This window comes from Alteromonas sp. V450 (assembly GCF_001885075.1).
In the GTDB taxonomy this organism is placed as follows: Bacteria; Pseudomonadota; Gammaproteobacteria; order Enterobacterales; family Alteromonadaceae; genus Alteromonas.
On sequence record NZ_MODU01000004.1, the window covers coordinates 692,057 to 1,153,429 of the forward strand.

Consider the following 461,373-nt stretch of genomic DNA (forward strand, 5'->3'; position numbering starts at 1 on the left):
AAGTTTGTATACTTACGGTGTTCTCAGATACTTGGTAACCAGGTTTATGCAATATTATTAACCGGTAGGTCATAGCACTGTAGTGAGAGTGACTTCTTACTTATGCATTACGCAGACATCCAAATGAACAACGAAGACATCCAACAGTTTCTAAGGAAAACAAGACACCCACTACTTCGTCTAAGTGAAATGATGCGTTATGACGTTTGTGCTATTTAAGCTATGAGACAGTCTTTAAAAATCATTATTTTTGAAAAGTGACATATGTTAATTAAATGTTATATTTAATGTTCACTACTGCATTGGAGTTTAATTATGGGCGTCTTACGAAAGTTACTAATTTTTATAGGAATACTTATTGCGCTGTTAGTTGCTATTAGCTTTGTTTTACCGAAGGAATACAGTGTAGAGCGTTCAGTAGTAATTGAGGCAGCCCCCTCAGATGTTTATCCCTACATTGTAGATTTGAAAGAGTGGCAAAAATGGGGAGTGTGGTTTAAGCGAGACCCGAATATGAAGCTTGATTACTTCGGCCCTGACCGTGCAATAGGAATGCGGTCGGTATGGAGAAGTGAGACCGAAGGAAACGGCGAAATGGAAATTACCCAATTAGAACATAACAGCAAAGTCGTTTATCGTCTTTATTTTCCAGATTTCGATATGGGGTCGACAGGCGTTGTTTCTATTTCTCAAAGCCCGGAAGGCAGTAGGGTTGTATGGAAGGATGAAGGAGTGGTAGATAACAACCCTATTAATCGTTACTTTGTTTTGTTGATGGATTCAATGATTGGTCCCGATTTTGAGTTGGGCCTAGAAAATTTGAAGACAGTAGTAGAGAACCAAGACTAATAAATAGCATGCATAGATGATCTGTGAGAAAGGCCTTCATGTATAAGAAGAAAACAAATTTTCTACCGTATCGTGGATAACAAACAACGTCTCATCACCGGGCTTTCATTCAACAAGATTGCTGACCTCCTTATTTCGGCCAAGACAACCCTGACAGCGCTGATGCTAGCGGCAGGAGTACCAGCATGGATGATAAGTTGGCTTGTGCCAATTCGAGAATCCGGTGCGCTGCTTCCTCAGGCGCTGCTTAGCATTTACCTTAGCCAAAAGCCTTATCGACATAAAGTGTGGCGCATCGGCATGTTTGTTCAACTCTTCTCTATTACCGCCGTGCTTATTTCATTTTATTTTTCTTCTGGGATAACCACGGGGGTATTGGTACTTAGTTTTCTAGCAACACTAAGTTTAGGACGGTCAATTTGTTCACTAACCCTTAAGGACATTGCAGCGGATGTAGCCGCTAAGGGCGAGCGTGGGAAGTTATTAGGTAAGGCTGCTACCATATCCGGAGTTTGTACGCTGCTTATTGCACTGCCTTTAGTTAGTTTCGATGAAAAGCTGGATCAGCTAGCAATAACAATGATGCTGGCAATCAGTATTTTGTGTTTCGCTTTTACGTTAATTTGGATGTGGCCACTTAAAACAGAGGTAGAAATAGCAGAAAAAAGTGCGTTTAAATTACAAGCTGATAAAGATGTGATTAAGTTTATTCTCGTAAGAGGGCTTTTTGTTCATTCTGCACTAGTAGCCCCTTATTTTATGCTAGAAAAGCAGAGTGAAGCATCTGACCTTTTGCCTATATACATTGCCTCAGAAGCGCTCGCAGCACTTATATCGTCATACATATGGGGTAACATTTCAGACAAAAGTGCCAAGTTGACGCTACAGCTTGCCGGCTCTTTGGCATTTATTGCATGTGCTGGTTTGTTATTCATAGATTCTCCGAGTTTATGGATTTCTGCGGGACTGTTTTTTGTTCTTTCAGTTGCTCACACGGGTGTGAGATCAGGGAGAAAAACTTACAGTTTGGACGTGAAAAGTGGGCAAAAGAGGACGGAATTAGTTGGGTTTTCTAATACAGCGATTGGCTTTATCCTCTTAGCCTTTGGCGCAATTTATGCTTTATTAACACCCATGCTCCCATTTTCAGTTGTTTATGTAATGACAGCAATGCTGTTACTCGCAACGTTGTCGACTCTGTTTTTAACAAACGAAAAATAGACTTTATCTGAAGAGTAGTTTAGCAGCGCCCATGCCCATGATTCTCTTTCTGGCGGTAAGCTGTTTAAATTTATTGAGCGCTTGTGGGCTGCCTATCGCAACGCCAAATAGCGTTCCAAAGTGTTTTACAAGCGCTTGCCATTGATACTCTTTAAAACCGAACTTATTGACTTTTGAAGTAATGCCAGTGACCGCTAATGTGTGGCTATGCTCTGCCTTATTGCATACTGATATAGAGTTGACCAATAATTCACAATAATTGTTGAAACTAAAGCTTAATCTAAACTGCAGCTTTGTCTCCGTTTGCTCTGAAAATGGCACAAAGGCTACGGACTTTTCACCATTTGAATCAAGTTTTATTCTACGCCGAATGCTGGTGTATTGTGATGTGTTTAAACATTGTGCTATTCCGGCTCTTATTGGGTTTAAATCAACATAGGCCATGCATGCTATGACCGCTCGCTCATCCAAAAGTGCTTGAGAAAAGAAACGTCCCTCCCAAAAACGGCCTGTACAATCGTCTTCTTTGTTGGCTTTTCTCGCAATGAACTCATTAAGATCCCTCATAAACCAACTAATGCTAAAAAGCCGTTGACGGTATAATTCGGCTGTTTTTTCTACCATCTCTAATTCCGACTCGGAAAGCTTTTCATTTTGAAGAAATTTACGCGTAAGGGCAGAACCTTTATGTAATTTATGCCATTGACACAGTACCATTTTAGTAGACCAAGACTGGACCGTATTTTTATCAACGTACAAAACAAGGTGTATATGATTGCTCATCACCGCGTAGGCACAGACTTTTATGGAGAATACTTCTGCTAGAAAGTGAATACGTTTTTCTATCCAAGCTTTTCTATATTCATAATTTTGTCCTGTTTTTCTGTCGAAACCGCATAAAAAGCTTTTGCGCACACATCGTGTTACGCAATGGTAATAGGGGGTATTCTCAAGACAAATAAGGGATTTTCTGCTTTGTGCCATGACAAGGTTTAATTGATGAAACATAGCTTAAATTTAACACTTAAATAGATAAGTAAAACCTGAACAACGGACCGTTTTTAATAGCTTATCCTAGATAAAAGCAATGATTTTGCTTTTGACTCAACAGATGTTTGACACCCAATGCTTTGGTTTAGGTGCCAATCGCTATCTACTTTGTAATCTGACAATCTTCTATAACGGGTGGACTTGAAGCTATCTCATTAAATTAGAGGAGGGCAAATAGTATTAGTTATAAATTCCATGTTTAAAAAGGGCAGATACCCTTTGAAAGGTCTCTGCCGTTTAGTTGGTCTTGCTATGCGCAAAGCGCGTTTGCAACTTTTGATACTGGCGGTCGGCCAAGAAGCTTCGCTACAAACTTTGATGTATTTAGTAGCTTAGCCATATCAACACCCGTAGAGATCTCCATGCCGTTTAACATATACAGCACATCCTCGGTCGCGACGTTACCACTGGCACCCTTAGCGTATGGGCATCCACCTAAACCCGAGACGGAGGAATCAATCGTAGCGATGCCATATCCGAGAGCGGTGTATAAATTTACCAGTGCTTGTCCGTAAGTATCGTGAAAGTGAGCCGCAACTTTTTCACATGGTAGATACTTAAGTACTTCATCTAACAGCCTCTTTGTGTGTGAAGGAGTGCCAGTGCCAATCGTATCGCCAAGGGAGATTTCATAACACCCCATATCAAGCATTGCCTTTGATACTGAGGCAACAGACGTAGGCGCAATATTTCCTTCATAGGGGCAGCCCATCACACAAGAAACATAGCCTCGTACTTTTATGCCATTGGCGCGTGCTAGCTCAACAACGGGTTCGAACCGCTTAAGGCTATCTGAAACAGAGCAATTTATATTTTTTAGTGAAAAAGATTCCGAAGCAGCGCCAAAGACTGCTATTTCTTTGACACCCACTGATAGCGCAGATTCTAAACCTTTTAAGTTTGGGGTTAGCGCGGAATAAGTGACGTCTTTTGAACGGTTAAGTGTAGTAAAGACATCCATTGAATTTCCCATTTGAGGAACCCACTTGGGTGAGACAAAGCTTCCAGCTTCTATCCTTTTTAGCCCAGTTGCAGACAAACTTTCAATAAGTCGCACTTTGTCTTCCACGCTCAGTATCTGTTTCTCATTTTGAAGGCCGTCTCGCGGACCAACTTCAACGATCGAAACTTGTGACGGAAAAGCCATTAGTCCTCCTTGTTCCCAGCACTTTTGGGTTGATACGAGAGCAAGGTTGCACCGCCATCCACCAGTTCTCCTGGCTGATAGAAAAAGCTTTCTACGGCCCCATCTTGCGGAGCTGTTATTGTATGCTCCATTTTCATTGCTTCCATAACGAGTATAGGTTGCCCTTTCTCTACTGGGGCATTGGGCTCAACCAAAAGTGCAACTATTGTCCCATTCATTGGTGCTTCTAAGGCAGCATCACTGTCTGAATTTTGCTCTTCACCGAGTGAAGGAGGTACAACTGAAAATGAGATATGGGTGTCTTTGTTGAAGAGTGTATACTCACCGTTCACAGCGGAAAACACATGGGAAGTTCTGTGGCCATTTACGATAGTGCGAATTTGATTCTCGTTGACCACACCTTCTACAGTAAATTCATTTTGCCCTATTTGCATTTTAAAAATCTGTAAAAGCTCATCATTGCTGTAGGTAACCGTGACGGAAATAACCTCATTTTTTACCAAAAGATCAATCGTTTCTCGGTGGTGTGAATTACATCTCCATGGTCCTGATTTCTGCCAAGGGGCTGAAGAATTATCACTTTCTGACAGGTGACTTGGTCTTTTTAAAATGGTCAGTAGTGTCATGACAGGAAGAATAGATTGAGAGAACCTTTCGTTTTCACTCGTAAATAAAGAGTCACTATGCTTATCAATAAAGGTTGTTGTTAACTCCGCATTTTGGAAAGCATCATGACTAGCAACCCTTTTCAAGAAGCTAATATTTGTTGATAAACCCTCTATGTAGTAGTTATTCAATGCATGAATTAATCTTTTTAGCGCAATCTCTCTAGACTCGCCCCAAACAACCAGTTTGGCGATCATAGGATCGTAGTAGACACTAACTTCATCGCCTTCTCTTACACCCGTATCTACTCTCACTACTTCAGTTTGAACGGGCGGCCTGAGTAAGTTTAGTGTACCGGTGCAAGGCAAGAATTCGTTATCTGGATCTTCAGCATAAATTCGTGCTTCAAATGCATGGCCAGAAAGTACCAACTCTTGCTGTGTTTTAGGTAGTGCTTTACCTTCCGCGACGGTTAATTGCCACTGAACGAGATCTTCATTAGTGATCATTTCGGTAACAGGATGCTCAACCTGCAAACGCGTATTCATCTCCATGAAATAAAATGAGCCATCTTCATCGAGAAGAAATTCTACTGTCCCAGCGCCAACATAGTTAATCGCTTTAGCTGCCTTTATTGCAGCTTCCCCCATTTTCTCTCTAATTTCTTGAGACATATTGGGGGCAGGGGCTTCTTCGATTATCTTCTGGTGCCTTCTTTGCACCGAGCAGTCACGCTCGAAAAGGTAAACACCATTACCGAGTTCATCACAAAATACTTGGATTTCAACGTGACGGGGGCGAGTAAGGTATTTTTCAACGAGCATATGATCATCGCCAAAACTGGCCATTGATTCTCGTTTAGCTGCATTTAACGCTTGGGTGAATTCTGAGCCACTCCAAACTTGACGCATTCCTTTACCACCGCCACCTGCAGCTGCTTTCAATAAAACAGGGTAACCCATCTCATCCGCTGCCGCTTTTAAAGTTGATTCGTCTTGATTATCACCATGATAGCCAGGTACGAGTGGTACCCCAGCATCTTCCATAATTTTTTTGGCTGCAGACTTTGAGCCCATCGCCTCTATTGCTGATGCCGGTGGACCAACGAAAATAATATTGTTTTCAGCACAGAGTGTAGCGAACTTAGCATTTTCGGAAAGAAAACCATATCCAGGATGAATTGCGTCAACACCGAGCTCTTTTGATTTTTCAATAATTAGTTCGGCTTTCAAATAGCTCTCTTTAGATGGACTAGCACCTAGATAAATTGCCTCATCCGCCATATTCACGTGCATTGCATTTTTATCAGCATCAGAATATACCGCAACGGTCTTAATACCTAATGTTGTGGCTGTCTTGATAACGCGACAAGCTATCTCACCGCGATTAGCGATTAATAATTTATTTATCATTTTGAGCCTCCACCCAACATGCATTGCGTTTATTGAGAAAAGCGCTTAACCCTTCTTGCCCTTCTTGAGACGTTCGGATGGACGCAATCAATTTACTTGTTTGAGGAAGAAGGGCGTCGTTAATTTCCTGACTTGACACCCATTGCACGAGTGATTTGGCTTGAGCTGTTGCATTCGGGCCGTTTTTTATGATGTTCGATACAATATTATCAATGGTGCTATCTAATTCATCTTCAGACACCGCTTCACTAAGAAGCCCAAGTCTTCGGGCTCGTCGTGCAGAAAAAACTTCCGCTGTTTGGAAGTAACGTCGACAAGTGCGAGCGCCCATGGCTTCAATAACGTAGGGACTTATGGTGGCTGGAATTAAACCTATTTTTACTTCACTTAAGCAAAACTTGCTTAATTTGCTTCCAATCGCTATGTCACAACAAGCTACAAGCCCAACGGCTCCGCCAAATGCGGCGCCCTGAACCCTTGCGATTGTTGGCTTTGGAAGGGTGTAGAGTGTCTGCAGCATTGTTGCTAGAGCAAGAGCGTCCTTTTCGTTCTCATGCTCCGAGTAACTTGCCATTTTTTTCATCCAGTTTAAATCAGCACCAGCACTGAAACTTTTTCCTTCGGCACGCAAGATAACCGCTCGCACAGAGTCATCATGACCCGCGCGTTCGAAGAGAGCAGTAAGCTCTTGGATCATTTCGTCGTTAAACGCATTGTGTTTTTCCGCTCGATTCAATGTGATGACAGCGGCTCTTTTGTCATCAACGTGGTATGTCACAGCATTTTCCATTTCACGCATCTCCTACATTCTAAATATGCCAAACTGGGTGTCTTCAATAGGTTTATTGAAAGTTGCAGAAAGAGACAGCCCTAGAACAAGACGAGTATCAGCAGGATCGATTACCCCATCATCCCATAAGCGAGCAGATGCGTAATATGGATGTCCTTGTTTTTCATAAGTGTCGATAACAGGTTGTTTGAATGCTTGTTCTTCCTCTTCGCTCCAATGCTCACCAGAGCGCTCTTTTTGGTCGCGTTTAACTTGTGCCAAAACGCCAGCTGCCTGCTCCCCACCCATCACTGAGATACGTGCATTCGGCCACATGAAAAGGAAACGAGGATCATAAGCTCGGCCGCACATCCCATAGTTACCGGCACCAAAGCTTCCTCCTATCAATACGGTGAGTTTAGGGACATTTGCACATGCAACAGCGGTAACCATTTTGGCTCCGTGCTTTGCTATTCCACCATGCTCATACTGTTTTCCAACCATGAATCCCGTTATGTTTTGCAAGAAAACTAACGGAATTTTTCGCATTGCACATAGCTCAACGAAATGTGCACCTTTAAGAGCACTTTCGCCAAATAATATGCCGTTGTTTGCCACAATACCCACAGGAAACCCAAAAATTCTTGCAAAGCCGCATACTAGGGTTGTCCCGTACAATGGTTTAAATTCATCAAAATCTGAATCATCAACAACGCGGGCGATAATTTCTCGAACATCAAATGTTTGTTTGCTATCAGCAGGAACAACGCCGTATATTTCTTTCGGATCGTATTTAGGTGATTTGGCTGGCTTCACGTCTAGGGCAACCGTTTTTTTACGATTTAGCCGCGCGACGGCGCTTCTAGCGAGTGACAAGGCATGATGATCATTGTTCGCTAGGTGGTCAGCAACACCTGATATCCGAGTATGCACATCGCCGCCGCCAAGTTCTTCAGCAGTAACCACTTCTCCAGTTGCAGCTTTAACTAGAGGAGGGCCTCCCAAAAATATTGTTGCTTGCTCTTTAACTATTATACTTTCGTCAGCCATCGCGGGAACGTAAGCTCCGCCAGCAGTACATGACCCCATAACAACAGCAATTTGAGGGATATTCTTAGCTGACATGTTTGCCTGATTGAAGAAAATTCGACCAAAGTGTTCTCTGTCAGGAAAAACGTCATCTTGCCGAGGCAAGTTTGCGCCTCCAGAGTCTACCAGGTAGATGCAAGGCAGATTATTTTGCTCAGCTATTGTCTGTGCTCGTAAGTGTTTTTTGACTGTAAGGGGATAGTATGTACCACCTTTTACAGTCGCATCATTAGCCACAATCATGCACTCGGTACCAGACACCATGCCGATACCTGCAACAACGCCCGCGCAGGGCACATAATCGTCGTAGACTTCCCATGCCGCCAACTGACCGATTTCTAAAAACGGCGTGTTGTCGTCAATAAGTGCATTTATTCTATCTCTTGCGAGTAGCTTGCCCCGTGACAAGTGACGCTGAGCAGCCTGTGCTCCACCACCTTCTGAAATCTTCGCTATTTTTTCTTTTAAATCGTTCACCTGAGTTTGCATATGCTCACTGTTGGTTTTGAACGTGTCAGATTTAGTATTTATTTTTGAGCTAAGAACGGGCATAACCCCTCCTTGTTGATGAATTCAAGACACACATCTATTGCGTCTTTTACCTATCTAGACACCCAAGTTAAGGTTAATGGATGCGTGGGTGTCTTGATAAACGTTGTACTACTATTGAGTGGGTGTCTTGGTAAACGAGTTGCGGTAATAATTCCAAGACACCCAAACTGCGACTATCTAGATTCGTTGAATAATTCTCGCCCGATAAGCATTCTTCTGATTTCCGACGTTCCCGCACCAATTTCGTACAGCTTGGCATCTCGAAGTAAACGGCCAGTAGGATACTCATTGATGTAGCCATTGCCCCCAAGTAACTGTATAGCGTCTAATGCCATTTTTGTTGCTAACTCTGCCGAGTATAAAATAGCACCGGCGGCGTCTTTTCGCGTTGTTTCACCTCTATCACAAGATCTAGCGACAGCGTAAACATAAGCTCTCGCAGCATTCATCTGAGTATACATATCCGCAACTTTGCCCTGAACCAACTGGAACTGACCGATGGACTGGCCAAACTGTTGTCTATCGTGAATATAAGGAACAACGATATCCATGCATGCCTGCATAATACCGAGAGGCCCTCCCGATAGAACGAGACGTTCGTAGTCGAGGCCGCTCATTAACACCTTGACGCCTTCTCCCTCGTTGCCCAGCACATTTTCCGCTGGCACCTCACAGTCTTCGAACACTAGTTCACACGTGTTTGAAGAACGCATTCCTAGCTTGTCTAATTTTTGTGCTCGACTAAACCCAGGGAAGTCACGCTCTACTAAAAATGCAGTAATCCCTTTCGGCCCTGCATTGGGGTCTGTTTTGGCGTAAATAACAAAAGTATGGGCATCGGGGCCGTTGGTGATCCACATTTTGTTTCCGTTAAGGATATAGGTATCGCCTCGTCTCTCTGCTCGCAATTTCATACTTACAACATCAGAACCCGCATTTGGCTCACTCATTGCTAGTGCCCCAATATGCTCACCAGTGACAAGTTTAGGTAGGTACTTTTCTCGTTGAGCCTCATTACCATTTTTGTATATTTGGTTTACACACAAATTTGAATGTGCTCCATAACTCAATCCAATACCGCCAGATGCTCTGCTCACTTCTTCCATTGCAATAGTGTGAGCGAGATACCCCATATCGGAACCGCCATATTCCTCTGATACCGTGACACCCAATAGACCCATATCGCCGAGTTTTTTCCATAATTGGTTCGGAAACTGGTTTTCTTCGTCTGCTTTCGTTGCGATAGGCGCAATCTCGTTCTGTGCGAATTGATAAACTTGGTCTCTCAGCATTTCGATATCTTCGCCAAGTCCAAAATTTAAAGTAGGGTAAGAGGTGTTCATACAATTTTTCCTCGGTTTAATTCTGCCAATTCTTCTCTACACCGAGCTTCTACATCATCTAGCTCGGCCATTAACATTTGGATGTCTTCTAATTGCTGTTCCAGTACAGCGCGCTTTTGTTTACTCATGTTGAGCATTGTTTCTAGCTGTACTGCTGAATTTGGATTGCTGTCGTACATGTCGAAGAGCGTTTTAACCTCTGCAAGAGAGAAGCCCAGACGTTTACCGCGTAATATCAGTTTTAACCTTACGCGATCTTTATTAAGGTAAACTCTGTTCTGCCCGGTTCTCGTTGGCGACATAAGGCCTTGCTCCTCATAAAACCTTATAGAACGCGGCGTTATGTCAAATTCTCTCGCTAATTCGCCTATAGCGTAAGTTGGTTCCTTCTCGCACTTGTTCATTGCTTGTACCTTTTCAGCGCCGTATCTAACACCTCAGCTCTAGCATGGGTGTCTTTGTAATTTGGGTTATGTAATCATGATTTGTGGTGCTTAACATCGGCGGCACCAACGATTGCCGAATTATTGGCATAGTGCCTTTTGTTTCATGCCGTAGTGTTAAGTTGACACACACAAAATACAGGTTTACGTTAACGTTAATTACATTTTACGTTAAGGTAAAGTAACATTTTCCTAACGTCAATTTTTCAAAGTGGCAACGCGCTTTTGTATTTTTAATGGGTGTCTAGATTTGTATACATCTTTGACGATGCTGTGAGCGAACCAAATGAAATTAAATATCTAGGGGGTTTTATGAGTGGTAATTCAGTTGTTATTGTTTCGGCTAAACGCACACCAATGGGGGGATTCAATGGTAGTTTGTCTTCGTTGAAAGCAACACAGCTCGGTGAAGTAGCTATAAGTGCGGCATGTTCAGAGCTAGATGTCTCTCACGTTGATGAAGTCATCCTGGGTTGCGTGTTACCTGCAGGCCTGGGTCAGTCACCAGCTCGACAAGCGAGTTTGGGGGCAGGTTTGCCCCTGAGCGCAGGCGTTACCACAATAAACAAGGTGTGCGGATCGGGCTTAAAGTCAGTCATGATGGCTCACGATTTAATTAAAGCGGGTAGTGCAGAGGTTGTTGTAGCCGGTGGCATGGAAAGCATGAGCAATGCGCCCTATATGTTGCCTAAAGCTCGCACAGGATACCGCATGGGTCATGGTCAGGTCGTTGACCACATGATGCTTGATGGGTTAGAAAATGCTTACGATGGCAAGGCCATGGGATGTTTTGCTCAAGATACGGCAGATGCAGAAAATATTACTCGTGGGAAGATGGATGATTTCGCATTAAGTTCATTATCAAAAGCGCATGATGCGATAAATACAGGCACTTTTGCCGATGAGATTGTACCGGTAACGGTTACGTCACGTAAGGGTGATACTATTATCGATACAGATGAAGGCCCAGGCTCTGCTCGACCAGAAAAAATACCTACATTGCGACCTGCTTTCAAAAAAGATGGTACGGTTACAGCGGCGAACTCTAGCTCAATATCAGACGGTGCTGCGGCACTCGTTGTTATGAGTGAAGAAAAAGCAGCGGCTCTGGGAATGGCGCCCCTCGCGAAAATAGTAGCCCATTCAACGCATGCTATAGAGCCCGAAAATTTCACTGTTGCACCGGTAGGCGCGATGGAAAAAGTACTTGAAAAGGCGGGGTGGGTAAAAGAAGAAGTAGATCTTTTTGAGATCAATGAAGCATTTGCAATGGTCACGATGCTAGCCATCGCTAAACTTGGTTTAGATGAGACCAAAGTTAATGTGAAAGGAGGTGCATGCGCATTAGGCCATCCCATTGGTGCTTCAGGGGCTCGTATACTGGTCACACTTATTCATGCGCTTAAGCAACGTAATGGTAAAAAAGGAATTGCTTCTCTTTGTATCGGTGGAGGAGAAGGTGTTGCGGTGGCAATAGAGATGCTTTAGTTTGTTTCGTGTAAGCAATAATAAAATAAATGTAATTTAACCAGAAAGCGGTCCAATGCTGCGACCGCTTGTGTTTAAATAAAAAGAAAAGTCTTACATATGAATAAGAAAGTTATCACCCTCAGTTTTGCCTTAGTCCTAGGCGCTTGTTCAACAACGACAAAAAATATTGGCGGTAAGTCGAATCAACCTGGTCAAATAAAACCCGTACGGGAGTCTTCCGCAACAGCAGAATACGGGACTCGCGAAGAAAACGTGATCATGAGCAGCGTTGTGGGCCGAACCCAAATTCCCTATAGCGATTTGCAAGCGCTCCCTACATCAACGAAAAGTTCATCGTTTAGTTATGGTGACGATCCTCTGCAATTTGTTTCCGTTTGGAATGCGAAGAAAACAGCAGGTAACGAGAATAGGACTGATCAAGCTGTTATTTTTGTGCATGGCGGATGTTGGCTAAATGCATTTGACTTGACGCACGCCGAAGGCCTTTATCATGCACTTTCCGAACGAGGTGTGGGTGTCTATGCAATTGAGTACCGCCGTACGGGTGATGAAGGGGGCGGTTGGCCTGGAAGTGCTATGGATGTCTCGTTAGCAATCGACGCATCTCTTAAGCACATTGCAAAAGAAAAACGATACCAGCAGGTTTCAGTTATTGGTCATTCTGCCGGTGGACATTTAGCACTTTTGGCCGGCCAAACAGTAAATCCACCTAAGGGTGTCTCGCTAAATACCATCATAGGCCTTGCAGCTATAACTGACGTGAAGAAGTACGCGTTGGGTAGCAATAGTTGCCAAACCGCAACCCCCCACTTTATGGGAGGTGAGCCTAAGGAATTAGCCGATGAATACAAAAATGCCACCCCGCATGCAGCTGATATTGCGTTTTCAATACTGCTGATGCAAGGTACAAGCGATAGCATCGTCCCAGTCGAACATGCGTTTATGTCGGGGGCTACCACAATAACGGTTGAAAATGGTGGTCACTTTGACTGGTTACATCCCGATAGCACGTCTTTCAATGCTTTATTTGAGGTTTTAAGCAAAAATGATGAATAAGGTTTTTTCTGCAGAGCAGTTAGATAGTAAAGATCCAATCCGTCATAAGCGCGAATTGTTCTCACTACCAGAAAATACAGTCTATTTGGATGGTAATTCTTTGGGCCCCTTACCGAAGGCCGCTGAACTGCGAGCTAGAGAGGTCGTTAATGAGCAATGGGGACGTGACCTCATCACAAGTTGGAACAAGCATGAATGGATATCACTACCTTCAAAGGTAGGTGACCAGATAGGAGCGCTTGTTGGTGCGAAAAGTGGACAGGTAATCTGTTGTGATTCAATTTCAGTCAATCTTTTTAAAGTGTTAAGTGCAGCGCTTAAAATGCAACCTCATCGAAAAGTCATTGCAACGACGAAAGATAATTTTCCAACCGACTTATATATGGTCCAAGGGCTTATCGAACTGCTGGGCGATGATTATAGACTTGAATATATCGATGAACACAACATTGAAGCATCGCTTAACGATGAGATCGCTGTGTTAATGCTCACTCAGGTAAATTTTCGTTCTGGCAATAAGATAAACATGAAAGATGTTACGGCGTTGGCGCACAAACATGGCATATTAACACTGTGGGATTTAGCCCACAGCGCTGGCGCATTCCCTGTTGAATTAGACGATGCCCATGTAGATTTCGCCGTCGGTTGCACCTATAAATATCTCAACGGTGGGCCTGGTTCTCCAGCATTTATTTACGTCGCTGAGCGCCATCAACAACGCTACAAGCAACCCCTTGCAGGCTGGATGGGGCACGCTGCTCCGTTTGCATTCGAGCCTGATTACCAACCAGCTCAGTCCATCAAGCAAAACTTGTCAGGTACACCCGGCGTGATAGGTATGAGTATTTTAAGTGCTGCCCTAGAGGCTTTTGATGACGTTTCTTTAAAAGCACTTGATGAAAAATCGAAAAAACTACAGACATTTTTTATTTGTGAGGCTAAAAGAGCTGGTGTTTGGGATGCGTTTGATTTCGCAAGCCCTGTTATTGATAATCGCGGTAGTCAAATAGCGCTTAAGCATAAGGACGCTTATGCGATATGCCAAGCATGGATAGCTCAAGGTGTCATTGCAGATTTTCGAGCACCGGATATTTTGAGGATAGGTTTTGCACCACTATATCTTCGCTTTGTTGACATCGAATATGCAGTTGCTCAGCTATCCTTGATCATCGAGGAAAGGCAATATGAGGACCCGGCTTTCAAACAGAAGCATCATGTGACTTAATTAACAGTCTGCATTGATTGATAAATATTTACAGTTGGGTGTGGTACAGTGTATTTTCGCGCTTATAATGAGTGATATTCACGACGTTCGGTGGTTAGTTGTTTTTGGTTAAACGTTTTATCTTACTTCAGGTTTTCATGGGTTTCTTCGCGCAGTGTGTGATCGCGCAGTCAAATTTCGAAAGCACTAACTCGCATGCGAATAGAACTGTCACATATTGTATCGATCCTTCGTGGGAACCTTATGAAGCAATCCGCAATGGCCAACACGTAGGAATATCTGCACAGTATTTGAAGCTTATCAGTGAAAAAATTGGCGTTACTTTCCAATTAATTCCTACAGAGAGCTGGCAGCAAAGTCTAGAGTTTGTCCAGCTCGAAAAGTGCCAAGCCATTCCTATGATAAATCCTTCAGAATATCGCAAACAGTTTCTTGATTTCAGTTTGCCTTACTTCGAGGCACCAAATGTTTTAGTCGCTAAAACCGGTACGCCTATGCTTCAAGGTTATGCAGGGGTTGGGAACCGTTCAGTTGGCATTGTTCGCGGATACCGCCAAGTAGAGTATATTTCAAAATATTATCCAGGCCTTCGTTTAAAACTCATCCCGTCCGAAAGAGAGGGGCTTAAAATGCTGGCAAAAGGGGAGTTTGATGTAATGGTTGGTTCCCTGATGAGCGTCAATATGCATATCAATAATCTAAAGCTCAACGACTTGTCTATTGTCGGGTATGCAGAGCCTTTTGATTCACTGTCTTTTGGCGTTGTGAAATCCTCTAATTGGCTAGTTGAAGATATCAATCGAGCGATATCCCTTATCCCAGAGCAGAAAAAAGTCGATATTTATAAACAATGGCACAATGTCCAGATCAGGCAGAGTCGCAATTATGCTGTCATGTTTCTATGTATAGTAATCGTTATCTTGCTCTTATTATGGGCCGTATGGAGACAACGTTACTTAACATCTTATGCCCGTATAATAAAACAAAAAAACGAAGAGATAAGTTCACTGCAAGCCAACTTACTTGAAAAGAATAAAACCCTCTCATTTTTGTCTGCCCATGATACCGTGACTGGCCTTTACAATCGCAATCACATGATCCAAAGAGCAGAAGAGGAAATTTCGCGGTTTCAACGTTTTCATACCACAGCCTCAATGATTATTTTGGAATTGGTTTCTCGCGAGGCTGACGAAGAAAGAAGAGAGCAAGAACGTAAAGAAGACGGGCTTAAAGCGGTAGCAAAGAGTTGCTTGAATTCAGTTCGTGAAGTTGATGTTGTTTCTCGATTTAGTGAAGAGCAGTTTATTATTTTGTGTCCACAAACTGAAATTAACGACGCAAAATCACTTGCGCAGCGTATGCTTGATTGTATGAATGCGCACAGCACGTTGAATGATCAGTTTAAATTTGCAATGGGGATATCTGAACTAAAGGATTCAGAAGAGTTTTCAGAGTGGCTAGAGCGAACAACTAAAGCACTCTACCATTCGTCGCGGCTCGGCTACGGCACTTTTGTCGCGGCCGAATAGCGTATCTGAATTCACGTATGACTAATGTCGCTAAATGATAGGCTCGTACTGCCATTGGTGAAGTTCGTAACTAATTTTTGCACGGTCATATTCTCTGTCTGACCTCCAGTTACGGTTGTTAAGCTTTGCTGATACCCCAGGGTAAAGCCTTTTGTTTGCGATTAGTTTTATATCACTTTGGTAACTTTCTTTCGCCGATCTTACTTTATCAGCCTTATTTTCCAACCACTCTAACAAAGCCGATTCATTGTTGAACATTTCAAGCGCCTCTGCCACTTTGCCCTGTAGCTCTTTTGGCACTTTTTTGTTTTGAATGAGTGTTATTTTTTCTTTGTGCTTTAAGTTGTTTTCTTTTATTTGCTTAAGAAGCTCGTCTAGCGAATCTTTCCTTTCCAAAAGCAGGTTGAAGCCGGGGCTAAAATCGACTTTTAATGTACTTCCGGATACCGCGCCAAGTGTTCCAGCTTCAATTTTACCGTGACTGCTGATCTCACATGCAAATAAATTGCCCATGGGTCTATCGATTTGGCCCACAATCACATCACCACCACAGCGAACACGGCTATAAGCCAGCTGCCGGCCGATCGTGGTGTTTCCTTTACATTGAATGTCGACACCTTGTCCGTGTTGAATATGAATATTGCCAGCGGCGACTAGTTTACAATGAAACTCACCTTGTACGTCGTTCACTTTTCCCATTGCGCCTTCGGTAATGATTATATCACCACCTGATTCGATATAGGCTGACTCGACAAAACCGTTAATTGTGACATCGCCAGACGCTTTAATCTGCATTTTTTCGGTAACATCGCCATTTACCAAAACCGCACCTTCATAGGAAACGTGCCCTGTTCCAACGTTAACGCCGTTGCAAATAAAGGTATCGTCGATATTCATTATTTGGTCGCGATATTTCGGCATTCCCGATATTGAAGATACCAGTAAATTCGCATCACTATCAGAAATTACCGTGCCGCTGCCCATCCTAAACTCAAGCCATTCACCAGGTTTTGCTGGAACCTTATTACCTCTGACATCAAAGCCAGAGCGTCCTTGTGTAGGCTCTCGCCTTGTCAAAACTGGAGTGTTTACCTTTACGCAAATGACCTCACCGAGGTTTCGCATGTCCACGCGCTCTCCATTGCCTGACTGTGGTTTGAGAACGCGATCTAAGGCATTTTCAACAAGCGGAATAAACTTCGAGTTTTTACCGTTTTTCGCAGGAAGCCCTTTCGCTATTATTTCTTCAAGCACTGTGCCAGGCGCAGCTTGTCGCGCTGCACTAAGCATTGTTTGAATAACTTTTATGCTCAATCCACGAGAAATTCCGTTTTTGATTGCTAAAGATTTGACCGTAGCAAGTGAGGGAAGCTTCCCACCATATGGCGTGGTGAGAATAAGACTTGCCTGCATGGCGTCTTCACCAACGCGAAACTCTAATTCTGCATTCTTGCGCTCTCCAATGCGTTCCTGAATGATGGTTCCATCGTTTGTTTTAAAATAATGGTTCGCAGCATCGCACGCGGTTTTGAGCGACGCTTCTGAGATATACAGACCTTTAGTCTCTCCGGTCTCAAGTAGCTGTCTAATTTCTTTAACATCAACTTCGCTCGAAAAGTCTGCCGGCTCGAGCATTAAGTTAATGTAGGTCTGTGTTTTGTCGAAGCTAATTGTAACGCCATTCATGACTGTGTAATCCCTTTGCGTCTAATTTATTGTTATCGGCGCGATAGATAAAAAACTGAAGCTCTGCGCGAGAACTTAATCGCACAAAGATAAATCATTTTTAGTAATTTAAAATGAAGCTTACCTGTCGTCAAAGGTTTTCGGCATATTGATAAAGTGCTCGTAAGATTGCTTGTTTTTCTGGGTTATCTGCGTGTTCGTGTGCGAGTTGCTCGAGCCTAATCAAGTAGCTTTCTATGGTTATCGAACCGTTAAACGCTGGATCAGTCAAGCGAGCTTGACGGTGATGCTGCCACTGCACCATTTCATCTGCTGTTAGCGTATTGGGAAAGTTTCGCGCGCGGTATCTAAATAGCTGACGTTTCAGCCTTGAATGCTGTGTTTCGTTTGCTAATGTGACTAGATTCTCCGGCGAAGAAGAGATTACGCGTTCGCACCATCGCTTGTCTTCGTCATTCAGGAAACCGCCGCTGTAGAGTGCGTAATCGATATCAAGCTCAGCGTCATACTGTTCTTGCTCGTACACTTTTACTAGCTTATTCGCTAAATCTGGCATTTGTGCCAGTTTCCTGTAGTTATCAAGACATTTATCACGATTAAGATTTAAGCGTTTCGCATTATCTTCTGTCATTGCTTTTGCGGTGGTGATAAAGGGAGAACGGTTTACATGAATAAGTTTTAGGCCTGGGCGCTCTTCAGGTTTCTCATAGGTATCAGAGGGTGCATAAAGTGCTTGTTTGATTAACTCTGGAGGGTCGCTGAGTAAGGCTTCCACGTCGTGAGACAAATCAACAGCAATATATGCATTGCTATTGGTTGGGTGTTTAGCAATGGGCATTACCCAAGTGCAACACCCATTGGCAGCAGCAAGTTTTGAAGAGATATGCAGCAGCACTGACGGTTTGCTGATGTCAATTTGCTGCATGACGGTGTGTTTGTTGCGCAGAGAAAAAGCATATTCGAACAATCTTGGTTGTTTATCTTTTATTAATTTCGCCAGTGCAATAGTGGCGTACACATCACTTAGCGCATCGTGCGCATTGTCATGACCTATATTGTTTGCCGCGGCTAACGCTTCGAGTTTAAAGCTTGGTGCCCCATCTTCTCTACGCGGCCAATTAATTCCATCAGGCCTGAGTGCATAGCACGCTCTGGCTAAGTCAATAAGGTCCCAGCGACTATTTCCGTTACGCCATTCACGTGCATATGGGTCGTAAAAATTGCGGTAGAACAGGTAGCGCGATACTTCGTCATCAAAGCGGATACTGTTAAATCCCACGCTGCATGTGTTAGGTACTGACATTTCCTCGAATATACGTGCCGCAAAATCTGCTTCATTTGAGCCATCGCGAATGGTTTGTTGTGGCGTTATACCTGTTACTAAGCATGCTTCGGGATGAGGCAAGTAATCGTTGGCGATAGCACTCATTATATTAATGGGCTTACCGATGATATTAAGTTCTAAATCTGTTCTAACAGCGGCAAATTGACAAGGAAGGTCTTTTTGGGGACTTGTGCCAAATGTTTCGAAGTCGTACCAAAGAAATGTAGGTGAATGCATAACCACCGTATTATTCGTTAATTTTTAATTTATGGGCAGTTTACACCGCTTGACTGTTGATTACCAAACGCCGTTTTGTGGGCATTTTGAGAAGGTCATTATCAGCAAAGGGAATTAAATGGCGTTGACGACATTCACAATTTGGCTACAGTAAATAAAATCACAAAAAAGGGCAGAAATAATGACAGTCACCAACGTGCGCGAAACCGCTCCAAAGAATGAAGGCTCATCAATAACAAGCAAGTTAAAGCAGATAAAAATAGGCGTAGCCGTTGGAGCATTAACGCTTATTAACTGTCCGCTAGCGTCGGCCGACGCTACTTCAACGACTAATAAGCCATTAAAAACAAACGTAGCAATAGCTATTCACGGCGGGGCTGGCACCATTTTAAAGTCCTCTATGACGTTAGAAAAAGAGGCAGCTTATAAACGCGTTCTAGAAAATGCGGTAACTCATGGCTATTACCTTTTACAAAACGGTGAGAAGGGAGAAGTGGCCGTGGTCGAAACCATAAAAATTCTCGAAAGTTCTCCTTTATTCAATGCTGGCATTGGGGCCGTTTATACGTATGACGGTGAGCATGAACTAGATGCATCTATTATGCATGGCGGTACCAAAAATGCGGGTGCGGTAGCGGGAGTAAAAACCATTCGAAGTCCCATTGAAGCCGCACGCTTAGTTATGGACTCGTCGCCTCATGTATTACTGTCTGGCAAAGGTGCTGAAGAATACGCAGCGCAAAATGGACTTGAGCAAGTTGATAATAAAGTCTTTGATACTGAGTTTAGAAAAGACGCGCTAGATAAAGCAAAAGCCAGAATGGCGCAGGTACACACAGGCTATGGTACACAGCAAGGCAACGAGCGCTTTGGTACTGTCGGGGCGGTAGTGCTAGACAGTAACGGAAACATTGTTGCAGGTACCTCTACGGGAGGCATGACCGCTAAAAGGTATGGTCGAATTGGCGATTCACCAATAATTGGTGCAGGTACTTACGCGGACAACGAAAGTTGCGCGGTGTCTGCAACAGGGCACGGAGAGTACTTCATTCGATATCATGTGGCGTCAGATATATGTGCTCGAATGAAGTATCAAGAAATATCGTTAAAAAAAGCGGCTGACACAGTAGTTAACGATATATTGGTTAAGGCGGGTGGTGAAGGCGGAGTGGTCGCAATTGATGGTGAGGGCAATATTGCAATGCCTTTTAATTCAAAAGGGATGTATCGTGCCAGTATCGATATGAATGGAAAAATAACCATAGCGATATACCGGGATTAATTGTGCTTTGATATTAAATAATCTGGCTTAGTCAGTGTGTTGGGTCTAATCTTTAGGTGTGGGGGAAATCTTTCACACTTGATTATAAATAACTAAAAAGCTGCTACGTTCATCAGTATTGGTACCTTACAAGACATAAATGTACAAAGAGCATCGCGGCTGGAGAAAATATATGGAATCGTTGCAAGTCAGTGATTATATGAACACTCATCCGGTTAAGTTGAATGTTGATATGCCAGTAGCGCAAGCCGTTGAAGCGCTGTTAGCCAGCGGGCAGAGTGGGGGGCCGGTACTCGACAGCAAGGGAAAAGTTGTTGGTTTTTTATCTGAGCAAGACTGTATTGCCCAAATGATTGCGTCGAGCTACTATCGCGAGCAAATTTGTAGGGTAGGGGAAATCATGAAAACCCCTGTGGTTTCAGTTAAGCCTTACATGTCGGTGATAGAGCTGGCGCAATTGCTGCTGAAAGAAAAACCTCGGGTTTACCCTGTCGTAGACGATGATGGCGTGCTTTTAGGCTCAATTAACCGTACTGCTGTGTTGCGTGCTATTGACGTTCAATTAAATGATGGTTACCAGCGCGCGGGTTAAACGTCGTTTAGGCTAAACCCAATCAGTTAGTACTTTTAGACTTGGCATATTAGTGTTAAGCATCGCAAGTGCACTCTTTGGTGAAGATGCGGCGCTGGGCTAACAGAGCATAATACTAAAGCGCCGGTAGGCTTATTCTATATAAAAAGGAGGCTTTGCTTAGCGCCTCCTTTTTATTTGCTGCACGTATTACTCGTTATATGTTTTAGTGGCCTTATGGCTTGGCGTTCGCTAATTTTGTGATCGCATCTTTAAGTGACGTACCAGAAATTAGCTTGAAGTTTTGGGTTTCGCTTGGCATGACGTTTCTACCGTCTTGCACTACCCAAAGCCCTTCAGTGAACCTTCCTTCCAAGTTTGCGTTGGTGACTTCCAGTCCATCTGTTTCTGAAACCCCATCAATTTGTTTATCTTTGTCTGCTGCAATTTGAACAAGCCCCATCAGTTTCAATTCTTCAGGGTTTTCATTATGTATGTGATAGATAGCATAGCTGTTATTACCCTGACTAGATACGATTAAGTAAGTTTGCGAATCTACGTCAAACAAAGCCAGCCCTTCTATATCAGCTTGTACCGGCGCTTCTATCTCAGCGATGATATGAGGCTGGTTGCTGCTTTTAGTTATATCTAGGGCCCAAATCCCAGCACCTTCCTCACCTAAGTAGGCAGTTCTTGTTTTAGTATCCACAACACATCCTTCTGGCTGTGAGGGCAGTGAAAAGGATTGGGTTAAGTGCCCATCAATCGCTTTGTTGGAGGCAATAGACACGCGATAGCGTTCGAAGCGGCCACTGGTGTCGTTAGCAAATACATGTGCTACTCCATCTGACACAAACAAACACATGCCGTAAATATCATAGAGTGTGGTGCTTATGTGCCCAAGGTGGGTCATAGTACCAAGCTCATCTATTTCAAATACAGACAAGCTATTGTTTGTTCGGTTTGATGCTACTGCAATATCAATGAATGGCGCATCGCTTTGTTGTGCTTTAGCTTCTGCCACAGATACCTTGTATCCCACATCAACATTATTCACTCTGCCAACAGGAAGGCTTTGCACTAGCTTGCCGGCTAAGTCATAGCTATTCAATGCGCCTTTTTTGTCGGTGCCGATTACGCGACTTTGTGAAGGGACGCTTGAGTTTACCCAAATGGCAGGGTCGTCAGCGGCGTCACCATGATTTTCCACTGGGTCAGTTTCAACATCGGGCTTAACCTTCACGGAAAGGTCTGCATGTTGCGATGTTATGCTTTGTATATGCGTTTTCTCTAGGTAATTTTCGTTTCGCGAGGTGGCTTTGAGATTGGTGCCGCATTGTCGATTAAGTAAAGCTTCGCTTAGTTTTGAGGGAAGTTCGGCAGAAAACACGTCGCCTGATTCATCATCGTCAACAACAAGAGAAACATTTTGGCCATCTTCGCCTAAAGACAGGTGAACGAACTCAGGCTGAATAGAAGTAGACTTGTTGTTTGCTTTTAATTGGCGATCGTCTGAGTTACTTTCGTTGGCCGTATTCATTAGCGAGACAAATTGTGTAAGACATGGCGCTTTAAGCCATACTCCGCTGGCATCCGGGCTTACCCAGGCAGCGATATCCAAGCCATCTATCGTAGTTGAAGGTAGGGTGGCTACACCTTCAACAGCAACATCTTTTCCATGAAAAATGAGGTTTTTTGCTAGCTCACTTTCAATATTGGTATCTAATTGCCACACACCGGCAAATTCGTCAGCAAGGTATAGCGTGTCGGTGTTGGCATTTATGGCGCAACTTTTAATGCCTGGGCCTATCGCAAAATCTCTCAGCGATAAAAAGCGTCCGCTATGAATTTCATACTGATTCAGCGTGCCTGTAGCATCGATATTAATAATTTGCAGTTCGCCAGCGCTTGACGTTGAAGCACAAATGGCTTCAGAGCCTTTAGTTATCTTGGTTTGCGGTTGAGCAAATTCAAGAGATGCGGCGTTAATGCGATACACCTCTATGTGCTGGGTGTTGTTATTGAACACTACTAAAGACACCCATTGTTTTGAATTAGATTCCACAACTTCGGCACGTGCTAAGGTGTAATGTCCCGCAATGAAGTGTTTTTTCCCTTCAGAGTTGCTCAGTGAAATTCCCTTGTGTTCGCTATTATTTATGTTGATAGCGTGGGTGTCTGCGTAAGCGTTATTAACATGGGTGTCTACGTAAGCATCATGTTGATTGTCTATGCTAGTGTTGCTGGCATGGGTGTCTTTGTTAGTGTCTTTTTTGGGGTTATTGAGATGGTTGGCGTAGTTTTGATAGTGCAGCGTTAGGCTTAGGCCGTCCGTTAGCTTTGTTAGCGGTAAGGCGCTGTTTTGAATTTCTGCTTCTTGTGGCTGGCTTTCACTGTGCGCAAAAGTGGTATCTGCACTGTTATTTGAAGTAGTTGAGGCAGCGCAGCTAAATAACGAGAGAAGTACGCTTGAAAGTGCCGCTGCGGTAGCTTTGGTTTTAAAAACTACCTTGGTGTGACGCTGATGGGTCATTGTTGTTATTGTCCTGAAACTTACTTGAGTTAAACCCGCGCTCTACCTTTATATTAAAGCAGGGCTTACAGATTATTAAATGTAGGTCTAAGGGCCGAACTAACGCCGGCCTTCAAACCTTAAAAACTACGTTCGATATACCTGCCTAGTTGAGCTGCCATGTAAAGCCAAGCTCAAACGTGCGGCCGTATTCTTCATACTGCGCATTTTGGCTGCGAGTATCGAAATAGTTGTAGAAGGGTTCGTCACCTAAGTTGATGCCGTTAAAATACACCTGCATGCTGTCGTTGATGTAGTAGCGCGCCATGAAATCAACCTGTACATGATCATCTTCAAATCTGAGCATGTCACCATCAATTTCTTCGAAATTGTCGCTTTTATAGGTGGTGGCTAGACGCACACTGAAGTCATTTGCTTCGTACCCAATAGTGATGTTGCCAATGCGGTCTGACTGATTCGGTAATTGGGTTTCAAACTTTTCGCCATCCAAGAAAGTTGTCGCTTCAGAGTCGGTAAAAGTGGCGTTGGTAGACACAATAAAGCCATTGTTGAAGGCTTTCACCCAAGATAATTCTAAGCCGGTTAAATCGGCAGAGTCGCCGTTTATCGGCTGTATGACTTCTTCAAAGCCTTCCCAACCAGTAGTGCCTGCAACATCAGCGTAAACAACAAAATTGTCGATATTTTTGTAGAACAGCCCCGCTGAAATTACACCAATGTCACCCGGGTAGTACTCAATCGATAGATCAACGTTTTGTGCTTCATAAGGCTGAAGTTCAGGGTTGCCAACTTCTGCCGCTCGTTCAGTCACAAATACGCCATCATCTTCTTCTGTTTTACTCTCGATAATTTGAAATGCCGCTACATCTTCAAATTTTGGTCTTGAAATAGTGTGGGTGTAGGCAGCGCGAAGCTGAAGTTTGTCTGAAACGGTGTATCTGGCATTTACACTGGGTAACCAATGATCATAGTCACGTTCTGCTTCCCACGGCGTATTTACCACTTCTTCCACGTCGGTTTCTTCGTTTTCTACAAGCTCTACTCGCATACCCGATGTAGAAAAGTCAGTACGTTCATAGCGAACACCTGCAACCAGATGAAGTTTATCTATATCTACGCTGCCCATGATATATGCGGCAAAGATATCCTCTTCATTCACATAGGTCGCGCCGCGAGACTCCACCTCAGAATTTAGGCTGTCTAACTCAAAGCTGTCGCGGTTATCGTTGAAGTAATTACGCATTTTACTTCGATTAAGGCCTGGCCCAAAGTCACCAAGAGAGTAGTCTGGACTAGCAGCTCCAAATCGCGAAGCATCTAGGCCGTCGAAGTCGCCATCAAAAATAGCGATGCTGCTGTCGCGGTCTTTTTCTCGGCTTCGGTATTTCGAGCCAAATTTTAACTCACCGATGTAGCCCCCAAAATTAATGGGGCGAGCCGCGTCGAATTTAATGCTGGTTTCGGTATCTTTGGTGTAGTTATCTTCAAAGCTTATCTCATCGACCTCATAGGTTGATAAGTCCATGGCATCAGCGTTTTGCGATACGGTTGGACGCATAGTATTTAAATCAGCTTCAATACTGTCATTTTCGGTTTTAAACACGTAGTACAGTGCATCCGGTTCGTCTTCATCAGACTTTGCATAACCGAGCTGCCAGTTTGCTTTCCAGGTATCTAGTTGGTGTTCACCGCCTAACGCTACGGTAAAAATACTTTGGCTTTCAAAACGGTCTTTGCTTTCTCTTTCTATTTCTGAGTCTTCGCCATCGAACGTGAATATATTGCCTTGGCGGTACTCGTCGTCAGAAAACTCACTGTAAAGTGTGCGAAGAAAGTATTGGTTGTTGAAGTCAGGGCGAAAATCGATATTTAACGCACTACCTAAACGTTCGCGAGTGATCGTGTAGTGGCGTTGCTCAAGCTCATCGTCACCGTTACTTTCAACATTATCTGAGCCAAAGTCACGGTCAAAATAGGAAATAGCGCCAGCCACGCCCCATTCGGGTGAAAGCTTCTTAGTAAACGTACCAGAAAGTTTTGGGCTGGTTTCATCGCGTAAATCATTTTGACTGGCTTGTACGGTAACGCTCGCGGTATCTCGAGCCTTATCAAATGCACTCACGCTTTTTACCGCGACTGAACCACCAATGGCGTCTGCGTCCATATCGGGCGTTACCGATTTAGACACCTCTAAAGTCTGGATAAGTTCAGAAGGAATAACGTCAAGTGCTACTGAGCGAACACCCGATTCAGGCGAGGGAATATTTAAGCCATTAATGGTTACGTTATTTAAGTTGGGGTCGATACCGCGTATGCCGACGAAACGACCTTCACCCTGATCTCGCTCAATTGATAAGCCTGGTAAACGCTGTAACGATTCTGCAGCATTTTGGTCTGGAAACTGTCCAATGGCATCCGCAGATACAATAGACGAGATACGATCTGAAGTTCGTTGCTGATTTATGGCGCTTGCCTGACCGCTTCGTTGACCGCGTACTAAGATTTCATCAATGGTATCGCCGCTGCCAAACTCCACGGCTGCGCGCGCAATGCCGTTGTCTGTTACTTTTATCGTTTGCGTAACAGTTTCCTCACCAAGGTAAGAAATTTCTAGCGTGTAAGTACCCTCTGGAATAGAGGGAAACCGAAATGTACCGTCTGTACCTGCTTCGGTGACCAGCCCTAATTCAAGAAGTTTGATTTGGGCACCGGTATAGCTGCGCGCCTGTGCCACATCTTTTACTGAACCGATAATTACGCCATCAGCAGCTGAAACAGGTGAAGCCATGCTTAGGCCTAATGCCGCTACGCAGGCAAGTGTAAGAGAAGAGTACGCGGTTTTAATTTTCATTTATTTTCCAGTTAATTAAGCAGTAAAAAGGCGTTTTGAATAAGTGCTAAATAAGTGAATGAGTACCCTAAGAACACTGCATGACAGTTATATGACGATTTAACAGAACAAAAGGCTCGCTTTCGGCAATTGTCTTTTTTTTGCAAACGGTTGAGCTAATTTGACCCTAATTTAAGTGGTTGAATTTAATTGATTTAAATTTCATTTCTAGCGTTCTTTGAGTTCGTTGCCATCAAGATGTCACATTGCTGAGCCAAACTGACCCTCGACAGTTTCATCAGATTTGGTCAAGACTCTTGTTTTGGTTGAAGCGCTGGTGGTCGCCGGACTAACGGGTGATGCATCTAATACAAGAGAACTCAAAGAGAGCACTATGTTTACCTTTACAAATACAACACAATTTAGGCATCACAAGCTTTGGCTCGCATTTACATTTTGCGTAGTGGCATTGGCGATTTGTTTAGCCTTTATGTTTGGAAATGCGAAAGAAAGTGCGGTGATATCAGGCCTTGATATTGTGGGGGAGGGGAGCATTGCTTTTTTAACTCTGGCGTGGATGCTAGCAGCGCTTGCCAGCCGTCCTCCCGGCAAAGTAACCAGTCTTCTCACTGTCGGGCTCGGCTTCTTCTTATTCTCGGTCAGCTTAGATTTCTTAGATGAGTTTTTTCATTATCCAGACGCGGCTTATTGGATAAGTATGATCGAGTCTTACCCAGCAGCTGTGGGTATGGTAGTGATGACTGCGGCACTGTATCAGTGGCATTTAGAGCAGCGCGCATTGAATTTACAATTACGACGTAGAGAATGGGACTTTCGCGATCATGATGCCATCGATCCAATCACTCAACTTTACCGCGCAGAGTATTGGAAAGCACAAATTAATAAGCTACAGCAGTCGGGAAAGTCGGCGGTTATCGCTATTATCGATATTAACAACTTCTCTTTATTTAACCAAAAACATGGGTACACAGAAGGCGATAGGTATCTGCACGACATTGCGCAATTGGTGATCATGAATTTGCGTCAGCAAGATTTAGCATGCCGCTATGCCGGTGATAGGTTTGCTATATTGATGCCCGACGTCTCGCCTATTCAGGCTGACGTTATCCTCAACGATATCAAAGTGAGCATTCAGCACCTTGCGTTTAGACACAGCCAAAATGCAAACGCTATTTACACCACAGCACGCAGTACTCAAGTGACTTTGCTATCCAACCAACGCCTTGCAACAGTGCTCAACACCATGCTCTCAAAACTTGAACGGGCCCATGACAGCGCAGCGTAATTAAGCCAGTTTAGTGGCGAAAGTAATAGGTAAGGGTAACCGGTGAAGATAAATGAAGATGCCTGCAGCGAGTAACTCATGGATTTAACGTTACCACGACTCAACGCACTACGAGATTCTGCTGACGAAGAGAAAGCTGCAGGAGCTCAGCGTCGTTATTTAACAGGTCTATCTGGCATGGGTGTCTCTGTAAATGGGGATTCTGATGGGCTTGGCGTGGGTGTCTCTGGTAGTGATAACGTAGTGATGTCTAGCCAAGAGAAAGTGATCTTTGGGTATTGGTTGGTACAGGCGGTACTCAATGTGTCGCTGTCTCGTGGCGCTAATAAAAATAAGCTGTTGCGCGGTACAGGTATTTTTGAAGATGCGCTGAAACCCAATACACTCTTAAGCATAAATCAATATTCATCGCTGTTACTGAATGTTCAAAACCAAGCAAAAGGCGGCGATGTAAGTTTTTTGCTGGGAGGGGCTTTGGCGTCGCAGTGGCTATTTAGTCCACTTAGTGTGCTTAAATCATGTGAGGATGTTGAGCAGCTACTTTTACACCTTACTCAACGCCATACATTCAGGTGGTGTAGCTTACCGCTGTGCCAGTTTCAGCGTTTTGAAACCGCCGATCATATAATCTTAGTGCCTCAGTTCACCGGGGTAAGCAGCAAGCATCTTCAGTTCATCATTGAAGTGGCATTCGCAACCGTTGTCGCACTCATGAAAAGTATTGCAAATAAGCGATTGCGTTTGTCTTTTACTTTTACCGGGAGTCGACCAAAAAATATTGCTGATTACGAAACCCACCTTGGACTTAAGTTATCGTTTAATCGCCCTTTTAACAGTATTTGCATTGAAAAAGATGTATTACGCGAACCTTTGGAGAAGGCAGTTCAGCCGAATTGCTCTGCTGGTTTGCAGGTATTGTCGAAAGACTGTTTTAATGAAAGTACAACGCAAATAAAAGAAAGGGCTTCTGTTGAACTACATAATCGTTTGTCTTTGCCTGATTTTGTGAGGCGTTATGTTTATGTGTCCTCAAGCACACAGGCATCAAATATCGGGTTACCTGAATTGGCGTATGCTTTTGATATCAGTGTGGCTACGCTTAAGCGGAAATTAAAGGAATACGGTACTAGCTATCGCGCGCTGTGTGAAGAAGTACAGCGCAATCATGCACTTTTGCTTCTGTCGGTTCAAAAGGTCAGTAATGAGGCAGCGGCCAATTCAATGGGAATTAACGATTTACCTAACTTTAGACGTACGGTAAAAAGGCTTACCGGTAAAACTCCTAGCGAACTGAGAATTTAACGAGAATGACTAAAGTGTGCCTATGCACATTCCTGCGTAAAAGATCTATGCCACAAAGATATGCAATACGGCTGTAAAAAAGACCTATGCCACAAAGCTATGCGATAAAGCTATAAAAAAGAACTAGGCCACACCGCTATGCAATAAGGCTAAAAAACTAGGCTAAACACGCCTTCAACTGCCAAACGGCTGTCGTCTCATCTAATCAGAAATTCAAAATCTGAGTTAATGGCGGCGTTTTGCACAATGCAGGTGAGAGAGTCGTTAGAAAGTAAATCCCTTTTCAATGTCGCAAAAAACTTTTATCCTTTGCTGCTTTAGCTTTTTACGGTTCAAGACCGTCACAATATGGTTTCGTTGAAGCTTTTTTACGCATTCGCAACCGGCAGGTGGCTTTTCCGCGTAGCCTTTAAACTTTTGCAGTCACGCAATAAAACCCAAAAGAGAGTGTTCTGTGCACGAAAATAATGACATTGCACCAAATTCTATCGCACCCAACCCGCTAGGTTTAACGCCAATTTTGCTTTTTGTGATTCTTGTTGTCGTGACAGGCGTTACTACAAACGATATTACCGCAATGCCCATTTTGGTTGCGTTTTTTATCAGCGCTGGCTACGGCCTATGTTTAAACCCGAAAGGGAAAAAGGTCAGCTTCCCTGAAAAAGTACAAACGTTTTGTAAAGGCGGGGGCGATAAAAACATTATTCTCTTGGTGCTTATATTCCTGTTAGCCGGTGCATTCTATGCGGTAACTATTGATATTGGCGCACGAGATGCCACGGTTAATATGGCACTACAATTTGTGCCTTCCGCACTTATACTGCCAGGCCTGTTTTTGATTTGCTGTTTCATATCATTTTCAATGGGCACATCCATGGGCACCATTACCGCGCTCTCGCCCATAGGTGCAGGTCTTGCCGCAAGCTTAGGACTGCCGGTGGAAATGGCGCTAGGTATTGTTGTGGGGGGCGCAATGTTTGGTGATAACCTTTCGTTTGTTTCAGACACCACCATTGCTGCAACCCGTACCCAAGGCGTACAACTAAAAGACAAGTTCAAGGCAAACTTAATGGTTGCTGTGCCGGCGTGCATCGTCACCATGGCGTTGCTGCTTATGGTAGATGTTGATACTTCAGGTATTGTTGAAGGTGGCAGCTACGATTTTTGGCGCATAGTACCGTACTTGTGCATTATCGCTTTTGCGCTAACAGGGTTTAACGTCATTAGCGTACTTGCAGTGGGAATTGCCAGTGCCTGTGTAGTAGGCTTGCTACAAGGCAGCTTTACGCCACTTTCAATGATGCAGAGCATTCAAAAAGGGATGGGCTGGATGCAGGACTTAGCTATGATTGCCATAACCATAGGCGGTATTGTAGCGCTTATGCACGCTAACGGCGGTATAACCTGGTTAATAGAACGCTTGACCCGCAAAGTTACCTCAAAGAAAGGCGCTGAGTTTAGTATTGCTGGCTTGGTTAGCTTTTTGGACATTACAACGGCGAACAACACTATTGCGATAGTTACCGCAGGCCCAATTGCTAAAGACCTGAACGAAAAATACGGTGTTGACCCTCGTCGTACCGCATCACTTTTGGATATCTTTTCGTGCAGTTTCCAAGGTTTGGTCCCTTACGGTGCGCAGCTTTTAAGTGCCGCTGCCGTAGTGGGTATTTCACCTTTGGCCATTACGCCGTACTGCTGGTACCCCATGCTGATTTTTGTGTTTGGTGTGGCGGCCATTTGGTTCGGTTTTCCCCGTTTTAAAACGCCCCAAGACGATGAATTAACCCAAAGCGCTTAAATTCTCGTAACGCTTAACACACTGGCTTTTTAGGGCGGTATCTTCTAGGATCACCGCCCGAATTTTATTGATGATTAGAAACACGCTTTAGGATGTCACTTTGTCTTCACCACTTGCAATAAAACCTCTTTACAACAAACTAGATGATTGTTTGAGCGCAGATAAATTTCGCTTGAAACGCCGCATTACGCAGCTTGCACAAAAAGTGAATGATAAATCTGGTGTTGAAGGAAAAGGCGGGGAGAAAAAAGCTGCTAATCCCAAAGCTTCAAAACGTGACAGCGCGGTTAGCGAAGATAGTTTAAAAGCGCAGTTTGAAAAGCTCGAAGGCGACATCAATGCATCGATAGAAAAGCGTAATTGGCGTAAAGACAACCTACCCAAAGTTGAATACCCACCGCTGCCGGTTAGCGATAAAAAAGAAGATATCAAAGAAGCGATTGCGAATAACCAAGTGGTTATCGTGGCCGGTGAGACTGGGTCGGGTAAAACTACGCAGCTACCTAAGATATGCTTAGAGTTAGGTCGCGGTGTAAATGGCATGATAGCCCACACCCAGCCAAGACGGTTAGCGGCGCGAAGTGTAGCCACGCGTATAGCCGAAGAGCTAAACACGCCACTTGGCGAAAAGGTAGGTTTTAAAATTCGCTTTAGCGATCAGGTAAGCGAGCGAAGCTACGTAAAACTTATGACCGACGGTATGCTGTTAGCTGAAATGCAGCAAGACCGTTTCTTAAATCAGTACGATACTATCATCATCGATGAAGCCCACGAGCGAAGCCTTAATATCGACTTTTTGTTAGGCTATTTGCGTCAGCTTTTAGACAAACGCCCTGATTTAAAACTCATCATTACTTCTGCCACCATCGACCCAGAGAGATTCTCAAAGCATTTTAATAATGCGCCGATTATCGAAGTGAGCGGACGTACCTATCCGGTAGAAATTCGTTATCACGCGCCAGAAGACAATGATGACGATATTGATCAAAGCGACGCCATCGTAAATGCAGTCGACGAGCTAATGCGTGAAGCGCCAGGCGATATCTTAGTGTTCTTAAGCGGGGAGCGCGAGATACGCGACACCCAAGATGCCTTGAGCAAACAGCATTATCGCAACACTGAAATTGTTCCGCTGTATGCGAGGTTGTCGGCGGCAGAGCAAAACCGCATATTTCAGTCTCACAGCGGCAGACGCATTGTACTTGCCACCAACGTGGCAGAGACCTCGCTTACGGTCCCCGGTATTAAATACGTAATTGACCCGGGCTTTGCCCGCATTTCACGTTACAGCGCCAGAAGTAAGGTGCAGCGTTTACCTATTGAGCCCATTTCTCAAGCGTCAGCGAATCAGCGTGCAGGGCGATGCGGCCGTGTGTCTGATGGTATCTGTATTCGCCTTTATAGTGAGGAAGACTATTTAGGCCGCCCAGAATTTACCGACCCAGAGATCCTGCGAACCAACTTAGCGTCGGTTATTTTGCAAATGCTTGCTTTAGGGTTAGGCGACATCGCTGCGTTTCCATTTGTTCAGCCGCCTGATAACCGCAATATCAACGACGGATTCCGTTTACTTGAAGAAATTCAAGCTATTGCGAAAGGCAAAGATAACCGGAAAACCAAGCAAAGTGGCAAGATGCAGCTTACTCCGTTAGGTCGTCAAGTAGCACGTTTGCCTATCGACCCTCGCTATGCTCGTATGGTGATTGAAGCCGAGCGCACGAATGCGCTAAGCGAAGTCATGGTGATTGCAGCGGGGCTCTCAATTCAAGATCCGCGAGAGCGTCCACAGGAAAAACGCCAGCAAGCAGACGAGAAGCACAGCGAATACCACGATAAAGATTCTGACTTTATCAGTCTTTACAACTTGTGGATGGCGTTTAGAGAGCAGCAAAACGCACTCAGCCAAAACCAATTGCGCAAATGGTGTAAACAGAATTTCATCAACTACTTACGTATGCGCGAATGGCAAGATATTGTTAGCCAGCTCAAAAAATCTATTGCCGAGCTGGGTTTTGGCATTTCAAAACAAGAGGCCGACTATCAAGCTATTCACCAAGCCATCGCCAGCGGCTTGCTGTCGCACATGGGCTTTAAAGACAAAGAGCGCGAGTATATGGGCTCGCGTAATTCGCGCTTTCTTATTTTCCCGGGTTCGGGATTATCAAAATCCCAGCCCAAATGGGTAATGGCAGCCGAGCTTGTAGAAACCTCTAAGCTATTTGCTCGTATGGTGGCAAAAATAGACCCTGCATGGGTAGAGCCTTTGGCCGAGCACGTTGTGCAACGAAGCTATTCAGAGCCACACTGGTCTAAAAAGCGCGGCGCGGTGATTGCCTTTGAAAAGGTTACTTTGTTCGGGCTACCCATAGTGATGAAGCGTGCAAAGGTTTATAGCCTTATCGACCCGCCAATCTGCCACGAGCTATTTATCCGCGAAGCGTTAGTCGAGGGCAATACTAAGCTCAATTACAGCTTCTTACAGGAAAATCAGGCACTGCTGGAACAAGCTGATGAATTTGAGCAAAAGACTCGCCGTCGCGATTTGATTGTAGATGATGAAGAGCTTGTAAGCTTTTACGCCAAGCGTATTCCGGTTGAAGTCAATAACGATGCGGCGTTTAAGAAGTGGTTTAGACAGCATGGAAGCAACGACAGTTTAACGTTTAAAGAAGAAGACGTATATCGTCAGCAGCCTGGGCAGTCGGTAGCAAACGCGTTTCCCGATGTATGGCGCCAAGGCAATATTACGCTGCCGCTTCGCTATAACTTCGAACCTAACGCTGAAGACGATGGCGTAACTGTTGTCATCCCGCTGCCTGTGCTTAATCAAGTTGATAACGTAGGTTTTGATTGGCTGGTGCCGGGGCTAAGGCACGACCTCATTGTGGGTTTAATTAAAACCTTGCCTAAACGCTTGCGTCGTAACTTTGTGCCTGCGCCAAACTTTGCTGAAGCGTGCCTTGCTGATATCAGTGAAACGGATAAAAACAACCGTCCAGTGCCGCTGCTTGAAGCTGTAACCGATAAGTTACGCAAAATGACGGGCGTTATTATTGAAAGCGAAGAGTGGAATTTAGATCAGCTTGATAAGCATTTAAAAATGCACTTTGCGGTAGTTAATGACAACGGTGACGATATTGCCAAAGGTGACGACCTGCACGCGCTTAAACAGCAGTGTGCAGGGCAGGTGAAGCAAACCTTTGAGAAAGCCGCAACACCGGAATTAGAGCGAAATAACATCGAACAGTGGGATTTCGAAAGCTTGCCAGAAACCTTTGTGCAGAAAGTTGGTGGGTTTGAAGTTCAGGCGTTCCCAGCGCTGGTTCAAAAGGGCGATAAGGTAGATATTGCGCTAATTGAAGAAGCGGATAAAGCCCAAGTGCTGCACAAGCAAGGCGTGAATGTATTGATTAAAAACGCGATGCCGTCACCCCTTAATTACTTACAAAGCAAATTACCTAACAAAGCCAAACTGGGTTTGTATTTCAACCCATTTGGACAAGTGAAGGCGCTAATTGATGATTGTATTTTTGCGGGTATCGACGTCATTGTCAGTGATTACTGTAAAACCAATAACACCGACATTCGCAGCAAAGCCGATTTTGAGGCCTGTTTAGAGATTGCTCGTGCCAACATTAATGACAGGGTGTTAGAGATTGCCAAACAAGTAGAGCAGGGGCTTACCCTTGCCCATCAATGCCAAAAACAAATGAAAGGTAACGTGCCGCTGACGATGATAAACGCCCTAGGTGACTGTAAAGCCCACTTGGCATCGTTAGTTTTTCCTGGCTTTGTTTCTGAAATTGGCGAGAGTAGGTTAGATGATTGGAATCGTTATATTAAGGGCCTAGCCCGCCGTTTGGAAAAGCTCCCCATCGACCCTAACAAAGACAGAATGCATCAGGTAACGGTAGAAAAGTCGATTAAAGAATGGGAAAAAGCGTGTAGCAAGTACCCCAAAGGCAAAGTGCCTCAAGCTCTTAAAGACGTACGCTGGATGATAGAAGAACTGCGGGTTTCTTTGTTTGCGCAACAGCTTGGTACGGCTTATCCTATATCAGCTAAGCGGATCACCATGCACTTGTCAGAGTTCTAGATTTGCCTTGTTGTATTAAGCTAAAAATCAATGTAGGCAGCGACCTTATCGGTTAATTTCTGAGAACATAACTAGCTAGCGCTGGGTAAAAAGTAAACAGTTCGATTGACAATGTAACGTCATCGCCCTATAACAACAGAGTAGTCGTAAGCGTAACGCTAAAAATCGGGAGAAGTAGACATGTTGGGATACGACGATAAGCGAAATTTTTTCAGGATGATGGTAAATTCGCCGTGTCAGTTGCAAATTACTGACGATGAGTCGAGCCGCACCATGCAGGCAATGTGCAGAGATATCAGTGCTACAGGAATGTCTTTAGAGGTCGATGAACCATCGATAGAGGTGGGCACACAAGTAAGTGTTGCAATAGAATCGTCTAGCTCTCAAATCCCCTCTTTGGCAGCGTTGGCGACGGTTGTACGCTGCGAGCCTGAGTCGGAGACAAGCTGTATCATAGGCGTTGAAATTTCACAGATGAAGTAGCAACGAATCTGTTACTAGGGCGAAGCGACGCCTTCGCCTGTTCCTAACGTTTTGGCGTTGTTTATGTCAGTCTAAGTTTTGTCTTACACAGCAGCTAAATCTTGCTAGCGCTATCCTTAAGTAATGCCAACGATATGATGAACGTAATTTGTCTCTCCCTTTCATTCACTATTCCGAATAGGCCATTCAATTTTTTCTATTTTAACTATCGTCCTTAATTGATAATAATTCTCATTAATGCGAAAGCAAACTGATTTAATTTTTGAAAACAAAGAGCGACGATTATGAAAAAAACAATTACCTTTGCAGTTATGCACTTTTCGGTAGCGTTTACGGTTGCCTACTTACTTACAGGTAGTTTGGTCGTTGGTGGGGCGGTAGCGTTAGTCGAACCAGCTATCAATACCGTAGCATTTTATTTCCATGAGATGGTGTGGAAAAAAGTTGAAAGCAAAGAAAATGTCATAGATGCAGCGAGTGAAAGCTCGCAGCAGTTATCAGGTGATTTCTCGAATAATGATGTAACGTTTGCTTCTTAAGACGGACTTACGCTCTTAAGCCCCTTCTATAGTATCTCGTTAGTTCAGTAAACTTAATAAATGCGCCCTTTTTCTATCAAAAAGGGCGCTTGTTTGCGGCTAGTCGTCTGAGACCTCACAAACTAACCCTTTCAGGTAATAGCCTTCGGGGTAGCTGCCAATGATAGGGTGATCTGACGCTTGATTGAGCCTTGCGATAATTTTAATGGTGCGGCCTGCATCAAGTGCAGCGTCTGCCACAACTTTCTGGAATAAATCTGCCGGCATAAGGCCTGAGCAGCTAAATGTAAGCAGCAGTCCGCCAGATTTAACAGCATGTATGCCGTACATGTTGATATCTTTATAGCCGCGGGCAGCGCGGTTTAATGTTGCTTTGCTGTCGACAAACTTTGGCGGATCGAGTATTACCATATCAAATTGTTTGCCTTTTTCGTGATATTCGCGCAGCGCCTTAAAAACATCTTGGTTTACATAGTGCGCTTTATCTTCATCTAATCCGTTGATGGCCACGTGATGTTTGGCCAAATCAAGCGCAGGCTGAGATACATCAACGTTAGTCACGGATTTAGCACCGCCGGCAAGTGCATAGCAAGAAAACGTACCTGTGTAGCTAAAACAGTTGAGTACGTCGGCATCTTTCGCGTAGTGTGCAGCCGCGGCACGGCTGTCTCGCTGATCCAAATAAAAGCCGGTTTTATGACCGTTTTCTATATCGACAACAATATTAATGCCGTTTTCTTTCACGGTTACTTGCATGGGGGGCTCACCGTGAAGCACACCTGTTACCGGCTCTAAACCCTCTTTTTTGCGCACATCTACGTCGCTTCGCTCGTATATGTGCACGTCAGGCATGAGCTTAGTAATTGCCCACACTATCTTATCTCTGTGTTTTTCGCCGCCCGCGCTTAAAAGCTGAAGCACAGCAACGTTATCGTATAGGTCAATAGTGATGCCGGGAAGACCATCACTTTCAGACGCTATCCAGCGAAACGCATTTGTTTTGCTTGGGTCAAACAGGCGCTTACGCAGGGCTAACGCAGTTTCTAAACGGCGCAGGAAAAATCCGTTATCAATGCTTTCGTCTTTTTTAAACGTCCACATACGAACGCGAATTTTTGAATTTGGAGAGTAAGCGCCTCGACCTAACCATTCGCCTTCAGAGTCAAACACGTCTACCGTATCGCCAACCCGGGCGCGGCCCTTTAGCTCAGCCACGGCGCTTTCGAATACCCAAGGGTGTTTGCGGCGAAGTGATTTGTCTCTGGATGGCTGTAATATGACCTGTGCTGACATGGATGCTCTCTTACTAATTTAAGAAATGTGAAACTGAGTTAAGCGGGTTTACTCGCTTACAATAATGGCCGCGATTATACGCAATTTCATAAGTTCTGTGTTAATAAACCCAAAACTGTTTGATATAAAAGTACGTAGATCAATTACGATTGAAATTTAAGACTAGGATTGGATGTAAATTATGCGATATGTCGATTTTGAAAAAGGATGCAGCCCTAGCGAGCTCGTTATTAAGGAACGTGAAGGGCTGTCGTTAGCAGCGGGGAAAGTGAAAGTTGACGTTAAAGCATTTGGGGTAAATCGCGCAGATACGTTGCAGCGTCAAGGCAACTATCCACCTCCGCCAGGGGAAAGTGAAATCCTCGGATTAGAGGTCGCCGGCGTGGTATCAGAAGTTGCCAGTGATGTTAGTACCTTTAAAGAGGGAGATGAAGTATTTGGTTTGGTTGCAGGTGGCGGCTATGCCACTGAAGTCGTTGTTAATCCAGCGCATTTAATGCCCATCCCCAAAGGTATGCCTTTTTTTGAAGCCGCGGGTTTGGCCGAAGTATTTCTTACGGCATTTCAGTGTCTGCGCACAATCGCACATGTAAAGCCGGCTGAACGGGCGTTAATTCATGGCGGTGCAAGCGGTGTAGGGCTGGCTGCCACACAGCTTTGTCGCTACTGGGGTGTGCACAGCGCGGTAACAGCATCAAGCCAAAATAAGCTTAACCTTTGTGAAAGTAATGGGGCAGAGCACCTTATAAACTACAAGCAGCAAAAGTTTGATGATGTGCTTAAAAAAGTCTGGCCTGAAGGTGTTGATATGGTGCTTGATATGGTGGGTGGTGACTACTTAAACCGAAACCTCAAAATACTAAAACAGGATGGAAAGGTCGTCTATTTAGCGATGCTGGCGGGCCGATATGCAGACAACCTTGATATGGCAATGCTGTTAGGTAAAAGAGCGTCAATTATTGGCACAACCCTTAGGAATCGAAGTGACGCTTACAAAGCGGATTTGATCCGTGATTTTGCCAACGTGTGTTTGCCCGCTTTTGAAAATAAAGAGCTTATTGTAAATATTGATACCCATTATTCTATTGAAGATATCAGCGAGCCCCACGTGCGTTTGGAAAACAACGATACGCAGGGCAAGTTGGTTCTTTCTTGGTAAACAGCGTTTGTTAAAAAGCCTTTGGCAAACAGCGCTCGCTAAAAGTGCTTTGCATTAAGCTTATCTAACTGCCAACGAAGCCTTCATCGGGTTTCGTTGGATTGGCTTCTGCCGCATTGCGGGCCAGGTCGTCACAGCGCTCATTTTCAGGGTGCCCCGAATGGCCTTTTACCCAATGCCACTTTACCTGATGTTTTTTTACCGCTTCATCTAGCCGCTTCCACAAATCTGCGTTCTTGACGGGTTTTTTATCTGCCGTACGCCAACCGTTTTTGCGCCAGTTATGGATCCACTGATTAATACCATTTTTTACGTACTGGCTGTCGGTAGTTAATTCAACGTTGCACGATTCATTTAAGCTATTAAGCGCTTCGATAGGGGCTAATAATTCCATACGGTTATTAGTTGTGTGGGCAAAGCCGTCGCTCAACTCTTTTCTATGCTGCTTGTAAATCAGTACAGCTCCGTACCCGCCCGGTCCGGGGTTGCCCAAGCAGGAGCCGTCGGTGTATATATGAATGGTCTTTTGAGCCACAGCGTTTCCTTTGATTTAACTGGCTTAATTTATATCGTCTTTTCCCTTAGCGGATTGCGAAGGGGTTGATATACTATCAAAAAATGAACGTGCAATTATAGTAGAGGTTCCATGCGCCAAATTGTTCTCGATACTGAAACCACAGGTATTGACCCCAAAGAAGGCCACCGCATTATCGAAATAGGGTGTGTTGAAGTTGTTAACCGCCGTTTGACAGGGAATCACTTTCACGTATACATCAACCCTGGCCGTCATATTGAACAAGAAGCAATTGAAGTTCACGGTATTACCAATGAGTTTCTAGCCGATAAGCCTACATTTTCTCAAGTGGCTCAAGAGTTCGTGAGCTTTATTAAAGGGGCACAATTAGTTATTCATAACGCCCCCTTCGACGTTGGGTTTATGGATCACGAATTTGGCATGGAAACGTCTACCAAAGGCGTTATTACCAACCAAATTTGTGATGTACTAGATACGCTTACCCTTGCTCGACAAATGCATCCCGGTCAAAAAAACAACCTAGATGCGCTGTGTAAGCGCTATGGTATAGACAATAGCCATCGTACTCTCCACGGCGCTTTGCTGGATGCAGAAATTCTGGCAGATGTTTACCTGTTAATGACCGGTGGGCAGACCAAACTTAAACTCGCATCTAGTTCTGGCAGTGATGCCGATTCCACCGCGATACGAAGAGTTAAACGAAGCGCAAATAAATTAAAGGTTATTAAAGCTACCGCCGATGAGATAACACAGCACGAAGCACGCTTGGACATCGTTCAACAAGCTTCAGGGAATTGTCTGTGGCGGCCAGTGCCTGAAGAAACATAAAATGGCAGCTAATATGCTGCTGAAAATACTATGAAAGAAAAGCAGGAGCAGTGAAGCGTGAGAATGAGGCTTTATTGGGTTATTATTTTATTTACGCTATTTGTCAGAAGCGCAGTTGCGCAAACGCAGGAAGAGCGAGATGAAGTGCGAGAAAAGGCAACGAGCGCGTTGCAACAACCCAAGCCGTCAACGAGTCAAATTGACGAAGCTCCTCTAACCGATTTAGGCGATGAATATACAAATTCAATATCGCTGCTTCAAAACCGTTTTCGTGTAGATTACAACGTGTCTGAAGTGACAATGGTCTTCTTCAGAGAATATGGTTCTGCTCCAGTAGTACTTGTTCGACCTGATGGCTCTAAGCTGTTCCAAAGCACCGTTGATGAAGAGAAAGTAAAGTGGTTTGATGCCGACACGTTCGATATGATCACGATAAAGAATCCCGTGCCAGGGCCCTGGCAAGCGGTAGGGGAAGTGCTCCCAGGCAGCCGAGTAATGGTTTTATCGAATATTGAACTGAAAGCCGAAGCGCTTCCTGAACTTCTTTTTGCTGGCGAAATTCTTAAATCTACTGCGTATTTAACAAATAATGGCAAACCTATCGAAAATAGCCAATTTCGCGATGTGGTTGAGTTAGATATTGAGTTTGTAAGTAGTAACAACCCCAACTACGACAATTTTGGCGCAAACAAGCAAAATATCGCCACATTTGAAGATAATGGTCGTGGGATGGATGAGCGTCCTGGCGATGGCATATTTACAGGCCAGTTCAATTTAAAAATAACGCCGGGTGAATGGAAGCCTATCTTTCGCGTAAAAACACCTATGTACACGCGTGAGCAAACGGGTGAACTTATTGTTCTTCATGAAAACCCTGTGACAGTAGCTGTTGAACAACACGGAGGCGGAGAGGGATATCATAAAATCATTATCGATGTAGATAGAGAGTTAGTTGATATTGAATCTTTCTTAGTCGATGGCAAAGTCAAATTCCCCAATGCAGATATGCAAAATTTTTCGTTAACCGAAGGTGGCTCACAACCCAGAGAGCATTTAATAGTCGCTTATGAAGAGGGAATTTTTCGCGTTAAGGTAACTGCCTACGGCACCACGATAGACGGTCGAGACTTTATATTAGACGTACCTGAATTTAGCTTTGTCGCAAGTGACCCCGAAGAGCAAGAAATAGCAGAAATGACCGATGATAGCGCTAAGATTCTTGAAGAGGGTATTCAACCACAAGAAGAACGAGCTGGAGTCGATAGTCCTTTAACATTACCAAGCACACCCGAAGATGAGGGCATGGACAATGACACGCTTATTTTTTGGATTGCTGCGGTCAATGGCTCTATAGTTGTGATCGGTATTCTTTGTGGTGTGCTCATCGTTCTTTTGCGCAAGCGTAAGAATCCACCGCCCACCAGTGGCAATGATGCCTCGAGTGCGAATTCAGCGCCAGTCGAAAAGACGACTGACGCTGAACTTACCATGGAAAGTGATAAAAAGGGCATTCAGAAACTGCTAGCAATTTTTAAAAAGAAAAATAAGTCAAACGATACACAATGACGAGTGGCGCGTTTTAATGCGTCTTATATTCATACAAGTTGAAGTATATTTCGACATAGTGCTTATTTAACAGGCAAACAAACCGCAGATGACAATTTTATTAATAAAAAGCGTTGACTCCACATGGGGGAATACGTATTATCTGCGCCGCAGTCAGGGGACAGGGCAACAACAGCCAAGTCAACTCACTGATAACATTGAAGATGTGGAGCGGTAGTTCAGTTGGTTAGAATACCGGCCTGTCACGCCGGGGGTCGCGGGTTCGAGTCCCGTCCGCTCCGCCATTTAGTTATACAGTGCAATCTCGATTATGTGGAGCGGTAGTTCAGTTGGTTAGAATACCGGCCCTCTCAATGGTATAGTTAAATGTCTTCGGAGCGGTAGTTCAGTTGGTTAGAATACCGGCCTGTCACGCCGGGGGTCGCGGGTTCGAGTCCCGTCCGCTCCGCCATCGTCGAGTTCGCAAAAAAACATTATGTGGAGCGGTAGTTCAGTTGGTTAGAATACCGGCCTGTCACGCCGGGGGTCGCGGGTTCGAGTCCCGTCCGCTCCGCCACTAATGCCTATTCCTTATTTATTTCCTCGCTTGTCTCTTACAAAGTTTACATTACAAATCACTCAGAACTTTTTCAATTTACACGTAAAGTTAACGTGCTATTTTTAAAATCTATACTACATTTAAGCTGTTGATCCATTGTGTATTTATAGGTTTATGACTAGAAGCGAACAAAAACAATATTTTCTTGCCGATAATTTAAAAGCAATAGGCGTTTCATTGCTCAGTGTAGCTGCTATAACGGTAGTGCTTGCTACGATTATGTTCATTTTTGTGAAAGAGCAAGAGGAAAACCGTGCAACCGAAATATTAAACAATGTCAGAATTGTTTTTCGCGATGCTGAGATTACTTTAGATTACTTAAATACACTTCCATATGAAAAATGTACCATCGAAAACTTGTCAGAAATGCGAAAGACACTTTTTCGTTCAAGGTTTGTTAAAGAAATTGGCTTCTATGAAGACGGCGAACTGTTGTGTAGTACGTACTTAGGCTTTTTGGAAGAACCAGTTCAAGAAGCCACGCCAGACTTTTATACTCAACTGGGTGATGCATTTTGGATAAACACTCCGCTCCAACTTTTTGATAAACAAGCGACGGGCACGATTGTAAAACGCGGCAAGTACAACGCTGTGTTAGATATGGATGGTGTCATCGGCTACAGTTTTACTCAGGACTGGCAACTTTTCTACAATGGTGACACGTTTTATCACATGGCAGGGAACCCTGGATTAGTCGACGCGACTCTTAGTCAACAAGATATCCACGAACGAACGAGTTATTTTTCTCTCCAGTTTATTAAATGTGATGAACGCTATACCAACACGTGTCTTAAGGTGCGATCAGACAATGGAAGAGTGCTCGATATACATATGGGGAAATTGGTACTGTTTGTTTGCGTAATGCTAATGACTGCTGCATTAACCCACATGTTAACGTTTAATTATCTGCGCCGAAGGCGTTCGCTAGAATCTCGTGTGAGTAAAGGCCTCAAAGAACATAGGTTTTTCTGCTTGTACCAACCCTTTGTCGATTTGAATACCGGAAAGGTAATAGGTTGTGAGGTTCTCAGTCGTTTCGAAGACGAGTTTGGGCCCATATATCCCGATGAATTTATTCCCCAAGTCAAAGAGCAAGAAATGACGTGGGAATTCACTATTGACATGATTACTACAGCAATGAACGAGCTGAACAGTAATGATGATATTCCAGAAGGATTTAAGGTGTCTTTCAATCTGTTTCCTTTCGACTTTACTCGAGAAGGTTGCTTAGATTTAGACTTCGTTCTAGAGATGAACGTCAAAAACTTTAAGCTGGTGCTTGAAATTACTGAAGATGAGCAAATAGCCACGCATAGTGCTGTGAAGCATATTAAATCGCTTAAAAGCAAAGGGTTTTTATTTGCAATAGATGACTTTGGTGTGGGGTATTCTAATTTAAGCCAACTAAAAACGCTTAATTGTGATTATCTTAAAATAGACAGAAGCTTCGTTATGGATATGGAAGACAACAGCATCCGGTCTTCTCTGATCCCTCACATTGTGAGCATCGCGGACGGACTAAATGTTGACCTGATTGCAGAAGGCGTAGAAAACTCTGACCAATGCAGCGAACTAAAAAGCCTCACAATTGGCTACGGCCAAGGTTGGCTGTTTGGTAAACCTCAGTCAGCAGAATCACTTGGAAAATGTGTTTTAGATACAATGTAAGTGCTGAAAAGTAGTATTTACTATTTGGTGTTGGTAGTGTTTAACGCTACCATTTACCGTTTGATAAAACTGAGAAGATTTTCCGCATGCAGGATGTGCTAGTTTGCCGCAACATCACAAAAACCTACCAAGAAGGCAGCAATATTACTCAAGTGCTCAACAATGTTTCTTTAGCCGTAAAAGCGGGTGAGCATGTTGCTATATTAGGTAGTTCGGGCTCAGGTAAAAGTACGCTTCTACACATACTCGGTGGGCTTGATACGCCAAGCAGTGGAGAGGTTGAATTCAAAGGGCAATCTTTGATGAAGCTAAACACAAATGCTTTGGCAAAATTGCGCAATGATGAGATAGGGTTTATTTATCAGTTTCACCACTTACTCGGTGAGTTCTCTGCACTTGAAAATACTGCAATGCCCCTTCGTATTCGGGGACTTTCTGCTAGAAAAGCGGAGCAAAAAGCTCAGGCAATGCTCGCGCAAGTTGGATTGGAACACAGGATAAATCACTTGCCGTCTGAACTGTCTGGTGGGGAAAGACAGCGCGTTGCTATTGCAAGAGCATTAATTACTGAACCGGCTATAGTCCTTGCAGATGAACCTACCGGAAACCTCGATGACTCGACAGGCAAAAGCATCTACCAACTACTATCTGACTTGAGCGAAGAAATAGGTACCGCATTTGTTGTGGTTACGCACGATGTCGCATTGGCAAATAAAATGGATAGGGTATTGAAAATCAAGGATGGCGTGTTGTTAACGCGTACACAAGGCGCGGAAGAATAGATAATATGTTGGCATTACAACTGGCACAAAGATTCCGTAAAACTCGTTCTCAGCAGCGTTTTGTTTCTTTTATTTCTATGTCTTCTACTGTAGGCATTGGCTTAGGGTGCTTCGTTCTGATCACACTTCTTAGTGTAATGAACGGGTTTGAAAGGGAGTTAACCACTCGAATATTAACTGTTGTTCCACACGGCGAAATTTACAGTGTTGATAATAAAGGAATAGAAAATTTAGACGCACAACTGTATCGATTTCAGCAAGATAAACGCATAGCACAAGCTGTACCGTTTACAGGTTTGACGGGTATGCTTCAATTTAAGGGCGCACTAAAGGCTATTCAAATAACAGGCTTGCCAATTGACGATGTGAGTGGCGATTTTGTTGACAAAGTTGAGCCTGGCCAATGGACGCAGTTTGCTGCATCAGATAACGGTGTGATTGTTGGAAAAGGCATTGCTCTTGAAATGGGACTTTCTGTGGGCGACAGAGTGCAAATTCTGGTGCCTCAAACGACCAGCGACCTTACATTTAAAGCACCCAATACAATTAGTTTAGAAGTGTCTGGGGTATTGTCTATTGGCGGTGAGCTTGACAATCAACTTGGCATAATGCACCTGCAGAAAGCCTCACAGGCGTTAGAGCTCGCCACTAAGGCAAAAGGGATCCGTTTTAGTTTTCACGATCCGTTTGGCGCAGCAGAAGCGATGCGGGACATTGGGTACTCGTTTCCGCAAGCTGTTTACATGTCAGACTGGACAAGGACTCAAGGCCATCTTTACAACGATATTCAATTAGTTCGTACTGTAGTATATATCGCTCTTGTACTGGTAATATCAGTAGCTTGTTTTAATATTGTCTCTTCTTTGGTAATGGCGGTGAGAGATAAACAGGCGGCCATTGCCATATTAAAAACGATGGGAGCTACCGATAATACGATTAGGATGACATTTGTTTTTCAAGGCATAATTAATGGCCTTGTTGGTGTGGTTTCGGGGGTTGGCTTGGCTGTAATTATTGCGCCAAATCTTTCAGATATCGTAGGGTTTGTCGAGCAAGCGCTGAGTATTGAGATACTGTCAGGCGATATCTACTTTATTGATTTTCTTCCATCTGAATTACAGTGGCTTGATGTCATTGCAACGGTTTGCGTTGCTTTGTTTTTAAGCGTAACTGCTACCTTATACCCCGCGCACAAAGCAGCGAAGATTTCTCCTTCTGCTGCGCTGCATTAGTTTTTATTTGTCGTTTAGTGTTGTTTTGACGAAGAGGTTGCTTTGCAACCTCTTCGTAGCACTTTAGTCGTTCTTGTCGAAATGTTTGAAATCAACGTCTTCTTGTTTTTCACCCGCGTTAGGATCGTTATAAATATTCTCATCTAACGCGCCTTCGCTTTTTGCAACAACGCAAGATACCATGCAATCGCCGGTAATATTTACTGCCGTGCGCGTCATATCCAGCAATCGATCTACGCCTATTATTAATGCGATGCCTTCGACCGGTAAATTAACCTGCTGCAGTACCATAGCAAGCATAATCAGCCCAACGCCCGGTACGCCAGCTGTTCCAATTGAGGCTAGCGTGGCAGTTAACACTACCATCATGTAATCGCTCAAGCTTAAATCTACCGCATATACTTGTGCTATAAAGACGGTCGCCACGCCCTGCATAATGGCTGTGCCATCCATGTTAATGGTTGCGCCTAGAGGTAATGTAAAAGACGACACCGAGTTACCTACGCCGAGTTTATTTTTTGCTGTTTCCATGGTTACAGGTAACGTAGCACTACTACTTGATGTACTAAAAGCAAATAGCGCTGCATCACGCATTTTTCTGATCAAAATAAGTGGGTTGAGACCCGATAAGGCTTTAAGCAATACGGAATAGGTAACTAAACCATGCAAAATCAACACGCCAAATACCAAAAAGAAATATTTGGCGAGACTAAAGATGGTTTCACCGCCAATGGTTGAGAAAAGTTTAGCCATTAGAACGAATACACCATAAGGCGCCAAGTTCATGATTATCGTGACCAGCTTCATAATAACGGTATTAATATCCTCAAAGATTGAGGTAAGGCGTTTTCCTGCATCTCCGGTCATTGCCATGGCTACACCGAACAGCACCGCAAACACGATTATCTGTAGCATATTGCCTTGCGCCATAGAGTTTATAGGGTTACTTGGGAACATGTTGACGATAACATCAGACAGGCTAGGTGCTTCTTTTGCCTGATAAGTTGTCTCTGTTGTGAGGTTTAGCCCTTCCCCCGGCGATACAACTAAGGCTATACTCATTGCTAATGTTATTGCAATGGCTGTTGTAACAACATATAAACCAACGGATTTTGCGCCTAGTCGACCTAGTTTACTCGGGTCTGATAACGTGCTTGTTCCGCATATTAGCGAGACAAACACCAGAGGGACGACTAACATTTTTAAGCTGGCAACGAATATCTGACCTAGCGTTGAAAATATACCTTCAACAAGAATGTTATACGTTGATAGTTCGAAACCGAATACCGAGAACGTAAAATCTCCGTTATCATCGAATAAAAATTGGAGAAAGACACCCGTTAAAATACCGGCAGCCATGCCGAAAAAAATACGAGCGGTTAAACTATATTTATGTGCAGATGAAGACATGAAAGTTTCCTGTGCATTATTATATTTTTAATCACTGGTAGTGTGCCAGATTCAGTTGATTTTTAAACATAAAAAACGACGCAATTGTCAATAAAAGAGGTTCAGGAACGAATTATGTCGACATTAGCGAGAATGCTAAGCTTGATTAGCACAATAATTATACTAACGGCATGTGGCGGAGGCGGTTCGGTCTCTCGCAGCGATACAGGCGATGGAGGTAATGGCAGTAATGGTGGGGATGGTGGTAGTAACACAACCTATACCATTACTATGTCTATGCAGAACGCCAGTGGAGAGAATGACACTGAGTTAAGTGAAAACAACAACTTGTTTGCGGTAGCTCAAGTTAGAGACCAAAACGGCGACCCACTTTCAGACGCACTTCTTACGTTTACGCTCAGCAACGCAGAGCTAGCGCAATTCGCAAACGATACAGGTACCGCGCGTACTAATGAAGAGGGCATTGCCAGGATAGGGTTGCTTGCCAGCACCGCCTCGGGCGATGGTGAAATAACTGCCTCGCTAGGATCTGGTGAAACGGGCAGTACAACATTTTCTGCAACTGCAGTGGCCACATCAGGGCCTAACGCAATAGGGGTAGAACTGGTATTAGTGAACGCCAGTGGCGAAACAGATAACAGTCTCTCGAGTGAAAATACGCTACAAGCCGTTGCGACTGTTACAGATTCTCAAGGGCAGCCTCAAGCAGATCTTCTCTTAACATTCTCTTTAAGCAACGACGAATTGGCGACGTTTTCTAATGATACATCTACAGCGCTGACCAACGAGCAAGGTGTAGCCACAATAGGTATGTCAGTCGGTTCGCTTTCTGGTGATGGTTCGGTGACCGTTACACTCGAGTCTGGAGAATCTGACACTACGACGTTTAGCTCTACAGGTAGCGTAACGGTAAGTGAAGAGCCTGCTACATTGGAATTGTTTGCGAGCAGCATACAGTTAGCATCAAGCGGTAGCGACGAAATTGAATTGATCGCGCTGGTCAAAAACGACCAAAGCGTTTTGATGGAAGGTGTTGATGTAAGGTTCTTTGCACCAGCATCAGAAGGTGTTGAAATTCGATTAACACAGCCAGTTACTCAGGCGGATGGTACCGCAAGAGCAATTGTCTCGTCTCAAAATAATGCTGAGAATCGTTTTATTAAAGTAATGGCTCAAGTTGGTTCTTTGCCTACCGAGGAAGTCGAGATTGAGGTAAAGGGCACAGAAGTAACTGCTAACGGGCCTAGTTCTGTAATACTTAATAAAACGGCTAACTATATATTAAGAGTGGTTGACTCGGATGGAAACACCATTCCCAATCAAGAAATTACTATAACACCCAACACGGTAGGAACGTTCAGCCAAACGACGTTGACAACTGATGCAAATGGCCAAGTAGAAGTGGTTTATAACGCTATTGTTTCTGGTGAAGATCAGTTTGGCATCGAAGCGCTTGGTGCTTCTGATATTATTTCTATCGTTGTGCAAGAAGATAACTTTGAGTTTACTGAGGCACCTACAAGTGAAGTGTCTTTGAATGAAGCTACTACGCTTACGGGGCGCTGGTTAAAAGATAATAGCCCTGTTGCAAATAGGAAGGTGCTAGTTACTGCCTCGAGAGGGCAGGTAGATTACACCAATCCAGACCAGACGTTTGTGACCGATGCTGATGGGGTATTCACTTTTAGCTTGAGCTCTAACAATGCTGGTTTTTCAAGCGTCACGGCGTCTGGCTTAGACTCTGCGGGGGAGAATGTAGAAGTTGTATCAACAGTAGACATAGAATTCATTGCAGATGAGCCTTTCTATATTAATGCTGATGCCACACCTGACATTGTAGGTCCAGATGGTCAAAGTAGCCGGATTACTGCAATAGTGCGCGACGAAAACGATAATTTGGTTAAGAACCAAGTCGTATCATTTAATGTTGACGATCCTTCAACAGGTACCATTTCGCCTTCACAAGCGGTAACTGATAGCAACGGTGTTGCGAGTACCGTGTTCACGTCTGGCGCAGTATCTAGCAATGAATCAGTTGTTGTAACTGCTCAAGTGGTTGGCGTGTTACCCGAGGTACAGGACCAAGCAATATTGACAGTGTCAAACGCGCGGTTTGCAATTTCTTTAGGGACTGGAAACCAGATTGTAGAAGAAGATTCAAGCAGCTATCTCAAAGAATTTGCCGTGTTTGTTTCCGACAGTGCAGGTCAACCTGTTAGTGGAGTTGAGCTTACTGCCTCAGTGTCGCCAGTTAAGTTTAGTGAAGGGGGCGGCTTCGTTAAGGGCTTTAGGGTATGGAACGGAACTGTATGGACAAGTGCAACAGATCCCGAGAACCCTGAACTCAGTGGCGCTCGTTACTTTTGTTTGACTGAAGATGAAAACGACAACGGTATTTTGGACATCGCACCTGGAGCTTCAAAAACTGAAGACAAGAACAATGATGGGCTCTTAACGCCGGGCATTGTTGGAACTTTGAGTTTTGCCACTTCTCCAGTTTCTGACGAAAATGGGCGTGCGACGCTCGCGTTAAGATACCCACAAAATTACGGGGGCTGGCTAGAAGTTGTAATTACTGTTTACGGACAATCAACAGGAAGCGAAGCATTAACGAGAATGAAATATTTCTTGGAAGCTTCGGCAGAAGATTTGAGTGAGGAAACGGTAGTACCTCCTCGAAATCCTTTTGGTTCCACCCCCGACTGTTCGTCAACAGATTAATACAAAAAAAAGAGCCAGTTTGACTGGCTCTTTTTTTGTTTGGCTTCGCTGTTCAACTTAGCGGTTGAAAGGACATCAATCTTACATATCTTTGATGATATGCGATAACTTGCAAGTTAAAGCGTTCGTTCAATCAATTCTACAAGATTTTGTAAAGTACATTAAGGTCAACCGCATTTTCAGCACGCGCTTAGTTCTGCTGAAACGGATACACCGAGCCAATGTTAAGCAGTTGCGTAAGTTCATCAAGCGCGCTGCGTGATTCAATAAGCAACTGCGGATCGCGCAAGTCATCTTCACTTAATTCATCGCGATAGTGCTTATCGACCCACGCATTTAAGCGTGCGAACTGTGTTTCGTTAATTAACGTATTTTGGTTAACCGCAGCGAGCTCTTGGTCGTTCATCGCCACACGCAAGCGCAGGCAAGCGGGGCCACCACCATTGCGCATGCTTTGTTTAACGTCAAAATAATTAACCGACTTAATGGGCGTACCTAGCGTTACCAGCTTGTCTAAATAGCGCTTAACGGCTTCATTTTCCTCACACTCAGTTGGCGCAATGATGGTCATATCGCCGCTTGGAAGCGTTATAATTTGCGTGTTAAATAAGTAGGTTTTAACGGCGTCTTGAACTGATACTTCAGCAGTGGGTACCTCAATGAAATGAAGTGGCTCATTTTCAAATTTAGTCTGTAGTTCACTCAATCCGGCTTCTTTTTGATAAAACGCTTGCTCATGGAAGAACAACACGTTTTGATTGCCTACGGCTATTACGTCATTGTGGAATACACCTTGGTCAATAACGTCAGGGTTTTGTTGCATGTAAACCACGCGGTTATCCGCCAGTCCGTGTAAACGGGCTACTGCCTGACAGGCTTCAAGCGTTTGGCGAGCAGGGTATTTTTTGGGGGCCGGTTTTGTTGTGTCGAAAGCGTGTCGACCGTAAACAAATAACTCTACGCCAGGTTGGCCGTAGTTTGTGCAAAGGCGCGTGTGGTTAGCGGCACCCTCGTCTCCAAAATGCTCGTTGTCAGGCAGATGATTATGGTGTGCGAAATATTTATCGTCGGAAAAGGTGCCACGAAGAATATTTCCCGTTACTTTCGGCTCAAGAGAGCGATGAAACTTGTTGGTTAGGTTTGCTGGGGTAAAGTGCACACGCCCATCGGCTGTATCAGCGCTAGGAGAGACGGTGGCGGCATTTGCGGTCCACATGCTACTGGCAGAGCAACATGCTAAGAATATCTCGCGAGATTGCTTTGCAGCGCTTTCTAATACTCTTGCGTCCGAACCTGTAAAGCCGAGTCGTCTAAGTGTTGCTATGTCGGGGCGCTCCTGCGGAGCAAGTATTCCTTGCATCATACCCATGTCAGATAATGCTTTTGCTTTCGCTAAGCCTTGCTTAGCCGCTTGCTTCGGGCTACTTACAGCGTTGGCGTTATTAAGTGAAGCGACATTGCCGAATGACAAACCTGCGTAGTTGTGCGTAGGGCCAACTAAACCATCAAAATTTACTTCAAACTGCTTCATACTTTCCCCTTTTCTTGGTGTTTTTGCATTTGACCGCTACGCTATGGTGCGATGGATAAACGCAATTCATGCACTTTTTTGGCCTTATCTGAACAACAGGTTAGGCTGGAATGGCTGGCATTATACGGCTTTTAAAGGTGTTGCCAATGTCGCTGGTTATTATTTGAACGGTTTTTGCTCGTCTTTAAAGCGACTCGAGGAATAAGTATGAAGAAGATCTTGTTTTCCATTCACTTTGTCGATATATGTTAAAAAAGAGCGAGGAACCTTTATTTAGGGAGAGGTTGCTCCAAATTTCTGAAATTGACGTAAATAGTCATTAAAAATCAATAGGTTTAGTTCAAATATATGGCAAAATCACTGGTCATAGTCGAGTCACCAGCCAAAGCGAAAACGATAAATAAATATCTTGGTAAAGATTTTATTGTAAAAAGTTCGGTTGGCCACGTGCGAGATCTCCCAACGAAGGCGTTAGGCAAAGTTGAGCCTAAAAAACCGGCAAAAGAACTCAAAACGTTAAGCGAAGAAGAGAGACAAAATTACCTTCGCCGGCACGAGTATCTGAAGCTTGTCGATAGAATGGGTGTCGATCCGGAACAAGACTGGAAAGCGCATTATCAAGTGCTGCAGGGTAAAGAAAAGGTCGTTAACGAACTCAAAAAACTCGCAAAAGATGCTGACACTATCTATCTCGCAACCGATTTGGACCGAGAAGGAGAAGCTATCGCGTGGCACTTACAAGAACTGCTTGGTAAGAAAGGTAAGACTTATCAACGGGTTGTATTTAACGAGATTACCAAAAACGCGATTCAAGATGCATTCTCAGACCCGGGTGAACTGAACATCTCTCGCGTCAATGCACAGCAAGCTCGCCGTTTCCTCGACCGTGTTGTAGGGTTTATGGTTTCTCCACTTCTGTGGAAAAAAATCGCTAGAGGCCTTTCTGCTGGTCGTGTTCAATCGGTTGCAGTAAGGCTTGTTGTAGAGCGTGAGCGAGAAATTAAGGCGTTTGTGCCTGAGGAATTCTGGGACGTACACGCAGATTTAAGCAGTCAGCAACAAGCAGCACTTCGCATGTTGGTAGCGAAGTACCAAGGCAACGCGTTCAAGCCTAAAAATAAATCAGAAACAGATAAAGCACTTGCTGAGCTTGAAGGGGCTGACTATAAGGTAGAAAGTCGAGAATCTAAGCCTACGCAAAGTCGTCCCTCTGCACCATTTATTACCTCAACGCTACAACAAGCGGCAAGTACTCGACTGGGATTTGGTGTTAAGAAAACCATGATGATGGCACAGCGCCTTTATGAGGCGGGCTACATCACCTATATGCGTACTGATTCAACTAATTTAAGCCAAGAGGCGTTGGATAGTGCCCGTGCGTACATTTCAGATAATTTTGGTGACAAGTACCTGCCTGATTCGCCAAATCGCTACGGTAGTAAAGAAGGTGCGCAAGAGGCGCACGAAGCGATCCGCCCTTCAAATGTGAGCATAAGTGCTGCAAGTTTAGGCGACATGGAACGCGATGCACAGCGTCTTTATGAGCTTATTTGGCGCCAGTTTGTGGCCTGTCAAATGACGCCAGCTAAGTACGATGCGACTACCATCAAAGTTGCAGCAGGTGATTACGAGCTAACGGCGAAAGGTCGCGTACTTAAGTTCGACGGTTGGACGCGTGTTCAGCCGCAGCTTCGCAAGAAAGGTGAAGAAGAGCTTATGTTACCTGATGTGCAAAAAGGCGATGTGCTTGATTTGAAAGCGCTTGATCCTAAGCAGCACTTTACTAAGCCCGTAGCGCGTTTCAATGAAGCCTCTTTAGTAAAAGAGTTAGAAAAGCGCGGTATAGGTCGTCCATCGACATACGCCAGTATTATATCTACCATTCAAGATCGCGGTTATGTTCGCTTAGAGAATAAGCGTTTTTATGCCGAGAAGATGGGCGAGATTGTTAACGATCGTCTCATGGAAAACTTCGACGATTTAATGAGTTATGACTTTACCGCCAATATGGAGCAACATCTTGATGATATTGCTGAAGGCAATAAAGACTGGAAAGATGTACTTAATGATTTCTACAGTGGATTCTACGGTAAACTGCTGAACGCAGAAAAAGACCCAGAAGAAGGGGGAATGCGTTTAAACCAGGCGGTACCTGCTGGTATTGAGTGCGATAAATGCGGCCGTGAAATGAATGTGAGAACCGCCTCAACTGGCGTATTCTTGGGCTGCTCAGGCTACAATTTGCCACCTAAAGAGCGCTGCACGAACACCATGAATTTAACTCCAGGTGATGAAGTGGTGAAAGTGGACGATGAAGAAGAGCTGGAAACAGAAGCGCTTCGCTCTAAAAAACGTTGTCCTGAATGTGGCACGGCGATGGACAGCTATTTGGTTGACGAAACCCGTAAACTTCATGTGTGTGGTAACACACCCACATGCGATGGCACTTTAGTTGAAACGGGCACATTTAAGATAAAAGGGTATGACGGCCCTATTATTGAGTGTGACAAATGCGGCAGCGATATGGAGCTGAAAAATGGTCGATTTGGCAAATACTTCGGCTGCACCAACGAAGAATGTAAGAATACGCGTAAGCTACTTAGAAACGGCGAAGCTGCGCCGCCAAAAGAAGATCCGGTAGATTTACCTGAGCTGCCGTGTGAAAAATCAGACGCGCACTTTATGTTACGTGACGGCGCGTCGGGTATTTTCTTAGCAGCGCATAACTTTCCTAAGTCGCGAGAGACGCGTGCGCCGAAAGTGGAAGAACTTGCGCGCTTTAGAGACAGAATTTCGCCGAAATTCTACTATCTTGCTGATGCGCCGAAGACAGATCCAGATGGGAATCCTGCAATAGTTCGCTATAGCAGAAAAACTAAACAGCAATACGTAATGTCTGAAAATGACAATGGTAAGGCAACAGGCTGGTCTGCGTGGTACGACAATGGCAAGTGGCAAGAGCAAGCGGCTAAAAAGCCAGCGGCTAAAGCCAAGAAAAAATAAGGCCAGTGAATAATAGTCACGCCTGCTAACACAAGATGTATGCCCGAAAAATGTTCGGGCTTTCTTTGCCGGTTAGTGAATATAACTCGCCGATTGCACAATATAGAGATAGCGTCGTAAACAGTAGAAGAGAATAGTTATGGCCTCCTTACAAGACCAACTTCTGAAAGCCGGTTTGGCCGATAAAGCGTCAGCAAAACAAGCACGCGCTGACAAACGTAAAAAACAAAAACAGAAGAATAAACAAAAACAACCAATAATCGATGAAGCGACTATTGCTGCTCAAAAGGCCGCTGAAGAGAAAAAAGCCCGCTCCCGTGAGCTGAATCAGCTTCAACAGCAGGAGAAGGAAAAACGTTCAGTTGCAGCACAGGTTAAGCAACTTATAACGGTAAATAAGCAACCGCGTAGCGGAGACATGCTGTTGAACTTTACTCACGACAACGTGGTGAAGCGAATGTATGTGAGCGAAGAGATTCATAGACAGGTGACCAAAGGCCGCCTTGCCATTGTAATATTAGATGACGCTTACGAACTTGTACCAACGCCCGTTGCAGACAAAATTTCCCAGCGCGATGAGTCCTTTGTCATCTATCGAGCAGACCTTGATAAAAGCGGTACAGACGGCAAAGACGAAGCCGAAGATGATTGGTATGCCGATTATGAGATACCCGATGATCTTACTTGGTAAGCTAAGGCGTTACTGTCCACAAATATAAGTACTAGAAAAGAAAAGGCGCGAAAATTAGCACTGCTGATAATTAGATTGGCAGTGTTTTTGTGTGTGCAAAAAGGTGTTAAAGCGATGATGTAGACGATTTAATGTGCAGCCTCTGGTGAGACATCCTTAGAATATTTAATGATATCTTTCCCCCTCGCTATCAAAATAAAAATTTTTATCCTATACCTTTAATTACATTACATCACTCCATTTAGGGAAGACAGTGAAAAGCATACTACGCATTTTTTTTATCCCACTTCTATTGCCACTGTGCTTTTTCTGCGGCAAGTCACAGGCAGGGTTGTTTAGCATCGAGGTGAATAACTTAGGGGGGCTTACACCAAGTCAATCGCGTTTATTTGATGACGCGGTAGCTTATTGGCAAAGTTTTCTCACAGGCGTTCAGGCAAATTCAGACCACACGTTGACAATCTATGCGCTAGGGGCACAAATAGATGGTAAGGGAGGAGTATTAGGGCAGGCGGGGCCCATAGGTCGCACGGTTTATGAAAACAGCCTTTTCGCTTATTCAGTCACTGGGATAATGCGCTTTGATACTGAAGACTTGGTAAATCTAGAAAGGCAAAACACCCTGTTTGACGTCATTATTCATGAAATGGCGCATGTAATTGGTTTTGGTACACTGTGGGACCAAACACAACTTTTTCCGGGCAGTCAGTCGGTTTACAAAGCAGGAAGTGGCCGCTATACCGGGAGTTATGCGCTAAACACGTATCAAGAAGAATTTAATACTAATGCTTCGTTCATTCCAGTTGAACGCGATGGTGGCCCGGGCACTGAAGATAGCCACTGGGACGAGCAATGGCTTGGAGGGTCCTCTGAGTTAATGACTGGCTATTTAGAATCAAGGTCGACTTATCTAAGTAACACTACTATCGCATCTTTTGCTGATATTGGTTACGAAACTGTGATCACACATGCCGTAAATGAATCGCCGGTCGCGTTGCTCTTTATTTTCAGTCTAATGGTCATGAAGAGAAAGTATCGAAAGCGCAAAACGGCTGTTGAAAACAATGCGTGGCTGCTTCATGCAAAGTAACAGTGAGTTAAAGCGTTTATGTTAATTGGGTTGGTCTTGGCCGGCGGCCAAGCGAGAAGAATGGGTGAAGACAAAGCGTTAATGAAATATAAAGGTAATACGCTGATTAATCATACATCCGCGCTTCTTGAACAAGCAGGTTGCGAACAAATTTTCATTAGCCGAAATACGCCGGGCTTTATCAACGATGTAATAGAAAACGGTGGGCCACTTGCTGGCCTGCATGCTTTGATGCGGATGCTTCATCATAGGGCTGAAAAAGGCACAATAGTAGATGTCGTAGTTATGCCTGTTGATATGCCTCTGATGAGCCCCAAATTTTTACAGTCAATGGTCAATTATGGCAGAGAGCACAAACGACCATGTTATGTAGAAGAGCGCTTTCTGCCGTTCTATTTACCCGTCGAGAGCTCTCATTTCTCAGCATTAGAGCAATATCTTGTGGTAGAAAACCGAAGGCGGGTAGTTGGCTTTTTACAACGAATTGATGCACTTACTTATCAAGAAGCAACCGCCAGTAAAAATGACAGTGCGCAATGGCTTAATGTCAACACACCAGATGACTGGCCTAATGAAACGCAATAAAGACCTTTACACTATGAAAAAAGGTGGCGAACGAGAATGATACAGGAGGGTTGATGTGACTACCGATGCGCAAAAAGTGTTTTTGAATGACCCCGAACACCCTTTAGTGCACCGAAAGAGCGCGTTGGTAATTAATGATAACCCTGCCACTGAATCGTTTACATTGGCAGAAGAAGTTGCGCTTAGCATCAACTATAACGGCATAAACCATGCTGTCATGCTTGTAACTCCTAATGATATTGAAGATTTTATTTTAGGATTCAGCCTAAGCAACGATATTATTCAGCATTCTAGGCAGCTCTATGGGATTACTCTTGATTATAATGAGGACTATATCAATGCCGACGTAGAAATAGCCAATCAGGCTTTTTGGAATTTAAAAAAAAATAAGCGAACATTGGCGGGTACATCAGGTTGTGGCCTATGTGGCGCTCAAGCACTTGAACAGGTGTTGCCAAAACTGGAGCCCGTGAGAGCAGTGTCCTTGCCTGAGCCTGGTTGGTTTGAGGGCTTAAGAGATCTTATTTCACGAACGCAAGTTTTAGCTCAACGCAGTGGTGCCGTGCACGGAGCAGTTTATGTTGACTTAATGCGTAACATACTTGCGTGTCGAGAAGACATTGGAAGACACAATGCTTTTGATAAGCTTATTGGTGCTATCACCACCAAAAAACTCTTTCAGCCTGAAGGTATTGTTGTGCTTACAAGTCGCTGCAGTTTAGAGTTAGTACAAAAAGCGATAAGAGCTAAGTTTTCCATTTTAGTCACTTTATCTGCGCCCACAGCACTATCGGTTAAGTGGGCGAGTCGTCATGGTGTTACGCTAGTTCATGTGCCGAAGCGTGATGCTCCAAGGGCCTATACGCCAAATAGGTAATAAAAGTTTGGGGAACCTCCTCAATGGACCCGCGAGTCAAGTTCTAACTGTTACGCACTTCAATTCGACCGTCTGGTTTAGATTTCGAAAGCTTGATCGCAATAAATTTCGACGTTGGTGTGAATGTACCATCGCCGTAGCTTTCAAGCGGTACTAGCGGATTGGTTTCGGGGTAATACGCTGCTGCTTGGCCCGGCGGTATATCGTAAGCTACCAACATAAACTGTTTAACTTGGCGAGTTTTGCCGTCGTTCCACATTGATGTAATATCGACTTTATCGCCATCATTAAATCCCAGCTTCTTAATATCACGTTCATTAACAAAAAGAACGTCCCGCGCGCCAAACACGTTTCTGTAGCGGTCATCCATACCATAGATAGTTGTGTTGTACTGATCGTGAGAGCGCAATGTTTGTAAAATGAGGTCCGGCTCTTCACCTTTCGCAACGAGGTCAGCATTTAACAGTGAATCAGGCAGGGCGTTAGCAGCAAACTCGGCTTTGCGCGATGGTGTTAACCAGCGTCTCTCACCTGCTGCATTACCTAAATGAAAACCACCCGGTTGAGCGAGTTTGGTGTTAAAGTCTTTAAAACCGTCTATGGTGTCGGCAATGAGCTCACGAATATTGCCGTAATCGCTTATTAAGAAGTCCCAGTCTACCGGCGTGTTGCCTAACGTCGCCTTCGCGATACCAGCAATAATAGCGGGTTCAGAGCGAAGTTCGGGCGAGCTTGGCGGAAGTTGGCCATAAGAAATATGGACCATAGAAAACGTATCTTCAACGGTTACACCCTGCTGGCCGTTAGCCTGCATATCGATTTCAGTGCGCCCCAAGCAGGGTAAAATAAGTGCGTCTTTACCTGTGGTTAGGTGAGAACGATTTAATTTGGTGGCGATATGAACTGTTAAGTCGCATTGTGACAGCGCAGCATGAGTACGCGGCGTATCTGGCGTCGCTTGGGCGAAATTACCGCCTAGGCCGATGAAAACTTTAGATTCACCACTTTCCATAGCCTGAATAGCTTGAATGGTATTGTGACCTCTTTCTCGTGGAACGGCGAAGTTAAACTTGCTTTCTAGCGCGTCGAGCAAGGCTTTAGGCGGTACCTCGTTAATACCGACGGTTCTATCTCCCTGAACATTGCTGTGGCCCCGAACAGGAGAAAGCCCTGCACCTGGCTTACCCACGTTTCCTCGTAGTAGCTGAACGTTCACTATTTCCTGAACTGTAGCGACAGAGTGCTTGTGCTGTGTAATTCCCATTGCCCAACACATGATCACCCGTTCTCCACGTTTGTACATGGTAGCCGCGTGGCGTATTTCGTCTTTTGATAAGCCGCTCTGCGTTTCAATATGCTCCCAGCTCGTCGCTTCAACTTCAGTTAAATAGTCATCCATGCCGTTGGTATGTGCATTAATAAAGTCGTGGTCGAATACGGGTGGAGCATTGTTCGCTTTGGCTTCGTGTTCCCAGGTTAGCAGCCATTTAGCAATGCCGCGCATAACCGCCATGTCTCCGCCAAGTGCTGGTCTGAAGTAAGCGGTATTAGTTGGGGTTGAGCCATTAGTTAACATCTCAAGGGGGTGCTGCGGGTGTTGAAACTTTTCTAACCCGCGCTCTTTTAGCGGGTTAAAGCAAACTACCTGAGCGCCTCTTCTAACAGCGTCGCGCAGCGGCTCTAGCATGCGAGGGTGGTTAGTCCCGGGGTTTTGACCTATAACAAATATGGTATCTGCCTTTTCAAAGTCGTTAAACGTGACCGTACCTTTACCCACACCTATGGTTGGTTTCATCCCTTGGCCTGACGCTTCGTGACACATATTCGAACAGTCGGGAAAATTATTGGTGCCAAATGCGCGTACGAATAACTGGTATAAATAGGCGGCTTCGTTACTCGCCCGCCCAGAGGTATAAAATTCTGCTTGGTGAGGTGAAGGTAAACCATTTAGATGTTTAGCGATAAGTGCAAAGGCATCGTCCCATGATACGGGCTCGTAGTGATCAGTCTGAGCATTGAAGCGCATAGGGTGTGTGAGTCTACCTTGTGATTCTAACCAATAGTCAGTGTGCTTCTTGAGCGAACTTACTGAATGGTTAGAGAAAAACGCAGGGTCAACATAACGGCCCGTAGACTCCCAATTCACCGCTTTAGCACCATTTTCACAAAACTTCACTAATCCGCTTTCTGGCGACTCACCCCAAGCACACCCTGGGCAGTCAAACCCTTTGTCTTGGTTAGTTTTAAGCATGGCTCGCAAGTTTTTAAGCGGCTTTTCGCTTTGCAGCCAGCTTTGGGTTACGCTTTTTAAAGCGCCCCATCCACCAGCAGGTTTGTCGTAAGTTTTGATATTGCGCTTATCACTCATTTTTCGCCCCTGTGCCTGCGCGGTTGTTTATCATAGAAAAACAGTTACAACTGCCAAGTCATTGTCTCAATACACAATAACCATTCTTCTATTGGTGTTCCATTATTTACGCTAACTATTTGATAGGGTTCATTAATTAACCGTTTATTTCAAGCTGAGAGCCCGCTATCAGTAGGCGTTAAGCTTTTTATGCCGCGAGCGTCAACCGTCCAAGCAGCAGAAAGTTGAAGCGCATTTTGAGCAAATGGGTTGCGTTACGTTAATCCTATCGTTATCTTCGCTACGGTCCTAAAATGAGGATCTTGATAACAATGGCTTTAAAATTCGTTTAAACCAACAAAGGTCTTTCGAAGCGCTTATTCAATGCGCTTCTCACACGTTAATAACAAACATTCATCGAGGCAACATGGTTTCTTGGCAATCACTTACTTTTAACGAACTGACTAATCATCAACTCTTCGACTTACTCAAGCTGCGTGTCGATGTTTTTGTTGTTGAACAAAACTGTGCCTATCCTGAGCTTGATGAAAAAGACCGCCACCCGGAAACACGCCATTTAATGGGGTTTCAAGACAACAACTTAGTGGCGTGTGCACGATTACTTGGCGAAGGCGTAAGTTATCCATCGGTCAGTATCGGCCGAGTGGCTACCAGCGAAACCTTCAGAGGGAAGGGGGCTGGTAAAGCGCTTATGCGTGAAGCTCTTGATCATTGCGAGGCGCTATGGCCGGGCTGTGATATTGAAATTGGCGCGCAAGAATATTTAAAAGGCTTTTATGAAAGCTTTGGGTTTGAAGCCACGTCGACTATGTACTTGGAAGACGATATTCCCCACATCGATATGAAAAGAGCAGGTACGGCAAAAGCCTAGCTCGAAAAAACGGTTGGCATAACTTTGTACCAGTCCGCATAGATAATTACCCACTCAGCGAGCAATGAACTATGCGGATTGGCATTAGCTTTGGCTCAGGTGTTTTGCCTGAGTATTAAGCCAAGTTGCTTGTGCGTGCCAACCGATAAACTGTGCTTTTTAGTGGACCTTGAGACTACCTTGATGCCTTGTTAAACCCTAACGCTTATTTTGCATCCGGTAATTGAGATACCAGTTCATCTAGCCCACTTACTACCGTGTCAGGCGCTATTGCTAACGGATAAAGTACCTTACCTGGACGTGCAATAAATGCGGCTTGCCAGCCAGCTTGCTTAGCACCAGCAATATCCCAGCCATGTGCCGCCACTAGCATAGCGTCTTCTGCTGCTATCCCCATTTTTTCAATAGCCCACTCGTAAGTACGTGTATCGGGCTTGTACAGATTGATGTCTTCTACACTGAGTCGCTCGTCGAAGTAAGATAAAAGTTCAGCATTCTTAAATTGGGTATAAACGCCTTGATTAGACGAGTTGGTTAGGCTTACGAGTTTATAGCCTTTGTCTTTAAGTGCCTGCAAGCCATCGCGCACGTCAGGGTGGGGCGGAAGGCTTCGCAATGGCGTAACGATTGCCGTTTTGGCTTGCTCTTTGGTCAATTCGATACCTTCAATTTCAGCGACCATAAGCAGTGAGGCAACGCCAATTTCTCCAAAGGTATGGAAGCGACCTGTTGTTGAATCGACCAGTGAATGATGCAGCATGGTAGAAAACCACAGCGGCAATAAATCATCTCGACCACCCAAGGCTTCGCCTACCGAGCTCCGCATGGCCGTAAGGTCAAGTAAAGTCTCATTAACATCGAAAAAGATAACTTTTGGTGCTCTTAATTCGCTCGTAGACATTGCCATGTTGTTAGCCGACTGATCTGCTTCAGTAGTGTCTGTCTGAGCGAAGACAGGTGAAGACACTAGGCTGAGACCTACAGCTGTTGCGCAACATAGTTTTGAAAGTAATGAGAACGGTGAGCGAACCATAATTATCCTTAATAGAGTTTTGAACGAGTGTTCAAAATAGGCGGGGTAACCCATGAATGCAATAGCTAATGAGACGAAACGGCTATTTTCTGGTGGTCAACCGATAGCCGTTACCTCGCAGGGTTTCAATAAATATGGCATCACTGCTGTGAAGCTTTTGTCGCAGCCTACTGATATATACATCAACAACATTCGTTAGCGGGTCGCTATGGCTGCGCCATACTCGACTTAAAATCCGTTCCCGAGACAGCACTTTTTCAGCATTTTCGGCAAAATAATAGAGCATGTCGTATTCTAGTTTGGTGAGCGAAATCTCTTCCCCAGACAATGTTGCAATACGTGACTCATCATCGATGTTAAGTGGTCCGATAGTGAGGCCTAATTGGGTAACCGGTGTGCTTGTTACTCTTCGGCTTAAGGCCGTTATGCGTGCAAGCAGTTCGTCAAAGTCAAATGGCTTGCACAAATAGTCATCCGCGCCTTGTTTTAAACCATTCACACGTTCGCGTACTTCGTCCACCGCGGTTAGCAACAAAACCATAGGGGCATGGGGAAGCGATTTGATTGCGGGCAGCAGCTCTACGCTATCTTCATCACCAAACATGCGATCTAGCACAATAATAGCAGGTCCTTCGTGGCGAATGCGCGTGACTAAGTTGTGTAATGCCGACTCTTCGATACATTCGAAACCTTCAGCGCTTAAGCCTCGTGACAAAAACCGTAGTAAGGGAGCTTCGTCATCAGCAATAAGAATTTTCATTGTTGTTATAATCCTAACCGTTCGATGTTATGAAATATTGGTAATGATTTAACGGGGCCCTTGGTCATCTAAAACCGGCAGCGTCAACGTGAACTGCGAGCCTTTACCTAATGTGGAATGCGCACTTAATGTGCCGTGGTGGGCTTCTGCTATCGCTTTAGCAATAGACAGACCTAGTCCCATTCCATTACCTTTGCGTTTTAACCTAACGAAGCGTTCAAAAACGTGCTGCAAATCACTTGAAGAAATGCCTTCACCGCTATCAATAACCGATACTTTGATATTCGGGCCCTCGCTTTCAACGCGCAGCACGATGGGCGTATCCGGATAAGAATATTTGTGCGCGTTTTCTATAAGAATAGTCAGTACCTGTGCGATCCTGTCTTTGTCAATGAGTACTTGGACTTCATTATTGGCATGCCATTTAAGGTCTAAATCTCTTGGCTTTGTGAGCTTTTGCCATAACGCCATGTTTTGCGTAAGCAGGCTATGTAAGTCCGATTTAACCAAATCTACAGTAAATTCGTGCATCTCGGCACGTGCTAGCAGCAGCAAATCATCAACTAACTTACTTAAGTTCACGGCTTGCTCAAGTATGGTTTCTAGCGTTTCTTTATAAATCTCGTTGCTAGCTGCAGCTTGTCTTAGAGTAACCTGCGCTTCGCCGCGAATAATGGTTAACGGCGTGCGCAATTCGTGACTAACATCTGCCATAAACTGCCGTCGCTTTGCGTCTAGCTGAGTGAGTTTATTGTTGGCTTCTTTTAACGCCCGTGTTCGGCTTTCTACTTCAAACTCTAAGTGCTTGCGATGGGCATCAGCCTGATCTTCATGTTCCTGTAACCGCGCAATCATCGAGTTTAGGGCTTTTACCAAGTCGGTGAATTCGCTATCTAAAGTTTCAGGCAATCGATAGTGATAGTTACCTGATGCTATGGCATCGGTACCTGTGCGAATGACTGTAAGTGGCTGATACAATGCATTAAAAAGCCAATAGCAACCCAGCAGAATGAAAGGACAGGTGATAAGGCCTAAACTTATAGTAAACCATACAATACTGGTGTTAAGGGTTTCGATACTGGCATTAATGCGCGACACAACGCCGCTCTGGCGGTTTACAGCAGAGTTGATGGCTTCCCTGAACTGATTGTCGATAGTCACTTCTAACAATGTTTGAAGGCGCTGCTGTTGATTTAGCGGAGTACGGTCGTTGCTAAGGGCAATTGCTCTAAACTCTTTCACAATGCTTTGTATAAGCGCCTCTAGTTCGTCAGTATCTTCTACACTTCCTAATGTTGCCTCAAGCCCTAGTGCTTCGCGTTGGTCAAGTTCTAGCGACTTTATTCGGTTCAGCGAATTTTCGATTTGTTGTTGCTTATTGCGCACTTTCGCCTGGTTCGCATTCTTTCCAAAAATAAGCTCGTCAGTGAGCTGCTTAAAAAGCCGATAGGAAATGCTTGATAATTGTTGGTGCTCTGACAATAGCGACTGAGCGAGCTGAGCTTGGGCTAAGTTTGTGCGTGTTAAGTGGGCTGAAACGGCGGCGCTGGCCAATGCAATTAACAAGATAAATGTGGACAGAAACCCAAATAGGTAAAGTTTACGTTTGTACATTGGCAGCAGCGTTATGATTATTTGTCACTATATACGCTAAATGTAAATTAATGGTGCAGTTTCATGGCAATAAAATAGCAAGTCTCATCATATGGGCTACAAGCGACATGCCGGTTGAATCGGCGTAAGAATTGAACTTAAAACGGGCGCGGTAGAGAAGATAAAAGGGCGCGTTTATGAAAGTAAGAATATAGGGTTTGTTGACCTTTGGTTTACGACAAAAAGTCATCAGGCCCTAGTCATGATCAATATGAACACGTAAACGTTTAAGCCGTGCGTCTAGCACGGATAAAGCGATATCTGTTTGATACTGAAGTTCTTCATCTATTTTCCAGTGTGCGGGGCTCCAACCTGCTAAGAACCGATAAAAGTCAGCGCAGGCGAAGGGGTACAAATACTTCCATTCAGCAATGATTAGCGCAATATCATCACGCTTGAAATAAGCTGAATTATCATTGTTAGACAGTCGAGCGTGTAGCGCATCTTCGAGGGCTTGAAAGTAGGTGTTAAGCAAAGCATCACGATGCTTTATGTGGGTTTGGGTTGAAAGGGCGCTGCCCAAAAAATACGCCACGTCCTTTATGCCTGCGCCATAACCTACATACTGAAAGTCGACGGCTGCACAGTCAGAAAAATCGTCGGTAAAACAAAAGTTAGCCACTTTAGCATCGCCGTGCACTAAAGTGTGATAATGAGCGTTGCTTAACGTGTTAGCTATAGCGACAGCATGTTGTTTTAGTGCTCCATCCGACATGGCGTGGAACTCGTCATTACGTGTTGCCAAGTGCCAATAAGTGCCCTCAGACCATAACTGTATATTTCGGCTATCAAATTCATCTCTTACATTTAGAAAACGTGCGTGAAAGTTGGCTAGCCATTTTAGAACGATTTTGCATTGGGCAGCGGTAAGCGAAGATGCGGTGCGAGAGTAACCACTGTGCGCTAAGTCTTCCATAACAAGAAGGGAGGCTTCACCTTGTTGACTATGCCCTAGGTATCTCGCTGTGCGACAGGAGGCGTCAGTTTGCTTTTGGAGGTTGCTGTAAAAACAACTCTCTACTTTAAAAGATTGACACTTGCGGTCGTGGCTAGCCTCACCATTCCAACCTTTAGGGTGCGAAAGTTCGCTTGGCGGGGTAGCACATTTTACAACTACCTTAAGTGCTACTTTGTCGTCACCTTTTTGCACGCTAATTGGTTTTTTTGGAGCTTGGTTATGAAGGCTTCTCTGGAAAGGGCTATTTCTGTCGTAGCCCTTTGAAAAAGTATCATTTGAATAGTTTAAAATGGCACGAAAGCAAGCACCGTAGCCACTCCAAAGAGGCTGGATTAGTTGGGTATCTGATACCTGCGCGTTACACACTTGGCTTAACCAATCGATATATTGCTGGTTTACCGTGTCTGACATTCTATTCTCAACTTGGATTCATATTTAAAAGCACGTTAACAAACAAAAAAGCCGCTCGGAAGCGGCTTTTGCGTCAAGTTACTCGTTGCTGAAAACTATTCAGCCACGGCTGCCACGTCAACAACCTCATCTACTGATTGAGGAAGCGTAGTTGCTGCTGAAGCCCGAGAAGTAACGTGCGACATAGCCGCAGTTTTACCCGATACTGCGAGTACAGGTCGTGTTTCGTCGGCTTTAGCGGTAAGCGCAACATCAACGATTACGTCGTTTACTGATGCTGGTAATGCCATAGGATGCGATGCACCACGCTTACCTTTGCCACTTGCTGCTAGGCTGGTAGAAGGCGCTGCTTTTTCGTTTACCACTGGCGCTTCTGCTTCTTGTGCTGGTGCTTCAGGTTCGGCATCAACAGGTGCAACCGCCAAGTTTATTTCAACTTGCTCTGGCGATATTTCTGCTTCATCTTTAGCTTCTGGTGCCGAGGCTTCTTGCGCAGTATCAGCTTGCGTTGCTTTGCCTTCAACTGCAGGTTCGGCTTGTGCTGCTGATGCCTTTTCTTCGGCGCTGCTTTCTTGCACAGAAGTTTCTGTCGCTTTAGCCGATTCGGTTTCAGTCGTCGCAGTGTCGCCTGCTGACGTTACCTTTTCAGTTGAATCAACAGATTCTGCTGAAGTTGCTTCTTCCGCTGAAGATTTATCGTCCGCTGAAGATTTATCGTCCGCTGAAGCTTTATCGTCCGCTGAAGGCTCTTTGCCAGCTGAAGGCTCTGCATCAAACTGAAGCTCGTCTTGAACAGCTTCAACATCAAGCTTAGCTTTTTCTTGCTTATCTTGTTTAGAAACAGGTTGCTCGTCGGCTGGTGCTAGTTGTCCAGGCTCTTGCGCTTGTGTTTCTTCAACAACCGGTGCCTCTATTTTGGCTGCCGCTTCAACTTCAGTTTCCGCCTGCTGTGGTGACAGCTCACCAGGTTGTTTAGCTTGCGTTTCTGTATCGTCAACTTGCTGCGACTCTTTCTTACGACGTTGACCTGCTGCGCGAACATGGCGTGGAGAGCGGCGTGAACGGCCACGACCTTCACGTTTCTGACCTTGCTCTTCACTATTAGCGTCGGTATTTGCATCAGTATTTTCAACGGCATCACTAGTTACCGCAGATGAGTCATCTCCACCCTTAACAGCATCCGATACTGGCTTCGCTTCAACAGGTTTTTCAGCTGACTTTTTCTCTGCTTTCACTGTTGGTTTTTGCGCATCTTGCTTCGGCTCTGCCGTGTTTTCAACCGGAGTCTCTGCCTTCGGCGCTTTCTGCTTAGTGTCAGCCTTAGCTTTCTGCTGCACTGGCGTTTCTTTGGCTACTGGTGCGGCCTGCGCTTCGTTTTGTTCAGCTGTATTTACCGCGTTGTCATCTTTCTTCACACGAACGCTGCGGCGCTTGTCACGACGTTTTCTGCGCTCAGCAACTTCACGCTTCTTCTGAGCTTGGTTTTCTTGCTGCTCGCCATCTTGCTTCTCGTGCTTAGGCTTTTGTTGCTCATCGCGTGGTTGCTGTGCCTTACGAGACTTACGACCTTTGTTATTGCGCTTATCATCTTGATCTTGACGCTGATCTCGCTGCTGATCGCCGCGCGGTTTGCGATTATCATTCTGCTCACCATCGCGATTTTGGTCTTTACCTTGGTCTCTGTTTTGAGACTGGTTGCCACGACGATTATTCTTGTTGCGCGGCTTGCGGCGACGATCGTCGTTATTGCGGCTGCGGTTGTTTCTATTTTTGTTACCAGACTGTGGCTTTTTGTCTTTGTTGGTTTCTTCTTCGCTTTCGCTACCAAATAAATCACTAATCCACTTACCAAATCGGGCAAATAGCGAAGGTACATCGTCTGCTTTCTTCGCTGGCTCTTCTTTTGGCGCTACAACAGGCGCAGCCGTTGGTGCAACAAGGCCTTTAAGTGCTGGCTCTTCACGTTTAACCGGTGCAGAAGTCGTCGCCTCCGTCTCAGCTTCTACCGCAGGCATCAACTCTACGTCGTAACTTGCTTCTGAAACCACATCATCTGGGCGTCTACGCAATACTTGGTAATGAGGTGTATCTAGATTTGCGTTAGGAATAAGTAACAAGTCAACGCCGTGGCGTTTTTCTAGAAGCTGAATAGACTTACGCTTCTCGTTAAGTAAGTACGTCGCTACCGGAACAGGTAATTGGGCCTCAATTTGCCCTGTATTCTCTTTAATGCTCTCTTCTTCCAGAATACGAAGAATAGACAGCGCCAATGACTCAGTGCCGCGAATAGTTCCGTGACCAGAACAGCGAGGGCACACATGGTGTGCAGATTCACCCAGTGAAGGGCGTAAACGCTGACGGGACATTTCAAGAAGACCAAAGCGAGAAATACGACCTAGTTGAACTCGTGCTCTGTCGCTTCTTACCGCGTCTTTCATGCGGTTTTCAACTTCACGTTGGTGACGTACTGGCGTCATATCAATGAAGTCGATTACAACCAATCCGCCTAGGTCGCGAAGACGCAGTTGACGGGCAATCTCGTCTGCCGCTTCTAGGTTTGTGTTAAGCGCTGTTTCTTCAATATCACCACCCTTAGTTGCGCGGGCAGAGTTGATATCAATAGAGGTTAGTGCTTCTGTTGGGTCGATAACAATTGAACCGCCAGACGGTAAACGCACTTCGCGTTGGAACGCAGACTCAATTTGGCTTTCGATTTGGTAGTGGCTGAATAATGGTACTTCACCACGATAAAGTTTTACGCGGTTGGCAAAGTCAGGGCGCACCAGTTGGATGTGCTGTAACGCTTGTTCGTAGATACTGGTTTTATCGATAAGTATCTCACCAATATCGCGACGTAGGTAGTCGCGGATAGCGCGAACGATAACGTTACTTTCCTGGTGAATTAAGAAAGGAGCTTCTCGCTCTTCTGCTACCTCTGAAATCGCTTCCCAGTGTTTAAGCAAGACTTTTAAATCCCACTCTAACTCTTCGTAAGATTTACCTACACCAGCGGTGCGGACAATAAGGCCCATACCGTCAGGAAGATCTAACTTGCTTAGTGATTCTTTAAGCTCTGTACGTTCGTCACCTTCAATACGGCGAGAGATACCACCAGCGCGAGGGTTATTTGGCATAAGTACCAGATAGCTACCCGCAAGCGATAGGAAAGTGGTTAACGCAGCGCCTTTTTGGCCACGTTCTTCTTTGTCAATTTGAACAATAACTTCCTGGCCTTCTTTGATCACATCTTTGATGTTTGGGCGGCCTTCAAATTTGTAACCTTTAGGGAAGTAAGTGCGGGCAATTTCTTTAAGGGGTAGGAAACCGTGACGCTCTGCGCCGTAGTCAACGAAAGCAGCTTCTAAGCTTGGTTCAACGCGGGTAATTTTACCTTTGTAGATGTTCGCTTTTTTCTGTTCGTGCCCTGGGCTTTCAATATCTAAATCGTACAACCGTTGCCCATCAACAAGGGCAACGCGCAACTCTTCTTGCTGAGTTGCATTAATTAACATTCTTTTCATTGTATCTAACTCTGTTTTTAGTACAGCCGTTAAGACACAAAATTAAAGTGACATGTGCAAACCCTCACCGCGCAACCTCACGGCTGGACGGGGACTTTGTTGTATCGTCGCATTATCCCTGGTGGTTGGCCATGTTAGCGCCGTTTTTAGCGCTCAAATTCAATTGAATTCGCTTATGTCTTATTTTTAGACAAATTCTCAAGCAAATTACTATGGCCACACTGCTTTAAGGATGTCGGGAGCGACTAGCCCTTATTACTGTATTCTTTTTTACAAGCAATGTTATTTGCTTGCGTGTCATTTAATTCTGTTAGTTAACGGCAAACTTATTTTATGTTCGCAAGCAATGGCGGTTGCTTTATCACGGCAGTGTAGTCGTTGCCTCTCTAGCTTGGTTGGTCTGAAAATTAATTTTCATTGCGGATGCTACCAACGCGAACGCCATACTTTTTCGTTTTACAAGTTTGAGCAGCATTATCATTCATTGCAGATTGCCATCTCTTTCTTGATTGTTGTTTTTATAACGCTTGGTTTCACGTTTTTGAAAAGGGCTTTATTTTACCGCTTATCTTCAAAAACTAATTTGTGAATTACACCGTCCAAAAAACGTCATTAATTATCGCACCAAAACTGCAATTTTAGCAAGGAAAGCAAGTGAATAAATTGTGTATATCTTTACATGCAGGCAGACAATAGAGTTTGGATACATTAAGAAAAACTGCCTTTGCCCAAAATTGCAGCGATAAGCGCTTTTTTCAAATATTTATCACTTTCAATTAGCCCAGAGAAATACCAATGAGGTATACTCTGGGCATGAAAGAAGAAGCTCCCAAAAAAGTACGATTTGTAACGGTTGAAGCCGACTTGGCTGGTCAACGTATCGATAATTTTTTACGTACACAGTTGAAAGGCGTGCCGAAAAGCATGATTTATCGCATTTTACGCAAAGGTGAAGTGCGAGTGAATAAAGGTCGCGTTAAGCCTGAATACAAGTTACAAGCCGACGATTTAATCAGAATTCCACCGGTTCGCGTGTCGGAAGGCGCGCCTGCGCCATCACCTAAGCTCGATAAAATTGCATCACTAGAGTCGCATATCCTTTTCGAGGACGACCGTATACTTGTTATCAACAAGCCGTCGGGCATGGCCGTTCACGGAGGAAGCGGCTTAAGCTTTGGTTTAATTGAGGGCTTAAGAGCTTTGCGTCCCGAAGCCAAGTTCATGGAGCTGGTTCACCGATTAGATCGTGACACCTCAGGTTGTATTTTAATTGCGAAGAAGCGTTCTGCACTTCGCCATATGCACGAGCAACTTCGCACTGGCAAAATGGACAAGCGATACAATGCGCTGGTTGCAGGTGAATGGCCTAAAACTCGATTTAAAGTTAAAGCCCCGCTTCGTAAAAATGTACTGCAATCGGGTGAGCGCATGGTGAGTGTAAGTGATGATGGTAAACCGTCAGAAACACGCTATCGCATATTAGAAGAATACGCAGGGGCAACCTTGGTTGAAGCGTCGCCTATTACGGGTAGAACGCACCAAATTCGCGTTCACTGCTTGCATGCAGGTCACCCTATTGCTTGTGACCCAAAATATGGCGATGCGGATTTTGACGTGGCAATGCGCCAAAAAGGGCTGAATAGACTGTTCCTTCACGCTCGCAGTATTTCATTGCTGCACCCAGCGACTGAAGAGCGCGTCACATTTACCGCGCCTTTAGACGACACGCTCTCAAATACACTTAAAGCGCTGTAAAATATGCATTCAAAGAACCAAGCTGTGGAAACACAGCCTTTCATTTCGTTAGATGAAAAACTACCTAAGTACAAACTTGTAATCTTTGATTGGGACGGCACGCTCATGGATTCAGCGGCGAAAATTGTTAGCTGCATGCAGCTTGCCGCAAGGCAGTGTGATATGCCTGTTCCTTCCTACGACGAAGTAGGCCACATTATTGGTATAAGTTTAAAGCCTGCCATTAAACAGCTTTTTAATATTGAAGATGATGAGTTAGCGGAGCGTTTAGTCGCCGCCTATAAAGAGGCGTTTGTTACCCGTGATACAACGCCTTGCCCTTTGTTTGATGGCGTTGAGCAGTTACTTAGCAATTTGAAAGATGCGGGATGCACCTTAGCCGTTGCGACAGGTAAAGCGCGCCGCGGTCTTGATAGAGCGTGGGCACAAACAGGAACCGGACCTTTCTTTAGTGCGTCACGCACTGCCGACGAAGCAGAATCAAAGCCTTCGCCCGACATGCTGTTACAGTTACTTGATGAGCTGGGCTATGAAATAAAAGATGCCGTGATGATTGGCGACACAACTTACGATATGCAAATGGCAAAAACGATTGGTATGGATAGGATAGGGGTGTCATACGGCGTGCATGCACAGGTTCATTTAGAAGCATTGACACCTGTGGCGCTTGTTCACTCTATAAGCGAGCTAGAAACAGCGCTACTTAGTTAGCGCTGTTTCTAAAGAACTGCCCAAATAGTGCCGTTTTGACAAAATCAGTGGTTTACTGTGCAGCCATCGCTAATAAATCCACATCGAAGTGTGCGCCCAGTAATTCATTTAGCAGCATAATAGGAAGACCTATTAAACTGTTAGGGTCGCGGCTTTCTATTTTATCAAACAGTAATACGCCCAAACCTTCGCTTTTAAAACTGCCGGCGCAATCAAGTGGCTGCTCTTTATTTACATAGGCGCGAATGGCAGCTTTACTGTTATGCCGAAAGAAAACGCGTGTTTCATCTACCTGCGTTATCGTTTTATTGGCACTAGGTTGGTGAAGACAAAGTGCGGTATAAAATGACACTTGTTTACCTTGGCATGCCAATAGCTGATTTACTGCATTTTCGACCGTACCTGGTTTGCCAAGTAGCTGCGGGCCCGCATCGGTTTGTACCAAAGCCACTTGATCGCTACCAATAATAATGGTGTCGCTATTTACTTTTTTTAATTCAGCGGCAACCTTGTGCGCCTTTTGTTCGGCCAAACGTAAACTTAATGCCGTAGGGCTTTCGTTTGCAAAGGGCGTTTCGTCAATATCTGGTGCGTGGGTGTCTACCTGAATACCAATGTTGGCAAGTAACATTTTTCGGTATTGGGATGATGAGGCAAGAACAAGGGAGGCCACAATTACTCCTTTTATAAAATCAACGTGTTGCGTACTTTCAGTTAATAGCGCAATGTTACATTATCACAGCGTGCGACATACAGTGTTTTATTATAGGTTAAAACGCAATTTTGCTTTGACAGGAAGGGGTTGACCCTATATCATGCGCGCCCTATGCAGAAAGTGAAACTCCCTCATTCGGTTGAACCGACTAAAAGTGCCATGAAACGTTCCGATTACCGGGGCGTGATTGCGTCTAAAGATATGGAACGATTGAGTGAAGCAGTTGTCCGATGCAATGACTATGTGGACGCAGAAGTACAGTTCGAAAAAGACGCGCAGGGTCTTACTGTCTTTCACGGCCATCTAGCCACGCAGGTAACACTTATCTGTCAAAGGTGTAATGGTGAACTCGATTATCCCGTGGAAGCGGAATTCTGTTTTACTCCAGTGCAGGGAGAAGAACAGGAAAGTGATGACATCATTCCCGAGGCTTACGAACCGGTAGAGGTCAACGACCACGGAGAAGTTAATCTGCTTCAAATTTTTGAAGACGAGCTACTGTTATCTTTGCCTATTGTGCCCCTTCATGCAGAGTCGGAGTGCACAGTTAAGCAAGACGATATGTCGTTTGGAAAGATTGAACCGGAACAAGAGCGACAAAACCCTTTCGCGGTTTTGAAAGAACTTAAGCGAGACCAGGAGTAAGTTATGGCAGTACAACAAAATCGTAAAACGCGTTCTAAGCGCGGTATGCGTCGCTCACACGATGCATTGACAGGCGCGACTTTGTCTGTCGATTCAACGTCGGGCGAAACTCACCGTCGTCACCACGTGACCGCTGACGGTTATTACAAAGGCAAGAAAGTAATCGGCGCGTAATACGGCGACTACATTTTGTCTAAACTAACCATCGCGTTAGATATCATGGGGGGCGATCATGGTCCCCCTGTTATCCTTCCCGCAGCCGTAAAGGCAATTCAACTTCACCCAGACGTGCACTTCACGCTATGCGGTGATGAAGATACCATCAAAGCAGGTATACAGCCCCTTACCAACGCTGAACGCAACCGCGTTACTATTGTGCATTGCTCACAAGTGGTTGAGATGGGCGAAGCGCCAACGTCAGCGCTACGAAATAAAAAAGATTCTTCTATGCGTCGCGTTATTGAACTTGTCGAAAGTGGCGAGGCAAACGCGTGCGTAAGCGCAGGTAATACCGGTGCACTGCTTACCCTATCATTCTATTTGCTTAAAACCTTATCAGGTATTGATAGGCCCGCACTCATTAACATGATGCCTACGACAGGGCACCATAACGTATTTCTTTTGGATTTAGGCGCTAACGTAAATTGCACGCCTGAAATACTTTTCCAATATGGCGTGATGGGGTCAGTGCTTGCACAAGAAGTGGCAGGAATTGAGTCGCCACGCGTTGCTTTGTTAAACGTGGGCGAAGAAGAAATTAAAGGTAACGCGCAGGTAAAATCTGCCGACCAGCTTTTTAAAGACGCGCCAGGCATAAACTATATTGGTTACGTTGAAGGTGACGACATTTTCACCGATCATGCCGATGTGGTGGTAACAGACGGTTTTACCGGAAACGTGGCGCTTAAATCGAGCGAAGGGCTGGCTAAGCTAGTGATAAACGAAGTAAAGCGCCAGTCTCAGAAAAACTTTTATACCCGATTATTAGCAAAAATTGCCTTCCCATTACTGAAATCTATCTATAACAGCGTGAACCCCGACCAGTATAACGGTGCGAGTCTGATAGGATTGCGCGGCATTGTTATCAAGAGTCACGGAAATGCACAAAAAGACGCCTTTTATTACGCCATCGTGCAAGCAATGAAAGAAGCAAAAATGCATTTGCCTGAAAAGATAAAGACAAAGATAGAAACGGTATTGTTGGAGCAGCTTTGAGCAAATATTCACGCTTTATAGGAACAGGTAGCTATTATCCCAGCGACGTGCGTACAAACGCAGATTTAGAGCAAATGGTGGACACCAGTGACGAATGGATCACTGACCGTACCGGGATAAAAGAGCGACGCATTATTGGAGCAGATGAAACCGCTGCTACCATGGGGGCAGAAGCCAGTAAAAAAGCCATCGAAATGGCTGGCATTGACCCGAAATCTATCGACATGATTGTGTGCGCTACCACAAGTGGTCGCTATGCGCTTCCAAGCACAGCATGTGAAATTCAACGCATTCTTGATTTAGACGGTATTCCAGCATTTGACGTGGCTGCTGCATGCGCAGGCTATTGTTATGCGTTAAGCGTAGCTGACCAGTACATCAAATCGGGAATGGCTAAACGCATTCTTGTGATCGGAACCGACTGCTTAAGCCGTCTAATAGACCCAGAAGACAGAACTATGGTCATTCTGTTTGGTGATGCCGCAGGTGCGACCATCATTGAAGCCAGTGATGAACCTGGTATTTTATCTACACATATTCATGCCGCAGGTTCATACGGCGACTTGTTGTACGTAGGTAATCCAACCCGTGGTGATGAACAGTCAGTTCACGAAAACTGGGGAGTGATGCGCGGTAACGAAGTCTTTAAAGTAGCGGTAACCAAGCTTTCAGAAGTGGTTGAACAAACCCTTGCTGCGAACGGTATGCAAAAATCTGATCTTGACTGGTTAGTACCTCACCAAGCAAACTTTAGAATTATTAAAGCGACAGCTAAAAAGTTAAATATGTCTCTTGATCAAGTTGTGCTTACGTTAGAGCAGTATGGTAATACTTCTGCTGCTACCGTTCCCACAGCGCTTGATACCGCTATTAGAGACGGACGCATTCAACGCGGACAGCATTTATTACTAGAGGCATTCGGAGGCGGATTTGCATGGGCGTCAGCGCTTGTACGCTATTAGCCTTGCGATGATGTATGTTAACTTCGACGTATTCTCGTTTCTAGTAAACTAAAAATAATAAGGAATCGACATGACAAAGACAGCCTGTGTATTTCCAGGACAAGGTTCTCAAAGTGTGGGCATGCTAAAGGAACTTGCTGAGACTTCTCCTATTATCGAAGCAACGTTTAAAGAAGCCTCTGACGCACTTGGATACGACCTGTGGGATTTAGTCCAAAATGATGCAGACGGTAAACTTAACGAAACCCATATCACTCAGCCAGCGTTGCTTGCAGCGAGTGTTGCAATTTGGCGTGTTATTCGCGAGCAGGGCATAGACGTAGATTACCTAGCGGGTCACAGCCTTGGTGAATACTCAGCATTAGTATGTGGCGGCGCCATGGATTTTGCTGATGCTATCAAGCTTGTAGAAGCTCGTGGTAAATATATGCAAGAGGCTGTACCGGCTGGCGCGGGTGCTATGTATGCCATTATCGGGTTAGACGACGCGTCCATTGCTGATATATGCCAGCAAACTGCTATTGCTACGGGCGATGTGGTTGCGCCGGTAAACTTTAACTCTCCAGGCCAAGTGGTTATTGCAGGGGAAAAGAATGCAGCAGAGCAAGCCGCTAATGCATGTAAAGAAGCGGGCGCAAAACGTGCACTTCCTCTAGCGGTAAGCGTTCCTTCACACTGCGAATTAATGCGTCCTGCAGCAGATAAATTAGAAGACGCGTTATCGTCATTGAACGTTAATGAGCCTGCAATCAATATTGTGAATAATGTTGATGTCACTATTGAAACCCAAGGTGATGCAATCAAGAACGCGTTAGTAAGACAACTATATTGCCCTGTTCAATGGACGCGTACTGTTGAATATTTGGCGGCAGCGGGTGTTGAGCGCGTTATTGAAGTAGGTCCAGGTAAAGTACTTACCGGACTGAATAAACGTATTGATAAGAGCCTAGCGTCTCTTGCAGTTAATACACCTGATAGTGTTGAAGCATTAAAACAATAAGGAAACGCAATGAGTCAATTAGACGGTAAAGTTGCGCTTGTTACCGGCGCAAGCCGAGGTATAGGCAAGGCGATTGCCACGCAGCTTGCTCAGCAAGGTGCTACAGTTATCGGAACGGCAACCAGTGAAAATGGCGCGCAAGCGATCAGTGATTATCTTTCTGAATTCGGGGGCAAGGGTTTTGCGCTTAATGTCACCGACAAAGAAAGCGTAGATACAACATTAAAAGCAATTAACGACGCATTTGGTAGCATCGATATTTTGGTCAATAATGCCGGTATCACACGTGATAATCTGCTAATGCGCATGAAAGATGATGAATGGCAGGATATTATCGACACCAATTTAACCTCGATTTTCACGCTGTCTAAAGCGGTACTTCGCGGTATGATGAAGAAACGCTGTGGTCGCATTGTAAATATTGGTTCAGTGGTGGGCAGTGCGGGTAATGCCGGACAGGCAAACTATGCTGCGGCGAAAGCAGGGGTTATTGGTTTTTCTAAATCAATGGCACGTGAAGTGGCTTCTCGTGGTATTACCATTAACGTTGTAGCGCCAGGTTTTATCGATACTGATATGACCAAAGCGCTGACCGATGACCAAAAAGAAGCCATTTTCAAAGATATTCCGGCGAACCGTTTAGGTGCGCCTGATGAAATTGCAGCCACTGTTGCCTTTTTAGTGAGCGATGGTGCAGCCTATATTACAGGCGAAACTATCCACGTAAATGGTGGTATGTATATGGGGTAAATTCGCAAAAATTGCGAATTTTCCTTAGTTTGGGGTGGTATTTACCCGAACTTGGATGTAAAAATAGTATTTTACGAATTTCGAATGTCGCTGGTTTGACCAGAAAATTTGTTTAAACTGGTGCTTGCAAGGATGCACCTTGCAAAATAAACTAGCGGCACTTTTATTATCTAGTGACGTTTAAGGGAAACCTAGAATTATGAGTAACATTGAAGAACGCGTTAAGAAAATCATCGTTGAACAACTTGGCGTGAAAGAAGAAGAAGTAAAAGCAGAAGCTTCATTCGTTGACGATTTAGGCGCTGATTCACTTGACACTGTTGAGCTAGTGATGGCTTTGGAAGAAGAATTCGACACTGAAATTCCTGACGAAGAAGCAGAAAAAATTACTACTGTTCAGTCTGCAATTGACTACATCAACGCTAACAAAGACGCTTAAGTCTTAAGTAGCGACAAAGCGGCTCTTATTACAGAGCCGTTTTTGTATCTCCTACCTTAGTTCCAAAGCGAGGGCTTTTTGTGACAAAACGTCGCGTAGTGGTTACTGGTCTTGGAATGCTTTCACCATTAGGTCTCAATAGCGAAGACACATGGCGCAAATTGCTCGCGGGCGAAAGCGGCATCGGTGAAATCACCCATTTTGATTGTAGTGACTATTCAACCCGTTTTGCAGGTCAAATTAATGATTTTGATCCGCAGGAATACATTGAAAAGAAAGAAACCAAGAAAATGGACCGCTTTATCCAGTTGGGTATAGCAGCAGGCAAGCAAGCCTTGGCCGATTCTGGTTTAACGATTTCACAAGATAATGCGCATCGCGTAGGTGTGGCAATCGGTTCAGGTATTGGTGGCTTAGAGCAAATTGAACAAAACCACCTCAAACTTACCAATAGCGGTCCTAAGCGCGTTTCGCCGTTTTTTGTACCATCAACCATCACTAATATGATCTCCGGTTTTTTGTCAATCATAGAAGGACTGAAAGGCCCTAATCTAAATGTAGTGACGGCGTGTACAACTGGTGTTCACAATATTGGTATTGCAGCAAGAACAATTGCGTACGGCGATGCAGACGCCATGCTAGCCGGGGGCGCTGAAGCCTCTATTACTCCGTTGGGAATGGCAGGCTTTGGTGCTGCGAGAGCATTGTCAACGCGCAATGAAGACCCTAAAGCCGCAAGTCGTCCTTGGGATAAAGATCGTGACGGCTTTGTCATGGGTGAAGGCGCAGGCGTTGTTATGCTCGAAGAGTATGAAGCTGCAAAAGCACGAGGTGCGAATATTTATGCTGAACTTGTTGGGTTTGGTATGAGTGGCGATGCCTATCATATGACATCTCCACCCGAAGATGGTGAAGGTGCAGCCGCATCGATGCAAAATGCGATAAATGATGCGAATATAGACGCCAAAGACATTGGATATATAAACGCTCATGGCACATCAACGCCAGCAGGTGATGTAGCAGAAGTCGCGGCAGTCAAGCGCGTTTTTGACAATCACGCCTATAATTTGCTTGTTAGCTCTACCAAGTCAATGACTGGTCACTTACTGGGTGCTGCCGGTTCAGTTGAGGCAATTTTCACTGTTTTGGCACTGCGTGACAAAATGGCGCCGCCAACCGTTAACTTGGATGAGCCAGGTGAAGGCTGCGACTTAGATTTTGTTGCACACAAAGCAAAAGCATTTAGTGAAGACTATGCGCTGTGTAATTCATTTGGGTTTGGCGGTACGAACGGCTCATTGATCTTTAAGCGTATTTAATATTGCGTACTTAACGCGGTGCAAGTGAACTTCACGCAGAATTAAAAGGCAGCTTCGGCTGCCTTTTTTGTTTATACGGTTAATTGAAATAACAAAAATCAAAAATGCCTTGCCTACTTAATTATGGGTAGTGTTCTATGCGGATTAGTATAAATCAAGTGAGCTATACGTTGTCTGGCCACCGCAAGTTGGTATACTTCAACTACAAGAACAATATCGAACAAGAGTAGGCAGTGAGAATAATCCCTAGCACTACGCCTATTTCACCGAGTGACAGGGCGTTTAATTACGGAGACGGTGTGTTTACCACATTGTTGGTGAACGAACACATAGTACAATTATTGCCTTATCATATTTCTCGTTTAGTACACGATGCAGCGGCCATCAAACTGACTATTGATACCCACACGCTTGAGGCGGCTATTGCTGAACATGTTAACGCGATCAAACTTGCTTCTAGCGAGAACGCTTCATCTAAATATGTACTAAAAATCCATGTTTCTGGTGGTCAGGCGGGTAGAGGCTACGCACGCAGCGAAAACAGTGAAGCACTTATAAGATTTAGCCATCACCCTTATCCAAGTCATTACGATAGTTTGGCTAATCAAGGTGTTAGTGTGATTTGTGCTCAAACACGGTTGGCTATTCAGCCTTTACTTGCGGGCGTTAAGCATATGAACAGGCTAGAGCAAGTTTTAGTTAAGCACGAAGTAGATGAAGCAGGTGTTGACGACGCTATTGTTTGCGATACACAAGACAACATAATTGAAGCGAGTGCTGGAAATGTGTTTTTCCACTTCAATGAGCAATGGTATACCCCTTCTTTGAAAGGAAGCGGCGTTAATGGTGTTGTCAGGCAGTGTCTTATTGATTCTCTGTTAAATGACAATAATTCGCTTCATGTGGGGGACTATGACCTTTCTTATTTGAGAAGATCGAGTGCAGTGGTAATAACCAATGCGCTAGTGGGCGTTATGCCGGTGCAGCAGATACGGATGCCGGATTTTTCTTATGTCGAATTTGATGTACAAAGCGATGTAATTGTTGCGCTAAAAAAACGACTTGAAAATGTGCTTAAGCACTAGCAATGCGGAGGTATTAAAGCATGCGCATTATCTCGCTAAAAACGTTAACACACTTGCAGTAAAAAAATGGAACAGATAAAAATGCCGATAGGAGAAGTTCAAGCATGAAGCGGATAGTAACTATTCTATTATCTCTTGTTATGCTTGTCGCTGTTGGGGGAGCTTGTAGCGTAATGTACGTTTCAAGCAAGGTTACAAATGAATTAACAGTAGAAAGTGAGACCTTATTTACCATTGAAAACGGCAGCAATGCTTATCGCACTGTCAAACACTTACGTAACGTAGGTATGACTGATGTACCGCCGTTTGTCGCTAAGATCTGGCTTAAATTCTTTGCAGACAGTACGTCCGTAAAGTCTGGGACTTATATGCTGCGCCCTGGTCAGTCGCTGGCGGATGCTTTTACCCTTTTTACTGAGGGGAATGAGCATCTATTTGCAGTGAGTTTAGTTGAAGGACTAACCCTTGCTCAGTGGCTTGAGGTGCTTGAACAAAATAAAGATCTGGCGTTTGATTTAAATGAAGAGAAATTAAATCAGCTTACTCGAAATAATGGCGTTGACTGGTGCTGCGATAATGTTTCGCAGACCGAAGGCGTGTATCTGGCTGACACTTATTTCTTTACCAAAGGCACAGCAGCCAGTGAAATTTTAAAAAGAGCGCACCGTGCGTTAATTGAGTTTCTCGAAAATGATTGGGAACACCGAAATGCCGATTTACCATTAGCGACGCCTTATGACGCACTTATATTGGCCAGTATCATAGAAAAAGAAACGGCTGTGCCTGAAGAGCGTGACATGATTTCTGGCGTATTCGTCAATAGATTAAACAGAAATATGCGTCTTCAAACTGATCCTACCGTGATTTATGGTATTGGTCCCACATTTGACGGAAACATTACCCGTAAGCATCTGCGAACGGCTACACCTTACAATACCTATGTAATCAAGGGGCTTCCACCTACGCCCATCGCGATGGCAGGCAAGGCAGCCATTCACGCTGCGCTGCATCCACTTACAACGGATGCTCTATACTTTGTGGCGAAGGGCGATGGCAGCCACCAATTTTCTACTACGCTAGCTGAACATAATGCAGCTGTGCGAAAATACCAGTTAAAACGATAGCCGTATTGATGCAGACAATCGATACGTTATAGCTAAATAGAATAGAGTTTAGAAACTAATGCGCGGAAAGTTTATTGTAGTTGAAGGTCTTGAAGGGGCAGGAAAAAGCTCGGTTATAGGGCTTATTGTTCAAGCCTTAGAAGATGCGGGAAAACGCGTTGAGCAAACTCGTGAACCGGGCGGCACACCCATGGCAGAAGCCATTCGAGAATGTGTTAAGCACGATTGGGATGAAACCGTCAGTGAAGAAACAGAACTGCTTCTTATGTATGCAGCTCGGGTTCAGTTACTCACCAATAAAATCTTTCCATCTCTTGATAATGGTGCGTGGGTAGTAGGTGATAGACATGATTTATCATCTCAAGCCTATCAAGGTGGTGGTCGAGGCGTGAGTGAAAAAACAATGGCAGCCATCAGCGACATCGCTCTTAAAGGGTTTAAGCCAGACTTAACTATTTATCTTGATGTCGAGCCTGCCGTTGGACTGGAGCGAGCTCGTGGGCGCGGGGAGCTAGATCGCATTGAGCAAGCGGGGCTGGCCTTTTTTGAGCGTACCCGTGCTAAATACTTGTCTCTTGCGAAGCAAGATGAGTCCATTGTTGTGGTAAGTGCAATGCAGGCGATGGAAAAGGTTCATCAAGACGTGATTGCTATTATCAACGACTACGTAACGGCTTCAACTAGCGAACGCAATGGCAACACCCACAATAACAGCCAGCAGGAACAAGGCTAATGCACGTACTACCTTGGTTTGCTGCAACGTTCTCAACGCTAATCTCGCGATATATTGCAAAGAAATTACACCATGGCTTATTGCTTACAGGGCCAAAGGGAATTGGAAAATACCAACTCGCGCTAGCATTGAGCAACACGCTGTTGTGTAAGCAGCCAAGTATTGATGGCCCCTGTGAGCAGTGTCAAAGTTGCCACCTGAGGCAAGCCGGAAACCACCCTGACATTCATGTTTTAGAAAGTGAAAAGCAGCTAGGTGTGGATAAAATCCGTGAAGGTATTACCAAGCTTTCAGGTACTGCACAAATGGGAGGAAATAAAATATTGCTAATCCCTCGTGCTGACTGGATGACTGAAGCGGCTGCTAATGCACTGTTGAAAACCTTGGAAGAGCCCACAAATAATACCTTCCTGTTGCTGGTCACTGACAGTATCAATAAAATTATGCCAACCATCTTAAGTCGATGTGAGCGGCAGATACTTTCGCTACCATCAGTATCAGAGAGTTTGAACTACTTAAACGCGAAAGGCGTAGAAGATGCAAATGAAGCATTACTAGCTGCTTATGGCTATGCCCCCCTTCGTGTAGAAGAAGCACTTTCTGGTGAGGAAGACATTAGCTATCGCAATTTTAGTGATGGAATGCAGGCGCTCCTAGCAGGCGATGCAAATTTGCAAGCACAAACGCTTGCAAACAAGTGGCAGGACAATGCGTCTCAAATAGCATTGTGGTGCCAGCAAATGGCCCATGACAAGTATATAAAACGTCAACAGACTGTTGATTTTAAACGTTATAAAGCGTGTGTTGATGCAGTTAGAACGCTGCAGCATGCAGGCGTTAACAAATCGATGGTACTTTTTGGGTTACTAAAACAATTTCAACGTTAGTGGGCAATCGCGGGCTTGTTAAGGCCCTTTTGTCTGATAACAATTTCCAAAAACAGGTGTAGTTTGTTCGTAGATTCTCATTGTCATTTAGACCGACTTAAGCAAGGGCCAGAAGAGCTGGCTGAAACCTTAAATTTCGCAAGAACCCGGGGTGTTGAACACTTCTTATGTGTGTGCGTTTCTGTTGCTGATTACGACGGTATGCTGGCAGCCGTTAGTCAGTTTGATGACGTTTCAGTATCTTGTGGTGTTCACCCTTTGCATCAAGATGAAGCTTGCAGCTATGAGGAATTGTTAGAGAAAGCGCAGCGTGATGAAGTCGTAGCCATTGGCGAAACCGGGCTCGATTATTTTTACAGTCCAGAGAGTAAAGAGATTCAGCTAACGTCCTTTGTCGACCATATCAAAGTAGCTAACGAAACTAAAAAGCCATTAATTATTCATACACGGGATGCAAGGGAAGACACCATCAATTTGCTTCGCGAACATAAAGCTCCACACACCAAAGGTGTTTTGCATTGCTTCACTGAATCATTGGAAATGGCGCAGGCGGCAATAGAGATGGATTTTTATATTTCTATTTCTGGCATCGTAACCTTTAATTCAGCCGATGAATTGCGCGAGGTGGTTAAAGCGATCCCTTTAGACCGACTACTTATTGAAACCGACTCTCCGTGGCTTGCACCTGTTCCTCATCGCGGTAAACAAAACCAGCCTGGATACGTAGTAGAAGTAGCCGAGTTTATTGCAGCACTCAAAGGCGTTTCGGTATCTGACTTAGCGCGTATTACTACTGAAAACTTTTATACATTGTTCTCTAAAATAAAAGGCAAGGTGTCATAAGCGAGGAGAGATATATGGCTCAGTGGCGTCAGAATTTGGTAAAAAGTTTGCACCAATCTAAAAGTATGCCTGAAAGTCGCTATTTTCAGATGGCGACCATAGACGCTCAAGGCTTTCCGTGCAATCGCACGGTAGTATATCGAGGTATTACTGAACACAATCAAATAGAAGTGATATCGGACACGCGATCAGATAAATTTAATCACTTGTCGAATAATCCAATATCGCAAGTGTGCTGGTACTTTTCCAAAACTCGCGAGCAATACCGCTTTACTTGCCGTGCCAGTATAGTAACGCTGCGCGATGATCCTGATATGTTGAAAAGCCACTGGGCAAAACTATCGGACGCAGGTAAAAAACAATTTTTGTGGGGTAGGCCTGGAACGCCGCGGAACACAGGCGCCCCTTTAAACATTGAAGGAGACTTCAACTGCATTCCCGAGCACTTCTGTGTCATTTTACTTTCAGTTGAATTTGTGGACTATCTGTCGTTACGTGGTAACCCTCAATACAGAGAGCAACATCACAAGGATGCTGAAGGGAATTGGGTATGCCAATCAGTTATTCCATGACGATCACTGTGGTGTGTATTTGTAGCAATTAATAGTCTAGAAAAGAGAGGCGAAAGCGCCTCTCTTTTTTGGTTACTAGAAAATGTGCGCTATCGGAGTATCACCTTTAAATAGGTGCAGTATAACATTCGTGTCATCAACTCTGCTGGTGGCCTCTACTAAAGCAGTAGCCACATCCTCTCGTGGGATAACCGCTTTATTCTTATCAGTGGGTACTTCAGTTGAGACAAGGTGTGTGCCTGGCTCGTTCAACAAGCTTCCAGGGCGTAAAATAATGTAATGTAGACCACTATTCTTTAAATGCTCATCGGCCATGTGTTTCGCCACAAGGTATGGCTTTATCTCTGAATCGACAGCGTCTGGGTCTCCAGCGCCAATAGAGCTAACCATTATAAACGTGGTCACGTTTGATTCCTTAGCATAGTTGACAGCATTTCTTGCCGCCCAAAGATCGATAAGGAGTGTTTTCTCTGGGCCAGTACTTCCACCCGAGCCGGCAGTAAAAATGACGGTATCAACGTCATCGAAATGTTGGGAGAAGTCTTTTTCTAGGTCTTGTTCAACAACCGTAAAGTTGTCGTTCTTAATATCAGCGAGTTTATCTGGGCTTCTCACAGGGGCCTTGACCTTATGCCCCGCATCAAGCAGTTTTACAACTGCTTGTTTGCCAATTTGCCCGGTTGCGCCAATTACTAATACATTTGCCATATGTGGTCATCTCCTTGAATGTAAGTTTCACTATATGTATGAGGCTTTTCAGATAGCGATCAAAAACATCGACGAAACGCATGCAGCATCGCTGAACGACTAGATGAACGGCTATATGTACCGAAAGCACTCGACTACAGGTGCGAAGGTGTGGAGGGTATAAAGATAATTATTGAATTACCGCGTTTCTTCCTGACGCTTTTCCTTTATAAAGCTTTTTATCAACAGCATGAATGCATGCCTCAACGCTATGAAACCCGCGAATGTCTGCTACACCACAGGTTATAGTTGAATCGATAACGTGAGGTGGCGCAGAAAGGGGAGTATCCGCTATTTTTTTGCGCAATTTTTCGGCAACCCAATATGCCTCTTGATTGTTAAGTGACGGGAGAAGTACTAAAAACTCTTCGCCGCCCCACCGCGCGATTATGTCCCCCTCTCTCAAGTTGTCAGTGAGCAAACTAGCAATTTGAGTGAGTACGGCGTCGCCAACAAGGTGGCCAAATTCATCGTTAATACGCTTAAAGAAATCGATATCTACAATCAGCAAGGAAAAAATATGATTATGCCGTTTGTAGGCCTGCCATGCTTCCTGAGCTCGCTCAGTAAAATAGCGTCTGTTCTTTAAGCCAGTTAACGCGTCCTGCGTAGAAATTAGCGTTAGCTTTTCTACGACTGCCTCAAGGTCTTTTGTTTTTTCGTCTACTTTTAGCGCAAGCTCTACAGAACGGCTTTTTAATGATGCTATGCGCATCCACACAAAAAAGAAAGCAATGCTAAGAATGCAAAGTAAAAGTATGCCTCTCCACATAGGCTCGTCGTACCAGGGCGGAATAATAGTTATTTCAAGTTGTGCTTGTTCGCTACTCCATTCATTATCTTTATTTATTGCCTTAACAGTGAAGCGGTAATAGCCTGGATCTAAATTTGTATAGGTTGCTACGCGTTTTTTATGAGAGGAATACCGCCAGTTAGACTCAAAATCAGCAAGTTTGTAAGCGTAACGAATTTCATCGGCGTTAATGAAGTCAAGCGACGCAAATTCAATTGAAAAAGAAATATCATTTGGGCTCAACGTGATAGGTTTTGTCACGTCGACAAATCGCTGTGTCATAGAACCATTAGATTCGTCTTTACTAATAATCTCTACGGAAGTTATGCGAACGTTTGGTTGCCATGGCGACGAGAAAATATCTGCAGGCTGAAATTCTGTAATGCCTTGAGAACCGCCAAATAGAATAGTGTTTGATGGAGTTGTTGCTACTGCTCCAATATAGTACCCCATTGACGAAGCACCATGTTCTGTACCGAAATAAGAGAACTTTGACAAATCAGGTGAAAGATAAGCTATACCTTCAATCGTTGAAATCCAAAGGCTGTAATCTTCGTCCTCTACTATAGCGCCTATTGAAATATCACTTATCCTACTTTCAGGTTTTATTTGCGTGACTTTCAGTGTATTAAAATCTTCACCTTCGATTGAGAGGAAAAACAAGCCTTGTGATTGGGTACCTATCCAGAAGCCTCCGCGTCGTGACTCCGAAATCCACGTTACAACGGTTTGGTCATCAAACGCGTCGGTATAGTCACCAACGTCGATTAGATCCCCTGTTTTTTTATCAGCGAAAAACAGGCCAGTAACCGTACTAAGCCATGCTTTATTTCGACTGTTGAGTAATATGCGTGTTGTTAACGAAAGCGGCCACTGCCTTACTACGCGGTCTTCACTGGGCCTATAAATGAAAACGCCATCACTGTAGCCTCCGTACCAAATATCGCCTTCATCATCGACGCTAAGGGTATACCCGGACTTGCCTTCAAGCGCCACTATGTCGAGTTTTTGTTCTTTTTTATTTAGTTTTGCAAGGCCAGTGCGTGTTGAAACCCATACATCTTGCGTCAATTTGTCGTAAAAAACACTGAGCAGTCGCGCTTCGCCTTTTTCTTCGTCGTCAAAACCGCTGGTATTAAAAGGACCTTTAATCTTCTGACTTTCAGTGTCATAGAGCCAAAGTCCATTTTCAGCAGTTAACCATACTTCTGCTCCCCCCGTTGACGAGAGTGACGATATTATTCGGCCATCTTCGATATCTCGAGAATTGAAGTTGCTCGTCAAAGGGTTTCCGATTAAGAAACCATTGTCCTTTGTACCAACAACAATGAGATTTGAATCAGTCCTATACAACCTTGATATTCGTTCAGAAAGTTTATTTTTTTCGCTAAGAGAAACGTTGACCGTCGACTGCAAAGAAGACGAAATAGCATTCACCCCCTTTTCAGTGGCAACCCAAATTTCGCCAGTGGAATGAAGCAGAATGTCGTTTACATAGTTTGCGGTTAAACCATGTTTTTCGCTGATACACGCATTTTGTAGGCTAGTAGGGATTTTATTTGTTTCTATAAAGCATATGCCATAGTCTGTTGTGCCTAAGGTAAACTTTTTTTTGTTCATCGTCACGATGCGCGTTAAATTGGCGCCTTTAAAACCGACAAATTGCAATTTCTTTTTAATGGTGTCTAATTTATAGAGGCCAGATGTCGTAGACACATAGACAGTGTTACCTACGAGCGCTAAATCTGTAAGTGTACTGGTTGAACTTGGTAAGCTCGCGACATAGGAAATGCCGTCTATGCTCTCTGAATATTGATACAAGCCACGTTCGGCAACAAACCATAGCGTTCCGTCCGATGTTCTCTTTATTCGATTGATAGGGGTCGTGCTAAAGCTGTCCGAGGAAGGGAGTGAAAAGTGATCAAAGGTTTCAGTATCCACATTTATGCGGCTTAAGCCACTAAAGCCGCCTATCCAAATGTATTGACCGTCTTGACTTGATTCTACCTGAAGTGCAGTTAGCGTTGGTAAACCTGTCGATTTGTCTTCTTTCCACTTACCAAAATATTTGAAGGTATACCCGTCAAATCTATCCACGCCAGATTGAGAGGCTATCCAAAGAAACCCATGTTTGTCTTGGGCAAAATCTGCTACTGATAGATGTGAGATACCGCTATCAACATCGAATGCATGGAATGCGGGAGAGTGGTGAGTATAGGTCGATGGCACACCACTTTTCGCTATAAAAAAACTAGCGAATATAAAAGCACACGTTATTAAAAAGTGATGCATGGTTCTTATAATTTGGCCTTCAATAACTCAACGTTACGTGATTGATATAAAGATTCAATGGTACGAAAGTAGCAAAATATCAACAGCCTCACAAATAGGAGGCTGTTGGTTTTTTGGTGACTACGGTTTATACGTTAAATACTACCATCCGCATTGGCGATTTGCGTTTTGCTCATCCAGCCATACTTTGAGTGGCGCGAAATAATCAGCGATGGTGCTAGCATCCATTTCAGGTGAGCCTGTAAGTGTCTGAAGTGCATTTTGCCAAGGCTGACTCATACCCATTTCCAACATGTTATTCAGAGCCTTACCGGCTTCTTCACTGCCATAAATAGAGCAGCGATTCAGTGGGCCTTCGTCTCCAGCGATATCACATAATGCCTTGTGGAATTGGAATTGAAGGATATGCGCTAGGAAATAACGGGTGTAAGGAACGTTAGCTGGTACGTGATATTTCGCACCTGGGTCAAAGGCGTCGGCATCACGTTCTACAGGTGCCATCACGCCTTGATACTTCTCTCTTAATTCCCACCAAAGCTGGTTGTATTGTTCAGGTGTTACTTCACCTGACATTACTTTCCAGCGCCATTGGTCTACCATTAAGCCGAAAGGAATAAAAGCAATCTTATCAAGAGCAACCTGCATCAGCATGCCAATATCGTTCGAGGCATCTGGGATTTCGTCAATGAGATTTATTTGTTTGAGGTACTTAGGTGTAATGGAAAGGGCAATGGTATCGCCAATAGCTTCATGAAAACCGTCATTGGCTGAACCACGATAAAGAAGCGGCTGATTTTTGTACGCTCGCTGATAGTAGTTATGACCTAATTCATGGTGAATAACATTAAATTCTTCGCCCGTCTTTTGAATGCACATTTTAATTCGAAGATCGTCTTTATCGTCTAAATCCCAAGCCGAGGCATGACACTGAACGTCACGTCCTTCGGGCTTTTGAAACATAGAGCGTTCCCAAAAAGTATCGGGTAGTTCTTCGAAGCCAAGTGAAGAGAAAAATGACTCGGCCTGTTTAACCATAGCGATTTCGTCATAGCCTTGCGCAGCCAATGCGCCGGTAACATCAGGCACTTTCATTTCTTGTTGAGGCTTAACGATATCGTAGATGTTACCCCAGGTCTGGGCCCACATATTTCCTAATAAATGTGCAGGAATTGGCTTGTCTTGCGGTACTACATCTTCGCCGTAGTGCTCACCTAATTTTGCTCTTACATGACAGTGTAGCGACTCGTAAAAAGGTTCGACTTGTGTCCACAGACGATCTAGCTCCTTCGGAAAGTCGTCTGCAGGCATGTCGTATTTGCCACGCCATAAGGCGCTTACGTTTTCAAATCCAAGTTCTGCAGCACCTTCGTTGGCCAGTGATACTTGTTCAGCATAAAGTGGCGCCATAGGTTTTGATACTTCACGCCATCCTGTCCAATACTCTAACAGTTTATCGGCGTCGCGAAGGGTGGCCATTTCAGAACTCATTTCAACTAAGCTCTTACAGTTGCCGTCATCACTGCAGTATTCTCCCGAGCCGTACATGGCACTAAGCTCTGAGCCTATTTTGGCCAGACGCTCTGCCTTTTGGGCATCTGCAGGAGGTGGCATAGTTAAGCTGTTTTTAAGCAAGTCAAGCTGCCTGCGAGTATCAGCATCAACCTCTACATTATTAAATTTAGCAGCTTCTTTTGCTAACTTTGCAACCTTTGTTGAAAGCACCTCGTTGAAGTAGGCGCTGACTGCAGCAGTATCGAAGTTTATATTGGTGGCATAGCTCCACTCTGCGTGCGCCGCGGGAACCTGCATTTTTGCTATATCATCTTGGGCTTGCTGTAAGAACTGTTTTGCATCTTGTGCGGTAAGTTCTGGTTGAATTTCTGTCCGAGTAGTACTTTCACCACATCCCATAAGTGATAGGCTGACCACAGCGGCTATCAGAGTGCGTTTATGATTGAGCATACGTTGTCCTTTAATTATTTTGATTTTAACGTGAATCGACGTTCACATAGACATGCGATAGCATTGTGTAACGCTGCGTAGCGTTTGTAAAACAGATTTTGAAAACCGCCTGCTTGGCAAGTGTTTATCTAAAGGTAGAGTAATGCAAAATAATGACGCTGATGCGCTTGTAAACTTGCGTCCAGAAAACTTGTTTATTTACGGGAGCCTTGCTCCCGGATGCCCGAATCACCATATCGTTGATCATATCCAGGGGGAATGGCAGCCTGGTACTGTTGAGGGATACCTAGTCCCAAAAGGGTGGGGAGCAGCTATGGGGTTTCCAGGAATCGTTGTAACAGGCTCCACAAAGCCAAAAGAAAAGGTAAAAGGCATGATGCTGTCGTCTTCTCAACTTAGGGATAACTGGGCCATGCTGGATGATTTTGAAGGTGAACAATATGAACGCATCATTGTTCCTGTTAAGCTAGAAAGCGGTCACATTGTAGACGCCTATATTTATCAAATAAAACCATCGAAATAGTGAGGGAATTTATGTCAACGGACGAACCGGTTTATTGGGGGCTTAATCCTCGAAGCTATTGCACACTGATACACGTTTCTCAATTATCAAGCATTGTTATTCCTGGTCTGGGTATTATTTTACCGATTGTGCTTTGGATTGCGCATAAAGATCAAAACGAAGATATTGATCAGCACGGTAGAGTGACGGCAAATTGGTTACTGAGCTTACTCGTTTATTCAGTTATTTGTTTTATTCTTACCTTTATAATAATTGGCGCGTTTGGTTTTATCGTCATTGGTTTGTTGAATATTATTTTCGCAGTAGTTGCAGCAGTTAAGGCAAATAGGGGCGAGTTGTGGGCTTATCCACTGAGTTTTAAATTTTTTAAAGTGTAACGCACGTGTAGTCGTCAATATCGTGTATCTGCGTAATTTATCCCATCGCGGACACTGCGACCGCTATGGTAAATAGTATTGCAATATGTCTTGGTTTTAACAGCATACACACCTCATCAGATGTTGTTTACAGCTAAAGACTAGTGAGAAAAATGTAATGGCGCTATTCTCAAATAGTCTAAAAAGCCACTACTGTCGTTATTGTCACATTTCTTTAAGAGGTATTTGAACTGGTTGTTGAAAGGTCGAGCGTACTAGGATGTATTGTCTCTATTTCTTTGAATCAAAGTTCTTATTGGGCAAAACACTGTGAAGAAGAAATCGTTGGTGGGGATGCGTTTTGCTGGCGTTGGCTGAAGGAAGAGGGCGTTTTACTGTGTTTATGGCGAGTTGATTATTTACTCGATGCTTTTTCGTAACTGTAGTGTACTGCAAATCAGATACGAGAGTGACCGGAAGCGAAGTTTCCCCTGAAAAGCTTACAGTTGACCAAGCTACTGCACTAAGGAGTATTGCCACACCTTTTTGTTTTCTAAGCATAATCATGTTCGTTTACTTAATTGATTTAACAAAGTTATGTGTGAGTGCGCTGTGGAGGAAGGATGACGATAAAGGCGGTTGCACTCGCCTTGACCGTCGGTTTTGTTTGTTCCTGTTTAGTACACCTGAAACAAAGTAAGAACTAAACATTCTGTGTTATACTAGGGTATCTATATCCATACCTATCAACGGTGGATGCGAGGGTTTATCTTTCAGGTTTAACAACGGGTTACCAAGCTGTAACGCCGCCATCTACAGCAATCGTTTGCCCATTCATGTAGCTGTTTCCAGGTGATAGCATAAGCATCATAGTATTAACGATTTCTTGTGGTTCGCCTAATCGTTTCATAGGGCTGCCCAAGCCAAGCTGCTCTCTTGCTTCAGGAGTGTTGTAACCGTCAACGTTTAATATATTTGTTGGGCTATAGAATGGGCAAATAGCGTTAACGCGAACATTTTTACGACCGTATTCCACAGCAGCAGTTCGGGTTATACCTGACACAGCGTGCTTTGCAGCTGCATAAGCGCCACCTTTCGGCGCACCGCCTAACCCTGCTAATGAGCTTACATTTAAAATATGGCCTTGCTTTTGTGCCAGCATAACGGGTATCTGGTACTTCATTCCAAACATTACGCCTTTTACATTTACCGCAAATTGGGAGTCCATAATTTCCTCGGTCATCTGATGAATTGGCGCTGGGTTATGCGCTATACCCGCGTTATTTACCGCAATGTCTAGTTTGCCAAACGTTTCCGTTGCCTTTTCAACCAAAGACTTATTTAGTTCTTCGCTGGCAATATTACCCGCAATCACCACAACATCAGTGAGTGCTTTTACATCATTTTTCGTTTCTTCAAGGGCTGTTTCGTTGATGTCTGACAGAACGAGTTTTGCGCCTCGGCTGGCAAGGCCTAGCGATAATAGCCGGCCAAATCCACTCCCTGCACCCGTAATTAATACTACTTGGTCTGAAAAATCGAGTAGTGCGTCCATGATGGTCTCCTATTAGTGACTGATTAATGCGTTTTGAAACGTGACTAGTTCAGCTGTGTTTGATTTATAAATTGAATGAGTAAATTAGCAAGCAACTCCCCTTTATCTTCCTGAATAAAGTGACCTCCGTTCTCTACAAGTGTATGGGCCATACCATCACAACCAGGAACGAGCTTCTTAAATACGCTGTCGCCACCCTTAGTGACAGGATCGCTATCACCGAAAGCCGTTATAAAGGGTTTGTTGTACTGTTTTAGCTGTTCCCACGCTTGTCTATTTGCCTGTGCCTCAGCACTGTCTGGACTTGTAGGAACAAGAAGGGGGAACATACGTGCACCAGCTTTATAGCTTTCGTCTGGGAAGGGGGCGTCATAGGCTGCGAGAGTTGCTTCGTCTAGTTCAGTTGTCGTAGCATTTTGAATAATTGTCGATGTCGGAAAAACCGGTACGTCCTGGGAGAACCTACGCCATTTAATAAAAGCATCGCTTGGCGCATGGTCGCCAGTAGGCAGTCCTGTGTTCGACACCATTACACCCGAAAAACGCTCAGGCATATCGGCGACAAGTCGCAGGCCCAGTAGGCCTCCCCAGTCTTGACAAAATAGGGTAACAGGGCCTTTCGTAACCTGCGTAAACCAGTCTTTCATCCATATTACGTGGCGCGCGTAGGAATAGTCTTCTTTTCTAGTAGGCTTATCCGAGCGTCCAAAACCAATAAGGTCTGGTGCTAAAACATTGAATCCCGCCTCGGCCAATATGGGCATCATCTTGCGATATAAATAGGCCCATGTAGGTTCTCCATGCATTAAAAGTACGGTATGCCCATCTTCAGGACCACATTGATAATGCGCCATTGTTATTTCACTGCTAACTGTGTCAGTGATTTCAGTGAAGCAGGGTGCGTAGGGAAAATCAGTAATCTCCTTAAAAGCACTCTCCGGTGTTTTAATCACTTGCATGGCCAATCATCCTTATTGTAAATAAAATGTAATCAGTTTTGCTATCTAGTTTACAAAAACACCGGTTTTAAATTCTGTCAAATAATCCTTAGGTGAGAAGAAACACGGTCTGCGTTAGAAAATGAATTTACAAGGGGGCTAGCGCTAAATATTAAATATTATGATGTATGTCTATAACATCAATAAACTTGGATGATTGGCATCGCTGCAATAACATCGAGTTAACGTGATAAACAGGACATGGTTATGACAGAAATGGGAAATAAAGCCGTAGATTACGCAGTACAACAAGGCGTTGCCACACTAACAATGCAAAGCGCGCCAGTAAATGCGCTGTCACGCGCTATTAGAGTAGGGTTGATAGAAGGCATAGACAGCGCACTGAATGACGATAGCGTAAGTGCTATTGTTATTACGTCTTCACTTCCTATTTTTTCAGGCGGTGCTGACATAAGCGAGTTCTCTGGTGGCGATTTGTCTCCCATGCTGCCTGAGGTATTAGATAAGATTGAAAATGCGTCTAAGCCGGTTGTTGCTGTTCTCCCTGGACCAGCATTCGGCGGTGGCTTAGAAGTGGCGCTAGCGTGTCATCATCGCATCACCTTCGCCGACAACAAAGTCGGTTTACCTGAAGTCAATTTGGGTATTTTACCAGGCGCAGGCGGTACTCAACGCCTTCCTCGTTTAGCTGATGCTCAAACATCGCTGGAAATGATCGTAACAGGCAAGCCAACGTCGGTGGTTAAGCTTCCCGGTGTCTTCGACAAAATATCTGATAAGCCCGAGCACTTGCTTGAAGATACAAAAGCGTATTTGCAAGCATTAACACCAGATAAAGCAATAAAGCGTACTAGCGACATCACGTTGACGATGTCTGATCAAACACAAACGGTGTTTGATGCAGTAACAGCACAAACCAAGAAAGCGGCGCGTGGTTTCTTTGCGCCTCTAAAATGTATTGAAGCGGTGCGTGGTGCCTACACGCTTGCTTTTGAAGATGGCCTTAAAAATGAAGGCAAGCTTTTCATGGAATGCATGAATACGCCACAAGCGCGCGCACAACAGCATTTCTTCTTTGCTGAGCGCGCGGCAGGCCATGTAAGTGATTTTGATAAAAACACCCTAGAACGCAGTATTGAAAAAGTTGCCATTATTGGTGCCGGGACAATGGGCGGTGGTATCGCGATGAACTTTGCGAACGCCGGTATTCCAGTCACTATGCTAGAGCTTAAAGAAGAAGCGCTAGAGAAGGGGTTAGCGCTCATTAGAAAGAATTACGAAAACTCAGCGAAAAAAGGCAAGTTAACCCAAGAACAGGTTGAGAGCCGGATGGCCCTGCTTACTGGAACCACATCCTATGAAGATTTAGCGGATGTTGACCTTGTCATAGAAGCCGTGTTTGAAAAAATGGAAGTTAAGAAAACGGTATTCTCGACGCTAGATAAAGTGTGTAAGCCGGGTGCTATTTTGGCATCGAATACATCGACGCTGGATATTGACGAAATAGCGACGGCCACATCGCGCCCTGAAGATGTGATTGGACTTCACTTTTTCTCGCCGGCTAATGTTATGAGGCTGCTAGAAGTAGTTAAGGCCGAAAAGACTTCCGCAGAAGTCATTAAGACTTGTATGAAGATGGCTAAACGCATCAAGAAAGTGGCGGTATTAGTGGGCGTGTGCTTCGGGTTCGTGGGTAACCGCATGATTGAGCCCTACGGCCGTGAAGCTAACCGCTTGTTGCTTGAAGGAGCAACACCTGAGCAAGTTGATCGCGTTTTAACCGAGTTTGGCATGCCAATGGGGCCGTTCACTATGGGCGACATGGCTGGATTGGATATCGGTTACTATGTACGTCAATCTCGTCAAGAGCACATTGCTCACGACCCTGCTTACGGTGCTGTAGCAGACCGCTTGGTAGAGAAGGGACGCAACGGACTCAAAACCGGACGCGGTGCTTACAATTATGAACCCGGCAGTCGCGTACCTATTCCAGACCCCGAAGTACTAGAAATAGCAAAGCAAGAGGCGCAGCGCTTAGGCGTGGTTCAGCGTTCAGACATAAGCGATGAGGAAATCCTCGTTCGCGTGTTGTACTCCTTGATCAACGAAGGTGCTGCCATCTTAGAAGAGGGCATTGCAGCTAAATCTAGCGACATCGATGTGATTTACGTTTACGGCTATGGCTTCCCTGTATATCGCGGAGGCCCTATGCAATACGCTGACGAAGTAGGTCTTGGCACTATTTTAGACAAGTTAACTACCTATCGAGATCAATTAGGTGACTACGGAAAAATGTGGCTTGAACCCAGTGATTTACTGGTGAAATTAGCACAAAGCGGCGGTACTTTTAAAAGCTACAAGCCGGAGCAGTCGTAGATTGCGGTAGCGAGAAAAATAGACGAGCAGTACAAGCATAAGTGTTCGTCTATTTAAATCAGGATTTGGTAAAGCTAGGCGACGTCTAAAGGTAAGAAAAACTAGCTAACTCTGGCTGAACGTTCGGCCCAACTGAAAGGAATAAAAACATGCGTGACGCAGTTATTGTAAGTACAGCACGTACGCCAATCGGGCGCGCTTATAAAGGTGCGCTGAACAATTTACCCGCCCCTTCATTAGGTGGCCATGCTATTCAAAACGCAGTAGCACGCGCAGGGATCGACCCTGCCAGTGTTGATGATGTGATTATGGGCGCAGCGCTAACCCAAGGCAGTGGCGGCATGAATATTGGTCGTCTTGCAGGCTTAGCGGGTGGTTTGCCGGTCACCGTAGCGGGTATGACGCTTGACCGCCAATGCAGTTCTGGCATGTATGCCATTGCCACTGCAGCGAATTCAATTCGCACAGGCGATACCAACATTATGGTTGCGGGTGGTTTAGATTCTATTTCTCTAGTACAAAACAAAAATATGAATATGTTTCGTGCAGTAGACCCTGCACTGGTTGCTAAGCACAAAGATATTTATATGCCAATGCTTCAAACTGCCGAAGTTGTAGGTAAGCGCTATAACATTAGCCGTGACGTACAAGACGAATATGGTTATCAAAGTCAAATGCGCACGGCAGCGGCGCAAGAAGCGGGTAAGTTTGATGATGAAATTGTTCCTATCACAGCCACGCAAGCCTTATTTAATAAAGAAACAGGTGAAACCTCTGAGCGTGAAGTGACCTTGTCAAAAGACGAAGGGAATCGCCCAGAGACAACGCTAGAAGGGCTTAAAGCACTTAATCCAGTAATAGAAGGTGGTTGTATTACCGCAGGTAATGCAAGTCAGCTTTCTGATGGTGCAAGCGCGACAGTCATTATGGATGAGCAGTCGGCGGCGAAGGGCACTGCTCAGCCTCTAGGTATTTATCGCGGTATTGCAGTAGCAGGCTGCGAGCCGGATGAAATGGGAATTGGACCAGTGTTCGCTATTCCTAAGCTATTAAAGCAGCATGGATTAACCATGGACGATATCGGTCTATGGGAGCTTAATGAAGCGTTTGCAGTACAGGTACTGTATTGCCGCGATAAGTTAGGCATTCCAGACGAATTATTAAACGTAAACGGCGGTGCCATTTCTATTGGTCACCCATACGGCATGAGCGGTGCTCGCATGGTGGGTCACGCACTCATCGAAGGTAAACGACGCGGTGCGAAATATGTTGTTTGCACCATGTGTATCGGTGGCGGCATGGGCGCTGCTGGTCTATTTGAAGTAATATAGGTATTGGGTATGGAAGGTTATAAAGCTCCACAACGTGACGCCATGTTTGTAACACATGAGCTACTAAATTATCAAAATCATTATCAAAAGCTGGGTTTCGATGAAGCGTCTGAGGACCTTGTGTCTGCAATTTTTGCTGAAGCGGCCAAGTTTTCTGAAAATACGCTTGCACCTATAAACGCGTCTGGCGATGAAGAAGGGTGTAAGTGGGTTGACGGAGAAGTCACCACGCCAAAAGGGTTTAAAGAAGCTTATCAAACCTATGTTGAGGGTGGTTGGCCCAGTATGTCTCACCCAGAAGAGTTTGGTGGTCAAGCGCTACCGTATTCACTGTCTTCTATTATTGCAGAGTGGTTCTCTGGTGCTAACCATTCCTGGGCGATGTATCCGGGCCTGAGCCAGGGCTGTATGGAAACCCTTAAGGCGCACGGTACTGAACTTCAGCAAAAAATGTTTCTAGAGAAGCTGGTTAGCGGTGAGTGGACAGGCACAATGTGTCTAACTGAAGCGCACTGTGGTTCAGACCTTGGTATGTTGAAATGCCGCGCAGAACCGCAAGAAGATGGTACATACAGTTTAACGGGCACAAAGATTTTTATCTCTGCCGGTGAGCACGATATGTCTGAGAATATTGTACACATTGTGTTAGCTCGCTTGCCTGACGCACCGGAAGGTACCAAGGGTATTTCTTTGTTCGTTGTGCCTAAGTTCAACGTATCCGAAGATGGTGAAAAACAAGATAGAAATGCGGTAAGTTGCGGCAGTATAGAACATAAGATGGGTATCAAAGCCAGCGCAACTTGTGTTATCAACTTTGACGGTGCTAAAGGTTATTTGATAGGCCCACCTAACCGTGGTCTAAACTGTATGTTTACCTTTATGAACACCGCGCGTATTGGCACAGGCCTTGAAGGCTTAGCTGCGTCTGAGGCGGCTTTCCAAGGTGCGTTACGCTATGCAAAAGATCGTATCCAGTTCCGTTCGTTGACGGGGCGAAAGAACCCTGAAGGCCCAGCCGATCCCATCATTGTGCATCCTGATGTGCGCCGTATGCTGCTAACGCAAAAAGCCTTTGCGGAGGGCAACCGTGCGCTTGCTGCTTATTGTATGCAGTTAGTTGATGTTACGCTTTACGGAAGCGATGTGGCTGAAAAGCAAGTGGCGGATGCGAAACTTGCGTTTTTAACGCCTATTGTAAAAGCCTTTTTAACAGAGACTGCCCAAGAGTCTACTAGTTACGGTATGCAGGTATACGGCGGTCACGGCTTCATAAAAGAATGGGGCATGGAGCAGCTGGCTCGCGATACACGCATTTGTACCATGTATGAAGGAACGACGGGTATTCAAGCTGTTGACTTGTTGGGTCGTAAGGTCATGGGCTCTAATGGTGAGTTATTAAATGTATTTGTCCAAGAAGTGCGAGACTACTGCAACTCACTGCGTGACAACGCACAGTTCAGTGCTTGGACTAATGCGTTAAATTCACATCTTGATGAATGGCAGCAGATCACCATGGACATTGGTAAAGCCGCTGCGTCAAACCCTGACGAAATTGGCGCAGCGTCTGTCGATTACCTAATGTATTCCGGTTATGTCACCGTTGCTTACTTCTGGCTGAAAATGGCAGTGAAAGCACAAGAGCAGCTTGATGCAGGTAGCACTGAAACCGAGTTTTATAAGAGTAAGATTTTAACAACGGGCTTCTATTTTGACCGTTTGTTAACCCGCACTCGCTCACTGGTTTCTGCAATGCAGTCGGGCGCTGACAATTTAATGTCTATGCCAGAAAGCATGTTCGCAATTGAGTAACTAAGCAAAAACGATACATGTACGCCGAAATTCGGCGTACATAAGGCCGAGAAAATGATGTAGTCGAGTTAATGGTTTATAAAATCATTGGACACATTATTTACTCGGCTTTTTTGTTTACGGCGAGCAAGGGGGGATTTTGGTTAAGCGACCAACACCAGCGTTAATCGTTAGTGATGCGTAATACCTTTTGGGATAGATAATTACCCATTAGGTGAGGCATAAATTGTTTGTAATATCGGCCTGTTACCGCGTATATCTCTAGCCTCTCTGGACTGCTAATTTATTGTAAATAACTTTGGGAAAATCTACACAGTGATAGTTTCTAAATATGTCGAAGTAGAAGGTGCGTCCATTCACTATTTGTCTCGAGAAGAGGGTAGCGGTGAAAATCCTCTAATTATTATGCTGCACGGATTTCCAGAAAATGCGTATACATGGGAAGCGTTAATTGCATTACTTCCCTCGTCGCTTGACATCATTGCGCCAGATCTACCCGGTTACCACCTATCAAGTCCACTGCCAAACGAAAAAGATTATCAAGTTCCATCGCTTGTAAATCGACTTGCAACCTTTGTTAAAAATGTAAGAAATGGCAGGAAGGTCATATTGGTAGGACATGACTGGGGAGGTGCTATAGCATGGCCTCTAGCGGCGTTTTACCCAAAGTTAATAAGTAAACTCATCATTGTTAATGCTGCACATCCATCTTGTTTTACTTATGCAATAAAAGTGTCCTCTGCGCAAAGAGCGAAAAGTCAGTACATTTGCGAGCTTATTGGTGAAGGTGCTGAACTCACGCTTAAAAACACTGATTTCGCACTATTGAAAAATATGATCGGCAAAACATTTTTTGAGCAAGCGCCTCGCTATTCCAGTCAACTACTTAATGACTGGCGCAAACCTGAAATACTCGCCGCAATGCTTAACTACTATAGGCAAATGCCTCAGCAAGTGCCTGAAGAAAATGCGCCTGAAAGCACGTTGAATGACATTAGCGTACCGCAGATATTCATTCATTGCCCAACGCTATTATTGTGGGGAGAACAGGACGATGCGTTTGATTTATGCGTATTGGATAACATTGAGCACTATGTTCCATTGATAAAAAAGGCGCTCAATTCAAGCGCGACGCACTGGCTGCACAGGGAAAAGCCTGAGTGGGTACGAAAGAATGTTATTGATTTTATAAGTGCTTAAAAAAGGTGAGGCCCCAATAATGGGGCCTCCAGTGCGGCATCCTGCCGCTACCATGTTGAACTGCTTTATCACATGGCGTGACTAAATTGTGGTATTAAATTCTGCCGTTCAGTTCAGCTGAGATAGGTGAGCTTTGAAGACCTTGCTCAGCAATCCAAGCTTGTAAGGTTTTTCCGTCTGACTCTGGCTGAGCCAAATCCTTACTTGGCATTTTTTTCACAAGTAGCGTACCAACTTCAACAGCGTTGCTAGATAGCGCTGTGCGAATTAGGCTCTGGCCGTTACACGAGATGCCAGAGTAGTAATCACGAAGCTTTAATTTATAGTCCGACTGTACGCTACGCATTTTCTTGCGAAGTTCGCCTTTGTCATCTGCCTGAACGATAGTACAGATGTTTGCAAGTGCCTCGTTGATGTCATTTGCCTGCGCAACGTTAGAGAAAGCTAATGAAGACGCCGCAATAACTAGAGAAGTTTTAACAATTTTCAACATGGTTAAATTCCTTCGTTTTTAAGTTTAGAGTTTTTGTTTGTTCGTTGGGTTTAATTAAAACTAAATCTAAGTTATTGAAAAACATGCATAGAAATAACGAGGTATAACTTTTGATACGCATTTTCTATAAAAGTGACTAAAACGAGAGGGTTAGACAAAAGTATAGCATTTGAGAGTGTTATCTATAATGACTATTCGGTGTACCATAAAAGCTCTAACAAACTAAACATGTTGCTTAAGATAATGGATCGAAAGTCATGGATGCTTCTTCTTATTTAAAATTAAATGGGTTTGTTTTTAGCCGCGCCGAAAACTCAATTCAAAGAAACGGGCGTGTGGTTAAACTAACCAATAAAATTTCTGAAGTCCTCACATTACTGATTCATTGTGATGGCGAAGTCGTCACAAGAGAAACATTACTTGACGAAGTATGGCCAGGACGGTTTGGAGCAGACGAGTCTCTGTCTAGAGTTATTTCAGACCTGAGAAAAAAACTAGACACTTTGGAGCCAGGGTTAAGCGCAACTGTCGAAACCATTCCTAAACGCGGCTACAAATTTGACTCCTCAAAAATCAAAGCGCTGGAGATTGAAACCGTTAATACGGAATCGTCACCAGTAAAAACGAGTCTAAGGTCTAAGTCTTATTTCGCAGCCCTATTGCTCGTAGTATCGGCGCTTGTGTTTATCTTTTTCTCTAACACATGGCAGCCTAAACCGGAACTTGACGGCGTTGCAGTATTAACGTTTGATGACCTTTCTGATGAACCAGGGTTAAAAAATTTATCCATTGGTATCACTGAAGAAATACTACAGATACTAGCCAGTGAGACCGATATGCGCGTCATAGCGCGTAAATCGTCACACTATTTTTCGGAAAATTCGCTCCCTGTCACTGAGATAGCGAGGGAATTAAAAGTCCGGTTTCTAGTAGACGGGACTATTCAACGTCAAAACAATACCGTGAAAGTGTCTACAAGTATAATCGACGGCAAAAATGGAACTCAAATATCTAGTGCGAGCTTTTCATTCAATGGTGCTGAAATTTTCGATATACAGCGCGATGTCGCCCGAAGTATTGCAATGAGCACATCGTCTTTATCCATTGCTGCTCAACAACCTAATGTTCAAAACAATATCGATTACGATGCTCAGTTGGAGTTTTTGTCGTTGAAAGCCAGCTTGCTTAACTTAGCACCCGAAAATCTCGAATCGTTGCAAAAGGATGTTCAACAATTGGTGAATAGAAATCCAGAATTACAAGATGCGCAATTTTTACTGTCCAGCATTCTTAGTATACGCGCCAACTGGGTACAGATTGAAGAGGCGCAAGCGTTTGAGATGTCCTCGGCAATTTTGAACGGCAAAGACGAATCAAATGAGCTCAATGCATTATTTTGGTTTGCAAAGGCGATGATGATTAGCCCAAGAGCCACAACGCCTAGAAGCGGCGATGTAGAGCAAGCACTTAAGTATTTTGAAAAAGCCTACAGCTTAGAGCCTTACAACACACTGATTTTAGAATGGTACTTAGTAATGCTTCATAGAGTAGGGCGAGCGGATTACGCTAAACAAATTGCTGAAATACGGTTGGAAAATGACCCGTTTAACAGCACGTTACTCGATGGGTTAGCCATGTATCATTATGCTCATGGACAGTACGAGCAGTCTAGAAAGTACGCATTGCGTTTAAGCGCTGTTGACCAGTTAAGCCCAGAAGGGCCGAATCGATTGGCATATATTCACATTGTAAGAAATGAAATCGTTGACGCGGACATAAAAGCGCAAGAGTGCCTTTCGCGTAGTATAAAATTTATGAATTGTTGGGTACATAAAGCAGAAATTCATGAATATACTGGTGAACAGTATCTTCGCAATGAAGTCTATAACGTGATGAAGAAGCTGGCACCACCTGTAGCAAAAGCACTAAATTTACATCAGCTCAATCACAGTGATTCAGAAAACAAAATTGAGCACATTGAAGCGTATTTAAGCAGTGTTAACGAATATGATTTCAATGTTGGCTTCTTTCCTCAAGTGTACCTGTACTCACTAACACAAATACCTGATGGACAACATGCACGTTATGTTGATCTTGCTTTATCAAAGGTTTCAGGTGGCCAGGCACTTTTGTATCGAAAACTGCTTTACCCAAATGATGTTAGCAATGAAGTACCAATAGTCGATGAAATCACTCGAGCGTTAAAGAACGAGGAGCGGAGTCGTTACTACGACTATTATCTGGCTCAGCTTTATGCTCAGATGGGGCAATTCAATGATGCACTCAATATACTAGCGACGTTAATAGATAACCGCTCCGTTCCGGCAAGTTTTCAACGATTTTATGGCATCGAAAGTGATCCATTCTTTAAAGAGATGATGGATATACCAAAATTTAAAATGCTCTTAGAAAAACACGAAGAAAATAAATTAGCATTAAAGATGGCCATTTCAGAGAACAATAAAACGGCCAACGTTATTGAAAAGGCTATGGCACTTTAACGCGTATTTTTTTTGTTCTATGTTGGCTCATTTGTTTATCCGTTAGCCCCAAAAATTTGGCAGCGTTATTGTAGAAGATATCAGCTTTCTGCTTAAGGGTTAGTGCCTCACAGTCATTGATCGTCGCTATTGCATCGTCAATGATATCGGGCCATACCATCTGGTCGCTCCCATACAAGATACGGTCTCCAAAACCCGAGTCAGTCAGTGATAATATATAATTTATGACTTCTTTTTCTGGCAGGATCCAATTTACAACCGCAATATCAACATAGACATTGGGGTGCATGTATAACAGTGATTTTAAGTCTTCGATAAAGGGCCAGCCACCATGCATTATATATAGTTTTAATTTCGGGTATTTCACTAACAGGTTTTCTATTTGACCCGGCGATGCATTATATGCACGCATTGAGCCCAACATCTCTGGCAAATAGTGCAAGCCAAAGTTAGGGCCCCCAGGAAAAATATGTACTCCAATTGGCACACCGAGCTCTTCTGCAAGTTTGAAATAACGTTCAATTGAAGGGTGGTCTAATCTCTTACCCTCATAAAACGGCGCGAGTTCAGCGATAACATCTAAATAACCAAGCTCATGTTGCTTTTTTAGTATTGATGGCGGTTTTGTCGCGTTTGCTACTAAAATCGTGGTTGGCGCATCTTCCAACCATAATTCACCAGCAGTCACTACTGCTTTCACAATATTGTATTTATGAAATCGTTTCAGCACTTCTTGTTTAAGATGCACTGCGTTTTTCGCTGCACGGTAAGTTTTGCCTCGAAGCGTTGGGGGATGTTCAAGACCAAACAATGGACTTCCGTCTTTATACGCGTGAACATGTACATCAATGATAGGACCCGTATATTTTGACGCAGAATAAGCCGATAGAGAGAAAAAGGTGCATACTAGGGCAGTTATGAATATCGTGTTTGGCATAGTCATAAACTTTTATCCAAGTAGAAGCTCTATTGAAAAAATCATGCAAATAAATCCGAGGCGATTAAATTAATCGCCTCCAAAGTATTTTAGAAGCGGTATGCTATTGATGCTGACCATGTTGATAAGTCAACTGCTCCAGTATCACCTAAATCGCCATTAGAGTATTGAAAGTACTCAAGTCCAACTAAAAAGTTCTCAGAGAAATTCCAGTTTACTCCGGCACCATAAGAGAATTCATTACTGTAGTTTTCCCGTCCAAATTCAGGCCCATCGGGTAGAAATGCGGTTAAAACAATGTTTGTCGTTGTGCCCAGCATTACATAGGGGGAAAACGTCTGGTCTGCAAAAAATCTATAACCAATAGAAGTATTCGTTAAACCATCAAGTTCTATGTCTAGACCTCTTACAGTTTCTCCACCTCGTGGGGTAACTCGACTTTCCGATTTTGAAAAGCCCTTTCCATGACGCAATTCGACAAAAATACCGTTGTTGAAAACATAACGCATCTGAGCTAAAGCTAAATCGATATCTACCTCTGCTTCAATGTCTTCTATTGAACCACCCGGTGTACACGCACACTGATCATAATTTTTAGGTTTACTTGTGCCTAAAGTTAGTCCTATCTCTATATTTGCCAGTGCATTAAAAGAACAGAGCGCAGTGCAAGCGAATAGCGCTATAAATTTTTTGTTGAGTGAAGTTTTCATTTTAATCTCCATGAATAATATTTGCCTTAATGGCAATAAAATCATGGACGTATAGGACTAACAAAACCTTTCTTTTTTCTGAAGAAAGCCTGAGTTAAGGTTGATATTTTTTTGAAATACAAAGAAAAAGGCCCCGTAGCAGAGGGGCCTTTCAGTGCAGCATTCGCTGCTACCATGTTGAATCGATTCACATGGCAATGTGAAAGAGGTATTAAATTCTGTCGTTCAGCTCAGCTGAAATTGGTGAGCTTTGCAGGCCCTGCTCAGCAATCCACGCTTGTAATGTTTTACCGTCAGCTTCTGGTGCTTGTAGATCTTTACTTGGCATTTTCTTAACAAGCAATGTACCCACTTCAACAGCATTGTTTGAAAGTGCAGTTCTGATTAAGCTTTGACCGCCACAAGATATGCCAGAGTAGTAATCGCGAAGCTTCAGTTTGTAGTCTGACTGCACACTACGCATCTTTTTACGAAGCTCACCTTTGTCATCGGCCTGAACGATAGTACAGATGTTTGCCAGTGCTTCGTTTATATCATTAGCTTGTGCTACGTTAGAGAAAGTTAAGGTAGACGCCGCAATTACTAGAGAAGTTTTAACGATTTTCAACATGGTTAAATTCCTTCGGTTGTTGTTTTTCGACTTTGTTTATTCGTTGGAATGAATATAACCTGAAGCTAAATTGCTGAAAAACATGTCAAAAAATAACAGCGTATTCCAAAGTATACCTTTTGAAGGATGGGGTAGTTACAAGCTAGTTTGACCCGTACATTCTCTTGCGAAAAAATCTACAACCACAGTATCGGTAACTAGCTCTGTTGTTGAGTATAAAAAAGGGCGTCCGGTAAAGAGGCCTATTAAGCGCAGGGGGCATTACAACCTTACCGAACAACGAGTCAGGTATTGGACAATGCTTGGATAGCAGTAAAAGTTTATGTGCCTATTAAAATTCACAAAGCAGTTAAAAATTAGTCTCTAACTTGGCTGATCGTAAATTAAAGCAGTCGCCGTGCGCTCTGTGGTAATCAGACCGTTTATGAATTTTGAGCGAAGTGCGCCTCTTATTGCCTTAAACTTGTTATCACCAGCCGCCACGCCAATCGTCGGTTTTTCTGGCGCTGTGTCTAGCTTAAAGCTAGTCACTCTTTCATTGATACCACACTTTATTATTATGCCTTCTTCATTGAATACCCAACTGATAATTTCGCCACAAGCTCCAGAATCTGTGAGTGTAGTTAGTTGGTGGTCATCAATGAAACCGTCTTTAAAAAGGGGGGATGAGTCTCCCAAATTGCCAATGCCAACAAAGCTAATATCTGCGTTTTGTGCCAGCGCGTGAATACGAGAGATATGTTTCTGTTGTTGCCATATTTCACGTTCTGCTTTTGATGATGCAATGACAGGGATAGGCATTGGAAAGTGTTGTGCTTTTACGCGATCGGCGACGTGAACAGCCACATCATATCGCGTAGCCTCTCCATTGTTGGCTATATTGCCGACTAAAGACACTATCTTATGCTGAGGACAGTTAAGGATAGACAATTCATTGGCACATGCACGAAGCACTCGTCCTGTTCCAAAAGCAACCGTCTGCGGCGTATCAATTTTCAGTACGCGCTCTATAACAGTTGCACCTGCCTGACCGAGCCCTTGCGTAGAATTGGGATCGTCGTCAACGTTGGGGACTACTTCGCAAATCGACAACCCAAATTTCTCTTTTACACCCTGTGCTAACTCCATGCACCTAGCTATCGGGTGCTCCAAACGCACCTTTACCAAACCTTCAGACATTGATAATGCGACAAGACGTTGAGCACTTTGGCGTGATGTTTTAAGCGTTTGCGCAATTTCATCTTGGGTCTTTCCACCCACATAATACATCCACCCAGCTCGCGCAGCTTCATCTAGTCTGTTGAGTTCTTTTTGTGTTTTTTTACTCATTTGTCTTTCTCGTATCAAAAAGGCAAGAAATGTGAGGAATGAATTCATTCCATGAGTGAAGCGTGTTGCTCTCAGATGAAAATTCATTGCCGGTGCAGTTGTGTAAATGCGTGCCCCCTTTGTAATGAAAGTAAGGCATTTTAGCGGCTCTTGCGGCAGCCAAGCCTGGCTGAGAGTCTTCAATGACTATGCAGTGTTCAGGTTTAACATTTAGTGTTTTGGCTGCATACAAAAACAAATCGGGCGCTGGTTTTCCATTTTCAACCAAAGAACGTGTGAATATACGCCCATGAAAATAAGAAAGAAGTTCTGTGTTTTCAAGTGCTTTCATTGTTCTTTCTAATGAACTGCTGGTCGCTACGCAGTAAGGAATGTTTCGGGCTTTTAGTTTCGCCAATACATCGGTAATCCCCCGCGTTTTTTGTAAGGAATTTCCGAACTTTTCAAAAAGTAGCGCTTGAAAATCCTCTTTGATGGACGTTGTCAGTTCAAGGCAGAAGTCTCTATTCACAACCCACTCTACGTGTTCCATGCTTTTACCAAGAAAATGCTCAACAAAATATTGCTTTGATAACGATACATCGTAACGAACTAACACTTCTTGCCACGACTCCATAGACAGCACTTCACTGTCAATAAGCACACCATCACAATCAAAGATCACAAGCTTCGCGTAGGGTGTTTGCAAAAACAATTTCCTTTCAATAGTCGCTGATGCATAGGGGAGTATGCAAAAAAGAAGAAGTATATACCTTTACCTCAAGAGTTTTGTAACTTACGAGAAAATTAGTGCGAACATTTGCCTAAGTGTAAAGCAATTAGCATGTTGCTTTCTACCCTTAAGAAAATACAGTTAAGTGTGTTTACGTAAACTGCCACACCCTCAAATTATTAACAATCACATATATACGCATGTTCGGTAGGTTCAACACTATCGCACTCAGTAGCCAAATTCTTGGTAAAGAGCCCCAAGGTATAAGTGTTAAAATTATGACAAAACGACACCTTGTTTTGTTAAAAGGTGTTTACAACGTCATTCCCTTATGCAACCATTCCTTCAAATTGAGATATAGCCCAATGGTTGGGTATTTGCTCATTTTCTGTTTTTTACCAAGTAGTAACATCTACAACACGAGATTTGAAGATGAAGTCAACGTCGAGCGATATTGATATTTCACAAGTAAGCGATGAACAATTGCCCGTCGCTAAACATAAGTTAAAAGGCTGGAAACATTTCATGGGCTTATATGCCGGTGAGCATGTTGCCGCCACTGAGTTTGTGTTCGGTGCCACCTTTGTTGCACTTGGCGCATCCATGACCGACATTTTGCTGGGCTTACTCATCGGTAACTTACTCGCTGTTTTAAGCTGGACGTTGATCACCACGCCTATTGCAGTTGAGACTAGGTTAAGCCTGTATTCTTATCTTCAGAAAATAGCCGGCGATTCGATGACCAAGCTCTATAACTGGGCAAATGTGTTTATTTTTACCGTGATATCGGCCGCTATGATAACTGTATCGGCAACAGCCGTGCGTTTTGCGTTAAATATACCTGCACAGTTAAATTGGTATCCAACAAATCTAGCCTTTGTTGCCGTGGTACTTGCTGTGGGCGTCATTGTTGTCTTTGTCGCTATGTATGGGTTTAACGCCGTATCTGACTTCTCACGTATTTGTGCACCGTGGTTGTTCACCATGTTCATTTGCGGCCCGCTTATTCTTATGCCTGCGCTTGCTGAGTCTGTAATAGGGCAAACGTTTTTAACATCGTGGGATGACTTTATGCATATCGGTAGTACATCGGTATGGACGGGGTTAACCCAAAGCGGTGAACCAGGTATTGGTTTACTAGAAGTTATTGGCTTCTCGTGGGCAGCAAACACCATAACCCATTTTGGCCTTATTGATATGGCGTTGCTGCGCTTTGCTAAGCGCAAACGCTACGGCCTTTGCACATCTGCGGGCATGTTATTCGGTCACTACGTTGCATGGATTTCAGCGGGTATTATGGGCGCAGGAACAGCGGTTATTGTGCAAAAATCTATTGTTGAGTTAGACCCAGGTGATGTGGCTTTCCATGCATTAGGTTTGTCTGGGCTTGTCATCGTTATTGTAGCCGGTTGGACCACGGCAAATGCAAACCTTTATCGCGCTGGGCTTGCGGCACAAGCTATTTTTAAAGATAAATCACGCACTAAAACCACAGCGATTGTCGGTATGGTTACAGTTGCTATTGCATGCTTCCCATTCGTATTTACCAAATTATTGCCGCTGTTGACATACGCAGGGTTACTGGTTGTTCCCGTAGGTGCCATTGTGTTTGCTGAACACATGATTTTCCCTCGTATAGGGTTTACTCGATACTGGGCGCATTACCAAAGCCTTACTCACAGTACACCAGCGGTAGTCAGCTGGGGACTGGGGCTTGTGTTCGGTTTTGGTTTGAATGCCTTAGATGTTATGTCTTTCTATTATTTATTTATACCTACGTGGCTTTTCACCATTGCTGTGTATACAGCTATGGCCTCGAAATATGGTGCAAAGAAAACATATCCCGAGCAAGAAGCACAATTAAATGCTTTTAATGCCCGTGTTGAAACACATCAGCAGCGAGAAGCAGATTTAGCAAGCGATCACGTTGAAGATATCAGCGCCTTTTCTAAACTGTTGCGCTTAACTTCAGTGGCTAGCTTGGTTGTTTCTATAGCACTGGCATTTAAAACATTTTCTTTTAGTGACACGCTTACTGTGTATGAGTCGAACCGAGACTTATTCTTCAATATTGGGTTCGCGTGCACGGTTATCTATTTCGTTACTGCGTATTGGGCGATGCGTCGCCAAAAAGCGCTACAAAGCTAATAAGGTTCTTATGCTATCTCAAACGTCTATTTCATTGAATAGAGCGAACTTATCGTCGTTACCCAATGACGTTAAGCGTCCAGCTTATGATGTGGAGAATGTTCAAACGGGTATTGTCCACATTGGTGTGGGTGGTTTTCATCGTGCGCATGAAGCCATGTACGTAGACAGATTAATGGCAAAAACCGGCGATTTGACATGGGGTATTTGCGGTGTCGGCCTTCGCGAAAATGACCGTGCGATGAAAAAAGTGTTCGACGAACAAGATAACCTCTATACCTTGGTAGAAAAACACAATGACGGCGCTCGTAGTGCATCAGTGATTGGCGCAATGACAGGTTTTCTAATGGCGCCGGACGATCCGCAAGCAGTCATTGAAAAAATGGCTGACCCCGAAGTGCGCATTGTATCTTTGACTATTACCGAAGGTGGATACAACTTTGATGCGTCTACAGGAGAGTTCATTACCACGAACCCTGATGTAATTCACGATATTGAAAATCCTAAACAACCTAAGTTGGTTTTTGGTTATCTGGTTGCTGCGCTTAAAAAGCGTAAGGAAAGCAATATTAAGCCGTTTACTGTTATGTCGTGTGACAATATCCAACATAACGGTCATGTGCTTAAGAAGATGTTGCTTGCGTACATTGAGTTGTTCGATCAATCGTTTGCGGCCTGGGTAAATGAAAACGTAAGTTTTCCTAACTCGATGGTAGATAGAATAACGCCTGCAACAACCAGCGAAGATATCGTTACGTTAGAAGCTCACGGCGTCAAAGACCGCTGGCCAGTGGTATGTGAACCTTTCGACCAATGGGTTATTGAGGATGATTTCTGTAACACTAAGCCTTCTTTTGACGTCGTTGGCGCACAGTTCGTGAACGATGTGGCGCCTTACGAAAAGCTTAAGCTTCGCATGCTCAATGCGGGGCATTCTGTGTTGGGGCTAGTTGGTTCGGTTGCTGGCCTTAGTACTATTCATGAGAGTGTAGAAGCGGCGCAGCTAAAGCAGTTACTGTCTATTTTCATGGAAAAGGAGGTCATGCCGACGTTGGATAAAGTTGAAGGGATTGATGTATTTGACTATCGCGATACGTTACTTTCGCGATTTTCAAACCCTTTCATAAAGGACACGCTAGCACGTATTTGCCTTGAAAGCTCTGCCAAATTACCGGTATTTTTACTGCCGACAGTAAGAGATAACCTGGCTGCAGGGCGTGACGTAAGCATTAGTGCACTAGTGGTAGCATGTTGGGCATATTACTCTGAAAAACATGCTTCACAAGATGGAAAACCTCTAGAAATTAATGACATTCTCGCCGATAAGCTACACCAAACAGCAAAACAGAGAGACGTAAATGAGCTTAGCTTTCTCGAGTTAGAAGAGGTGTTTGGTGAACTCGCCAAGAACGATGTTTTCTCAGTTTATTACAAAAAATTGCTAAAGCGGCTTCACCAAAACGAGCCGGTCCTGTCAATGAGTGAGTCGCTTTCTAAGACCAAGCTAAATATGCAGAATGTGAACGTTTTTTAAAGGCCCAACACTGTGAAGCATCGAGTACTTCTTTTTTATGCCACGCACTTACATGCCATTGTAACGCATGATTGAAGTACACGATCATATAGCAGAGAAAGTGGAACTGCTCTGCAAAGTAGTGCAGCAACTACTTTGTATATGTAGAAAGCCGTTGCCAATTTAGAAGCGACGGCTTTCATCATGGTCCTGTACTGAAGTTTTCTTTGGTCGTCAGTAACGTTTGCATGCTCAATACACAGCAAAACCAGCGTTAAAACAAAACTAATGCGGTTTGAAGTTGCTGGCAACTTCCATAATTTGCTCTCGCATCCACATATGGGCGTAGTCGTGATCTGCACTTACATGCCAGTATAAAAAATATTCAACCGGAGGCAGTTCAAAAGGTACTTCGTAAATAGCAAGGTCATAGTGTTTGGCTAGGTGAAAAGGTAAACAGGTAATTAAATCTGTCTTTACTATGGTGCTAGGCACGGTAAGAAAATGTTGCCCTCTCATTACTTCTTTTCTCCGTTTACCCATCTTATCAAGAGCGACATCAATGGGGCCGGCGCCTGACTTACGCTGTGATACATTGACATGACCTAAACGAAGAAATGTGTCTAAATTTAAACCATTTTTAAGTGCAGGGTGGTTTTTTCTTGCCAACACGACAAACCTGTCTTGCGCGATTTTTTCTTTGCAAAGGTGAGGATCTGTAAACGTAGAAGCATCGGCAAAGAAGTCGAGAGACCCGGCGGCCATGGCTGAAACAACTTGGCTACGGGGGATCTCATAGTTAGTCAATGCAATATTAGGGGCCAAGTTTTGAAGCCTTGCTACAAGTCTCGGCATGATACTAGCCTCAAGGAGATCGCGGCTAGCGAAATTGAATGATTTTTCTGCAGTTAAAGGGTCGAAGGTATGGCTTTCTTGAACACTCTTTCGTAAAAGTGCTAATGCCTGACGCGCTGGCACGATAATATTTTGTGCCACAGGAGTAGGGGTCATACTGTGACCGGTGCGAACGAACAAGGGGTCGTTTAGCATTTCTCGTAATCTCGCCAGCGAGTTACTTACTGCTGGCTGAGTAATACATAAGACATCTGCGGCCTTCGTTAAACTCCCTGCCGTGTATATGGCGTCGAATACTGCGAAAAGGTTCAAATCAATTCTATTGAGATTCATAACTAATCCTTTAAGAGCGAGTGCCCTGAAAATGTTCAACAGATGAAGAGGCGCTAGTTTGTACCACAGTGGTTTTTGCGAAGACTATGGTGAAGAGCTACATAGCATCTACGATTAATTTACGTTAGTGTAACAAGAATATTTATAAATACCTATTATTAAAAGTTAATTGAAACATTCAAGTCAATAATAGTAGTTTTGTCGTCAATAAACGGAGATTGGACTGAAAAATGAAAACACTTTTAGATTTGTCAGTGGGAGAAACACTAGAGCAGACTGGCTGGCTAACCGTAACACAGGAAATTATTAATCAGTTTGCTGAAGCAACCGGTGACCACCAATGGATCCACTTAGATGCTGAAAGGTGCGAAAAAGAAAGCCCTTTTAGAACAACAATCGCACATGGGTTCCTTACTGCCAGTTTAATGCCTAAAGCATTTGCGGAAGTCATATCGCCGAGCGAGAATATTGCCTCAATGATCAATTACGGAATTGATAAACTACGCTTTTTGGAACCCGTGAAAAGCAATGATGCGGTCAAGTATCAATTCAAACTTGTAGATGTTAGTGATAAGCCGCAGGGTAAGCTGTTTAAGGTGGAAGCAAGCTGCATAGTTAAGTCAACGGGTAACCCGGCGCTTGTTGGAGGCTTTCTCATGTTGGCCGTGCTTAAATAGCCGTGAATGAAGGTAGAAAAGTGAGCGTGTGACACTGTCAAACGTGTCGTTGCCATCAGTTCGGTTGCTATTTCAATAATAATAGCCTGAAAACGCGTGTATCACGTTCAGGCTATTTGTTTCGCGTTAACATACTCTGTGCCTAGTTTGATGCTTCCTCAGCACCTTCTTCGACGGCCTCGCCGGCACTTTGAATATCTTTGCCCGCGCCTTCGATCGTTGCGCACCCACCTAAAATGCCGAAAGTTGTCGCAATGACTATAGCTAAAAGTCTCTGCTTTAACGATTTTAGTTTTAACATTTCCATTTGCTTCTCCTATTGATTTACTCTTCTGCAGAATTAGCAGAACCGTCTTTTGCGTTTACGTCAGATGTTTCATTTGACGAACTTGAATTTTTATTTCCATGTCTATCTTTACTGCGCGCCTCAAGCATTGAATTAAGTTTGTCACCGCCTTTGGCGTTGAAGTCCAACGTCCTGATGGGGAAGGGAATAAGAATGTCATTTTCATCTAGCACTTTCTTGACGGTGCTTATCGCGTCATGTCTAACTACCATGAAGCCAGGTTCGCCGGGATATCTTATCCAAAACCAAAGCAAGAGATTGATACTCGAATCACCAAACGATTCTGCGTACACCGCAGTCTCTTCTTTGCGGATAACGTAATCTTTTTTATTCATCGCCTCTGTTAATACGTCAGCCGCTTGCTCGATATCGTCTGCATAAGAAATACCTACAGGGATCTCGAGGCGGCGGTAGCCAAGCGATGAATAGTTGGTCAGTATATTTCGAAATAAAATCTTGTTGGGGATAACTTCAAGCTGTCCATAAAACGTCTCAACCAACGTATTGCGTAAGTTGATTTCTTTTACGTTTCCAAACACGCCTTCCGCTTCTATCACATCACCAATTTCAAATGGTTTTCGAATGCCCATCGCAACGCCAGCAATGAAGTTTTCTGTCATATCCTGAAAAGCAAAACCAATTGCTAGTCCAACAATACCTGCGCCAGCGAGAAGTGAGGTCACAGTGCCTTTTAAACCAACAAAATCAAGCGCGATAAAAATGCCGGCTAGAATGATCAATGATTTAATTATTGAGGTGAGTAACCCTGCTATCTGACGCGACTCGAATGTCCGGCGCATTACCTTGCCGAGTACATTGCCCGCTGCCTTCGCGATGACGCCAAACACAATCGCAATTAAAAACGCAACAACAATGTTAGGGAGCAAAGTGATTGCGCCTTCGATCCAACCTTCGAGTTTTTTACTCACAAGCTTGTATGCTTCGTCTATTTGCGGTAGCTCCATTAACAACTCACTTTAATCGTTTGCGTACTATGTGTGATTGATACGCAAAACCTATACCGGTAACGTGGATTTGAATAAGTTAATGTTTTTATTGCCTTTTGTGATATTGGTGTCTGATAGGCAGAAGAGATAAGAGAAAGATTTTCACGGTAACCGCAAATTATTCTCAAAACTTAATTGTTTGGGGAAAAAACAAAATTAGCGCGCCCTTTATACTTAAGTTTATGTGGTATGACCATCTGTAAAATTAATGTAAACATATTATTCACAATAAATTTACAAACATGAAGTTCGAGCATAATATCAATTGTGACGGTCAATGATTTTGGCCAGAAACAATAAAAAATACGAAATCGAACAGCCTGTTGCTAACGGAAAGTGTGAGATTTACGCCGATAGTGATAAGCCCAGATTTGGAACCACACTATGAATTTTAAAACGCGTAAGACCGCAGTCGCTGCTTTTGTTGGCGCTGCGCTATTTTGTTCTTCAACTTCTGGTTACGCTCAAAATGCAGAGAGCGATAATGAACAGGAGGCTAAAAAGGACGTCGAGCTCATCCTTGTTACCGGTAGTTTTGTACGTCGAAGCGAAAATTTTGACTCTCCTTCTCCTCTTGCTGTCGTCGACAGCGTGGCGATAGATGCAATAGGTGCTAAAAATATTGCTGATATAACGCAAACGCTAACCATAAATACTGGGGCTGAAAACAACCCAGATGCATTCACCCAAAACGCCACAGCAGGTACATCAAATATTAACTTGAGAGGCTTAGGCGTGGCCTCTACGTTAGTTCTGCTTAACAATAAAAGGCAAGTAGTTAATGCACAGCCTACGAACGAAGGTCTGAATTTTGTAGACACAAGCTCTTTGGTGCCTATGATAGCGATAGACCGAATGGAAGTCGTAAAAGACGGCGCTTCAGCATTATACGGCTCAGATGCGGTAGCTGGCGTTGTTAACTTTATTACAAAGCGAAATTACGATGGCGCTATGGTGAGTGTTGATTATCAAGACGGTGCCCATGGCGACAACAAAGAATACATATTGCAGGGCCTCTGGGGGGCGACGGGCGAAAAAGGCAACGTGATTGCTGCCATCAGCTACACCAATCGCTCTCCGCTTTTTATCAGCGACAGACGTTTAAGTAGACCGCAGGATGACACGAGTGCACTTGGCAATCCAGCTAGTTTTTTCATTGCACCAGGTGTGCCCGTAATAGACCCCTTTGGTTGTGAAGAGTTCGGTGGATACCCACAAGTACTTGCACCAAGCGGCACAGTACCGGGTTTAGATGTGGGGCTGTGTGGATTTGACTTCGGTCCTTACTACTCTTATGTTCCCGACGAAAGCCGTATTAACGCTTACACTCGAGCTGAATACGAATTTACAGACAGCATTACGTGGACGACAGAGATTGGCATGGCGAGAAACCGTGCTGAGCGGGGTGGAGCGCCGAGCTTTCCAATACTTACTGCCCCCGTTGTGCCAGACTATCATCCTCAAAATCCTTTTGGACGTTCTGTCGCATTTTTTGGAAGGGCTGAAGGCAACGGGCAGCCAGGTGATGCGGCCAATACCGAATCTGATACTTTCCGTTTCAGTACTAACCTTCAAGGCGTGACAGACTCAGGGTTTTGGGAGATAAGCTATACAAGGGCAGTTAACGATTTCGTATTTAGCGTACCGGATGTGCTGAATACTGAATTCCAACTTGCGTTGTTAGGCTTTGGGGGCTCTGATTGTAACCCTGTCACAGGCACGCCGGGTGTTGGTAGCTGTCAGTTTTTTAATCCATTTGCAACTTCCTACACTAGTGCACCGAACTCAGAGTATGTAATTAACTCATTTACTGGACGACAGGTTATCGACTCGAAAGCAGACCTAGAGGTATTTGAGGCGTTTACATCATTCGATACATTTGAAATGGGTGGTGGCTATGCCGCATTAGCGTTGGGTATTCAATATCGTGAAAACCAGCTTTCGCAAGACTACGATGAATTATCCAATCAAGACAGCTTTACATTCGTCATCGGTAACCCTGATTTGGATGGTAGCCAAGACGTGTGGGCTGCGTTTGGTGAACTTGCACTGCCAATAAATGATGAGCTAGATGTTCAACTTGCGCTGCGTTACGAAGATTACGGCGGTAGTATTGGTAGCACAGTAGATCCGAAGCTGGCTATATCATGGCGTGCATCTGAGGAGTTTTCGTTAAGGGGCTCTATCTCCACCTCGTTTAGAGCGCCAACGGTGTTCTTAGCACAAGGTGGTGCCACATCGCTTCAACAAGTAGTTGATCCTGTACAAGGTGCTCAAGCTTTTGTGGCGGTGAGAACTTCCGGTAATGAAGACCTTAAGCCAGAGGAATCGACTGCGTATAATCTCGGTTTTTCATACGAGCCATTCAGAGACTTATCGGTTGAGGTGGATTACTGGAACTTTGAATTTGAAGATCTTATTATTCAAGAAAATGCACAAGCGCTGCTGAATGCCGATCCCACAAACACCGACCGCATTGTACGTGCTGGTGACCCACTAAATGGGCCGGTACTTCAAATTAACAATACCTATGTTAATGCTAGTTCTCTTGAAACTTCTGGTGTTGATTTTGTAACAAGTTACAAAATGGAAACCGGGTTAGGTAACTTTACGCCGTCAATTCAGGCTACTTATATTACCAAATACGATTTGAGTGACCCACAAGCAGGAGCTATTGATGGCGCAGGGCGTCGCAACTTTAATAACATTGGTGTTTCCTCTCCAGAATTACGTATGAATATTGGTCTTGCCTGGCAACATGACGTGCATGCTGCGAATATTTTCTTGCGTTATATTTCATCATACGATGATGACCAAAACTGTGCAGACGGTTCATCAAATACTGCTGGCTGTGCCAACGGCTTCTATGAAATTGATAGCATAGTAACGGTGGATGCGCAGTACAATATCGATCTTGGCAGCGTATTTGATACAGACCAAAGTTACGTGTTAACGGTTGGCGGTATCAACCTATTTGACGAAGAGCCTCCTCAAGTGTTCACTAATAGTGGCTTCGACTCTAAAGTACATGATCCTAGAGGGCGGCAAATTTATGCAAGGCTAGCCGTAGAGTTTTAAGCCAAGGGTTGCAAAAAATTTCTAAGCCGGCGGCAATGCCGGCTTTTTTGTAAACAATTATCTCCACAAACAATCTAAGCAAACGTAAAACCACCTTCTCTTCTTCATTTCTTTGTATACAGTGTAAGAAATTGACGGCAATGCACAGATAGCTGAGGTGACCATGACAACTAAACTTACTGATCAAGAAATAAAACAACAACTCGACACGCTCAATCAAATAGTGTGTGACGATGTGCTGTGGGAGCGCGACGGAGATGCAATTATTAAAACATTCACTTTTAAGAGTTTTATTCGAGCTTTTGGATGGATGTCGCAAATTGCAATGTGGGCTGAGAAGCTCAAACATCATCCTGAGTGGTTTAATGTTTATAATCGTGTAGAAGTTCGATTAACAACGCATGATGTTGAAGGTTTGAGTGAATTAGACTTTTCATTGGCATCAAAAATGGAAAAATTTAAATAAATTAAGATAAACTGCTGACAATGACGCGTAAAAAACCGGCGAAATAGTATTAACATTGAGCACATTGTTTAAATTAACCGCGAACGATCAAAAAATTGAAATATTTCAATGTTAGGCACTTGTGTTAGCCAAGTCCCTATGTATAATACGCACCACATTGAGGCGAGGCGCTGAAGCAAATCACTGAAATGCAAATTTTCTGGCGCGGGATGGAGCAGTCTGGTAGCTCGTCGGGCTCATAACCCGAAGGTCGTAGGTTCAAATCCTGCTCCCGCAACCACAGAAAATAAACAGATTTTGAAGCGTTGTGTCACAGCGTTTAACGTACAAGCGCGGGATGGAGCAGTCTGGTAGCTCGTCGGGCTCATAACCCGAAGGTCGTAGGTTCAAATCCTGCTCCCGCAACCAATTTAAACCCAGCATTTGCTGGGTTTTTTATTTTTTAAATTCCTTATTCCTTTCAGTCTTCCACGTGTTGGCGTTTTCCGAGTGAATTTTTAGTCTCGCTCACTTTGGATTCGTGATGCCACTATACCTGCGGTAACACGCCACGATTACGAACATTTTTATTCTCGCTGAGAGGGTAATGATCTATGCGGTTTTGTATAACATCTTACCTCTGCAAAACTGATATTATGATTTATAAAGGTATACTCTTTTTTACAGTGTGCTAATTTATAAACATTAGAGGGTCATTCATTCACCCGCATCGATATATTCGCCCAAATAAATTAGAAAGGTAGTAGCCATAAAGATGATTAGCCGTTTTTTTAGCGTTGAGCAAAGCGCCAATCTACTCGAAGGTTCTTACCATTTTCCGCTCGTTGTGTTGTCGCTATTAATAGCGATTTTCGCGGCATTCATGGCGTTTAATGTTGCTGGCCAAGCTGCGGTAACAGAAGACAGGGTCCGTCGTAACACACTGTTAGCAACGGGAAGCGTTGCATTGGGCGGTGGCATCTGGTCGATGCACTTTTTAGGCATGACTGCGTTTGATTTGTGCCTGCCTGTTAATTATGACGTTACCATAACCGCGCTTTCATCTTTACCAGGCATCGCAGCGGCGTTGGTTGCTTTGCACCTTCTCACGAAGAATCGGATTTCTTTTTCTCAAATAATGTTTGGTGGTGTATTAGTCGGTGCTGGTATCGGAACAATGCATTATAGTGGTATGGCGGCTATGGAAATGGCACCTTTGCTGCGCTACGACCCCACAATGTTTGCTTTGTCTATTGTCGTAGCGGTGTTGTTAGCAATGATATCGCTTTGGATAAAATTTGGTATTGCGTCAGCAATCAAGTCAAAAAAGATGTTGGGAAAACACGTTGTGTTGGCCAGCGTTGTCATGGGGCTAGCCATTGCAGGTATGCATTATACAGGTATGGCTGCTGCGCGCTTTGTCGCTCCTCCAGGTATTGAAACGTCAGGGCAAAGTTCGGATATCGCGGTTTATCTCGCAATATCGACCGCTATTGTTACGTTGATATTGATCACCATGGTTCTTGGGATCAGTTTACTGTTTAAATATCGCGATGTAATGATGAGAGCCATTGAAAGTGAGCGTATCCAAAGTGCAATAACCGATACCGCTGTCGACGCAATTTTAACTGTAGACAGCAGCGGCATAATTAAGACAGCCAATCCGGCAGTAAAGCATATCTACGGGTATACACAGGCTGAAATTATCGGCATGAAGGCCACAGATTTAGTAACACCAGAGAGACGCCATTTATATGGTGACGACTTCTTTAATCAACGAGTCGTTCCTACTGAGCAAATAATCGGCACGGGCCGAGAAGTCGAAATTTTGCGAAAAGACGGAGAACGTATCCCCGCGCGTATTGGCGTCGGCTTCACAAAAATAGACGACAAACCCGTATTTGTTTCTTTTGCATCTGATTTGCGTAAAAGAAAAGAAATGGAAGACGCACTTAGAGAAAGCGAGGCTAAGTTTAGAAGTCTTATTTCTAATATTCCTGGAATGGCTTATCGGTGTTTGAATATGCCGGGCTGGCCTATGGTGTTCATCAGCGATGCAGTATTGGAAGTCACTGGATATTCACCTGAAGAATTTATCCTACCTAATCCCAAGAGGTCGTTTGTAGACCTCTACCATCCAGACGATGTTGAACGTCTGGTTCAAAGTAATAAAAAAAGCGACAGTTTTTCCTTTGAATATCGCATCATAACGAAAAATGGCGATGTAAAATGGGTAACAGAACACGGTGTATACGTTAAGGATGAACAAGGTAATACGCTTTATGTAGACGGTTTTATTTCTGACATTACTCACAGAAAAGAAATGGAAAATGAACTCAAAGCTGCGAAGGATAAAGCCGAGCAAGCCGCTGCCGCGCGAACAGCATTCCTCGCTAATATGAGTCATGAAATTAGAACGCCAATGAACGCGATTATTGGCTTCAGTGATCTTATGCTAGGCGAGTCTTTACGTGATGAACAGAAATCTCATCTAACTACTATTAACCGCTCAGCACGATCACTACTTCACCTCCTTAACGATATTCTCGATAGTGCCAAACTTGATAAAGGTAAGTTGGATCTCGAATACCGCGAATTTGTCATACGAGAAGAATTGGATTTGGTTATATCGACATTTTGGCTTGAAGCAAAGCGTAAGAAAGTTGACTTATTTCTAAATGTAGAGCGTTCGGTGGCAAACGTGTACATAGGCGTACCAGAAAGAATGCGACAAGTCCTTAATAACCTGATTGGAAACGCGGTGAAGTTTACCCACGAAGGTAAGGTGGCGGTTAACGTAAAAAGTGAAGGTAACGCGATTGTTTTTGAAGTTTCTGATACTGGTATTGGTATGACTGGCGACCAAGTAGACAAGGTCTTTGATCCGTTTTCTCAAGCTGATGCATCGATGAGTAGAAAGTATGGCGGCACCGGGCTTGGAACGACCATTTCAAAACAACTGGTTGAATTGATGGGTGGGGAAATTAGTGTTCGTAGTAAAAAAGGGCAAGGGACAACATTCAGTTTCACGTTGCCATTTGAAGAAACAGAACTAAAAGCGCAAAGCCATGAAGCCTCCCTGTCACAGATAACGCAATTAGAAAAAGCGCTCAACATTTTGGTTGTTGATGATGTCGAGCAGAATGTAGAACTTCTTACGCTTTTGTTAACGCGCTCAGGGCATAGTGTAGTAACTGCATCTGATGGCGTTGAGGCGCTAGAAAAAATGAATGAGCAGGTTTTTGATGTCGTATTGATGGACTTACAAATGCCAAAGCTGGACGGTATTGAAGCTTCAAAACAACGTCGCGAGTTTGAAAAGCAACATGGCCTACCTGCCTTGCCAATTATTGCGCTTACCGCGAGTGTGCTCATTCAGGATAGACACGCTGCGCAGCGGGCAGGCATGCAGGGGTTTGCTAACAAGCCCGTTGACTTCGGCATATTACTGGATGAGATAGCTCGAGTATTGCGGTTGAAAAATCGTAAAGTTAAAAACGAAACTCATTCGTCCACTGAACACCGTGAATGTCATTCACTTGGCATTGAAAGTTCAATTATAGATATACCTAAAGCAACGCAGTTATGGGGTGATGAAAAAACGGTATTTAAAGAAATTGATAAGTTCATTAGTACATGTAGAAATAAAGTAGACACGTTGATGCGCCTAGCGCTTGACGGTAATTATAAGGAAGTGGCAACAATTGCACACGGATTGAAAGGTACTGCGGGTAATCTTTGCCTTACCTCTTTCTTCTGCACTGTAAGGGAAATTGAAGCGAAGGCACATAAAGGTGTATTGAATATCGATGAGGTAAACAACCTTAGAGATGCAATAGAGCGAATAGAGAATAGTTTGAACAAAACACCGCTATATGCAGAACAATCCATAAATGAAAGTGTTGACAACGCACTACTGCATAAGCACCTTGTATCGTTAAGTGGCAGTGTTGAACGAAATATGGTCGATGAGGACGAGCTTGTATTTTTGCGTGAATTAAACAGCCCTGAATTTAGCGACCTTATATTGCAAATATTAGAATACATTGATGATTTTGAGTTTGAGCTTGCGAAGGAACAAATTGATGTATTACTCGAAGCCCTGATGCAAAATAGAGGCTAAACATGTTAGAACAAGAAAGTACGAAGGCTACATTATTACTCGTCGATGATGAGCCAGTTAACTTGAGAGTGTTAAAACAACTACTTGCTTCAGATTATCAACTGGTGTTTGCTAAGAATGGTGACGAGGCAATTAAATTAGCAACAACAAGTCGACCTAACCTGATTTTACTCGATGTTATGATGCCTGGGCTAACCGGCTTTGAAGTATGTAGGCTCTTAAAGGAAAAGGAGCAAACGAAGTCCATTCCAATTATTTTTGTTACAGCGTTAAGCGACGAAGTTGACGAGACCGAAGGATTTGATGCTGGTGCTGTCGACTATATCACCAAACCTATCTCACCAGCCGTTGTTAAAGCGCGAGTTAGAACTCACTTGAATTTAGTGCGTTCTGATGCATTGTTAGAAAGTCGATTGCAAGTTGTGCAGCGGTTGGGAAGAGCAGCTGAGTATAAAGACAACGAAACCGGCATGCATGTTATGAGAATGAGCCATTATGCTAAAGAATTGGCATTAGCTTATGGGTTATCAGAAGCGCAAGCGGAAATACTGTTACATGCTGCGCCAATGCATGATTTAGGCAAAATCGGTATTGCGGACAGTATAATGCTGAAACCCGGTAAACTCACAGACGAAGAATTCGCCACCATGAAGCAGCACCCAGAAATTGGTGCTGAAATTATCGGCGACTGTGGAGACTCTGTTTTGCTAAACGTGGCGAAGTCTGTGTCGCTGACGCATCACGAAAAGTGGGACGGTAGCGGGTATCCAAACGGATTAATGGGTGAGGAGATACCCATTGAGGGCAGAATTTGCGCTATTGCCGATGTGTTCGATGCGCTTACGAGTAAAAGGCCATACAAAGATGCGTGGAGCATACAAAGAGCGGTCGATTTTTTAAACGAGCAAAAAGGCAAACACTTTGACCCGGCACTCGTTGAATTAATGGTAAGCATCCTGCCTAAAATTCTTGAGATTAAGGCGAATTTTAGAGACGAAGACTAAGTCTATCCATTATTCGCTGTTGCTTAATGCGTCACCTGTCAGTATAATACACCCATCATTCAACGAGAGCGGGCTCCCTCAATACACAGGATAGTAACGCACTTGTTGATAGCAAGTTGTCACCTTTGAGGTGCTTTTACCCATAGGCTTGCAACTGCCTTCGCGGCAGGTATGGGTTCAGAATTTTAATAAAAGCCCCGCTAGTCCGGGGCTTTTTGTTGTATTAAAACCTGGAGTCAGCCTTGCTGAGCCGGGTGATGACAGGTGGGCTTTAGGCCCTTTTTTCGTTTTTGGAGGTTTGCATTGGCAAAACTTGAAGAGAAACTAACCGAAATGTTAGAGCCAGGTGTTGAAGCACTGGGTTTTGAGTTGGTTGGCATCGAGTTTGTACGAGCGGGGAAACATTCTATTCTTCGCGTTTTTATTGATCATGAAAACGGTATTACCGTAGATGATTGTGCAGATGTAAGTCATCAGGTTAGCGCAATTTTGGACGTTGAAGATCCAATTAGCACTGAATATAACTTGGAAGTGTCATCACCGGGTATGGACAGACCGCTTTTCAAAGAGAAGCATTATATCGAGTCTGTGGGTGAAGTGGTTCAAGTTCGTCTGTCTATGCCGATGGACGACAGACGTAATTTTAAAGGCAAAGTACTTGCGTGTGAAAACGGCATCGTGAGTATTGAAGTGGATGGCCAGCAGTTCCAGTTAGCTGTGGCGAATATCGAAAAAGGTAACGTTGTTCCCACGTTCGATTAACGGAACAGCTCTGCTTTCAACGACGAAAGCATAAGAGAGGCGAAAATGAATAAAGAAATTTTGTTAGTGGCGGAAGCCGTTTCAAATGAAAAACAAGTGCCTAGAGAGAAAATTTTTGAAGCGCTAGAGTATGCAATCGCTAGTGCAACCAAAAAGAAAAACGAAGGCGAGATTGAAGTTCGTGTAAGCATCGACAGAACGTCTGGTGACTTTGATACATTCCGTCGCTGGTTGGTTATTCCTGATGATCAAGAACAGGAAAACCCTTTTGCTGAAATTACGATTTCTGCGGCACAAATTGACGAACCTGAAATACAACTTGGCGATTATGTGGAAGAACAGATTGAATCTATAAAATTCGACCGCATAACTACGCAAACCGCTAAGCAAGTGATCGTACAAAAAGTACGTGAAGCTGAGCGTCAGCAAATGATTGCTGAGTACGAAGATAAAGTAGGTGAATTGGTTACTGGTACGGTTAAGAAAGTAAACCGTGACAACATCATCATCGACTTAGGTAACAACGCTGAAGGTGTTATCTACCGCGATGACATGCTTCCTCGCGAAACGTTCCGCCCGGGTGACCGTGTACGTGGTCTTCTTTACGTGATTCGTCCAGAAGCGCGTGGAGCACAGTTGTTTATCAGCCGTACGCACCCAGACATGCTAGTTGAACTGTTCCGCTTAGAAGTGCCAGAAATTGCGGAAGAGACACTAGAAATTAAATCTGCGGCGCGTGATCCGGGCTCTCGTGCAAAAATTGCGGTTAAAACTAACGACAAACGCTTAGATCCAGTAGGTGCGTGTGTTGGTATGCGTGGTTCACGTGTACAAGCCGTATCTGGTGAACTTGGCGGTGAACGTGTTGATATCGTGCTATGGGACGAAAACCCAGCGCAATTCGTTATCAATGCAATGGCTCCCGCCGAAGTGGCGTCAATCGTTGTTGATGAAGACAGCAACAGCATGGACGTAGCGGTTGAAGCAGACAACTTAGCACAAGCAATTGGCCGTAGTGGTCAAAACGTTCGCCTAGCTAGCCAGCTTACGGGCTGGGAACTTAACGTGATGACGGTAGACGACCTCAACAAGAAGCACGAAGAAGAAAACGCGAAGGTACTTGATCTATTTACTGCTGGTTTGGACATTGACGAGGAGTTCGCGTCTGTCCTAGTAGATGAAGGCTTTACAACGCTAGAAGAAGTGGCATACGTGCCAGCAAGTGAACTTCTAGCGGTTGAAGGGTTAGATGAAGAAATGGTTGAAGAGCTGCGCAATCGAGCGCGCGCTTTCCTAACCACGCGTGCACTGGCGAACGAAGAATCGCTTGAAGGTGCAGAGCCTACAGAAGCCTTATTAAATCTTGAAGGTATGAGTAAACACGTGGCCTATGTGTTGGCCAGCCGCGGCGTTACCGACCTTGAAGAATTAGCAGAACAAGGTACCGATGATATCAGCGATATCGATGAACTTGACGAAGAGAAAGCCGGCGCATTAATTATGGCGGCTCGTAACATCGTTTGGTTCAGTGAAGAAGAGTAAGGTCAACAGGGGGAAAATTACGTAATGGCAGATGTATCTATTGAAAAGCTCGCCAGCGACATTGGTACGACCGTTGACCGATTGGTTGGCCAGTTTAAAGACGCGGGTATCACTAAGAGTGCCGGCGATCAGGTAAACGAAGACGAGAAACAAAAACTATTGGATCATTTAAGTAAGCAACACGGCAGCGCTGCTGAACCGACGCGTATGACACTCAAGCGTAAGACAACAAGCACATTAAGTGTTGGTAAGTCTAAAGAAGTGAAAGTGGAAGTACGTAAAAAGCGCACATACGTTAAGCGTAGCGATGTTGAAGAACAGCAGCGTCAGGCGGAAGAAGAGGCAAAACGTCTTGAAGAAGAAGCACGTCTGAAGCGCGAAGCGGAAGAAAAAGCAGCGGCTGAAGCGAAAAAAGCGGCTGAAGAGAAAGCGCGTAAAGCTGAAGAAGCGAAGAAAGCTGCTGAAGAAGAGCGCGCACGTCGTGCTGAGCAAGCGAAGAAAGAAGCTGAAGCACGCAAGAAAGACGAACCAGAGCTAACTGAAGCTGAAAAAGCGGAAGCGGAAGCGGCTCGTCAGGAAGAAGAGCGTCTTCGTAAAGCGCAAGAAGAAGAGGCACAGAAGAAGCTTGAAGAAGAAGCAAAGAAAGCGGCTGATGAAGCGCGTAAACTTGCTGAAGAAAACGAGCGTCGCTGGAAGGAAGAAGAAGAGCGCAGGAAGAAAGAAGAAGCTGAAGAAGTTCACTTGCACTCTAATCGTTATGCTCAAGAAGCTGAAGACGAAGAAGACATGCAGGTTGAGCGTTCATCACGCCGTCGTCGTAAGTCGAAGAAAAACGCGGGTGAGCATCTTAAGCAAGGCTTTAACAAGCCAGCTGCACCTGTAGAGCGTGTTGTTAAGCTTGGCGCAACCATCACCGTTGGCGAATTAGCAAGCAAGCTTGCTATTAAGTCTAACGAAGTTATCAAAACGATGATGAAGATGGGCGAAATGGCCACTATTAACCAAGTACTAGACCAAGATACTGCAGTGCTAGTAGTTGAAGAAATGGGCCACAAATTTGAGCTTGTGAACGACAATGCACTAGAAGATGAGTTGTTGGCAGATGGCACTGGCGGTGAAAAAACCACACGTGCACCTGTTGTAACTATCATGGGTCACGTTGACCACGGTAAAACGTCATTGCTTGACTACATTCGTCGGGCGAAAGTTGCAGACGGTGAAGCCGGTGGTATTACCCAGCACATTGGTGCATATAAAGTAGAAACAGAAAATGGCGAAATCACGTTCCTAGATACACCTGGACACGCCGCATTTACCGCAATGCGTGCTCGTGGTGCTACAGCGACGGATATCGTTATTCTTGTTGTTGCTGCCGATGACGGCGTAATGCCTCAAACGAAAGAAGCGGTACAGCATGCTCGGGCTGCTGGCGTACCTCTTATCGTTGCAGTGAACAAAATGGATAAAGAAACCGCTGACCCCGATCGCGTTAAAACTGAGCTATCTCAACTAGAAGTTATCTCAGAAGAGTGGGGCGGTGAGCACCAGTTCTGTAACGTTTCTGCGAAAACAGGTATGGGCGTTGACGAACTGCTTGAAGCTATCGTTCTACAAGCTGAAGTTCTTGACCTTAAAGCAGTAGCTGAAGGTCCAGGTCGCGGTATAGTTATTGAATCTCGCCTTGATAAAGGTCGTGGCCCAGTAGCATCTGTATTGGTTCAAGAAGGCCAATTACGCGCTGGAGACATTCTACTTTGTGGTGAAGAGTACGGTCGTGTTCGTGCTATGCGCGATGAAAACGGTAAAGAGATGAAGCTTGCTGGCCCATCAACACCAGTCGAGGTATTAGGATTGTCTGGTGTTCCGGTAGCAGGTGAAGACGCAGCCGTTGTTAAAGACGAGCGTAAAGCGCGTGAAGTAGCAGCCAAGCGTCACCAGAAGAAACGTGAACTTAAACTTGCTCGTCAGCAAAAAGCGAAACTTGAAAACATGTTTGCGAACATGGAATCAGGTGACGTTAGCGAACTTAACATCGTACTTAAAGCTGACGTACAGGGTTCTGTAGAAGCGATTTCTGAATCATTGGTTAAGCTTTCTACGTCTGAAGTAAAAGTGAACATTGTAGGTAGTGGTGTAGGTGGTATCACTGAAACTGACGCAACCCTTGCGGCTGCATCAGGCGCTATCGTACTAGGCTTTAACGTTCGTGCCGATGCTACAGCGCGTCGCGTACTAGAAGCTGAAGAAATTGATTTACGTTACTACAGCGTTATCTATAACCTAATTGACGAAGTGAAAGCGGCCATGAGTGGTATGCTTGCACCAGAATTCAAGCAGGAAATCATTGGCCTTGCAGAAGTACGTGACGTATTTAAGTCACCGAAACTGGGCGCAATTGCGGGCTGTATGGTTACTGAAGGTAACGTTAAGCGTAGCAACCCAATCCGTGTACTTCGCGACAACGTAGTAATTTACGAAGGTGAACTTGAGTCACTACGTCGCTTTAAAGACGACGTTCAAGAAGTACGTAACGGTATGGAATGTGGTATCGGCGTTAAGAACTACAACGACGTGAAAGTAGGCGACCAAATCGAGGTCTTCGAAATCGTTGAGGTTAAGCGCGAAATTTAATTGCCTTAGTTAATTCGGCATGTGAGAAACGGGGGCCGAGTGCTCCCGTTTTTGTCTGTATTCAGCAAACAGACCTCGCGCATGTCCTGCGTTAAATAAGGAAAGGAGAGTATAATGGCCCGTGAATTTTCACGTACCGACAGAGTTGCTCAGCAAGTTCATAAAGAAGTGGCGAGCATTCTGCAAAATGAATACAAGCACCGCGTTGGCGACATGCCTTTGATTACGGTTTCTGACGTAGATGTATCGCGCGACTTAGCGCATGCAAAAATTTTTGTGACTATCTACAACAGCACCGAAGAAGAAGGTAAAGCGCAAGTTAAACAACTGGCAGAATACAAAAAGTTTATTCGTAGTATTCTAGCTAAACGTATTCGCATGCGCTCAGTTCCAGATCTTCACTTCTTTGAAGATAAGTCTATTGTTGAAGGTATGCGTATCTCTAATCTTGTGTCGCAGACCATCGCAAAAGATGAGTCAAAGCGCGATAAAGACGATCCACAAGAGCAGGAGTAAATGGCAAGACGTCGTAAAGGCCGTGAGATTAACGGCATAGTATTGCTTGATAAACCGCTTGGTGGGTCATCTAACCAACTGCTTCAAAAAGTGCGCTGGCTGTATAAAGCTGCGAAGGCTGGGCATACAGGCGCACTTGATCCCCTTGCCAGTGGCATGTTGCCCCTTTGCTTGGGGGAAGCTACGAAGTTTTCTCAGTTTCTTTTAGATGCTGAAAAGACTTACGAAGTTACCGCTCAACTAGGTGTTCGCACCACCACGTCTGACGCCGATGGCGACGTGGTTGAAGAAAAGCCTGTAGAAGTCAGCGAAGAACAAGTACGTGATGCGTGCTTGGCGTTTCTCGGTAAGAGTAAACAAATCCCGTCCATGTTTTCAGCGCTTAAACATCAAGGTAAGCCGCTTTATCACTATGCACGTCAAGGTATAGAGATTGAGCGTGAACCCCGTGATATTGAAGTGTATGAATTAGATGTACTGCGTATTGAACTGCCATTTGTAGAAATGCGCATTAAATGCAGCAAGGGCACTTACATTCGCTCTATCGTAGATGATTTAGGTCAGAACCTTGGCTGTGGCGCCTACGTGACTCGCTTACACCGTACGGAAGTAGCAGACTATCCTACGGATAAAATGGTCTCGCTGGACAAGTTAATTGAAATTCAGGCATCACTGGAAGACGGTGACTTTAAAGCGTTGGATGACTTATTGATTCCTATGGATACTGCCGTAAGTCGTTTACCATTTGTGACCATTAACGACGCTGAAAGAAACCGTTTTGATAACGGCCAATCTGTAAAAGGGATTTGTAGCGAAGCGCTACGTGAAGGCGTGTCTTACCGCGTTTACCATGGCGACGATACGAGTGGTATTTTCTTAGGCGTAGGGGAAGGGGTTCTTGACCCAAAAGACCAAGGTATCCCCAAACAAGAAGTGTTTGTTAACCCAAAACGTCGGGTTGTTTATCCATCGTAGCTGCGCCGGTAAATAAAGACGGTTTATGGCTTGCTATGTCTGTAAACGTCATTATAATACGGCCCTCATTCCGCTTTGCTGAATTAGTGATCGGCGAAGCATTAATATTAGGAGAATGATATGTCACTAACTAAAGCAGAAACCGCAAACATCATTGCTGAGTACGGCGTTAAAGAAGGCGATACTGGTTCACCAGAAGTTCAAGTTGCTTTGCTTACTCACAACATCAACAAGCTTCAAGGTCACTTTGCTGATCACAAGAAAGATCACCACTCACGTCGTGGTCTTCTACGTATGGTTAGCCAACGTCGTAAGCTTCTAGACTACCTTAAAGGCAAGAACGCTGAGCGTTACCTTGACCTTATCAAGCGTCTAGGTCTACGTCGATAAGACTAGGTTTCAAGAAAAGCGCCCATTGGGCGCTTTTTTTATGCAATCTAGAAATTACACAGTGTTGAGAATTAGCAAATACCATTTCGCATAGATCATTAGCCACTCAGCGAGAGCTGTGATTTGTAACTTTGTTTTCATACATCTTAGCATCAGCAACTACGAGTAAGCTGTCTAAATCTTTCCCATCTTTAGGGTAAACCGACGTGCCAATACTCGCTCCTACCTCTACTTTTAGTGAGCCTAAGTTAATAGGCGCGCTGAGCTCAAAATTAATTCTTGAACACATATGTGTTACATCAATTGCACCGGTAATCTCAGTGAGCATAACAATGAATTCGTCACCGCCAATACGTGCAACACAATCTATTTCGCGGACGGTGCTCTTAAGGCGCTTCGCTATTTCAATGAGCACATCGTCGCCTGTTTTATGCCCGTAACGATCATTAATAGGCTTAAACTTATCAAGGTCGATATAAATGCAGTATATGCTTGTTCCGCTTCTCTGGCTTCTTGCAATTTCATTGTCACTGAATTCATCTAATGCCACTCTATTAGCGAGGCCTGTTAATGCATCGGTTCGTGATAAACGTTCGGCTTCTTTTTCTGCAACAACTCTATCGGTGACATCCACATTTACACCAAACATTCTATGGCCAACTATTTTTCCGTCAGCTTTAATGTAGCGTGTCTCTCCATTTGACAAGTTCACGCGAAATTGCGTGTTGAATTTACTACCGGAATCAACCGCGTGTTGAAGTTCTTTTAGCACGTTTTGATAATCATCTGCATGCACAGAGGACGCCCATACTGAGTAGTCTGTTGGTTCTGGATTTTTAGGTACATCGTAAATTCGATGCATCCAATCGTCCCAGATTAGCGCATTGGTTTTTGTGTTCCATTCCCAAAAGCCTAGTTGTGCAGCGTCAGCAGCCATTGACATCCTTTGATTGATTTTTACAAGCTCTTCACGGGCGGTACGAAGTTCAGTCACGTCCTCTGATAGCCACAGCAAAAAGCTGACTTTGTCTGACTGGGGATGCTCAAAAATAGGGACTTTACGGGTAGTGATATACCGTGTTTCGCCTTCAATAGTAACAGGCTCTTCTTCTATTAAGGCAGGGACTCCGCTTTCAATCACTTGAGTATCTGACGCTGTAATGCGTGCAGCTTCTTGCTCGGTAAAAAGTTCAAAGTCTGATATTCCAATCAACGCTAATTTGTTCATGCCCAATGTGCGTTCAGCTGCCTGATTAACATGGCTGAATGTCAGGTCGGTCGCACGTTTAACCACAATAGACAAAGGGAGGTTATCGAAAACGGTTTGTGTGAATACCTCTTGTCGATTTAAGTCGGTTAGATCTTTTAGTGTACAAACAAAATCATTTTTGGATTGAGACAGTAAAGTGAAGGTGCACAGGACAGGAAACTGGCTTTTGTCTGATTTTACGCCGTATAGTTTCTCAGATACTGAGAGTTCGCCATCGAGTAACTTGGACACATTGCTTAACACGGCATTTGAATTTGTATGGTCACTTACTAATAATTGCTGAATGTCCCTATTAACCATTTCTTTTTTTTGTAAAGAAAAAAGCCTTGCTGCTGCGCTATTTGCAAACGTTACTGTGCCGTTACTATCGAAATTAATAAAGCCTTCTTGCACGCTACTTAACACCGCCGCTAAACGAGATGTAAGCAGCAATCTCGCTCTCACCTCAAGTAGAAGTAGTAGAAAAACACTTGACGCGAGTAAGACCAATAAAATGACGTTGATGAGTTCATTCGAAGAGGCGGCATCGTATATCCCATGCATGCTTGGACCTTCAAAAACTAGCATTGAAGACATGCCAATGTAATGCATCGAAGAAATTGCGAGCCCCATGACGGTTGACGCTATGAAAATACCAATATGACGTTGTTTTAATTTGGATTTCCTTTGCTTGTCACTTGCATATAAAGCCACATAGGAAAGCAAAATTGCGACGATGACTGATAATAGGAAAAGAGGCATGTCGTATGCCATTATGGCATTCATTCGCATGGCTGACATGCCGACATAGTGCATGCTGCCAATCCCAACCCCCATTAATGCACTTCGCAAAAATAGCGTGGTCTGGCTTAGCGTCTTGGATGAAACAACGATATAGCTTGCAAATACTGCTGGAATAATAGAAACCAACGTCGTTGCAATGTCATAGCCAATCGGAATTCCAATATTGTAGGCGAGCATGCCGACAAAATGCATGGCCCAAATTCCTATTCCAAAAAACAGTGAAGAGCATATTCGCCAAATCACCTGTTCCTTGCCGTTAGACGCGTTTTCAATTCTTGATATGGTTTGAAACGCGATATATGAAGAGCTAATAGCAATGAGAATAGACGCAGCGACCAGAATGGGGTCATACCATGATGGTATTAACGTATTTTGTGCAAGCTCGTTGGTTAGAAATTGAAAATTAAATTGGTCCAAGGTGAAAGTAATTAAATGTGTTGTGTATGAAAAGCTTAGACCAAATTTATCGAAGTTGTGTGGTATTTCTAACTTTTGTCTCTGTTGCCTTGCTGTGTATTTGTTCTATCAATATTCTTGATGGAGGTTTTTGTCGATGATTTAACTGACTGGTGTAACTTCTTAAGTTCGGCGTCCGTCAGATTGCGCCATTGCCCAGGCTTTAACCGGTCGAGCTCCAAATGCATTATTCTCGTTCGTTTAAGCTTTGTAACCTCATAGCCTAAAAACTCGCACATTCTTCTAATTTGTCGATTGAGTCCTTGTGTAAGAATAATTGTGAAAGTATTTCTGCCGGTTGCACGCGCTGTACATGGCTTAGTTACAGTACCCAATATAGGAACGCCTCTTTCCATGCGCTTTATGAAGCGGTCACTGATAGGTTGATTAACGGTGACTTCATATTCTTTATCATGCGCGTTTTCCGCGCGAAGAATTTTGTTTACTATATCGCCATCGCTAGTGAGAATGATTAGACCTTCAGACGGTTTATCTAAACGGCCAACGGGAAAAATTCTATTTTTGTGCTTTATAGCGTCAATAATATTTCCTTTGACATGGCGCTCTGTAGTACATGTGATCCCAATGGGCTTATTGTAAACAATGTATACGCGGTCTGATTTATCATTAGCCACAGCACCGATTATTTTTCCATCGACTTTTACACTATCATCAGGGCCAACTTTACTACCTAATTCTGGTTGTTGGTCGTTGATTGTTACACGATTTTGCTCAATAAGTTTGTCTGCTTCTCTACGTGAGCAGAGACCCGTGTCACTGATGTATTTGTTTAAACGTTTTAACGCCTGATCGCTCATTGAGCCATTGTTCCTTTATTTGTTTGAGTATTATTTTAACACGGCAAAAAGAAAGGGGCGATAAGCCCCTGACTGTCATGATAAGTATTGATTAGGAGTTTCGTCTAAGGATTGGTAGTTGAGCCCGTGTTACCGCTGGGACGGGACACCACTTTTGTTGCTATCTCTCGAATTTCGTTTTCTAAACTGGTAATTCTACCTGATAGTGTGGTGTTACGTTGCTCCAATACAGATAGCTTGTCTGACAAGTTTCGTACCGTCTGTTGCGCGCTATTTTTGTCTGTTGTCGCTTGTTCAAGCTGCACGTTTACCGCTAGCAGTTCATCGGCAAGAGATGTGAGTTGATTTTTCAGAGAGCCAATGCGCGCACTTTGAGACTCAATGTCCGCTTTTGACGCCGAGATATCCTTGCTAAGTGCGGTTTGCACATTACCAACACGATCACCTAAGTCGGCAATTTCTTTTTGATTACGACGCCATGCAGATGCCCATAGCTTGTCCATCTGCTCCCATAATTCGTTTGTTTTATTGGAAAGTTCAGTTACTTTTACCTGCAGTGCAACAGTTGACTCGCCAATCTCTTCCCCGGTGGCTGATAGTTTGTTTTCTAGTTGTACTATTCGCTTTTCGGCTTGTTCAGCAATGCTCTGTTGCTGTTGTAGTAAAGTAAACAGGTAGTAGCATCCGCCACAGGCAGCGAGTGCAACAATAGTGACTAGTGAAAGCCAAACACCATTTCCACTTGATTGGACTGATGGTTTACTTGAATTTGCCGAACCAGCGGAGGTTGCCGCGGTGTTTTTAACTGGTGCGGCCTGCCTTTTAGCTTGATAGTCTCGACGGTCTTCTTCATCTAGTCTTATTGTTGGAAACTCGTCGTTCTTCGAATTGTTTGACATAATTGTATCTATATCTCGTTGTAAGCCTTGATACGTAGCGTTTGCGTACAAGCTTTAGTCTTTTAGCGCAAGCATTCATCACCTTGTGGTGTGCATACTCATTTTACTTCATATTTTGTTATCGTTATTAAGTAGAAACTGCGTTGCAAGCGCTTCTCTTTTGTATCATGGTATCGCTAATTTAACGTAAATTCTACGGCTTGCATTAAATGAATTGAGTTCCCCCCATATCGAGGGGAACGGCAGGGTTACGACTGTTCACCAATCCATTCAACGCGATAGAGATCGCGTCGTCTGTCTAGGTAATTTCTTACTGACCCCTCATTTTGAAGCTTGGTGAGCTTATCTAGATCCAAATCCACAATAAGGGTCATCTCAGTATTTGGCGTGGTCTCCGACACAATAGCATCGTGTGGAAACGCAAAATCGCTTGGTGAAAATACGGCGGTTTGACCATATTGAATATCAACATTGTCAACTTTCGGTAAATTACCTACGCTTCCTGCAATTGCCACATAACACTCATTTTCGATAGCCCTTGCTTGCGCACAACGACGAACGCGTAAATACCCATTTTTTGTATCAGTCCAAAAAGGAACAAATAAAATTTGCATCTCTTGGTCCGATAATATTCTTGCAAGTTCAGGGAATTCAACGTCGTAGCAAATTAGCACGCCAATTTTACCAAAATCAGTATCAAAAGTTTTTAGGCTGTTCCCACCTTTCATTATCCAATCTTCTTTTTCATGAGGGGTGGGATGCAATTTGTATTGACTTTCAATCGTGCCATCACGCTTACAAATATAGCTAACATTATAGAGCTGATCTTCCTCAACAATAGGCATTGAACCTGCAATAATCGTTATGTTGTAAGAGACAGCAAGGTGTGAAACGGCGGTAAGAATTTCATCGGTGTATGTCGCTAGATGCCAAATAGCATCTATAGACGAATCTGAGGGACTCAAACCCATTAGCGGGGCGTTAAAAAACTCTGGGAATAATGCAACATCACATGAATAATCTGATAATGCGTCAACAAAATATTCTACTTGTTGAAGCAGTTCTTCTACATTATTAAAGTAGCGCATTTGCCACTGTATACAGCCAATTCGAGCGCTACTTTTTCTGCTTGCGATCAAAGATTGGGTGCCTGGCTCGAAATAAATATTATGCCACTGTAATAGCGTTGCATAGCCTTTTGAAGCTTCGTCTTCAGGTAAATAAGCAGACATGACCTGCTTAACTTCAAATCCATTGGAAAGCTGAAACGTAAGGATCGGATCGTAGATATCTTTTAATTTTACTTGTTCAATGTATTCGTAAGGAGACAATTCGTGGGCGTAGTTTTTGTAGTTCGGAATTCGGCCTCCAGCCATAATCGATTTTAGATTTAGATTGCGACACAATTCTTTACGCGCTTCATAGAGCCTTCGGCCGAGGCGCAACCCCCGATATTCTGGAGAAACAATTACTTCAACACCATACAATACGTCGCCGTTTGGATCGTGCGTTGTCAAATAGGCATCACCAGTAATTTCATCGTAGCTGTGTTTATCACCAAATTGATCGTAATCTACGATAACGGAAATTGCGAAAGCGACAACTTTTCCTTTGTCTTCAATACATATTTGTCCCTCTGGGAACGTGGTCACTTGCGCTTTATAATTTGAGTAGGGCCACGCACCACCAACGTTGACATACACTTCATCCATCAAGGTTTTCACGTCGCTGTAGTCGTCTAGACGTAAGTTCCTTAAATCAAGGTGGTGCTCTGTTTCTTCTATTTGTGTTTGATCTTGACTCATTAGCTATCCCTTTACGTAAACCACATGCTTTTGAAATTTACACGGCTTTAGTTGCGTTTTTAATATAGTTGAAAAATAACAAGCAAAAAATATGCGCGATATTTACGTTTGTTCAAAGCGATAAGATTTTTTTATTTTATCGACAAAAAATTAGCGTGTAGAAACGATGGTCCACCTGTTGAAAGGCAAACTCTTCAGGCGTATAACCGCGGCTTGAATTTTTAGGTAACATGACATGAATATAGAGCCACTAAACCGTTATAAGCCTTTATATGTTTTTGATGAGGAAGTATTTGAAAATGTCGTCAGCGACTTAGTAAGCGATGGCGTTTCCATTCAAAAAGGAGGTATGCCATCGTTTGTAACGCAAGCGTTAATCGAATGTCAGGGAGCGCTGTCTTCGAATCATTATTCGCATGCAGGTATTGGTAGAGCGGATAAGTTCCAGCACGCATCTAAGATAAGAGGAGATGAAATTTGCTGGATAACTGGTGAATCTGAGCAGGGTGCACTGTGGCTAGCTTGGTGTGAAGCGCTTAAAACGTATATCAATAAAACGCTGTTTATGGGGTTGTTTTCCTTTGAAAGCCATTTTGCATGTTATTCACCGGGTAAATATTACAAACGCCATGTAGATGCGTTTAGAGGTCAAGGTAATCGTGTACTGTCTTTAGTAACTTATCTAAACGAGAGTTGGCAACCGCAGGACGGTGGCGAATTGATACTCTATGCCAACGATAATGATATTAATGGTATTTCTGTGTTGCCGGAAAAGGGCACATTTGTCGTGTTTTTGAGTGAAAAGTTTCCGCATGAGGTGTTGCCGTCGACACGTGAGCGTCACTCGGTGGCAGGCTGGTTTAGAGTGAACGGTAGTGTTAACGATAATATCGACCCACCAAAATAAACTAATATCGTTCCTCATAAATAACAACGCTCTCAAAAACGCGAGTCTCAAAAGCCTGTACTCTTTGACGTGTCAACTTGGTGTAGACTCGTGTACCTGTAATAAAGCGCGGAGATGACGGCTATCTTTCGACTCGTAGGGAAGCTAATCATTTATGTGGACTGGTATAAACCTATGATTCTATGCTATGTATTATTTTGTATAGCGCGTGCTAATCTTTTTGCGCGAACTATTTCGATTTCAACACGCTCTAATCTGTGTCGGGCTTATTAAAACGTGAGCTGCTGCGTGCAATAATGCTGCTCACAAGCATCAAGGCGGTGGGGCAACCATTTGATTACCCATCGTCTTGTAGATAAAAAAGCGCAAACAGGGAAAGCAGCGAAAAAGAATATCCAATGCTCGAGAATATACCAGCGCCAACACCAAAAGATGATATTAGCGTTTTAGTCATAGACAACCAAGGGCTAGTCCACGAAGTCATTGGCTCTGCTTTGCACGAAATAGGGATCAGAGAGGTAACCAGCGCTTTCAACGCATTTCATGCAAAACGATTGTGTGACGCCAAAGAGTTTGATTTCGTATTGATAGCGTTTAACGTTAGCCAAGACAAAGACGGCTTTCATTTATTCGAAGAGCTTAAACACCTAGGGCATATCAAAGATACAACAACGGTAATTTTCCTCAGTGCTGAAACCTCACCAGAGTTGGTAAACTGTATTGTTGAACTTCAGCCTGACGATTTTTGGGTAAAACCACTTCAACGCACGCTGGTAGAATCGCGATTAACGTATTTAATTCAGGCACGCCAGAAGCTTCACAAAATGCGCTACTGTATGCAAAATGGTGACTTTGCCGCGGCAATGTATTTTGCTGAAAGACATCTAAAAAATAATGATTTACAGGAATACCACCCCAGAATAAAACGCGTAATAGGCGACTGTTTGTTTCAATTAAAAGACTTTGAAGCGGCTGAAATCTACTATCGTGACCTATTGCAGACTATGGACCACGCGTGGGTTCACTTGGGCTTAGTGAAAACACTTTTAAAGCGAGACGCCTTGCAAGACACGCTGGCCGCCGTTGAAAATTTATTAGTTCGCAGCGATACAAAATTTCTCACCCTTGACCTCTTGGCACAGTTTTATATTGAAAAAGAACAGTATAACGATGCTTATGAACAAATGAAGGAAGCTAGCCGCTTGGCACCTCGGAACATTGAGCGCAATAAAAGACTTTGGGCACTTGCGCGTTTAAACCATGACAACGTGGGCCAATTATCCGCGGTACAAAATATGGCGAAATTTGCTAAGAATTCAATTCACGAATCGCCTCAACTAACGCTCAATGTCATTCGTTCTATTCTCGACCTTGCAACTAATTTGCAAGGAGATGAAAGCGAAAAGTACGTTACAAAAGCGGAAGCTGAACTTAATGATTTTGTTCAGGTGAAAGGCGTACAAAACTTTTTTAGTGACCAAGTCGATATTTTGAGGGCTCGTTTGCTGTGCCTCAAACAAAGAAAGACTGAGGCCGCAGCGTTGATGGAGCGGCACGTTGTGTCTATTGATGGCCTATCAATAGAAGATAGCCTTGATAAAATGAAGGCATTTCATGAACTTGGTATGCGAGAACAGTGTGCGCGAGTCATCGACGACTTACAGAAACAAATCCAGGGCGATGCTTTCGCGTCTCAAGTTGTTAATGCCTATTTAAATCAAGAGTCTATAGAGCGTAAGGAAATCCATTTTACCGCTAAAGAATTGAAGCACATGGCCACCGTCAACTATCGAGAAAATCGACTGCTTCCTGCATTTAATAATTTGAAACAAGCGATGACACTATCGCCTCACGATAAGCAATTAGCCCTCAGCCTACTAAAAGTGAGCGCACAGCTAAAGTGTTTAAGCATGCTCTCTGAACAGCAAGTTGAGGTAGCACTTAGGGCTGTCGACATGTTAGCGGCGCATTCGTTATCGATAGCACAAGCGAAGAAGCGAGACCAGTATATAGAGGCAATTGGATTTAAAAACAGTAATTCAAACTACGATGGGATAATGAGAGAGGTCGTGTCAAAAAACTAGTGCTTTGTAAAAAGGCCCACGTTATGTGGGCCTACAAATTTATTATTTATTAGACGCTGGCCTATTATTTTTTAACAGTAGAAAAGCGACGGCGAAAGCCAACCATAGCTGCTAGAAGCGCTAAGATACCTCCCATCGCGCCACCAGAGCTTTTTTCTTCATCCTGTGGCTCTTCGACAACAACATCAGCTACAAGATTAAACGTTGCAATGAAAGGATCATGATCTGAACTACGATATGGACCAATATCGGTGAAAGCATAACCCTCTTCATCTGGATAATGCTGAAGCGCTTGATCGTATTGTAACTGATAGGCTTCTACCGAGTTGATATTCCAGTGTGTGCCGTCGACGGCGTCTGCCAGCATTGCGTCATTCGCAAGTACATGGTCTAAACTACCCACTTGCTCTGACCCGAAGAACCAATATGAATAGCCGTTTTCGTCAAATTCTTTTGCCAAGTTACGGTATCCGTAGTTTTCTGTAACTTCCACAGACTCACCATCATTCATACCGGTATTAACAGCCGTCATGATGGTATAGCCACGTGCTTCTGGCGTATAGTCAGTGAGCACAGCTACAGGATCTTCTGCACTGTATGCATTTAAATCACCAAGAATAATTTTGCGTTCTGGTAAATTTTCATCGTCAAGTGCGTTGCCAAGCGTAACTGCAGCAGAAACGCGTAGCGCATTACAGCTACCTTGCAGCGTAGTAATTTGAGACGGCGAATCTGCACGGTCCTCAGCACACTGTGAACCTTTAGATTTAAAATGGTTTACTGCAACCGCAAAGGTCTTTTCACTCTCAATGTGGCTAAAGCTTTGTACAAGGCTTGGTCGCATACGAGCGAGACGATCTTCGCTAATTTGTTGCTCGGGCATTGCGACAATTTGCGCGTCACCAACAGGTGTTACTACTGAAGGCTTAAATAATAGCCCAACCGTAATTGCATCTGTGCCTATTTCCGCGCCGTCTGCAGTAGAAATAAATGAGTATTGTTCTGACTCACCAAGCTCTGCATTTACAACGTCTACAAGTGCTTTAATCGCGCTATCGTCTCCAAATGCGTCATTCTCAATTTCCATCAGTCCAACAACGTCGGCGTTTAAATTAACAATGGCAGAAACAATGCGGCCTTGCTGAAGAGCGAACTCGTTTTCGCTTTCCGCACCACGGTTACCGTCGAAGTCAAAAGTAACGTTGCCGTTTGAATCTACATCACCGTTGAAATAATTCAGTACGTTAAACGTGGCAACTGACAGATTTCCTTCAGTAACAGTAGGTGTAGCCTCTCGTGTTGACGTGAGTTCAATCACATCAGTTGGATTAATACGGTAGGTACCAAAGCTAAAATTAAGTGGGCCAGCGGCAGATACGCTATCGCCAACGCGAATGGCATCAGCATAACTAAAAGTAGGGTAGAAGCTTACCGCCTCTGGAAAACGAGAGCCGCTGCTGTCCTCAATGGTAAGTAAGCTGGCTTCACTCTCAGCTACGGCTTCATTGAAAGCATCAGTGAGTGGTGCAGCTACATCAGTTGGTTGACGTTTAACGCTGTCGCTTACCACAATTTCACCGAAACGCCACAGGTTGTTCAAGCTCGTCACTGTAGCATCTGTTACGCTAACCACCATGCCCTCAAGTGTTTCTAAATCAACCTCATACGGCATCGCTAACGACACAGGCGTAATCGCTTCAGCAGTACCACAGTCTAGTGCTGCTACGTCGGCGTTCATCTCAATGGTTGTCATACCAAAGTTTTCTTTAATTTCGCCGTGAAGTCGAATGGTATTTCCAACGCTAATTTCAGTGCTACCATCCACAAAAATACCTTCTGAGGTCGTGTCACTATCGTCGTTATCGGCAACTTCTTCTTGAACGAAAAATCCGCCGTCTCGCACACCTGTAATCACAGCTTCAACTGTGTGACCATTTCCGACTTCTCCAGAAGCGCTTTCGCTACCTTGAATTGTACTGATTAAGGTGGCGCTTGCACCACATACGCCAAGCTCAACCACTGGTTCTTCTGGTGTGACTACAACTGAGCCATCGCTATCTGTTGAGAACGTTGCAATGGGGAAGGCGGTGGAAGCTTCACTATTAGAAGATGAGTTGTCTAGCGCATTCACACCACTGAATGTCCAGTTGTTGGCGTCAAAGTTTCCGCCGTTAGTCACCTCTCCGGTATTGCGGTACGCCCATCCGTCAAGGTATTCCCAAGCAGTGCCGGTTCCATCGGTATTGATATCACCAAAAGTGTCAATTACACCGCCATTGTTAAATAACTCGATAGCGTCATCGCCATTTATACCCATTGCTGATGAGGTGTAATCTGGTGCATTTCCAAAGAATGCAGTAAAGCCATCTATCTCTGACGCCACATAGATATAAGACCCGGCACTTGCTGAAACCGCAGGGAAAGTAAACTCTTCGCCGTCGGTGCCACCGCCATTGTTTGCTGTGCCAATACCGTATTCAGACAAATCTGAAATATCATTTATGACATAAAGTTCGACAGCTTTTGGCACGCCACCAGAAAGCGGGCCATCGATGACACCGCTGATCACAATATCATTCGCTTGCGCTGAGGTTGCCGATAGGGCAGTCAGTATACCCGCTGATAGTAAGTTTAATGATGTTTTCACGTCATTTTCCCTTTGTAGTATTCGTTATTTTTTTTAGTGCTTATTCATCACTGGCTGCGCAAGAAAGCCGTTTGTTGCGCGTTTAAGCACAGTGATGAATCAGATTTTGCTTGCAATCTTTCAATTGCAATGACTACCGTAAAGGGGTTTCGTAAAGATAGATATAACTTAACCTTATTCAAGCTGATTTTTAACTTATACCTTAAAAACAAAGGGTTAAGTGTTTTGGGTAAGTTTATTTATGCCTTTGGGTTGTAATAATTTAGCTTCACTACCGTTAAATAATGCTATTGAGGTTTTTAAAGTAAAAATTAATTCGTATATTTATTGAAAGGCGTTACTTCGTTTTTACATAGCTCAGTGAAAAGCGAGTGATCGTAGAGTACCTGTTCTACATGGTGCTTCGCCAAACTGATAAGTGATTCTTTATGCTGTGCAATTATTGGGTATGCTTTCTGTGCGAATCGAGTACTGCGTCTATCGCCACGACAGTGAGCCAATGCCAACGTGTATCCGCACAGTTGGGCAAAATAAGACAATCCACCGGCTATCGCTTTTTTGCCCATAACAATATCTGCTGGAGTAATTCCTACTCGCGCGTGATGTCTAGAGCGGACCAAGAAAAGCGAGTCATTAAAGCTAACCGAATCGAGAATAAGATCAGGTTTTCGCTGCATTCGTCGTTGACTTCGCGCGGTTAAATGGGCTGCATTCAGTGCATTCACTGGATTCATATCCGGGAAAAAGTACAGCGGGGCAGCACATCGCTGCTGTTTCACTTCTACAACATGACAGTAAGAAATATGTGTTGAAGAGTAGGGAACGGATGGGCCAACAAGAAAGTAATACCGTTCCATATTGACAGAACCTGTTCCTGACCGTACGCGGCGGACGATATCAATAATAGTATCATCCATATAGGGGGAAAATGCCGCATGAAGGAGTTTATAGTCGTCACGAGACAGTGCTTCAAACTTTGATGGTAGGGTTTTAAACGATATGGCATTGCTCGAAACAGCGATTGCTTTTGCTAGAGCACTTTTTGTTAAAAATTCTATTCCCCCCGCCGAGCGTCGTACTGCTTTGTCGTAAAGCTTCGATAGCTTACTATTTATGGCATCGGGTCGATTATCCATGGCCTCATAAATGGTTTTCGAATCGTTGGTAACGCGTTCACAGGTCGCGGTGTAAGCATCGATAAATGCCATTTGTGCACGTATCACTGCTTCGTCATCGACAACCTGCTTAGACATATTTATGTCGTCATCACAATAATTGCCAAGGACAACACCGTTACAGTGTTGTTGTGCTAATGACAATGAGGAGATGAAGCGCAATATATCCCACTGTGCCTTACCTACGCATGCATCGTCAAAATCATTTGGTGAAAATATAACGGTATCTCCGTGGGAACCTTCTTCGGTGAGAAAGCCGAAATTTGAGCAATGACAGTCGCCTACAATGCTGGTGAGTGGAATTTCGTCAAATGCGTTAGGGAACGCAATCGTTTGATTCGCGATGTCAGCATAATATAATTGAGCGCTGCCTCGGAAAAATACAAAAGGGCTAGTCGTCATCTTTCTATGCTTTTCAAGGTTCGCTGAGGGATAAATCTTGTCTACAAGCGCGATATTTTCTTTTATAAAAGTTTCTCTCATAGGCTGTCTCACTGTTTTGTCTTAATTCTCGTTCAATTCAATAACCTGATTAAGCGATTCATTTTTACTAATTAGTGTTTTTCGTCACCACACGTTATTCTTATCACCAGTTCGAAAAGACATGATTTAAACGAAAAGTGATTATCTTCACCAAAGTGTAAAACCATGTCGACACAATAAACGTAAAGTTTGTATCTGCATGTGTTTAACGTGCGGAAATAATTTAAACCAAATGGAGAATTAAACATGGCATTGATCAATACTGCTATCAAACCTTTTAAAGCAACTGCATTTAAAGATGGCGAATTCGTAGACGTAAGCAGCGAAGACATCAAAGGTAAATGGGCAGTTTTCGTATTTTACCCAGCTGACTTCACATTTGTTTGCCCAACTGAACTTGGCGACATCGCTGATAAGTACGAAGAGCTTCAGTCTCGTGGCGTAGAAGTATTCTCAGTATCTACTGACACACACTTCACTCACAAAGCATGGCACGATTCTTCTGACACGATCAACAAGATTAAGTTTGCAATGATTGGCGACCCTACTGGCGAAATCACTCGTAACTTTGATTGTATGCGTGAAAACATGGGTCTTGCTGACCGTGCTACATTCGTTGTAGACCCAGAAGGTATCATTCAGGCAATGGAAATCACTTCTGAAGGCATCGGTCGTGACGCAGACGATTTAGTACGTAAGATTAAAGCTGCACAATATGTTGCAAATAACCCAGGTGAAGTTTGCCCAGCTAAATGGAAAGAAGGCGAAGCAACACTTGCACCTTCTCTTGACCTAGTAGGCAAAATCTAAGCAGCACGCTTAGCGCTTAATACCCTTACGGCCAGTGCGTTCAGCATTGTCGAGTATTAAGCATATAGATTGTAGGGAGTGGGTCTCCACTCCCTGATATTAACTTCCAATTTCCGCTTATGTTGTTGACCTATTCAAAGGTTGGCGGGGATCGGCGTGTCGAAAATAAGGCAGAATAACCGTGTTAACTAAAGAAATTTTACAAGCATTGAAATCATATGCTGAGTCAATGCAAAAAGACGTAACCTTTGTCGTACAGACCGGTGAACATAGCAAGCGCGAAGAGCTTGTAACGTTTCTGTCCGACATTGCTTCAGTAAGCGAAAAATTAAAAGTAGAAGAGCGTGAAACAAACGGCGAACTGCGCAGTGCTATCAGCTTCCTATTAGAAGCTGACGGCGAAGATACGGGAATTCGCTTTTCTGGTATCCCTGGTGGCCACGAGTTTAACTCTCTTGTACTTGCCATGCTGCACGCAGCGGGCACTGAACTTAAGCTAGATGATAGTGTTAAGTCGATGGTGAAAGCCGTAAATGAACCACTTAATTTTGAAGTATTTATTAGCTTGAGCTGCCACAATTGCCCAGAAGTCGTCCAAGCGCTAAATCAATTTGCATTGATTAACCCTAATATCAAGACCGAAATGATTGACGGCGGGTTATACCAAAATCTAATTCAAGAGCGCGACATTCAAGGTGTGCCTAGTGTATATCTTAATGGCGAGCTATTTGCGAATGGTAAAGTTGATGCTTCAGTACTGATAAACAAGCTCATTGAACGTGACCCAAGCCTTAAAGAAGCAAACAAAGGCGATGCGTTGCCGCTTCAGGACGTTACTGTTATTGGCGGTGGCCCGGCGGGCGTTGCTTCTGCAATTTATAGCGCGCGTAAGGGCCTTAAGGTAGCCATTGTTGCCGAAACCTTTGGCGGCCAAGTTAAAGATACAATGGGCATTGAGAACTTAATCTCCGTACCTAAAACAACAGGCCCTGAGCTTGTAGGTAACCTAATGGAGCACGTGCGCGATTACGATATTACGCTTAAAGAGCACGTACGTGTTGATAGTATTGAGAAAGGCAACATCAAGACCATTACGCTGTCTTCTGGTGAACAGATCCGCACACGCACAGTTATTGTAGCGACGGGGGCGCGTTGGAGAGAACTTGGTGTTCCAGGGGAAAAAGAAAACATCGGTAATGGCGTAGCATACTGCCCACACTGCGACGGCCCGTTCTTTAAAGGTAAAGACGTAGCGGTAATTGGCGGCGGTAACTCAGGGATCGAAGCGGCACTTGACCTTGCAGGCATTGTGAAATCGGTGACAGTATTTGAATTTATGCCAGAACTTAAAGCAGATAAGGTACTTATTGACCAAGCTGAAAAGCGTGACAATATTACTATTATCAAGAATGCGGCAACACGCCAAATTACTGCTCAAAATGGCAAAGTTAACGCTATTGAATACCAAGACCGTTCAACTAACGAAGTACACACTCGTGAACTCGCTGGTGTATTCGTTCAAATTGGACTTGTGCCTAACAGCCAGTTCATGAAAGGCACGGTTGACATGACACAATATGGTGAAATTATCGTTGATACTAAGTGTCACACGTCTGAACCCGGCATTTTTGCTGCCGGTGACGTTACGACAGTTCCATATAAGCAAATAGTGATTTCAATGGGTGAGGGCGCGAAAGCTTCGCTTGCTGCATTTGAATACTTATTAAGTCATGAAGTTGTAGAGTCGGAACTGGACAATGAAGCGGCATAGCTATTAGTTTATCGTTTCAGATAACCTTAAAAAGCCGAACTAACCATGTTAGTTCGGCTTTTTTATTTCGGTATACACTGACTTTCACCAACAACGAACTTTATTACGGTTTCTTTCTTATTTTTTGATAATGTTAATGACACTGGTTATCATTTGCGTGTGTATTTGATATATTAGACAAAAGTACTAATAAAATTATCAGTTCTTTTTATTCTTGAAATAGACAAACTGACAAAATTAACCACAGAAAATACCTAACATGAATAAGAAAATGCTTAGTTTAGCGGTAACAGTTTCACTGTTCTCTTACGCACATGCGCAAGAAAATGAAAATGAAACTAGCGTATATGAACCTGATAAAAGTGTTGAAAAAATAGAGGTGCTCGGTACGCGATCACCTTTCGGCGCTACAAAATCCAACACGCCTATTGTTGAACTAGCGCGTACTATATCCATTGAAACGGCACTTGATCTAAAGCAAAAAGGCGTATTAAATCTTTCTCAATCTGCTACGTATATGGCGGGTGTAACGGGTGAGTCCTATGGATACGCCACTCGCGTCGATTCAATATCTTCGAGGGGACTGAGTATTCCGCGCTACCGTGACTCCATTCAAGAATTGTTTGGTAGCTATAATTCCACGCGTGCTGAAATCTACACTATGGAACAGGTTGAGTTACTCAAAGGACCAGCCTCTGTACTTTACGGACAAGGTTCCCCCGGCGGGATAATGAACTACGTGTCAAAAGCGCCGACATTGGGTAAAGGTAGTGAAGTTGTGTTGTCTTACGGAAACTTCGATCGCGCACAAGTAGGGTTGGATGTGAACGGTAGCCTATCGGAAGATGATAAATGGATGGGTCGGTTTGTTGGAATTTATCGCAATGCTGACTCTCAGGTTGACTACGTTAGCGATGACACGCAAGTACTAATGCCGTCACTTTCCTTTATGCCTTCAGACGATACCACGCTAACCCTTATCGGACTATTTCAAGATACTAATAGTGATACAGCTGCGCAGTTTATTCCCGTAGAGGGCACGTTATTGCCTTTGGCTGACGGCACTTATTTACCTGATCAGGATGTTTACGCGGGCGAACCAGATTTTAATAAATTTGATACTAAGTCGAACCAGATTACCTTACTTGGCGAGCACTTAATTGACGATACAACGTCACTTTCATTTACCGCTTTATGGCGGGATGGCGAAGCAGACTATCACCAAGCTTGGCCAACTTTTACAGGTAGTACTCGCTATCTGAATGCTTTTGTAGGAGCACCCGTGGCGCCCACCGATACTTTTGTTCCCAGAACATTCTATCAAGCAGACAATACCTTCAGCCAACACGCCTTTGATGTTCGCCTGAACAAGCGCTTTTCAACAGGCTCCTTAGAACACGAGCTATTGGCGGGTGTCCAATACCAAAATGTAAAAACGGACGCTAACTCTGCTTATTATGCCGGTGGTGGTGTCTTGCAAGGTGACTTTAGATACATTTTAGATTTGGCCAACCCTGTTTATACGGGCGCGCCAGAACAGTCGGTATTCGATGCAATCTATAATGACGCGCCCGAACAAACTGTTACAGACAAAGGTCTTTATATATCAGACCAGGTTTCGTACAAGAACTGGAGAATGACATTGGGCTTGCGTCACGATCGCGTAGACAACGATACTGGCGTGACAGAGCAAGATGACACGCAAACATCTTACTCAGCCGGAATTTTGTACCGATTTGATAACGGTATCTCACCTTACCTTAGTTACGCTGAGTCGTTTGAGACAGTAGTGGGTTTAGATAATAATAATAGACAGCTTAAGCCAGAAGAAGGCCGTCAATATGAGGCAGGAATTAAGTATGAACTATCGTCATTTCCTGGTTTTATCACGCTGGCCTATTACGATATTGAAGTGTCTAATCTTCCTAATCCAAATGGATTACCAGACGAAGCGGAGCAACAGCAAGGCGTTGCGTCTATAGAAGGTGTTGAGTTGGAGGGGCGGGTAAACTTTGGCCAGGTAGCAGTGCAATTTGCTGCGTCAGTTATGGATGCAGAAGACCCTAATGGTTTCTCGCTGTCAGCGCAGCCAGATAGCAATGCGTCAATGTGGGTAACTTACTCACCCCTTGAGCTGGAAGCGCTGACCGTAGGAACTGGTGTTCGCTACGTGGGAGAGTCTGTTTCTGAAAACGGTGTTATAAGATACGACACGCCTAGTTACACCCTTGGCGATTTGATGATGTCGTATGCACTCTCAAACAATTTGAATGTGCAGCTGAACGTAAGAAATGTGACCGATAAAAAGTACCTCACCTCATGCTTATTCAGAGGGGACTGTTTCCCTGGAGTACGCAGAACGGTAACCGCGTCGCTTACCTATTCGTTCTAAGGAGTTATCATGCTTTCAGTTGCAGCGGGTGGGATAACAATTGCAGCCCTAGGGATTATCTATAAAAGTTGGCGCGTTCAAGCGCCAGCTTTTCTCTACCTAGGTCTTGTCGTATGGCTGCTTTCAGCAGTGTGCTGGTCCTATGCCCAGGGGTGGGAGTTTGGCGTATTGTATGCGTTGTGTATTCCTTCCATATTGGTATGGCCATTCATTGCTTTTAACCAAACGCATTTACCACAGCCTCAAAATACACCTCAGCCAAGGCGCTTCGACTTCTCGCGAGGTACCGTGTTGAAGAACATTGCAAACTACATAGTGGTGCTTGTTGTCCTGTTAGTTGTCAGTGTGTTACTCACGCTTGGAATATGTGCACTACTCCCGTTCTCAATTGCTGGTCAATTAGCTACAGCAACCGTGATTTTACCAATACTGTGGGGGCTTATTGTTTATCACTATTTTGCCACAGCCCACAAAATTAAAGTAACTGCTGGTTACGCGGTTTTATCTGCGTTGTGTCTACCAGTTGTTATTTTCTTACCCATGTAGGTGAATATCGATGGATAAAGTTACAAAACAAAATGCATTAAATGCGCATACTTGGGTTGGTGTTTTTTTAAGTGTATTGCTTTTTTTAGTATGCCTTTCCGGCACCATTGCCGTTTTTCATTTAGAGTTCGAAAGGTGGGAGCAACCACACATTGAGGAAATGGAGAATGTAACGCCTGAAGCTATTGAAAAAGCCATGGCGACTTTTCTCGCTCAAAATACGCAAGAGTCTCATCACCTTTACGTGGTATTCCCTACTTCAGATATTCCACGGCTAGTTGTTGAAAACGACCATGCCGCTTACTTTGCTGACAGCGATGGAAATTTATTAGAAAAAGAACGCGTTTCTTTTACACAGATGCTGGTGGACCTGCATTTGTATTTAAATTTGCCGCATAGCTGGGGAATGATTTTAGTCAGCGCCCTTGGTGCCATTATCTGTACGTTGGTAATCACCGGAATTATCGCTCATAAGCGTATTGCCAAAGATGCATTTAAGCTTCGCAGGGGCGGAAATGGGCAGCAAGCACAAATTGATTTACACAATCGTTTTGGTCTGTGGGCCGCACCTTTTCATTTAGTTATAGGCATTACTGGTGCGTATTTCGGTATGGCGGGTATTATTTTGGTTGTGGTTGCTACGCTTAACTATGGCGGCGACCGAGATGCGGTAATTGACCAAATATTCACCCCTGATCCGGTATTGAACCCACAGCAGGGTGAGCCTGCTATTGGTAAAGCTTTTGCGCAAATGGAAACCTTAGCGCCTGAGAAGTCGCCAATTTTTTTAACGGTACACGAGGTGGGTAAGCCTGAACAGTTCATTGAAATTTACGCCAAAGCGCCAAATAGGATGATTTACGCAGAGGGATACCGTTTCGATACCGCAGGTAATTATATCGGAAACGCTGGTTACGAAGAGGGAGAGTGGGGAAAACAGTTGATATGGGCGATGTATCGGCTGCATTTTGGTGACTTTGCAGGCTTAACCAGCAAGTGGTTCTATTTTGTACTTGGGGTAATGCTCACCATGCTGTGTGTCTCTGGAATGGAGATTTGGCTATCTAAAAAAGCACATCCACCTTTAGCAAGCAGACTTTGGTACGCAGTAGTGTGGGGGAGTGTAAGCGCCTTGTCATTAACCGCTGTAGCCGATATGTTTTTTACCGGATCACTCATCGTTGTTTTTTGGTGCCTGATGTTGATTAATATTATTGTCACGGCCGCAGTACAGTCACTAACAAAGCCTGTTTGGTTGTTCATATCGGGTGTAAGCGTGGTTATATTGTTAGCGACATATGCCGCTGTGCATCAAGGCGCCACACTTAACGTTGCTTCTCTTCAGTTGAACATACCTATGGTGTTGTACGCTGTGTGGAGTTTACATCGCGGAAGTATTTTACTCCACCGCAGTAAGCGTGCCGGTGAAATGACTAAGAGAGAAACTCACAATGCGGTATGCGACGTTAAACCGACGTAAACTGTTAGGCGAAGAGAGTGTGGTGAACAAACTCTCTTCGCAAAAAATAAAAATTCAACTGACAAAATCTTAGTTACGTTTCTTTGTTTTCCATGTACCACCGTATTGATAGGTACAGTTAGAAGCTGCAATCGTTTGGCACGATTTACAGACTAAACGCCACTGGATCGTCTGTTGCGTCTTTACCCTAAAAAGCTGATGCGACGCGATACCACAGTCGTCGCACGGTTTAGGTGACCTGATCCTGCTTGATTTGCCCACCTTGTCATTCCCTTTTTTAACTAAACATGAGCGCACTTAATACGCGTACATTTTTCAATTTAAAGATGTTCTGCAAACCTTACCGCCAAGGACGAACCTATCGCCAACCCTCGACCCCAGCATTTCATTGCTAGATTGGGTGAGCATGTAACCTTAGCCCGTGCATCATCCCTGTGTTGTTGCTCATCTTTTTGGCACAGTCTAAACAAATCGATGACATTAGGTGGCACGTTATGAAGGGATGAAAGTCGTTGGCACTGATTTTCATAATGCTCGTCAACGAACTGCTCGACACAGTATACTGTGTAAAAAAAGCTGTTCTTCCCAAACATTCTTGGCAAAAAACCAGTTACAAAGCCCGCGGCTATCCAAAGAGGAAGCAGTATACTTCCTCTGAACTGAGGCATTTCATTTTCAAAAATAGCAAGGTGCTGTTTTTCGGTATGAAGATGCTCGCATATAAACGCATACGACTCGCTGTTTGATTTAGCAGGTCTAACCACGTTTAGAATAAACTCGGCAAACAACGCACCGCGATAAATGTACACAGCACCCGTTTCTCCGGCGTGGCTTGCCCGAATTTCTCTATCGACATCTTTTGATAAACATTCGCCTGCGCGATTAGAGTAATAAGACATACTACCTCCTGACGTTTATTGCTATAACGAGGTAGCGTTCAATAAGGATGAATGTTTACGAATTCGTAATTTAATCGCGAGTATTAATACAACATTGAGTAATGCTTAAAAGGTCACATTTTTTTCAAATCTTGCTACTGTAGTCTTTTCGTTCAATATCACGGAGCTAATGTGAAAATTGTATGGCTGGTTGTCTGCGGCGTTGTGACTTATCTTTCGTTTGCACCTGTGCCCATTACCCCAAGTTATTGGAGCGCGCCATCAAACAAAGGTTTAGTAGGTGACTTTGCTGAAAATAGCGCGCTGACAGCGCTTTCAACTATCAACATTGACGGGCAATTGGGACCCGAGGACTTTGCAATTGATGACAATGGCGTCATCGCCACTTCAAGTCATTCTGGTTATATACTGCGCAAAAAGCCGCAAGATAAGAATTTTAAGCGGTGGATAAATACGGGGGGCCGTCCTTTAGGTTTAGAGTACGACAAAAGTGGTAACTTACTCATTGCCGATGCGTTTCTGGGGTTATTGAAAGCAAATCCGAAAGGGGAAATTACCGTTTTAAGCAATAGTGTTGATGGAACGCCAATTGTATTCGCTGATGACGTTGATGTTGCCTCAAATGGAATAATTTACTTTACCGATGCTACTACGAAGTTTTCTGCAAAACAGTATGGTGGCACCCTTCAAGCAAGCATGCTAGAAATATTCGAACACCAAGGAAATGGAAGGCTCTTAGCATTTGATCCAAACACCAGTCATACTGAAATCCTTATAGATGGGTTGGTCTTTGCCAACGGTGTAGCTGTGTCCCACGATGAACGCTCAGTATTGGTAAACGAGACCGGTAATTATCGAATATTGCGCTATTATTTAAACGGAGATAAAAAGGGAAGCGTTGATGTATTTTTGGATAATTTACCCGGTTTTCCTGATAATATCAGCGCTACAGGCTCAAACGAATATTTCATTGGCCTAGCGTCCGAGCGATCAGCGCTCGTTGATGCACTTTCAGCTACACCAATGTTGAGAGCGATGATACAGCGGTTGCCCCAATTTTTTCGTCCCACTGCTAGCGCTTATGGCCACTTAATAAAAGTTAATGAAAGCGGCAAAATTACGCTTAATGCTCAAGATCCCCAAGGAAATTTTAGCTTTGTTACAGGTGCCATAGAAACCAATGATGGCATTTATGTTAGCAGTCTCACTGCCAATGCTGTGGGCTTTTTAAAAAAGAAAGAAGATGAAGCATTTTAATGGACATTGCGCTTCTAAAATGTAACTCACCTTAACATTTTGAAACATTTTAAAAATGTGTAATGTGGTTAGAGTAATATCAATGTGGCAATATCATCAAATAACAACCATATTAAGCGCTAGTAGTAAAAAAGGATACCCCAATGAAAAGCATGTATAAGTATTCATGTGTAGCCATGGCTGTCACACTGTCATTATTGACCGGCTGTGGAGGCGGTGGCGGCAGTTCTGTGACGCCTACACCTACTAATCCACCTGTTACGCCGACGCCTCCAAGCGGTGAAGGTTCATCGTGGGAACCAGGGGTATATGAACCTCAATCTGAATTTATCGCCAAGTGTGAGACACCACGCTCGGGTATCGATCCGTTCTCTGGTGAGGCTTATCCAGATACTCAAGGCACAGAAATGGACGAAAAACTGTGGCTACGCTCGTGGACCAACGATACATACCTTTGGTATGACGAAGTCGCAGACAACGATCCTGCGGACTTTTCGGTTCTAGCGTATTTCGATCAGCTAAAAACCAACGAGTTGACGCCTAGCGGAACGCCTAAAGATAATTTTCACTTTTCACAAAATACTGCGGATTACAATGAGCTTTCGCAATCAGGGGTTTCTTCGGGTTATGGGTTCGAGTGGGAGTTTATCTCGACTGCACCTCCAAGAGAGCTTCTTGTTAGATTCACTCAGCCTGATTCGCCAGCAGCGCTTGCAAACGTTACTCGTGGCGCAAAACTGCTGAGCGTAAATGGTGTTGATTTTGTGAACGACAACACCCAAGCGGGCGTCAATGCGATCAACGCGGGTTTGTTTCCAGACGAAGACGGCGAGACTAATGAGTTTAGCTTTGAACTTAACGACGGCACAACGTTGAATGCAAGCATTACATCGGGTGCAGTTAGCGTATCTCCTGTATTGAATGCAAGAGTATTGGATACAGCAAACGGTAAAACGGGTTATTTCCAATTCAACTCGTTCATTCGTACCGCTCAGGAAGGCTTGATCGACGCGTTTGACCTTTTTGTTGATGAAAATGTTACCGAGCTTGTGATCGACTTACGTTATAACGGTGGTGGTCTTCTAGCGATGGCTTCTCAGTTGTCGTATATGGTTGCGGGCCCCAATCAGACTAATGACGCAATTTTCGAAACCTCGCGTTTCAATGACAAAAACCCCAACACCAACCCAGTGACTGGCTCTTCGTTAAGACCAACACCTTTTTACCGTAATGTTATCGACTACAACGCGGGCGTGCTTACGAATGAATTGCTTCCTGAACTATCGTTGACACGTGTTTACGTTATCACCACAGATTCAACGTGTTCTGCAAGCGAAGCACTAATGAATGGATTGCGCGGTATAGATGTAGAAGTCGTGCAAATTGGTTCAACAACGTGCGGTAAGCCTTATGGCTTCTATCCTACTGATAACTGCGGTGAAACGTATTTTACTATTCAGTTCCAAGGCGTTAACAATAAGGGCTTCGGCGATTACGCGGATGGTTTTATGCCATCAGCTGCTCCTAATTTTGACTTCGAATTGCCAGGGTGTGAAGTGGCGGACGATTTCTCTGCAGCTTTAGGTGAACCTGAAGAAGGTATGCTATCTGCGGCGCTGCAGTATTCTGCAACAGGAAGCTGTCCTGAAGTAGCGGCAACAAGCGCTGAGGCGGCTGACGTAAATGCGCTGCGTTCTTCTCAAGACAGTTTAGTCGGTGGAAGCTTGCTTTCAATCGACAACCCTAACGAACGCAAAGATATGTTCATTTTGCACAATAAAATTAACCAGCCTGTGATTGAGGAACGCAAATAGTGCGCAACGTTGGCGTAGGTTTTTGTTTAATAACTTTGATCCTTGCGTTTTCGAGTGGTTGTGCTGTGAATAAATCAGCACAATTGCGCGAAGCGCTCGTTCAAGACTTATCTACTGAGCAAAAGAAGTTATTTGAAAACGCCATAAGCAACTGGTTTGGTGGTATTAAAATTACGCTGGCCGATAACGTGTTTATGACCTCTTCGACAGTGATGATCGAGCGAAAAGCGCATGTAGATAACCGCGGCTTGCTTATTGAAGGCAGGCACGACAACCCTGCTTTTGGCTTTACTCTATTAACTGATGATGAGCAATGCGTTTTACGCAATGACCAAAACGGTGAGCTTGCATCTATTAGCGGCGTCAAATGCACGGTAGCTGATATTTAAACTATCTGGCTTGCTTTTTTAAAAAATACCCAGTGATGGTCACTGGGTATTTTTATGTATACGTATACGAGAGTGCGTTGTTCTTATCTCCCTAATTTTTAGGGCGAACGAAATCTATACAAATCCTCACAATTCGTACTTCAATGTTTGACGACTTTGGTTGTAACTCATTTGCGTCGCCCCTTATTACCTGTTCCCCGATTAGCCACATTGTCTCTGTTCGCGCGTTTTTCTGATTGCGGGCCTTTACTGCTAGCGTTGTTGGTAGCTTTTGCGCCATTAGTGTTGCGTCGATGCTGACTTACATTGTTACCATCTCTACCTTTGCTGTTTTTACCCTGAAACGTAGGAGGAAGCCCGGTATGTTTAGTAAGTGCGCGTTCACCGCGTCGACCTTTTTGCGCTTTCTGGCGCTTTTCATTTGCCGTTTCCGGTGGAACAAGGTGCTGAGGACCGCGACCTATTAAGTCTTCACGTCCCATACGCTTGAGGGCCTCACGGATTTGTGCGAAGTTTTTAGGATCGTGATAACGCAGCATCGCCTTGTGTAATCGACGGTGGATTTCACCTTTCGCAGAAGGCACCTCTTCACTGTCTTTAGTGACTTTGCGAAGGGAATTGACCTCGGTGTGGTACATGGTGGTAGCCGTTGCCATTGGCGACGGATAAAAATTCTGTACCTGATCGAGCTTAAATTTGTTCTCTTTAAGCCAAATCGCAAGGCTTAGCATGTCTTCGTCGGAGGTACCCGGGTGCGATGCAATAAAGTAAGGAATTAGGTACTGCTTTTTACCCGCTTCTTGTGAGTATTTATCGAATAGTTCTTTAAAGCGGTAATAGCTTCCCATGCCCGGCTTCATCATTTTTGAAAGCGGGCCATCTTCGGTGTGCTCTGGCGCTATTTTCAAATAGCCGCCTACGTGATGAAGGGCTAACTCTTTTACGTATTCTGGATCTTCTACCGCTAGGTCGTACCGCACGCCTGAAGCAATTAAAATCTTTTTAATCCCAGGCAATTCGCGAGCACGGCGGTATAAGTCGATTGTTGGCTTATGGTCGGTATCCATGTGCGCACAAATGCTAGGGTACACGCAAGAAGGGCGACGACAGGTGGCTTCCGCTTTGGGGCTCTTACAACGCAGGCGATACATGTTCGCTGTTGGGCCGCCTAGGTCTGAAATTACGCCGGTAAAGCCCGGTACGGTATCGCGAATTTGCTCTATCTCGCGAATGATCGAGTCTTCGGAACGACTTTGAATAATTCGACCTTCGTGCTCGGTAATAGAGCAAAATGTGCAGCCACCATAGCACCCACGCATAATATTAATACTGAAGCGGATCATGTCGTAAGCAGGGATTTTTGCATCACCATACACAGGGTGAGGCACACGCTGATACGGTAAATCAAATACCGCGTCCATCTCTTCGGTTTCAAGCGGCATGGCCGGTGGGTTAATCCAAATGTGTCTGTCACCGTGGCGCTGCATGAGGGCTCGTGCACAACCTGGATTGGTTTCTTGGTGCAAAATACGCGACGTGTGCGCGTATAACACCTTATTATCTTTTACCGTTTCGTATGCAGGTAGCTTAACGTACACGTTTTCCCAAGGCTTACGCTTTTCTTTCTCTTTTTGCGCAGGCTGAATAACGATGGGTGCGGCTTCTGGCGCTTCACTGCTTTTGGTGTCTTTATCTTGCGAGTCACACTCAGGCTCCATTTGATAGGGGCTTGGAATGGCGTCTATTTTGCCTGGCCTGTCTAGTGAGGTGGAGTCAACACCTTGCCACTCTGGTAAAGCTTCTTTTACGATAATCGCAGTACCGCGAATGTCTCGCAAATCGGCAATATCTTCACCAGCCGCTAAGCGATGCGTTACTTCAACAAGGGGACGTTCGGCGTTACCGAAAAAAAGCATATCCGCTTTAGAGTCGAACAATACAGAGCGGCGTACTTTTTCGCTCCAATAGTCGTAGTGCGCAATACGACGCAAGCTAGCCTCTATGCCACCAACAATAACAGGTACGCCTTTGAACGCTTCACGGCAACGCTGTGAATATACGGTTACTGCGCGGTCAGGGCGCTTGCCGCCTACATTGCCTGGCGTGTAAGCGTCATCGTGGCGAAGCTTTTTGTCAGACGTGTAGCGGTTGATCATAGAGTCCATATTGCCGGCGGTTACGCCGAAATACAGGTTGGGTTTACCCAACTTCATGAAATCGTCTTTGCTGGTCCAGTCTGGCTGAGAAATAATGCCCACGCGAAAACCATGCGCTTCAAGCACGCGACCAATCACCGCCATGCCAAAACTAGGATGATCTACATACGCATCGCCCGTTACCAAAATAACGTCACAGCTGTCCCAGCCAAGGGCATCCATCTCTTCCTTTGACATGGGTAAAAACGGCGCAGTACCCAGGCAGTGTGGCCAATATTTAGGGTAAGAAAACAGACCGCGATCGGCCTTAATGGTGGCTTGCATAGTAATCACATCTAGATAAATCAGGGAATTGCTGAACTCAAAATAGGGGAGAGCTCAGATTAAGTGAATAATTATAGCAGTCTTAGCCAAGCTAAGGTATAGCACTGTCATTAAATAAAAGCGCTTTGTATACTGGAGGTAATAAAACGCGAACAGCGTGTGTTTGTTTATATGCGCTTTAATGAGCGTGCAAAGATTAAGAGAAAGAATAAAAACATGGCGTATTGGCTATTTAAAACAGAACCTGATGCATTTTCTATCGATGACTTAGCAAACCGTCCTGAGCAAACTGAACCGTGGGATGGTGTAAGAAATTACCAGGCGCGTAACTTTCTACGAGATGGCGTTAAACTGGGCGATAAAGTCTTTATCTATCATTCAAGCTGTAAGCAGGTGGGCATTGCGGGCGTTGCCGAAGTGGTAAAAGACGGCTATCCAGACATCACCCAGTTTAACCCTGAATCAAAGTACTTCGACCCTAAATCCAGTCAAGACAACCCTCGTTGGTATCGGGTTGACGTGAAATTTGTAGAGAAATTTTCAAGCGTTCTGCCGCTTTCAGTGATTAAAACGATGGACGGTATTACCGAACTGCCATTGGTCAAAAAAGGTGGAAGGTTGTCAATTATGCCTGTAGAAGAGGCTGAATGGCAGCAACTGTACGCTGCTGCCAAACAGTAAGTTACATGCTGATAAAGCCTAGTCGTCTTGTTAACTCGGTAAAAAACATCCGAGTTTACTGCGCGCTAAGTGTGCAACAGGTCAATTAGCTAGCTGTATCTAGCGGTGTTATTTAATGAACAGCCGCTACTTGCCAAAGGCAAATTTTGTATCGGCATCGCGCAATAAGAAAAGTGCAAAACACGCGCCCCACATAGGCCATGCAGCAAAAAACAGCAGGTGATTAAAGGCATCTAGATACTGCGGGAATGAAGACAGGGTAGACCCACCGTGAAGGATAAAAATAAGACCGTAGGTGTATTTCTTCGCAATTCCCGCTAAGAACGCTAAAACCAGCCCAAGCTGCAGTGCGCCCATAATGTAAACGGCCATTTCAGGCACGCCGCCGATACCATAGAACTTTTCAAAAATGGCCATGCCGTGTGCGGGGTTAACAAACTTATCGAGTGTCCATACGAACATAACGATAAAGATTGTTACGCGAAGAGAAAGTAGAGACCATTGCAGTCGGTTTTGAATATCGGTGTTGTTTTGCATAAATGCTCCAAAAGTATAATAGTGCAAGCATACTAGAACGATCGTTCAAAATAAAAATTTCAATTAATTTTGTGTTTTTAAAGATTTTTTTGAAAATTAAATGTACTGAAATTTTTTGTGGCACGTATCGGTCTTGTCGAATAAGAAATAAAAATACGGATTTGTTAATGAAAAAAGTAATCGGCCTCGCCGTTAGCACACTCTCACTTGCCATCAGTCAATCGCTCTATGCTCAGCAGGTAACAGATATTGAAGTCGTTGAAGTAACAGGAAACCAGCAAAGCGTAGATACGTTAAATCCTGGCGATAACACACTTAAAGGAATATTCGGTAGCGGTTTAAGTGCAGCTGAGACACCACGAGCGGTTACATCGCTGTCGGCACAAGCGATAGAGGCACTTAACATTAACGATTTACACGACATCGTAAAAGCGGCGCCTAACGCCTATGCCTCTAGCGGTTTTGGTACACCAAGCTTGCCTAGTATACGTGGCCAACTTGGTGAGCTTTTTCAAGATGGTATAAGACGTCAAGCGGGCAACAATGGCTTTGGTTTGCCTTTGTCATTTAATAGCGTTGAACAAATTGACGTGGTGAAAGGGCCATCCCCTGTGCTGTTTGGTAGTACACAGCGCAACGGTGGCTTTGTAAACCTTCAAACTAAGGTCGCGCCGACCACAGATAGTAAGGGGAAAGTCACCCTGCGCGCGGGGCGCTGGGATCAGTATTCTGCGCAAGTCGATTATGGTAAAGCTATAGAAGAGGGTAAAAGTGGTATCCGCTTTAGTGCAGAGTACTTAGACCATGGCAGTTTTTATGACTTTGCCGAGCGCGATAGCATTAACTTGTTTGTAGCGTATCGCTATGCGCCGAGCGAAGCACTGACGTGGGATATTAGTGCGGAGTATTATGATACAGACTATCCAGACAACGCAGGTATAAACCGCCCAACGCAAGACCTTATTGACAACGGTATTTATATTACTGGGCAAGGCACTCAGCCCAATGGCAGCAGAGTTCCTGGGGCCGGTGCCATCATTTCTCCTACTGGTGAAGTGGTTATTCCTCGCAACCGCGTATTCACTAATCCTGACGACATTAACGGCGCAGAAACCACGGTTATTCGAAGCAACATTGAATATAAGGTTGCTGACAACATTGCGCTTCGCAACATTTCTTACTACCAATACCTTGAACGGGAAGAAATTGCGCAAAATAGTTTTGTTGAGATCATTGATGGCGCTGACACGTTTGAAAACCGCACCGAGCTAGATTATCAGTGGAACGACAGCCAAACTACGACCGTAGGCGCAGCACTTCGTTATAACGACGTGCTGGGCTATAGTCAGTTTACCACTGAAGCCGATAATCCGATTGATTTGACCGGGCCTATCTCAAACCGCGTTATTCCCCTTACCGACGCCCAAAAAGCCCGATTAGTTGAGCTGCGTCCTGGCGTATATGTTTCACCAGGAGCACAATACGACCTAAATAGTGATGGTAATGGCGATTTTAATTTGTCAGACACCACCGACTCTACCGCATGGCAAACAGGCCTTGCGCTTCAGCAACGCTCTACGTGGACCGACAAATTTTCAACTATTGCTGGCGTTCGAGTTGATTACTATGACGTAGATGCCCGCGACCCTCTAGCACCTGTTGGAGTTGAGGCAGCGTCAGATTCGTACAGCGATACGTTAACCAGCTACCAGTTAAGTGCAGTGTACAAATTAACCGGTGAGGTGAACGTATACGCGGCGTTTTCAGAGAACGACGCGACATCGAACAGCATGGCGGGAGGCACGGTGTTAGGCGCTAATAATGAAATTAACCCGCTTAACTTCGCTACTGAAAATACGCTGTACGAAGTGGGTGTAAAATATGCGCCAAACAGCACCTGGTACGCAGAGGCCGCTGTGTTTGACCAAACCCGAAGCCTACGTAACCGTGACGGCAGTAACAGTGGTGTGAAAACACAAGGTTTCGAACTACAAATGTTCTATCAAACAGACGATGTTTGGATCAATGCCGCCTATAGCTACTTGGACGCGCGTTTTGATGATTCAGCGGCGTTTCAAGGTACGGCGCAGGTTATTGATGCGTTTGATAATAGCCGCCCTGATATTATTGAAGGTACAGGAGTAGGATCACCTTCATTTGCCGCGTTCCCTGCATCGAACAGTCGGGTTCAGGGTATTCCACCACAAATTGCTTCTATTAACGCGGGCTGGCAAATTACGGATGACTTACAAGTGGGTGCAAGTGCACTATATACCAAGTCATTCCCACTAGACTTCCTACAAACTGTGCACATTCGTGACCAATATACGGTTGACGTAAATGCAGATTATCAAGTGTCAGATGATCTTCGCTTACGTTTAGATATCATAAATGTGACCGATGAAGAAAATTGGCAGCCCCTGTTTGAAGGTGGATATTTCGGTGCGACGCTTGTTATGCCAAATGTACCACGTCATGCTCAAGTAACCATGCAATATGCGTTTTAAGCGCTAAGGATATTTATGTTTAAGAAAATTGCGCTTTTAGGGGTTATTGTTGCCGCCATATTCAGCTTTTTTTATTTTGATTTAAATAGCTATCTAACCCTTCAAGGTATGAAGGATTCACTTGACACGTTTCAAGCGCAGATTGCACAAAACCCGGTATTAAGTGTTGGTGTGTTCTTTGCCATTTATGTTGCCGTAACTGCACTTTCTCTGCCGGGAGCGGCTATTTTGACCTTGGCGGCAGGGGCTTTGTTCGGCTTAGTTCAGGGCTTAATTATAGTATCGTTTGCCTCGAGCGTGGGGGCGACGCTGGCGTTCTTAGTTTCTCGCTTTATTTTGCGCGACACCGTGCGACATAAGTTTAAAGAAAAGCTTAAAAAAATTGATGAGGGCGTGGAAAAGCAAGGTGCGTTTTACTTGTTTACTCTGCGTCTAGTGCCAGTATTTCCGTTTTTCCTAATCAACCTGTTAATGGGGCTGACATCACTGAAGACTTGGACATTTTACTGGGTAAGCCAGATAGGCATGCTTGCCGGCACTGCCGTATATGTAAATGCGGGTACGCAACTGGCGCAAATAGACAGTTTGTCTGGCATTGTCTCGCCTGGGCTTATCTTTTCATTTGTACTTTTAGGCATATTCCCTTGGATAGCAAAAGCGATTGTGGCGATAGTAAATCGCCGTCGCGTGTACAAGGGCTACAGCAAGCCAAAGAAGTTTGATCGCAACTTAGTGGTTATTGGGGCGGGTGCAGGTGGTTTGGTTACCAGCTATATTGCTGCTGCGGTGAAAGCAAAAGTCACGCTAGTAGAAGCCGGCGAAATGGGTGGCGACTGTCTTAACTACGGCTGCGTACCGAGCAAAGCAATCATAAAAACGGCAAAAGTGGCCAATCAAATGCGTCATGCTGATAACTATGGTTTAGAACCGGTAACACCTGCGATGTCGTTTAAAAGGGTGATGGCACGTGTGCACGAAGTGATTGCGGCAATCGCGCCTAATGACAGTGTAGAGCGTTACACAAGCTTGGGCGTTGATGTTGTAAAAGGCTATGCGAAAATCATCGACCCTTGGACGGTGGAAATCAAAAAGAACGATGGCGGCACCCAAACACTAACCACAAAAAATATTGTGGTTGCTACAGGTGCAGCACCATTTATTCCAGAATTACCAGGCATTGAGCAAAGCGGTTATGTCACCTCTGACACCTTGTGGTCTAAATTTGCTGACCTTGAAGACACGCCAAAGCGCTTAATCGTATTAGGTGGTGGGCCTATTGGCTGTGAGCTAGCACAGGCCTTTTCACGCCTTGGTAGCGAAGTTACGCAAGTTGAACGTGCGCCACGTTTAATGGGTAAGGAAGATGCGGATGTGGCGGCATATGCTGAGTCTGTGCTTAGAGAGAGTGGCGTAAACGTATTAACGTCTCATGACGCGCTTCGCTTTGAACAACAAGACGGTGAAAAAGTACTTGTTGTAGCGAAAGAGGGTGTTGAATCTACCATTGCCTACGACGAAGTCATTGTGGCTGTGGGACGAAAAGCTCGCCTTAATGGGTTTGGCCTTGAAGATTTGGGAATTCAGTTCGATAGAACCATAGAAACTGACGAATACTTGCAAACCCTGATGCCAAATATTTTTGCTGCTGGTGATGTAGTAGGTCCTTATCAGTTTACTCACGTTGCCTCACATCAGGCGTGGTACGCTGCGGTAAATGCTCTGTTCGGAACGTTTAAGAAATTTAAAGTAGAATATCGCGTTATTCCTTGGACAACGTTTATCGATCCGGAAGTAGCGAGGGTAGGGCTGAGTGAGCGAGACGCTGCCGAGCAAGACATTGACGTTGAAGTAACGCGATATGAGTTTGCAGAATTAGATCGTGCTGTTGCGGAAAGTGCCAGAAAAGGGTTTATTAAAGTACTTACGCCGCCAGGTAAAGACAAAATATTGGGCGTTACTATCGTCTCGGAACACGCAGGAGACTTACTGGCTGAGTTTGTTATTGCGATGAAACACGACCTAGGGTTAAACAAAATACTAGGTACTATTCACGCCTACCCAACCTGGGCTGAAGGCGCAAAATACGCAGCGGGTAATTGGAAACGGGCAAACGTGCCTGAAAAATTACTCAGCTACGTAGAGAAGTTCCATACATGGCGCAGAGGGTAATAGAGGTGAAAGCTACTTTAACGACTTTCATACTTAAAATTGCCCGTTTATCACGTGGCAGTGCGGTGGCACGTGGCATTGCAGTAGGCAGCTTGGTGCTGTTTGCTGCAACCGCAAGTGTTTATGCTAGCGCTGAAGTAGGCCTACATAGTACGTTCGATAACTTATTAAGTAAGTATGTAACGCCTATTTCTAACGGCGCAAGCACTCAAGTAAATTACGATGGTTTTAAAAAAGAGCGGACTAGGCTTAACGAGTATTTAGCGCAATTGGCTAAGGTTAAGCAAAGTACATTCGACTCATGGGGTAAAGATAAACAGCTCGCTTTTCTGATTAATGCTTACAACGCCTACACTATCGAGCTTATTTTAACTGAGTATCCAGCTATTGACTCTATCCGAGATTTAGGAAGTTTCTTTTCTTCGCCTTGGAAAAAAGAGATAGCCCCGCTGCTTGGTGAAACTCGCACGTTAGATGAAATTGAACACGAACTTATTCGCGGTACAAACCAAACCACAAAAACCTATAACGAGCCTCGCATTCATTTCGCGGTGAATTGTGCCAGCGTAGGTTGCCCCGCGCTTCGTGAAGAAGCTTACACAGGGGATAAGCTAGACGAACAGCTGGAGGCTCAAACTAAGCGATTTTTGGCTGACGCCTCTCGTAATAAAATGAGCGATAACACACTTCACTTATCAAAAATATTTGATTGGTACAGAGAAGACTTTGATCGTGAAAGTGGTTCGTGGCGAGGCACGTCAACGCTCAACGCGTTTATTTTGTTATACAAAGACGCAATGCAGTTAACCGAAGCGCAAGTTACCTCATTAGAAAAGAATACCGCTGATATTGAATACCTTGATTATGACTGGGCGCTAAATGCTGCACAGTAGCACTTACAGTACTATCCTGAATGCACCCCAAATGGATTCAGAATGTCACGCTGAGGGACAGTTAAGTACAAATAGCCCCTTTTTTACCACCATGCAGGTATTCTTTTTTAGCTGCATAGTCGTTTTGTCAGTATTTGTTGTAGCCAAGCCTGCGGTGGGCAAAACTAACGATGAAGCAGCCGGCGAAAAAACACCTCTTGTTCGATTTCATGCCTGGGGTGGTAGCGCGCAGGTCAACGGCTATCTTCAGTGGGTAGCCGAGCAAGTTAAGATTCGCTTTAACATAGAACTTCAACACGTGAAGCTTGCCGACACTAGCGATGCGGTTTCTCGAGTGCTTGCTGAAAAGGCGGCAGGTAATCACAAGAACGGCAGTGTTGACCTTATTTGGATAAACGGTGAAAACTTCGCGGCAATGAAAAAGCACGACCTGCTTAGTGCTTCGTGGGTAGATGAACTTGACAACTTTAGCCTAACTAATCCTGATGAAAACCCCGCGGTAACCAAAGACTTTGGTGAGCCTACACTAGGTATGGAGGCGCCTTGGGGGAAAGCGTCTATGGTTTTTTACTACCGTAGCGCACACTTTTATACGCTAGGGCTAATGGCGCCGAAAACCATTGAAGAGCTTCTACGGTTTAGTCAAAAATCCCCAGGTAGATTTACCTACCCAGTACCTAACGATTATTTAGGTATTAGTTTTATTAAGTATGCAGCGCTTGCACTTAATAAAGATAATCGAGGCCTTTTCTATCAGCCAGCGAATGATAAATCGCTCAATGCGGTTTTACCGAGTTTGTGGGCGTATCTTGATGCGCTGCATCCTACTATGTGGCAGCAGGGGAAACACATGTTACGGCAAGCCTCCCAACTGCAACGTTTGGTGGGAACGGGCGAGCTTTCAATGGCCTTCTCTTTTACCGCTTCAGAAATTCCGTCGGCGGTAACTCGCTTTGATTTACCCGAGGACGTACGTACATACTCAATGCAAGACGGCAGCTTGGCAAACGTCCACTTTGTAGGGCTTACTTATAATTCAAAGAACAAAGCGGCGGCCAAAACGGTGGTTAACTTCCTACTTTCACCGCAGGCACAAGCTAAAAAACAGGCGGTAGAGGTGTGGGGAGACGATACAGTGCTTGATCTTGAAAGCCTCTCAGCATCAGACCAAGCGCTTTTCGTAGAAGACAATATTCACCCGTCGGCGCTGGATAAGTCTCAACCCACCATATTGCTGGCTGAACCTCATTCAAGTTGGACTGATGCATTGCGAGAAGCTTGGTACGAACGCTACGGAGCACGCTATTAATGTTTGCTCAGTTTACTCGCGTTGCACGCTGGTGCTTAGTACTTTTACTGTGCGTTCCTGTTTTAGCTGGATTGGTTGGTGTGGCATTTCCTGCGTTAGGCTATTTTCCTGCCATTGGTGCCAACACCCTTTCACTCGACGTATTTAAAACGCTCTTTTCTCTTAAAGATATTTGGCAGATGGTGTGGCTTTCACTTTTTACTGGGGTGGGGTCCACATTGCTGGCGATAGCTGGCGCGTTTTTATTATTAGCGTCATTTTATCAATCGAATTGGCTTAACAAAATCCAAGGCTTATTGAGCCCGTTTCTTGTTTTTCCACACGCCGGCGCAGCCATTGCCTTGCTATTTGTATTCAGCCCGTCAGGCGTATTTGCTCGGATAGCTGCAGTTGGAACGAACGCTGCCATTCCTGGTGCTGGCGACGCTTTTTTCCCAAATGATCCTTGGGGGCTAAGTGTACTGCTGGCGTTAAGCTTAAAAGAACTGCCGTTTATTATTTTAATGGCGCTTAGCGTAATGTCCCAGCCGTTAGTCAAAAGTAAGCTTTCTGGTTATATCAAAGTTGGCACGGCGCTAGGCTATTCGCCTGTAGCAACCTTTTTTAAGCTTGTGATGCCCGTTGTCTTTGCACAAATCAAATTACCTATTTTAGCGGTGTTGGTTTTCGCCACCTCTAATGTGGAAATTCCACTTATATTAGGGGGGAATAATCCCAGCACGTTGGCCGTAGCGATTATGCATTGGTTTAATCATATCGATTTATCTATGCGCTTATTAGCGAGCAGTGCCGCTGTACTCCAGGTTGCAGTTAGTGGGGGGGCTTTACTTCTGTTGTTAGGCGCCGAGCGCGTAGTTATATATGTGGGAAGGAAAAGGCTTGCGAAAGGAAATAGGCGCTTTTTTGATAGTTTTGTGCATGGCGCAGCCCATGGTACTGTTGCGCTATACATTGCTTTGATAGGCGCTGTAATTTACTCGGTGCTCATGTACTCAATTGCCAAGCAGTGGGCGTATCCTGATCTTTTCCCAGAAGGTACAACGTTATTGCATTGGCGAACAGCGGTTGAAACTCTCGCGACACCACTTTCCAATAGTTTATTGCTGGGCATACTGGTAAGTACATCGGCAATAGCTCTGGTGTTATTTACTCTTGAGAGCGAACACCTTAAACCCGTAGGTAAAAATGCTGAAAGGGCGTTTTCTGTCTCGTTGTTTTTGCCGCTATTGGTCCCTGGTGTGGCTTTTTTATATGGCCTGGTTTGGTTCCAGCAACTCGTGCTGCAAGACGCTGTTTGGTTTCACACCTACATTGCTCATATGGTTTATGTGGTGCCCTACGTGTTTTTGTCTATGGCGGTAGCCTATCGCAAATTCGACATACGATACGCCATGGTTGCACAAAGTTTAGGAAAAACGCCCTGGCAAGTGTTCTACCATGTTAAGTTGCCATCTCTGTTTTCGGCCATTATGGTGGCTTGGGCGCTGGGGCTTGCCATTAGCTTCAGCCAGTACTTACCTACGTTACTGGCCTCGGGGGGCACTATTGCCACTATCACTACAGAAGCCGTTGCCTCAGTGTCGGGAAGCAGTACGCGCTTAACAGCGGTATTTGTTATTATCCAAGCGATTATGCCGTTGGTTGGCTTTTTGATGGCGTGGTATCTACCTGCCGCATTGGTAAAACCGAGTGACAAGGTGCGTAGTTTAAAGAAAAAGAGTAGAGCAGTATTACATGGCGCTTAGTTTAGAAAGTCTGGTGATTTCTCGTGCACAAAGCACGCTGTTAAAGGTGGACGCATGTGTAAAAAACGGTGAAATTTTAACGGTAATGGGGCCAAGTGGCGCCGGTAAGTCTACCTTGCTTCAGGCAATAAGCGGCCAACTTCATGGGCCGTTCAGTTTGAGCGGTGTAATTAAAGTTAACGGGGTTGTAGTAAACGATAAAGCAGCTCATTTGCGTAAAGTAGGCATTATGTTTCAAGACGCCTTGCTCTTTGAGCACATGACGGTAGCTGAAAACATTGCCTTCGCCATGCCTTCAGACAGTCACGCTAACCGAAAAGCTAAAATGGTGGCTATCGATGAAATGCTTAGCGCTGTCGACTTGAAGGGCATAGGGGAACGGGCAGTCACGTCATTGTCAGGCGGGCAGCAATCCCGTGTTTCTCTGCTAAGAACGCTTGCCTCTGAGCCTGACGTAGTATTATTAGACGAGCCATTTAGCAAGCTAGATTCTGCCCTTCGTGAGCAAATTCGAAGCTGGACATTCGCGCAGCTTAAAGCGCGAAACATTCCGGCAGTTCTTGTAACACACGACAACGAGGACGCCCTTGCAGCCGGCGGTCAAATCATAGAGCTATCATCATGCTAGACGCGAAAATTACCCCCTTTATTAAACCGCTATTAAAGCCTTTGATCACAACACTGGATGCAATAGGCATCAGCCCGAATCAAGTTACGGTGGCAGGCTTTATTATAGGTATTTTCGCTGTCCCCTTTATTATTCTTAACTGGTGGAATATGGCGCTAGGCTGCATCATATTAAATCGCATATTTGACGGCATAGACGGTGAACTGGCGCGCTATCAACAAAGTAGCAGCAGTGCGGGTGGTTTTTTGGATATTTGCTTAGACTTTCTTTTCTATGCATCTATCCCTCTAGCATTTGGTATTGCCAACCCTGAAGAGTGGGGTATACCAGCAATGGTACTGTTAGCTACCTTTATTGGCACCGGCAGCAGCTTTCTGGCGTTTGCTATTGCCGCAGAGAAGTTTCAAATAGACAGGCCTCAGTTCGCTAACAAAAGTTTTTACTATATGCAGGGGTTAACGGAAGGTACTGAAACCATTTTAGTGTTTTTGGCGTTCTGCATATGGCCGCAGTATTTTGCAATGTTAGCGTACGTGTTTGCAGCAGCCTGTGCGGTAACCGTGGTAACGCGCATAGCTGGGGGCTTTTCTACGCTTGATAAGGTAGAGCGCGACGCAGCATAGTTTACAGGCATTGCGCGTGTTACCGCGTATAATTGATAGAGACCGATTTTATAATACTTACAGTGGCTAGACTATTAACAGAAATAAGCAGAAAAAGGTGTGATACGTGATAAGGGTAATTTGCGGTGGATAATACCTCGTTCATTCGTTTAAGCGTGTTTCTTGGCATCTTTGTACTGATGGCCGTGCTTGAAGCATTGTTGCCAGCGCGTAAAGCCGTGCTTGATAGAAAAACACGTTGGGTAGGTAACTTGTCCATGGTGGTGATGGGGGCGTTAGTTTCGCGTATTTTGCTTCCGGCCACCTTGGTTGGCGTGTCTTCGTGGGCCCAGCAAAAAGGCATAGGTGTATTCAACGTTTTATTGGATGCCGTGCCGGCTGATGATTCAAGCTCTAGTCAACTTCTAAACAGTGGTGAGCCTCTCAATGCTTCTTCAACGTATCTTGTCCACATCGTCATAGTAACGGTAAGCGTTTTATTACTCGATATGCTTATATATTGGCAGCATCGGCTTTTTCACACGGTGCCTATGTTGTGGCGCTTTCATAAAATGCATCACGCCGACAGCCATGTCGATACCACTACTGGTCTTCGCTTTCATCCAGTTGAAATTGCTATGAGTTTGGGTATTAAAGTCGCGGCGATAGTGATACTGGGCGTGCCTGCTGTTGCTATTGTTATCTTTGAAGTGGCACTCAATGGCTTTGCCATTTTTAATCATGCCAATATTAGGCTGCCGCAAAAATGGGATGACAGAATTGGTCTTGTGTTAATTACCCAACGCTTACATCGCATTCACCATAGCCAGGCTAAAAGTGAATCGAATTCAAACTATGGGTTTAGCGTATCGTGGTGGGATAGGCTGTTTAATAGTTTTACGCCTCGCGCCGCGTTTAGCGATGAAACCTTACCCATTGGCCAAAAAGACGTGCCGGCCAAAAGAGAAAACGCGTCTATAAAAGCGCTGTTGCTACAACCATTTAGATCACAATAGCGCTTACGTCTTTTGGAAGGGGTGGCGGGGAGACAGCTGCTATTCGCTAACTGCATCCAAGCTGCGGTGCCAGACCACCTATCGTACTCTCAACGATAACCTCATTTTCGTCAGAAAGCACGGGCATGATATTCAGGCCTGTTCTTGCTTCAACCTCGTCAATAGTGACCTGTGTTGTGCAATAGTCATCACTGCGCGCAGCACTTTGCTGCATGATAAAAGCAGAGGCTTCTATTAGACCGTTTATTTCAGTAACAATAACTTTAAAGTAGCCGCTGGGAACGTTGTGCATTTCATCGGCGTCAGGAAGTGACGCGAAGAACCATTCATATAAGGGGCCTGATACTACATACACATCCCGGCCGGTTCTTACAAAACTGCGTACGGCGTTTTCTAATTTTACCCATGGGCCTTGGTTTAAATCAGAGTCTTGCGGCGTAATGTTTGAGAGGTAATTAAGCTCTCGCCAATCGGGTGAATTGCTGAATGAAGCAAGGGGGACTTGGTGACCTCTGTCGGTACCTATACCTCGCCACGCACCTTTATAATCATTGGGCTCGAGAGTACTTTCTTCACTGAGTTCAGGGTCGGCTTTCCAATTACGACTTCTAGACGGGCCATCGATAGTGTCAGGCGTAACGTGATACGCCACCCAATTAGCAAATTTCGTTTGTGGGTTATTATTTAGCGTATATAAAGAGCGGGTAATAGTTTGACCATTTAAACCGATAGGGCAACTGAAAACGCAGTTTTCTGCAACAGCACTAAAGGCAGAAAAAACGAAGGATACAGCAAGAGAAACAGCAACAAGTCTCTTCATGAATTTTTACTCTATTCGAACAAGATTATTTTCCTGTACTTAAGTACAGTTTTATAATTTCACGAATAGTACGCAAAAACTACGATAAAACAAGTGGTTGTAGCCTAAAGTAGGGGCTTGTTACCTCGGTTTCTCATGGCGGTTAATAATAGCTACATCATGGCAAGCGCCTTAAACACTAAATATCCAGTGCCCAACTGAAGCAGCATACCAATAATAAGAAAGACGCCGTCACGATTCGTTATACCAAGCGCGGTAATACATAACGCAAAAGCGGGTACTGCAACCGCAAAAGGCAACACTTCTAACGGGATCATACAAAGTGCAGCTATGGCACAATATGCAGCAATAAAATTTTTAGATGGGGAATGGGAAAGAAACGTTACCCTGGGCTTTAGCAGCTTTTCAGTTTTTTGTGCATAAGGTTTAGCTTTTTCAACGGCACTTTCTAGTTTCTGTGTGGACACTTCTTTATTTTTAATAAACGCGGGTAGCCACGGACTGGTTTTTCCTATTGCGACTTGTGTACATATAAAAAATAAGGTGATGCCACACAAAGTAGGCACGCCTGGGATGGCGCCTGTAGGAAGTAGTGCAATAAGAGCGGGGATCAGCAACAATGGACCAAAGCCCCTGTCTTCGAAGCGTTCTATGACCTCACCTAGTGACGTAGTGTCATCACTCTTGCTGTACATGTTATCCATTAATTCAACAATTGAATTTCCCATATTCGTCTACTCATTCCAATTTAACGGTAGCTATAACTATCATTACGCTTTTCCCTTAAATAAGTTTAATGAAATGCCGGTGCACGTCGTGGGATAAATAGAATTTTCACTAGTGAGAGATTAACTGCTACATTTACTGAATAGCAGTTCGTGAGATTTAAATTGAATACGACAGATATACTTTCCATTCTGAGACAAATGCCTTCGAGCATCTTATTCAAATGCCCAGAGTCCGCCAGCATTCATGTAAGTAAGGGCTTTGAACGGGATTTCGGGATACGACAATCTGATTCTGTTGATACACATTCTTTTATTTTTTTTGACCTCGAAACAAAGGAAATGATTTCCCCAAGTAATTCGCCATTTATGCGTGCAGAAAAGGGGCAGGCAGTAGCGCAGCACTACAGACTTCAAACAGGTTCTAGAACCATGAACTGCTTTGTTGAAAGTGGTGTGGTAACCACTCCTGTGGGGGAATGGGTTGTGTTACAGATTAAAACGAATTTTACGGCATTATTTAGCGAGAACAGTAAAAGTTCAGCGGTAAGCAAGCATATAGCGTTTAATCAGCTTCTCACTAATTTTTCATCAAAACTAATTACAGCCAGTGTTCATGAACTCGATGGCATTATCGACCGAGCTTTGGCTGCCTTAGGTAAGTTCTGTGATGTAGATAGATGCTACCTTTTTGAGTTTAGCGATAATGGTGAATATATGTCTAATACCCACGAATGGGTTGCGGCAGGTGTAACGCCTTTTATTGATGAACTTCAGAACATGCCAGTCAGTTCGCTACCCTTTTTCATTTCCCATATTTCTAATGGAATGTTTAAAGTTGATGATGTGACGACGCTTCCTGAAGAGGCTGCCGCGGAAAAACTTGTTTTCGAAGAAGAGAGAATTTTCTCTATTTTGTGTGTCCGTATTATGGTGGACGATACCATTTATGGTTTCATTGGTTGTGACATTATAGGCAGTCCATACTCATGGAACGCGTTTGATATTGAATATTTGCGTCGAATAGGCGAGATGCTTGGTAATACATTACAAAGTCTACACAACCGAAAAGCACTTCAAAAAGCGCAAACCGATCTGCTTGAAGCTAATAAGCAACTAGAACGTTTAGCGAATATTGATGGCTTAACAGGGATTGCGAACAGAAGGTTGTTTGACAATACGTTGCGGCGAGATGTGGAGCGATGTGAAGAACAAGGCTTGGCGCTAAGCTTACTGCTTATTGACGTGGATTTGTTCAAGCAGTTTAACGATGCTTATGGTCACGTGGCTGGCGATGCGGCATTACAAAAAATTGCCGATACATTAACTAATAGCTGCTTAGGTAGTGACGATCTAGTTGCCCGCTATGGCGGTGAAGAATTTGCCGTTATTTTACCTAATACTCGACTTGATGAACTCCACGCTATCGCTGCACGAATTATTCGTAACGTTAAGTTTCTAGATATCCCACATCGGGCGTCGGACTATGACGGTAAACTTACGGTAAGTATCGGTATGGCGTGTATGGAGCTGAATCCATCACGCCATGATGCTGCTCCGCAAAGCAAAGAGATCGCTTTGTCGCTGGTTCAACAGGCAGACAAAGCCCTTTATCAAGCCAAAGCGTCTGGAAGAAACTGCGCTAAGCTTTAGTCCGTATGAACGTTAAACTCTTACATTTTACCTCACACTTTTGTTTAGCGCAGTCCGGCTCCAAGACACTTACCATGTAAATAACGTTAGCGAAGTTGAACCTATCGTACTAGGGTTTGTTTTCTCCAACAGTCAGTACCATCTTGCCAATATGCTTTTTCTTCTCAAAGTCTTGTTGTGCCTGACAAATTTCAGCGAGAGGGTAGGTAGCAGATACAAGCGGTTTAATGCTTCCTTTTTCAATGTGCTTTACTAAGTTTTCAAACACCTCGCTTTCCAAAATAGTGCACCCTAACAGGGTTAAGTCTTTCAAATAGAGAGTACGTACATCTAGCGTTACTTTGGGCCCAGCGATTGCGCCAGAGGTAGCGTAGCGTCCAAACGGTTTAAGGACATCGAGGAGTTCAGGCCAGCGCGGGCCTGCTACAAGATCAATTATCACATCGAATGCTTCGGGTTCTGCTAGGCTTGCCCAGTCACCATCGCGCAGCACGGTTTCATCCGCGCCCAGCGCTTGAAGGGTTTCACGTTTTTCTTCACTCGTTACCGCTATTACGTGCGCGCCTCTCGCTTTCGCTAGCTGAACTGCCGCTGAGCCTACGCCACCCGATGCACCCGTAATGAATACCCGTTCACCTTCTTTTACATTCGCACGGTGTAGCAAGTTTTCGGCAGTTGAATAAGAGCAGGGAAATGACGCGAGTTCCTCATCTGTCATGGTTGAGTTTACGGCATGGGCATGGCGCGATGCGACCTTTGTGAATTGCGCAAAGCCTCCATCGCACTCGGAGCCAAAGTACCAAGGTGAATCGAGCTTTTGGCTGTTAACTTCAGTCAGGCATGGCTCTATGATCACGCGCTCGCCAATACGTTTTTGGCTAACGTTTTTACCTACAGCCACAATGTAACCACATACGTCAGCCCCTTGGACAAGAGGCAGGCCTAATGCGTTGCCACCCCATCCGGCATCTTCAGCATCGTTATTGCCCTTTGAATACCATCCTTTTCGCGTATTCAGATCGGTATTGTTAACACCCGCTGCTTTCACTTCGATAAGCACATCATTATCTGTAAGTGTAGGTAAAGGAATAGACTCGTTAAAGCTAAGTGCATCAAGGTCACCGTGTTTTGTTAACTGTACGCCATACATCACACTGGGGAGCGTTTTCATAAAGACCTCCTAAGCCGTAAATTAAAATAAGTAAAAAACGAAAAAAAATGTGGCAAAAAAGTTAGTCGAGCAACGTGTCTACAGCGGCTGTTGCCGCAGATAACGCATCTTCACCTAATACCGGCCATGCTGATGACATTCCTTCATGAAGTAAAAATGCAGTTTGAGCTAGGGCTTCGTCTTTGAGTTTCTGGTTTAGCCACAACAATACATCGTGTTTATGCTCATTAACCGCCGTTTCAATTTCTTGATTGCCAGGATAGCTCGCGAGTGCTTGCAGTGACATGCAGCCCCGCGGCGCATAGGTGTTGAGCCATAGTGATAAACGTTCAAATATGTGCTTGAGTGCCTCGTTACGTGAAGGCGGACAGCCAGTTTCTAGAAATGAAATGTAGCGACTATGCCTATAATTTAGTGCGCCAATAATCATATCTTCTTTTGATGGGAAATATTTATAGAGGGTTTTGAGTGTAGTCCCAATATAGTCTTTTAGCTTAGCGACATTAGGTTGTGCAAAACCATAAAGGGCAAATGCTTGCTCTAGTTTTGATGCCAATTCAGTTTGTTTTGGTGTCATCATCATGTAGCTCTCTTGAATTAATCTGTAGCGCTGCTTTATTGGCTACGTTGCCAAGGTTTGCAATATCTACCTTTTCCTAGCGCTCTTTTTGCATTACGCGAATTGAAAAGTAGAATGATTGTTCTACTTTATGGTAGAGCATATATTCTACTTGTCAAATATAGTGCTAGCACAAAGACGATATTTTGCATCTATGCGTCTTTTATTAATCACATCTCATTTTGTGATTAATTTTAATCACATTTTTAGTTGTGATTGTTTTTGAATAAAGTGATTAAGCATGTCATAGTGGTACAACACGTAAAAATTCTTAAGTTGAATACACAAGCTAAGGGCAGTGCAGGGCAACTATGAAAAAAAACAACGCGGTGAAAGACGACTCAACGTGCTTTGCTGCTGTGCTGACAGGCGATATCACACGTTCTCAAACTTATTCTGACGATGAGCTCAGAAGTATTCTTGCCGCACTAAAACAGCACTTAACGACATATGCCAAGCGATATGGTGGGCACTTTGATATTTATCGAGGTGACGCATTTCAGTTAGCCGTCGAACAACCGCAGTACAGCATGCACATTGCCCTTGGCCTTCGTTTAGCCCTTAAGGCACACACCGCAAATGTTGATGTAAGAATTAGCGTGGCGGTAGGTGAAGCACACTTTCGCCCAAAAGAGGTGAAAACTGGTACTGGAGAGGCTTTTGTTTTATCCGGCCGAGGCCTTGATGCTATCAAACCCTATCATCTTGCTTTTTTCAGCAGTGACAATAAGCTTGAAAGCAACCTACAGTTGCTTACACGTTTTGCTGACGCTCACATAAGTGCTTTAACGCAAACTCAGTCAGAAACCTTGCTTGCCTATCTAGAGGCCTCTGATAAGAATCATGAAAACATAGCAGCGATACTTAATAAAAATAGAAGTAACGTAAGTCGAATTCTTAACGCAAGTAACTATAAGCTAATAGCTGAATACCTCGCTTATATGACACAAGCGATCATGACTCGACAAGAAGGCACCGAGTAATTGGAATTACAACAAGACAATAGGGAAGCTAACGTGCAGTCAATAACAATAGTAAACCTTGCCGTAATCGCGAGAGCGCTTCATGATTGCTGAAGCATCAAATGTCGCTATAGCTTTACCTGAACTTGTGCATTTTGAGTTATTAATAGGCTTACTGCTTGTGCATTTGCTTGCCGACTTTTATCTTCAACCATACTCATGGGTAAAGCAGAGAAATGAGCGGCATGCACTGGCGCTACCTTTGTATTTTCATGCATTAATACACGGAGTGCTAGGCACGATCGCACTGGTGCTTTTATCCGCTAGCATTGATATGGTGGCCGTAGGTATTAGTGCAGTGATATTAGTGGTTTCCCACTTTATCATTGACGTGATCAAATCATATTGCGCCCAAAACATAACGGCCTTCGTTGTCGACCAAATAGCGCACATTGCCGTGGTGTTAGGTATATTTTTGTATGTTACGGACCAGTGGCGCGAAGCAGCAGGGCTACTACAGCACGTTGGTGTGCCGCATCTGGTGGTGGTTTTGGCTTATTTAGCAGTACTCAAGCCTAGCTCCATAGTTATTAAGCAACTGCTATCACCTTGGAGTGGTGAAGTATTAGCAAACAAACCAACCTCTTCACATCCCAACGATCCGCCCACAATAAGTACAGAAGCACAACAAACCTTGTCACTGGCAGGTCAACGAATTGGCTATTTAGAGCGCGTGCTCATGCTTACCTTTGTATTGCTAAATCAATTTTCTGCCATAGGCTTTCTAATTGCGGCTAAATCTATATTTCGCTTCGGCGACCTCACTAAAAACCAAGACAGAAAGCTAACTGAATATGTACTTTTAGGCACCTTCACCAGTGTGGCGATGACGTTTGCCATTGGCTTGGCATGCGCAGCGGCATTAGGGCAGTTACCCATAAAGTCTTAGCAAGGGCTTTTGAGAGTAGGTAGTGTCCAAAGGTAGCTTTACTCTACGTGCTGTATTGTTTAATGAATTGGCTTGGCGTAATGCCTTCGTGATTTTTGAAAACACGACTGAAGTGAGATTGATCATTGAATCCCAATGATAACGCGATGTCGCTCATGGACTGAGTATTCGCAAGTAAGTATTTTTTACTTTGCTCAACACGGTATTGGGTAATAAATTGGTAAGGTGTTTCCCCAACACTCTTTTTAAACTCTCTTAAAAAGTGGAACTTGCTGCAAAAAACAAGCTCGGCCAGCGCATCTACGCTAATGGTGCTGCCAATATTTTCTTTAATGTATTGCTCAATCTTATCTATCTGTGACTTGCCTATTTTGACACTCCTTGCTGAGGAATCTTGAAGGTCGCGGTAATTTGAATAATTTTGGATATAATGAGCAGAAAGTGCAGACAATAAGTTACTTAAATAGGATTTCCCATTACGACCCTTTGCTTGTGTCTCTAATAACAGAAGCTCAATTAGCCCCTTTATGGTCTCGTCTTCCACGTTATAGTTGTTCAGAAACTGCAGTTGTGTCAGCTCCACGCGTTTGTGTACCAAACACGCGTAAATACTGAGCTATAAAGCAAGAAGCCCCTTTTACTAGGGGCTTCAAGAGAATTGGTGGAGCTGGCGGGAGTTTCCGGATTATGACTCCCATAGCCTTGTTTTCATTGTTTTTCGTGGTATTTTCGTCTCACTGGTTCCCCGAAAAGGTTCCCCGACGATAATAATAAACAAAGGTGAGATCGCCTCGCAGAAATGAAACGACGCGGCGCGAATTACCCTCGAGTCACACTCCAGGAAGGACCCGCTTTACGGTCGCTACGTCGCTCTGTGCGGCTTTCTCAGTCGAGATAGTTTGTCATAAAGCGATTCCCTTCGGTCGTGCTTGTCGACTGCATGGTGAAGCGCTCTGTGACAGTTGGGGCATAGAGCTACTGCGTTGTCGACGGTGTCTGGCCCATTGTCTGCGAGACGCACAACATGATGTACTTCGAGATACGGTGAGCCGTCATCTTTTACGAACGGAGAGGCGCAGCCACAAGACTCGCACTCGTCGCCAGCTTCGTTCAGTACCCATGCGACAACCGATGGGTCTCGTTTGTAGGACGTGGAGGTAGTCTCGCTTTTAGACGGGGTCTTGTTGCCAGAAGGAGGCGAGGGGGGCTGCTTCTTACGGAGTGCCTCTACCTGCGTATTGAACGTCGCAACGTCGGTGGGAGCGCTCTTTTCGACTTCTGCCAGTAAGAGCTCAATCTCCCTGGTTACGTTCGCTCCGACGTTTCTCGCAGGTCGCAACCCTTTGATCCACTCTCGACCCTGCTGAGCCAATACGTGTGAGATGTTCTGCATTCTGAACTCGAAGGACTTCTCCGTCCTGTCGAAACGTTCCGCAAGACGTCGATAGACTTCCTTTTTCACGAACGGCTCACCAGCGGTCTGCTTGTCTCTCATTTCGACGTACGCCTCGACAGAGGCTTTCAGTTCTTCCTTTGTCCACTGATTACCGTTCGAAGAAATAATTCGAGCTGCCTCGTCGAACACCTGCTTTATTATCGGCTCCGAGCCTTCCGTGTTCCTCGCACGCATTGCAACGTGGGGGCACTTTAGAACAGTCACACGTTTTTCAACCATGCCGACCAACCTGTCGTATTGAGAGCATGCAGGTTTCCCGATGAGTACGACAACTTTCAGATTCGAGAGGAGTTGAAGAATTTCTTGAATCGAAGAAGCCCCATTGATGACTTCAGCTTTTGATAGGCTTGTAGACTGGTTATCCAGGAACCACGGAACGATATTCCATAGGAGAATGTCCTTGCGGTTGATACCCGCTTCATCCAGGAATCTGAACATAGACGATGCAGTCTGATCGGGGTTTTCCTGGGAAATGAAACCACTCTCAACCGCTGGACCAGGCGATGTTTGGAGAAACAAAGCTTGAGCCTGTGCGCCTCCGTCGAGAGGATCAAAATTAGGAAAGGTTACAGGACGGTTCGCATAGCTCGCCATTTGCTCCAAACAATCACGAAGAACGGCTACGTGCGGTTCTTTGAGAAGTGAGAGTCTCCGATGAACTTCGGACTTATCTTTCAGTGCGTATTTTTGAGTCATTTAAAGATCCTTTTTGTACCCATGATGTCAGTGCTCGGGTCATACTTCTACACTTTTGACGTTGTTGCTAAAAATCTAAGTCTTCGTCTAAGTCCTCTTGGCGCTTCTCTCTTCGTTTAACCGACACGGGAAGATCCAAACGTGTCTTTCGACTGACTCGTTTTAGTGCGGCGAGGAACACATCCTCGTCTTGTTCTACCAGCTTCTCGATCGACCTTGCCATCTGTTCAATTCGAGCTGCCTCGCTGCGGTCTTCGATTGGCTTTCTGTCGAGCACGAACCGATAGGAGGGAAACCCGAGATGGTCTGTGGGAATGGTCTCTAGTCCCGCTCTCGCATAGCCTTCTTTTGCCATCTTTTTGCACCATCGAGTGACTTTACCAATGATGTCGTTTTCATCGTCTGACCTCACTACCTCTGCCTCTTCGATGAGCTGTCGAGCGGCTTGGCGAACCTTCTGTGCGAGCCTTTCTCCGAGACCCTGTTTGACGAGTTCGCTGGTGGAAATACCATCATTCGAGAATATACAGGAGCGAAACGCAGCCCTGGTCGCATCGCTGGGCGAGACGCTTACCCCGTGTCGTGTATTGACCATATAAGCGAGACTGAGTGCCTCTTTGAACGAGTAGGGGCGAACTATCGCTGGGATCTTTGTTGGTGTCTTCTCGGCCACCTTTTGGTACACCTGAAGACGATTATGTCCGTCGAATACGAGCCACTCGTCGCCGTCTCTAAATACCTCGATAGGGTCGGTGTGCTCTCCTGCGGACACAATCTTGAAGAGACGCTTTCGAAGTGCGGCCAGGCTCTCTGCCTCGCCTCGTGAATCATCACCGTAGACGGTTTCAGAGCGAACTTGAAGGCGTGGATCTGTGTCGACCTCGTTTGGGTCTAGGTACATTATCTTTTCGTTCATCGTTACTACCTGTTGTGACGAAAAGGCGAACCCGTACGGTAGTTAATGAAGGAGGGGAGTCCTGACAAGGCTAAGACCTTTATTTGTCGAGCTTCCCGAGGCGTTAGTACTGCCGAACGAGGATCGCCAAAATGCCGGAAAATGACTTTTATGATTCGTTCTTGATGCGCTGAATCGTTTTACTGCTACAACCGAGCTTCTTGGCGATTTGAGCCATAGGGAGACCCTCTGCGAGCAAGGCTTTGACTTCTTCTCTGTCGACACGTTTCGCTCGTTTTTGGCTGTAGACGCCTCTCGCTTTTGCTTTCTCGATACCTTCACGTTGGCGTTCGTTAATCATCGCTTTCTCGAACTGTGCGACTGCACCGACCATAGACAGCATGAGATCCTGAAATTTGTCGACTATCGACCCGCTAAACGTGAGGTCTTCTTTGTGGAACTTCAGGGTCACGCCTTTCGACTTGAACTCTTCCACCAGCGTTAGAAGGTCTTGAAGATTACGAGCGAGACGGTCGATTGAATGGACGTGAACGGTATCGCCCTCGCGAACATAGTCGAGGAGGTCGGTTAGAGCAGGTCGGTCGGTCGACCCACCTGAACACTTGTCAGTAAAGGTCTTGTTGACTTCGACACCGTCAAGCTGGCGTTCGGTGTTCTGATCGGTGGTGCTAACACGGATGTACGCAATGTCAGTCATATTTCCCTCATGTGGACATTAAGATCTAGAGTCTCCGTATTATTCCGAAAATCGAACAAATGTCAACGTTAATGTCCACCAAAAAGACGGACATTCTGACTGGACGTTTAGGTGTACCTTGATGTCCATCATTTCCTCGACCAAGCAGTAATCGCCATAGTGAGAATATCTATAAGCAACTTAAAAGTCCCGCTCTTTGAGTGTTTGACAAGTCGCATCAAGACCTGGAAAGAGAGACGCCGCGTTAATACCCATTAGCGATAAGTCCGCGATGACGTCATTTCTTTGTTTCGCTTCAATGTCGATGATCTCCAGGTATTTTTCGCCAGTTTGTTTTTCGACATACTTCAAGTAGTGCTCTATCGACATCAGGTTTGTGAAGGTAACGAGTCCTTGTTGCGGCAGCACTCGAGTATTGGAGCTAGAGACAATGTCCAACAAATTAAACGAAGGACGAGGATCTATCAGTGCAGTACCCCCACTTAGACCAGAGTTCCGCCATTGTTGTCCATAAAAGATGAAAACTCGTACTTTACCATCATGGTCTTCATATTTATCCAGCGAATTGAAACCGAAAAATGCTGCAACGTATGGAGAACGGGTCCAATCCAAGAAAGGAGTGGGGTAGCCGTGATGTTGGCCGAGAAGAACTAATTCAGATAAATCCCCGCCATCCTGAAGAAAAAACTTCCGACCGAGTTGTGCGGCTACGTATTTGTTTAGATTGTTGAGGTCTTCCTCTTGGTATCGAAAAAGGTTTCGCCTATTAGTTCGATGAAAAGAGGTAACCAATGGCCAACTACTATCTGACTGACCTCGAAATATTGCGTCAGGGTTCGTTTTGGCTTTTTCGTGGATGAAGGACTTAAAGTCGCTCCAACTTAATTCGTGGTCTGGCGGTGAAGATTCAACTTGAATATTATCAAAGAGTTTCAATTGACCATGTGTGTCAACGTCTGTTTGCCAGTTCCCAGAGATTTCCCAATCGTCATTGAATTCACCTTGAAAATTGATTTTTTGCGGTGCTACAGCATTGGGGTTTGTCGGGTAATCGGGGTCAAAAAACGGTAGAACTAAAGACGAAGTCCCAACGATGCTTTTCCCTTCACGTTTTAAATCGAAAATCGCTCTCACTGATGGCACAGAGGGATCTTTATCATGCAAACAGACGAAAGCCTTGTTTAAACGGTCCGCATCAATGCTCAACATTATTGTCCCTTCGTTTGTACCGCTGATTCGACCTATCCAAAGTCCCCAGGCAAGTTCCATGTTCATCAATTAACCCTCATATATGTAATCTTCTGTATGATTCGCTGCTTTTGAACTAATGACATTCCAGCAGAATACAGCGAATAAGTCATTCCGGTCTTCTCATGTCCAACAATCTCCGCGGCCTCGTTGTGACTTACACTTGCTCGTTCAAACAGCGTGGACACCGTTTTACGAATCGAATGGAACACGTAACGACCGTCGAAGCCGAGGCCATCACGAAGTGTTTTGAACCGTTTTCCAACAGCGTCTCCTCGCTCCCCATTCTTAGTGACGGACTCACCAGGCAAAAGATAACCGTCGGAACTCTTCTCGACAAGCTCATCCACCAGCGCTGCCAGTTCGCTGTGTACGGGAACCTCGCGAAGTCCGGCTTTCGTTTTGGCGTCTATTATATCGAAGAACCGAATACCGTCTCGTTCTTTAACGTGTGCGACCTTGAGACGAGCGATCTCCTCGCGTCGCATCCCGGTGTAAGCGGCGATAGTGATGGCGGCGACAAGGTTTGGGTCTTTACGAGGTTTATTTTTGGCTGCGTCAATGAGCCGTGGCACGTCGGAAACCTCGAAGGCTTGCCGAAGGTCTTGTTTCGATGCTTTTCGTTTGCTGGTGAACTTGTGGCCTTCGAAAGGGTTTGCCTCGTCGGGGTTCAAGTAGTCAAGCCTTTGCAAGAACTCGAAGTAACCGCGACACGTTCCTACTCGGGCCTTGATAGTGTTCTCGGCGAGGCTCTGTTGTTCCATTTCCATGATCCACTTTGTCACATCAGAACGCTTAACGGGGAGGGCGGGGAACCGTTTGTTTAGTAAGTCGAGATGATGCTCCCTTTGCTGCTTCGTACGTGATTCAACCGAAAGGCTCGATAAATACTCGTCGACGTGGGTTGGAGTCGGCAGAAGGATTCCTTCGACAATATCTGCAAAGCGTCTCATCGCATCGGGGCCTTCCTCGTGATAGATCCGCTCGAGTTCGTCGGAGTAGACCATCTGCTGCGTCCCCAAGCCTAACTCGTCAACGTCCCTTGCTAAAGTGGGCTTATAGCCATGCTGCCGTGTAAACTTCTCGATAAGAACCGCGTCTTTGCGACGCTCATCTTCGAGTATTTTTCGCCACTCAAGTGCTCGATGGGCTACACCGACGTTTCCTCGGTATGTCTCGATCTGTGCCTTCCATTCAGTGACGATTCGACTCGCCCTATACTCAGCGTCTTTTAGATTTTTGGTTTTTAACGTCTGCCAAAGCTCGGTTTTCCCGAAGAACTCCCGGACGTCCTCGGGGACTGTTAAACGTGCGTAATAAGTGTGGCCGCGTAGCGCAAGGAACGGCCTTCCGACGGGCTTTTTCCACTTAGCCATGCCTTTGGGTTACCTCATTTAGTTCCACTTCGAGACGCTGATTTTAGCGATGTTTCTCGCTGGGTCAAGGCTGGTGGGTTCCCCGAAATAGTTCCCCGAAGGTGTAGGCAATAAAAAACCCCGAAGGCTTATTTTACGCGGCCTAGCGGGGTTCTTCAGTGTGTGGTGGAGCTGGCGGGATTTGAACCCGCGTCCAGAAAATGTCTACCTTTGGTACTACATGCTTAGTTTGTCATTTATTTAACTGCTTGGAACTCCGACAAACAGGATTTCCTTGCAGCTGGCCTAATACTGTTTCGCGGTTCACCCTTAGACAAGGTTCCCTCGCTATCCTACTTGGATGACCTTCCGAATCCCCGCTAGCAGGAAGAGACTAGGGTGGAAGGGCCTATGCCGGTTATTAAGCGGCTAGTGCGTATGTTTCGTCGTTTGCGACTATTTAAATGCGGCTTTTTTAAGAGGCCAACCGCTCCTCTGCATGCACCTCCGGCTTCCTAGATCCTGTCGAATCCTAATCAGCCCCGAGCGTGATTTTCAATAATAGCACAATTGTCACATGGTGAAATACAATCTTTTGAAAAATTCTATAAATTTTAATGGTTTGGCTATAAATCAACCAAGAATAACATCTGGTTTTTCAAAAACTTACCCGTGTGGCCTTCAGTTTCAGCTTTTCTAAAACTACAACGCACTAACAGTGTGTATCATTGAAGTACTATAGATATGTGGATGCCTGAGTAAAATTCAAGTGCTCGACGCACAAGGTCTATGCGAGAAACGCAAATTACAAACTAAAACAGCGCTTTTTATTTGAATGAAATAGCAAATTTTAAGGAAATAGTGCTGCTGTAGTGATGCAATTACCTTGAAGAACTATTAAAGTACGGGTCCACGATTAAAAGGCTTGTTGTGTTAATGTCTTCAGATTCTATTTTGTATTCTCCCTATACCTTGCCCTGTGGTGTCACAGTAAGAAACCGTCTCGTTAAAGCTGCAATGGAAGAAAACATGTCCAGTATGGGCAATATTCCTGGCGAATCGTTATTTTCTCTTTATCGTTACTGGGCTCACGGTCAACTTGGCATGATCATTACGGGGAATGTCATGGTAGATAAATCGGCCATGACTGGGCCCGGTGGCGTAGCGCTTGATAACAACACTGACTTAGCACCCTTTCAAAAGTGGGCGAAAATTATTAAGTCGAATGGGGCGCTCGCCATCATGCAAATCAATCACCCCGGCCGTCAAGTATTTAAAGCTATGAAAGGGAAAGCAATTGCCCCTTCGGCTGTGCCAATAGATATGGGCAAGCATTCCAAGCTTTTCGCTCAGCCAAAAGAGATGACTTGTCAGGATATACATCAGGTTTGCAAATCATTTGTCGAAACTGCCAAGCAAGCTGAAAATGCAGGGTTTGATGGTGTTGAAATTCATGCCGCACATGGTTATTTGCTAACGCAGTTTTTATCTCCACTAACCAATCAGCGACAAGACGAGTGGGGCGGTTCAATTATTAATCGTGCCCGTCTGCTAATTAACATTGTTAGTCAAGTCAGAGCCGTATGCGCGAAAGACTTTGTTGTAATGGTAAAGCTTAACTCCGCTGATTTTCAGAAAAATGGTTTTTCTTTTGATGACGCATGTGAGGTAGTGAACCGACTAGAGGCCTTAGGGGTTGATATGGTTGAACTATCTGGAGGAAGCTATGAAGTGCCAGCCATGCAGGGCGAAACGCGCGACGATACAACCCTCGCTCGGGAAGCGTATTTCCTTGAATTTGCGCAAGTACTCGAGCGTAAAACTGATATTCCCTTAATGACAACGGGTGGAATTAAACGCGCAGAAGTTGCAGAGAACGTGATAAAACAGGGGTGTGCGTTGGTTGGTCTTGCTAGCGCTTTGGCTACGACACCCGACCTAGCGAAAAAATGGCAGCATGAATGGACGTACACAGGCATTATCCCTGACTGTACGTGGAAGGATAGGTCGCTTGCAAGCCTTGCTAATATGGCGATGGTCCGAAGGCAGCTAAGGCGCCTTGGCAACAACCTTACTACGCTTAGAAATCCTTCACCACTATGGAGCCTTATTCTTGATATGCTACATCGCAAGAAAATGACGAAACGGGATGTGAGCTAATCAAAACACAGCGCTATACGCTGTGTTTCATCATTCTTTCTTTTTGGCGCTGCCAATCTTTGTCTTTAATGGTGTCACGCTTGTCATGAGCGTGCTTACCCTTAGCGAGGTGAATTTCTAACTTCACCCAACACTTTTTCCAATACATAGATGTGGCAACGATAGAATAACCTTGGCGGTCTCGTGCTCCCATTAAGCGGTCGATTTCTCGTTTGTTCAGCAACAATTTGCGCGCACGCTCGGGAGCAGCAATAACATGGGTAGAGGCTTGGTTAAGCGGACTTATTCTACACCCTACCAAATATGCTTCGGCATTCTGAATAATAATGTACGCATCGGTAATGTTCACTTTACCGGCACGAATGCTTTTAATTTCCCACCCTTGTAGCTCAAGTCCGGCCTCGAACTTGTCTTCTAGGAAATAGTCATGACGCGCTTTTTTGTTTTGCGCGATATTTCCTGTGGTGTTTTTGTTGGCTTTATTCTTTTTCATGCTGGCTATTATACTGATTGTTCGAAGGAATGTCTTTAGTTGTCATTGTTATCTTATATTGGGGCATTTGGTTCAAAACCGAATACGAGCGAAGCAAAATTTCTGTGATACAATGCCGCCAAGAGTTTTAATTATAGTGGAATCAATGCCAAGTATTCATAGAAGCGCGCTGGTAGCTCATAGCGCAGAAGCCATGTTTAACTTAGTCAACGATGTAGCTTCCTACCCTGAGTTTTTGCCAGGCTGTACTGATAGCAAAATCCTCGACACGTCAGCGCAAAGCATGAAAGCGTCGTTGTTAGTGGCAAAAGCAGGTATTAAGCAGTGGTTTACAACACAAAACGTGTTAGAGCCAGGTAAAAGCATTCAAATGCAGCTGGTCGACGGGCCGTTTCGCTCGCTTACCGGTGGGTGGACGTTTTCAGCGTTATCTGAAGAAGCCTGTAAAATTGAATTAAATCTTGAATTCGAATTCAGTAACAAATTAGCTGAAATGGCGTTTGGCAAAGTGTTCAACAGTTTAGCGAGCAGTATGGTTGCTGCATTCACAGACAGAGCGCGGAGCGTGTACGCATGAGTAAGAAGCTCATCAATATTGAGGTGGCCTATGCGTTACCCACTAAGCAAACCATTATTGATGTCGCAATTCATGAAAATGCAACGGTAGAGGAGGCGATAGAGGCCTCAAATGTACTAGAACAGTTTCCCGACATAGATTTAAAAGCAACAAAAGTGGGCATTTGGAGCCGTGTGGTTAAGCTGCGAGATACACTTACCGACGGCGACCGTATTGAAATTTACCGCCCGCTTATTGCCGACCCCAAAGAAATTAGAAAGCGTCGTGCAGAAAAAGCAAAAGAAGAAGGGCGTGCCGATAAGGTAACGGGTGGAAAGGTTAACCCACTAAAGGCTAAATCGTAGCAGCGCGATGTAAAACGATGATATTAAAAGGCCCTTTAAAGGGCCTTTTTTGACGTGGTCTATACGGTCTTATCGGCAATACTGCCGACCTCAAGAAACGGTGATGCGTCGATATCTTCAGCATCCATCATGCTAGCAATGCGCTGAACGGTGGCGACCATTTGACTTTGTTCCCATTCCTTTAGGTGCGAGAAACGCTCAACGAAGTGCTCCTGTAGCGGACGAGGAGCATCAACTACGGCTTCTTTACCACGCTCGGTTAGAAATACGCCAACTTTACGCTTATCTTGTGTACTTCGAATACGCGTGGCCAAGTCTCTTGATTCAAGACGGTCTAGAATATTGGTGATAGTAGCAGGGCTTAAATTAATGTTTTCTGCTATTTCTCGCACCATAATACCTGGTTGTTCTTGTATGTTTTGCATAACAAGCAACTGAGGCCCAGTAAGCCCAACATGTTTACTAAGTTGCTTGCTTCGCAAGTCTACAGCACGTATTACCCGCCGTAGTGCCACTAATAATTCTTCTTCTTTACGCATAGTACTTCCAACAAAATAGTAACGCGTGCGTTACTTGAGCAAATGAATAAAATGTTGGTGCTTGTGATAGTGATCAATCACATCGTTTATCACCGATATTTTAGACCAGCCCATAATATCATAATTCTGACCACCTTCACTGAGGTGTACTTCGGCGCGATAGTACGTTGCCTTTTGGTTTTCGTCCAGTGCTGGTGCATCAGATGGCCCAAATTCTGGTTGTTCTGTCGGCATAGGGTATACCGCATAGATAAATTCTGGATCGTTCCCCATGTCCACCGTAAGAATTAACGCTTCGTCTGTATCGCTTACTGTAGCGGTGAATTGCTGTGTTTTGAATTCTTCCCCCACTTCAAAAAGCGCAGGCTTCACAACCTTATTGATATAGCGCCTAACTGCATTTTCATCTGGAAACGTAACAATATTTTCAAGACGCTCTTTCCAGTTTTTGTCGCCTTCATTATGCTGAGGTGTTCCGGCTAGAACCTGCAAACTTTCACGCTTGTACGCTTCTACTCTCAGTGCTTTTAGTAAGCCTGATATTGCGATAAGCAAAACAATAGCGAAAGGGAGTGCGGCGGCAATGGTCATCGTCTGTAATGCACCTAAACCACCCGCGTACAGTAGTACTGCACTAACTACACCAACGCCTATCGCCCAGTAAACGCGCTGCCATAAGGGGGTGTTGTTTTCGCCATGAGAACAAAGCATGTCTACAACCATAGCGCCTGAATCACAAGAAGTAACAAAAAATACAACGACCATGAGTACGGCAATAAAACTCAATACGGAAGAGTATGGGAATTGTTCCAAGAATACGAATAATGCAACGGACGTATCTTCATTAACCATTTGAGCAAGCGCATCTTTGCCTTGTACCAACACTTGGTCAATGGCACCGTTGCCAAACACGGTCATCCAAAACAGCGTAAATGCTGATGGAATAAGCAGCACGCCCATGACAAATTCACGAATGGTTCTGCCGTAAGAAATACGGGCGATAAATAGGCCTACGAACGGTGCCCATGCTAGCCACCATCCCCAGTAAAAGATAGTCCAGCCACCAATCCAGTCTGTTTTTTCATAGGCAAATAGGTTAAACGTGTTGCGCACTAAATCTGACAAATATGCCCCAGTGTTTTGCATAAATGCCTGCAGTAAGAACACTGTCGGGCCCAAAACCAACACCGTCAGCAGTAATAAAATAGCAAGTACCATGTTGGTTTCAGATAACCGTCGAATGCCTTTGTCTAACCCCGTGGTTACAGAAATAACGGCTAACCCTACAACACCTGCCATTATGGCAATTTGTACACCCGTATTTGACGGCAGTCCGAATAAATAGTTAAAGCCAGCATTAACTTGCGACGCACCGAAACCAAGCGACGTAGAAACGCCGAAAACGGTTGAGGTAACAGCGAAAATATCAACAACGTGACCAGGCCACCCATATATTTTGTCGCCAATAAGAGGGTAGAGTGCTGAACGAAGCGTTAGTGGTAAATTTTGGCGGTAGGCAAAATAGCCTAAAATGAGTGCAACAACGGCATAAATAGCCCAAGCATGAACACCCCAGTGAAAAAATGTGGTTTTCATGGCTTCTCGCACAGCGTCGATGCTTTCTGCTTGAGCAGTGGGTGGAGCCATAAAGTGCATTAGCGGCTCAGCAACACCAAAAAACATTAACCCGATACCCATGCCGGCGGCGAACAGCATACTCAGCCATGTACCAAAACTAAATTCTGGCGTGGCGTGGTCTGGACCGAGTTTGATTTCTCCGTAGCGAGACATGCCAAGAAATACAACAAACAAGACAATTGCAGCAACGGTAAATACGTAAAACCAACTGCCGTTAGTTACTATTACGCTTTGCAACTGCTGAAAAATAGCGTCTGCTTTTTTCGGGGCACCTGCGGCAAAAATGAGTAAACAAACGATTATTGCTGACGACGTAATAAACACCGGTTTGTTCAAAGGTGAAGTTTTAATGTTTTCACTCACGCAAAAATGATCCTTTCTCTTCCTTCGGGTTAAAGCTTTTACGTTGAAATATACCGCATGGAGCACTTTTTATAAACATCAGCTGAAATAATTAGAGGTAAATCTTTATTTTATGATCTTTTTAAAGGCTTTCTTTTGAATATTTAGCTTTGTGAATGCTTGTACATCTTTCGAATAAGATTTATTCGTTAGAGTAGAAATTATCTTGGTATGGTGTATCTTTATATATGATCTTTTTGATACGTGTAAGAAGTAAACACTATCCGAAGAATTAATAATAATTGAAGGAAACACACACCCATGCGAAAAACTCAGCTAAGCTGTGCAATTGTCGCTGCACTGGCTTCCACTCATCTGTACGCGCAAGAATCTGAAGCCCCCGCTAAACTCGAAACCATTGAAGTTACAGCCACTAAACGCGCTGAATCAATTCAAGACGTGCCCGTAGCGGTAACGGCGCTAAATGGAAAAGCGTTAGAAAACCTTGGTATTGATAACTTCCAAGATTACGTAGAGTTTTTGCCCAATGTGGTGTTTCAGGGCACAGGCCCTGGTCAGAATGAAATTTATATTCGCGGTGCAGCAACAACACAGTCGAACATCATGCTTTCATCTGTTCAGGCGTTGCAGCCGTCAGTAGCGTTTTATCTTGATGAGATGCCGGTTTCGATGGCAGGGCGCAACTTAGATGTTTACGCAACTGATGTTCAGCGTGTAGAGGTACTTCCTGGGCCACAGGGGACCTTGTTCGGTGCAAGCTCTCAGGCGGGAACCATTCGACTTATTACAAATAAACCGGATCACACAAGCTTTGCCGCAGGTTTCGACACCAATATTGGCTTTACCAAAGGTGGCGAAATGAGTAACGCCGTCGAGGCTTATTTCAATATGCCGCTTACTGATGATTTAGCAGTGCGTGTGGCTGCTTACAACGATAAGCAAGGTGGTTGGATAGATAACGTCATGAATGTGCCAGGTGAGGGCGGTTACATTGGCAGTGCGGTCGTAATCGACAGAATTTCTGGTGGGGTGCTGGCTGATCCTGCAGGGATGGACGCAAACAGGATCACTAATCCAAACATTAATTCAAGCAACGACGCCGCTGTGGTTTCTCCCCAAAACGATGCGCTGGTAGAAGAAGACTTTAACGATGCCATGTACACCGGTGCACGCATTGGGTTGTCTTACCATATAAATGAAGATTGGGATTTGCTGGTACAACATACGCAGCAAACTCTCGATACCGAGGGGGTATTTGCTTACGACCCTACGCTTGACGGTGAGAGTTCTGCTTTGCGGTTCCAGCAAGAAGAAAATAAAGATGAATTTGGTTTGACTACGTGGACTCTTGAAGGGCGCTTAGAGAAGCTAAATGTTGTATATACGGGTGGCTACCTCGACAGAGAAATAGACACACTAGCCGACTATACCGGTTACACTAATGGCGGTGCATTTGCTGCGTATTATGTATGTAACCACTATGAGGCGGGTGTAACGCCAGAAGATCAGCGTTGTCTTGATCCAACTAAGTATTACCGTGAAGATACTACGTCTACGCGTGTAACCCATGAACTGCGTTTTAATACAACATTAGACGAACCATGGCGCGTGACAGCAGGTTTATTCTACGACGAACAGGAAGTGTCTACGGTCGGGCAATTCAAAATAGCGAATACTGACGGAGAGTTAACAGCCTTTGGCTTTGATCAGCTAGCGCGCACGTTAAAGCCTGTATCTGAAGGCTTGGCGCCAATTGGCGCTAACAGCGATGGTGGGCCGTTCCCGTCAGAGGTAAGTTTCGTTAATGATATCACACACACCATAGAACAAATTGCAGCTTTTGGTCAGTTTGAATACGACATTACTGACACGGTTACAGCAAGTATTGGCGCTCGCTGGTACCAAATTGATGATATCTATCAAGGTGCTACAACCACAGTCGATGTAACACGTCGAATTCGCGCTTTTGGAAGCATGGATCCCGCTCAACTAGAAGCCGTAGGACTAGATTCCGATGCTATTGCACAAGCAGTTAGTAATGGCCAGTTAGAGGTAGGTCTGCTTGGTAGTGACGGTGTCTTGACCGTGGATGACACCATCTTTAAGTTCTCGCTCGACTGGAAAGCGACAGACGACATACTGTTATTTGCCAATTACTCAGAAGGCTTTCGACCACCTGTTACTAACCGCGTTGGCGGCGGGTTAGCAAAAAACCAGAGTGGCGCGTTTGAAGGATTCCGCATTCCGGTATATTCAACTACCGATACCCTAGACAACTATGAGCTGGGTATTAAGGGAGACTTCTTTGATGGCCAATTTAGGGTAAACGCTACGGCGTATTATTCTGAAATTGAAGAACTACAGACATCTCGATTTGACCCCACCAATATCTCGTTCTTAGTATTTACCGACAACGTTGGTGATGCAGAGATAAAAGGTATTGATGCTGATATGACCTGGCTAGCTACAGATGATTTAGTGATTAATGCTGCATTTAGTTTACTAGACACGGAGCTAACGCGGGTAAATGATGAACTGGTAGGAATTGCCGCAGGCGTAGGTTCAGAACTTCCTTATTCGGCTAAATTCTCTGGTAACGTTAACGCACGATACTTCTTTGAGTTAGATGGTGACCGTCGAGGGTATGTAAATGGCTCAATTAGCTACACGGGAGACCGCCTAGCCGGAATGATCATGGATGCCTACGTTATGGAGGACGCCACACAGCTTATCTACGGAACGGGCTCTGGCCTTAAAATTGAGCAAGAGGCAGATGTGTATGAAGGGGTGACTTACGCAGACTCCAATGGAGCAACCTTCCGAGGTGGTCGTTATGTTCAAGAGTCATACATATTGACTAACTTGGCCGTGGGCGTTACCAATGATGTATGGAAGGCCGAACTTTACATAGATAACGTGTTTGACGAACGTGCCATTTTGAATATTGATACGCAACAGTTTACGCCAAAAGTTGTGACCAATAGACCACGTACAATAGGCGTTCGTTTCTCTTACGATTATTATTGATAATGCTTCAATAATTCCACATAGTATTTAACGAAGCCAAAAAGAGAGCGTTGACAAGTTTCGGCGCTTTCCTTTTAGAAAAACGGCAGACTCTGTGAGTTCGCCGTTTTTTACTTTTATGCGCAACACTAGGCATCATCAATGACGTCAGAACAACAACAAGTTATTTTACGTATCAAACAACTGCTGATGCAGTCGCAATACCAATTAGTAATATCGTCATGTAATGAAATACTTGCCGCTAAAACCGCAGGTACTGATCATATTTTGATTAAGTCTTTACAATTACCGGTAGAATTAACCCCAGCACTAGAAAAAGAATCCCTTTATTTAAAAGCGGTAGCGTGCCGCATGCATGGCGAGCACACCACGGCTATTGCATCGCTTAACTTATTGATAGAACAATTCCCTGATTACGGCCGTGCTCACCAAGAATTAGGTTACTGCTTATTAAAAACCGACCAGAAAAAAGCCGCATACTGTTTTTATCAGGCTACACAGTTTAATCCTGCGCTGCTTTCGTCATGGCTTCAGTTGGAAAGTGTGTATAACGCCGACAGACAACAACAGGCATTAACACTGTGTCGGCAACAAATAACGTTTCTAAAAGCGTTACCGAAACCAGTTCTAGGCGCGACTGACTTAATGTACGAGGGCCAGTTACACAAAGCAGACCAAGTTTGCAGACAATTTTTGCAGGAGCAGCCTCATCATCCCGAAGCAATGATGCTTTTAGCTGAAATTGGTGTTCAGCTAAAAGCGTATAGCGATGCTGAATTTTTATTAGAGAGTTGTGTAACGCTCTATCCAGACAACGACAAGGCTGCCATGGCGTATCAAACGTTATTGGCCAAATTAGGTAAGTTTCCTCAAGCTGTTAAAATAGCCGAGCAGCGACTGGCAAAAGCACCTGACAGTTTTTCAGTAAAAGTAGGGCTAGCGCATGCGCTAGTTGGCGTGGGTGATTTGCATCGGGCAACAGACATTTATCAACGTTTACTTAACGATAATTCAGACCGGCCCGCGATTTGGGTTGCACTTGGTCATGCATTAAAAGCAAAGGGCGACACGAAAGAAGCGGTAACGGCTTATGAAACAGCAATTGAACACGCCGGTGACTTTGGCGACGCCTATTGGAGCCTTGCTAATACCAAGACATACAAATTTACCCCTGCGCTATTAGCGCAAATGGCAGCACAAGTAAGCAAGTCGTCGATTTCATTAGAAGATAAAATTCACATATGTTTTGCGCTAGGGCGAGGGTATGAAGATAGGGGCGATGCTGAACTGTCATTTCATTACTATCAACTCGGCAATAGCCTTAAAAAACGAACGCTGCAGTTCGACATAAGGCGCACCGAAAGCGCGCTGCAGGCACAAAAAAGCGCCTTCGCAAAAAAAGATTTCAATAAAGCGAGCGGATGTCAGGCAACAGATCCCATTTTCATCGTTGGCCTTCCTCGCGCAGGCTCTACGCTTTTAGAACAAATCTTAGCGTCGCATTCAAAAGTAGACGGTACCATGGAATTACATGATGTATTGGGTATTGCATCATCGCTAAGTCAACACGCCACGCCTTACCCAATGAACGTCACATCACTTAGCGATGAAATACTTCTCCAACTGGGTGAAAAATACCTTAGTCAAACGCAAGCTTACCGGCAACAGGCACCATTTTTTATTGATAAAATGCCAAATAATTTCATTCATATTGGATTGATAAAGAAAATTTTACCTAATGCTAAGATTATAGATGCGCGCAGAAACCCAATGGACTGTTGTTTTAGCGGGTACAAGCAACTATTTGGTGAGGGGCAAGAATTTAGTTATTCGCTTAGTGATATTGGCCGTTACTACAACGCTTATAAAGATCTTATGGAACACTGGCACAAGGTATTACCAGGGGAGATTTTAACGGTACACCATGAAGATGTGTTGGATGATTTGGAGGGTGAAGTAAAACGCATTTTAGCGTTTTGTGGTCTTGAATTTGAAGAAGCATGTTTGGCATTCCATAAGACAAAGCGCGTTATCAAAACCCCTAGTTCAGAGCAAGTAAGGCAACCTCTCTATAAAACAGGATTGGGGCAGTGGCGGCCTTTCAATTCCTTTTTAACCGAGCTAAAGCAAGAATTACGAGTAAAAGAGTAGTTACGCTAAATAGCGTTATTGATAGTCATTTAAGCTGCTTTTATTGTGTCTGAATGATATTTGATGTGCGTGTATTACCTTTTCTTTATGTCGTTTTGCCCTATAATCTGCGCTAAACGTCACGGTTAAAAATCGATGCTCAAATTTATAATTATCACATGGCTAATGCTCTTGGCGTTGCTTGTCAACTCCCGTGAAACGCTGGCAAACGACTTAACCATTGCATGCACTGACACTATAGACGCATGCTTAACAAATTTTGAGTCTAAACAAGCACAGCATGACGTTAATACGCCCATGTGGTGGGAGTTCCAAATTCAGAAGCTTGATGTACTTTTCAACTTTCAGCGTAATGATGAGTTGTACGCAACGTTGCGCCCTTGGTTGAATAACCGTACGATTTTAGCTGATGTTAAGCCGTCTATATTGTTGTATTGGGGAAAATGGCTACGTGTAAATCACAGGCAAGATGAGGCAGAAAAAGCGTTCAGAGAGTCATTGGCAGGCTTTAAATCACAATTTTCTATAGCACCGTCGCCACAATTAGGCATTAGGATCCTTAATTTACTCAGCGTATTGAGGATGAATAAAGAGGCGGAACGCTTCGCATTTGAATTAGAAACTAAAAAATATGATGCCCCTATTTTTTATCGTGAAGTGTTTGCAGAGTTAGGCCATATTGCTCTGCGTGAAGGCGATAATAAAAAGCATATCGATTACAGAATAAAATCGTTAACGTGGGCAAAGCAAGTCCCCGATCTTCAGCAACAGGCCATAGCCTATTACGGCTATGCGGTGGCGCTGCGTAATAATAAAGACTACAAACAGGCGGAAGTTGCGTTTATTGAAGGGTTAGCATGCGCAGAGCAAGCGAAAGACTTTGCTCAAGTGAATAATATAAAAATGCGCATTGCCGAAGTAGCTCTGCTGCGTGCACAACCTGAGAAAGCAAGAGCGTGGTTTAGGCGGGTATCGGTAAACGACCTTCCATCGGTAGTTGTTAAAGATTACCGCGCGTTGGCAAAACGCATATCCACATCGAATTAAGAAGCAAAAAAGTGCTATCAGATTGTGTAAGTTTTCTGCGCGCGTTTTGCCTTTTGCGCTATTGATATGAGTTAAGCCTGCAATAAAGGCCGAGTATCTACGTGCTAAAGGCCGAATATCTACGTGCTAAAGGCTTAGTATTTACGGCGCTTAAGACCGGTTTCGGCCAATATTTTTGCTGAAATTTCCTCAATCGAATATTTAGTACTGTTTAAAAATGGGATCTTTTCCTTTCGATAAAGGTTTTCCACTTCTCGAAGTTCCATACGACATTGTGGTAGCGATGCGTATTTACTATTCGCCCGTCGCTCAGAACGTATCTGATGCAGTCTATCGGCTGCTATGGTTAAACCAAACAACTTGTGTTTAAAACGTTTCAGAGCAGGAGGCAGCTTTAACATGTCGCCCATGTCTTCTTCTGTGAATGGGTAGTTGGCAGCCTTTATACCGTACTGCAGCGCCAGATATAAACTCGTTGGTGTTTTCCCTGACCGAGATACACCCGTAAGAATTATGTCCGCTTCGTCGTAGTCTTTTAAATTTGAGCCGTCATCGTTAGCTAACGCATAGTTAACGGCTTCAATTCTAATGTCGTATGTGGTTTCGTGAATACTGTGTGTACGATGTTTTTCTGGTTTTGAAGGAACGCCGAGTACTTTTTCCAATGGTGCTACGAATTGGTCTAAGAAGTTGTAATTAATACCCACTGATTTGGCGATAATTTTGCGAATATCTACATTCACAATTGTATAAAAAACGAGCGGGCGCTCTCCTGTGTCTTGAAAACTTTCAGAAATTTGCTGCAAAACTTTATGCGCTTGTTCCTCAGTTTCAACAAAAGGAATGGTGTTGTGATTGAACTCTACGGGAAACAACGAAAGCAGGGCGTGGCCGAAGACCTCTGCAGTAATGGCCGTACCGTCTGATATGTAAAAAGCTGTGCGCACAACAAATCCTTAACATTGGTGTAATTTAATTACAAAAGTAATAAAGGGTTTACTTTCTGAATTTCTCCATTCTAAGATGATTTCGTCGAAAAGCTACCTCGTTCTAGTGAATGGTGACAAATAACAGTTGTTTACTGTCAAACGTAATGAACACGGGTTTCTGTTAGTTTTATGGCAGAGCGACTACAATTTTTTTGTTTCAGGTGTCACAAAGCACGAGCCTGAAATTAACCTCATACCCTACACATAAAAAAAGCTGGAGGCTTGGGCTGTGCAAGAATACGTACTTTGGTATCAAGAACTGGGCATGCATGATGTGGGTCGCGTAGGCGGCAAAAATGCATCATTAGGCGAGATGATTTCAAACCTGGCGAATGCCGGTGTGCAGGTGCCGGGAGGTTTTGCTACCACCGCCGAGGCATTTAATGAGTTTCTAGAGCAAAGTGGCCTAGAAGCTAAGATCCACGAAGTTTTAGACTCGTTAGATGTAGACGATGTTAACGCGCTGACTGAAGCGGGTAGGAACATTCGCCAGTGGATCATCGACACGCCATTTCAGGGCAAGCTAGAAGAAGAAATTAAAACCGCGTTCGTCACGCTACAAGGCGATGCAGGTGAAGAAGCATCGTTTGCAGTGCGTTCATCGGCTACGGCTGAGGATATGCCCGATGCGTCTTTTGCAGGACAACAAGAAACGTTTCTAAACGTTAAAGGCTATGAAGCTGTGCTTGTGGCTATTAAGCACGTGTTTGCATCGCTATTCAACGACCGCGCTATTTCATATCGCGTACACCAAGGATACGACCACAAGGGCGTGGCGCTATCTGCAGGTATTCAGCGCATGGTACGAAGCGACATCGCGTCTTCGGGCGTTATGTTTACCATTGATACCGAGTCAGGATTTGAGGATGTAGTGTTTATTACCAGTTCATTCGGTTTAGGTGAAATGGTGGTGCAGGGTGCGGTTAACCCTGACGAATTCTACGTGCACAAGCCAACGCTAGACAAAGGCTTGCCTGCTATCGTTCGTCGTAACCTTGGTAGTAAGCTTACTAAAATGGTGTACTCAGACGATGAAGCTCACGGTAAGCAGGTGTCTATCGTCGATATTGATACCGCTGACAGTAAAACGTTCTCGTTGACGGACGACGAAGTAATGGAGCTTGCTAAGCAGGCACAAATAATAGAACAGCACTACAAGCGTCCTATGGACATTGAATGGGCCAAAGACGGCGCAGACGGCAAGCTTTACATTGTTCAGGCTCGCCCAGAAACAGTACGCAGCCGTGAAGACTCACAAAGCATCGAGCGCTTCCAGTTGAAAGGTCAGAGCAACATCGTTGTTGAAGGCCGCGCAATTGGTCACAAAATCGGCGCTGGTGTAGCAAAGGTACTTGATTCAATTGAAGAGATGGACAAGATCCAGGCGGGTGATGTTCTGGTAACTGACATGACAGACCCTGACTGGGAACCTATCATGAAGAAGGCGTCTGCAATCGTTACCAACCGTGGTGGCCGTACGTGTCACGCGGCTATCATTGCGCGTGAATTAGGTATTCCAGCGGTAGTAGGTTGTGGTAACGCTACTGACAGCATTAAAACTGGCGACAAGATCACTGTATCTTGTGCAGAAGGTGACACAGGCTTTATTTACGGTGATGAACTAGAGTTCGACGTTGTTACATCACGCATTGATGCAATGCCTGACCTACCGCTAAAAGTAATGATGAACGTGGGTAATCCAGATCGCGCATTTGACTTTGCGCGTTTGCCAAACGCGGGTGTTGGTCTTGCTCGCCTAGAGTTCATTATCAACCGTATGATTGGTGTACACCCTAAAGCGCTACTTAATTTCGACAGCCAACCTGAAGAGTTGAAAGAAGAAATTAGTGATATGATAGCAGGCTACGAGTCACCAACAGAATACTATATCGAGAAATTGGTAGAAGGTATTTCAACCATCGGCGCAGCGTTCTCGCCAGAGAAGGTTATTGTTCGTATGTCAGATTTCAAATCGAACGAATATTTTAACCTAGTAGGCGGTTACCAATACGAGCCTGACGAAGAGAATCCAATGTTGGGTTTCCGTGGTGCTAGCCGCTATATTTCTGAAGATTTCCGCGATTGTTTTGCTCTTGAATGTGAAGCCATTAAGCGCGTTCGCAACAAAATGGGCTTAACCAATGTTGAGATCATGATCCCGTTCGTTCGTACGCTAGAAGAAGGTCGTAAAGTTATCGAGCTTCTGGAAGAGCAAGGTTTGAAGAAGGGTGAAAATGGACTTCGCGTTATTATGATGTGTGAACTTCCATCAAACGCATTACTTGCAGATAAGTTCTTAGACATTTTCGATGGTTTCTCTATTGGTTCTAACGACTTAACGCAGCTAACCCTAGGTCTCGACCGTGATAGCGGCCTTATTGCGCACTTGTTTGACGAGCGTGACGAAGCAGTTAAAGCATTACTTTCAATGGCAATTCGGGCAGCGAAGAAGCGTGGAAAATACGTCGGCATTTGTGGTCAAGGTCCATCCGACCATGAAGATTTTGCAGCCTGGTTGGTGGAAGAAGGTATCGATTCCGTATCACTAAACCCAGATACAGTTGTAGAAACGTGGCTATACCTTGCAGAAAAACACGGCTAATGGCATAACGCGATGGTTCTTAATGATGGTTCTTAATTAGATAAATGTTTGGCTCATAGTTAGTCTTACTTTAGAACCATCTATAACGACTTTTAAAAAGAGACCTTCGGGTCTCTTTTTTTGATTGTTACTGAAGTTACTCGAAGATTTAGGGTATTGAAGTCGCGTATTACATTCCTCAAAAAAACTATGGTTATTTAGCAAAAGTATGCGTTTATGTGTGCTGAAAACATGACTTTATGTAATTAAAAATGTAATATTACAAAGTGACTTTCACTTTGAATCTTTCATTAATAAATAACTTGGTTGAATTCTCATGGCACATAATGACAGCGCGGTTTCAGTAAACACATCCGAAGAAAATGTTATGCAATCAAGCTCTGTGGCAGAGCAGTTGGCGCAAGCCCAAAAGGAAATTAACGAACTTAAAATGCAGTTGATGTGGATGGAACGCAACTACGAGTGATTATCTAGTTGTTAAACTCGGGCTTAAATCGTCCGAGTTTTTTGTTTTGATAAAAAGAAATTTTGAAAGTCTACATTGCGACTTTCAGTTTTTGGTTGGTCTTTACGGGTAACGCTTTTTTCATTGAGTTTCAAAATATGCGCTAGTGTGGATAAACAACGTTAGCAATATTTTAGATGCAGGGAAGGGGAAAATGGCTTATCGGTTCAAATTTTTTGCTCAACCAGTAATCACTGATATAAGAACCCTTTGTTAAACGGCACTTGTAGAATTCACTTGGTTTGATTTGTGCGGTATTTGCTTACGCAAGTTATGGTATTTTCGTCCATCTTTTCGTTGCGTGTAGCGTTATCTCCCTCGCGTGCTTCTGCTTAAGCATCTACAACCTTTAGTGTCTCTACTCTCATCCTTGAACTGTTTTAAAAAATCCTAACCTTTTTTACTAGAATTTTATCCTAGATAAACGTAACAACGGGTGCATGCTTAGCGTCTAAAGTGGAGCTTGTACTACCTCGAATAGATAATTTCCCGCGCAGAAGGTGTTGGTAAGTTCCCTAGCCAAACGTGGGTATGCAGTAAACGGAAAGGGTACATAAGTACACCGATAAAAAAGGGTAAACACACCATGTGTTTACCCTTTTTTAATTGCTTAAAGCACGGCTTTGAGATTTAACTCGTAGCGGTGCTGGTTAGTTCAGAGCTTATGCTTTCAGCTGGTTACCTATAGGCAACTGTCGAATGCGCTTACCACACGCAGCAAAAATGGCATTACAGAGCGCTGGTGCGTATACCGGCGTTGCTGGTTCACCCACACCGGCTGGCGGTGCATCGCTTTCAATTACTTCTACGTCTACCTCTAGCGGTGAATCGCTCATACGCGGTACACGGTAGTTGTGGAAGTTACTTTGCTGTACACGGCCTTTATCAAAAGTAATACCGTCACTGATGGCGGTGGTAATGCCGTATACTGAGCCGCCTTGCGTTTGGTTTTTCACCGTGTCTGTATTAACCACAGTACCTGCATCAATGGATACCCATGATTTAATAACGTTTAGGTCTCCCGCGTCAGACACCTCAACTTCCACCACAGTGGCTACATATGTTAGGAAGCTGCGGTGCGCTGCTATCCCAAGGCCGCGGCCTTTAGGCATCTCTCTACCCCAACCAGCCATCTCAGCCACTTTCTCAATAACATTGCGCAGGCGCCCTGTATCCAGTGGATAAACTGATTTATCACCCCAGTAGTTGTTGTATTCGGCTTTTTGCTCGGTAACATCGATAACTCTGTCAGGGCCGATAACTTCTAAAAGGTAATCCTTCGCGTCTTTACCTGCTTTGTGCGCCGCTTCATTGATAAACGACTGAACGGCAAAGGCGTGAAAAATATTTGATACAGAACGCATCCACCCAATACGTGCTTTTGCTGGTGCTTCACCGCGTTCTAGCTTCATATTCGGTGTAAGAATTGGATTGTCTGTAAAGCCCAAATCTAATTCAAAGCTAAACGGCGCGTTGGCTCCTTCTTGGAAAGTAGAGGCAATGGGTGAAAACGCGGTTCTGTGAAGGTAAGCGTCAATTTTGCCATCTTCAGTAAGCGCTGCTTCAACATGTTGCGCTGACACTGCATGGTAGAAACCGTGCTGAATGTCGTCTTCACGAGTCCACTGAACACGAATTGGTTTGCCCGTTTTCATTGAAAGGTATGCAGCTTCAGCAGAGAAGTCAGGCTTGGACTTACGCCCAAATGCGCCACCCAACATGGTAACGTGAACATTGATTTTTTCTTTGTCCATGCCAACCATAGCGCCCACTGTTTCCATATCAGCCTGCGGGTTTTGTGTTGCTGCCCACACGTCAACGCGATCTTTGTGGTACATGGCAGTAGCACAAGGTGGCTCCATGGGCGCCTGTGCTAAATGTGGTACGTAGTAGTCTGCTATTAGCTTGTCGCTGGACTTTTCTAACACACCCAACGCATCGCCTTTTTCTCTAACAAGTGCTTGAGGTGCATTTACTGTGTTAAGCAACTGCTCTTTAAAGTTCGCTGAGTTATAGTCGCCATTTGCGCCATCGTCCCAGGTCACTTCTAGCGCCTTGCGGCCTTGCCATGCAGCCCACGTGTTGTTAGCTATAATAGCTAGGCCACCTTTTGGTTGGAACTGAGGCGCACCTTTTGGCGCTGGAATTTCAATTACATCAACAACGCCATTAACCGCTTTTGCTTTATCTGCATTGAAGCTTTTCACTTTACCGCCCACTACAGGAGGGCGTTCGATTATAGCAACAAGTGCCTTTGGCTCGCGCACGTCGGCGGCAAACGTGGCTTTACCGGTAACGATATCTTGAAGATCGATATGCGCCATACCGGTATTAATGTAACGCCATTCTTTCCTGTCTTTTAGCGTAAGCTTGTCTGCTTCTGGCGGCGTAATGGTTAACGCATCGTCTATTAAGTCTTTATAAGCGAGCGTTTTACCCGAAGAGTGTGTTACCACATGCTGCTCGGCAACACAGGTACTTGGCTCAACACCCCAACGCTTAGCTGCTGCATGTTGCATCATATAACGCACGCTTGCGCCCATTTCTCGAAGGCGCTGCATATTAAAGCGAATACTACGCGAGCCATCGGTGTTTTGGTCACCGTACTTAGGGTCGCCTTTGCCCTGAATAACAACGACTTTATCCCACGCCGCTTCCATCTCGTCAGCTACAATTTGCGCAATAGCAGTACGGATCTGTTGACCCATTTCGCTGCGGTGACACGTAACTTCAACCATGCCGTCAGGGCGAAGTGCAATAAATAAATTTGCGCGCTTTGCGTTTTCTGCAGGTTTTGCTAATACGCCTGCCATGGCGCGAGGTGCACCGCCCATAAAATAGGTACCAAGAACCAGTGCACCCGCCGCAGCTGTCGATTTTAAGAAACTGCGGCGATTCATATCAAAATAGGTATTCTCACTCATGCTTCTTCTCCCGCTTGGGTTGGGTCAAAGTAGCTTACGCCAGCGTTGCCGCTTATTGATTTCGACGCAGACTTAATGGCCTTGTGAATGCGAGGGTACGTTCCGCAACGACAGATGTTGCCCGACATATTCTGAACAATCTCTTCGTCACTTGGCGTTGGGTTGGTTGATAATAGGCTGGCAGCTTGCATAATTTGCCCACATTGGCAAAAACCACATTGTGGTACTTTGTGTTCTACCCACGCTTTTTGGACAGGGTGATCGCCATTTTCACTAAGCCCTTCAATAGTGGTAATTTTTCTGCCTTGAACGGCTGACACGGGCAACACGCAAGAACGTTGTGCCATGCCATCAATGTGGACAGTACACGCACCACATTGTGCCATACCACAGCCAAACTTAGGTCCTGTAAGGTTTAATTCGTCACGAAGGTACCACAACACTGGTGTTGAAGGGTCACCAGAAAATTCGTGTTTGTTACCATTAACGGTAAACGTGATCATGGTCTTGTCTCCATAGGTAAGCGAAAGAAATGACGTGGTCCAGGTTGTTTAAATCTGGCCTACCCAAGCAGCGCAATGCGGGGTCAACGCATTACACAACGTCATATCGATACGGTTACATTGCCTGATGATACGAATTGCCCAAGATGCTGAGCATGCTTAGGTCATTGCCACTATTATTATTGTTGAAGGCTTCGCACTTAATACGTGTAATTACGTTAACACGCATTGCATGTTTTCGCATTTACTTAAGTTTAAGTGTTAAGTGGTTGCGACAAAATGGACAAAGACACCGAAGTTTGGAAAGAATAAAAAAGGAAAGTGTTATATTACTTACGCCTTACTAATTGTTAACCAGGGAAGTAAGTTAGCGAAGCTTTCTCATCAGCAGAAAACGATCGATTTTACGTGCGCCTAATGACATCGTTTTTTGGCTATATTTAAGCCAGCCACGTGCTCTTGGCCAATCATAACTTAACAGAACAAGGCCAGCCACGACTAAAAGAATAGAGCCCGGAAGCAGGGTTAACGCAATACCGCCCACAAACAATATTGATCCCAGTGTGAGTCTTAAAATACGCATGTGTCTGTACTCGATTTAAGCATGATTAACTTGTAGTGTTGCGCATTAAACGTTTTTTGCCAACGATAAAAATGTAAATGTTTGTTCGTAGTAGTCACGTAGAACGTTTTGAACTTTTCGTTTAATTTTTTGAAATAGCAACTTATATGAAAGCTGACGGATAGCAGACCTAATGTTGCGCTAGCAAGCTCCCTAGTACCGTAAACCCCTTTGGTAATGAAATCTATAATAGAATGGTATTACGTGCGCATGTCACCCAACGTGCTAGTGGAGTTGGGTGACGTCCGGGAGTGGGAAACGTTCGGCAGGACACTTTAATCTTTGTCGTGGTACACCACCATCCATAAAAACCTGGCCATCAGGTATGAAACCAATAGACGTGTGATAAGACACGCTTTCTAGATTGCAGATTACTTTTATAATAGGCACTTTTCTCTGTTTTGCTGCACTTATTAATGCTTCAAATAAAGCGCGGTAAACAGGAAGTGTTCTATGGCAGCGCTTAACCGCAATACGGCCGAGTTCGCCTCGTTGAGTCAAGCGTCCCGTGGCAATGGGCTCGTTATTATCGTTCATAACAAGAACGTGGCACGCCGTGCTGTCGTGCTCGTCAAACTCGCTGGCTTCTGGCACTCGCCACTCTAGAACGAAAACGTGTTCCCTCAGAGATTTAAGTCGATGTTTATCCTTTTCCCATTCGACATTTTGAATTGTAAATGCCATACAAAACTTTTATTCCTCTAACCATTCCCAGTACCCATTATTTAAAAGTGTAGTTAACGTTTCTAGAAATGCAAAGGAGGGCGCTTCTTCGCAACACGTTGCGTTCAAGATTGACCCTTTTCCAAGAACTTCAAACCATTCTCTGTCTTCGTCTTGAAAGTTAAACTGTGAACCGTTAACAAACAATGCTTGGGGGAGGCCGCTTTCCCCGCAACTAATGAGTGGTCTTACGCCTGTGGCAGGGATAAAACTGATGCCTGCAGCAAATTCATTAGCCACTTGCTCTAACGTAATTTCTGGTTCAAGAGGATATTCAGGGATCCCTTGCTCACTCATCGCCTCAAGCAAGGCAAGCGTAAAGTCGTCGCTGTTAACGACATCAATTAACTGTTGCTTTAGTGCGCTGACATCGAGGTGATTAACGTGAGCTGGAAATGCTTGGCTTGCTCGCGAGGGATCGGTATAGCGAACGTTGTTAATGCCACGGTCCAGCATCATGGCTAAACTTTCAGCAAGTTGCAAATTATCTGGGGCTCTGTAACCAACAGAATACGTTAAGCTATCTTCAAGTGTTTGTCCTTCGTGTGGCCAACCTGGCGGCACATAGATCACGTCGCCGGCTTCTACCTCAACATCTATAACGGCTTGAAACCCATCTATTTGCCGCAGCTTCTCATGAGGGAACACTTCGACATACTCTCCCGGCGCACCCACACGCCAGCGTCTCTTGCCTTTACCCTGAATAAGAAATACGTCATATTGGTCGATGTGAGCACCAACGCCGGCCCCACGTACTGCAAAGCTCACCATCAAGTCGTCAAGCCGCCAATTCGGGATAAAATCGAAGGGATAAAGGAGCGGTGCTACATCGGGAACATACTTATCCACACCCTGCACGAGCAAAGTCCAACAGCCTTTGCATGCTTTCTCGAAACGCTTAATAGGCCCCTGAGTAACACTCCAGCGGCCATTAACATTGCTGACAACCCGTGCATCAATATCCTCTTCTTGCGCTAAACCTGCTAAATCATTTTCGTCAATTGGATCTTCAAATTGCGAAAAAAAGTTCTTCAATACAACGGGCTTTTGCTGCCAGTATTCTTTTAAAAAAAGTTCGGCATCGAAGGTTTCGACAACATAGCTAGCAGTGGAATTGTTAGTCATAAATACTCGAGTTTGCAATAAGGCCAAGATTTCGCGGCATTATGGGACAAACGCCAACTTAATTCCACTTATGCGTTAGATTCAAAGCGTCCCATCGGTTTTAATCAATTATCAGGTCGGGGTCAAATTCGTCGCTAATATCGATATAACAGGGTTCGTATACATAAGCGTTAACTTTTTCGGCTTTTGTGGTTAACGACGTTAACGAAAACTGGTCCCTAACTATTGAAGAGAGTGCGTTGAAAGTGCTTTCACAGATTGCTATAGAGTTTGCTTTTGTTGCTTGCTCTAGAAGTGCAGCCCTATTTACACATTCTCCCCAAACATCAAAACCACCATATTTTCTATTTTGAAAACCTGTAGTTACATCACCAAACGATATCCCTATGCGGACTGCACAATTTGCTTGTGCAAGGGCTGAGCTATCTTCAACGATTACTTGTGCTAATTGAGCAAAAGATATTGCGTTTCGTAATGCGTTGCTCAAACAAAAGTCGTGCTTTTTAGTTAACGAACTTTGTTGCCCTACAGGGGGTAAGCTAGTAAGGATGTATTCATCGCCGTTTGTCTTAAAAGGTGATAAACCAAGACTTTCTGCAACACTATCGAATTGTTGAAACAAGCCCTCTATAGTGTCTACACTTTTTGTCCGACCCAAAGATTTAAATAAGGCGCTGAAACCGACTAAGTCTGTGAAGACAATGACTACGTCTTTGACACAGGATTTTAAGATAGGTTGTTTTCGCGTTGTTGCACCCGAAAATAGTGGAATATCCATATGTTACATCTCCTTTAAAACAAAAAAACGCGGTGAGCTCAACATGAAACTCTTTACCGCGTTTTAAAGTTTAATAGGAAATGTCTTTTTTTATAACTGATCTACAAGCCTGATTGCATCACCAATATATGTAGCGGGCGTTAATGCTTTAAGCTCTGCTTTGGCTGCGTCTGGCATGTCTAAGTTATCAATAAACTCAGCTATTACGTCAGCATTCACTTTCTTACCTCGAGTGAGTTCTTTTAACTTCTCGTAAGGCTTTTCAATGCCGTAACGACGCATAACCGTTTGGATTGGCTCTGCTAATAGTTCCCAGTTATTATCTAGTTCGTTAAGCAAGCTTTGCTCGTTAACTTCTAGCTTACTAATACCTTTTAGCGTGGCTTGATAAGCAATAACTGCATAACCCACACCAACGCCAAGGTTACGAAGAACCGTTGAGTCAGTAAGGTCGCGTTGCCAACGAGAAATAGGAAGCTTCGCCGCAAGGTGGTCAAAGATAGCATTGGCTAAACCCAAGTTACCTTCCGAGTTCTCAAAGTCGATAGGGTTAACTTTGTGAGGCATGGTCGATGAGCCGATTTCGCCAGCAACGGTTTTTTGTTTAAAGTGACCAAGGGCAATATAACCCCAAACATCACGATCGAAATCGATTAGAATGGTGTTAAAGCGTGCGATGGCGTCAAACATTTCAGCGATGTAGTCGTGCGGTTCAATCTGCGTGGTGAAGGGGTTCCAAGTTAGACCTAATGAGGTAACAAACTTCTCTGATACGCCGTGCCAATCTACATCTTTGTATGCAGATAAGTGTGCGTTGTAATTACCTACTGCACCATTGATTTTACCAAGTAGCTCGACGCCAGCAATTTGACTACGCTGACGTTTCAAGCGAATAGCCACGTTTGCCATTTCCTTACCCATAGTGGTAGGTGAAGCGGGCTGACCGTGAGTACGTGCCATCATAGGTACGTTCTGGTAACGCTTGGCAAGCTCTACTAGCGCGTCGATCAACTTGTCACAGTAAGGAAGAATAACGGTCTCGCGGGCTTCGCGCAGCATTAAGCCATGAGATAAATTGTTGATGTCTTCAGACGTACAAGCAAAGTGGATAAATTCATTTACCGCAGATAGTTCGCTATTGTCAGCGACTTTCTCTTTTAGAAAGTATTCTACGGCTTTCACGTCGTGGTTAGTTGTACGCTCAATTTCTTTGATGCGCATGGCATCTTCAACACTAAATTCAGCAACTATTTTGTCTAGTAGTGCATTTGACGAATCTGAGAAGGCAGGAACTTCTTCAATTTGCGGGTTGGTAGACAGCATTTGCAGCCAGCGTACTTCTACTTCTACACGGTATTTTAATAAGCCGTACTCACTGAAAATACTGCGTAATTCTACGCTTTTGCCAGCATATCGACCATCGACAGGGGAAATTGCAGTTAACTGACTCAGTTCCACCTTAAGCTCCTCACTAGTTTATTAATCGTAGTGCTTGAACAGCACTGTTAAGAATGTGTTTGCGTTTGAATAATATATTTCTTCGTTTGCCGCCCATCTGACGCCACATAACGGCCGATCTCACCCCTGCAAGCAGCAGCGCGCGCACTTTATGCTGCGTGGCTGGCTGACTTAAATAGTCGGGGTTACCCGCTACCTGAATACGTGGAGCAAGGGGGCTGATTATATCGCTGTAGATACTTGCTAGGGAGGCAACTATTTGTGGGTTCTGGAAATCGATATGTGCAAGCTGGCGTTGAACGTGTGAAATGCGCTCTCCCAATTCCTGCATTGCTTTGGGCTTTCTTGATAATTTTCTCTCAAGGCCCAATATGCTAGCGATGTAGCGGGTTAGCTCTGTGTCTTTAGCTGCCTGTTTATCAGATAGCTGTGCTGCGAGCGTGGTATAACCCGTTTTTAAGTTAGCTAGCTGTCCGAAAACCTGTTGAGGTGTTTCTGGGTCGGTAACCAGTATGCTCGATAAACTCGCTTCAATTGCCTCGTCATCGGCCGAGCCTCTTCTGGCAATCTGTTGAACCAGCGTTGCCGCCTGACATACTCCCGCAAGCGCCAGGTTATTTTCTATATCGGTATCTAACATCAGCGAATGTAACTCTCAATAATACCGCCGCCAAGGCAAACTTCTTCACTATAGAAAACCGCAGATTGGCCCGGTGTTACCGCTTTTTGCGGTTCGTCAAACATCACTTCGATAGTATCGTTTTCAGTTGGCGTGATAGTACAAGGAATATCGGCCTGACGATAGCGAGTCTTAACTACTGCGCGCAGAGGCTCTGTCATTGTTTTTCTATCTACCCAGTGCAATTGCTTGGCTACCAAGCCTTTAGAGTATAGGCGAGGGTGGTCGGCACCTTGACCCACTATAAGCACGTTGCGAGCAACGTCTTTATCTACTACATACCAAGGATCATCGCCGTATTTCGCTAAACCACCGATATGTAGACCTTTGCGCTGGCCCAACGTGTGGTACATCAAACCTTCATGCTGGCCAATTTCTTCGCCCTCAGCGGTTTCAATTACCCCAGGTTGTGCTGGAAGGTAGCGCGCCAAGAAGTCTTTAAATTTGCGCTCACCGATGAAACAAATCCCGGTTGAATCTTTTTTGTCGTGTGTAATGAGACCCTGTTCTTCTGCAATTTTGCGAACCAACGGCTTTTCAATATCTCCCACGGGAAAAAGCGTTTTCGCGACGTGTTCTTCACCTAAGGTGTAAAGAAAGTAGCTCTGGTCTTTGTTGTTATCAAGACCGCGCAGCATTTGCCATTTACCGTCTACTTCTCGGCGGCGAACATAGTGACCGGTAGCAATATAATCGGCGCCGAGGTCTTCTGCTGCAAATTCAAGAAACGCTTTAAATTTAATTTCCTTATTGCACATGATATCTGGGTTCGGCGTTCGGCCCGCTTTGTACTCTTCTAGGAAATACTCAAATACATTATCCCAATACTCGGCTGCAAAATTTATGGTGTGCAATTCAATGCCAAGTTTGTCAGCAACCGCTTGTGCATCTTTTAAATCTTCCGCAGCGGCGCAGTACTCATCGTTATCGTCTTCTTCCCAGTTTTTCATAAAAAGACCTTCAACCTGATAACCCTGCTGTTGGAGTAGGTAGGCTGAAACAGACGAATCGACACCGCCGGACATTCCGACGATCACTTTTTTGCTGGCGTTAAATTCAATATCACTCACTACAGATTGCACACTCATTTGATTAATAAAAAAGAAACCCGACTTGTTAGGTTCGATACCACTTAATAAGTTATTGCATATGCCAAGATGACTAGAAAGCAGTTACTCAATTAGTGGTTTACAACTCATAAATAGTGATTCAACATCAGCTGAGTTAACGCTAACAAGTAGGCCCCATTTCAAGGTCGCGGATTTTACCAGATTCCCAAGGGTAATTCACATTTAATCCTTATCTGTTTAAGTAATTAAATATACACCTATCCGCCGTTGGCTTGGAATCTTCAACATTGCCTACACACAATAAGGCAGAGCAACATTTAGTCACTTAGAAATCCACACTCTCTCGCCGCCAATTACTATGGCCCTGGGAAATAATTTCAAGTGATTATCAACGTATTAGCGTTAGAAAAGTACGTATTTTCCATTATCAATGCCATCAATGGTCCAGCTACCCACGCGGTACCTGATAAGACGGAGGGTAGGGTAGCCGACGTGTGCCGTCATTCGTCGTACTTGTCTGTTTCTGCCTTCTGTAATGGTAATTTCTACCCAACTGGTAGGAATAGATTGTCTAAAGCGTACCGGCGGATTTCGTGGCCACACGCTGGGTTCTTTCATGGCCTTTACTTTTGCGGGGCGGGTTATTCCGTCTTTTAACTCAACGCCATCGCGCAGCGCCTGCATTGCGTTTTCGTCCATAATACCTTCAACTTGCACCCAATAGGTTTTGCTGGTCTTGGCGCTAGGGTTGGCCAGCTTGTGCTGAAGCTTCCCATCATTAGTGAGTACAAGAAGCCCTTCTGAATCTCTGTCTAATCGTCCTGCGGCATAGACACCCGTAATGTCTATATAATCTTTGAGCGTTTCTCGGCCGTCTGCGTCGGTAAATTGAGAAAGAACTTGATAAGGCTTGTTAAAAAGGACCACTTTGGCATTTGATGACATGTATCTTTCGCTTTTTTGCATCCGAAGTTTCGCTGTGATCTTACGACAAATGGTGATAATTCGCATGGCAAATTACTCGTATTTGTTAGTTTAATTAGTGAAGTTTGTCGATAAATTCGGTGATCTCATGTGTTAAGACAATGGTATGACTTGTAACTGAAACTTTCGACCCTATACTATTGGTCGCTCCCATTTTTATAAGAGAGTGCATCTGCATAATTATTAGACAGTTTTGGCAGTGGTAAGCGGTTTCGCTTGAGCACAGCATCTCTGCATTGTGTGTTAATCAGTCATCAACCACGAAAGCATGAGTTGCAAATTGCTAACATAGGAAATTGGATGATATGCAGAGAGGAAAACAGCAAGTGACCTCGTGTTTAATCGAGCATGTGGTGGAAAACATCAAATACGTTTCGCATTGACTGTGGGCGCAACAACGTAGGTTTGCGGGTTAGTGCGACATAATGGACTAAAAAACGACAGCATATCTGTCGAAAAAATTGAGGTATATAATGACCAAGTCTAAGATCATCTATACGAAGACGGATGAGGCGCCAATGCTGGCGACATATTCACTTCTTCCAATTATCCAGAAGTTTGCTGCGGCTGCAGATATCGACGTAGAGCTAAGCGATATCTCACTTGCTGCGCGTGTATTGGCAAATTTCCCTGAGTATCTTTCTGAAGAGCAAAGAGTGCCAGACGCGTTAGCTGAGCTGGGTGAGATGACCCAAGACCCGAATGCTAACATTATCAAGCTTCCAAATATCAGTGCCTCAATTCCACAGCTTCGTGCAACTATCAAAGAATTAAATGCGAAAGGTTTTAACGTACCAGCGTTTCCTGACTCACCTAAAACAGCTGAAGACGAAGAAATTCGCGAGCGTTACGGTAAAGTGCTTGGTAGTGCCGTGAACCCTGTACTGCGTGAGGGTAACTCAGACCGTCGTGCACCAACTGCGGTTAAAAACTATGCCCGTAAGCATCCACACTCAATGGGTGAGTGGTCTCAGGCTTCTCGTTCGCACGTAGCGCACATGCGCGGTGGCGACTTCTACTCTGGCGAGAAATCAGTAACAGTAGAGAAAGACGGCTACGTGAGTATTGAGTTCACCGGCAAAGATGGAAGCAAGAAAACCCTTAAGCCGCGTGTTGATTTACTGGCTGGCGAAGTTATCGACGGCATGTTTATGAGCAAAAAAGCGCTGTGTGAATTCTTCGAAGAGCAAATTGAAGATGCGAAGAACACAGGCATTCTTTTCTCACTACATGTAAAAGCGACCATGATGAAGGTATCTCACCCAATCGTATTCGGTCACTGTGTAAAAGTATTCTATAAAGACCTATTCAACAAATGGGGCGACCTGTTTGAAGAGCTAGGTGTTAACCCTAACAACGGTCTTGGTAGCGTTTACGACAAAATCGCGGGTCTACCTGAAAGCCAACGCTCTGAAATTCAAAAAGATATTAACGCATGTTATGCTGACCGTCCGCCAATTGCGATGGTTAACTCTGACAAAGGTATATCTAACCTTCACGTACCAAGCGACGTAATTGTTGATGCGTCTATGCCGGCAATGATCCGTAACTCGGGTCAAATGTGGGGACCAGATGGAAAGGCGCACGACACTAAAGCGGTTATTCCTGAAAGTACTTATGCAACCATTTACCAAGAAGTGATTAATTTCTGTAAAACGCATGGTGCATTCGACCCGACAACGATGGGTACAGTACCTAACGTTGGTCTAATGGCGCAAAAAGCAGAAGAGTACGGTTCACACGACAAAACGTTTGAATTGGAAGCAGATGGTACAGTGTCAATTGTTGATCAGGACGGTAACGTACTTATTTATCACGATGTTGAAGAAGGTGACATCTGGCGTATGTGTCAGGTGAAAGACGCACCTATTCAAGATTGGGTTAAACTAGCGGTAACGCGGTCACGTCAATCTGGCATGCCTGCGGTATTCTGGTTAGATGACGAACGTGCTCACGATGCGCAACTTATCAAGAAAGTTGAAAAGTACCTGCTAGACCACGATACCAACGGTCTAGACATTCAAATTATGTCACCTGTGCGTGCTATTCGTTATAGCATGGAACGTGCAATTCGCGGTCTGGATACTATTTCAGTAACGGGTAACGTACTTCGTGACTACCTAACGGACTTATTCCCAATTTTAGAGCTTGGTACAAGCGCTAAGATGCTATCAATTGTTCCATTGATGGCTGGTGGCGGTCTTTATGAGACCGGTGCGGGTGGTAGTGCACCTAAGCACGTACAACAGTTTGTTGAAGAAGGTCACTTGCGCTGGGACTCACTGGGTGAATTCCTTGCACTAGCGGTATCGCTAGAAGATGTTGCTATTAAGCACAGCAATACAAAAGCAAAAGTTATTGCTACGGCACTTGATAAAGCGACAGAAAAACTGCTTAACAACGGTAAGTCTCCACTTCGTAAAGCAGGCCAGTTAGATAACCGTGGCAGCCATGTTTACCTAGGCCTTTACTGGGCTGAAGAAGTAGCGAACCAAACGGAAGACGCAGACCTTGCGGCGCAGTTCAAGCCAGTTTATGAAGAGTTATCAGCGAAAGTTGATGATATCTTGGCTGAGATTGATGCTACTCAAGGCAGTGCGCAAGAAATTGGCGGTTACTACTACCCTGATGAAGATAAACTGTTCGCAACAATGTCACCAAGCAAAACGCTAAAAGCAATTTTAAACGCGTGATAGCGAACGTCTTATGAAGGCGCTAGATTGAAAAAGCCCGGCATGTTGCTGGGCTTTTTTATATTCATTTTATTTCGTTACACGACATTACAATTTGCATGAAAAAGCAGGAAAACGGGGCTGCCTGATGTAAGTACGCAGATTGGAAAATAGAAGACGCGAACTGCGTCAGTATGAAAAATGAGTAATATTACGAGCGCGTTTTAGTGATATTTACTCAAGAGAATAACGGTGTGCAATTCACTACACAGAACACTCAACGCAAAGCAATCTCAACGCTAAGTATATTCTGTCATGACAATGCAATGTAGGTTTTGCCACTACAAATGGCATCGCTGCTATTGAGACTTGTTAAAATAAAAAAGAACCCGACAACGATGTCGGGCTCCCAGAATTCTATTTTATCTCTCAGGCTCTTCTTTAAAGCCAATGTTTTCTGCATGAAGACCTTTCGGCCCCTGCTGAACTTCATAGGTTACTTCTTGTCCCGCTTTTAGCGAGCGATAACCTTCCATTTGTATCGTCGAGTAATGTGCGAAAATATCTTCTCCGCCATCCTCAGGAACGATAAACCCAAAACCCTTTGCGTTGTTAAACCATTTAACTTTGCCAATCGCCATACTACGACTTCCTCTTAATCCTTGAACTCACACTAATATGACCCCATTATAGATCCAGGGACACAGTGAAAAGAGTATTGATATTCGCAACACTCAAATGTCACATATAAACTGTAGATTTTTTAACCATATTATGTCAAGGCTAAAAGCGAATAAATTTAGCCAAAAGTTTGTACACAATTCTGTCATTAAGCACCTATTATTAAGTTATGAGTAAAGACAACGCTATTAGTATCGAAAAGGAAAAGTTAAAAGACGCGCAGCGACAGAAACCGCAGCCGCCGCCAATGTATAAAGTGTTGTTGAATAATGACGACTACACCCCAATGGATTTTGTCATAGAGGTACTAGTAAAGTTTTTCAATATGGACGCTGAGAAAGCCAACCAACTTATGCTGACCGTTCATTATGAGGGAAAAGCTGTGTGTGGCATCTATACTGCTGAGATAGCAGAAACCAAAGTGATGCAGGTTAATCAATACGCACGAAAGCATCAGCATCCGCTGATGTGCACGATGGAACAGGCATAAGGTTTTTTGTAGAGGGCGAGCAATATGTTAAATAAAGAATTAGAGCAAACGCTAAATAATGCGTTTGTGTTTGCCAGAGAGCACCGCCATGAATTTATGACGGTAGAGCACTTGCTGTTGGCACTGCTTGACAACTCTGCTGCGCAAGACGCCTTAAACGCGTGTGGTGCTGATATCGAAGCAATTAAAAGTGAGTTGCTTTCTTTTGTCAAAGATACAACGCCACTGATATTGGACGATCAGTTAAACGAGCGTGAAACGCAGCCCACATTGGGCTTTCAACGAGTATTACAGCGCGCCGTTTTCCACGTTCAGTCATCTGGCAAAGATGAAGTAACAGGCGCAAATGTTTTAGTTGCGATATTCAGTGAGCAAGAGTCACAAGCCGTGTACATCCTGAAAAAGTCTGATGTAACGCGCTTGGACGTGGTTAATTTTATTAGCCACGGTGTGAGCAAAGCGGAAGATGACGAACCTGTTAACCCTGAAGTAGGTGAGGAAGCCGGTGACAGTGAGGAGGGCACTTCCGCTCTTAGCAAGTATGCAACAGACTTAAATCGCCACGCTAAAGACGGAAAAATAGATCCGTTAATTGGTAGAGATTCCGAAGTTGAACGTACGGTACAGATTCTATGTCGGCGTCGAAAAAATAACCCACTGTTAGTGGGAGAGGCCGGTGTAGGTAAAACAGCAATAGCGGAAGGTCTTGCTTATCGTATCGTTAATAACGATGTTCCCGATGTTATTGCAGAAAGCACTGTGTATTCACTCGATTTGGGTGGGCTTCTTGCAGGTACTAAATACCGAGGAGATTTCGAAAAGCGCCTTAAAGCGATCTTGAAAGAATTGAGCCGTGATAAGCACGCCATTTTGTTTATTGATGAAATTCACACCATCATTGGCGCTGGCGCTGCATCAGGTGGTGTAATGGATGCATCTAATCTATTAAAACCAAAACTTTCAAGCGGCGAGTTGCGCTGTATCGGTTCTACAACCTATCAGGAATATCAGGGTATTTTTGAAAAAGACCGCGCCTTGGCTCGTCGCTTCCAGAAAGTCGACGTTACAGAGCCTAGCGTGAGCGACACTGCCAAAATTCTCTTAGGTTTAAAAAGTCGCTATGAAGAGCACCACAACGTGCGTTTCACGCAAAAAGCAATTCAAGCAGCAGCTGAATTGTCAGCGAAATACATTAATGAGCGTCATTTGCCGGATAAGGCGATAGACGTGATGGATGAAGCGGGAGCGAGTCAGCGCCTGCTTCCGCCTTCAAAGCGCAAGAAGACAATTAACGTAAGCGACATCGAGCATATAATTGCGAAAATGGCGCGTATACCAGAAAAGTCGGTGTCGGCATCAGATAAAGAGGTACTTAAGAACCTAGGCCGAAACCTTAAGATGGTGGTGTTTGGCCAAGATAAAGCCATTGAGACGCTTAACGATGCAATTTTGTTGTCGCGTTCAGGGCTTGGAGCTGAAGCTAAACCAATAGGCAGCTTCTTATTTGCTGGCCCAACGGGTGTCGGTAAAACCGAAGTTACGCAGCAGCTCGCCAAGATCATGGGCGTTGAACTTGTACGTTTCGATATGTCTGAGTATATGGAGCGTCATGCTGTAAGCCGTCTTATTGGTGCGCCTCCAGGCTATGTGGGTTTCGACCAAGGCGGACTGTTAACTGACGCTGTCATTAAAAACCCTTATTCGGTCGTACTTTTAGATGAGATTGAGAAGGCACATAGCGATATTTACAATATCCTTTTACAGGTTATGGATCACGGCACGTTAACCGACAACAACGGGCGTAAAGTAGATTTCAGAAACGTTGTGTTGGTTATGACAACAAACGCCGGTGTTCAGGAGACGGTTCGTAAGTCAATTGGGTTTAAACAGCAAGATCACAGTCATGACGCGATGTCTGAGATAAACAAAGTGTTTACGCCTGAATTTAGGAACCGTTTGGATGGAATAATTTGGTTTAATCATCTTGACCCTGAAATTATTCTTCAGGTCGTTGATAAGTTTATAATCGAGCTTCAGGCTCAACTTGACGTTAAAGGTGTATCGCTTGAAGTTACCAGTGATGCGAGAGCTTATCTCGCTGAGAAGGGCTATGACAAGGCAATGGGAGCTCGTCCTATGGCACGTTTAATCAAAGACGAGCTTAAAAAGGAACTTGCTAATGAACTGTTATTCGGTGAATTGTCTAAGGGCGGCAACGTTAAAGTTGACTGTGTTGATGATAAGCTTACCTTTGCATATACGGGTGTAGATACAAAGTCAGAAGAGCCAGAAGCAAGTTAATGATGTGCAAAGTATAAATGCGAAAGGGCTAACACAAATGTTAGCCCTTTTTTTTGCGACAGTAAAAACCGGTATTAGATATAAAAAAGCCCGGTGAAACCGGGCTTTAACCAATGCGTTACCGCTTCAATGGCTCATTATCTTGCGCGATAAACGATACGACCTTTTGTCAAATCGTATGGAGTCATCTCAACGGTGACCTTATCGCCAGTAAGTATTCGGATATAGTTCTTACGCATTTTACCAGAGATGTGTGCAGTCACTACGTGACCATTCTCTAGTTCAACACGGAACATAGTATTAGGTAGCGTGTCTAGCACGGTACCTTCCATTTCAATACAATCTTCTTTTGCCATGTAAAGCAGTTACCTCAGTAATTCAAAAATTTTGCCGCGCAGACCTTACCCAATCTTAAGTTCAGTGTAAAGTATTTAATATAAAAACGATGAAATTAGTCGTTTATAGAGGTGGAAAACGTGTAAAGACGCCAATTTTACTTGCTGCTAATGCGATGCCATTGGTTGTTTACAAACTCTTCAAACGGATAAAAATTGTGTTTGTAGGACATTTTGTTGCAACCCTCAACGTAATAGCCCAAATAAAGATAAGGAAACGAATGAACTTGCGCTTCTTGTATTTGCTTAAGGATCATCCATGTACCCAATGAAGCGCTCTCGTAATCAGGGTCGAAAAAGGTGTAAAGCGCGGAAAGTGCGCTAGGCTGTTCTGCGCTATTCAGTACATCAGTTACTGCTACGGCAATAAGCGTATCACCGTCATAAGCTTCAAGAAAGTATGTGTCCATCCATTCACATTGGACAAAATTGTCGAATTGTTCTTGTGAAGGAGGATACATGCTTCCATCAGCATGCCGTTTAGTGATGTAGCGTTCGTATAACCGAAAATATTCTTGCTTGGCGTTGCTTACAAACTTGACGGTGAAATGCTGATTCTTTTTCAAAACGCGCTTTTGACTGCGAGAAGGAGTAAATTCGTTAACTAAAAGGCGAACAGACTGGCACGCTTTACAGGATGGGCAATGTGGCCGATAAATTTGATCACCGCTTCGCCTAAACCCTGCTTGGATAAGTTGCGCATAGCGTTGGGCTTGAAGCGTTTGTGTATCTGCATAAACAAGCAGTTGTTCTTGTTCATCAGCTAGATAGCTACATGAAAATGATTGCGTTATGCCAAACTTCATGGTGTCAACGTCGTTGCTTGCCAACGTCCTACATAATCTGGTGTTAAATTTCCACTACTATCAAGAGTGTGGTTGTTACTTTCGAGTTTTTCAATAAATTTTCGCCGTGTAAGGGTTATAGCCCCCAACGATTCAAGATGCTCGGTTGGCATTTGACAATCGACAAAGGCCATATTGTGAAATCGCATGTGCTCGATGAGATAGTACATGGCAAGCTTCGATGTATTATTGCGTTTGTGGAACATTGACTCGCCGCAAAAAACACGCCCTATACCAACGCCATATAGTCCGCCAACGACCGTTTCACCTTCCCAAACTTCAACAGAATGCGCTAGACCAACAGCATGTAGCTGTTTGTAGGCGTTCACCATATCGCTGGTTATCCACGTTTCGTTTGATACAGCGCCACCGTTTAGCGATTTTCTGGGTATCGACGCACATGCTTCAATTATTTCATCAAAGTTTGTATTCAGTGTAACGCGGTATTTATTCTGCCTCACAAGTTTTCTTAGGCTTGTACTTGCGATGAAACCATCGAGTTCAATTATCGCTCTGGGATCTGGTGACCACCAGAGGAGGGGATCTCCTTCGCTAAACCAAGGAAATATTCCTTTCGAATAAGCGAGTAATAACCGCGAAGGACTCAAATCCGCACCAAACGCAAGTAATCCATTTGGTTCGTCGAGTGCTTGCTCTACAGGAGGGAAAGGCGTGACGCTTTCAAGATATGGTAACGCAATCATATGACAAGTATCCCGATGACAAATGCACAGACCATTGCCGCACATTCGCCATCAGGACCGCTTTTTAACTTAATTAGCCTTGTTCCGGCATTGTACCGTCGAGATATTTCTCTGCGTCCAATGCTGCCATACAGCCAGTACCTGCTGAAGTTATTGCTTGACGATAAATATGGTCGCTAACATCACCAGCAGCGAATACACCTTCAACACTTGTTTGGGTTGCATTGCCGTTAGTACCGCTATTTACAACGATATAGCCGTCTTTCATTGCTAATTGGCCGTCAAAAATGTCCGTATTAGGTTTATGTCCAATCGCAATGAACAGACCCATTACATCAATTTCTTCAGTCGCTTCGCCGCTTGTTTCTTTAATACGGATCTTGGTCACACCCATTTCATCGCCAAGCACTTCGTCAAGTGTTCGGTTCAAGTGCAGTACTACATTTCCGTTTTCAGCTTTATCGCGTAGACGCTTCTCCAAGATTTTTTCGCTTCTAAAGCTGTCGCGTCTATGAATTACATGTACTTCTGAAGCAATGTTCGACAAGTATAGTGCTTCCTCTACTGCCGTATTACCGCCGCCGACTACCGCAACCTTTTGATTTCTGTAAAAGAAGCCATCGCACGTTGCACATGCTGAAACGCCTTTACCCATGAAGGCTTGCTCTGACTCCAAGCCTAGGTATTTCGCAGAAGCGCCTGTTGCAATGATCAAAGCATCACAAGTATACGTTCCGCTATCACCATAAAGTGTGAATGGACGCTTTGAAAAGTCTGTTTTGTTGATGTGATCAAAAATGATTTCAGTATCAAATTTTTCCGCATGCTTTTGCATACGCACCATTAAATCAGGACCGGTTAACCCCTCTGGGTCGCCAGGCCAATTTTCTACTTCTGTCGTGGTAGTTAGCTGTCCGCCTTGTTGAATACCCGTTAATAATACAGGATTCAAATTAGCGCGCGCCGCATAAACGGCTGCTGAATAACCTGCAGGGCCTGAACCTAAAATAAGTAGACGGACATGTCTGCTTTCTGCCATTTTCCTCTCCAAATATTTCACCCGTACTGGGTTAATGATACTGATTTTCTTAAAAGCCTAGGTGAGGGCGTAATTGATAATATCAAGCACCTTACCGCTTTCGTTTTGTTGTTATAATTTTGAATGCGTCTGCAATTCGCCCAAGAATGAACGTAGCAACCTACTTTTTCGTGAACGACATGATGCCTTTGCAGAGGAAAAAAGTCACTTAAAGAACGCGCTTTCTTATACTTTATGGTTCTTTTTAACTACTAAAACGCACGCTACTCGTAATTATCGTGGTATTAGTCGAAAAGCCTATTACAATTTAATTAAGCTTTTCGGATAATTTCGGCGTAATAATCGAGATACACAACGTCTGGTGGTTTGTGACGTAATTATAGAGGTAGGCAAATGGCTCAATCTGTTATGGCAATGTTGAAAGATGGTCAACAGTATTTAAAAACGTGGCCGGTTAGAAAAGAGCTATACGCTTACTTTCCTGAGTGCCGTGTTGTTTCGGCCACAAAGTTTGCTATAAAAACCATGCCCCCAGTGGCCATTGCATCGTGCATTCTGCTTCTTCAAAATCTCGGAACGAGCTATTTACCTCAAACATTAGCAATGGGCGCATTTTTCTTAAGTATTCCAATACAAGGGCTCTTGTGGCTTGGGCATAGGTCAGAACAACCGCTTCCTCCCCAACTGAAAAGCTGGTACCAAGATATCCATGCCAAAATGCGTGATCACGGGTGTAATTTAGCTTCAGCAAAAGCAAAACCAAGATACCGGGAACTGGCGCAACTGCTAAAAACAGCATTTAATGACTTAGATAACGCGCTAACCAAGCATTGGTTCAACTAGGGGCACAATGTTTAAGATATTTAGATTGTTTACATTTATGTTGTCTAAATAGCATGTTCGCACTGGCTTCACCGCAGCTTGTTCAGCATTTTCGCAAAATACTCTTGCATGAACGACAGTAGTAGCTGGCGCCTTTAACAATTCTGTTGTGCCGTCTGGTAGTAAGATTGAATTGATTGCAGTCACATTGATACAAAAACGTCTTTGTACTGGTAGAGGTTGTAAAGCCGTGAGTTACACTGGGCACACAATCAAATACGTTTGTCATAATTGACTGCCACTCTTTCCCATGAGGCTTCACTTTTCCATACAACTGCCAGACGACTAGGTGACTCACTTCGTGTGGTACTACGTCGCTAAGAAATTGTGTTTCGTTATCTCTGTAGAGCAAAGGATGAAAGTTAATACGGTTTTGTTGAAGAAAGGCCGTTCCAGCGTTTCTCCCGGATCGTCTAAAAGTCAAAGAGGGTCGAGCGAAGGTCTTATTTAAAATAAGTTCTGCACGCTCGTAACAATTAAAAACAGCGTCGGTGATTAATCGACGCTGTTCGGTGTTTAAATCAGCTGTAGAAATAACGCAGCCTCATCTTTTACATTGGTATCCTATTGTTAGCTTACTCAACCGTACACGGTAGGCAAAGGACGTAGGTTCCTTTAGGGTCGTTGAGCTCGTTAACGAGGTTGAATTCACTCAGTACGCGCTTGAATTCGTTGATAAGGGCAGAATCAGTGTTGCCAAACTGCCATTTACCCACCACAGTCATTGCCTGACCAAAGAACTCCTTCCAAAAGATTTCTTGAGCAGAAAGGCTGCGTTTAACATAGTGCGTGTCAAACTCTTCAAGTTCGGCCATTTCAGCAGCAGCTGCTATGGCATCATCAATAGTACCAAGTTCATCCACCAGGCCAAGTTCTAGTGCATCAGAACCAATCCATACACGACCTTGCGCAATTTTATCAACATCTTCAACACTCATGTTTCGAGCACTAGCTACCAATGATAGGAAGTTACCATACGTGTTCTCAACGTTACGTTGTAATATCTGCGCAAATTGCGGTGCAAGAGGGCGTACAGGCGAAAATCCAGCTAATTCAGTTGAACCCACGCCGTCACTATGAATACCCACATAATCTAGTGAGTCTTGATAAGTCATAAACATACCGAACACGCCTATTGAACCGGTGATGGTACTCGGGCTCGCAATTATCTTATCAGTGCTAGCAGCAATCCAGTAACCGCCAGAAGCAGCGTAAGTGCTCATTGATGCAATAACTGGCTTTCCGGCTAACTGTAGCTGAAGTACCTCTTGTCTGATGATCTCCGACGCAAATGCACTGCCTCCTGGAGAATCGATTTGAAGCACCACCGCTTTAACATTTTCGTCCTGTCGTGCTTTTCGCAACAAACGTGCTGTACTGTCGCCGCCAATGGTACCGGCTTTTTGGTTACCATCAAGAATAGTGCCTTTGGCTACGACAATTGCAACTTTGTCGATGTCTTTTTCGACAACTGGCATAGGCGGGTTGATTACTTTGAGGTACGTATTGTAGGCAGTAGCGTTTATACCAAGCTCTTCATCATCAGTGCCGACGAGCTCAATTAATTCACTTCTTATTTCTTCACGCGTTTTTAGTGCGTCAACCCAGTTATTTTCAAGCGCGTATTGCGCGAAGTCGCCACCGGCAGCTTCAAATTTAGCCAAAAGCCCGTCTAGGGTTTCGTCAAAGTTGGTAACGTCGAGACCGCGAGCTGCAGCAACATCTTCTTTGTACTGTGACCAATATCCGTCTAACCACAGCTTATTTGCCTCTTTCGCTTCTTCAGACATGTCGTTGCGCATGAATGGTTCAACAGCAGACTTAAATGTGCCTACACGGAATATATGAGTAGTCACCTTCAGCTTTTCTAAAACATCTTTGAAATACATACCGAAGCTGCCATAACCTTCGAACATCAAACTACCCATAGGGTTCAGGTAAACATGGTCGGCGTGAGCAGCAAGATAATATTGCGCTTGCGAGTAGTAATCGCCAATAGCGTAAACGGGTTTCTCAGAGGTTTTAAATTCATCAATAGCGTTGGCAATAATGCGTAGCTTGTCTAAGCCGCCACCAGAGAAATTTTTGAGATCTAAGACTAACGCTTTAATTCGGCGGTCTTTTTGTGCGTTTTCGAGTACTTTAACAACTTCTCGAACGAGCAATTCAGGGTTTTCAGGCTGATTACCTAATGACTCTTGTAAGAACTGTTCAAATGGGTCAACGCTTTCTTTTTCAATGACAAGCCTTCCCTTCAAAGATAAGAACAGTGCACTGTCTTTTTTTACTGTTAATTTTTCATCGCCTGACCCTGCCACTGCGATAATTAATCCAACGCAAATAACAAGAAAAATAAGATTAAAAAATAGTTTGCGGCTGAAGTTCAATACTGTCCACAAGCCAATAAATAAGGATTTAGTCCAACTTCCTTTGGCTGCCATAAATTACTACCTTTGTTAGTGGTCCAAAAATGGATCGTTCGATTCGTAGAATAATAATGACATTATGTTACTTAAATCTTCTAAAATCGCGAATTTATTTGTAAGCGTTTGTTATTAAATTACACTGACGAATGCGCTTTATCGTTTTTGAAAGTCTATATGACTAACATTTTCCTAAAAATGAACGGCAAAGAAATATGCCATTATGATTGATCTGATTTCAGCACTTGATTATGTCCTGTTGCTCACGGCTCGTTGCTGTCTGCGCTGCATACGCTAACATTCAACTTAAATGAATCACGTTTCACTATCACCCAATCGATGTTAGCTGCATCACAGAAAATGAAATTTTATTTAATGTTTCACGTTCTAGTAAATATCAAAACAAATCCAATGAATAATTATGAAAAAAATTTATACAAGATTGGTAACACAACTTACCCAATGTGATGGAATACCTCTACTACTGATACGTCTATATCTCGCGCCTGTGATGATTCAAGCCGGATGGAATAAAGCTGTAAACTTTAACAATATCGTTGAGTGGTTTGGTAACCCCGATTGGGGATTGGGACTACCACTGCCATTTATCATGGCAATTCTAGCGACGGCGGCTGAATTAATCGGGGGATTCTTTTTGCTTATTGGTTTGCTCACGCGACTGGTCAGTATTCCCTTAATCGTCACTATGGTTGTAGCGATGGTGACGGTGCACGCCGAACACGGATGGCTTGCCATTGCTGATGCATCCTCATGGCTTGCCGACGGTACATTATTGTTAAATGAAAACATTATGTCTGCGCCAGAAAAACTCGCCGCCGCAAAATCTATTCTTCAAGAACATGGGCATTACGAATGGCTAACTTCTAGCGGCAACTTTGTTGTGCTAAACAATGGTGTGGAATTTGCCGCTACCTATTTCATTATGCTACTAACCTTACTTGTTTTTGGTGGAGGGCGTTATGTAAGCGTTGACTTTTATGCACATCGATTGTTCAAAACTTCTAATAGCGATACACAAGAAAAAAATGAGTAAATTTAATGTTTTTTCAGCGTAACGATGAGTGGAAACAAAGTTTCATAAAACACCGTTTTATTACTGGTCTTTTTTATTCCTGAGCCGTAGGATCTTGCGTGCGGCCTGCAATTTGCGGTGGTCGCATACAATGATTTATTTGACAGTAGGACTGCAGATGGACGCACTAACACTATTACTTAATCGAAGCTCACAACCAAGGCTTCAATCACCGGCGCCAAGCGGTGATGCTTTAGAAAATATTATGCAGGCCGCGCTGCGAGCACCAGATCATGCTTGCCTTACACCGTGGCGTTTTATTGTGTGTACTGGGAAAGGGCTTGAAAAGCTTGGTGCACTGTATGAACAGTCTGCTATAAATAATGAGAAATCGCAGAAGGAAATCGAGCGTGCCGTTCAGCTACCTCATCGTGCTCCTATGATTATCGTAGCTATTGCCAAACACACTGAGCACGAAAAAGTACCACGTGTTGAACAAATTGCCTCTGCAAGCTGTGGTGTAATGGCTATGCAAATGGCGGCAGTGGCGCAAGGGTTTAACGGAATGTGGCGCACCGGCAGTTATGCACACTGCGAAACAGTAAGAAACGGTTTAGGATTAAGTGAAGACGATGAACTCGTAGGGTTTTTATACTTGGGCACGCCAGCATTTGAACCTGCGCCTAAGCCACAAAGAAACAGTGCTGATTATTTCGAGTTTTGGCAGTAGTGCTTAGCCATACTGGAGTGCCGTTTAAACAAAACGCCTTGTAAGCACTAAAGAAAAAGCCTCTCACATCGGGCTGTTGCTAGAAGCAGTGTATCAACAGCCCACAGTGATTATCTTAAAAGGCAACTATCGAAAAAGACAACTATCTGAAAACACGTGCCTAGAAAACCAAGTCTACATTGTAGCCAGCGAATTTTCTGATGTTAATTACCCGATCACCATCTAGCATCCAATACTGACCTTTAACGCCCTGCAACACGCCCTTAAATGACGGGTCCTTATCAAGGTTTAAAGACTTTATTTTCACCGGATATTCTTCAACAGGGTAGTGTATATCGTGTATTGGGGTAGTCACTTCTGAAACCGCCTGAAGCCCTTTTTCTTGTTTGAGGGCGTCTAAATCACTTTCAATCTTACTCATTAGTTCTTTTTTTACCTGCGCTAGGTCAACCTCATCAGGCTTGCCTTTGAGCATGGTGCGCCAATTGGTTTTATCGGCAATATGGTCTTTGCACAATGTTTCAACTAAACCACTTGTTAGTCTGTCTGGCACGCGTAACATCACCGTCGCCTGCGTGGCCCCTTGGTCCATCCATCGGGTAGACACGCCTTCGGTCACTTGCCGGGTAATGCCTACTTTCACTGTGCCGGTGTTTGCTAAGTAAACAAAGTGCTCACTAAAGCAATGTTCTTCTCCCCACTGCGGCTCTCTGCACGTGCCTTCGTGGTAATGGCACTTTTCGGGCTTGATAATACAACTGTCGCACTGAGCGAGAGAAATGAGGCAAGGGTAGCAGTAACCTTGGTTAAAACTTTTTTTGGTTTTTCGGTTACAGTGAACGCAGTTAATGTCGCCAGAAAAGGTAACAGATACTTCTTTACCGATAAGATCGTTGATATCTATCAGTGCATCGCCGATAGGAAGTGTGTACTGGACCTTGTTGTTTTCATCAGCTGAGGTACGCATTTTTTTAAGCATACCTGAATAGTTTGTCGTCACGTGTATAACCTTATTTTTCATACGTTTATGAGTTAGCTTGAAAGCTAAGTACGCTAGCCTAGCCCTGAGAAATAACGTTTAGAACAGGCTTAGTCGCTTAGTTCACCGCGTAAGTTTTGAGTCAGTAACTGGCACAGCTCATCAAAAGGCAAACCTTTGCTAAGCAAGTAATGTAGCTTCGCTAACGCCGCTTCGGGTGTCATGTCGCTTCCCGACAGTACGCCAACCTCTTGCAAGCCGTGTCCTGTGGCGTACCCCCCCATGTTTACGCGTCCGCGCATACATTGGGTACAATTCAAAACCGGAATTTCACGAGATTTGGCGTATTTTAACTGAGCAATAAGCTCGGGGTTCTGAGGCGCATTGCCCACGCCATAGCTAAGTAAAATAAGGGCATTCACTGGCTGCTGCAGGGTATTTTTAATTACCTCAGGTGCAATGCCTGGGTATAAACTCACCATGCCTATAGGCTGTGCTTTTACGTTCGATACCGTTAAAGCATTGCTTGGGCTTTCGGCTAGTTCACCCGCTTTAAGCCGAATGTTGATGCCGGCTTCTAACAAAGGAGGAAAGTTTGGAGAATCGAAAGCACTAAAGCCGTCTGCATCTACTTTTCGGCTTCGATTGCCCCGTAAAAGCCGGTTATTGAAGAATAGGCCTACTTCCGCAATGGGAAAGTTAGCTGCAACATATAAAGCGTTTAACAGGTTCACTTGGCCATCAGAGCGAAGTTCTGCCAATGGGATTTGGGAGCCTGTCACAATCACCGGCTTTGATAAGTCTTCCAGCATAAAGCTTAATGCAGACGCAGTGTAGGCCATTGTGTCTGTTCCATGAAGAATGATGAAACCATCATATTTATCATAGTTTTCGGCAATATCATCGGCGATACGCTGCCAGTCTGACGGGTCCATATCTGATGAATCGATAAGGTTATCGTACTCATGCAAAGTGAAAAGAGGCATTTCTGCGCGGTGAAACTCAGGCATCTTTGTAAGCGTGTCTGATAAGAAGCCTGCAGCGGGTACGTAGCCTTGCTTAGAGGGCTTCATACCAATTGTACCGCCCGTGTAGGCGATATATATATGTTTGCGCATGAAATAACCTTACCCTTAGTTTGGGATTGCTCTTTTAAAAAGGGGATAGCGTAATTTGTCGGGCATTCTAACAATACTCTTGGGTTTGTCACCCAGAAATACGAAGCTACAAAAAAAGCGGTGACTATCACCGCTTGTTTTTGTAAACACTTTTATAAGCGAAGGGCATAGCCTTTCGCTCGTAACTATTTAACTTCTTTACCTGCAGCTTGTTGGTCAGCGTGGTAGCTAGAACGAACCATTGGACCACATGCCGCGTGGGTGAAACCAATCTCTTTAGCATAGTCACCTAAAGCATCGAACTCTTTCGGGTGAACATAGCGTTTAACCGGATAGTGGTGACGGCTAGGCTGAAGATATTGACCCAAGGTCAGCATGTCTACATCATGAGCGCGCAAATCATCAAGTACACCTTGGATCTCTTCGTTTTCTTCACCCATACCCATCATCAGACCTGACTTTGTCATCACGTCCGGATGCTGTGCTTTAAACTTCTTCAGCAAATCTAACGACCACTGATAGTTTGCGCCGGGGCGACACTCGCGATACAAGCGTGGAATGGTTTCAAGGTTGTGGTTGAATACGTCCGGTACGCCATTTTTAAAAATCTCAAGCGCACGGTCCATACGTCCACGGAAGTCCGGGACTAGTACTTCAATGGTCGTTGATGGACTATGTTCGCGAATGGCGTTTATACAGTCTACGAAATGCTGAGCACCACCGTCTCGAAGGTCATCGCGGTCTACAGAAGTAATAACCACGTAACGTAGGTTCATTTCTGCGATAGTTTTAGCCAGTTTTTCTGGCTCTTCCGCACTTGGGGGAAGGGGTTTACCATGAGCCACATCACAGAAAGGGCAGCGACGGGTGCAAATATCACCCAAAATCATGAAGGTTGCAGTACCGTGATTGAAACATTCGGCAAGGTTTGGGCAGCTTGCTTCTTCACATACAGAATGAAGGTTGTTTTTGCGCAGGGTTTGCTTGATATGGTCAATCTTCTCGGTAGTACGAGGTAACTTAATTTTTATCCATTCAGGCTTGCGCAGCATTTCTTCCTTTTCTGTAGGAATAATGGTGACAGGTATGTGTTTTACTTTTTCATCATCGCGAAGTTTTACCCCCGCTTGAGGTCGTGCGTTACTCATCAAAACCTTCTTTGTATGTTGGCTGTGCAAGGGAAAGCGCTTCTAGTAACAATTGCGTTAATTCCTTGCCAGCGGTTTCAAGTGTCGTTGGACCATTAAGGCGCGCGGTATCGATCATTTCCATACCGGCGTAACCACATGGGTTGATACGCTGAAACGGTGATAGGTCCATATTAACATTTAAAGCCAAGCCGTGAAACGAGCAGCCATTACGTATTCTTAAACCAAGCGAGCACACTTTTTTCTCATCAACGTACACACCAGGCGCATCGGGCTTTGGGTAGGCTTTCACGTCATACTTGGCAAGTAGTCCGACCACTGCTTCTTCCATCGCGGTGACTAAATGACGAACACCAAGCTTTCTTCGCTTAATATTAAGCATAAGGTAAATGACTTGCTGACCCGGGCCGTGGTAGGTTACTTGCCCACCTCGGTCAACCTGTACTATCGGTATGTCACCAGGCATTAAAATATGCTCTGCTTTACCGGCTTGCCCTTGTGTAAACACGGCTTCGTGCTCAACCAGCCATATTTCGTCTTGTGTTTGTTGGTCGCGCTCATCAGTGAAGCGTTTCATCGCTTCAAAGATTGGTGCATAGGGCTGACGACCGAGTTGACGTACTATAACACCTTCTGTACTCGCCAATGTGGACTGCTCGTTCACTTAAAGTACAACCCTAACCAGCTCTAATTTAGCTAATTCAGTGTAAATAGTTTCCATGTGCTCTTTACTGGTAACGCGCACGCTGATTGACACCGAGTGGTAAGTACCTTTACTACTTGGCTTTACATTTGGCGAGTAGTCACCTGGAGCGTGCTGTTGAAGACAGCTAATTACCTGTTGGGGTAGGTCTTCATGGGCAACGCCCATCACTTTAAATGTTTGGTTTGTTGGAAAATCTAGTAATTCGTCGAAACGGGTATCCATGCGATATCCTTGGTACTTAAAATATCATATAAAAAAACGGCCAGATTGTAACAAATCTGGCCGCTTCACAACTAGCTTTTTAACGTTTTCAGTATTAACACCTACTCGTCGTCGAATCCTAGCTGAAGCATAATGTAGTCTTTAGCGCGATTAAAAAAGCTGCCTTCTTTTACTTCTTGAAGTGTTACCAACGGGTAACTCGCTACATCTTCACCGTCTAGCTGCAGGTACAGTTTTCCGACGACTTGGCCTTTTGCTAATGGCGCTTCTAGCTTGTCATCAAGTTCAAAATTAGCTTCTAAGTTAGCCGCTTGACCTCGTGGAATAGTAATGGGGGTAGATTGGTTAATTCCAAGGTCTACCGTTTCTCTGTCGCCCATATAGATACGGTGCGCAACAAAACTATGACCAGCTTGGTACGGTGTCAACGTTTCAAAAAAGCGGAAACCGTATTTTAGCAATTTCTTATTTTCAACTTTTCGAGCACGTTCGCTGTCGGTACCCATTACCACAGATATTAAGCGCATACCGCCTTGCTCTGCCGACGTGATCAGGCTGTATCCCGCGTCTGATGTGTGGCCAGTTTTAATACCATCTACATTTAAGCTTTTATCCCAAAGCAAGCTATTGCGGTTGTATTGCTTTATACCGTTGTACGTAAACTCTTTTTCACTGTAAATTTTGTACATTTCTGGCGTTTCAGCAATGAGCGCACGTGACAAAGTGGCCATATCGCGGGGGGTGGTATAGTGATCCGGATCATGGAGACCATGAGCGTTAACCCAGTTCGAACTTGTCATACCAAGTGATGCAGAGTGTGCATTCATCATGCTGGCAAAAGCAGACTCTGAACCCGCCACATGCTCTGCCATGGCAACACAGGCGTCGTTACCTGACTGCACGACAATACCGCGAAGAAGATCACGTACAGAAACTTGTGTACCAACTTCAATGAACATTTTTGACGAGTCTGGGAATTTCTTTGCCCACGCATTTTCAGAAATAGTTACTTCGTCATCTAAACTAATGTTGCCGGCCTGCAGCTCTTTCCCAATAACGTAAATCGTCATAATTTTAGTTAAACTTGCTGGTGCAAGCTGCATATCTGCATTCTTAGATGCAATAACGTGATTTGTTTCAAAATCGGTAAGTAAAAAACCCTCTGCTGCAACAGTAGGAGCAGGAGGCGTTACCACTGCCGCGTAAGCGGCCTGAAGTAAAGTGCCAAATACGATAAAGGCACATGTGAGAAAAGACGGTTTAGCGCGTTGAATTGTTGTTAGCATGGTTCTAATTTCTTTGACCGTTGTGTCCGTTTAAATGTAAAGCTTACTCAAAGGCGATAATGACCCCCTTTGAGCTACCCGACGTTAGCTTTTATAAATACAGCCTGTGAAATCTTAACGTAAGACTGAATTTAGATCCTAGCGATAAGACTAGGTTTTATCAAAAAAGTTTGATGGATAGTAGGGGATAGGCGAAGAAACCGTGATATTGCCTGTTAAATGACACAATATCGCCATATTGTTGTGCGTTTTGTGCGCGATGTGACACAGTATGAAAATCAACGCTGTAGTCAAAGCATTCTTTAACGTGGTTGTTAAAGTCGTTGCGTGACTGGATAAGCATTGGGGTACCCATTTTCTTTTAACTGTTCTAGAACTTCGGCAACGGTGGCACTATCAAAGATAGGACCCAGTTGAAGCTTGTATAGATTGTCACGAAGAGGAAGGTGCGCAGGAATTTGATATAGCGCAGAAAGTACATTCGAAATCGATTTTGCTTTATCAGCGTCTGATAGGGCGGCTACTTGTATAAAAATTGCTTCCTTTGCGGACACTTCTGGTTGTTCAGTTTCTGGAACGGCAGTTAACGTTTGTGGCCGTTCCACTGCGGCAATACCCAAGTATTCGTCGTAGCTTACGGTTGGTTTATTGCCAACTGTCACGTTGTTGCCTTCGTCAAAGTGGATAACCTCCAGCTTCACTTTCGCGGTGCCTTTATTGTGATAATCAAGCTTAACGGCAGCTGCATAAGACAAGTCTATAATTCGACCATCGTGAAATGGGCCTCGGTCGTTAACGCGAACAATGGCCTGCTTGTTGTTTTCCAAATTAGTCACGCGAACATAAGAAGGTAATGGCAGCGTTTTGTGTGCGGCGCTCATTGCAAACATATTGTATGTTTCACCATTAGACGTTAAGTGGCCGTGGAATTTTTGGCCGTACCAACTCGCATAGCCAATTTCTTCATACCCTTTACCGCTATTCATGGGAGTATAGTGTTTCCCAAGTACCTTGTAGGGCCTGCTGTTAAACATGCGGTATGCCTCGTATTTCGGCACAGCATCGAGGGTTTCTGGTACTTTGGATACGTGGTTTGGCGCAGAATCTTTTTCTTGCTTATAACGGCCTGAAGGAGGTGACTGACAACCGTTAAGCAGAAGTGCAATAGCACATATACAGAAAATTGTGGTTAACTGACCCAACATGCGGCTTACCTAGACATTAATCGTTTTTGCGTGGCAATAGACATAAGAATGCCAAACCCAGCCATTAATGTCACCATGGATGTGCCTCCATAACTCACCAAGGGGAGTGGGACGCCAACAACAGGGAGCAATCCTGAAACCATTCCCATGTTTACAAAAACATAAACAAAGAATGTCAACGTAATGCTGCCGCCTAGCAGTTTAGAATAGGCATCCTGTGCTCGGCTGGAAATGATAAGGCCGCGAAGAATGATAAAAATATAAATTGATAACAGCACCATAACGCCGGTTAACCCAAATTCTTCGCTATAGACTGAAAAAATGAAATCAGTATGACGTTCAGGTAAAAATTCGAGTTGAGACTGTGTTCCCTGCAACCAACCTTTTCCTTCAAGACCACCAGAACCGATGGCAATTTTAGATTGGATAATATGATAGCCAGAACCGAGGGGGTCACTTTCAGGATTCAGAAAAGTGAGTACCCGTTGCTTTTGATACTCCTTCATTAAAAAGAACCACATGACAGGTGCAAATGCCCCGCCTAAACCAATAAGAATAGAAATTAAACGCCAACTCATTCCAGATAGAAAAATGGCAAAAACTCCCGAACTAGCAATAAGCAAAGAGGTGCCCAGATCCGGTTGTTTGGCAATAAGTATGGTTGGGACTATCACCAGTACAAAACCAATTATAATGTTGGTTGTTGTGGGGGGTAGGGTGAACTTGCTGATATACCAAGCAACCATCATGGGAACGGCGAGTTTCATGAGCTCTGAAGGCTGGAAACGAATAAAACCTAAGTCGAGCCACCTTTGTGCACCTTTACCCATATCGCCAAAAAGTAATACGGCTATAAGCATTAATAGGCCTCCAACGAATGCATATACCGATAATCGACGATAAAACCCAGGTGGAAGTTGCGCAAGACCAAACATAACGACAAAACTAAGCCCTAAACGCGTGAATTGACGTTCCATTTGTCCCATGTCTTGTCCTGACGCTGAGTAAAGTGTGAAAAGCCCAACGCCACTTAATACAAGTAGCCCAAGTAGCATCCAACCGTCAATGTGAATACGCTGAAGCAAACTTATTTTGTTTGGGTTTATGGTTGTACGTTTCATTGAGAGGCTCTGACTATCGTATCGTCTACCGACGATGCATGGGTAGTTTGTTCAAACTCACGATCGCGGAAATAAAAATCCATAATTTGACGTGCTACAGGGGCTGCATTTTTACTACCACCTCCCACGTTTTCAAGTACAACAGTGACTGAAATTTCGGGAGCGTTAAATGGTGCGTAGCCAACATACATTGCATTGTCACGCAGCCGCTCATCAACTTTTTCCGCATCATATTTTTCATTTTGCCCTACGGTAAAAAGCTGAGCGGTGCCTGTTTTACCCGCAGAGTCGTAGAGTGTATCTGCAAACGCGTGGCGAGCGCCGCCCTCAGTGCCGCTTACCACGTCTCGCATGGCTTGCAGAATGACGTCTAAGTTTTCCTCGTTTTTAAATTCAATTGGGCGCAGCGTTTTCAGCGGGATCACGTCAACTGTGTTATCTGGCTTCATGAAGCCTCGAATGAGTTGTGGAACAAAACGTTCGCCTCTGTTAATTAATGCATTTACAGCATGATTTAATTGAATAGGCGTTGTTGTCCAATAGCTCTGACCAATACCTACTGGAATTGTATCCCCTATGTACCAAGGCTCATTGAAGCGGGCTTTTTTCCAGCCTCTGCTTGGCATGTTCGCATCAGACTCTTCGTATAAATCAATACCGGTGAAGTCACCAAAACCAAATTCATACATTGCCTCGCTAATCTTGTCGATACCGAGTTTGTAAGCGAGATCATAATAAAATGTATCGCAAGACACCTCTATTGCTTTTGATACATTAACGTCACCATGGCCCCATCTGCGCCAGTCTCTCCAAACGTGAGACACATTGGGTAGCGAATACTTTCCGTTGTCGGCAATACTGTATTGTGGTGTAATAATCCCTTCTTCTAAACCTAAAAGCCCTAAGTGAGGCTTAATTGTTGATGCTGGAGGATACTGCCCTTGGGTTGCGCGGTTTATTAACGGTCTGTCGGGCGAATTCAGGAGTGCTGAGTAATTGGTTCTACTGATGCCGTGAACAAAAAGGTTTGGATCGTAACTTGGGTTTGAATACAGCGCTAACACACCACCTGTTTTTACATCAGTGACAACAATGGCACCACGCATATCGGATATGATTCGCTGTGCTTCTAACTGCAACGCCATGTCTAAGTTCAAAACGATATCTTTTCCAGGGGTGGGCGGCTCTACGTTAAGTACGCGTATTATTCTACCTTGGTTATTCACCTCAACCTGCTGATATCCAACTTGGCCATGGAGCAATTCTTCGTGATATTTTTCAATACCCAGCTTTCCAATATCATGAGTAGCCGCATAGTTATCTTCCAAGCCGGCTTCAACAAGCTTTTGTAAATCGCGTTTGTTTATCCGCGCAACGTAGCCAAGGGCATGAGTGAGCGTGTCTTTGTAAGGATAATGTCGCGCAAGGCGAGCTTCCACACTCACACCGGGAAATTTATGTTTGTTCGCTGAAAATAGCGCAACATCTTCTTCACTTAACTGAGTGCGAAGTGCAATGGGTTTGAAGCGACGCGTTCCTTTAAGCGAGCTTTGAAAGCGTTCGAGCTCGTCGCTTGTTATTCCCATTAATTCAGTAAGTTCAACGAGAGTGTGTTGTACGTCATCCACTTGTTCAGGAATAATTTCTAAACTAAAAACGGGGCGGTTTTCAGCAAGCAGTACCCCGTTTCTATCATAGATAAGGCCTCGATTTGGCGCCACGGGCAGCACTTTTATCCGATTGCCGTTAGAGCGGGTTTGATAATCTTCGTATTGAGTAACTTGCAGAGAGTACAGATTGTTTAGAACAATCCCAAGCATCGCTATTACTATGATAAACGCAATAGACGCACGTCGTGCAAACAAATTTGCTTCGGCTGAATGGTCGCGAATGGTTTGACGTTTTCTTTGCATTTCCTTCCCTTGCTATAGCAATTTACTTTGCTTACTCGCGGTGATATGGATGGTTTTGCGTGACTGACCACGCTCGATACAAACTTTCCGTCAAAATAATACGCACTAGTGGATGGGGAAGCGTTAACGCAGACAATGACCACTTCTGTTCCGAGGCGGCAATGCACTCAGGAGCCAGTCCTTCTGGTCCGCCAATGAGTAGGCTAACGTCTCTGCCATCCATTTTCCATATATCAAGCTGTTTAGCGAGTGTAGGTGTATCCCAAGGTTTACCCGTTACCTCGAGTGTAACTATACGGTTTCCTTTTGGAATTGCCGCTAGCATTAACTCGCCTTCTTTTTCGAGTATGCGTTTAATATCCGCATTTTTACCCCGCTTTCCCGCGGGAATTTCAGTAAAGCTGACAGGCATATCGCTGGGGAATCGACGAAGAAACTCGTTAACGCCAGTGTTTACCCAATCAGGCATTTTTGTGCCTACTGCAACAATTTGTATACGCACACTCGTTCCTTTACAGCACTTGATACGGCGAGACAAAGCCCGCCACAAGCGTAATTACGGCTAAAAAACTAAACTAAGACCACAATTTCTCTAGTTGGTAGAAGTCTCGGGTTTCATCTTGCATCACGTGTAAAATTACGTCGCCAAAATCAACCAATACCCATTCTCCGGTTTCTTTTCCTTCAACGCTATTTGCTGCATGACCAGCAGCTTTGGCCTCTACCACAACATTTTCAGCAATTGACGAAACATGACGTTTTGAGTTTCCTGAACAAATAATCATGGTATCGGTTATGGTTGATTTACCACGCACGTCTAATTCAACGATGTCGCGTCCTTTCATATCGTCAATTTTGTCTTTTACAAATTGTTTGAGCTGTTGACTCTCCAAAGGTTTCCTCACTTACTTAACTTTTATAAAGTTCATTTTCTTTAATGTATTTACGAACACTATCTGGCACCCATTCATGAAGAAGCGGCATGTGACCATTATGTTCATCGAGTGTTGTATCTGAAAGCGTTGCGACTTCTCCGGTAGAGCCGAAAGCGTTGCGCAGCGCGGTAGATGAAATAGCGTAAAGTGGTGTGTCTAAAAGCAGTACACAACCGTTGGGCCTGTCGTGAATAGCATCGATGTCACACGTTGCGTGCTTATCTAACCACGCCTGAATTATAGGGGGAGGCGAAAAAGTCTCATCGTGTCTTCGCATTACCACTATATGGCAAAATGCTAATAACTGTTCCCACTCATACCATTTATGAAGATTATACAGGGAATCTGCGCCAATGAAAAAACAGATTGTATCACCCGATGCATCTTTTAAGGCTTTTAACGTTTTTACCGTATACGACGGAGAAGGAAGCTGGAGTTCTATGAGTTCAGGCTTTAGCCTTGGGTTATCATTACAGCAGAGTTGAACCATGTTTACACGATGCTGGTCGCTGACATTTACAGATTTGTGTGGGGCAAGTTTACATGGCATTAAATAAACGGTTTGAATGTTCAATGCATCTGCCGTGTTGAGCGCGCCATTAATATGACCAAGGTGAGGTGGGTTGAACGTGCCGCCTAGAATGGCCTTGCACTTAGTCTGACGATGGCTGCGGCTTTCTCTATGGTTGAACATAGTATTGATAAACTCGTTACGCTGATAAAAAAGGGATGCGCCGAAGGTCTGTTCCCAAAAACATCATACATAGATGACATAGCTCGACATAAGGTCGAGCGATGACGTTTTGCTTAAACGCATGGTCGGCTTTTGACAAAGCGTTTTGTATATCTTCAAGCTGTTCAAAGCATAGTCTGTGCAATGCATTTTGATAAAAAGCCTGTCGATTTCGCCAAATGCCAAATTTTTGCCATTGAATGGGGGCGCCGTCTTGCATGGCGACTTTTAATTTCCACAGCTGATCCCACTCTCGCATGAGTGCCCAAATAATAATATTGGGTTCAAGGCCTTCACTTTCTAGCCTGTAGAGCATTTTTATGCAGCGGTTAGCATCACCACTCAGCATAACGTCTATTAGTTGGAAAACGTTATAGCGCGACTGATCAACCATGGCTTGTTCAATTTGGGTTTCAGAAACAGTCTGAGAAGGGAAAAGCAACGCTAACTTGTCGATTTCTTGTTTTGCTGCAAGCATATTGCCTTCACAAAAGTCGCTAATCATCTTTACGCCAGCTGGCGAGATACTTAGACTATGCTTAACTAGCTGCTGATTAATCCATTGATTTAGTTGTTTACCTTCAAGAGGGTAACACAATATCGAAGCACCAATATCGTCGAGTACTTTGTACCATTTTCCCCGTTGGACATCTTTGCCTATTTTAGGCCCGTGAACCAACAGCAGAAGGTCGGGATTGAGCGACGCTGCAACTTCTTGAAGTACTTTGCTTCCTTCGGCCCCTGGCTTGCCTGTTGGTAGCTCTAGCTCAATAAACTGCTGACTTGAAAATAGCGACATGCTTTGCGTCGCTTCTATTAGACTTGCCCAAGAAAAGCCACTTTCAGCAACTAAAACCGTTCTTTCTTCAAACCCCAAAGTCTTGGCCTTTTGCCGTATTTGCTCGATGACCTCGAATTTCTGTTGAGGCTCATCACCGAATACCAAGTAACAAGGCCTTAAGTTTTTGTTTATGTCTTGAAAGAACTGGTTTGGGTAAATTTGCATAGACGGGTTAGCGCTATTAATTCGCGCTGGTCGCGGCGACAGCTTGGCTAGACAATCTGCGAATGATGATGTCGGCTGCTTCATCTCGCATTTCATCAAGCATTAATTCTAGTTCTCGAGATTTCGCCAACACTTGGTCGGGATCATCTTGATAGTCTCTTACTACCTCAAACTGTGCCATCAACGCTTCTTTATTAGGGAATTGTACGCGGTATCTTACGACATAAATAAGCTCATACTCCGCAACTTGCCCCGAAGGATAAACGGATAAAAGCTGTCTCTCTAGTTTCTCAGGAAGAAGATAAATATCAATTTTGTCGTTCACCGCTGAGTAGTCGTTGTCAACGGATGATAATCCATACACGTTTAATTGCTTTTTAAGCGCACGCGCGAGAGGCGCATGCGCTCGAGCGCTTTCAATTGCAACTGAATTAATATTCTGTGGCAGCGATGGGGCGCTGCGCAAGTGAAAGCCGCAGCCCAATAACCAGGAACTGCAAACTAAAACAGCTGCAAACTGAAAGAGCTTTTTCATTAAATGTTTACCTAGTTAGCTACAATGTTGACAAGCTTGCCAGGTACAACAATCACTTTACGAATGGTTTTACCTTCGATGAATTGCTGAACGTTTGGCTGTTCTTTCGCAGACGCCTCAATGCTCTCTTTGCTGGCATCAGCGGCGATGGTCATCTTAGCGCGTACCTTACCGTTAACCTGAACAATAATAAGCTTCTCGTCTTCAACCAACGCAGCTTTATCAGCCGTTGGCCAAGGCGCTGAATCGATATCTTCACTGTGACCTAGTACCTTCCAAAGCTCGTGAGCAATGTGCGGCGTAATAGGGTTAAGTAGCAACAAGACTGACTCACAGGCTTCGCGCATAATAGCGATGTCCTGCGCATTTTCTTGAGGCGCTTTTTGAAGGTGATTCAACAGCTCCATTACTGCTGCAATCGCGGTATTGAAGGTTTGGCGACGACCCAAGTCATCAGACACTTTCTCAATGGTTTTGTGTACTTCACGGCGAAGGGCCTGCTGCTCTTTCGACAGTGACTTGACATCAATCGCTTCTGGCGAGCCTTTTTCCACGTGCTCGGTAACAAGCTTCCAGATACGACGTAGGAAGCGGTTTGCACCTTCAACGCCAGAATCAACCCACTCTAGGGTTTGCTCTGGTGGCGCTGCAAACATAGTAAATAGACGGACTGTATCGGCACCGTACAGGTCGATAACTTCTTGCGGGTCGATACCGTTATTCTTCGACTTAGACATCTTGGTCATGCCGCCATGAATAACTTCTTCGCCATCTGCTGTCAGCCACGCTTTAACAATACGGCCTTTATCGTCTTTCTCTGTGCTTACTTCAGTAGGCGAGAACCAGGTTTTCTTACCAGACGCGTCTTCACGGTAGTAAGAGTCGGCTAATACCATGCCCTGACACAACAAACGCTTAAATGGCTCGTCTGAGTTTACCAAGCCTTCGTCGCGCAGTAATTTGTGGAAGAAACGCGAGTAAAGTAAGTGCAAGATAGCGTGCTCAATACCACCAATGTATTGATCTACCGGCAACCAGTAGTTTGCTGATGTCGGGTCAAGCATGGCGTCGTTGTTAGTAGCACAGGCATAGCGCGCGTAGTACCACGATGATTCCATAAAGGTATCAAAGGTGTCAGTTTCACGTAACGCGGCTTCGCCATTGTATGTGGTTTTTGCCCACTCAGGATCAGCTTTAATTGGCGAGGTTACGCCATTCATCTCTACGTCTTCAGGCAAAACAACCGGTAGTTGGTCAGCAGGAACCGGAACAGATTCACCGTTTTCCAAATTAAGCATTGGAATAGGTGCGCCCCAGTAGCGCTGACGGCTTACGCCCCAGTCACGAAGACGGTAATTTACTTTGCGCTTACCGCAGCCTTTGCTTTCAAGTTCATCGGCAATACCGTTAAACGCGGCATCGAACTCAAGACCGTCGAACTTACCTGAATTGATCAAGCTGCCTTTTTCAGTAAATGCAGAGGCGCTAAGGTCGCACTTATCTTCATCACCTGCGTTTGGCGCAATGACTTGTTGAATAGGTAGGTTGTATTTCGTCGCAAATTCCCAATCGCGCTGATCGTGGCCAGGAACAGCCATTACCGCGCCTGAACCGTAGTCCATCAACACGAAGTTAGCGACCCAAATTGGAAGCTTTTCACCGGTTAGTGGGTGAACAACTTCAAAACCAGTGGCAAAGCCTTTCTTCTCCATGGTTGCTAATTCAGCTTCAGCAACTTTGGTGTTTTTACATTCGTCGATAAAGGCCGCTAAATCTGGGTTCGATTTTGCTGCGAATTCTGCAAGAGGGTGCTGCGCAGCCACTGCAACGTAAGTAACGCCGTAGAAGGTATCTGGGCGCGTGGTATATACCGTCAAATCGGCAATGTCGTTAACCGCTGACGCTAAATCGAAGGTAATTTCAACACCTTCAGAGCGGCCAATCCAGTTTGCCTGCATGGCGCGTACTTGGTCAGGCCATTCTTCAAGCTGTTCTAAGTCTTGTAAAAGTTCTTCGGCGTAGTCCGTAATTTTAATAAACCACTGAGGGATCTCTTTTTGCTCAACCAGCGCACCAGAGCGCCATCCGCGACCGTCAATTACCTGCTCGTTAGCCAAAACAGTTTGGTCTACAGGGTCCCAGTTCACAGTAGAGTTCTTCTTGTAAACTAGGCCTTTTTCGTAAAGACGCGTGAAGAACCACTGTTCCCAGCGATAGTAATCTGATTTACATGTGGTCACTTCGCGATCCCAGTCGTAACCGAAACCCAACGAGCGAAGTTGGCTTTTCATGTAATCAATATTTGAGTATGTCCATTTCGCAGGTGCAGTGTTGTTGTTAATTGCTGCATTTTCAGCCGGAAGACCAAAAGCATCCCAACCCATAGGCTGCAATACATTTTTACCCTGCATGCGCTGGAAACGGCTGATTACGTCACCAATGGTGTAGTTACGCACGTGGCCCATGTGAAGTCGGCCACTAGGGTATGGGAACATAGACAGGCAGTAGAACTTTTCTTTTTCTACATCGTCATTTGCTTTAAACGATTGGTTTTCTTCCCAGTATTGCTGAACGCGTTGTTCAATGTCTTTCGGATTGTACTGATTATCGGCCATGAAACTTAGGCTTCCGCATTAAAAGTTAAAACGTTTATGGGGCGGCATAAGGCGAGTTTGCAAAAACGCCAACTAACCGCGCGTGGGATTTACCCACTTAACATACATATAGCCCAATAGAATAACCCAGCGCTAAGCCATGCCTCAATAGCTTAACACCGAACTTGGCAATATTTATTGTTGCTTGCTTGAAAAGTGAGCATTAATAATGCAGTTTAGGTCGTTTTAAGGCAACAACTCGCTAGGATTGCTTATTGACTTTTTCTTTTATGACTTAACATCTAGCAGATTGTTAGGCTCTAGCATTGGATTTAATTGTTGTCGCTAAATGCGGTTAGCGCATTTAGCTGCTGCGCCTGCACGTTATCAACCACGCGAACTAAATTGGCGGCGTCTTCGTTAGACGCTTTTTGGCCATTAAAGTGAATATTGCCTGAGGCGTGGTAGGTAAGGGTGACTTTAGTTTTCGGTTTGCGACCATCTTGTGTGTTTGCATCCGATGACGTGCTCGATGCTATTGTGCTGAATTCCCATGTCAGTGCACCTGACATACCCATTTCTTGGAGCGGGCCTAAGCCACCTGTCATCACCACTTTTTTGTTCGGTTCAACATAGCTTACCTGCATATGCGCTGCACTCGCCGTGTCTGTCGTTTCACAGAAACAGCCACCAGCCTGCTCATCTATGCGCAAAGCACCTTTCCACCATGTGTGGTCTTTCGGCCACCACATATCCACATGTTGAATAAAATGAGAGTACACGACCTCAACTGGCGCATAGCTTTCACTCTCATTGGTAATAGAAAACCCGGAGTTATCTGCGTAGTTAACGTCAGCCATACTTATTGAAGGAAATGCCGCACTCAGAACGGTTGCAAGGAAAGAGGAGGTGAGCATGAGGGATGCGTGAGTCTTAAATTTTTTTGTCATTGTTATTACCCTGTCTTTATTCATTGGTTATTGCGCGCGAAATTTGGCAGCGTCGGTAAAACGCATTTCGGTCTTTTCCACTTTATAAGGTAATTTAAAGCAGCGTGTGTTGCTACATACTTTATGCTTTGCCGTTGCAGGTTCCTTCAACGTATTGTCTTTACCGCCTTTCTCATGACGCTATGGTCTAACAACGGGGCAGAAACAAATACATCGGTAGAATTGAGGTAAGTTGCCTCGTTATTAAACGCGCTAGAGATTTAATTCAACAAGACATCTATAACCGCACTGTGTTAACCCTAGAAAGGCCAAAATACCCTTTAAGTTCTTACCAGTTTCTTCCTAACCTTTAAAAGATGGTTGTTTGTTGTGCGGTTGACGGTACAAAGCGGCCTTATTCAGGATAAGCGTTTGACACTAATGTTAATTAGGGTTTCACTTAAGTAAAGAAACAAAGATAGAACAGACATGTCTGTAGACAGTAAATTATACGCGTTAGATGTAGATGCGCTTTCACCTACCATAAATCGCCGAGCGATAAACAGTGCCTTAAAAGATGATGAGGCGCTAAATGCGACCTTCATTGGGCAAGAGCGTGCGCGTGAAGCACTTACATTTGGGTTAGGCATTAATACCAAGGGCTACAATCTTTATGTAATGGGCGAACCTGCCACGGGCCGCTTTACGCTAGTAAAAGATTACATTGAACGCCAAGTTGCTCAACTACCGGCGCCTGATGATTGTTGTTACATTAACAATTTTGACGAGGAGCGCGAGCCTGTTGCGTTAAAATTTCCTCCCGGCGGTGGAAAAGCATTTCACAAGGATATGGCTGCCCTTATCGACGATGTCTTAGACTCGCTGCCTATTGCCTTTGATAACCCAGGGTATCAGCGCCGTCGTGCCTCTATATCCAGAGAGTTCGAGCAAAAGTACGATGCGGCAATCGACGCGGTAGAACGTTACGCACAAGCGAATGAAGTTGCGCTGTACGAAGAAGGCGGCTCTATCACGTTTTCACCCATTGTTAACGGGAAGCCTATAAGCGATACCGAGTTTGCCTCGCTAACTGATGAGCAGCGGGAAGGGTTTTATACCCTCATCGACGAACTAGAAAATAGATTGAGTGAGAGCCTGTTAAGCCTTCCTACGTGGAAGCGCGAAAACTCGGAGCGCCTACGTGAGCTTGACAAAAAGACTGCAGAGCAGGGGATTAAACCGCTGCTAAAAGTGCTTGAGCACAAGTACGCATCTGAATTAGGGGTAATGAAGTACCTCAAGCAGCTAAAAACTGCATTGGTCAACGCCATCTTAGTTATTCACAGTGAAGAGCAAAAAGAAGAGAAGAGTGACGACTTTGATAAAAAGGTATTTTTAGAAGAGCAATTTCTTCCTAACGTTTTGGTGTCGAATAAACTCGATGACGCCGCTCCTGTTATTTATGAGCCGAACCCTACTTATCAAAATTTGTTTGGCAAAATAGAGTACACCAACATTCACGGCAGCGTTTTCACTAACTATCGTATGATCCAGCCCGGTGCATTACACCGTGCAAATGGCGGTTATTTGTTATTGGATGTTGACCAACTTATTGAGCAACCTTTCGTGTGGGATACCCTAAAGCTTGCCATTAAGTCACAACGCTTACGCATGGACTTACCTCAGCAAGACGTGGGTATGGTGAATAACATTACGCTAAATCCGCAGCCTATAGACCTAAATGTGAAAATAGTTTTGTTAGGCTCTCGGGACCTGTACTACACGCTGCAAGATTACGATGACGAGTTTGATGAACTGTTTAGAGTGTTGGTGGATTTTGATTTGGAAATTCCCGTCACCAGGCAGGCGCTTTTTGATTTTGTGGGCAAAGTACGAGCGCATCTTATTCAGCTAGGACTTAACGGTATTACCGCTAACGCGATGTGCAGGCTAGTAGAATACTCGTTAAGAATGGCCGAACACAAAGAAAAGCTATCTGCGCATTTTGCTGAAGTTATCGAACTGGTTAATGAAGCCTATTATTTCTGCCAAAAATCTAATGCCGACACGCTAGAACTTGATCATTTAAAAACAGCATTAAGCGCGAAGAAACGTCGCACCGGCCGCGTCAGTCAAACACTATTAAACGATATAAAAGAAGGGCACGTGCTTATTGCTACTGAAGGTAAAGCAGTAGGAAAAGTAAACGGGTTAACGGTATTGGATATTGGTGACACCGCCTTTGGTACACCGGCGCGCATTACATCTACTGTATTTGCTGGGGCAAGCGGTGTAGTTGATATTGAACGTGAAGTTGAGCTTGGACAGCCTATTCACTCAAAAGGTGTTATGTTGCTTAACGGCTACTTAGGTAACAAGTATGCCCAGCACTTTCCTTTAACCTTATCGGCAAATATTGCACTAGAGCAGTCATACGGACATATTGATGGTGATAGTGCGTCCCTTGGAGAATTAGTTGCGCTTATCTCTGCGTTAACTGAAATCCCTTGCTTACAAACCTTGGCCATTACGGGTTCTATAAACCAATACGGTGAAGTGCAGGCCGTTGGCGGTGTTAACGAGAAAATAGAAGGCTTTTTCGACTTGTGTCAACATCGCGGCCTAACCGGTACACAGGGCGTTATTATTCCTAAATCGAATGCGATTAATTTGGTATTAGACGCCACCGTTATCGACGCTGTGAAAAAAGGACTGTTTCATATTTACACCGTTGAAACCGTTGATGATGCGTTAACGATTTTGATGGAACAGGAAGCGGGTAAAATAAGCAGTAAGGGGCGTTACCCTAAAAACTCTATTAACTACCATGCCGTGAACCGTTTATATAATATTGCGCTTATTGTGAACGGTGGTGACGGCGAATAGCAGGATAAATTACAGCGCGCTCTTTGTGCTTAAGCGCGCTTTTTATATACAGTAGTTTATAAACGGGTACTGATAACTAAGGTTTCTGATATTTTATCTTGGATGGCTTGGCGGTTAGGATCCCAACAAATTTGCATAAATCCCAGCAACCCTGTTGCTAAACCTGCGCCATAACCACCGTAACGTCCAAAGCTCTCCCATAGCGACAGGCCAGAACCATCAAGCTTGAGCACTTGAATGTTCAACAAACGTTTACCAGGCGTTTTTCCATTAAACCAAGCAGTAAACACGCTGTAATAAAGTGCAGCCCATCCAAAGCCTAAGCCAAGCTCTGTAATAAACCCTTTTACCCATGCCACAATACTGTACGAATTTGTGGTTGCTTCTGAGGCAGTTGCTTGGACATTTTCTTTTGGTGTATCTGTGACATCTGGGCTATCGTCTGTATCATTTAAATTATGCACGACAGTGTCGTCACTGCTGTAATTAACCTCGGTCGCAATTTCCACGGTCAGTAACACCGTCCAAAACAGCATAAATGCGCCACCTACGCGTAAAAATGAACGCGTCGTTTTTCGCTGGCTGTTGTTGGCCAGGTTATGACTGGCCTTATAGAATGTCATTGTAGCGATAATTGCTAAAAATAAAGCGTTAAGCGAGCTAAGAATAGCAACTAGAAGTAAGTCGATGCACTGCGCTACACCTCTTTGAAAAGGGGTTGCAAGACGCTTACCTAATAGCGAATCCGCCACGCCAAACGCGTATGGCGTGACTACATCCTTAGTCTCAACGGTATTTTTATCTGCTGTATTGGTGTTTACATCATCACTAACAGATGATGTTTCAATAGGTTGATGAGGGTACGACATGTGACAGCCACTTTTTATTTTGATAACGCTACTTTACACAGTGAGCCACATTATCATAACTATTATATTTTTAGGGTAAATGCTGGATAAAAAGCCATGGAAGATACAGTGTAATACGTTCAATAGTCGGAATATTTTTCTTTCAAAGAAAAGGTTAATTTACACAGGATTTGACTAAGTTATTGATTTTTATGGGCGGCATTGAGTTTGCAGTGCTAACAGTGTTTACATTGTATATGAATGGAAATCAATGATGCCTTTAAGGAGGGTAGAATGTTTAACTCAAAACGAACTATTACCGCAACGTTAATTACAACAGCAATGATGGGCACCCCCGCAATAGCAAATACTGCACCTGCCACCACCAAACAAGCAGCGGTGCAAGCTTCTGTAAAGACGATGCAGCCAGTGTCAAGGATGTCAGTTTCTCAAAATACGTGGATCACTCTAACGGGGGAAGTGACCGCGGTCGACTCTCAATTCTTTACGCTTGATTATGGTGACGGAGAGGTTTTTGTTGAGCTTAGTCAAACAAAGCTTGATCCAAAAGCTTATGCGGAGATAGACGGAAAAGAGGTTATGGTAACGGCGCAATTAGACGAGGGCATGATGTCTAACGAAAGACTTGTTGCCCATAGCGTGATTGCCGAAGATGCAGATACGGTGTACATGGCAGATACTGTCGATCAGGCATCTGCAGACTTATTCATGAGTACAGCTGGTAGTATTGATTTCGACGATGCCGAGATGATCATTGTGGGTACCGTTGAAACCATTGGGAGAGAAGCCGTTCAGGTGAAAGTAGGCGATGCTATGCTTACGGTAGAACTTGACGAGTTAGAAGATGCTCCTGTTGATAGTGATGGTTATTTGACCCTCACTGAGGGAGAGCGCGTGAGGATCACGGGCGAGCTCGAAGAAGATTTCTTTAATCGGTTTACTGTAGAAGCCGATTCGTTGATGAAAATGAAAAGTTAAAAAAGAAAGTGAATAAAAAACCGCCGTGATGGCGGTTTTTTTAATGGGTTATTTATGGGTTATTTAGGAGGCATTCGAAGGCCGCCGTCTAAGCGGATTGTCTCACCATTAAGGTAACTGTTATTTGCCATATGTATAACTAATTTAGCAAACTCTTCAGGCAGGCCAAGGCGCTTAGGAAACTGTACGTTGGCAGAAAGGGCGTCTTGCACCTTTTCGGGCATTGCAAGCAGCATTGGTGTACCCATTACGCCTGGCGCTATGGTGTTAACCCGAATGCCCAACGGTGCAAGGTCTCGCGCCATTGGGAGGGTTAGGCCGATAATTCCGCCTTTACTTGCGGCATAAGCGGTTTGCCCTATTTGACCTTCATAACCTGCAACTGAAGCAGTATTGATAATAAGACCGCGTTCACCTTCTTCGTTGATAGGTGACTGCTTAGCCATAGCTGCTGCAACCAAACGTGACACGTTAAAGCTGCCCACCAAGTTAATATCGATTGTTTTTTGAAAATCGCCAAGCGGGGCAGGGTTTCCTTCTTTATCAAGTAAACGTTTTGCGGGTGCGATGCCTGCGCAGTTAACCACTAATGAGATAGCCCCAAACCTTTCGGTTGTCGCTTCTATAGCCGCTTGAACAGAGGCTTCATCGCGCACGTCTACTTTTGAGAAAAGTGTATTGTTGCCGCCTAGCTCTTCTACACGCTTTGCGCCAAGCTCTTCATTTAAGTCGAAAAGGCTGACGTTAGCGCCTGCATCTCTAAGTGCGATGGCAGTAGCGTGACCAAGCCCTGAGCAGCCGCCAGTCACAATGGCAGTAAGATTATTTAGCGTCATAGTTTTCCCTTAAAACCCGTGTTTTCACTATTATTAATATGATGTTAACGGGAAGTAAGAAGAAAAACTATGGTGCCGAGGGGGATCGGCACCTTTTATTCAGTTATTTTGGCAACTGAATTTTACAGTCTTCGCTTTGACGATAAATAATTAGCGTGTGCCCAATTACCTGAAGTTTAATTGCGTTGGTTTCGCGAACGATAGCGTCCATGATGAGCGCTTTTTCTTCGCGATCATCCGTTGGCACCTTAACTTTAATTAATTCGTGGTGGCTAAGTGCGTTGTCAATTTCGGCAACCACACCTTCTGTCAGGCCGTTCCCACCTAGCTGCACAACAGGTTTTAAAGGGTGTGCAAGACCTTTTAGGAATTGTTTCTGTTTATTTGAAAGTTTCATGAAGTAATATTTCTTACAATTAATCTGTTAGTTTATGCTTGAAATAACGTATTCTAACGCCATCTTCTCTACAATCCTAATGACATTGTATTGGAATGACAAAAAAGAAACACTCCGCCAGCAGTAAACGCTGGCTACAAGAACACGTTAACGACCATTATGTGCAAAAAGCAAATAAGGAAGGTTGGCGCTCGCGAGCAATCTATAAACTGGAAGAAATTCAGAAGAAAGATAAGCTTATTAAACCAGGAATGACGCTTGTAGACCTTGGTGCCGCACCGGGTGGTTGGTCACAACTTGCTGCTCAGCTTGTTGGCGATAATGGGCAAGTTATCGCGTGCGATATCTTACCTATGGACCCGATTGTCGGCGTTGACTTCTTACAAGGTGATTTCAGAGAAGACTTGGTTCTCGATGCACTATTGAACAGAATCGGTGGGAACACCGTAGATATAGTGTTGTCTGATATGGCACCGAACCTTGCAGGTAACGCTTCGGTTGACCAATCTCGTTCTATGTACCTTTGTGAACTAGCACTAGATATGTGTCACCAAGTCTTAAAACCTGGCGGCTCTTTTGTAATAAAGGTGTTTCAAGGTGAAGGGTTTGTTGAGTTCATGAACGCACTTAAACAGTCTTTCACTACAATCAAGACACGTAAACCTGATTCGTCGAGATCGCGTTCTCGAGAGGTCTATTTGGTGGCTTGTGGGTATAAAGTGTAGTACGCTTTGGTATAAGCGGTTTTCGTTGCGGACTGTGTTGTTTATTGAATGACCAAGTCGTTGAATAAGCAAGCAATTCGGATTTAAAGAGGTTAGTAGCATTGAGCGATATGGCAAAAAATTTAATCTTATGGTTAGTTATCGCCGTTGTATTAATGTCAGTTTTTCAGAGCTTTTCACCAAGTGAATCTGCTCGTTCTCAAACTGACTACACAACGTTCTTAAGAGAAGCAGAACAAGGAAATATTCGCGAAGTCCGCATAAATAATAGCGGTGAAATTCGCGGTACAAAGCGTTCAGGCGATACCTTCCAAACATTTGTACCTTACTTCGACGATAAGTTAATTTCCGACTTAGTTAAAAATGACGTAAGGGTGTATGGTGAGCCACCAGAAGAGCAGTCTCTTCTAACATCTATCTTCATTTCATGGTTCCCCATGTTATTGCTTATTGGTGTATGGATTTTCTTCATGCGTCAAATGCAAGGTGGTGGCGGCCGTGGCGCTATGTCATTCGGTAAAAGCAAAGCACGTTTGCTTGGTGAAGATCAGATAAAAGTTACTTTTGCTGACGTTGCAGGTTGCGATGAAGCGAAAGAAGACGTGTCTGAACTGGTTGACTTCCTTCGCGACCCATCTAAATTCCAGAAGCTTGGGGGCAAAATTCCTAAAGGCGTGCTGATGGTTGGTCCTCCTGGTACAGGTAAAACGCTACTTGCAAAAGCCATCGCCGGAGAAGCGAAAGTTCCCTTCTTCTCGATTTCTGGTTCAGATTTCGTGGAAATGTTTGTAGGTGTAGGTGCATCACGTGTGCGCGACATGTTTGAGCAAGCGCGAAAAGCGGCACCCTGCATTATCTTCATTGATGAGATAGACGCGGTAGGCCGTCAGCGTGGAGCGGGTCTTGGTGGTGGACACGATGAACGTGAGCAAACGCTCAACCAAATGCTGGTTGAAATGGACGGTTTCGAAGGCCACGAAGGTATTATCGTTATTGCGGCAACAAACCGCCCTGATGTACTTGATCCTGCGCTACTTCGTCCAGGTCGTTTCGACCGCCAAGTTGTGGTTGGTCTTCCGGACATTCGCGGTCGCGAACAAATATTGAAGGTACACATTCGCAAAGTACCGGTTGCAGATAATGTTGACCCATCGGTTATTGCACGTGGAACCCCTGGGTTTTCTGGCGCCGACCTTGCCAACTTAGTAAACGAGGCTGCACTCTTCGCTGCACGAGGTAACAAACGTCTAGTTGCAATGGAAGAGTTTGAAAAGGCGAAAGACAAGATCATGATGGGCGCTGAGCGTAAATCTATGGTTATGTCTGAGGAAGAGAAAGTAAACACAGCGTACCACGAGGCTGGCCACGCAATCGTTGGTCGCTTAGTGCCTGAGCACGACCCAGTGTATAAAGTGTCTATTATTCCACGTGGTCGCGCTTTGGGTGTTACCATGTATCTACCAGAACAAGACAAATACAGCCAAAGCAAACAGGCGCTTGAAAGTATGATCTCAAGTTTGTACGGCGGTCGTATCGCTGAAGAGATGACGCTTGGAGCAGCGGGTGTAACTACTGGGGCATCTAATGACATCGAACGTGCATCGAGCATAGCACGCAAGATGGTTACCCAGTGGGGCTTGTCTGATAAAATGGGGCCACTTCTTTATGCTGAAGAAGAAGGCGAAGTGTTCATGGGACGTGGCACGTCAAACTCAATTCGCATGTCTAACCAAACAGCGTTAGCCATTGATGAAGAGGTTAAAGACATCATCAATCGCAACTATCAGCGCGCTAAAACTATCTTAGAGGACAATAGAGATATTTTAGAAGCGATGAAAGATGCGCTCATGAAATACGAAACCATTGATGCTAAACAAATTGATGATTTAATGAACCGTACTGAAGTACGTCCTCCATCGGATTGGGATGACAGAAAACCTTCTGATGGTGATAAGCCAAGCGGTGGTTCTCCTGTGCGTGAAGGCGAAATTACAAAAGACGACATTAACAAGTCGCCTGTTGGAAAGCCTGGTGACCTTCCAAGCTAACGCTTTATTTACTTAAAAAAACGCCAGTTATACTGGCGTTTTTTATTTGTGTACGCTTTTCATTATGTTTTTGGTAGTACAAAACGCAGTATTTATTTTTTAACGGTAGACAATTCATTTATGCAATTTGGTATTCACGAAATCGCGTTAACTAAGCCGCGTGTAATGGGTATTCTAAATGTAACACCCGATTCTTTTTCAGACGGAGGGGCGCACAGTTCGGTCCAACAGGCAGTAGATCATGCGTTACGCATGGTAGAAGCTGGTGCAGATTTTATTGATATTGGTGGCGAGTCTACTCGACCCGGTGCGCCTGATGTTGATCTTCAAGAAGAACTTGACCGCACCATTCCGGTTGTAGAAGCCCTATCTGCTGCATCTAACTGTGTAATATCCATCGATACAAGCAAAGCTGAGGTAATGACACAAGCGGTAAAAGCAGGGGCGGGTCTTATCAACGACGTACGCGCATTGCAAGAGCCGGGGGCTTTGCAGGCAGCAAGTAGGGCTCAGGTGCCGGTGTGTTTGATGCACATGCAAGGAAAGCCGCGCACTATGCAAAACAGCCCTCAGTATGCCGATGTAGTCAGTGAAGTTGCGCAGTTTCTTATTGCGCGAGCCAACGAATGTGAAGCCGCCGGTATCGCTAAAGAGAAAATCTTGTTCGACCCTGGTTATGGTTTTGGGAAATCGTTAGACCACAATTATGCCTTAGTGAAGTATTTGCCCAATATTATGGCGCTTGGTTTTCCTGTGTTAGTAGGTATGTCGCGCAAGTCGATGATAGGTAATTTACTTGATAGAAAAGTGGATGAGCGCTTGGCGGGCAGCATAAGCCTCGCTACAATTGTCGCCCAAATGGGGGCGCACATAATACGCGTACACGATGTCAAAGAAACAAAAGACGCAGTGAACATCGTACATAAGCTCACTACGATAAAATAAGGAAGAATAATGACGCAGCGCAAATATTTTGGTACCGACGGTATTCGCGGCAAAGTTGGTGAAAGCGATATCAATCCAGAGTTTGTGACCAAATTAGGATGGGCGGCAGGAAAGGTCTTGGCTGGCCGCGGCACGAATAAAGTGTTAATAGGCAAAGATACCCGAATTTCAGGCTATATGCTTGAATCCTCGTTAGAAGCAGGCTTATCAGCAGCAGGTATTGACATTGGTTTGCTAGGACCGATGCCAACGCCTGCCATCGCATATTTAACCAAGACCTTTCGCTCTGAAGCAGGTATTGTAATCAGCGCCTCGCACAATCCTTTTTATGACAACGGGATTAAGTTTTTTTCTGCACAAGGCTTCAAACTTGATGATGATATTGAGTTAGCAATTGAAGAAATGCTCGAGCGACCTATGACGTGCGTGGCGTCAGATAAGCTAGGTAAAGCTACGCGAATCAATGATGCAGCCGGTCGCTATATCGAGTTTTGTAAAGGCACTTTCCCATCAGAGTTGTCTTTGACCGGATTAATAATTGTCGTGGACTGTGCTCATGGGGCAACGTACCACATTGCTCCAAACGTGCTGCGTGAACTGGGGGCAACAGTTATTGAGTTGGGGACATCGCCAAATGGACTCAATATTAATGACGGCGTGGGTGCCACATCGATGGGTGCAATCGTCGATAAAGTAAAAGAAACCGGTGCAGACTTGGGCTTCGCACTAGATGGCGACGGCGATAGAATTATGATGGTCGATCATCTTGGGAATATTCTTGATGGCGACCAAATTGTATATATTATCGCGCGAGACGCCCTTAAAAACGGCAAAATGCAAGGCGGGGTTGTTGGTACATTGATGAGCAACCTGGGGCTTGAAAACGCACTAAGTAAGTTAGGCGTACCGTTTGTGAGAAGTAATGTTGGCGATAGGTATGTCATGGAGTTATTGCAACAAAAAGGGTGGGCTATCGGTGGAGAAAGCTCTGGACATATTCTCAATCTAAATATGAGCTCTACTGGAGACGGTATTGTTGCTGGTCTCCAAGTGCTTGCTGCTATGCTACGCTCGCATATGGACCTGCATGACTTAGCCAGTGGTTTTGACATGTATCCTCAAACGCTTATTAATGTTCGCTATGCCGATAAGGAAACTGATTACCTGGTTCATGCAGATGTTATGCAAGCAAAGTCAGAGGCAGAATCTGCGTTAGGCAAAACAGGCAGAGTATTGCTTCGAAAAAGTGGTACTGAGCCGCTGATCAGGGTTATGGTTGAATCTAACGACGAGCAGCAATCTGAGAAATGGGCAGAGCATATAGCGCAAACTGTTCGTAATCTCGCCAATTAGTTGGCGTAACAGGAAATTTTGCTATTTCTTCTTGTAACTTCTCAATTAAATAGTTAATATCACGCCCGCTTTGAAGACAGGGCTGAGGTCTACGCTGTGAGTGAAAATCTGAGAAAGCCATTCGTGGCTGGTAATTGGAAAATGAATGGAAACTTAGCGCTTGTTGCTGAGTTTAATGACAAACTTTCAGGCATAAAAAGCAATGCTGATATCGTAGTTTGTGCACCTTCGTTACTGTTACATGGCTTTAAGCCAAATGGATTTTCTATAGGCACCCAAGACGTCAGCCATTGTGATAACGGCGCCCACACTGGCGAGCTTTCGGTTGATTTGATAAAAGAGGCTGGTTGTCAATTTGCGATAGTTGGCCACTCGGAACGACGAGACAATCAAGGCGAGTCTAGTGAACTTGTTGCACTTAAAGCTAAGAAGTGCGTGAGTGCAGGCGTTGTACCAATTATCTGTGTAGGCGAACCTTTAGAAGTGCGCGAAGCGAATAACGTTGAGGCGTTTGTTGGCGAACAACTCGATGCATTGGTTAGCGAGCTTTCTGTGGAAGCGCTATCTAAAACGATAATTGCATACGAGCCAATTTGGGCTATTGGTACGGGTAAAACGGCCAGCCCTGAACAGGCGCAAGAAGTACACGAATTTATACGCACTTATTTTGCAAAAGTGAGTGTTGAACTAGCCCAGGGGCTTCGGATCCTTTATGGTGGAAGTGTTAAGCCGGATAACGCCGAGACACTTTTCGCGCAGCCCGATGTTGACGGTGGCCTAATAGGCGGCGCTAGTTTAAAAGCAGAAGATTTTATTTCAATTTGCCAAGCGGCAAACTGACGAGGTAATTATGATTTACGAAGTGCTATTAGTAGCATACTTGATTGTTGCGCTTTTACTTATTGGGTTTGTATTGATCCAGCAAGGTAAGGGTGCTGATATGGGCGCTTCATTTGGCTCTGGTGGTTCAAACACGGTATTTGGTTCATCGGGTTCAGGGAACTTCATGACTCGTACAACAGCAATTTTGGCGGGTTTGTTTTTCTTTATCAGCCTAACGCTGGGCGCTATGACGGCTAACCGCGAGAGCGCTGAAGACGAATGGAACAATCTTGAGGTTCCTGCTGTGACAGAGCCCGCAGTTGAACTACCTGCAGATCAGGACGTTCCAGTAGTAGAGCAATCAACTGAAAGCGATGTTCCTGTTACTCAGCCGTCTGATGATGTGCCAGCCACGGTAGACACTGAAGAGTCAGGTAACTAAAACAGTTTTAGCGGAAGTGGTGGAATTGGTAGACACGCCATCTTGAGGGGGTGGTGAGCTATGCTCGTGCGGGTTCAAGTCCCGCTTTCCGCACCAAATGAAAAGGCCAGCTATATAGCTGGCCTTTTTGTATTTTTTGACTATGTGCAATAAGATGCACGTGATACTGTTCTGCATAGATATTTTCCCACTCAGAAAGGCGCTGGTAAGTTTCCTAGCGAGATGTGGGAATGCAGCAATGGCCGTTTCCTTTCAAATTCCCAGAATGAAGCTAAGAAGCTTGCCAGACCTAGGCAGAGGGCGAGTTTAAAATATCCGTACTCTTTGTTGTGTCATCTTGATGTAGAACCACTATACCTGCGGTAACACGCCACGATTACGACCATCTTAACTCTCGCTGAGTGGGTAATGATCTATGCGGATTGGTATAATTGTAACAAAGCGTTAATTCCTCTTATTTACAGGGTGTTAGCCCTGTCTAAACTCATAATATTCGGCTATTCTTTTCAGCAATGTAAGCGAATTTACACACACTATTGACGGAGCAATACCGTGCAGAAAACGTTGAGTCAAAGTTTGTTCCAAACTTTATTACTAGGTATTGTTATTGCCTCTTTACTGATAATTGGTGCGGTGTGGCGCTCAGCAAATTCGCTAGTTGTCGAGAATATTGACCATGACATTGCGCTGGCGGAAAAAGTATTCGATAGAGTAGTAGAAGACCGTCAGGCCGTTATAAGAAGCGTTTCTAATGTATTGTTACGTTCCTTTGATTTTAGAAGAGCTGTTGGGACTGATGACATTCCCTCAATAGAGGCTGCGCTGACTAGCTACGCGCAGCGCTTAAACACTGACATAATTGCATTAGTAACGTTAAATCACGAAGTGAAAGCGAGCCAAACCGATCTTTTTGAGGTAGGCCAAACTTTACAAAGCAGTATGGCGCTGGTTGCAAAAAAGCAAGATCACGGCCTCTTTGTCGTTGATGGTCGTCTTATTCAATTAAACCTGTACCGCGTAGAAATTCCCACGCTTCGATACTACATGATAATCGGCACCGAGTTTGATGCGACCCTGCTAGATGAACTTAAAGCCTTAGTCGGGGCAGATATCATTGTTTCCGACAAAAATACCCATGCAGTACTGTCTTCTACGCTAAGCAGCATGGCCGCCACAGAAGTCGTACTTTCAGAAGGTGACCCCTCTTGGTCAGATGTAACGTTTAAGGATAAGCTCACGTACATAAAACGCGAGGTAAAGTTTGCTAATGACGGCAGTAGCCCGGTTGAAATAACCTTGGCGGTAGATACAACTTCAGCATTTGATGCCTTTACAAAAATTCAGATAACCATACTAACGTTTGCTATTTTAGCTATTTTCATTGCTCTTGGCCTTTCTCTGTTACTCGCCCGAAACGTCAGTCAACCCGTGTCAAAACTTGTTAAGGCAGTAAACGAGGTGGCGTCTGGCTCTTATGGGGTGGCATTAGAAAAGACATCAAAACTGAAAGAAATATCAGCGTTAGCAAATGCAGTAGACAGCATGCAGGCTAGTATCAAGAGTCGTGAAAAGCATATTCGCTATCAGGCGGAACACGATGTACTAACCGGGTTGTTTAACCGCAACTTTGTTGAGGGTTTTTTTGAGGCGGAAATAGAACGTGGAAACCATATACAGGTAATTGCAATCACTGTTATTGGATTTCGAACAATCAATGATTTGTACGGATATTCGAATGGTGATAATACGCTAAAAGCACTCGCAGAACGACTACAGCGGTGGCCAGGAACCGCTGCGCGTTTGGCCGGCGGAGAGATTTTATACATATCTCACGATTCTTTAAATGATGACCAGCTAGAAACGTTGCGTCACATCTTAGAGCAGCCTGTCGAGAGTAATTTAATTGCTATACCCGTCAAAGTCGCTATGGCCGTAATCGAATGTCCTACCGATGCAGCAAGCTCTGAAGAATTGTTCAGAAAAATGAACATTGTGACTGATGAAGCAATTCACAGTGATATTTGGTGCGTGCGCTATCGCACTGATTTAGAAGACAGGTATAACCGACGCTTGGCAATTACCACCGAGCTAAAACGCGCCCTAGCAAGTCAACAGAACGAACTTTCAATGGTATATCAGCCCAAGGTTGATTTAACAACGATGAAAGTGTGCAGTATGGAAGCACTTATCCGCTGGAATAATAGTCAGCTTGGGTTTGTTCCACCTGATGAGTTTATTACAATTGCAGAGCAGGCGGGGCTCATTGAGCAGGTCACTACTTGGGTCATGAAACAAACCATTGATGATTTGGCAGACTTTCGTCAAAAGGGCTACCAGTTTACCGTTGCAATGAATTTGTCTACGCAGGATATCCAAAACAAAGCGTTATTAAGCAAGTTAGTTTCGTTGCTCACGGAAAAAGGCCTTTCTCCTAATGCGCTAGAACTTGAAATAACTGAAAGTGATCTTGTTGCTGATGCGTCTTTGGCAATAGAAAATCTGAATGGTTTGACGCAGCGAGGCTTTCAATTTGCCATCGATGATTTTGGCACCGGTTATTCTTCATTGGCCTATTTAAAAAACCTACCTGTTAAAACGATAAAAATAGACAAGAGTTTTATACTTTCTCTGGCCACTGATGAAAATGATCAGCAAATAGTTCATATGGTGCTAAGTTTGGCGAACGTGTTTAATTTAAAGGTTGTAGCCGAAGGTGTGGAAGATGAAGCCTCTATGCAAATATTAAAAGAGTGGGGGTGTGATATTGCACAAGGTTACTATTTAAGTCGACCGCTGAATAAAGCTGACTTGGAAGTATGGTTGCAACACTCAACTTATGGCGAATAGCATTTATCAATAATAATCCTTATCGTTTACACAAGGTTGTGTAAATAGATATTTTGACTCAACCATTGTGTTTGGCATTTTGATTGCAACAAAAACAAATAAGGTGAGCAAGCGGCCGTTTCGCTGAGGATTTTCACCATTAATTGGGTATTTTACTCAGTGCGTTGCGAAATTACTTCAAAAAAAGGAAATTATTATGGATATCATTCGAATTCTACTTTCAATTTTATTACCACCTCTTGGCGTATTTTTGCAAGTTGGGCTTGGTGCACATTTCTGGATTAACATCTTGTTGACTATTCTCGGTTATTTCCCAGGTGTTATTCACGCGGTTTATATTATCGCCAAAAAGTAGTCTGCTAAAAGCGCGTGAGACAAAGCCATGCGTTGTTTTTATCAGAGAAAAGTGAAAAAAGTAAAGCCAGCTATTAAGCTGGCTTTTTAATGCGATTTTTCAATAGCGTTTATTAAGCTGTAGCCTTTTGTTCACGACACTCTTGTTTCATCTCATTTTGATACTCATCAGCCAGCTTTGATTTTTGGCGATCATTCAAAACGTTGCCCGCTACTTGAAAAAACTCTTGCTCTTCATCGGCAAGGTGGTGTTCAACTTTCTCTTGAAGGCTCTTTAAATGGCGTAGCCAAGCGGGAGAGCTCATATCCGTATCGTCTAGTTTCGCAAGTAATTCGTCTATTTCATGATGTTCCGCAATGCCATGGCGTGTTAAATCAACAGTAGCGTCTTTCTCTAAAAGGTGAGAATAAAAATGACGTTCCTCTGCAATGGCGTGACTTTCAAGCTGAGTTTTAAGCTCAGCATAATACTCACGTCTAGCTGCTGTATTACCGCTAGTTTCAGCTAAAATTTTCAATAGAAGACGCTGTTTCTCATGGTCTTGTCGAAGTGCTTCAAAAATTTTCATGGGAAGTTCCTTATCAAAGTATTAAAAAATAACACTAGGGTTAATGCTATTTTTATTCCAAAGATCTTATGTATCCTACATATTGAAATTATTAGCTTTTTTACTGAAACTGATGTTGTAGTAGGCGAGAGCAGAGAATGATAGGAGCAAATTTTACATAGCTGTTGGCGATAAATTCACGGCGCTGTGGCCATAAATTTATCGATAATTAGAAAAAAACCGTAAGACCGAGGTGTATTGTATCAACTCGCATAGATATCTGACCGTTCAGAACGCTGGCCAGGCCTTCGCGGAAGGCGAGTTGAAAACGTCCGTACTCATTGTTACGTCACCTTGATGTAGAACTACCATATCTGCAGTAACACGCCGCGAGTACGAACATTTTAACGCTCGCTGTGTGGGTAATAATCTATGTGGATTGGTATCAAACGCCTTGTGCAACCATAGCGTCTGCGAGTCGCCGAAATGCAGCAATATTGGCGCCCTTCATGTAGTCAATATAATGGTTTTCATCACCCACGCTTTTTCCTTCGTCAACGCATCGCTGATGAATGCTTTCCATAATGGCGTACAACTGATCGTCAAGCACATTTGCTTTTCTTTGATTGAACATGGCATTTTGGCTCATTTCTAGTCCCGATAAAGCAACCCCACCAGCATTGGATGCCTTGCCCGGCACATAAACTATTTTGGCATCTAAAAAGAGAGTTTGTGCTTTATTTGTGCAGGGCATGTTCGCTCCCTCTAACACCATTTTACAGCCGTTGTCGAGCAGCGCTTTCGCATCGTCTTCAAGCAATTCATTTTGTGTTGCACACGGTAAAGCAATATCACATTTTAAATGCCACGGCTTCTTGTCGCTTACCCATTCGCCCATGTTTTTATCAGCCATGTCTGTTAATACATTTTCGCGATTGGCATGGTTATCTATAGCCCATTTTAATGCCTTATCTGTAAACCCTTCTGCAGCGTGTAAAAGCCCTCGGCTGTTTGAAAGCGATATTACCTTTCCACCTTTTTCAACTGCCTTTAGTGCTGCATGAAGCGCTACGTTTCCAGCGCCAGATACCGTAATGGTTTTGCCTTCAATCTCAGTGTTTTTTTGCTTACAAACCGCTTCTAAAAAGTAGACTAAACCAAAGCCTGTAGCTTCGGTACGTACATAGCTTCCACCAAATTCTAAACCTTTACCTGTTAACACACCTTCGAACCTATTATTCAACCTGCGATATTCACCGTAGAGGTAGCCTATTTCACGCGCACCTACGTTAATGTCGCCAGCGGGTACATCGGTATTGGCACCTATGTGTCGCTGAAGTTCACGCATGAAAGCTTGGCAAAATAACATAATGTCTCGGTCTGACCGACCTTTAGGGTTAAAGTCGGACCCACCTTTACCACCGCCCATAGGAAGGCCCGTCAGGGCATTTTTAAAGCATTGCTCAAAAGCCAAAAATTTAAGCACTGATAGGTTAACGGTATGGTGAAAGCGCAAACCGCCTTTATATGGGCCCATAGCTGAGTTGTGTTGAACTCGCCATCCTTGATTAATTTCAACATTACCTTCACTGTTCATCCACGAAACGGTGAAATAGATAATGCGCTCCGGCATACAAATGCGTTTTACAATATCAAAAGCCTTATAGACTTCGTTCGCGTTATAAATAGGTACAATATCTTCAAGTACTTCATGTACAGCTTGTAGATACTCGGTTTCATCAGAGAACTTTTCATTTAAGAAAGTATAGATTTCTTCAAAATTACTTTTTTGAGCCATGTACTACTTAGTCCTTTTCTTCAAAATTAGTGAATACGGTAAGACTTCGTGGGCATGTTTCTATGACAAGCTTATTGCCCTCGTAAATTTCACCGTCTACAGCGTAGGCTGTAGGTTTGTCGAAAGTAAGTGTTATACGTGTTGCGCGTTCATGACGTATGGATTGTGATTGTTTTTTGGCTTCTGCGGGGCTTAATACGAGTTCTGCCAGTGATGCGAACTGCCTATCAGAGCTGGGCTGAGGCAATAACCACGTTAAATCGAGTTTGCCATCGGTTATATCCGGTGGCTCTGCACCCTGAGCAAGGGCGGTGGTCATAGGGGCGGCGTTTGCTATTACGAAACTAGGCGTCTCTAGCGTTTCAACTGGCCCGTCGTCTTTTGCTACTTCAAAGGTCATGTTTTCATTATTTGAAATGGCATTCCATAACCCTTTTAAATAGGCAAACTGACCACCCATGTTTTTTTCTTCTCTGTCGGCAGCAGAGATCATTTTTTCTTCGAAGCCCACTGCCGCCACCAAAAGCATAACGTGGTCGTTACACCGCGCTGTATCAATAGACAGGGTATTGCCCTCTATTATAATGTCGCAAGCCGTACTTATCGGCATTACCTTGCTGATGTAGCCGTGTAGTACTTGGCTTAACGCGTTGGCCGTGCCAAACGGAATAATTCCCATAGTGATGTCAGTATTTACTAAGGCCGATGCGACCTCGGTTAACGTACCGTCCCCGCCACATGCGATAACAATATGTGCGCCATTTTTTTTCGCTTGCTCTGCCAGTGCCTTACCATCTACCTCAGGTGTGGTTTCCTTAACGGTGACTTCGAATTTCTCGTTAAGTCTAGAGAGTACTTCGTTTCGGTATTGTGCCCATTTACCACCACCTGCAACGGGGTTAACGATGAGCGTTAGCTTTTTCTGCAATGACAGCAAACCGCCATCCCTTACTTCTTGAAGAGACGCTAACTGACGTTTATTAAGTCTTGCGGTTTGACGAATTTGATTGATTTGGCTTAGTGCTTCATCTACCGATAGCTCAGGGTTTTTTGCCAACAGGTATGCGGCAACCACTAATACGGAGCGGCCTCGCCCAAGTGCGCAATGTACAACAACATTTTTGCTCTCAGATATCTGCTGATTTAGCCAATTGATGGCAAGCACAAGTTGCTCTGGTGTAGGGCTGGTGTGATCGAGCACGGGTACGTTCAAATAGCGGTAGTCTTCCTGATAAGCTGTCCAGTCTAGGCCGTCAAATTCGGCGGTTACATCTAAAATTGCATCAATATGGTTTTCATTTAGAAGTTCAACATGCTTACTTGACATGCGACAAGCAAGATATAAGTTAGGCTCAATCTTTTGGAGTGGGGGAACCTTGTCAGTTCTACGTGCATATTCGTTATAAAGCCACGAGCCAAATAAGAAGGGCACAAATACCCACCGAATATAAAAGGGAATTGACCCATCTTCGCGCTTACGAAACAGGCTCGGAAAATTCAGTAAATAAGCGCTGCTCACCGCGATAAGCGAAAATGCAGTCCAACCGCATAACACTTTTAGCACTATTGTTGGTACCGTTAGCGTTAGCGCTAATGCCAATAACGCGCCTAGTACGTAATACTTCACCATTTTCACGATTAACACATCCTTTGTAATTGGAAAGAGCAAACAGTCTATGCATAAATACTGGTGGTAGTGTGTTTTCGTTTACTTTTGTAAATTTAGATTTGAACTATCACTTATCAGTTAACGTATGCGTTGATATAGAAAACATGAGCGTTTGTAATGAAAAATACTGCAGTTCTGAAAGTTGTTAACTTTGCGTGGTTTCAAGGAATATGGTGGTTAGTCATCTTGTTTCAAAATAGTGCTGTAATCCCTGTATTGGCGCTTATTGGCATATGGATTTTCATTTCCCCAAAGCGCGTAGAAGATATCAAATTGATGAGTGCAGTATTCGTGCTTGGCACCGTCGTTGACGCCTTACTCACATTAAGTGGGTTGTTTATTTTCGACGAATCTGAAGTGCTGATAAGTTTTTGGCCTATTCCTATTTGGCTGAGCTTGCTATGGGCGGCATTTGCAGGAACGGTTTATCACAGCTTAACTGCGTTTAACGGCCGAATGGTTATCGCCGCAATTGGCGGTGCAGTATTTGCGCCCCTGAGTTATATAGCCGGTGCTAAATTTGGTGCAGTCGAATTGGGTACAAGTATGCTACGCGCTTATATTTTCATTGCTCTAGTGTGGAGTGTAATGTTTCCGCTGTGTTTTTATTTATCCAACCGTTTTGAGGCAAAGCAAGCCCAAGCGTAATTGCAAGGAGTGTAATGGCATGACAAAAAACGTCTTAGTAACTGGTGGCAACAGAGGCATTGGCCTTGAAATAGTGAAAGGCATGCTTTCAAAGGGTTATAAAGTGTTGATGGGGTGCCGTGACGAAGAGGCAGGCCTGGAAGCAAAAAAGGATATTGTAGGAGGGGATTTACATATCATAGAAATGCCCCTTGATAATGAAACGGCCATTGTCGATGCGTTCGTGCGTGCTGAAGCCGTGTATGGTCCTATTGATATTCTTATTAACAACGCCGGCATTTTAGACGACACCAACTGGAAAGAGGTTGATGCTGAACGTTTAACTAAATCGATGCAGGTGAATGTGAATGCGCCACTAACGCTTATTCAGCAGACATTACCGCAAATGATTGAGCGAGGATTTGGGCGTATAATTAATGTAAGTTCGAGTTACGGCAGTTTCGCCGAGGGGTTGAAAGGACCCTTATGTTATGCAGTGTCGAAGGCAGCAATAAACGCGCTTACCGTTAAGATGGCAGCCGTTGTTGATGAAGCCGCAAATGACAAAAGCCTGGACGTAACGGTGAATAGTATGACGCCTGGCTGGGTGCATACACGGATGGGGGGTACTGATGCACCTAAAACCCCTGAAGAAGGAGCCGATACAGCAATATGGCTAGCTACTATGGAAAAAGGTGGGCCGAATGGTAAATTTTTTAAAGATAGGGCGCCAATTGAATGGTAGCTTAACGCACATTACAACGCAGCTACCACCCACTTTGCTATTATTTTGATACGCTGATTAGAGCGAGAATCGTTCTCTTAAAAAGTGAGCGATTCCATCTTCATCGTGGTGCCCGATAACAGACGTAGCGACGTCTTTAACGTAGGGCTTTGCGTTAGAGGGCGCATACGCTTCATCAGCAAGTTCAAACATACTTAGGTCATTATCGCTATCGCCAAACACAATAACGTTACTTGCTTTAAGCTGTTTACGTAACAGTGATACCGCGCTCCCCTTATTGGCAAGGTTGTGATGAACATCCATCCAGCGATACTCGTTTCCTTCGATAGCTGGGCCGGAATAAGCGATTAACGCCTCGTGCATGTTTAGTTGTTTATACATGTCGTAGACAAGCGCAGCATCACCAATCATACTTATATTCGTAATATGTGCATTGGCGGGTAGCGACTCGATTGGTGCTAGTCGCGCTTTGGTACGAGAAAAATATTTTTCAATTAAATTGCGCTCTACCAAATGCTTCGGCGATGAATGATAAATAACGTGTTCGTGGTTAGGGCTATCCATATTTACTGTATTGATAAACGGCGTTATGTTGTTGTTGATCGCGTGTTCAACGATAAGGTTAACTTCGCTAGGAGCCAACAGGTTTTCCAGTGTCAACGCATTACCAGAAGGGTCCCAAATCGCTACGCCGTTATTGTAAATATGCGGAAGTACAAAGGACTGACCTTTTAGCACGAATTGCGCGGAATGCATGGTGCGCCCTGTTGCTACCGTAAAAGCGATATCTTTTTCGCTTAGTAAGCCCAACGTGTCTTTTGTGAAGGCAGAAACTTCCGAGGACTTATTTAGTAAAGTCCCATCTAAATCAAAAAATATCAAATCCATACAGTTGGTGCCTAGTCTTTCTTTTAATGCTGCCGGCCAAAGCAATGGGGGTAATACACCCTTCATTCGGTGTATTACCTTTTAGCGCAATCAGCCCAGCTGGCTTTAAACTCAATAGCCATACCTTATCATATTCTATGTTTAAGCAGTGTTTCATATCATGTAATTAATCTTACTAACGAATCGATTCAACCACATTATCAGCATGCTGCTTTAACAGCTGAGACACTTCAGACGGAGATTGTGATTTTTTAAGGTTGATTACAAGTGCTACTTTACCGTAGCGAACCGCGTGTCTAACCGTTTGGATGACCTCGTTTCTATCAGGGCGCAAACCAATGAGGCCTGCGATGAATAGGCCTATAAACAAACCTGGGCTAATTAGTGCAATATAAGTAAACAATGGGTTGAGTTGGGTAAGCGCGGGGCCAAACTGGGTGAGTAAAAAAGCAACCACTAAACCAACAGCAACGCCCGCAGAGCCAAGAGCCAAATGAGACGACCACATACTTTTACCAATATCAGCACTATTTCGCTCGAGTTTCTCACTCATTTTTGGGTCGCCCGCCTCAACAATTTCTACCTGTGAAGCATCGATAGATGTTCGGTCTTGCACAACGTCGAGCGCTTCCTGAACTTTCTGTTTTGAAGCAAAGACAGCAGCCACCTGTAAGTTGTCGTTCGACACCACTTTAGCTCTTAAATTTTCGTAGTCATTAGTACTACCGTCTTTAGCGTTAGCATTTTTCGAATTTTCTACATTCATTTTAATCCCTCGACTTCTTACTTGGATTTTTAAATCAATCCGGTTCGTGCGTATCTCAAAGGCAGTTGGTCGTAGTAAATGCCTTTGCTACATATGTTCTTAAATAACCTGTAGTTATGTATTCAAGTAGTGTTCCTGAGATGGGTTAATGAAGTAATACTTTAGTGTAGATGAACGTTTGATCAGTTTTATGTTGTTGATATTAGGATTAATTTATAAAAACGTTAAATATGATTTAGTCACTCATTGTCGGCAATATTATTGCGAATAATAAAGTAGAGCTCCTTTGTGGCTAATGCCTATCGAAACACTGAATGCGACGATTGTGGTATTTTTACACACGTCGTGAAAAATCGTTATACCGTAAGCTATAGAACGTATTACCCCCATGGCACGCTTAAAATACGGCCACGACTTACTGATCATTTCTGGTCGAATACCTGTAACTTTTAATATTACACAGAAGCATAGATGCCACTGTCGCACGCACAACTGATGCCCAATATGTTTAAGCTAGGCGCTAAAGCGCTCTATAACGCATATCAAACGCTCGCTGAGTAAAGAAACCCTTTTTTACTATTGTGCTTAAACTAATGACGTTAATGCATTGATGATGCGGCAAATTGAAAGAAATGGAGTGAACGCGGATGAAACGGACGAAAGGCTTTTGCAATGTTTATTCTGATGATAGCCATCTTACGATAAGGCGAATTCACTGTGGTAACAAACGGTTTTATTATCGCTACAGCAGTGGAAAGAAAGTAACCGGCGAACGGGTGATTAAGCGCATTCGAAAGCTCGTTGTTCCGCCTAACTGGCGAGATACAGTATTTAGCCGCGATAGCAAAGCCAGTGTGCAAGCGGTTGGATACGATGAAAAAGGGCGTAAACAATATATCTATCACGACAAATGGCACGAGCAGCAGCAAGTTGAGAAATTTGAGCGCTTAGTTGCATTTGGTAGGGCGCTTCCTGAGTTTAGAGAATACTGTCTTTCTGCCATTTCACAGCCTTCTTGGACCTTGGAACGAGCATGCGCCCTCGTATGTTTATTGTTGGATTATACAGGAGCAAGAGTAGGTAATACGCAATACAGCAAGGAAAATAATACCTACGGCTTAACGACGCTACGCCGAAAACATGTTCAATCGCAATCTGACGATAGTGTAGAGCTTGCCTATGTTGGAAAACATGGCAAACCGAGAACATTGAAAGTAAACGACCCTGAACTTGCCGTGTTGGTGTGCGACTGCGCGCAGCAGCAAGGCTATTGTCTTTTTCGTTATCAAGACACCAGCAAACAGTGGCATGACGTTACCAGTGAAGATGTTAATGCCTTTATACACAAAAAGCTTGGTGACGCATACAGCTGCAAAGACTTCAGAACCTGGACGTCAAGTCGCTTCGCGTTATTAAACTTACCGTATGTTTTTGACGAAGTTAACCGTTCTAAAACAAAAAAATGGGTCAGCACACTTAGCAAAGTTGTTGCAGCAGAACTAGGCAATACTCCCATCGTTTGCAGGAAATATTATATTCATCCGAAACTATTTACTGTGAAAAATGACGAAAAGGCGTGTGAGAAGCTAATTAATCGGGTTCGCTCGCTACATAGTGAAGATTGTACGCAACTTACCCATTTACTGCCTGTAGAAAAGCTTCTTTTGGATGTTATTTCGTCTGAGTGCGCGTAACAAAGTATTTTTAATGAAAATGTTTTAGCTGATAGTAAAGTTGCTATTTTTTGCGACTTTTCAGCTAAAGTTAAATTGTTTCATAAATGACGTAGCGTTTTTAAGGTAATGAATAATAATGGGAATTTTGGATTTTATTAGCGTAATATGCTGTGAAACATGGTTGATGCTAATTTAAACATAAGTGCCCGTTAAACGATGTTGTTTAAAAATTGCACTTGAAATTTTCTGTCATATCTCTATATTGTTAGAGCTCTAATGATTATTGTTCGATTTAATTAATTTGCTTTTGAATTTGTAAGAGCAAAGGTTAAATGGCGTTTTCATTTACGAGTTTTCGAAGAGCAATAGAGGAAATAACGAACGTTATGCCAATGGAAAGTTACCTGTCACTTGCTGTGTACTTCATAGCGATGTTAGGGATAGGGTTGTTTGCTTACCGACAATCTACCAGTGATATTTCTGGTTACATTTTAGGAGGGCGCCAAGTAAGTCCCCAAGTTACTGCGCTTTCTGCGGGTGCGTCTGATATGTCTGGGTGGATGCTAATGGGTTTACCTGGCGCGATGTATTTAACCGGCTTCGACGCAGTTTATATTGCTATAGGGCTGGTTGCCGGTGCGTTAGCAAACTACTTATTTGTAGCACCAAAGCTTCGCGTTTACACCGAAGTAGCGAATGACTCGCTTACTGTTCCTGAGTTTTTTGCAAAGCGCTTCAACACGCCAAATTCAAGCCTTCGCATAGTTTCTGCGGTAATCATCGTGTTGTTTTTTACCTTGTACACGTCTGCTGGGTTAGTGGCTGGTGGTAAGTTATTTGAAAGCGCCTTTTCTGTAAATTACCAGTTGGGTTTATTTATTACGCTAGGCGTTGTTGTGTCGTACACACTTTTAGGCGGTTTCTTAGCAGTAAGCCTGACTGACTTTGTGCAGGGCTGCATTATGTTTGTAGCACTGGTATTAGTGCCAATTGTTGCGTTTACCGAGTTTGAGAGCATGTCGCAGATGACAAGTGCCGCTTACCAATCAGTACCCAATTTTTCTGAATCGTTAGAAACGCTAACGATTGTAGGGTTGCTATCGAGTTTGGGTTGGGGCTTAGGTTACTTTGGACAGCCGCATATTATTGTTCGATTTATGGCTATTCGGTCTGTTAACGCGGTGGGTACAGCGCGAAACATTGGCATGTCGTGGATGTTAGTAACCATCATTGGCGCATTGGCAACAGGGTTTGTAGGCATTGCTTATGCTAATCAGTTTGGGCTTGCTGTCGACGACCCAGAGACGATATTTATTATTTTCTCGCAACTGTTGTTTCACCCGCTTATTAGTGGATTTTTAATGGCAGCCATATTAGCCGCCATTATGAGTACAATTTCGTCGCAGTTGTTAGTTAGCGCAAGTTCGTTAACCGAAGATATTTACCGTGTAATGGTAAGTAAAAAGTCGCCAGAAAAATCGTTGAGCGAAAAGCAAACGGTAACAATTGGGCGATATGGTGTAGCAGGTGTTGCGGTGGTTGCATTGCTGTTAGCCATGGACGCGTCGAATACCATTTTATCTTTAGTAAGTAATGCTTGGGCCGGTTTTGGTGCCGCGTTTGGTCCATTAGTCCTATTTTGTCTGTATAAAAAAGACCTGACAGCAAAAGCGGCGATGGCGGGCATGGTCAGCGGTGCGGTAACTGTGCTGTTTTGGATTTATGCGCCAGTGTTAGCTGACGGTAAAACGTTAAGCAGCGTTATTTATGAAATTATTCCAGGGTTTGCGGTGAGTACGTTTACGCTTTTCATGGTGAGTCGCTTTAGCGAAAACCCATCAAAGAACGTACAAGCAACATTTGCGCAAGCCACTGAAGAATTAGCGAATCAACAATCTTAAGGTTAAAAAGTTTATTATGAGTCATCCTAATTGGAAACGCGTAGTCATCAAAGTAGGTAGCGCATTAATATCGCCCAACCAACAAGGTTGTAGCAGCCACTACCTCTTAAGTATTGCGCAATTTATCGTGCGATGCAGGGCCAACGGTACACAAGTTGTACTCGTGTCTTCTGGTTCTGTTGCAGCAGGTGCGCATCTGTTTCCAGAGCAAGAGAAGTCAGATATTGCGGTTAAAAAGGCAATGGCGGCAGCGGGTCAAACTGAAATGATCGCCACATGGGACAGACTGTTCGATTTTCCGTCTGCTCAGATGCTATTGACCCATGCTGACCTGCGAGATAGAGAGCGTTACGTGAGTATTCGTGAAACGATATTTAGTTTGTTAGACAACAACATTCTGCCTATCGTGAATGAAAACGATACCGTTACCACCGACAAATTGAAAGTGGGTGATAACGATAATCTATCGGCCATGGTGGCGTCGGCAGCTGAAGCAGATGCACTTATTATCTGTTCAGACATTGATGGGTTATACGACAAGAACCCGCATGAACATGATGACGCGAAATTGCTTAAGTCAGTTAATACCATTGACCAAAGCATTTACGACATGGCTGGTGGTGCGGTTAAAGGCGGTGTTGGCACCGGCGGTATGCGCACGAAGATTGAGGCGGCCGAAAAAGCCGTTTCGCATGGTATAGATACATATATTATTAACGGCTTCACTGAACTGTCGTTTAATATGCTGCTAGCCGGTGAAAACCCGGGCACGCATTTCGTACCTCATGCCAAGCCAATGCAGGAAAACGTGCATTGGATGCGCCATACGTCGAACGCGCAGGGCGAGGTAATAGTAGAAGGGGACTTTGATGCCTCTTTAGACAGCGACGCAGAGCAACTGACAAGTAGCGAAATTATAGACGTGAAAGGTGAGTTCTCGGTGGGCGACACTATTTTAGTACGTAAAGAAGACGGTACTAAACTGGTGAAAGCCAAGTCGAACTACAGTAGCTGTTTACTGAATTTTATTGCGAATCAGGAAAATGAAGAATTCGCCCATGAGTTTGAGGAAAAAACCGGGCCAATTATTTCTGATCAGCACATAGCAAATCTGGAGAAAGAATGAGCATTATTACAGAGTTAGCACAACAGGCAAAAAAAGCTGCACGTACACTGGCAATTTTAAGTGAGAGCCAGAAAAACGCGGTGTTAACTGATATGGCCGCGGCAATTCGTGCAAATAAAAGCAAAATTATTGAAGTAAACGAAAAGGAAGTAGCGCGCGCTAAAGAAAATAACTTAGACGCAGCGATGGTTGACCGCTTAATCCTTGACGATGAGCGCATTGAATCAATGGCTGAAGGGATCGAAGTTATTGTTAAACTTGATGATCCAGTGGGTAAAGAGCGCGTTATCGGTACACGTCCAAACGGTATTGAGATTAAGAAAATGCGCATACCGCTTGGTGTTGTGTGCATGATATATGAAGCACGACCTAATGTTACTGCCGACGCAGGCGCGCTGTGCTTTAAATCGGGCAACGCAGTAATATTACGCGGTGGTAAAGAAGCACTTGATACCAGCTTAGCTATTGCTGAGCTAATGCAAGACGTACTTGAAAAGCACAATTTGCCAAAAGCGCTGGTAACGGTTGTTCCGAATCCAGATCGCGCACTTATGCAAGAACTGATGGAACAACGCAACTACATTGATGTAATTATTCCTCGTGGTGGTGAAGGCCTTATTAACTATGTGACTGATAACGCTAAGGTGCCAGTTATTCAACACTTTAAAGGTGTGTGTCATCTTTATGTAGACAAAGATGCAAATTTAGATAAAGCGATGGCGCTACTTCTAAACGGTAAGACACAACGCACCGGCGTGTGTAATGCACTAGAAGGCTTAGTTGTGCATCAAGCGGTTGCAGGTGATTTTCTGCCAAAAGTGGCTGAGGCGTTTGTAGAAAAAGGCGTAAAGGTTCACGTTAACGAAAAAGGCAGCCAGTATTTTGAAGGCGCTAACGTCATTGCTGAAGATGCATACGGTGAAGAGTACCTTGGCCTGGAAATCGCAATTCGCGTAGTAGATGATTTTGACGCAGCCGTTGACCACATTGCACAGTTCGGTAGTAACCATACTGAAGTAATTTGTACTGAAGATGCTGAAAAAGGCAGGCTGTTCCAACGCGCGGTTGATGCAAGTGTTGTCATGGTGAACGCGTCTTCACGTTTTTCTGATGGCAGTCAGCTTGGATTAGGCGCTGAAATTGGTATTGCAACAACCAAGCTACATGCGTACGGCCCAATGGGTTTAGAATCGCTGACCTCAGAGAAATACTTAGTGAACGGTGAAGGTCAAATTCGCGACTAATAATAAGCGGTTTTAACTGGTCGGCATTGTGCCACGACTTTACATGCTTCATAATGAAAAGCGCTGACATTCGTCGGCGCTTTTTTATTTTTATTCAAAGATTTACCCTCGCAGCACAGACGGAGCATACATGGAGATTGTGATAGACCCTACTCAGTTATGGAATCAGCTTGTAGCCTTTGCCACTGAGTACAAATTGCTGACGTCGCTACTACTTTTAATTGTATTGCATTTTATAAAAAAAGGTATGCTGCTGCTGATAAGACGAATTAGTTCTCAGCGTGGTGAAGACAGAAGAAATCAAATCAATATTTTAGAGCAGTTAGGCAACGCCTTTATCATTGTGGTGCTTATGATAGTGTGGAGCTCTGAAATACAAACCCTAGCAATATCTATTGCGGCATTTATGGTGGCTATTGTGCTAGCCACTCGTGAGTTTATTCAGTGTTTTATGGGGTTTATCTACTATTTGGGCGCTCGCCCGTTTAGGGTAGGCGACTGGATCCAAATGAATAACATCATTGGTGAAGTGGTGGAAATGGACTGGGCAAAAACAGCGCTATTAGAAGTTGACCCTGAAAGTTTTAACTACACGGGTAAACACGTATACGTACCTAACAGTCAACTTGTTACGCAAACTGTACGTAACCTTAACTTTATGCGCCGCTACCGTTTACACTCGTTTGAAATTGTTAACGAGCCTACGGTAAATGCCTATAGCTTATTACCCGCTTTTCACGCCCGTGCACAAGCGCATTGTGAATACTTTCGTGACGTTGCAGAGCGCTATAAAGGCTTAATTGAACGTCATTTAGAGCAAGAGTTTATTCGCATTGACCCCGAGGTAGAAATTAAAACCAATGAACTGGCAAAAGTAGTGGTAAAGGTAAGCTTGTTTTGCCCTACAGCTGAAGCCCATGAATTAGAACACAAAATGTGTTCAGACTGGTTGAGCCTGTGGTTTAAGGCGCAAAAAGAAGAACAGCGGCAGCTGCATGCGCAGCAAGCCGACACATCTTCGACCCAAAACCAAAATAAAGCGCTTCCTGAAGGGCCAATAACCACAAGCGGTGCGCTATAACGGTTAGTCCATACACGTCCAGGCTCTGTGGCTGGTGAAGTGGCCTTGTAAAAATGCCATTTGATCAGCCAATATACGCCTATTCATTAAATAAAAACGCTCGTACACATTTGGCCTGAAGGGTATTGCTAATAAGGGCATGTTGGCTTCTTCTGGCGTTTTCGCGCCTTTTGCGTGATTGCAACGCTGGCAGGCAGTGGCGACGTTCGTCCAGTTATCTTTTCCGCCACGAGAGCGGGGGATTATGTGGTCTCGGGTTAGTTGTTTTGGCGTAAACTTATTGCCGCAGTACAAACACAAATAGCTATCACGCCTGAACAAATAACGATTAGTAAGCGCAACTTTGCCAGATAAATCTGTCACCTTGCCGTCGCACGCAATAATGCTCGACAGCGTAAGTTGGCTTTGTAGCCCTTCGTGATTCCAGCCCCCTTTAAGCGTTATCGCATCGCTACCTAGTTCAAATAGCACTTTATCTTGACTGTAAAGCTTTGCGGCTTGTTCAACATCTATCCACTCTTGTGGCATGCCTGCTTTATTAAGTCGAAGTACCAACATGGTTATCTCCTTTAGCACACTAATATTAGACGTTCTTGTTGTAGTAAACTTTTTCTGCTATTACGCAACCAGCGTTCTTGGTTTAAGTAGTTTGTCTGCTTTTGGTTCTAGCATACGCGGTTTTGTGTCATTATGATGAAAATATAGTCAATAATTCAAATTTCACAGATATTTCATATAGCCATGGTGCTATAGGTGCCAGTGGTTAATAACTGAGTTAATTACAAAATAAGACAACAAATTCTACGTGGAGCTGTATTTGGCAATGGCATTAACGCCACTTCAAAGCTATACTATGCGCCGCGTTTAAAAGCGATAAATAAAGATTGAAATTAAAGGACAAATAGTGACTCCTATTACTAAATCATTTCAGTATGGACAGCATACTGTAACTCTAGAGACGGGCGTAATTGCTCGTCAGGCAACAGCTGCGGTTCTTGCGAGCATGGACGACACGTCTGTACTGGTAACAGTAGTTGGTAAAAAAGAAGCCAAAGCAGATCAGGACTTCTTCCCACTTACTGTTAACTACCAAGAAAAAGCGTACGCTGCGGGTAAAATTCCAGGTGGTTTCTTCAAGCGTGAAGGTCGTCCATCTGAAGGTGAAACACTGATTGCACGTCTTATCGACCGCCCAATCCGCCCATTATTCCCTGAAGGCTTCAAAAACGAAGTACAAGTTGTTGTAACTGTAATGTCTGCTAACCCAGATATTCCTACAGACATCATCTCTATGATTGGTACTTCTGCAGCCCTTGCTATCTCTGGTATTCCTTTCAACGGCCCAATTGGTGCGGCACGTGTTGGTTTTAGCAACGGCGAATACATTCTAAACACACGCAACGAAGAGCAAGCGGAAAGCGAGCTAGACCTTGTTGTTGCGGGTACAGAAGGCGCAGTACTTATGGTTGAATCAGAAGCAAGCGTGCTTTCTGAAGAAACTATGCTTGGTGCGGTTATGTTTGGTCACGAGCAAATGCAAACTGTGGTTAACGCGGTTAACGAATTTGCTGCTGAAGTTGGCACTGAGAAGTGGGACTGGACACCAGAAGCAGAAAACACTGCGCTTAAAGATAAAGTTAAAGCACTAGCTGAAGCTGAAATGACAGCGGCTTATCAGATTTCTGACAAGCTAGAGCGTAAAGACGCGGTAACTGCTGCGACCGAAAAAGCACTAGAAGCAATCCTTGCTGAAGACGAAGAACAAGACAAGAAAGAAGTACTAGACCTTCTTCACGACCTTGAGTCTGATGTAGTTCGTTCGCGCATTCTATCTGGCGCACCGCGTATTGACGGTCGTGACCCAGCGATGATCCGTGCACTAGACGTTGCTACTGGCATTCTTCCACGTACTCACGGTTCTGCACTATTCACCCGTGGTGAAACGCAGGCACTAGTAGCTGCTACACTAGGTACAGAGCGTGACGCACAAATGATTGACGAGCTTCAAGGTAAGCGCGACAGCCGTTTCATGCTTCACTATAACTTCCCTCCATACTGTGTTGGTGAAACCGGTATGATTGGCTCGCCTAAGCGTCGTGAAATTGGTCACGGTCGTCTAGCGAAGCGTGGTATTCAAGCAGTAATGCCAAGCGAAGAAGAATTCCCGTACGTAGTACGTGTGGTTTCTGAAATCACAGAATCTAATGGTTCATCTTCAATGGCATCGGTATGTGGTACTTCACTAGCGCTTATGGATGCAGGTGTACCAATTAAAGCGTCTGTTGCGGGTATCGCAATGGGTCTTGTTAAGAGCGACGACAACTTTGTTGTACTTTCAGACATACTTGGTGACGAAGATCACCTTGGTGATATGGACTTTAAAGTAGCGGGTACTACCGACGGTATTACTGCACTTCAAATGGACATTAAGATTGAAGGTATCACTAAAGAAATCATGCAAATTGCGCTTAAACAAGCAAAAGAAGCACGTTTGCACATTCTTAAGACCATGGACGAAGCTATTGGCGGTCACCGTGAAGAGCTAAGTGAATTTGCTCCACGCATTTACACAATGAAGATTGACCAAGACAAGATCCGTGACGTTATCGGTAAAGGCGGCGCAATGATCCGTCAAATTACTGAAGAGTCTGACACTAACATTGAGATTGAAGACGACGGTACTATCAAAATCTTCGCGACAGAGCGTGCGAAAGCAGACATCGCTATTAGCAAGATTGAGCAAGTGACGGCTGAAATTGAAGTGGGTAAGACTTACAACGGTAAGATTACACGTATTGTAGACTTCGGTGCGTTTGTAGAAGTACTTCCTGGTAAAGAAGGTCTTGTTCACATTTCACAAATCGCTCACGAGCGTGTGAACAAAGTAACCGACTACCTAGAAGAAGGCCAAATGGTTGACGTTAAGGTTATGGAAATCGATCGCCAAAACCGTGTACGTTTAAGCATTAAAGAGCTTCTAGAAAAGCCTGCGCCTAAGTCTGACGACGCAGAGTAATAGCAATTAGGTTTTAAACCTAATTATTTATGTTTAAGTAAAAAGGGAGCTTGGCTCCCTTTTTTCGTTTTAGGTTTTAAAAGCAGTAACGGGTTGGGTTTTACTCGCTAACCCATAGATTTGAGCCACACATTCAAATCATAACGAAATGTGCTTTTTTTTTGAGAGGTATTAGATAATGGATAAGCAAACGCAAACCGAAGTAGAAGCAGCGGTATTCCGCCGCTTAGTAGAACACCTAGACGCAAACAAAGACGTACAGAACATCGACCTAATGATTTTGGCGGATTTTTGCCGTAACTGCCTGGCAAAGTGGTATTCAGCAGCTGCGAGCGAGCAGGGCGCTGATATCGACTACGAAGCCGCACGCGAAGTGGTATACAAAATGCCGTATTCAGAGTGGAAAGAGAAGCACCAGTTACCGGCTACTGATGAGCAGTTGGAGAAGCTGGCTGCTAGGCAGGGAAAGTAGTTTTTAGTTCGAGTAACGTTGAATTATTTGTTTTAGAAGCCAGCAGAAGCTGGCTTTTTTGTGCTTGGCTTGCGTGAAAAACACCAAAATTACCTGCACGATGATTTGGTGTTTTTAACTTTTGAGCAAAAAGCGACACTTTGGTTTTTGCTTTATTTCTGCTGTGGTTGTAGTTTAGAGTAGTTATAAATAAAAAGGACAAGTATCCCAAAGTGGTGTGGAATAGCATGACGGTTTGGGGACGAGTTAGCTGTTAGAAGACTAGCGATGATTTATGAGCCTAAGGTTGTAAAAGTAGAGACTGGTTTCGAATCAGACTCTACAGTAGACATTGACGAAATTACATTCGACAAAGAATGCTTAAACATTGCTGTTAAATCGAAGAGTTGGAGTATAAAAGCTCATTTCAATGCTATTTATGGTTTCAGAGTGCTTGATGAAGGTGATTTAGGCGAGTTTTGGAGTGAATGTAACTTAAAAACTGGTTGGTGTTTTGAAGTAATCGACGGTGGCTGGAATGCACTGGAAAACACCAGAGAACACTTCATTACTGGTAAGCTATATCAGCCGAGGGAATATCTAATTATTGGTTTAAACGAATGTGTTTCGGTTTTAGCTTTTGAGCAACCAAAGGTAGTAGAAACATCGTCTTCTAACAAACCACTGTAGTCACTCGCTGGCGCTCGTTGGGACACAAACACGCAGGCTCCCTTCGCTTCGCTCCGTATTATAGCCTGCGTATTTGTGCCCCTAAGTGGGGCGTTATATTTACACGGGAATAACTCGCACATGGAGAGTACGTGAATTTTTTCTATTATCGCTACTGGCGTTTCCAAATAACTTTTTTTGAGATTTTTTATTATTTTTATTTGGGAGCAAGAAAATGCAAAGAGTTGGTCAAAAGCGTACCATAAGCTTAATCGAAAGCACTGTAAGCGTAATTATTGGTTATTTATTAACGGTATTAATTCAATATTATTTATACCCATTATTTGGTATTTCAGTGCCAGTTAAAGAGGCACTTGTCATTTCAATAATTATCGTATTAATCGCTTTCGTGAAAAACTTTAGCGTGCGGAGGTTTTTTAATTACCTGCACGTAAGAGATATTGGTTAATGTAAATATAACAAGCCAGTCAAGAACGGACGCAAAACAGTTGGCTTGCGCTCATTCTTCGCTAATTTTAGCCAACTATTTTGCGCCGCTTACTGGGGCGTTAGATTATTCGTTTATAAAATTAAGGATTGGAGTTTATGTCGCACAAGGTAGCGGACGTATTTGGTGTAAAAAGCACACTAATAAAATCATATATAGAAAGGGATGCCGTAGACGAAAAGTTTAAAGGCGCATTGCAAGACGGAAATGAAGTCATAGTCTACGGTTCTTCTAAGCAAGGGAAAACATCACTAATCTTAAAGCACCTAAGTGAAGACCAATATGTAAAAGTAGAGTGTTCGCCTCAGACACAACCGATTGATATCTATAAGTCAATTTTGAGACAGCTCGATATTGTATATGTTGAATCTGAATCATCAGAGTCTGCGTCTGAACATGGAGGTAAAATTAATGCCGGTTTTAAAATTAAAATTCCATTTCTAGGTGATACAAACACTACCGCTGAAGTTTCAGATAAAGATTCTAAAAAAAGAAGTGAAACGACTAAATATATTGAATATAACTTGGCACTTGCGCAAGACGTATCGGAGTTATTAAAAAAGTTTGAAGTAAGTAAGTTCATAGTTATTGAGAATTTTCACTATTTAGAACTATCCGTACAAGAAACTCTTGCTTATGATTTACGAGTATTCCAAGATCATCATCTAATTTTTATTGTGTTAGGGATATGGCGAGAAGCAAATAGGCTAATTCAGTTCAATGGTGATTTACTAGACCGAGTAACAGAAGTTCCGGTTGAACCTTGGGAGTCTGAAGACTTCCTTAGAGTTATTGAAAAAGGTGAAAAGCTTCTTAATGTTGATTTTAGTGAAGTGAAAGGTCAACTAATTTCTGATTCATTCGATAGTGTAGGGGTTGTACAGGAGATTTGTAAACACTGCTGTATTCTCGCAGGTGCAGAAAATCCTCATACTGAAACAATAGCTATTACTCAAGATATTTTAAATAAGGCTCTCGAAATTAAAGCTCAAGAGTATGGTGTACGCCACATAAGAAATTTTGAAGCATTTGTTGATATTGCGCGCAGAACAAGTAATCAAAGTGGGAAAAAGTCACTTGCATTCCCTTACTATTTTATAAAACTGTTACTAACTCACAAATTTGAAAATATTGAAAAGGGGTTGTCTCGAGCGGTATTACTGGATGAAATAAGAAAGGTACACCATAGGCCCGACGATGTAAGATCCGGTGATTTAGGTGCTTTTCTGCATAATTTGACCGAGCATCAAATAGCTAAAAAAATTCAACCTCCATTCGTCGATTATGATCGTGGTGGAAAAATTCTAAAAATAATAGACTCGTCTTTATATTTCTTTCTGAAACACTGTGATCGAGAGGAAATACTAGAAGACATTCCAAACCCTATTGATGACTAATAATCTAACAAACGCATCAACGCATGGACTAATAAAGCTTGGCTTGGTTCGTGCCTCACCAATTTTAGCCAAGCTTTATTAGCCCGTTATGCGGGCGTTAAGCGAAGGACTTACCCAAATTTATGGAGCATTCATTTTGAATCAAAGCTACATATCTAAAGTGACTGAAGCACTGTTCCTATTCCAAATGATAGAGGAAGGTTTAAAACAATGTATTGGGCTTTCGCATGAAATTATCGCAACCACAACGCCTAAACCTGTAACATAAAAAATAAATAAGGATTCAATTAAAAACAGTGCTCTAGGCGGATTGGTTAAAATGTATTCTTTAGTGTCATCAAATGATGATTTGATAAAAAAATTGAGAAAGGTTGAGCCATGGCGAAATTTTTGTGCGCATAATGCTTATTTACATGAATATTTTTCTCGTACAAACAGTAGTCCTTATTCAACGCATACTGAAGATGATATTGATAAAGTTTTACTGCATACGAAAGAACTTTTAGCGTTTTTAAATGAAGATGTTAAGAAACTAACATCTTTGCATAGCGAAAATGTTAGCCATCCATTTTCAATATAAAAACCTAACAAACAACTAATGTGGGACCGCTAAAGCTTGGCTCGGTTTCGCTTCGCTACACAATTTTAGCCAAGCTTTATCAGCCCCATAGATGGGTGTTAGATTTCTCGCAGAAACGAGTGCTCTGAGAAAGGATATCCTATGAGGAAAGAATTTTGCTGGTATTTTCCAGTATCGGACGGTGATCTTAATGATATTTGGGGAAGAGGCCTTTTGACAGTTGATGCAAATGTATTACTTGATTTGTATAGGTATCATGAAAGCACCCGCAATACCTTGATCAATAGCTTGAAGGAATTTAACGGGCGTTTATGGTTATCAAGACAAGCTGCGGAAGAGTTTATTTGGAATAGAACTAATGTAATTATATCTTCAGAGAAGACATTTAAGCAGGCAAAGGATGAGGTGGAGAAGCTTAAAGGCAATCTTGAGTCCACTCTATCCCAGCTAAAAGGGAATAGGATTATTCCAGACGATATAGCCAGTGGTCTCTTGGACAGGATAAATCCTGCCATAGATGAGGCCCTTCTAAAAATCTCTGACTCCAAATCTAATTATCCAAAATACTTGGTAAACGACCCCATTCTTGATGATTTAACAACTATGTTCGATCAGGCGGTTGGGGAGGACTTCGCTAAAGAATTAATGCCTGAATTACTAAAAGAGGCTGAATACCGGAAAGAAAATAAACTACCGCCAGGTTACATGGATGACGGAAAAGATGGAGACCGAAAATATGGTGATTTTTTCTTATGGAAGCAAATATTGGAAAAGTCTAAAAATGATAATACGCCAATCATATTTGTAACTTCAGAAAGAAAGGAAGATTGGTGGGAAAAAATTTCAGGGAAGACTATTGGCCCTAGACCAGAGTTGCTCAGGGAAGCCTCTGAGGTTAGCAGCCAAAGAATTATCATGTACCAAACCGATCGTTTTCTAGAGTACGCATCTCAAAGATCAGGAAGCGTTGTTGACTCAAATGCGGTTGATGAAATTAGAGCTGTTGATTTGCTTCGCTCTGACTCTGAGTATGCCGTAGAGTTGGTAGAGCACAACATAACCTCCCGATCAGAAACCTCACAAGAGGGAATTCTCGTGCTTAACTTGATGCGACCCGTGAAAAATCTTACGGGAAGTGGTTTTTTTGATCCACAAATGAATAATGTCCCAACTGTAGATGTATCGCTTGAGTCCGCTCCTGATGAATTAAGGGGGTACAAGCTAAGAGCAGGTGCTGGAACTAAATTTAATTTCAATTTACACGTCATTAGTGCTGATCGTGACTACCCATTACCTGTAGGTCAGTACGTATTAAAGTACACGGCAAGTTGTGGCGGTTCTGAAAAAGATCTTGTAACGGTGAAAGATCTAGCCAAAGCAATTGGTGTTTCATCTAAAAAGCTCGTTAAGCAGTTTTTAGAGGCAGGGGTGAATGTCGCAGATGAAGAAGATAAGGTCTCAGTAAAACAAAAGTCGCAACTGCTAAGATTTTTAAAAAGCAGCCAGAATTAAAATGAACCTAGGCCACAAATAAAATCTAATACATATGAGCCTCCGGGCTGTCAATGAAAAGAGATAGCCCTTTGACCACTATTTCAAGAGCAATACCGTTGCCTTTTTAGAACTCGTTTACTTCGTCTGTCATGGTCGATGTTAAGCGTATTGCCTACGTCAAACACATATAGAGGCTCTTATTGTTGCTCTTTTCAATTCCTTTTGACTGGCAACGGTACTAGACATTCATCGGTTAACCTTCCTCTGTCCTATTCAAAGCTAAGTGGCTGCATTGACCAGTTAGTATCAGGTTCAGTGAAGGTGTAAGCAAGTTCGTAAAAAGGTAGAGATGCGCAACAGTGGCATGTCTAATCAAACGCAGCGGGTTATGACTTGTCGGTATACTTATCGATGCTGATTGATGCAGGGTACTGTGCGATAAGTCGATACTCGTCGTTTAACCAGTTAGACGTTGCAGCTCATGCCACAGTGCGACTTAACCGTTTAAAAAGCGTTTTTCATCGAATACCTGCTGATTCTTCAACATGAAATAAGTACGTTAACCGATTTTATGAGCGATCGCAGATAAAACCTTCGCCTTGCTCATTCTCTTTTGAAGCTTCGCTAGATATCGCTTGGCGTTGTCATTACCTTTAAGGTACAACACCGCTGCTTCGCTGAATGCCCACTTCAAGTGTGCGTTGCCAATCTTATTATCCTGCGTACCATGTGTTTTACCGGCCGATTCAGCTTTACATTTCACTAACCGTGAATACGAGGCAAACTTCTGAACTGATGGAAACCGCTTAATATCGCCAACTTCATACAAAATGGTCAGGGCTAAAATTTTTCCGATACCTGGAAACGATTTAAGGATATGTAAATCTGTTGCACGGTGTGTTTGTGCCTGAATCTTTACGTAGTTTTCAATTTTGTAAAGTTCACTCACCATGGTTTCGATAATATTGAGGTTTAAATTTATGCTCTTTTGCACAGCTTCATCGGGAAAAAAGTGATGCATTTTTTCTCGGTCAGGTGAGTTTTGCAGATTTAAACGAGACTCTAGCGCAGGTAGATTGTATTGACTAATCGTACTGGACACGTGCGCTTTCAGTTGAGCACTCATTCGCATTATGTGGGTTCTACGACGAAGCGCATCACGTATTGAGCGATGCTCTTTTGAGTAGGCATGTGCTAACGGGAAATTGCCACCACGCATGAGCTTGGCAATATTGAGTGTATCAATCTTATCATTTTTGGTTTTACCGGCATGAATGGCTTTCATGTAAAGCGCATGGCCAAGAATAAAATCAATATTGTGCTCTTCACAAAAAATCCGAAACCGGTGACCGGCTCAGCCAATACCAACAGTGCATGCATTCAACACCAACAATAATATTGCCCAGCTATGGCTTTAAAAGCGCTAACAGTTTATCAGGTGAATCATCGATTTTTTCGTGAACGAGAATATTGTTTTCATTATCAATAATGCAGACATAAAGCAGTCTTGTGTGAAGATCGATTCCACCATAGTACGGATGTATATTAGTATAAAAGTTCATTGAGTTTTCTCCCTTGGTTTGGACGCCTATTGGGATAAACTCAGTTTATGCTGATAGGGAGGAGGCTCAATGATTATCAAGGCGCTTAACTCGTTCCCTTCGGTCACTGGGACACAAACGCGGCGCGCCTTCTGCATTTTAGCGCCACGTTCGTGCCCGTTAGCTTAGCGCTTGGTGCTTTATCAACTTATAAGGATATTTCATGAAAAAAACTGATTTTATTCTCGATCACGTAGTCAAAAAAGATTTCATTGAAGACTTAATGAAAGCATTTGGCTGGGTCACTCTATGTGGCGCGATATTCTCACTATCATTATCAACTATCAAAGCAGGTTCAGTCTTAGTTGGCCTGCTTGTTTTTGGATTGTTCTTACTCTTATCCACTTTAAGTTTGGTGTACGTATGTCTCTATCTATTCATCCCTCTTGATAATTCGATGTATGCAGGTGATCCATACTGGGATGAGGAGGCAAAAAAACTTTCAGGCGTAAAACGACTAACAGCGATAATCAAAGTAATCATTGCCAAAAACAAGATTCTCTATATCACCGCCAGCCTAGGCTTTTTCTTTTATGGCAAATTAGTCGCGGATTTCTTGGCTGCAAGTCTCGGCACCTAACAAAAAGCTAAAGGCGCTCGCGCTGCTCGCTGGGACGCTAAAACATGGGCTGCGTCTCTTCGTTCCTAATTTTAGCCCATGTGTTATCGACCCTTAGTTGGGCGTTAGATTCAAGGATAAGTATGAGCTTCGTGCTGAAACAACTGGCAGATGTAGGATCGGCCAATCCCATAGTTGCAAGATTGTCGCTACAATTTTCGAGTATTCTTGACTTTTATCAGCTCGATGATGAATTCAAAAAAGCAATCTGTGGAATACTTCATGATGACATCCAAAAGAGACTGATCTCTTGCGACAAAATCGCAACTGAGATCGTAAGTGAAATTGAAACAGCAATTACAGCGCTTCAGGAAAGCGGGCTAAAGACTCAGTCAGCCGGGCGGGTTATTGAATTTCCACATATCCTCAATCTAGAAGTGCGGCTAGCATCATATTTATACAATGCTAAATCATGCCTCAGAGATGCTCTGAAAATATACAATAAGTTTTTCGGATCTACATTTACAGAAGCCCGATTTGATAATGCTATTTGTTGGGCAAAGAAAGAATTCGGGGAAAATGATCCAATAGTAAAGTTTCTTAAAAAGGATCATGATTTATGGATTCATAAAGTAGTGAAAATGAGAAATGCAGCTGAACACCCGGGAGGGCATTCAGGTCATCTTCATATTAAGAACTTTGAAGTGGACACCACTAGCACCCCCCCATTGATCCATGAGCCCCTCTGGTATCTAAATGATGAACAGCCAACCCCAATTAGGGGCGATCTACATGTCTTCGTAAATAATATCTTGGAACTGACAGAGGATATAGTGCTTTCTGCACTAAGCAAACAAGAAAAGCCGGAATCGGGCAGCATACTCGAAATACCCGAAGTTCAACGAAGAGAAGAGGCGCCCATACGGTTTCGCATAGGGCTTGAACAAGAATTTGAATCTAACAATTAAAGGCAGCGGATGCATAAATGCGCCGCTGCTTTAGGCGTTATAAGCCAAGAGGTTTTAATGGAATTTAAAGACCTACCACTACATGATGGATTAGTAAGAACCATTTCAATAAATTGGGCTGGTAAGTCAGCTGAGTTTTTCTTAGATTACTTCCTAATGCCAAAACAAAGTGCTCAGCCATGTTTATTAACGTTTTCCGGCATTTCCTCAATTAACGTACCAATGGCTACACCTTGAGGGGAGTCTAACGTTATAAGAACTAAAGCAGACAGGAATGTTTATGTAATGTCGTCAGACTACGGCAACTCCGATGGTGGTGGTACCGGAGATATCGGAAACGACGAGTATTCGCACAAAAAAGCCCTGTAATATTGTCTAATTTCCCTTTAATGAGACAGTGCGAGGGGGCAGTTTGAGATTTTTCTAGTTATGCCTGTCTTGTTTATTCCTTTCTATTAATCTGCAAAGTTAACCGAGTAATCGCTAAAGACATTATGTTACAAATTGGTTTAACCTTTTAGCTTAAGAGTTGACTAAACTAAATGAAATAAGACAGGCATATTTATGTTAGGCATTTAAAAGGAGAGTTTAAATGAATGGTGTTTATCGAGTTCTTATCGCTCTGGTTCTTCTAGTCGCAGCTATCGCATCTTACAGTATGGGTATTCAGTCAGGTGTGTTTTTGTTCATCATTCTGGGGCTTGTTCTAGAGGGTGCATTTTGGTTCGGTTTGTTTTCAACCAAAAGGCGAAATGAAGCTCAGTAATATGTACCATCACTTTAATACCTATCATCAAAAACTGGGGGCATTATGCCTTACGTGAACGTACAAATTACTAAAGGTGCAAGTCGCGAGCAGAAGGCTGAAATAGTGAAAGATATCACCGGCTCATTAGAACGAGTTTTAGGTAAAAAGCCGGAATATACGCACGTTGTAATTCAGGAAATTGAAGAAGAGGACTGGGGCTTCGCAGGCAAACTTACAGACGATTGGAAAAAGAGCAAATCTTAGAGTTACGAATGCTTGTAGCTACGGTTAAATAAGACAGTCACCTTTGCAATGTTGTTACTTTTTTTAGTCTTCAATTTGAGTTTGTCAGAAGTGCAGTTATGAATGAATATTTGATAGCTTTTATGCTATCAAGCATTCTTATTGGAGTACTTGCCGGTTTGCCCCTTTTCATTTACTGCGATCCTTCTATGACCTCAAAATGAATTGGAGAGCATTTAACAAGGCCATAAGTTTCGCGCTTTCGTCGCACTGCGCTTGTTCTTCGCGCCGATAATGACGGTGGTATGCGCTACACAGAAAAAAGGGTTATTTATGTGGGAATATAAAATTATTGACTCTGCAAAAGCGAAAAAAAGTGGCTTCCTAAAAGGTGTCACTATCGAAAGTGCAGAGGAATATTTAAACAGTTTGGGGGCAGAGGGTTGGGAAATCATCGACCTAGACTTTCAAATGGATCCAACTATGCCCGGTGGCCCAACGCATTTTCATGGAGTGGCTAAAAGGCAGCGAAGATAATTGGATTTTTCATGAACACACCATACAGGGCACTTTACGCGATCCCTTCGGTCAGTTAGGCAATAACGCTGCCGCGCTTCGCTATTATACTGCTACTTCACGGTTCGTTAGCCTAGCGTTCGCCTCGTTGTGAAAATCTCTTAGTGAAAATATTGTTTGGTGGGCCAAAAAATAATATCAGTGCTTTATTCTTTTACTGGTTATAGGTTAGGGTAGGGAAAATACAAGGACGAAGTATCCCAATATGGCGTTTATTAACGTGCCGGTTTGGGGGCCAAACTGTAGTGTGCCGATAAGGAGATATGTAGATGCAGGTCAAAAAAATGCCTTACCGAATTGTCAGTCAAGTGTTATCACTCGTTGCTGGATTCTTCCTGTGCTATTTCATTGTATGGATCATTGGTTGGAGCGCAGCTTTCACCATATCGTTCGAGCCCTACGCTCAGGTTTTAGATTATTCGACAACACTTGCATTCGCGATATCTGGATTTGTAACAATAGGTATTCCCGTAGCTTTGATGTTCTATGTGCTTGCGTTTGCGTTACGGCAAACTGTAGGCACTGCGCAGCCGCTATTACTCGCTGCTCCGCCTTTGCTTTTGATTTTGTTGGGGCTGAGTAGTCACTTTTCACGAGAAGATGCGTTCGAGCTACTATTCTTGTCGCTTACACAATATATTCCTTTAATAGCTATAGTTGCATTTCTATATAGGCAAGAAAAACGTAATACCAGCTTATAATAAGGCATTCAATTTTACTTCTTGGTTGTTCAGACGCATTAAAGCTGGGCGGCTTTGCCATTGGCGCCCTAAATATACAAGGCCCGTTATTGGAAAATTAGTTTTCTGCATAACTATAAACAGCATGGATTGTTAATGAATAATTTTGTAATTTTTATATCGCTATTACTTTTCACTCAATTGACAAATGCTAATGCAGTAACGCCGGCTAATGAAAAAATTGCCAGAGCAGAATATCCCACAAACACACTTTATAAAATTTGGTTAGATCAACAGAAAAACGATCGAGCTGCACTCGAGTTTTACAACTCGCTTAGCGAAAAACACATTGTTGAACGGAACAACGAAGACGCGAACACTGTAACCGTTACCTATTTTGCCAAAGGTAGTGGCGAAACCGATTACATAATGCAGTCTGGAGGGCCTGATTTTTATGGATTACGGTTCAGGCAAATAGAAAATAGTAACATTTATTTCTGTGTTCAAATAATTCCCAGTGACGCATGGTTCGCTTATGGTGTGAATGAATTTACACGAACGAGCGTTGAAGGCTCAATTAACCTTGAGCGAACTTCTATGAAGCATATCTACGATGGTGCAGTTATTGGACCTCATGCGCCGTTATCTGAACACACCCTACCTGCGGCAAACGTCCCTACGGGTACCTTTCATGATTCTATTTTAAACAGTAAATACATGGGCGAAAACAGGGAGGTTAAGGTCTATGTGCCTGCTGATTATAATCAAGCGATTGCGTACAACCTTGTTATCCAATTTGACGGCCAGAATTATTCAGCTAACCCTAAGCAAGCCCCGATTTGGCAAGGGTGGACACCACTACCAACGATAATAGATAACTTAATTTATAAGCAAAAAATAGGGCCAACCATTGTTGTTTTCATCTCAAATCAAGGAAATCGTACAGAAGATTTAATCAGTGAGAAAATGACAGACTTTGTAGCTTTAGAAGTATTGCCTTGGGTTAAAGAAAACTACAATATCAACACAGACCCTAAGAGAGTTGTAGTATCGGGCCCAAGCAGAGCTGGTTTTGCTGCAATGTATACTGCATATCGCCACTCAAACGTTATTGGCTCAGTGCTTTCGCAATCGGGTTCTTTATATTATACGTTGGATGAGAATACTAATTGGCCTATTTACCCTGAATTCGAGGGAAAAATTATTGAGTATTACAAGCAATCACCTTACAAAAATATTCAGTTTTACATCGATGTGGGATTGTATGATCTCGGTTTAGCTGCTGTTGGTACCAATCGGCAGCTTAGAGATGTGCTGAAATTGAAAGGCTACCACGTCGAATATTATCAGTATAACGGTGGGCATTCTCATTTAGGTTGGCGCCACACAATCGCTAACGGGCTAATAGCCTTGTTAGGCTTAGAAAAAAACATTGCAGCAGGCGAGCCAGTGAATGTGACGTACCAAATTGTTACAAGGAAGAATAAAAAATAAATAGGGCATTTTCATCACATGCAGTCCTTGATGCACAATGACGTTGAAGGTGCAAGAACGGCGGGAATACAAGCAACTAGACAAATGTGCTTTTGCAGGTCAAACACTATTCACCATTCTTCAAGAGGGCGTTGCCGGAAACTAGAGCGGATAAGTTGTTTCGAGATTTACGCGCTGTATGGGCGCCCAGTAATTTTCACAACTTACGCTCTAATTACGTAGCGTGAGATTACTAGCATACCAAAAGGTAAAATAAATGAAGCTAAAGATGTTTCAAATTGATGCTTTCGCCAATCATGTTTTTGAGGGTAATCCGGCTGCGGTATGTCCATTAGATACCTGGCTTGACGATGGTTTGTTGCAAGCTATTGCAGAAGAAAATAACCTTTCTGAAACTGCATTTTTCGTTCCGTCGGGGGATACCTTTGCGTTGAGATGGTTTACGCCAGCTGAGGAAGTTGATCTGTGTGGACACGCTACACTTGCAGCAGCTCACGTACTCTTTACCCATTTGTCTTATACCAAACAAGATGTCGTGTTTCATACTCGTAGTGGGCAACTTACGGTAATGCGCAATGAGAACGGTTATTGTATGGATTTTCCGGCTACACCACTTGCTGCCACTGACACGCCGTCAGCGCTAATTGAAGGGCTTGGCAAAGTGCCTAAAGACGTACTTGCTGGGTTTGATTATATAGCTGTGTTTAACTCTGAAGAAGAAATTCTATCGCTGAAGCCGGATTTTGAAAAACTTAAAGAACTTGCGTTGCGGGGTGTTGTGGTTACTGCGCCAGGGCAGGAGGTTGACTTTGTTAGCCGCTGTTTCTTTCCTAAGCTACGAGTGAATGAAGACCCGGTTACAGGTTCTGCGCATTGTGAGCTTGCACCATACTGGGCTAGCCGCCTTGGTCGCAATAAGCTAAATGCTCGACAGTTGTCGAAACGGTCCGGTAGGGTGGAGTGTAACGTCAAAGACGGGCGAGTATTTCTGGTAGGGAACGCCGTAGACTTCATGAGCGCTGAGATTAACATTCCATAAGATTTTCTAAACAATATCACACTAAACAAGACAGCCACTTCAGTGTACAAAACAACGTCGCGTTTTTTCTTTATTTGTTTGCTTTTTTTGGGTTAAGGTAACTAATAATACAAAGAACAAGCATGTCAAAGTATAGAAAACCATATACGTTAGTGCCTTTTATTTAGAAGTTATGTACTTCAAGGAAATTCATGACAAGAATTGTTATTTTTGGCAACTCAGGCTCTGGTAAATCTACATTGGCAGCTAAATTGTCTCGTCAACATGCGCTTGCACACCTTGATCTCGATACATTAGCTTGGGAGCCTGTAACACCGCCCGTCCGCCGCTCAGTTTTAGCATCATCTAAATCTATTGAACATTTCATGGCTTCCAATAAAAACTGGGTGATAGAAGGCTGTTACTCAGATTTGCTGGAATGTGCTTTGGAAAAAGCTACAAAGGCTATATACCTAAGTATTCCAATAGAACAATGTGTTGAAAACGCCAAGTCTAGACCGTGGGAGCCGCATAAATACGCATCTAAGAAAGCGCAAGATGCGAATTTGGATATGCTCATAAGTTGGATAAGACAATATGAAAGCCGCAACGATACGTTTAGCAAAACAGCACATGAACAGCTATTTGAACAGTTCAGTGGCCAAAAAGCCTTAATATCTTCAAATGAGCAGCTTATATAAGCGCATAAAACAGCGGGTTTAACACGTGATTTTTGGTTAATTTATTTCTGCGCAACGGTGTTTCTAAATTATGCCGTAACGTTGCTGTTCGATAGCTTTGCATAGGAAAACGTAAATATGAAATTACTTGGATGGGTTCTATTTTTTGTTTCTTTGTCGTTTTATACATTTGCTGGCAATAAGGAGAAGCCGGCTATTGAGCGTGCAGTGAAAGACTATATTCAGTCTCAACATAAAGTGCTTCCAGACATGATGGCAAGAGGTGTAGATGAATCGTTAGCAAAACGAACCTATTGGAAATCCGCAAAAGGTAAAGAATTCATACTAGAAAGTACGTTTGACGATATGGTTAGTCTGGCGGCTTCATACAATAAAAACGGTGACAAGTTTCCAAGTTCACCCAAAATTGACATTGAAATTTACGATATAGATAAACGTGTTGCATCTGTGAAACTAACAGCAGACGACTGGATAGATTATATGCATCTTTATAAAAACGAAAATGGTCAGTGGAAAGTCATCAATGTACTTTGGCAGTTCAATAATGTTAGCGCGCACGCAAGTAATGAAAGTTAGCGCATGAATATTATCTTTCGTAATCTGATGGGCGACAACACGTAGGTCTTACGCTAAAAAACGCAGCATTTGCGCCGTATTAAAAGCGCTACATTACATTCAACCTTGGCAATTTTTAAAGGAATAAGAATTTTGAATATCGATAGTAAAGTGATGTACAGCCAAGAGAGCAAACATGGTGTTAGTCTTCAAGTATTTGGCATAGTTCTACTTCTTCCTGCAATTACGCTGCTTTATTTATCGACTAAATCAAACTCACCTGCTAACTACCTATTTTCAAGTGGCTTTTTTTTGTTCGCTATTCTTTTATGGGTAATAGGTGCTTACCAAAAACGAAAATTTTTTAAGTTGGGCAAGACCCCGTTAACACTTACGCCATCATGCTGCACAATTGGTGAGCAGTTTGAAGGGACAATTGAAATTGAAAGGCCAAACTTTAATAGAGTTAAAGAAATATCAATTACCCTATGGCAGTACAGAAAGACAGCTGGTGATGAAAGCCGAGCAGATAGAGTTTGGGAGTCAAGTGCAATAGCAAAGATTAATCATGAAGACGGTAAAACAATCTTAAATTTTAATTTTACAATCCCGCGCGACATGGAGCCAACAAACAAAGCTTTTTTCTCAAACAATAAATATTATTGGGAGGCAAGTTTCGAGTTTGTTGAATCAATGCAAAGTATAAAAAGAACGTGGGAAATTCCTGTAAAAATATAATTAGGTAATTTTAGCCTTTCTGTTATCACCAATTTTTAGGTTTATAGGCCTTTTTGAAGTTTTCACCCAAAAAACGGAGTTTAATACTGTGAGAATTATTTTTTTATTACTTAGTGTGTTTTTTTCAATCGGAATTAATGCGTCGAATTTCGTAAGTATAACCATTTCTCAGTCAACACTAGTGGAAGAGACACCAAAAATAACTGTGGCGTTACCAGCATCTTATAAAACGAATATAACAAAAACGTATCCAGTTTTGTTTGTTCTAGACGGGGTGGCTAATGGAGACTTGGTAAATGGAATGATTCATCGGCTGCATTTATCTAACGGTTCAAATGAGCACATTATCGTAGGTGTCACCAGCAGTAATCGCTTGAGAGATTTTGCGCCCACAGTAAATAACGATCCAAGAGGGCCAGTAGGCGAAGGCGGTGGTGGAGAAAAATTTTTGGATTTTTTAGAGAGTGAACTTATTCCTCTAATAAACAAAAAGTTCCGAACCAATAATTATAATGTAATTGCAGGGCATTCAGTTGCAGGCCTTTTGGTAATTCATAGCTTCCAGTCTCGTCCAAATTTATTTCAAGGGCATTTAGCATTCAGTCCTGCTGTATGGTGGGGAGAGCGAGAAACATTGCAAGCAACAAAAGAATATGTGGCTACAGCCAAACACATTCAAAATTATCTTTATATGGATATTGGCAATGAAGGTGGCGAAATGCGCCAAGTTTATGATTCGTTAGTGCAAACAATTTTAAGAAATCGCAATATTGATTTACATGTAAAATTTGATGAATTTGAGCATGAAACTCATGACTTTACTATGGCCGCCGGACTCTACAATGCCCTTAAAGGGTTATTTCAGCATCAACAGAAGCTAGGCGTATAACAAAAATTCGCTGTATTAATCGATACTGAAAACAGTGCGAAAAAGAACTATGTGAATTGGATTTTGCAGCATGTTTCAAAGGAGAGGGCGTGAATAAAAAAACACCTTTTGTATCAAAGCAGGAGATTCCCCCAGAAGCTGAGCCTGTTAAGTTTGCTCAGCACCTGTTTGTGTTAGCAATTGTTTTTGTGTTGGCGCTTAATTTCGTTGTAGAAGGTACGTCAACTTGGTTGTTCCCCGTTTCTATTCCTTTTGCCGCCTATTATGCCTTTTCCGTTAATAAAACAGGGTACGCAATTGGTCAGCATGCTGTTTATAGTCGCGATAAAAACCCTCTTATATTCAAGGCTCATATGTTTGGCGCAATTTGCTATATGTTAGTGGCTTTTGCGGCTTGGGTTGGCTGGTGATTCCTTAATTGTTACTTATTTAATAAGGAGTTCTGGTAGAGCTTCGCTCACTCTATTTCGCTTTCAATGGCACAAAGAAGCAATGCGCGAAGCATGACACCATTTCTACGTGCCGCAAAAGTGTATAGTCTGGAACATTGGCCAAGCTGATTAAGCGCCACATTTATGTAAGTAGTCGATATTGAAGGAGCTTTTATATGGAAATCAAAAGGGATAACTTAGAAAACGAAAAAGTCGTTGCTCTTCTTCATGAGCACCTTTCAGATATGCGTGCAACTTCGCCACCAGAGTCGGTGCATGCGCTTGACGTTAACGCACTTACGTTACCTAACATCACATTTTTTAGTGCATGGGAAGGCGATGCTCTTGCTGGATGTATTGCTATTAAGAAGCTCAACGGTACAGATGCAGAAATTAAATCTATGCGCACCTCTCATGCTTACAGAAGGCAGGGGGTAGGCAATAAGCTCCTTGTTTTTTTACTAGATTATGCAAAAGAACAGGGTTATCTGCGGATAAGTTTAGAAACAGGTACACAAGATTACTTCTTGCCAGCACGCAAATTGTATAAAAAGTTTGGGTTTGTCGATTGTGGCCCTTTCAGCAACTACAAATTAGATCCAAATAGTCATTTTATGAGCCGTGACATTTAGCGCAGGCAGCACTTTTTAGCGTTACATGTGCTCATCAAGTCCTAACCTAAATAATTGCCGTTATCTAAGTTATTCAATAAATGGAGTGTTGTTAGACGCCATACAACCGTTTTTCATCTAACAAAGTACGCGAAATTTAGGTTCTTTCGTTGCATGATAGAGAGAAATCTGGCTAACTGTCGGCTTTTTTAAAGGAGTTTCATATGTTTTCAAAGACGAAGGCGACAAGTGCTTTAGCTTCACTTATCTTCGGTTTAACAAGCTTCAGTAGCTTGGCCAATGCACCTTATGAATTGATGGGTAATACCACAGCCACTGGAGAGAAGGCCTCATTTGTTGCAAAACAAAACGGTATCTCACTTCCTGTAACCGTTATTAATGGAAGTAAAGAAGGGCCGGTATTATTGCTTACCGCAGGTGTTCATGGCGATGAATATCCATCAATGTTTGCTTTACAAAAACTACAGAAAGAAATCGACCCCAGCCGTCTTAGCGGCGTGTTAGTAGTTCTGCATTTAGCTAATGTAGACGGTTTTCACAGCCGTCTTATTGCGTTGAACCCTCGCGATCACAAAAACCTAAACCGCGCGTTTCCCGGCTCGGCAAGCGGCACTGAAACTGAGCAAATTGCCCATATCCTTACCAAAGAATTTATCAATAAGAGTGACTACTTAGTTGATATGCACTCTGGTAGCGCCAACCAAAGCTTACTTAATCATGTGTATTCGCCATTTGTTGGTGACGAAAAGCTAGATGCGCTTACGCTTGACCTTGCTAAAGCGACGGGAATGCGTCACATCGTATTATATGGCAATCGTCCTCGTGATCCTGAAAACTCGATTTCTTATCCGAATACAGCAATGACACGAGGCAAGCCAGGGCTAACAACAGAAATCGGCCATTTAGGTATGTCGGACGAAGCGTCTATCGATGAGGCTTTCGATGTAGCACAAAATATAATGCGTTTTTTAAAAATGCTACCGGGTAAAGAGCGGGCGCACGCAAAACCCGTTATGTACGACGCTGTTGTTTCTACCAAAAGCCCTGCAGATGGTTTTTTTACGTCAACGGTTAAAGTGGGCAATTTTATCGCGCAAGGGCAAAAAGTGGGCGTTATAACTGACTATTTTGGCAACCAAGTAGAAGAGGTAATTGCGTCTGCATCAGGTAGGGTAATGATGGTAAATGCTACTCCGCCAATTCGCGTTGGTGAATCGGTGGTAAGCATTGGTGTAATTTCAAGAAAAGAAACTGACTAACGGGTAATACTACACAAGCAACACAAGGGCCTGTCATGGATTTTTTGTTTAATGTATTAATTTGGGTTGGGGTAGTTATTTTTGCCGTATTCGCAATTGGCTTTATGGCTGCTGCGAAGTTAAATAGAAAACAAGATCAAAGCGATAACGACCAACCGTAAGCGGTAGCGAGCATACACTGAAGGCGCCTATTCAATTATTTGAAAGTGCGCCTTTCTGTCGTTAACGATTATTTATCTAGGTCGTGTGCTCTAAAAGCGTGGGGTAGTAAATCGCCTATTGTTGTATCGAATACATTTCCGGTTTTAGTTACCATGGTTACTGGCGTTTCATCGCTAGCAAACTCGGCAATTTTTTGTCTACAGCCGCCGCAAGGAAAACACAGTTCGTCGTTAGGGCTAGCAATAACAATGTGAGCAATGTGTTTGTGGCCGTTGGTCACCATGTTTCCAATTGCTGTCGCCTCGGCGCATTGACCAAGAGGAAACGCTGCGCTTTCAACGTTACAGCCGGAAAAAATTTCACCGCTAGGAGTGATTAGCGAAGCACCAACTTTAAAGTTTGAATAAGGAGAATGAGAATTTTTTTGGGCATCAAATGCAAGTTCTGAAAGTTTCTGTAAATTATTTTTGTTCATAGCTACCTGTGTTAACCGTCCATTGCGCTTTACTTTTATCATCAAATAAGAGAAGGTTGGCGGCACAAATGCCGTACCAATCGTAAATATTGTGTGCAGGCGGTTTTTTCTTTTTTTATAGAATGCTTTTTTACCATGTGCAGAAACGTTAGTCTCATCTTTTTTTCCCTTATCGTCGGTATTTTGACCGGTTGCACACAGACCCAGTCATTTTCTGAACAACCGCAGATGGGAAACCTACTGCTTGCAGAACCTGCTCCGATCAATCCTCGTTCGGAAATGGCCATTGCACGCTACAATCAAGTACTCACCAGCCCGGCATTAACAGATGAAGATAGAGCCGAGTTGCACTATCAAAGGGGCATGCTGTACGACAGCGTTGGGCTAGCAGGCCTTGCACAGTTTGATTACACACAGGCTATTTCGCTAAAACCCGATCTTGCCGAAGCGTATAATTCTATTGGTATTCACTACATTCAACAAAATGACTTTATTCAAGCTTACGATGCATTTGACTCAACGTTAGAAATCGACCCTAGCTATGATTTTGCGTTTCTAAACAGAGGTATCGCGCTCTATTACGGCGGCCGTGCTGAATTAGCGTCGGTAGATTTAAATACGTTCTTTGAAAAAGACGAAACTGACCCCTTTCGAGCGTTGTGGGCTTTTTTTGCGCAACATGAAATTGGCCAAGAGCAGGGGAGCGTGTATCTTGCTTCAATTCGACCAAACCTAGACAATGCGCATTGGGCCACATCGTTGGTTGATTTGTTTCTTGGTACCACAAACGAGAACCAGGTACTTAACTCGCTTTTAAATGGCATTCAAAGTCAAAAAGCGCTAACAGACAGGTTATGCGAAGCCTACTTTTACCTTGGCAAGTTTCATGCGCAAAAAGGCAATAAGGGTATCGCGTCAAATTATTTCAAACTGGCGTTGAGTACAAATGTGTTTGACTACGTTGAACATCGCTACGCAAGAATGGAACTCAATCGACTACGCGAAAAAGCAAACGCTGTTGCTAGCAGCGACAATTAACCATTTATTCATATGCGTGGTTTGTTTTTAGCAGTTTTTGCACTGCTCATTGTAGCTGGTGATAGCGGTCGCTATGTGCCACAACTTTTAAAAAATAGTGCAACAGCACAACAGTTTTCCTCTTCTAATGCTGTTAATCAAAACAGTGTTTTCTCTTTGCTTTGGTATGCTGGCGCAGACGGCTCTGCGGTGGCACAAAATACATTAGTAAAACAGTTTGAATCTGCTCACCAATTGCAGTTTCCTGATTATGAAGACGCCATAGCAATTTATTGGTTAGAAAAATTAGTTAACGATGGAAATGCGGATGCAGCATGGTTACTGTACCAAATGCTGGGTGAAGAAGAGGCGTCGCGAAGCTTAATGCGACTTGCCGCTTTAGGAAATGTTGCAGAGGCCCAACTCGCGTTCGCCATGTCGACTAATGAGCCTAAAAAGAGAGAAAAATGGTTAATTAGCGCTGCAGAACAAGATTATTTGCCTGCACAAGCTGCGTTAGCAGATTGGTATATGCTTCACGGTAAACAGCAACTCGCTAAACCTTTATTAGTGGCAACGGCCGACCTGGATATGCAAAGTGCCTATAAATATGCACGCTTACTATGGGATGAAGGCAATACAGAACTGGCTAAAACATATTTCGAAAAGGCCGTTTCTCAAGGGCATGAGCAAGCCAAGCAGGCCATACACACATTAGAGCTATATTCTCCGGTAAGTAGTAACAGCATTGGTGCATATAACTGGTTACATAAGCGCGCTGATAAGTATTGTCTTCAACGTATTCAGCCTTTCGCAACCAGTCTTGCAACAATAATTCGTGCGCATCATTTATACGAAAGCTTTAATAAGGATCTTAGACTTGCTTCGTTGCCACTTTGTATAGCGCCTCCTGTTTGGCTTGAAGAAAACTCTTTGAAATGCGAGCCTAATTTTGCAGGGGCGGGCGTATTAGGGTGTGATGTTAAACAGCTATCGGCACTGGCGAAAAAACGGGAGTTTAGTCACGCGGTAGTGGTGGCAGAGCAAGGTAAAGCAAACGTTCAAAACGGGGTGATGTACTTAGATATTAGCGATTCATATTCTGTTTTTGTTCATGAATTGGCCCACTTTTCGGGTTTTGTCGACGAATACCCTATTGGTCGTACGATGGCAACACGACTATGTAACAGTAGTGACATAAACGATTTTACGCCGCCAAATTTAATTGTAGACAGTGCGTATTGGTATTCACCGCATTCGACAGTAGCTAACTGGCTTGAAATTGACCCCGCTACCATTATTGCCCCTGCTAAAACGTGTACCATTATCGGCAAGGATAGTTACAAACCAAGCCGCCGAATAACCTTTATGGAGCACCATGACAGTGGTGTAATTCCTCCGCTTTATCTCGTGCTATGGGAACAACAATTAATGAAGCAGGAGGCCCAACGGCCTATTTCAATGAACCTGTTTCAAGCCTTTCACAAGCAAGGCAACCGAGAAGAGGCTGCCTTTTGGCTTGCAAAGTACGAGGCGTTTATCGGTGATTAGTGCGCAGCGGTGTGTTTCAGCTCTTTTACCCACATTGAAGTTGCACCACAAATAGCAACAGGCATCACAATAAAGTTAATAATGGGTATGAGTGAAAATATATTTACCATGATACCGAATGTCATTGCTTTGCCTTTATGCTGCCCTAAATGCAGTCGCATTCGCGTAAAGTCAATTTTGTGGTTGTCATAGGGATAATCACAATACTGAATTGCCATCATCCATGCATTGAACAAGAACCACAGTAACTGTCCAATAACGGGCAGAAAGAAAAACAGCAACAAAAAGCCAATAGCACGCGGTAGATACCAGATAAGTTTTGTGAGCTCCCGTCCTACCGTTCTCGGGATGTCTTTTACTAACGCCATAACACCTTCGTCGCCTAAACCTTGGCCAGTCAGATGACGCTCTACTTTTTCAGATAGTACACCGTTAAAAGGTGCCGCAATCCAATTTGCCAATGTGCCAAAGATAAGGGCAAAAATAAGCAATACACTTAATAAGGCTAGCGGCCAAAGGAAGAAACTTATCGCCGTTTTTACCCAACCAAGCCAGTCTGGAACTAAATTAACGACATACATTACACCTACTTCAATTTGGCCGAATAAGAAGTAAAATGCGGCTGAAAATAACAAAACGTTTATTGTAAGCGGTACAAAAACAAAGCGCTTCAAACCTTTTGTTTTGATAAGAGAAAACCCTTCAAAAAAATAGTGAACACCCCCCGCACTCATTGCGACTCCTTACGTTGTGATTTTCAGTAATTACAATATGATACGATGTACAGAAAGCTTATGAAAATGGTAATTGTTACAAGCTGTATGTTTTGATAGAGTCGTAGAGATAATAACAACAGATATTACCCCGTGACTGTATCGTTCCTTTCTAATTTATATTTCAAGCTAGCTAAAGCGCATTCTTTTGCAATGTCGAGGGTGAGCTAATGAGGCTTAAAAAAATAAAATTAGCGGGCTTTAAGTCTTTTGTCGAGCCTACCACCATTCCTTTCCCGGGCGAAATGACGGCCGTTGTTGGCCCTAACGGCTGTGGAAAATCCAATGTTATTGATGCTGTGCGTTGGGTTCTAGGCGAAAGTTCTGCGAAGAACTTGCGCGGCGATGCAATGACAGACGTGATTTTTAATGGCTCGTCTAACCGAAAGCCCGTGGGACAATGCAGTGTGGAGCTTGTATTTGACAATACTTCCAACCGTATTGGTGGAGAATATGCAAAATACAACGAACTGTCTGTTAAGCGACTTGTTACCCGAGACGCAACGTCTACCTACTTTTTGAATGGCACTAAATGCCGCAGAAGAGATGTCACTGACTTGTTCTTAGGCACTGGCCTTGGGCCTCGGTCCTACGCAATTATTGAACAGGGCATGATTTCTAGGTTAATTGAATCTAAACCTCAAGAATTGCGTGTATTTATTGAAGAAGCCGCTGGTATATCTAAATACAAAGAACGCAGGCGTGAAACCGAAAATAGAATAAAGCACACGCAAGACAACCTTGAACGGCTTAACGATGTTAGAGATGAATTAGGCAAGCAGCTTGAGAAGTTGCAGCGTCAGGCTGCGGCTGCAACGCGTTATAAAACGTTACGTGCCAAAACACGTGAACTCAAAGGTCAACTCGCTGCCATTCGTTTTTTGAAAAATAGTCAACGAATAGAGGCGTTGCAAAAGCAGCAACAGGTAATACAGCTTGAAGTAGATGGGTTAAATGCCAGATTACAAGGTGATGAGGCTGGCGTAGAGAGTTATAAAACCCGTCAGGTTCAAGCGAAACAGAGTATTGACGACCTTCAACAGCAAATTTTTACAACAGGCAATCAAATAACGCGCCTAGAACAAAATGCGCTTCATGCTAAGCAAAGAAAGGTACAGGTAGAAAGCGAGCTTACTCGCCTTAATGAACAAGTATCGTTGCTCCACGCGTCAATAGAAGAGGCCGAAACGGCGCTTGCCATTTCACGAGGATCACTTGATAAAGTGGTGCCTGAGCTTGAAATTAAAGAAGCCGAGCTCGAACAAGCCAGAGAGCGCCTAGACGACGGCGAACAATCGTTACGTGAATTTAATAGTAAAGCGCGTGAACAAGAGTTGCTATTTAACCAGCTTCGACAAAGCGTGCAGCAAAGCCATGGCCAAATTCAATCTTTGATGAATATGCAGCTTCGTACATCGCAGCGTATAAGTGAGCTTAACGATGAACGTGAACAGCTTAAAGACGATGACCTCAATGAGCAGCTTGAGATCTTGGAGGCGCAGTACGAGCAACGTCAATTAGATATTGATAATGCGCAGGCAACGTGCGATACGCTGGCTGATTCACTACAAAAGATTACTGAGGATGTTAAAGCGGTTGAGAGTCAATTACACAATGTAAAGGGCGACTATCAAGCCACTCAGTCTGCAATTTTTGCGTTAGAAGCACTTCAGCAGGACGCTGCGCTAGAGAATAATGAAACCGTAACGTGGTTAAGCAAACTGTGGCAGCAGCTTTCAATTCCCAGTGATCTTACTGTTGCAGTTGAAGCAATACTCACGAATCTTCATTCGCCAGTCATTGCTGTTAAACACACAACGAACGAACTCATCGATGCCTATAGCGACTTACCAATAGGCTGCACTGTATTTTCTAACGGTGCGCTTACTGAAAAACCTAAAGCGCAATCGCTTGCTAACGAGATTGTAAAACGCTACAGCGGTGCTGAAGAAAAGCCCATATCATTTCCTAAAATGTTCAATGACATTTTATATTGTGAAAATGAAAGCGATGCATTTCGCGTAGTTTCGGATGCCTTGAACGAAAAACAATCTACAGTTAACGGCTTTTCCAGTGTTATTGCCAAGTCAGGTCTTTGGTTAAGCACAGAATGGTTATTAAAACCCGGAGAAACAAGTGACGGCGTTCTTCAGCGCGCGAACAAAATAGCCAACTTATCGTCAACATTACAAGGGTTAGAAGCGCAACAAGAAGAAGCGTTGTGCAAGCTTGATGAAATTGGCGGGCTCAAAGCGGATATTGAAGCGCAGCAACAACAAGCCTTGTTGCAGTTAACTGAAAATAATAATGCCGCGTTGCAGATAAAAAATCAGATTTCGCTTTTAACGATGAGAGTGGAACAAAATGCTGAGCGTTATCAAAAACTGCACGATGAAATTGAAAAGCAGCAAACCCTTTTTAATGAAGAAGAGGCTCAGATCACGCAGTTATCCGCTACGTTAGAACTTCAAGAGGCAAAAATTGAAGAACAACAAGCCTTTATTGAAAATATCAACAGCGAACGCGAGTCACAGGAGCGTTTGTGTGAAGAAGCTAAAGCGCTCGTAGAACAACTAGTGTCTAAAAAACATGAGCTTGCGTTAAAATGTCAGCAATTGGAAAATCACCAAACTCTTCACCTTCAACAGGTTACGCGTAACAAAAAGCAGCGTGAGGAGTACGCAGAAAATAAGCTTCGTTTAGAAGAAGAGCTTAAACAGCTATTAGCACCACAAGAGCGACAAGATGCTGAGCTGCAAATTCTGCTAGAACAAAAAGTAGAGCTTGAACAGGCGCGTTGTGAAAAGCAAACCGAGCTTGAAGACATCGAGCAATGGTTACGAGAAGCCGAAAAAGGGCATCAAGCGCTTTCAAAAATCATCCAAGAAAAGCAAACCGCGATAGACAAGTTAAATATTGATATAGAAGGGTTTAGAGTTCGCGCTAACACAGTGATAGAGCAATTAGACGACTCGCAGCAGTCACTTAAGACACTTTTAGAAGCGTTACCTCAAGACGCAGATGAAGGAAAGTGGCAGGAAGAGTTGGATAGCGTACAAGCAAGCCTTCAGCGACTAGGCGCAGTAAACTTAGCTGCTGTTGAAGAATTCGACATTCAATCAGAACGCAAGAATCATTTAGATACACAGCATCATGACTTAACTGAAGCGCTAGAAACACTGCAGTCTGCAATTCGTAAAATAGACAAGGAAACGCGCAGCCGTTTTTCAGCGACATTCGAACAAGTAAACGAAGATTTGAAAACGTTGTTTCCTAAAGTGTTTGGAGGTGGCTCTGCCTATCTTGCACTTACTGATGATGACTTGTTAGAAACTGGGGTTACTATTATGGCGCGCCCCCCTGGAAAGAAAAATAGTACAATCCACCTCTTAAGCGGTGGAGAAAAAGCACTAACCGCTTTATCATTAGTGTTTGCTATTTTTAGGTTAAATCCAGCGCCGTTTTGTTTGCTGGACGAGGTAGATGCGCCGTTAGATGATGCCAATGTTGGTCGTTTTTGTAATTTGGTGTCAGAAATGTCTCAAACAGTGCAATTTATTTATATCACCCACAACAAAATAGCGATGGAAATGGCAAGTCATCTTACTGGTGTAACAATGGCAGAACCTGGCGTCTCACGCATGGTTGCAGTGGATGTAGACGAAGCTGTAGCCTTCGCAGAAGCATAACAAAGGGCGAAAGAAATTAAATGGAAGATCAATTACGTCTATTTTTACTATTAGGGGGCACGGTATTTATTCTGGCCGTGTTGGCGCATGGTATTTGGAAAATACGTAAAAACAACAAGCCAGAAGAAAGACAACGTCTTGAGCCTCGACAGTGGGAAGACGATAACATCGACGATCTGGATGACACCGAGTCGGTAGATGGTTTCGACGAACTTGGTATTGGTTCGGTAAGGGTTGTCAGCAACAGTGCCAAGCCAGCCTCTTCGGATGATGATAATGAGCTTGCCGACAATGCTGCGCCATCTGAAGAAGTGCAACAGAAAAATACGGAACAGGCAGACAGTATTACAAGCAGTAATGGGTTCGATGGCGAAAGCGCCGATACTGAGGCCGACGACAGCAAGACGCAACAAGAGGTAACACCCAAGAATGAGCCAAAACTTTACGGTGCTGTTGTATCAAACCCAAAGCCTCACATGGCAGTGCGTTCGGGCGAAGGTTCGGTTCCTGATAATGTGACTGAGTTTCCTGAGCCGCCGGGTTTTTTACTGAAAGGACAAGAGGTGAGTGGTGAACCTTCATCGTCTTCTGAACGAAGCACTTCGGGCTCTGATGTTAACGGTGTGTCAACTAGCGCCGACAATAGTGGGGCTCAGAAGCATACTACCCAAGGCGAAGAAGTGGAGCGCTTTTGTTTAGATGCGCAAGATGAACCTATGTCTAACCACTCTGACGAAGCTGCACAACACAAGCGTACATCGCGAATTAAACGCACAAGAACTTCGGTTAAACGCGAAGAACCTCGATTTGGCGACGACCAGATGCGCATAGACTTTGATACAAGTCAAAGTGGGTTTGAAAGCCAAGGTGATATCGGCTTTAGCGCATTGGATGAAGATGAACCTGGTAGTAGTGCTGATCAAGAGACCGTAGAGCAAGAAGTACTCGTGTTAAATGTGCGGGCGCAAGATGACGCGGTAATATCTGGGGCGGCCTTGCTACCGATGTTGCTTACACTGGGGTTTAAATTTGGCGACCAAGACATCTTTCACCGCCATGTAAATTCAAACGGAAAAGGCCCTGTTTTATTTAGCTTGGCTAATATGTTCAAGCCGGGCGTTTTTGACATTGACAGCCTTGAAAATTTTGAAACGCAAGGCGTATCGCTGTTTATGATTTTACCTATAGAAGGCGATCCTCACCAAGTGTTTAATATGATGCATAATGCCGCTAGAAAGCTTGCTGATGAGTTTGGTGCGCAGGTTTTAGATGGCAGAAGAAGTGTTTTAACAAAACAAGGCCTACAACAATATGTTGAGAAAATTCGTGAATTTGAACGTAAGCGGATAATCTCTCGTAGTTAACATACCGAAATCAACGGTGGCACACGTCACCGTTTCCTTCCTATTAACCGTACAAAGGGCGTGAATAGATCCGCATGTCTGAGTCTTTAGAACAAGCAAAAAAAGAGATTGCGACCCTTCGCAATCAATTGAATGAATATAACTATCAGTACTACGTGTTAGATGATCCCACCGTACCTGATGCTGTTTATGATAGAGATATGCAAGCGCTGATAGCGTTAGAAAAAACCTATCCTGAGCTACGAAGTGTTAATTCGCCATCGCAAAAAGTAGGCGGTGAAGCGTTGTCGTCGTTTGAGCAGGTAACCCATGAGGTTCCCATGCTGTCGCTTGACAATGCATTCGACGAAGCATCACTGCTGGCGTTTGAAAAACGTTTAAAAGATCGTTTAAAAGATACTGCAACGCTTCATTTCAGCTGTGAACCCAAGTTAGATGGGTTGGCGGTAAGTATTTTGTATGAAAATGGTCAGCTAGTGCGCGCCGCTACACGTGGCGATGGTCAAGTAGGTGAAAACATTACCGCCAATGTCAGAACAATAGCAAACGTGCCTTTGACACTGCGTGGCGAAGGTCTTCCTTCAAGGGTTGAAGTTCGTGGTGAGGTATTTATGCCTCGCGATGGCTTTGTAAAGCTCAATGAACACCAACGCCAATCTGGCGGTAAAGTGTTTGCTAACCCAAGGAATGCAGCTGCGGGTAGTCTTCGTCAACTTGATTCAAAAATAACGGCCAAAAGGCCTCTGATGTTTTATGCATACTCTTTGGGCGTTGTACAGCCAGACAGTGTTGAACTTCCCGACACTCACAGTGCTCGATTGCACAAATTGGCAAGTTGGGGGCTACCACTGTGCCCTGATATTGACGTTGCAGAAGGCGGAAATGGATGTCTTGACTATTACAATCGTATTTTGAATGTGCGCGACAACCTGCCTTACGATATTGATGGGGTGGTGTTTAAGGTAAATGCGATAACACTTCAACAATCACTAGGCTTTGTTGCACGTGCGCCTCGCTGGGCGATAGCACAAAAGTTTCCAGCGCAAGAAGAAGTTACCACATTACTTGACGTTGAATTCCAGGTGGGGCGAACCGGCGCAATAACACCTGTTGCGCGGCTAGAACCTGTATTTGTTGGTGGTGTAACGGTATCTAACGCTACGTTACACAATCAGGATGAGATCCACCGCCTTGGCGTTAAAGTTGGCGATACGGTGGTAATACGCCGCGCAGGTGACGTTATTCCTCAGGTCGTGTCAGTACTAGAGTCAAAACGTACTGGCGATGAGGCTGATATAGCGTTTCCCAGTCAGTGCCCAGTTTGCGGTTCGCAAGTAGAAAAGCTTGAAGATGAAGCCGTAGCCCGTTGTACAGGCGGGTTAATTTGTGCAGCGCAGCGCAAGCAAGCGTTGAAGCATTTTGCCTCGCGAAAAGCGTTTGATATTGATGGGCTAGGCGACAAGCTCGTGGACCAACTGGTTGATGCGGATTTAGTACATAGCCCTGCCGACTTTTTTACGCTTTCTCTTAGCAACTTAATTGGCCTAGAGCGAATGGCGGAAAAGTCAGCGACCAAATTACTAAGTTCTCTTGAGACTGCAAAAAAAACAACGCTTGCTAAGTTTCTTTATGCACTGGGTATTCGTGAGGTAGGCGAGGCAACAGCATCGAATTTAGCTATGCATTTTGAGACGTTAGAGGCTATCCGCAGTGCGTCGCTTGAAGCGTTAGTCGAGGTTCAAGATGTTGGTGAAGTGGTTGCCACGCATATCTTTAACTTTTTCAATGAGCAACACAATACTGAGGTGTTAGAAGCGCTACTTCGTGAAGGGATAACCTGGCCAACGATAGAAAAACCATCAGAAGGGAATTTACCGCTAGAAGGTAAAACTTGCGTAATAACCGGAACGCTAAGCGAAATGGGCCGTTCAGACGCAAAAGCTAGGTTACAGCTTCTCGGCGCTAAAGTTGCCGGGTCAGTAAGTAAAAATACCGACTTTCTCGTTGCAGGCGAAAAAGCTGGTTCCAAACTGACAAAAGCTCAAGAATTAGGGGTAGAAGTGTGGGACGAAACAGCGCTTGTTTCGTTTTTAGCTCAACATGAATAGCAAACAACCCTCGCTATTGTAACATTACTACTGCGCCGACTGACGGCGCAGTTGACGTCTTTTCTCCCACGCTTTTTTCACCTGTAAACGCCAGACCCAGTTCAGCGTAACGTAACCCGCTAACCCAAATACGACTGAGCAAATTCCACAGCCTACAAGGAACGCCGGGCCAATAGTATTTATACTTTCTACCACCCATTGCCAGCTAAATTGAAACTCAAAATGTTCAGGTTTAGTCCCAAGTACAGTAGTTCCAACTTTATAAGCCCCATAAAATATAGGCGGAATAGTAAAGGGGTTAGTTATCCAAACGGTAGCAACGGATAATGGCAAATTTGCGCGAAAAGGAATGGCAACACCAGCTGAAAGCCACATTTGAAAAGGAACTGGCCAAAACGCAAAAAATAAACCAATTGCGAAAGCGCCAGATGCAGAACGACGATTCAAATGCCAAAGGTTAGGTTCATGTAATACTTTTCCAAAAATTTTTAAGGCTCTATTTTGCTTAATACTTTGATGATCAGGCAAAAAACGTCGAATAAATTTTTTAGGCATAAATATCGATGCATCTCGAAAATAAAATCAAAACTGACAAACCTTGCGTCTTCGTAACATTTCATCACGCAGGCGAGGTTCACGCTATGTCACTTGCTACGTGATAACATGCTAAATTGTATCACAATTTGGGTAGGCTGTTTTTGCGCTGGCGCAATGACCTGCGTTTTTTGGCCGAGCTTACCAAGTAATGTCTCAATGTACATCATGATGACGATAGAATTGGTTCTATTGTGTTTCATGATATACAAAAGCCGCACTTTTAAAGGCAAAAGCGGCCTCGTATACCCAATTATAGGCAGTCATGCACTAAGCGGCGCAATTGCGGGTATAGTTTGGATGGCGAGTGTAGGGTATTTTTACACTGCTTGGCAACTGCCTGAAGATAAAATTCAACAAGATGTCATAGTAAGTGGGCAAGTAATCGACGCACTGTGCAGGCAATCAGAAAAAGAAGGCGGGCCAGACAAAGGTTATGCCTCTTATCTTGTTAACGTTAAGAAACTGCATCACCGCGATGCCACCACGCTTTTTAGTTTGCCGAAGGGGTCCATTTTAAACGGACTCCCCTTCGTGGATGATATAGCAACTGCAATAGGTTTTCGTGTTGCACTTAATGCTAATGACAGCGCGCCTTGCCTCCGTGAGGGCGATACGTTTAGCGCTATTGTAAAACTAAAGCCAACCTATGCAAAAGCAAACCCTGTAGGAGCAGATAGGCAACGCATTTTAGTGAGTAAACGGGTAAGTGCTACGGGGTACGTGAAGGCGTTTCATCCCGAATCTATTAGCCACAATCATACCGTTCGTCAGCATCTAATCGATTTCCTTGAATTGTTACCACTAAAAAATACAGCATGGTGGAAAGCTTTATTATTGGGGCAAAGAAATGGCTTAACCGATATTGATTGGATTACCTTGCAACGTACCGGGACGGGTCACTTGTTTAGTGTATCGGGCATGCACTTAAGCGTTGTTGCAGGTGCTTCTATGCTTTTTTTGAACATTACTTTTTATATGTTTATTAAATTAGTCAGCCCCCTTACTAGCAATATTGTATTTAACACCACTCGTTACTGGAGTAGGCGAAAACATAAAGGGCACTTTTGGTTCGCTCCGTTACGGGCGTCAATATTGTGCGCCGTAATTTTAACCGGTTTAGGTTATGCAATAATCTGTGGAGCCGCGTTGCCGGTAATTCGTGCATGGGTTCTTTTAACACTTGTGTGCACGTTATCTCTATTCAAAGTGGTATGGCGACCATTTCACATGGGGCTGATCATGCTTGCGTTGTGCTTAATTTTATTTCCACTTTCAGTGTTGAGCGCAAGCTTTTATCTAAGTGTCGGTGCACTATTTATCATCTGGTTCTTAGTACTGCGATTTTCACTTAATGGCAACAATGCACTTAAAGCGATGTTTAAGCTTCAGTGTGGACTTACAATAACCATGCTTCCCATAACTTTTATTTGGTTTGAAAGTGCGAGTATCGTGTCGATTTTGGCAAATCTTATTGCGCTACCCATGGTCACAGTTATGCTGCCAATATGCTTATTCATCTTGCTGCTGTTATACCTGCTCAATGTTTTATTCGCAGCTCCGTCGTTACTTTCGCATGTATTAACGCTGTTGTTTGAATACGCAGATATAGCGCTTGGTTTTGTGCTTCACATATTAACATTGCTGGCCGAGCTCGAATTCAGCGCTATGTCACTGTTTTTGAAAACGGAAGCTGCCATTGCTATTTTAGCTGCGGTGTTTGTAGCGCTTTTACCGAAATGGCGTTTCAAATATTTATGTGTAGTGGCTTTAATCGTGCCTTTTTTAACAAGCTTTATTCATACAAACGAAACACTATGGGAGCTTCATGTTTTTGATGCAGGCCAAGCCAGCGCGGTTGCTATTACAAAAGGCAAGCGGGCGATGGTGATAGATACAGGCGCAAGCTATAACGGCAAAGCAACGATTGCAAGCAATGTGCTTTTACCCTTTTTACTAAAACGAAATATTCAATACATTGATTTTGTTATCCATACTCACAGCGATAACGATCATGCAGGGGGATTTAACGAGATATCACAATCAAGGCTTGCGCGGTATGCCGATTTTTATCTCCCCGTTTCTACATCGAAACACATCAAAGCATGTGAACAGGGCCTAAGCTTCTCGTGGCAAGCACTCAACATTGATTTTATGTGGCCAAAAAAAGGGAACGCCAAAGACAATAATGCAAGTTCATGCGTGGTCAAGATATCCGATGACTCAACCCGCATACTTATCCCTGGTGATATAGAAAAAGCCAGTGAATATGCGCTACTAACCCATTACCTTGACGCCTCAAAAGGGGGAGAAACTGAAAAGACAGTGGCGGCGGATATTTTGTTAGCCCCCCACCATGGGAGTAATACTTCGTCGACGGACATCTTTATAGAGCAGGTTAAACCACGTGTTGTCATATTCACACAAGGCTATGAAAATCGATGGAAATTCCCTTCAAAGGCAGTATATCAACGATATCTTAACCATGGTGTTAAACCTTACATGACAAGCTATCACGGGTATATAAATGCAACAGTCGATGGTGTTAACGTAAGGGTAAAAACACAGCGCTTTGACTTTGAAAAGCGTTGGTACTTAGCACCTAGAATGCCCTCCCATCTTTAATTTGATAGTTTTGACCTTACATCAGAAACCGTAAGTGGGAATATTACGCACATTGCTTGACCAATAAACCATGGAAATTAGTGAATTAGTAATATTACGCGTACAATACGGTATTACTTTGCGGCGATGCGTTCCGCAATAAAAAGAAACAGATAAACACTGGCCAAAATACGGGTGTAAAAAACTGCATGCAACACGCCGACAATTCGGATTATCAAATTAAACGCTTTTTGGAATACCTTAAAGCTTATAAAGTTCCTTTCGCGTTCGCTATCATTGGAATGATTGGCTATTCTGCTGTCGATACCTTTGTATTTGCTCAGCTACAGCCCATGATCGATGAATCTCTTGGAAAGAATGATCATGATTATTTAAGGTTGGCAGCGTACGCAATAGTTCCGCTGTTTTTACTACGCGGCATATTTAACTTTCTAGGCAGCTACACATTGAGTTGGATTGGTGCACAAGTTGTTATGCGTATGCGCCAACAGCTTTTCGATAAGTACATCCATTTACCAGTATCGTTTCACGACCATCACGCGGTCGGAGGGTTAATCAGTAAGGTAACCTATGACACCGAACAAGTAGCTGCAGCTTCAGGTAAAGCCTTACTCACATTAGTGAGAGAAGGGGCATTAGTCGTTGGCCTTTTGGCTGTTATGTTCTATTACTCTTGGCAATTGTCGTTAATTTTCTTGCTTATTGGGCCCGTGGTTGCGGTTATTGTGTCCTTTGTGAGCAAACGCTTTCGTGTAGTGAGTAAAAATATCCAGCAATCTATGGGCAACTTGACGTCTTCTGTTGAACAGGCGGTAAAGGGCCATAAAGTTGTGATCATGTTTGGTGGCCAGGAAATAGAGCAAACCCGGTTTAAAGAGAAAAACAACCACAACCGGCAGCAAACAATGAAGCTGTCTGTTACCTCAATACTCAGCGTTTCTTCCATTCAAGTTATAGCGTCTATTGCGTTGGCAGTTGTATTATTTATTGCCAGTACGCCGGGCATGTTAGAAAAGCTTACTGCTGGGGTTTTCATCAACGTTGTATTTTGTATGGTTATGTTATTAAAGCCACTAAAGCAGCTAACAACAATTAATAACCAATTTCAAAAGGGTATGGCCGCGTGTGCCAGTATTTTTGAAATCCTTGATGAAGAAGACGAGGAAGACAAAGGGCAGATTAGGTTAGAACGCGCCAAGGGAAAAATAGAATTTTCCGATGTGACTTTCCATTATCCAGGCAAACAGACGCCAGCTTTGTCTGATGTCAATTTTACCGCCTCGCCTGGACAATCAATTGCGTTGGTTGGCCGTTCCGGTAGTGGTAAGTCGACGATGTCTTCACTGCTTACGCGATTTTACCGGCCACAAAAAGGCGAAATTAGAATTGATGATATTAAGTTAAACGATATTGACCTTAAGTCGTTACGAGCACAGTTCGCCGTTGTATCTCAAAACGTTACCCTATTTAACGACACTATCGCCAATAACATTGCCTATGGTGCCAAACAGCACGTTTCAAGAAGTGAGATTGAAAGCGCGGCTAAAATGGCACATGTTGAGGAGTTTCTTGCAAACCTTCCCGACGGTTTAGACACTGTCGTAGGTGAAAACGGTTTGATGTTATCGGGCGGTCAAAGACAACGAATTGCTATCGCACGAGCGATATTGGCAGATGCCCCAATTCTTATTCTTGATGAGGCAACATCAGCATTAGATACCGAATCAGAGAGATTGATTCAGGACGCGCTTGAAACACTTCAAAAGCGCTGCACAAGTATCGTTGTTGCCCATCGATTGTCTACCATAGAAAATGCAGATTGCATTATGGTGGTCGAGCAAGGCCGAATTATCGAAAAAGGTAAGCATTCTGAACTATTAGCAAGTGGCGGGCATTATGCCCAACTGCATGCGCTACAGTTTGGTGAAAGCCAGTGAAAGCTGACACAGGTAAAAATGTTCACGATAAATGGTATTTCGGTCATCCGTTAGTCTGGATATTAGCGCCACTTTCACTTTTGTTTTTTTTGATTTCAGCGATGCGAAGGGCATTGTATAACGTTGGCGTTAAAAAAGTTTATCGTCCATCATGTCCGGTTATTGTGGTAGGCAACATCTCCGTAGGAGGCAATGGAAAAACACCCGTTGTGTTAGCACTGGCTGATCATTACCGACAAAAAGGTGTGAAAGTGGGTATTTTAAGTCGTGGATACGGCGCAAAATCTCCGTTTTACCCTAGGAAAGTTAAAGGGGACGATAACGCGTCGGAGGTAGGAGACGAGCCGAGGCTGTTAGCAATACGAAGTGACTGCGACGTTGTCATCGACCCGAATAGATCGCGAGGCGCACGTTTTTTGGTTGAGCAGTGTAACTGCGAACTGATTATTTGTGATGACGGACTTCAGCACTACGCACTGGCTCGCGACGTAGAACTTGTAGTAATGGATGACAGAAAAGTAGGAAGCGGTTTTTTGCTTCCCATGGGGCCGCTTCGCGAGGGTACGTGGCGATTATCAAATGTCGATGCCATTGTGCATAACGCGCGAACTTTGCCCACATTTGACAACCCAGTGGCGCCTCAGTTTTTGATGTCGCTAACGCCCGGGAAATTTGTCAATGTTCAAGACACGTCGGTTGAACTTGACGCCGAACAGATTGCTGAAAAAACGTGCCATGCCGTTGCCGGTATCGGCTCTCCTCAACGCTTTTTTAATCAGCTAATCGCGTTGAGGATATCACTTTCTGGCACTAAAGCCCTGCCTGATCATCACACGTTTACCGCGTCTGATATACCTAATGGGCGAGTAATCATGACAGAAAAAGACGCAGTGAAAGTTCGCGCGTTTGCACATCATGATTGTTGGTATTTACCGGTAACCGCAGAAATACCACGCGAATTTTATAATCTATTAGATGGAAAACTTGCCAAAACAAGCTTTTCAGAAATATAAGTCAAATAGGATGAATATTGATGGCATTTGATAAGAAATTGCTAGAGGTGCTGGCATGTCCAGTATGTAAAGGTAAGCTAGTAATGAGCGATGACAATTCCCGCTTGATTTGTCGTTTTGACCGACTTGCATTCGATATTAAAGACGGTATTGCGGTACTTATCGAAAGTAAAGCACACACAATGTCGCTTGAAGAAGTTGACGCGACGCGATAGAGGTAGGGCATGTCATTTACAGTTATTATTCCAGCGCGATTCGGCTCTAGTCGTTTTCCTGGGAAACCACTTGCGGATATCAACGGCAAGCCGATGGTCCAGCACGTTTTTGAACGTGCCCAAGAAGCTGGCGCCAGTGAGATCATTGTTGCAACTGACGATACTCGAATTGAAAAAGTTGCATCAAACTTTGCACGCGTATGCATGACGTCTGAAAATCACCAATCTGGGACAGAACGTATTGCAGAAGTGATTAAAAAAGAGGGCCTGGCATCTGACGAAATAGTCGTGAATGTGCAGGGAGATGAACCTTTTATTCCCGCTGAGAACATACGACAAGTCGCAGTCAACTTGGCAGATTCCTCACAGTGCCAAATGGCAACATTGTCGACAAATATCGACAATGAAGAAGATGTTTTTAACCCTAATATCGTAAAAGTAATTGTGAATAACTACGGCGAGTCTATCTATTTTTCTCGTTCTTGTATTCCTTTTGAACGCGACACTATGATGCGATCACCAGGTACAGCGAATACCTCGTTGTATCAAAGGCACATAGGAATATATGCCTATAGAGCAAGCTATGTGAGCAAATACGTCAACTATTCACCCAGTGCACTTGAGCAAATTGAGTCATTAGAGCAACTGCGTGCAATTTGGTACGGCGATAAAATACACTGTGAGGTAGCCATCGCGCCACCGCCTATAGGCATTGACACACCTGAAGATCTAGAACGTTTGTTAAAGACTATAAATAGCTAGAACTAACACGCATATTAACAAAGGAACCGTTATGAATGTGGTAATTACTGGTGGTAATCGAGGTATAGGCCTTGCTCTTACCAAGCAATACAAAGCAATGGGAGCAACCGTTTACGCAACGTGCAGAAATAGTTGTGATGAACTAAATAGCGCCGGTGTAAATGTCATTAAAAGTGTCGATGTTTCAAAGCCTGAAGAATTAGGCGAAAAACTGGCCTCTATAAAAGACGTGAAAATTGATCTACTTATCAATAATGCAGGTGTTTTGGGCAGAGAAAGTATCGATGACTGGGATCCAAACACTATCGATTATCAGTTTCGGGTTAATGCAATGGGACCTTTGTTGGTAACGCAAACGTTATTGCCTAACTTAGTTGAAGGAAGTAAGGTGGCGTTGATATCGAGCCGTATGGGTTCGATGGCAGATAATGGGTCTGGCGGTTACTATGGTTACAGAATGTCAAAGGCAGCACTGAACGCGGTGGGTGTTTCACTGACAAGAGATCTCGGTATAAAAGGCATAGCAGTTGGTATTTTTCATCCTGGATTCGTTCAAACTGAAATGGTCAATGGCGCTGGTGATATTGATGCTGACACTTGCGCCAGTCGATTATGTCAACGCATTGAAGAATTAAATGTTGATAATTCAGGGCGCTTTATTCATTCAAATGGAGATGTGTTACCTTGGTGATTAACACTCAAAAGGCGCTCTTCTAAAGCGCCTTTTGGGGCTGTGGGTTCTACTGATGCTACATGAAAATGTAGCATTCAGACAAAGGTATACCGGTTTACTGTTCGTCGTCTGATTCTTGATCTTCAGACAATACGGCCCAAACATCGTGCTCGTTAGCATGAATGACTTCAGCCCACACGCGATCACCAGGTTTAACGTCATAAACACCATTAAGATGGACAACACCATCTACCTCAGGAGCGTCTGCGTAAGATCTACCTACAGCGCCCTCAGCATCAACACTATCAATGACGATTTGATATTCATTACCTATACGTGCTTTTAAGCGCGCTGCACTTATTTCCCCTTGAACCTCCATAAAACGAGCAAGTCTTGCTTGCTTTATATCTTCAGGTACAGGGTTGGGTAAGTCATTTGCCTTAGCCCCTTCAACGGGTGAATATGCAAAAGCGCCTACTCGGTCAAGTTGTGCTTCTCGCAAGAATGTAAGCAGTTCTTCAAACTCTTCCTCTGTCTCACCAGGAAAGCCAACGATAAACGTTGAGCGGATCACTAATGATGGGCACTGTTCACGCCACTTTTTAACGCGCTCAAGAACGCGCTCTGCGCTACCAGGGCGTTTCATAAGTTTAAGGATGCGTTTGCTCGCATGCTGGAATGGAATATCTAAATAAGGCAGTATTTTACCCTCATTCATTAAAGGAATGAGGTCATCAACGTGTGGATAAGGGTAAACATAATGAAGGCGAACCCAAATACCCATTTCACCCAGTTTTTCACACAGCTGCTGCATATGTGCCTTTACCGGCATACCGTCCCAGAAACCGGTTCTATGTTTCACATCTACGCCATAGGCACTTGTATCTTGTGAAATTACCAACAGCTCCTTAACGCCGGCCTCTTTTAAACGCTTAGCCTCATCTAGGATACTCCCCACAGGACGGCTTACCAAGTCACCGCGCATGGAAGGGATGATACAAAATGTGCAACGGTGGTTGCACCCTTCCGAAATTTTCAAATAGGCGTAGTGACGTGGTGTAAGTTTCACGCCATGATCGGGTATTAAATCTGAAAACGGGTTGTGCTGTGGTTTAGGAAGATGCTCATGAACCTGTTCTACTACGGTTTCGTAAGCATGAGGACCGGTAATTGCGAGTACGTTCGGGTGTAACTCGCGAATTTCGTCTTCTTTAACGCCCAAACAACCTGTTACGATGACTTTGCCGTTTTCTTTTAGTGCTTCGCCTATGGTATCTAACGACTCTTCTACGGCGGCGTCAATAAAGCCACACGTATTTACAATAACCAAATCTGCATCGTTGTATGTAGGTACAACATCGTATCCTTCAGTGCGCAGTTGAGTAAGGATCCGTTCTGAATCAACAAGGTTTTTAGGGCAGCCCAAGCTAACGAAACCAATACGACTACCTGTCTCTGAAGCAGTAGACGTATGTTCGCTAAGCACTTTTACAGGTGTCTCTAACGTTGTTGTTTGATTTGGGGTGTATTTTTGTACTGTCATTTTACGATCTTAAGGTTTATCTGATGCACCAATTTTACCATGAGCGCCCACGAAATATTATGCTAATTCCGCAATAACTTTTTAATCTGTTGAAGTTCTTCCATTTTGCTGCTGTTTTCGTGTGTATAACGGTTTAAAAGTCACCATTAAGCCCCACCTATAGTCAAATTGACAATTTTATCAAACGTTCGTTTTCACGCTTTATGCTAAAACTCCCTCTAAAGTTCTATGATGAGTCGGGCCGAATACTGCCCCCAAGCTGGTTTTACGGTGTGCTTTTATTTTTGTGTATCGACTGGTTGGCATTCATTTTTTCATTAGCATCTATGTCCCAAACCAATGAACTCCTCACTTTTTTTTATCCTCAGAAAGCAACGCTGGGTTTAGGACTGGTTGCAAGTTTACCCGTTTTAGCGTCATTGCTGTTGGTGAGCCAGCGGGAAAGACTGTGGAAACGAGAAATTAAAGTGTGGCGACATGCAGTTTTACCGCTTGTTCAAACGGGAATTGTTGCTTTACTAATCGTTCAAATCTATTACTCAATGCGACATCACTGGGGGTTTGAGTTGATGACAGGGGCTAAGCTCACGCTATACTCAATGTCGCTTTATGCGATTAGTAAAAGTAGACACTTAAAATGGATGATAGCGGATTGGGCCCACCCCAATCCATGAGCGCTATAGCTAATGCGAAAGGTTTCGGTGGTTGTTTAACGCTTGTTCATAATAGGCGTTAACGCTGACCTGGCTATCATTAACAAGCCTTTCATAGCAGATGCCTGCAAACGCATATGTATTCTCACCAACCTGCAAGAACACACTGGGAGCGTCTGGGTTAGACTGATCATATACCCATGTAGCATCTAATTGGCTTTTGAGAATTTCACCAACATAAGCCCCGAATACATTACAAATCGTAAAAACTGCCTGATCTTCTAATGCTTGTTCATGATATTTATCAAGAAAACTCAAAAGTATATCGTCTACCAATGGAATGCTTGCAGGTGAGCCGTCAAGCTCGGTGTCAAATTCTGTTTTAGCAACGACAACTGCATCGCTAGCACAATCTGACATTAGTTTATCAAGTTCTGTTGGTGACATTTTGTTCTCCTTTTCACCTAAGCCACAAGCTATTATTAAGCCCGAAGTTTTATGGTTAATTCATTTTTTATATCGGACGTTACATGTTATCGACCAAACTTTATTTTTGTCCAGTAAGGCGGTTTATAATACTGGCAGCAGCAAACATGCCAAACGTTGCAGTGACGGTAACGACCGCCCCAAATCCACCTGCACAGTCTAAGCGCGTGCCATTTTCCATGGCCGATTTGTTATAGCAAACAGAACCGTCAGGTTGAGGATAACGCAATTGTTCGGTTGAATATATGCATTCGACACCAAAGCGGCGCTTCGGGTTTTTACTAAAATTATAGTTTCGTCGTAATTCGCTTCGAAGCTTTGCTGCAAGTGGATCTTGCGTTGTTTTTGATAGATCACCAGTTGTTACTTGGGTAGGGTCAATTTGTCCTCCCGCACCACCTACCGTAACAATGGGTACTTTTATACGCTTACAGTGAGCAATCATAGCCGCTTTTGCTCGAACACTGTCGGTAGCATCAACAACAGCGCTTAGCTTATTTGTAAGCAATTCCGCAGTATTGTCTGGTGTAACAAAATCTTCAACACAATGAACTTCACAGTTCGGATTTATCAACGCAATCCGTGCAGAAATGGCATCGACTTTTGCTTCGCCAATGGTATTGGAAAGCGCGTGAATTTGACGGTTTGTGTTGGTTATGCATACGTCATCAAGGTCGATAAGCGTTAATTTACCAACGCCAGAGCGAGCCAATGCTTCGGCAGTCCAACTTCCCACTCCGCCAATGCCGACTATTGCTACATGGCTTTCAGCCAGCTTCTTTGTTTGTTGATTTCCATAAAGACGTGTTATGCCGCCTAAACGAGGATCTTCAGACATGATTTATTTCACTTAACAAATATTTAACCCACTTCAGCTTGTCTATGAGGCCTTCCTCAAGGGCGCGCATCATCTCAAACTTTTCGTTAAAAAACACTATGGATATTAAACCTTTTAATTTTATCGAATAAACAATCCAATTTTACGCAACATACGTTGACTTTGTTACATGGTTTAATTGAATGACTTACATTGATAAAAGGTAAAAGTTATGGGGTTGCTCGTAGACGGCAAGTGGCAAGATAAGTGGTACGATACAAAAAAAAGCGGCGGAAAATTTGAACGCCAAGCGTCAAAATTTCGCAATGACATATCATCTGACGATAGTTCAGAATTTAAAGCTGAGTCTGGCCGATATCATCTGTATGTATCGCTAGCCTGTCCTTGGGCACACAGAACGTTAATTTTCCGCAAGCTAAAAGGGCTAGAAAATCATATTGATGTCTCTATAGTTCACCCGGAAATGCTCGAAAATGGGTGGGAGTTTAAAACCTATCCGGGGGCTACAGGCGATAAGTTGTATAATGCAGACTTTGTACACCAAATTTATACAAAAGCGCAGCCATCAGTAACTACTCGTGTAACGGTACCGGTATTGTGGGATACAAAAACGAATAGCATTGTGAACAACGAGTCAGCGGAGATTATTCGAATTTTTAACACAGCGTTTAATGCGTTAACGGGAAACACTGATGACTATTATCCAAAAGCACTGCGCGAGGAAATAGATAGCGTAAACGAGCGGGTTTATCACGATATTAATAACGGTGTTTATAAGGCGGGTTTTGCGACAAGCCAAGCTGCATACGAAGAAGCCGTTAGTTCACTTTTTAATGCCTTAGATTGGATAGAGGCGAGGTTGAGTAAACAACGTTACCTCGTTGGCGATAGCATTACAGAAGCCGATTGGCGTTTATTTACAACGTTAATAAGATTCGATGCGGTGTATCACGGTCATTTTAAATGCAACAAACGGCAAATCGCTGATTATCCGAATATCTTCGGATATATGAAAGAGCTATATCAAGTGGATGGTGTAAGAGAAACAGTAAACCTGGATCATATTAAACGGCATTACTACTTCAGCCACACGATGATTAATCCTACTCAGGTTATTCCTGTAGGACCTGAACAAGATTTTATGTCACCTCATGGTCGTGACCATATTTCGACGCAACATGGATAGGTATGGTTATGGAAAACAACGGTTTAACATCTACCACAAAACAGGTCACGAAAGTAGTGCAGGGTATATCGACTAGCGATGGTGCCGGCGTTTCGCTTACGCGCATTATTGGTCAACCGGATTTGCCTCGTCTTGACCCGTTTTTAATGCTGGACTTTTTTGGGTCTGACAACCCCGGTGAGTATATTGCTGGGTTTCCGTCTCATCCTCATAGAGGCTTTCAAACTGTAACCTATATGTTGGCAGGTAAAATGCGCCACAAAGATTCAGTGGGCAATGAGGGTGTTATTGATGCAGGGGGAATACAGTGGATGAACGCGGGAAGGGGGATTATTCACGAAGAAATGCCTGAGCAGGAAGAAGGCTTATTACAGGGCTTCCAACTTTGGGTAAACCTTCCTGCCAACGAAAAAATGAGTGCACCAAACTATCAAGACATCCAACCGGATCTTGTTCCCTTAGTTAACGCAGGCAATGCAAGCGTAAAAGTGTTAGCTGGTGAGTTTGACGGCGTGCAGGGGCCGGTAAAAACAACCGCCGTGGCACCAACGTTTTTAGACATAAACCTATGTAAAGGAACTACTGATATTGAGGTGAAATCGGGTGAGTCTGCCTTTATTTACGTTTATGACGGGCACGTCAGCGTAGAGAGCGGTGAGCAAGGCACTCGTTTAAAACAGGGATCTCTTGGAATTTTATCTATAACAGGTTCACGGTTATCACTGATTGCTGATGATAACGCTAAACTCATTTTTGTTTCGGGGAAGCCTATCAACGAGCCAGTCGTTCAATACGGCCCTTTTGTAATGAATTCGCAACAAGAGATAGTACAAGCTTTCAATGATTATCAAAACGGCACGTTGGCAAAATAGGCTTTAGCATTAGGGTTAGCGTTGTATAAATAGTATCGTATTCGAACTTTTTTACATAAATTGGGTTAGTAATTCCTTGTTCCCGATGATTAAATACGGTCATGTAAAAATGTAACGTTTGCTTCAAACATAGCGCACTAATGTATTTGGATGCACGTTATTACTAGAATTTCCGAATAATCTTATTAACTCATGGGATCTTTATCTGAATGGCAACCCCAATCAACTGCTTCAAAGCTTACGATATTCGCGGCGAATTAAATTCACAGTTAACCGAGGAGGTAGCGTACCGAATCGGTTATGCCTTTACTCAAGAGCTCAATGCAAAAACAGTTGTTGTTGGCAGCGATGTTCGTCTTACGTCAACACCATTAAAATTAGCGCTAAGCGCAGGTATTGTAGATGCTGGGGCTAGCGTGACTGATATTGGCATGGCGGGAACCGAAGAAATTTACTTTGCTACGAAGCATTTGGGTGTAGACGGGGGGATAGAAGTCACCGCTAGCCATAACCCTATTAATTACAACGGTATGAAACTGGTGAAGTCAGGCTCTGTTCCAATTAGTGGCGATACTGGCCTTAACGCGATAAAAGAGAAAGCGGAAGCACTAGAAGAGAGCTTCGTTTCAGAGCGATTAGCACACTACACTGAGGGTGCATTGATTGATGCAGATGCGTTTTTTAACGGTACGGCCCATGTAAAAGAAGACAAGCTTTCTGAAACTGATAAATATGCGGTTAAATCGTGTATGTCTGACTATGTTTCTCACATGCTTTCTTACGTTAATTTGAGCAATTTTACGCCGTTAAAAGTGGTGGTTAATGCAGGTAATGGTGCCGCAGGCCCCGCGCTAGACGCTATTGAAAAAGAAATGAAAGTGCAGGGTGTTCCGATAGAGTTTGTGAAAGTACATCACAATGCAGATGGCACATTTCCAAACGGTATACCCAACCCACTTTTGCCAGAAAATCGTGCTGACACTGCTGATGCAGTTAGAGCTTCAGGGGCGGATTTCGGTATTGCATGGGATGGTGACTTCGATCGCTGTTTTCTGTTTGATGCGGAAGGTAATTTCATTGAAGGGTATTATATTGTTGGCTTGCTCGCCGAAGCATTTATTGAAAAAGACACCAACAGTAAAATTATTTATGACCCGCGAGTATATTGGAACACGGAAGACATTATCAATACTGCTGGCGGAACACCCATAAAATCTAAAACTGGCCACGCGTTTATTAAAGAGCGTATGCGCAAAGAAGACGCCGTGTATGGTGGCGAAATGAGCGCACACCACTATTTTAGAGATTTTGCCTATTGCGATTCAGGCATGATCCCTTGGTTGCTCATTGCTGAGTTGGTGTGTGTGAAAAAACAAACGCTAGCGAGTATGGTAAAAGCGCGAATTGAAGCGTTTCCATCTTCCGGTGAAATTAACAGTAAACTCAACGATGCTGACGCGGCGTTAACGCGCGTTACTGATAAGTACAAGCCACTGGCTAGTGTAGTTGATACCACTGATGGTCTGGGCCTGGAATTTGGCTCATGGCGCTTTAACTTGCGTAAATCAAACACAGAACCTGTTATTCGTCTAAATGTTGAAAGTAAAGGTGATATTGCGTTGATGGAACAAAAGACTGAAGAGGTTCTTGCACTGATACGTGCAGAATAAACACAATCATTGTTGTTCATTTTTCTTAGTTAAGGTCGTGGACGAAGGCGATATTTGCGTTGTTATCGCCTTCGTCTTAATTAGATGAAAATTATACTTTGTCGATATTTATCAGTGGCTTAAGTGGGTTATGCGTAACTCTTTAGGTGGTTTTTTAACTGCGTATTTGCCTTATCTCGCTGCTATAACTCCGTTTTCAGCCAAACCTATTAATATCTACAAAGGTCACATCGCTAACAGAAGCGAAGCGCTAAGCGACTAAGTAAATCATCCATGCGTGACAGATAACAACCACGCTCGTTAACCCCATTCGCAAGCTGATATAACTTACAACCTGGTCTTTAGGAAGGCTAAGGGTAAACTTGTCGTAAATGAGTACAGACACATAGCTCAACGACAACACACCAAACACCTTCACATCGTGTGAGAAGACAAGACAAAGCCAACCAATAATTGTTGGTAACATGGCGATAACCATCTGTTTGTCATATCGTTGATTGCTTATCGCGTCCCACCAGTGAATACCACCAAAAAAAGACAACAATACGGCTGAATACTGCACAAAATAAACTGCACTTTGCGTAAGCGATAATAGATTAAGTTGATAAGCCAGTGGCATAGCTGCAAAAGGTATGAGACCAGCAATACCTAGAAACACTGCAGAATAGGGCATTGATGCTCCTTAAATAAACATTGTATAAAAAAAAATAGCGCCATGAAGGCGCTATTTTTACACTTAAGCGTACGTCTTAGTTCAGTAATAACTGAATGACTACTTAATTGGCGTATACTTACGTTGGCTGTGACCAGTGTATAGCTGACGAGGACGCCCGATTTTTTGTTTCGGGTCGCTCATCATTTCATGCCAGTGTGAAATCCAACCTACTGTGCGAGACAGCGCAAATATACACGTGAACATGTTGGTAGGAATACCAATCGCTTTAAGTACGATACCAGAGTAGAAGTCAACGTTAGGGAACAATTTCTTCTCTGCGAAGTAAGGGTCGCTCAACGCGATTTTTTCTAGTTCCATGGCAACTTCAAGAAGTGGATCTTTAACGTTTAGTTCGCTAAGCACTTCGTGGCAGCTTTCACGCATTACAGTAGCACGTGGGTCGTGGTTTTTGTAAACGCGGTGACCGAAGCCCATTAGACGGAATGGATCGCTCTTGTCTTTTGCGCGTGCGATAAATTCTGGAATGCGATCAACAGTGCCGATCTCTTCTAGCATATTCAAACAAGCTTCGTTCGCACCGCCGTGAGCTGGACCCCAAAGTGATGCAACACCCGCAGAAATACATGCGTATGGGTTCGCACCTGAAGAACCTGCTAGACGAACAGTAGACGTTGACGCGTTTTGCTCGTGGTCAGCATGAAGCGTAAAAATACGATCCATAGCGCGTTCAACAGCTGGGCTGATTTGATATTCTTCTGCTGGTACAGAGAACATCATGTTCAGGAAGTTAGCTGCATAGCTTAAATCGTTGCGTGGATAAACAAACGGTTGACCTACGTTGTACTTGTAGCACATTGCTACAAGAGTAGGCATTTTAGCAATCAAACGATGCGCGCTACGAATGCGCTGTTCTTCGTTAGAAACGTCTAAATCGCTGTGGTAGAACGAAGACATTGCGCCAACGGTACCACATAGCATTGCCATAGGGTGCGCGTCGTTGCGGAAACCGTGGAAGAACATGTTAATTTGCTCGTGTACCATGGTGTGACGGGTAATCGTCTCTTTAAATTCTTCGTACTGTTCTTTTGTCGGTGCATCACCGTGAAGAAGCATGTGACAAACTTCTAAGTAGTCTGCGTCACGCGCTAGTTCTTCGATAGGGAAACCGCGGTGTAATAGTACACCTTGAGCGCCATCAATGTAGGTAATTGAAGACTCGCAAGATCCTGTCGCCATAAAACCTGGGTCGTACGTAAAATAACCGTGTTGGCCTAACGTACGGACATCGATAACATCTTGTCCTTCGGTGCCAGACAAGATAGGAAGCTCGATTTCCTTACCGCCGGCTTTAAGAATGGCTTTCTGATCTGCCATAAATGCTCTCCTCAGAATGGTTCTGTTTGCAGCGAAAACGAACGAAACTGTTCGCTTCGTTGGGAAAAGTGGGCGTATTTGTACTTTATAATGTACTAACAAGTCAATTTAATTGCATATATGCATAATAAATATTCCGGATTGCACAAAAAAATATTTAGCAATCTGATAAAGTTTAATTAACTCGTGGAAAATTCACTTTGCCCGATACGGTGCAATTATCAATGGCTTTTAAAAAAAGGTAAACCACCGAATGATAAATATATTATCAGGTTAGATTAAAAAGTAACCCTTTGAAGTAGAATAAATAGTCACATAGATTAAAAGTCATTAATTTCTAACCCTTGCAGATAGTTATTCACTTCGGCTGCTGCTAATATTACTGCATCGTTATCGTTCTACTTTAACGCGTATCAACAAATTTTGATCTCTTTTTATTCAAATGAAATAACAAAAACTGTTGAAGCGAGACTAAAGTCTTACACCGTCACAAAAAATTGTAATTATATACTACGCTGGATATACTCAGCGGTGCTTAGAAACAGAATATTTATTCTGTTAAAAGCAGAGTAAAATAATTCACAAATTGTTAACAACTCAGCGGATGAGACGATTAACAGGTTAAAAAACGAATTCACTTACTCAGGACATAATAAAGTAAGAAATTCATTATCCCCTACGGATTAAACAGGCATACATTGTGAAAAAGCAAAGACCAGTAAATTTAGAACTCAATACTATTAAATTTCCGCCTTCTGCTATTTCGTCAATTCTCCACCGTGTAACCGGTGTTGCTATGTTCTTCGCGCTTCTATTCGTTATCTGGGCATGGGCAGTCTCTGTTCATTCGCCTGAAGGTTTCGCGAACGTTCAAGCAATCATGGACGGTTTCCTTGGAAAATTTGTCGCAATTGGCACAGCCTCAGCGCTGACGTATCACATTCTAGGCGGCCTAAGACACGTTGTTATGGATTTAGGTCACTGGGAAGAATTAGAGTCGGGTAACACAAGTGCAAAAGCGGTAATCGCACTTTGGGTTGTACTGACCGTAGTATTGGGAGTTGCATTATGGTAACCAACCAAGCAAGCATTAAGCGCGACGGCGTACAAGATTACGTTTCTTTACGCGCTACAGCAGCTATTATTTTCGCGTACTCGGTTTTCATGGCGTGGTTTTTTATCACCACCGATAACATAACGTTTATTGAATGGCGGGGATTATTCTCTGGCCTAGCTATGAAAGTTTTCACATTGGCAGCACTAGTAGCAGTGATGATCCACGTGCGCATCGGCCTTTGGCAGGTGCTTACAGACTATGTTAAAGCAACAGGTCTGCGCGCAGGACTACAATATATTTTAAATATCATCGCATTCGGCTATGTAGCTGTTGGCCTATTCGTATTGTGGGGAGTGTAAAATGAGTTTACCCGTTCACGAGTTTGATGCAGTTGTAATTGGTGCAGGCGGCGCAGGTATGCGTGCCGCATTACAGATTTCACAGTCTGGTAAATCATGTGCACTGTTGTCAAAAGTATTTCCAACCCGTTCTCATACTGTGTCAGCTCAAGGTGGTATTACCGTAGCACTTGGTAATTCACACGAAGACAATTGGGAATGGCATATGTATGACACCGTTAAGGGATCTGATTATATCGGTGACCAAGACGCTATCGAGTACATGTGTAAAACTGGTCCAGAAGCCATCATCGAGATGGAGAACATGGGGCTTCCGTTCTCTCGCTTCGAAAATGGTAAAATTTACCAGCGTCCATTTGGTGGTCAGTCTAAAAACTTTGGTGGTGAGCAGGGCGCTCGCACAGCGGCCGCAGCTGACCGTACTGGTCACGCACTTCTTCACCTTCTTTACCAACAAAACGTAAAGAACAAAACAAAAGTGTTTTCTGAGTGGTATGCACTTGACTTAGTGAAGAACCAAGACGGCGACGTTGTAGGTTGTACAGCAATCGACATCGAGACTGGTGAAGTTGTTTACTTTAAGTCGCGCGCTGTTGTTCTTGCAACAGGTGGTGCGGGTCGAATCTATGCGTCGACTACAAACGCACACATCAACACTGGTGACGGTGTTGGTATGGCACTTCGCGCAGGTGTTGCGGTTCAAGATATGGAAATGTGGCAGTTCCACCCAACGGGTATCGCTGGCGCAGGTACATTGGTAACCGAAGGTTGTCGTGGTGAAGGTGGTTACCTTCTAAACAAAGACGGTGAACGCTTCATGGAACGTTACGCGCCTAACGCAAAAGACCTTGCTGGTCGTGACGTTGTTGCACGTTCAATGATGACAGAAATCCGTGAAGGTCGTGGTTGTGAAGGCCCATGGGGTACTCACATCAAACTTAAGCTTGATCACTTAGGTAAAGACGTACTTGAGTCACGCCTACCTGGTATTCTTGAGCTGTCACGAACGTTCGCACACGTTGACCCTGTTAAAGAGCCAATTCCAGTAATTCCTACTTGTCACTACATGATGGGTGGTATTCCAACAAATGTAGACGGTCAGTGTCTAACTGTTGATGAAAACGGTAATGACAAGGTTGTTAACGGTCTATTCGCTTGTGGTGAGATTGCATGTGTATCTGTACACGGTGCAAACCGTCTAGGCGGTAACTCACTTCTTGACCTTGTTGTATTCGGTCGTGCGACTGGTCTACACCTTGGTAAAGCACTTTCTGAAATGGCACCAACACGCGACGCATCTGAGTCTGACCTTGAAGCATCAATGACGCGTTTCAACCGTTGGGAAAATTCAGAGAAAGGCAAGGGCGAAGACCCAGTACAAATTAAGAAAGACTTGCAGAAATGCATGCAGCTTAACTTCTCAGTATTCCGTGAAGGTGAAGCAATGGCGGAAGGGCTTAAAGAGCTTAGCGAGATTCGCGAGCGTCTTAAGCATGCACGCCTTGACGACAAGAGCGCAGATTTCAATACCCAGCGTATTGAATGCTTAGAGCTTGATAACCTAATGGAAACCGCGTACAGCACAGCAGTAGCAGCGAACTTCAGAACAGAAAGCCGTGGCGCACACAGCCGCTTCGACTTCCCGGACCGTGATGATGATAACTGGTTATGCCACAGCATCTATGATCCGAACACTGATAAAATGCTTAAACGTGAAGTAAATATGGCGCCTAAGCTTAGGGAAGCATTCCCTCCTAAAGTGCGTTCATATTAAGAGAGGCAACGATCATGCAATTAACTTTTTCGATTTATCGTTACAACCCGGAAGTAGACGCCAAGCCTCGCATGCAAGACTACACTCTTGATGTAGAGGAAGGTCAAGACATGATGGTGCTAGATGCACTACTTGCACTTAAAGAGCAAGATCCGACGCTTTCTTTCCGTCGTTCTTGCCGTGAGGGTGTATGTGGTTCAGACGGTGTGAACATGAACGGCAAAAACGGCCTAGCGTGTATCACGCCACTATCTGCACTAGGTAAAGGCAAAATAGTAGTTCGTCCACTTCCAGGACTACCTGTTGTACGTGACCTTGTTGTTGATATGACACAGTTCTATACACAGTACGAAAAGATTAAGCCGTTCTTAATCAACGACAGCAAGCAGCCGCCAGCGCGCGAGCACTTACAGTCGCCAGAAGAGCGTGCAAAGCTAGACGGTCTTTACGAGTGTATTTTATGTGCGTGTTGTTCTACATCATGTCCGTCATTCTGGTGGAACCCTGATAAGTTCATTGGTCCTGCTGGATTGCTTCACGCTTATCGTTTCCTTATTGACAGCCGTGATACGGCAACTGAAGAACGTCTTAACGATCTTGATGATGCGTTCAGCGTATTTAGATGTCATGGAATCATGAACTGTGTAAGCGTTTGTCCTAAGGGATTAAACCCGACTAAGGCAATTGGCCAAATTAAGTCTATGCTTTTACAACGGGCTGTTTAGTACTATAGTCTGATAACTTTTTCAGTTATAGATGCGATACGCTAGATAGCCATCCAACAGGATGGCTATTTTTTTATATATTCTCCGTTATAACACTTGGTTATGCTGAGAATAACCTTATAATACATATTGATTGTTAACTAGATTTTATAAAACGTAGCAAGGCAAATTAAATGCAAGAAAGCGTGATGAAAGCGTGGTGGGATTCCTCGCACATGGCAGGTGCCAACGCTGCCTATGTTGAAGAGTTGTATGAAACTTATTTAGAAGACCCGCAAAGTGTCTCTGAAAATTGGCGACAAATCTTCGATAACCTCCCCAAAGTCGATGGCGTAGAGTTAGAAACCAATCATACAGTTATCAAAAATCAGTTTAGGCAACTTGCTGCGTTAGGGCCTACGGCCCGCATGTCTAGTCCGTCTGTGCCTTCTGCAAATGTATCAGATGACAGGCAAGTTAAAGTTCTCCAGTTAATCAACGCATTCCGTTTCCGCGGTCATCAACACGCTAATTTAGATCCACTCGGTCTATGGCAACAAGAGCGTGTACGCGATCTTGAACTATCACACCACAGCCTTTCTGAACAGGACTTTGATTCAGTTTTCAATGTAGGATCTTACGCTATTGGCAAAGATTCTATGCCGCTAGGTGAACTGTTTAAATCGCTTAACCGCACTTACTGCGGTTCTATCGGTGCAGAATACATGCATATTACTGATACCGAACAGAAACGTTGGTTGCAGCAAAAGATAGAATCGGTTCAAGCAAAACCTGAAATTTCTCGAGATGAGAAGCTAGGTATTCTCAAGGGGCTTACTGCTGCTGATGGTATGGAAAAATACTTGGGTTCTAAATTCCCAGGTGCAAAGCGCTTCTCACTGGAAGGCGGTGATGCGTTGATTCCAATGCTTAAAGGCCTAATCACTAAAGCTGGCACAGCGGGTACCAAAGAAGTGGTTATCGGCATGGCTCACCGTGGTCGTTTGAATGTGCTCGTTAACGTGCTGGGTAAAAACCCTTCTGTTCTGTTTGACGAATTCTCAGGTAAGCACGACGACTCACTAGGTGCGGGTGACGTTAAGTATCACGCAGGCTTCTCTTCCGATTTTGCAACGCCTGGTGGAAACGTTCACCTAGCGCTAGCATTTAACCCGTCTCACCTTGAAATTGTTAACCCAGTAGTAATGGGGTCAGTACGTGCACGTCTTGCTCGCCGCAACAACGACACCAATACTGTACTTCCAATTACTATTCACGGTGACTCGGCAATAGCAGGTCAGGGTGTAGTGCAAGAAACCTTCAACATGTCACAAACTCGTGGCTTTGCTGTGGGTGGTACAGTTCGAATCGTGGTAAACAACCAGGTTGGTTTCACGACGTCAAAGACTGAAGATACCCGTTCTACACAATACTGTACTGACATTGCGAAGATGGTACAGGCACCAATTTTCCACGTGAACTCTGACGACCCTGAGGCGGTTGCCTTTGTTACACAGCTTGCGCTTGAATACCGCAACAAGTTTAAGAAAGACGTGGTTATCGACCTAGTGTGTTACCGTCGCCATGGTCACAACGAAGCTGATGAGCCAAATGCTACTCAGCCATTGATGTATCAAAAAATTAAAAAGCATCCAGTTCCACGCGTAATCTATGCTGATCAGCTAGTCGCTGAGGGTGTGATTGAGCAACGTGATGCCGATCGTTTTGTCGAAGAGTACCGCGAAGCACTTGACCATGGAGCGTGTGTTGTCGAAGAGTGGCGTCCTATGACAGAGCACAGCGTTGACTGGTCTCCTTACCTTGGCCACGACTGGGATACACCTTACGATGGTTCGCTTTCAGTTGAAAAGCTTAAAGAGCTCGGTGAGTCAATCACTAACATTCCTGAAGAGCACAAGCTTCAGTCGCGCGTAAACAAGCTTTATCAAGACCGTAAAGCCATGGTCGCGGGTGAAAAGCTACTTGATTGGGGTATGGCTGAAAACTTAGCGTATGCCACTATCGTAGATGCCGGCGAAGATATTCGTATTACCGGTCAGGATTCAGGCCGTGGTACTTTCTTCCACCGTCACGCGGTATTGCACAATCAAAAAGATGCGTCGACCTATATGCCGCTGCAGCATATTCGCGAAGGTCAGGGTGAAATTGAAATTTACGACTCTGTGCTTTCGGAAGAAGCAGTAATGGCATTTGAGTATGGTTATGCGACAGCAGAGCCTACGTGTCTGACTATTTGGGAAGCCCAGTTTGGTGACTTCGCTAACGGTGCGCAGGTTGTATTTGATCAGTTCTTGAGCTCAGGTGAAGCAAAGTGGGGCCGTTTGTGTGGTCTTACCGTTTTACTTCCACACGGTTACGAGGGTCAAGGTCCAGAGCATAGCTCTGCACGTCTTGAACGTTTCCTTCAAATGTGTGCTGACCACAACTGGCAAGTGTGTGTACCATCAACACCTGCGCAGGTTTACAACATGCTTCGTCGCCAAGTGGTGCGCCCTATGCGTAAGCCACTTATCGTAATGTCGCCTAAGTCACTATTACGTCATCCTCTTGCGGTATCTTCACTTGAAGAACTAGCCGAAGGTAAATTCCATAACGTAATCGGTGAAATTGACGATATCGATCCGAAAAACGTAAAGCGTGTTGTCATGTGTTCAGGCAAGGTTTACTACGATTTATTAGACCAGCGCCGTAAAAATGAGCAAACAGACGTCGCAATCATCCGTTTAGAGCAACTTTATCCATTCCCACAAGAAGAATGCGCTAAAGTTGTGGCACAATACAGCCATGTAAAAGATTGGGTTTGGTGTCAAGAAGAGCCTCAAAACCAAGGCGCTTGGTACTGTAGCCAACACCACTTCTGGCAAGCAATTCCAGATGGTGCAAAATTAACATATGCAGGGCGTGATGCATCCTCGTCACCTGCAGTAGGTTATGTATCCGTTCACAACCAGCAACAGAAAGCCCTGGTTGAAAACGCACTCACAATTAAATAAGGAACAGTAATGACAATTGAGATAAAAGTTCCGGTTCTACCTGAGTCAGTTGCCGATGCCACCATTGCAACCTGGCACGTAAAGGCCGGTGACGCAGTTAAACGAGACCAGAACCTGGTTGATATTGAAACTGATAAAGTGGTTTTAGAAGTTGTGGCGCCAGCGGACGGTACAATTGGTGAGATACTAAACGAAGAGGGTGCAACTGTTTTAGGCGAGCAAGTTATTGCAAAATTAGAAAAGGGTGGTGCGGCCGCACCAGCTGAAGCTAAAACAGAAAGCAATGCGAAAGACGATGCTAAATCAGAAGCGGCTCCAGCGGCTTCTGGAAAAACTTCAGATGTTAAAGTACCGGTACTTCCAGAGTCGGTAGCTGACGCAACTATCGCTACGTGGCACGTTGCTGTGGGCGAAGCGGTTTCTCGCGATCAAAACTTAGTCGATATCGAAACTGATAAAGTGGTACTTGAAGTGGTTGCGCCTGCGGATGGTTCTCTTGCAGAAATCATTGCAGAGGAAGGCGCAACAGTTACTGCTGAAGAAGTTATCGCTAAGTTTGTTGAAGGTGCAGCAAGCGGTGCATCTGCACCAGCGGCATCGGCAGAATCAGATGATAGTGACGACAGTAGCGATGCGCTAAGCCCTTCAGTTCGTCGTCTACTTGCTGAAAAAGGCGTAGACGCAGCTAAAGTGAAAGGCACTGGCAAAAATGGCCGTATCACTAAAGAAGACGTTGAAAAGTACCTTAAAGGCGGCGACAGCTCAGCCAAGGCTGCGCCTGCAGCGGCTGAAGCACCAGTGGCAGATTTACCAACGGGTAACCGCACTGAAAAGCGTGTTCCAATGACACGCCTTCGTAAGACTATTGCTAACCGTCTTCTAGAAGCGAAGAACTCTACGGCAATGCTAACTACGTTTAACGAAGTTAACATGAAGCCAATTATGGACCTTCGCAAACAGTATCAAGAGAGCTTCGAAAAACGTCACGGTATTCGTTTAGGCTTTATGTCGTTCTACGTTAAAGCAGTTACTGAAGCACTTAAACGTTTCCCTGAAGTTAACGCGTCAATAGACGGTGACGACATTGTTTATCACAATTACTTCGACGTATCGATTGCCGTTTCTACACCACGTGGCCTTGTAACGCCAGTACTTAAAGATACTGACACGCTTGGCATGGCAGGTGTTGAAAAAGGAATTAAGGAACTAGCACTTAAAGGTCGTGACGGTAAACTGTCACTGGCTGAACTACAAGGTGGTAACTTCACAATCACCAACGGTGGTGTGTTTGGTTCACTAATGTCTACACCAATCATTAACCCGCCGCAAAGCGCAATCTTGGGTATGCACAAAATCCAAGATCGCCCAATGGCTGTTAATGGCAAAGTAGAAATTCTACCAATGATGTACCTAGCGCTTTCTTATGACCACCGTATTATCGATGGTAAAGAATCAGTTGGGTTCTTGGTAACAGTTAAAGAGATGCTAGAAGATCCAACACGTCTACTACTAGACGTATAAGACTTTCGTCTCACTTAATTGTGGTTGGGTGCTTGGCTTGTGTTATCTTGCTTAGCGCCTAACGCAACGCTGATATTTACCCTATAATATCAGTCTAAATAATCAAGTCGCACATGCGGCTTTTGTCTTACTAAAAATCGGATAGAAACACCATGAATTTGCATGAATACCAAGGTAAGCAGCTATTCAAAGAATACGGTTTGCCTGTTTCTGAAGGATACGCAGCAGACACTGCTCAAGGTGCTGTAGAAGCCGCTGACCGAATTGGCGGAGAAGAGTGGGTAGTTAAGTGTCAGGTACACGCGGGCGGTCGCGGTAAAGCTGGCGGTGTAAAGCTAGTTAAAAACAAAGACGACATTCGCGCTTTCGCTGAAAACTGGCTTGGCAAAAATTTGGTGACTTTCCAGACTGACGAAAACGGTCAGCCTGTGAGCAAAATCCTTGTTGAATCTTGCACAGATATCGCTAACGAGCTTTACCTTGGTGCAGTAGTTGACCGTACAACCCGTCGCGTTGTATTCATGGCATCTACTGAAGGTGGCGTTGAAATTGAAACTGTTGCAGAAGAAACTCCAGAAAAAATTCTTAAAGCTGAAATCGACCCAATTGTAGGTCCTCAGCCTTACCAAGCGCGCGAAATGGCGTTTGCTCTTGGTCTTTCTGGCGTTCAAATTAAGCAATTCACTCAAATCTTCCTTGGCCTAGCTAAGATGTTTGAAGAGCTTGACGTGGCGCTTATCGAAATTAACCCGCTAGTGATCAAAACCGACGGTAACCTACACTGCCTTGACGCAAAAGTAGGTATAGACGGTAACGCACTATATCGTCAGCCTAAGCTGAAAGATATGCAAGATCCTTCGCAAGAAGATGCGCGTGAAGCACACGCGGCTCAGTGGGAGCTTAACTATGTTGCACTAGACGGTAACGTAGGTTGTATGGTTAACGGTGCAGGCCTTGCAATGGGTACTATGGACATCGTAAACCTACACGGTGGCAAGCCAGCTAACTTCCTAGATGTTGGTGGCGGCGCGACTAAAGAGCGTGTAGCTGAAGCATTTAAAATCATCCTTTCTGATGACAATGTTAAAGCGGTATTGGTTAACATCTTCGGTGGTATCGTACGCTGTGACATGATTGCAGAAGGTATTATCGGTGCGGTTAAAGAAGTAGGCGTAGAAGTACCAGTAGTTGTACGTCTAGAAGGTACCAATGCAGAGCTTGGCCGTGACGTTCTAGCGAACTCTGGTCTAGATATCATCGCTGCTGAATCGCTAACTGATGCAGCACAGAAAGTTGTTGCTGCAGCGGAGGGCAAATAATGTCTGTATTAATTAATAAAGATACTAAAGTAATTTGTCAGGGTTTCACTGGCGGTCAGGGTACATTCCACTCTGAACAAGCAATTGCTTACGGTACGCAAATGGTTGGTGGTGTTACACCAGGCAAAGGCGGTACTGAGCACCTAGGTCTACCAGTATTCAATACTGTACGTGAAGCAGTAGAAGCAACTGGCGCAACAGCGACAGTTATCTACGTACCAGCACCATTCTGTAAAGATTCAATTGTTGAAGCTGCAGACGCGGGTATTGAGCTTATCGTATGTATTACTGAAGGTATTCCAACGCTAGATATGCTTTACGTTAAAGAATACGTAGAAGCGAAAGGCGTTCGCATGATTGGTCCAAACTGCCCAGGTGTTATCACTCCTGGAGAGTGTAAGATTGGTATCATGCCTGGTCACATTCACAAGCCTGGTAAAGTAGGTATTGTTTCTCGCTCTGGTACGCTTACGTACGAAGCGGTTAAGCAAACTACTGATGAAGGTTTCGGCCAGTCTACCTGTGTTGGTATCGGTGGTGACCCAATTCCTGGTTCAAACTTCATCGACATCCTTCAGATGTTCCAAGACGACCCACAAACTGAAGCTATCGTAATGATCGGTGAGATCGGCGGTACTGCAGAAGAAGAAGCAGCTGCGTTCATCAAAGCGAACGTAACTAAGCCAGTTGTTTCTTACATTGCGGGTGTTACTGCTCCTCCTGGTAAGCGTATGGGTCACGCTGGTGCAATCATCGCAGGCGGTAAAGGTACTGCTGATGAGAAATTTAAAGCACTAGAAGACGCAGGCGTTAAAACCGTTCGCTCACTTGCTGATATCGGCAAGGCGCTGCGCGAGACTACAGGCTGGTAAGCAATCGCTTATTTCCGATATTGAAAAGCCCGCAACATGCGGGCTTTTTTTTGCTTTTTTATTAACATCTGCCTTAATTTAGCTGTAACAAAATTACAACCATTTGCTCTACAGGCCCGAGATAATGGGCAATGTGTTGTTAAATTACATAACGGTGTAGATAGAGATTGTTAATGGCGTGTTGCACAAATTTTATTGAATACGTATGCAGGCAATTGTGCAGAACTCAGGTCATCTATAGCATTGTCCCCATGGAATGTATTGTCATTTAATTGTCATAACAACAACAAGAAGACAACAACTACAACTGTATGGGACACCCGTTTATGAAACAATTTAAACCCAACCTAATTAAAGCTGCGCTTATTTCAGGCGGTATGGCGTTTGGAAGTGCACCAGCACTTGCACAAGATGCTGATACGGACGCTGTTGATGAAGCAAACCTTGAAGTTATTCAAGTTAGCGGTATTCGTGGCAGTCTTCAGCGCGCACAGGCTATTAAGATGGACAACACGTCAATAGTTGAAGCCTTGTCAGCAGAAGATATTGGTAAACTACCCGATACAAGTATTGCAGAATCGATTTCTCGTCTTCCAGGACTTGCTGGTGAACGTCGAAATGGCCGTACTAGTGGTATATCAGTTCGTGGTTTTAACGAAAATTACGTGGGAACTACACTAAATGGACGTGAATTATTAGGTATGGGTGATAATCGTGGCGTAGAATTCGACCTATATCCCACGGAGATTGTTTCAAATATTCTAGTGTACAAAACACCTGAAGCTGGTCTCATGACTCAAGGCATTGGTGGCACAGTCGACATTCAAACTGTAAGCCCGCTAAATGCGTCAAAAACCGTTGCGATTAACGGTACTTATGAAGCAAACCAAGAAGACGCTGGTAACCCTGACTTTGATAACAAAGGTCACCGCCTTTCTTTTAACTATGTAGACCAATTTGCTGATGACAAACTAGGTGTTGCATTGGCAATCGCTGATATGGAGTCTCCACGTCAAGAACAATACTTCCGCGGTTGGGGTTATGCAGAAGCAGATCCTGCCAAAGCAGCAGAAGGCGTCGATGTACCTGAAGGTACAGTGATCCTTGGAGGTCATGACTCATATACACGTTCTGCTATGCTGGAACGTACTTCAATAGCTGGTGTTATTGAATATGCACCTTCAGACAATCTTACTGTTCAATTTGATGCGCTTTACATCGATTTTGAAGAAAATGATGCACGCCGAGGTGTTGAAGAAGGTGGCGCTGAATGGGGTACAGGTGCCTACACAATTACTGGGGTAGAAAATGGTCTTGTAACGTCTGGTTATTACGACGGTTTCCTATCGGTTATTCGTAACGATTCGAGACAGCAGAAAGCAGAACTTACGACATTCGGTCTAAATGTAGAATATGTTATTAACGATAATTGGACTGCAACATTAGACATGTCGACTGGTGAAGTTGATAAACGAATTACTGATGTTGAAAGTTACTCAGGTGTTGGGCGTGCAGGTATTGATGGCCGTCCGTTGACACCGCGTTCGTGGACAATGACCTCCACAGGTGCTGTATATAGTGACCACCCTACGTTAGACAGTGTTGATCTTGCTGATCCGTCTTCAATTTACTTGGCCGGTCCTCAGGCATGGGGCGGTTCATTGGCACCTGTTGAAGCGTTCCAAGGTGTTGAAGGATTCGGACCAGACACGGCACAGGATGGTTTCGTCAACGAACCAGTATTTAACGAAACACTAGATGCAGTGCGATTAGACCTTGAGGGTTTTGTTGAGTGGGGCATCTTTTCTAAGTTAACTGCAGGTGTTAACTATCAGACACGCGAGAAATCAAAGGATAATAATGGTTTCTTCTTAACTGCACCATCATGGCCGAACCAAGAATTAGTGCCTAACCCGATTGGCACGGCAGACTTGAGCCACATTGGTATTGACGGTGTAATTGCTTATGACGGTTTAGGTCTATACAGAAGCGGCTATTATACGCTGACGGACGCCGAGCTTTTTGAAAATGGTCGTCGCGGAGATACCTATACCATCGAAGAGGATATCCTCACCGTATATGCGAAGCTTGATATTGAAACCGAGATTGGTGACGTATTGGTGTTTGGTAATTTGGGGCTTCAGATTGTAGATGTTGACCAAACTGGTACGGGGTTCAACACAACCACGGGGCCGACTGGGTTTACATCATCCGTAGCAGTATCTGATGGAGATTCTTACTCTGACGTGCTACCTACACTAAATTTAAGCTTCGAAATAGCCGAAAACCAGTTTATTCGTACTGCATTAGGTAAAGTAATTAGCCGGCCACGAATGGATGACATGCGTCCTAACAATACCGTCAGTTTTACCTTTAACGATCAGCAAATTATCTCAGACAATGTTGGTAATGGCCCTTGGTCTGCAAGTTCTGGTAATGCGCGTTTGAAGCCGCTTGAAGCGAATCAGTTTGATATTGCCTATGAGAATTACTTCGCTGATTCTGGCTATTTTGCAGTAAGTTTCTTCTATAAAGATCTAACAAACTGGCACGTAGCAGGGCAAACGGTTGGTGATTTCAGTGAATCGTATATTGAAGGCTTCCATCAAACCTCAGGCCAAACAGATATCAATGATGATGGTGTGTTAGATCAAAACGATATCGTTCCACCTACAATATTCGACGGCATCGTTAGCTTCCGCGAAGATGGTTTAGAGGGCTTTGTTCGTGGGTGGGAGCTTCAAGGTAGTGTTCCTTTTGATATTATTCATGACTCACTTGAGGGGTTTGGTGTTTTTGCAAGTGCGACTTACCTAGATGGTGGCTTAGATAACGGGGATTCAGTACCTGGGTTGTCAGAAGAGACGTATTCACTGACAGCGTTTTATGAGAGCAATGGTCTTGAACTTCGAGTATCAGCTACTAAGCGTGACGCATTCGCAACCGAAACTCGCGCAACGAGCCTTTCTTTAGCACAAATTGAAGATAATGGTGTGAAGCAGATTGACGCACAGATAGGTTACGACTTCAGTGGTTCTGGAATTGATTACCTTGAAGGGCTTCGCGTTACGCTTCAAGGCCAGAACTTAACTGACGAGCCAACTGTTCGTGTTAATCCGGGCGACAGTCGTCAAATTACTGAGTACCAAAGTTACGGCCGTAACTTCTTACTTGGCTTTAACTACACGTTCTAAGGTAATGTTAAAGTAACGCTTGCTTAAGGCAGGCGTCTAAACAGGTACTATTCAAAAAGCCCCAATTTACTCAGGTGTTGGGGCTTTTTGTTGTATACCAGCACATGCCATGTTAAGAAGTGGTGTCAGTGAGCTGCTAAAAAAAAGTGGTGACAGCAAATTTATGATGAATAAAACGGTAAAAAATGTAGTTATTGTTGGCGGTGGCACTGCTGGTTGGATATCAGCTGCGGTCATTAAGCGTCTCATCGGTGCGGGTGTAGACGTAACGTTAGTCGAGTCTGAAGAGATTGGCACCGTTGGCGTTGGTGAGGCTACCATCCCTCCAATCATTACGCTAAATAATGTATTGGGAATAGAAGAAAAAGAATTCCTGCGCGAAACAAACGCGACTATGAAACTAGCGATTAAATTTGAGAATTGGCGTGTGCAGGGTGAAAGTTATTTTCATACCTTTGGTGCGCCAGGAAAAAGCTACGCTTTTTGTCACTTTCATCACTATTTAAAACGCGCTCAAGAATTAGGGCTTGCCGACTCAATTTGGGACTACGATTTAAACTACCTAGCCTGCAAAGCAGGTAAATTTGCCCATATCAAGTCCCCCGACCCAATAATTGAAATGCCTTACGCCTACCATTTTGACGCGTCATTGTATGCTCGATTTTTACGCAAAAAGTGTGAGTCAATGGGCGTTACACGTAGAGAAGGCATCATTACTGATGTCCAGCAAGACGCAGATAGTGGTTTCATCACTGGGGTAACGCTTAAAGACGGTACTGATATTGAAGGCGACCTGTTTATAGACTGCTCAGGGTTTAAGGGGCTGCTCACCCAACAAACATTGAATACAGGATATGAAGATTGGTCACATTGGCTGCCTTGCGATCGCGCAGTGGCTATGCCCTCAGAGCGTCACGAACATACGAGACCTTACACTCGTTCAATAGCACACTCTGCCGGTTGGCAGTGGCGTATTCCGCTTCAGCACCGTAATGGTAATGGCTTGGTGTACAGTAGTAATTATTACTCTGACGAGCAAGCGCTTGACATATTATCAAGTAATCTAGATACCAAACCACTTGCCGAACCTAATTTTATTCGCTTTAAAACAGGACGAAGACGTAAGCAATGGAATAAAAATGTAGTGGCAGTTGGTTTGTCCAGCGGCTTTTTAGAGCCTCTCGAGTCAACCAGCATACACTTAATTCAGTCCGCCGTGGTTAGGCTTATTCATTTATTCCCTCATGACGGTTTCAAGCAACATCAAATTGACGAATATAACAAGCAATCGCAGCTTGAGTTCGAGCAAATTCGCGATTTTATTATTTTGCATTATCACGTAAACGAAAGAACAGATTCGCATTTCTGGAAGGATCTACGAGAAATGGATGTACCAGATAACTTAACGCATAAAATCGAGCTATTTAGAGCGTCTGGTAACTTATTTAGAGAGCAAAATGACTTGTTTCTTGAAAGTTCATGGCTACAGGTACTAATTGGACAGGGGGTGATTCAGAAAGACTACCACCCGTTAGCGAATGCATTGTCTGAGCAAAAGCTGCAAGAGCTATTGCAAAATATAAAACGTATCAAAAATGAGCCTATTGGGAAAATCGCGACGCATGATGATTTTTTGAAACAGTTTTGTAGTTAGTAGCGTAGTATGAATAAACCAATCCATATCGTTATAGCCGGGGGCGGCACTGCCGGCTGGATGGCAGCAAATTACTTTGCGCACAAGTGGTCATCAGGTAAAGTCAATATTACACTGGTAGAGTCTTCTGATATTGGCATTATAGGTGTGGGCGAGGGTTCTACACCTACACTCAAACGCTTCTTTGACGAATTAAACATTCCAGAAAATGATTGGATGCCCAAGTGCAACGCTACATACAAAGTAAGCATTCAGTTTAATAACTGGAGTCCTGGATCTGGTATTAACCAGTATCGACATCCATTTATTTCTCAAACCGACACTTTTACTCAGCGAGCTTTTGAGGTTAACTGCCGTACGCGAAGGCTAGGGCTTGATACGCATGTTGCGCCGGAAGATTTTTTGATAAATGGTATGTTGGCGAAGCAAAACAAAGCGCCGCTTACGCCTGATAATTTTCCGTTTAGAATGGAATATGGCTATCACTTTGATAGCGCACTACTCGGTAACTATTTGCGTGAGTTGGCTATTGGAAAAGGGGTCACTCATGTTAATGCCATCATCAGCGACGTAGTACTTCACCCTAGTGGAGATATAAGCCACCTCGTAACAGACAAAGCCATTATTGAGGGAGATTTTTTCCTTGATTGCACAGGTTTTTCTTCAACTTTGTTGCAGCAGGCTTTAGGCGTTAAGTTCAATTCTTATTCTGAAAACTTATTCAACGATTCGGCGGTGGTTTTACCTACACAAGCACAAAAAAATATTAAGGTAGAAACCCAGTCGACAGCGCTTTCTAGCGGATGGTGCTGGACGATACCGTTACAGAATCGCACGGGCAACGGATACGTCTACAGTACTGCACATTTATCCAAGGACCAGGCCGAAGAAGAGCTACGTCGACACCTCGGTTTTGAAAGCACCGATGTAGAGGCGCGACATCTTAAAATGAAAGTGGGGCAAGTTGGGCAGCACTGGCACAAGAACTGTTTGGCATTAGGGTTATCTCAAGGGTTTATAGAACCCCTTGAAGCCACAGCACTGCACCTTGTTCAGATTTGTATTGAGTACTTCTCGGATACGTTTGAAAAGAACGGTTTTTCAACAAAACCATGCAGTAATTATAATTCTTTTGCTAGAGAGCGATTTGATCGCGTTCGTGACTATATAGTGGCTCACTATAAGCTAAACACAAGGGAGGATAGTGACTACTGGCACGACAATAGAGAGAACATGGTGATGTCTGACTCTCTAAATTCGATCTTAAGCGCATGGTTCAGTCGCCAAGATCTGGCAAGCGAAATTAAGCGCCAAAATATAGGAATGCACTGGGACTCTGTATCATGGCATTGCCTGCTTGCTGGCTATGGCGCATTTCCGCCGCTAGAAAAAAACCAGCCGGGTAGAGGCGATTTGTATAAAGAGCAAAATATCGAACGCTTCATTCAAGGCTGCGCGCTGAATTTTAGTGACCACAACGTTGTACTCAATTCACAGTCACGTCTGTAACAACAACGTGTAAAAATGCCACGGACGGCGTATCGATTTACTCTATGTTCCTCAAAGTTACTTCTAACCTTCTGCTCTTCCGATCCGTACTCATCATATGCAGCACCCTCACCATATAAATGTTTATTTAATGTTTATATATTGTAAATGAATACGTATGCATGGGATTGCTCTCTTTTTATACAAGCCAGTAGTATTTGGTGTTCCATAAGAGGCATTTTTGGGTGTGGTAGTCCTGAAAGTGTCGATAATAAACAAGGAATGGGACACCAATGAAAACATTCAAACCCAGCACTATTATGGCGGCCTTGATCAGTAGTGGGGTGGCGTTTAGTTCGCTGCCGCTCTATGCGCAAGAATCACCAGACACCGGTGCAGAAGAAGTTGAGCGACCGCAAGAAGATACCTTAGAGCGTATCGAAGTGCGTGGTTTCAGTACCAGCTTAATTCAATCACTAAATCAAAAACGTTTCTCTGACACGGTTTCTGAGCAAATATCTGCCGATGACCTTGGCGGGCTTCCAGATGTATCCATGGCAGATGCGCTTACTCGTTTGCCAGGTATCTCTGCGGTAAGAACCGGCGGACAAGCTGCTCAGATAAACATTCGCGGGCTATCCGGTGATTTTGTTTTTTCTACGCTAAATGGAAGGGAGCAGGTTTCTACTAGTGGAAGCCGAGCTATCGAATTTGACCAATACCCATCGGAACTTATCAGTGAAGCCGCCGTATACAAATCACCGAAAGCATCGCTAATTGAGGGAGGCATAGCGGGGACAGTAGAACTCAAAACTGCGTCGCCCCTCGCGATTGATGAGCAGCACAAGTTCAGTGCAAATATGCGGGGTATGTATAACGATAGGGCATCTGAGGTAAGTGATGCAACTGAATATGGACATCGCTTAAGTTTTTCGTATCAGGGCAAATTTCTCGATGATACGTTAGGTGTATCATTGGGCTACGCGCGGTTATTTCAACCAAGTGTTTCTACTCAATTTATAGGCTTGGCATACAACGGTGTTACCGACGTAGACGGTGTTTATACGAACTCAGAGTGTGCAGAAGAAACAATAGCGCCTAACTGTGAACTCATTTCAGAAGGCTTTGAAATGCAACACAAAGGGGGCGAAGAAACTCGCGACGGCTATGTAGCGGCGTTTGAATGGGCCCCCATTGAAACCTTTACGTTAAAAGCCGATGCTTTTATTTCCAAATTTGACTCTGAAGCATTTGCACGTGGGTTTCGAGTAAAACTTGGTGGCGTAAATGCGGGGATCACAAATCCTAAAGTAGTCAATCGCAGTGTTATTGGCGGTACTTTTTCTCGAACCGATAACAGTTTTACGCGCGTTGAACTGGTTAATGATGACAATCAGGACTTTGACAGCGTAACTAATTTAGGGATAAACGCAAATTGGGAAATTTCACCTGACTTAGCGGTGCAGTTTGATGTATCTCGCTCGAGTGCCGAGAGTGATTTTCGCAATGGCTTGTTATGGTCCCTTGTTGGCGAAGACGCAACTGCGGCAAACCCTGTATTTGATGAAAATGTTCAGATTTCCTATTTACTCAACGGATCAAATCTACCTGACATTGGCTTTAATCAAACTGATGCATTCACTGATTTGGACAGGGTCATGGTTAGCAAATACGGCATTTACCCATTTGAAAATGAGGATGAATTAGATGCATACCGTGTAGATTTTCAGTATTACGTAGATGCACCGATTATTTCTGGGTTTGAATTTGGGTACCGCTACTCTGATAGAGAATACAGTAATGATCGGTCAGTTTTTGAGTATGGCAATGACAGCGCATTTTCAGTCAGTGAACCACCTCTTCGTTTAACCGAAGATATGGTAGAACAAGTGGACTGGAGTGGCGATTTTTCTTACTTCCCAAGTTATTTGTCGATAGATTTAAATAAAGCGCTTGATGCATGGTTTCCAGGCGGTCGTCCCGTACCCGTTCAAACGTGGGGGCCAGGCGCGGCGGGCGTAATTAATGGTCCAGGTACAGGGCCGGCTACGGCGTGGACATTACAAGAGAGTGGCGACGTCTTTGAAACGGTAAACTCAGCCTATTTAATGGCTAACATAAATACTGAAATAGGCAACGTACCAGTAACGGGTAATATTGGCGTTCGTTACGTAAAGAGTAAACAAAGCTCAACAACGTTACAACGTGCTACCAGGCTTTTAGAAGGTACGTCAATAGAAGTTAGCGACCCGACAGTGGGGGCGCAAAACATCACAGACGAAGTTGGTTTAATAAACAACTTCTATCGTCCAGCATTAATCAGGCATGAGTACTCTGACGTGCTGCCCTCTATAAACCTCAATTTTAAACTCACTGACGACACACAGCTCCGTCTTGCTGCCGCAAAGGTGATGGGTAGAGCTCCGATTAATCGTTTTGCTGCTAATGCTTCTACTACCATTGATACGGTTACGGCTGTGCAGGACAGAGATTCGGGTGAAATTACTCTTTCTAACCCGACAGCCAGAGTTAACGGCAGTGCTCGCAATAGCCCATACCTTGAACCTTTTTACGCAACTCAATACGACGTGTCATGGGAATACTATTTTTCTGAAACAGAAGGAGCTTTGGTCATCGCTGGCTTCTATAAGGATATTGAATCTTTTGTTGAAGATATCGAAATTGAGCCCTATGACTTTGCAGCTAATGGCATAGTAATTCCTGATGATGTAAGCGTTCCGGTGTACTTGGCGCCTGAGTTTGCAGGTCAGCCGCCTGAGTTTGCAACGGACGAGAATGGCGCCCCGATTTTTGTAACTGTGCCAACTGAAAACGGAAGCTACAGTACTGCGGTAAATAATGCAGAAGGGGGCTACATTCGTGGGTTAGAAATCGCTTATACGCAAATTTACAGCATGCTGCCTGGTATGTTCTCTGGCTTAGGAGTAAGTGCAAGTTACTCTTATACTGAAAGCGAAATTCAGCGCACCCTAGGTGATAATGTTTATGCAGCGAATTTGCCGGGCTTGTCAGAAAATGTGGCTACGCTCACTGTTTTTTGGGAATACGAAGGGTTTGAAACACGCCTTTCTAGCAGATACAGAGACGAATTTGTTTCCCAACAAGTTGCGGTGAACGATCAGGTTGTGAATTTTGACGAAGAATTGGTCATTGATTATCAAGCCTCTTACGAAATTAACGACAATTGGAGCGTTCTGTTCCAAATAAATAACCTCACTGATGAACCCACAAAAAGTTATTTCTCTTCAAAAGAACAAACCGGGACTATTCAATTTTTTGGCACGCAATATTACCTAGGGATGACATACCAACTATGAAAAAAAACAACGTAGGTAATGATTCTGGCGATCTTCAAAAACAACGAGTTGCCAAACATCGCGAAAATATTCAGGAGAAATTTATGTTTACTAAAACAAGCGTGATGCGTGCTGCGTTACTTCTAGTAGGCGCCTACGCTCTTGCTGGTTGTGGTGGTTCGGGCGTTGAGTCAGGCACAAACAACCTGCTAACTTGTGAGGTTCCTAACGTTCCAAACGCCGCCGGCACCGATTGTGAGCCGCCGCCGCCCATCCAATGTAAAGCACCGTTAGTGCCCAATGCGGCAAATGATGCGTGTGAAGCGGGAGCTGATCCGAACTTGCCAGCGCCGGTTTTTACGCCTTCAGCTAATCAAGCCGTACTTTATTACAACCGCGCTGCGGTTGATGCTGATAACTCAAGTAACGACCCAGCGTATGAAGGATGGAGATTGCATACTTGGAACAACGATGCCTGTGATGCGTACGCTGATGCAGACACAGACTGGGCAAATGGACGTATCCACAGTGGGATCGATCCAAACTACGGTGCATATTGGATTTTAGACCTCAAAGAAGGGTATGGAAGCTGCCATAACTTTATTATCCATAAAGGCACCGACGATGCTGGCAAGGAAATGGGGGGCGGCGATTTTCAGGGCTCACTTGTGCAAAACGACGAAACGTTTGTGCGTATGAATTTCACCCTATCTGGCGAGCCTACGATTTTTGAGTTTCCTATTATGTCACTTGGTCCTCAGCCTGTTGATATAGAAGGCTTTGGCGCACACTGGCTAGATGCCAATACCATCTTATGGGATGTACCTGATGTTGTATCTGAAGTGAAGCTTCACTATTCGGCGCAAGCTGGGTTAGAAAGTTCGCTTGAAGAAGGTATCAATGGTACGCAAGTGTCGTTAATGTCTACTACGCTATCAGACGCGCAATCAGCCCGCGCGCCGCATTTATCATCGATGCAGGCTTGGGAAGGTGATTGGTCGGTGGAAGATGCTAAAACCATTTTGACGACACAAGCGGTTGTTGGTGGATATGATGCTGATGGGACGCTTATTGCAGCAACAGGGATCCAACTGGCAAACGCAATTGACGCATTATATACAGCGGGGGAAAACGATGCTGATGAAACACAACTTGGCGGAATATACGCAGACTCGGGTATAACTGCTGCGCTGTGGGCACCAACGGCTTCAAACGTTGACCTTCTAATTTATAACGATAACAAAACCCTAAATCAGCGCCTATCCATGATACGCGATAACACGTCTGGCGTTTGGCGCTTTGAAGGGGATATGTCGCTTGACCGCCAATTATATCGATATGAAGTTACTGTTTATCATCCCATTACAGGGCAAATTGAAACACTGCTTGTTACCGATCCATATTCTGTATCATTGAGCACGAATGGCCGTTTTTCTCGCTTTGTAAATCTAGCTGACGAGGATTTAAAGCCTGAAGGGTGGGATACGCAGACTATTCCTACGGTTAAGAACTATGAAGACGCTGTTATTTACGAAGGACATATTCGTGATTTCAGCGTACGCGATATGTCTACGTCTTTAGAAAATAGAGGGAAATACCTTGCGTTTACAGAAGAGGGGACGGCGCCAGTAGAACATCTTAAAAAGCTTGTTGATGCTGGGCTTACTTATTTCCATATACTTCCAGCGAATGACATCGCGACCATTGATGAAGATCCAACAAAAACCGTAGATTTGTATGATACGGTAGGCAAACTATGTCGCTTAAATAGCAGTGCTGCTGTGTGCGAGGAAGAAAGCTCTGATGCGCTACTTATCGATGTCTACAATTCCTATGATCCACTTTCTCAAGCGGGCAAAGCACAACAACTTACTAACGATTTACGCAACTTAGATACGTTTAACTGGGGCTATGATCCTCATCACTTTAATGCGCCAGAAGGCAGCTATGCGTCGAGTGCAGAGGGTGTAGAACGCATTATTGAAATGCGTGCCATGATCCAGGCCCTACACGAGATGGGTCTTCGTGTTGCGTTAGATGTTGTTTATAACCATACCAATGCGTCTGGAGTGTTCAGTAAGTCAGTATTAGATAAAGTAGTGCCTGGCTACTATCATCGATATGAGGTAGATACCGGGGCGATTGTTCGTGAAACCTGCTGTGATGACACCGAGCCTCGCAATGTTATGATGGAAAAGTTCATGAAAGATTCATTGCTTTTATGGGCTGAGCACTATAAATACGATGCTTTTCGTTTTGACATAATGAGTCAAGCGACGAAAGACACAATGGTGCGTTTGCGTGACGCAGTTCAAGCTATAGATGAAGACAATTATTTCTATGGTGAAGGGTGGACTAAAATAGACCGCGGTTATGAACAGGCGAGCCAGCTAAACATGGCGGGCACTGAGATTGGTACCTATAACGACCGCATCCGCGAAGCTATTCGCCAAGGTGCTATTTTTAGACCGGAAGATGACGGCCTTCTAAGTGCTCAAGACCGCGTAAAAATGGGCATGATAGGAACGTTGAAAGATTACGTGCTGGAAACATCCTCCGGTAGTGCGGGGGCCACCAGTAACCTAGGCGGCTATGCAGAAGATCCTGCAGACATCATTAACTATGTGTCAAAACATGATAATGAAACACTATGGGACCAGCTAAATTATACGCTTCCACAGGATATAACGTTAGCAGAGCGCGTACGTGCACAGAATGTTGCAATGGGCATCAACTTGGTTTCTCAAGGCATTCCATTTTTACAAATGGGGGGAGACATGCTTCGTTCTAAATCAATGGACAGGAACACCTATGATTCTGGAGATTGGTTTAACTACGTCGATTTCACCTACGAAACTAACAACTGGAATGTAGGGTTACCATTAGCACAGGATAACGAAACACGTTGGCAAGAAATGGGCGAGTTTATCTACAACCCAGATCGTGCCGCCTCTATGTCCGATATTATGTTTGCCTCTGACGTTTTTGCAGAGCTACTTAATATTAGAATGGAAAGCCCGTTATTCAGATTAACCACCGCTGATGACATTATTGATCGCATTGGATTCCACAATATTGGCGAACGCCAGCAGCGTGGCCTTATTGCTATGAGTATTGATGATGGTATATCTGAAAACAGTGAACAGCCTCGTCAAGATCTAGATATGATGAATGACGCGGTAATGGTTTTGGTGAATACCGGTTATCAAGAGAAGGCTATTACCGTCAATACAGCAACGGGTTTTTCACTTCATCCCACCCAAATGAATTCTGTGGATGCGACCGTGCGTGGTGCACATTTTGTAGAGGGTGAAGATGGTAATGGAACCTTTACCGTTCCTGCACTAACTATTGCTGTGTTTGTTAAGCCACAGTCTGGTGCGCAAGGTTATGGTCTGTCTGCGTTTGCAACGTCTGGAGCGCCTGATGTTGTTCCTTACGGCGACACCATCGCTTACCTGCGTGGAGATATGAATGGTTGGTCAACCAATGATGCGTTTGTCTATCAAGGTGACGGCAAGTACACCGCAACAGTTACACTTGAAGGTGGCGTTACATATGGATTCAAATTCGCATCGGAAGATTGGAGTACCGTTAACTTTGGCGCAGCGGATGGCGAAGAAGGTACAGTGATCGCGGGGGAAGAGAAGGTGCTAGCACGTACTAATACCAACCTTTCATTTACTCCAGCGACGAGCGCGACCTACCTGTTTACTATTGATGCGACTGATGCCGAAGCACCAATTCTTATGGTTGAGAACGAAGAGCCCTATGTTGGCACACCAGTGTATCTCCGTGGTGCAATGAACGGCTGGGGTACAGATGAAGAGTTTGCTTATCAGGGGGACCGCATCTATACCTTCGCAAGAGATATTGAGCCAGGCACATACGAATTTAAAGTTGCTTCTGAAGATTGGAGTACCGTAAATTTTGGTGCCTTCTCGGCAGATGAGTCAGATCGCAACCTGGCTCCTGGTCAAACCTTAGGCCTTGCAGCTACCAATGACAATCTAATATTGAATATTGAAACTGCCGACCGTTATGTGTTTGTGTTTAACGTAACAAACCTAAATGCGCCTACCATTGGTGTATTTAAAGAGGCATTTTGGGGTAACACAGAAGTGTTTGTGCGTGGCGGTATGAACGGATGGGGAGCAGTTGATCAGTTTACTTATAAAGGTGCTGGTGTTTATTCTGTAGATATCGAGTTGAGTGCAGGCACCGTCGAATTCAAGGTCGCCTCGGAAGACTGGTCTACAGTAAACTTGGGTAACCCGAATGATGCTTCTTCTAACGTAGTGAGTCTGGAAACGGGTAAATCTATAGCTGGGAGTAACAATAATTTGGTGCTCGATGTACCTGAATCTGGTTTGTATGAAATTGTTGTTACCGGCCCTGACGGGAATAATCCTACCCTTACCGTTTTTAAAAAATAATAAGGGATAACGAAAAAGGCCGTGATGTTTACATCACGGCTTTTTTTTTGCTTGTGGTTTAGGTGAGAAATCATTATAAAAGTAATGGTCGTACCAGTTAGAGTGACAAGACAGGGAGTTAGAACTGTGAAAAAGGCATTGGTTGTAGAAGGGGGAGCGATGCGCGGCATCTTTGCTGCAGGCGTTCTTGATAAGTTTATGGAAGAAAATATCTACGATTTCGACTTTGCGTTAGGTGTGTCAGCGGGCGCAACTAATCTTTCTACTTACATAGCAAAAATGCACGGTCTTAGTAAAAAAATCATTACAGAGTACGCAACGAAGCGTGATTTTTTTAGTCCTCTGCGTTTCGTGAAAGGCGGGCACATGACCGATGTTCATTGGCTTTGGCATTATTCTAAAGAAATGTTAAATATTCCTGCCCCTTGCGTTCAGGGCAGTATTCCGCTCTTTGTAGGCATAACTAACGTTGCTACGGGCAAGTGTGAATACATCAGAGCACATAAAGATAATATAGACGATATTATCGTTGCCTCATGTGCGTTACCTACCGCCTATAGAGACCAAATTGAAATTAACGGCAAGCGCTATGTTGATGGTGGTGTAGCAGATGCAATCCCGGTCATTCAGGCATACAAGATGGGCGCTCGCGAGTTGACCGTTATCCTGTCTCAACCCGTAGGTTTTTCCAAACCCCAAGTCAAATCAACTTGGTTGTTGGAAAAAATGTATGGTAACCAACCCTTGTTGCTTCAAGCGCTTTTAAACCGCGCAACAACGTACAATGAAACGTTGGCATTTATTAAAAAGCCGCCAAGCGATTGTATTATTAATGTCATTGCACCAGACGAAGGCTTTAGTGTTAAGCGATTAACCATGGATAAGCACAAATTGCTGAAAGGCTACGCGCTTGGAAGACGCATGGCACGACGCACAATTAAACACACTGAATGCGCATGAACTAGAGTTTTAAGCGCAAACTAACGTTGCTCGAGTTGTATCTGTTGAGCGTTTATTAGCGAGCAACGTTAACCCACCAATACCCATCACCCCTTTAAGGAAAGCGATAATCGCCACCATTTACCGGTTGTTATCACTACATTGCAGCGCTCGTCAAAAATGACTTCACATTTCAGGGTTACATAAGTAAACGCGATGCGCGAATAAATAACAGGATAGATCAAAAATCCGACAATCATGGTCGAAAATTGTTTGTAAATTGTTCATATTAGTGTAAAAAGTTCATAGTACTGTATTAAAAGCTCAAATTATGTATGGTAGCGTTTTCTAAAGCGTCTTGGTTAACACTCAAAACATAATATGCAAATAAAGAATCAAACAGTGACGTTAGGGCTAGTAAACCCTAAAAACCCGGTAAATGTAGCATCAATACTTCGCGCGGCTGGTTGTTATGGCGTTCAAAGTGTTTTTTATACGGGGGTTCGCTATCGATTTGCCAAAGAATTTAATGCGGACACGAAGGCGTTTCACAAAAAGATCCCCACCGTTGGGGTTGACAGTCTTCAACAAATGATACCGCAAGGAGCAACGGTCGTGGCGGTTGAATTATCTGAAGGTGCAATTCCGTTACCTGAATACGAGCATCCCGATAATGCTTTTTATATTTTAGGACCGGAAGATGGAAGCATAGGAGAGGACATATTAAAGTGGTGTGATCATGTGGTTTATGTACCCACCTACTCTTGTATGAATGTAGCGGCAACCGCCAATGTGCTGCTATACGATAGATTAGCTAAGTCAAATTACGAAAAGGGTGATGCGTTAATTAGGCGAAGCAGAGACAAAAATAATAAAACGAAGGTTTAAGTAGTTAAAGGTGTTGAGAAGACTTGGAAGTTACCCATACGCCAAATAAAAAAACTAATAAAAGGGGACTTTGCGTTGAAAACTCGTACGATAAGTGCTGTCAAAGCAATAAACACAGTAGTATCAAAAAAACTGGTAAAACTGCCAACTACATTGTCACGACTTTTTAGTAGTAAAGTCTCGCTTGGCGACTCGATAACCAATTTTTTCTTTCAAAACTATGAACTCGTAATCGCTTCAACAGAAAATGAAAAGGCGATAAGCTATAGAACTCGCCACAAGGTCTATTGTGAGGAGATGAAATATGAGCGCGAGAATGCTTCCTCACAGGAGAGAGATCGCTACGATGATCGTTCAATCAATTGTTACATAAAACATCGAAGAAACGGCGAGTGTGCAGGTACGATTCGCTTGGTGCTGCCTACGTTTAATAATTTGAAACTTCCACTTGAAGAGAAATGTAACAATGCCATCAGCGATGCGACCCTTGTACCTTCAAATCTATCGCCTGAAACAGTGTGCGAAATATCGAGGTTAGCGATACCAAGAGAGTTTCGTGTTAAACAAGTAAAGTCTAAGGTCCTGTCCGTAGAGAAACTGTCAGAATACAAACAGAAAAAAAACGTACCGTTTAACGTTGAGCATTTTCCCTATCTGTCTATCGCGCTATACCTAACTGCTACCTGTGTATGTATGCACTTAAATGTAAAACAGGCCTACGTGCTCATGGAGCCCAAACTCGCACGACGTATGAGAACCTTTGGTATTCATTTTAAACCTGTAGGTGACGATATTCACTTTAATGGCCGTCGCAAACCATATCGCGTATCGCCAAGCCAACTATTGGTTGACCTTGCTAAGCCTCTTCAGCGTTTTTATTGGGGAATCAATAGTGAATTGTCAAAAACTTCAAACACCATGCATTCACTACATTACGATATTATGAAATCGAAGAGCGATGGTGTAGCACGCGCTGCTTAGTGAGCATCGGATTTTGCGCAATTAAAACCACCTTTTTGGTGGTTTTTTTGTTTTGAATACGTATGCATGTTTTTTAACATAACGTTAACGCGTATCCTGTTGATAAGTAGATATTATCAGGTGCCTGTTCATGCGAGTCCGAAAATTTAAACTTCCTTATAAGCCGCTTTCTTTAGCAATGTTGTCTCTTAGTATGATTGCGTGCGGAGGCCAACCTATAAGTGAAGCTGGTCATCGAGCAGAAGATATGCAAGAAAAAGAACTTCACGACAAATCTTTACAACCGGAAAGGCATGGTAAGCCAGTTGTTTATCAAGTATTTACCAGACTTTACGGTAACAAGAATGAAACCAATAAGCCGTGGGGTACTATTAAAGAAAACGGGGTGGGTAAATTTAACGACTTCGATAAAACTGCACTTGCATCGATTAAGGCACTTGGCACCAGTCATATTTGGTACACAGGGGTAATTCATCATGCGCTCGTGAACGATTACACTGGGCTCGGTATAAGTAACGACGACCCCGATGTCATTAAAGGTCGTGCGGGTTCTCCCTATGCTGTAAAAGATTACTTTAATGTTAATCCCGATTTAGCGTTAGATCCTGCGAAACGTCTAGAAGAGTTTGAAGCACTAATAGCACGTACACACGAAGCAGGCATGAAAGTAATTATAGACATTGTGCCGAATCACGTGGCGAGAAGCTATGAATCAATGTCCGCGCCCGACGGAATATCAGATTTCGGTGAGAACGATGACACCTCCGTAGAGTATGCAAGAGATAACAACTTTTATTACGTTGTAGACAAAGCATTTGAAGTGCCTAGCTTTGGACAATATGTACCGTTAGGAGGGGAACCTCATCCGTTGGTTGACGGAACATTCCAAGAATATCCTGCAAAGTGGACAGGGAATGGTGCACGCTCAGCAAAGCCTGATGTGAACGATTGGTATGAAACAGTAAAAGTGAACTATGGCGTGAGACCGGACGGTAGTTACGATTTTCCTTCATTACCAAGTAGTTTTGCAGAAAAAGACACACAGGCCCATTTTGCGTTTTGGCAACAGAAGGACTTGCCTGACTCTTGGTACAAATTCAGAGACATAACGCATTACTGGCTTGATAAAGGTGTAGATGGTTTCCGCTATGACATGGCAGAGATGGTACCTGTAGAATTTTGGTCATTTCTGAACAGCAGCATAAAGCAAAAAAATCCCGACGCGTTTCTGCTTGCTGAAGTGTATCAGCCAGAAAAATATCGTGAGTATATCCAAAAGGGAAAAATGGATTACCTCTATGACAAGGTAGGTTTTTACGACACGCTAAAGCTTATTATGCAGGGAAAAGCAAATGTAAGTGAGCTTGTAGCCGTGCATAAACAGGTTGAAGATATTGCGCAACAAATGCTTCACTTTTTAGAAAATCACGACGAACAACGTATCGCTAGTGAACCTTTTGCCGGGAATGCCGAAAAAGGAAAGCCAGCCCTAGCTGTTAGTGCTCTTATCAGTTCATCACCTACATTACTCTATTTCGGTCAGGATGTTGGTGAGGACGGCAGTGAAGAGACAGGGTTTGGTGATCCATCACGAACCTCTATTTTTGATTATGTTGGTGTACCTGCGCATCAACGGTTTATGAATGGTGGTTTGTTTGATGGCGGTAGATCTACGCAAAAAGAGCTAGAGCTACGCGAATATTACGAGCAAATTATGAACATCGCGGCACATAATCAAGCTATCAATGGCGAGTTCATAAGCTTGCACAAACAGAACCTCGATGCATCAAATTCGACTTACAGCGAACAGCAGTTTGCCTTTGCTCGCGTTAAAAATGGCCAAGGGTTTATTGTTATCTCAAATTTTAGCGAAAATGATGTGTCTAACTTAACCCTCACGTTACCGCAAAATTTGCTGTCAGAATCTGTCGGCTCATTGGAGCATAGCGCGCTGGCGCCAATGCTAAACCACGAGCCCCTTTCGCTTAACGCAAAAGAGAACGGGTATACTGCGACGTTATCTTTGAAAGGGTTAGAAACAAAAGTGTTTTCGTTTTAGCTACGCGAGATCCGAGCAAGCCCGCATTGCGTGGCTTGCGCTGACAACTTCACCAATTTTACAAGAGAGTCATGTTGAATACGTATGCAGTACGTTGGCCTCCTTTATTTGCAAAGGTAGTATCATCACTCATCGTTCACTTAACGTATCATTAACAAAATGCTGTTGTTTATTTATTCGAATAAGCTTCGCAAACAGGTGGGTACAAAACGCTGATTGAAAAATAGAGCAGCGTCTGAATATGCCAAGGGTTAACAGTGTGATTACGAAATACTAGCGTATTCACTGACTTGTTAGTTTACAGAGCCCCCATTATTAATGAATAACAATAAATAGAGCAAATTATGCAAACAACACAACCGCGCCTTTCTTTTTGGCAAATATGGAATGTAAGCTTTGGTTTTTTAGGCGTTCAATTTGGATTTGCACTCCAAAATGCGAACGTGAGTCGAATTCTTACTGGATTGGGCGCTGATCTTCACTCCCTTTCCTTATTTTGGCTGGTGGCTCCAATAATGGGGCTTATTGTACAGCCTATCGTTGGCGCTGCGTCTGATAGAACGTGGAACAGGTTGGGAAGGCGTCGTCCATTCATTTTAGGCGGCGCGATCGCGGCGTTCATAGGAATGATATTACTGCCAAACGCACCTTTGTTCGTTGCGTTTCTAGCCCCAATGCTCATGGGCGCATTCATGGTAGCACTCATGGATGCATCGTTTAATGTTTGCTTCCAGCCTTTCAGATCTCTGGTATCAGATATGGTGCCGCCTACGCAAAGAAATGTAGGATATTCAATACAGTCATTGCTTATAAACATTGGAGCAGTAATTGGCTCTATTCTTCCTTTTGTTCTTACCAACGTTATCGGCCTTGAAAATACTGCACAAATGGGAGAGGTTGCGCCTTCGGTGATGTGGGCCTTTTATATTGGTGCAACGGTTCTGTTAGGCTCAGTGATTTGGACTGTCATTCGCACTAAAGAGTATTCACCAGAGCAATACAATGAATACAAGGGCGTTTCTGATGAACAACCCGGCGCCAAAACCGTACAGAAGGTATCAGCTTTGTCACGCCTTAAAGGTTTTTTCGCTCTTGTAAAAGATATGCCCAAAACGATGAAACAACTGGCCGTTGTTCAATTTTTCTCTTGGTTTGCGCTGTTTATTATGTGGGTATATACAACGCCAGCAATTACTCAACATATTTGGAACATTGACAAAAATTGGTACGACCCAGCTTATATTGTCGCAGCAGGTGGCGTTCCCGAGTCTGTGAGTGCAGCAATGGGCGCAGCAGGTGATTGGGTTGGTATTTTATTTGCCGCATATTCTGTTTTCGCAGCCATATTTTCAGTATTTCTTGCACGTCTTGCGGATAAATTTGGTCGCAAAACGGTATATGCAGGTTCATTAATTCTTGGGGGTTTAAGCTACGTCAGCTTTTTAATGTTCCAAGATCTTACTCTAGTCAATGTCAATCTTTTGATTACTGAAGTGACAGTACCCGTTGGTGCAGTAAAGCTGCTTATTCCAATGATTGGTGTAGGGATAGCGTGGGCAGCAATTTTAGCAATGCCTTACGCAATGCTGGCAGGCTCGCTTCCAGCAAATAAAACGGGCGTTTATATGGGGATATTCAATTTCACTGTAGCGGCACCTCAAATTGTTTCTGGTTTGACAGCGGGATGGATCCTAAGCAGCTTGTTCGATAACGATGCGAAAAAAATCATCGTGGTTGCGGGTATCTCTATGCTCCTTGGAGCAATAGCTGTCTTCTTTGTAAAAGAAGCCGATTCTGTGCAATCAGCAGTCGACAAAAGCGCTCAATAAGGAGAAAAATAATGGCTTTTAAACGCACTACACTTTCACTTGTTGTTTCTGCACTCATGCTTGCAGGTTGTACGTCACTCACACCGGCTAGTAGCAAAGGCTCGTCGGTTGGGGAAAAACGTTCTACAGATATAATTTCTGGCACCGACATTCCATTCGCCAGTGAGGCCGTTTATTTTGTTGTTACTGACAGATTTGTCGATGGCGACCCAAGCAATAACCATGAAAATCAAGGTGGTGATTACCCAACATGGAGGCTACCTCTTGAAGGGCCAGACGGCCAAATGGCATATGTTGGCTACATGGGGGGAGATTTAAAAGGCATACTAAACAACGCTCAATACATTGCAGACATGGGGTTTACAGCGGTTTGGATGACTCCTGTGCATGATAATCCCGATTATGCGTTTAATGGTGATGAGCCAATTACATATGGCGGTATGTTTAAAGACGGTGGTAAAACGGGATATCATGGCTACTGGGCAACCAATTTTTATCAAGCTGACGAGCACCTTATAAGTTCCGACCTGAGTGTAAAAGATTACACGCAGACTATGCGAAGCAAATTCGGGCTCAAATCAGTTTTCGATATTGTTGGAAATCACGGCAGTCCAAGCTTTTCGATGGAAACAGATTTACCTGGCTACGGCGAAATTTACGATATTAATGGTAAATTAGTTGCGGACCATCAGAATTTACCTCCGCAATCGCTAGATCCTAACAATAATCCGCTACACGCTTTTTTTCATGATTATCCCGATTTGGTAAAGCTTTCAAATCTAAATGATCAAAATCCCAAACTTCGAGATTACCTGATTAACAGTTATCTTTATTGGATTTCACAAGGCGCCGACGCATTTAGAATCGATACCATAAAGCATGTGCCACATGAATTTTGGCGGGAAGCTGCGGACCGTATTCGCGAACACAAACCAGAATTCTTTATGTTTGGAGAAGCGTTTGATTATGAAGCTAATAACATTGCCCAACATACATTGCCAAAAAATGGGGGCATAAGTGTACTGGATTTTCCAATGCAAAAAGCCATGGTATCGGTATTTGAAAATCCTGCCGACAGTGATTTTAAGAGCCTATCAGACGTTTTGTATTTGACGCACGGCCCTTATCATAATCCTTATGAATTGACGACGTTCTACGACAATCACGATATGGCGCGAATGAATGCAACGGATGACGGTTTCATAAACGCCCACAACTGGTTGTTTACTGTAAGGGGGATCCCCGTTGTATATATGGGCTCTGAAATTGGTTATATGCGTGGAACGTCTGAACATAAAGGTAATAGAAATTACGTTGGGCAAGAAAACATCGACAGCGCTAAATCTCATCCTATTCATCACGCACTGTCTAAAATTGCTAATGTACGCAAAAACACACCAGCCTTACAACGCGGTATTCAGGTGAATGTAGAGCTAAAAGGGCACAGAGCTATTTTTTATCGTGTACTAGAGAATGAAGACATTCATCAAATAGCATTAGTGCTTCTTAATAAGGGTAAAAATCCAGACACATTTGACGTTGCCAAATACCTCCAAGAAGGTAATTGGAAAGAGCAACTATCTAACGATGTACTTAACGTTGGGCCTGGTGAGGCCTTATCGACGGTTGTTGATGGAAATGGCGTACAAGTTTGGGTACTCGAGGAACCTGTGAAGAATACAGCGTTGAAAGACGTAATATTATCTCAGATGAAACGTCAGTAGTTGTTTACAAATCTCTGAAAGGGAGCCAGTAGTACAATCTACTTCGTTTTATGCTCCCTTATTTCGTTGAGATGGGCCATTTGATATGGACGAAATAATACCTAGGATTGTGTCCATCTAGACTTGTTTGCTACCGCACGACTGCCTAACTATTACGTCAGCAGGCATAAGGTAATCTTGTACTACTTCATTGTTAATCGCTTTAATTAACGTGTTAACCAGTAATTCACCAGCGAGCTTTGTATTTTGCTGCACCGTGGTAAGAGAGGGAGTGGTATAAGCACTTACTGCAATATTGTCGTAGCCAACAACCGCCACATCGTCCGGTACATTAATATTTTCCTGTCTTAACTCTCTTAATACACCGATAGCAATAGTGTCTGAAGCACACACGATTGCTTCAGGTAATGTTCCGCTTTCAATTAAAGAGCGAGCAGCCGCTGAGCCCGCATCTTCAGTAGAGATAGCGTTACGCTGAACGCTGTTTTTATCGAGCCCGTGGGCCCCTAAGACACTGAAATAGCCGTCAAATCGCGCTTTAAATTCTGGCGCATGATCACCATTATCACCAATAAAAGCAAATGAACGCTTATTCATCGAGAGTAAATGCTCTGTAATGCTTCGACCACCCTGAACGTTATCGCACCCGATACTGACACCAGGATGAGCTGCATCCGGTGCACCCCAGCGTACAAAGTGCGTACCTTGCGATTCTAGTTGCGCGACTTTGGTTTGATAGTTGGTATAGTCACCGTACCCTAAAAGAATTATGCCATCGGCTTTATTTGAATCTTCATACTCAGCATGCCAGTCATCGTCGAGGTTTTGAAAAGAAACGAGCAGGTCATAATTTGCTTGTGCGCAGGCTCGAGTAATGCTGCCAAGCATGGCAAGAAAAAAAGGATTTATCATCGAGTCATCAGACGTAGGATCTTCGAAAAGGAGTAGGGCGATAGTGCTGCTTTTTTGCTTTCTTAAATTACTCGCGTTCTTGTCAACTTTATAATTCAGTTCACGGGCAATGCGTTGTACGCGTTCTCGCGTTTCTTGGTTTACTAACGGACTGTTGTTTAAAGCACGTGAGACCGTTGACTGAGAAACGCCAGCAAGATGTGCAATATCAAAAGAGGTCGCTTTTTCCTTCATAAACACCATGTTCTGTATAAACCACTTATGGCGAAGACATACGCCTAAATACGGTTATTAACTACCAGCCGATTTAGATTATCACAATTTGAAATAAACTCATGTTTTTTATGAATTGTGTGAGATTTTTAACCTATGCGAAGAAAAGCCGAAACAACAAAACATTTAATGGCTTCACATTGGTGGAAAACGAAAAATAAAACGTAGCATCGGTGGTAAATCAATCACTTGTTAGCCTTTATTGAATAAAACGTGGTTGAACTATTTGTGTCAGTGTTATACTCCCTGAGAATTTGAAAAAACAACGTGCACAAGGGGGCATGCGAATGGCCGAGACAGAACACCGTCCGACCAATTTTATCCGTCAGATTATTGATAAAGACCTGGCTAATGGTCTACATGACGCTATTAAAACTCGGTTCCCGCCAGAGCCGAACGGTTTCTTACACATTGGCCACGCCAAGTCTATCTGCTTGAATTTTGGCATCGCCCAAGATTACACAGGTACGTGCAACCTACGTTTTGACGATACCAACCCTGCAAAAGAAGACATTACGTTTGTTAATTCAATTAAAGAAGACGTGCAATGGCTTGGTTTCACGTGGGATGGAGATGCGCGTTACTCATCCAATTACTTTGACCAACTCCATGCATACGCGATTGAATTGATTGAAAAAGGGCTGGCTTATGTCGACTTTTCTTCACAAGATGTAATGCGCGAAATGCGTGGTACGCTTAAAGAACCTGGTCAAAACAGTCCTTATCGCGATACTGATGTAGCTACCAACCTTAATGAGTTTGCCAAGATGACGGCGGGCGATTACAAAGAGGGTGAGTGTAGCTTACGTGCTAAAATTGATATGGCATCGCCATTTATGTGTATGCGAGACCCGGTTATTTATCGCGTAAAACATGCTCATCACCACCAAACGGGTGATAAGTGGTGTGTCTACCCCATGTATGATTTTACACACTGTATATCAGATGCGATTGAAGGAATAACGCATTCGCTGTGTACTTTAGAATTCCAAGATAATCGTAGACTGTATGATTGGGTCATTGAGAATATCTCAATTGAGTGCACGCCACGACAGTACGAGTTTTCTCGTCTGAATTTAGAATATACGGTATTAAGCAAACGTCGCCTCATCCAATTAGTTGAAGAAAACCATGTTAATGGTTGGGATGACCCTCGCATGCCAACCATTGCGGGCCTTCGCCGTCGTGGTTACACACCTGGTTCTATTGTGGAATTTTGCAAGCGCATCGGCGTAACCAAAATGGACAACATGGTTGAGATGTCGATGTTAGAAGCATGCATTCGTGACGACCTAAACGCCAACGCCCCTCGTGCAATGGCGGTCCTAGACCCAATAAAGCTAGTAATCGAAAATTATGATGATGGGCAGAATGAAACACTTGTTGCTCCCAATCATCCAAACGATGAAAGCATGGGAACACGTAACATCGGTTTTAGTCGTGAAGTCTACATTGAAGCGGAAGATTTCCGTGAATCTGCAAACAAAAAATTCAAGCGATTAGTGCTTGATAAAGAAGTACGACTTCGTAATGCCTATGTGGTCAAAGCCAATCGTGTTGAAAAAGATGAAGATGGAAACGTAACCGTCGTTTATTGTACGTACGACCCTGACACCTTGGGTAAAGATCCTGCTGACGGGCGTAAAGTTAAAGGTGTGATCCACTGGGTTGATGCTGCAACAGCGCAGTCCGCTGAGTTTAGGCTTTACGACCGCTTGTTTAACGTGCCAAATCCAGCTGCAGAAGAAAACTTTACCGATTCAATTAACCCTAACTCGTTAGACGTTAAAAAAGGCTGGGTTGAAGCTGGATTAACGGAAAATATTCCTGAAGCAGGGGCGTGGCAATTCGAAAGAACAGGGTACTTTTGCGTAGATAGTGACAGCACCAACGACAAGCCTATTTTCAATCGCACAGTTGGCCTCAGAGACACTTGGGCTAAAATCGGTGAATAAGCTAAGCAACATAAAATCTATGTAGCTTAATAAAAACCGCTTAAACGAAATTTTAAGCGGTTTTTTTACATACTTACGAATAGATGACTATTTCGGTTGGCAGTCAAGAGACTGTCCATTAACATTTTTACTGTCATTACCCATCAAATATAAATACAAAGGCATAATATCTTCAGGTGTTTTCAGTGTGTCGGGGTTTTCAGCAGGAAACGCCTGTGATCGCATTTTTGTGCGAGTGCCGCCCGGATTGATACAGTTAAAGCGCAACGATTTATTTTGATATTCGTCGGCTAGCGTCTGCATAACGCCCTCAGTAGCAAATTTCGAAACCGCGTATGTTCCCCAGAACGCCCGTCCTTTTCTGCCTACGCTAGACGTTGTGAAAATGATAGACGCATTATGTGATTTTTCTAGCGCAGGTATAAGAGCCTGAGTCATGTACACCATGCTGTTGAGATTAACTTGCATTACGTCTTGCCATTCTTGCGCGTCAATGTCTTTAAATGCGCTTAAGTGCCCAAGAATACTCGCATTATGAAGTAAGCCATCAAGCCTACCAAATTGGTCAATGATCGTTTGCGTCATTTGTTGGTAATGAGATGGGGTGGCGCCCTTAAGATCAAGGGGAACTATTGCTGGCTCTGCACCGCCTGATGACACTATGTCGTCATACACGGCTTCTAATTTCGAAACAGTACGTCCTAATAAGATACAGGTTGCACCGTACCGAGCATATGTACGAGCCGCTTCAGCGCCAATGCCATCGCCAGCACCTGTTATTAGAATAATGTTATCTTTGAGCAAATTATCGGGAGCACGATAGTCGTTCATTGGGCCTCTTTACATCGAAAAAAAATATCATTAATTATGAGAGGGAATGATACGGAACATTCAAGAGAAGTAAACAAAAGGGCAGTGCACATTGAAAAGAAAAAGCGTAAGGCAAAAAAAAAGTGTGAGACATGCTCACACTTTTTCCTTCGCTAGTCAGGTCGCACTAGACGTGCGAGCCACATTTCACTGGGTTTAGTTGGCTACAACCGATGTATCTGTAATCACGATTGTTTCACCGCCAGTTGAGATGAAAGCAGCTGCACCACGTTGCATTTCAGTTGTTGCAGCAGTACTAGCACTGGGGTTAAGCAATGATGAATGCTCTCCGGTGATAAAACGCACTAGGCCGTTTCCTTGCGACGTTACAGAAACACCTGGAGCACCTGCAAAAGCGGCTAAAGGCTCAGTACCCGCGAAGGTAGGAGAGCTTACGGTAGAGTTAGGAATAACCTGATCTGGTAGCGCTGTTGAACCATCATCATTCGTGCCACCTCCGACAACTTCATGCATCACAAATTTAGTGTTCTGTGACAATAAGCCTGCAAAATTGTTCGGATCAGATGAATCGGTGATGGTTTGTGCTGCGAAAACAAACTGTGCAAAAGTCGCATCCACTACGCTTTTCTCGCTAGCAGAAAGCGCGCTGTAAAAACCTTCATAAACCGCAACAATCGCTTGCTCTGGAGGCACGCCGTTCTCTTGTGCAAAAGCACCTACCGCAGCCAAAAATGCATTGGCAATGTTAGCAATGTCGGTACCTGAATCGCCTGCTGAACCAGCGAGAAGATTGGCTTTAATTAAGTTCCCAAACGCGACAGACTCAATCAAGAAGCCGGCAACACCACCACCTGGTACGCTAAATACCGCACTGTTGAACTTAAACATACCGTCGAAGTTTGCAAGTGGGTTTCCTTCACCGAATGACTTATTCGCAACGGCTACACTGCTTATGCCTGTAATAGAACCGAGGCTTTGACCAATGAACGATACATTTGTTGGATCTAATTTAACGCTTCCCCCAGTTGTATCTACAACGGCGTTTAGACCTAGACGAAGCCCGATGACATCAACAACGCTTTGTCGATTATTGTCACGTGTAGTAAGCAGTGAAGCAAGGTTTAGGTAATCCGTAGGCGACCCATTTAACGCTGAAGATGCATTAATTTGCTGGCCATCTATAGTGAAGCCTCTTTCACCGTGCAGAGGGTGGTCAATTGCAACAGTAGCAAAACCTGCTAACGATAATGCGCCCGTTATTGCAAGGAAGTCTTCTTTGCGTGAAGTTATTCCATGCTGGAGAATAACAACAGGCCAGCCCGCTTCTGGTGCAGAAGCAATTGGACTAACACCAGACGCAGGGTTGCTTGCAACGATATTTATAATGTTAATATCCGGCACAGTGATCTGAACATTGAGCGTTTCAGTTCCATCCGCATTTGAGCCTTTGCGAGCAGGGATTGGGCTGTATCGCGTTACGTGTCGAAGATCGTTAATACCTATATTTGTGAGGTCTAAGTCAAGCAGCTGACCGCCGGTTGCTAATTGGCAAAGTTCGTTATTAACGCCCGGAGTAACCGTTCCATTTCCAATCAGTGCACCAATAGACTCTGCACCAATCGTTTGTAATGCAAGGCCGTTGGTACAAGCAGCGCTCCATCTTCCATTGAGTGGATCGGCTGGATCAAGGTAATAAGGGAGGTCGATAGTCCCTTCTTTTAAAGATGCTGCACAAAATGGCGCAACTTGTGAAAACACCTGAGTAGCCGTTGGGTTCAATGGTGAACTAGGATCAAGAACTGCAGAAACCATAGCAGAACATGAAGATAGCCCTACAGCGTTAAGTTGTGTTAACAGTGCTGCTGGCAATAGTGATGGCGCTAGTACATCAAATGCAGTGTCATTTTCAGATTCGCTCACAGCAAGCACTGGAAGTGTACCAGCAGCAACTGCCTGTGCTGGAGATGCGCCCTGTGCTAGTGCAGTCGCAAAAGGAGCTATCGAAAGCGACTTGACGGTTTCGATAATTTCAGTGGTTGATTGTGTCGTAAAGGTAAAGCTGAATATTAGCGACTCTTCATCTACACCACCTTGCGACGTCAAGACACTTTCGTAAGAGTTAATTAAGCCCTGTAGTGCTAGCTGAGAATCTGTTGATAACGGAAAGTTGTTGATATCTTGGCTAAGGCTTTCATAACCTGTTGAAGGCTTAACAGACTGACCATCGCTTGCTTTGAGGGCGCTTGTTACTGCTACATAGTATGAGGTTGATTCTTTCAGCGGTTTTAAAGGAATAACAGCGACGTCGTTACCGCTTGCTTGCGTCACAAAATCAACACCGAATGTGAGCTCGCTGTAAATCTTACACCCAGAAATTGGCGGAGCAGTGGTGCAGTCTGCGTCATTAAGATCGCCACCAATTGCACCTTCAAAAATTCGGATTGCGCCTGGAGAGCCAGCAGATGCTGCGTCTAAAGTAATGCCTGCAGGGTGTGTGGTTGAAAAAGTAAAAGGGTGTTGTGTAGACCAGCCATCCAGTGCACCAAGCGCAGCTGAGGGGTTTGAAAAGTCCGGCGTACCGCCGTTAGCCTGGCCAGCTACTTCGTCGGGTAATTCTAATGTACCATCGTCTGTTTGTTCAACTAACGCGAAAAAAAGGTCACTTGGAACGTTAAGAACGCTACCCGCAGGGTCAAATAAAATCCTTGATGCAGGGCGTTCGATAGTCGCTTCAGCTTGAATGCTTTCTAGGTCATCCCCGCTACCGCAACCAGCGAGCACAAATGCAGCAGAGATACTTGTGCTGATCAACAGTTTTTTCATTTTTTCTCCCAGGAACTTAAGTTGAGTTATTAGCTCGTTTGATTTGTTAGTCTCTAGTACATCTTTTATTGTCTCAAACAAGATGTTAACAAGTTAGACCAGTTAACAGTTACTTCATAGTATTGACTTTGTTATCTATTTGCAAAGGTTTGTTAAGTGATTGTTAGATGAAATTAATACTTATGCGTTCATATTTACATATCAGGCTACGTTTTGTCGGTATTGCTGATTAAGTTATAGACAATATTGCAATATAAATCGATCCTCTACAGAATAAGGCAGAGATTTAATGCCTCTTTGTAAATATCCCGTCGCAAAATAAGCTGTTCGTATTAGAATGGTCATCATGGGTTTATTTAATTAGCTATAACCTTTTTAGGAGTTGAATTTGGAGTTTTTGTACGAATACGGTTTGTTCGTCGCTAAGGTAATCACATTTGTTTTTGCTTTCATTGTTATAGTGTCCACGGTAGTAGGGGTTGCAAATAAGCAGAAACCCGGGAAAGGACACCTTGAAATCACGTCGCTGTCTGATCAGCTTAAAGATGTGACTCAGTATGCAAAGGAAGTATTGCTTGATAAACGTTCTTTAAAAAAGCTCGCTAAAGAGCAAAAGAAAGAGTCGAAAGCAAAAAGTAAGTCTGACACTGAGTCTGCTGCACCTAGGTTGTTCGTTTTAGACTTTAAGGGTTCAATGGACGCCAGCGAAGTTGAGCATTTGCGTGAAGAAATTACTGCGATTTTGTGTGTTGCTGATAAACAAGACGAAGTGCTTGTTAGATTAGAAAGTGGCGGCGGCGTGGTTCACGGTTATGGCCTTGCAGCTTCTCAGCTTCAGCGAATTAAAGACAAAGGCCTAGCGCTTACCATAGCGGTAGACAAAGTAGCCGCAAGTGGCGGTTACATGATGGCGTGCGTAGCTGACAAGCTATTGGCATCACAGTTCGCCTATATAGGTAGTATCGGCGTGTTGGCACAACTGCCCAATTTCAACAAACTTCTTAAGAAGAATGATATTGAATTTGAGCAGCATACAGCGGGAGAGTTTAAGCGTACGCTGACTGTTTTTGGTGAAAATAATGACGAGGGCAGAGCGAAGTTTAAACAAGAAATCGAAGAGATTCATATACTGTTTAAAGACTTTGTCAGCGCTCAGCGTCCTTCAATGGATATAGATAGAGTGGCAACGGGAGAGTATTGGCCAGGGATAAAAGCGAAAGAACTTGGCTTGGTAGACGACATTATTACTTCAGACGATTACATTTTGTCTCACTACCCTAAGCGAGAAATATTTAGCGTTAAGTATTCAATCAAGAAGAACGTGGCTGAAAAACTTGGTATGTCTGCGGCGAATGTTGCAGAGCGTGTTTTTATGAAAACATGGAGCAAGGCACGCCACTGGTTTTAACTAGCCCAGGCACCAAGATGCGTTTTTGGTGCCTGTAAAAATAAGAATAATATATGGCAAAACAAACCAAGCGAGATATTCTTGATGCTGCGGAATATCTCTTTTCAAATCAAGGGTTCACACAAACGTCGCTGCGAGAAATAACGGCGAGAGCAGACGTAAACCTCGCGTCTGTTAATTATCACTTCGGCAGCAAGAAAAACTTAATACAGGCTGTTTTTAAGCGTTATTTTGATGTTCTAATGCCTGAGGTACAGCAGTGCTTAAACCAATTACCTTCTCTTGAGGGGACGCGTGGTGTTGAACATTTACTTACTTCACTTATTCCACCAATGCTGGCGCTAAACGCTGTTTCAGAAAACGGCACAGCCAATTTCGTGAAATTGTTGGGTAGGGGATACAATGAAACTCAAGGGCATTTACGGCGATTTATTATGCAGGACTATGGTCAGTGCATACGCGCTTTAGTTTCGTCAATTAGATTATGTTTACCTGGTGTGCCTGAAGAAGAATTATTTTGGAGACTTCATTTTGCAATGGGAAGCTTTGTGTTTTCTATGGCATCTAGTCAGGCCCTTACAGAGATTGCGGAATCCGATTTTAATAAACATGTTGAAATTAATGAGGTCATTAGCCATTTAGTGCCGTTCGTTGCGCATGGTTTAGCTAGCGACCCCAAAAGTTAGTCTTTACCTAGCGAGGTAAAATTGAACCAGGCGCTTCAGCAACGAGTTTCTCAGCATAATAATTTTTTACCGAGAAGCTGCCCTTTTTAGGTTTACTTTTCTTGGCGGCCGTTGTTTTTGCCGGTGCTTTGGTTGCGTTAGCGTCAGTGCCGCCGCCAGTACTTAACTCGCGGGTCATTTCTTCAATCTGAGCAAGTCGAACATTTTTACCGCCATTAACGCTATACCAACCACTTTTCGCACTGACGGTTGGCGCTTTACCATTTTTAACTGTATACGCTTCTATAAATTCGCTAACGATTTTATCTTTATCTTGAGTTGCCATTCTTATTGCTCTTTATTTATCAACATTAAATATACGCGTATTATGGCGCACCCGAACAAGTTCAGTTTCATCAAGAAGTTGAGCGTTGCTCATTAATTAAGACAGAAAGTCTAAATTAGGGTTACAAGCAGTAACGAAAGTGCGCGATAATAAACGGTTCACGTATTTTATATAACGTTTTTTATACATTTTGTCTAATTTGTACACGGAGGAAGTGGTGTCACTATCAAACAAAGAGTTGCGTTTGTACCTGGATGGCTTGTTGAAAGTACATGAAATTAATGACTTTTGTCCCAATGGACTTCAAGTTGAGGGAAAACCTCAGTTAAAAAAAATAGTTACTGGTGTAACTGCATCGCAAGCGCTAATTGATGAGGCTGTAAAACGAAATGCTGACGCTATTCTTGTTCATCATGGTTATTTTTGGAAGGGTGAGGCGCAGCCTATCGTAGGCATGAAGAAGCGACGTATAAAGTCAATTCTAGACAATGACCTGAACCTTTTTGCTTATCATCTTCCTTTAGATGTTCACCCTGAGTATGGAAATAACCGACAGCTTGCTAACTTACTTAATTTGGAGAATATTTCAGCGGTTTCAGGTGTTAAGCCCACGGGTGTTGTTATGACAGGTGAACTGCCTTCTCCTATGACAGCCGATGAGGTAGCAGCACTGTTATCAAAAAAACTTAACCGTCACGTGCTGTGTGAAGATAAAAGCGGGTCGCTGCTTAGCACACTTGCATGGTGTACCGGCGGAGGCCAAGGCTACATCGAGACAGCTGTCGAAATTGGCGTAGATGGCTTTATTACAGGTGAAGTATCGGAGCAAACTATTCATACAGCAAGGGAAATGGACGTTGCTTTTTTCGCTGCGGGGCATCATGCAACCGAACGCTATGGAATAAAAGCACTTGGTGAGCACCTGAAAGAGCACTTCAGTGTTGACGTTGAGTTTGTTGATATTGATAACCCTGCGTAGATAAAATTCATGAATAATGATCGTATCTTTGATGGTATTGCGAAGAAATTTTCGAGCAATATTTATGGCACCACGAAAGGAAAGTTAAGGCATATATTGCTTTGCGATATGTTGGCACCTTTCGTTTCTATGCCTTTGACCGGCCCACTTAAGATTATCGAAGTCGGTGGCGGCACCGGGATCATGTCCGCACATCTCGCATCGCTTGGTCATAAGGTGGTATTAACGGATGCATCAAGAGAAGTATTAGACGAAGCTAGCACCGTTTTAGAAGGTTTTTCAAATGTAACCATGCGTCAGCAGTATTTGGCCGATATTGACGATTTGGCGCAATTTGACGTGGTTATTTGTCATGCTGTTTTAGAATGGCTTCGTGACCCCTATGAAGCCATCGCATATCTTCACCAGAATATGAAAGATGGCGCGCTGCTAAGTTTGAGTTTTTTTAATCAAGATGCGAACCTTTTCTCAAATGCGATTTACGGTAATTTTGATTACATCGAAAAAGGCATGAGAGCCAAAAAACAAGTAAGACTGAATCCTAATAATCCATTGAGTGCGCCTAAAGTTATTGAGTTTTGTGAGTCCCAATCGTTTTCGATAAAAGATAAAGCCGGTATTCGCTGTTTCCACGATTACATGCGAAACATTGCCCACCAGAATGAAAAGTTCGATGCGTTACTTGCTCTAGAGCGCCAATACAATAAGGTCGAACCCTATATGTGGCTGGGTAAGTATTTTCATTTAATTTTAGAAAAATAGCGAATACTGCGTTGAGCTAAACTGCTATGGTAAAATACGATTTTGTTTGCTAACAATGTTTGCAAGCGTCGTAGAGGCAATTTCTGCTAGGGCCTCTTCTGTAAAGAAGCCCTGGTGCCCTGTAATGAGCACATTTGGAAATGTTGTTAAGCGTTGGAAGATGTCATCCTGTATAATTTCTGTAGACAGGTCATTAAAAAAAAGCTCTGACTCCCTCTCGTAAACATCTAGCCCTAAATATCCGATTTTGCCACTTTTTAAGCCGTTGATAATCGCTTTGTTATCGACGAGGCCTCCCCTTGACGTATTAATTAACATGACGCCTGTACGCATTTTCACAAGAGACTGTTCGTTTACTAAATGATAGCTCTGTTCGTTTAATGGACAGTGCAGGGTGATGATCGCACTTTCTTCCCAAATACGCGCCAGCGGCACATAGTTTGCGCCAAGTTGGCAAACTTCATCATTTGGCAAGGGGTCATAGCACAGTACGTTACACCCAAACCCTACTAATATTTTTATTACCGCTTTGCCAATTTTCCCTGTTCCAATAACGCCAACGGTTTTTTTGTGAAGCGTAAAGCCAAGTAACCCATCTAGCGTAAAATTTCCCTCTCGAACACGATTATACGCTTTATGCGTTTTTCTATTTAACGTCAGCATGAGCGCCAAGGTATGCTCTGCTACGGTTTCAGGGCTATATGCCGGAACTCGGCTCACTTCAATGTTGTGTTTAAATGCAGACCGAATGTTCACGTTATTAAAACCGGCACACCGAAGTGCAATGTGGTTCACGCCATTATTTTTCAGTATTTCTATGGTTTGATCACAAATGTCGTCGTTCACAAAAATCACAACTGTTGTGAAACCAATACAGGTTAGAGCGGTATGTGCATTGAGGGCGTGCTCGAAAAATATAATATCTAGCTGCTTCTCAGCGTTACCGTCGGCACGCGCTAGAGCGTTCATGAAAGCATCTTGTTCGTAACGCTTCGTACTGAAAAATGCGACACGCTGGCTCTTGCGTGTTACAGCAGCGTTTTCGTTAGATGCCATCATGAACCTCCTAGTCTAGTTCAAAGGTTTATATTTTGTGCAGTATCACCTTTATCTGTCAGGCGAGCAGCGCATCAATATCTTTTTCGATGGCTGCAGGTTTTACTGTGGGGGCATAACGCTTCAGCACTTTCCCCTCAGCACTCACTAAAAACTTAGTAAAATTCCACTTAATTCGCTTAGTACCAAGTAAACCCGGTGCTTTCGTTTTTAGTTCTTCAAATAGCGGGTTAGCGTCAGGGCCATTAACGTCACACTTTTCGAAAAGTGGGAACGTTACGCCAAAATTTAACGTGCAAAATTGCGCAATATCGTCATTACTGCCTGGCTCCTGATGCCCAAATTGATCACATGGAAAGCCTAATACTTCAAGCCCTTTATCTTTGTATTTCTTGTAGAGGGACTCGAGTCCGTCATACTGAGGCGTAAATCCGCATTTACTTGCAGTATTTACAATCAATAAAACTTTACCTCGATAGTCGTTAAGCGAAATGTGCTCACCGTTGTTTTTTGTCAGCGTATGTTCGTAAATTTCCATAATTTTTTCTTTTTTGCTGTAAAATTTTGGGGGGTAGAAATTTGTTGTGTCCAAATGCAAGCGGTTTTGTTAACTTCTGCACTATTATATTGCACCAGTATTTCTTAATTATTGCCTACATTGCAATAGTGTCTCAGTGAATACTTATTATAAGAGTATATTTTGTATGACAAATTTGAATGTGAGTTTTTTAGGGCTCGGCGTCATGGGCTATCCTATGGCGGGCTTCCTGTCAAAGGCGGGTTTTAACGTTAAGGTTTACAATAGAACGGTTGAAAAAGCGAAGAAGTGGGCTTCTGAATTTGATGGCAAAGTGTGTGAAGCACCTGATATTGCCGCTAAAGATGCCGATATCGTTTTTATGTGTGTAGGGGATGATAACGATGTTAGGAGCGTGGCCAATAAAGCAATAAGCGCCATGAAAGCAGGCGCTGTGTTAGTGGATCACACCACGGCTTCGGCAGACATTGCGAGGGAATTATATGAAGTGTGCAAAAGCAAACAAATTGGTTTTCTAGATGCACCAGTATCCGGGGGACAGGCGGGGGCTGAGAACGGCCAACTTACTATCATGGTGGGGGGAGACGAGTCAGTCTACAAAACGGTTGAACCCGTGATAGCGCACTATGCACGCCATAGTCAGTTGCTAGGTAAGTGTGGCAGCGGTCAACTCGCTAAGATGATGAATCAAATCTGTATTGCCGGCATCGTTCAAGGTCTTTCAGAGGCACTTCATTTTGGACAGAAAGCAGGGCTAGATTGCGCCGCTGTTATTGATGTCATCAGTAAAGGTGCTGCTCAATCTTGGCAAATGGAAAATAGGGCAAGCACTATGTTAACGAATCAATTTGACTTCGGGTTTGCGGTAGATTGGATGAGAAAAGATTTAAACATAGCGCTTGCAGAATCGAGGAAGAACGGCTCTACGCTAGCGTTAACCGCACTTGTTGATCAATATTACGCTGACGTTCAAAAGCTAGGAGGAGGGCGCTGGGATACCTCCAGTCTTCTCACACGCTTAAAATAGCAGTTAGAGCGCGTTTTCCTGAGCAGACAACGAAAGTTGCTCTAGACGCGCCTTGTTATTCTCATTGAGAGGAAGCGTTGCAATCGATTCCAACAAGTTATTTATATTATATTTTCGATATACGCCGGTATTTGATTCCGTCATACACTGCAATAAGTTTAGACCAAATGCTGCGGTTTGAGGGGATAAAGTGAATGCATCATAAAAATGCTTCATCGCCTTATTAAACTCGCCCTTAATGAAAAGCTGAGTGCCAGTTTCATTTATAGCGATAGCTTGCGAATGGTTTAAACCCAATCTTTCGCTTCCGGAAAAAATTAAAGCATCATTCATTACCTGCTCAGAGATGGCGTGATGCTCTGTATTTTTTTGTTTTGCCATCATTAGTAACTCACTGGCTTTAGCTTCATCACCTAGTCCATGATGAACTTTAGCAGCCACAACTAAGATAGACGGTTCTGTACGCAAATAGTTGCCTATGTAGTCTCCATCTAGTAAGTGTGCTGCTTTTTCTTTGTCATTATCAAGCAGGGCTGAAAACGCAAGTAAATAATCGCGTTTTTGGAGTGTTTGAGGGTCGCCCTGGCTTCTTCCAGCTATGCCAACAAGTTTTCTTGCCTGAGACAAACTTTCTTGTCTATTTGTTTCGGGAGAGTCTTCAGCTAAAAAAAGGTAGAACTCTGCAAGCTCAAAGGTAAAGTCATTGAATCTGTCTTTAGCACTTCTGTGCATAGCACGCTTTTTTTGTAATAAGTCGATGGCTTCTACAACTTTATCTTGTTTTTGATAGGCGCGAGTTTTTAGCTTCGCTGCAGGTAATGTTAAATCGCTAAACTTAATCTCGCCAAGATACTTTTCAACATCATCGAACGCATTTTGCTCGAAGGAAATGGAAGCAAGCCATTCAAACGCTTTGTCTTTGGCCAAGCTAGACGTTACCAGTTTACCTAAGTCATCACGACAGTTAGGAAACTGTCCCAAAGCATATTGGCACTTAATTTTTCCCCACTGTGCCCATAACACTTTCTCAGAGCGCGTGAGGATATCGTCGTATATACTTTGTGCGCGGTATAACTCACCACTTTCGTATAGAAGACGCGCATACAGTTTTCTTATTTCAGAGACCAGTCGAGGTGGGATCCCTTCCGTAATTTTTGCGCGTACTACATTGATTGCGCGTTCAAGCTGTTTATCATCAAGTGCTTGAAGGACATTTTTTATATAGTCTCTGTAGAATAAATAGTGCTTTACCTGACGTGTTAGTGAAGCAATAGTGTAGGGCTTTATGAGCAGGGCGTCAGGCTGTAGGTCCATTATCCGCCCAATTACATGGGGCGAACGGTCAGACGTAACAAAAATAATGCCGGTACTTGGGCGTAAGAACCCTCGTTCCAAAAGTTCACTTATCCATTCGACCCCTGTTTTACCTTCGCCTAAGTGGTAATCCATAAGTAAGAGCTCAAAATGCTGTTTGCGCAACGCTGATTTTAACTCGGCACCTGTAGCAAAGCTGCTAACTGACAAGTGTGCTATGGACATTAAATGCCCGCGAAGTGCAGTTCGCGCTGTAGCATTATCTTCGACAATGGCAATTCTACATTCCACAGAAAAGGTCTTTTTTTGGCAACTAATCGCTTAACTTTATCAGCGGCTAGCGTACTTTGCACTATTCATTGGAATAACTGCAGCCTCTTTGGTTGTTATCTGACGTCATAAAAGGCTTTCTCGTCACATTTTATTTACGTTACATCTAATTTTATTTAAATTAATATTTACCTTTACGTTTACGTAAGGGGTAAGTATTCGCTATTGTTCTGATAAAACGTAACGAACCAAAGGTATGTAAGATGAACTTTGATTTAACCGACGATCAATTGGCATTTGAAGAAACCGCACGTCAGTTTGCGCAACAGGAGCTCGCGCCAAACGCAGCAATGTGGGATCGAGAACATCACTTCCCAGTAGAAGCAATTAAAAAAGCGGGGGAACTTGGTTTTTGCGGGCTATATGCCCCCGAGAGCGAAGGAGGACTTGGTTTATCACGTCTAGATTCCTCTATCATTTTTGAACAACTTTCAATGGGGTGTACCACGACAACTGCTATGTTAACCATTCATAACATGGCAACGTGGATGATTGCTTCGTGGGGTACAAGAAGTGTAAAAGACCAGTGGTGTGAGCATTTAGTTTCGGGGCAAAAGTTGGCGTCGTACTGCCTAACGGAACCTGGAGCTGGTTCTGATGCCGCTTCACTAAAAACTAAAGCACAAAAAACAAGCTCAGGTTATGTGCTCAATGGCTCGAAAGTGTTTATTTCTGGGGCAGGTAGCACTGATGTACTCGTTGTTATGGCGAGGACTGGGGAAGAAGGTGCGGGGGGCATTTCTGCATTTGCGGTGCCCGCAGATGCGAAAGGCATAGAATACGGTAAAGCAGAAGAGAAAATGGGCTGGAATGCGCAGCCGACCCGCATGATCACTTTTGATAACGTTCACATTGATGAAGCAAATTTACTTGGTGAAGAAGGCCAAGGCTTCAAAATGGCGATGCAAGGTTTGGACGGCGGGCGTATTAACATTGCGACATGTTCAGTAGGCACAGCACAGCAAGCATTGAATGTTGCACGCGATTACATGAATGAGCGAGAACAATTTAACAAACCCATTGCAGGGTTCCAAGCGCTTCAATTTAAACTTGCTGATATGGCAACTGAATTGGTAGCAGCACGTCAAATGGTTAGAATGGCAGCGTGTAAACTAGACAGTAATGATGCTGATAAGACCACTTACTGTGCAATGGCAAAACGATTTGCAACAGATGTGGGATTTAATGTTTGTAACGACGCGTTACAATTGCATGGCGGATATGGCTATATAAAAGAATACCCTTTAGAACGCCACTTTAGAGATGTGCGTGTTCACCAAATACTTGAAGGTACAAATGAAATAATGCGTGTCATTATCGGCCGAAGAATTCTTGCCGATGAGCGCAGTGTGCTATAGCAGGGAATAACTATGTTAGAAGAGAATGCCGTGGTTAAGGTTCAAGAACATGCAACTGCAGACGGCAGTTACGCTATTGGTCATTTGACATTGAATAAACCAAAAGCGTTGAACGCGTTGGATTTAGAAATGGCCAGCATCATGTTGGATGCGCTCCAAGGTTGGCAGCAACGAAACGACATAGTGTGCGTCGTCATTGACGCAGCAGGTGATAAAGCGTTTTGTGCTGGCGGAGATATTGTTTCTATGTACAACGCAATGGTCGAAGCTAGCGGAAAAATCCCCGCTTTTCTTGAAGCTTTTTTCAAAACAGAATATACGCTTGATTTCACCATTCATAACTTCCCCAAACCCATAGTCGTGTGGGGCAGTGGAATTGTCATGGGGGGTGGCATGGGCCTTTTGTGTGGGGCAAGCCATCGCGTTGTTACCGAAACTTCACGCCTGGCGATGCCGGAAATCACCATTGGCTTGTACCCCGACGTGGGAGGCAGTTATTTTCTACCGCGCTTACCCGGTAAATCAGGGTTATTTTTAGGGCTTACAGGGGCGCAAATGAACGCAACCGATGCTTGCTATGTCGGGCTTGGTGATGTCATTGTCAGTAGTTCAGAAAAGCACAACCTGTTAGATGCGCTAAAAGACGCTGACTGGACTGGTGCGTTAACAAAAGAGGGTGACGCGCTCAACGCTGCGTTAAATTCTAAAGCCGATGAAATACTCGCAACGCTTAAGAAACCAGACGTTGTGCCCACGCCAAATGTTGAACCAAATATGGCACTTATTAACTCAGTTTGCGAAAGCGATAGTATCGTTGAAGTGGTGCAACGCATATTAGCTGTTGACGCAAACGAGGATAAGTGGCTAAAACGCGGTCAAAATTCGTTAGAAAAGGGGTCGCCCATCACTATGCATTTGGTGTTTGAACAATGTAAGCGTGGCGCGACAATGACACTCTCTGAATGTTTTAGGATGGAAGCTGATATGTCGTGTCGTTGTGGTGAAAGCGGCGAGTTTCAAGAGGGGGTTCGAGCGCTTCTCATCGATAAAGACATGGCGCCAAAGTGGAAATATCAAACTGTTGAGGACGTGCCCCACGACGTTGTTGAACATTTCTTCTCATCTCCTTGGACTGATGAACAACACCCATTAGCAACGCTCTGATCAGGTGTTCAATGTTGCTGCAAAGGTACTGATTTTGGTATCCTTGCAGCAAATTGACTTAACGAAGATCCTATCATGTGGCACTGCCCACTCTGTAAAACGCCTATCTCACTTTCAGCCTCACCCATCCGCTGTGAAAACAATCATAGTTTTGATAAATCTAAAGCAGGGTATGTAAACCTACTGCCGGTTCAGTTTAAGCGCTCAAAGGCGCCCGGTGACGATAAAGCAATGGTACGCGCTAGGAAAGACTTTCATCAGCGCAACACTTATTTACCGCTGAAAGACAGAATGATTTACCTCATTAATGAGGCGCTTTCTCAGAGTAAATCAGCGCAGCAAAATATAAAGGTTTATGATGCTGGGTGCGGCGAGGGAAGCTATTTGAGCGCAGTTGTTTCAGGTTTGCATTCTAACTATACAAACGTGAGTGGTGCTGGCAGCGACATTTCAAAAATAGCAGTTGAGATTGCCGCCAAGACAAATAAACATTTACAGTTTGTAGTTGCAAGTAGCTTCGAATTGCCTCTTGAAGACGCTAGCCAAGATATCATTATTCAAGTTTTCGCACCTGGCAGTAATAAAGAATATTTACGAACGCTGCGAAAAAATGGCGTTCTTATTACTGTAGATCCAGCGCCGCAACATTTAATGCAGTTAAAGAAACTTATCTATGACAAGCCTAAAGAACATACTTTAGCGCGCGAAACTCGGGAAGGTTTCAGCCTTGTTAATAGTGAGGTTTTTCAATTTACTGTGGAGTTATCAGACGATGAGCACGCTTTATCATTGGTTAAGATGACGCCTTTTTATTGGACATTGCCGAAAGGAAAAATAGATACCGTCATTAGTAAATTACGCACAGTTAGCGCAGATTTCCATATTCAGGTATGGCGTAAAAATGCATGTTAGGTTAATACTTGATAGTTGTAGTGGAGCTTTTAAATGAGAAAGGCGCTTTTTCTTGATAGAGACGGTGTTGTAAATCGTGACTTTGGTTACGTTGGGCATTTTACTGATTTTGAATTTATGCCGGGCATTTTTGAACTGGTATTACATTACCAAAACAAGGGTTTTTTGCCCGTTATCGTTACCAACCAAAGCGGAATAGCTAGGGGGTATTACAGCGAAGCTGATTTTCATACGCTTATGAAACAGGTAATGAAAGAGTTTAATAAACACGGCATTAGTACCTTTCCTGTTTACTACTGTCCTCACCACCAAGAAGGTATAGTTGCACGCTATGCATTATCCTGTAAATGCAGAAAACCTGAAGCAGGTATGTTTTTGTCGGCAGCAAAAGAGCATGAAATTGATATTTCACAAAGCATTATGGTTGGTGATAGCTGGCGAGATATACTAGCTGCAGACATTGCCGGTGTACGAAAAAGCTTTTTTCTTTCTGCAGCAACACCCAATCAAAAGGAATCTGCACAACTCCATCAAGCTCATCACGTTACACGAGCTGAAACGCTGGCAGACCTTTTAAATTTGTCAAGCTGAAATCGTTACGCGTAACTCTTACGTTTGCTTAGAGAATCGAGTTAGATGCTTGATTGCTTGGCTTAATAAGTCAACATTTAGTGTGTCTTTGCTGCGTTTGCCTGTTTGTATATCACTTATCTCATAACTGCCATTACTCAATACATCGGTGCGTTTATTCTCGTTGAGCACGACAATTCGTTCGCCTGATGTTGTTACAAGCCATGCGCGTGTCGGTGATAACAGATTTTGGCCCGTAGAATAAAATGTTGCCGGCGCTGAACATCCCAGTGCGTTTAAAATAGTTGGCGCCAAATCTTCAGTACTGGCCAGTTTTGTACTTATATCGAGCGTGCTATATAGCTTTCCTTTTCCAGAGGTATCTGTTGAGCCTGAGGCAATAATGATGTCGTGATTACGCTTTAGGGTATTCGTGGCATACTCTTGTATGTCACTGCCTTTTAAAAACGCAATGTGCAGGCCGTCGTGGTTGTTTGTTAAAGGCTGCAAGTAGCCCGCAAGTTGTTTAAACGGTAATTCTATATCACTGTGTACAGAAACAGGCATGCCAGAGCCTAGCGGCAATGCGAGTAAAACGGGCCGTTTTTGTGACAATGCTTCTTGATATATCTCAGGAACGCCGAATAGCGTAGCTGTAATAAGACCCTGCAACGTACTTGCGGTAGCGTAGTAATTTGCCATTGTGTTGAGTGTTACACCGTTAATTTTGCTTAAGTCAGGCAATGGCGAGTCATCGACTTGAACTACAACGGTAAGATTTTTGCTGTTATCGATAGAGCAATATACCGGTTCAGCAGGGTAGGTAATACTGTGAATATCTGGGTTGAACTGCAGCTGTTTTCTTTCTTCATAAGCTGCTAAATCAAGTAGACCATAACGCGACATAGTGGTTTTCGCGGTAGCAGGGTAAGACAAAGGAAACATATTGTCTTGCTTGATTATGGGTTGGTAAAGCCGCGCATCGGCCCACACGTGGACGGCGTGGCTTGTCACAAAGCAGGTAACGAAAAAGGTAGTGACAGGAACGCCCACTCTGTGTTTTGTTAATTTATCAATGCGCTTCCATATCGCGTTCGCCAAAACAAGTTGGAAGCTGAACCAAACAACAAATAGCAACAACAGAAATGCCCATTGCTGCCACGAGCCGATATCCATTTTGTTTTGGGCTTCATTCCGCAATAGATCGGCTGCATAAAAGCTAATATGAAAGCCCGTACGATTAAAAAGCAGCGCGTCAAACGCTAAAAGAGCTAGGCCCGACGCGGCAATTACGGACGCACTTGCTTTGATAATACTGGGGTTGTTGACCAAGTAACATAAAGGAAGAATAAAAATCACAAAACCAAAAAAGGTCATAAAGCCAATATGACCAAACCAATTGGCTAGAAGATACAGTGTACCGACCCCCGTTCCGGGCATGGGCGAAGAGAATACAAAGATGGAAGCAATGACAATGGCTATTACAATGTTTGCCAGTGCAAACCAATGTCCCCAGTTAACCAGTTTGGTAACGCGCTGGCGACGAGGTGATTCGGCAAGTATCATAGCGTTACCCTAATTCGTGCTAACGCTTTTTTTGAGTACATCGGCAAACTGCGTTGCCATAGCTTCGCGGTTTTCAGGTGCGACCTGAGTATTAAGAATGTGCGTAATAACATTCCCTAGCACCATAAGCGAAAGATCGCGGTTTGCACCACCTTCTTCAAGGGTTAGAATAACGTTATTCATTAACGTTTCGAATTCGTCGTTGGTATAGCGGCTCTGTTGGGGCATTGCGACGCCTCTTTTTTATGATTTCTTTTATAAAAAGAATGGTTTTACACGTAAAATGATTATAATCGTTGTTGGATTGAGTACAATCATTCATTCTAAAATCCTGCAATTCTTTGAATATTTCTGACACTTTTTAAGCAACAGGACACCCAATACTCTATGAGTGCACTGATTCATCACTTTGTTGTACATCGTTTGATTGTCAATAAAGAAGAAAAAATTGAAGCAATTCCACGAGAAAACTGCTTAGCGGTAACACCGGAGATTGAGCTTCTAGCCCACCAAATAAATCATAGTTTCAACGCTAAACCTGGAAAAGGAGTTGGCCACTTTGTGACGGAAGTCACGCGAGAAGCTAAAGTGGAAAACGAAGAAGGCGAAGCAACTACGCAAAAAAGCACTGAAAATGTGGCTGAGTTTGCACAAGGCTTGAAGCAATACATGGATATTCAAAAATCGGCGGGTGACAACGTCGAGGACGCTTTCCACGCGTTTTCAGTGTCAGCGACAAACCGCTTAGTTCGTACGCTGGCAGAAACGGGTACGGTAGAAACTGGCTTTCTCATTTTTTGCCAGTACGAGTATTTAGCTACACAGTATTTGATGATTGCGCTGTTAAATACCCGCTCGCACGTTGAAGTGACAAACTCTTTAGATCTTTCTGCTCGTGAACACTTGGATTTAGCGAAAATGCAGCTCGCTGTGCGATTCGATTTAACACAGTGGGATATTCAGCCAGAACAGCAGCGCTACGTTAGCTTTATTAAAGGGAGAATGGGGCGAAAGGTATCTGACTTCTTTATGCAGTTTGTTGGCTGTGAAGAGCTGGTTGATGTTAAACAGCAAAATAAACAATTGATCTCTACCGTTGACGCCTACCTTGCTAGTGAATCTCTAGATCCGCAAGAGCAGCACCAGCACCGAGAGGAAGTTAAATCGTACTTTAAAGAAAAGATTGATGCGGGTGAAAGTTTATCGGTAGATGAACTGGCTAACCGACTTCCACAAAATGAAGAGACAAGCAGTAATTTTTCTGCCTTTACGCAGTCTATGGAAGTGCCGCTTGAGAAAGAAATTCAGCCAGACCCGGCAGCGCTAAAACAGCTTGCTAAATTTACCGGTCAAGGCGGTGGTATATCGTTAAGCTTTGAGCGTAAATTAATGGGCGACAGGGTATTTTATGACCCAGCAACGGATACGCTAACTATCCGCGGAATTCCACCAAATTTAAAAGATCAGCTTAATCGCCAATCTTCAATGGACTAGTCGCTGCGAAGTGAAGATAAAAAACGTATACTAGTCAGTAGAAAATAAACTCGATTCAAGGGTGTTATGCAATTATTTGTAAATGATTTGACAGTGATGGACTTCTCTTACCTTTGCCCAAAACGTGGCATGGTAGGAGAGAGCTGGATTGTCGATGTGATATTGGACGGTGAACTTAACGAAGAGAGCATGGTTCAGGACTTTGGTCACGTAAAAAAGAACTTAAAGCGACTTATCGACGAGTATGTCGACCATAAGCTGCTTGTACCTGCTGAATACAGTGGTGCAGACGTTATTCATGACGACGATTCTGAACAGGTAGAAGCGCGCTTTACCTGCACTGATGGGCGTAGCATCATGCTACATTGCCCGGCTGAAGCTTATGCATTTGTTTATTCAGATGAGATAAACATGGAATCTGTTGGCGTTTACTTAAAAGAAGTGTTGGCGACGCATCTTCCAGAAAACGTTGAGAACATTACGCTGCATTTACGCGAAGAAGTGATCAATTCTCCTTATTACCACTACACTCATGGCCTTAAAAAACACGACGGCAATTGTCAGCGTATCGCGCATGGTCATCGCTCGCGGATTGATATCATTCTCGATGGCAAAGTGTGTGCTGAAAGTCAGCAATACTGGGCAGACCGTTGGGCAGATATTTATATAGCAACACGTGAGGATGAAATAGCCTACAGCGACAGAAAGCTCAAAGGTGAAGTAGCTAATGACGCGGATTATTACTGTTTTGCATACGAGTCATCACAAGGCTATTTTGAACTACTCATACCTAAGTCAGATTGTGAGGTGATTGAAACTGATTCAACCGTTGAGTGTTTAGCGCAATATTTGCTGGAAGAGCAAAAGAAGCGCACGCCTGACGGCGTTTGCCAGGTCATCGCTTACGAGGGCGTAGGCAAAGGCGCAACGGTAAAAGGTTAACATTCTTAGATAAAATACAGAGTAGGGATTTACCATGCCATTTACGCTTTCAAACGACACGTTACGAAGCTCGAAATTTCATGTAACGCGTTGTGTAGTAGCCCTTAGTGCAGCGGTTTTTATGTCATCCGCGGTTGCGGCTGTGGAGTCAAACGACCAAAGCAAGGTGTTTTCTAGCCAAGAACAAATAGAGGTTGCCCTTAATGGCAAGTTTACACAAGGTGCTTTGTTGCGCGGGCAAGCGCCGGTGGGGGCAAAAGTCATGCTCAACGGCGAAACCGTTCAAACTAACCATGAAGGAAAGTTTGTCGTTGGTTTTGAAAGGGAAGCACCACTACAGCAAACCTTAATTGTAGAGCTAGCTAACGGTAATAAGTGGCGGCGTGACATCACCCTTGAAAAACGCGAGTACAATATTCAGCGAATAGATGGCCTAGAGCAGAAAATGGTAACGCCGCCTGCAGAAGTAACGGCGCGTATTAAAAAAGACAATATTAATGTAGCAAACGCGCGCAGCGGCAACAGTGATTTAGACGCCTTATTCACAAGGTTTGAGTGGCCAGCAAAAGGGGTTATATCGGGTGTTTATGGCAGTCAGCGCATTTTAAATGGCGTGCCTAAATGGCCGCATTACGGTGTGGATATCGCTAATGAAACAGGAACCCCCGTATACGCACCGGTTGATGGGGTGGTAACGATGGCCGATGATTTGTACTACTCCGGTAACACGCTGATTTTAGATCACGGCATGCGAGTATTCTCTACGTTTCTGCATATGGACACCATTACCGTCGAGGTTGGCGATACAGTAGAGCAGGGCGAGCAGATTGGAACAATTGGCTCAACAGGCCGCTCTACAGGCCCGCATCTAGATTGGCGAATCAATTTGGGCAAAACTCGCCTAGATCCACAGACCATTATTACGGGGGCGCCCGAGCAGTAAAAGTAAATTCGGCGTAGTTTGCGCCCTTGATTATAGCAGTTACAAAAAGTTGGGTTAAGGAGAAACCCTTAACCCGCCTTTTTCTTTCATCACAGAATCTTCTGCTCTGCAGTCATTTCTTTGCGTCTCATACGGCCATTCACAGGCGCCACACGCCCCGTCAACTCTTATCGATCCGAGACTCCGGAATGATAGTCCGCAGGTAGACGACGGACTGTTAATCCGCAGGTCCCCTGTATGAGTGAAGTCATAAGAATTACAGTCCGGCTGATGTGGGGAAGTAATAAAGATTCATACCATACTAGATAACAAACCACGAATTTTTGTTGTTAGTTGGACATCCAAAGAATTAAAGTATCATACCCAAATGCCAAATATCGCTGAAATTACGCATAGTTTGAGTAATATAGTTTCATACTGAAAACGTCTATTCTTGGTCAAAAGCGTACGTAAACCTGGTTGTTTGCTTTTGAACCGCTGCTTTGTGACTCGGACATCAAATATTTAGATTGGTATTCAGCAAAACACAACGAGCCTCAAACGAACAACACTACATACATTTAAACCACAATGCGATTTTGTCCTCTGAAGTTTATGTTAAGTGCTATTCCTCGTTTGTGTCTATGTGTTGATGGAATAGCACTTAACTTAACAGCTTAACTTTTAGTTACAAACAATATGAGGGGCCCCGTATATGGCAGTTGAGCCCTCATATTGTATAGCGGTAATTTTTGATGAACCATCAGGGTAAGTGACCCGGGTTACTAAATAATTTTTATTATAACCGATGATATTAGCCATTGACTGGCATTCAAAATGGGAATCGAAAATGGCTTTTGCTTCTCCCCCCGATACGGGACCGGCGCCGCCGTGGATATTATCGTTATCCTTTCCGTCCAAATAAGAAGATAATGGTGAGCCACCCGAAATTTGGCTTTTTGAAGCATTTAAAGAAATGCCTAAACGATTACCTAACTCTAAATCTAATACCAATACTGAACCGTCCGCAAACAAGAATTGGGCTTCTTCAGTATCACTTAGCGTAACGGAAATACTCCAGACAAGAGCTTGAACTTGCACGGAGATACCAGAGATTGATTCGAGCATATCTCTCAGGTTAGAGTCTTCAGTCTCATTAAAATCATGGAGTATTTCACCCAAGGTGTTAGAGCAGGTAAGAGAGATGGCAAAAGCAAGAGCACTGGGGCACTCCTGAGCAAGTTTGCCAACAATAACAGACCCATCACCTGCGCTTTGTAGTGAAGCATTATTAGTATTGGGCGTTTCAAAACTGCTCACTCTCTGACCAAGGCCATTGGTCACCGTGCCATCGAGATTAATATGAAATGTTAAGGCTTCGGGTAATTGCTCATAAATAGCCTCAAGGTCAAGTATTGACTCCTCTAGCTGAACCTCTTCACTGCCCAGCGGCAATACCTGGGAAACTACTCCAGTACCCGATGCGTTTCTCGTTAGTGAGTAAAGGGTCGAAGACGCATTACCAGCATCAATCACTAGATAGCGAACTTCAGAAATAGCTTGATTAGCCCCGACATCACACTCCAGCCCCAATTGACCATTGTCACACGGTGTTGGCGCAAATAATAGCGGTGTTGCGCGGTTTACCAAGTTATACTGGCTGTAACTGGCACAGGTTGCATCGTTATTCCGCGCTTGGGTATTACAGATGAGGATAGTTTTGTCTATCACTGCATTGGCAACTGCCGGCGGTGCACCGAATAAAGATTGTATTGCTATAGATAAACAGATGATGAATGCAAACGTACCAGGATTTCTGGCGGTGAGCACTAAACCAGACCATAAAGTTTTGAAATATTTTGACTCCATGTCATTATTCCTTTTGGCTTAGTTAATGAAAAAGCAAGCTATCAAAATAAACACCTAGTAACAACCCATGAAGAAAGTAGTTTTTCAAGTATTCTGCGCTCACGGAAAACTATAGTTGAACGGCACGTTACTTCTGATGAGTCATTTGGATATCAGGTGTGAAATGCCCCCCTACTCAAAGTCAGTAGTAATAAATGACCTAGTTGAATGCCTGCTATTAGCCTCAAAGCCGAAGAGAATATAAGACATTCTAACTCTCTGACAACTGATATTAAAACCACCGTTTTTTTGTGCTCCCTTTACCGGTCATGTATGGGGGGGAATATATAGAACCCCAGAATGTGTGTTATTTCCCTAGCCATTCATTAAGCTTATCGTCATTCGTTATTTCAATGTAAGCCATTTCTTTTCTTGCTTCAGTCACCTCAAGAGGCATCGTTAGAAGTCGTCCATCTCGAATAAGCGTAATATCTACGTTGGTTGTTTGGGCATTATCTAATAGTCGCTGAAGTTTCTGCGCGTTTACTACATGACCGTCTAATGCAACGATGACATCGTTTAAAAGAATACCTGCTTGCATTGCAGCTAGGCCTTCAAATACCTGCACTACGGTTAATCCAAAAGTGCCTGCTTTTAACGTAGCGCCAAGCTGATGTTTAATAACTGGTAGCGTGGAAACACCGCCTTTATCTTCGCCTGACACGCGAGCTCGCGTACCGATGTTTACGCCCATATCTTGGACTAAAGACACTAATTCTACATCTTCTGTGCCATACACAACGCTATCTAAATAGGCCGAAACGTCGATGTTGAAATGGGTTTTACAAAGAGATTGGATCACGTCATCAGGCGTACCTTTTTCATTCACACCATAATGTTTCCACAGTAACTTCATTAACGTATCTAAATTTACTTGGTTGTTGGACTGCTTACGAAGCAGTAAATCTAAACCAAGGGCAATAATGCCTCCTTTTGTGTAATAACTTACGATATTGTTTGTAGCACTAGCATCTTGCTTATAGAACTTAGTCCAAGCATAAAAGCTGCTTTCAGCCGCGCTTTGTTTAAAGCGCCCCGCGTTTTGTAGAAGCCGGCTAACGTTCTGCGCCACAATATCCAAGTACTTTTGAGGTTCGATAACACCGACTCTTGCTAGGGTTACGTCATCATAAAAGCTGGTGAAACCTTCGTAAATCCAAAGCTGATTTGTATATGTCTCCTGCGACAAATCAGGTGCTACCATAACATTTGGCTTGATTCGCTTTACATGCCATGTGTGGAAAAATTCATGACTACATAAACTCAAAAACGTGATGTAGCCGTCAGTTTTTTTGTCACTGTCTCCTATCTGTGGCAAGTCAAAGCGCGGGTATAGGAGGGCAGTTGAGTATTTATGCTCTAAGCCGCCAAACCCGTTATCTGCAAGGAGTGTCATGAACAAATAGTTGTTAATAGGTTGGGGATCACCAAACAAATCCAAGTGATGTTTGCATATAGGTTTTAAATCATTCGCTATTCGTTCGTAATCAATATTGTTATTTCCTGAAAACAATAATGTGAAGTTGATACCTTCAACGTCAAAGCTATGTGTGTCTGCAATGCCTACATATATAGGGTGGTCAATCAGTGAATCATAATTCTGCTCGACGAAGTGCCATCGCGAGGCGTTAGAACTGTCGCGGCGAGTTGGCATAGAAGTATACGCTTGCCAACCATGGGTTGTTGGATCATCGTCGTTAAGTTCAACGTCTAGCTCACAAATCACATTTTCAAAGCCTGATACTTGTAAAAACGCGCTAGTACCATTAACAAATGCGTATTGGTCGTTCATAAAAGCTGAACGAATGGAGAGATCATTGGCATACACCGTATAGTTTAAGGTACAAGGCTTTCCGCTCGTTTCGATACGCCATGATTGTTTATCAAGTTTTTCTACAAAAAGCATAGCGCCAGGTGTATTGACAGCGTCATCATTTAGCTGAGCAGACATTTGTACAAGGTTTTTGGCGAAATCTCGTACCATGTAACTACCGGGGATCCAGCTAGGAAGGGAAAGGACCAGTGACGAGGTGTTGTGCTTGGGTATTTGAAGCACAACGTCAAATTGATGAGCACGCCAATTTGATAGCGTTAATGTGTAGCGAAGAATGGAGCGCATAATTGTCCAAAATCAATCCAAAGATATACTTTCATCATAACAATGTATTAGTACTATCCCAATAGATCAGATTGGCACAACGGTTAATTTTAACGTTTATTAAAGGTGCTTTCTGCTCTTAGTATTGCTAAGTTGCTGTTTGATGCGTAAATTGAACAAATAAACAGGAAATCCAGCAATAACAAATACAAATGGCTGAAAAAATACAAAGCAGTTTACTTAGCGAAGAGGGTTTTGAATCGTTGCGTACGCTGGTGCCTGGCGATACGGTAGATTTGCAAATAGCGATGCCGGCGGCACCAAAACGGGTTAGAACAGATTACATTGGTATGCTCATAGACGAGTGTTTGCTTTTCCATATTCCCACTTCAGCAAAATGGATAACTGTCAGAGACGCACTTACTGTAGGCAATGATGTTGTCGTGCGCTCTGTACTAGAGGGAGATACTGGCCAAGTCATTGCGTTTAAGGTGAAAGTACTAAAGTTATTATCTAAACCCTCTGGGCTGCTTGTTACATCATTTCCGAAACGCATAGAAAGTATAGGGCTTCGCTCAGTAAAACGAGCGCAACTCGGCGTTTCAGTAACGCTAGATGCAGACGTTTATCCCAGCGATGAAAACGTATCCGGTATCATCATCGACTTAAGTTTGAAAGGGTGTAAAGTGGCCCTACAGGCCAAACCCAATTGGCCTGTCATGCTTGATGAGGCTGAGGTTACTTTAAACTATTCGTTAGACGGTAAAGAAGTGGCGCTAAGTGCGAAAGTGAAAAATCATAAGCTTGAAAGCAACATGGTTTATTATGGGCTCGCCTTTACCTGTGATGAAAAACTAATTAAAACGCTGTTGTCCCGACATACACTGTTGTCTTAGCGGTGTGAATATTATTGTCGGGTGCTCTTTAGATATAATACTTATAACAGGCTAAGGGGACATTTATGAGAAGCATTGAGCGGCTATTAATCCAGTACGGTGAAAGCCATCAAAATAAAACTAACGTTATAATTCACGCCATTGCCGTACCGAGTATTTATTTTGTCTCAATTGGTTTGCTGTGGAGTTTACCGGTACCGGCATTTATCGAACAATTCGATATTACCTGGGCACACATCATCGCTGTGCCGGTATTGTATTATTATTTTTTACTGTCTGGACCTATCGGGGCGGCGATGACACTTCTAACCATTTTATGTTTCGGTGCCGTAAATACATTAGACTACTTCAACATTTCCGTTTGGTTATTTTCGCTTGTTTTATTTGTTGTTATGTGGGCTCTGCAATTCATTGGGCATCATATTGAGGGAAAAAAGCCGTCCTTCCTCGACGATTTGCGCTTTCTTTTAGTTGGGCCTGCTTGGTGGTGGGTACACTGGCTTAAAAGAATGAATATCAGTTACTAAACGCAAAAAATATTTGATATCCCAAAAGCATGTCTAATATCAAGATTTTGTCCTGCGACCAGAGGTATAAGGGGCACGACCAAGCTGCTTGGGTCGTGCTTAGGCTTGCGTATAATCATGCTATAAGTTTTTAAAATGGTAATATTGTGAGTCGCTTTCAGCGTGTAATAGAGAGTAATGAGCGTTTATTCTGGACGTTGCACAGCGCAGGCTGGGCAGGGTTTGCGATAATTTACTATATTGGCTCGTTTTTGCATGACGTTAGGCCAATTTGGGTCTTTATCATCATGCTCAATGCCTATGCCGGGTGGTTGTTGACTATCCCGTTACGTTATATTTATCGTTGGGCAAGAAGGCAGTCGCCACTGAACATGATCATAATCGTGGTCGTATCTTGTTATCTGGTTGCGCTTTTATGGGCAGTGGTAAAAAATATAAACTACTGGGAAATTTACAAACACGGCTACCGCCCAGATGAATGGTATATGTATTTCACTAATACTATCAACTCGTTGATCATGGTCGGCTGTTGGAGCGGCGTTTACTTTGGCATCAAAAATTTCCAGATGCTACAAAAAGAAAAACAAAACGCGCTCAAAGCAAGCACAATGGCGCACCAAGCCCATATCAAAATGTTGCGTTACCAGCTTAATCCCCATTTTCTGTTTAATACATTGAATGCAATTTCTACGTTAGTACTGTTAAAAGAAAACGATACTGCTGAAGCGATGGTGTCGAGGTTAAGCGATTTTCTTCGTTACTCTCTAGACAACGATCCTATCAAAAAAGTACCGCTAGGCCAGGAAATAAAAGCGCTTCGATTGTACCTAGAGATAGAAAAAGTACGCTTCGATGACAGACTAGAAGTCGTTTGGGCTATAGACGAACAGTGTGAATGTGCGTTAGTGCCTAGTATGATTTTACAACCTATCATTGAAAACGCGATAAAACATGCCATATCTAAAATGGAAAATGGCGGTTCTATTTCTATCTCAGCACGAACATTCGGCAACGACTTGTTGATGGATGTAGCTGATAACGGTCCGGGCGCAGATATCAAAGATGGTAAATTGAGTCGTGAAAACGGCGTGGGCTTGGTAAATATTAAAGAGCGTTTGCAGTCGCTCTATCAGCGGAACTTTGCATTCTCTATTGAACACAATCAGCCTTCAGGGGTACGCGTTAGAATTCGTATCCCATACGAAGTAAAGGACGTATGACATGAACAAGCAAGTGATTAAAACTATTGTCGTTGATGATGAGCCTCTCGCTCGACGAGGGCTCCGTGCTCGGTTAGAGCGTCATGAAGATGTACACGTGCTAGCTGAGTGTCAAAATGGTTTGGAAGCTGTGAGTAGTATTTCTCAGCACAGACCAGATCTGGTGTTTTTGGATATACAGATGCCTGGGCTAAACGGGTTTCAAGTTATCCATAAACTCAGAGAGCTCAAGCAACCTATTCCTATGATAGTTTTTGTAACTGCATACGATAGCTACGCAATAAAAGCCTTCGACATTCACGCGCTTGACTATTTGCTTAAACCTGCAGACGACGAGAGGCTAGGGGCTGCGCTAAATAAAGTACGTGATTATTTTGCTACCCAGCATCAAGACGAGCAGTCGCAAAAACTCGTTAGCCTTGTAGCAGAGTTAACGGGTGACGATTACGAAGAAATCCTGAGGAAGCTGGCAAATGGCGAGCCGGTAGAAGCAAACCCTTACCCTGACGTATTAGCGATTAAAGATGGGTCAGAGGTGACTAGAGTGAATGTGCAAGACATTCAGTGGATAGACGCGGCGGGTGACTACATGTGTGTGCATGCGCTTGACGGCATGCATATAATGCGAAAAACGATGAAAGAATTAGAGCAGGAGCTAAACCCTCAGTTTTTCGTTCGCGTACATCGTTCAGCAATTGCCAACATAAGGTTTGTGAAAAAGTTGGTTAGCCATATCAGCGGCGAATACCATTTAATTTTACAGAATGAAACCGAATTAAAAGTGAGCAGAAGCCATAGAGATAAGGTGAAAGCGGCAATGAAAATGTAGCGTTGATAAAGCTGTTAGTAGCGCTCATTCATTTGCGTTTTCATTGCAGCGACCCGCGTGTCATTCAGCGGCTTTTGTTTTCTCCACGTGTCACTTAACGGCACGGAAACCACGCGATGATTTAGTTCACCAACCATTATATTTGTTTGCGCCTGACCAACTAGATTGACCGCATGGTTTCCAAGAGAAGAAGCTAATAGTCGGTCTTGGGCTACCGGTGAACCGCCGCGCTGCACATGCCCTAAAGTAACGGGCCTCACGTCTTTAATTCCGTGCTTATTTAACGCTGAGGCTAAACCTGTAAGCCCATTAGGCCACACATTTTCCGCAACAACGATAATAAAACTCACTTCTCCTTTTAATGCTCGTTGTCCGTTAATTTGTTTAACTATACGACTAATTTCGTTTTTATCATTGTCAAAGAATTCGGGCACAATGACGTAGTCTGCCGCTGAAGATAGCGCGGCGTTGAGTGCAAGGAATCCGGCATTTCTGCCCATCACTTCAACTAAAAATAATCGCTCGAAGGCATCTGCGGTGTCTCGCACTTTATCAATAGAACTCATCGCTGTATCGATAGCGGTGTAATAACCGATGGTGGCATCGGTACCTGCAATATCATTATCGATGGTTCCTGGAATTCCAATGATTTGCCCGTCCCAATATTGGCTTAAATGGTTAGCGCCTCTAAAGGAACCGTCTCCGCCAATAACAATGAGTGTATCTATACCGACATTAGCAAGATTAACGGCTGCCGTTTTTGCGCCTTCCGGGGTTTTGAACGCTTCACATCTTGCGCTTTGCAGTATCGTACCGCCATACTGAATTAGGTTGTGTGTGGATTCGAGCGACAAGGGAATAAATTCTTGATTAATTAAGCCATTAAAGCCGTGCTTGTAGCCAATTAGCTTAAAGCCTTGCCGCTGGCAACCGATAATGATGGCACGCAAGCACGCATTCATGCCCGGTGCGTCGCCCCCAGAGGTGAGAACAGCTACACGTTTTGACACAAGATATTCCTCGACATCGTAAGTGTATGATTAAATGAAGCTATATACGGTAATTAGCATTGATGTATTGTCCAAGGTAATTCATGCTGAACCGTTGGTAAAGAAAAGTTTTGCACTATTGTGTGGCATTCTGTCTATAAAGGGTAGTAAAACTAAGAAAGGAACCCAAATTGAACACTAAATCAAAAATCACAGGGCTATCGCGCCGTGCTATTTTTCGCATTTTTATTATTTGTTCTTGTTTGATGTGTCTACAAGCGTGCAGTTCAAAACTTGCTTATAATAACATCGACTGGTGGATCCATTGGTACGTTGACGATTATATTGAATTTACTGAAGAACAAGAAAATTCGTTTGATGGGTACCTAGCACAATGGCTTGATTGGCATAAACAAAATGAATTGGCCTTATATGAAGCGCAATTAAAAGAAATCAACACGGAAATTGATGAGCGCAGCTTAGACTTCAACCGAATTATCGATCATTTCGAACGCGCAAAGTCGCATTGGGAACGGGTTCAAACACACATAAGTCCCGACCTGGCGAAATTAGCCAGTACACTGACTAATGAGCAAATCGTTGCGTTTTTTGCCGCTCTTGAGAAAGAAAATAAAAAGAATCAAGAAGAGCTTAATGAACAGCAAGCAAAGCCGCTAGCTGAGCAATTAAAAAGCAGACGAGAAAAAATTGAAGAAAATATAGAAAAAAGAGTGGGGAATTTAAACGCTGAACAAAAACAAATTATCGCAACGTATGTAGAACAATATATACCGACAAAGAAAATGTGGGTTGCCTACCAGAGGAACATTCAAAGCGCAGCTAGAAAACTTTTTGCCGGGAGAGCATTTAATGCCAATTTTGAACAAGACTTAGTGGCAATAATGACAAATCCTGATCAGTTCAAGTCGGCTCAGTATATTCAAGCGAGCAAACATAACATGAAGTTAACTGCTACTATGATTGCTGAACTTCTCACCACACTCAGCAACAAGCAACGAGGCAAATTAAAGCAAAGCGTTGATGAATTAATAGAAACAGTAGCGTCTTTTCAGCAGTAATACATGTACACGTCGACTGACCTCGATAACGCGACATTAAGACGAGAATTTTGTTTGGCAGTGGCCGACACTGAAGCTTGCTTTGATGCGCTATAGGCACATTATTATTTAAAAAAAAGACATCGTCAGAACTACGAACAGATTTACCTAGGGAGATGGCTTACTGTTCGTCTAACTTGTTTTCTGATAAAGCCGATAGCAGTATCGCTACCACCTGGTCATATCAATTAGCCAATTGATATGAAATATAAGCAATTGAAACAAAGTAACTTTTTAGCCTTTAAGCACTTTGTTTCAATTCATGGTTTGACTAAAAAAAGCCAAAGCGCTTTTGTTTTTAACTCTTGTCTCGTTTGAATCTACGTGACATTTGCCCTGTACGTGACATTCCAGTTACTTGTTTTTAGCAGAAAAATTTTCGTTTAAGTAAGCAATGATAGCCGAAGATTCATAAAGCCATGTATCACCGTCTGGACTTTCTATTTTGAGACACGGAGCTTGAATTTTTCCACCTTGACTTTGCAGCTCCTGGCGATGAACTGAACCTTGCTTTACGCTTTTGTAGTTAACAGGAACGTTTAGCCTGTGCAACGCTCTTCGGGTTTTTATGCAAAATGGACAGGCAAAGAATTGATAAAGAGACAGATTTTTAGCCTGCTCATTAACTTTTATTTGTTCTTCCTGGCTACGCCTCATTTTTTTCGGGCGAGAAATAATGTCTAAAAATGCGATTATAGCCCCAAGGCCGTTGCGTAAAGCGCGAAGAATAAAAGACAAGTCAGCTACCTCATTTATTAACTAGGGGATTATTCGGGCGCAGAGTATATCAGACTTTAAGTTATGTCAGTTTTAAAAAACGTTTCACTTCCACTATATCGTACAAATGTGTTTTCTAGGTACTTTTCCAAAGCTTAAAAATGAGGCATTGATAGCAAAACCTTTTACGTCCCACAACTCGTGATTTAGCAACCTATATATTTTGATAGCTCATCACGTAAATTTGTATATTTTTCCTTGTACTGTTCTTTTAGCGCCATATCGTCTATTAATTTGAAAAGCTTTTTGCATTCAGATACGAGTTTGGGCTCTGCTGCATCGGCTTTTATTGCCAACTGTAAAATACATTGCAATAAATTTAACGCCACCCCCGTATTTACGGGCGCAAAACTTTGAGCTAAAGCAAAAGACGCTTTAGCGCGCTCATAATCTTTTCGTTGATAATGTTGAATTCCTTCGCGATTGAACTGCTGGTAGCTCGATAAGTTTTTCTGAGTTCGCTTAGCTTGTCTTTTCAGCATAAACGCACTGTTTACATCTAACTCGTCAGCTTTTGTTTTTAATATAGACTCATAATGGAGTGCTTCATCATATTCGCCTAATGTGTACATTACATCAATGCTGTCTGGGATATATGCCGTGGGTATGTCGTTGGCATATTTGCTATCTAGTAGCTCTTGAGACTGACTTAAATGTCGCTTTGCATCAACAAGTTTACCATCAATAGCACTTACGCGTGCGTTCACGATTTGGCTGAATATATCGACATCAAACTCTCTGTCCATTCGCAATAAGTGGTCGTCAAATTTTCCGCGCTGTAATGCCAGTAACGCCTCTTGTTGATACTTATTTCGTTGCTTTTTATCCTCACAATGCTCCGCGACATCTAATAAACTCCGTATAATGCCACACCAATACAAACTATTTTTGTGGACGCTTTTTTTAGACAAGTCCCAAATAGCCTGACTTGAAGTAGCAGCCAGAATTAAATCGTCATTTAATCGCCCTAGTTCACATGCTTTAACATGGCGCTGTAAGGAGTATGGAGACAGTTTAATAGCTTCTTTGATTGTGGTTATTGCGGTATCGCCCGCTTCAAGCGCTTGGTAGGCTTCCGCCATAATATCGTGCGCTTCAGCACTAAAGCGGTTTTTCTTCAATACGCGTTTGGCGATATTAAGCGCGTTTTCGTATTGATGTAATTTTAAATAGGTTTTTCCTAGCGCCACCTGAGCCCAAAGCACTGGTTTTCCATCGACATAATGCTTTAAAACATCGAATGCCTTTTTAGGTTGTTCAATTTTCCAATAGAGCTCAACCAACAGTTGTTCGCAGTAGCTTTTATAATGCGAAGGGCTGTCAATAAGCGCTTCAAGCGTATCGATAGCAGCGTTGTATGATGCTTGTTCGATATGATCAATGGCTACGTTAAGGAATTGTCGCTTTCGCCATGCCCGAATAATTCTTGATTTTAACTGTACCTGCGAGAAGGGCTTAACGAGAAAGTCGTCTGGCCTACGATCAATCGAACCAAGCACTATTGACCGCGCACTGTCTGCACTTATAAGTATAAACACGGCATGAGATGGAACAAGCCGGCGAGTGCGTAATTCTTCGACCAGTTCATATCCATTCTTGAAATCAGCACCAAGGTGTAAGTCACAAACGATAATGTCAAACTTATGTTTTTTGCAGATTGATATTGCCTGCTCAGCGGAAGATTTGGTTATCACATCTGTAGCACCCATAGAGTGCATAAGACCTTTTAGCAGTAATAAGAAGGGCCGCTGGTCCTCTACAATCAGAACTTGTTTGCTACTAAATTGCATTGCTGATCCGTGCTTTTATTTACCATCACCCTATATCATTATCGATAAGCGTTAATAGAGCAATAATAAGCTTAAGAAAAACATTATCTTGCCGAAAACGTAGGTATGGAAAAACGTTATTACTATCTGAATAAATGTCATTAAACGCCATACAAGAAAATCAGGCGCTTGAACTTGATCCCAGTTTAGGTTGGGAAGCTAATGGTGTGTTGGCCCGCGCAACGCAGCAAGGCGCTCTATTCAATCTTTTCTTGGCTATGCATCAGCACGGGCAGGCTGAACCGACAGCGTATGAAAGTCATACGACTAACGCTCACTCGAAAACAACACATTCAAAAAATTATTACAGGCGATCATCTACTTATGCCGAGAATGCTGATTGGCACAATATGCAGATTACATGTGAGTTGTTGCATCGTAACAGTGATGATGCCAGATTGTTTTTGTCCATCCATCCGCCGCCTTTGTCTCAAAAAGATGACGTTCAGCGACTGCCCGACGATGTTATAAATAACTGCAGTCTTGCCGCGCAAAAGCGCATTAAAGGTCGGTTAACTAATACTATCTCAGAAGATAACACGCTACTTTTTGAACTTATCGATGAAATAAGAAGTTGAGTTGTCTGTAAAGACGAGTTTTGTTATCCTTCGCGCCGCATTTTGCACTGGTCTTACGTTCCAATCAGCAAAGGTTAAAAATCTATGTCAAATTATATTGTTTGTGCAATGTATAAGTTCGTTGCGCTTGAAAACTTCAAAGAGATTCGCCAACCGCTTCTAGAAACCATGGAAGCTAATGGTATTAAAGGAACACTTCTTCTGGCTCATGAAGGTATAAACGGAACAGTGTCTGGTACCCGCGAAGGTATCGACGCGTTACTCGCTTATTTAAACCGCGACGAGCGGATCAATCCCATTTCTTACAAAGAATCCCTTCACGATGAACAACCGTTTTACCGTACAAAGGTGAAACTGAAAAAAGAAATTGTGACGATGGGCGTAGAAGGTATCGACCCGCGCAAAACCGTAGGCACTTACGTAAAACCCAAAGACTGGAACGCACTTATTAGCGACCCAGACGTAACGGTGATTGACACGCGTAACGGCTATGAAATTGAAATTGGCACGTTCAAACACGCTATCGACCCTAAAACAGAAACGTTTCGCGAGTTTCCTGAATACGTCGCAAAAGAACTTGACCCGTCACAAAACAAAAAAGTGGCTATGTTCTGTACAGGTGGTATTCGCTGTGAAAAGTCGACAGCTTATTTAAAGGAGCAGGGGTTCGAGGAGGTATATCACTTAGAAGGTGGCATTTTACAATACCTTGAAGATGTTCCAAAAGAAGAGTCATTGTGGGAAGGGGACTGCTTCGTATTTGATAATCGCGTAGCAGTAAACCACGATCTCGAGAAAAGTCATTACGAGCAGTGTTACGCGTGCAGGCTTCCTATTACTGAAGAAGACAAGCAAAGTGACAAGTATGAACCAGGTGTAAGTTGCCCGCATTGCTTCGGTACGCATACTGATGACCAAATTGCTCGGTTTAGAGAGCGTGAAAAACAAGTGCAACTTGCGAAAGAGAGAAACCAAGAACACGTCGGTACAGAGGCGCGTGTTGTTATGGAAAATAAGCGACAACAAAAAGCCCAAGCGCAACGAGAAAGGGCAGCCCAAGCGAAACAAAATCAAGCATAGACACATAGTTAGAAGGACGTTACACTCTCAGTTATTGCAGTTGAATTAAGGAATGCGAGTGAGTACTCAACTTTCAGAAGCAAAAATCGAAGAAATCAAAAGCGACTTCAGTTTTTTTGACCGAGATGGTAATGGCCAAATTGATTTAACTGAGTTCATCGAACTGTTAACGGTTATTTCGCCTAAGACTAAAGCAAGTCACGTACAGGAAGGCTTCAAACTTATCGATAGTAACGACGATGGTTACATCGATTTTGAAGAGTTCTTAGCGTGGTGGCAAGAGTGTTGGTGGGAATATTAATATTGCGCAGTCATATGCATTGGAATTGGTTTTCATCTTAATTCGTTTGTTAGATATGAACTAAATCAATTCCTAAAAGATCGATTTATATAAAAACGAGTTCCCTACGGTACTCGTTTTTTTTTGGTTGAAATATATAATGTAGTTCAAATTATAAACGGAAATCATGTAACAATATCCAAGCCTTACTCGAATATATATTTGAAATCAAAACGCAGGCAAATTAGTATCAATTCTTCTGTTAAGAAAAATAATACTTCCAAGACACTCTACGTCGCATACCGGTATTTTTTCCATTTTTTGAGGCTGTTCAGGACTTATATCCCGTGCTGTCTAGCTCTCGTATGTGAAATAAAATCATGCCTTTATAGATAAAAATTGTTTTTTATAGTCAGAGCAATAAATCTTGCAAAAGTATTTATTGGTTGCACGTAGCGCCATCAATAGTTTAGAGGCGATTTACAACACTAGTATTTATTTTCAACATAATATAAATCTACAAAAATTTACAAAGTTATCAATTGAATAGGTAAGGTATACCTTATATTATCTGCGCCCTTATTTGTCGCTCAATTAAGTATTGAAATAAAGAAAAATATACAGGACGCAAAATGAGAAAAGCCTTAATTACTGCATTTTTATCAACATTAGTATTTGGATGCAGTTCTACGAGCCCCGACGTTGAAAAAAACTCACCCAATACAACCAAGAATTACGTGATAACTGATGCAGGAAATTCTGACTATAGTTATATTAACTGGCCCTCTTTAAGTAATAATTTTTCAATATCGTATACCCATGGCTATGGTACGCAAGACGCTTTAGCGGCTTTAAATAATACAAGTAATGATGTTTATCTAATTAGCCTAGATAAAAATGGTGGTAAGTGGCAGGCGAGTATTGGACCTGGTGGCGAAGAGGAGGTTGCTGTAAACGTTAAAACCGGGCGAATAACTATCTTAGCGAGGGCGAAGGAGTACTCAGAGTTAGGTCGTGGGTCAAATGATATTACGGATACTTTTAAAAGTAGCTGGGTATTTCAATGTAAAAAGTCTGCTTTAAACCTGTTCAATAGCGGCGAAAAAAGAAATATTTGTGACTCTGAATTTTCTAAAGTTTATCTAAATTACAACCCGCGAGAGGCTGTTACTGAGGTGTTTACCTCTGGCGCACAAGCTATTATTTTAACAAAATTGTATAAAGCAAAATTAGATAAAGACGCATTGAAAGCAGCGTTAGAGCAATCGCAAGCTTATAGCTATTTAATTAATAAGTTGTCAAAGGAAAGATACGACGAATTTGAAAGAGACTTCAAAAGAACACAGGTAATAGCGAAATATTCTGTGGATTTTGTAAAAAAATACGGAAATGTGAAAGGCCTACTTAATCATGAATTTCTAGTCGAAGCGCGTGAAAATGCAAGAATTGTTGAATTAACGACAACCAATAGCATCTACGGTTTAAAGCGAGCCATAGCTAAATATGGTGAAGTGTCTGATACTGCGTTGGAAGTTGCTAAAACCAGGCTTGCCGCTTTAACCGAAGAACAATTACTTGCGCAGAAGAAACAAGCTGAAGAAGCACGGCTAGCTGAATTGAAAAAACAAAGAGAAGAAGAAAAGGAGCGTAAGAAAAAACAGCTGGCTGAATTGAAAAAACAAAGAGAAGAAGAAAAAGAGCGTAAGAAAAGGCAGCTAGCTTTAAAAACATGGCGACAGGGGGTAGAAGTTGGCGATAACACGTTCTGCGGCCGAATTATTGAAAAAAATAGTAACTCAACGATGTTTAAACTAGCCTTAAATATAAAGTTACCAGGGTTTGACTCGACAATGTGGTTGCACAGAAGTGAACTGTATAGCCCGAACATTGGATGTCGAAATGTAAACGGTAAGCTTTCTCCCATATTTTAGGCAAAGCAGCCAATAAAAATATCCATTGCGGTTTGTGTTAAGGCTAACCAAACCGCTCACAAACTCGTAGATTCCGTATAACGTGAGTAAGTTTTGACTAGTGCTAACATATGTAATGTTTTTTGACGCATAACTTGACGTAGTCCTGTTGTTTAAAACCATGCGTTGTACGCTGAATATGGCTAACGCAGCGCCCTCAATACCTAATAACTGAGGGATAAAAGGTAATATCAGTAAGCTACCAATCAGCGCTATAAGCCTCGTTCGCTTTTGAGGCCTCGACCTCGAGCGGTGCTTTATCGTAGCCGTAATGTGCCATGTCAAAGAAATGCTGGGTGACAATTTTATCTAAACTGGATCTTTCTATTTGAAGAACATGCACCAACTCATGGGCAAGTTTAGGTCTAGTGAGCACAAAATCTTTCCGAGCATAAATAGAATAGCCAAAAACTTGTGCGTTATTTATTATGCCTTCTCCAATTAATCCAACGGCCTCGCCGAAAAATTTAAGTGCAACGTTTTCGTAAGGATAGGGCACTTCATCTACATAGACAATTCTTACTTTTTCAGGGTTGTTAATCCCTATTTCAACTGCTAGCGCTAGCTCTTTTTGATTTAACGGTTTGCCTATTTCCAAGCCGCTCTTATCTGTTTTATATGCCCAGTCTATATATTGTGGCAATAAAACACTCGCTACAATTTTTTCATAAGAAAAAGTCACAACAGCTATTAATAAAATTAACGCTAACAATACAAACTTTAGAATTTTCATGTAGTAAAAGTCCATTTTAAACAGATAGTGTGCACCGAATGGACAAGCGTATTATTGAGAATTTATAGAACGTGTACGCATTATAGTTATCATCTATTCGGACTGTTATTTCAAACGACTAGGCGCTATATGCGTAGTAGAGCATATGGAAATGTATTGTTCTATTCTAGGGATGTAAGAAAATGTAATTAGGAACTAGATGGAGTGTTTAATACCGCTAATTGCTAGTCAATGGTTATTATCAATCAGCGGTTATTCAGTTTACTATTGAGGAGTATTCTAATCGTCATTGTCGTCTAGCGGTACGTTTCTTGGTTTACGTTTTACAGGGACCATACCAATATCTTCGCCAGACATGGTATCAACGCGCTTTTTGGTGCCTGATTTTGCTGGGGTCGTTACGCGCTTTTTACCATGTTGCGAATGTGCTCGCTTCACTACTTTTTTCTTTGCCGTAAAACCTTTGAACGATGCTGAGAATTCTTCATGAGGCAAACACTCCAATGCATATTGAAGGTGATTTTTAAGCCCTTCAAAGCTGTTCCAATCTCGTGGGCCAATTAAAGAGAAGGCTTCACCCTTTTGACCTGCGCGGCCAGTGCGGCCAATGCGATGAATATATTCGTCAGCATTTTTAGGAAGGTCAAAATTAACCACTACACCTACTTTTGATAAATCAAGCCCCCGAGAAGCTAGGTCTGTGGTAACAAGAATACTGTGTTGCCCACGGGCAAATGCGCTCATTACAGCAGCACGCTGATTCTGAAGCATATCTCCTCGAAGCGCGATGGCTTCAAGATTATGTTCATTTAGCAAGGTGGCAATTCTATCGGTATCTTCACGGGTAGCGGTGAAAACAATCGCTTGGTTGAAAGTGCGATTGGCAAGTTCGTACTGTAGTATTTTATCTTTGTTATCAAGGTTGTCTGCGAAGAAACATTGCTGAACTATGTCGCCATGTTCCGCCGTTGAGTCACCTACCGCTATACGTACAGCGCCCTTGGTTAAGTGTGCAGTCATGTGCTTAAGCTCAATATTATCGAGCGTAGCGGAGAACAACATAGTCTGGCGCTTTCTGTGATCAGCATAGTCATTTATCATTTTCAGCTGAGCAGAAAAGCCTAAATCTAACATGCGGTCGGCTTCATCAAAGATAAGCAACTCGAGGCCGTTCAAATACACACTTTTATCTAAAAGGTGGTCTGCAACGCGTCCGGCTGTGCCTACAATAATATGAGGGTTACGGCGAAGCGCTTTTACTTGGTCGTTATAGTTTTCGCCACCGACAATAAGTGAGCACGTTAGGTTTAGACCTGTGCACATGGACTTAGCTTCAATAAACACTTGCTTAGCTAATTCTCTGGTTGGCGCTAGAATGAGCGCCCGGGGGTCTTGTCTGCTAAGCGCTTTTTGCGACATAAGTCGATTAATTGCTGGGACTAAAAAGGCGAATGTTTTACCTGAGCCTGTTTTTGATGACGCAATAATATCCTTGCCTTGTATAGCGGGAAGCATTGTGCGCTCTTGAATTTCAGTCAGCTTGACAATATTTTTCGTCTCAAGCTTTGAAATTATTTTGTGGTGAACAGGTAAATCGGTAACTAGCAAGAAGGTATAGCCTTTTTAAAACAAAATTCCCGCGCATTATCCCTCAATGCAACGCGTAATGAAAGGCTTATTGCTTAGTATTCTTAGGCTTTGGGGGGGTGAAATAGATGAGGAAACAAAGGTGTGGGATAAAGGTAAATTGAATGCCAATAGAAAAAATGGCGCTTATCAACAACGTGTAAGAAATGTTGATAAGCGCGATAATTCAAGAAAAGCTTAAAGACTAAAACTTCATTTCTGTCACATTGTCCGGCACTATTAGGACGCCGTCTGTTTTTTCTTTGATTTCTTCTACGCTAACGCCTGGTGCTCGCTCTTGAAGTACAAACGCACCGTTTTCAACACTTAACACTGCTAAGTCAGTAATAATCCGGGTGATACAGTTCACACCCGTTAATGGCAATGTGCACTTGCTTAGAAGTTTTGGATTGCCGTGTTTATCGGTATGAGTCATGGTAACAATTATGTTCTTTGCGCCAGCAACGAGATCCATTGCGCCCCCCATACCCTTTACTAATTTACCGGGGATCATCCAAGAAGCAATGTTGCCAGATACATCCACTTCAAATGCGCCAAGCACGGTAAAATCAACGTGGCCACCACGGATCATCGCGAAACTTTCAGCGCTGCTAAATATAGATGCACCAGTAATTGCGGTTACGGTTTCTTTCCCCGCGTTAATCATGTCAGCGTCTATTTCGCTTTCTGTTGGGTAACGTCCCATACCCAAAAGACCGTTTTCTGATTGTAGCATTACGCTGATGTCATCTGGCACATAGTTAGCTGCAAGGGTAGGGATGCCTATACCTAAATTAACGTAATCACCATCTTTGAATTCTTGAGCTACACGCATTGCGATTTGTTCTCTGCTAAGCATTATATTGCCTCCTTGCTAACTACACGACGTTCAATACGTTTTTCAAATGAACCCTGAATCACCCGATTTACGTAAATGCCTGGTGTGTGAATTTCGCTGGGATCCAACTCGCCAGGCGCTACAATTTCCTCTGCTTCTACAACCGTGATTTTACCGGCTGTTGCCGCCATCGGATTAAAGTTTTGCGCCGTGTGACGATAAACGCAATTTCCAAAGGTATCTGCTTTCCAAGCCTTCACAATAGCAAAATCGCCAGTAATAGCATGTTCAAGAATGTAGGGGCGACCGTTGAATTCCTTAACTTCTTTTCCTTCTCCGACTGGCGTGCCATATCCTGTAGCTGTGTAGAATGCTGGAATGCCGGCCCCGCCAGCGCGCATTTTTTCCGCTAGCGTGCCTTGAGGTGTCAGCTCAACTTCTAATTCGCCATTGAGTAATTGTTTTTCAAACAGCGCATTTTCGCCGACATAGGAAGATATCATTTTAGCGATTTGTTTATCTTCTAACAAAAGGCCTAATCCAAAACCATCTACACCACAATTATTAGACACGACCGTCAGTTCTGATACCCCCATCTTTTTTATTTGTGCAATTAAGCCTTCGGGGATTCCACACAATCCGAAACCGCCAGCGATAACGGTCATTCCATCTGATAGACCTTCCATAGCTTCCTCATGTGATGAAACTACTTTGTTAAACCCTACCATCTTCTTCTCCTGCTCAAATTGTTAACATAAAGTATCAGCTTTGTTTTAAATTATGTAAAATTGAATTAATCTTATTATTAATAAATATTTTTTATTAATGGTGAATTTCATGGATATTTCCTATAAGCAAGTTAAGGCTTTTGTTGAGGTCGCTAATTCTTCTACGTTTGCCGAGGCTGCGATTTGTCTTCACTTATCACAACCGGCTTTATCCACGTCTATTAAAAAACTTGAGGCGCAATTAGGTGGTAAGTTATTCGAGAGAACTACAAGGCACGTAGCTATGACGCCTGAGGGAGAAATGCTGCTTCCTAATGCGCTAAGACTATTGCGAGACTGGGAAAACACTTTTTCAGATATGAAAAATGTGTTTGCGATGTCTAAAGGGCAGCTAACGGTATGTTCAATGCCATCATTTGCAGAGTCTTTATTGCCAACACTGCTAAAACAATTCCATTTAAAAGCGCCTAATATTAATCTACGCGTTGTGGATGTTGTCATGGAACAAGTGATCCATGAAGTTCTAGCAGGCAGATGTGAGCTAGGCTTTTCGTTTGAACCAGAACGAAAAGACGGGCTAATGTTTGAACCCCTCTTTGATGATCAGTTCGTTGTTGTCGCAACGCCAGAACAGAACGCCAGATTGGGGGCACGAATAAGTTGGTCGGATTGTTTAAATTTTTCTCTAGTAATGATGAATAGGGGATCTGCGGTAAGACAATGGACGCAAGAGAAACTTCAACGCTATGGTAGTTTGAAAATCGTAGCTGAGACCGGCCAACTTGCTACCCTAGGAAAGTTGATCAAAAGCGGTTTAGGCCTATCCATAATGCCTTCAATATGTTCAAAACAAATGCAGGATCTTGGTCTTGTGGTGCGAAAAATAGATGACAATCCGCTTTCAAAACGCATAGGGCTAATAACAAATTCAAGGAAAGGTTTGTCGGTTCCCGCTCAACAATTATGGAATTTAGCGATTGATGAATACAAAACTAATTAACGCAAGTCGCTATTTATCCTTGAGCATTGCGCGCTCAAACCAATAATGCTTGTAGAATTCTATTGCGCGGATAATGTCACCGTTCTCTGATTTTTGTGCCAACTTCTCGCTGAAAGCATCAACTAAATGGGCGCATGTTGAACGCTTACTAAAACCGTGGTGAATTTGAGCATTGTTTATTTCTAATGCAATCTTAAACTTGTCAATCTGCTGTGTGCTGTTTAAATAGGCGAGGGCGGTTTGTTTTCCGGTTACAAAGTAATCTACACGCTCTAGCTCTAACATTCTGAAGTTTTCAGCCAAACCGATAACTTCAACAACGTTGTTTTCGACGAGAAAGCTGTCAATGATGTTTCCGTGCTTGTCACCAGCGTTTATTGAAACAGCCAAGCCCTTAAGGTCGGCAAGTTCATCAACGTCACCTAAAACTGAAGAATTTAAACTAAAGACAGCAATTGGGTTGTCATAAAACGGCGTAGGAGTAAACGTCAAAAACCGCTGCCTTTCTTCGGATATTTTTAGCGCAGGAATAAGGTCGATATTGCCCGACTCAGCTTGATGAAGTACCCGTTTCCAAGGCCCAACGTAATGCGTTGTCCACTTTATATCTAGTTCATCTAAGATCTTTGTAGTAATTTCGATAGATGCCCCCACTAGTTTGCCATCTTGTACCCAATGAAAAGGGGGATAGTTGGGGTGTGCCGATATTCTTACTTGTTCACATTGCAAGTCGCCAGCGAAAACATTAGTTGGTAATACTACGCAAGAAATAAAATTTAACATCATCGCTGTGAAGGCTAGCCGAAGCTGAGAACAACATAGTTGAAGCCTTGTTTGCCAAAACAACAATGGCTTTACCATTTCTTTTTGGGAGCAAACAATTCGTCCAATTCATCGCGTTCTTCTTCCTGCTTTTTGGCGCGATCTTTCTCGTTAACACTTTTAAGGTTGCTTTGTATTTCCTGAAGCCACTCGTTCAAATTCGCCAAACGCGACGCAGAGTATTCATCTTGAGGGCTTTGATTTTCAAGTGCCGCTTTTGCTTTCTCAAAATACTGCCTTGCTGAACCATACATGTTTGTCTGAAGGGCGGCACGGCCACGTTTTATTAAAGTCTCAACATTTACTTTTACCTGTAAACGCTCTAGCTGCTTGTCTTCATCCATAAAAACTTTTGAATCAATATGACCTTTACTGTGTTCAGAGCGCAATATTATTCTGAGTTTTTTCACTGCTTGAATGTATTGGATGATCATTTTATCGTTTTCAGGGAGTGAAAAGTCGGTGCGTGCCGGTGAAGTATCTGATAGCGCCGTAGCCGCGGCCTGTTCGCTGCTTGAAATGCGTTGTTTTAGGTCTGCTGAACCTGCGATGTCGTGCATTGATTTAAGTGCTTGAAGTGCGCGATTATGGAGAATGCCTACCAAGCGTGAGGATACAGGCATATTAGCTGTAGCAGCAATGACGTTTTCGGTTTCATCAATAATATTACGAAGTTTAGCTTGTTCCGCTCTGCGCTCGGCCTCTTGCTTTCTTCGGTGTTGCTGAATGGCGTTGATAAAGATCGCGGCTATCAACAAAACAACAATCGAAATTATAATAATCACGTACATGCGTGGTTCCATTTACTCTAAGTGCTTTACATGTTTAGCGTTTATATTAATCGCTAACCACCAATAGTATCTCAATATTACGGTATTTTTACTTCAAATACACTTCCACCAAGGCTTCCCCCATTAGAAAGCGCGATATCGCCTGCATTATCACCCTGACTGTGCGCACGAGCGATTAGTTTTGCAAAAAATAAACCAAGACCGGTACGTCCCTGGCTTAACTCAAACTCCGCCAGCGCTTCATGACTTTTTTCAAGCATTGAGTCAGGATAACCATGTCCGTCGTCTTCAACTTTTATTGTCAGAAAACCGTTTTCGTTAATTGCACTTACGTTGATAGTAGATGTTCCATACCGCATAGCATTGATAATGACATCATTCAAAAGCAAAAAGAATAATTCACTATCTAGATACCAAGCCAGGTCTTCATCAGCACTGATATTAACGGTAATGTTTTTTTCTTTTACATACAGCGTATTTGAGCCGACAACATCTTCAAGCAAATCTTTAACGAAACATTCATCTACGGTAATAGGTAGGCTTTCTAATTCTGCTCGATACAAAGACAATATTTGAACTAAATTGGTATTTAACCGAGATGCTTCATAGTGAACATTCGAGACCTGCTTACGCGCAACGGCATTTTTTTCGTCAAGGCTTTCGCTCAGTGCTTCTATAGATTGAATCAGCAGAAAAAGAGAATTTTTCATATCGTGTACCGCGGCGGCTAACACAGATGAAAAATCAATTGGCGATGATAAATTACTTTCTTTTTTGTTCACGATCATTTTTGTCGTTCGCTAAACTTCTCCTGCATACTGTAGTCACAATCCAATGAAATTGGAATATAAAGTACAGCGTTACGCATAAATCTAAAAAAATGCATTAAAAAAAGAGAGCTGTCTTCTGTTATGTCACTTACTTCTTACTTTTTTGAAATTTTTAGTCTCGTAGTGCGTTATACCAATTAGTCACAAATAAGTAATAGATACTGGTAAATATTGATGGTTTTGGTTATAACGAGGGGATATATTGCTATTCACGTTGTTCAATGGTGTAAATTATGAAACTGCAACAACTACGTTATATCGTAGAAGTTTTAAATAACAATTTAAATGTTTCAGCAACCGCCGAAAGCCTATACACGTCTCAACCCGGTATAAGTAAACAGGTTCGCATGCTGGAAGATGAGCTTGGCGTTCAAATATTTGGTCGTAGTGGCAAGCATCTTACTCACGTCACAGATGCCGGTAACGACGTGATTAATATTGCGCGAGAAATTTTGGCTAAAGTTGAAAGTATCAAAGCCGTCGCGCGCGAACACACGTTGCCAGACCAAGGAAAGCTTAATATTGCCACTACGCATACACAAGCAAGATACGCATTGCCTGATGTTATCCAAGGTTTCATGTCGAAATACCCGAGAGTTTCGCTTCATATGCACCAAGGAACGCCTTCACAGATAAGCGATTTAGCGGCCAAGGGAGAAGCAGATTTCGCTATCGCAACCGAGGCACTTCACTTGTATAACGACTTGGTGATGTTACCGTGTTACCACTGGAATCGAAGCGTGATTGTAAACAAGGACCATCCGCTTTCTAAAAAAGGTACTATTGATATTTCGGATATAGCAAAGTATCCCTTAGTAACTTATGTTTTTGGTTTTACGGGCCGCTCAGAACTGGACCAAGCCTTCGAAAGGGCAGGTTTAACGCCCAAAATTGTGTTCACCGCAACCGATGCAGACGTTATCAAAACGTATGTTCGCCTTGGCGTTGGAATAGGGGTTATTGCCTCAATGGCAGTAAGTGAAGAGTTAGATGATGATTTGGTTAAAATAGACGCAAGTCACCTATTCGATTACAGCACAACTAAGATAGGATTTAGAAAAGGATCTTTTTTACGAAGTTACATGTATGATTTTATTGAACGTTTTGCACCTCATCTAACAAAGGATAAAGTCGAAAAGGCTATGATGCTTAAAAATAATGAGGAAGTCGAAAAGATGTTTAAAGGCGTCACGCTTCCAGTGAAATAGTCATTCATAAGCGGAATTTCGTTAAAAAGGGGCTGATGCCCCTTTTTTGTTGTGCCTTACATGCGCTTTCGGTTGGTATTAACATTCGATGATATTTACCGCGAGGCCGCCACGCGCAGTCTCTTTATATTTCGTTTTCATATCATTACCGGTATCGCGCATGGTTTTTATTACTTTATCTAACGAAACTTTATGCTCTCCGGTACCTCGTAACGCGAGACGCGATGCGTTTATAGCTTTTATTGCCCCCATCGCATTTCGTTCAATACAGGGTACCTGTACGAGCCCACCAACAGGGTCGCACGTTAACCCTAGGTTGTGCTCCATACCAATTTCCGCGGCATTTTCTACCGAGGCAGCTGTGCCTCCCATTATTTCCGCTAGCGCACCAGCAGCCATTGAACAAGCTACACCCACTTCTCCCTGGCAACCTACCTCAGCGCCTGATATAGACGCATTCTCTTTATAAAGAATGCCGATAGCTCCGGCAGTAAGAAGGAAGCGACTCGCCACCTCTTCATCGACAGGTCTTATAAACTTATCAACGTACTGTAGTACTGCGGGGATAATACCTGCTGCACCATTTGTTGGTGCAGTTACAACACGACCGCCAGCGGCATTTTCTTCATTAACGGCGAGGGCGAATAAATTTACCCAATCCATAGTTTGCATTGGATCATTTGTATGTTCGGTTTGTAAACGTCGATAAAGACCAGGTGCGCGACGCACTACCTTCAAACCGCCTGGCAATATTCCTTCGCTATCTATACCACGCTGTATACAGGCTTTCATTACCAGCCATATATTGTGAAGCTGTTGCTTTACTTCAAGTTTAGGCTTAAAGGTAGCTTCATTACGCAACATTAACGAGCTAATACTAAGGCCATTGTTTTTACACAGCGCTAATAATTCGCCAGCGGTTTTGAAAGGAAAGGGTACCGACGCTTGAAGGCTCGCAGCGTGTGCTTTCGTTGCATCAAATTCTTCATCTTTGATTATAAAGCCGCCGCCTATGCTGTAGTAGGTTTGCTCTTTAACTAGGGCATCTTTTGAATAAGCATAAAACGTTAGCGCATTAGCATGTTTTGGTAACGATTTACGACGATGAAAAACAATGGCATTTTTGTTGGGAAAGCGTACGGGTTTTTGGCCATTAAGAGCCAGTTTTTCGGTGTTACGTATTTCTTCGAGTCTGCTTTCAATGCTGTCAACATCGATGCCATCGGGTAATTCACCTAAAAGACCAAGGATCACTGCTTTACCCGTTCCATGCCCAATTCCGGTTTGCCCGAGCGAACCGAACAGTTCAACTTTCACACTATCTACCGTATCAAAAAGCGCAGCGTCTTGCGCCAGTTCTGAAACGAACTCAGCGCCCGCTTTCATTGGACCTACAGTATGCGAACTCGATGGGCCAATGCCCACGCTGAACATATCAAATACACTGATCATAAACTATCAAAATTAAAACAAAGTAATGCAGGGATCATGCATCCGCTAAACAAAAACCACAATACAGAAAAGCTAATATCAAGATTAGTTTTGCTAATACACTGTAAAGTTTAATTTATAGCGCAATGGATTCATGAAGACTCAGTGTTTATCAATATCTGCAAGCCTCTACAAAGTATGCTGATTCAAGGGTGAACATGATGTGAAAGGTTACGCAGCATAGCGGCGGTTGCGCCCCAAATCATATGGTGTTTCCAAGGAATGAAATATATAGGAAACGAAGTTTTTCCACGGTTTGTGGTATGCACTAAGTGATTTTTTCTGTCTAGAACGTGAGATAATGGCACTTCAAACGCATTTTCCACTTCATTTTTATCTATAACTGGAGTGAAATTAGGGTTCACGAATCCGACTACAGGCGCTATCTCATAACCACTTATTGTACGGTACTTGGGCAGCATTCCCACAACTTCGACGTGAGAAGAAGGAAGTCCAACTTCTTCTTGTGCTTCACGCAGCGCAGTGTCAAAAAAGGAATTATCGGTGTTATCGACAGCACCGCCCGGAAAACTAATTTGTCCGGGATGATGCTTGAGATGGTGCGCGCGCTCGGTAAGCAATAATTTCAACGAATTCCCATAGTCAATGAGAGGTATTAGCACTGCCGCCGGCCTCCCTTTTTTTCTCAAAGGAAAATCAGGTTCTGTATAGGGCTGCCTCAAATGGTGAAATTGCGATAGAAATTCGTTTTTGGTCATAAAAATTTAGCACACTCAATACTTGCATTTTTTATCTGAGATTACTCACTATTAACTCATAGATTCAAGTACGGGCAGTATTTTAGATACCTTGTCTAGTGTCTCTTGATACTCTTCACTTGGCACTGAATCTAATACAATACCACCGCCAGCCCAGCAATATAGGGTGTTATTTTCAGCTAATACCGTTCGAATACAGATGCTTGAGTCCATATCTTCACGATACCCCATATAAAAAATACTGCCGCAATAAATATGTCTACGATGAGGTTCAAGTTCATCAATTACTTCCATCGCACGTATTTTCGGAGCGCCAGTAATAGAGCCTCCCGGAAATGCCGACGCTAAAAGATCTAACGGTGTTGACGTTTCTTTTAATTCGCCCGTTACCGTACTTACTAAATGGTGTACTGCTTCATAACTTTCAAGTGCAAACAAGGCGGGCACGTTAACAGAGTGAGGTTTGCAATGTTTTGATATGTCATTGCGCAGCAAATCAACAATCATTAAGTTTTCAGCCCTATCTTTGTCTGCACTGAGCAAACTCTTTGCACTTTCTATGTCCTTCTTTGTATCTATAAAGCGCGGGCGCGTGCCCTTTATTGGCTTTGTCTCTACTACGCCGTTTTTCACACGTAAGAAACGCTCGGGCGAAATAGAGGCAATACACCCTTGGGGTAGATTGAAGTACGCAGAAAATGGTGCTTGGTTTTGGTTCCGTAACTCGTTGTAGCCATGCCAGAGGTTTCCTTTAAATTCAGCGCTAAATCTCTGGGCCATGTTTACTTGATAACAATCTCCAGCATACAGGTAGTCATGTATTTTACCCAAGCGTGCTTCATATTCTGTTTTTGTTAGGTTCGATTTAAAGGGGGAAGTAAGTTTGAAGTCCGATGTTGAATCATCGCTGTTATACGAAGGTAAAACATGATGTATGGGTTTGTTATCGGCGGAGCAATAGTAAATGATGCCTGTTTGAGTATCTTCGATAAGCGAATTCAAATAAAGACCAACAGCAAAATCTGGAGTGGTGTAATCGTTTTTGGCTATGCTAGGCAATGTTTCATAGAAACGTCCCGTATCGTAACCCGCCATTCCTGCGACACCCACCACAAACGGTAAATGTGCAGTATCAAACTCGGCATGCAAATTAATCGATTGTACTTTCACATGTAAATAATTTTGAACCGCCTCAAATGGCGCTAGATTTAGCTGTTGGCGAGTAGCAGTACGCAAGTCATGTAGCTCTACGCTTTTTCCTTTAGCTTCAACTACGGCGTCAGGTGAAAAGGCGATAATGTTAAAGCGGCCTTCGCTTTTTGATGACCCCGCCGTATCTAATAATAACGCGTAGGGTTGGGCTGAAATTCGTCGGAATAATATATTAAAGGTAGAACTACCATCACAGACTAAACCTAATTGGTCAGCTAACTCTTTTTCAGTGAAACGTGAAACATGAACGTGAATAGTATCTGCGTGTGACATAAGTGTTTTCTGTACTTCTTTTTTTACGAGGCGTTTTTAGCGTAAACGCTGCACTAAACGACTTTTTAATTCTATCTGGCGCATATTCGTGCTTTACCGCGTATATTTCGTATAGTTTTCAAAAATAACTGGAATTGCCACTTAGCCCATTGTTTTACATGGTGCGATGTGGATAGATGCGCTAGTATACGCTTTTTTAGTTAGCTAAGACCACGAAAGCCAAATAAAAAGAGGATGTCATGACCGTTATCCGTCAACAAGACTTCATTGACAGCATTGAAGATGCCCTGCAATTTATTTCTTATTATCATCCACTCGACTACGTGAAAGCCGTAGAAGAGGCGTATAAAAAAGAAAAAAGCCAAGCCGCGAAGGATGCTATGGCGCAAATTCTTATCAACTCGCGCATGTCTGCCGAAGGTAAGCGACCTTTATGCCAAGACACGGGGATTGTCACGTGTTTTGTTAAGGTTGGTATGGGAGTGACATGGGACAAGACTGACATGACCGTTCAAGAAATGGTTGATGAAGGAACACGTCGCGCTTATCTCAACCCTGACAATCCGTTACGAGCGTCAATTGTTGCAGACCCTGCTGGTGCGCGTAAAAACACGAAAGACAATACGCCATCTGTTGTACATATTGACATGGTAGCGGGTGAAAAGATTGAAGTGATGATCGCGGCTAAAGGCGGCGGTTCAGAAAATAAATCAAAAATGGTTATGCTTAACCCTAGCGATGACATTGCGGATTGGGTTGTGAAAACATTACCGTCGATGGGGGCAGGCTGGTGTCCACCAGGCATGCTGGGTATAGGTATTGGTGGTACTGCCGAAAAAGCAGCGGTACTTGCCAAAGAAAGCCTCATGGACCCGGTAGACATTCAAGAACTTATTGAACGTGGACCGCAAACAACAGATGAAAAACTTCGTTTAGAAATTTTTGACCGCGTCAACAAGTTAGGTATTGGTGCACAAGGCTTAGGAGGTTTGACTACCGTTGTTGACGTTAAAATTAAGTCGTTACCTACACATGCAGCATCAAAACCAGTAGCCATGATCCCCAACTGTGCTGCAACCCGTCATGCGCATTTCTATCTCGATGGTTCGGGCCCAGCGGAACTTACGCCACCGAAGTTAGAAGACTGGCCAGAAGTAACCTGGGAAGTTAGCGACAATACTCGCCGCGTTAATCTTGATGAAGTTACCAAAGAAGATATTCAAGAGTGGAAAGTAGGTGAGACGGTGTTGCTATCTGGAAAGATGCTTACCGGTCGAGATGCTGCACACAAGCGCATTCAAACTATGATGGAAAACGGTGAAGGTTTACCGGAGGGCGTTGACCTCACTAACCGCTTTATCTATTACGTTGGCCCTGTTGATGCTGTGGGTGACGAAGTGGTAGGTCCGGCAGGCCCGACTACTGCAACCCGTATGGATAAATTCACCGACATGATGCTAGAGAAAACAGGCCTTATCGGCATGATTGGTAAAGCAGAACGCGGTCCAGCAACGGTAGATTCAATCGCAAAACATAAAGCAGTTTATTTGATGGCAGTGGGCGGTGCCGCTTATCTTGTATCTAAAGCCATTAAAAAATCTCGTGTTGTTGCTTTTGAAGACTTAGGAATGGAAGCTATCTACGAGTTCGAGGTAGAAGACATGCCTGTAACGGTTGCAGTAGACAGCACGGGTGCCAATGCTCACAAAAATGGTCCTGCCATTTGGAAAGCGAAAATTGAAGAGTTAGATGCTACCTTGTCTAAATAGCTCGCTCGTTTAATGAATAATACTTGGGGTACAGTGTAGTACCCCTTTTTTTTGAAATAGTTATTTCCTATTGGAATGCGCGTTTATTTTTGTTTATAGTGCTGTACAAAATAACAGTACCCAAAACATCATGCTCATTTCTTTTATCCAAAACGAACCCATTGCTTTTTTATTTGCGTTTATCTGCCTATCAATAGCTTGCCTTACATGCATTGTCCTCTTGCGCCAATTCGCAACTAAACTAGAAAAATGCAAACAACAACAACTGTCACTAGAACAGACACTTCAGCATGAGCGATTAACCGTTGTAAAACTCGAAAGTAAGTGCGAAGCACAAGAAAAACGAACGCAAGCGTTACTAGATGCCCACCAAGAGAAAATTGCAGATATGAACGCCGCAGAGAAGCGTTTACAAACGCAATTTGAAAACTTAGCGAATAAGATTTTTGACGAAAAGCAACAAAGATACACTCAACAGGCAAAAACTAATATCGAGTCAGTATTAGCACCTTTCAAAAATCAATTAGATGCTTTCAAACAACAAATTGCCGACCAACATATTCGTGAAGGCCAAGAAAGAGCATCTTTGAAAACTGAAATCCTAGGCCTAAAGGCACTTAATCAAAAAATCACAGAGGAAGCGGCTGCGTTAACTAATGCGCTTAAAGGCGACAATAAACAGCAAGGCAATTGGGGAGAGGTAGTTTTAGAGCGAATTCTCAAGGAGTCAGGACTCCGGGAAGGACATGAATTTGAAACCCAAGTGAACATTGCCTCTGAACAAGGAAAGCGACAGCTCCCAGATGTTGTTGTACATTTGCCAAACGATAAAGACGTAGTCATTGACTCGAAAGTCAGTTTGACCGCCTACGAACGGTATTACAACTGCAAAGATGAGGTAGAAAAAGCAAGCTATCTTAAGCAACACGTTACCTCTATTAAGTCACACGTTAAGGGGCTAGGGAGCAAGGATTATCAGTCACTGAAAGGCTTAAAAACGCTAGACTACGTTTTATTATTCATCCCAATAGAGTCGGCTTTTATGCTAGCAATAGAGGAAGAGCCCGATTTGATAACAATGGCGTTAAATAAAAATATCATGTTAGTAAGTCCGACTAACTTACTGGTTGCTTTGAGAACCATAAACAATATTTGGCAGTACGAATATCAAAATCAAAATGCGCAACGTATCGCAGAACAAGCTGCAAAGCTCTACGATAAGTTTGTCGGCTTCATAAATGACATGGAGAAAATTGGAAAGGCCATTGAAGGTGCCAACTCCACTTACGAACAGGCGATGAACAAGCTATCAAAGGGAAGAGGGAATATTATTCGTCAAATAGAAAGCTTTAAAACACTTGGCGTTCAGCCGAATAAAAAACTCTCTGTGAATTACGACAGTGAAGAAGATACAAAATAGAAACATTATTGAAACAAATATCCTCCTACAAATTTACGTTACTTACCAAAATATTACACTTTTAGGATGTTTGTCCTCAAAAATGCGCGCAACTTAAAACATTCGTTTCTTACACGGTTTAAATGATTTTACTTTAAAAATGACGCTCCCGCGAATCTTAAACTAGCATATGGCGTTATACGAAAGTCGCTAACTGGCCCTCATTTTTAAGGGGAAAAACGTGAAAGATAGAAATCATTTGGCCGAAGTAAAAACAACAAATAAGGTCGAAATTATTGCTAAAGGGGTTGTTGATATCCCAATGCTGCAAATCCTGTCACCGGAAGGTGTACTACTAGACGGCGCACAAGAGCCTATGTTGGAAAAAGGGGACGCGCTAGACATTTATAACACCATGGAATATATCCGCGTGTTAGACGAACGTATGGTGGGTGCTCAACGTCAAGGTCGCATTAGTTTTTACTTGGCCAGTACAGGTGAAGAAGCCGCTTCAGTGGCCAGCGCTGCTGCGTTATCAGACGACGACATGGTCATGTCTCAGTACCGTGAGCAGGGCGCATTGGCGTACCGCGGGTACACCACAGAACAATTCATGAACCAAATGTTTAGCAATAAAGACGACCCGAACAAAGGACGTCAGATGCCTATCCATTATGGTGATAAGCCACTTAACTTTATGACCATATCATCACCGCTAGGTACACAGATCCCTCAAGCATCTGGTTACGCTTATGGCCAGAAAATGTCCGGTAAAGATGTGGTCACTATCTGTTACTTCGGTGAAGGTGCAGCGTCAGAAGGAGACTTCCACGCAGGGTTAAACATGGCGGCGGTACTTAACTGCCCAGTTATTTTCTTTTGCCGTAATAATGGCTACGCCATTTCAACACCAGCAGAAGAACAGTTCGCGGGTGACGGCATTGCTTCTCGTGGCTTAGGTTACGGTATTAAAACTATCCGTGTTGATGGTAACGATGTGTTAGCCATCTACGCAGCTACAAAAGAAGCCCGTCGTATTGCCATTGAAGAGAAATGTCCTGTGCTCATTGAAGCCATGACCTATCGTTTAGCGGCGCACTCCACGTCGGATGATCCAACAGGCTATCGCTCTCGTGAAGAAGAAGATAAGTGGCGTGCAAAAGATCCTATCGCTCGTATGGCGAAATGGTTAGACAGCAAGGGCTGGTTTGACGAAGCGGAGAACCAAAAGCGCGTTGATAAAGCAAGACAAGATGTTTTAGCTGCAATGAAGAGTTGTGAAAAGACTGACGTGTGTGCCATTGAGGATATTGTCGAAGACGTTTACGACACACCACCTTGGCACTTAAAAGAACAGCTCAGTGAATTGAAAGCGCATATCAAAAAGTACCCGAAGATGTACCCTAAAACAGCAGGGAGAGTAAAGTAATGGCTAAGATGAACCTACTTCAAGCGATCAACAATGCACTCATCACAGCCATGACCGAAGATGAAAAAGTAATGGTCTTTGGTGAAGACGTGGGCCATTTTGGTGGCGTATTCCGTGCGACCAGTCATCTTCAGGAAAAATTCGGCAAAGCACGTTGCTTTAACACGCCACTTACCGAGCAAGGCATTATCGGCTTTGCCAACGGCTTAGCTTCACAAGGCTCTGTACCTGTCGCTGAAATTCAATTTGGCGATTACATTTTCCCTGCGTTTGACCAAATCGTGAATGAGACGGCTAAATGGCGCTATCGTTCAGGCGGTCAGTTCGATGTGGGTACGCTTACCATTCGTACACCTTACGGCGGCGGTATCGCAGGCGGCCATTATCACAGTCAATCACCAGAGGCCTTCTTCGCTCACTGCCCGGGATTAAAAATTGTAATCCCTCGTGACCCATACCAAGCAAAAGGTCTGTTGCTTGCGTCTATTCGCGACAAAAACCCCGTATTATTCATGGAGCCTAAACGTCTTTACCGCGCTTCTGTATCGGAAGTACCTGAAGAAGATTACGAACTACCGTTAGGTAAGGCAGATATTGTTCAAGAAGGTAGCGATATCACGTTATTAGGTTGGGGCGCGCAAATAGAAATTCTGCAAAAAGCCGCAGAGATGGCACTTGAAGATGGTGTGTCGTGTGAAATTATCGATTTACGCAGCATATTACCGTGGGACGTTGAAACGGTTATGCAATCTGTAATGAAAACAGGTCGTTTATTGATAAACCACGAAGCACCACTAACGGGTGGCTTTGCGAGTGAAATTGCCGCGAGCATTCAAGAACGCTGTTTCTTATACCTTGAAGCGCCTATTGCAAGGGTGTGTGGTTTAGATACGCCGTATCCTTTGGCGCACGAAAAAGAATATATGCCAGATGAAACGAAGACGTACGAAGCCATAAAACGTACGCTTCACTATTAAGCCGGGGGACGATGAAATGACAATTGAATTTATCTTACCGGACATTGGTGAAGGTATCGTTGAGTGTGAACTTCTGGAATGGTTAGTTTCTGAAGGAGAACATATTGAAGAAGATCAACCAGTCGCGGAAGTAATGACCGACAAGGCGACTGTTCAGATCCCTGCTATGCATGCAGGTGTGGTTAATAAACTGCATTACGCGGTAGGTGATATTGCTAAAGTACACGCACCGCTGTTCTCTATGACGCCAGATGATGCCGACGCTAACACAGATGCTCAAGAAGACGCGCAAGCGGAAGTAAAAGAGAATGTGTCTGAAACAGCGACAGCGAATGAAAGTTCTTCTTCAAGCGCTTCAAACGGCAAGCACATCGAAGACTTTATTCTGCCAGATATTGGTGAAGGTATTGTCGAGTGCGAAATTGTGAAATGGAATGTGGCTGAAGGCGATGAAATAGAAGAAGACCAAGCCGTTGTAGAAGTGATGACCGATAAAGCAGTGGTAGAAATACCTGCTAAAAACGCGGGGATCGTGCATCGTCTTTATTACGCGCAAGGCGATATAGCGAAAGTACATAGTGCATTGTTTGCGCTAGAAGTTGCCGGTGAAGCCACAACTACTAGCGGCACTAATGAAGAATCACCAACGGCAAACAACAGTGCTTCAAGCGTTGCATCTCAAAGCTCAGTGACTGCGCAAACAAACGGTTTAAGTCAGCAATCAGCGCAAGTTGCTCCTTCAAAATTCAGTGATGGTGAATACGAGCCACCTATTGCTATAGAAGGTAAGGTGTTGGCTAGCCCTGCGGTAAGACGTGTTGCAAGAGAAAAGAATATCGACCTCTCCTCGGTGAAGGGCTCGGGCAAAAAAGGTCGGATCCTTAAGTCTGACGTATTGAATCTACGACATTCGAATGTTGATACGTCGTCTCAAAACACGTCATCTTCTGCGCCAAGCTCACCGACCGCAGAAAAAGGTGATTCAAACAGCGCAAGCACTGTGCTTAAAGGGAGCGTTAGAACGGAAAAAGTACGCGGTATTCAGGCAGCGATGGCGAAGCAAATGTCGGCTTCGGTTTATACGATCCCGCACTTCACCGTCAGTGACGAGTTGGTAATGGACAACCTGATGTCGCTACGCAAGCTGCTTAAACCTGAATTTGAAGCGAAGAACGTAAAACTCAGCTTTATGCCGTTTTTCGTTAAAGCAATGTCATTGGCACTCAATGAGTTCCCTGTCATTAACAGTCAGCTTAACGAAGACGCCACTGAGATAAGCTACTTCGCAGATCACAATATTGGTTTTGCAGTAGACTCTAAAATTGGTTTGCTTGTACCGAATATTAAGCGGGTACAAGACCTTTCGCTTTTAGATATTGCTGTTCAGATGCAGGATATTATCGAGCAAGCCAGAGCAGGGCGCGTGGCTGGCGAGCACCTTAAAGGCGGTACGATTAGTATCTCTAATATTGGTGCAATAGGCGGTATTACCGCAACGCCAGTAATCAATAAGCCAGAAGCGGCTATTGTTGCGCTTGGTAAAACGCAGAAACTTCCACGTTTTGATGATGAAGGGAACGTTAGCGCGCAGAATATCATGGCGGTAAACTGGTCTGGCGATCACCGTATCATTGATGGCGCGACTATGGTGCGATTCAATAACCTATGGATGAGTTATCTAACCCAGCCAGAAAAAATGTTAATGCACCTTAAGTGATATCATTCAAAGCAATTTGATTTGCAGTAGCAATATTTTTAAAGGGCCAATAGTAAAACTATTGGCCCTTTTTTGTTTTGTATACCTCAAAGCGCGTTGACGTTATTATAGAGCACTATAAACAAACGAAAATTTTACTGAGGTTTTGTGCTTAGTTATCAACATGCCTTTCATGCGGGCAACCACGCTGATGTCATTAAACATCTTTGTTGGATTGGCGTTATCAACGCATTAAAGAAAAAAGATAAACCTTTTACGCTTTTCGACACCCACGCAGGGGCGGGCGCATACGATCTAACCGATGCCATGTCGTCAAAAAATAAAGAGTACGAGACAGGTATTTCTCGTTTGCTCTTAGATGATAAGGGGGCTCAGGACTTGCCAAATTTGTTGGCCGACTATTTATCGTTGTGTGAACCTTTTTTAGCGCAGCAGCAATATCCGGGCTCACCGGCAATAAGTGCAAAGGCCAAAAGGGATGGTGATAACTTACACCTTATGGAACTTCACCCTGCGGAATTCAATAAATTAGACAACAATGTATCCCGTTTACGCACCCGTAATAGCCACGTCCATAAACGTGACGGATATGAAGGGCTTCGTGCACTCACGCCACCTAAACCCAATCGCGGTGCTATTTTAATCGACCCTCCTTATGAGCGTGTGAATGAATACAGCGACCTTGTTAAGGGGGTGGAACAGGTATTTAAACGCTGGCAGCAGGCACAAATTGTAGTGTGGTATCCACTACTGTCAGAGAGAGCCGGCACCAAAAGTGGGGCAAGTGAAGCTATGTGCGAAAAGCTTGCAGCAATAGGCAAACCCTGTTTTAAAGCAGAAATATGCGTGGCAGAAAATACGCAAGATGCTGGTATGTATGGTTCAGGCGTATTGGTGTTAAACCCGCCATGGCAGCTAGATGCTAATTTAAAAAGCGCGTTAGAAAGCGTTGTTGGTATGTTAGGTGCCGATGAAACGGGTTATCACGCTACAGCGCATGTTACCTGGATAAACGAAGATAATTGATTACTGTGCAGTTTAACAATGGTAGGCGTATCGCTGCTGATTAACCTGTTTCAAAAAGTCACTAAAAGCGTGAAGTAAAAAACATGTCGCAACTCAAAGGCCTAAAACATTTCTATATACCCGATGAGCAGTCGATATATCTGCTATCTCATGCGGATGCGAAAAAACTAAAAGACTGGGTAAACCTTTGTATCTCGCAGTTAGAAGGGTTGGGGTACAGTGACATCGAACTTTTAGGGAAAGGAGCCTTTGGGTTTGCGTTTGCAGGGAACGCGCCAAGCGGTGAATCACGGGTATTTAAGTTTTCGCGAATAACGTTGCCGCAGCATGTGCAAGATAGACTAGAAGAGGAAGCTTTTATGCTTTCTCACGTTAATCATGAGTTTGTGCCGCGGTTTATTGAATATCAACAAATACGCAAACAATCCATTTTAGTTATGGGGCGAGCGCCTGGCGAAGACCTAGAAAAAGTCAGCTTGAAAACAGGCCCACTATCGCCCCGTATTATCGTCAAAATTGCAGTGCAGGTCGGCGAACTTTTATCCAGTTTTCGCCAATACAGTGAAAATGGAGAAATTAAACCCATTGTTCACGGTGACATAAAACCTTCGAACCTGGTTTGGGATGCTGAAAATGAAGCTGTTGGACTGATTGATTGGGGCTCTTCAGTGTTCGCTCAGACCGATATTTCTGGGCAGTATGTGGGAAATAATGTCATGGACTTAATGTCAGGAGAGCTACACCAAACCAACGCCCGACTTGGCGATGTGTATTTCATCGGAGAAGAGCAGCTTAATGGCGCACTTTCCAGCCCACGCTTCGATGAACAAGGCCTGGCGAGCACGCTGTATGCTCTGGCTTCAGGACAGTCGTGCCGTTATGGCAGTAAAGTCATTACGCCGTCATCCCTTGGCCTTCCCAAAATGCTTGCCAATATCCTTGAGCACATGCTCAGTGAAGATCCGGTAAAGAGAAGACAAGGCGGAGATTACCTGTTTAATCACCTGCACGTTTTGAAGAATATGGTCTTCACACAAGATAAGCCTGCACAATACACACCATTAATACCTACATGGGTGGCCCAGACACAAAACCGCGCTGATATTGAAACCGTCGTTTACAGTTCTCGAAAATCTTACTTACGCCAACAGGCCAGGCTGTCTTATTCATTAGATGAGAAAGACGTAGAGGAACTTCGTTATATAGACGATGCGCAATTTGACCGCTACTACAAAAACTATTTACAGGGCATGGGGGATACCGAAAAAGCATTTGTTTCTGCAATAAGCCGACTAGGCCGTTATCCTGTAGTTGGCGGTATGGCTGTGCGCTGGGAGCCAGAAGGTATATATGTCGATTCAAGCTTGAACTTATATGATGAATCAATGAAAGCAGCGTTTGATTTAGCAGTGAATAATGTCATTAATTTAGCAAGGGCTATACACAAGCCTGCCGTATTCAAGTGCTGTATGTTCAACGCGAAAAATACGCTTCACATTGAGCGTGATAATGAAGACGACGACTTTATACCTAACGGTGAGATGTCAATTCCCTACGAGTTGTCACGGGTTTCGGCACAAAAGGATGAAAGCCGTACTCATTCCTATTTTGAAGACGGTGACGATCCTGACGAACTATTAAAACTCCCGCAAACTATTATCGATACTATTGTCCAGCTAAATTCAATACACCATACTGGCTGTATTATCTTTGAAGCATTGCCAAAGCATTTGAAAATTCACAATTACTATACGTTGCTTGATCACAGCCAAGAAGAGCGCTTTAAAGCATTATTGGCCCAGCTGGTTCAACAAATTCCCAATATAAAAGGGCTAGGCATTTCAGGGTTTATGAAGTTACCCTATAAAGATACGCGTTTTTTCGAGCATAAAGCAAAATTGCCTGAAAAGTATTATCCGCGTAACCCAAAAGCAGTTATTGAAGAGAACGCACAACATGTCTGAAATAAAACTATCGTCACTTTTTGAACTTGAAACAGTGGAAGCTGGCATTTATCGGGGTCAAAGCTGGGATTTAGGCTTTAGAGCGTTGTTTGGGGGGCAGGTCTTAGGTCAAGCACTAGCTGCGGCATATGAGACAGTAGAAGCAGGTAGAGTGGCTCACTCGTTTCATACCTATTTTTTACTCCCTGGTAATGCAAAAAAACCTGTAGTTTATGATGTGGAAATAGTACGTGACGGAAGAAGTTTTTCGGCGCGACGTGTAAAAGCCATTCAAGATGGTCGCAACATTTTTTACATGACAGCGTCTTTTCAAGTACCACAAGATGGCATGGAGCATCAAAACCCAACAATGCCAGATGTGCCTGCACCAGAAGACGTGCAGTCTGATATAGAATTCTACGAAGCCAACTTCAATAAAATTGCACGGCCTATGCAGGAAGCACTGAGTTACCACAAGCCTGTAGATATTCGTACTATAGATGCGGCTAACTCGTATCATTCAGCTAAGCGTGAGCCGACCCGCTTTATCTGGTTGAAGGCCAGAGATACGATGAATGCCACGCTTTCTGTTCATCAAGCAGCGCTTGCCTACGCGTCGGATTACCATTTTCTTAGTACGTCACTTCAGCCTCACGGTGTTGCGGTAACAGATAAATCACTTCGAATAGCGACCATCGACCATGCTATGTGGTTCCATCGTCCAATTAACATGAATGAGTGGATGCTGTATGCGATGGAAAGCCCTTTTAGCGGTGGCTCAAGAGGTTTGGTTCGCGGACAAATATTCAGCCAAAGTGGTGAGCTCATAGCATCAACGATGCAAGAGGGGCTCATGAGAAAAGTAGAAGAATAGGGAGAGCATTATGCGCTACAAGTTAGGTACAACGTCGCCGCAGGTGCACGACAATGCATTCATAGCGCCTGGCGCCCATGTTATTGGTAATGTTGAATTAAAAGCGGGTGCAAGCGTATGGTTCAATGCGGTAATACGCGGTGATATGGACAAAATAACGATTGGCGAAAATACAAATATTCAAGATGGCAGCGTACTACACACCGATGCAGGTATTCCCTTAAAGCTTGGTAAAGGGGTAACCGTAGGACACAAGGTAATGCTCCACGGGTGCGAAATTGGTGACTATTCCTTGGTAGGCATTAATGCTGTAGTGCTAAACGGTGCAAAAATTGGAAAATATTGCATTATTGGCGCTAACGCTTTGATAACGGAAAACATGGAAATTCCAGATTACAGCCTTGTTGTAGGAGCACCTGGGAAAGTCATAAAAACGATGGACGAGAGCATAGAACCCAAACTAAAGGGATCCGCAAGTCACTACGTAGAAAATGGAAAAAACTATAAAACGACGTTGCACCCAATCGACAAATAAGTCTGAAAGTTTATGCGAGATATATAGTATTCCCCCATAAAAAATGCCCAGAACAAACGTTCCGGGCCTAGGGGAATGGCTCATTGCTGAGCCGTGCGCTAACTTTTACACAGGAGAGTTTAGATAAAATCTTTCAAACGGACAATGAGTATAGAACACAATTGGTTAAATTATAAACAATATTTGTGTGAATTTTATCTTACACTCTTAACTTTAATTAAATTGTAGAACTATTACGTTAGTTATCAACGAACTAAATACTGGTCGGATGTGATGATTTTTATTGTTTAAACTGTCCAGATAATATCCACATACTGATCACATTTTATACACATTATAATTAATCGCTCGGTTATAGACGGGTTATATAAATCTAGATGCTTTCATTCATATTGATTATGTTCAGTACAGATGGTTGTTCCTTTCCCTTATCCTTGTAGTATGTCGTGATTCTTCATGCTTAATCAGCATGATACTGACCATAAAAACAGGCCCTTACATTATTACGAGGATGGATTATGCAATCATTTTCTACTTTTATTCCCCCTGAACGTACCTTGATGGGACCGGGACCATCCGATGTTAACCCTAGAATTTTAAATGCGATGGCAAGACCTACTCTGGGGCATCTCGACCCAATGTTCATTGAATTAATGGATCAGACCAAACAGCTTCTGCAATACGCCTTTAAAACCGAAAATGCACTGACGATGCCAATCTCAGCTCCGGGTTCAGCTGGCATGGAGGCGTGTTTCGTCAACTTAGTGGAGCCAGGCGATAAAGTATTGGTTTGTATTAACGGCGTGTTCGGCAATCGCATGGTTGAAAACGTTGAGCGCTGTGGTGGTAAGGCTATAACTGTCAACAATACATGGGGCGAGCAAACTGACCTTAATATGGTAGAAGACACCCTTAAAGCCAATCCGGATATTAAGATCCTTGCTTTTGTGCATGCCGAGACATCTACGGGCGTTCGCAATGAAGCTAAAGCGCTTTGTGAGCTCGCAAAAAAGCATGATTGTCTTAGCATTGTTGATGCAGTTACCTCTCTTGGAGGTATCGAGCTAGATGTTGATGGGTGGGGCATTGACGCTATTTATTCAGGTTCACAGAAGTGCTTAAGTTGTGTTCCGGGGATCTCTCCCGTTTCATTTAGTGAAAGAGCAGTTAACGTTATTCAAAACCGAAAAACGAAAGTACAAAGTTGGTTTTTAGACATGAACTTGATTGTTGGTTATTGGGGTCAAGGCGCCAAGCGTGCCTACCACCATACGGCACCTGTCAACAGCATGTACGCCATGTACGAATCTCTTCTAATTTTAAAAGAAGAAGGCTTAGAAAATGCGTGGCAACGTCACGCTCTGGGTCATGAAAAACTTGCGCAGGGTTTAAGTGAACTTGGGCTAGAATTAACGGTAGACAGTGCTTATCGTTTACCTCAATTAAATGTAGTTAAAATTCCAGACGGCGTAGACGATGCTGCCGTTCGCAAGCAATTACTTGAAGATTTCAATTTAGAAATCGGCGCTGGCTTAGGCGAACATGCCGGTAAAGTATGGCGAATTGGTCTTATGGGATACGCATGTAAGCCACGAAATATCGACCATTGCCTTGCTGCGTTGCGCACGGTGCTTAAGTAAACGAGCATAGGGTCTGTTGTTCTTTAATTTACATTCTAATTAAAAATTGTACAGCAAAGCTCAATAGGCCCTAAAATTATACAATCCGCATTCCAAACCAAAACAACATTGTGCTCTAACTTATCCATATTTGATTTTTGCCTCATAAAAAGCACATCTCGGCGACGTTACATCTCTTCTCGTCTCAGTTCAGTGCTATGCTTCCTTTCGTTGCGTATATTCATAAACTATTCAGTTTTAAACATTTATCCTTTCGGTAACGTAATTAATTGGCGCCATATAAAAGGAATCTCTATGAAAATAATCACGCGTACTCATTCTTATTCAACAGCTAAAAGCGTAGTTAAAAAAGCATTGTTGGCTTCATCATTTATTGCCCTATCTGCACCTATGATTTCTGCACAGGCCGCACAAGAAGCGGTTATAAATGTACAAGGCGTAGGAGCCGTTGAAGTAACACCAAACGCTTATTCAGTCACACTTGTTGTTGAAGAAGCAGGTAATACGGTAGGGAAGCTAAATACCCAGCTTGATTCGGACATGCGCTCTATCGTTACGTTTTTGCTTAAACAGGGAATAGAAGAAAAGCACATTCAAAATATGCAAGTGCGCTTACAGCCTCGCTATGTCAATACTCCTCAGGGTCGAAAGCAAGACGGCTTTACGTTGTCTCGTGAAATCAACATTACCTCTACCAACCTTGAAACCTACGACAAAGTCCTTGATGGCGTACTAAAACGTGGGGTAGATCGTATTCAGCAATTCAACTTTATCTCAGTTGGTGAAGGCGATGCTTACCAGAAAGCACTGGTTGGCGCAGTAAAAGACGCAAAGCAACGTGCACAGTTACTCGCAAAAGAATTAGAGGTTGAAATAGGGGAAGTAGTTGCAATCTCTGAATCTGGTGGCAATATGCCGATTCCACTAATGCGCGCAGAAGCTTTTGCGAAAGATATGTCCATGTCTTTACCCGGTCAAGAGCGTATAGAGGCGCGAATTAGTGTGTCTTTTAATATTGTTCAATAGCAGGAAATTCGTTTGAAAGAACAACAATACAGCCAATTAATAGCTCAAACAAAAAGTTTGGTGTCTGGCGAACATGATCTTATCGCTAACATGGCTAACATCAGTGCGTTACTTTTTAATAACCTTGAAGACGTTAATTGGGCAGGTTTTTATCTGTATAAAGAAGAACAACTTGTGCTTGGTCCATTTCAAGGTCAACCAGCCTGTATCCGCATTCCTTTAGGCAAAGGTGTTTGCGGAACAAGTGCAAGCACGAGAACGGTACAACGCATTGCAGACGTCCATCAGTTTGAAGGGCATATTGCTTGTGATGCCGCGTCCAACTCAGAGATTGTTGTTCCGCTAGTGGTAAATAATGCGCTTATTGGCGTTCTCGATATCGACAGCCCTGTTTTTGAACGTTTTACAGAAGAAGACGAAAAAGGGCTCGTTGAAATTGCTCAAATTCTTATGGATTCGCAGAAATAATCATGAAATCCAGTGTTGATATACACGTTGTTTTATCTACGTTTGAAGATATGGAAGACTTTCACGATGACCCGGATGAGGCCTCTGAACGTTTAAATTTTATTCTTCACGCGATTTACGACAACGCAGAAGAAGATATTGAAACACAGCGTTTAGAGCAAATTTTGCACTACGCATGGGAATCTTGGCAACAAGATAAGCATTTATTAGAAATAGATGACGACGAATTGCTTGATTGGGTTGACCACACGCTGGCAACTTGGGATGATGCAAGTAACGATGAAATCTCCTGAATAATTTAGAAAGTTAATGGAATCACCAGAGAAGTTTACTAACAGTAAGGAAGTGATAGCTTTCCTTGCAGAGACCTTTCCGAAATGTTTTAGCATTGAAGGCGAGGCCCGCCCACTTAAGATCGGTATTTTTCAAGATCTTGCCACTCGTTTAGAAGAAGAGGAGCGCGTAAGCAAGACGCTTCTTCGGTCTACTCTACGTCATTACACCAACAGTTGGCGCTATCTTTATAGCATCAAAGAAGGTGCAAACCGCGTAGATTTAGACGGCGTTGAAGGCGAGCCTATTGAAAAAGAGCACGCTGATCACGCGCAACAACAGCTGGAAGAAAGTAAAGCGAAAGCCGCTGAGAAGCGCAAAGCCAAACTTGCACAGCAGCCAAAGCGTAAAGATAAACGTCAATTTAATCGCCCAAAAGGTGAAAAAACTGCAAATTCAGACCATGCTGATACAAAGCGCGGAACTAAACCGAAAAATAACAGACCAAACAATACACCACCTGCAAAATTGACGGACAGCGATTTACAGCAAGGTACGCAAGTTACTGTTAAATTAGGTAAGGCACCTATGCCAGCAGTAATTACCGAAGTTGCAAAAGACGGCATTCACGTACAATTAGACTCAGGTATGGTGGTAAAAGTAAACGCAGACGCTTTACGTTTGGCTCGCTCCAAGAGGTCGTAAAATTATGAGAGACATCCTTCGAATTTCTATCGCTAGTGCTTTCCTTACCGTTGGTGTAGGGGCGGGCGCAGTTACGTCAACACCTGAAGTAGACGAACTTCCTATATTGGAACAAGAATCTCAGCACAGTGTTGCCGCTAAGCGAGTAAGTGCACTATTTACACGGGCGCACTACAAGGAAATATCGTTGGATGATGCGCTCTCTGCTCGCGTTTATCAGCGTTTTATAGAGTCTCTTGATCATAACAAGCAAGTGTTGTTGTTGTCAGACGTTGTCGGTTTCGAAAAATACCGGCATCTGTTTGACGAGGCGTTGAACAGAGGCAACCTTTCGATTGCTTATGATATGTACAACGTGAGCGCAAAACGCAGAATTGAGCGTTACGAGTATGCCTTGTCGCTACTTGAACAAGGCCCATTCGATTTTGAAAAAGAAAACGACAAATTTTTCTATGACAGAGAAGACGCAGATTGGCCTCAAAATAAGGCTGAACTTGATGAAATCTGGCGCCAACGAGTTAAGTACGATGCGCTAAACTTGGTATTAGCAGATAAATCATGGGAAAAAACAAAAGAGCTGCTTACTAAACGTTACCAGAGAGCGATAAAGCGCACCAAACAAGCAAAGAGTGAAGATGTTTTTCAATCTGCGATGAACGCTTTCGCTCGCACAATTGAAGCACATACAAGCTATTTGTCGCCTCGAAATGCCGACCGTTTCCAAATGGAAATGAACTTATCGTTTGAAGGTATTGGTGCGGTATTGCAAAGCGAGGACGATTACACTGTCATTAAAAGTGTTGTTCCAGGCGGCCCAGCTGACGAATCTGGTGCAATAAAACCCGAAGACAAAATAGTGGGTGTGGCACAAGACGATGAAGAATTCGTCGACGTAATTGGATGGCGGCTTGACGAAGTCGTTGAATTAATTAAGGGGCCGAAGGGAAGTACCGTCAGGCTTCAAGTTGAAAAAGGTGCAACAGACGCAAAAACAACGTCTGTAGTAAGCCTCACGCGAGATAAGATAAAACTAGAAGATCGTGCAGCAAAGTCTGAAGTTTACACGCCAGATACTGGCCCGCATGCCGGTGAACCCCTTGGTGTTATTACTATTCCAAGCTTTTACAACAACCTTAGCATGGACGTTGCGAAAGAAATTGAGAGTCTAAAAGCGCAAAATGTAAAAGGGGTGATTGTTGATTTACGAGGCAATGGCGGTGGTTCATTAACCGAGGCAACATTGTTAACGGGTTTATTCATTGAAAAAGGCCCGGTTGTTCAAATCCGCTATGGTCAAACCAAAGTCAGTGTGAATCGCGATACCGACGGCGAAGTAGCGTATGATGGTCCACTTACAGTATTAGTCGACCGTTACAGTGCTTCTGCATCAGAAATATTTGCGGCCGCTATGCAAGACTACAATCGCGCCTTGATCGTTGGTGAGCAAACTTTTGGTAAAGGAACAGTTCAACAGCACCGTGGTTTAGGTAAAATTTACGACCTTTACGACAACCCATTAGGAAGTGTGCAGTTCACTATCGCTAAATTTTATCGAATTAACGGCGGTAGTACACAACACAAGGGTGTTATTCCTGATATTCTGTATCCGTCTGCGGTGGAACCAGCAGAGTGGGGAGAGTCACAAGCAGAAAATGCGTTACCCTGGGATAGTATTAATCGCGCTAATTACACAACGTTTGCTGATGGTGCTGCTGCGTTAGACGTGCTCACTGCGAAACACAACAAGCGCATTCTTTCTAATCCAGAGTTTGAGTATATTTACGACGATATAAAAGAATATAAGGAAAACAAAGATAAGAATTTTATCTCATTAGTTAAGTCTGTTCGAGAAGCCGAGAAAAAAGAGGCGGAAGAGAAGTCGCTTGCTCGCGCTAACGAACGTCTGCAGCGAATTGGTCTAGAGCCCATTGCATCTTTAGATGATATGCCAGACGATATGGAAGAATTGGATCCATTTTTAGATGAGGCCGCAAACATAACATTCGATATGATTGAGACAGGCCGATACGCGATTACAAGAAACTAATTTACTCAACTAGGGGGCTGGTCTAGGGCCAGCCCTTTTTTTATGTCTATAAATAAATTAAAACAATAATAAAGGAAAATAATATGGCTATCAGAGGCGAGTTTTCCTCTCGAATAGGGTTTGTTCTTGCCGCGGCAGGCTCAGCAGTAGGGCTTGGAAATATTTGGGGGTTTCCTACTAAGGTAGCAAGTAATGGCGGCGCTGCTTTTGTTCTCGTTTACTTGCTACTCGCTTTTGTACTCGCATACCCTGTGCTAATGGCCGAGTTAATTATAGGTCGTAGTTCGCGCTCGAATATGGTTGACGCCTTAGGAAAGATATCGGGTAACTTTGTGGGACGAGCGACGGGCCTTTGGGGTTGTATTACCGTATCACTCATACTGGCTTTTTACGCCATTGTCGGGGGGTGGATGCTTGTTTATTTTTCTGATGCTGCGGTGAGCATGTTTGGCATGCAGCAAGCAAGCGAGTGGCTTCTTACATCCTCGGTTACGCGTAACGTTATTTTTTGTTTTATATTCATGAGCTTAACGGCTTTCATTGTTGTAGGTGGTGTTAAGTCAGGCATTGAAAAGTGGTCTGTACGACTTATGCCTACACTAGTTGTTCTAATTCTCGCGCTCATAGTCTATGTAAGCTTACAGCCAGGAGCTATAGAAGGCTGGTCAGCCTATCTAGTGCCAGATTTTTCAAGAGTGCTAGACCCAGATTTGTTAATTAACGCTATGGGGCAAGCTTTCTTCTCAATGTCTTTGGGCGTAGGCACCATGTTGGTCTATGGCTCTTATTTAAGTAAAAAAGAGAACCTTCCAAGTATTGGTGCATCTGTTGCACTCGTTGACATAGGGGTAGCAGTCATCGCCGGAATGCTGATCATCCCCGCTATGTATGTTGCGTTAAATAACGGTGTCGAAATATTCACACCCGAAGGGGCGTTAATTCAAGGTGACACTCTCATCTTTAAAGTACTTCCCGCTTTATTCGATACCATCGGTACGGTTGGGCTTTTTGTAGCATTTACCTTTTTTGCGTTAATGGCTATTGCCGCTGTAACATCGTCAATTTCAATGTTAGAAGTTCCTGTTGCGTTTATGGTAGAGAGCAAAGGTCTTCAGCGTAAAAAAGCGGTGTTGCTTATGGCAGCCGTTATTTTTGCTTTAAGCTGTATCATTATTCTCAATTTCGAAACCTTGTTTGGTCTAGTGATTTCGTTAACCACTGAATACAGTCAGCCTCTTCTTGGATTAGCGCTTTGTATTTTTGCAGGTTGGGTATGGCGCAGGGACGCCATTTTAGACGAACTAAAGCAGGGTGATCAGTTTGCTGAGCACAGTATCTTTTGGAAAATTTGGCCATGGTACGTTCGTTTTGTGTGTCCGCTTATCATTGGACTGATGTTCTATCGCTCAGTGTTTTAGGGTGGGAAAACAGAAGTATTCAGCACACTTAATGCATTAAAATTACAATAAAAAGGTTTTAAAAAAACGACAATGACGAATAAAGAAATAAGAACGCCGTCACTTCTTGATGCAATGCTTCCTATTCTTGCACTAGTTATCATGATGGGAAGCGCAGTTTATTTGTTTGCCGATAATTCTTCATACGGGCCAAACCAAATTGCACTGCTTTTAGCCATGGGCTTAGCCGCAATCATTGGAATGAAAAACGGCTATAGCTGGAAAACTATTGAAAAAGGCATAGTAGACGGTATTTCAATGTCTCTTGGGGCATGCTTAATTTTATTAGCAGTGGGCTCTCTGATTGGAACATGGATGCTTGCTGGTACCGTGCCTACGCTTATCTATTTCGGTTTAGAGTTACTAAATCCATCGTTTTTCTATGCAGCCGCTTGCTTGATTTGTGCTGTTGTCGCTATGAGTATTGGTAGCTCTTGGACCACTGCCGCTACCGTGGGTGTAGCGTTAATGGGGGTCTCTGCAGGTATGGAAATGTCGGCAGCTATCACCGCCGGCGCAGTAGTTTCAGGTGCTTACTTTGGAGACAAAATATCGCCACTGTCAGAAACAACTAACTTGGCACCTGCCGTAGCAGGTACAGATTTATTTGAACACATTCGCTACATGCTTTGGACAACTATTCCAAGTTTTGTTATTGCGCTTATTTTATTTACGGTACTTGGCTTTAGTGAAGTAGGTGAAGCCAAGGCGCAGCGTATTGAACAGATGCAGCTTCTGTTAAATGAATCTTTTGACTTGGGTTGGCATTTACTTATTCCTCTTGTTGTTTTACTTACCCTAGCAATTAAAAAGATGCCTGCGTTTCCAGCGGTTTTTATCGGTGCTCTGTTAGGTGGCATTTGGGCAGTCGTATTCCAGTGGGATGTGGTTACTTCTATGGCAAGTAGTGACGACTCGGTGAATGTAGGCGCGTTGAAGGTTGTTTGGACTGCGCTATTCGATGGCGTAAGTTTTTCAACGCCCGACGAGAACTTAAATAGCTTACTATCTCGTGGCGGTATGTCATCAATGCTTAATACCATTTGGTTGATAATTTGTGCTATGTCATTTGGTGCGGTATTAGAACGTGTAGGCCTTTTAAAGCGTGCAGTTTCAGCCATATTGATTGGTGCAAAGTCTGCAGGTGATATGGTGAGTCGTACTATTCTGACTTGTTTTGGTACTAACCTTGTTACTGCTGATCAGTATATTTCAATCGTGATGCCAGGCCGCATGTACAAGGAAGAGTTCAAAAAGCGTGGTTTAGACCAATTGAATCTTTCTCGCAGCCTTGAGGACGGCGGTACACTTACGTCTCCACTTATTCCTTGGAACACCTGTGGTGCTTACATGCACAGTGTTTTATTAGTTAATCCATTTGATTATGTATTTTATGCATTCTTCAACGTAATCAACCCGATCCTTGCTGTTGTTTACGCGTACCTAGGTATTAAGATTTTACGTATTACACCACCACACGTTGAAGTAAACAGCAAAGGTACGGTTTAACACAACGTTCCAATTAAACCCACGTAGGCTTTCTTTTAGGAGGATCTATGTCAGTTCAAGCTAAACGCCGGGCGGATTATCAGCCGCCCGCTTTTTCAATAGCGACAGTTGACCTACACATAACGCTTCACCCAACGCAAACCAAAGTTATTAGCACGCTTGCCGTCACTCGAAACGGTTCGCATAGCAACCCTTTAGTACTTGATGGCGATAACTTATCGCTAGATTCCATTTCGATTAACGGTACGCCTTTATCTGATAATGAATACACGGTAACAGATAGCGCTTTAGAAGTGGTTACTGAACGTGATGAGTTCGTCTTAGAAATTACCAATATCATTGCCCCTGAACAGAACAAGGCGCTAGAAGGCTTATATTTGTCTGGCGGTGCCTATTGCACACAGTGTGAAGCTGAAGGATTTCGTCGCATTACCTACTTTATGGACCGCCCAGATATTTTATCGGTCTACACAGTGACGGTAGTAGCCGACAAATCAGTACCAATGCTTTTAGCCAATGGCAACCCAGTGGACAGGGGCGAAGTAAACGAGAATACTCATTTTGTTAAATGGCACGATCCGCATCCGAAACCTTGCTACCTTTTTGCTTTGGTTGCCGGTGACTTCGATTTACTTACCGATAGCTACACCACCACTAGCGGTAAAGTGGTTGCGCTAGAACTTTATGTTGATAAAGGCAAAAAGTCTCAAGGTGTCTTCGCATTAGAATCGCTCAAGCGGGCGATGAAGTGGGACGAAGATGTGTTCGGTTTAGAGTACGACTTAGATATTTACATGATTGTTGCTGTCGATTTCTTCAATATGGGAGCGATGGAAAACAAAGGCTTAAATGTGTTTAACAGTAAGTTTGTTTTAGCCGATCAGAAAAGTGCTACCGACGATGACTTTTTCAATGTGGAATCGGTTATTGCGCATGAATACTTTCACAATTGGACCGGTAACCGAGTTACTTGTCGAGATTGGTTCCAGCTAAGCCTTAAAGAGGGGCTTACGGTATTCAGAGACCAACAGTTTAGCGCTGATATGACGTCGGCGTTAAGTAATCGTATAAAGCACGTTCGTGTTATGCGAGAACACCAGTTTGCAGAAGATGCGAGTGCAATGAGTCATCCAATTCGTCCAGAAGAAGTCATCGAAATGAACAACTTCTACACGGTGACGGTTTATGACAAAGGCGCCGAAGTTATTCGTATGTTCCACACACTATTGGGGCCAGAGGGCTTCAGGCGTGGTATGGACGAGTACTTTAGAAGACACGACGGTCAGGCAGTCACCTGTGATGATTTCATTTCAGCCATGCAGTCTGCTACTGATTTAGACTTAAACCAGTTTAGCCGCTGGTATAGTCAGTCTGGTACGCCAGTAATTTCTGTCGCACACAGCACTGATGTCGGTGATAACGGTACTGTTAAGCATAGCTTCACATTATCACAGCATACGCCTGCAACCTCTGATCAGGAAGAAAAACTCCCTCTTTATATTCCTGTAAATATCGAGATTATCGATGATGAGGGTAATAGCTACACAGACAACGAGTCGCTTATTAAAGAAGGCATGGTCATTTTAAAAGATGACGCTATGCGTTTTACTGTAGAAGCCAAGACTACTCGCTTAACACCTGTAGTATTAGGCAACTTCTCAGCGCCAGCGAAAGTTGAAAACCCTTTGGGAACCTATGCGCTTCTTACCATATTTAAACATGCCAAAGACCCATTTAATCGCTGGGATGCAATGCAAACGCTGTATGACCGCTGCGTAAATCAATTAGAAGAATCACCTGGCTCAGCGATCAGCAATGAGATTTGGAGTGGTATTAAGCAAGCTATTGCCCAAGAGAAGAACAACCTTGAATTATTAGGTGAGTGTTTAGTTATTCCTTCGTTTGAGACCTTGTGCCAGAGCCGTAGCAATATAAAGGTTTCTGAACTTTCAAAAGCGAGGGAGACATTTTGCGACCAGTTCGCACGAGCCTTGGAGAAAGAGCTGTTGAGTATTTTTAACAGTATCGCACAAGAGTCATATAGGTATACGCAAAGTGCTATCAATCAACGACGCTGTAAAAATGTGGTTCTTGCACACTTAGCAAGGTTACCTCAGCATGAACATATTGTTGTTTCTCAATTTAAAGCTGCTGACAATATGACAGACACCTTGGGCGCACTTAGAAGCGCTCAGCACTGCTGCGACAGTACTTTCGATAACTTAATGGCTCAATTTGAAGCAACGTGGAATCATGATCCGCTCGTATTGGACAAGTGGTTCGCACTTCACGCTACGCAAAATAGGGACGACATCTTTGCAACGATCACTATGTTGTGTGAGCACCCGCAGTTTGCAATGAGTAACCCAAATCGCGTTCGCTCGGTTATTGGTAGTTTTGCTTTCTACAATAGTGAAAAATTCCATGCTGTAGATGGCAGCGGCTATAAGTTCGTCACCGATTACTTACTTAAACTTGATGCGGTTAATCCTCAAGTCGCAGCGCGCATTGTTACTCCGTTAACACAATGGCAGGGGTACGCAAGCGAACACCAGGTTCATATGAAACAGCAGCTCGGTCGGTTACTTAACCACAAAGGTCTTAGTAAAGATCTATTTGAGAAAGTAAGTAAAAGCCTTGCTTATGACAAGCATTAACCCATCTGACATTGTTTACTTTTTTAGTATTAGCGTGCCTTACAACCAATGTGAGGCACTTTACTCACCATCCGTACCCCACGTAGTCATAATGAGCGAGTCGGGTATCAGCGTACAGGTTCCAACCAACAATTTAAGGCGATTCGTTACTGCCGCTGGTGTTAAAGGTCGTTTCAGAATGGTTGTTTCGCCGAATAATAAAATCAAATCTTTCGAGCGTCTCCGCTAAGTCTGCGCACCCAAAAATCACATTAAATCGATTTTTTTCCGTTCTACGCTATCTTTACTGGCACACGTTCAATAAACGTCACTTTGGCCATAATTGTTTAAAATGTCACCGTTTAAATAAATAGGCTTTATACTCAGAATAAATTAATAACTATTTGATACGATTAATGTTGTAAATTTTGTTAACTGGTAGGATTAGTTCTTGCGGTTATGCCAAAATGATGTAATGATTTTGTTAATCTTTATGGTGGTCATGATGTCACGCATTAAGTCACATCGACTTGGGAGTATAAAAATATGAAAAACGGGCCTAGCGCTTTTAAGATATCACCTATTGCAGCAGGCGTTTTGTCGCTGTTAGGTGCTGCTGCTGTACCTGCTCATGCCGCAAACTGGCAAGTAGGCGATGTAAGCATTTCTTTAGATTCAACATTCACACTAGCAACAAGTATCCGTACTGAGTCGAGAGACTACGATCTTATCGGCAATAGTAACCACCCTCAGTTCGACTGGTCTGGCTACCATGCAGCATTCAATCCGCTATACACAAGCAGTGACGTATGGGCACTGGCCGATGGCGGTTATTCTACTAACGGTGACTTGGGCAATTTAGCGCACGATCCTGGCGATGCTTTTGCAACTCAAGTGTCGGGTACACACGAGCTTGACGTTAATTTTGGTGATTTTGGATTTTTCGCACGTGGTTTCTGGTTTTACGACTTCGAGCAAATGGACGGTGACCGCCCGTATTCAAACCCAATTACCGGCAACCAGTACGACTTATGTCAGGACCCTGAAGCAGAAGACTTATTGTGTAACGATGTTCGTTTGTATGATGCCTTCTTCTATGGCGATTGGTGGGTTGGTGACAAGCCATTCACACTTCGCGTAGGCCGTCAGGTAATTAGCTGGGGTGAGAGTACGTTTATTCAGCATGGCATAAACACCATTAACCCTGTAGATGTTACTCGTGCCCGTGCGCCAGGTGCAGAACTTAAAGAGGTATTTTTACCAGTAGGGACTGTATTTGCTTCATTAGGCCTAACCGACACTGTGAGTGTTTCTGCTTATTATCAATACGAATGGCGAAGAAGTTGGCTACCTGTTTCTGGCAGTTATTTTGCTGGTAATGACTTTGCGGGTGAGGGTGGTCAGCGTCAGAACATCCAGCTTGGCTTTAGCGGTAATCCAGACATTGATTTAGAGCATTTACTAGGGGCACTAAATGGTTACGGAGATTTGTTACGCGCTGGCGCGAACCCAGAACAAATTTCCCAAGCTTATTTGGCATATCCGACCAAGGTTGCTATTCGAGGTTTCTCTGACGATGCACACAACGATGCCGACGATCAGGGGCAATATGGTGTTCGTCTGACATGGTTTGCTGAAGGCCTAAACGAAACTGAGTTTAGTTTCTATCACATCAACTATCATAGCCAACGCCCATTGATTTCGGGTAAAACCTCTGATTTCACTCAGGCAGGTATAGGCGCAGACTTAGCTTACATTGCTGGAAATGAAATAACGCGAGATAACATCACCGACCTAGGTGCATTCACGCAGTCTGAGTTTTACTACCCAGAAGATATTAAATTATACGGCATGAGCTTTAATACCAATATTGGCACTACCGCGCTTGCTGGTGAATTTGCTTACCGCGTAGATGAACCACTACAAATAGACGATGTTGAGCTGCTTTATATGGGTATGCCAGAGCAGCTAGCTAATGCAGGACTGCGTCCTGACTTTGCAGGAATCTCACAGCTAAACAATATTGACCGAGCAGTAGGCCCCGGTGAGACAGCGGAAGGTTTCATCTTCTCTGACACATGGCAAATGCAGTTTACCGCGTCGCACGTGTTTGGTCCTAAATTCGGTTCAGATAACTTCGTGTTGTTAGGTGAAGTTGGCTATGTGAACATTGTAGACATGCCTGATCCAAACGTTGTGCGTTTGAACGCGCCAGGTACTTCAAGAACACCGTCTTTAGAACCTACAGCGAGTGGCAACCCTCGTCAGGGTTTACACCAAGCTCTATCTGATGGGCCAGAAACTAACCCATTCGCAACCGACGATGCGTGGGGTTATCGACTGCTTGCCGTTGCTGATTACAACTCTGTATTTGCCGGTATGAACCTTCGCGTCCGTGGTACGTTTTCTCACGACGTTGACGGTACTACACCTGATCCATTATTCCTTTTCACAGAAGATGTTAAGTCTGCTGCACTTTCTTTCACGTTCGACTACTTAAGCAAGTGGTCTGCAACAGCGTCGTACAGTGCATTCTGGGGCGGTATTGGTACAACCAACGCGCTTTCAGACAGAGACTTCATTTCATTTAACATCAAATACGCAATCTAAGAGTGGTTTTTATGATTAGAAAAGTAGGAATTATCGCTGCAGCCTTGTCACTAGCTCTATCTGGTGCAAGTGTTATGGCTAAAGTGTCTGAAGCAGACGCAAATAAATTGGGTAATGATTTAACACCGCTAGGAGCGCAAAAAGCAGGTAATGCTGACGGCAGTATTCCCGCATGGACTGGCGGCATAACCGCTGCTCCAGCAGGATACACAGTGGGCGACCATCACCCAGATCCGTACCCTGAAGACAAGGTTCTTTTTGAGATTACGGCACAAAATTACAAAGAATACGCAGACTTCTTATCAGAAGGGCAGAAGAAACTATTTGAAGCCTATCCTGAAACATTCCGCATGCCCGTTTACCCAACCCGTCGTTCTGCGTCGAACCCGCAGGCCATTTACGACGCAACAAAGGCAAACGCAACAACGGCGGAATTGTTAGATGACGGTAACGGTATAAAGGGCGCTGTTTTAGGCATTCCTTTCCCTATTCCGCAAAATGGTCTAGAAGCAATTTGGAACCACATTCTTCGTTATCGTGGGGAAGCTGTTCAGCGTAACGGTGGTCAAGCGGCGGTTACTACCGGTGGCGATTATAATGTCATCGGTTTTGACGAGCAATTGCTGATTAAATATGCCGAAGAAGGTGCCACACCAGAGAAGCTTACAGATGAAAACGTATTGTTTATGTTCAAGCAGAAAGTTACTAAGCCAGCGCGTTTGGCAGGTACTGCACTACTTGTACATGAAACGGTTGACCAAGTTAAAGAGCCACGCAAAGCTTGGACATACAACACCGGTCAGCGTCGTGTTCGTTTAGCACCAAACATTGCTTACGATACGCCGGGAACCGCTGCTGACGGACTTCGTACAACTGACGATTTTGATATGTTTAACGGTTCACCAAACCGCTACGATTGGAAGTTAGTTGGCAAAAAGGAAATGTTCGTCGCATACAACAACTATGCACTTCATTCAGACAATGCAAAGTATGATGATATTCTAAAACCAAATCATGTGAATCCTGACCTTACTCGCTGGGAAAAACACCGTGTTTGGCAAGTTGAAGCAACATTAAAAGAAGGCTTCCGTCATATATATCAAAAACGTGTTTTCTTTATTGATGAAGATAGCTGGCAAATTCAAGTTGCTGATATGTACGATAACCGTGGCGAACTTTATCGCGTTGGTGTAGCGTATGGCGTAAACTATTACGAAGTACCAACTCAGTGGTCTACGTTAGACGTTTACCACGATCTGAACTCTCGTCGTTATTTGGCTATCGGCCTTGATAACGAAGAAGAAATGTACGACTTCACCGTGCGCCCGCGAGATGTTGAATTCACACCTCAAGCGTTACGACGAGAAGGTATGCGCTAATCGCCTTAAACAACAAACGGTTGGCAAATGCCAGCCGTTTTTGTATGCAGACAATTATAAATAGGGGGAATGGTCACTTATGAATAAAACCATTGCAGCGTGCATTGCCGCCACTTTCGCAGTCAACTACTCTATGACTGTTCATGCCGAAGAATCCTTTACGGCGCCACTGGTTGAGCAATCAGTTCTTTTGGACATAGACGCTGATAAATTTGTCGTTATTGTCGGCGAACGCGGTCACGTGTTAACTTCAGAGGATGGTTCAGATTTCAAACAACAGTCTGTACCTACACAATCTACGCTTACTGCTACTACTGTGGTTGGCAACAACATATGGGCAGTGGGCCACGACGCTGTCATTCTTCACTCTTCAGACAAAGGCAACACGTGGAAAGTACAAAACTATCAACCTGAGCTTCAACGCCCTTTCTTAGATGTGCTATTTTTTGACGATCAACAAGGCATCGCTACAGGGGCTTATGGTTTATTCTATCGTACGTTAGACGGTGGGAATACCTGGACTGCTGAACGTCATGCAAGCCTCCTTGATCCGATGGATCAAGAATATTTAGAAGAAATTCGTAAAGAAGATGAAGCGTTTTATCAGCAAGAATTAGAATCTATTCTTCCTCATTTAAACAGAATAACGCTCGACGGTGATACGCTTTATCTTGCAGGTGAAGCAGGTTTGTTGGCTAAAAGCGACAATATGGGAGCGTCATGGGAGCGTTACTACGTCGATTACACAGGATCGTTTTTTGATATAAAACCGCTCGATGAAAATACTGTGTTGGCGGTGGGTCTTCGCGGTAATATCTTTGTTAATCGAAATCAGGGGGAGTGGGAGTACGTTAACACTTGCTCGACCAGCACGCTAAACTCAATTCTTCTTAGTACAGAGTCAAAAGTTTATGCATTGGGCAACAATGGCATGATGGTAGCCGCAGAGCGACCACTTCCAACCAGTATGCGTGACCCCTATGCCACGATTACAGATTGCGAGTCTGACGACGGTATCGTTGTATCTCAAATCAAAGACAAAGCCGCGCTTTTAAATGCCACGCAGTTTAATGGCAAGACCATTGCCGTAACCGCGAATGGCATTAAAACGCTGAATTTAAAATAGGGCAGTATAAGAACAATGACCCATTTTCTAGAAAAATTAGTGTTTGGAAACCGTAAAATAGTGGTGGCACTGTTCGCCATAGCAACTGTTTTTCTTGGTTACCAAGCATCACAAATGCGCCTAGACGCCGGTTTCGAAAAAAATATTCCGTTAAATCATGAATATATGAAAACCTACATTGAGCACCGCCAAGACTTTGGGGGCGCTAATAATATTTTGGTTTCTGTTTGTGATAAAAATGACAATATCTACAATCAAAACTTCTTCGACACGCTGAAAAACGTTCACGACCAGCTTTTCTTCATTAACGGCGTTAATCGTTCGTTGGTTATTTCACTTTTCTCACCCTCTACACGTTTCACTGAAATTGTTGAGGGCGGCTTTGCGGGCGGCCCGGTCATTCCGGCTGATTTTGATTCCTCAAATCCTAAAGCCCTAGAGTTAGTAGCGGCAAACGTTGAGAAGGCAAATATTGTTGGAAGGCAGGTATCGAGTGATTACAGTTGTGCAATGGTTACCGCTCAATTGCTTGACATCGATCCTCAAACGGGCGAGCCTCTCGATACTTTAGCATTGGCTGCAGAACTTGAAGAGCAACTGCGCGGCCAGTACGAAAATGACAATACGTCTATTCATATCATTGGATTTGCAAAAATGATTGGTGATGTGGCTGATGGCGCAAAAGACGTACTGCTATTTTTTGCCATTGCTATCGCCATTACAGCTGTGATGGTGTATTTCTTTTCGCGAAGCATCATGCTGACCTTACTACCGCTTCTTTGTTCTATTATTGCGGTTATCTGGCAACTTGGACTACTCACTTCCATTGGGTTTGGCATGGACCCCATGTCTATATTGGTACCGTTCTTAGTGTTTGCTATTGGTGTGAGTCATGGTGTTCAAATGATAAACGCTGTTGAAAAGCAGGCAGTATCAGGTATTGGCGCTAAACGTGCTTCAATGGCGGCATTCAGAAACTTACTTGTTCCCGGTGGGATTGCATTGTTATCTGATACCGTTGGCTTTATGACATTACTGGTTATCGATATTGGTATAATTAGAGAGTTGGCGATCACTGCAAGTATGGGTGTTGCAGTTATTATTCTAACTAATTTACTACTGCTTCCTGTTTTAATGAGCTTTTTAAAGCTTGATGAAAAATATGTTGAAAAATTTGCAGGTAAGGAAAACTCTAACTCCAAATTCTGGGAAGTAATTGCAGCCTGTTCACGTAAAAAGCCTGCCGCGGTAATCTTGATCATAACTGCTGTTTTATTTGTGCTCGGACATTTCCAAGCTCAAAATATGAAGATAGGGGACTTGCATGCTGGCGCACCTGCGCTTCATGAGACCTCTCGCTACAATAAAGACACGTTTTTGATTACTGACAAGTACGAAGTTACGGTTGATTATATCTCTATCCTTGTAGAGACAACGCCGGAAGCTTGCACCTCGCACAGCGTGATGAAAGCTATGGACGACTTCCAATGGAAAATGGAAAACGTACAAGGCGTGCAATCGGCTGTATCTCTTGCTTCCGTAGCTAAAATTGTTAACGCAGGATACAACGAAGGTAATGTTAAATGGCAAGTGCTACCGCGTAATCAACAGACTTTAGTTCAAGCCATTTCTCGCGTTCCCACCTCGTCAGGGCTGCTTAATGGCGATTGTTCAGTTATGCCTATCATCCTGTTTATGGAAGACCACAAGGCTGAAACGATTTCCCGTGTTGTTGATGCGGTTAAAGCGTATCGTGATGATTACCAAACAGACGACATGAAATTTAGTTTGGCATCTGGTCCTGTTGGCGTTATGGCTGCTACAAATGAAGCTGTAAGTGCAGCGCAAGACCCGATGATGCTATATGTGTTTGGCGCGGTAATAGCGCTATGTTTGATAAGCTTCCGTTCGGTGCGTGCAACACTGGTAGTCGTTATACCGTTATATGTTGTGTCTGTGTTGGCGCAAGCGCTGATGACATACTTACAAATTGGGCTCACCGTTTCTACGTTACCAGTTATCGCACTGGGCGTGGGTATTGGTGTGGACTATGGTATTTATATTCTCTCGACTAAGAGTCTGATGCTTAAGAAAGGGGCTACCGTACAAGAAGCATATTTCGCTGCACTGAAAGAACGTGGAAGCGCAGTATTGTTTACTGGTATCACCTTAGCTATTGGCGTAAGTACGTGGGTCTTTTCTTCGCTTAAATTCCAAATGGACATGGGTATTTTGCTTACTTTTATGTTCGTGGTTAACATGCTAGGCGCAATTATTGTACTGCCGGCACTAGCGCGTTTCCTTTGGTGGAACAACAATGACCCTGATGCATAAAATAATTTTGCATAGCTAAGCACAAAAAAGGGCCTTTAGGCCCTTTTTTTTATGTGTTTTCTGCATAGTTATCTATGCTGTTAATATAAGGTTAAAAATGGGCTTTCAATAGCGTCATTTATTAGAGAAAATAGTTAGGTACTCGGCACTTATACCACTTAAGACTGGTATTACGACATTCATAAAAGGTTAACAAATGACAGTCACCTCACAGCGACACTCAGTACTGCTAGATAATGTATTTGCATTAATTGACAAGAAAGTAGATACCAAGCAGAAGTCACTTGTGCAGCAATTCGGACGTCTGTTGTATAAAAATATATCAAGCGATGACCTAGAAAATCGCAACGACAGCGACCTTTACGGTGCTACACTAAGTCTATGGAACGGTTTAGCAAAGTTTGATAACGGATCACCATACATACGTGTTTTCAATCCAGAAATCGCAAAACACGGCTGGCACTCTAGCCATACTATCGTAGAAATAATCGTCTCAGATATGCCATTTCTTGTCGATTCAGTTCGCATGTTACTGAATAGACTTAATATTACCGCCCATTTGTTCTTGCACAGCCCCATTGGTATAAAGCGAAATAGCACAAACAAAGTGGAAACATTCGTAGAGCCGGGTAAAACCATATCAGGCGCGAAAAAAGAGACCGTCATTTTTATTGAGGTTGACCGACAAACTACTAAGAAAGATATCGACGGATTAACACGAGAATTACACTCGGTTGTCGATGAAGTTTCGTTAGCGGTTCAAGACTGGCAAGGCATGACCAGTAAATTACAGGATGTAATTAAGAACAGTTCGAAGTTCAACTGGCCTGGAAACACAGAAGACAAAAAACAAACCAAAGCGTATCTCGAATGGATGGGCGATCATAATTTCACAATGATGGGCTATCGATATTACGACGTAAAAGCCATTGAGGGCGATCATCGTTGGATACCACAAAATGACACAAGTTTAGGCTTACTAAAGAACTCTATTAATGATAGAGAAAGACTCTTGTCGCGCCTGCCAGCGTCAGCACGTGCCGAAGCATTAAGCCAAAATCCGCTCATTTTGACGAAAACTAACTCGCGCGCTCGCGTGCACCGTCCTGCCTATATGGATTATGTGGGCGTAAAGGTATTCGGAAAAGACGGCCAGGTTGTTGGTGAACACCGCTTTTTAGGCCTTTATTCAGCATCGTTTTACAACAATAGCGTTACTCAACTGCCGATTTTGCGTGAGAAAATTAAACGTATTTGTGAGTTGTCGGGGTTTGAACCCGGCACACACGCCTACAAAGCATTTGCAAACATTATTGAAACCTATCCTCGCGACGAATTGCTGCAAACGCCAGCGGGGGAGCTTGCGCAAATTGTAATGGGTATATTCCAGATGCAAGAGCGCGGTATTTCGCGTCTGTTTATCCGTAAAGATATATTTGGCCGTTTCTTCTCCTGTATGGTGTTTGTTCCTAGAGAGCGTTACAACACGCAACTACGTAAAGAAACACAAGCGCTACTTAAAGCGTCATTAGGTGCCACTGAAGAAGTAGAATTTACTACATTCTTCTCAGAGTCGGTGTATGCGCGAACGCATTACATTGCAAGAGTCAACGACAACAACGCGGAATTCGATGTGAAGGAAATAGAGCAAAACATTATTGAGTTGACCAAGACCTGGAATGACAGACTCGCGTCGGCTATTTCAGCGGCACACGGAGAGGCATCTGGCAAAGCACTAGAGCGCAAATACAACAATGCGTTTTCTCGCAGCTACATGGAGCATAACCTACCTTCAGCAGCGCTGGTCGATATTGAAAAATTAGAAATGTTGGACGACAACCATACGCTGGATATGTTGTTCTATCGCCCTCAAGAAGAAGACGCCGACAGTCAGGTTGTTAAACTTAAGCTTTTCCATCGCGCAGAACCCATTCATTTATCTGACGTGTTACCTATGCTTGAGAATTTTGGGTTACGCGTAATTGACGAAAGCCCTTATAAAATAACGTGTTCACAAGGTGAACGTAACTGGGTGATGGACTTCACCATGCTACACAAAAGCGGCCAACACTTTGACATGGAAAATGCGCAAATCCTCTTCCAAGATGCATTTGCGAAAGTATGGTACAACACGCTAGAAGACGATGCGTTTAACCGCCTGATACTGGGCGCGAATATGACCGGCCGTAAGGTTACAATTTTACGCGCATATGCTAAATATATGCGTCAGACAGGAAGTTCATTTAGCCGAGATTATATTGCGAATACGCTGTCTAACTATCCTGAGATTGCGCGTTTACTCGTTGACTTTTTCGACCAACGTTTTGACCCTAAGAAAAAACGCAATCAGAAAAAAGAAGAGACTATTTTAGAAACTATCAAAACTCGCTTAGACACTGTGAGTAATCTTGATGACGACCGTATTATTCGCCGTTATCTAGATATGATGTCGGCAACATTGCGAACGAACTTCTATCAACCTGACGATGCCGGTAGTGAAAAGTCTTATGTGTCATTTAAGATGATGCCAGAACTTATACCTGAGATGCCACTACCGCTGCCAAAGTTCGAAATCTTTGTGTACAGCCCTCGCGTTGAAGGTGTGCACCTGCGTGGTGGTAAAGTTGCCCGTGGTGGTCTGCGCTGGTCAGATCGCCAAGAAGACTTCAGAACAGAAGTGCTTGGCTTGGTAAAAGCTCAGCAAGTAAAAAATACGGTTATTGTTCCGGTTGGGGCCAAAGGCGGCTTTGTGTGTAAAAACTTGCCAGTCGGTGAAGGCCGTGCAGCTATTCAGGCTGAAGGTCAAGCTTGTTATCGCACCTTCATAACAAGCTTGTTGGATATTACCGACAATATTGTAAACGGTGAAATTGTTCCTCCTAAGGATGTCGTTCGCCTTGACGATGACGACCCATATTTGGTTGTTGCTGCAGATAAAGGCACCGCAACCTTCTCCGACATCGCGAACAGTATTGCCGAAGAATTTGGTTTCTGGCTGGGCGATGCATTTGCCTCTGGCGGCAGTATTGGTTACGACCATAAGAAAATGGGTATTACCGCGCGCGGCGGCTGGGAATCGGTTAAACGTCACTTTAGAGAAATTGGCATTGACTGTCAGACTACTGACTTCACCGCTGTAGGTGTTGGCGATATGGCCGGTGATGTATTTGGTAACGGTATGCTCCTTTCCAAGCACACGCGCTTAATTGCTGCGTTTAACCACTTGCATATTTTCTTCGATCCAAGCCCTGATGCAGCAGCAAGTTATAAAGAGCGTCAGCGTTTATTTGAAAACCCAAGCCTTAGCTGGGAAGACTACGACAGTAAACTGATTTCTAAAGGCGGCGGTGTATTCAGCCGAGCCTCTAAGTCCATTAAGCTTACGCCTGAAATGAAGAAGTGGTTGGGTACACGTCAGCTCACTATGACGCCTAACGAGCTTATTCACAATATACTGAAAATGCCCGTCGACCTACTGTGGAACGGCGGTATTGGTACCTATATCAAGAGCAAGAAAGAATCTCACTCTGAAGTGGGCGATCGTGCCAATGACGATTTACGCGTTAACGGCCGTGATGTACAGGCTAAAATCGTAGGCGAGGGCGGCAACCTAGGCTTAACCCAATTAGGCCGTATCGAGTACGCTTCTAATGGCGGTCGCGTTAACACCGATTTCATCGATAACGTGGGCGGTGTTGATTGCTCAGATAACGAAGTTAACATTAAAATCTTACTTAATAGTCTGGTCAACGACGGCGAGCTAACGCTCAAACAGCGCAATAAGCTACTTTACGATATGACTGACGATGTAAGTCGAATTGTACTGAAAGACTGTTACCGTCAAACTCAGTCTATCTCTATTACTGAGTTAGCGGGCGTGAAGCAACTTAAAGAACAGCTTCGCTTTATTCACGGTCTTGAGCGTGAAGGTCAGTTAAACCGTGAATTAGAGTTCATTCCAAGTGACGATGAGATTTCTGATCGCGTTGCAACTGACCAAGGCCTTACACGCCCTGAACTTAGCGTGCTGATTGCCTATGGAAAAATGGTGCTTAAAGACGCGCTTAATATTCCAGAGATTACTGACAACCCATACCATGGCAAGCTGTTAGTAGAAGCATTTCCTAAAGTACTACGCGAAAAGTTTGCCTCGCACATGCAGCAGCACCCTCTTAGAAGCGAAATAATCGCCACTAAATTGACCAACAATATGGTTAACGATATGGGCCTTAACTTCGTGTTCAGAATGCAGGAAGAGACGGGAGCAAGTGTTAACGAAATTGCCGACGCCTATGCAATCGTGCACGGTATTTTCAATATGGATACTTTGTGGGAACGTATCGAGGAATTAGACAACATCATTCCGGCTAAGCTTCAGCTTAAAATGCTTGATGAGGCACGCAGAATTATGCGTCGTGCATCGCGCTGGTACATTCGCCATGGCAACAAAACACAGTCAATTGAAGAGGCCATTGCAAGCTATCGCGGAACATTCGATATTCTGTCGAAAAACTTACAGCATTATCTTGTTGAAAGTGAATACGCGCAGCTAGAAGCCGCAACGCAGAAATATATCGATAAAGGTGTGCCTCAAGATATTGCCTATCAGGTAGCGAGTTTCTCAAATATGTTCTCTAGCTTTGACTTGGCACAAATTGTAGAAGCCGACAAACATGACACTGACGTTGTTGCTAAGCTTTATTATCAGTTAGGTTCTCGTTTAGAGCTTCACTGGTTCTTAGATCAAATCAACAATCAAGCAGTAAGTAATCATTGGCAAGCGTTAGCGCGTGCTTCATATCGCGAAGAATTGGACTGGCAGCAGCGCTCAATAGCCGCAAACCTACTGTCGTCTCGCGAAGATGTGAGTAACGCTGACCAGATTTTAGATGAGTGGATTGAAAACAATCAGGTACTACTTAAACGCTGGTATCACATGATGTCAGAGTTTAAGACCAGCACAACACACGAATTTGCGAAATTTTCTGTCGCTTTACGTGAATTGATGCTTTTAAGCGTGAAGTCTAGCCATTAGAATATACGCACCTTAATAATTTAAGCCCTGTTGATCAGGGCTTTTTATTGGCCGTTTGAACATTATTGTATAGTCAAACAGCGTTTTTATTGGAAATAAAACCTGTACAAAGGCTTATAATAGCGAGCAAATAGCCCTTAATAAGCGAGCGTCTAAAACAACCATGCAATCTCTAGTGCAAAAATTCCTACTTCAGTGTGAACCTGAAAAAAGTCACGATTTCACCATAAATTGGTTAAACAAGACCCAACATACACCGCTGAAATGGATGTACAGCACACCTACACTTAAAAAGCCTGTTACTGTCGCTGGGATGACCTTTGACAATCCTGTGGGGTTAGCCGCGGGGCTCGATAAGAACGGAGATTGTATTGATGCATTTTCAAGCATGGGGTTTGGCTTTGTAGAGATTGGTACGGTAACCCCTCGTCCGCAACCGGGTAATCCTAAACCTCGTTTATTTAGAATTCCTGAAAAACACGCCATTATTAATCGCATGGGATTTAATAATAAAGGTGTTGATCATCTCGTCGAGCAAGTAAAAAAAGCACAGTTTAAAGGGCCCATTGGCATAAACATTGGTAAAAACAAAGATACTGAAGAAGCAAATGCACTCGACGATTATCTGATTTGCTTAAATAAGGTTTATCCTTATGCAAGTTATGTCACCATAAACATTTCATCACCAAACACTCCGGGGCTTCGAAACCTGCAGTACGGTGAAGCGCTAGATAAGCTGCTAGTAGGCTTAAAAGCTGCACAAGAAACGCTAACGCAAACCCACGGAAAATACGTGCCGCTTTTTATTAAAATAGCGCCAGATTTAAGCGATGTTGAAGTTGAAAGCATTGCGGCATCGTTAATAAACAGCAAAATGGATGGTGTGATAGCCACTAACACAACGCTTTCACGGGACGCCGTGGCAGGGCTTCAGCACGCCGATGAAATGGGCGGTTTAAGTGGATCTGTAATGACCGATATGAGCTTGGAAGTAACGCGCAAGCTCAATAAAGCACTTGATCGCGCTATACCAATTATCGGCGTTGGCGGCATTGATTCACCAGAAGCGGCACAAGCCCGTTTAGACGCTGGCGCGTCTTTGGTGCAGGTCTATTCGGCTTTTATTTATCAAGGCCCATCTCTCGTTAAACGCATCGTAAACGCGTTTTAATACATCCGAAACCAATCTCTCGTGTACGTGCTTTACATTAAGCACGTACATCAAAAACAGGTACATGAATGAATACTATTCTGGTTACGACCAGTCGCGGTCTTGACGAACTATTAAAACAAGAAGTGCTAAGCCTGTGCCCTGATGCACAAATTAAACAGGGCCCTGGCACTATTCAGTTTGAAGGCTCAAAGGAAGATGCATACAAACTTTGTCTATGGTCGCGCTTAGCCAACCGCGTAATTTGGGTGCTTGCATCAGGTAAAGCAGGCGACGCCGATGCGCTGTATAACACAGCTATGGGTATTGACTGGCAAATGCAGATGGATTCACGTCATACCTTGTCCGTGCAGTTTATCGGCACAAACTTTGCCATAAAAAACACCCAGTTTGGTGCGGTATGTGTTAAAGACGCCATCGTCGACTCTTTCGTTGAACAAGGCTTACCACGCCCCTCAGTAGAGCGTAAAAACCCTGATATTTCGGTATATGCAAGGCTGCATCGCGATAACGTTATTTTAGGTATAGATTTAGCGGGAGCGAGCCTACACCAACGTGCTTATCGACAAGAAACGGGTGACGCGCCGCTTAAAGAGCATATTGCAAGCGCTATGCTAATGCGTAGTGGTTGGACGGAAAATACCGACGCACCATTGGTGGACCTTATGTGCGGTTCAGGCACTATCGCCATAGAAGCGGCTTACATTGCCCGAAACATTGCGCCAGGTATAAAGCGAACTTACTGGGGCTTTATCAAATGGCTTGGCCATGAAGCGAAAGTGTGGGATGAGTTGGTCGAACATGCGATTTCTGTTCAAAAGCCAAACTGCGGCGGCATTTACGCAGGTGACTTCAGCCGTAAAATGGTCGCCATTGCGAAAGCCAACGCCGATTTCGCTGGTGTATTTAACGATATTTCCTTTTCACAACAAGACGCGACGAAATCGTCACCGCCAGTAAGTACGCCAGGTTACGTTGTGTCTAACCCACCTTACGGTGAACGTTTAGGCGAACTAACCTCGCTGATACCGTTATTTAGTGACTGGGGTAAGCGCTTTAAAGAAGCGTGGAAAGGGTGGCATGTGTCGCTTCTTAGCAGTAATCGTGATTTGCTGCGCGTGCTCAAGCTACGTGCCACTAAAGACTATGCCATGAATAACGGTAAGCTAGAGTGTCGCTTAGCCAATTACGTACTTGATGAACAAAACACGGTGCAGTTTAGTGAAGACGCCAGCAACCACGAGTTTGCGAATCGTTTGAAGAAAAACCTCAAACGCATGAAAGGCTGGATTAAGAACGCTAACACTAACTGTTACCGCATTTACGACGCTGACTTACCGGATTATAACGTGGCCGTAGACAGGTATGGCGATTGGCTAGTCGTTCAAGAGTACGCGCCACCAAAAACGGTGTCTGAAGATAAAGCCCGAAAGCGTCTGCAAGAAGTGCTACTTCATTTGCCGGCGGTAACTGGCGTATCACCAAAGCACATTGCGCTTAAAGTGCGTAGCCAGCAAAAAGGCACCAAGCAGTACGAGAAAATTAACCAGTCCGGCGACATGATGGAAGTGTTTGAAAACGGCGCGCGTTTCCTGGTTAACCTGACTGACTACTTAGACACGGGGCTTTTCTTAGATCACCGTAATACCCGTCAAAAGGTTCAGGCGTTGTCTCAAGGCAAGGATGTGCTAAACCTGTTTTCATACACTGGGAGTGTGTCGGTTTTCGCGGCCATGGGTGGTGCGAAATCGGTTACTACCGTGGATATGTCAAACACCTACTTAGAATGGGCAAAGAAAAACGTAGCACTGAATAAACTTACTGGGCCTCACGCTTTTATTCAAGCGGATTGCACTACGTGGTTAGGAACACATAAAGGGAAATACGATTTGATTTTTATCGATCCACCGTCGTTTTCTAACTCAAAGCGTATGCAAAGCACCTGGGATGTGCAGCGCGACCACGTAAAAATGCTTAACGACGCTAAAGCGTGTTTAAAAGAGCAGGGGACTATTATCTTTTCTAACAACAAGCGTGGCTTTAAGTTAGATGAAACCGCCGTTAACAATCTTGGCTTGTCTGTAGAGAATATTACCAAAGACACTATTCCTGAAGATTTTGCCCGCAAAGGCAACATTCATCAGTGCTGGGTATTAAGTTCATGAAAATTTATTTCTACACCGGGCCGCAATGTAGCCTTTGCGACCTGGCAGACTTGGAACTTCAGCAAACGTCAATGTTTTCATCGCTTGATGTAGAAAAAGTTAACATTCGCACAAGCACCGAGCTTTACCATTTGTACGGTGCAAGGATCCCAGTTTTAAAACGGGCAGATAATGAAAAAGAAATTGGCTGGCCTTTTAATACCGCCGATTTAGAGGAGTTTCTTCAGTGAGCATTTTGCAGTTAAAAAACATCACTGTTATCTATGGAAATCCGCCGCTTTTAGACGGTGTCGAACTCGTTGTTCAGCCTAAAGAGCGCGTATGTTTGGTTGGGCGTAACGGAAGCGGTAAATCCACCCTTATGAAGGTGATTGCCGGTGATATTATCGCCGACGACGGCCAGCGTATTATCGAAAATAATACGGTTATTGCGCGCTTAGAGCAGGACCCACCGCAAACGACAGACGTAACGCTTTTTGACTATGTTGCGGAAGGCTTGTCAGACGTAGGTGAAACCCTTAAAGCTTATTTTCACCAAACCCGTATAGTGGGTGAAGATCCAAGCGAAGCGAATTTAAATAAATTACAGCGACTACAAGAACAGTTAGAAGCAAGAGACGCATGGCAGTTTGAACAGCAAATAGAACAAACGCTCACCATGCTAAAGCTAGACCCTGAGATATCGTTATCTACTCTTTCTGGGGGATGGCGAAGAAAAGCAGCGCTTGCTCGTGCTTTGGTACGTCAGCCTGACTTATTATTATTAGACGAACCTACTAACCACCTTGATATTGAGATGATCCGCTGGCTTGAATCCAGCTTGAGTAATTACCAAGGCGCAATTGTGTTTGTGAGCCACGACCGTGCATTTATACGTGCCATGGCCACACGTATCATTGATCTAGACCGCGGCTCGGTTACGAGCTATCCGGGTAACTACGAAACTTATTTAGAAAAGAAGCAGCACGATTTAGAGGTTGAGGCCTCGCAGAACGCTGAATTTGACAAGAAGCTGGCCCAAGAAGAAGTGTGGATCCGCCAGGGCATTAAAGCTCGTCGTACCCGAAACGAGGGTCGAGTAAGAGCGCTGAAAAAACTACGGGAAGAGCGAAAAGCGCGCAGGGCCGTTCAAGGCAATGCGGTGGTGAGTCAACATCAGGGCGTGCGCTCTGGCAAAATGGTGTTCGAGGTAAAAAATCTCAGCTACAGCATTGAAGGTAAGACTATTGTAAAAGGCCTAAATTTAAATGTTTTGCGTGGAGACAAGCTTGCGCTAATTGGCCCTAACGGAAGCGGTAAAAGTACGCTGATAAAACTCTTGTTGGGCGAATTGCAGCCCGACAGCGGCAACAGCAAACAAGGCACAAACCTTGAAGTTGCTTACTTCGATCAACATCGCCACGGTTTGGATTTAGAAAAGTCGGTAATTGACGCAGTCGGTGACGGTAAGCGCGATCTAATGGTAAACGGCCACCCGCGACACGTAATAAGTTACTTGCAAGACTACTTGTTTACGCCTGAACGCGTCAACGCGCCAGTTAAGTCACTATCTGGTGGTGAAAAGAATCGACTAATGCTTGCGAAGCTTATGCTCAAGCCAAGTAATGTTCTGGTACTAGATGAACCAACTAATGATTTAGACGTTGAAACCTTAGAAATGCTCGAAACCTTGCTTACTGAGTATACCGGCACCGTACTGTTAGTGAGCCACGATAGGGAATTTGTTGATAATGTCGCTAATAGCAGCGTTGTTTTTGAAGGTAATGGTTTGCTTCGCGAGTTTATTGGGGGTTTCACTGACGTAGAAAACTGGTATAAAGAGCAACAGGAAAAACGTCAGCAAATCGAAAAGGAAGAAAAAGCCAAGGTAAAGAATGAAACTAATTCAGCTTCAGACAGTCCTAGTGCTAAGTCTTCAACCCGCAAGACAAAAAAGTTATCATATAAAGATCAGCGTGAATTAGAGTCTTTACCGGCAGAAATTGAGACTTTGGAAACAGAGTTGGAAGTTATGCAGGAACAAGTTAACGACCCTGACTTTTTTAAACAAGACAGCGATGTAACCGCCAAAGCATTAGCGATGTTGGCGGACAAAGAAGAATTACTTTCCCAGAGATATGCGCGCTGGGATGAATTAGAAAGTATGCTGGAAGATAATCAGCAGTAAATAGGATTTTAGATGAAACCAACACAGCTTGCCGCCGCCGTACTGTTGGCAACAGGAAGCGTTTCGGCGATTGCCGCAACTTATTCAATCACACCTGTACCATTGCAAGATAAAGCTCAAATCAGTTTTGCGCGCTCCATCGACAACTCAGGAAAGATGCTCGCATCTGTGCAGTCTGAATATAACCAACCGGTTGATTTAGAAAAACTTGAAAATGACACCATATTTTTCAGTTCATTCGGCAGTAGTTTAGAAAGTGAAGATGATGTGCGTCAGGGTGTTTTTTCTGATGTAGATTACACCACAATCATAGGTTTTATACGCGACAATAGAAACGGCATTACCGGGCAAAAATTGGGTATTTATCGAACGTATATAACGGATACTGTCAATGCTGAGTTGGTACCCGGTTTAGACCAAATTACTGACCAGTTTGACGATTATACGCAGTCAGTACAGGCCCTTGGCCGCGATAGCATTAATGGTGATTATATTGTCGGTGATTCTTCTGCGCTTGTCATCACAGATGTTTATGAGCGTGAAGACGGTGAGGTGTTTAACTACACTTACCCTACCTCTGCAGAGCAGGCGTTTGTGCAAGCATCAGGAGAGACTAAATTGCTTCCTCCGGTTGACTCTACTGCCGGAGGCCTAGGTTCAGCCCGTGCTGTAAACAATAACCTACAAGTAGCTGGGTTCAGTACCGTCAGTTTCCAAGATGACGTAACAAATGCGTTAGATACATGTGCAGACGAAGAAACTCGCGGCGCTACCTCTGAAGGACGATGCCTGTTTTCTGTGTACAACGGTACATTCACACTACCCCGAATATCACAGAGCTTTATCAACACGTCGTTGGTAAACTCTTCAAGCTTCTTTAGTCAGTCATCAGTACCAAATTTCGTTTTACTATCCCAGGTTAATGCAACTATTTGGCAGCTGGATGTGAACGGCAATGTCATTGATACCCAGACCTATGCTCCTTTAGTTGACATACAAGAAGATGACACAGCATATTATTTTTCTGCTGCATACGATATTAACGACCAAGGGATCGCGGTTGGCGAATCCTTGACCGGCGACCTACGCAGAATAGTGCGTCCAGCGGTCGGCTCGGGCGTCAATGAAAGTGAGCGTGTTGCTACTGTCTTTAGAGACGGTGAAACCACAGAGTTACTCAACCGCGATGACAATCTTTCTAGCCAAGCAATTGCTATTAACGATAACAACTGGATAACAGGTTCAGTGCTTCGCTCAACAAGCGGTGTTGCGCGTGAGCGTATGTTTGTTATGAATTTAGACACACAGGAACTAAAGTTTCCTGAAGGTTTCTTTAAAAGCGCAGGGGTATCGGTTAACGCTATAAACAACAATAACATTGTTGTGGGTAAAGCAGAGTCTGAAGTGACCAGCGAAACATCAAGACAAACCAGTGCCTTTATGTACAACATAGAGAGCGAAGCGTTTGTTGATCTAAATGACCTGGTTGCTTGTGACAGTGAGTATACACTGGTAGAAGCTGTAGATATCAACGATAACAATGAAATTATTGCCAATGCTCGTATCAAATCAACCAGCAAATACGTTACTGGGGTAGATTTCATTAACAGCAACGGTGAAACCGTTGAAATTGACACAGTAGTAGCAGTTAAACTTGATCCGATAGCCAACGGTGAAGTTGAACAGTGTGAAATTCCAGAAGATGAGCGCCCATTTGAACGAAGCGGGGCGGCAATGTCTTGGTTCAGTGGTGCACTGCTAGCAGGGTTGGCCTTATTCCGACGCCGACGCAACGTAAGCAAATAATAAAACTATAGCGGTTTAATGACACGCGTTAAGCCGCTTTCACTCTCCGTTATGTGTTTGCGATTTCAAGCCGCATTTCAATCACACAATAAAATCCGAACACTTTGCACAGCCCTTAAACGATTCGTTCTGCCAATGAATGCCTTATAGCGGTCCTCATAGGTAAGCGAAATATGCGTTTTGTGTTTGGTGGTGCAACTGTTTAACGGCCTCTTGGCATTTCTCCCCGTTTTATTCTTTAAAACGCATTATTCACGGATTTTTATGCATAAAAATTGTAATAAAAATTTCATCGAAAGTTCATCTATTTATTGTTTGTCAAGGCTTTTAATTTTTTATTTCCCTTGAACCAATTAGTCAATTGCACTATCAAATAAGAGTACACCAAATTATTTCCGGCACTATCACCAATGTTTGTAGAGCGCTCGCGAAAAATTGTTGTACGTCCAACAAACAAAAGAGGCTAATCAATGAAAAGACAAAAAAGAGATAAACTGACGCGCGCACATGCTAAAGGCTATCAAGCTGGTATTAGCGGTCGTTCAAAAGAAAATTGTCCATTTCAACAAAACGATGCACGTTCGCAATGGTTAGGTGGATGGCGTGAGGCAGTAGAAGATAGGCACCTTGGTTTAGGTGTTAAATAAACCTTCTCTTTTATGAACTGATTAAGCAAAAGGAAAAGCCCCGTAAAGGGGCTTTTTTCATATTTATAGTTAGAAGTTTGACGTGTCTTGAAACAAGCCAACCTTTAAATCTTTAGCCACATAAATTTCACGGCCATCAACTTCAACCGAACCGTCTGCCATTCCCATAAAGAGTTTTCGTTTGATAACACGCTTCATCGTTATTTTATAGGTTACTTTTTTGGCCGTTGGGAGTATTTGTCCAGTGAACTTCACTTCTCCTACTCCTAATGCACGCCCTTTACCTGGGCCGTCACTCCAACCCAAAAAGAAACCAACAAGTTGCCACATAGCATCTAGCCCAAGACACCCAGGCATGACAGGATCACCCGGGAAGTGGCAGTCGAAAAACCACAGGTCTGGCGTAATATCAAGTTCAGCAATGATTTCCCCTTTACCGTGCTCACCGCCATCCTCGCTGATAGAAATGATACGGTCCATCATTAGCATATTAGGGGCGGGTAGTTGACTGTTACCCGGGCCAAACATTTCACCACGGCTACAGGCTAGTAAATCTTCTTTTGTAAAACTATTTTTTCTTTCAGACATTCCCAACTCGTTGTTGTTATAAAGCTTCGCGCACTAATTTAGCGAACACTTGTAAGCCAAACAACTCTGAACAGTGATTTTTCTTCACTAAAGTGCGTGCTAAGATAGCGATTAGATGAATTTATATTCACATTAATTGAACGATAACTCTAGCGCATCTTTGTGTGAAAACAATGACAGAAGACACTACGACAAAAAAAACCAAAAAAACTATAGAAGACAAAGCAAAAGCAAACGCTGACAAGCAGCGTCGCTTTCGTCAGCGTCAGAAAGACGCGGGGAAAAAGTTGGTTCGCGGCTACGTAACGCCTGAAGCAAAGGCATGTTACGATGAAATAAGAGAAAAAACCGATTGGACAGACAGTGAGGCCATGTCTAATGCTATGCGCCTGATGTACGCGGCTTACAAATGTGGACAAATTAAGCTGTTAAACGAATGGTTGAGGAAGAACAACCGCTAAAAACAGCAATTAAGGGGTAACACACTGTCGATAAAGTTCGCTGATTTCACGATGGTCCCAACACCAGCGTGCTCTGTCGCCAACAGATATCCCTCCAACATGATAATGAATTGCTACTGGGGCCTTTCCTAACAAGCAGTCTACACCGGCTTGAGTAATCTTCACTGAGTAATTACCGAAATCACCTGAAGTGCCTGTTAGGGCGATTAAAGGTGATTCAAGTTCGCTTAAAGGTTTCATTAAAGCGAAAAACATGGTGTCACCCAGAAAAGGTAACGGCTCATGTTTCTGATAGGCGTAAAACCATTCCCTACATGCTAATGGCGAGCTCGAAGTCCTCAACAAATTCAGAGCGATATTCTGTGTTTGGCTTAAACCAGTATCGGTATGCGGTAATTCTTGAAGGTGCCGTATAATGACTTCAGATATGTTGGGAAGCATTCCTATTTTTTTATTCTTTAGTAAGCTTAGCAAAGGTAACGGCGTGTCTGCTCTAAACGCGCTCCATACAGACGCGGCTTGAGAAATTAGTTCGTTATTAACTAACTTCCTGCGCTGCCAACAGGCACGTATAGCGCAAGCGGGTAGTTGCCCCATACCTATAAATCGCTCCGTTCCCGGAAAGTTATTAAGTTCTATAATTTCAATTGAGACGTCAGTTCTGTTAAGTAGCAAACTCAGCCCATGCAATAACATTAACTGATCATAGCCGTCGTGCTCTACCCAAAATACGATCCGCTCGACATTGCTTTTGCGCAGCGTATTAATTCTGCATTTTTCTTCGTGAACAATGTCTGAACATGTTCTCACATCGTTCATTATCGGTAAAAGTGCATTTACAATGTATTGCGCACGAATGACTGCGAACTGCTCGTCACACGAGGGTAGTGGACCAATACACAACGGATCTATTAGCGCCAAAAACTCGCCAACGAATCCCCCCTCTCGCAAACGCTCTTTAATATCGTGACCACATCTAACATGTAGAGTAACCATGTCTTCATCGAGTGCTGGCGGATTAGCCGTTATCGCAGTTTGATGCCGAGCAAGCTCATTCCCATGTACAATTAATCTGTTCCAATTAGGTAAACCATGCTCGGTTGCTATTGCATGTTGAACGTCTGCAAGCGATATTTCGTTTTTGGAAGTGACAACGCTGGCATTAAACCTTTCAACAAAAGAGGCTGCCTTCGCATCCTTGTGTTTTAACGCAGATAAAAGCATTTTTGCACGCTTTTCTTGGTGGTCGACATCAATAAAAAAGGGATTATTTTGTAACATGCAGTCACCTTATCAGCGTTCAATATTGCAGCAACATGTTATCAGTTTACGATTTTTGTTTCGACTTTAACCATTGTCTGCTCGGACTATCTGCCATGGTGTGTCGTCGAACAATTCGCTTGGCTTCTTTGATTACGTCATCACGTTCTCGAAACGACCATAATCGTTTTGCTGTACTTTGATTGTTTGCCTGAATATCGACAACAGGTGGCATGTAATCTCTGTGAAGATCAAAGTCGAGCATAAGTGCTTCTAAGGGCGGTAACAAATGTGGAGCATGAACCGCATCATGTGGCAGTTTAACCAGCTCGGGTACCCACTGCTTAATAAACGTTCCTTCTGGATCGAGCTTTTTAGACTGTGTTAATGGATTATAAAGCCTAACGGTGTGAATACCTGTCACGCTTGCCTGCATTTGTATCTGAGGATAATGGATCCCTGGCTCAAAATCTAAAAACTGCGTTGCCAAATAATGTGCTGCTTTTAACCAGTGAACGTTAAGATGATGGCACAAAAAGCTCGTTACCATCGCTCGCATTCTAAAGTTAATATAGCCGGTAGTGGCAAGCGCGCGCATACAGGCATCTACAAGAGGGTACCCTGTGGTACCTGTTTTCCATCGATGAAAACGACGTTCAGCTTCCGGTCCATCTATATATGGAAAAGAAGCATAGGCGTTGTTCATAGGTCGGAATTCAATTGTATGCTCACTCTCAAATTTTTGAATAAAGTGACAATGCCAATGCAGTCGGGATGTTAATGCACTTAGTGCTCTCTGCCATTGTACTTTGTCGTTGCCCTTCAGCAGTTTTTTTACTTGTTTTTGACGCTGCAAAAAATGATAAACCTGCTTAATAGAGACATTGCCCCACGCTAAATAGGGGCTCAAGCGACTACACGCCTTCCTTGCATTATATGGCATCGAGATATGTTTATGATAATGCATACCTCTTTCATCAAAAAAACTTTTGAGTACCTGCCATGCGCGTTGTTCACCACCAGGTTGACGTTTGGGGTGTGGCGTTGAAACATCGTAGGTTATAGATTTGCAGTGAAGTGCGTTACAGCTTGACCAATCTGACCATTTAGCATTGCTGATATCTAAATCAAAAGTAGGGCACGCAAAATGTTGTTCCCAGTTTCTTTGCCAATTACGTCTATTTGGCAAGCCGCGAAGAACAGCACCAAGCTTTGCTTCAATCCATTCTACATTTTTGTTTTCAAGAAACGTTTTAACAGCAACATCCCGGTTATACGTAACCGACAAACCCACTTCTTGGTAACTCCTAACCCGTGTAACAGGAAGTGATGACAGCAATAAAGAAAAGGCATCTATCATTTCCATTTCAAGTTCTAACACTCTATGGTTACCGGGCAGCTGTGTGTTGATGTCGTCGATACTTTCGCGCACAAACTGCCAATGCCTTTGGTCCATGTGTGGATCGCTAATTAGAGAAGGTTCCCAACAAAATAAAAGGACAATATTTTCATTGCTGCACCACGCGTCGAAAAGAGGCTGATGATCGCGAAGGCGCAGATCGCGTTTAAGCCACACAATGGTGATAGGGTCTGTGTTTTTCATCAACTGCCGAAATCAACTTTTCTTACGTTAATCGTTGTCATCAGCACTAAAGCCATTTGCGCATAAAATGCCCGTTGGGGTCGTAAATTTGCGTCTGTTTTTGCAAGTTAAATTGACGATGCCCTCTTGGATCACTGCCAACACCAGCCAAATATAACCAGTTTCCCCAATTACTCCCCACATCAAAATCAAGCAATTGACTTTCAAACCAAGCAGCTCCATACCGCCAGTCTTGCCTGAGTTCATGCACAAAACAGCTGGCTACAAGTTGTCTTCCTCTGTTTGACATATAACCGGTCTCAGCCAGCTGGCGCATACAGGCATCTACAATAGGGTAGCCTGTTTTTCCTTCACACCAATTGTCGAAGGTTTGCTGGTCAAAAGTTGTATTTGGCCGTTTACCTTGAATACCGGTAAATTTAAACCACTTGCTACCGTACTTACACTGCAACCAATGGAAAAACTCCCGCCACAGCAACTCAAAATAAATCCAATAAGTAGATTCATTTTTCTCAACGGTATCTTCAAATTGCTTTACTTTCTGCATCACTTCACGCACCGACAAACAACCATTGGCTAACCATGGCGATAACTTCGTGCTGTCTTCCCATGTATCAAGTGCGTTTCGAGTTTCTTTGTATGTGCGCGCGGCTTGCCACTCAAAAAGATAGGTATTTAGGTGCTTAAGTGCCGCCGTTTCTCCTCCAACAAATCTATCGGGCAACTGAGCTTTAGACAACGCTGGCAGAGATAAACAACAAGAATCTTTAACCGTTAGTTCAAACGGTTTCGCATTTAAAACGATGTTGCCAATGGGGGGAATAGGCTCGCAGTGTTTTTCTACTTTGCGACGAAAAGGACTAAAAACATCCGGCATGTCTTTCAGTTCAAAAGGTAAATCTTTTTCATCAAATAATGTAAAACTAGACTTTTCAATGATATTGAGTGCCGGGAAAAAACGTTTTAACGAATTAATTTGGCCAGTTTCATAATAACCACAGTGTCGACTAATGCCCAAATGCGTAAAGTCCCCACTTTGCAAAATGCGGGTCAAAATCTCTGCTGTATCGCCCTTAAGCACATGTAAACAGTGACCTAGTTTTTGCATATTGTCAGCTAAATCGGAAAGGCTCTCTGTCAAAAACGTGCGTCTATGCGTGGCCATTGGCTGCAAGTTAAACTTGTTCGGTAAATAGTGGCCTTCATCAAATATATAAATAAATGAGACTTCATCAACTTGGCTGCAGAGCGCTTCAATTGCTGGTTGGTCGTGCAGTCTTAGGTCGTGGCGGAACCAAAATAATCCACGCGAGACCGCGTCGTTCTCTTTTTTACTAATAGATTGATTTTTCATACTAAACAAAGCACTTTTTTATTTTTTTAACGGATCCCGAATGTAGGCTCCTACGTAGTACAGGTATTACGAAAAATGTACCTTTTTGGCGCATAGTTAGAGGAAAAAAAGTGACTGTCCCTGTTAGTATCATGTGGTTTAGGCAAGACTTAAGGGTTAAAGATAACCCAGCACTTAATGCAGCTTGCGACATGGGTAAAATCATCCCCATTTACATTCTTGATGAGACGACTCCCGATGGAAGAAAAAAAGGTGGAGCCAGCAAATGGTGGCTACATCATTCACTTTCAGCATTGAACGAAAGACTTAATGGGCATTTACAAATTTTTGTAGGTGATCCTCAGCAAATTATTTTTCAGTTAATGGAAGACTTTGACGCCAAAGCAGTATTTTGGAATCGTTGTTACGAGCCATGGCAAGTTAATCGTGATAAAGCATTGAAAAAATCATTGGTAAACGAAGGCTACGAAGTGAAGAGCTTCAATGGAAGTTTATTATGGGAACCAATGAAGGTGCTGAAAAAAGACGGCACACCGTACAGAGTATTTACCCCTTACTATCGCAAAGGCTGTTTGCAAATTGAGGAACCGCGTTATCCTAAATCACCACCTGCGCGCATCACTTATGCAGATGTTGAGAACAAGGGGAAAGGGCTTGACGCGTTAAAACTGCTACCTACAATTGCTTGGGACTCTACTATTGCGCAACAGTGGAAACCAGGCGAAGAGGGGGCAGCCGATAATCTTGAGCAGTTCATTGATAACGCCGCCCGCTCTTACAAAGACGATCGTGACATCCCATCTATCAAAGGTACCTCCCGCTTGTCACCACATTTACACTTTGGCGAGGTTTCCCCTAATCAAGTGTGGTTTGCCATAAAGGGGAAGTTTGGCAACACCGAAGATAAAAGTATTGATACTTATTTGAGTGAGCTCGGTTGGCGAGAGTTTAGCTATTATTTACTGTTCCATTTCCCAACACTTCCAAATAAAAACTTCAACGACAAGTTCGACAAGTTTCCGTGGCGCCAAAGTGCAAAAGACTTAAACGCTTGGCAAACAGGAAAAACGGGTATTCCGATTGTTGACGCCGGCATGCGTGAATTGTGGCAAACAGGCTACATGCACAACAGAGTTCGAATGATTGTGGGCTCATTTTTAGTTAAGAACTTATTAATAAGCTGGCATGAAGGAGAGAGATGGTTTTGGGACACGCTGTTAGATGCTGATTTGGCAAGCAATAGCGCTAGCTGGCAATGGGTTGCTGGTTCAGGCGCTGACGCAGCGCCATATTTTCGAATATTCAATCCACTTCTACAGGGTGAAAAGTTTGATAAGAAAGGCAGTTATGTTCGTAAGTATTGCCCGGAACTGGAAAAACTATCAGACAAATATATTCATAAGCCATGGGAAGCACCTAACGCAATATTAAAAGACGCTAACATTGAGCTTGGAAAAGATTATCCAAAGCCAATTGTGGATTTAAAAGCATCACGTCAGCGTGCACTGGATGCTTTTCAACAGATAAAAGAGTAGGGTATGGCAACACTGATTTTAGTTTTAGGCGACCAGCTTACCGAGACGTTGCCCGCTATTGCCGATGCTGTGAAAAGCGAAGATACCATTTTAATGGCCGAAGTTCGTGAGGAAGCGACTTACGTAAAACATCATAAAAAGAAGATAGCGTTTTTATTTAGTGCTATGCGTCATTTTGCCAAAGCACTAAAAAATAAAAGCTTTAACGTTCGCTACGTTGAATATTTAGACAGCGATAATAAAGGAGACTTACTCGCCCAAGTTAAACACGAAATTAGTGAAAACGATTATGATGCCGTAAAGGTAACCATACCGGGGGAGTACCGCTTGCTGAAAAGTATGGAGCAATGGGAAAATGTGCTCGGCCTTCCCGTCACGTTATGCGATGACAATCGCTTTCTATCTACGCCGCAAGAATTTTCAGACTGGGCAGAAGGTAAAAAACAGCTTCGTATGGAGTTCTTTTACCGTGAAATGCGTCGCAAGCATAACGTACTTATGGACGGAAAAAACCCTATTGGTGGAAAGTGGAATTACGATGCTCAAAATCGAGAGTCGATGCCAGAAAACCACAAGGTACCAAAGCACACGACGTTCAGCACTGATGACATTACGTCAGATGTTATTGAGCTAGTAAAACGAGAATTCGCTGATCATTTTGGTGACTTGAATGACTTCCATTTTGCTGTAACGCGAGAACACGCGCTTAGCGTTTTGAACACTTTCATTGAAGAAAGGCTGCCGAATTTTGGCCAATACCAAGACGCAATGGTAGAAGGCAAGCCTTGGCTTTATCACTCTCACATCGCGTTCTACTTGAATTGTGGCCTACTTACTCCTAAAGAAGCAATTCAAGCAGCGGAACACGCTTACCATGCTGGGCAAGTTCCACTCAATTCTGCCGAGGGGTTCATTCGTCAAATTCTAGGGTGGCGCGAGTACGTAAGAGGTTTTTATTGGCACTTCATGCCAAACTTAAAGACAGATAATTACTTTAACAATAGCCGGGCGTTACCTTCTTTTTTTTGGGATGCACAGACCAACATGAACTGTATGCGTCAATGCATAAAAGAGACCCAGCAAAATGCTTATGCTCACCACATACAGCGGCTAATGGTAATTGGGAACTTTAGTTTGCTTACGGAGCTTAGCCCAGATGAGGTGCAAGCGTGGTATTTGCTTGTTTACGCTGATGCCTATGAATGGGTAGAGCTGCCAAACGTTGCTGGTATGATTTTATATAGTGACGGCGGTAATCTTGCCAGCAAGCCCTATGTCGCAAGCGGCAGCTACATTAATAAGATGAGTAATTATTGCAAAAACTGTGGTTACCAAGTTTCTAAAAAAACAGGTCCAAAAGCTTGTCCATTTAACTACTTATATTGGCATTTTATTGATAAACATAGAGAAAAACTTAGCAATAATCACCGTATGGCCATGATTTATAAAACCTACGGCCGAATGAAAGAAGAAAATATAGAAGCCATGAAGCAGGACGCCACTATATTTCTGACTAAATTGTCGAAAAATGAAGAAGTCTGATTTACCTACAAAGATGTGTCCGGTCTGTGAAAGACCGTTTACTTGGCGAAAAAAATGGGAAAAGAACTGGGAAAACGTGCGCTATTGTTCAAAGCGGTGCGCTAGCAACAAACATAAAGCGGTAACGATCAGATAGTTTTCGCATTAATTAAGTACCTGGATTTATTTATACCGTTTTTTGGCGAAATACACATCTTCATTACAAGCACTGTTTACCCAGTAGGAAGAATTCTTCGTTGATAATACTTAGAATACTTAGTGACGACTTAAGTCAAAGATAATAAGCATCAACATCACACTTCGGAAAATAAACATTTACGGCATTTACTACGTAAAATTAGTATAGACCAACAAGGAGTGTGATGTGGAAGCCCCAATAACCGCTGACAAACTACGTTTTCTTATTTACAGCATTAAAGAAAAACTATGGATAAAACCACTCGGGTTTTGCCTTCTATCTATTCTCGTTGTTTTTCTCGCCAAAGTAGCCGACGGAACATCGCTCGCAAAGCATATACCGCAGATAAAGCCTGACTCTGTAGAGACGCTGCTATCAATTATGGCGTCTAGTATGATGGTGATTGCCACATTCTCAGCAGGCACCATGGTTAACGCATATGCATCTGCAAGTCAGTCATCAACGCCGCGCTCGTTAAGCCTTATTATATCGGACGATGTATCACAAAACGCGCTTTCTGTATTTATAGGCGCATTCATTTACAGTGCAGTTGCACTAACTGCAATGACACAAGCCTTTTTCGATGAGGCTGGGTTATTCATTTTATTTTGTTTAACCTGCTTGGCTTTTACAGTAGTGATATTAACGTTTATTCGATGGGTAGATAGCGTGGCTCGATTAGGGCGTGTAGGTTCTACCGTATTAAAAGTAGAAAAAGCAACGCAACGAGCAATCGAAAAACGCATTAGCTCGCCTTGCTTAGGCGCTGTGCCTTCAACGGCAATATCGCAAACTAAAATTAAAGAGCAGGGGGCTTATCCGGTATTTAGTCAGCGAGTAGGGTATATACAACTCATTGATATAGCGCGAATTCAGCAATGGGCCAGTGAACATACTGCATTTGTTAACGTAAACATGCTACCAGGAGAATTTGTCACTCCCGATAAAGTGCTTGCCTACGTAAATAAAAAAGATGATTTAGAAGGTATTGAAAAGGCATATACCATATCGGAGGAGCGCTCATTTGAAGCAGATCCACGCTTTGGGTTTGTTGTATTAGCCGAAATTGCCTCACGTGCTCTTTCATCAGCAATAAACGATCATGGTACAGCCATCAGCATTATCAGTAGTGTAACGAGACTATTACTGTTGTGGAAAACGTCAGAATGTAAACAAGAAGATGAACAATTAAATAAGAATGAGAATTATCAGTACGATCGCGTTTCGGTCCCCGAGATTTCTATATATGACTTGTTTGATGACGCCTACACTAGTATTAGTCGTGACGGTGCAGCGAATATAGAGGTAGCTATACATATTCAAAAATCGCTGAATGCCATTACTAATTGTTTCGACAAAGATAGTGAATTCAAAGACTCCGCAGCAACGTTTGCGAAACAAAGCTTTGAACGAAGTAAGCAAGCATTGGTGTTTTCTGACGACGTCGATAGGCTAAAAAAATCTTATAATCCAAGTTCTGGTTAATGATTGTTTACAAAGTGATAGTTGTGTTTTGTGCGCAGCGTTAATATGTTTAATCCTTTGTATAATCAAAGGAACGACACATGCTAAAGCAAATTTTGGCCAGCGTAGGGATCGGTAAGGCTAAAGTCGATACTCTTTTAGTTACGGACAAATTAAAGGCCGGACAGCCGTTTGACATTGAAGTTGTCATTCAAGGTGGAGACGTCGAGCAACAACTTCAGGGACTAGAATTTGCTATTATGGCAAACGCTAAAACTGAAGCCGTCCTTGGCGAAAGTGAAGTTGAATACAACAAGAGTGTGATCCTACAAAGCTGGAAACAAACATTTAGTTTATCGATACAGCCAGGTGAAACCGTGACTAAACAGTTCACCTTAGATTTACACCCAGAAGTCCCAGCAACGAATCTATTTGGTCACCGAATCGGCAAGGTATGGTTACAAACAGGGTTAGATATTAAGTCAGGTTTAGATGCTAGCGATAAGGATGGTCTCATAATAGATCCATCTGAAACTCAATTAGCAGTTTTACAATTCGTTTCTGACAGTGGATACAGCTTATTCAAATCCGATATTGAATTTGGCCGAGTTCAAGCACATGACTTCATATCACATCTACCTTGTTATCAAGAATATGAGTTCAAGCCACAATCCCGTGGTTTATTTGGAGCCCGAGAGTTAGAAGTTACATTTGTCGATAATGGCAACGAAACCGGCGTATTGATTGAAGTTGACCGTGCTTTTTTAGGCGATGGCTACAGAAGTACCGCTATACCAAATAGCTGTAAGACCGCAGAGTCAGTTCGTCCTTATATCGAACCGCTTTTGGGTTAAATGGTTTGTAAAGGGCCGTACAGATTATTGTCTTAAAACGGCTCTTTGTACTCGTTGATTCTAAAATCATTGTTAATTTATACAGGTCAATTAACCAATCTCTAAAGAACCATATTTTAAGAAAACCACGATGGTTTTGATATTTAAAATATCTTGCACAGCAGCTGAATTATCCGTGGCTTAATTAAATTTTAAACTATAGGCCATTCTTTTAAATTTATAAACTAAAGAGGCAACCACACGTAAGACGAAAAGATAACGTCTAAACACAAGAAAAAGGTCAATTTAATAACCGCGTCCTACGTGAATGAAATTAAAAAATCAGGGGTATCATGCTGCAGATTTCACGTAGCGTACGATTCAATTTTCTACGTTTATTAAGACATAACCAAATCAAATCATCTTATCGGTTTTAAATTAAAAGCACCGACGCAAGTGCAATGTGCACGCACAATCCCGAAACCAAATGTTGAACTAACACAGCATCCACGCATAAAAGTCTGTAAGTAATCACAGCCAACAAACTAAGCAAATAAAGCGGCATCATCGCCCTAATCGTCCATATACTTAATTACGCATAATGTATATTATGTTAAATAGACAATGTTATTTGCTTGTCAAGGTCGTGGAAGATGTAAATGACGCTAATTAATAACTCACCTATTTAACTAGTTTAAGTGATTTAAAGATGTGGAGCTGTTACGTTTATGTGGTTTTAATAAAGTGTGTTGTAAATGGTTGCTTTCACTCTATTTCTTCTAATTAATTACTTTAGCTTTTTAACATCAATAGATAACTAATCTATTGTTTAAAAACGTGCTTTTTATAGGTATTCGTTTTGATTAAATAGCTAATTATAGTCCCAGTGATTTACTGCAAAATCAAAGAATGAGTTAATAAGGAAATATAATTTCAGGTTTGATGCTATTTTGGTATTTAACAGTTCATCGAAATTCACAAAGTATTCTAGGAAATTGAGATACGCCTATTGCTTTGGTCTGGATAAGCAAATCTTGCCGATAAGCTTAAGCCGAATTTTCTGCGCTGTCTTCAACGCGTTAACAGATAATTATGAAACAATTGGCTACTATCCCTATCTAATAAATACTAACGGTAGTTTTCGACATGTAGAACAAAGTCTTTGTTATTTACCCGAACTGCTTAGTTAGCGGAAAAAAACCTTGCTGCAAGCCATAGCGCATGCAACTTCAGAATATTTCGCTCATTTTTTAGGCGCCGCTACGTAAATTCTAGTTGAGAATTAAGGTATCTACCTTGCAGATTTCACGTAGCGCGCGATTATGAAATTGCTAATAGTGCTTTGCAATCTTCGTAAAAGTCTAATCACACTACGCAACTTTTGGTTTAAGTTTAGGTTTAGGTTTAAGTTTAGCTTTTGCGTGTAAGTAACAATGATGAATTACATACTTAACTGTTTATATATACAGTGCCGTGCTAAAGTAGATACACATTAATAATGCATTAAATTTGCTTGTAAAGGCAGATAGCTTTGAATATTCACGCATGATAATTACAGTTATCATGCGTGAATATTCAAGTATATCAATACTTTACATCAATTTAGCTAATCTAGCATAATACTTCAAAAATGTAATCATCAGGTTATTCTATGTCTTCTAAGTTTACTCTTTCACAACTGACATCGTGCAGTATTAACAAAAGTAGTGATCAAGCAACTGTTATTAATAGCCCCATGGGTAAAACTCAGAACACCCCCTACTCGCCTAATTCAACCAGTTTGGCCACAAATGACAAAGCTTCTTTAGAGGTAAGTTTTGACAGCGATTATCAACAATATTATCGAGACATATTTACTAAGCTTCCATACAATACTCAACGCGCGTATATCAGTGACTATAATGAGTTCGCTATATTTTGTAAGTATTCAGGCTTTGACGGCTTTAAAAATAACTTTGAACACAACGAAAGCTGTATTAAGCACTACGTTGAAGATCTCTGTCATTCTCCCCTAGCCTATAGAACCATCAAGCGTAGGTTATCTGCACTAAGTAAATTCTTAGGAGTGGCCAAATTGCCCAACCCAATAGTTAGTTCTGCTTACTTGAGGGATTTTATTCGCCTTTCACTTATAGAAAACAGGAAGTTTCGGTTATCGCATAAACAAGCCGTTCCACTTACCATTGATATGGTCGAACAAATTAACAATGCTGTAATACCAGACTCTTTGCTTGAGCTTCGTGATCTCGCGATCATAAACCTTATGTTCGATGCGTTACTTCGTGCTGATGAAGTTGTGCGGGTTTGCGTTGAAGATATATCTTCACGAAACAATACATTATTAGTCGT

The 461,373-nt window shown here is 43.7% G+C and carries 372 protein-coding genes, 6 tRNA genes, 1 other RNA gene and 2 pseudogenes (1 of these 381 running past the window's edge); 241 read left to right on the forward strand and 140 right to left on the reverse strand.

What is annotated here, in order from left to right:
* Window positions 1–315: 315 nt before the first annotated feature.
* Together BK026_RS03075 and BK026_RS03080 are read left to right on the forward strand one after the other, a co-directional pair.
* On the forward strand, window positions 316–849 hold the full coding sequence (locus tag BK026_RS03075; RefSeq protein WP_071814496.1) for an SRPBCC family protein: 534 nt from the start codon (window positions 316–318) through the stop codon (window positions 847–849).
* 189 nt (window positions 850–1,038) lie between these two features.
* On the forward strand, window positions 1,039–2,070 hold the full coding sequence (locus BK026_RS03080) for an MFS transporter (RefSeq protein WP_256253644.1): 1,032 nt from the start codon (window positions 1,039–1,041) through the stop codon (window positions 2,068–2,070).
* A 3-nt stretch (window positions 2,071–2,073) separates the two neighbouring features.
* Here BK026_RS03080 and BK026_RS03085 read toward each other — a convergent pair whose 3' ends face one another.
* The 7 genes from BK026_RS03085 to BK026_RS03115 all read right to left on the reverse strand — a co-directional run bounded on the left by BK026_RS03085 (window position 2,074) and on the right by BK026_RS03115 (window position 10,442).
* Entirely contained in the window at window positions 2,074–3,054 is a 981-nt protein-coding gene (locus tag BK026_RS03085; RefSeq protein WP_071817461.1) for a transposase, read from the reverse strand.
* Between the two features lie 316 nt (window positions 3,055–3,370).
* A complete protein-coding gene (locus BK026_RS03090) occupies window positions 3,371–4,267 on the reverse strand; it encodes a hydroxymethylglutaryl-CoA lyase (RefSeq protein ID WP_071814498.1) in 897 nt (298 codons plus the stop codon).
* Window positions 4,267–6,285: an acetyl/propionyl/methylcrotonyl-CoA carboxylase subunit alpha gene (locus BK026_RS03095; protein WP_071814499.1), complete on the reverse strand. Its 2,019-nt coding sequence runs from the start codon at window positions 6,283–6,285 to the stop codon at window positions 4,267–4,269. The genes BK026_RS03090 and BK026_RS03095 overlap by 1 nt, the downstream gene beginning before the upstream one ends.
* Window positions 6,275–7,075 carry an enoyl-CoA hydratase/isomerase family protein gene (locus BK026_RS03100; protein ID WP_071817462.1) on the reverse strand — a complete coding sequence of 267 codons (801 nt, stop codon included), beginning with the start codon at window positions 7,073–7,075 and terminating at the stop codon, window positions 6,275–6,277. Before BK026_RS03100 ends, BK026_RS03095 begins: the two co-directional genes overlap by 11 nt.
* Before the next feature lie 12 nt (window positions 7,076–7,087).
* Window positions 7,088–8,695 (reverse strand): carboxyl transferase domain-containing protein, encoded by a 1,608-nt coding sequence (locus tag BK026_RS03105; RefSeq protein ID WP_071814500.1) that lies wholly within the window; start codon window positions 8,693–8,695, stop codon window positions 7,088–7,090.
* Between the two features lie 173 nt (window positions 8,696–8,868).
* Window positions 8,869–10,038: an isovaleryl-CoA dehydrogenase gene (locus tag BK026_RS03110; protein ID WP_071814501.1), complete on the reverse strand. Its 1,170-nt coding sequence runs from the start codon at window positions 10,036–10,038 to the stop codon at window positions 8,869–8,871.
* A complete protein-coding gene (locus BK026_RS03115) occupies window positions 10,035–10,442 on the reverse strand; it encodes a MerR family DNA-binding transcriptional regulator (protein ID WP_071814502.1) in 408 nt (135 codons plus the stop codon). Before BK026_RS03115 ends, BK026_RS03110 begins: the two co-directional genes overlap by 4 nt.
* A 351-nt stretch (window positions 10,443–10,793) precedes the next feature.
* Between BK026_RS03115 and BK026_RS03120 the strand changes: the two genes are divergently transcribed.
* The 4 genes from BK026_RS03120 to BK026_RS03135 all read left to right on the forward strand — a co-directional run bounded on the left by BK026_RS03120 (window position 10,794) and on the right by BK026_RS03135 (window position 15,782).
* A complete protein-coding gene (locus BK026_RS03120) occupies window positions 10,794–11,969 on the forward strand; it encodes an acetyl-CoA C-acyltransferase (RefSeq protein ID WP_071817463.1) in 1,176 nt (391 codons plus the stop codon).
* Window positions 11,970–12,068: 99 nt separating this feature from the next.
* Window positions 12,069–13,028 carry a S9 family peptidase gene (locus BK026_RS03125; protein ID WP_071814503.1) on the forward strand — a complete coding sequence of 320 codons (960 nt, stop codon included), beginning with the start codon at window positions 12,069–12,071 and terminating at the stop codon, window positions 13,026–13,028.
* Window positions 13,018–14,253 (forward strand): kynureninase, encoded by a 1,236-nt coding sequence (kynU, locus tag BK026_RS03130; RefSeq protein WP_083574989.1) that lies wholly within the window; start codon window positions 13,018–13,020, stop codon window positions 14,251–14,253. Before BK026_RS03125 ends, kynU begins: the two co-directional genes overlap by 11 nt.
* A 158-nt stretch (window positions 14,254–14,411) precedes the next feature.
* Window positions 14,412–15,782, forward strand: a complete 1,371-nt coding sequence (locus tag BK026_RS03135; RefSeq protein WP_256253645.1) for a diguanylate cyclase — start codon at window positions 14,412–14,414, stop codon at window positions 15,780–15,782.
* A gap of 30 nt (window positions 15,783–15,812) precedes the next feature.
* Here BK026_RS03135 and BK026_RS03140 read toward each other — a convergent pair whose 3' ends face one another.
* Both BK026_RS03140 and sbcB read right to left on the reverse strand, forming a co-directional pair.
* The gene (locus BK026_RS03140) at window positions 15,813–17,468 is read right to left on the reverse strand and encodes a DUF342 domain-containing protein (protein ID WP_071814506.1); all 1,656 of its coding nucleotides are present in this window, start codon (window positions 17,466–17,468) and stop codon (window positions 15,813–15,815) included.
* Window positions 17,469–17,598: 130 nt separating this feature from the next.
* Window positions 17,599–19,029: an exodeoxyribonuclease I gene (gene sbcB / locus BK026_RS03145; protein WP_071817464.1), complete on the reverse strand. Its 1,431-nt coding sequence runs from the start codon at window positions 19,027–19,029 to the stop codon at window positions 17,599–17,601.
* A gap of 181 nt (window positions 19,030–19,210) precedes the next feature.
* On the opposite strand from sbcB, the gene BK026_RS03150 reads away from it, so the two are divergent.
* Both BK026_RS03150 and BK026_RS03155 read left to right on the forward strand, forming a co-directional pair.
* The gene (locus tag BK026_RS03150; protein ID WP_083574991.1) at window positions 19,211–20,311 is read left to right on the forward strand and encodes an isoaspartyl peptidase/L-asparaginase family protein; all 1,101 of its coding nucleotides are present in this window, start codon (window positions 19,211–19,213) and stop codon (window positions 20,309–20,311) included.
* A gap of 172 nt (window positions 20,312–20,483) precedes the next feature.
* Complete coding sequence (locus BK026_RS03155; protein ID WP_039223874.1) at window positions 20,484–20,903, forward strand: CBS domain-containing protein; 420 nt, start codon at window positions 20,484–20,486, stop codon at window positions 20,901–20,903.
* A 214-nt stretch (window positions 20,904–21,117) separates the two neighbouring features.
* On the opposite strand, the gene BK026_RS03160 is transcribed toward BK026_RS03155, so the two are convergent.
* Window positions 21,118–23,415 (reverse strand): phytase, encoded by a 2,298-nt coding sequence (locus BK026_RS03160; RefSeq protein WP_071814507.1) that lies wholly within the window; start codon window positions 23,413–23,415, stop codon window positions 21,118–21,120.
* 145 nt (window positions 23,416–23,560) lie between these two features.
* Window positions 23,561–26,266, reverse strand: coding sequence for a TonB-dependent receptor (locus BK026_RS03165; RefSeq protein ID WP_071814508.1), 2,706 nt, complete (start codon window positions 26,264–26,266; stop codon window positions 23,561–23,563).
* Window positions 26,267–26,639: 373 nt separating this feature from the next.
* On the opposite strand from BK026_RS03165, the gene BK026_RS03170 reads away from it, so the two are divergent.
* The 6 genes from BK026_RS03170 to BK026_RS03195 all read left to right on the forward strand — a co-directional run bounded on the left by BK026_RS03170 (window position 26,640) and on the right by BK026_RS03195 (window position 35,772).
* Window positions 26,640–27,551, forward strand: coding sequence for a diguanylate cyclase domain-containing protein (locus tag BK026_RS03170; RefSeq protein ID WP_071817466.1), 912 nt, complete (start codon window positions 26,640–26,642; stop codon window positions 27,549–27,551).
* A gap of 78 nt (window positions 27,552–27,629) precedes the next feature.
* Window positions 27,630–28,853 (forward strand): helix-turn-helix domain-containing protein, encoded by a 1,224-nt coding sequence (locus tag BK026_RS03175; RefSeq protein ID WP_071814509.1) that lies wholly within the window; start codon window positions 27,630–27,632, stop codon window positions 28,851–28,853.
* Between the two features lie 454 nt (window positions 28,854–29,307).
* On the forward strand, window positions 29,308–30,654 hold the full coding sequence (locus BK026_RS03180) for a Na+/H+ antiporter NhaC family protein (protein ID WP_071814510.1): 1,347 nt from the start codon (window positions 29,308–29,310) through the stop codon (window positions 30,652–30,654).
* Between the two features lie 100 nt (window positions 30,655–30,754).
* On the forward strand, window positions 30,755–34,750 hold the full coding sequence (gene hrpA, locus BK026_RS03185) for an ATP-dependent RNA helicase HrpA (protein WP_071814511.1): 3,996 nt from the start codon (window positions 30,755–30,757) through the stop codon (window positions 34,748–34,750).
* A 180-nt stretch (window positions 34,751–34,930) separates the two neighbouring features.
* The gene (locus BK026_RS03190) at window positions 34,931–35,233 is read left to right on the forward strand and encodes a PilZ domain-containing protein (RefSeq protein WP_071814512.1); all 303 of its coding nucleotides are present in this window, start codon (window positions 34,931–34,933) and stop codon (window positions 35,231–35,233) included.
* Between the two features lie 284 nt (window positions 35,234–35,517).
* A complete protein-coding gene (locus BK026_RS03195; RefSeq protein WP_071814513.1) occupies window positions 35,518–35,772 on the forward strand; it encodes a DUF2061 domain-containing protein in 255 nt (84 codons plus the stop codon).
* A 99-nt stretch (window positions 35,773–35,871) separates the two neighbouring features.
* Here BK026_RS03195 and BK026_RS03200 read toward each other — a convergent pair whose 3' ends face one another.
* Window positions 35,872–37,065 (reverse strand): class I SAM-dependent rRNA methyltransferase, encoded by a 1,194-nt coding sequence (locus BK026_RS03200; protein ID WP_071814514.1) that lies wholly within the window; start codon window positions 37,063–37,065, stop codon window positions 35,872–35,874.
* 181 nt (window positions 37,066–37,246) lie between these two features.
* Here BK026_RS03200 and BK026_RS03205 point away from each other — a divergent pair, with 181 nt between their 5' ends.
* Window positions 37,247–38,224, forward strand: coding sequence for an NAD(P)H-quinone oxidoreductase (locus BK026_RS03205; RefSeq protein ID WP_071814515.1), 978 nt, complete (start codon window positions 37,247–37,249; stop codon window positions 38,222–38,224).
* Between the two features lie 64 nt (window positions 38,225–38,288).
* Here the strand turns inward: BK026_RS03205 and rnhA are convergent, their stop codons facing one another.
* The gene (rnhA, locus tag BK026_RS03210) at window positions 38,289–38,759 is read right to left on the reverse strand and encodes a ribonuclease HI (protein ID WP_071814516.1); all 471 of its coding nucleotides are present in this window, start codon (window positions 38,757–38,759) and stop codon (window positions 38,289–38,291) included.
* 111 nt (window positions 38,760–38,870) lie between these two features.
* On the opposite strand from rnhA, the gene dnaQ reads away from it, so the two are divergent.
* The 8 genes from dnaQ to BK026_RS03250 all read left to right on the forward strand — a co-directional run bounded on the left by dnaQ (window position 38,871) and on the right by BK026_RS03250 (window position 45,433).
* Complete coding sequence (gene dnaQ / locus BK026_RS03215) at window positions 38,871–39,587, forward strand: DNA polymerase III subunit epsilon (RefSeq protein WP_071814517.1); 717 nt, start codon at window positions 38,871–38,873, stop codon at window positions 39,585–39,587.
* Between the two features lie 57 nt (window positions 39,588–39,644).
* Window positions 39,645–41,153 (forward strand): TIGR03503 family protein, encoded by a 1,509-nt coding sequence (locus BK026_RS03220; protein WP_071814518.1) that lies wholly within the window; start codon window positions 39,645–39,647, stop codon window positions 41,151–41,153.
* Window positions 41,154–41,360: 207 nt separating this feature from the next.
* Window positions 41,361–41,437, forward strand: a tRNA-Asp gene (locus BK026_RS03225).
* Window positions 41,438–41,527: 90 nt separating this feature from the next.
* Window positions 41,528–41,604, forward strand: a tRNA-Asp gene (locus tag BK026_RS03230).
* Between the two features lie 28 nt (window positions 41,605–41,632).
* A tRNA-Asp gene (locus BK026_RS03235) sits at window positions 41,633–41,709 on the forward strand.
* Window positions 41,710–41,865: 156 nt separating this feature from the next.
* Window positions 41,866–43,419, forward strand: a complete 1,554-nt coding sequence (locus BK026_RS03240; protein ID WP_071814519.1) for an EAL domain-containing protein — start codon at window positions 41,866–41,868, stop codon at window positions 43,417–43,419.
* Between the two features lie 86 nt (window positions 43,420–43,505).
* Window positions 43,506–44,201, forward strand: coding sequence for a lipoprotein-releasing ABC transporter ATP-binding protein LolD (gene lolD, locus BK026_RS03245; protein ID WP_071814520.1), 696 nt, complete (start codon window positions 43,506–43,508; stop codon window positions 44,199–44,201).
* 5 nt (window positions 44,202–44,206) lie between these two features.
* Window positions 44,207–45,433, forward strand: a complete 1,227-nt coding sequence (locus BK026_RS03250; protein ID WP_071814521.1) for a lipoprotein-releasing ABC transporter permease subunit — start codon at window positions 44,207–44,209, stop codon at window positions 45,431–45,433.
* Between the two features lie 63 nt (window positions 45,434–45,496).
* Here the strand turns inward: BK026_RS03250 and BK026_RS03255 are convergent, their stop codons facing one another.
* Complete coding sequence (locus tag BK026_RS03255; protein WP_071814522.1) at window positions 45,497–46,843, reverse strand: dicarboxylate/amino acid:cation symporter; 1,347 nt, start codon at window positions 46,841–46,843, stop codon at window positions 45,497–45,499.
* 114 nt (window positions 46,844–46,957) lie between these two features.
* On the opposite strand from BK026_RS03255, the gene BK026_RS03260 reads away from it, so the two are divergent.
* On the forward strand, window positions 46,958–49,564 hold the full coding sequence (locus BK026_RS03260; protein ID WP_071814523.1) for an Ig-like domain-containing protein: 2,607 nt from the start codon (window positions 46,958–46,960) through the stop codon (window positions 49,562–49,564).
* 190 nt (window positions 49,565–49,754) lie between these two features.
* Here the strand turns inward: BK026_RS03260 and astB are convergent, their stop codons facing one another.
* Window positions 49,755–51,095 (reverse strand): N-succinylarginine dihydrolase, encoded by a 1,341-nt coding sequence (astB, locus tag BK026_RS03265; RefSeq protein ID WP_071814524.1) that lies wholly within the window; start codon window positions 51,093–51,095, stop codon window positions 49,755–49,757.
* A gap of 348 nt (window positions 51,096–51,443) precedes the next feature.
* Here astB and topA point away from each other — a divergent pair, with 348 nt between their 5' ends.
* The 5 genes from topA to fdhD all read left to right on the forward strand — a co-directional run bounded on the left by topA (window position 51,444) and on the right by fdhD (window position 57,341).
* Window positions 51,444–54,098 (forward strand): type I DNA topoisomerase, encoded by a 2,655-nt coding sequence (topA, locus tag BK026_RS03270; protein ID WP_071814525.1) that lies wholly within the window; start codon window positions 51,444–51,446, stop codon window positions 54,096–54,098.
* Between the two features lie 139 nt (window positions 54,099–54,237).
* Window positions 54,238–54,789 carry a DUF2058 domain-containing protein gene (locus tag BK026_RS03275; RefSeq protein ID WP_071814526.1) on the forward strand — a complete coding sequence of 184 codons (552 nt, stop codon included), beginning with the start codon at window positions 54,238–54,240 and terminating at the stop codon, window positions 54,787–54,789.
* 253 nt (window positions 54,790–55,042) lie between these two features.
* The gene (locus BK026_RS03280) at window positions 55,043–55,879 is read left to right on the forward strand and encodes a leishmanolysin (protein ID WP_256253652.1); all 837 of its coding nucleotides are present in this window, start codon (window positions 55,043–55,045) and stop codon (window positions 55,877–55,879) included.
* 18 nt (window positions 55,880–55,897) lie between these two features.
* Window positions 55,898–56,464, forward strand: coding sequence for a molybdenum cofactor guanylyltransferase (locus BK026_RS03285; RefSeq protein ID WP_071814527.1), 567 nt, complete (start codon window positions 55,898–55,900; stop codon window positions 56,462–56,464).
* 55 nt (window positions 56,465–56,519) lie between these two features.
* Entirely contained in the window at window positions 56,520–57,341 is an 822-nt protein-coding gene (fdhD, locus tag BK026_RS03290; protein ID WP_256253653.1) for a formate dehydrogenase accessory sulfurtransferase FdhD, read from the forward strand.
* A gap of 43 nt (window positions 57,342–57,384) precedes the next feature.
* On the opposite strand, the gene BK026_RS03295 is transcribed toward fdhD, so the two are convergent.
* Window positions 57,385–59,709 (reverse strand): FdhF/YdeP family oxidoreductase, encoded by a 2,325-nt coding sequence (locus BK026_RS03295; RefSeq protein ID WP_071814528.1) that lies wholly within the window; start codon window positions 59,707–59,709, stop codon window positions 57,385–57,387.
* 406 nt (window positions 59,710–60,115) lie between these two features.
* On the opposite strand from BK026_RS03295, the gene BK026_RS03300 reads away from it, so the two are divergent.
* On the forward strand, window positions 60,116–60,580 hold the full coding sequence (locus BK026_RS03300; protein WP_071814529.1) for a GNAT family N-acetyltransferase: 465 nt from the start codon (window positions 60,116–60,118) through the stop codon (window positions 60,578–60,580).
* Window positions 60,581–60,785: 205 nt separating this feature from the next.
* Here BK026_RS03300 and BK026_RS03305 read toward each other — a convergent pair whose 3' ends face one another.
* From BK026_RS03305 to rne, 5 genes are all read right to left on the reverse strand, one after another.
* The gene (locus tag BK026_RS03305; RefSeq protein ID WP_071814530.1) at window positions 60,786–61,613 is read right to left on the reverse strand and encodes a haloacid dehalogenase type II; all 828 of its coding nucleotides are present in this window, start codon (window positions 61,611–61,613) and stop codon (window positions 60,786–60,788) included.
* Window positions 61,614–61,695: 82 nt separating this feature from the next.
* Window positions 61,696–62,373 carry a response regulator transcription factor gene (locus BK026_RS03310; RefSeq protein ID WP_071814531.1) on the reverse strand — a complete coding sequence of 226 codons (678 nt, stop codon included), beginning with the start codon at window positions 62,371–62,373 and terminating at the stop codon, window positions 61,696–61,698.
* 48 nt (window positions 62,374–62,421) lie between these two features.
* Window positions 62,422–63,987 carry a HAMP domain-containing sensor histidine kinase gene (locus BK026_RS03315; protein ID WP_071814532.1) on the reverse strand — a complete coding sequence of 522 codons (1,566 nt, stop codon included), beginning with the start codon at window positions 63,985–63,987 and terminating at the stop codon, window positions 62,422–62,424.
* Between the two features lie 235 nt (window positions 63,988–64,222).
* Window positions 64,223–65,395, reverse strand: coding sequence for a phosphotransferase (locus BK026_RS03320; RefSeq protein WP_071814533.1), 1,173 nt, complete (start codon window positions 65,393–65,395; stop codon window positions 64,223–64,225).
* Between the two features lie 95 nt (window positions 65,396–65,490).
* Complete coding sequence (gene rne / locus BK026_RS03325; protein ID WP_083574992.1) at window positions 65,491–68,916, reverse strand: ribonuclease E; 3,426 nt, start codon at window positions 68,914–68,916, stop codon at window positions 65,491–65,493.
* An 813-nt stretch (window positions 68,917–69,729) separates the two neighbouring features.
* On the opposite strand from rne, the gene rluC reads away from it, so the two are divergent.
* Together rluC and BK026_RS03335 are read left to right on the forward strand one after the other, a co-directional pair.
* Window positions 69,730–70,671, forward strand: coding sequence for a 23S rRNA pseudouridine(955/2504/2580) synthase RluC (gene rluC / locus BK026_RS03330; protein ID WP_071814534.1), 942 nt, complete (start codon window positions 69,730–69,732; stop codon window positions 70,669–70,671).
* A gap of 3 nt (window positions 70,672–70,674) precedes the next feature.
* Window positions 70,675–71,382, forward strand: coding sequence for an HAD-IA family hydrolase (locus BK026_RS03335; RefSeq protein ID WP_071814535.1), 708 nt, complete (start codon window positions 70,675–70,677; stop codon window positions 71,380–71,382).
* A 52-nt stretch (window positions 71,383–71,434) separates the two neighbouring features.
* On the opposite strand, the gene BK026_RS03340 is transcribed toward BK026_RS03335, so the two are convergent.
* Window positions 71,435–72,055 (reverse strand): nucleoside triphosphate pyrophosphatase, encoded by a 621-nt coding sequence (locus BK026_RS03340; RefSeq protein WP_071814536.1) that lies wholly within the window; start codon window positions 72,053–72,055, stop codon window positions 71,435–71,437.
* Window positions 72,056–72,208: 153 nt separating this feature from the next.
* Between BK026_RS03340 and yceD the strand changes: the two genes are divergently transcribed.
* The 14 genes from yceD (at window position 72,209) to BK026_RS03410 (ending at window position 83,671) form a co-directional block, all read left to right on the forward strand.
* Window positions 72,209–72,742, forward strand: a complete 534-nt coding sequence (gene yceD, locus BK026_RS03345) for a 23S rRNA accumulation protein YceD (RefSeq protein ID WP_014976324.1) — start codon at window positions 72,209–72,211, stop codon at window positions 72,740–72,742.
* A gap of 3 nt (window positions 72,743–72,745) precedes the next feature.
* Complete coding sequence (rpmF, locus tag BK026_RS03350; RefSeq protein WP_012518206.1) at window positions 72,746–72,916, forward strand: 50S ribosomal protein L32; 171 nt, start codon at window positions 72,746–72,748, stop codon at window positions 72,914–72,916.
* Window positions 72,917–72,931: 15 nt separating this feature from the next.
* Window positions 72,932–73,957 carry a phosphate acyltransferase PlsX gene (plsX, locus tag BK026_RS03355; protein ID WP_071814537.1) on the forward strand — a complete coding sequence of 342 codons (1,026 nt, stop codon included), beginning with the start codon at window positions 72,932–72,934 and terminating at the stop codon, window positions 73,955–73,957.
* Window positions 73,954–74,919, forward strand: coding sequence for a beta-ketoacyl-ACP synthase III (locus BK026_RS03360; protein WP_071814538.1), 966 nt, complete (start codon window positions 73,954–73,956; stop codon window positions 74,917–74,919). The genes plsX and BK026_RS03360 overlap by 4 nt, the downstream gene beginning before the upstream one ends.
* A 70-nt stretch (window positions 74,920–74,989) precedes the next feature.
* Window positions 74,990–75,919, forward strand: a complete 930-nt coding sequence (gene fabD, locus BK026_RS03365; protein ID WP_071814539.1) for an ACP S-malonyltransferase — start codon at window positions 74,990–74,992, stop codon at window positions 75,917–75,919.
* 9 nt (window positions 75,920–75,928) lie between these two features.
* Window positions 75,929–76,669, forward strand: coding sequence for a 3-oxoacyl-ACP reductase FabG (gene fabG / locus BK026_RS03370; protein WP_071814540.1), 741 nt, complete (start codon window positions 75,929–75,931; stop codon window positions 76,667–76,669).
* Between the two features lie 199 nt (window positions 76,670–76,868).
* Window positions 76,869–77,108 carry an acyl carrier protein gene (gene acpP / locus BK026_RS03375; protein ID WP_012518211.1) on the forward strand — a complete coding sequence of 80 codons (240 nt, stop codon included), beginning with the start codon at window positions 76,869–76,871 and terminating at the stop codon, window positions 77,106–77,108.
* Window positions 77,109–77,188: 80 nt separating this feature from the next.
* Window positions 77,189–78,427, forward strand: coding sequence for a beta-ketoacyl-ACP synthase II (gene fabF, locus BK026_RS03380; RefSeq protein WP_071814541.1), 1,239 nt, complete (start codon window positions 77,189–77,191; stop codon window positions 78,425–78,427).
* Between the two features lie 233 nt (window positions 78,428–78,660).
* The gene (gene pabC, locus BK026_RS03385) at window positions 78,661–79,512 is read left to right on the forward strand and encodes an aminodeoxychorismate lyase (protein ID WP_071814542.1); all 852 of its coding nucleotides are present in this window, start codon (window positions 78,661–78,663) and stop codon (window positions 79,510–79,512) included.
* Window positions 79,513–79,616: 104 nt separating this feature from the next.
* Window positions 79,617–80,636: an endolytic transglycosylase MltG gene (gene mltG / locus BK026_RS03390; RefSeq protein WP_071814543.1), complete on the forward strand. Its 1,020-nt coding sequence runs from the start codon at window positions 79,617–79,619 to the stop codon at window positions 80,634–80,636.
* Between the two features lie 58 nt (window positions 80,637–80,694).
* A complete protein-coding gene (gene tmk, locus BK026_RS03395; protein ID WP_071814544.1) occupies window positions 80,695–81,369 on the forward strand; it encodes a dTMP kinase in 675 nt (224 codons plus the stop codon).
* A complete protein-coding gene (locus BK026_RS03400; RefSeq protein WP_071814545.1) occupies window positions 81,369–82,256 on the forward strand; it encodes a DNA polymerase III subunit delta' in 888 nt (295 codons plus the stop codon). Before tmk ends, BK026_RS03400 begins: the two co-directional genes overlap by 1 nt.
* A gap of 63 nt (window positions 82,257–82,319) precedes the next feature.
* Window positions 82,320–83,099, forward strand: a complete 780-nt coding sequence (locus BK026_RS03405; protein WP_071814546.1) for a TatD family hydrolase — start codon at window positions 82,320–82,322, stop codon at window positions 83,097–83,099.
* 14 nt (window positions 83,100–83,113) lie between these two features.
* Entirely contained in the window at window positions 83,114–83,671 is a 558-nt protein-coding gene (locus BK026_RS03410) for a pyridoxamine 5'-phosphate oxidase family protein (protein ID WP_083574994.1), read from the forward strand.
* Window positions 83,672–83,746: 75 nt separating this feature from the next.
* Here the strand turns inward: BK026_RS03410 and BK026_RS03415 are convergent, their stop codons facing one another.
* The 3 genes from BK026_RS03415 to BK026_RS03425 all read right to left on the reverse strand — a co-directional run bounded on the left by BK026_RS03415 (window position 83,747) and on the right by BK026_RS03425 (window position 89,465).
* Window positions 83,747–84,379, reverse strand: coding sequence for an SDR family oxidoreductase (locus BK026_RS03415; protein ID WP_071814548.1), 633 nt, complete (start codon window positions 84,377–84,379; stop codon window positions 83,747–83,749).
* A gap of 169 nt (window positions 84,380–84,548) precedes the next feature.
* Window positions 84,549–87,440, reverse strand: coding sequence for a ligand-binding sensor domain-containing diguanylate cyclase (locus BK026_RS03420; protein ID WP_256253658.1), 2,892 nt, complete (start codon window positions 87,438–87,440; stop codon window positions 84,549–84,551).
* Between the two features lie 204 nt (window positions 87,441–87,644).
* Entirely contained in the window at window positions 87,645–89,465 is a 1,821-nt protein-coding gene (locus BK026_RS03425) for a M2 family metallopeptidase (RefSeq protein ID WP_071814550.1), read from the reverse strand.
* A 142-nt stretch (window positions 89,466–89,607) separates the two neighbouring features.
* Here BK026_RS03425 and BK026_RS03430 point away from each other — a divergent pair, with 142 nt between their 5' ends.
* Both BK026_RS03430 and BK026_RS03435 read left to right on the forward strand, forming a co-directional pair.
* Complete coding sequence (locus tag BK026_RS03430) at window positions 89,608–89,988, forward strand: gamma-glutamylcyclotransferase family protein (RefSeq protein WP_071814551.1); 381 nt, start codon at window positions 89,608–89,610, stop codon at window positions 89,986–89,988.
* An 11-nt stretch (window positions 89,989–89,999) separates the two neighbouring features.
* Window positions 90,000–90,365 (forward strand): DUF4870 domain-containing protein, encoded by a 366-nt coding sequence (locus BK026_RS03435; protein WP_071814552.1) that lies wholly within the window; start codon window positions 90,000–90,002, stop codon window positions 90,363–90,365.
* 769 nt (window positions 90,366–91,134) lie between these two features.
* Here BK026_RS03435 and BK026_RS03445 read toward each other — a convergent pair.
* Together BK026_RS03445 and BK026_RS03450 are read right to left on the reverse strand one after the other, a co-directional pair.
* Entirely contained in the window at window positions 91,135–91,899 is a 765-nt protein-coding gene (locus tag BK026_RS03445; protein WP_071814554.1) for an SDR family NAD(P)-dependent oxidoreductase, read from the reverse strand.
* A gap of 44 nt (window positions 91,900–91,943) precedes the next feature.
* Complete coding sequence (locus tag BK026_RS03450; protein WP_071814555.1) at window positions 91,944–92,858, reverse strand: haloalkane dehalogenase; 915 nt, start codon at window positions 92,856–92,858, stop codon at window positions 91,944–91,946.
* Window positions 92,859–93,104: 246 nt separating this feature from the next.
* Between BK026_RS03450 and BK026_RS03455 the strand changes: the two genes are divergently transcribed.
* The 4 genes from BK026_RS03455 (at window position 93,105) to BK026_RS03470 (ending at window position 99,574) form a co-directional block, all read left to right on the forward strand.
* Window positions 93,105–95,234: a 3-hydroxyacyl-CoA dehydrogenase NAD-binding domain-containing protein gene (locus tag BK026_RS03455; RefSeq protein ID WP_071817470.1), complete on the forward strand. Its 2,130-nt coding sequence runs from the start codon at window positions 93,105–93,107 to the stop codon at window positions 95,232–95,234.
* Window positions 95,235–95,383: 149 nt separating this feature from the next.
* Entirely contained in the window at window positions 95,384–96,565 is a 1,182-nt protein-coding gene (locus BK026_RS03460) for an acetyl-CoA C-acyltransferase (RefSeq protein ID WP_071814556.1), read from the forward strand.
* A 9-nt stretch (window positions 96,566–96,574) separates the two neighbouring features.
* Window positions 96,575–98,374, forward strand: a complete 1,800-nt coding sequence (locus BK026_RS03465) for an acyl-CoA dehydrogenase C-terminal domain-containing protein (protein WP_071814557.1) — start codon at window positions 96,575–96,577, stop codon at window positions 98,372–98,374.
* Window positions 98,375–98,689: 315 nt separating this feature from the next.
* Window positions 98,690–99,574 carry an alpha/beta fold hydrolase gene (locus BK026_RS03470; protein WP_071814558.1) on the forward strand — a complete coding sequence of 295 codons (885 nt, stop codon included), beginning with the start codon at window positions 98,690–98,692 and terminating at the stop codon, window positions 99,572–99,574.
* Window positions 99,575–99,668: 94 nt separating this feature from the next.
* Here BK026_RS03470 and BK026_RS03475 read toward each other — a convergent pair whose 3' ends face one another.
* Window positions 99,669–100,067: a DUF3718 domain-containing protein gene (locus tag BK026_RS03475; protein WP_071814559.1), complete on the reverse strand. Its 399-nt coding sequence runs from the start codon at window positions 100,065–100,067 to the stop codon at window positions 99,669–99,671.
* A gap of 257 nt (window positions 100,068–100,324) precedes the next feature.
* On the opposite strand from BK026_RS03475, the gene BK026_RS03480 reads away from it, so the two are divergent.
* Window positions 100,325–102,568, forward strand: a complete 2,244-nt coding sequence (locus tag BK026_RS03480) for a winged helix-turn-helix domain-containing protein (protein WP_071814560.1) — start codon at window positions 100,325–100,327, stop codon at window positions 102,566–102,568.
* Here the strand turns inward: BK026_RS03480 and BK026_RS03485 are convergent.
* The 5 genes from BK026_RS03485 to BK026_RS03505 form a co-directional block, all read right to left on the reverse strand.
* The gene (locus BK026_RS03485; RefSeq protein ID WP_083574996.1) at window positions 102,555–103,511 is read right to left on the reverse strand and encodes an amidohydrolase family protein; all 957 of its coding nucleotides are present in this window, start codon (window positions 103,509–103,511) and stop codon (window positions 102,555–102,557) included. The two genes, BK026_RS03480 and BK026_RS03485, sit on opposite strands and share 14 nt — an antisense overlap.
* An 83-nt stretch (window positions 103,512–103,594) precedes the next feature.
* Window positions 103,595–104,215, reverse strand: a complete 621-nt coding sequence (locus tag BK026_RS03490) for an outer membrane beta-barrel protein (protein ID WP_177247872.1) — start codon at window positions 104,213–104,215, stop codon at window positions 103,595–103,597.
* 211 nt (window positions 104,216–104,426) lie between these two features.
* Window positions 104,427–104,825, reverse strand: coding sequence for a DUF3718 domain-containing protein (locus BK026_RS03495; RefSeq protein ID WP_071814563.1), 399 nt, complete (start codon window positions 104,823–104,825; stop codon window positions 104,427–104,429).
* Between the two features lie 363 nt (window positions 104,826–105,188).
* Window positions 105,189–106,154 (reverse strand): sugar-binding transcriptional regulator, encoded by a 966-nt coding sequence (locus BK026_RS03500; RefSeq protein WP_071814564.1) that lies wholly within the window; start codon window positions 106,152–106,154, stop codon window positions 105,189–105,191.
* Window positions 106,147–106,842 (reverse strand): HAD family phosphatase, encoded by a 696-nt coding sequence (locus BK026_RS03505; protein WP_071814565.1) that lies wholly within the window; start codon window positions 106,840–106,842, stop codon window positions 106,147–106,149. Before BK026_RS03505 ends, BK026_RS03500 begins: the two co-directional genes overlap by 8 nt.
* 456 nt (window positions 106,843–107,298) lie before the next feature.
* Here BK026_RS03505 and BK026_RS03510 point away from each other — a divergent pair, with 456 nt between their 5' ends.
* A complete protein-coding gene (locus BK026_RS03510) occupies window positions 107,299–109,014 on the forward strand; it encodes a cytosine permease (RefSeq protein WP_071814566.1) in 1,716 nt (571 codons plus the stop codon).
* 10 nt (window positions 109,015–109,024) lie between these two features.
* Complete coding sequence (locus BK026_RS03515) at window positions 109,025–110,548, forward strand: mannitol dehydrogenase family protein (RefSeq protein WP_071814567.1); 1,524 nt, start codon at window positions 109,025–109,027, stop codon at window positions 110,546–110,548.
* Window positions 110,549–110,812: 264 nt separating this feature from the next.
* On the opposite strand, the gene BK026_RS03520 is transcribed toward BK026_RS03515, so the two are convergent.
* Window positions 110,813–111,715 carry a LysR family transcriptional regulator gene (locus BK026_RS03520; RefSeq protein ID WP_071814568.1) on the reverse strand — a complete coding sequence of 301 codons (903 nt, stop codon included), beginning with the start codon at window positions 111,713–111,715 and terminating at the stop codon, window positions 110,813–110,815.
* A 230-nt stretch (window positions 111,716–111,945) separates the two neighbouring features.
* Here BK026_RS03520 and BK026_RS03525 point away from each other — a divergent pair, with 230 nt between their 5' ends.
* A complete protein-coding gene (locus BK026_RS03525) occupies window positions 111,946–112,392 on the forward strand; it encodes a MaoC family dehydratase (RefSeq protein WP_071814569.1) in 447 nt (148 codons plus the stop codon).
* 142 nt (window positions 112,393–112,534) lie between these two features.
* Here the strand turns inward: BK026_RS03525 and BK026_RS03530 are convergent, their stop codons facing one another.
* Window positions 112,535–112,699: an entericidin A/B family lipoprotein gene (locus BK026_RS03530; protein ID WP_071814570.1), complete on the reverse strand. Its 165-nt coding sequence runs from the start codon at window positions 112,697–112,699 to the stop codon at window positions 112,535–112,537.
* A gap of 17 nt (window positions 112,700–112,716) precedes the next feature.
* Window positions 112,717–113,703: a mechanosensitive ion channel family protein gene (locus BK026_RS03535; protein WP_071814571.1), complete on the reverse strand. Its 987-nt coding sequence runs from the start codon at window positions 113,701–113,703 to the stop codon at window positions 112,717–112,719.
* 426 nt (window positions 113,704–114,129) lie between these two features.
* Here BK026_RS03535 and BK026_RS03540 point away from each other — a divergent pair, with 426 nt between their 5' ends.
* The 12 genes from BK026_RS03540 to rpsO all read left to right on the forward strand — a co-directional run bounded on the left by BK026_RS03540 (window position 114,130) and on the right by rpsO (window position 129,211).
* A complete protein-coding gene (locus BK026_RS03540; protein ID WP_071814572.1) occupies window positions 114,130–116,823 on the forward strand; it encodes a TonB-dependent siderophore receptor in 2,694 nt (897 codons plus the stop codon).
* 163 nt (window positions 116,824–116,986) lie between these two features.
* Complete coding sequence (locus BK026_RS03545) at window positions 116,987–117,289, forward strand: 4a-hydroxytetrahydrobiopterin dehydratase (RefSeq protein WP_071814573.1); 303 nt, start codon at window positions 116,987–116,989, stop codon at window positions 117,287–117,289.
* Between the two features lie 203 nt (window positions 117,290–117,492).
* Window positions 117,493–117,569, forward strand: a tRNA-Met gene (locus BK026_RS03550).
* A 51-nt stretch (window positions 117,570–117,620) separates the two neighbouring features.
* A tRNA-Met gene (locus BK026_RS03555) sits at window positions 117,621–117,697 on the forward strand.
* A gap of 346 nt (window positions 117,698–118,043) precedes the next feature.
* Window positions 118,044–121,391, forward strand: coding sequence for an MHYT domain-containing protein (locus BK026_RS03560; protein ID WP_071814574.1), 3,348 nt, complete (start codon window positions 118,044–118,046; stop codon window positions 121,389–121,391).
* A gap of 2 nt (window positions 121,392–121,393) precedes the next feature.
* Complete coding sequence (locus BK026_RS03565) at window positions 121,394–122,395, forward strand: two-component system response regulator (protein ID WP_071814575.1); 1,002 nt, start codon at window positions 121,394–121,396, stop codon at window positions 122,393–122,395.
* 303 nt (window positions 122,396–122,698) lie between these two features.
* On the forward strand, window positions 122,699–123,157 hold the full coding sequence (gene rimP / locus BK026_RS03570; protein ID WP_071817471.1) for a ribosome maturation factor RimP: 459 nt from the start codon (window positions 122,699–122,701) through the stop codon (window positions 123,155–123,157).
* Between the two features lie 45 nt (window positions 123,158–123,202).
* The gene (gene nusA / locus BK026_RS03575) at window positions 123,203–124,699 is read left to right on the forward strand and encodes a transcription termination factor NusA (protein WP_071814576.1); all 1,497 of its coding nucleotides are present in this window, start codon (window positions 123,203–123,205) and stop codon (window positions 124,697–124,699) included.
* Window positions 124,700–124,723: 24 nt separating this feature from the next.
* Window positions 124,724–127,330 carry a translation initiation factor IF-2 gene (gene infB, locus BK026_RS03580; protein WP_071814577.1) on the forward strand — a complete coding sequence of 869 codons (2,607 nt, stop codon included), beginning with the start codon at window positions 124,724–124,726 and terminating at the stop codon, window positions 127,328–127,330.
* Window positions 127,331–127,444: 114 nt separating this feature from the next.
* Window positions 127,445–127,846 (forward strand): 30S ribosome-binding factor RbfA, encoded by a 402-nt coding sequence (gene rbfA, locus BK026_RS03585; protein WP_071814578.1) that lies wholly within the window; start codon window positions 127,445–127,447, stop codon window positions 127,844–127,846.
* Window positions 127,847–128,821 (forward strand): tRNA pseudouridine(55) synthase TruB, encoded by a 975-nt coding sequence (gene truB, locus BK026_RS03590; protein WP_071814579.1) that lies wholly within the window; start codon window positions 127,847–127,849, stop codon window positions 128,819–128,821.
* Window positions 128,822–128,941: 120 nt separating this feature from the next.
* Window positions 128,942–129,211 (forward strand): 30S ribosomal protein S15, encoded by a 270-nt coding sequence (gene rpsO, locus BK026_RS03595; protein WP_071814580.1) that lies wholly within the window; start codon window positions 128,942–128,944, stop codon window positions 129,209–129,211.
* A 106-nt stretch (window positions 129,212–129,317) separates the two neighbouring features.
* Here the strand turns inward: rpsO and BK026_RS03600 are convergent, their stop codons facing one another.
* The 4 genes from BK026_RS03600 to BK026_RS03615 form a co-directional block, all read right to left on the reverse strand.
* Entirely contained in the window at window positions 129,318–131,681 is a 2,364-nt protein-coding gene (locus BK026_RS03600) for a diguanylate cyclase domain-containing protein (RefSeq protein ID WP_083574999.1), read from the reverse strand.
* 68 nt (window positions 131,682–131,749) lie between these two features.
* A complete protein-coding gene (rluF, locus tag BK026_RS03605) occupies window positions 131,750–132,538 on the reverse strand; it encodes a 23S rRNA pseudouridine(2604) synthase RluF (protein ID WP_071814581.1) in 789 nt (262 codons plus the stop codon).
* A gap of 104 nt (window positions 132,539–132,642) precedes the next feature.
* Window positions 132,643–133,437, reverse strand: a complete 795-nt coding sequence (locus BK026_RS03610) for a hypothetical protein (RefSeq protein WP_071817473.1) — start codon at window positions 133,435–133,437, stop codon at window positions 132,643–132,645.
* A gap of 248 nt (window positions 133,438–133,685) precedes the next feature.
* Complete coding sequence (locus BK026_RS03615) at window positions 133,686–135,242, reverse strand: bifunctional GNAT family N-acetyltransferase/carbon-nitrogen hydrolase family protein (RefSeq protein WP_071814582.1); 1,557 nt, start codon at window positions 135,240–135,242, stop codon at window positions 133,686–133,688.
* A gap of 235 nt (window positions 135,243–135,477) precedes the next feature.
* Between BK026_RS03615 and BK026_RS03620 the strand changes: the two genes are divergently transcribed.
* Both BK026_RS03620 and BK026_RS03625 read left to right on the forward strand, forming a co-directional pair.
* Window positions 135,478–136,149 (forward strand): 2OG-Fe(II) oxygenase, encoded by a 672-nt coding sequence (locus BK026_RS03620; RefSeq protein ID WP_071814583.1) that lies wholly within the window; start codon window positions 135,478–135,480, stop codon window positions 136,147–136,149.
* A 398-nt stretch (window positions 136,150–136,547) separates the two neighbouring features.
* A complete protein-coding gene (locus BK026_RS03625; protein WP_071814584.1) occupies window positions 136,548–138,233 on the forward strand; it encodes a response regulator in 1,686 nt (561 codons plus the stop codon).
* A gap of 64 nt (window positions 138,234–138,297) precedes the next feature.
* Here BK026_RS03625 and BK026_RS03630 read toward each other — a convergent pair whose 3' ends face one another.
* Together BK026_RS03630 and BK026_RS03635 are read right to left on the reverse strand one after the other, a co-directional pair.
* Window positions 138,298–140,880: an ExeM/NucH family extracellular endonuclease gene (locus BK026_RS03630; protein ID WP_071814585.1), complete on the reverse strand. Its 2,583-nt coding sequence runs from the start codon at window positions 140,878–140,880 to the stop codon at window positions 138,298–138,300.
* 311 nt (window positions 140,881–141,191) lie between these two features.
* The gene (locus BK026_RS03635) at window positions 141,192–142,538 is read right to left on the reverse strand and encodes a DUF2252 family protein (protein WP_071814586.1); all 1,347 of its coding nucleotides are present in this window, start codon (window positions 142,536–142,538) and stop codon (window positions 141,192–141,194) included.
* A gap of 246 nt (window positions 142,539–142,784) precedes the next feature.
* Here BK026_RS03635 and ahpC point away from each other — a divergent pair, with 246 nt between their 5' ends.
* The 5 genes from ahpC (at window position 142,785) to BK026_RS03660 (ending at window position 149,537) form a co-directional block, all read left to right on the forward strand.
* Window positions 142,785–143,348, forward strand: coding sequence for an alkyl hydroperoxide reductase subunit C (gene ahpC, locus BK026_RS03640; protein ID WP_071814587.1), 564 nt, complete (start codon window positions 142,785–142,787; stop codon window positions 143,346–143,348).
* Window positions 143,349–143,529: 181 nt separating this feature from the next.
* Entirely contained in the window at window positions 143,530–145,119 is a 1,590-nt protein-coding gene (gene ahpF / locus BK026_RS03645; RefSeq protein WP_071814588.1) for an alkyl hydroperoxide reductase subunit F, read from the forward strand.
* A gap of 259 nt (window positions 145,120–145,378) precedes the next feature.
* On the forward strand, window positions 145,379–147,511 hold the full coding sequence (locus BK026_RS03650; protein WP_071814589.1) for a TonB-dependent siderophore receptor: 2,133 nt from the start codon (window positions 145,379–145,381) through the stop codon (window positions 147,509–147,511).
* A 9-nt stretch (window positions 147,512–147,520) separates the two neighbouring features.
* Window positions 147,521–148,057 carry a hypothetical protein gene (locus BK026_RS03655; RefSeq protein ID WP_071814590.1) on the forward strand — a complete coding sequence of 179 codons (537 nt, stop codon included), beginning with the start codon at window positions 147,521–147,523 and terminating at the stop codon, window positions 148,055–148,057.
* 10 nt (window positions 148,058–148,067) lie between these two features.
* On the forward strand, window positions 148,068–149,537 hold the full coding sequence (locus BK026_RS03660) for a PepSY domain-containing protein (protein WP_071814591.1): 1,470 nt from the start codon (window positions 148,068–148,070) through the stop codon (window positions 149,535–149,537).
* A 320-nt stretch (window positions 149,538–149,857) separates the two neighbouring features.
* Here BK026_RS03660 and BK026_RS03670 read toward each other — a convergent pair whose 3' ends face one another.
* Window positions 149,858–150,436, reverse strand: coding sequence for a demethoxyubiquinone hydroxylase family protein (locus tag BK026_RS03670; protein ID WP_071814593.1), 579 nt, complete (start codon window positions 150,434–150,436; stop codon window positions 149,858–149,860).
* Window positions 150,437–150,607: 171 nt separating this feature from the next.
* On the opposite strand from BK026_RS03670, the gene BK026_RS03675 reads away from it, so the two are divergent.
* The 3 genes from BK026_RS03675 (at window position 150,608) to BK026_RS03685 (ending at window position 153,896) form a co-directional block, all read left to right on the forward strand.
* The gene (locus tag BK026_RS03675) at window positions 150,608–151,693 is read left to right on the forward strand and encodes an SMP-30/gluconolactonase/LRE family protein (protein ID WP_071814594.1); all 1,086 of its coding nucleotides are present in this window, start codon (window positions 150,608–150,610) and stop codon (window positions 151,691–151,693) included.
* A 143-nt stretch (window positions 151,694–151,836) separates the two neighbouring features.
* Entirely contained in the window at window positions 151,837–153,507 is a 1,671-nt protein-coding gene (locus tag BK026_RS03680; RefSeq protein ID WP_071814595.1) for a S41 family peptidase, read from the forward strand.
* Between the two features lie 65 nt (window positions 153,508–153,572).
* Window positions 153,573–153,896: a hypothetical protein gene (locus BK026_RS03685; protein ID WP_256253667.1), complete on the forward strand. Its 324-nt coding sequence runs from the start codon at window positions 153,573–153,575 to the stop codon at window positions 153,894–153,896.
* Window positions 153,897–154,063: 167 nt separating this feature from the next.
* Here the strand turns inward: BK026_RS03685 and BK026_RS03690 are convergent, their stop codons facing one another.
* The gene (locus BK026_RS03690) at window positions 154,064–156,376 is read right to left on the reverse strand and encodes a YgiQ family radical SAM protein (protein WP_071814597.1); all 2,313 of its coding nucleotides are present in this window, start codon (window positions 156,374–156,376) and stop codon (window positions 154,064–154,066) included.
* A 216-nt stretch (window positions 156,377–156,592) separates the two neighbouring features.
* Here BK026_RS03690 and BK026_RS03695 point away from each other — a divergent pair, with 216 nt between their 5' ends.
* Entirely contained in the window at window positions 156,593–157,057 is a 465-nt protein-coding gene (locus BK026_RS03695) for an EVE domain-containing protein (RefSeq protein ID WP_071817474.1), read from the forward strand.
* A gap of 126 nt (window positions 157,058–157,183) precedes the next feature.
* Here BK026_RS03695 and BK026_RS03700 read toward each other — a convergent pair whose 3' ends face one another.
* On the reverse strand, window positions 157,184–157,594 hold the full coding sequence (locus BK026_RS03700; RefSeq protein WP_071814598.1) for a hypothetical protein: 411 nt from the start codon (window positions 157,592–157,594) through the stop codon (window positions 157,184–157,186).
* A 167-nt stretch (window positions 157,595–157,761) separates the two neighbouring features.
* Here BK026_RS03700 and BK026_RS03705 point away from each other — a divergent pair, with 167 nt between their 5' ends.
* The 8 genes from BK026_RS03705 (at window position 157,762) to BK026_RS03740 (ending at window position 168,463) form a co-directional block, all read left to right on the forward strand.
* Window positions 157,762–160,101 carry a TonB-dependent siderophore receptor gene (locus BK026_RS03705; RefSeq protein ID WP_071814599.1) on the forward strand — a complete coding sequence of 780 codons (2,340 nt, stop codon included), beginning with the start codon at window positions 157,762–157,764 and terminating at the stop codon, window positions 160,099–160,101.
* 15 nt (window positions 160,102–160,116) lie between these two features.
* The gene (locus BK026_RS03710) at window positions 160,117–162,270 is read left to right on the forward strand and encodes an FAD-dependent oxidoreductase (RefSeq protein ID WP_071814600.1); all 2,154 of its coding nucleotides are present in this window, start codon (window positions 160,117–160,119) and stop codon (window positions 162,268–162,270) included.
* Between the two features lie 29 nt (window positions 162,271–162,299).
* Window positions 162,300–163,163 (forward strand): DUF547 domain-containing protein, encoded by an 864-nt coding sequence (locus BK026_RS03715; protein ID WP_256253927.1) that lies wholly within the window; start codon window positions 162,300–162,302, stop codon window positions 163,161–163,163.
* A gap of 91 nt (window positions 163,164–163,254) precedes the next feature.
* Window positions 163,255–164,472, forward strand: coding sequence for an ABC transporter substrate-binding protein (locus BK026_RS03720; protein WP_371264978.1), 1,218 nt, complete (start codon window positions 163,255–163,257; stop codon window positions 164,470–164,472).
* Window positions 164,472–166,217 carry an ABC transporter permease gene (locus BK026_RS03725; RefSeq protein ID WP_071814601.1) on the forward strand — a complete coding sequence of 582 codons (1,746 nt, stop codon included), beginning with the start codon at window positions 164,472–164,474 and terminating at the stop codon, window positions 166,215–166,217. Before BK026_RS03720 ends, BK026_RS03725 begins: the two co-directional genes overlap by 1 nt.
* Complete coding sequence (locus BK026_RS03730) at window positions 166,207–166,845, forward strand: ATP-binding cassette domain-containing protein (protein WP_071814602.1); 639 nt, start codon at window positions 166,207–166,209, stop codon at window positions 166,843–166,845. The genes BK026_RS03725 and BK026_RS03730 overlap by 11 nt, the downstream gene beginning before the upstream one ends.
* Complete coding sequence (locus BK026_RS03735) at window positions 166,839–167,468, forward strand: CDP-alcohol phosphatidyltransferase family protein (RefSeq protein WP_071814603.1); 630 nt, start codon at window positions 166,839–166,841, stop codon at window positions 167,466–167,468. Before BK026_RS03730 ends, BK026_RS03735 begins: the two co-directional genes overlap by 7 nt.
* A gap of 125 nt (window positions 167,469–167,593) precedes the next feature.
* A complete protein-coding gene (locus tag BK026_RS03740) occupies window positions 167,594–168,463 on the forward strand; it encodes a sterol desaturase family protein (RefSeq protein ID WP_071814604.1) in 870 nt (289 codons plus the stop codon).
* Between the two features lie 46 nt (window positions 168,464–168,509).
* Here BK026_RS03740 and BK026_RS03745 read toward each other — a convergent pair whose 3' ends face one another.
* Together BK026_RS03745 and BK026_RS03750 are read right to left on the reverse strand one after the other, a co-directional pair.
* A complete protein-coding gene (locus BK026_RS03745; protein ID WP_071814605.1) occupies window positions 168,510–169,283 on the reverse strand; it encodes a DNA/RNA non-specific endonuclease in 774 nt (257 codons plus the stop codon).
* Between the two features lie 152 nt (window positions 169,284–169,435).
* The gene (locus tag BK026_RS03750; protein ID WP_071814606.1) at window positions 169,436–170,011 is read right to left on the reverse strand and encodes an exopolysaccharide biosynthesis protein; all 576 of its coding nucleotides are present in this window, start codon (window positions 170,009–170,011) and stop codon (window positions 169,436–169,438) included.
* 339 nt (window positions 170,012–170,350) lie between these two features.
* On the opposite strand from BK026_RS03750, the gene BK026_RS03755 reads away from it, so the two are divergent.
* A complete protein-coding gene (locus BK026_RS03755) occupies window positions 170,351–171,661 on the forward strand; it encodes a diguanylate cyclase domain-containing protein (RefSeq protein ID WP_177247873.1) in 1,311 nt (436 codons plus the stop codon).
* A gap of 109 nt (window positions 171,662–171,770) precedes the next feature.
* Here the strand turns inward: BK026_RS03755 and BK026_RS03760 are convergent, their stop codons facing one another.
* Window positions 171,771–172,832, reverse strand: coding sequence for an alcohol dehydrogenase family protein (locus BK026_RS03760; RefSeq protein ID WP_071814608.1), 1,062 nt, complete (start codon window positions 172,830–172,832; stop codon window positions 171,771–171,773).
* 61 nt (window positions 172,833–172,893) lie between these two features.
* Window positions 172,894–173,415, reverse strand: a complete 522-nt coding sequence (locus tag BK026_RS03765; protein WP_256253669.1) for a TetR/AcrR family transcriptional regulator — start codon at window positions 173,413–173,415, stop codon at window positions 172,894–172,896.
* 347 nt (window positions 173,416–173,762) lie between these two features.
* On the opposite strand from BK026_RS03765, the gene BK026_RS03770 reads away from it, so the two are divergent.
* Together BK026_RS03770 and BK026_RS03775 are read left to right on the forward strand one after the other, a co-directional pair.
* Window positions 173,763–174,434, forward strand: a complete 672-nt coding sequence (locus BK026_RS03770) for a hypothetical protein (protein WP_071814610.1) — start codon at window positions 173,763–173,765, stop codon at window positions 174,432–174,434.
* Window positions 174,435–174,516: 82 nt separating this feature from the next.
* Window positions 174,517–175,362 carry a DUF3307 domain-containing protein gene (locus BK026_RS03775; RefSeq protein ID WP_071814611.1) on the forward strand — a complete coding sequence of 282 codons (846 nt, stop codon included), beginning with the start codon at window positions 174,517–174,519 and terminating at the stop codon, window positions 175,360–175,362.
* A 43-nt stretch (window positions 175,363–175,405) separates the two neighbouring features.
* Here the strand turns inward: BK026_RS03775 and BK026_RS03780 are convergent, their stop codons facing one another.
* The 8 genes and pseudogenes from BK026_RS03780 to ssrA form a co-directional block, all read right to left on the reverse strand.
* On the reverse strand, window positions 175,406–175,945 hold the full coding sequence (locus tag BK026_RS03780) for an AraC family transcriptional regulator (protein WP_071814612.1): 540 nt from the start codon (window positions 175,943–175,945) through the stop codon (window positions 175,406–175,408).
* A 279-nt stretch (window positions 175,946–176,224) separates the two neighbouring features.
* Window positions 176,225–176,755, reverse strand: coding sequence for an HNH endonuclease signature motif containing protein (locus tag BK026_RS19760; protein WP_256253670.1), 531 nt, complete (start codon window positions 176,753–176,755; stop codon window positions 176,225–176,227).
* A gap of 222 nt (window positions 176,756–176,977) precedes the next feature.
* A pseudogene (locus BK026_RS19940) lies at window positions 176,978–177,514 on the reverse strand (uracil-DNA glycosylase); the annotation flags it as partial.
* Between the two features lie 67 nt (window positions 177,515–177,581).
* Entirely contained in the window at window positions 177,582–177,926 is a 345-nt protein-coding gene (locus BK026_RS19480; RefSeq protein ID WP_143142077.1) for a hypothetical protein, read from the reverse strand.
* 652 nt (window positions 177,927–178,578) lie between these two features.
* The gene (locus BK026_RS03795) at window positions 178,579–179,127 is read right to left on the reverse strand and encodes a recombinase family protein (RefSeq protein WP_071814614.1); all 549 of its coding nucleotides are present in this window, start codon (window positions 179,125–179,127) and stop codon (window positions 178,579–178,581) included.
* Between the two features lie 180 nt (window positions 179,128–179,307).
* On the reverse strand, window positions 179,308–180,291 hold the full coding sequence (locus tag BK026_RS03800) for an FRG domain-containing protein (RefSeq protein ID WP_218163402.1): 984 nt from the start codon (window positions 180,289–180,291) through the stop codon (window positions 179,308–179,310).
* Between the two features lie 110 nt (window positions 180,292–180,401).
* Window positions 180,402–181,751 (reverse strand): DUF6538 domain-containing protein, encoded by a 1,350-nt coding sequence (locus BK026_RS03805; protein WP_071814616.1) that lies wholly within the window; start codon window positions 181,749–181,751, stop codon window positions 180,402–180,404.
* 163 nt (window positions 181,752–181,914) lie between these two features.
* Window positions 181,915–182,274: a transfer-messenger RNA gene (ssrA, locus tag BK026_RS03810) on the reverse strand.
* A 392-nt stretch (window positions 182,275–182,666) separates the two neighbouring features.
* On the opposite strand from ssrA, the gene BK026_RS03815 reads away from it, so the two are divergent.
* On the forward strand, window positions 182,667–183,890 hold the full coding sequence (locus BK026_RS03815; RefSeq protein ID WP_071814617.1) for an NADH:flavin oxidoreductase/NADH oxidase family protein: 1,224 nt from the start codon (window positions 182,667–182,669) through the stop codon (window positions 183,888–183,890).
* Window positions 183,891–183,903: 13 nt separating this feature from the next.
* Here the strand turns inward: BK026_RS03815 and smpB are convergent, their stop codons facing one another.
* Window positions 183,904–184,383, reverse strand: a complete 480-nt coding sequence (gene smpB, locus BK026_RS03820) for an SsrA-binding protein SmpB (protein WP_014949307.1) — start codon at window positions 184,381–184,383, stop codon at window positions 183,904–183,906.
* A 145-nt stretch (window positions 184,384–184,528) separates the two neighbouring features.
* Here smpB and BK026_RS03825 point away from each other — a divergent pair, with 145 nt between their 5' ends.
* Both BK026_RS03825 and BK026_RS03830 read left to right on the forward strand, forming a co-directional pair.
* A complete protein-coding gene (locus tag BK026_RS03825; RefSeq protein ID WP_071817478.1) occupies window positions 184,529–184,960 on the forward strand; it encodes a type II toxin-antitoxin system RatA family toxin in 432 nt (143 codons plus the stop codon).
* Window positions 184,957–185,304 carry an RnfH family protein gene (locus tag BK026_RS03830; RefSeq protein WP_071814618.1) on the forward strand — a complete coding sequence of 116 codons (348 nt, stop codon included), beginning with the start codon at window positions 184,957–184,959 and terminating at the stop codon, window positions 185,302–185,304. Before BK026_RS03825 ends, BK026_RS03830 begins: the two co-directional genes overlap by 4 nt.
* Window positions 185,305–185,363: 59 nt before the next feature.
* Here the strand turns inward: BK026_RS03830 and BK026_RS03835 are convergent, their stop codons facing one another.
* The gene (locus BK026_RS03835; protein ID WP_071814619.1) at window positions 185,364–185,843 is read right to left on the reverse strand and encodes a MarR family winged helix-turn-helix transcriptional regulator; all 480 of its coding nucleotides are present in this window, start codon (window positions 185,841–185,843) and stop codon (window positions 185,364–185,366) included.
* 30 nt (window positions 185,844–185,873) lie between these two features.
* A complete protein-coding gene (locus BK026_RS03840) occupies window positions 185,874–187,844 on the reverse strand; it encodes a choline BCCT transporter BetT (protein WP_071814620.1) in 1,971 nt (656 codons plus the stop codon).
* Window positions 187,845–188,144: 300 nt separating this feature from the next.
* Between BK026_RS03840 and BK026_RS03845 the strand changes: the two genes are divergently transcribed.
* From BK026_RS03845 to BK026_RS03855, 3 genes are all read left to right on the forward strand, one after another.
* The gene (locus BK026_RS03845) at window positions 188,145–190,871 is read left to right on the forward strand and encodes a TonB-dependent receptor (protein WP_071814621.1); all 2,727 of its coding nucleotides are present in this window, start codon (window positions 188,145–188,147) and stop codon (window positions 190,869–190,871) included.
* A gap of 141 nt (window positions 190,872–191,012) precedes the next feature.
* The gene (locus BK026_RS03850; protein WP_071814622.1) at window positions 191,013–193,022 is read left to right on the forward strand and encodes a tetratricopeptide repeat-containing sulfotransferase family protein; all 2,010 of its coding nucleotides are present in this window, start codon (window positions 191,013–191,015) and stop codon (window positions 193,020–193,022) included.
* 135 nt (window positions 193,023–193,157) lie between these two features.
* The gene (locus tag BK026_RS03855) at window positions 193,158–194,069 is read left to right on the forward strand and encodes a tol-pal system YbgF family protein (RefSeq protein WP_071814623.1); all 912 of its coding nucleotides are present in this window, start codon (window positions 193,158–193,160) and stop codon (window positions 194,067–194,069) included.
* A gap of 134 nt (window positions 194,070–194,203) precedes the next feature.
* Here BK026_RS03855 and BK026_RS03860 read toward each other — a convergent pair whose 3' ends face one another.
* Window positions 194,204–195,016 carry a pyruvate, water dikinase regulatory protein gene (locus BK026_RS03860; protein WP_071814624.1) on the reverse strand — a complete coding sequence of 271 codons (813 nt, stop codon included), beginning with the start codon at window positions 195,014–195,016 and terminating at the stop codon, window positions 194,204–194,206.
* A gap of 271 nt (window positions 195,017–195,287) precedes the next feature.
* Here BK026_RS03860 and ppsA point away from each other — a divergent pair, with 271 nt between their 5' ends.
* Together ppsA and BK026_RS19615 are read left to right on the forward strand one after the other, a co-directional pair.
* Entirely contained in the window at window positions 195,288–197,660 is a 2,373-nt protein-coding gene (gene ppsA / locus BK026_RS03865) for a phosphoenolpyruvate synthase (protein ID WP_071814625.1), read from the forward strand.
* A gap of 316 nt (window positions 197,661–197,976) precedes the next feature.
* Window positions 197,977–198,126: a hypothetical protein gene (locus tag BK026_RS19615; protein ID WP_177247862.1), complete on the forward strand. Its 150-nt coding sequence runs from the start codon at window positions 197,977–197,979 to the stop codon at window positions 198,124–198,126.
* Between the two features lie 701 nt (window positions 198,127–198,827).
* Here BK026_RS19615 and BK026_RS03875 read toward each other — a convergent pair.
* The 10 genes from BK026_RS03875 to BK026_RS03920 form a co-directional block, all read right to left on the reverse strand.
* The gene (locus BK026_RS03875; RefSeq protein ID WP_071814626.1) at window positions 198,828–201,089 is read right to left on the reverse strand and encodes a molybdopterin cofactor-binding domain-containing protein; all 2,262 of its coding nucleotides are present in this window, start codon (window positions 201,087–201,089) and stop codon (window positions 198,828–198,830) included.
* The gene (locus BK026_RS03880) at window positions 201,086–201,592 is read right to left on the reverse strand and encodes a (2Fe-2S)-binding protein (RefSeq protein ID WP_014949319.1); all 507 of its coding nucleotides are present in this window, start codon (window positions 201,590–201,592) and stop codon (window positions 201,086–201,088) included. The genes BK026_RS03875 and BK026_RS03880 overlap by 4 nt, the downstream gene beginning before the upstream one ends.
* Window positions 201,593–201,959: 367 nt before the next feature.
* A complete protein-coding gene (locus tag BK026_RS03885; RefSeq protein WP_071814627.1) occupies window positions 201,960–202,175 on the reverse strand; it encodes a PGPGW domain-containing protein in 216 nt (71 codons plus the stop codon).
* Between the two features lie 264 nt (window positions 202,176–202,439).
* Window positions 202,440–202,898, reverse strand: a complete 459-nt coding sequence (locus BK026_RS03890; protein ID WP_071814628.1) for a GNAT family N-acetyltransferase — start codon at window positions 202,896–202,898, stop codon at window positions 202,440–202,442.
* A 9-nt stretch (window positions 202,899–202,907) separates the two neighbouring features.
* The gene (locus BK026_RS03895; protein WP_071814629.1) at window positions 202,908–204,062 is read right to left on the reverse strand and encodes a cupin domain-containing protein; all 1,155 of its coding nucleotides are present in this window, start codon (window positions 204,060–204,062) and stop codon (window positions 202,908–202,910) included.
* A 100-nt stretch (window positions 204,063–204,162) separates the two neighbouring features.
* The gene (locus BK026_RS03900; protein WP_071814630.1) at window positions 204,163–204,840 is read right to left on the reverse strand and encodes an adenylate/guanylate cyclase domain-containing protein; all 678 of its coding nucleotides are present in this window, start codon (window positions 204,838–204,840) and stop codon (window positions 204,163–204,165) included.
* A gap of 90 nt (window positions 204,841–204,930) precedes the next feature.
* Window positions 204,931–206,298 (reverse strand): adenylosuccinate lyase, encoded by a 1,368-nt coding sequence (purB, locus tag BK026_RS03905; RefSeq protein WP_071814631.1) that lies wholly within the window; start codon window positions 206,296–206,298, stop codon window positions 204,931–204,933.
* 13 nt (window positions 206,299–206,311) lie between these two features.
* Window positions 206,312–206,938 (reverse strand): high frequency lysogenization protein HflD, encoded by a 627-nt coding sequence (gene hflD, locus BK026_RS03910; RefSeq protein WP_071814632.1) that lies wholly within the window; start codon window positions 206,936–206,938, stop codon window positions 206,312–206,314.
* Window positions 206,938–208,047: a tRNA 2-thiouridine(34) synthase MnmA gene (gene mnmA / locus BK026_RS03915; RefSeq protein ID WP_071817479.1), complete on the reverse strand. Its 1,110-nt coding sequence runs from the start codon at window positions 208,045–208,047 to the stop codon at window positions 206,938–206,940. Before mnmA ends, hflD begins: the two co-directional genes overlap by 1 nt.
* A 402-nt stretch (window positions 208,048–208,449) precedes the next feature.
* Window positions 208,450–208,992, reverse strand: a complete 543-nt coding sequence (locus BK026_RS03920) for an rRNA large subunit pseudouridine synthase E (protein ID WP_071817480.1) — start codon at window positions 208,990–208,992, stop codon at window positions 208,450–208,452.
* A 512-nt stretch (window positions 208,993–209,504) separates the two neighbouring features.
* On the opposite strand from BK026_RS03920, the gene BK026_RS03925 reads away from it, so the two are divergent.
* On the forward strand, window positions 209,505–211,724 hold the full coding sequence (locus BK026_RS03925; protein ID WP_071814633.1) for an NADP-dependent isocitrate dehydrogenase: 2,220 nt from the start codon (window positions 209,505–209,507) through the stop codon (window positions 211,722–211,724).
* A 401-nt stretch (window positions 211,725–212,125) separates the two neighbouring features.
* On the opposite strand, the gene cspD is transcribed toward BK026_RS03925, so the two are convergent.
* On the reverse strand, window positions 212,126–212,344 hold the full coding sequence (gene cspD / locus BK026_RS03930) for a cold shock domain-containing protein CspD (RefSeq protein ID WP_071814634.1): 219 nt from the start codon (window positions 212,342–212,344) through the stop codon (window positions 212,126–212,128).
* Between the two features lie 209 nt (window positions 212,345–212,553).
* On the opposite strand from cspD, the gene clpS reads away from it, so the two are divergent.
* Window positions 212,554–212,874, forward strand: coding sequence for an ATP-dependent Clp protease adapter ClpS (clpS, locus tag BK026_RS03935; protein WP_071814635.1), 321 nt, complete (start codon window positions 212,554–212,556; stop codon window positions 212,872–212,874).
* 24 nt (window positions 212,875–212,898) lie between these two features.
* Window positions 212,899–215,175, forward strand: coding sequence for an ATP-dependent Clp protease ATP-binding subunit ClpA (gene clpA, locus BK026_RS03940; protein ID WP_071814636.1), 2,277 nt, complete (start codon window positions 212,899–212,901; stop codon window positions 215,173–215,175).
* A 137-nt stretch (window positions 215,176–215,312) separates the two neighbouring features.
* On the opposite strand, the gene infA is transcribed toward clpA, so the two are convergent.
* From infA to trxB, 4 genes are all read right to left on the reverse strand, one after another.
* Window positions 215,313–215,531, reverse strand: coding sequence for a translation initiation factor IF-1 (infA, locus tag BK026_RS03945; RefSeq protein WP_014949333.1), 219 nt, complete (start codon window positions 215,529–215,531; stop codon window positions 215,313–215,315).
* 137 nt (window positions 215,532–215,668) lie between these two features.
* The gene (locus BK026_RS03950) at window positions 215,669–216,376 is read right to left on the reverse strand and encodes an arginyltransferase (protein ID WP_071814637.1); all 708 of its coding nucleotides are present in this window, start codon (window positions 216,374–216,376) and stop codon (window positions 215,669–215,671) included.
* Window positions 216,373–217,119: a leucyl/phenylalanyl-tRNA--protein transferase gene (gene aat, locus BK026_RS03955; RefSeq protein WP_071814638.1), complete on the reverse strand. Its 747-nt coding sequence runs from the start codon at window positions 217,117–217,119 to the stop codon at window positions 216,373–216,375. The genes BK026_RS03950 and aat overlap by 4 nt, the downstream gene beginning before the upstream one ends.
* A 73-nt stretch (window positions 217,120–217,192) precedes the next feature.
* A complete protein-coding gene (trxB, locus tag BK026_RS03960; RefSeq protein ID WP_071814639.1) occupies window positions 217,193–218,158 on the reverse strand; it encodes a thioredoxin-disulfide reductase in 966 nt (321 codons plus the stop codon).
* 393 nt (window positions 218,159–218,551) lie between these two features.
* Here trxB and yfbV point away from each other — a divergent pair, with 393 nt between their 5' ends.
* Window positions 218,552–219,001 carry a terminus macrodomain insulation protein YfbV gene (gene yfbV / locus BK026_RS03965; RefSeq protein ID WP_071814640.1) on the forward strand — a complete coding sequence of 150 codons (450 nt, stop codon included), beginning with the start codon at window positions 218,552–218,554 and terminating at the stop codon, window positions 218,999–219,001.
* Window positions 219,002–219,083: 82 nt separating this feature from the next.
* On the opposite strand, the gene BK026_RS03970 is transcribed toward yfbV, so the two are convergent.
* Together BK026_RS03970 and sppA are read right to left on the reverse strand one after the other, a co-directional pair.
* A complete protein-coding gene (locus BK026_RS03970) occupies window positions 219,084–219,575 on the reverse strand; it encodes a SprT family zinc-dependent metalloprotease (protein ID WP_071814641.1) in 492 nt (163 codons plus the stop codon).
* Between the two features lie 40 nt (window positions 219,576–219,615).
* Entirely contained in the window at window positions 219,616–221,481 is a 1,866-nt protein-coding gene (sppA, locus tag BK026_RS03975) for a signal peptide peptidase SppA (protein ID WP_071814642.1), read from the reverse strand.
* A 403-nt stretch (window positions 221,482–221,884) separates the two neighbouring features.
* Here sppA and BK026_RS03980 point away from each other — a divergent pair, with 403 nt between their 5' ends.
* The gene (locus BK026_RS03980; RefSeq protein WP_071814643.1) at window positions 221,885–222,517 is read left to right on the forward strand and encodes a DoxX family protein; all 633 of its coding nucleotides are present in this window, start codon (window positions 221,885–221,887) and stop codon (window positions 222,515–222,517) included.
* A gap of 157 nt (window positions 222,518–222,674) precedes the next feature.
* Window positions 222,675–223,226, forward strand: coding sequence for an NAD(P)H nitroreductase (locus BK026_RS03985; protein WP_071814644.1), 552 nt, complete (start codon window positions 222,675–222,677; stop codon window positions 223,224–223,226).
* A 160-nt stretch (window positions 223,227–223,386) separates the two neighbouring features.
* Here BK026_RS03985 and BK026_RS03990 read toward each other — a convergent pair whose 3' ends face one another.
* From BK026_RS03990 to BK026_RS04065, 16 genes are all read right to left on the reverse strand, one after another.
* On the reverse strand, window positions 223,387–224,226 hold the full coding sequence (locus BK026_RS03990) for a DUF2797 domain-containing protein (RefSeq protein WP_083575144.1): 840 nt from the start codon (window positions 224,224–224,226) through the stop codon (window positions 223,387–223,389).
* 89 nt (window positions 224,227–224,315) lie between these two features.
* Window positions 224,316–225,323 carry an asparaginase gene (gene ansA, locus BK026_RS03995; protein ID WP_071814646.1) on the reverse strand — a complete coding sequence of 336 codons (1,008 nt, stop codon included), beginning with the start codon at window positions 225,321–225,323 and terminating at the stop codon, window positions 224,316–224,318.
* A gap of 185 nt (window positions 225,324–225,508) precedes the next feature.
* Window positions 225,509–226,471, reverse strand: a complete 963-nt coding sequence (gene lipA, locus BK026_RS04000) for a lipoyl synthase (protein WP_071814647.1) — start codon at window positions 226,469–226,471, stop codon at window positions 225,509–225,511.
* Complete coding sequence (gene lipB / locus BK026_RS04005) at window positions 226,464–227,117, reverse strand: lipoyl(octanoyl) transferase LipB (RefSeq protein ID WP_371264979.1); 654 nt, start codon at window positions 227,115–227,117, stop codon at window positions 226,464–226,466. Before lipB ends, lipA begins: the two co-directional genes overlap by 8 nt.
* 18 nt (window positions 227,118–227,135) lie before the next feature.
* Window positions 227,136–227,399 carry a DUF493 family protein YbeD gene (ybeD, locus tag BK026_RS04010; RefSeq protein ID WP_071814649.1) on the reverse strand — a complete coding sequence of 88 codons (264 nt, stop codon included), beginning with the start codon at window positions 227,397–227,399 and terminating at the stop codon, window positions 227,136–227,138.
* A gap of 101 nt (window positions 227,400–227,500) precedes the next feature.
* Entirely contained in the window at window positions 227,501–228,685 is a 1,185-nt protein-coding gene (locus BK026_RS04015; RefSeq protein WP_143142079.1) for a D-alanyl-D-alanine carboxypeptidase family protein, read from the reverse strand.
* 314 nt (window positions 228,686–228,999) lie between these two features.
* The gene (locus BK026_RS04020; protein ID WP_071814650.1) at window positions 229,000–229,890 is read right to left on the reverse strand and encodes a septal ring lytic transglycosylase RlpA family protein; all 891 of its coding nucleotides are present in this window, start codon (window positions 229,888–229,890) and stop codon (window positions 229,000–229,002) included.
* A gap of 5 nt (window positions 229,891–229,895) precedes the next feature.
* Complete coding sequence (rodA, locus tag BK026_RS04025) at window positions 229,896–231,011, reverse strand: rod shape-determining protein RodA (RefSeq protein WP_071814651.1); 1,116 nt, start codon at window positions 231,009–231,011, stop codon at window positions 229,896–229,898.
* Window positions 231,008–232,924 (reverse strand): penicillin-binding protein 2, encoded by a 1,917-nt coding sequence (gene mrdA, locus BK026_RS04030; RefSeq protein WP_071814652.1) that lies wholly within the window; start codon window positions 232,922–232,924, stop codon window positions 231,008–231,010. The genes rodA and mrdA overlap by 4 nt, the downstream gene beginning before the upstream one ends.
* Window positions 232,925–232,955: 31 nt before the next feature.
* Window positions 232,956–233,426, reverse strand: coding sequence for a 23S rRNA (pseudouridine(1915)-N(3))-methyltransferase RlmH (gene rlmH, locus BK026_RS04035; RefSeq protein ID WP_071814653.1), 471 nt, complete (start codon window positions 233,424–233,426; stop codon window positions 232,956–232,958).
* A 73-nt stretch (window positions 233,427–233,499) separates the two neighbouring features.
* On the reverse strand, window positions 233,500–233,817 hold the full coding sequence (gene rsfS, locus BK026_RS04040; protein WP_071817482.1) for a ribosome silencing factor: 318 nt from the start codon (window positions 233,815–233,817) through the stop codon (window positions 233,500–233,502).
* A 16-nt stretch (window positions 233,818–233,833) separates the two neighbouring features.
* Window positions 233,834–234,553: a nicotinate (nicotinamide) nucleotide adenylyltransferase gene (nadD, locus tag BK026_RS04045; protein WP_071814654.1), complete on the reverse strand. Its 720-nt coding sequence runs from the start codon at window positions 234,551–234,553 to the stop codon at window positions 233,834–233,836.
* A gap of 16 nt (window positions 234,554–234,569) precedes the next feature.
* Window positions 234,570–235,598 carry a DNA polymerase III subunit delta gene (holA, locus tag BK026_RS04050; protein WP_071814655.1) on the reverse strand — a complete coding sequence of 343 codons (1,029 nt, stop codon included), beginning with the start codon at window positions 235,596–235,598 and terminating at the stop codon, window positions 234,570–234,572.
* A gap of 16 nt (window positions 235,599–235,614) precedes the next feature.
* Window positions 235,615–236,133: an LPS assembly lipoprotein LptE gene (gene lptE, locus BK026_RS04055; RefSeq protein WP_071814656.1), complete on the reverse strand. Its 519-nt coding sequence runs from the start codon at window positions 236,131–236,133 to the stop codon at window positions 235,615–235,617.
* Between the two features lie 11 nt (window positions 236,134–236,144).
* Window positions 236,145–238,748 carry a leucine--tRNA ligase gene (gene leuS / locus BK026_RS04060; protein ID WP_071814657.1) on the reverse strand — a complete coding sequence of 868 codons (2,604 nt, stop codon included), beginning with the start codon at window positions 238,746–238,748 and terminating at the stop codon, window positions 236,145–236,147.
* 311 nt (window positions 238,749–239,059) lie between these two features.
* A complete protein-coding gene (locus BK026_RS04065; protein ID WP_071814658.1) occupies window positions 239,060–239,677 on the reverse strand; it encodes a hypothetical protein in 618 nt (205 codons plus the stop codon).
* Between the two features lie 468 nt (window positions 239,678–240,145).
* On the opposite strand from BK026_RS04065, the gene BK026_RS04070 reads away from it, so the two are divergent.
* Window positions 240,146–242,542, forward strand: coding sequence for a Lon protease family protein (locus BK026_RS04070; RefSeq protein WP_071814659.1), 2,397 nt, complete (start codon window positions 240,146–240,148; stop codon window positions 242,540–242,542).
* Between the two features lie 56 nt (window positions 242,543–242,598).
* Here BK026_RS04070 and BK026_RS04075 read toward each other — a convergent pair whose 3' ends face one another.
* Window positions 242,599–243,411 (reverse strand): RDD family protein, encoded by an 813-nt coding sequence (locus BK026_RS04075; RefSeq protein WP_071814660.1) that lies wholly within the window; start codon window positions 243,409–243,411, stop codon window positions 242,599–242,601.
* 273 nt (window positions 243,412–243,684) lie between these two features.
* On the opposite strand from BK026_RS04075, the gene BK026_RS04080 reads away from it, so the two are divergent.
* Entirely contained in the window at window positions 243,685–244,389 is a 705-nt protein-coding gene (locus tag BK026_RS04080; RefSeq protein WP_071814661.1) for a hypothetical protein, read from the forward strand.
* A 59-nt stretch (window positions 244,390–244,448) separates the two neighbouring features.
* Here BK026_RS04080 and BK026_RS04085 read toward each other — a convergent pair whose 3' ends face one another.
* Window positions 244,449–245,225 (reverse strand): 3-hydroxyacyl-CoA dehydrogenase, encoded by a 777-nt coding sequence (locus BK026_RS04085; protein ID WP_071814662.1) that lies wholly within the window; start codon window positions 245,223–245,225, stop codon window positions 244,449–244,451.
* 103 nt (window positions 245,226–245,328) lie between these two features.
* Window positions 245,329–245,622, reverse strand: a complete 294-nt coding sequence (gene yhbY / locus BK026_RS04090) for a ribosome assembly RNA-binding protein YhbY (protein ID WP_071814663.1) — start codon at window positions 245,620–245,622, stop codon at window positions 245,329–245,331.
* 95 nt (window positions 245,623–245,717) lie between these two features.
* Between yhbY and rlmE the strand changes: the two genes are divergently transcribed.
* The 9 genes from rlmE (at window position 245,718) to BK026_RS04135 (ending at window position 255,159) form a co-directional block, all read left to right on the forward strand.
* Window positions 245,718–246,347 (forward strand): 23S rRNA (uridine(2552)-2'-O)-methyltransferase RlmE, encoded by a 630-nt coding sequence (rlmE, locus tag BK026_RS04095; protein WP_071814664.1) that lies wholly within the window; start codon window positions 245,718–245,720, stop codon window positions 246,345–246,347.
* 101 nt (window positions 246,348–246,448) lie between these two features.
* Window positions 246,449–248,395 carry an ATP-dependent zinc metalloprotease FtsH gene (gene ftsH / locus BK026_RS04100; protein ID WP_071814665.1) on the forward strand — a complete coding sequence of 649 codons (1,947 nt, stop codon included), beginning with the start codon at window positions 246,449–246,451 and terminating at the stop codon, window positions 248,393–248,395.
* 120 nt (window positions 248,396–248,515) lie between these two features.
* Window positions 248,516–249,340: a dihydropteroate synthase gene (gene folP, locus BK026_RS04105; RefSeq protein WP_071817483.1), complete on the forward strand. Its 825-nt coding sequence runs from the start codon at window positions 248,516–248,518 to the stop codon at window positions 249,338–249,340.
* A 9-nt stretch (window positions 249,341–249,349) separates the two neighbouring features.
* Complete coding sequence (glmM, locus tag BK026_RS04110) at window positions 249,350–250,693, forward strand: phosphoglucosamine mutase (RefSeq protein ID WP_071814666.1); 1,344 nt, start codon at window positions 249,350–249,352, stop codon at window positions 250,691–250,693.
* 96 nt (window positions 250,694–250,789) lie between these two features.
* On the forward strand, window positions 250,790–251,533 hold the full coding sequence (gene tpiA / locus BK026_RS04115) for a triose-phosphate isomerase (protein WP_071814667.1): 744 nt from the start codon (window positions 250,790–250,792) through the stop codon (window positions 251,531–251,533).
* A gap of 10 nt (window positions 251,534–251,543) precedes the next feature.
* On the forward strand, window positions 251,544–251,957 hold the full coding sequence (gene secG / locus BK026_RS04120) for a preprotein translocase subunit SecG (RefSeq protein ID WP_071814668.1): 414 nt from the start codon (window positions 251,544–251,546) through the stop codon (window positions 251,955–251,957).
* Between the two features lie 10 nt (window positions 251,958–251,967).
* Window positions 251,968–252,053, forward strand: a tRNA-Leu gene (locus tag BK026_RS04125).
* A 456-nt stretch (window positions 252,054–252,509) separates the two neighbouring features.
* On the forward strand, window positions 252,510–254,804 hold the full coding sequence (locus BK026_RS04130) for a GGDEF domain-containing phosphodiesterase (RefSeq protein ID WP_071814669.1): 2,295 nt from the start codon (window positions 252,510–252,512) through the stop codon (window positions 254,802–254,804).
* A 196-nt stretch (window positions 254,805–255,000) separates the two neighbouring features.
* The gene (locus BK026_RS04135; RefSeq protein WP_071814670.1) at window positions 255,001–255,159 is read left to right on the forward strand and encodes a YqaE/Pmp3 family membrane protein; all 159 of its coding nucleotides are present in this window, start codon (window positions 255,001–255,003) and stop codon (window positions 255,157–255,159) included.
* A 112-nt stretch (window positions 255,160–255,271) separates the two neighbouring features.
* On the opposite strand, the gene BK026_RS04140 is transcribed toward BK026_RS04135, so the two are convergent.
* The 3 genes from BK026_RS04140 to BK026_RS04150 form a co-directional block, all read right to left on the reverse strand.
* A complete protein-coding gene (locus tag BK026_RS04140) occupies window positions 255,272–255,727 on the reverse strand; it encodes a hemerythrin domain-containing protein (RefSeq protein WP_071814671.1) in 456 nt (151 codons plus the stop codon).
* Window positions 255,728–256,151: 424 nt separating this feature from the next.
* Window positions 256,152–257,504, reverse strand: a complete 1,353-nt coding sequence (gene gdhA / locus BK026_RS04145; RefSeq protein ID WP_071814672.1) for an NADP-specific glutamate dehydrogenase — start codon at window positions 257,502–257,504, stop codon at window positions 256,152–256,154.
* A 7-nt stretch (window positions 257,505–257,511) separates the two neighbouring features.
* Entirely contained in the window at window positions 257,512–259,140 is a 1,629-nt protein-coding gene (locus BK026_RS04150) for a diacylglycerol kinase family protein (RefSeq protein WP_071814673.1), read from the reverse strand.
* 150 nt (window positions 259,141–259,290) lie between these two features.
* On the opposite strand from BK026_RS04150, the gene BK026_RS04155 reads away from it, so the two are divergent.
* Entirely contained in the window at window positions 259,291–259,821 is a 531-nt protein-coding gene (locus tag BK026_RS04155) for a DUF2878 domain-containing protein (RefSeq protein ID WP_071814674.1), read from the forward strand.
* 19 nt (window positions 259,822–259,840) lie between these two features.
* Window positions 259,841–260,545, forward strand: a complete 705-nt coding sequence (locus tag BK026_RS04160) for an SDR family NAD(P)-dependent oxidoreductase (protein WP_071814675.1) — start codon at window positions 259,841–259,843, stop codon at window positions 260,543–260,545.
* Window positions 260,546–260,602: 57 nt separating this feature from the next.
* Here BK026_RS04160 and BK026_RS04165 read toward each other — a convergent pair whose 3' ends face one another.
* Together BK026_RS04165 and BK026_RS04170 are read right to left on the reverse strand one after the other, a co-directional pair.
* Window positions 260,603–261,433, reverse strand: coding sequence for an HAD family hydrolase (locus BK026_RS04165; RefSeq protein WP_071817484.1), 831 nt, complete (start codon window positions 261,431–261,433; stop codon window positions 260,603–260,605).
* 175 nt (window positions 261,434–261,608) lie between these two features.
* A complete protein-coding gene (locus tag BK026_RS04170) occupies window positions 261,609–262,199 on the reverse strand; it encodes a hypothetical protein (RefSeq protein WP_071814676.1) in 591 nt (196 codons plus the stop codon).
* Between the two features lie 647 nt (window positions 262,200–262,846).
* Between BK026_RS04170 and BK026_RS04175 the strand changes: the two genes are divergently transcribed.
* The 5 genes from BK026_RS04175 to BK026_RS04195 all read left to right on the forward strand — a co-directional run bounded on the left by BK026_RS04175 (window position 262,847) and on the right by BK026_RS04195 (window position 269,227).
* Complete coding sequence (locus tag BK026_RS04175; protein WP_071814677.1) at window positions 262,847–263,893, forward strand: DNA topoisomerase IB; 1,047 nt, start codon at window positions 262,847–262,849, stop codon at window positions 263,891–263,893.
* Window positions 263,894–264,261: 368 nt separating this feature from the next.
* Window positions 264,262–265,776 (forward strand): sodium/proline symporter PutP, encoded by a 1,515-nt coding sequence (putP, locus tag BK026_RS04180; RefSeq protein WP_071814678.1) that lies wholly within the window; start codon window positions 264,262–264,264, stop codon window positions 265,774–265,776.
* Window positions 265,777–265,792: 16 nt separating this feature from the next.
* A complete protein-coding gene (gene proB / locus BK026_RS04185) occupies window positions 265,793–266,902 on the forward strand; it encodes a glutamate 5-kinase (RefSeq protein WP_071814679.1) in 1,110 nt (369 codons plus the stop codon).
* Window positions 266,899–268,146: a glutamate-5-semialdehyde dehydrogenase gene (locus BK026_RS04190; protein ID WP_071814680.1), complete on the forward strand. Its 1,248-nt coding sequence runs from the start codon at window positions 266,899–266,901 to the stop codon at window positions 268,144–268,146. The genes proB and BK026_RS04190 overlap by 4 nt, the downstream gene beginning before the upstream one ends.
* A gap of 130 nt (window positions 268,147–268,276) precedes the next feature.
* On the forward strand, window positions 268,277–269,227 hold the full coding sequence (locus tag BK026_RS04195) for a mechanosensitive ion channel family protein (protein WP_071814681.1): 951 nt from the start codon (window positions 268,277–268,279) through the stop codon (window positions 269,225–269,227).
* Between the two features lie 3 nt (window positions 269,228–269,230).
* Here the strand turns inward: BK026_RS04195 and BK026_RS04200 are convergent, their stop codons facing one another.
* On the reverse strand, window positions 269,231–269,785 hold the full coding sequence (locus tag BK026_RS04200) for an HNH endonuclease (protein ID WP_071814682.1): 555 nt from the start codon (window positions 269,783–269,785) through the stop codon (window positions 269,231–269,233).
* Between the two features lie 346 nt (window positions 269,786–270,131).
* Between BK026_RS04200 and pnp the strand changes: the two genes are divergently transcribed.
* The 6 genes from pnp (at window position 270,132) to BK026_RS04240 (ending at window position 277,360) form a co-directional block, all read left to right on the forward strand.
* Window positions 270,132–272,243, forward strand: coding sequence for a polyribonucleotide nucleotidyltransferase (gene pnp, locus BK026_RS04205; RefSeq protein WP_071814683.1), 2,112 nt, complete (start codon window positions 270,132–270,134; stop codon window positions 272,241–272,243).
* A gap of 178 nt (window positions 272,244–272,421) precedes the next feature.
* Window positions 272,422–272,715, forward strand: a complete 294-nt coding sequence (locus tag BK026_RS04210) for a DUF1244 domain-containing protein (protein ID WP_012518312.1) — start codon at window positions 272,422–272,424, stop codon at window positions 272,713–272,715.
* A gap of 267 nt (window positions 272,716–272,982) precedes the next feature.
* A complete protein-coding gene (locus tag BK026_RS04215) occupies window positions 272,983–273,384 on the forward strand; it encodes a hypothetical protein (RefSeq protein ID WP_083575008.1) in 402 nt (133 codons plus the stop codon).
* 585 nt (window positions 273,385–273,969) lie between these two features.
* Window positions 273,970–275,268 carry an AAA family ATPase gene (locus tag BK026_RS04225; RefSeq protein ID WP_071814685.1) on the forward strand — a complete coding sequence of 433 codons (1,299 nt, stop codon included), beginning with the start codon at window positions 273,970–273,972 and terminating at the stop codon, window positions 275,266–275,268.
* 331 nt (window positions 275,269–275,599) lie between these two features.
* Window positions 275,600–275,848 carry a hypothetical protein gene (locus tag BK026_RS04235; RefSeq protein WP_143142080.1) on the forward strand — a complete coding sequence of 83 codons (249 nt, stop codon included), beginning with the start codon at window positions 275,600–275,602 and terminating at the stop codon, window positions 275,846–275,848.
* Window positions 275,849–275,989: 141 nt separating this feature from the next.
* On the forward strand, window positions 275,990–277,360 hold the full coding sequence (locus BK026_RS04240; RefSeq protein WP_071814688.1) for a translation initiation factor IF-2 N-terminal domain-containing protein: 1,371 nt from the start codon (window positions 275,990–275,992) through the stop codon (window positions 277,358–277,360).
* A 478-nt stretch (window positions 277,361–277,838) separates the two neighbouring features.
* On the opposite strand, the pseudogene BK026_RS04245 reads toward BK026_RS04240, so the two are convergent.
* Window positions 277,839–278,904: pseudogene (locus BK026_RS04245) on the reverse strand (IS110 family transposase).
* 202 nt (window positions 278,905–279,106) lie between these two features.
* On the opposite strand from BK026_RS04245, the gene BK026_RS04250 reads away from it, so the two are divergent.
* The 17 genes from BK026_RS04250 to BK026_RS19765 all read left to right on the forward strand — a co-directional run bounded on the left by BK026_RS04250 (window position 279,107) and on the right by BK026_RS19765 (window position 290,595).
* Window positions 279,107–279,523, forward strand: a complete 417-nt coding sequence (locus BK026_RS04250; RefSeq protein WP_071814689.1) for a hypothetical protein — start codon at window positions 279,107–279,109, stop codon at window positions 279,521–279,523.
* A 122-nt stretch (window positions 279,524–279,645) separates the two neighbouring features.
* A complete protein-coding gene (locus BK026_RS04255; RefSeq protein WP_071814690.1) occupies window positions 279,646–280,470 on the forward strand; it encodes a hypothetical protein in 825 nt (274 codons plus the stop codon).
* 57 nt (window positions 280,471–280,527) lie between these two features.
* A complete protein-coding gene (locus tag BK026_RS04260) occupies window positions 280,528–280,707 on the forward strand; it encodes a hypothetical protein (RefSeq protein ID WP_143142081.1) in 180 nt (59 codons plus the stop codon).
* A gap of 355 nt (window positions 280,708–281,062) precedes the next feature.
* Window positions 281,063–281,236: a hypothetical protein gene (locus BK026_RS19620; RefSeq protein ID WP_177247876.1), complete on the forward strand. Its 174-nt coding sequence runs from the start codon at window positions 281,063–281,065 to the stop codon at window positions 281,234–281,236.
* A 45-nt stretch (window positions 281,237–281,281) separates the two neighbouring features.
* Window positions 281,282–281,482, forward strand: a complete 201-nt coding sequence (locus BK026_RS04265) for a 4-oxalocrotonate tautomerase family protein (protein ID WP_071814692.1) — start codon at window positions 281,282–281,284, stop codon at window positions 281,480–281,482.
* A 312-nt stretch (window positions 281,483–281,794) separates the two neighbouring features.
* Complete coding sequence (locus BK026_RS04270; RefSeq protein ID WP_071814693.1) at window positions 281,795–281,998, forward strand: DUF4177 domain-containing protein; 204 nt, start codon at window positions 281,795–281,797, stop codon at window positions 281,996–281,998.
* Window positions 281,999–282,306: 308 nt separating this feature from the next.
* Window positions 282,307–282,738 carry a hypothetical protein gene (locus BK026_RS04275; protein WP_071814694.1) on the forward strand — a complete coding sequence of 144 codons (432 nt, stop codon included), beginning with the start codon at window positions 282,307–282,309 and terminating at the stop codon, window positions 282,736–282,738.
* 135 nt (window positions 282,739–282,873) lie between these two features.
* Window positions 282,874–284,211: an esterase family protein gene (locus BK026_RS04280; RefSeq protein WP_071814695.1), complete on the forward strand. Its 1,338-nt coding sequence runs from the start codon at window positions 282,874–282,876 to the stop codon at window positions 284,209–284,211.
* A gap of 256 nt (window positions 284,212–284,467) precedes the next feature.
* The gene (locus tag BK026_RS04285; RefSeq protein ID WP_071814696.1) at window positions 284,468–285,250 is read left to right on the forward strand and encodes a PhzF family phenazine biosynthesis protein; all 783 of its coding nucleotides are present in this window, start codon (window positions 284,468–284,470) and stop codon (window positions 285,248–285,250) included.
* A gap of 191 nt (window positions 285,251–285,441) precedes the next feature.
* Window positions 285,442–285,930, forward strand: coding sequence for an AAA family ATPase (locus tag BK026_RS04290; RefSeq protein WP_071814697.1), 489 nt, complete (start codon window positions 285,442–285,444; stop codon window positions 285,928–285,930).
* A 117-nt stretch (window positions 285,931–286,047) separates the two neighbouring features.
* On the forward strand, window positions 286,048–286,506 hold the full coding sequence (locus tag BK026_RS04295) for a nuclear transport factor 2 family protein (protein ID WP_071814698.1): 459 nt from the start codon (window positions 286,048–286,050) through the stop codon (window positions 286,504–286,506).
* A 132-nt stretch (window positions 286,507–286,638) separates the two neighbouring features.
* Window positions 286,639–287,223: a hypothetical protein gene (locus BK026_RS04300; protein WP_143142082.1), complete on the forward strand. Its 585-nt coding sequence runs from the start codon at window positions 286,639–286,641 to the stop codon at window positions 287,221–287,223.
* Between the two features lie 88 nt (window positions 287,224–287,311).
* Complete coding sequence (locus BK026_RS04305) at window positions 287,312–288,112, forward strand: alpha/beta hydrolase (RefSeq protein WP_256253671.1); 801 nt, start codon at window positions 287,312–287,314, stop codon at window positions 288,110–288,112.
* An 89-nt stretch (window positions 288,113–288,201) separates the two neighbouring features.
* Complete coding sequence (locus BK026_RS04310) at window positions 288,202–288,522, forward strand: hypothetical protein (RefSeq protein ID WP_143142083.1); 321 nt, start codon at window positions 288,202–288,204, stop codon at window positions 288,520–288,522.
* Window positions 288,523–288,719: 197 nt separating this feature from the next.
* A complete protein-coding gene (locus tag BK026_RS04315; protein WP_071814701.1) occupies window positions 288,720–289,175 on the forward strand; it encodes a GNAT family N-acetyltransferase in 456 nt (151 codons plus the stop codon).
* A 203-nt stretch (window positions 289,176–289,378) separates the two neighbouring features.
* Complete coding sequence (locus tag BK026_RS04320; protein ID WP_256253672.1) at window positions 289,379–290,434, forward strand: succinylglutamate desuccinylase/aspartoacylase family protein; 1,056 nt, start codon at window positions 289,379–289,381, stop codon at window positions 290,432–290,434.
* 35 nt (window positions 290,435–290,469) lie between these two features.
* On the forward strand, window positions 290,470–290,595 hold the full coding sequence (locus BK026_RS19765; protein ID WP_256253673.1) for a hypothetical protein: 126 nt from the start codon (window positions 290,470–290,472) through the stop codon (window positions 290,593–290,595).
* A gap of 68 nt (window positions 290,596–290,663) precedes the next feature.
* Here the strand turns inward: BK026_RS19765 and cdd are convergent, their stop codons facing one another.
* Window positions 290,664–291,113 (reverse strand): cytidine deaminase, encoded by a 450-nt coding sequence (gene cdd / locus BK026_RS04325; RefSeq protein ID WP_071817488.1) that lies wholly within the window; start codon window positions 291,111–291,113, stop codon window positions 290,664–290,666.
* A gap of 93 nt (window positions 291,114–291,206) precedes the next feature.
* Between cdd and nlpI the strand changes: the two genes are divergently transcribed.
* Window positions 291,207–292,109 carry a lipoprotein NlpI gene (gene nlpI / locus BK026_RS04330; protein ID WP_071814702.1) on the forward strand — a complete coding sequence of 301 codons (903 nt, stop codon included), beginning with the start codon at window positions 291,207–291,209 and terminating at the stop codon, window positions 292,107–292,109.
* Between the two features lie 12 nt (window positions 292,110–292,121).
* Window positions 292,122–293,639, forward strand: coding sequence for a tetratricopeptide repeat protein (locus BK026_RS04335; RefSeq protein WP_071814703.1), 1,518 nt, complete (start codon window positions 292,122–292,124; stop codon window positions 293,637–293,639).
* Here BK026_RS04335 and cysZ read toward each other — a convergent pair.
* A complete protein-coding gene (gene cysZ, locus BK026_RS04340) occupies window positions 293,636–294,373 on the reverse strand; it encodes a sulfate transporter CysZ (RefSeq protein ID WP_071814704.1) in 738 nt (245 codons plus the stop codon). The two genes, BK026_RS04335 and cysZ, sit on opposite strands and share 4 nt — an antisense overlap.
* 209 nt (window positions 294,374–294,582) lie before the next feature.
* On the opposite strand from cysZ, the gene smc reads away from it, so the two are divergent.
* The 3 genes from smc (at window position 294,583) to ligA (ending at window position 301,573) form a co-directional block, all read left to right on the forward strand.
* A complete protein-coding gene (gene smc, locus BK026_RS04345; RefSeq protein WP_071814705.1) occupies window positions 294,583–298,101 on the forward strand; it encodes a chromosome segregation protein SMC in 3,519 nt (1,172 codons plus the stop codon).
* Between the two features lie 20 nt (window positions 298,102–298,121).
* The gene (gene zipA, locus BK026_RS04350; RefSeq protein ID WP_071814706.1) at window positions 298,122–299,465 is read left to right on the forward strand and encodes a cell division protein ZipA; all 1,344 of its coding nucleotides are present in this window, start codon (window positions 298,122–298,124) and stop codon (window positions 299,463–299,465) included.
* A 74-nt stretch (window positions 299,466–299,539) separates the two neighbouring features.
* Window positions 299,540–301,573 (forward strand): NAD-dependent DNA ligase LigA, encoded by a 2,034-nt coding sequence (ligA, locus tag BK026_RS04355; RefSeq protein ID WP_071814707.1) that lies wholly within the window; start codon window positions 299,540–299,542, stop codon window positions 301,571–301,573.
* A gap of 27 nt (window positions 301,574–301,600) precedes the next feature.
* On the opposite strand, the gene BK026_RS04360 is transcribed toward ligA, so the two are convergent.
* Window positions 301,601–302,128, reverse strand: coding sequence for a DUF2062 domain-containing protein (locus BK026_RS04360; protein WP_071814708.1), 528 nt, complete (start codon window positions 302,126–302,128; stop codon window positions 301,601–301,603).
* A gap of 240 nt (window positions 302,129–302,368) precedes the next feature.
* Here BK026_RS04360 and BK026_RS04365 point away from each other — a divergent pair, with 240 nt between their 5' ends.
* The 6 genes from BK026_RS04365 (at window position 302,369) to BK026_RS04390 (ending at window position 309,410) form a co-directional block, all read left to right on the forward strand.
* Window positions 302,369–304,792, forward strand: coding sequence for a DNA internalization-related competence protein ComEC/Rec2 (locus BK026_RS04365; RefSeq protein ID WP_177247877.1), 2,424 nt, complete (start codon window positions 302,369–302,371; stop codon window positions 304,790–304,792).
* A gap of 188 nt (window positions 304,793–304,980) precedes the next feature.
* Window positions 304,981–306,729 carry a lipid A export permease/ATP-binding protein MsbA gene (gene msbA, locus BK026_RS04370; protein WP_071814710.1) on the forward strand — a complete coding sequence of 583 codons (1,749 nt, stop codon included), beginning with the start codon at window positions 304,981–304,983 and terminating at the stop codon, window positions 306,727–306,729.
* Window positions 306,726–307,742, forward strand: a complete 1,017-nt coding sequence (gene lpxK / locus BK026_RS04375; protein ID WP_071814711.1) for a tetraacyldisaccharide 4'-kinase — start codon at window positions 306,726–306,728, stop codon at window positions 307,740–307,742. The genes msbA and lpxK overlap by 4 nt, the downstream gene beginning before the upstream one ends.
* Window positions 307,743–307,762: 20 nt before the next feature.
* Window positions 307,763–307,957, forward strand: coding sequence for a Trm112 family protein (locus tag BK026_RS04380; RefSeq protein ID WP_071814712.1), 195 nt, complete (start codon window positions 307,763–307,765; stop codon window positions 307,955–307,957).
* Window positions 307,958–307,966: 9 nt separating this feature from the next.
* Complete coding sequence (kdsB, locus tag BK026_RS04385; protein ID WP_071814713.1) at window positions 307,967–308,719, forward strand: 3-deoxy-manno-octulosonate cytidylyltransferase; 753 nt, start codon at window positions 307,967–307,969, stop codon at window positions 308,717–308,719.
* A 31-nt stretch (window positions 308,720–308,750) separates the two neighbouring features.
* Window positions 308,751–309,410, forward strand: a complete 660-nt coding sequence (locus BK026_RS04390) for an SDR family oxidoreductase (protein ID WP_071814714.1) — start codon at window positions 308,751–308,753, stop codon at window positions 309,408–309,410.
* Between the two features lie 97 nt (window positions 309,411–309,507).
* Here BK026_RS04390 and rimO read toward each other — a convergent pair whose 3' ends face one another.
* Window positions 309,508–310,935 carry a 30S ribosomal protein S12 methylthiotransferase RimO gene (gene rimO / locus BK026_RS04395; protein WP_071814715.1) on the reverse strand — a complete coding sequence of 476 codons (1,428 nt, stop codon included), beginning with the start codon at window positions 310,933–310,935 and terminating at the stop codon, window positions 309,508–309,510.
* A 203-nt stretch (window positions 310,936–311,138) separates the two neighbouring features.
* Here rimO and BK026_RS04400 point away from each other — a divergent pair, with 203 nt between their 5' ends.
* Window positions 311,139–311,609, forward strand: coding sequence for a DUF2919 family protein (locus BK026_RS04400; protein ID WP_071814716.1), 471 nt, complete (start codon window positions 311,139–311,141; stop codon window positions 311,607–311,609).
* 9 nt (window positions 311,610–311,618) lie between these two features.
* Here BK026_RS04400 and BK026_RS04405 read toward each other — a convergent pair whose 3' ends face one another.
* Together BK026_RS04405 and tcdA are read right to left on the reverse strand one after the other, a co-directional pair.
* The gene (locus BK026_RS04405; protein WP_071814717.1) at window positions 311,619–312,035 is read right to left on the reverse strand and encodes a hypothetical protein; all 417 of its coding nucleotides are present in this window, start codon (window positions 312,033–312,035) and stop codon (window positions 311,619–311,621) included.
* Between the two features lie 100 nt (window positions 312,036–312,135).
* A complete protein-coding gene (gene tcdA, locus BK026_RS04410) occupies window positions 312,136–312,912 on the reverse strand; it encodes a tRNA cyclic N6-threonylcarbamoyladenosine(37) synthase TcdA (RefSeq protein WP_071814718.1) in 777 nt (258 codons plus the stop codon).
* A gap of 211 nt (window positions 312,913–313,123) precedes the next feature.
* Here tcdA and BK026_RS04415 point away from each other — a divergent pair, with 211 nt between their 5' ends.
* From BK026_RS04415 to BK026_RS04425, 3 genes are all read left to right on the forward strand, one after another.
* On the forward strand, window positions 313,124–314,098 hold the full coding sequence (locus BK026_RS04415) for a glutathione S-transferase family protein (protein WP_071814719.1): 975 nt from the start codon (window positions 313,124–313,126) through the stop codon (window positions 314,096–314,098).
* A gap of 8 nt (window positions 314,099–314,106) precedes the next feature.
* Window positions 314,107–314,970 carry a pirin family protein gene (locus BK026_RS04420; protein ID WP_143142084.1) on the forward strand — a complete coding sequence of 288 codons (864 nt, stop codon included), beginning with the start codon at window positions 314,107–314,109 and terminating at the stop codon, window positions 314,968–314,970.
* A 209-nt stretch (window positions 314,971–315,179) separates the two neighbouring features.
* A complete protein-coding gene (locus BK026_RS04425; RefSeq protein ID WP_071814721.1) occupies window positions 315,180–316,640 on the forward strand; it encodes a phosphomannomutase in 1,461 nt (486 codons plus the stop codon).
* 250 nt (window positions 316,641–316,890) lie between these two features.
* On the opposite strand, the gene BK026_RS04430 is transcribed toward BK026_RS04425, so the two are convergent.
* Window positions 316,891–317,313, reverse strand: a complete 423-nt coding sequence (locus tag BK026_RS04430; protein ID WP_071814722.1) for a DUF3429 domain-containing protein — start codon at window positions 317,311–317,313, stop codon at window positions 316,891–316,893.
* Window positions 317,314–317,412: 99 nt separating this feature from the next.
* On the reverse strand, window positions 317,413–318,690 hold the full coding sequence (locus BK026_RS04435; RefSeq protein WP_071814723.1) for a citrate synthase: 1,278 nt from the start codon (window positions 318,688–318,690) through the stop codon (window positions 317,413–317,415).
* Between the two features lie 700 nt (window positions 318,691–319,390).
* On the opposite strand from BK026_RS04435, the gene sdhC reads away from it, so the two are divergent.
* The 19 genes from sdhC to BK026_RS04530 all read left to right on the forward strand — a co-directional run bounded on the left by sdhC (window position 319,391) and on the right by BK026_RS04530 (window position 351,819).
* Window positions 319,391–319,765 carry a succinate dehydrogenase, cytochrome b556 subunit gene (gene sdhC / locus BK026_RS04440; RefSeq protein ID WP_071814724.1) on the forward strand — a complete coding sequence of 125 codons (375 nt, stop codon included), beginning with the start codon at window positions 319,391–319,393 and terminating at the stop codon, window positions 319,763–319,765.
* Window positions 319,759–320,106, forward strand: coding sequence for a succinate dehydrogenase, hydrophobic membrane anchor protein (gene sdhD, locus BK026_RS04445; protein WP_071814725.1), 348 nt, complete (start codon window positions 319,759–319,761; stop codon window positions 320,104–320,106). Before sdhC ends, sdhD begins: the two co-directional genes overlap by 7 nt.
* A gap of 1 nt (window position 320,107) precedes the next feature.
* A complete protein-coding gene (sdhA, locus tag BK026_RS04450) occupies window positions 320,108–321,880 on the forward strand; it encodes a succinate dehydrogenase flavoprotein subunit (protein ID WP_071814726.1) in 1,773 nt (590 codons plus the stop codon).
* Between the two features lie 14 nt (window positions 321,881–321,894).
* Window positions 321,895–322,605, forward strand: a complete 711-nt coding sequence (locus BK026_RS04455) for a succinate dehydrogenase iron-sulfur subunit (protein WP_071814727.1) — start codon at window positions 321,895–321,897, stop codon at window positions 322,603–322,605.
* A 173-nt stretch (window positions 322,606–322,778) separates the two neighbouring features.
* Entirely contained in the window at window positions 322,779–325,598 is a 2,820-nt protein-coding gene (gene sucA, locus BK026_RS04460) for a 2-oxoglutarate dehydrogenase E1 component (RefSeq protein WP_071814728.1), read from the forward strand.
* Window positions 325,599–325,607: 9 nt separating this feature from the next.
* Window positions 325,608–327,119: a 2-oxoglutarate dehydrogenase complex dihydrolipoyllysine-residue succinyltransferase gene (odhB, locus tag BK026_RS04465; protein WP_071814729.1), complete on the forward strand. Its 1,512-nt coding sequence runs from the start codon at window positions 325,608–325,610 to the stop codon at window positions 327,117–327,119.
* 152 nt (window positions 327,120–327,271) lie between these two features.
* Complete coding sequence (sucC, locus tag BK026_RS04470) at window positions 327,272–328,438, forward strand: ADP-forming succinate--CoA ligase subunit beta (RefSeq protein WP_025255208.1); 1,167 nt, start codon at window positions 327,272–327,274, stop codon at window positions 328,436–328,438.
* Window positions 328,438–329,310: a succinate--CoA ligase subunit alpha gene (sucD, locus tag BK026_RS04475; protein WP_014998326.1), complete on the forward strand. Its 873-nt coding sequence runs from the start codon at window positions 328,438–328,440 to the stop codon at window positions 329,308–329,310. Before sucC ends, sucD begins: the two co-directional genes overlap by 1 nt.
* A 326-nt stretch (window positions 329,311–329,636) precedes the next feature.
* The gene (locus BK026_RS04480; protein ID WP_071817489.1) at window positions 329,637–332,504 is read left to right on the forward strand and encodes a TonB-dependent receptor; all 2,868 of its coding nucleotides are present in this window, start codon (window positions 329,637–329,639) and stop codon (window positions 332,502–332,504) included.
* A 166-nt stretch (window positions 332,505–332,670) separates the two neighbouring features.
* Window positions 332,671–334,158, forward strand: coding sequence for a tryptophan halogenase family protein (locus BK026_RS04485; RefSeq protein WP_071817490.1), 1,488 nt, complete (start codon window positions 332,671–332,673; stop codon window positions 334,156–334,158).
* Window positions 334,159–334,167: 9 nt separating this feature from the next.
* Window positions 334,168–335,667, forward strand: coding sequence for a tryptophan halogenase family protein (locus BK026_RS04490; protein WP_071814730.1), 1,500 nt, complete (start codon window positions 334,168–334,170; stop codon window positions 335,665–335,667).
* Window positions 335,668–335,939: 272 nt separating this feature from the next.
* The gene (locus tag BK026_RS04495) at window positions 335,940–338,984 is read left to right on the forward strand and encodes a TonB-dependent receptor (protein WP_071814731.1); all 3,045 of its coding nucleotides are present in this window, start codon (window positions 335,940–335,942) and stop codon (window positions 338,982–338,984) included.
* A gap of 83 nt (window positions 338,985–339,067) precedes the next feature.
* Window positions 339,068–343,399 carry an alpha-1,6-glucosidase domain-containing protein gene (locus BK026_RS04500; RefSeq protein WP_071817491.1) on the forward strand — a complete coding sequence of 1,444 codons (4,332 nt, stop codon included), beginning with the start codon at window positions 339,068–339,070 and terminating at the stop codon, window positions 343,397–343,399.
* Window positions 343,400–343,525: 126 nt separating this feature from the next.
* Window positions 343,526–344,359, forward strand: a complete 834-nt coding sequence (locus BK026_RS04505; RefSeq protein WP_071814732.1) for a patatin family protein — start codon at window positions 343,526–343,528, stop codon at window positions 344,357–344,359.
* Between the two features lie 360 nt (window positions 344,360–344,719).
* A complete protein-coding gene (locus BK026_RS04510) occupies window positions 344,720–345,226 on the forward strand; it encodes an RNA methyltransferase (RefSeq protein WP_071814733.1) in 507 nt (168 codons plus the stop codon).
* A 75-nt stretch (window positions 345,227–345,301) separates the two neighbouring features.
* Window positions 345,302–346,207: a PEP-CTERM/exosortase system-associated acyltransferase gene (locus BK026_RS04515; protein WP_256253675.1), complete on the forward strand. Its 906-nt coding sequence runs from the start codon at window positions 345,302–345,304 to the stop codon at window positions 346,205–346,207.
* Between the two features lie 130 nt (window positions 346,208–346,337).
* Entirely contained in the window at window positions 346,338–348,266 is a 1,929-nt protein-coding gene (locus BK026_RS04520; RefSeq protein WP_071814734.1) for an alpha-amylase family protein, read from the forward strand.
* A 344-nt stretch (window positions 348,267–348,610) separates the two neighbouring features.
* Window positions 348,611–350,095 carry an MFS transporter gene (locus tag BK026_RS04525; protein ID WP_071814735.1) on the forward strand — a complete coding sequence of 495 codons (1,485 nt, stop codon included), beginning with the start codon at window positions 348,611–348,613 and terminating at the stop codon, window positions 350,093–350,095.
* A gap of 11 nt (window positions 350,096–350,106) precedes the next feature.
* Entirely contained in the window at window positions 350,107–351,819 is a 1,713-nt protein-coding gene (locus tag BK026_RS04530) for an alpha-amylase family glycosyl hydrolase (RefSeq protein WP_071814736.1), read from the forward strand.
* Window positions 351,820–351,936: 117 nt separating this feature from the next.
* Here the strand turns inward: BK026_RS04530 and BK026_RS04535 are convergent, their stop codons facing one another.
* On the reverse strand, window positions 351,937–352,965 hold the full coding sequence (locus BK026_RS04535) for a LacI family DNA-binding transcriptional regulator (RefSeq protein ID WP_071817493.1): 1,029 nt from the start codon (window positions 352,963–352,965) through the stop codon (window positions 351,937–351,939).
* 326 nt (window positions 352,966–353,291) lie between these two features.
* Here BK026_RS04535 and glnS point away from each other — a divergent pair, with 326 nt between their 5' ends.
* A complete protein-coding gene (gene glnS, locus BK026_RS04540) occupies window positions 353,292–354,959 on the forward strand; it encodes a glutamine--tRNA ligase (RefSeq protein WP_071814737.1) in 1,668 nt (555 codons plus the stop codon).
* An 87-nt stretch (window positions 354,960–355,046) separates the two neighbouring features.
* On the opposite strand, the gene BK026_RS04545 is transcribed toward glnS, so the two are convergent.
* Entirely contained in the window at window positions 355,047–355,790 is a 744-nt protein-coding gene (locus BK026_RS04545; protein WP_071814738.1) for a YciK family oxidoreductase, read from the reverse strand.
* A gap of 195 nt (window positions 355,791–355,985) precedes the next feature.
* Window positions 355,986–358,613 (reverse strand): VolA/Pla-1 family phospholipase, encoded by a 2,628-nt coding sequence (locus BK026_RS04550; RefSeq protein ID WP_071817494.1) that lies wholly within the window; start codon window positions 358,611–358,613, stop codon window positions 355,986–355,988.
* Window positions 358,614–359,001: 388 nt separating this feature from the next.
* On the opposite strand from BK026_RS04550, the gene sohB reads away from it, so the two are divergent.
* Both sohB and BK026_RS04560 read left to right on the forward strand, forming a co-directional pair.
* A complete protein-coding gene (gene sohB / locus BK026_RS04555; RefSeq protein WP_071814739.1) occupies window positions 359,002–360,021 on the forward strand; it encodes a protease SohB in 1,020 nt (339 codons plus the stop codon).
* A gap of 53 nt (window positions 360,022–360,074) precedes the next feature.
* Window positions 360,075–360,707 carry a TetR/AcrR family transcriptional regulator gene (locus BK026_RS04560; protein WP_071814740.1) on the forward strand — a complete coding sequence of 211 codons (633 nt, stop codon included), beginning with the start codon at window positions 360,075–360,077 and terminating at the stop codon, window positions 360,705–360,707.
* Between the two features lie 7 nt (window positions 360,708–360,714).
* Here the strand turns inward: BK026_RS04560 and BK026_RS04565 are convergent, their stop codons facing one another.
* Complete coding sequence (locus BK026_RS04565; protein WP_071814741.1) at window positions 360,715–361,032, reverse strand: hypothetical protein; 318 nt, start codon at window positions 361,030–361,032, stop codon at window positions 360,715–360,717.
* A gap of 217 nt (window positions 361,033–361,249) precedes the next feature.
* Here BK026_RS04565 and BK026_RS04570 point away from each other — a divergent pair, with 217 nt between their 5' ends.
* Together BK026_RS04570 and BK026_RS04575 are read left to right on the forward strand one after the other, a co-directional pair.
* Complete coding sequence (locus BK026_RS04570) at window positions 361,250–362,011, forward strand: Nif3-like dinuclear metal center hexameric protein (protein WP_071817495.1); 762 nt, start codon at window positions 361,250–361,252, stop codon at window positions 362,009–362,011.
* Window positions 362,012–362,020: 9 nt separating this feature from the next.
* Window positions 362,021–362,773, forward strand: a complete 753-nt coding sequence (locus BK026_RS04575) for a methyltransferase (RefSeq protein WP_071814742.1) — start codon at window positions 362,021–362,023, stop codon at window positions 362,771–362,773.
* A 24-nt stretch (window positions 362,774–362,797) separates the two neighbouring features.
* On the opposite strand, the gene BK026_RS04580 is transcribed toward BK026_RS04575, so the two are convergent.
* Together BK026_RS04580 and BK026_RS04585 are read right to left on the reverse strand one after the other, a co-directional pair.
* Entirely contained in the window at window positions 362,798–363,829 is a 1,032-nt protein-coding gene (locus tag BK026_RS04580) for a 2-hydroxyacid dehydrogenase (RefSeq protein WP_071814743.1), read from the reverse strand.
* Window positions 363,830–363,887: 58 nt separating this feature from the next.
* Complete coding sequence (locus BK026_RS04585; protein WP_071817496.1) at window positions 363,888–364,367, reverse strand: glutathione peroxidase; 480 nt, start codon at window positions 364,365–364,367, stop codon at window positions 363,888–363,890.
* Window positions 364,368–364,533: 166 nt separating this feature from the next.
* Here BK026_RS04585 and BK026_RS04590 point away from each other — a divergent pair, with 166 nt between their 5' ends.
* Window positions 364,534–365,394, forward strand: a complete 861-nt coding sequence (locus tag BK026_RS04590; RefSeq protein WP_071814744.1) for an NAD(P)-dependent oxidoreductase — start codon at window positions 364,534–364,536, stop codon at window positions 365,392–365,394.
* Between the two features lie 3 nt (window positions 365,395–365,397).
* Here BK026_RS04590 and BK026_RS04595 read toward each other — a convergent pair whose 3' ends face one another.
* The gene (locus tag BK026_RS04595) at window positions 365,398–366,981 is read right to left on the reverse strand and encodes a response regulator (RefSeq protein WP_071817497.1); all 1,584 of its coding nucleotides are present in this window, start codon (window positions 366,979–366,981) and stop codon (window positions 365,398–365,400) included.
* 260 nt (window positions 366,982–367,241) lie between these two features.
* On the opposite strand from BK026_RS04595, the gene BK026_RS04600 reads away from it, so the two are divergent.
* The 4 genes from BK026_RS04600 (at window position 367,242) to BK026_RS04615 (ending at window position 371,063) form a co-directional block, all read left to right on the forward strand.
* Complete coding sequence (locus BK026_RS04600) at window positions 367,242–368,396, forward strand: acyl-CoA dehydrogenase family protein (RefSeq protein ID WP_071814745.1); 1,155 nt, start codon at window positions 367,242–367,244, stop codon at window positions 368,394–368,396.
* Between the two features lie 12 nt (window positions 368,397–368,408).
* The gene (locus BK026_RS04605; protein ID WP_071814746.1) at window positions 368,409–369,560 is read left to right on the forward strand and encodes an enoyl-CoA hydratase/isomerase family protein; all 1,152 of its coding nucleotides are present in this window, start codon (window positions 368,409–368,411) and stop codon (window positions 369,558–369,560) included.
* A gap of 75 nt (window positions 369,561–369,635) precedes the next feature.
* Window positions 369,636–370,472 carry a putative RNA methyltransferase gene (locus tag BK026_RS04610; RefSeq protein WP_071814747.1) on the forward strand — a complete coding sequence of 279 codons (837 nt, stop codon included), beginning with the start codon at window positions 369,636–369,638 and terminating at the stop codon, window positions 370,470–370,472.
* Window positions 370,473–370,505: 33 nt separating this feature from the next.
* Window positions 370,506–371,063, forward strand: a complete 558-nt coding sequence (locus tag BK026_RS04615; RefSeq protein WP_071814748.1) for a D-glycero-beta-D-manno-heptose 1,7-bisphosphate 7-phosphatase — start codon at window positions 370,506–370,508, stop codon at window positions 371,061–371,063.
* Window positions 371,064–371,081: 18 nt separating this feature from the next.
* Here BK026_RS04615 and BK026_RS04620 read toward each other — a convergent pair whose 3' ends face one another.
* Together BK026_RS04620 and BK026_RS04625 are read right to left on the reverse strand one after the other, a co-directional pair.
* Window positions 371,082–372,608 (reverse strand): DUF3413 domain-containing protein, encoded by a 1,527-nt coding sequence (locus tag BK026_RS04620; RefSeq protein ID WP_071814749.1) that lies wholly within the window; start codon window positions 372,606–372,608, stop codon window positions 371,082–371,084.
* 9 nt (window positions 372,609–372,617) lie between these two features.
* Complete coding sequence (locus tag BK026_RS04625) at window positions 372,618–372,836, reverse strand: DUF1414 domain-containing protein (protein ID WP_071814750.1); 219 nt, start codon at window positions 372,834–372,836, stop codon at window positions 372,618–372,620.
* Between the two features lie 159 nt (window positions 372,837–372,995).
* Between BK026_RS04625 and yejK the strand changes: the two genes are divergently transcribed.
* From yejK to BK026_RS04640, 3 genes are all read left to right on the forward strand, one after another.
* Entirely contained in the window at window positions 372,996–374,102 is a 1,107-nt protein-coding gene (gene yejK / locus BK026_RS04630) for a nucleoid-associated protein YejK (RefSeq protein WP_071814751.1), read from the forward strand.
* A 66-nt stretch (window positions 374,103–374,168) separates the two neighbouring features.
* Window positions 374,169–375,044 carry a 6-carboxytetrahydropterin synthase gene (locus BK026_RS04635; RefSeq protein ID WP_071814752.1) on the forward strand — a complete coding sequence of 292 codons (876 nt, stop codon included), beginning with the start codon at window positions 374,169–374,171 and terminating at the stop codon, window positions 375,042–375,044.
* A 34-nt stretch (window positions 375,045–375,078) separates the two neighbouring features.
* Window positions 375,079–375,987, forward strand: coding sequence for a M23 family metallopeptidase (locus BK026_RS04640; protein WP_071814753.1), 909 nt, complete (start codon window positions 375,079–375,081; stop codon window positions 375,985–375,987).
* 663 nt (window positions 375,988–376,650) lie between these two features.
* Here BK026_RS04640 and BK026_RS04645 read toward each other — a convergent pair.
* The gene (locus BK026_RS04645; protein WP_143142085.1) at window positions 376,651–377,796 is read right to left on the reverse strand and encodes a hypothetical protein; all 1,146 of its coding nucleotides are present in this window, start codon (window positions 377,794–377,796) and stop codon (window positions 376,651–376,653) included.
* A gap of 385 nt (window positions 377,797–378,181) precedes the next feature.
* Entirely contained in the window at window positions 378,182–379,993 is a 1,812-nt protein-coding gene (locus BK026_RS04650) for a M61 family metallopeptidase (RefSeq protein WP_071814755.1), read from the reverse strand.
* Window positions 379,994–380,184: 191 nt separating this feature from the next.
* Between BK026_RS04650 and BK026_RS04655 the strand changes: the two genes are divergently transcribed.
* The 4 genes from BK026_RS04655 (at window position 380,185) to BK026_RS04670 (ending at window position 383,444) form a co-directional block, all read left to right on the forward strand.
* Window positions 380,185–380,868, forward strand: coding sequence for a PilZ domain-containing protein (locus BK026_RS04655; protein ID WP_071814756.1), 684 nt, complete (start codon window positions 380,185–380,187; stop codon window positions 380,866–380,868).
* 65 nt (window positions 380,869–380,933) lie between these two features.
* Window positions 380,934–381,395, forward strand: a complete 462-nt coding sequence (locus tag BK026_RS04660; protein ID WP_071814757.1) for a DUF962 domain-containing protein — start codon at window positions 380,934–380,936, stop codon at window positions 381,393–381,395.
* Between the two features lie 146 nt (window positions 381,396–381,541).
* Window positions 381,542–382,615 (forward strand): sensor histidine kinase, encoded by a 1,074-nt coding sequence (locus BK026_RS04665; RefSeq protein WP_071814758.1) that lies wholly within the window; start codon window positions 381,542–381,544, stop codon window positions 382,613–382,615.
* Between the two features lies 1 nt (window position 382,616).
* Window positions 382,617–383,444, forward strand: a complete 828-nt coding sequence (locus tag BK026_RS04670) for a LytTR family DNA-binding domain-containing protein (RefSeq protein ID WP_071814759.1) — start codon at window positions 382,617–382,619, stop codon at window positions 383,442–383,444.
* Between the two features lie 14 nt (window positions 383,445–383,458).
* Here BK026_RS04670 and BK026_RS04675 read toward each other — a convergent pair whose 3' ends face one another.
* Window positions 383,459–384,454, reverse strand: a complete 996-nt coding sequence (locus BK026_RS04675) for an ATP-dependent 6-phosphofructokinase (RefSeq protein WP_071814760.1) — start codon at window positions 384,452–384,454, stop codon at window positions 383,459–383,461.
* 170 nt (window positions 384,455–384,624) lie between these two features.
* Between BK026_RS04675 and BK026_RS04680 the strand changes: the two genes are divergently transcribed.
* Window positions 384,625–385,512, forward strand: a complete 888-nt coding sequence (locus tag BK026_RS04680) for a DUF6279 family lipoprotein (protein WP_256253676.1) — start codon at window positions 384,625–384,627, stop codon at window positions 385,510–385,512.
* Window positions 385,513–385,905: 393 nt separating this feature from the next.
* Here the strand turns inward: BK026_RS04680 and BK026_RS04685 are convergent, their stop codons facing one another.
* A complete protein-coding gene (locus BK026_RS04685) occupies window positions 385,906–386,289 on the reverse strand; it encodes a glutathione S-transferase N-terminal domain-containing protein (protein WP_071814761.1) in 384 nt (127 codons plus the stop codon).
* A gap of 185 nt (window positions 386,290–386,474) precedes the next feature.
* Window positions 386,475–388,118, reverse strand: coding sequence for a response regulator (locus BK026_RS04690; protein ID WP_071814762.1), 1,644 nt, complete (start codon window positions 388,116–388,118; stop codon window positions 386,475–386,477).
* A gap of 134 nt (window positions 388,119–388,252) precedes the next feature.
* On the opposite strand from BK026_RS04690, the gene BK026_RS04695 reads away from it, so the two are divergent.
* The 4 genes from BK026_RS04695 (at window position 388,253) to BK026_RS04710 (ending at window position 392,026) form a co-directional block, all read left to right on the forward strand.
* Window positions 388,253–388,735, forward strand: coding sequence for a hypothetical protein (locus BK026_RS04695; RefSeq protein ID WP_071814763.1), 483 nt, complete (start codon window positions 388,253–388,255; stop codon window positions 388,733–388,735).
* An 84-nt stretch (window positions 388,736–388,819) separates the two neighbouring features.
* The gene (locus tag BK026_RS04700) at window positions 388,820–389,815 is read left to right on the forward strand and encodes a rhodanese-related sulfurtransferase (RefSeq protein ID WP_071814764.1); all 996 of its coding nucleotides are present in this window, start codon (window positions 388,820–388,822) and stop codon (window positions 389,813–389,815) included.
* Window positions 389,816–389,867: 52 nt separating this feature from the next.
* Window positions 389,868–390,116 carry an EF-hand domain-containing protein gene (locus BK026_RS04705; RefSeq protein WP_071814765.1) on the forward strand — a complete coding sequence of 83 codons (249 nt, stop codon included), beginning with the start codon at window positions 389,868–389,870 and terminating at the stop codon, window positions 390,114–390,116.
* A 611-nt stretch (window positions 390,117–390,727) separates the two neighbouring features.
* Window positions 390,728–392,026 (forward strand): hypothetical protein, encoded by a 1,299-nt coding sequence (locus BK026_RS04710; RefSeq protein WP_071814766.1) that lies wholly within the window; start codon window positions 390,728–390,730, stop codon window positions 392,024–392,026.
* Window positions 392,027–392,264: 238 nt separating this feature from the next.
* Here the strand turns inward: BK026_RS04710 and BK026_RS04715 are convergent, their stop codons facing one another.
* Window positions 392,265–392,798, reverse strand: a complete 534-nt coding sequence (locus BK026_RS04715) for a hypothetical protein (RefSeq protein WP_083575148.1) — start codon at window positions 392,796–392,798, stop codon at window positions 392,265–392,267.
* Between the two features lie 279 nt (window positions 392,799–393,077).
* Window positions 393,078–394,406 (reverse strand): DEAD/DEAH box helicase, encoded by a 1,329-nt coding sequence (locus tag BK026_RS04720; RefSeq protein ID WP_071814768.1) that lies wholly within the window; start codon window positions 394,404–394,406, stop codon window positions 393,078–393,080.
* Between the two features lie 58 nt (window positions 394,407–394,464).
* Here BK026_RS04720 and BK026_RS19625 point away from each other — a divergent pair, with 58 nt between their 5' ends.
* Window positions 394,465–394,626 (forward strand): hypothetical protein, encoded by a 162-nt coding sequence (locus BK026_RS19625; protein WP_177247879.1) that lies wholly within the window; start codon window positions 394,465–394,467, stop codon window positions 394,624–394,626.
* Between the two features lie 3 nt (window positions 394,627–394,629).
* Here the strand turns inward: BK026_RS19625 and BK026_RS04725 are convergent, their stop codons facing one another.
* Complete coding sequence (locus tag BK026_RS04725; RefSeq protein ID WP_177247880.1) at window positions 394,630–395,283, reverse strand: CoA transferase subunit B; 654 nt, start codon at window positions 395,281–395,283, stop codon at window positions 394,630–394,632.
* Window positions 395,283–395,990: a CoA transferase subunit A gene (locus tag BK026_RS04730; protein ID WP_071814770.1), complete on the reverse strand. Its 708-nt coding sequence runs from the start codon at window positions 395,988–395,990 to the stop codon at window positions 395,283–395,285. The genes BK026_RS04725 and BK026_RS04730 overlap by 1 nt, the downstream gene beginning before the upstream one ends.
* Window positions 395,991–396,099: 109 nt before the next feature.
* Between BK026_RS04730 and BK026_RS04735 the strand changes: the two genes are divergently transcribed.
* A complete protein-coding gene (locus BK026_RS04735) occupies window positions 396,100–396,990 on the forward strand; it encodes a LysR family transcriptional regulator (protein WP_071817499.1) in 891 nt (296 codons plus the stop codon).
* Between the two features lie 9 nt (window positions 396,991–396,999).
* On the opposite strand, the gene BK026_RS04740 is transcribed toward BK026_RS04735, so the two are convergent.
* From BK026_RS04740 to BK026_RS04750, 3 genes are all read right to left on the reverse strand, one after another.
* Window positions 397,000–397,776, reverse strand: a complete 777-nt coding sequence (locus BK026_RS04740; protein ID WP_177247881.1) for an ABC transporter substrate-binding protein — start codon at window positions 397,774–397,776, stop codon at window positions 397,000–397,002.
* A 68-nt stretch (window positions 397,777–397,844) separates the two neighbouring features.
* Window positions 397,845–398,603 carry a hypothetical protein gene (locus BK026_RS04745; protein WP_071817500.1) on the reverse strand — a complete coding sequence of 253 codons (759 nt, stop codon included), beginning with the start codon at window positions 398,601–398,603 and terminating at the stop codon, window positions 397,845–397,847.
* Window positions 398,604–398,680: 77 nt separating this feature from the next.
* Window positions 398,681–399,391, reverse strand: coding sequence for a sensor histidine kinase KdpD (locus tag BK026_RS04750; RefSeq protein ID WP_071814772.1), 711 nt, complete (start codon window positions 399,389–399,391; stop codon window positions 398,681–398,683).
* Between the two features lie 275 nt (window positions 399,392–399,666).
* Between BK026_RS04750 and cysB the strand changes: the two genes are divergently transcribed.
* A complete protein-coding gene (cysB, locus tag BK026_RS04755; protein WP_071814773.1) occupies window positions 399,667–400,641 on the forward strand; it encodes an HTH-type transcriptional regulator CysB in 975 nt (324 codons plus the stop codon).
* Between the two features lie 78 nt (window positions 400,642–400,719).
* On the opposite strand, the gene BK026_RS04760 is transcribed toward cysB, so the two are convergent.
* From BK026_RS04760 to pabB, 3 genes are all read right to left on the reverse strand, one after another.
* The gene (locus BK026_RS04760) at window positions 400,720–402,093 is read right to left on the reverse strand and encodes an L-serine ammonia-lyase (RefSeq protein WP_071814775.1); all 1,374 of its coding nucleotides are present in this window, start codon (window positions 402,091–402,093) and stop codon (window positions 400,720–400,722) included.
* Window positions 402,094–402,278: 185 nt separating this feature from the next.
* A complete protein-coding gene (locus tag BK026_RS04765; RefSeq protein WP_071814777.1) occupies window positions 402,279–402,851 on the reverse strand; it encodes a CoA pyrophosphatase in 573 nt (190 codons plus the stop codon).
* Window positions 402,852–402,902: 51 nt separating this feature from the next.
* A complete protein-coding gene (gene pabB / locus BK026_RS04770; protein ID WP_071814779.1) occupies window positions 402,903–404,336 on the reverse strand; it encodes an aminodeoxychorismate synthase component I in 1,434 nt (477 codons plus the stop codon).
* Window positions 404,337–404,575: 239 nt separating this feature from the next.
* Here pabB and BK026_RS04775 point away from each other — a divergent pair, with 239 nt between their 5' ends.
* The 30 genes from BK026_RS04775 to rmf all read left to right on the forward strand — a co-directional run bounded on the left by BK026_RS04775 (window position 404,576) and on the right by rmf (window position 448,206).
* A complete protein-coding gene (locus tag BK026_RS04775) occupies window positions 404,576–406,105 on the forward strand; it encodes a fumarate hydratase (RefSeq protein ID WP_071814781.1) in 1,530 nt (509 codons plus the stop codon).
* Between the two features lie 130 nt (window positions 406,106–406,235).
* A complete protein-coding gene (rmuC, locus tag BK026_RS04780) occupies window positions 406,236–407,525 on the forward strand; it encodes a DNA recombination protein RmuC (protein ID WP_071814783.1) in 1,290 nt (429 codons plus the stop codon).
* 220 nt (window positions 407,526–407,745) lie between these two features.
* The gene (locus BK026_RS04785) at window positions 407,746–408,933 is read left to right on the forward strand and encodes a thiamine pyrophosphate-dependent dehydrogenase E1 component subunit alpha (protein ID WP_071814785.1); all 1,188 of its coding nucleotides are present in this window, start codon (window positions 407,746–407,748) and stop codon (window positions 408,931–408,933) included.
* Window positions 408,933–409,910, forward strand: coding sequence for an alpha-ketoacid dehydrogenase subunit beta (locus BK026_RS04790; protein ID WP_061095031.1), 978 nt, complete (start codon window positions 408,933–408,935; stop codon window positions 409,908–409,910). The genes BK026_RS04785 and BK026_RS04790 overlap by 1 nt, the downstream gene beginning before the upstream one ends.
* A gap of 16 nt (window positions 409,911–409,926) precedes the next feature.
* Window positions 409,927–411,627 (forward strand): dihydrolipoyllysine-residue acetyltransferase, encoded by a 1,701-nt coding sequence (locus BK026_RS04795; protein ID WP_071814787.1) that lies wholly within the window; start codon window positions 409,927–409,929, stop codon window positions 411,625–411,627.
* Window positions 411,628–411,774: 147 nt separating this feature from the next.
* Window positions 411,775–412,653, forward strand: coding sequence for a 23S rRNA (adenine(2030)-N(6))-methyltransferase RlmJ (locus tag BK026_RS04800; protein WP_071814789.1), 879 nt, complete (start codon window positions 411,775–411,777; stop codon window positions 412,651–412,653).
* 83 nt (window positions 412,654–412,736) lie between these two features.
* The gene (locus BK026_RS04805) at window positions 412,737–414,617 is read left to right on the forward strand and encodes a phosphotransferase (RefSeq protein ID WP_071814790.1); all 1,881 of its coding nucleotides are present in this window, start codon (window positions 412,737–412,739) and stop codon (window positions 414,615–414,617) included.
* Window positions 414,610–415,470: an acyl-CoA thioesterase II gene (tesB, locus tag BK026_RS04810; protein WP_071814792.1), complete on the forward strand. Its 861-nt coding sequence runs from the start codon at window positions 414,610–414,612 to the stop codon at window positions 415,468–415,470. The genes BK026_RS04805 and tesB overlap by 8 nt, the downstream gene beginning before the upstream one ends.
* 10 nt (window positions 415,471–415,480) lie before the next feature.
* A complete protein-coding gene (locus BK026_RS04815; RefSeq protein WP_071814794.1) occupies window positions 415,481–416,005 on the forward strand; it encodes a gamma carbonic anhydrase family protein in 525 nt (174 codons plus the stop codon).
* Window positions 416,006–416,523: 518 nt separating this feature from the next.
* Complete coding sequence (locus BK026_RS04820) at window positions 416,524–417,645, forward strand: alanine--glyoxylate aminotransferase family protein (RefSeq protein ID WP_256253677.1); 1,122 nt, start codon at window positions 416,524–416,526, stop codon at window positions 417,643–417,645.
* A 294-nt stretch (window positions 417,646–417,939) separates the two neighbouring features.
* A complete protein-coding gene (locus tag BK026_RS04825) occupies window positions 417,940–418,671 on the forward strand; it encodes an SIMPL domain-containing protein (protein ID WP_071814795.1) in 732 nt (243 codons plus the stop codon).
* A 12-nt stretch (window positions 418,672–418,683) separates the two neighbouring features.
* Window positions 418,684–419,139, forward strand: coding sequence for a GAF domain-containing protein (locus BK026_RS04830; RefSeq protein WP_071814797.1), 456 nt, complete (start codon window positions 418,684–418,686; stop codon window positions 419,137–419,139).
* A gap of 2 nt (window positions 419,140–419,141) precedes the next feature.
* Complete coding sequence (locus tag BK026_RS04835) at window positions 419,142–419,432, forward strand: hypothetical protein (RefSeq protein ID WP_025255289.1); 291 nt, start codon at window positions 419,142–419,144, stop codon at window positions 419,430–419,432.
* Window positions 419,433–419,448: 16 nt separating this feature from the next.
* On the forward strand, window positions 419,449–420,117 hold the full coding sequence (gene proQ, locus BK026_RS04840; RefSeq protein WP_071814799.1) for an RNA chaperone ProQ: 669 nt from the start codon (window positions 419,449–419,451) through the stop codon (window positions 420,115–420,117).
* 4 nt (window positions 420,118–420,121) lie between these two features.
* Window positions 420,122–422,164: a carboxy terminal-processing peptidase gene (gene prc, locus BK026_RS04845; RefSeq protein ID WP_071814801.1), complete on the forward strand. Its 2,043-nt coding sequence runs from the start codon at window positions 420,122–420,124 to the stop codon at window positions 422,162–422,164.
* Between the two features lie 83 nt (window positions 422,165–422,247).
* Complete coding sequence (locus tag BK026_RS04850) at window positions 422,248–423,582, forward strand: sodium-dependent transporter (protein WP_071814803.1); 1,335 nt, start codon at window positions 422,248–422,250, stop codon at window positions 423,580–423,582.
* Window positions 423,583–423,654: 72 nt separating this feature from the next.
* Window positions 423,655–425,130, forward strand: a complete 1,476-nt coding sequence (gene nhaC, locus BK026_RS04855; protein ID WP_071814805.1) for a Na+/H+ antiporter NhaC — start codon at window positions 423,655–423,657, stop codon at window positions 425,128–425,130.
* Between the two features lie 47 nt (window positions 425,131–425,177).
* Window positions 425,178–427,787, forward strand: a complete 2,610-nt coding sequence (gene pepN, locus BK026_RS04860) for an aminopeptidase N (protein WP_071814807.1) — start codon at window positions 425,178–425,180, stop codon at window positions 427,785–427,787.
* Complete coding sequence (locus tag BK026_RS04865) at window positions 427,774–428,016, forward strand: DUF2835 family protein (protein ID WP_071814809.1); 243 nt, start codon at window positions 427,774–427,776, stop codon at window positions 428,014–428,016. The genes pepN and BK026_RS04865 overlap by 14 nt, the downstream gene beginning before the upstream one ends.
* Before the next feature lie 296 nt (window positions 428,017–428,312).
* A complete protein-coding gene (locus tag BK026_RS04870; RefSeq protein WP_071814811.1) occupies window positions 428,313–430,376 on the forward strand; it encodes a DUF1302 domain-containing protein in 2,064 nt (687 codons plus the stop codon).
* Window positions 430,377–430,387: 11 nt separating this feature from the next.
* The gene (locus BK026_RS04875; RefSeq protein WP_071817502.1) at window positions 430,388–431,755 is read left to right on the forward strand and encodes a DUF1329 domain-containing protein; all 1,368 of its coding nucleotides are present in this window, start codon (window positions 430,388–430,390) and stop codon (window positions 431,753–431,755) included.
* 79 nt (window positions 431,756–431,834) lie between these two features.
* Entirely contained in the window at window positions 431,835–432,881 is a 1,047-nt protein-coding gene (locus tag BK026_RS04880) for a YCF48-related protein (RefSeq protein WP_071814813.1), read from the forward strand.
* Between the two features lie 15 nt (window positions 432,882–432,896).
* Window positions 432,897–435,215, forward strand: coding sequence for an RND family transporter (locus BK026_RS04885; protein ID WP_071814814.1), 2,319 nt, complete (start codon window positions 432,897–432,899; stop codon window positions 435,213–435,215).
* Between the two features lie 196 nt (window positions 435,216–435,411).
* Window positions 435,412–440,250 carry an NAD-glutamate dehydrogenase gene (locus tag BK026_RS04890; RefSeq protein WP_071814815.1) on the forward strand — a complete coding sequence of 1,613 codons (4,839 nt, stop codon included), beginning with the start codon at window positions 435,412–435,414 and terminating at the stop codon, window positions 440,248–440,250.
* Between the two features lie 163 nt (window positions 440,251–440,413).
* Entirely contained in the window at window positions 440,414–441,421 is a 1,008-nt protein-coding gene (gene pyrD / locus BK026_RS04895; protein ID WP_071814816.1) for a quinone-dependent dihydroorotate dehydrogenase, read from the forward strand.
* 68 nt (window positions 441,422–441,489) lie between these two features.
* On the forward strand, window positions 441,490–443,586 hold the full coding sequence (rlmKL, locus tag BK026_RS04900) for a bifunctional 23S rRNA (guanine(2069)-N(7))-methyltransferase RlmK/23S rRNA (guanine(2445)-N(2))-methyltransferase RlmL (RefSeq protein WP_071814817.1): 2,097 nt from the start codon (window positions 441,490–441,492) through the stop codon (window positions 443,584–443,586).
* On the forward strand, window positions 443,583–443,816 hold the full coding sequence (locus BK026_RS04905) for a glutaredoxin family protein (RefSeq protein WP_071814818.1): 234 nt from the start codon (window positions 443,583–443,585) through the stop codon (window positions 443,814–443,816). The genes rlmKL and BK026_RS04905 overlap by 4 nt, the downstream gene beginning before the upstream one ends.
* Complete coding sequence (locus BK026_RS04910; RefSeq protein WP_071814819.1) at window positions 443,813–445,753, forward strand: ABC transporter ATP-binding protein; 1,941 nt, start codon at window positions 443,813–443,815, stop codon at window positions 445,751–445,753. Before BK026_RS04905 ends, BK026_RS04910 begins: the two co-directional genes overlap by 4 nt.
* A gap of 12 nt (window positions 445,754–445,765) precedes the next feature.
* Window positions 445,766–447,559, forward strand: coding sequence for a DUF3466 family protein (locus BK026_RS04915; protein ID WP_071814820.1), 1,794 nt, complete (start codon window positions 445,766–445,768; stop codon window positions 447,557–447,559).
* A gap of 470 nt (window positions 447,560–448,029) precedes the next feature.
* On the forward strand, window positions 448,030–448,206 hold the full coding sequence (rmf, locus tag BK026_RS04920) for a ribosome modulation factor (RefSeq protein ID WP_071814821.1): 177 nt from the start codon (window positions 448,030–448,032) through the stop codon (window positions 448,204–448,206).
* Window positions 448,207–448,275: 69 nt separating this feature from the next.
* Here the strand turns inward: rmf and fabA are convergent, their stop codons facing one another.
* Entirely contained in the window at window positions 448,276–448,794 is a 519-nt protein-coding gene (gene fabA, locus BK026_RS04925; RefSeq protein ID WP_071814822.1) for a bifunctional 3-hydroxydecanoyl-ACP dehydratase/trans-2-decenoyl-ACP isomerase, read from the reverse strand.
* A gap of 173 nt (window positions 448,795–448,967) precedes the next feature.
* On the opposite strand from fabA, the gene BK026_RS04930 reads away from it, so the two are divergent.
* The gene (locus BK026_RS04930; RefSeq protein WP_071814823.1) at window positions 448,968–449,255 is read left to right on the forward strand and encodes a hypothetical protein; all 288 of its coding nucleotides are present in this window, start codon (window positions 448,968–448,970) and stop codon (window positions 449,253–449,255) included.
* Between the two features lie 9 nt (window positions 449,256–449,264).
* On the opposite strand, the gene BK026_RS04935 is transcribed toward BK026_RS04930, so the two are convergent.
* From BK026_RS04935 to BK026_RS04945, 3 genes are read right to left on the reverse strand one after another with little or no spacing between them, the layout of a single operon-like run.
* The gene (locus BK026_RS04935) at window positions 449,265–450,536 is read right to left on the reverse strand and encodes a DUF1835 domain-containing protein (protein WP_071814824.1); all 1,272 of its coding nucleotides are present in this window, start codon (window positions 450,534–450,536) and stop codon (window positions 449,265–449,267) included.
* A 46-nt stretch (window positions 450,537–450,582) separates the two neighbouring features.
* Window positions 450,583–452,118, reverse strand: coding sequence for a cryptochrome/deoxyribodipyrimidine photo-lyase family protein (locus BK026_RS04940; protein ID WP_071814825.1), 1,536 nt, complete (start codon window positions 452,116–452,118; stop codon window positions 450,583–450,585).
* 46 nt (window positions 452,119–452,164) lie between these two features.
* Entirely contained in the window at window positions 452,165–453,472 is a 1,308-nt protein-coding gene (locus BK026_RS04945; RefSeq protein WP_071814826.1) for a DASH family cryptochrome, read from the reverse strand.
* Between the two features lie 110 nt (window positions 453,473–453,582).
* Between BK026_RS04945 and BK026_RS04950 the strand changes: the two genes are divergently transcribed.
* From BK026_RS04950 to BK026_RS04975, 6 genes are all read left to right on the forward strand, one after another.
* Window positions 453,583–455,007, forward strand: coding sequence for a deoxyribodipyrimidine photo-lyase (locus BK026_RS04950; protein WP_071814827.1), 1,425 nt, complete (start codon window positions 453,583–453,585; stop codon window positions 455,005–455,007).
* Window positions 455,008–455,010: 3 nt separating this feature from the next.
* Window positions 455,011–456,549 carry a cryptochrome/photolyase family protein gene (locus tag BK026_RS04955; protein WP_071814828.1) on the forward strand — a complete coding sequence of 513 codons (1,539 nt, stop codon included), beginning with the start codon at window positions 455,011–455,013 and terminating at the stop codon, window positions 456,547–456,549.
* Entirely contained in the window at window positions 456,536–456,685 is a 150-nt protein-coding gene (locus BK026_RS04960) for a DUF2256 domain-containing protein (protein ID WP_071814829.1), read from the forward strand. Before BK026_RS04955 ends, BK026_RS04960 begins: the two co-directional genes overlap by 14 nt.
* A gap of 228 nt (window positions 456,686–456,913) precedes the next feature.
* Entirely contained in the window at window positions 456,914–458,212 is a 1,299-nt protein-coding gene (locus tag BK026_RS04965; protein WP_071814830.1) for a DUF2254 domain-containing protein, read from the forward strand.
* 80 nt (window positions 458,213–458,292) lie between these two features.
* Window positions 458,293–459,045, forward strand: a complete 753-nt coding sequence (locus BK026_RS04970) for a sporulation protein (protein ID WP_071814831.1) — start codon at window positions 458,293–458,295, stop codon at window positions 459,043–459,045.
* A gap of 1,630 nt (window positions 459,046–460,675) precedes the next feature.
* On the forward strand, window positions 460,676–461,373 hold the 5' portion of the coding sequence (locus BK026_RS04975) for a tyrosine-type recombinase/integrase (protein ID WP_071814832.1). It continues 481 nt past the right edge of the window; only the first 698 of its 1,179 coding nucleotides appear in the window; its start codon is at window positions 460,676–460,678; the stop codon falls past the right edge of the window.

Coding starts and splice junctions, on each gene's coding strand:
- BK026_RS03075 (WP_071814496.1), top strand. CDS start 316: ATGGGCGTCTTACGAAAGTTACTAATTTTTATAGGAATACTTATTGCG.
- BK026_RS03080 (WP_256253644.1), top strand. CDS start 1,039: ATGATAAGTTGGCTTGTGCCAATTCGAGAATCCGGTGCGCTGCTTCCT.
- BK026_RS03085 (WP_071817461.1), bottom strand. CDS start 3,054: ATGGCACAAAGCAGAAAATCCCTTATTTGTCTTGAGAATACCCCCTAT.
- BK026_RS03090 (WP_071814498.1), bottom strand. CDS start 4,267: ATGGCTTTTCCGTCACAAGTTTCGATCGTTGAAGTTGGTCCGCGAGAC.
- BK026_RS03095 (WP_071814499.1), bottom strand. CDS start 6,285: ATGATAAATAAATTATTAATCGCTAATCGCGGTGAGATAGCTTGTCGC.
- BK026_RS03100 (WP_071817462.1), bottom strand. CDS start 7,075: ATGGAAAATGCTGTGACATACCACGTTGATGACAAAAGAGCCGCTGTC.
- BK026_RS03105 (WP_071814500.1), bottom strand. CDS start 8,695: ATGCCCGTTCTTAGCTCAAAAATAAATACTAAATCTGACACGTTCAAA.
- BK026_RS03110 (WP_071814501.1), bottom strand. CDS start 10,038: ATGAACACCTCTTACCCTACTTTAAATTTTGGACTTGGCGAAGATATC.
- BK026_RS03115 (WP_071814502.1), bottom strand. CDS start 10,442: ATGAACAAGTGCGAGAAGGAACCAACTTACGCTATAGGCGAATTAGCG.
- BK026_RS03120 (WP_071817463.1), top strand. CDS start 10,794: ATGAGTGGTAATTCAGTTGTTATTGTTTCGGCTAAACGCACACCAATG.
- BK026_RS03125 (WP_071814503.1), top strand. CDS start 12,069: ATGAATAAGAAAGTTATCACCCTCAGTTTTGCCTTAGTCCTAGGCGCT.
- kynU (WP_083574989.1), top strand. CDS start 13,018: ATGATGAATAAGGTTTTTTCTGCAGAGCAGTTAGATAGTAAAGATCCA.
- BK026_RS03140 (WP_071814506.1), bottom strand. CDS start 17,468: ATGAATGGCGTTACAATTAGCTTCGACAAAACACAGACCTACATTAAC.
- sbcB (WP_071817464.1), bottom strand. CDS start 19,029: ATGCATTCACCTACATTTCTTTGGTACGACTTCGAAACATTTGGCACA.
- BK026_RS03150 (WP_083574991.1), top strand. CDS start 19,211: ATGACAGTCACCAACGTGCGCGAAACCGCTCCAAAGAATGAAGGCTCA.
- BK026_RS03155 (WP_039223874.1), top strand. CDS start 20,484: ATGGAATCGTTGCAAGTCAGTGATTATATGAACACTCATCCGGTTAAG.
- BK026_RS03160 (WP_071814507.1), bottom strand. CDS start 23,415: ATGACCCATCAGCGTCACACCAAGGTAGTTTTTAAAACCAAAGCTACC.
- BK026_RS03165 (WP_071814508.1), bottom strand. CDS start 26,266: ATGAAAATTAAAACCGCGTACTCTTCTCTTACACTTGCCTGCGTAGCG.
- BK026_RS03170 (WP_071817466.1), top strand. CDS start 26,640: ATGTTTACCTTTACAAATACAACACAATTTAGGCATCACAAGCTTTGG.
- BK026_RS03175 (WP_071814509.1), top strand. CDS start 27,630: ATGGATTTAACGTTACCACGACTCAACGCACTACGAGATTCTGCTGAC.
- BK026_RS03190 (WP_071814512.1), top strand. CDS start 34,931: ATGTTGGGATACGACGATAAGCGAAATTTTTTCAGGATGATGGTAAAT.
- BK026_RS03195 (WP_071814513.1), top strand. CDS start 35,518: ATGAAAAAAACAATTACCTTTGCAGTTATGCACTTTTCGGTAGCGTTT.
- BK026_RS03200 (WP_071814514.1), bottom strand. CDS start 37,065: ATGTCAGCACAGGTCATATTACAGCCATCCAGAGACAAATCACTTCGC.
- BK026_RS03205 (WP_071814515.1), top strand. CDS start 37,247: ATGCGATATGTCGATTTTGAAAAAGGATGCAGCCCTAGCGAGCTCGTT.
- dnaQ (WP_071814517.1), top strand. CDS start 38,871: ATGCGCCAAATTGTTCTCGATACTGAAACCACAGGTATTGACCCCAAA.
- BK026_RS03240 (WP_071814519.1), top strand. CDS start 41,866: ATGACTAGAAGCGAACAAAAACAATATTTTCTTGCCGATAATTTAAAA.
- lolD (WP_071814520.1), top strand. CDS start 43,506: ATGCAGGATGTGCTAGTTTGCCGCAACATCACAAAAACCTACCAAGAA.
- BK026_RS03250 (WP_071814521.1), top strand. CDS start 44,207: ATGTTGGCATTACAACTGGCACAAAGATTCCGTAAAACTCGTTCTCAG.
- BK026_RS03255 (WP_071814522.1), bottom strand. CDS start 46,843: ATGTCTTCATCTGCACATAAATATAGTTTAACCGCTCGTATTTTTTTC.
- BK026_RS03260 (WP_071814523.1), top strand. CDS start 46,958: ATGTCGACATTAGCGAGAATGCTAAGCTTGATTAGCACAATAATTATA.
- astB (WP_071814524.1), bottom strand. CDS start 51,095: ATGAAGCAGTTTGAAGTAAATTTTGATGGTTTAGTTGGCCCTACGCAC.
- topA (WP_071814525.1), top strand. CDS start 51,444: ATGGCAAAATCACTGGTCATAGTCGAGTCACCAGCCAAAGCGAAAACG.
- BK026_RS03275 (WP_071814526.1), top strand. CDS start 54,238: ATGGCCTCCTTACAAGACCAACTTCTGAAAGCCGGTTTGGCCGATAAA.
- BK026_RS03285 (WP_071814527.1), top strand. CDS start 55,898: ATGTTAATTGGGTTGGTCTTGGCCGGCGGCCAAGCGAGAAGAATGGGT.
- BK026_RS03295 (WP_071814528.1), bottom strand. CDS start 59,709: ATGAGTGATAAGCGCAATATCAAAACTTACGACAAACCTGCTGGTGGA.
- BK026_RS03300 (WP_071814529.1), top strand. CDS start 60,116: ATGGTTTCTTGGCAATCACTTACTTTTAACGAACTGACTAATCATCAA.
- BK026_RS03305 (WP_071814530.1), bottom strand. CDS start 61,613: ATGGTTCGCTCACCGTTCTCATTACTTTCAAAACTATGTTGCGCAACA.
- BK026_RS03310 (WP_071814531.1), bottom strand. CDS start 62,373: ATGAAAATTCTTATTGCTGATGACGAAGCTCCCTTACTACGGTTTTTG.
- BK026_RS03315 (WP_071814532.1), bottom strand. CDS start 63,987: ATGTACAAACGTAAACTTTACCTATTTGGGTTTCTGTCCACATTTATC.
- BK026_RS03320 (WP_071814533.1), bottom strand. CDS start 65,395: ATGTCAGACACGGTAAACCAGCAATATATCGATTGGTTAAGCCAAGTG.
- rne (WP_083574992.1), bottom strand. CDS start 68,916: ATGAAAAGAATGTTAATTAATGCAACTCAGCAAGAAGAGTTGCGCGTT.
- rluC (WP_071814534.1), top strand. CDS start 69,730: ATGAAAGAAGAAGCTCCCAAAAAAGTACGATTTGTAACGGTTGAAGCC.
- BK026_RS03335 (WP_071814535.1), top strand. CDS start 70,675: ATGCATTCAAAGAACCAAGCTGTGGAAACACAGCCTTTCATTTCGTTA.
- yceD (WP_014976324.1), top strand. CDS start 72,209: ATGCAGAAAGTGAAACTCCCTCATTCGGTTGAACCGACTAAAAGTGCC.
- rpmF (WP_012518206.1), top strand. CDS start 72,746: ATGGCAGTACAACAAAATCGTAAAACGCGTTCTAAGCGCGGTATGCGT.
- fabD (WP_071814539.1), top strand. CDS start 74,990: ATGACAAAGACAGCCTGTGTATTTCCAGGACAAGGTTCTCAAAGTGTG.
- fabG (WP_071814540.1), top strand. CDS start 75,929: ATGAGTCAATTAGACGGTAAAGTTGCGCTTGTTACCGGCGCAAGCCGA.
- acpP (WP_012518211.1), top strand. CDS start 76,869: ATGAGTAACATTGAAGAACGCGTTAAGAAAATCATCGTTGAACAACTT.
- mltG (WP_071814543.1), top strand. CDS start 79,617: ATGAAGCGGATAGTAACTATTCTATTATCTCTTGTTATGCTTGTCGCT.
- tmk (WP_071814544.1), top strand. CDS start 80,695: ATGCGCGGAAAGTTTATTGTAGTTGAAGGTCTTGAAGGGGCAGGAAAA.
- BK026_RS03400 (WP_071814545.1), top strand. CDS start 81,369: ATGCACGTACTACCTTGGTTTGCTGCAACGTTCTCAACGCTAATCTCG.
- BK026_RS03410 (WP_083574994.1), top strand. CDS start 83,114: ATGGCTCAGTGGCGTCAGAATTTGGTAAAAAGTTTGCACCAATCTAAA.
- BK026_RS03415 (WP_071814548.1), bottom strand. CDS start 84,379: ATGGCAAATGTATTAGTAATTGGCGCAACCGGGCAAATTGGCAAACAA.
- BK026_RS03425 (WP_071814550.1), bottom strand. CDS start 89,465: ATGCTCAATCATAAACGCACTCTGATAGCCGCTGTGGTCAGCCTATCA.
- BK026_RS03430 (WP_071814551.1), top strand. CDS start 89,608: ATGCAAAATAATGACGCTGATGCGCTTGTAAACTTGCGTCCAGAAAAC.
- BK026_RS03435 (WP_071814552.1), top strand. CDS start 90,000: ATGTCAACGGACGAACCGGTTTATTGGGGGCTTAATCCTCGAAGCTAT.
- BK026_RS03445 (WP_071814554.1), bottom strand. CDS start 91,899: ATGGACGCACTACTCGATTTTTCAGACCAAGTAGTATTAATTACGGGT.
- BK026_RS03450 (WP_071814555.1), bottom strand. CDS start 92,858: ATGCAAGTGATTAAAACACCGGAGAGTGCTTTTAAGGAGATTACTGAT.
- BK026_RS03455 (WP_071817470.1), top strand. CDS start 93,105: ATGACAGAAATGGGAAATAAAGCCGTAGATTACGCAGTACAACAAGGC.
- BK026_RS03460 (WP_071814556.1), top strand. CDS start 95,384: ATGCGTGACGCAGTTATTGTAAGTACAGCACGTACGCCAATCGGGCGC.
- BK026_RS03465 (WP_071814557.1), top strand. CDS start 96,575: ATGGAAGGTTATAAAGCTCCACAACGTGACGCCATGTTTGTAACACAT.
- BK026_RS03475 (WP_071814559.1), bottom strand. CDS start 100,067: ATGTTGAAAATTGTTAAAACTTCTCTAGTTATTGCGGCGTCTTCATTA.
- BK026_RS03480 (WP_071814560.1), top strand. CDS start 100,325: ATGGATGCTTCTTCTTATTTAAAATTAAATGGGTTTGTTTTTAGCCGC.
- BK026_RS03485 (WP_083574996.1), bottom strand. CDS start 103,511: ATGACTATGCCAAACACGATATTCATAACTGCCCTAGTATGCACCTTT.
- BK026_RS03490 (WP_177247872.1), bottom strand. CDS start 104,215: ATGAAAACTTCACTCAACAAAAAATTTATAGCGCTATTCGCTTGCACT.
- BK026_RS03495 (WP_071814563.1), bottom strand. CDS start 104,825: ATGTTGAAAATCGTTAAAACTTCTCTAGTAATTGCGGCGTCTACCTTA.
- BK026_RS03500 (WP_071814564.1), bottom strand. CDS start 106,154: ATGAGTAAAAAAACACAAAAAGAACTCAACAGACTAGATGAAGCTGCG.
- BK026_RS03510 (WP_071814566.1), top strand. CDS start 107,299: ATGAAGTCAACGTCGAGCGATATTGATATTTCACAAGTAAGCGATGAA.
- BK026_RS03515 (WP_071814567.1), top strand. CDS start 109,025: ATGCTATCTCAAACGTCTATTTCATTGAATAGAGCGAACTTATCGTCG.
- BK026_RS03520 (WP_071814568.1), bottom strand. CDS start 111,715: ATGAATCTCAATAGAATTGATTTGAACCTTTTCGCAGTATTCGACGCC.
- BK026_RS03525 (WP_071814569.1), top strand. CDS start 111,946: ATGAAAACACTTTTAGATTTGTCAGTGGGAGAAACACTAGAGCAGACT.
- BK026_RS03530 (WP_071814570.1), bottom strand. CDS start 112,699: ATGGAAATGTTAAAACTAAAATCGTTAAAGCAGAGACTTTTAGCTATA.
- BK026_RS03535 (WP_071814571.1), bottom strand. CDS start 113,703: ATGGAGCTACCGCAAATAGACGAAGCATACAAGCTTGTGAGTAAAAAA.
- BK026_RS03540 (WP_071814572.1), top strand. CDS start 114,130: ATGAATTTTAAAACGCGTAAGACCGCAGTCGCTGCTTTTGTTGGCGCT.
- BK026_RS03545 (WP_071814573.1), top strand. CDS start 116,987: ATGACAACTAAACTTACTGATCAAGAAATAAAACAACAACTCGACACG.
- BK026_RS03560 (WP_071814574.1), top strand. CDS start 118,044: ATGATTAGCCGTTTTTTTAGCGTTGAGCAAAGCGCCAATCTACTCGAA.
- BK026_RS03565 (WP_071814575.1), top strand. CDS start 121,394: ATGTTAGAACAAGAAAGTACGAAGGCTACATTATTACTCGTCGATGAT.
- nusA (WP_071814576.1), top strand. CDS start 123,203: ATGAATAAAGAAATTTTGTTAGTGGCGGAAGCCGTTTCAAATGAAAAA.
- infB (WP_071814577.1), top strand. CDS start 124,724: ATGGCAGATGTATCTATTGAAAAGCTCGCCAGCGACATTGGTACGACC.
- rbfA (WP_071814578.1), top strand. CDS start 127,445: ATGGCCCGTGAATTTTCACGTACCGACAGAGTTGCTCAGCAAGTTCAT.
- truB (WP_071814579.1), top strand. CDS start 127,847: ATGGCAAGACGTCGTAAAGGCCGTGAGATTAACGGCATAGTATTGCTT.
- rpsO (WP_071814580.1), top strand. CDS start 128,942: ATGTCACTAACTAAAGCAGAAACCGCAAACATCATTGCTGAGTACGGC.
- rluF (WP_071814581.1), bottom strand. CDS start 132,538: ATGAGCGATCAGGCGTTAAAACGTTTAAACAAATACATCAGTGACACG.
- BK026_RS03610 (WP_071817473.1), bottom strand. CDS start 133,437: ATGTCAAACAATTCGAAGAACGACGAGTTTCCAACAATAAGACTAGAT.
- BK026_RS03615 (WP_071814582.1), bottom strand. CDS start 135,242: ATGAGTCAAGATCAAACACAAATAGAAGAAACAGAGCACCACCTTGAT.
- BK026_RS03620 (WP_071814583.1), top strand. CDS start 135,478: ATGAATATAGAGCCACTAAACCGTTATAAGCCTTTATATGTTTTTGAT.
- BK026_RS03625 (WP_071814584.1), top strand. CDS start 136,548: ATGCTCGAGAATATACCAGCGCCAACACCAAAAGATGATATTAGCGTT.
- BK026_RS03635 (WP_071814586.1), bottom strand. CDS start 142,538: ATGAGAGAAACTTTTATAAAAGAAAATATCGCGCTTGTAGACAAGATT.
- ahpC (WP_071814587.1), top strand. CDS start 142,785: ATGGCATTGATCAATACTGCTATCAAACCTTTTAAAGCAACTGCATTT.
- BK026_RS03650 (WP_071814589.1), top strand. CDS start 145,379: ATGAATAAGAAAATGCTTAGTTTAGCGGTAACAGTTTCACTGTTCTCT.
- BK026_RS03655 (WP_071814590.1), top strand. CDS start 147,521: ATGCTTTCAGTTGCAGCGGGTGGGATAACAATTGCAGCCCTAGGGATT.
- BK026_RS03660 (WP_071814591.1), top strand. CDS start 148,068: ATGGATAAAGTTACAAAACAAAATGCATTAAATGCGCATACTTGGGTT.
- BK026_RS03670 (WP_071814593.1), bottom strand. CDS start 150,436: ATGTCTTATTACTCTAATCGCGCAGGCGAATGTTTATCAAAAGATGTC.
- BK026_RS03680 (WP_071814595.1), top strand. CDS start 151,837: ATGAAAAGCATGTATAAGTATTCATGTGTAGCCATGGCTGTCACACTG.
- BK026_RS03690 (WP_071814597.1), bottom strand. CDS start 156,376: ATGCAAGCCACCATTAAGGCCGATCGCGGTCTGTTTTCTTACCCTAAA.
- BK026_RS03695 (WP_071817474.1), top strand. CDS start 156,593: ATGGCGTATTGGCTATTTAAAACAGAACCTGATGCATTTTCTATCGAT.
- BK026_RS03700 (WP_071814598.1), bottom strand. CDS start 157,594: ATGCAAAACAACACCGATATTCAAAACCGACTGCAATGGTCTCTACTT.
- BK026_RS03705 (WP_071814599.1), top strand. CDS start 157,762: ATGAAAAAAGTAATCGGCCTCGCCGTTAGCACACTCTCACTTGCCATC.
- BK026_RS03710 (WP_071814600.1), top strand. CDS start 160,117: ATGTTTAAGAAAATTGCGCTTTTAGGGGTTATTGTTGCCGCCATATTC.
- BK026_RS03720 (WP_371264978.1), top strand. CDS start 163,255: ATGCAGGTATTCTTTTTTAGCTGCATAGTCGTTTTGTCAGTATTTGTT.
- BK026_RS03725 (WP_071814601.1), top strand. CDS start 164,472: ATGTTTGCTCAGTTTACTCGCGTTGCACGCTGGTGCTTAGTACTTTTA.
- BK026_RS03730 (WP_071814602.1), top strand. CDS start 166,207: ATGGCGCTTAGTTTAGAAAGTCTGGTGATTTCTCGTGCACAAAGCACG.
- BK026_RS03735 (WP_071814603.1), top strand. CDS start 166,839: ATGCTAGACGCGAAAATTACCCCCTTTATTAAACCGCTATTAAAGCCT.
- BK026_RS03745 (WP_071814605.1), bottom strand. CDS start 169,283: ATGAAGAGACTTGTTGCTGTTTCTCTTGCTGTATCCTTCGTTTTTTCT.
- BK026_RS03750 (WP_071814606.1), bottom strand. CDS start 170,011: ATGGGAAATTCAATTGTTGAATTAATGGATAACATGTACAGCAAGAGT.
- BK026_RS03755 (WP_177247873.1), top strand. CDS start 170,351: ATGATTTCCCCAAGTAATTCGCCATTTATGCGTGCAGAAAAGGGGCAG.
- BK026_RS03760 (WP_071814608.1), bottom strand. CDS start 172,832: ATGAAAACGCTCCCCAGTGTGATGTATGGCGTACAGTTAACAAAACAC.
- BK026_RS03765 (WP_256253669.1), bottom strand. CDS start 173,415: ATGATGATGACACCAAAACAAACTGAATTGGCATCAAAACTAGAGCAA.
- BK026_RS03770 (WP_071814610.1), top strand. CDS start 173,763: ATGAAAAAAAACAACGCGGTGAAAGACGACTCAACGTGCTTTGCTGCT.
- BK026_RS03775 (WP_071814611.1), top strand. CDS start 174,517: ATGATTGCTGAAGCATCAAATGTCGCTATAGCTTTACCTGAACTTGTG.
- BK026_RS19760 (WP_256253670.1), bottom strand. CDS start 176,755: ATGCAGAACATCTCACACGTATTGGCTCAGCAGGGTCGAGAGTGGATC.
- BK026_RS03795 (WP_071814614.1), bottom strand. CDS start 179,127: ATGACTGACATTGCGTACATCCGTGTTAGCACCACCGATCAGAACACC.
- BK026_RS03805 (WP_071814616.1), bottom strand. CDS start 181,751: ATGGCTAAGTGGAAAAAGCCCGTCGGAAGGCCGTTCCTTGCGCTACGC.
- BK026_RS03815 (WP_071814617.1), top strand. CDS start 182,667: ATGTCTTCAGATTCTATTTTGTATTCTCCCTATACCTTGCCCTGTGGT.
- smpB (WP_014949307.1), bottom strand. CDS start 184,383: ATGAAAAAGAATAAAGCCAACAAAAACACCACAGGAAATATCGCGCAA.
- BK026_RS03825 (WP_071817478.1), top strand. CDS start 184,529: ATGCCAAGTATTCATAGAAGCGCGCTGGTAGCTCATAGCGCAGAAGCC.
- BK026_RS03830 (WP_071814618.1), top strand. CDS start 184,957: ATGAGTAAGAAGCTCATCAATATTGAGGTGGCCTATGCGTTACCCACT.
- BK026_RS03835 (WP_071814619.1), bottom strand. CDS start 185,843: ATGCGTAAAGAAGAAGAATTATTAGTGGCACTACGGCGGGTAATACGT.
- BK026_RS03845 (WP_071814621.1), top strand. CDS start 188,145: ATGCGAAAAACTCAGCTAAGCTGTGCAATTGTCGCTGCACTGGCTTCC.
- BK026_RS03850 (WP_071814622.1), top strand. CDS start 191,013: ATGACGTCAGAACAACAACAAGTTATTTTACGTATCAAACAACTGCTG.
- BK026_RS03855 (WP_071814623.1), top strand. CDS start 193,158: ATGCTCAAATTTATAATTATCACATGGCTAATGCTCTTGGCGTTGCTT.
- BK026_RS19615 (WP_177247862.1), top strand. CDS start 197,977: ATGGCACATAATGACAGCGCGGTTTCAGTAAACACATCCGAAGAAAAT.
- BK026_RS03875 (WP_071814626.1), bottom strand. CDS start 201,089: ATGAGTGAGAATACCTATTTTGATATGAATCGCCGCAGTTTCTTAAAA.
- BK026_RS03880 (WP_014949319.1), bottom strand. CDS start 201,592: ATGATCACGTTTACCGTTAATGGTAACAAACACGAATTTTCTGGTGAC.
- BK026_RS03885 (WP_071814627.1), bottom strand. CDS start 202,175: ATGCGTATTTTAAGACTCACACTGGGATCAATATTGTTTGTGGGCGGT.
- BK026_RS03890 (WP_071814628.1), bottom strand. CDS start 202,898: ATGGCATTTACAATTCAAAATGTCGAATGGGAAAAGGATAAACATCGA.
- BK026_RS03895 (WP_071814629.1), bottom strand. CDS start 204,062: ATGACTAACAATTCCACTGCTAGCTATGTTGTCGAAACCTTCGATGCC.
- BK026_RS03900 (WP_071814630.1), bottom strand. CDS start 204,840: ATGGATATTCCACTATTTTCGGGTGCAACAACGCGAAAACAACCTATC.
- hflD (WP_071814632.1), bottom strand. CDS start 206,938: ATGTTAGATACCGATATAGAAAATAACCTGGCGCTTGCGGGAGTATGT.
- BK026_RS03920 (WP_071817480.1), bottom strand. CDS start 208,992: ATGTCATCAAATGCCAAAGTGGTCCTTTTTAACAAGCCTTATCAAGTT.
- BK026_RS03925 (WP_071814633.1), top strand. CDS start 209,505: ATGACCAAGTCTAAGATCATCTATACGAAGACGGATGAGGCGCCAATG.
- cspD (WP_071814634.1), bottom strand. CDS start 212,344: ATGGCGATTGGCAAAGTTAAATGGTTTAACAACGCAAAGGGTTTTGGG.
- clpS (WP_071814635.1), top strand. CDS start 212,554: ATGAGTAAAGACAACGCTATTAGTATCGAAAAGGAAAAGTTAAAAGAC.
- clpA (WP_071814636.1), top strand. CDS start 212,899: ATGTTAAATAAAGAATTAGAGCAAACGCTAAATAATGCGTTTGTGTTT.
- infA (WP_014949333.1), bottom strand. CDS start 215,531: ATGGCAAAAGAAGATTGTATTGAAATGGAAGGTACCGTGCTAGACACG.
- BK026_RS03950 (WP_071814637.1), bottom strand. CDS start 216,376: ATGAAGTTTGGCATAACGCAATCATTTTCATGTAGCTATCTAGCTGAT.
- aat (WP_071814638.1), bottom strand. CDS start 217,119: ATGATTGCGTTACCATATCTTGAAAGCGTCACGCCTTTCCCTCCTGTA.
- trxB (WP_071814639.1), bottom strand. CDS start 218,158: ATGGCAGAAAGCAGACATGTCCGTCTACTTATTTTAGGTTCAGGCCCT.
- yfbV (WP_071814640.1), top strand. CDS start 218,552: ATGGCTCAATCTGTTATGGCAATGTTGAAAGATGGTCAACAGTATTTA.
- sppA (WP_071814642.1), bottom strand. CDS start 221,481: ATGGCAGCCAAAGGAAGTTGGACTAAATCCTTATTTATTGGCTTGTGG.
- BK026_RS03980 (WP_071814643.1), top strand. CDS start 221,885: ATGAAAAAAATTTATACAAGATTGGTAACACAACTTACCCAATGTGAT.
- BK026_RS03985 (WP_071814644.1), top strand. CDS start 222,675: ATGGACGCACTAACACTATTACTTAATCGAAGCTCACAACCAAGGCTT.
- ansA (WP_071814646.1), bottom strand. CDS start 225,323: ATGCGCAAACATATATATATCGCCTACACGGGCGGTACAATTGGTATG.
- lipA (WP_071814647.1), bottom strand. CDS start 226,471: ATGAGTAACGCACGACCTCAAGCGGGGGTAAAACTTCGCGATGATGAA.
- ybeD (WP_071814649.1), bottom strand. CDS start 227,399: ATGGATACCCGTTTCGACGAATTACTAGATTTTCCAACAAACCAAACA.
- BK026_RS04015 (WP_143142079.1), bottom strand. CDS start 228,685: ATGCTAACAACAATTCAACGCGCTAAACCGTCTTTTCTCACATGTGCC.
- BK026_RS04020 (WP_071814650.1), bottom strand. CDS start 229,890: ATGTTGGGTCAGTTAACCACAATTTTCTGTATATGTGCTATTGCACTT.
- rodA (WP_071814651.1), bottom strand. CDS start 231,011: ATGAAACGTACAACCATAAACCCAAACAAAATAAGTTTGCTTCAGCGT.
- mrdA (WP_071814652.1), bottom strand. CDS start 232,924: ATGCAAAGAAAACGTCAAACCATTCGCGACCATTCAGCCGAAGCAAAT.
- nadD (WP_071814654.1), bottom strand. CDS start 234,553: ATGTTCAACCATAGAGAAAGCCGCAGCCATCGTCAGACTAAGTGCAAG.
- holA (WP_071814655.1), bottom strand. CDS start 235,598: ATGCAAATTTACCCAAACCAGTTCTTTCAAGACATAAACAAAAACTTA.
- lptE (WP_071814656.1), bottom strand. CDS start 236,133: ATGAAAAAGCTCTTTCAGTTTGCAGCTGTTTTAGTTTGCAGTTCCTGG.
- leuS (WP_071814657.1), bottom strand. CDS start 238,748: ATGGCCGATAATCAGTACAATCCGAAAGACATTGAACAACGCGTTCAG.
- BK026_RS04065 (WP_071814658.1), bottom strand. CDS start 239,677: ATGACAAAAAAATTTAAGACTCACGCATCCCTCATGCTCACCTCCTCT.
- BK026_RS04070 (WP_071814659.1), top strand. CDS start 240,146: ATGTCTGTAGACAGTAAATTATACGCGTTAGATGTAGATGCGCTTTCA.
- BK026_RS04075 (WP_071814660.1), bottom strand. CDS start 243,411: ATGTCGTACCCTCATCAACCTATTGAAACATCATCTGTTAGTGATGAT.
- BK026_RS04080 (WP_071814661.1), top strand. CDS start 243,685: ATGTTTAACTCAAAACGAACTATTACCGCAACGTTAATTACAACAGCA.
- BK026_RS04085 (WP_071814662.1), bottom strand. CDS start 245,225: ATGACGCTAAATAATCTTACTGCCATTGTGACTGGCGGCTGCTCAGGG.
- yhbY (WP_071814663.1), bottom strand. CDS start 245,622: ATGAAACTTTCAAATAAACAGAAACAATTCCTAAAAGGTCTTGCACAC.
- rlmE (WP_071814664.1), top strand. CDS start 245,718: ATGACAAAAAAGAAACACTCCGCCAGCAGTAAACGCTGGCTACAAGAA.
- folP (WP_071817483.1), top strand. CDS start 248,516: ATGCAATTTGGTATTCACGAAATCGCGTTAACTAAGCCGCGTGTAATG.
- glmM (WP_071814666.1), top strand. CDS start 249,350: ATGACGCAGCGCAAATATTTTGGTACCGACGGTATTCGCGGCAAAGTT.
- secG (WP_071814668.1), top strand. CDS start 251,544: ATGATTTACGAAGTGCTATTAGTAGCATACTTGATTGTTGCGCTTTTA.
- BK026_RS04135 (WP_071814670.1), top strand. CDS start 255,001: ATGGATATCATTCGAATTCTACTTTCAATTTTATTACCACCTCTTGGC.
- BK026_RS04140 (WP_071814671.1), bottom strand. CDS start 255,727: ATGAAAATTTTTGAAGCACTTCGACAAGACCATGAGAAACAGCGTCTT.
- gdhA (WP_071814672.1), bottom strand. CDS start 257,504: ATGGCTCAAAAAAGTAATTTTGAAGAAATCTATACTTTCTTAAATGAA.
- BK026_RS04155 (WP_071814674.1), top strand. CDS start 259,291: ATGAAAAATACTGCAGTTCTGAAAGTTGTTAACTTTGCGTGGTTTCAA.
- BK026_RS04160 (WP_071814675.1), top strand. CDS start 259,841: ATGACAAAAAACGTCTTAGTAACTGGTGGCAACAGAGGCATTGGCCTT.
- BK026_RS04165 (WP_071817484.1), bottom strand. CDS start 261,433: ATGGATTTGATATTTTTTGATTTAGATGGGACTTTACTAAATAAGTCC.
- BK026_RS04170 (WP_071814676.1), bottom strand. CDS start 262,199: ATGAATGTAGAAAATTCGAAAAATGCTAACGCTAAAGACGGTAGTACT.
- BK026_RS04175 (WP_071814677.1), top strand. CDS start 262,847: ATGAAACGGACGAAAGGCTTTTGCAATGTTTATTCTGATGATAGCCAT.
- putP (WP_071814678.1), top strand. CDS start 264,262: ATGCCAATGGAAAGTTACCTGTCACTTGCTGTGTACTTCATAGCGATG.
- proB (WP_071814679.1), top strand. CDS start 265,793: ATGAGTCATCCTAATTGGAAACGCGTAGTCATCAAAGTAGGTAGCGCA.
- BK026_RS04190 (WP_071814680.1), top strand. CDS start 266,899: ATGAGCATTATTACAGAGTTAGCACAACAGGCAAAAAAAGCTGCACGT.
- BK026_RS04195 (WP_071814681.1), top strand. CDS start 268,277: ATGGAGATTGTGATAGACCCTACTCAGTTATGGAATCAGCTTGTAGCC.
- BK026_RS04200 (WP_071814682.1), bottom strand. CDS start 269,785: ATGTTGGTACTTCGACTTAATAAAGCAGGCATGCCACAAGAGTGGATA.
- BK026_RS04210 (WP_012518312.1), top strand. CDS start 272,422: ATGGATAAGCAAACGCAAACCGAAGTAGAAGCAGCGGTATTCCGCCGC.
- BK026_RS04215 (WP_083575008.1), top strand. CDS start 272,983: ATGATTTATGAGCCTAAGGTTGTAAAAGTAGAGACTGGTTTCGAATCA.
- BK026_RS04225 (WP_071814685.1), top strand. CDS start 273,970: ATGTCGCACAAGGTAGCGGACGTATTTGGTGTAAAAAGCACACTAATA.
- BK026_RS04240 (WP_071814688.1), top strand. CDS start 275,990: ATGAGGAAAGAATTTTGCTGGTATTTTCCAGTATCGGACGGTGATCTT.
- BK026_RS04250 (WP_071814689.1), top strand. CDS start 279,107: ATGAAAAAAACTGATTTTATTCTCGATCACGTAGTCAAAAAAGATTTC.
- BK026_RS04255 (WP_071814690.1), top strand. CDS start 279,646: ATGAGCTTCGTGCTGAAACAACTGGCAGATGTAGGATCGGCCAATCCC.
- BK026_RS04260 (WP_143142081.1), top strand. CDS start 280,528: ATGGAATTTAAAGACCTACCACTACATGATGGATTAGTAAGAACCATT.
- BK026_RS19620 (WP_177247876.1), top strand. CDS start 281,063: ATGAATGGTGTTTATCGAGTTCTTATCGCTCTGGTTCTTCTAGTCGCA.
- BK026_RS04265 (WP_071814692.1), top strand. CDS start 281,282: ATGCCTTACGTGAACGTACAAATTACTAAAGGTGCAAGTCGCGAGCAG.
- BK026_RS04270 (WP_071814693.1), top strand. CDS start 281,795: ATGTGGGAATATAAAATTATTGACTCTGCAAAAGCGAAAAAAAGTGGC.
- BK026_RS04275 (WP_071814694.1), top strand. CDS start 282,307: ATGCAGGTCAAAAAAATGCCTTACCGAATTGTCAGTCAAGTGTTATCA.
- BK026_RS04280 (WP_071814695.1), top strand. CDS start 282,874: ATGAATAATTTTGTAATTTTTATATCGCTATTACTTTTCACTCAATTG.
- BK026_RS04285 (WP_071814696.1), top strand. CDS start 284,468: ATGAAGCTAAAGATGTTTCAAATTGATGCTTTCGCCAATCATGTTTTT.
- BK026_RS04290 (WP_071814697.1), top strand. CDS start 285,442: ATGACAAGAATTGTTATTTTTGGCAACTCAGGCTCTGGTAAATCTACA.
- BK026_RS04295 (WP_071814698.1), top strand. CDS start 286,048: ATGAAATTACTTGGATGGGTTCTATTTTTTGTTTCTTTGTCGTTTTAT.
- BK026_RS04315 (WP_071814701.1), top strand. CDS start 288,720: ATGGAAATCAAAAGGGATAACTTAGAAAACGAAAAAGTCGTTGCTCTT.
- BK026_RS04320 (WP_256253672.1), top strand. CDS start 289,379: ATGTTTTCAAAGACGAAGGCGACAAGTGCTTTAGCTTCACTTATCTTC.
- BK026_RS19765 (WP_256253673.1), top strand. CDS start 290,470: ATGGATTTTTTGTTTAATGTATTAATTTGGGTTGGGGTAGTTATTTTT.
- cdd (WP_071817488.1), bottom strand. CDS start 291,113: ATGATAAAAGTAAAGCGCAATGGACGGTTAACACAGGTAGCTATGAAC.
- nlpI (WP_071814702.1), top strand. CDS start 291,207: ATGTGCAGAAACGTTAGTCTCATCTTTTTTTCCCTTATCGTCGGTATT.
- BK026_RS04335 (WP_071814703.1), top strand. CDS start 292,122: ATGCGTGGTTTGTTTTTAGCAGTTTTTGCACTGCTCATTGTAGCTGGT.
- cysZ (WP_071814704.1), bottom strand. CDS start 294,373: ATGAGTGCGGGGGGTGTTCACTATTTTTTTGAAGGGTTTTCTCTTATC.
- smc (WP_071814705.1), top strand. CDS start 294,583: ATGAGGCTTAAAAAAATAAAATTAGCGGGCTTTAAGTCTTTTGTCGAG.
- zipA (WP_071814706.1), top strand. CDS start 298,122: ATGGAAGATCAATTACGTCTATTTTTACTATTAGGGGGCACGGTATTT.
- ligA (WP_071814707.1), top strand. CDS start 299,540: ATGTCTGAGTCTTTAGAACAAGCAAAAAAAGAGATTGCGACCCTTCGC.
- BK026_RS04360 (WP_071814708.1), bottom strand. CDS start 302,128: ATGCCTAAAAAATTTATTCGACGTTTTTTGCCTGATCATCAAAGTATT.
- BK026_RS04365 (WP_177247877.1), top strand. CDS start 302,369: ATGATATACAAAAGCCGCACTTTTAAAGGCAAAAGCGGCCTCGTATAC.
- msbA (WP_071814710.1), top strand. CDS start 304,981: ATGCAACACGCCGACAATTCGGATTATCAAATTAAACGCTTTTTGGAA.
- BK026_RS04380 (WP_071814712.1), top strand. CDS start 307,763: ATGGCATTTGATAAGAAATTGCTAGAGGTGCTGGCATGTCCAGTATGT.
- kdsB (WP_071814713.1), top strand. CDS start 307,967: ATGTCATTTACAGTTATTATTCCAGCGCGATTCGGCTCTAGTCGTTTT.
- BK026_RS04390 (WP_071814714.1), top strand. CDS start 308,751: ATGAATGTGGTAATTACTGGTGGTAATCGAGGTATAGGCCTTGCTCTT.
- rimO (WP_071814715.1), bottom strand. CDS start 310,935: ATGACAGTACAAAAATACACCCCAAATCAAACAACAACGTTAGAGACA.
- BK026_RS04400 (WP_071814716.1), top strand. CDS start 311,139: ATGCTAAAACTCCCTCTAAAGTTCTATGATGAGTCGGGCCGAATACTG.
- BK026_RS04405 (WP_071814717.1), bottom strand. CDS start 312,035: ATGTCACCAACAGAACTTGATAAACTAATGTCAGATTGTGCTAGCGAT.
- tcdA (WP_071814718.1), bottom strand. CDS start 312,912: ATGTCTGAAGATCCTCGTTTAGGCGGCATAACACGTCTTTATGGAAAT.
- BK026_RS04415 (WP_071814719.1), top strand. CDS start 313,124: ATGGGGTTGCTCGTAGACGGCAAGTGGCAAGATAAGTGGTACGATACA.
- BK026_RS04420 (WP_143142084.1), top strand. CDS start 314,107: ATGGAAAACAACGGTTTAACATCTACCACAAAACAGGTCACGAAAGTA.
- BK026_RS04425 (WP_071814721.1), top strand. CDS start 315,180: ATGGCAACCCCAATCAACTGCTTCAAAGCTTACGATATTCGCGGCGAA.
- BK026_RS04430 (WP_071814722.1), bottom strand. CDS start 317,313: ATGCCCTATTCTGCAGTGTTTCTAGGTATTGCTGGTCTCATACCTTTT.
- BK026_RS04435 (WP_071814723.1), bottom strand. CDS start 318,690: ATGGCAGATCAGAAAGCCATTCTTAAAGCCGGCGGTAAGGAAATCGAG.
- sdhD (WP_071814725.1), top strand. CDS start 319,759: ATGGTAACCAACCAAGCAAGCATTAAGCGCGACGGCGTACAAGATTAC.
- sdhA (WP_071814726.1), top strand. CDS start 320,108: ATGAGTTTACCCGTTCACGAGTTTGATGCAGTTGTAATTGGTGCAGGC.
- BK026_RS04455 (WP_071814727.1), top strand. CDS start 321,895: ATGCAATTAACTTTTTCGATTTATCGTTACAACCCGGAAGTAGACGCC.
- sucA (WP_071814728.1), top strand. CDS start 322,779: ATGCAAGAAAGCGTGATGAAAGCGTGGTGGGATTCCTCGCACATGGCA.
- odhB (WP_071814729.1), top strand. CDS start 325,608: ATGACAATTGAGATAAAAGTTCCGGTTCTACCTGAGTCAGTTGCCGAT.
- sucC (WP_025255208.1), top strand. CDS start 327,272: ATGAATTTGCATGAATACCAAGGTAAGCAGCTATTCAAAGAATACGGT.
- sucD (WP_014998326.1), top strand. CDS start 328,438: ATGTCTGTATTAATTAATAAAGATACTAAAGTAATTTGTCAGGGTTTC.
- BK026_RS04480 (WP_071817489.1), top strand. CDS start 329,637: ATGAAACAATTTAAACCCAACCTAATTAAAGCTGCGCTTATTTCAGGC.
- BK026_RS04485 (WP_071817490.1), top strand. CDS start 332,671: ATGAATAAAACGGTAAAAAATGTAGTTATTGTTGGCGGTGGCACTGCT.
- BK026_RS04490 (WP_071814730.1), top strand. CDS start 334,168: ATGAATAAACCAATCCATATCGTTATAGCCGGGGGCGGCACTGCCGGC.
- BK026_RS04495 (WP_071814731.1), top strand. CDS start 335,940: ATGAAAACATTCAAACCCAGCACTATTATGGCGGCCTTGATCAGTAGT.
- BK026_RS04500 (WP_071817491.1), top strand. CDS start 339,068: ATGTTTACTAAAACAAGCGTGATGCGTGCTGCGTTACTTCTAGTAGGC.
- BK026_RS04510 (WP_071814733.1), top strand. CDS start 344,720: ATGCAAATAAAGAATCAAACAGTGACGTTAGGGCTAGTAAACCCTAAA.
- BK026_RS04520 (WP_071814734.1), top strand. CDS start 346,338: ATGCGAGTCCGAAAATTTAAACTTCCTTATAAGCCGCTTTCTTTAGCA.
- BK026_RS04525 (WP_071814735.1), top strand. CDS start 348,611: ATGCAAACAACACAACCGCGCCTTTCTTTTTGGCAAATATGGAATGTA.
- BK026_RS04530 (WP_071814736.1), top strand. CDS start 350,107: ATGGCTTTTAAACGCACTACACTTTCACTTGTTGTTTCTGCACTCATG.
- BK026_RS04535 (WP_071817493.1), bottom strand. CDS start 352,965: ATGAAGGAAAAAGCGACCTCTTTTGATATTGCACATCTTGCTGGCGTT.
- glnS (WP_071814737.1), top strand. CDS start 353,292: ATGGCCGAGACAGAACACCGTCCGACCAATTTTATCCGTCAGATTATT.
- BK026_RS04545 (WP_071814738.1), bottom strand. CDS start 355,790: ATGAACGACTATCGTGCTCCCGATAATTTGCTCAAAGATAACATTATT.
- BK026_RS04550 (WP_071817494.1), bottom strand. CDS start 358,613: ATGAAAAAACTGTTGATCAGCACAAGTATCTCTGCTGCATTTGTGCTC.
- BK026_RS04560 (WP_071814740.1), top strand. CDS start 360,075: ATGGCAAAACAAACCAAGCGAGATATTCTTGATGCTGCGGAATATCTC.
- BK026_RS04565 (WP_071814741.1), bottom strand. CDS start 361,032: ATGGCAACTCAAGATAAAGATAAAATCGTTAGCGAATTTATAGAAGCG.
- BK026_RS04575 (WP_071814742.1), top strand. CDS start 362,021: ATGAATAATGATCGTATCTTTGATGGTATTGCGAAGAAATTTTCGAGC.
- BK026_RS04580 (WP_071814743.1), bottom strand. CDS start 363,829: ATGGCATCTAACGAAAACGCTGCTGTAACACGCAAGAGCCAGCGTGTC.
- BK026_RS04585 (WP_071817496.1), bottom strand. CDS start 364,367: ATGGAAATTTACGAACATACGCTGACAAAAAACAACGGTGAGCACATT.
- BK026_RS04590 (WP_071814744.1), top strand. CDS start 364,534: ATGACAAATTTGAATGTGAGTTTTTTAGGGCTCGGCGTCATGGGCTAT.
- BK026_RS04600 (WP_071814745.1), top strand. CDS start 367,242: ATGAACTTTGATTTAACCGACGATCAATTGGCATTTGAAGAAACCGCA.
- BK026_RS04605 (WP_071814746.1), top strand. CDS start 368,409: ATGTTAGAAGAGAATGCCGTGGTTAAGGTTCAAGAACATGCAACTGCA.
- BK026_RS04610 (WP_071814747.1), top strand. CDS start 369,636: ATGTGGCACTGCCCACTCTGTAAAACGCCTATCTCACTTTCAGCCTCA.
- BK026_RS04615 (WP_071814748.1), top strand. CDS start 370,506: ATGAGAAAGGCGCTTTTTCTTGATAGAGACGGTGTTGTAAATCGTGAC.
- BK026_RS04620 (WP_071814749.1), bottom strand. CDS start 372,608: ATGATACTTGCCGAATCACCTCGTCGCCAGCGCGTTACCAAACTGGTT.
- BK026_RS04625 (WP_071814750.1), bottom strand. CDS start 372,836: ATGCCCCAACAGAGCCGCTATACCAACGACGAATTCGAAACGTTAATG.
- yejK (WP_071814751.1), top strand. CDS start 372,996: ATGAGTGCACTGATTCATCACTTTGTTGTACATCGTTTGATTGTCAAT.
- BK026_RS04635 (WP_071814752.1), top strand. CDS start 374,169: ATGCAATTATTTGTAAATGATTTGACAGTGATGGACTTCTCTTACCTT.
- BK026_RS04640 (WP_071814753.1), top strand. CDS start 375,079: ATGCCATTTACGCTTTCAAACGACACGTTACGAAGCTCGAAATTTCAT.
- BK026_RS04650 (WP_071814755.1), bottom strand. CDS start 379,993: ATGCGCTCCATTCTTCGCTACACATTAACGCTATCAAATTGGCGTGCT.
- BK026_RS04655 (WP_071814756.1), top strand. CDS start 380,185: ATGGCTGAAAAAATACAAAGCAGTTTACTTAGCGAAGAGGGTTTTGAA.
- BK026_RS04660 (WP_071814757.1), top strand. CDS start 380,934: ATGAGAAGCATTGAGCGGCTATTAATCCAGTACGGTGAAAGCCATCAA.
- BK026_RS04670 (WP_071814759.1), top strand. CDS start 382,617: ATGAACAAGCAAGTGATTAAAACTATTGTCGTTGATGATGAGCCTCTC.
- BK026_RS04690 (WP_071814762.1), bottom strand. CDS start 388,118: ATGCAATTTAGTAGCAAACAAGTTCTGATTGTAGAGGACCAGCGGCCC.
- BK026_RS04695 (WP_071814763.1), top strand. CDS start 388,253: ATGTCATTAAACGCCATACAAGAAAATCAGGCGCTTGAACTTGATCCC.
- BK026_RS04700 (WP_071814764.1), top strand. CDS start 388,820: ATGTCAAATTATATTGTTTGTGCAATGTATAAGTTCGTTGCGCTTGAA.
- BK026_RS04705 (WP_071814765.1), top strand. CDS start 389,868: ATGCGAGTGAGTACTCAACTTTCAGAAGCAAAAATCGAAGAAATCAAA.
- BK026_RS04710 (WP_071814766.1), top strand. CDS start 390,728: ATGAGAAAAGCCTTAATTACTGCATTTTTATCAACATTAGTATTTGGA.
- BK026_RS04715 (WP_083575148.1), bottom strand. CDS start 392,798: ATGAAAATTCTAAAGTTTGTATTGTTAGCGTTAATTTTATTAATAGCT.
- BK026_RS19625 (WP_177247879.1), top strand. CDS start 394,465: ATGAAAGGCTTATTGCTTAGTATTCTTAGGCTTTGGGGGGGTGAAATA.
- BK026_RS04725 (WP_177247880.1), bottom strand. CDS start 395,283: ATGCTTAGCAGAGAACAAATCGCAATGCGTGTAGCTCAAGAATTCAAA.
- BK026_RS04730 (WP_071814770.1), bottom strand. CDS start 395,990: ATGGTAGGGTTTAACAAAGTAGTTTCATCACATGAGGAAGCTATGGAA.
- BK026_RS04735 (WP_071817499.1), top strand. CDS start 396,100: ATGGATATTTCCTATAAGCAAGTTAAGGCTTTTGTTGAGGTCGCTAAT.
- BK026_RS04740 (WP_177247881.1), bottom strand. CDS start 397,776: ATGATGTTAAATTTTATTTCTTGCGTAGTATTACCAACTAATGTTTTC.
- BK026_RS04745 (WP_071817500.1), bottom strand. CDS start 398,603: ATGTACGTGATTATTATAATTTCGATTGTTGTTTTGTTGATAGCCGCG.
- BK026_RS04750 (WP_071814772.1), bottom strand. CDS start 399,391: ATGATCGTGAACAAAAAAGAAAGTAATTTATCATCGCCAATTGATTTT.
- cysB (WP_071814773.1), top strand. CDS start 399,667: ATGAAACTGCAACAACTACGTTATATCGTAGAAGTTTTAAATAACAAT.
- BK026_RS04760 (WP_071814775.1), bottom strand. CDS start 402,093: ATGATCAGTGTATTTGATATGTTCAGCGTGGGCATTGGCCCATCGAGT.
- BK026_RS04765 (WP_071814777.1), bottom strand. CDS start 402,851: ATGACCAAAAACGAATTTCTATCGCAATTTCACCATTTGAGGCAGCCC.
- pabB (WP_071814779.1), bottom strand. CDS start 404,336: ATGTCACACGCAGATACTATTCACGTTCATGTTTCACGTTTCACTGAA.
- BK026_RS04775 (WP_071814781.1), top strand. CDS start 404,576: ATGACCGTTATCCGTCAACAAGACTTCATTGACAGCATTGAAGATGCC.
- rmuC (WP_071814783.1), top strand. CDS start 406,236: ATGCTCATTTCTTTTATCCAAAACGAACCCATTGCTTTTTTATTTGCG.
- BK026_RS04790 (WP_061095031.1), top strand. CDS start 408,933: ATGGCTAAGATGAACCTACTTCAAGCGATCAACAATGCACTCATCACA.
- BK026_RS04795 (WP_071814787.1), top strand. CDS start 409,927: ATGACAATTGAATTTATCTTACCGGACATTGGTGAAGGTATCGTTGAG.
- BK026_RS04805 (WP_071814790.1), top strand. CDS start 412,737: ATGTCGCAACTCAAAGGCCTAAAACATTTCTATATACCCGATGAGCAG.
- tesB (WP_071814792.1), top strand. CDS start 414,610: ATGTCTGAAATAAAACTATCGTCACTTTTTGAACTTGAAACAGTGGAA.
- BK026_RS04815 (WP_071814794.1), top strand. CDS start 415,481: ATGCGCTACAAGTTAGGTACAACGTCGCCGCAGGTGCACGACAATGCA.
- BK026_RS04820 (WP_256253677.1), top strand. CDS start 416,524: ATGCAATCATTTTCTACTTTTATTCCCCCTGAACGTACCTTGATGGGA.
- BK026_RS04825 (WP_071814795.1), top strand. CDS start 417,940: ATGAAAATAATCACGCGTACTCATTCTTATTCAACAGCTAAAAGCGTA.
- BK026_RS04835 (WP_025255289.1), top strand. CDS start 419,142: ATGAAATCCAGTGTTGATATACACGTTGTTTTATCTACGTTTGAAGAT.
- proQ (WP_071814799.1), top strand. CDS start 419,449: ATGGAATCACCAGAGAAGTTTACTAACAGTAAGGAAGTGATAGCTTTC.
- prc (WP_071814801.1), top strand. CDS start 420,122: ATGAGAGACATCCTTCGAATTTCTATCGCTAGTGCTTTCCTTACCGTT.
- BK026_RS04850 (WP_071814803.1), top strand. CDS start 422,248: ATGGCTATCAGAGGCGAGTTTTCCTCTCGAATAGGGTTTGTTCTTGCC.
- nhaC (WP_071814805.1), top strand. CDS start 423,655: ATGACGAATAAAGAAATAAGAACGCCGTCACTTCTTGATGCAATGCTT.
- pepN (WP_071814807.1), top strand. CDS start 425,178: ATGTCAGTTCAAGCTAAACGCCGGGCGGATTATCAGCCGCCCGCTTTT.
- BK026_RS04865 (WP_071814809.1), top strand. CDS start 427,774: ATGACAAGCATTAACCCATCTGACATTGTTTACTTTTTTAGTATTAGC.
- BK026_RS04870 (WP_071814811.1), top strand. CDS start 428,313: ATGAAAAACGGGCCTAGCGCTTTTAAGATATCACCTATTGCAGCAGGC.
- BK026_RS04875 (WP_071817502.1), top strand. CDS start 430,388: ATGATTAGAAAAGTAGGAATTATCGCTGCAGCCTTGTCACTAGCTCTA.
- BK026_RS04880 (WP_071814813.1), top strand. CDS start 431,835: ATGAATAAAACCATTGCAGCGTGCATTGCCGCCACTTTCGCAGTCAAC.
- BK026_RS04885 (WP_071814814.1), top strand. CDS start 432,897: ATGACCCATTTTCTAGAAAAATTAGTGTTTGGAAACCGTAAAATAGTG.
- BK026_RS04890 (WP_071814815.1), top strand. CDS start 435,412: ATGACAGTCACCTCACAGCGACACTCAGTACTGCTAGATAATGTATTT.
- pyrD (WP_071814816.1), top strand. CDS start 440,414: ATGCAATCTCTAGTGCAAAAATTCCTACTTCAGTGTGAACCTGAAAAA.
- rlmKL (WP_071814817.1), top strand. CDS start 441,490: ATGAATACTATTCTGGTTACGACCAGTCGCGGTCTTGACGAACTATTA.
- BK026_RS04905 (WP_071814818.1), top strand. CDS start 443,583: ATGAAAATTTATTTCTACACCGGGCCGCAATGTAGCCTTTGCGACCTG.
- BK026_RS04915 (WP_071814820.1), top strand. CDS start 445,766: ATGAAACCAACACAGCTTGCCGCCGCCGTACTGTTGGCAACAGGAAGC.
- rmf (WP_071814821.1), top strand. CDS start 448,030: ATGAAAAGACAAAAAAGAGATAAACTGACGCGCGCACATGCTAAAGGC.
- fabA (WP_071814822.1), bottom strand. CDS start 448,794: ATGTCTGAAAGAAAAAATAGTTTTACAAAAGAAGATTTACTAGCCTGT.
- BK026_RS04930 (WP_071814823.1), top strand. CDS start 448,968: ATGACAGAAGACACTACGACAAAAAAAACCAAAAAAACTATAGAAGAC.
- BK026_RS04935 (WP_071814824.1), bottom strand. CDS start 450,536: ATGTTACAAAATAATCCCTTTTTTATTGATGTCGACCACCAAGAAAAG.
- BK026_RS04940 (WP_071814825.1), bottom strand. CDS start 452,118: ATGAAAAACACAGACCCTATCACCATTGTGTGGCTTAAACGCGATCTG.
- BK026_RS04945 (WP_071814826.1), bottom strand. CDS start 453,472: ATGAAAAATCAATCTATTAGTAAAAAAGAGAACGACGCGGTCTCGCGT.
- BK026_RS04955 (WP_071814828.1), top strand. CDS start 455,011: ATGGCAACACTGATTTTAGTTTTAGGCGACCAGCTTACCGAGACGTTG.
- BK026_RS04960 (WP_071814829.1), top strand. CDS start 456,536: ATGAAGAAGTCTGATTTACCTACAAAGATGTGTCCGGTCTGTGAAAGA.
- BK026_RS04970 (WP_071814831.1), top strand. CDS start 458,293: ATGCTAAAGCAAATTTTGGCCAGCGTAGGGATCGGTAAGGCTAAAGTC.